This window comes from Legionella micdadei (assembly GCF_000953635.1).
Lineage (GTDB): Bacteria > Pseudomonadota > Gammaproteobacteria > Legionellales > Legionellaceae > Tatlockia > Tatlockia micdadei.
In genome coordinates this window covers 1,290,071-1,751,443 of sequence record NZ_LN614830.1, presented here as the reverse complement: position 1 = coordinate 1,751,443, position 461,373 = coordinate 1,290,071, and the positions used below count along the sequence as shown (strand labels likewise).

Genomic DNA, 461,373 nt, shown 5'->3' with positions numbered 1-461,373 from the left:
ATTTGCGAGGCTGTCTCATTGGATTTAATAGACTCCGAAAGACGTTTCATCTCGTAAATAGCATCTTGTGGATTATGTTGACAAGCAGACTCAAGTTGATAGAGCTTAGACCTGTTTTTAGCTAAGTCATAAAGCACATCTGATGCGTTATCCACGTATTCAGCTAATAGTTGAACAACATTCGGATAATAACGCATATCTACACTATTCGTTACTGTGTCAAAATCTTGATATTTATCTTTGCCAGTCGCAATTTTTTGTTTATACGTATCCACGATACGTTGAGCTGCTTCAGCATAGGCACGCTCTAGGCTTTCTTTTTCCCATTCGCTTTTTTGCCTGCTGAGCTCTTCCGCTGCAACGCGTTTAATATCTTCCTCTGATAAATAACGCTGCGAATTAGCGGCTTGTTGTGGTTGCTGAACTTGTTGTTGTTGCCTTTTAAAACTTTCAACAGCTTCATGTTTAGCACGTCCAACAATTTCATTTAATTCTGATTGCTTAAACAATCGTTCAGCTTGTTGCTGAACAACAGGTTCAACTGGCGGCTGATTCATATCAGACGCGTTATCCATAACACTATTATCCATACATTCCCTTCTAGCTATTTCCCCGCCACGGTAATACCTCTGCCTTACGAACAGGTCTCGGATTATTACGCCATCACGCTAAAAACTTACCTCGCATATCGCACGAGTCTCGATGGATGGGTTGCAGTCCTTTGCAAGATGAAGCATCCATGAAGTGAACTTTAAATAAAGTCTAAATAGTGAACAAGTTGTTATGTGCTTGATAAGAATAGATTGTTCTTTTTAAGATTAAAATGTTCGTTTTAATACATTGATGGAAAGATAAGTTATTAATATCATTGCAATAAAGTTATAAAGAACAAAAAGGATAGCTATGCTTAAAATTGATGGGATAGAGTATTTAAGCGATAAACAAACTGCGGCTAAATTTGGGCTTTCACGTTCTTGGTTTAAAAATGCGCGTTATCAAGGTAATAGTCCGCCTTATTATAAACTGAATGGTAAAATCTATTACACAGAAGAAACCGTGAACAATTGGTTTAAAGAGAACTTAAAAAAATGTAGGTCTGAACAAAAGAGGTAAAAGCTCAGACCTATAAGGCTACATAACGAGATAAGACATAATTATAGTGCCGTCTAATGCGGTTGCTGCTGTATTGTTATAAATTGTCAATGTTGCAGTTCCAGCGCCAGGCACGCATTCAACAGTGATATTTTTAACAGTATTTGTACCACCTGCTAATGTAATTTGCACTGATGAAGATGCGGTGATGAAAGTATTTGTCCAGGTTATGGCATAACTTGCCCCACCTGCGGTGGTTAGTGATGAAGTGGTTATAGCTCCAGCCATTCCATCGGCGGTTACAGCATTAGCCGCTTCGGTGCCATTTACTTTATTAGCAACAATGCTTGCACCTGCTGCAAGGGTATTTGTGCCGTGGTCTAATAAGAAATTAGCTGTTGCAGCGGCGGGATCTGGAATACTAATCACCGATGCTTGCCCCATCGAAGCATTACTTATAGTGGTCGTTGTATTACCTGTATTAGCAACAGCCGCTAAAACTAACGACCCTTTATTAGCAGCAGATGGAAAAGAAGACAATGTACCTGCCGTACCTGAAAGACCTGCAGAAATATTACCTGGATTAGTAACGTTGGCCGCTGCTGAAGAAATAGTACCCGTTGTATTGGTGAAATGAGCTAAATAATTGGCAGTAGTCGGGAGAGTAACTTCCCCAGGGTTTGCCCAGGATGACAGTGTAATTTGCCCATTTGAAGCAGCAATGCTTACTGTGAAAATCCCAAAACTTCCAGACTGGGTTTGCTGATTATAACTATAAAGTGCCATAATAATATCGGCATCAGATAATGGCGTTGCTGAATTAATATTGCTTTGATTCAAATACCCCGCTGTTGTAACAGTACTTAAATTATCGCCAAACACTGCAAATTTAAGATTTGGGTAATTCCCATTTGTCATAGGAATGGGAGTAGGAAACTGAATTACACTAGTCATTTTATATCCTTATTAATTGATTAGCTTGTCCATAAGCTAAATTATTTTAAGCTTTTCTTGGGGTTAATGAATCGCCTCTTCTACTCCAGTTTGCTTTATCGCCTTTTCCCATTTTGCCATGATGACCTTCAACGTCATTTCGCTCATGCCGTCTTTGAATGACTCTTGAAATTCCTTCTTGATGAGTATCATGAACCATACGATTATCAATAAACCCCTCTTTAGGCTTATATTCATGAGAGGAATGATGCATGGGTTTTTTATGACTAGAATGATGCTTATTATGTGTCATGGTGAATATCCTTATTTTTTACGAAGCTTTGAAAGTGTTTTAGCTAGATTAGCCTGACGCCGAATAGTTGGGTTTTTACCGTGTTCAGCTTTAGCTAATTTTTTTGCAGGAATTTTTTTTCCTTCAGGAACGCCAAGTTCTCTATGAAGTTTTCCTGGGTGCTTGATGGCTTTTTGTATCCATTTTTTATCAGCCATTTTATTGCCCTTGTTTCTTATTTTCAACAAACTGCACAAGAAGTTGTATAGCCTTGTCGAGTTCATGAATTAAAAATTGCTGTATTAGAGGCTCATATGCAACAAGCTCTCTTTCTAAAATTGCAATCAAGCCATTAGTGATTAAACTCAGCATTTCTTCTCCTTAGCATATTGGCTTTTTCATAGGACGCCTAGTTTTATTGGTGTCCTTGGCCACTGGTTTTACTGATTTAGCAACAGACTTAAACGCTTTCTTTTTTACTTTTTCTTCTCGTTGGTCGTACGGACTAACGCTAATTGTTGTTTTCTTCTTTCTTTGTTTAGCATCCATTTTTCTATCCTTTCTACACGTTGACTCATGTTGTTAATTGCTTCGACTACAAGGTGACAAGCTTCTTCGAATTCTTGCCGCTGAGATTCTAATGATTCACAAACCGCATCAAGACGTTTTTCTAAATCTGTCATTTTAAAGAACTCTTCTTAACCATTTTTTTAACTAACGCTTTATCTTCTTTTATGTCAGCATGTTTTTTAGCATGCTCTAAATGTTCTTTGGCTTTTTTATGGTGATGTTCGGCTTTACCATGATGATGCTCAGCATGTTTCATATGGTTTTCTGCTTTCTTCATGTGGGAATGATGTTTTTTCACGACTTTCTCCTTTTGTGATTGAACAGGAATCTTAGCTCCTGATTTACGTGCTTGATTAAGGCTTGCAGCAATAGCCTGATTTCTTGGATGACCTGCGTCAATCATCTCTTTTATATTCTCACTAATTATTTTTTTGGACTTTCCTTTAAGAAGTGGCATGATTGAGTCGCCCTAAGGTTATGTTTTTGCAAGCCCTAATTTCAGGATTGCCATAAGTCCAACATTCGCCAGTTTCTTTAATGAAAGTAACCCAGTAAAGATTATCTTCTGGGCCGTAATCAATTAAAAAATGGGCTAATCCTTCACCTTTCGGAGTCAGGATTGGAATAGGTGGGTTTAATTGTAAAATCATGATTTCTTAGCCCATACGGTTTCATAAAGATTTCTGCGTTCTTCAGGATTTGCACCATCCATGTGATTTCTCACCGCATTTTCAAGCTGTCTATCATTAAGTTTGTAAGTCTTTTTTAGCTCTTTAAAGGTGGCATTATGTAAGTCTTGCCAGGTCACTTTCGACATTTATTTCTCCTTGTAATATTTTGTCTAAATAATTAACTTTATTTTGATAATCTTCAAAAGACATTCCGACAATGTTTTCAATAAACTCTTTTAAGCTCATATTCTCTTCAATTAAATCAGTGTGCATGCCTTTCTTTTCCTTCATCAGCTAATTTATGATGCCTATCAAACGCCGACATAATATGCTTGTGTGTCATGTCATGGCGTTTAATTTCCAAGTCAACTTGTTTGGCAAAACGTTCCGTCATGGCTTTTACGAGCTGTATATTAGCAGACTGTTGACCCAATCTTAAATCTGCTAAAACTTTGCGCTCATCTTGTTGTAATTTTGCCATATCAACAGCAAATTTTTGTTGATTTTGCGCTTGTTGTTGTTCTAGTTTCGTCATCTCAATTTGTTGTTTCATTACCGCGGGGTTTTGTTGTTCTGCTTGCATTGCAGCTTGTTTTTGCTGCTGATATTCCTGCAGCCATTCATCAGTTAAAGCTTTAAGCTGTTCAATGCCTCTGCCTTCCATGTTATCGAGCACAAAATTAAGTCCTTTTTCGGCTATAAATTGTGCAAATAAGGGTGACATACCCATCATTTCTTTGATCATCATAATTGTTCGTGATTTTTGAACTTGGAAGGATGCACCCGCTTTTACAGAAACATTGAGCAAATGACTTTCAAAGTCAATTGGAAACCCATCTTCTTGATTGATTTTTACATATTGACGCTTGCCGTCATCATCGCGAATTGGGATTGTCCTTGGGGTTGTGAAATATTTGGGCATTAAATCAACATAAATTTCTGCAAGCCTTTGGAATCCTTGCAAGCATCCAACGATATACGGCATTGCTGTTGCATTCGATTGACTAGCCGCTTCAACAATTGCGATCCCAGACAATTGGTTATTGTTTATTCCTAAACTTGCATCGTATGAACCTAGTACGTTTTGTATTAAAGAATCAGTGCCCGTAAAAGCTTGCGCAATCTCCGGCGGAGCCGGAACCCTTTGTACTTCTCGGATTGGATTATTGATTGGCATGCTTGGATCGTTTTCATATACCGAGTTGTAAACCACCACGTTAGCTTTTTGAACATCTTTCAATGCCTCTTGATAAATATCTTCTTTAGGAATAGCTTCTTTTGCTATCATAAATTTATGCTGAACTGTGTTTTCAATTTCATTAGCAAGAGAAATACCAGCCCAGTTTTTAAGCCGTTGCGCATCCTTTGCATGATATACATACGGTCTAGTAACTTGCCTGACGTTGCCATTTTTAGGTGTTTTAATCATCATTGAATTGCCGTCAATAAAGACCAATGGCAGATGAGAGAAATCAGTTTCCTCATACTCAATGACTTGATTTTCAATTAATCGATACCGTACGATTCTATCTAAAAATGTTTTTCTTGGTTTGCCGACAATGGTGGGTGGCACCGTAATATCATTCCATTCATCGACAATTTTACGGTATTGTTTCATCGTCATGACACGGCCATCTCTGACCTGCACAATCGTTTCCTCTTTACGAACCTTTTCGTAATAATCGGCAACAACAATGATTTGACTGTTATCGTTAAGATATGACCAGTTAAACCCTGCAAAATCACGTCTAAAGTTTAAAGTGTTAATTGGCGTGTCGGGATATTCTTCTAAAAATTCGTCTTTGTCTTTGGGGAAAAGTTCAAAACAAAAATTGCCATCCCCTTTATGGCTAAAGCGAGCAATTTTATCAAAACCGGATAAAGTGGGTTCACAACGGGTAAATTTAATAACCTGATTCATGGACATGGCGTGTTCATAATCAGTATAAACTTTTACAACACTAAAACCGCCGGACAACAAATCTTTATATACTTCATATCTCAAATGCTCATTATCTGAGTCCATGAAGACATGTTTTAGATGTTGTTCAACAACTTTAATAGTAACAGGATCAGCTTTGTTTTCATCATAAGCATTGACTTCAATATCAGGTTCTTGTTTTGAAAATTCGCCAAGCAATCGACTAATGTAAGCTTCAAGCACATTGAATTCAAGTTGCGGTCTATTTATTGTCATAAGCAACGTAATTTCATCATTCGTTAATGATGATTCAAAAACAAACTTACGAAATTCGTTAAAACTGTCATAGTTATGCTTGAAATAATCATGCGCGTTTTTAACTTTTTTCTTAATACGCGCAAGATTATCTTGATAGCGCTTTGCTACGTCCTTCATTACCCTGTAGCTCCTTTAGCAAATCCTTTGCTTTTAAGCCCTTATTGTATCTTATTTGATTAAGATTTATAATATTTTTGCTTTATTTAGAACTAGAAGTAAAAATCCCTTGTGAACTGCAAAAATTGATAGCTCTATCAATGTCTCCTATATAGCTGATGGAGCTATCTCCCAAAAGCATTCCTTCTCAATCGATTAATGTGAGTTTGATTTAAATTGATATTCTGCCCAATTTTTTCATAGTCTGGCGCATTTGTTGTATAAATTAAAGTCTTATCTATTAAAGCTATTTTAATTGCATCTGCTGCTGTGTCTGCGATATCATCCCATCGGTGGGTTTCATTTGCTGTAATCTTAGACATATGGTCAATACACGCTTTGACATGTCTTCCATACTCTGGAAATGAAACTCGTCTTTCTGCAATATAGGGCTGAACTTCCAAAAAGCGCTTGGTTTTATTACCCTGCTCCCTTGTTCTTGGAATATCCATCAAACGAATTGCCCGAATTTCATCTAATAGACTAAGCAGTGTACCGCCAGTTGATTTTTTCTCAATCGCTACTAATTGCGGTGGCTTTTTATAGCGCATGCATTCTTGCCAAAAGTCCAAAAAAGTTGGTTTTAAATCTTTGGGTTCTATACGGCATTCAAGCGTATCAATCCAGTGTAAGCCATATTGACCTGTCTTAATGCCAAATGATTCGATTTCATATAATCCCCAGAAACTAAAGGCAGTAGCATCATTGTAACTTTTAGACGTTTCGGCCGTATCACAAGTAATGAATGTGCATAATACGTTCGGTTCTTCATTCAGCATGACAAACCATTCCGGTTTAAATAGTGCCCCACCTGCAGGGATTGGGTCTTGTTGATATTGACTTGCAAAAACATAAGAGTCGTGTTCTTTCTTTTTAAGTAACATTTCTAAAGGTTGCGCTTCCGGATACATTGCATTTCCTGCTTCATCAATACTTTTGATAATGACTTTGCTCCATTCATAGCCGTCTTTGCCAGATAATAAGTAGGCCGCTAAGTCGTCTTCATGGAGTCTCTGGCCGATGAAGATAATAGGCACGCTGATTCCGCGGGCACGCTGTTGGATAGTTTCTCTGTAGTTATCAATAACTGATTGTCTAATTGTGTCTGAATGAACTTCATCTGGTTTATGAGCGTCATCAATGATGACCGCCCCAGAAAATCGTTCCAATCCAGGCAATCCTGCATCTTGACCAGTAATCGCGCCACCCGAGCCGAAAGCTGCAACAGCTCCTCCTTTTGTAGTTTGGAAATATTCTTTTGCTTTTGAGTCATGTCTAATTCTCACATTAAATAAGTATTGATACTGTGCAAGTTGCATAATACGTTTGATAGTTTCGGTATGTTTTGCGGCGAGCACTTTAGAATATGAGATATATAAAAATCTTGAATCTGGATTGTTTGCCATTGTCCATGCAACCCAAAAACAAAGTAATGTTGATTTTCCTGAGCCTGGGCTTACGTTAATGATTAATCGATGATTAGGAATTTCAAGCCTTGCAGCTTGAGTTAATGCTTTAGCAATAATGATATGATGAGACTCTCGGCCTGTAGGTAATGAGATAATAAATTTACGCCCTGTTAAGATAGGGTAAAAGAATTTAGTGAATTCGAGCAAACTGCCTTTTAAACGTGCGGCGAGGCGTTCATTATCCTCTTTGAACATCTTTTATTAAATCCTTTTAACAATCAATCGCTTTGTCGCTATTTAATCATTATGTCGCAACAATTTATAGACAGTTGGTGCAGATTTTTCTATCGCTTGACCAATTGATGCAATACTTAGCCCTTTTTTCTTCAATTCCTTTACTTTTGCGCTTAGCTTCATGTCAACGGGAGGACGACCTAAGTGTTTTCCTTTTTTCTTTGCGAGATCTATGCCTTCTCTTTGGCGATTACGAATCATATTTCGCTCAAATTCTGCAAAAGCACCCATCATATGCAGCATTAAAGTTGCAATCGGGTCTTGCTGTGATGTAAAGGTAAGATTTTCTTTGATAAATTTTACAGCAACGCCCTTTTTTACAATTGTTTGAATTATTTCTTGCAAATCGCGCAAATTTCTAGCAAGCCTATCGATACTATCAACAACTAGCGTGTCGCCTTCTCTGATATAATCAATGCATGCTTGCAAGTTAGTTCTTTCTTTGATACTTCCTGTGACCACATCGACAAACTCTTTATCTAACTTGATACCTGCTAATTGCCTTGCAGTATTTTGACTCTGAGATGATACACGAATATACCCCACTGTTTGATGATTCATAAGCTAACCTAATTAAAGCAATACATAATAATGTAGAACGACAGGTATAATAATAGAAGTTATTATTAGTCCAATAGCCAAATTAAATTTGTGATCTATTTTATTAACTTTCTGTTCAAGTTTGTCAAATTTATAATCAATATGCTTAAACAAAGCGTCATGAACCCTTAGTTTAACTTCATAATCAATATAATTTTCTTCTGCTTTTGTAAAACTGCTCATTTACGTCTCATTTTTTTATGAGCGCAGCATACCTTTTTTTAAAATATAAAAAAAGGTCTATTTTGTGATTATTTTTATATTAAAATGCAAAATTAGATTTTCTAAGATAACGTGTACCTTTTTTAAAACGTATTAAGCTTGCTGAAAATAGTGTTGGCTGGCTCAGCGACGAGGTTCACCAATGGTTGAAAGAACGTTCTAATTCAACACAGGAGACAGAATAATGAGAAAGGCGATGGATAATTAATCTCAATGATGATTAAATGCTTTCATTTAAGTCTTAATGACACTTATGAAAAATATTATTGATAACATTACTATTATTGCTTTAGTAATAACTATGCTTTTTGTATTATGTCAATCATTGTACGATTATTATTTATCTTCATTATGATTGATTTATACATCGCTGATAAGTGCGTCACAGAATGGGGTCATTTTGAAATCATAGAACGTTATCATTATGACTTTGATGTTGAAAAAATTTGGCTATCAATTTATCCAGATTCTACTAAAAATTTCAATTTAGAGGGCTTGACGGGTAAAGAAGCGGTAGAAGTATTGAGCCATGCAATTGAAATACTCAGTTTGAAAACGAACAATTTTACTCAATCAATTCATGATGATTTAGAGCGCGCTTTTTACACATTTGTTATTTTTTTAAACATATTATTAGAAGCAAGTCGAAGACATCCGAACGGGGTTTGGTATAACCCAATATCTCATTATTAAAATTTTATAGTAGATATTTAGAATGTTAATAAACGCGTTGTGTTCGTATCCAGTTATCTCGTTAAATTAAATTAAGGAATTGAATATGCTAGACGACTTAAACGAAGATGAAAAGATAAAAGCTGCAAAATCTTTACTTATAGAAAACAGTAAAGCGCATTATCTATTTATTAAAAGATGGTTAGAACTTTTTGATTTTGAATCTCCTGTAGATAATTTGATTGTTCATTTGACGGCAAAATTTGTTTCTTCGATCGGCGGTGGTTTAAGCCATGAAATTGAAAAAGCAGTGAAATCAGGAGCCAACGAATATACATCTGGACAAGCTGTTGAATCCGCAATTAAATTAATGCGCACAATGGCTAATGAAATAGAAAGCCATCATTTGCATGGCGAATGCGGCAGTTGTTGCGGTGAAAAACATTAATGAATTAAGGATGTAAAATGCATAATGAAGAAGAAGAAACTAAACTTTTAACGTTCGGTCAACTAATACAAATTAAGCAATCGGCCTTCCTGAGGCAAGAGAGAGCCTTTTATTGACGTCCGCAATCCTAAAAATTGTTAACAACCCATTCGGCTTTTCCTACCTTGACAATTTCTTCATATTTTGCTCGATAATAAGCTTGCCCACCTTGTTTCCCGTTTTCTCCTAAAGCTTGTACATATCCTTGGACACCCCAGGATTTTATTTCACTTACAACCATAAAGCAGCCGGCAAACATTTTATTACGTGTTTTTTCTGGGTCTAATTGAACAATGTCATTTACTTGTATAGCAGAATCTATTTTTTCTGAATGTGTAGAACCCATAATCAAAGCTTCACTACACCATTGCAGAACAAGGCTTATCAATTCGTCTTCTAATTCATTTTCTTTATATTCTCTTAAAACGTGTTGAACTTGCTGTTGAATCTTATTTGTAATTTTAATTTCCAAAATACACCTCAATATAAAAAAAATTAGGTGAAAGTAGGCAGGAATTGCACCTGCTCATAGCGTGGCCTGGTGCCAGTAACACTTGCATTTCTCAAAGCAACTAAGTCATGTTGCCGTAATGGAATTCGTGGCCTACAATCCAGGTGTTTAACGACCGTCATCAATGCAAGGGGTTGCTATCACTCACTCTTTTCGCGTGTCCCTAAACCACGCCGCTACTTTCATTTATCTTTGCTATAAAACGGCGACAACAATCCGAGAAATGCAGCTGGAGCAATAAATAATAGAAAAAATATCAATACAAAAAAGAAACCAAAAACATTTTGAATAAAATCATTTATAGTCATTAAAAAATCCTTATAAATGCCCATTCGCGCGCTTCAGGGCTGGAAGCAAAGGATTAGCGCTAAAACCTGCAGTCTGCTCATGGAGTGGTAAACAGAAGCTTGGCAGATTTGTTCGTTTAGCAATATTAAATCAACATTCTCGCTTATATTCTTGATCTAATTCTTTACGGCGCTGCTCTAAATCTTTGTCCATTTCATCATCTTTTCCATCATCAGTATTAACTGTTTTTTCAGAATACCATTTTGGGTTTAATCGTGCAGCACTCCAGCGCAAAGCTTCCATTTTTAATTTAGATCTTCCTAACATTCCGTTATCAATTTTCTCATTCCCATCTTTATCAAAATAAGTCGGAATATCATTATGTACTTCAAGCATTTCATCAGCAATTACATGAGCTTGTTGTTTTTTTGCTTGCATATAATTGTCGAAAAAGTCACCATATAGATTAAGCCAATTATAAATTGTTTGTCTATCAGGCAAATTGTGCAATTTTATTAAAGTTGTCAATCCTACTGGATTAGTGGCTATTAATTTACAAATCTTATCGGCAAGCTCTTTAGAATATTTTGTAGGAGCTCCCATTTTTGCTTTACCGGTCATCCTTAACCTCTCAAATCAAATTTTATCGTACGTTTTTTGAAACATTTTCTCAGCTTCCTGCCGAGATATTTTTGGATCTAATTTCATAATGTCTTTAATTGCATCTTTATACGCTTTACTACGTTTATCAATGCTACGATGCGATAAATTATCGCTATCATTTTCACTCCAACTATTCCCATAACCATCACATTTATCGCAATCAGTTTGTATCATCCCATTACCAAAATATTTACCCGTTCCCTTACATCGATAACAAAGCATAAACAATCCCTGCCTTTGAGTTTAGAAAATAATAACACAGCGCATAAATAACACAAAAACTCAATCGCTTAAATTATCTTCCGTTAAAAAATCCGTGTACTTGCGCCAATTGCTATACTTCTCTTCATAATTCCCATTAACTTTCGAACGCTTGTTATTTTTGTTCGCCGCAACTAAAGTCCTAGCCCCACAGCTTTGACATGTACGACCTGGTTGCAATCGAACACTATGACAAAAATAACACTCATATGATTTATATTTAGCCATCTCTTACCATCCCCAGCGGTAAATTTTATTATTTTAAAACCTGGTCTGGCATTCCCATATCTCGCCAAACTTCCACAAATCGTTTTAGGATAGAGATCTCCAACAACCCTTCTCTCATAGCGTCCTTATCAAAATCGTCTAATAGACGCGTTGAAATTAGCTTTGGTGGCAAATTAAGTTCTCTGCCAATATTAAAAATTATTTTTTTGCACTCACTATCTGTTAAGAATGCCATTTCAAACTATCTCCTAGTATTAGTTGCATTTGTGTTCTGAAATGATCATTTGACTTACAGTGCTGATAATATTTAGCAATATAATTCTGTTTCTCTTTCTCACTCTGTTCATCTCGTTTATCTTCAATTGCACGATGGATAGGCTTAAGCTTGCCGCTTAGAAAATCTCTAATTGCGATTTCATAATTACGATAAAAAACAAGTTGTGTCTTTTCTCGACTATTCGTTTTCATGAAATATCTATCACTTTGCTCAAGCGCATGATGAATTACTGAAAACTGCTCAGTGGATAATCCTTGCAATTCACCGTTTCGTAATAAATCATAAGCTTTGATATAAGCTATTTCTTTAGGCAACAGATCGTAATCTTCTTCTGAAGTCTTACACCATTTAAGAAACTGACCAATTGTTGGCGTGTTGATTGGACTCTCAAGTCTGCAGCGTTTTACGCCCATGCTAATTTGCTCAATGCGATTAATTCCTGAATCCATAAACGCTCTAGTCCATTGAGATTTTTCATTATCAATTTTTTTCTGATTGCCCTGATATTGTTTCTCAAATCCTCTGCATATCGTTTCAAAAAATACAAATAGACGATTTACCACGGCAACTGACGAAGGATCTAAATCTTTTTTTATTTCTTGCTCTTGACGACGCTCGAGAAAAGTCTTCGAATCAATGACATCACTTATTTTTTCCATGCTAAAACCCTAACTCATTTTCATAAAAATTCTTGCCCCAGTCGGTGCTTAAATTATTAATTCCCGATGATGACTGAGGTTTAGTAAATTGAAACCATTCGAAACGTAAAGATTGCCAGCCACTTGCAACCATGGTTTCAAAAGAATCAACGGGATTTATGCCTTGCTGTTCACACTTCCAAAGCTCTTTCTTGATTTTATTCCATGCAGTAGGAGTTATCGGAGCACGTTTCTTATTGCGAGTAGTTAACCAGTCAGCAAGCATCTCGACCGGCAAATTGAAAGGATTGTCAGCTCTTAAGTCTTCAAGCGTTAAAACAGTTTTTGTGCCACATTTTGTATTTTTATTGCTCTCTTTGTTTTCACAATAATCAGACTTTTAAAGACGCTAGAGATTCACAGCATTGAGAGATTATCCCTCTTTTGGTGAAAAAATTATTTTTCACTGTAAGTGAATTGGCTGTATAAACACATAGGTGTGAGTCGGTGCATGTATCATCAAAGCGAACTGCTACAGTTAACAATATCAAGACAAAATAAGCTTGTGTAATGTAAATGAACTTCTGTGAGAAACTGAAGTGACAACTATGAGTGCCAAAAAAGTTCGCTTATTTAGAATCATTTGAACAAAGAATTTACATATATCAGAGCAAGATAATTTAATGCCCTGTTAAAATTGACAAATCAATGTATAATATGTACTTATTTTTTTCATTCTAAAACAGCCAATGTCATTCCCGGATAAAAATGGAAATTTGTTTACTGCTGTCAGAAGACTTCAAAAATACTTACACGCATCTCCTTGTAAGGGAGAAGAAAAGTTCATAAGAATACTTTTGCATGGCAAACAAGCCTCTATGAAAGTCAATTTTGATGGATTAACCAAGCAAATGCATCGTCCTGACATTCATGAATTAATTCAAATAAAAAAGAACATCTCTGAAATAATTCATTCAACGAATAATTCAACAGCATTCATTAATTGTTTGAATAAGGTAGAAAAAGACATTGATGCAGTTATTCATTATTTTAAACAAATTAGGAATAAAAACGGATTATTTACACCCCAAAGGTTCAAAACCTTTAATGAACTTTACTCTGATACTGAAAATAGCTTTCTTGGCAAAATTATTTTGCCTTTACACCAATCAATGGATTTTCGCTTAGGCAATCTACCCGGTGCTTGCGCTGGGTATGTCCTTGAATGGATTAGATGTCTTTTGCTTAATAAAAATCCTTTTGGGATTAATCCAACTAATCCCCCTTTTTTTAAGCCTTTAAAATACAGCCTGTCGACAAATAAATATATAAGCCTCAATCATACTATTCCCGTTAATTTAAATATCTTTGAACTGCAAAATACACACTATGATTTGGGTAAGTTATCTAAAAGAATCAATAACGAAACTGCGAAATCATTCGAAATTAAAAGCGAAGTCGTTGTGAGCGAAAGGTTTTTTTACCGCACAGAAATGGTTGCTCAAGATATCATAAAAAATCTTACTGAATTTCCTAGTTGCTATTTTAATTTATCAATGTCTAATTTGTCTGCGGGACATGCCATGGGCTTCGGCAAAGATGAGAATGGGTCTTATCATTTTATAGATGCAAATAGTGGATGGTATTTATTTGCAGACAAAGATAATTTTCAAAAATGGTTATCTTATTATTTTAAAAAAATGGGTTATGATCAGAGATACTGTTCTTACGAAATTATTTCTTACGCATTACTAAAATCAGAATCCAAGAAAGTGATACTCAATTCCATTATTAAATCACTAGGCAGCGTTTTTTACGAAATATTTTTGGTATTCGCCATTTTTATTAATTACCTTTATCAAAAAGTTAAATTACTCGTTAATTTTGTTCATACAGGAGAAGAATTTAATAAGGAAATGGAAGAAATTGCGTGTCATAGCCCTGTTCAAGAGCCAACTAAAGATGACAATTACCCCGTTGAAGAAAAAATCCTCAAAAATGCCTCAAGCTCTTCAAGTCTAGATGGGTTACTTGATTTATCTTCCCGTGAAATTGAACAGAAGAAGGAGCAAATGAAAATGAATCCACCAATTTGGCAGCAATGGAGTCTTCAACAGCCCATTACAGAGGATGATGAATTATTACAATTGAAACCACGCTAATTAAATTAACCAGACTTTTCTGAATATGATGAAAAAAGGAGGCTTGCAGGATACGAGCCTCTTTATTGGTCAGAATAACTTCTGTTTTATCTTTCAGTTACATCCTTAGATTGAGAAGAAAATGATAAGAAATTATTAAAAGATCCTTCCTAGGTTTACAAGCAAAGATCTTTTTGAAATTGACTTTGAAAAACAATTTTATAGCACAGGGGATGATAATATGGATTTTGCTTCTTCAACAGCTTCAGCTTCATTTTTGGCAATTTTCTGCTGAGCCGAAAAGAGATTTACGATTGACAGCAAGGAAGTTATTTTTGTTATTTTGTCACTAGAGCCTTTTATAGCAACCAACCTTTCATGTGTAACAGGATCTTCACCATATAATTCACTCTTTGTTATACCGATGTATGCTGTATTGTAGAGTGTTGTCCTCGTTATTGCCTTATAACTAGTATCTTCCCGCCCTTTAGCAGTTCGTCTTAACTCCTTAACATCTTGAAGCTCTTTTGCCGTTACTATCAGCGCTTTCACATTTCCATCATTTTCATATGCCTCTCTCATGCAAGTTGCTATGTGAACGAGAGGGTCAACAATTAAAGTTTTAATGGTTTCAAGAGGTAAGTCTATGAGGAATTTAAGTATTTTTACAGGTATCTTAACAAGTCCAAAAATCAGTCCAGCCAAACCTTTCAGAAGGGTTCTTGGCAAAGATGATCGTGCAGATTGTTCTGAACCAATATCTAAAATTCGGTTAACTCCTAAATGAAAGAAATTCAAAGCATTATCGAGAAGCCTAATTGGGTTCAAAACGGTATGTATAACATTTTTTAATGCATTTTCTTGAAGTCTAATTTTTCTATTTCTATGGACATAAAAAATATCTGTTAGAATTGGAAACATAAAAGCAATCCTAAGCAAAGGAAATTTTTTATTTCTATTAATACCTGGGCTGTCAAATCCGTCTGCAACTTCGTCTAGTAATTTAAAAAGAGGTCCGATATTTAAGTAAGAATAAAGAGGTAGAAGCAGAGAGTACTTCCTAAAAAAATAAAACTCAATATCTCCGACATATTGATAAGAAATCGTTGCAGAAAGTTCAGCAAACTCCTTCTTCAGTGCCTCCATAGCAGGTTTTAATTCGTTCGATAACTGTTGACGAGCCCTATTTGCAATTGTTCCAGGTACAAATTGCAATATTGAGCCAAAACCTAAATATTGTTTAATTGATAACTCATAAACTTTATAAGCATTTTCTAATGATGGTGTAGACTTTGAGTGACGTCTTGCGAAATTAGTGTGTTCACGATCTGTTTTTCTAAATCTTTCATACATAACGCCCGGGAACAGATAAAAGGCCATTCAAAAATTCTCCTTTAGGAATTGAGAACTGAGTATTCAATTGTACATTTCTATATAAATCATTCAGAACGAATTATTTTCAATCTCTTTTTCTTAAAAGGAATGACAAATAGCTCAGCATTCAAATTTCTTGAACTATCTGCATTAAGCCGAGTAATGTATCCATATTGTTCAGAACAGATGGTTATGAACATACTTTAAAATTCGTAACTGAATGATATGATCCCTTGAATTTGCATCCGTTATTCATCAAGATTGCCATTAAACTTGCTAGATCTAGTGAAGTATCAAGTGATAGGCACTTAATGGCGTTTTTACATTGGTTCCTCTTTGATGTTCTTATACAGCTTGTTTGTCTTATCAATCTGGTGACTATCTATCACCCTAGTATAGCAACAATCATATTGATAAATTCGAACTAAAAAACCGGTAATCTCTCGCTATTAATTAGCACCAAAAGTAAAGGCTTGGACAGCTAAACGTCCTTCCTATTAATGATTTTTTAGTGCTTCTAAATATGCCCTTCTCTCTTAGGTAGGGATTTTTTTGTCTGGCAACGTAACTACTTCCAAAATATTCCACATGCGAATTATGCGCATTCCCAAATTTCCTTCTTGATTAACAAAGTCTTAATACGTGGTATTTAGACTGATTACGTTTTAATCAGATGAGGAAATTATCATGCCTAGATATACCGCAATATTCATTACTAATGCAAATTATCACAGAGTCACGCTTACCCCTGCAGATATCGCACAGCACATTCGTACAGGCAATTTCAGACATGAACCGACAATTGATTTTGCAACAGAGGTAGACGCGTTGGAGATCTTGAGTAGATGGACAATGCACCCAAGCCGCTTATACTTCATCGTTCGTTATGAACTTCTTAATAACGATAACTATCAGATCTTAGGTTTTACTAATATTTTTGATGGAACTCATTATGCTTTCCAGGAGCAGTTTAGTTTTCCATCTGTTTATAGTGAAATTATTGGCGCCAGAATGATGCGTCCAGAAAGACAAGAATTAGCTCCTGGTGCATTGACAACTAGGGTAGTAGCTCCCCCTGTACTCCTTAATGAAGCTCAAAGTACTCATACAGCAAGTGTCCATAAATCGGTAACAGAGTCCTTGCAGCGGCTAAATCGTCGATATGCTCAAATGGATATTGACAAAAATATAGCGGCTATTAAAAAGTTTGCTCAACAGATTAATGCTCAAAATTTACCAGAGACATCCCAGTTGGAGCGTGAAGCCGCGATTCGCTTTATAGCGCGAATGGACACGATGTTTGGCAATAAGGAAGCAGGATCCAAATTAACAATCAAGCATATTTTGGCATTGGTTTGGGAGGGAGCTCATGATCAAAAAAACGGTGCCCTTAAATGTGATATAAAAACCGTAGAAGAAAGTTTTGTTAAACATTTGTATGAAATACAGAGGGGTTATAACTTAGATTTGTTAGGTTGCGATTTAGGTGGTGAGGACAAACCTATTTGTGCAGGAGGCACCATTAACAAGCTAACCGACACACTAAACGCTGGAATTCATGAGGATGTGGAAATAATTTATATTACCAAGGAAACAGCAGGTGAAAAGTTAAAAGCCATGATGAAAGAAATGGTAGTGGCTTTCGTAAAGAACTCTAGCCAAAAAGAAGAGTTAATAACTCAAATCAATAACTCAAAAACACTCGATAAAGTGCCAACCTGGAATATTCCTGAATTAATTTTAAATGAAATACAGTTTGAGGTAAAAAAATCTTTTTTTGATGAATTTCAAAGCAGCTTAATGCCCGGGCAGCTCGAGGAAATTTTTTCACAATATGAATTCATCTCACTGGATGAAGACAGTTATAAGAAACTAAGTGAAGAAAAACCCCCTTTCAACCACATAACCGAAGAAGATGAAAAGGCAGAGATTGATGAAGTTTCACTATATTCCAATACCAATGCTTTTTATCAGGAAGTGTCATTAGAAGCCGCCGCTACTGAGCAGGCTGAATTACCGGCGCAAATCAATCGGCAATCACAGCTAAAGGACTATCCCCCTAGCTCTCGAGGCTCTAGTTTTATTGCAGGAATATATCGCTTATTTAGCGCATTTAATCCTTCATCAGTTTGTCAGGTGGAAGAAGATTTGCCAAGAGCTTATAGAAACAGCAATTAATAGACTGCTCACTTGGTGAGCATTGAGGTGCCCCTCCTAGAAACAGCCCGATTCCCTCACTTACGAGCACAGCGAGGGATTATATGTAATTTAGCATTGTGCAACTTCTTGAAATCCCGCTGCGCCCTACAATGAACTCCTTTTTCTTTACACATCGATCGAAATGAAAATTTACAAATTAAATAAAACTTCTAAATCCATTCTGCCATTATCATCACTTAACTGGATTAGTCAGTTCTATTAGAGACAAATCATTCCAAATCGGAATCGAATGCAAGCTAAATTATGTTTTCTGCATTAACAAAAATAGAATAATATTTGAACAGATTAGCCATGCCATTTCTTGGTTATTAATGAAAGAACGAATTGAAACTATTCAATCTATTCCATCACTATTTCAATACGTCTGGGTTGGTAGACCAATTAAAGATGATGATCTAGTTCAAATTTGCGAATCAGCAACCAATTAAAAAATATATTTGTTCGGGTATTTCAAATATTAATTAATTGGGCAAAAAGTTATACCGTCTCGGTAGACTTACGAAATAAACTTATTCAAAATATTAATTTGGAAATTGTACAACACCAAGCAATATGGCTTTGGTTATGAGAAAGCTACTGAAATCGATGCAGTGGAGTATGCAAACAGTTGGTTGAGGATTAAGGGTGAAAAGAGATCTTTTGATGACAGTCAACTTCCCTCAAAAACGAAAGATAAATTTTTTAAAGCTGACCCGAAAAAGGAGTCAAAAAAGGAAATCGATAATAGCGCGAAAGCTGTGCAAAAACATACTAACGGGCAAAAAGTATTAGGTTTTCCTAATTGATTCAAAAACTGATTTAGCTATTTGCAGATCTTGGACAGCTAGGCCAGTTAAATCTGCAACAGTAACTTGTTCATTATTTTTCCGGCCCTGTCTCATTCCGGATAGGATATCCCCTAATTCAATCAACTTAGACTTATCGATTATTTTTTTACGTATCGCATGGGCAATCTCTCCGTGCTTAGTACACTGCATGATACTATCTGCAACAATCACGTCGGCATTTTTAAATATGTCCGCATCCAACTCTTGTTTTTTAGGACTATCCGCTCCAACTGCTGTAATATGCGTACCCTTTTTGATTTGATTAGCAAAAAGAATGGGGAAATTAGACGGTGTAGTTGTAACAATAAGGTTACACGAGGTTGTTATTTCTTCGACTTCTTTTGTGGTATTTACTTGAAAACCTTCCATTTCCATTTCCATTTTAAATTTTTGAAGGTTCTCATCACTCCTCCCTAAAGCGATAACTTCCCTACAGCTAGTTATTTTTTTCAAATAGTGCAATTGCAATTTAGCTTGGGTGCCAGTACCAATCATTCCAATTTTATTGATTATTCTTGGTGCAAGATACTTGGCCACAATAGCGCCGGCCACTGCTGTCCTTATATCAGTAAGATATCCCTCATCAAGCAAGATACTACAAAGTCCGCCGGTATTCTGACTAAAAAGCAACATCAAACCATTGCTAGAAGGTAAATTCAATTTCGGGTTTTCATAAAATCCAGAAGCTATCTTAATGACATAATACTCCTCACCCAAGATATAGCCTGATTTAATATGAACATCACCGGGAGGATCCTGAAACAAGAGCTCGCCAACGGGAGAAACAACGGCTTTTCCGTTTGAATAGGCAACAAATGCTTTTTCTATTTCAGAAATAATATCGATTTTAACCAAACATTTCTTGATTTGATCAAGGCTAATTATCTTCATGCTACGGTACTAGAACTAATTTTAATGTTTCAAGACTAATATTTGCCCCACTTAAAACGACCACAATATTTGCCCCATAAAAATGTTTAGAATACTTTGATTTCGCGGTTTTTAAGAATGCTCCAAGAGCTACACCCGCAGCACCTTCGACTAAAAGGTGTTGGGTATTTATCAAGCTGATTATAGCCCTTTTAATTTCTTCTTCAGATACAAGAACATAATCATCAACAAATTGATCGCATAAATCGAAGGTAATAGACCCGGATTCAATTCCACCAGCAGTAGCATCTGATAAGGTCGGCAATGTTTCTCTTTCTATAACACAACCTGCTTTAATCGACTCTGACATAACAGGCGAATTTTCTGGCAAACATCCAATAATTTTGATGTTTGAATTTATTGATTTTAAATACCAAGCAATACCCGAAATCAATCCCCCACCTCCGATAGGAACAAAAACGACATCAATCACATCGAGTTGCCTCATGAGTTCGAGCCCTACAGTACCTTGCCCGCCGATGACCTTTAGATCATTATAGGGAGATAGGTAAACCATATCGTGTTGTTTTGCATAGTTGAGTGCGTGGAGTTCAGTTTGCACACAATCTTTCCCGTAGAACTGGAGATTCTGGGTATAATTGCGAATATTTTCAACTTTGGTTGGCGAGACATTTTCTGGAACAAAAACCACCCCTTTTATTTTCAATCGATTTAAGCCAAATGCAACTGCGGCGCCATGATTACCCGATGAAGCCGTGACTACTCCCTGCTCTCGCTGAGCTGGACTCAAACTTAATAATTTATTGATAGCCCCTCTAACCTTAAAGGAGCCCGTAACCTGAAGATTTTCACATTTTAAAAACACATTGCTTCTCGTTTCACGGCTTAATGCGATGGAGTAATCTAAAGGGGTTTCCCGGGTATATTGTCTGATTCTGCTCTCTGCAGCTAATACTTCTTTTTTAAAATCAAGCATACTTTTTCACCTTTATTCTGAAATTGCTAAATAGTTGTAAATTGTTGCTCTGGATACTCCGATGATCTGAGCAATGTAGGAAGCCGCATTTTTACCAGTAAACGCCCCTATTCGATGTAAATGTTTAATAAGCTCCTTTTTTTCTGAACGAGCTAACGATTCTAAAGTGAGATGATGTTCTTTGAGATAAATGTGGACATATTTGTTTATTCTCTCTTGCCAGTCATCTTGAAATAAAGGTGCTGGTTGTGGCGAAAATTTTTCACTATCAACGAATGCAGAAATGAAACGGTTTATTTTATCTAGCTGTGATACATCAAGGTTAATACATAACATTCCTACCGGTTTATTCTTATCGTCCCTTATGATGCTGCTTACGGATTTTAGTTTTCTACCATCCCAACCCATCTTCTCATAAGGACCTATGCAATCTTCCAACATTGCCATCTCCTCTTCTCTACTAAATAAGGATGAATCGCCCACTTTTCTTTTTGAAACAGGGTGAAAAATGGCCACTATTTGATTTAATTTAATGTCATGCACCACTACTTCAGCATAAGGATGTAACAATTTTTGGATTGCCTCTGCAGTAGGAAGAAAGGCTTTGATTGCTTTTTTCATTTTAGGATTAATTAGACACACATTTAGATATTTTCATATAAATTAGACTATATTGTCAAATATATAATTGTTCTAAAGCCTTCCTGCGATAAAAGAGTCTAAGATTCTCATAGCCTCTGAATAATCAAGGCGATTTTCATCTGTTCAGCTGTCTTGGCGAATTTATCCTCAAACTTTCTTTTCTATAGTATTTTTGATAAATATTATAAAAAATTAATATGTGAAAAATTGAATTTTTTTATTTTTAAACTACACTTTTTTAGAAAGGTTTACGGATTAGAACTACACTTAAAATTTCAAGGAGATTATCATGCAAGTCAGGGACGTTATGACACCTCATGCGGAATATTTGTTCTCAACGGCAACCATTGAAGAAGCTGCACGAAAAATGCAACAGTTAAACACCGGTTTTTTGCCAATAGGAGACAAAAAAACTGATAAAATTATTGGCGCATTAACCGATCGAGATATTGTCATCTCAGCAGTTGCATCTCATAAAGGCTTCGACACTCCAGTAAGTAATGTAATGCATAAAGGGATACATTATTGCTATGATACCGATGATGTAAATGAAGCTGCAAAATGTATGAGAGAAAAGCAAATTCGTCGCCTTGTTGTATTAAATAAAAATAAGCGATTAGCTGGCATCTTATCTTTGGGTGATATTTCATTACGTTGTGATAAAGATTTAAGTGCTGGCTTATTAGGAGAAATTTCAAAGCACTAAAATCCAACTAGATATACTAAAATAGTATTGAAATTACGCAAGATAAATTCAATACTATTTTGGTATTTAATTAATTATATTAACTTGCTTTTTTTACTTTATTTTTTAGATTGTTTCTTATTATCTTTCTCGGAATCCAGCTTCTTTTTTTTGCCCATGCTTTTTTTTAGTAAAGTAATAAAATCCACTACATCTTCAGGTGTTCGGCGACGGGCAGTGACTTTCTTTCCTGCCTCTTTTTGAACTTCTTTTGCCTTTTTTTCGAGCCATTTATTCATGGCCTCACGGTATTCATCGTGATATTTTTGAGGCTCCCATTTAGCGCTAAGGTCATTAATAAGATTAACTGCCACTTCCATTTCACGCGCACTGATCTTGTAAGTATTAAGCGATTCGGTTGGAAGCTTAAAATCATCTTCTTTACGTATCGTTTCGTCAAAATGGATAAGGTACAGGACAAGGGCTTTATCGTGAGCCATCACTAGGCTGATGTACTCTTTTGTCCGAATAATTGCTTTTGCCACCCCTACTTTTCGAGTTTTTTTTAATGCTTCCCTTAAAAGAACATATGCTTTTTGATTTTTTGAATCGGGAAGTGCATAGTACGGTTTTTCGAAATACAAATTGTCTATTTCATTAAGGTCAACAAATTCTTCTATATCGATGGATTTATACAAATCAGGACTTGCGTCTTCGAAAGCTTGCTCATCAATAACAATATAGGCTCCCTTATCATATTCATACCCTTTAACAATATTTTCCCAAGGGACTTCTTTGTCAGTTTCACTATTAACCCGTTTATAGCGAATGCGAGCGTGATCACGGGAATCCAATAAATGGAATTTCAATTCATTCCTTTCTTCAACAGGTATAATTTGTATAGGAATAGTAACTAATCCAAAAGAAATATCGCCTTTCCAGATGGCTCGCATCATTATTCCTCAATGAGATAGTTTATCCCTTAAGTATAGTTTAGGGGTTTATGTAGTTGCATTTGCTGTGTCTGGAAAAAATAAATAGAGCGTAGCCACGATTATGAGTAAGGAGATAATGACAACTAATTTTTGATTCATTTTTTTAATCCTTTAACCCTGTGTTGCCTATTATTTAAAGGTATATTAATAATTGTAAGAGCGCAAATAACAGGGATGCCATTCATGAGAGTACTGATCATCGGGGCGGGAATCGCTGGGTTGTCTTTAGCTGGGCTACTTAAACAAAGAGGTGTCACTCCTTTCGTCATTGACAGAGCAACATCTCTTGATGATGTAGGCTATATGCTGGGGTTATACCCTACCGGTGCCAATGTATTACGCGCCCTCGACTGTTATGATCAATACCTTGAATGCTCGGTAGCTGGTGAATGGTATCAGGCTTACACGAGTGAGGGAAAACTGCTTAAACAGTTTTCATTTTCGCCCATAGTAAGGAAATATGGACCCTATCAATTGATTAGTCGTTATGAACTTCTGAACCTTATTCACAAATCCTGTGGTGATCTGGCAATCCAATTTAATACTCAAATTGACTCTTTGCATCAAAACGAGCACGAAGTGACTGTTCGCTTTAGTAACAAAACTGAAGGAACTTTTGATTTGGTTGTTGGTGCCGACGGATTACACTCGCAAACCAGAAGTCTTATCTTAACGAATGATCAATACCAATATTTCGATACTGGTTGGGGTGGCTGGGTATGGTGGTCTAAAGAAAATTCAGCAACGACCCACACGATTCAAGAATTTTGGGGAGCAGGCCGCTTTTTCGGTACTTATCCAGTTAAAGGGAAAGTAGGTCTGATTGCGGCAGTTAATTGCCCAACAGCTGAGGTTGCATTGCAAGGAATTAGCCGTGCACGCTACATTGAGAAAAAATTCTCGACTCTCTTACAAAAATACCCTCATTTTTTTGAAAATTTACCGGCAGATGATGCCTCAATTTTCTTCTGGCCTTTAAATGATCAACGATCAATGACATGGCATTCAAATCGCGTTGTTTTGCTTGGAGATTCAGCGGCAGCTTTTTTACCTACAGCTGGCGTTGGTGCATCTATGGCATTGGAATCAGCGGCGGTATTAAATGATATGCTTTCTCGAACGGGCGTTGAATTTATACCACACACATTAATGCTATTTGAGAAACGCCGTCGAGCAAGGGTTGAACGGGCGCAAAACGATTCCCGCCGTCTAGCCAAGATGATGTTTGTCAACTCAACTATAGGCGCTGTGTGCAGGAATTTTCTCACTCAAACGATGCCAGTAGAATCACTGATAAAAAGCATTATTAAGGGTTTTGATGAACCCATTTAACTAAACGAAACCCCTTAACATAATTGCTATAAAATTGAATAAATTAAGCTCTTCAAAAACAAAAGTTGAGAAAAACGTGCGCAAAAAACAATTGCTATCTGGGAATTTGAACTGGCAACTCATTGGATGGATGAGTCTCTCTATCCGATTTGTCCAAGGTTGGATTTTTTGGGGGGGTGGATCGCGGCGATTCATTTACGATCCGCAAAAACTTAACCCCTATGCCCCACAGTGGATGGCCAATAAAATTCAAAGCGCAATGCCAGGCGCCCTATTCGATCTTACTTCGGTTGTTAGCTTCTTATTGCACCATTTTATCTTCCTTTATATCGCCATAATTTGTTTCAGTCTGCTAGAACTGCTAAGTGGTTTAGGTCTCATTTTCGGTTTTTGCACACGGGCTTGCGCAATGGCCACCGCGTTAATCAGCATCATACTTATGCTCCTGTTTGGTTGGCAAGGAAGTACTTGTCTGGATGAATGGACCATGGCTGTTTCTAATTTAGCAATGGGATTAACACTGGTTTTAACTGGGGGTTCTGTTTATTCGTTCGATGTATGGCTCATGAAACGCCACCCCAAATTATTGCAAAAACAATGGTTTTTGCTGTTAAACAGTGGCCCATGGTCGTTTATATCACTGCGGCGAACAGCAATTGCGTTTTTTATCTTTACTGTGTTTTTTACAGTCGGTACGTATGATTTTTACCGTGGTGCAGTCCTTTCACGCTATCATACAGGCCCCGTGAGTGCTGATGTGTTTCACTTAAGTTTAAGTGATGGACATTTATCTTCTAATGGTTCTGTACGCTTTAAATTAAATGTGGATGCAGGACCGAGTACTGTTCCTATTTATATTGTACGTGTTGATCTATTGGACTCATCAAACAAAATTATAGAAACATGGCCTGCTGCGACCCTCCGCTCCTTGTCGAAAACTTCCATTATCAATAGTTACAGTTACAATAAAATTGATACAGGCATGTATGGCTTAATAGCACCCGAAAGTGCAAAAGCGGAAGTTTCGCTTCCAGAACAACAACAAATTACCCTTAGTGCAGGAAGTTATCTACTGCAGGTTTATACAGTCGATGGCAAACGATGGGATTTAAATTTAGATTTAAAATAGCCTATATATCAATATACAACCCTCTATAGCTGCGGCTTTCCCATGCATCAATAACCAACATTTCTTCAAGCTCAAAAGAAATTATGATATAAAGGCTGATTTATTTGAAAGGGCATGTTGGGGATGAAATATCGTCCAGACGTTGATGGCTTACGAGCAGTTGCTATTCTATTTGTTTTATTTTTCCACAGCGGTCTGAAGCTATTCCCTTCTGGTTTCGTTGGCGTTGATTTATTTTTTGTTATTTCTGGATTTTTAATCACCAGCATTATTCATGAGTCTATTCAAAACAACCATTTTTCATTCATCGAGTTTTATAACCGACGGTTATGGCGTCTACAACCAGTTTTTATTTGTTTATTAGTGGTTGTCACCCTTCTCGCTTTACTTTTCTATTTACCTGATGATTTAGTGCAATACGCTAAGAGTGCACGAAAAACGTCAATTTTCACCTCGAACAGTTATTTTTCCCGGGTTACCACTGGTTATTTTGCAGCAGACAGCAATCAATTGCCTTTATTGCATACTTGGTCTTTATCGATTGAGTGGCAATGTTATTTCATTTTGCCCGTGGTTATTTATTTACTCAATAAGGGAGTTGCGAAACGCCACTTAAGCAAAATCATTTTTGGGCTTACACTGCTTTTTTTAGCCCTGGCCCTTTATTTCTCTACTCACAATGCCGCTAAAACTTACTATCAATTTTCAAGCCGTATTTTTGAATTCTTGATAGGTTCTTGCGTAGCTCTAATACCACGACAAATCCCCTTAAACAAAATCGTCTTAAATTTAATTAATCTGCTTGCACTGCTAGCCTTATTTTATGTCGCAACACGCACTCATATCAGTTTTGGTTTCCCCAATGGGTATGCCCTGCTTCTTTGTGTCGCTGCTGGTACCTTAATTGCAACAGGCAACCATCCCCAGTCCCTCGTGACTAAATGCCTTGCCACTAAGCCTCTCGTCTTTATAGGTTTAATATCTTATTCCCTCTACATTTGGCATTGGCCTGTTTTTGCTTTTATTCATTATTTAGGCATTGAAAATACAAACCGAACCATTTTTATTGCACTTCTCGTGAGCTTGATTCTGGCTTATCTTTCCTGGCGATTTATTGAGAAACCTGCGCGAAAATTAAATCATTTAAAATTTGGGTATACACTCATCTTTTTATTGGCTTTGCCTATCGGTTTAATGCACTTAAATAGCGTTTTGATTAAAAACTACTCAGGTTTTCCGCATCGTTTTAGCAATGAAGTCGTGAACGTTTTCGAGCAACTCAAACAATATGATGTAATTCAAAGAGAAAAGTGCTTGGGTAAACATAGTGTTGATATCAATAGCTATTGTACTTTTGGTGCAAAAAATCCGAATAGTAAAACCAGCCTTATGATCGGTGATTCCTTTTCCAATCATTCCTGGCGTTTTATTGATACACTAGCTAAAGAAGCAAATGTTTCTGTTCTCGCCCAAGCAACACCAGGCTGCCTTGCTCTGCCGGGGATTTATCTTTACGATTGGTCAACCCATAAAAATACGGTTTATCACGAATGCCATCAAGAAACTAAACGCTATTACGATATGATTAAGGCAAATCATTATGATTTCGTGATTATCGGACAATCCTGGGGTGGATATTTAGGAACTAATGTAATTAACCGGCTCAATGATGAGCGTTCTGTCCCCTTGACGAAAAAACGAATCAAGATCGCGCTAGATAAAGCTCTACATACGATTACTGATTCTGGGTCTATTCCTGTAATCATTAAAGCGACAGCCTCATCGACATCGAATTTGCGAGATTGCTTTTTTAAGCATGTCAAGCAAAGAAAAAAATATCACCCAGAGCAGTGCGATTTTAATTTACAGACTGAGGTTGACCCTTGGCTCGACAGTTTATTCTTAAAGATGCAAAAAAAATACAGTCAACTAATTATCATTGACCCAAGAAAAGTCCAATGCACAAATGGCCGATGCAGAGCCGATATTAATGGTGTTCCAGTGTTCCGAGATGTGGCACATATTACTGATTATGCCTCCTATCAATTTGCCAAACTTTATTTGCAGCAATATAAGAATCCATTGATTATTTAACGTTTATTCGTTGTAAACCCTTCGTCTATAATCATCTTTCATTGAGGACAATTAACGCCCTGCTATTCCTTTGTTCAGTTTTCCTACATTCCGCCCAGCCACTTCTAGCAGAATTCATCTTCAAGCAAAATGATTAATTAATATTAATATTGTCTTAATATTAATCAATTACAATCTTCCGTACACTCATTATTCAATTTGTCCTTAGGTGGTAAAATATGTTTTCAAGGTATGCAGGTGATATGGGAATTGATTTATCTCCAGAAACTCAAAATAGCAGTGAGGAAAAAATAGAGAGCACTACAAGCTCCCCAGCAACGAGCGAGACGCAAACAGAAGTTAGCCAAACTCATAGTGAAGTAAGCGAGTCCTCTATCGAAAGTAGTTCCACTAGTCCAGAATCAACGAGTAGTGAGAATTCAGGGTTTACCTTTGAAGACTATTGTGACACTGATTATAACCAAACAGCGATGGAACTTGAAAAAGACTATGGGCATCTACCTAGCTTTTACGAATCAAATGATGACACGAAACCATCCTCAGAATTAAGCAAATCTGAGAAAAATCATGACTCATTTGCAGTACCTAAATTTGTCTATTCATCCATTAGTTCCCTGATAAGTTTTGTTGTATCTCCATTTAGTGGATCGAAAACTACGGTTCCTAGCCCTTCAGAGCAATCTTCAAAAACCTCAACGGTAGATGTGGTTCCAGAGCCACAAGCAGATGGTCATTTACATGAAAAGGACTATTTTGAGCACCAAAAAGATCTTGATTCACCGAATAAAATTATAATTGCCATGATGGACACCGTTCATGGTGCTGCAACCACGAGTCGTGAAGACTGCGAAAACCACGAATTTAAATGCAAAGAGAGAGAAAAACTTCATAAAAAAACAGGTGGTCCAGAGAATACAGAAATGGCACAGGTCAATGTTTATCTTGATAGACGTGAGAAAGCATTATTACCTGGAGCCCGCAAAAAATTGAAAAAACACGCTGAGACAAAACAGCAGGCACAAACTGATACTGCAATGGCGCCAAGTGACGCTATTTATCATGCAAGGAAAGAAGGTGAAATTGCTTATGAATTTGGTAAGGGTGACGATCATTATGATAAGGCTGGAAGCTTAATTCATTCAGGAAAGAAAGTAATGGAAATGGCAGCTTTAGACCTCTATGAAGGAACAGGTGGTGTCACTAACGATCCTGGTTTTGTTGAAGCAAACCCAATAAAATTAGGAAATAATTAACCCCTCAACTATTAAGTTTATTATTGTGTTAAAATTAAGCTTTCCATGAAATAACTGTACGAGGAAGCCACTATGGAAGATGCATTTGGAGATCCAAACGTTGTAGAAGATGCTAAAGCGACCCTTCCTGTTGCTAATACAACTTTGCCGCTTGAGACAGATAGTCAAGGCGGCATTTCCTGGGATGACTATTGTGATACGGATTACAATCAAGTAGAAGTTGAGCTCCAAGAGAAATATGGGGATCTCCCTAGCTTTTATGAAGTATCTGAGACTAGTTATGAATCCTCTTCAAATTCAAGTGGCGATAATGCTAGTAGCCCGCCCTCAGAGCATTGGGCGGGGGCTAAATTCCTAGTTACACCAGTCAGTTATGTTGTCAATTTTGCTACAACCCAATTAACCGCTTTAAAAAATGCTGTTTTAGGACATTCAGATTCTCATTGCGCACAATCAGATGACGCATCTGAAAGAAGCCCAACCTCAACACAAAAAATAATGACATCCCTGTCTGATGAAGGAAACACCAGTGCTGAAAAACCATTTACCAATCAAGATGAAATCCTAGAAGAAGTTGGTGCCGGTCCTGATGATGGCATTTGTTCCCCGATGGTCAATTTATACTTTGAAGAGCAGCTAGGCTTGCGTAATGACAGTTTTAGAAAAGGCAGTGCCTCCCATATTTTCCAAGAAGCGGAAAAAGAAGAAAAGCACCAAATTGAACTTATTAAGCAAGGAAAGGACGGTTTACATGCAGTATTCGTAGATCATAATATTCCCTACAATCAAAAAACAGTAAAAGCTCGAGAGCTAGAAAGCGAGCAACAAGTGGAAACGTTGCTGGATAAATTTGATCAAGCGCTAATTACTTATCCAGTTGTCCGAGATGACGGTTTACAAGACAGGCATCAAATTTATATCGAAAAAAAGGATAATGGCTCACATTGTTCCCGTTTTGATGTCAATAAAGAAGGCGCCATCGAGGAAATGCCCTGTAAAATGTTTTATCATAAATTTGCCAAGAAAGCTGCGAAAGGTAGTAATAACGATAATGATGATGTCATCGTTGCTGGAATAAAAAGAACTGAGTCAAGGCTATCCTAAAAAAAGCAGTGCCATCCATGAGAAATTTTACTGAAAGGTGTCAGCGAGGAGCGCGCGATTAGCGCTCCTTATAACAAACGCTGAGAACCGCATCACGTATTCTCATTGCAGATCTCTAGGGCCAGAGCAATCCCTTGGCCACCGCCAATGCATAATGTAACCATGCCGCGTTTTAATCCGTCACGTTTCATCGAATACAATAAGCGTGTAGTTAAAATGGCACCAGTTGCACCAATAGGATGGCCATGGGCAATAGCCCCACCTTCGACATTGACAATTTCTTCATTGAATCCAATCTCACGCGTCACTGCGATAGCAATTGCTGCAAACGCTTCATTAATTTCCACTCGCTGAATGTCAGGCAATTTCCATTTTGCTCGTTGCAATGCCTGCAAAACAGCAGAAACCGGGCCGATGCCAAACATACCTGGTTCAACAGCACCGACTCCATAGGCTACGATGCGGGCCATTGGCTTAAGGTGATGCGAGGAAATAAAATCGGCATCCGCAATAATCATAGCGACTGCACCACTGTTCAATCCTGGCGCATTACCTGCCGTAATAGTGCCTTCTTTGCGAAAAGCTGGTTTTAGTTTCGCAAGGGTTTCTGCAGTTGTATCAGGACGATTATGTTCATCTTTTTGGAATAATTCGGTTCCTTTACGATTACTGATTTCTATGGGAGTAATTTCAGCATCAAATTTACCCTCTGCTTGCGCCTTGGAAAAACGTTGTTGAGAGCGCAGTGCCCATGAATCCTGTTCATTGCGGGAAATCGAATATTTTTCTGCAAGATCTTCAGTATGCCAACCCGAATGATTTCCTGAGAACACATCATGCAAACCATCCAATAGCATGCTATCAATGATCTTGCTATCGCCCATCCGATATCCCCAGCGTGCTGAGGTTAGAAGATAAGGACAAAGATCCATGTTTTCCATGCCTCCGGCAATTGCACAATGGATATTGCCGCTGACGACTTCTAAATAAGCAGAGACAATAGCTTGAGCACCTGAACCGCACACCCGATTCACTGTGTAAGCAGGTACATCAACAGGAATTCCTCCATGGACAGCTGCTTGACGAGCTGGATTCATGCCTGCTCCAGCCTGGACAACCTGACCCATTACGACTGCTTCTACTTTGTCTGGTGAAAGTTTCGCACGCCTAAGCGTTTCCTTGATAACAGCTGCACCCAGTTGAGGAGCAGATGTGTTTTTCAACGTACCATTAAAGGTTCCAATAGCTGTACGCGTTGGCGAACAAATGAAAATGTCAGTTGTCATGGCTAGTCCTTATCCTTCCCTAAGATAATTATTAAGCATAGACGTTTTAATTGTGAAATGGAAATCAGACGCTTACTAAAATATCGCTACCATTTTAAGTAATCTTTGCCCAACTGGCTCTCCCACCTATTAATACTCGATTAGGCTGATTAACACAAAACAACTCTCCCCCGCGTTGCGAAAGTTGATGGGCATGCAAACTATCTTTCTCAAGCAATGCAGCCCAATAAGGAACTAAAGCGCAGTGAGAAGCCCCAGTAACCGCATCTTCCCAATTAGGTTTTTGAGGATAGAATGTACGCGACACAAAATCGACCTGTTCTCCGCGAGCAGTAACAACAATTCCTGGATAGGATAAAGTCTTTAGAATCTCGACTTGGGGTGTTATTTCTTTAACTTCTTGAGATTTTGCTAGAATAACGACTAAACGATCTTTAGTCTCATAAACGCTTCTTGGTTTTATACCCGCTAGTCCTTCGACTAAATTGTCTGGGCATTTTATTCGAGTTATTGGTTTTGCTGGAAAATTTAAAAAGATAATATTTTCTTTCAGTTTTGCTTTTAATTCACCACAGTGTGGAGAATTAAAAGTTATTTCGGACCTCGTAGTGAGGCTTTTCTGAAAGATAACATAAGCAGCAGCTAGGGTGCCATGACCGCAAAGGGATAATTCAGACAAAGGAGTAAACCACCGTATAAAAAAAGTATCATCTTGCTTCCAAATAAATGCAGTAACCGGTAATTGATTTTTAGCGGCAATAATTTGGCAAGTTTGGGTATCCATTGATTGTTCTGAAACGATAACTGCTGCAGGATTACCCAATTGATTTGGCCCAATAAAGGCGTTGACTTTTAAGATTGAATTCATTTGACACACTTAAAGGCATTTTATTTTAAATACCTTTAAGTATGTCATAGGATTTCATTTAACTCACCAACTCTATTTATTGATGCATTCTCTGATTGACAAGTTTTAATGGAGATTATAGCTTGTACGAAATAACCGATTGTCACCGAATGGATTTTTATGACTTACCTCTCGATTTTAAACTTTAAAACGTTATTTTTCGCAAGCTATATTTTCTCTATTGCTTACACTCATTTGCGGGGAAAGGTACGCTTAAAGTTTTTACACCAGCTGACTGATCACTCAAGTCTTATGGCACCAGTGAATGCCATCATGTATCTTTTTTCTTCAGTTCCCAAAACGCCTTTTCTTGATTTGGCTAATTTTCCAGAGTTAAAACTATTACGAGATAATTGGCAAACAATCCGTGAAGAAGCAGAGTACTTATACAAGGAAGGTTATATATCAGCGTCTGAAAAATATGACGATATCGGATTTAACTCATTTTTTAGACGGGGATGGAAGCGTTTTTATTTAAAATGGTATCAAGAGCCTATGCATTCCGCACAAACACTTTGCCCCAAATCGCTCGAGTTAATTGAAAAAATTCCCAATATCAATGCTGCGATGTTCACCCTTCTCCCTAAAGATAGCTTTCTATTTAAACACCGTGATCCTTATGCAGGCTCGCTTCGTTATCATTTAGGGTTAATCACCCCTAATTCTAAAGAGTGTTGCATCTACGTGGATGGTGAACCTTATTTTTGGCAAGATGGACAGGATGTCCTTTTCGATGAAACTTATGTGCATCACGCTGAGAACAAAACATCCCAGGATCGTATTATTCTTTTCTGTGATATCCAACGCCCTCTCAACAATGCCCTCGCTAACCGATTTAATCGTTTTTTTAGTCGAACAGTAATGAAAGCCGCTTCGAGCAAAAATTTACCTAATGAGCGTGTAGGCTTAATTAATAAATTATTCACCTACATTTATCAAATACGTTTAGTGGGCAAGAAACTAAAAAGCTACAATAAAAATCTATACTATATAATTAAATATGCTCTTTTTATTAGTTTAATTGCCTTATTTATTATATGAGGAAAGATAATGAGGTAAATCAAGCCATAATTGACAAATGGCTCTTACATTTTTTCTTTATCAATTTAATTGTAGTTTATGCTCTTTCTTGCAACTATGTCGCTGATGCTTTTGCAATTAAACTCTTTAATTTTGGAACAAACGGATTTGAAGAGGCTACTTTTTTCACGCGCTCGATTGTCAGTTTATATCTTTTAATCACTTATATTAGTTATTTTGCTTTTTTAACTATTTTGTCATTGCTTATCCCTTATCTGTTTTCCAAATTTACGTCAAAAAATTGGCTTACAATTTGTATTAGTGTTCTTTTCATAAGTTGTTTTGTTTTATATCTAGTAATCGATTTGTATGTATTTAGGTTATATCGATTTCACCTAAACTCATTAGTTCTCAAAATGCTCTTCAGCCAGTACAGCGATCAAATCTTTTATTTTTCCAAAAATGAATGGTTCGTATTTTATCTGGTTGTGGCTTCTATTTTTTTGGTTGAGGGATTAATTGCGTTGATTTTATGGTTTAATAATGTCATCAATCTTTCAAAATGGATTATGCAATTTATTTGCGTATCCATTATCCTAATTATCGTCTCATTCTGTTCCACAGTGGTGGGTAATAAATATTTTATTAGACAGAGCACTATCTTCCCTTATTATACCGAAATAGTGCGTCACCTATTTTATGTTTCGAAAGAAGACATGAATTATTATGTCTATAGCCACTATTTTTCTCAATCAAAATTCCCCGATCATCAATTATCTTATCCAATTAACCCAATACAATGCAGTCAAAAAACACGTCCGCTTAATATCTTTGTGATTTTAATTGATACTTGGCGTTACGATGCCATGAATAAGGAAGCTACACCAACTATTTATCGTTTTGCTTCAGAAAATCTTAAATTCCAAGATCATCTTAGCGGCGGCAATGCAACGCAGCCTGGTATTTTTTCATTTTTTTATGGCTTGCCCGCATCCTATTGGACAGCCATTTTTGAACAAAAAAAGAGTCCTGTTTTTATTAATCAGCTGATTAATAAAAATTATCAATTCGGTATATTTGGAAGTGCAAGCTTAACTATACCTGATTTTGCCTCTACTATTTTTAACAAAATACCTAATTTGCCTTCGCCTCCCAAAGGTTGGGCCTATCAAAGGGATCAAGAAATTACAAAGCGATTTCTTTCATTCTTAGACAACCGAAAGCCTGCTCAACCAATCTTTTCTTTTTTATTTTATGATTCAGCCCATGAATATTGTGAGAATAGAAATTATAAAGGCCCTTTTCAGCCGGAACTTTCGTCTTGTAGCCGCTATCTTTTTAATAATGGCTATAATGCACAACCATTAATAAATCGGTATTTAAATTCCGTTAATTTTGTGGATCAACAAATTGCCCAAGTATTAGCCGGAATCAAGAAAGCTAATTTATGGGATAATTCGATAATTATTATCAGTGCAGATCATGGTGAAGAATTTAATGACAATAAACAGAATTATTGGGGCCATGCAAGCAATTTTAGCAATTATCAAATCAAAGTCCCTTTTATCGTTCATTGGCCAGGTAAAACACAACAGCAATTGAATTATGTGACTACCCATTATGACGTTGTGCCCACCCTCATGTCAGACGCATTAGGCTGTAAAACACCTTATTCTGATTACAGTTATGGCATGAATTTCTTTGATAGTAATAACCGCTATCCTATCATCGTCAGTGGGAATTACAATATAAGCTATGTGACTCCGACAACCATCACCAACTTATTCCCTTCTGGAGATTTCGAGATACAAAATTCGAATGTTGAGCCTTTACCTAATAGTAAACCTGATAGTAAGCAACTAATATCAATTTTGCATGATGTTAATCGGTTCTATCATTAGACCCTAATCAAAATGGCGGCAATTGTCAGCATTCCCTATTTTCGACTACACTTTGTATGCCTCATCGATTATTAAGAATTTCAAACAAATAGAGATCAAAAGAATGCCCTTTAGACTTTTAAATCAATGGATTATGGAAGAAAAAAATGCAGGTGCTTCCAACCCTCAGCATGCGGTCTTAGCCACAGCAACTTTAAATGGCATTCCGCACAGTCGTGTTGTTGCTATAAGAGAAATTACGGTAAGCGAACTTATCTTTTTCACTCAAAAAGGGACAAAAAAGGTAAATGATATTATTCAGAATCCACAAGTATCACTGACTTTTTGGTTTGAAATCAAACAAAGAGAAGTGGTTCTTGACGGTGTTGTTGAACCTTTATCACAAGCAGAAGTAGTGCATTATTGGGATACTAATCCACAATCAGCCCAGTTGAGGTTTACCGCTTACGCACCAACATCAATGCAGCCAATCCCTTCCAAAAAAGTGATCGAAGATAAAAAAGCAGCGATTGAAAAGGAATATATTGACAAAAAATTACCCTTAAGTCCTTACTACTGTGGATTTCGAATCAGACCTTCAAAGTTTATATTTTATTCCTTACGTTCAGACGAATTATCCGATGTCCTTGAATATAATTGGCAAAACGAACAATGGCATCAACGCATTTTATCTCCCTAACAAAGAGGTATCAGGAGACCTATATGGTAAATTTACAAAATAAAATTGTATTAATAACTGGCGCTTCAAGTGGTATTGGTCAAGCTTGTGCTCGGCTTTTTGCGCAAAATGGAGCAAATCTTATTCTTTGCGCACGACGACAAGATCGAATAGAGCATCTTGCCAATGATTTGCAAACAATGCATGGTATACACTGCTTACCCATTGTGTTGGATGTAAGGGATAAAGCAAAAGTTGAATCCGCTTTAAGTTCTTTACCCTCAGAGTGGCAAAAAATTAGTGTGCTAATTAACAATGCCGGCCTCGCTTTATCAACCGATTCGATACAACAAGGCTCCATTAGCAATTGGGAAACAATGATTGATACTAATGTAAAAGGGTTACTTTATGTCACACGCGCCATTTTGCCGGGAATGCTAGCCCGTGAAGAAGGACATATTATTAATATAGGCTCAATCGCCGGACAAGAGTGCTATCCCAATGGTAACGTCTATTGCGCTACAAAACACGCGGTTAGGGCGCTGACAAAATCAATGCGTATGGATTTACTCGGCAGCCCTATTAGGGTGACTGAGATTGCTCCAGGAGCGGTAGAAACAGAGTTCAGTGAGGTGCGTTGGAATGATAAAGAGAAAGCAAAAGCTTTTTATGAAGATTTTAACCCTTTATACGCAGAAGACATTGCTGATGCCGTTTACTTTTGTGCAACTCGCCCTCTTCACGTTGATATTGCAGAAATGACAATCATGCCAACTGCGCAAGCTTCAGCGAGTTGCATTTATAGGACAGGTAAGAAACTACAGTAGCCTTCACTTTGCTTTGAGGCTATCATAGGGGTAACTAGCCCAGTGTAAATTGCATCAGGTTAAAGCCCTGTTGTTAAGCTAACTATTTCTCTGCGAAATCTATTTCCAGGTCTATCTCCCACCTCTTGGACTTGGAGTTCGGGAGGGGGCAGGCCAGCTTTTAACTGGAATATTGTAATCAGTTAACCCTCCTGCCTCCTTTCCAATAGCCTGTATTAAACTTATCTCTAATTTGCCAGATTCAAGCCCTTGTAATTTTTGCTCTGGTAATTTTCTAATTTGTTCTTCGAATTGAGACACCAACGTTTCGATTAATTTTCTACGGTTCATCACTTACTCCTAAAATCCCATCTTTTTTGAAAATGAAATAATTAAAAGTACTGCAATCTAACCACCCTATAAATTTCTGAACTTATACATAGAAATAACAATCAAGCCAGAAGCGATAGACTCAGAGAATTGCAGTTATCAATCAGGTAAGAAGCAGTAGCACTGTTTTTTTAAATTGCTACTATTTTTCATTACAAGTCTCTATTTCCTGGTCCAATAGGCCCTGGTCCTGCTGGTATAGCCTCGACGAAACCACCTGCTTCTTTTCCTATAGCCTGCGTTAGTCTTATCTCCAATTTGCCAGATTCAAGTTCTTGTAATTTTTGCTCTGGTAATTTTCTAATTTGTTCTTCAAATTGAGACACCAACGTTTCGATTAATTTTTTACGATTCATTACTTACTCCTAAATCCCCTTCTTTCTGAAAAGAAAAAATAGAGTGAACCAATTGAAATATAACGACCTATTCAATAAGTATTTGAACTTATATTAGTTTTCTATATTTTGTTGAAGCCGCTTTGCCACCCGCTTCCTTTCCTACAGCTTGTGTTAAACTTATTTCTAATTTACCAGATTCTAAATCCTTTAATTTTTGTTCTGGCAAACTCCTAATTTGCTCTTCAAACTGAGTCACCAAAGTCTGAATAAGTTGTTTACGTTCCATACCCCACCTCCACCAATGTTGCACCTATAATATTGCTTAAAAATTAGTTTAATTCTTTCGGGTTAAACAATTTAATTACCTTGCTTTCTTTAAATCAGAAAGAGATCTATTACCTGGTATTAGAGGATCTAATCGGGTTGAAGGCTCAGTTTTGACTCGGCGAGCATTCATTGCGCCACCCGCCTCCTCTCCCACTGTAGGGATAAGCTTAATTTGCAAGTTGAAATTCGCTAATTGTTCAGATGATAATCCATTCAGTTTGTGTTTAAATTCAGATACCAAATGCCGAATCAATTTTTCATGTTTCATACTACTCATCCCCAGCTAAAGATTACCAACTTCAATTAAGTTTAGTTCAATCTAAGCGAACCTGCCAAAGAGTAAGTTGGGCACAACTTATGCCGTTCCTTTTACTGCAAATTCGCATTCTTATCAAATGAACGAAATTGTATTTCTTGTTCGCGATTCATTTTCGCTAGTCTAGGGAAAAAGGGCTTAAGCTTTTTAAAAAAATCGTAAGTCATTAGTAATGCGCCTAAGGCAAAAATAACATCACCAGGCAAGCGTAACCATTGCCATAGCAATGTTGTATTATAAAATTCAAGACTTCTCGCATGCGCTAAACCATGCTCATAAACATCCATTAACTGTGCCCAGCCAACGGGGAAGAAATTTAAAACAATCCATAATAAAAGGCCAATGTTATAGAGCCAAAATGCCCAGATACCTAATCGTTCATCCCAAGGCAGACGCTCACCGGCAGCATAACGTAAACAAAAATAAATTAACCCAAGACCAAGTAATCCGAATGCACCAAATAATGCTGTATGTGCATGATTCAAAGTTAAAAATGTTCCATGCTCATAATAATTTACCAGTGGCGCATTAAGTGTACCCCCACCAAACACACCAGCTCCCACAAAATTCCAAAAAGCCGCTCCAAAAAGATATAAACAAGCCAAATTATAAGTAAAAGAACCTTGCCGCTTAATCAGTTGGTGATGTTCAATAGCATCAATAATAAGAAGTACTAAAGGCAATACCTCAATGAAAGAAAACATCGATCCGAGTGGCACCCAAATATCTGGTGTCCCAGTCCAATACCAGTGATGTCCTGTACCAATAACACCGCCTAGAAAAATAAGAATTGTCTCAAAATACATAGTCCGTTCAGCGAGAAGTCGGGAAACTAAGCCTGTTCCCATCAGAAGATAAGCTGTAGCAGCAGCAGCAAAAAATTCAAACGATTGTTCAACCCAAAGATGTACCACCCACCAACGCCAAAAATCGGTGATCGTGAAGGATTTCTCTATTCCGGTCAGAGGAATCATGCCAAAGCAGTATAACACTGCAACGTTGATCGTACTTGCCCAAAGCATATGCTCTAATCTAATGCGACCTGTCCAAAATTCAGCGGTCGCAGTTTTTAGTTGCTCCCAGGTTGGCCACATTCCCCGGAAAACAATGAAACTCCAAAGGAATAAACCAAGGCAAAATCCGATTTGCCACAATCGGCCTAATTGTATGTACGATAACCCTTGATTACCAATCCAAAACCAAGATTGATTAACATAGCCCATAATCCCCAAGTAATTACCAACAATTGCCCCACCAACAATAAAGAGGGTGACCCAAAACAGCAGATCAACTAAAAACCCTTGCCCTTTTGCTTCTTGTTTACTGATGATAGGTGCAAGAAAAACAGCTGAACTTATCCAAGATAGCGCTATCCAGACAATAGGCGTTTGAATATGCACATCGCGTAAAAAGTTGAATGGCAAAAAACCATTAATGTTTATCCCATAAAATCCAGTACGCTCGGTATAATAGTGAGCCATAATTGCACCAACACCAATCTGTGCCAATAAAACTAAGGCTACAATCACAAAATATTGGCCAACTTTTCTCTGACTTGCTGTGAGTGGTTTAAATTCCAATAAAATAGGTGTTTTTGCTGCATTATCGGGGATAGCGAGGTATCGATGATAAATGTACAGGATAGCGCCGAAACCGAAGAATACGAAACAGAAAGAAACCCAAGTCCAATAAAAGGTGGATGAAGTCGGGTTATTTCCCACCGTAGGTTCGTATGGCCAATTATTGGTGTATGAACTGTTTTGATGTGGCCTGTGCGCAACTGTTGTCAGAGAAGAATAAATAAGAAAATCAGCTGTTTGCAAGGCACTTTGTGCATCCAAACTATAAGCTTTTGTCCAACCTGTTTCTAAATTATGATTGAGTAAACTTTGTGAAATCTCAGATTGCAATTTAAAAATGGCTGTTGCAACTGGATCAGGCAAAACAGTTGTTTGTTGACTTAAGTTGATTTGTTGTAACGCTTGCTGCATCGTTTTACGAGAAATATACTGCTCCTCTTCGGATAGATTTATGAATGATTGACCAAAACGTTGCTGCCCTATTTCTTCTTCAGTTAATTGACCTAATCTCACTAGATATTTAGCCGTATAGTCTTCCCCAAAATAAGATCCCATTCCATATAAACTGCCATAATCCATTAGATCTGCACGTTGGAAACCGGCTTTGCCTGCAATAATGTCATCTGATGTCATAACGACTTTTGCCGAAGAGGTGAGAAATTGTTGCGGGAGAGGTGGGGCAAGCTGATAAGTTTTGTAAGTACCCCAAATAAGCCCGGCAAAACAGGTAATTGCTGTTATAAGTAAAATCCATTTAAGGACATTCGAAACTTTATCCGCATCACTGACAACCCTATCTTGTGCTAAGTTCATTATGGACTTCCTTATCTCTAGCTTAGACTAATGAAATTGTGGGGCAAACCAATCTTAGGCAATGCGGATAGGATAGCACTTCTTGTTAAGTTATTGCACTGTAAAATTCCACTAATGAAAACATCAAGCAGAGATAGCAATTGCACTTTTAAGAAAAATTTATTCCCTCTCTAAAATCTCATTTAAATGACTTAATAACTGATCCTCAGAGACGTGGATTAAATCTTTTTCTATATTGTGTGTTATCCGGTTTGTGATCTGCTTGTCGAGATGCTTGAGTAAAAGACCATGGATATGCGGTGGGGCCACCAGAATTAATTTTTCATAAGCATGAATAGCATTATTGTTTTCAAGGACATCGGCAATTTCCTTGGAGAAATGTTCAATCTTTATTTCTTTGGGATCAGACTGTTGCGAGTATGTCCCATGAGCCTGGCCCATTACCTGGTAGCGTCCTGGTTTATCTGAGGTAATTTCAATGTCTCTTAATTTATTTTCTGGATGCTGTATTTCTTTAATTAAGTCAATTTTGTGTTTTGTATAGTCATAAATGCGGCAATGAGTTGAATCAAAAATCAACAACCATGTTGCGTGCTTATCTTTCATTTTAAACTCCATTTTTGGGACCACCTTTCCCAATTTCAGGGGGAAGAGGTGGTTCTTAACGTATAGAATTAGCTCTTATCATGAAGCTTTTTCAACCTTAACCTTGCGTGAAGCACTTTTACTGCCTGCTTTCTTGGGAATTTTTACCCATAGCATTCCTTTTTTGAATGAAGCAGTTGCCTTCTCTGCATCCACAGAGGGTGGTAAGTCTATACTTCGTTCATAACTTCCATACCTTATTTCACGGTTAATGAAGTTTTTATCTTTGTGCTGCTTGGAGCTTGATTTTTCACCTTTAACGGTAAGGCGATTTTCATTAACGCTCACATTGATGTCTTCTTCACCCATCCCAGGCATTTCGAATTCAAAAGTATAATGATCATTTGCTTCCACTAAGTCCATTGCGGGAAAAATGCTTAAGTTTTCCAATCGTTCAAAACTAAATTCAGGCGCTTCGAACATGTGGTAAAAATTTTTCATAGCCTCATCCACTGCTTTGTGCATTTGGAAAAAAGGACTCATTGTGCGCTCAATAGCTATTGGAGTTCCCTTATTGCTTCTTTCAAGACTACCCATGTTTTTCTCCTTAAATGGTTGTAACTCCTTTCGATTACTCTCTGGGTTTATAATGGATGGCTGCTCAATGAGAGTAAGCTCTAGTAATTTTAGCTTATGGCTGAAATTTATCAATATTGCATTGTTTTAGATCACATTGGAAGTCGCAAGTTTTTCCCAGGAATTGCTGGTTAATCCCTGCAGTTTCCACTGCAGGGAACATGGAGTTATTTTAAACTAAGCTAGATATAACAAAACAAAGTGAGGGCAAGCGTTTAATATCTCACATTAGCTTTTACTTGGAGTTGCTGGTTGTTGTGATGGTTGTTGCGGTTGCTGCTGTTGCTGTTGTGTCGCTTGTTGTTGAACCTGTTTAATCTGTTCCTGAAGATTTGACTGCACTTGCTTTATTTGATTTTGGAGTTGAGAGTTCATTTTTTGCATTTGGTCTTGTATCTGGGATTGCATTTGCTTAAGTTGGTTTTGAATTTGCGTGTTCAGCTTATCCATTTGCTTTTGCTCTTGCGATTGTATCTGGTTAAATTGGTTTTGGATCTGTGTATTTAACTGCATAATTTGCTCCGTAGGCGAACCTGACAATTGGCCGGGAGAACCATCAGATGCAAAAGTAGAAGCGCTTGCAATAGCCAAAGAAGAAAGTCCCAACATAAACAGCTTTTTCATAGCATAACTCCATAAAATGAATAAGTTAGTAACTATGTAATCCTAATTTTACGCTTAATGCAAGTATGAAATACTCCGCTTTATTAACATTGCCCACGTACTAATTCAAAAAAATTTACAAGAAAAGCATGATGAAATTGTATCTACAAAAGAGCTGAGTTGTGGGGTTCTAAAAAAACCAGCTTGATTTGTTGTATGCTCAATGAAAGGGTTAGCTCTCCCATCCCATGGAATAAATTTTTCCATGCTGTTAAAAAAAGATAACTTAGGACAATCAAGGATAATATTTCCTTCCTTTTGGCAAATATGAAGAAGATTGGCGCATTCATTTTTAATCGCATCGTATGCTTCTTGATCTACTATGGGATTATATTCATAAGCCAAAGTGATATGGAAACTTGTAGGAACATATTCCTCTAACTCAAATTCACGGGCTATGGCTTTAATTAACTCTTCTTGCTCTGCAGGTAACGAGACATATAACTGTAAAACCTCAGGGATACTAATATAGTCGATAGAAACCTTTGGAGTTAATAGCATTTCACTGAGGACAGCATGAATTTTTTGCAAAAAACTGCGCTTCCTTGTGATGATCGCTGGCCAATCATTTGGGTGCTGTTCTTTAGTATAAAGATTGCAAGTCGTCATATGATAGCTTTCATATGGCAGCGGCTTATAATATTTACATATCAATTCGGATTGACTGAGAAAGTGGTAAACACTTTGCCAAAATGAGATATGCTTGTCCCCGATTCCAGCAATGACTGTGACACCTGGAAATGCAGTATAGTTACCATCCCTATCAATCCGCTGCATATAATTCCCGAACATTCGACTAGCTATCCAAAATTAGTTTCCCAGTATAACAAAATTTTATCACTTAGAGCAATTTATAGGATTAGTTATGAATTAGAATGGCTAGGGTTTACCTATTTCCATTTGCTGGCATGCATCAACAACACCTCGAAGAGATTTCTGGATAGCAACAAGCGCTGCTAATTCTGGTATTTTTTTACTAAGAAATAAACTTGACTTAAACGTTTCTAAGTCGGTGACAGTCTCTTCGATTAGTTTCGTTGCACCAGTTAAATTACCGTGGCTAAGCGCCTCAATTATCCCATTAAGCTTTTTTTCTAGTAATTGATGCCTTATTACGCCCTGCCGATAAAAAGAAAAGTATTCACCACTTACTCTTGTCCGGTTCTCAACAATCAAATTTTGCATTTTAACCGACAATTCAAAACATATTTTCAAGCTATCAATGTTAGTCTCAAGTTGATGTAAAAAATTACTCCTTGTCTCAGCCTTAAAAGTTGAGGTATTGATCGCTACCTCTAATGTCCGTTTGTCGTATTCTTTCTTAAGTTGCTTTATTTCTTCATTGACCGCAGTTATTTTTAAAATTTGATTGTTATAATCAATTGCTTTACTTAACGCCACATCGAATGCATCTTGATTGTTTGTCAAAAAAAGTTCTTCAAGAGTAAATGTGTCAAATCGTTGGATATCAGCAAAGGCATCCTTTACTTTATCCAACCCCAAGGGAGATACAAATTCATGAAGACTATGCCCGCCAGAATTAAATAAAAGGGCAGCGATAAATACGGTTAAAAAAGTTTTCATTTTATCCGTTGAAGAATAGATACTCTCAACTTGTGAATTATTCGGCGGTGGAGTGCCCTTTATTTTAAGCAATGCTCGGAGTTGGCAAAGCAATGTACCTGAGATGGAGTTTGAAAATGGATGCACTAATCTTGAAAAATTATCTCTTACCCATGGGGCATCTGGTTTAAAAGTTGACTGATCAGATGGTTTTAAGAAATTTTGAGGTTTCTGCATCAATGCTGCATCATCCCTTGCTAGAGGCATATGGCTTTTTAGGAGTCCAAGCGCACTTGTAGATGTCTTTTTATCGGCAGCCCTAACTTTTTTCCCTCTTTCTTCCGGACGGTAAATACCCTCTCCATAGATATCTAATGGGAATAAATTTGGATTGCTATCAGCAATAATCATCGCCACAAAAGCAGAAGAGACTAAAGCAGCTAATTTTTTTCTTGATTCCTCAGAAAATTCAGTGAATATTTCGTTATCTCTTAATTTTTTTAAATAAAACCCATATTCCTTTTCTGTGTTATCGCCAAAACTTTGTTGCTTTATAGTTAAAACAATGGTGTATAGATCACTATAATAATCAGGAGCCGTTTCCTTCACCAACTGCAAATGCTTTTCTAGCTCAATGAGAGTTAATTTATCCAGTTGACTTGCAAGTGTTTCATAAGCAAGATGTGTTTCAAAATATCGGCGTGAGCTGTCATTATCAATAACATCTGGCTCGAAGGATACTTCATATAAATTTAGAATTGGATCTTTTAGATAATTAGCAATTTCCAATCGATTTTCATCATCTATAGCGCCACATAAGTAGAGTTTTTTTAACTTATCTATTTGCAATTTTATGCTTTCTATTGATTCTTTATTTAAATTTTTTTCTTTTGAATCTTTTGCAATTTTCAACTGTTCAGCTAAAATTTTTGATTTATTGTCTATAAGAATTAAGAGAGCTTGCGCCACAGAAATTTTCATATAAAGCGGTTTTAAATTTCGGCAAATATTTCACAATATTATGAATGAATATAATTAACAGAATATTAAGAACGACAATAACACCAGCATAAACCGAAGAACAATAACTTTGGATGTAAAAAATAGTTATGATTTTATGTCCTAAATGAGTGGAGACCCTTGGTAAGGGAACAGGACAGAATAAAAACCAGGATCAATTTAAGATTTTACAATTTGTCCAGTGAAACGACTTCGCAAATAAAAACCGCGGGGTAAGGTTAAGATCTTTGATCCTTGACTATCAAAACCATAACAAAGTGATTTGGCATTAGCGGCCTTAGGCCTTACCTGTAAATACTGTCCAATACCTGCATGAATCTCATCCAAACGTCCCATCCCAATCATGGACACGAGTTCGTGCCAATCCTCTGACAAGATTGTTTGTTCATCTTGATTTGGAGACCATAGGAAACCTCGACCTATACGACGATGTTCAAAAGGGATTCTTCTATCTCCCTCGATAGGCAGCCATAAAACGCGTTTTAATTTGGCATAGCATTGCGAAGTCGGCCAGTCTTGTTGATGAATAGTAAGCAAGGGGATACTCGTCACAAAGGTAGATTCGGCTGGTTTTCCTTTGTCATTCAAAGGCAAAGTTTTAAGCTCAATACCCAGTTCCGTAAAATCAGGTATGGATTTTGTTCCAGCAGTGGTGCCCAAGGCAAGTTCAATGGCAGTACCAGCCCAACCTTTGCGGCGATGTTTTTCAGCTGGAATGGCAATTTGTAAGAAATCTGCCAATTGAGCAAAGCTTAGCCCCTCAATTAAACGGCATTGCTCCAAAAGCTCTTCTTCATTGTTCAACTTTCTTCTTAATAAGCACTGGTGATTCATCTTCGCCTTCTTTTAATTCTATACTGATGGGCGGTATAGGCGGTTTAACTCCCGCGGCCTTGAATCTTGCCATAATATCAAATAAAAGTTTGGAGCGAATTTCAAAGCGAGTATGAATTTGCACATTGATAAAATAACGCACCTCGAATTCAATTAAAGCATCATCAATTTGCTTTAAGAATACCTGCGCAGGCGGGTCAAGGACAATTTCAGGAATACTAGCCAATGCATCAAAAATGATCTGCTGAATCATTTCCGGATCATCGGCCCTGCTTACCTTGATTGGAACAACGGTGCGAACTATGCTGTCTTGATGCGTCCAATTGGTGAAGGGTTTATTAAAGGTTTCCGCATTAGGTATAAGCACTTCCATGTTATCCCATGATGAAACGCGCATTGAGCGAATGCCAATATGAGCCACTCGTCCTTCGTAACTACCTATAGTAATTAAATCCCCCTCGCGCACGGGTCTCTCAATAAGCAGCATAATGCCACCAACAATATTGGAAGCAAAATCACGCAGCCCGAATCCCATTCCTACTGCAAGTCCACCAATAACCATAGACATTCCGCTAAAATCGAGGCCTAAAACGCGTAACGTAATTAAGCTTCCAATTAAAATAACGGCGTATTGGGTAAACACCGATAAGCTATTACGAATACCAGCATCTCTTGCATCTCGATAAAGCCATCGATAGCAAAACTCACGAGTCCACTTCGCTGCCCAAACAAAAATCGAAAGTAAAATAATAAATTCAAGGGCGCTAAGCGGGGTAATATGAATACCCGATAGATTGACAAGAGGGTATTCACTATACTCTCGCAAAGTCAAAATGACTGCAGAATCTGAATACCAGCCACACAACTGGAATAAGACATAGAGGCTCGCGATAAACAACAACACACGGAATATTTTATCCAGCGGCTTCAATACAACCTCTATCCATAACCAACCATTGCTCAGCGTAGAAATCATCCATTCCGATAGGAGCTCTAACGCGTCAAACAGCATACCGCGGATTAAAACATAGCCAGTTATCAGTAGAAGGATTTGCATTTGATAGCGGCTCATTGTCCAGGCAAGGTTGATGTATCCAACAAGCCCTATCATTGCAGTAGTAAAGAGCGTGAGTGGAATTAGAACTACAAGTAACATAGCGGCATTGCGAAAATACCGTTTCTTAGATTTCATTAACGGGTGGAGAATATGGGTAATGACCTCTTTCGAACGCCATCCCACTACTGAAACTGCAACTAAAAACAACATAAACAAACGGCTGAAGATATCTTGTAGGATTGATGACAAAGGCAGCTCATTTGAAATAACCATCAGAGCTGTTGCCCAACCCCCAGTGAGAAGGAGCCATTTAAGCCGGTAGAAGAGACTCACATCTTTCCCTGATGCATCGCTTACGCGTTCTAACAAAGCTAAGCTGGCAATTAATATGAGGGTACGAAACGTAAGCCACACTCCAATTAAATTAAGCAATAATTGATAGTTAGCAAATAGGACATGGTTAAGGTAGAGAAGAAGTATAATACTTGTAGCAAAAGTCAAATGGGGTAAATTACGACTCAAAAGTGTTAAAGTACCAGTATATAAATGTCCCGATAAGCGTGAACGTTCTTTATCTCGCGTTAAGTGTTTCAGTATTCGATGAAGGCCGAGGGAAACAAGAATGACAGAAAAAAGCGCTACCCATAATAATGTAGCTGGAAGTACATCTTGCCATAAATAATTATCCTTAACTTTAAGGACTAATGATTTGATGTAGTGATAAAATTGACTTGGAATTTTTGAAATTTGCTCGATGATCGTTGGCCAACTGTCGATTCGATATTCAGATAAACTTTGTCGAACTGATAATTGCTTTTTCAGCTCTTGTTCATGGTTTTCAAGATCTTCCTGAAGCGTTTGTTGTTGAATAACAATCCCTTCAATTTTCGACTTAATTATACGCATTAAAGCAGAAAATTGCTGTTTCAGATTAGCATCAGTAAATTGTAGTTGCTCATTAGTGAGCATACTCACCATTTTTTTTAATGATTCTTCCATTTCAACCAATTGGGTAATGGCATTTTTATAAGTTTCTGTGACCGCTTGTAATGTTCTGATATCAGGACTTTTTTCTAACTTATAATCCGCTTTTACTAATTTTTTCTGTAAATCAATTTCAGCAATTTTGTATTGAGTTAAATTAATAACTTGATTGTTTAATAATAACCTTGCTTCTAAAGTATAATTGGGTACCGAATAGGTACTTGATTTGGCTTGTTGCTGTAACTTGATACTATTCTCATAAAGCTTTTCTAATGATTCGCGAAGCCTATCTTCTTGAGCGCGCAATTTTTCCAATTGCTGATGCATCTGATTTTTGGATTTCCATAATTCCAATTGTTGCGATTGCACAGTCAAAGCATCCTGATAGCGATTTGCTAAAGCTAAATCTTCAGTGATTAATTCAATCCCCTTTTTATTGATATCAAGCAGGGTATTTAAATTTGATATTCGTTGCTGTGCGTTTATCTGATCGCTATCTGATAAGGGGGTTTGTTGCAACCGTTTTAGCCGCAAAGTGAAATCTTGTTGTAATTTTTTCTGATTGACAAGAAAGCTCTCTAGACTTGTTATTTTTGCACGATTTAATGCTAGCATGGCTTTGTTTTCTTGCATGCTCTTATCGTATTCTGCTTGATTTGCTGGAGGAGCAACTAGCTTAGTTTCATTGAGGCCTTGCGTTAAGTTGTTTTTTTCCTGAACAAGGTATTCAATTAATTTATTAGCACTTCCATCTGATTTTGCATAAAGCGGGGTTAAGCTTGGCCAAAATAAAGCCAGCCCAACCATCAAATAAAACCACAACCGATGCCAGCTATTCACACTGGCATTAGATCGTTTCGAGCTATTTTGTTTGCGAAGAGGGTGCAAGGCGAATTCCTAACTCATTAAGTTGCGGATTACCAACTGCTGACGGCGCATCGGTCAGCAGACAAGATGCCGACTGGGTTTTTGGAAAGGCAATGACATCACGAATTGAATTTGAATTGGTTAATAGCATGGCCAACCGGTCAATCCCTAATGCAATACCACCGTGTGGGGGACAGCCATATTGTAAGGCATCGAGTAGAAAGCCAAATTTCTCATTGGCCTCTTCTTCTCCGATTCCAAGTAAATCAAACACTGCTTGCTGCATCGCAGTTTGATGGATCCGAATTGAACCCCCACCAATTTCATATCCGTTGATTACAATATCATATGCCTTAGCAAGGGTTTGTGTCGGATTTTGTTTGAGGGAATCAATGGACAATTCCTGAGGCGAAGTAAAAGGATGATGCATTGCAACCAATTGATTCGCTTTTATGTCCATTTCGAACATAGGCCAATCAACAATCCACAGCAAACGCCAGCCTGGCTCAACAAGATTGCGATCATGGCCTAATTTTATCCGCAATGCGCCCATGGATTCGTTAACGATTTGGTGATGACCCGCCCCGAAGAAAATGACATCACCTGTTTTTGCTTCAACTCGATCGAGGATGGCGTTAACACAATCTTCGGAAAGGAATTTAATAATAGGTGATTGAAGGCCTTCAATTCCCTTACTTCGATCATTTACTTTAATATAAGCCAAACCTTTCGCCCCATAAATGCCAACAAACAAGCCGTAATCATCTAGCTCTTTGCGACTAAGAGCACAACCATTTGGCAATTTTAGTGCAACTACCCTACCTTCTTTATTTTCAGCGGCTGAGGCAAAGACATTAAAGTCGCAATTTTTTACTAAATCAGCAATGTCCACCAATTCCAACGGAATGCGAAGATCAGGTTTATCACTTCCAAATCTCCGTATTGCCTCACTATAAGTCATTCTAGGTAAAGGATTAGTTATCTCAACATCCAAAATACCCTTAAATACCTTTTGCAGCATACCCTCAATCAATTGCTGAATCACATTTTCATCAATAAAGGACATCTCTAAGTCGAGCTGAGTAAATTCAGGCTGTCTGTCAGCGCGTAAATCTTCATCACGAAAACAACGCACAATTTGGTAATACTTATCAAAACCAGACATCATAAGCAGCTGTTTAAATAATTGCGGGGATTGTGGCAGCGCATAAAATTGGCCTGGATGGACTCGTGAAGGAACCAGGTAATCCCTTGCTCCTTCGGGCGTTGCCTTAGTCAGCATCGGGGTTTCAATATCAAGAAAACCTTGCGCGTTTAAATATTCTCGTATTATGCGGTTCATATTGTGGCGAAGAATTAAATTATTTTGCATTTCGCTTCGTCTTAAATCAATGTAACGGTAGCGATAGCGATGATCTTCACTCACCGCTTGATGCTCATCAGGCAAAAATGGGGGCGTTTGTGCCTGGTTTAATATTTCCAGCTCCACTCCCAGGATTTCAATGCGGCCAGTTTCCATTTTTTCATTGATCATCCCTGCTGGTCTTGGACGAACAGTCCCATGAACACGCACAACATACTCGTGACGCAATTTTTCTGCAATGGTAAAAACACTGGCAAGTTCAGGTTCATAAACAACTTGAACTAAGCCAGATCGATCGCGTATGTCTAAAAAAATCACACCGCCATGGTCACGACGATTATGTACCCAACCGCATACACTCACTGACTTGCCTGTCATCGTTTCATTAACATTTGCACAATAATGTGATCTCATACGCCACCTGTCTTAATAATTTTTATTTATTTCTCAAGCTGCAATTGCAATCCAGTTTGCATTACGCCTAGAGAAATGATCAGTTTCAATGCTTCGTCAATTGTCATCGACAGTTCGATAGCATCCTGCTTAGGAATCATCATGAAAAATCCCGATGTTGGGTTTGGTGTTGTCGGCACAAAAATGGATACCATTTCCTCCCCAGCAAGCGAATTCATCTCCGGATGTGGTGCCCCAGTAAGAAAAGCAATTGTCCATAATCCCTTTCGTGGGTATTCAACCATCAATACCTTGCGAAAAGCTTGGCTGTTAGTCGCAAAAACAGCTTGGATTATTTGCTTTGCTGCATTGTAAATTGAACGGACTAAAGGAATTCTAACTAATACCGCTTCCCCCCAAGCCATAATGCGCTGGCCAAAAAAATTGGTTGCAAACACACCAGTAACAAGGAGTAAGATCAATGAAAGAATCACACCAAGTCCAGGAATATGGACTCCAAAGACTTGCTCAGGCTGATAAGCCTTGGGCAATAAAGCCATGGTGTTGTCTAAAATATCAACAATAAAGCGCAGTACAACGAAGGTTACCACAATCGGTAACCATACTACTAAGCCTGTGAGAAGATAACTGCGCAACGATTTGGATTTCACTCAGAACCACCTTTTGTACCAGTAGTCGCTTTGGTATCTGTAGTTTTACTGCCTTCAGCCTTCGTATCGGTAGTGGTTTCTTTTTTTGTCTCTGATTTTTTATTATTTTTAAAATCAGTCACATACCAACCACTTCCCTTTAATTGAAATCCAGCAGCAGAAACCAAGCGTACTGCGGTGTTTTCAAAGCATTGAGGACATTGCCTTACAGGCGCATCGCTAATTTTTTGCATTAAATCGAAGTGATGATGGCAACTTGTGCATTCATACTCATAAATTGGCATCAACGAATCTCCATTCAACTGTTTTTACAATAAGCCCCACACAACCTGCCTCCACACCTTGATTTGCAGGCTTGCTGGATAATCCGAGTAAACCGCAACCGTTGTGTTTTCCTGTGTAGGCTTGAAAACTTATCATTATAGCTTATTAAATAAGGTATGGACAATGTAGCTGTGTAAATTAACGGCAGTCTTTACTGTAGTTTCTGCAGAATACTTTCATCCGATAGCATTCCTTGATAGGAAATAGTTGTCAATTGCGGCATATGCATTCTTAAAGAGAGTGTTTTGATATTTTCCTCTCTAGCTAACATGTTTTTATCTAAACAGTTCGCTATCCAACCCGCACAAGTTATCCGGTTGTGTTTTAATACCGCATCAGTAAGCAATGCATGATTTAAGCAGCCAAGTTGCATACCCACCACAACGATGGCCGGAATTTGTGTCCATTTTAAAAAATCAAGCCAAGTTTCTTCCTCATTCAGAGGAGCCATTAAGCCCCCTGCCCCTTCGATAAACAGATAATCAAACGTCGAAAATTGCTTTTCTAAACAGAAATCAGCAATTTTTTGTGCTGTTATAGGTAAATTCAATTCGTTGGCTGCAATATGAGGTGAGATTGGTGGTGCAAATTTCCAGCAATTAATTTCTAATGCCGAATCATAATTGTATTTTTGCAAATTTAAGACATCTTGACTGAGCAATTGGCCATCTTTCACATCGCATCCGGAAGCGACAGGTTTAAGTGCTAACGCTTTTTTATTTCGCTTGTTAAAAAAATCCAATAGTTGGCAAGTTACATAGGTTTTACCACTATCCGTATCGGTACCGGTAATAAAGTAGATTTTCATGGCAATATATCCTTCAAGAGGGCGATAAATTCATTCTCATGGGATAAAAAAGGCATATGCGCCGCTTTAGCAAACATAAAATAGCGAAATTGCGGGTAGATTTTTTGCATCACAGCCATGGTTGATCTTGGGGTGATCGCATCAAGACGGCCAAATAAAAAATAAGCAGGCTTAGTATAAGAATGAAGTTGCTCCCTTAAATCCCAATTTTTTAAGATTTCTAAACCTTTTTTTAAGCTTGTTGCATCTGGCATGGGCGTATTAGTACATCGATAGGTCTGATCTTTTAGCTGCAGGCCAATAAATTCTGTAATGGTTTGCCGGGGGGAAGTTGCCAAATTCATAAAAAATTGTTCAAAAACAGCTTGTTCAACTCCCGGCCAATCTTGTTCTTTAATAAAGCGAGGAGAAGACGCAATATTCACCAATCGGATTACTCGATTCGGTTCTTCTATGGCTAACCTTGTAGCAAAAAGCCCCCCCATAGACCAACCAACTACGCTAAATTGTTGGGGTAAGTACTTAAGTAAATTTTGTTTGAAAATTTCCCAGCTCATTTGGGAACTCAAGCCAAAGCCTGGTAGGTCAACTAGAAAAAGCTGATATTCTCTATCAATTTGGTGAGCAAGCTGTAACCATATATTATGGTCAAACCCCCATCCATGGAAGAGAACTAACGGTCGTCCCTGACCTTTGATGATGACATGTAAATTCATAAATAACCGTTTTGTTTCATGTTAGGCAGGAATCCGAAGTGTTGGCGCAGCACTGACGATTTCCTAAATAACACCATAAGCGTCAGTGCTATGCACTTTATTAAAAGTGCCCCTCGCTTTTTTACCCTGCTCCATATGTGCAATTTGCTGAAGCTCACTGAGCAATCTATCAATATCTTCTGGTTCATGGTGAAAATTTAAAACTACTCTTAGTCCTGTGTCCTTTCTGTTCACTGTTGGTTCACGCATCGCCTGACAAAAAATTCCTCTACGGCGCAACTCAGTCGCGAAATTTAATGCCTTGTAGGGGCAACCAAGTTGCAATTGTTGAATGGGCGTTGTAGAGCTTCGCCATTTCAGCGGCGAATTTTTAATGGCTGACTGAAAATAATCAATTAAATCATGGAGTTTTTGTCGCCTATCATCGGCTTTTTGAATGAAAGCTAAAGTCTCTAGCAATCCATAGGCGAGCGCGGGGCTAACTGCAGTCGAATAAATATGAGAACGAGCTAATTGTAATAGCGCATCAATCCACTCCCCTTGTCCCGCCACCACGGCTCCCTGGAAAGCAAACGCTTTCCCCAGAGGGATTATTCTTAACGGAATTTCTTGTTGGCTTAAGCCATATCGTTTTATAGCACCTAGGCCTTGTTCGCCTAAAATGCCAAATGCATGTGCTTCATCAACAACGCAATCTGCGTTATAGTTCGAGCATAGTTCAGACATCTTGCGCAAATCTGTTTCTTGACCGCTCATACTATACACACTTTCAGCAATCACAACGGGATTTGATGGTTGTGTTTGTAGCTTATTGGTTAAATTTTGAATATCATTGTGAGGGTAGCGAGTATAGTTGCCATTTGCTAGCCGCAAACCATCATAGAACGAAGCATGAGTGCCTTTATCAAGAAAAAAATGAGCATTAAAATAGGCGAATAATGACACTATACCCAGATTAGCAGCATAGCCTGAACTGAATAGAAGCGCATCGTCCACGCCTAACGCTTGTGAAAATGCATGCTCTAATTCCCGATGGCTTTTATGATATCCACAAATCACCATCGATCCGCCACTACCTGAAGCATGATGAGCAAAACCTTTTTGGAAAGCGTTACGAATGCACCATTCTTCAGATAACGAAAGGTAATCGTTAGAACTAAAGTTAATGACACTCTCACCAACACTAGTTAATATGCGCTTACGATGAAGACCTCGATGCTTAAGTTTAGACAGATATTCAATAAGTGGTTGATTGATCATGCTTCAGCAAAAGCCTTTAATCCTAATTTGTTGAATAAAATGCGATCTTCATCGCACTCAGGGTTTGCTTCTGTCAAGAGTTTCCCACCAATAAAAACCGAATTCGCTCCGGCAAAATAGCAAAGCGCCTGCAATTCGTCGCCCATTTCGGTTCGTCCTGCTGTTAAACGTATTGCACTTTTAGGCATTAATATTCGGGCAGTTGCAATTGTTCGCACGAGCTCAATGCCTTCAACCTGTTTTGCGCTAGCGAGTGGCGTACCTTCAACAGGGATCAATCGGTTAATAGGCACACTTTCTGGCGGTGTCTCCATGTTTGCCAAGGTAAATAGAAACTCTATGCGATCTTCACGTGTTTCTCCTAATCCTAAAATACCGCCACAACATACTTTGATTCCTGCTTTCCGCACATTTTCAAGAGTTTCTAATCGATCACTAAAACACCGTGTAGTAACCACTTTGTCATAGTAAGAAGGTGAGGTATCAATATTATGGTTATAAAAATCTAAGCCTGCTTCTTTTAATGCTTCAGCTTGATCTTTTTCGAGCATGCCTAAAGTCATGCAGGTTTCCAAACCCATTGACTTTACCCCTTCAATCATTGCCTTTAATTCAGGCATAGCTTTATCGGGTGGGCAACGCCATGCAGCCCCCATACAAAACCGCTTAGCCCCGTTTTCCTTGGCTTCAGCAGCTTTGGCTAACACTTGGTCCACAGTCATGAGTTTTTCTTTTTCAACATGTGTCGCGTAATGCCCGCTTTGCGCACAATAACCGCAATTTTCTGGACAAGCTCCTGTTTTAATGCTTAGTAATTTTGCTAACTGTAGCGCATTCGCATCATGGTTTTCTTTGTGGATACTGTGAGCCGTGTAGAGAAGTGTGTTAAAAGGTTGCTCATAAATGGCGGTTACTTCTGCTAATGTCCAACGATTGGTCTCTTTACTCACTGTTTACCCCTTTTTTTTATCATGCCGAACATGATAGAGTCGTGTCATTTCTTGTCAACCAAAATTTTAAAAAAGGTTAACATAATGGAATTCATTGAGAGAGATCTAAGACATATTTGGCATCCTTGCACGCAAATGAAAGATTTTGAGCAATGCCCCCCTTTAGTCGTCACGCATGCCAAAGGTAATTATCTTTATACGGAGAAAGGTCCAGTAATTGATGCCATTTCCAGTTGGTGGTGTAAATCCTTAGGTCACGGCCATCCCGCTGTTATCGCCGCGATCAAAGATCAACTTGATTCCTTTGAACATGTCATTTCCGCTCACACAACCCACCCACTAATGGTTGAGTTTGGCGAAAAAATGGCTGAACTCAGTCAGCTTCAGCATGTTTTTTTTGCCAGCGATGGTTCCTGTGCTGTTGAGATAGCCATGAAACTCGCACTTCATGCGAATCAATTGAAAGGCATGTCACACCGCAATCAATTCGTTTCTCTACAAAATAGTTATCATGGCGAAACGTTAGGGACACTAAGCATTAGCGATTTAGGTAAATTTAAAAAACCTTACGAAAACTATGGCGTTCAATGTCATTTTCTTAATCCATTACCTTATGTTTCTAGTCCAGATGATCCCTTATGGCATGATTGTGAGGATTATTGGCTCTCTACTTTTGAACAGTTGGAACTACTTAAAGAAAAACTCTGTGCAATTGTTGTTGAACCTATTGTTCAAGGTGCGAATGGCATGCGCTGCTACAGTGCTGATTTTTTAAAAAAATTGGCCACTTGGGCGAAAAAAAATGAAGTTTATTTCATTGCCGACGAAATCATGACAGGCATGGGAAGAACAGGGAAATGGCTTGCGAGTCATCATGCCAATATAACACCTGATTTAGTTTGCTTATCAAAAGGTTTAACATCTGGTACGATTCCCTTTAGCTGTGTTCTTATCGACCACCCTATTTACGAACTTTTCTATGATGATTTTGATAAAGGGAAAACCTTCATGCACTCGCATACCTTCAGCGGAAATGCTTTAGGAATTAGTGCAGCCCTTGCGACAATTAAAGTGATGGAAAAAGAAAAAATAAATGAGCGTGTACAGGGCCTTAGTCAGATAATGCTACAACACCTGCACGAAATTGCCTCCATTACCGGCAAACTAAACAACCTTAGATCAGTTGGGGCCATTGCAGCAGCAGATTTAGCGGACTGCGGCATCCAACGAGTTGGCTATCAGCTCTATCAAGAAGCGCTAAGACTCGGTGCCCTCTTAAGACCATTAGGAAATACCTTATACTGGTTTCCTCCATTGAATATAGATAACAAAACCATTGAGAAATTAGCTGAGATCACCCTAAACTCTATAAGGATGGTTTATAGTAAAAATTAAATGAAAAGCAATAGTTATCGCAAACACGATAAAGCGCGAAGAACATTAAATTTAACATGGTTCTCTTTAACAATTTTACTATTAGCAATCGTGCTCTTTCTTCAATGGCAAAATTATCGTTTACTACAGCAACAGCAACTCCAGCTTGATGCAAACGAACTTAGTGTCAAATTAGACAATCTGCTTGACCCTATATTTCATTCAATTTATTCCTTGCCCTTATACGGTCAAGAAATTAAAAATTGCCAGAGTGACCTAATGCCTATTTTATCTACGCTTAGTTTTAATAATCCTTTCATTTCAGCATCAGTAATTAGTGACAATAACAACAAAGTGATTTGTTCAACGTTTAACTTTTTCCCGAAACTTCCGAAACCGCCAGAACGAACCCCTTTTCTATATGGCCCTCTACTCATAGATTCAAGTAGGGCTCCTGCTTTTTTGCTGCAGCAACGTCTGGGCAAATATTACCTTGGCGTTTATATTTTACAGAAAGTATTTGCAGACATTTTAAAATCGGTTTCATTTCATGATAAGTTGATCATACTGGTTGATAATAACCGAATGAAAAATCTGCTCGAAATTGGTAATAAATCCTTATTAATACATACCGCCTATTCACACTCGCAAAGCACAGCAAGCGCAAACTTACAAAGCATAGCCAATATAAAAATACTCATTGTAGGAAGCCCAATTAAACCCAATATCAATTTTCTCTATGAAGAACTACCTTTCCTCCTTGTTATCTCGCTGGTTTCTTTGCTTATTTATTTTAAATTTCGCTGGATACTTAATAATCGCTACTCATTGCATTACGCGCTTTCTAATGCGCTCAAGCAAAACCATTTTCAACCAGCGTATCAGCCTATTCGAGACCATTTTGGAAACCGATTTTGTGGAGCAGAAATTCTGCTTCGTTGGCAAACTGATTCAAATGAAATTATTATGCCCGATTCATTTATCGGAGATGCCGAACGATCTGGATTAATTGTTCCTATTACTTTGCAGCTTATTGCTAAAACATTCCATCAAATGCACAGTTTCCTAAAGCGGCACCGCCATTTCTATCTCTCGTTTAATCTATCGGCCAACCATTTTTCCGATAAAGATTTTTTTATTCAATTTTATGAATTATGCATGGATTTCAAGATCCCGCCTCAGCAACTCATGTTGGAATTGACTGAAAGAGAGCTTTTAGATCAAAACAACACTGATATTGTAGCCAAGATGCACGATTTAAGAGCAAAAGGATATTCTTTGGCAATTGACGATTTTGGTACGGGGCATGCAAGCATACAGTACTTGCAACATTTTCCATTTAACTACCTTAAAATTGATAGAATTTTTGTACAAGCAATCGGCACAGGAGCTATTACTGAAACACTTAACCAAGCAATTATTCATTTGGCACACCATATGGAGCTCAATATCATTGCAGAAGGTGTTGAAACAGAAGAACAGTTTAAGTTTCTACTAAAGAATAGAATCAATTTTATGCAAGGATGGTATTTTGCAAAAGCCTTGTCTTACGAACGTTTGGTTCAAATGATCGAAGGAGAGTCAGGATGAACAAAACTTTAATGACGATGCTTATCATAATTAACTCGGTGCTCTCTACAACAGTTTCAGCTGAAACTCTCGAAGGCAGCTTCTGGCGCTGCACGGCCTTTGATGGAGAAGATAAGGAATGGACTGTCGATAGTAGCTATGAAATTTCTGCAGTCAACAAAGCCTTTGAGGAATGCAAAAAACAAAGTAAGGTTCCTTCTAGTTGTAAAACAGCTAAAGAAGCCTGCGAAGCCTTTGTAAATGGAAAATCAACTCGACCAATGTGGCGATGCACTGCTCTTGACCAGATGGCAAAAACATGGCTTAGTAATGTTTATACGCATCGAGATGATGCGGCAATAGCGGCAAAAGCCTATTGCGAGCAAAATAGCGCTTTTCCAGATACATGCTACATCAATTTAATGACCTGTAAAAATTTAAATTCAAGAGAGTAAATTAAACTTATGTATTGTGTGGGGTTAACAGGTAATATTGCCAGCGGTAAATCGACAGTTAGCCGCTATTTTAAAGAGTTTGGCATTGCTGTGATCAGCGCAGATGAAGCTGCTCGCGAACTCACTGCCGCTAACCAACCTGCTTTATTGTCCATAGCAGAACATTTTGGTCAATCCATTATTGATGCCGGCGGAGAACTCAATCGTCTAGCTTTGCGGGAAATGATTTTCAGTGATCCCAAACAACGAATCTGGTTAGAACAATTGCTCCATCCACTAATTAGACAACATATACGGGATAAAATTAAAAAATCTAGCGGACCTTATGTTATCATTGAGATTCCACTTTTGAATAAACGTTCCGATTACCCCTACTTAGATAGGATTTTGCTTGTTGTTGCCGGACATGAACAAAAAATTTCACGTGTCAAAGCTCGAGATCAAATAACTCGCGAACAAGCTGAAGCGATATTGGCAACTCAGGCTAATGAAGCAATTCACCGAGAATTTGCAGATGATATCATTATTAATGATGATACACTTGAAAACTTAGCAAAAAAAGTTGGAATTTTGCATGAGCAGTATTTACAATTTGCAAGTCAAAAGTCATGATAGCAGAAATTCTGTGAACAATTGTCAAAACTGAATTTTTCACTCAAATTCCATCAACAGTGAAATATGACTACAACAAAACGGGCTAACGCCGGCTAAGGACAGCAATTTTTTATGCAAGAAGAGATAATCACCTTTGAATTAGCCACGCACTTCCTGCCAAAAATCGCTCTGCGGCTTGAGTATTTATATCGCACTATCCACCAAGCTTGCGAAGAAGTACACCCAGTTATCCATCACTATGCTTTAAAAAATATCATAGAAATAATTAATTTAATTGAAAAACCTGAGCTTAAAAGTCGCTTTCTCAAAGAATTAATGCGAATAGAGCATTCATTGAATAAGTCGCCACAAAATACTTCTGAAGAACTATATCGGGATTTATACAATCAAATTCAAATTTTAACTCATACAGTGGGTCGTTTTGGCGAAAATATACACAACAACCCTTTTTTGCAATCAATAAAACTCTCTCAACCTTCACATTCTAATGATTTTGAAATGTATTCCCCGCAGCTTTTATTGTGGTTGGAATCTAATCCTATTATTAGACAGCGTGATTTTGCCATTTGGCTAAGCAATTTTCGCACCTTAAACACAACTGTTGACCTTTACTTATCTTTAATCAGGAATACTGCACAATTTGATAAAATCGATATGCGCAATGGCTATTACCAACGCCCTTTGCCTCCAAAATCGCTATGCCATCTCATCTTGTTAAAAATGGATAAATCGTTTGGAATAGTTCCACGTATGCAATTAGGGCATCATGGCCTTAGCCTTAGGTTATGTGAAGTAAGCACGATGCGTGAAGTACGTGAAACCGAAGCTAAGCTTTATTTAGCCCTTTGCCAGCTATAAATTTTTCACTCGAACGCAAATACGAGCTACCCTCTTGATTTGACTAAAAACAAACCAGAAACTAAGCTTAGACTTACTTTAGCATAAGGAGAGTGCCATGCAACCTAACGCATTAACCCCCATGAAAAACCTCTTTAATCGTGTGAAAAACCCGGTTCCCGAATTAATGGAATTGAATATGAGAACGCTAAGAAATTTGTCCTACCTTAATCCCAATGAATGGGCAAATATCAAGCATCCCCAAGATATTCTTGATAAGAGCATGAAAATGTTTGTTGATAATGGACATAAAATGCTCGACTATTTTCAACATGCAGCTGAAATTTTTGAACGTAATTGGTTTCTTAGTTCTGATGAAGCAATGAAAAACATAAATGAAGGGATGAATAGAGCTCAAGCAGCCATGGATCAAATGATGAAAAAAGGACCAAACCTAACTTTTACAAATAATAAAATGAATAGCTCAAAGAAAAAAGCAAGCAAATAGCACTCTCGGCCAATCATGCGCTGTTCTGCACTGAATAAGCCATGAGCTAAGAAAGTGAAAATCTGATAAAATTGCTTACATACTGAGCTTAATGAAGGGATATTTTTCTTGTCTATAAAAAATTATGGGGCATTTTATGCTGCACTCTCAGGCCTTCTTTTTGGCCTAATCGGCTATTTTGGTGTGAGTGTCATCAACGCTAATATTTCGGTTTCTACGATGCTCTTTTGGCGTTTTTTGGTATCAGGTCTGTTTATTTTTCTTTTGTTATTACCTCAGTTAAACAGCTTAAAATATGGGTTCAATGAAATCGCGAAAGTCTTTTTTTACGGCATCGCTTTTTATGGTGGTACTTCTATTTTTTATTTCGTTGCCGCTATCTACATTGGTTCAGGTTTAGCAATGGTTTTATTTTTCACTTATCCGGCCATTGTCATGTTAATCAATTTTATATTTTATAAACAAAAAATCAGCAGGGTTTATTATCTAGCCTTATTAATCATTTTAATCGGAATGCTTTGTTTGGTTCGTGGAAGTCACTTTAGTTTTAATCTGATGGGACTGACTATGGCAGTATTATCTGCGCTCTTCTATGCTTTATACATCATTGCCAGCAAAGCCAGCCCTGTCCCCCCTCTTATTTCGACACTGTGGGTATCCTTTGGATCCGCATTTACCTGCTTAATCGCGGCGCTCATTGAAAATACCTTTACTCTACCTCTCAATATGCATATTTGGGCAAATATTTGTGGGATAGGTATTATTTGTACTGCGCTACCCATTGTTCTGCTTTTGAAAGGTTTAAAGCAAATTAGCTCACTCCAAGCATCGATACTGTCTGTTTTAGAACCCGTATTCGTTGTAATTTTTGGCATCCTTCTTTTAGGTGAGGAAGTTAATCTCACCCAGGCTATAGGCGTCATTATTCTTCTCTCTGGTGCCTTACTTAGTCTGTTGAATAATCGTTTTGATAAGAAAAATAAATTTAGTGTTCCTAATGAAGCTCTCAATAAGGTTTCCCATTTCATTGAGGAATAATATAAAGATAGTAGGCACCATTTTACCCTCTCTCGTAAACAGGAGAGGGAGTTTATACGACTGGTATATATAGGTAATAAAGTGACTCGGCTGCGCTTATAAATTGTTTTGATTTTTTTGCAATTGAAAATATAGATTTACTCTATTTATCAAGACATCAATCACTCAATGTATATAACTTCAGCGCGCTTTTGATTGTAGCTTGGATACCACGAACAAATCGCGGTATCCATAGGTGCTGTCACTTTGCCCGCTACCATCAAACATGAGGTATAGCCATGGCTAAATTGGCATCAATAATACTCAAAACAACGAACTTTGCATCTATGATGGCCATGATGCCAATGACAACGCTTGACGCAATTATGAGTATTAAAAAAAACACCTGGACCATAGATAATCCAAGGCCCCCAGTAGCCGCCGCCATTCCCGCCGTGATGGCCGTGATGGCCGTGATGGCCACCATGATGGCCGTGATGCCAACCATTATCGGCTAGTTGTATGTTATTAGTATCATTTGATAACAATCCTGCACTCGAGTTTGCCAGACTTAATCCAGGGAGTAATAGAAGCGCTGTCGATAGAGAGCTAATTTTTGCCATGTTCAAAAATAACCTTCCTGTAGTACTCATCTCAATCTCCTTATCTTTTTTAAATTATAGACAATTTCACCTATAATGATCATTATCTGACCAAATAAAGGATGATTAGTACTTTTTGAAAAATGGACATTAACACCTCATTTTCATTACACCCTATTGCCCCATTTAGGCTCGATTATACTGTTTTAGCACTGCGCAGAAGGAGTAAAAACATCATTGACTGTTGGGATGGCAAATATTACACGCGGGTATTTAACATTGACAATGAGCTTATTAAAGTAACAATTGAGCAAATTAATAGCCACAACAGCCCTGAACTTCTTGTATTGCTAAACCAACCGATTACTCCTATCCTTCACGACAAAATCTCCCATCTCATAGAGATGATGTTTAGCCTAAAACGGGATTTAAGTCCTTTTTATAACATTGCCAAAAATGATGCCAGGTTGAATTCGTTAGTACTAAAATTTATGGGGGTCAAACCACCTCGTTTTCCTTCACTTTTTGAAACACTGATCAACGCAATTTCCTGCCAACAAATATCGCTTGATGTCGGTTTGCAAATTCAAAATCGATTAATTCAGCACGTAGGAAAAAGGATCCAAAGTAAAAATGGAATATTCTACGCATTTCCGATACCGGATGACGTTTGCCATTGTTCAGTTGATGAACTAAAAAAAATAGGTTATAGCACTCAAAAGAGCGAAACGATTATCCGCGTGTCTGCCACACTAAAAGAAAAACAATACGATTTCGATCGCTTAGAAAATATGCCAAACGAGGAACTGGTTCATTTTTTATGCCAATTTAAGGGTGTAGGCCGTTGGACAGCTGAATATGTTTTATTGCGTGGATTAGGACGGATGGAAGTCTTTCCGGGCGATGACATTGGCGCACAAAATAATTTACAAAAGTGGCTTCATCTTGATGAGAAGCTGGATTATAAAAAAACATTAAAAATTACTGCACAATGGCATCCTTATGAAGGATTCATCTATTTCCATTTACTATTGCAAAAATTATCTGCCGCTTTGGGTTGATTTGACTTAAAATTGGTTTCTATTCCATTACCTATGATTTGATTACTATAATTAATCCTTCTTATCTTCAAGCCATTTTTGGGTTCGCTTTTGCCATTCCGCATAACATTCTTGCCCACAAAAATACTTGATATAATCTTCCCCTTCTGATGACATGGCAGCTGATTTAGGGATAAGCTTGAGGCATGCATAACAGCTTTCTGTCTCCTCATCTTCCCCTTTGCCAAATTGTTCAAATGAGGTCATCAAGCATAAAGGCTTTCTTTCTGTGACGTCTTGAGGCTTTATTTTTTCATCCGGATACCCTAAAACAAGTGCACCTATTATTTCTTGATTTTCAGGTATAGAAATAAGTTGACGAGTGGCCTTTTCATCAAGCGTGACCCAACAACAACCGACACCCAGACTCGATGCAACTAACCACATATTCTGCATCGCAGCAGCACCACTATAAAAATGTTGCTTATGCAGAACTAACCAGTCATCAATTTCAATTTCTTTGCTGACGGTCACAATAATCATAAGTTGTGCTTTGGATAAGAAGCTAGCATGTGGTGATGTGCCAGCCAAGTGATTCAAGCTCTCTCTATTTCGGACTAAAGTAAAGTGCCAAGGCTGACAATTAAGAGGACTTGGGGCAAAACGTCCTGCTTCAAGTATTTTCTCGAGGGTTTGCTCATCCAGTTCTTTTGAATTAAAGTTCCGCACAGCCCGTCTACTTTTAATCAACTCGAATATGTCCATATTAGTCTGTCCATTAGATATAAAAAATGTTGAATTTTAGTAACCTATCGTCAATATAACTATTTTTTTGCCATGCTATAAAGGCATTTACTCGCAATTACATACCGATTAGTAGAGTTCCTTGAATCTCAAATTATTTCTTAATGGGCCCACCTGAGATAGAGACAGAATTAGCGCCACTCTTAACAACAAAAAAACCATTTACTTTATTGTTGGTTAAAGAAACAAGTCCTTTGTTGACATCAAAGAGGGCTGTCCCAACAGGCTTATCTTCACAAGTTTTATTTTTAGACATGTAAAAATCAATCTTACAATTCGCAGTATTAGTCCCACATAAACTGGATAACGCAGCCCCACCGATTTGAGCCCACTTTTTAGGTTCAATAATTCCAGCGACGCCCATCAAGTCTGCTGAACAATCTCCCTGATTTACTTTATAAGCAAAAGTATAATTTTCTGCATCATTAGATACAGTAAGGTAAGCTGTGTTTGCATAGGAGTTTGTTGTTCCTAATGCGAAGACGGCAGTACTAAGAACAAGCACCACAAAATATTTAGCAAGACTATCCATAGAATTATTCCTTATCTCAATATCCATATTATATGCATTTGAAGTGTTGGATGAAGAAACGACTATTAAAACTAAATAAACTATAGCATAGATTGAAAGTCTCAAATTAGATAACTCAGAATTAGACTATCCCTCACGATCCCTATTATATTGATGCATTTTCAAAAAGAGTAGATTGCTTCTCAATTTCTAACCTAGCTTCAATTTTTTTGCAATTTTTTTGTACTGCTTTTAAAAAGATCTCACCTTCAGTTTTAAATAATTTTGATTTTATTGAAGATGAATAAGGTTCCTTTAAAATTCTCTTATTTTCTTGAGTCAAGAATCCGGCTAATGCTTCTCGTTTATGTTCGGCAGTAGTCTGCGAATCATTTAATTCAACCAACATGGAAGATACTAAATTATGTTTTCTTATCGCTAAATGAAGCTCAGGACATATTGCGCTTGAGTGTTCACTTGAATGCCCACAATTCCATATAAGGGAAAGTCCAGAATTTGCCTTGTTAATGATTGCATCACAGTCCATAACCAAATCATCATCCTCAATACGGCTTCTCTTTTTTAATTCATTAAAATAATCCATTATATTTTTTCTTAATTGGACAATATGTTTATTACAGATTTCTATCAAATCATCAAACATGTTTTTCTCGAAATTATATTTAATAGGAAAAGGTTATGTTGGAGGTGTTCTATAGTAAACCACTTTTAAAATTAAAGTGCTAGATGTAATTTGGCCAGAATTAATTTTTCGTGATGAGTTCAATAATTTTGTTATTCGCTTCAGGAAAGCAATAATCAACGAGTTTATCCAATTCAACCCAGCGTATGTCGAGTTGTGATTCACAACGCAGTGCTTCCCCGCAAAATTTTTTAACACAAAAGACTAATAAATGGACCGTTATTTGGCCATAATTGTGGGTGATTTCGTCTAAAAATGAATATTCAAGAATATCAATTCCAACTTCTTCTTTTATTTCTCTGATAAGGGCTGATGTAGGAAGCTCTTCTGCTTCAAGTTTCCCACCCGGAAATTCCCACATGCCGCCATGGGCGGCATGCAAGGCCCTTTGGGTGATGAGAACACGATTTTGATTATCGTAAATCACTGCAACCGCTACTTTCACACTAAACTTCCATGGCAGAGCTTATATTTTTTACCCGAACCGCAAGGGCAAGGATCATTACGCCCTACCTTCCTTTCTGAACGTCTAAAAGTCAATTCGGCATTTGCTTCATTGGCCTCGCCAATGTCATCCTGATGGAGGAAATTCATTTTTTGTACTTGCTCAGCACGACGTTGTTGTTCAACTGCATTGACATCCTCTTCAGTTTGCACTTCGATTGCAGTTAACAAGCGAATGATGTCGTACTTAAGGTTATCAAGCATTGATTTAAACAAAGAAAAGGCTTCTCGCTTATATTCTTGTTTTGGATCTTTTTGTGCATAGCCACGTAAATGAATACCTTGACGCAGATAATCCATGGAAGCTAAATGTTCGCGCCAGTGGTTATCCAATGTTTGTAAGATTACTGATTTTTCGAATTGAGCCAGAACCTCCCTTCCTGCAATTTTTTCCTTTTCATGGTAACGATTGACACAAAGTTCAAAAATTCGCGCTTTAATTTGCTCCGGCTGGATGCTGTGATCCTCTTCTACCCATTGCTTAATGTTCACTTTAATTTGAAAATCTTCAGATAAGGTCTGTGATAAGCCATCCAGATCCCATTGATCTTCAAGACTTTGTGGGGGTATAAAATTATCCACCAGGTTAAAAATGACCTCTTCGCGCATTGCTTCCACAACTTCTTGTGGATCAGTCATCGCCATGATTGCTGCGCGTTGCGTATAAATCACTTTTCTCTGATCATTAGCCACATTGTCATAATCAAGAAGCTGTTTACGTACGTCAAAATGATGGCCTTCCAATTTGCGTTGTGCATTTTCAATGGCTTTCGTCACCAGGGTATGTTCAATAGGTTCCCCAGGTTTCATACCCAAACGGCGCATCATTGCAGCAACTCGCTCAGAGGCAAAAATCCGCATTAAATTATCTTCCAGAGAAAGATAGAAACGGCTGCTTCCAGGATCGCCTTGCCGCCCCGCACGACCGCGAAGCTGGTTATCGATACGCCTTGATTCATGGCGCTCCGAACCAATTATTCGCAAGCCTCCTGCGGCAAGGACTGCCTCATGACGTGCTTGCCAATCCTTCTTGATTGCTTCACGCTCAGCCTCACTGGCGTCCGTAGGTAAGGCAGCCAACTCAGCCGACAAGCTGCCCCCTAACACAATGTCTGTACCCCGTCCAGCCATATTGGTCGCAATAGTAACGACTCCGGGCCTACCTGCTTCGGCGATAATTTGTGCTTCTTTTTCATGAAACTTGGCATTCAATACTTGGTGCTTTATGCCTGCTTTTTTTAGTAGCCGGCTGACTAATTCCGACGCTTCAATTGAAGTAGTACCTACGAGAACGGGTTGTTTTCTCGCCAGACAATCTTTAACATCTTCAATAATGGCTTGGTATTTATCTTCTTGTGTTAAATAAACCAAATCGGGTTCATCTCTCCGCCGCATTGCCTTATTAGTAGGAATTACAACCACTTCAAGGTTATAAATTTGTTGAAACTCATAAGCCTCGGTATCGGCTGTTCCCGTCATACCTGCTAATTTGTTATAAATCCGGAAGTAATTTTGGAACGTGATCGAGGCAAGGGTTTGGTTTTCCTGCTGAATAGGGACATTTTCTTTCGCTTCAACGGCTTGATGCAATCCTTCCGACCAACGACGGCCTGCCATAGTACGGCCGGTATGCTCATCGACGATAATGACTTGATTATCCTTGACAATATAGTCGATATCACGATGGAACATGGCGTGGGCTTTAAGAGCTGCATTCACATGGTGCATTAACATGATATTGCTGGCGTGATATAAACTTTCGCCCGGATCAAGCAGGTTTTCTTTAACTAAAAGCTCTTCAATATGTTGGTGACCAATTTCCGTTAAATGAGCCTGTTTTTGCTTTTCATCAACGGTGTAGTCACCTTCATCACCTTCTTGTTCTTGTTTTACAAGATGTGGAATTAATCGATTCACTTTAGCATAAAGATCGGAACTTCCTTCGGCTGCACCTGAAATAATCAATGGGGTTCTTGCTTCATCAATAAGGATCGAATCAACCTCATCAACAACAGCAAAATTCAATTGACGCTGGACTTTGTCAGTTAGGCTAAATGCCATATTATCGCGTAAATAATCGAAGCCAAATTCATTATTGGTGCCATAGACAATATCAGCACGATAAGCGATTTGCTTTTCTTGATGCGGCATGTCAGGAAAAATAACACCGACTGTTAATCCTAGGAATTCATAAATAGGTTTCATCCATTGACTATCGCGTTTGGCAAGGTAATCGTTTACAGTGACAATATGGACACCTTGGCCACTGATTGCATTGAGATAGGCTGGTAAGGTAGCCACAAGTGTTTTACCTTCGCCTGTACGCATTTCAGCGATGTTGCCTTCATGCAACACCATCCCGCCAATAAGCTGAACATCGAAATGCCGTAATCCCAAGGTACGTACAGAAGCTTCACGTACCACTGCAAATGCTTCAGCAAGCATTTCATCTAATGTTTCACCTTCGGCGTAACGCTTTTTAAACTCCGCAGTCTTAGCAGCTAAATCTTCGTTAGACAACACTTGCATCTGGGGTTCGAAGGCATTAATGGCCATTACTGTTTTTTCCATTCGCCGCAAAGTGCGTTCATTGCGACTACCAAACATTTTTTTCATTAACGTATTCAGCATAGCCTTGGGTAATCCTCTTGAGAATTTCAGCTTTAAAAGCGCTTAATTTACTAGAATTTTGATAAAAATGCCACGCAAACCGAGGGGTAAACTGGCACGAGTAGCCAAGTTTCCAGACTTTACTCGTCTTTTATACAATAATAGTAAAAAATAAGTCCTTTATCGCATGCGAGATTATAAGTCTTTCCATTTAGCATATCCCTTGTGCGATAAAATTCGCATACCGATTCAAACGAATACTTATCACTGTAATGATATCCTGGTAGACAAAAAAAAGCGTGTGCAATCGACATAAAGCTAAGGAGAAGGCTAAAGATAATGAATTTTTTCACTAGACTTCCCCCACCCTGCTTTCTTGCTCCAATTGCGCCAGCATCGAAATTGCTTGTGCTAACTTTTCGACCTCTTTTTGTTGTTGCGCTTGGATAAGTAACTCTTTCCAATGTTTTGCACCAGGCAAACCATAAGCTAAATTAAACACAGGTTTTAACAATAAACCTAACGCGATGCCTTCTTCGAGTTGCGTTCGAACGTAATCCATATATTCACTGAAAATTTCTGTTCGTGAGCGAATTGCTGTTTCAGGAAAAAAATAATGCTGAATTGCCATTAATGCATAAGGATTTTGACAAGCCAATCGCCCTAGCATTACGCCATCGACATAGTCCATATGATTATTAATTTCATGCACAGTATTAATATTCCCATTAATGACCACAGGGATTTTGGGAATTTCTTCTTTAATTCGATAAACAAAATCATAATGGACTGGCGGAATAGTACGGTTTTGCTTCGGATTTAAACCACGAAGCCATGCCTTGCGCGCATGCACGATTAATTTATCACAACCCGCCGCGATGAGTTTGTGGACAAAGGTGGAGAAAAACTCATAACTGTCTTGATGGTCAATTCCAATACGCGTCTTTGCAGTTACTGGAATTGAAACAGCTTGTTTTAAATTTACTATACAATCGGCGACCAGTTCAGGTTCTGCCATTAAGCAAGCGCCAAACCGGCCGGCTTGCACCCGATCGCTTGGACAACCTAAATTTAAATTAATCTCTGCAAACCCTTTTTCCTCGGCGATTTTTGCACAATGCGCTAATTTTTGTTTATCAGCGCCGCCGAGTTGCAAAGCTAAGGGATGTTCCATGGATTTGAACGATAAAGCACGATTAGGGTTATTTTCAATCGCACCAGCGGTTTGCATTTCGGTATATAAGAGGGCATTTGGGGCGATATGACGCATGAACACGCGAAAATGCGTGTAAGTCCAATCGATCATTGGGGCAATTGAAAGAGGTGAAATTAAAGCTGGTTTTGGCAAATTCACAAAATCGTACTACAACTTAAAACCGGCAATTATACCCAATTTTATAAAGTTAAACTACCGTAATAACTCAGCGCCCAATGTGCTGCTCGAACGCTGGATTTGAATGTAATTTTTTCACAAGAGGCGCCAAATACGGGCACCAGACCGGACTGCGCACTTACTAAATTACCTGCATAGCCTCCACCAACAACTGCAAACGTGATTTACCTTGATAAAAGTTAACATCCAATCTATAGGCAATATGTGCCTGTCTGGCGCGATAATTTGGCCATTGATTGAGATCCACATTAAAAGCAATTGCATCGATTGGGTTCCCGCCATCGGGATGAACCAAACTTAATTTGAGATGATGCTGGCCAACTAACCGTTGATCGAGAATTTCAAAGATGTTATCAAAACAAGGTTCAGGAAATTGCTGTCCCCAAGGACCCGCTTGGTGTAGCAAATTTGCTGTTTCTATCGTGATTTCTGTAAGCTGTAATGGTCCATCAGTCCATAGTTCCCCTTCACATTGTGAAATATCCACGTGTTTAGCAACTTCAGCAATAAAAGCCTGTTGAAAATTATTGAATGCTTGCGGATGGATACTTAACCCCGCTGCCATTGCATGGCCGCCAAATTTAGCGATTAACCCTGGGTTATCCCGATCAACTGCTGCGAGCGCATCCCGTATATTCAAAACAGGTACTGAACGTGCGGAACCTTTTAACTCATCGCCACTTACTTTTGCAAAGGCAATGACTGGGCGGTGGTAGCGTTCTTTTAAACGTCCGGCGAGAATACCAATGACGCCTTGATGCCAGCTCGAATCCATCATGCATAAAGCAACCGGTAATTGATGCGCATTTTCGATTCTTTTAGTCAGTTTATCGATTGCTAACACAGCTTGTTCTTTCATTTCTGCTTCGATAATGCGCCGTTCTTGATTTAATTCATCGAGGCTTTTAGCAAGCATGATCGCTTTTTCATCATTATCACTGAGTAAACATTCTATACCAAGCGACATATCATCCAATCGCCCTGCGGCATTTAATCTAGGTGCAATGGCAAAGCCTAAATCACTTTCACGAAGGCGGGCACAATTTCTTCCCGAAATTTCGATTAATGCTTTAATACCCGGGCGACATTGCCCCTGTCGAATGCGTGCAAGTCCTTGATTCACTAAAATACGGTTATTTTGGTCCAGTGCTACCACATCAGCAACTGTACCGAGCGCCACTAAATCAAGTAACTGCGCCATATTAGGTTCTGTCAAACCTTGAGAATGAAACCAGCCCACATTAATTAAGTGGCGTCTTAATGCAAGCATCACATAGAAAATAACACCCACTCCAGCAATCGATTTACTCTTAAATAAATCACCCGGCTGGTTTGGATTAACAATAGCGCAGGCTTTAGGCAAGTGTTCAGCTGGCAAATGGTGATCAGTAATAATGACATCGATCCCAGCTTTAAACGCAGCAGCAACCCCATCTAAGCTGGCAATACCATTGTCAACTGTGATGATCAGATTAGGTTTCCATTTTTTAGCAACTTCAATGATAGCTGGAGTTAATCCATAACCAAACTCAAACCGATTGGGCACAAGAAACTCAACATGTGATGCTCCCATTGCGCGCAGAGCTGAAATCGCCAACGCTGTCGACGTTGCTCCATCAGCATCAAAATCGCCGACGATAAGGATGCGTTGTTGATCTCTTATCGCTTGTTCCAAACGAACGCAGGCTTTATCAATGTCAGTGAGGGTGTTAAATGGTAATAAGGCTTGGAAACTTTTGTCTAGCTGTGATTCATCATTTAAACCGCGTAAGGCATAAATTCGTTGCAAAACAGGAGGATAACTTGAAAACGAGGGCAATGACCGTGGAAGTTCCCGTTGTTTAATGCGCATGTTTTTTTTATCTCCATAGTCTAGACCACCAATGGGTCGCTGGAGAGGAATAAGCCAAGTTATTCCAGTACCAGTGAATTTTATTTTTACGCATTTTATCTTCTAAATTACAAAACTCAATTTGTTTAACATCATTAATAATCAGCAGATGATCCTGTTTCAGGCTCATTGTTGGTGTCAAAGGGCTAATGGGGAGTCCAAGTTTAAGGAGTATTTCGTCATCCGTTGCGATTGGCCTTTTAGTGGGGACAGCCAATTCACCCTCACCCCAAAACCATAATCCATTGATGGATAACTTCCCTTCCCGCATTTTATTTAAGGGATGTGAGCTAAGGTACATTTGCAACTCTGTAATTAACCGTTGCCAATAGAAGGACTCATCCAATCTGTTTAGAATAGGCATCATTGAACGGTGTAAAACAGATTGAATAGAACAGCTTGTAATTTTTGGTTTATTATCTATGTTGAAGAGCCATTTTTGTGGGTCTTGAAAAAAGCATTGGAAATGATCCGCATGGAGAAATTGCGTAACTTCAGAAAACCAGCGAAGGGATTCATTTTCAGTTAATTCAAGCTCCTTTCCTGAGGCAATAATCATGGCATCATTGTGGGTCGCTTCCCAGTGAATAGGACTAGCAATCACCCAGCGCCCAGGTAACTGATGATAGGCGGCGAGCAATGGTGCCAAGGGTAAATTACCTGGTTTATAGCCTAAACCGATTAGAATATTTAGGTAGTAATCCTCTTGGCTCTGCAGAGGCTCACTACCGCTAGGGAAGTCGTCTTTTACGTCATTGATGATGACATCCATGGCTTACACAGCCTGCAAGTAACCGTCGCGTCGAAATAATGCCTTTAAGTTACGTAAAGCTTGACGAGTTCGTTGTTGATTTTCGATTAAACCAAACCGGACAAAATTATCGCCCTGAGGGCCAAAACCAATGCCAGGAGAAACTGCAACATAAGCTTCTTTCAGCAAGTATTTTGAAAACTCAAGTGATCCCATATGCCTATAATGGGCGGGAATTGGCGCCCAAACAAACATGGTTGCCTTGGGTCGTTCTACATACCAGCCAATGTCTTGCAAACCATCGCATAAGACATTACGTCGCTGTTCATACATTGATCTAATCTCAAGAACGCAATCATCAGGCCCTTCTAAAGCAGCAATCGCAGCCACTTGGATAGGCGTAAACGTTCCATAATCCAAATATGATTTGAGACGGGTGAGTGCCCCAACGAGTTCCTCGTTTCCGCAGGCAAAACCGACTCGCCAACCTGGCATATTGTATGATTTAGACATGGAGTAAGTTTCAATTGCAATATCCGTAGCACCAGGAACTTGTAAAATTGAAGGCGCTTTATAACCATCGAAAACGATATCTGCGTATGCTAAATCATGGATAATCCAGATTCCATGCCGCTTACCCAAAGCAACGACTCGCTCAAAAAACTCGTAGTCGACGCAGTGAGTACTTGGATTGGCAGGAAAGCTTATTACTAAAGCCTTAGGCCGGGGCCAAGTTTGTTCTATTGCTACTTCCACAGCCTCTAAGAATTGCTTTTCATCAATCAATGGAATCTGTTTGACATTTGCACCGGCAATAATAAAACCATAGGTATGGATAGGATAAGCAGGATCAGGAACCAGCACAGTGTCCCCAGGTCCGCTAATCGCTAAGGCTAAATGCGCTAACCCTTCTTTTGAACCAATTGTGGTTAGCACTTGAGTCTCGCTATCAAGCGTAACTTGGTAATTTCGCTGATACCAGGTTGCCATTGCCCGGCGTAATCGTGGAATGCCTTTCGACATAGAATAGCGATGCGTATCAGGGCGCCGAACTGTTTCGATTAATTTGTCCACAATGTGTGGGGGTGTGGGTTGATCAGGATTTCCCATGCCAAAATCAATTATGTCTTCTCCACGCGCTCGTGCCTCTGACTTTAGCTGGTTCAATGTATTGAACACATAAGGGGGCAACCGTTTTATGCGTGGAAATTGACTCATGTTTTCTACCTCTGTGATATACTTGTGGATGTACCCATACAACTGATCGAACAAATGCTTAAAACTCAGCGATAAAGGGTATAAAATAAATTATAAATTATTACCCGTTTAAACACCATGCATATTAACCTGGAAACAGCCGACAAGCACAGTATTCAATCCTACAGCGACAATGAAATAAAGGTAGATTCCATCGTCTATCAAACTAATATCATTGTGAGCAGCCATGGGATAATTCCTAATTGGAATATCGACAGTATCCTAGAGCTTAATGAGGAGTCTTTAGTGCCACTACTTCAATATAATCCCAATATTGTGTTGATCGGCCACAATCAACAAGGACAGTTCCCCCCTCTTTCCACTCTTACAGCGCTATCTAAAAAACGAATAGCTTTAGAGTGCATGTCGATTGGCGCAGCCTGCCGTACGTTTAACATCTTGCTAAGCGAACTGCGCGAAGTGGTAATTGGGCTTATTCTATAAACTATACGGCATTATTTGCTCAGAGCTTGTTCCTAAATATTCTATATCGCCTCGCTCTTCAATGATAAAGGACTGAGTCGATGTGGGTAAGGTAAAAAATGAATGGGCAATCCCTTCTTTAATCCCTAAAACAATTTGATGTGGAGTGGGTAGGTTACTTGGCCGGGCTGGTGCAAGCTTTTCACGAAGAACTGCCGTTTCTTCTTTCAGTTTTTGCAGTATCTCACCCTGCTCACCTTCAGCTTTATTGACTTCTTTGCACTCAAACTGATACCGATCAATGGTATCACTCAGCCCCATTCGCTCGGCTAACTCAATTTCTTCACTCGTCAGCGGAGTGAATGTCTCTGAAACGAAATTTGTTGTTTGTGAAATCGTATCTTCTTTATTTTGATCATCGATGGCTATATTGCGGGTATCAAAAACAAGCGTTCTTAACGAATTACTGAAAACTGTAAAACAAGTTAGCGTTTGATATAACACATGAAAAAATAAGCCTTCTTTATAACCATCGACAAGTCCATACAAAAAATTAATGGGTAAATCAAGCAACGCATCTTTAATTTGGATAGCAAGGATAAAGGCTGTTACTACTGGTACTGCAATAAGCAATACAAACCAGCTACTAATTCCCCAAATTAAGGCATCGCGCCATTTATTTTTGGGAGCTAATTCATAAGCTACCCGTGCAAAAAGGATTGGTAAGCCCACTAATGCAATTAACGCTACGAAAACTGTACCAATGGCAATAAGTATATTGATAAATAGTGATTTAGCGGGATACAAGACAGGAGCTGCCAACGCCCCGCCAATTTTATTGAGTTGACGAAACATGATTAATAACAAAAGATATTGAGTTATTGCATCATACAGAGGGAGCTGGGAAAAAGAAAGGTAGATATCTACAATGCGATTTGAGCAAACAGATCGCTATATCCGCTTGCTCATATAAGTGGTAATTTTCAATTTGGCTGTGTATACGATGGAGGTACAGTTCCGCCAGAGTGTTCTGGTGCAGGTGTTTTTGAGTCAGTTTCATCATTCGCAGCCGCTTCACTTGAGAAGAATCGATCTTTAATTTGAGCTAATGAGCCCTTTACGATTTCACTTGGCGTCGGCATATTATCTAAACTCGTTTTTTTAAGCTCATTACGAATCAGAACCGCTGTTTCTACGAGCTCCTGCGCAGATTTCATGCCGTTTGTGTAAGGGACAATAGCATAACGCGTCCTAAAGCCTTGATGAGGGTCCGCATTATCCAGGGGCTCCCGTGTTTCAGGATGAGTATTACTTTTCTCTACCCATTTTTGTAGATTAGTATGATCAATGATTTTAGTGGTTCCAGGTACAGTGCACCATGTACCATCCGCTGCCTCATACAGCTTAACAATTAAAGCAGGTTTAAAAATTTCTAGTTGGGTAAGTTCATCAGATATTGCTTCATAATCAAGTGCTACTTGATTAAGATCTTGTGTATCGTTTGCGCTTTCCGCTCTTTTCCCTATCAAGTCATCTAGGTTTTTCAGCCTTTGATGTAAGTCTTTGTATCGGGCAAGCAGATCTTTAAGTTCAGAATTCCCATTCGCAAGCTCAATTTCTTCCCTCGAAAGAGGGGTAAAATCGACCCCTTCTTTTGCTGGCTCCATTAGTTGAGCAAAAGCATTACCATTCATTTGAGCAGAAGCGTCTCTATATGTGCTTGATCTTACTAACAAAATCACAAAAACTGTGATGAGTTGTAAAGGCTTACTAAACACAAGAAAACTGGTTATAGCGCGATTGATTACATGAAAGAATAATCCCTCTTCATACCCATCAACAATGCCAAATACAAAGCTTCTGATTAGGTCTTTGTAGGTTAAATAAATCTCTGCTATAAAGATTGCTGCTAAAATTGGCAGTCCTACAACAACAGCTAAAAAACCAATTGCTAACCAAGAAAAAAAAGCCTCTCGGAACTTGTTTTCCTCAACTGCCTGATAAGTTGCGACAGCAAAGAGAATCGGTAAACCAATGAGAAGCACCAATGCCAGTAGAGCGGTTCCTGTTATAAATAATGCGTTAACAAATAGGGACTTAATCGGGTACAAAATGCCCCCTGCTAATGCGCCACTGGCTTTGTTTAATGCTCTTAACATAGTTCCACCTTCGGATAAATCGTATTTACCAAAATTAAAAAATAGGCAGAATGCTAACACTATAAACAAAAAAATAGAAGTAGTAATTGACGCTTATTAGGGGATAATCATATTTTGATGCATATAAACAAAAGGCATCACCGTAACGGCTTATGTATTAAGATTTGGGTTATCGTATAAATGATGGCGCCTATGCCATTCTTCGATTGACTCTTCCGGAAATTGAGAAAACCAATGATCATGCTGTGATTTAGGAATTTCACACCACTTAACTGCGTAGTCTAATAAAATATGCATTTTCTCAGGCGGCTTTGGTAGTGGAGTATCAATCGCTGAAGCAAAAGGATAAACCCATTCAGACCAGTGCGGGTCAAAAATCCACAAACAGCTGCCGCATTGTTTACAAAAATGACGCTGTCCATCACTTATTTCTGTGGGATGGCCTTGTGCGTCCCGCGCCATGATTGCCCGATAGACAGTTAAAAATTCCTTGCCTGTGACCTGTAAGGTCCTGGCTTGTCCCATAATATTGATGGCATACCCCCCTCCCCCAGCTGTTTTTCGACAGATCGAACAGTAGCAATGCACATAAGGGTAAGGAGTATGCGATTCTACTGTGAAATGCACCGACTGGCAGTGGCAAGATCCTTCTAATTTCATTGTTGTCTCCTGTTAACGATCCACTTGTATATTAATATCCCGCGCATCAGACCGTCCACGGTCATCCACCACCCGCAGTATAAATTTTCCCGGCTTTGCTTTCCATAGGAACGGCTCATCAGGACGCGTTTTTGCTAAATAACCCTCATTGATAAACCAATAAATTTCAGCCACATCTGCATCAGTGACAGCGGTTAATGGTATTTCCATTTTTTGCGGTGCATTTGCCCGCATGATATAGCTCAGATCGGTTTGAGGGGAAGTAATTTGCGGGCTTAACCCAACTGTATTCTGGGTTAAGCTACAATTGGGCTCAAAAAGCGGAGGAACACGACGTTGAATGCCTGCTTGTTTGAAAATTTTGAGCAAATCCGATGGCCAAAACTCATAAACCACAAAATGAGTGGTCTCGTTAAAATGACAAGTCCGCAATCCTGTGTTTTTGTTAATGGCAACCTCACGAAAGATAGTATCGGTCTTAATAGGCGATTTACCAGGAATAAACCAAGTCATTTCCCTATCCTGACAATAACGTGTTGGAAGCATCCCCGATGCTTTACAGACCTCAACATGTGTTAAATGCATGGTTTCAGGGCGTTTTTCAATACTCGGCAAAGGTCCACGTTCATGCCGGACTGCATCGACTAACTCAAAAAATAAAGGGGCAGCAAGGTTCTTTCCAACGAAAGCAGGATTGGCTTTGTTATCGAAATTACCAAGCCAAACAGTTAACACATAAGGTCCAAACACCCCTACTGACCATGCATCCCGATAACCGGATGAGGTGCCTGTTTTCCATGAAACGGATGAGTTAATTGTTGAACCATGTGCCTCAGGCCGAGGGGTGTGTTTTAGCATATCTAAAACCAAAAAGCTGGCTTCGGGGCTAAGAAGCCGTTTACCTGGATTCATTGGTTCATCTTTGCGTGTGCGTAAAGGATGCCAGACGCCATCATTAACTAGGATGGCATATAAACTGGCGAGCTCTTTCATGGTTAATTCAACACCGCCTAAACTCAGTGCCAAACCATAAAAAGATTCAGACTTCAGTTGGCTTACTTGAGCTTCTTCGAGTAATTGATAAAGATTGGGTTTAGTAAGTTGGCTCTCTAAATAAATCGCAGGGATGTTTCGGCTTAGAACTAAAGCATCTTTTGCTTTAATAGGTCCCATAAAATCATAATCAAAATTTTCAGGATTATAACTACCAAAACTATGAGGCACATCTTTTAAGACCGTATTGGGATGTATCAGTCCCTGATCAATCGCCAAGCCATAAATAAACGGCTTTAAGGTGGAGCCTGGCGACCTTTTTATATCTGTCCCATTGATTTGCCCACCGATTTGTTGATTAAAGAAATCGGCGGATCCCACTGCCCCTTTAACCGACATATCACGTGTATCGACTAATAACACAGCAGCATTGTAAACGCCGATTGATTTTTTACGCGCTAAATAATGAGTGGTCACACGCTTTAGAATAGCTTGCAAACGGGAATCCAAAGTAGTTGTAATTTGCTGTTGTTTCGTGGTGTCTCGTAATACTGCATTCACAAAATGTGGAGCAATGAAAGGAAGTGAACGAAGGGTCAGCATTTCTAAAGGCAAGTTAATAACGGACGCTTTGTTCTTGTCTTCAGGATGCTGGACTAACCATCGAGTAAAAAGCTTATTACGAATTTCTTTTAGCTTTGTATTAGAAGGGATTCGCTGTGCAGGATTTTGAGGGATAATACTTAAAGTAAGGGCTTCGGGTAAGCTTATTTTATTCACCGGTTTACCAAAATAAATTAAACTAGCTGCCCCCACCCCTTCTATATTGTTTCCATAAGGAGCAAGATTTAAATAAGCTTCCAAAATTTTATCTTTGCTGTAATGCATTTCGAGCTGTAATGCACGGAAAACTTGCAACAATTTACCTGATAATTGTTTGGAATTAATTCCAAACCGGATACGGGCCAATTGCATGGTAATTGTTGATGCCCCAATCCGCCGGGATTTAACCACATAAGTCTGCCAGCATGCTTTGAGCATCGCGAATGGATTTACTCCATAATGCCAATAAAAATATTGATCTTCTTGCAATAGAGTTGCTTCTTTGAGTTCAGGAGAAATTTGAAATAATGGTGTAAAAAGACGGTATTTTTCATCTTGGCTAAGGGTTAAGCGCAATAAGTGTTGCTGCTCGTCATATACTGCTGTTGAAAACCTATAATCATCGAATAAAGAAGGCTTCGGAGCAAAAAATAATATCCCCCAAGTAATGATACCCAGTAAAATAAAGGTAAAGCCAAAAAATTTTAGGAAGCGGATCATACTCAACGTCTTTTTTTACCTCCCTTATGGGATGTTCTACTGAGCCAATCAAGCAAAAGAATCCTGTTAGAGGATCGGTTGTCCCGGAATTTAAGTTTGACTCAAATTTATGTTCAGCCACATGATCAACTCAACAGATGATATATATTAAAACAAAATTAATTAAAAAAGATTAAAACTTACTCAAAATCATGTAGAATTCTAACAGCTAGGTGCAACCCCCCCGTTAAATCGGCACAAATATGAACAATTCATTCTTTTATAGAACAGCAATTAAAATCCGTAACCTCCTATCACTCATATTTGGCCAGTTTAACTGGAACAGTCCACCCTGGTTAAATCATCTACGCCAACAAGCGTCAACGTACCCAAAGCGATTTTGGGGTCTAACCAGTGTCATTATTGCCATGTTTGTCGCCCTTGGCTTCTGTTATCACTGGTATAAAAATTTACCACACCCCCAATTAATAGAGGCATTAATTACTCCGCCTAAAATCACACCTGTGGCCGAACAACTTATTCCTGATAACCTCACGCTTAATTTTGGTAATGGCCCAGCCGATGATTTTATCAACAAATCCGTGGCTCCGCTTAATCTAATTGGTAAAGAAATCACTAAGGGAATCGAATTATCACCCGCAATGCCTGGAAAATGGGTTTGGTCTAGCGACAGTAGTTTAGTCTTTACTCCTGAGCAGGATTGGCCGGCTGGACAGATTTATTCGATTCACTTCGCTAAAGATGTCTTTGCAGCTAATGCAAAAATGGCAAGCTATGATTATCGCTTTTCAACAGAACCCTTCCAGGCAAAAATTAACGAATTTAAGTTCTACCAGGATCCTGTTAACCCTAAAACCAGACAAGCTGTGGCTACTATTTCATTCAATTTTCCAGTTGATGCCGATAGCTTTGAATCAAAAACCTCTTTGATGCTACAAGCATTAAAAGATAAGAAACGCGACTTAAGTGCTCAGCAATATCAATTCACCGTTACTTTTGATGAACATAAGCGGACAGCTTATCTTCGCTCAGAAAATTTATCTGTTCCCGAAGTATCACGTTATTTAGTGCTCACCCTCGGCAAAGGAATTAAATCCAGCACAGGTTCAGGGGAATTATGGAGTCCTGTCAGTCAAACGCTTTTAATTCCAGATATCAGTAATTACCTAAAAATCGATAAAGCACAAGCTTCGATTATCCGTAATGAACAAGATAGGCCTGAGCAAGTACTCACTATCGAATCCAGCATTGGGGTTGCTGAAACAGAGCTCAACAAATCCTTGCATGTCTATTTATTACCGCGTAATTATCCAGCAACCGCATCCGAACCCGAAAAAGTGGATTATGAATGGCAGAACCCAGGAGAAGTGACTGCAAATATCCTAGCTCTGGCCAAACCACTGTCTACCCAAGCGCTTCCTGCTGATCGCCACTATGCGACGCTACACAGCTACAAATTTAAAGCGCAAACACCTCAATATCTCTACCTCAAAATTGATAAAGGGATGCGTGGTTTTGGCAATTTTGCGTTATCGAATGATTTTGTTGCCGTCATAAAGGTGCCTGAATTTCCCCGAGAAATAAATTTTCTCCATAAAGGCGCCCTGCTTGCTTTAAGTGGTGAAAAAAAACTCTCTGTGCTTATACGCGGGGTGCCTGCTGTTAAATTTAATTTCGCTCGTGTCTTACCTGAGAATGTCAATCAATTAGTGACACAGACTGAAGGCGATTTTAATAACCCTTATTTTATCAATCAAAGTTTTAACCAACAAAACATCAGCGAAATTTTCTCTGAAATTCAGCAATTCGATGCCTCAGATCTAACCAAGCAACAGTACACTGCTTTGGATTTCTCTAAGTATCTTGCTGCCACTACAAACACGGGTGGGCCACAAGGCTTATTCTTATTGCAAGCCACAGGCTGGGATATGGTGAATAACCAAGCCCTCGATGTGACAGCAAATCGCTTAGTTCTTATTACCGATTTAGGATTAATTGTTAAAGATAACAGCGATGGTTCTCACGACGTGTTTGTTCAATCGATTACTCAAGGGACACCAATCACCAATGCAACAGTAACCATTTTAGGTAAGAACGGCTTACCCGTTTTAACACGCATGACCGATGGCCAAGGACGGGCAAACTTCCCTACTCTACGTGATTTCGTGGATGATCGCGAACCTACTGTGTATTTAGCAAGCTTTGGCTCAGATGTTTCGTTCATCCCCTATAATAAGTCTGGTCGCCAACTCAATTACTCTCGGTTTGATACAGGCGGACTCTATAGTACTCCAGAATCAAATACTTTAAGCGCTTATTTATTTTCTGACAGAGGCATTTATCGACCTGGCGATACAGTGCATCTTGGTATGATTGTAAAACAAGCCTACGCACAATCTCAGCCAGCTGGATTGCCATTAGAAGTGACAGTTATGGATCCACGCGGCACGACTATTCGAGATCAAAAATTTACATTGGATCCAATGGGTTATTTAAGCCTTGATTTTGAGACGAATGAAACATCCCCGACAGGCCAATACGCTATTAACCTCTACATTGTTAAAGATTCACGTCCTGATAGTCTCTTGGGCTCTACTACTATCCGCGTTGCTGAATTTCAACCCGATCGCATGCGGATTACCTCAGCCTTTTCACAAGAACAAACTCAAGGCTGGATTTCACCAATTAACCTAAATGCAAAAATAAGCTTATGGAATTTGTATGGTGCACCTGCCGCTGACCGGAAAGTAAGTGCAAAAATTCTCTTAGCACCAAAACGCGTTCAGTTTGCTAAATACCCTGAGTATGTTTTCGCCGATCCCTTGCTTGATCCGAATAAACCCGCCAAGGTGTATACTGATACTTTGGCTGATGCTACGACGAATGAAGATGGTCAGGCTGAATTTAATTTACACCTGGAGCGCTTTGATAAAGCAACATATCAGTTAACCTTTTTTGCTGAGGGTTTTGAAGCTGAAGGAGGACGAAGTGTTGCAACACAATCAACAGCATTAGTTAGCCCACTTCTCTATTTCGTCGGTTATAAACCTGATGGTGATCTCGCTTACATAAAGCAGGACAGTCAGCGATCTGTTCATTTTATTGCGGTGAATCCTCAATTAAATCAACAAAACGTAAGTGATCTTCAAATCCAGCTCATCTCTTTACATCCGGTTACGACTCTCATCAAAAAACCTGATGGAACCTACCAATATCAATCGATTATTCAATCCACAATATTGGATACCAAACCTTTCACTGTTGAGGCGCAAGGAACTAGCTACAATTTGCCCACACAGCAAATTGGCGATTTTGCACTCAAGGTATTGGACAAAAACAATACGGAGTTGAGTCAACTCAAATTTAGTATTGTCGGCACTAGCCAAGCACCATTACCCAGAAATGCTGAACTCAGCGTAAAATTGAATAAGAATGAATACCAAGCTGGTGAAGACATTGAATTGCAAATTACTGCACCTTATACAGGGGCAGGCTTAATTACAATCGAGCGTGATAAAGTTTACGCTACCCAGTGGTTTAAAACAGACACCACCAGTTCAGTACAAAAAATTCATATCACGGATAATCTCCAAGGCAATGCATATGTCAATGTGAGCTTTGTCCGCAACTGGGATTCCCCAGACATCTTTATAAGCCCGCTGAGCTATAGTGTAGTACCTTTCACACTAAACCATGATAATCAAACCGTTCATATTAATTTGGATACACCGGCTTCAGCTCGTCCTGGAGAGCCATTTACAATCAATTACAGCAGTGATAAACCTGGAAAAATCATTCTTTTTGCCGTTGATGAGGGAATTTTACAGGTCACCCGTTTTGCGACCCCTGATCCGCTTGCCTTCTTTTTTCAAAAACATGCGTTGGAAGTGATCACACAACAAACTGTGGATCAAATTCTTCCCAAATTTATCCAAGATCGGGAACTTTCTGCTGCAGGTGGTGATGGCGGTGAAGAACTCCTAAATAGCCATCTTAACCCATTTAAGCGTAAGACCGATTTGCCTGTCGTCTACTGGTCAGGAATTATAGATACCGATTCAACACCACGGCAAGTGAGCTATCAAATCCCGGATTATTTTAACGGTACTCTGCGCGTGATGGCTGTTGCCGTTGCTAGCGATGCGGTTGGTTCGGCTGAGAAGAAATCACAAATACGCGGGAATTTTATAATCAACCCCAACCCCCCTACTTTTGTGGCCCCAGGAGATGAATTTGTTATCACAGCGAGCATTGCCAACAACGTCCAAGGCTCCGGTGCTAATGCGCCAGTCTCAGTGCACTTAAAAACCACACCTGAATTGGAAATTCTCGGCTCTGATCACGAGACATTAGCAATCGATGAAGGTAAAGAAAAATCCGTTCGCTTTAAGTTGCGAGCTAATTCTCTACTGGGTTCAGCGCAAATCAATTTGGAAGCAAGTACCTCTGGTAAATCCTCCAAAATGGATGCCACATTAAGCGTCCGCCCCGCCAGTGCCTTTATCACTTCAGTAACGAGCGGTAGCTCGAAAAAAGCACAGACCTTGGTTGATGTCGATCGCAATCTGTATCCAGAGTATCGAAACGTCCATGCTGCAATATCTTCAAGCCCACTTATTTTAGTAGCTGGCCTACAGCGCTACCTTGAAGGTTACCCTTATGGCTGTACTGAGCAATTGACCAGTGAGGCATTGCCTTTATTAGCAATGGCGGGCCAGACCTGGTTTGCCAATGATTCACAAAAGATTACTGATAAAATCACTGCAACGATCCAAATGCTAGGACAGCGGCAAATGTCAAATGGCGGATTCAGTTATTGGCCTGGTCTAGGGGACAACACCAGCAATACATTTGCCTCAGTTTATGCCATGCAATTTTTAACTGAAGCCAAGGCGCAGGGCTATAATGTACCGGGTGATTTATTTAGTGCAGGCTTAGGTTTTTTACGGGATTTAGCAACCCAAACGCCTACCGACTTAAGTCAGGCTAGGATACAGGCTTATGCGATTTATATTCTGACACGCAATGAAATCGTCACCACGAACTATTTAACTAACTTGCAACTTTATTTAGATCAAAATCAAACGAACTGGCAAGAAGACATCACTGGTGCCTATATTGCAGCAACTTATCAATTGCTAAAGAGTATTCCTGAAGCAAATCAATTGATTAATAAATATAAACCGCATCCACAAACCCCCGCCAGCGATTTTTACGATAACAATACTGCCGATGCCCAATACCTCTACTTGATTGCCCGTCATTTCCCTGAACGCTTGACTAAAATGGGTGATCCACTTGTTATGGAATTAGTCAAAGCGATCAATAGCAGCGACATCAATACAGTACTATCAGGCTATATCAGCCTAGCTCTAAGTGCTTACGCGCAGGCTAATCCTATCCCTAATAATACTGCGCTTTCCATCCAAGAAATCTTTGCTGATAAAAGTGAAAAAACCCTAACAGTGCTGAATAATAATTATGAGCAAGCGAGTGTGGATGAGAATGTAAAGCAAGTTAGTTTTAATAACCCTGCCCAGCAAACCTACTTCTATCAACTGACGCAAGCTGGCTTTGATAAAACATTACCCACTCAGGAGGTCAAAAACGGGATTGAAGCGTATAGGGAATATCGCGACCAAAGAGGTAATTCAATTACCAATACAACCCTCGGTACAGAAATTGAAGTACATATTCAAGTACGTTCAACTGATAACCCGTATTTGAGTAACGTAGCCATTGTTGACCTGTTACCAGGCGGTTTTGAGGTTGTGCGTGACTCTGTGAACAATGAAAATGTGGATTACACAGATGTCCGTGAAGATCGCGTGGTTTTCTTTACAGGTGTAGACACTAGCGCCAAAGAAATCATCTATCGTATTAAGGCGATTAACACAGGAACATTTACTGTACCTGCAATCCTCGCCGAAGCAATGTATGATCCGAATACCAGAGCAAATGGAAAAGCGGGTAAATTTGAGGTAACCAACAACAACTAAATCGGATCGCTCGGATTATGACGACACTAGTACCGGTTTTATTACTTAGCTTGTGCTTAAAAACTGGATTTCTGGGTTAACCACTTTAGAGTCTACTCAGTTTTCCATTTAAAAATTTTTGTACGAAATGCTGGATTACCTTATCGCCAATCAGCCGGCTCAAGGGGGATGAGGATCCACATTATGATATACACAAGAAGAGCTGAGCCTCCTAAAAGAAAAAAAATAACAAATATAAACCGAATCCAAAAAGGATCTATATTAAAATACATTGCCAGACCACCGCATATCCCGGCGATTTTCCGCTCTCTACGCGAGCGCCATAATTTTCTATAGGGTTTTAAGATATTAGTCATAGTATTTCATTTTTAAATTTTTTTATTAACCTGTAGAAATTTTATCATTTTCAGTCAAACATAAAGAGGTTTCAATAAAAAAGAACGATTTTCGAAATAATTTATGACATTAGAGCCAAGGAGTTATGTTGGGAGAGTTTATTCGTGGCACACGCTATTTTTTATTGGGTTTAAGCCGTCTCAAGACTAAAGGACTTAGGCGTTTTATTTTGCTACCTATTATTTTTAATTTTTTGTTATTTGTTGGATTATTTTACTTTGCCTATAATTATCTCCTATCCTATGCCCAATATTTTATCAATCTCCTTCCCTCCTGGTTGAGTTTTTTACATTGGTTATTCATTGTATTTTTTTGCATCAGTTTTTTATTTATTTTTCTCGTGACATTTACAGTCCTTTTCAATCTGGTAGCCTCCCCGTTCAATGGGTTATTAGCAGAAAAAGCTCAACGTTTATTTTATCACAGTGATATTCCCTCTTTGCCTTTCCTTAAAACAGCTTGTCGTAGCATGAAGCGCCAGGGAAAATTTTTATGGTATTTTTTCCCTCGTTTTTTGGGAGTGACGATTTTATTTTTTATACCATTTATCCACCCTGCTTTCCCTTTTATATGGTTTTTGCTTAACTCATGGATTCTCAGTATTCAATATCTGGATTTTGTAATGGATAACAACTTAGTTGGGTTTAAGGAGATGCAAAATAAGATCCGGGAAAAGAGAATGGTTTCATTGGGGTTTGGCTGTTGTATTAGTCTTGTCAGCATTATCCCTTTCTTAAACCTTATTACCATTCCTGCAGCTGTTATAGGTGGGGTAATTTTTTATCAAAATGAGTTTAAAGAAATTTAAATGATATAAATTAAAGCATGATTATTTCCTAGCTGTCTTAATAAAATTCGCTAAAGCTAATAAAAAAAATGCCGCTAACTAAATAAGCACAGTATTCATCAAGGAAAGACATTATGACTGCTCAGAAATTTGACGCAATAATTATTGGAACAGGACAATCAGGGCCATCCCTTGCTGTCCGTCTTGCAGCTACTGGGTTAAAAGTTGCCATTATCGAGCGAAAAAATTTTGGTGGTACGTGCGTAAATACAGGCTGCATCCCGACAAAAACGTTGGTGGCTAGTGCGGAAGTTGCACATCTGGTGCAAAGAGCGAATGAATTTGGAATTGATATCAATGGGACGATTAAAACAAATTGGAAAAACGTTAAAGCCCGGAAGGATGCCATTGTCCATAAAGCGTCTCAAGGGGTTGAGCAATGGTTAAAAAACACACCTAATGTCACGGTTTTTCATGATCATGCAAAATTTGTAAATAATTACACCATTGCTGCAAATAATCAGCATTTAACGGCGGAAAAAATTTTCATTAATGTGGGTGCCCGCGCCTTCATTCCTCCAATGAAAGGAATAAATGAAATTAACTATTTAACTAATTCATCTCTCCTTGATTTGGAAGCGCTTCCTGAGCATTTGATTGTGATTGGTGGCAGTTATATTGGTTTAGAATTTGCCCAAGCATTTCGATTTTTTGGTTCGAAAGTAACAGTTATTGAAAAAGCCCCTCGCTTAATTCCACGCGAAGATGAAGATGTTTCTGAAACAGTACTTGCCATTATGAAAGCGGCTGGTATTGATGTGCACTTAAACACAAATTGTCTTGAATTTAGCAAATCAGGTGAAGAAGTTGTGGCTCACGTTGGCTGTGACAACAACAAAAAAACAATTCAAGGCTCCCATGTGTTAATGGCTATTGGTCGAAAACCAAATACGGATGATTTAGGGATTGAGAACACTGATATCAAGTTAGATAATCGCGGGATGGTTGAGGTTGATGATTATCTTGCAACCTCTGTAAAAAATATTTGGGCTATTGGGGAATGCAATGGCAGAGGGGCATTTACTCATACTTCCTATAATGATTATCAAATTGTTGCCGATAATTTGCTCCATCACACCCAACGTAAAGTTACTGACAGAATCATGGCTTATGCCCTTTATATTGATCCCCCCTTAGGCCGATGCGGCATGACAGAAGCAGAAATTCGTCAAGCAGGCCTCAAGGCTTTAGTTGCTAAAAGACCAATGACCCAAGTAAAGCGGGCTGTAATTAAAGGTGAGCCAACAGGTTTTATTAAAGTACTCGTGGATGAAAATTCTCAAAAAATATTAGGGGCCACAATCTTAGGCGTAGGTGGAGATGAGATTATTCATTCAATTCTTGATGTGATGTACGCTGATAAACCCTATACCCTAATTAGAGACGCAGTTCATATTCACCCGACTGTTTCTGAGCTTATTCCTACTACCTTGGAGCAATTACAACCTTTAAAATAGGGCAGATTCTATAGGGGTTGCACTTATTTTTTGATAAGATAAGCAAAGCTCATTTATAGAAAAGTGTATGACAACTTATCAAACCATTTTAAGTAAGCAAGAAAAAAAATGGATACTGGATAGACGTGTCACGAGAATTTCTGATAACAAGGAAGTGCAAATCTATCCCATGGGGGCTGAACGGTATTTATCCTCCGCCTTATTTGAGCAAAATAAAAACCAATATAACATTAGGGCTGACATAAAAGACAAGGATGTTCTGGTTATTCCAGGTTATGGCAACAGTTGTTTTTTATTTGCGCAAGCAGGTGCTAAATCAATTGCTGTTTATGATAAAGATCCGGTTACTATTGCATGGATAAAAGCTTTTAAAAAATATTTTCATTATCGAGAGCGAACCGATTCAAAATCATACCCTTCCATCGGTGAATTATTAACAGCACTAACAAGCTGGTATCCACCCCTAATTGCTTTGCCTTCTGGAAAATTCATCAATGCCTTATTTTGGGCAATACATCCCAATTCATTAAGGCGAACATATATTCATTATATGGTGTCTTTGGTTCGTCAAGCGATCCAATCTAAATCTCAAGAAAATTATGAGCTAGACAAAAATATTCAATTTCATGCTGCAACGCTTAACAAAATCATTATGGACAAGGAAAAACAAGTTTTTGATACTGCATTTGTCCCCTATCTTTTAGGTGTGGAAAACGGCATTGAGAAAGAACAAGAGATAGTGGATTTCATTAAGCAGTTAACAACACTTGTGCCTAATGGACACATTCTAGTCACACCCTCACGCAATTCGAAAGACTTCTATGTGACTGGAAAGCGTTATTTTATAACCACACCGTACGAAAATCTTCAAACTATTCCCGGATTATCCTCTTATGTCATAGGTGAGGATAAAAATTGGTTTCGCACACAAGGCTTGGCAGTATTTGGTTCGCCATCTAATACCAGCCTAAACCAGTGAAGATGGCGCAAAATAGTACAATAATCCAAACTGGTATTTTCCAAAATTCCAACAATATAAAAGCCATCATCGCCAATAAATAATCATTCATAGACAGTATTGCTGTAGACCAAATCGGCTTGTAAAAAGCGGATAATAACAAGCCTACAACAGCAGCGTTAACCCCGAGAATGGTGCGTTGCATAAAACCATAATTACGAATTTTCTGCCATAACGGCAGTATACCCATGATTAACAAAAATGAAGGTAAAAAAATAGCAACTAGTGCAATTAATCCTCCTAACCAGCCATTTGGCGTTAAGTTTGATACTGCCCCTAGATAAGCGGAAAAAGTGAACATGGGCCCTGGAATAGCTTGTGCTGCGCCATAACCGGCAAGAAATAAAGATTGATCCACCCATCCATTTGAAACTACTTCTGTTTGCAATAAGGGTAATACAACATGTCCGCCACCAAAAACTAAAGCCCCTACCTTATAAAATGATTCGAATAGATGAAATGAATAATAAGGTATGTAAACACTGATTAAAGGTAAACCGAATAATAGAATGAAGAAAATAACTAAAAAAATTCTGCCATTTTGTCTACTCAGGGGAACAGTTAACTCGCTTTCTGGTAATTTTTTATCAGGAGTAAGGAAAATTAATCCCAATACACCGCCTGATAAAATCATCACGATCTGGCCAAATGCGCTGGGAATCAAGCTAGCACCAATGCAGGCGAATACTGCTAGACTTGCTCTTTTTTTATCCGGGCATAAGTTTTTTCCCATACCCCAAAGTGCTTGGGCAACCACTGGCACGGCTACTAATTTTAATCCATGGATCCAGGGCTGATTTAAATTGACACGGGTCTTCGTAAGTATCAATCCAAACGCTATCATTATTAGCGCCGAAGGCATGGTAAATCCTAGCCATGCAACAATTGACCCTCGGATACCGCCTTTTGATAATCCTATGGCTATGCCGACCTGGCTGCTTGCAGGACCAGGTAAAAATTGACACAAAGCAACTAAATCCCCATAAGCATGATCGCTGACCCACTTTAATTTCTTCACAAATTCATCACGAAAATAACCAAGGTGGGCAATGGGCCCACCAAAGCTGATCAGACCTAATTTGAGAAAAACAAGAAATAGTTGAGATGAAGAAATTATTTTCTTTTCAGCCAACACGTTCACTCCTCTGCAATGACACCCCCTCCTCAACATGCAGCATGGTCGATAAGAAAATCTCTGCCCCTGTTAGAGAGCCGCGAGAGTTAATGGGAAAATCGACCATGTCGCTTGTTATCCGCCTAAATCACAGTCTCCTAATCCATTTGAACTCCAGTGTGCATTGATTGAGCGAACATTTAAACAACTCTCGTCGGTACAGATCCTCGTTGCTGGATTGACTTGGCAAACATTTGCAAAATCATCATTCACAATTGAAATCGCAATAGCCTTAGTCCCTCGAGGTAAATTAGTAAAACTTTGCCGCTCGTCAACGATTGCCGCGGTAATCCAATTGGTTTTTGAACCATCCAGGTTATATCGTAGCGCCAATCGTCTAATAGGCCCTAATTCACCGGCAGAAAAATTAACAGTCACCGCGATAGGTAATGCACCGCTCAGCGATTGAATGGCTTTGTCTAGAATATCTACTTTTTGTGGCGTTGAGTAATTCTCGCCTGTTCGTTTGCCCGTGTATTGAAATGGATTGAAATCAAAATTGTTCATGATCACCCAAGCATTGGCATTAACGCTGGCAATCGTGTTGGCATTCCAATCAAAAGGAATTGGGAAACGCTTACTTGCATAAAGATATGCCTGACCAATTGAAGGTGGAACTGCAATAAAAAACTCTCTTGGCGTCGAATCAACAAAATTGGCGTCTAAATAAAGGTCATTACGCAAATGGGGGAAATTCAATTTTAAACTTGCTTGGTCACTCTCTAAGTCAGTAACATCGATTTCAGAGCCTCTATAGAAATCAATCAGTGAATTAAGCGCATTGATTGCACCACCTGTTTGAGCAGCAGCCATAATACTTTCAGGTTGTGAGCCTACATTATTGTTAAGACTATAACCTAGTCCCCACAATTCACCATTATTAAAATATCCACCGTTATTGCGTACAGTCTGCCAAATTTTTAAAGCAGCTCCTCGCCCAAACCAACGATCAATCGTTTCGGCGCCTAAAGCTGAAATGGCCCATAGATTAGTACTCACCACAGTAAAACTAGCACGTGGGGAAGTATCGGGCTGCCAATCATTGGTTGAAGATGGTGTTGAAGCTGTGCCATGGGTAAGGAAAATACCGTTGTTTGAATCGTAAGCACCATTAAATAGAAAACTAAGTAAACCAAGGGTGTTAAAACCTCTTATCGTCCGCCCACCATTAAGCATTACATTAATGCGGGATAATGCTTGCCTTACTTGCGCTGTTTGCACTGTATGTTGCAAACAATTTTTAAGTATCTGCAGACCAGCCAATACCGCGAAATTGTCTTCTATCGAAATTTCACCTGATGGAAGTGGTGACTGAATGCCTTGAGCACCAAGGGGAGCAAAATAAAAAGCACCAATCCCCGTTTGCATTAATTCAAATGGGGCTAGGCTGTTGATTGCATTTTGCAGCGCCAAAGAATAAAGAGGAACCTTACCTTTATTGAGTATAAATTCAGCTTGCAAAGGGCCGATAAACTGGGCCCACGCGTTTTTTCCTGTTAACGGCCTATAATCAGACCATGTTGTGACAAATTTAAAAAAGGCAGGAAGATGATGTGCAGGATCGGTGACCGATGCCTCTCCAAGTGTAAAATCCTGTGTTATGAAATTTTGATATCGGCTATTAAAAAAAGGGTCTTTATTATAAAAACTCGTGGCTAACCAGCGAAAACTATAAGCAAAATTTGGATTAAATATTGAAATCTCATTGCCGTACTTAAAGGTCAATCCGACCGCACGATTGACCGGTTCCATGATGTACAACAACTCATTAAGGATTAGCAATTTAGCTCTTAATGTGTCTAAAAAACCATTTTTTGCAGCTAATGCCAACGCAATTTGCCATGTAGCACCATGATAAATATCCGTAGCATATTTAATGTTAGTTCGTTCGATCTGTGTTTGCGCTTCTAACCATTCGAGTTCAGTGCCTTGCATGGGTGGTAATCCACGACCCAAAATGGCAAAGGGATGATACAGGGTATCAACCACTGTACAAGTATTATCAGGCGCGCAAATAAAGTCTCCGAAATAAGCGGCGATGTCCTCTAGTGTACCATTGTAAAAACTTAATGGAACGAGTTTAAGATCGGAAGAAAGCGTTACAATCTTCTCCGAAACCATAAAATCAACAAGCTGTTTAATTTCAACACTGTTGTCCGTCTCTGCGAAGCTACTCCGAGGGATGTTGATGAGCAGTAGGCAACTACCAACAATAAGAATTTTCCATATTTTCATAAATACGCCTGATTAATTGTATTATTTTGGAGGTTAGCTCGCGGCCAACCTTCTCTTTCTTACAATACCCCTCTGCCGCCACTTGTAGGATCTCTCATACTGAGATCCTGGATACTTCAGACGCCATACATAGGTATTGTAATCATGGCAATAACCCTCATTATTTTTTGTGCTTCTCAGAATTTACATTCAAAAATTAGACCTATTTTCTTCCATATCCCCCACCACCAGGTGTTTCAATTACAAACACATCCCCGGGGTTAATCTCCACGCGGGCACAGCCCCCTAACTCGATTCGCACACCCCCTGCACGTTCAACCCAATTGTGACCAACCTTGCCAGGGGAACCACCTTGGATGCCATAAGGTGGAATTTTGCGGTGACTAGAGATAATATTTGCTGTCATTGGCTCAAAGAAGCGAATTCGCCTTATCACACCATCACCACCGCGGTATTTTCCTTCGCCGCCGCTTCCCCGTCGGATAGCAAATTGCTCAAGTATTACCGGAAAACGCCATTCTAATATTTCTGGATCGGTCAAATAAGTATTCGTCATGTGTGTATGGACAGCGGTAGCGCCATCAAATCCTAGCCCAGCACCTGCACCACCACAGATGGTTTCATAATATTGGTAACCACGATTACCAAAAGTAAAATTATTGCAAGTGCCTTGAGAAGCAGCAACTGCGCCTAAAGCCCCTAATAATGTATCGACGATGTGTTGTGAGGTTTCAACATTACCAGCAACCACCGCAGCAGGGTAGTTAGGGTTTAACAGACTGTTTGAGGGGATAATAAGCTCGATAGGTACAAAACAACCACCATTTAAGGGAATGTTTTCATCAATTAAGCAACGAAAAACATACAAAATTGCCGCTTTGGTGATTGCTGTTGGGGCATTGAAATTGCCGGAGTGTTGTGCAGAACTGCCGGTAAAATCTATTTTTACCCGCTTTTTCCTCTTATTGATCCCTATACTCACTTTAATTTTACTGCCGTCATCCAGTGAATAGGAATAATGACCATCATCTAAGCACGTTAGCAGCTTTTCAACAGCAAATGTTGCATTATCACGAACATAGCGCATATAAGATTGAATAACATTAAGGCCGAATTGATCAATTAACTCCCATAGAGCGGCCATTCCACGAGCATTTGCCGCAATTTGCGCCTTTAAGTCTTCTATATTTTGTTGAGGGTTACGTGCAGGATAAGTAGCATTGTTTAATAATTTGAGAATCGCATTCTCTAAAAATCTGCCCCGGTTCATTATTTTAAAATTATTGATCAAAACCCCTTCTTCATCGACTGTTTTACTTTCCGCCGGTACTGACCCAGGTGTGATGCCGCCAATATCTGCGTGGTGGCCACGCGAGCCGACAATAAAAAGTAATTGTTTTCCTTGTTTATCGAATACGGGGGTGATCACTGTAATGTCAGGAAGATGGGTTCCACCGTTATAAGGATCATTAATCATATACACATCATTGAGGTGCATTTTATTTTTTAAAATTGCTTTAACTGTTTCACTCATCGAACCCAGATGGACAGGAATATGTGGTGCATTTGCGACTAGTTCTCCCTGGGCATCAAAAATTGCGCAAGAAAAGTCCAGGCGTTCTTTTATATTTACTGAACTTGCCGTGTTTCGTAAAACCTCTCCCATTTGTTCGGCAATATTCATAAAACGATTATTAAAAACCTCCAACAAGGCAGGATTCACACTGGCAGTACTAATCTTTCTTTCCTTTAAGGTCTGATAGCGCGTTAAAAGAAGATGCTTTCTCTTGTTTACTACCACCTGCCAACCAGGTTCAATCACTGTAGTGGCGTTGTCTTCACTGATGATGGCACACCCCTTAATACAATCACCGTATTGTAGTTCCTTCCGCAAATATACAGGTACCTCATAGAACGCGCCGTGAGTGAACAGCTTTACCTTACATTGATAAGGGATCTCGTTTCCTGAACGTTGCTTCTTTTCTTCATCGGGTTCGACCATTTCTTCAGCGACGACAATAGTTTCAATTGAAATTGACTCAACCACCAGCGGTTTTTTTGTTGAAGCAAAACCAAATTTTTGGCGGTGTTGATCAGTAAATTGCCTTCTCATTGAAATAATTGTGTTAAATTCAACAATTAACACCGTGTCAGAATCAAGGTAACGCATATGAACTTGTCGCTTGGTTGTTAGCTTTTGATCGCCAAGTTCTTGTTTTTTTATTTCCTTAAAGGCATTTTGTTCTAACTTTTCAAAATTTTGTTTTAAAAATGAAATGACTCCTCGTCGTAAAGGTTTTTCAACTGCAAGTTCCCGCAGTACAGAAACCTCAGCTAGACCCATACCGTATGCAGATAACACACCAGCCAAAGGATGGATTAATATTGTTGCAATACCTAAATTATCCGCCACCAGGCAAGCATGTTGCCCAGCAGCGCCGCCAAAACAATTAAGAACATATTCCCGGACATCATAACCACGCTGAACTGAAATTTTTTTAATGGCATTAGCCATATTTTCAACGGCGATTAGAAGATAATCTTCTGCTATTTGCTCTGCTGTTGGATTATTTCCAGTAGCTTTATTGATCTGTTTTGCTAATTTTGCAAACGCATTTTCCACTGCTTTTACATCGATGCCTTGATTTGCCGTTGATCCAAATACCTTCGGGAAAAAATCAACCTGAATCTTTCCCAACATCACATTGCAATCAGTAATCGTAAGCGGACCACCCCGACGATAACAGGCAGGGCCAGGATTTGCACCAGCTGAATCTGGACCCACGGTAAAACGTTGTCCATCAAAGTGCAGAATTGAACCACCCCCTGCAGCAATCGTATGAATTAGCATCATCGGGGTATGCATATGAATTCCACCAAACTCACAACCGTAACTCCGCTCATATTTCCCCGCAAAATGTGAAACATCTGTTGATGTCCCTCCCATATCGAAACCAATGACTTTATTAAAGCCGGCTATCTGCGCGGTTTTCACCATACCAACTACACCACCCGCAGGACCTGAAAAAACACTATCCTTTCCTTTAAACACACATGAATGAGCCAATCCGCCGTTGGATTGCATAAAAAATAAAGGAATTTCTCCTAATTCATCTTGTAGGCGATGGATATGGCGTTTCAGGATTGGAGAGAGATAAGCATCAGCAACTGTTGTATCACCACGACTCACCAATTTCATCACAGGCATAACTTCGTGACTGACAGAAATTTGGTTAAAACCAATTTTTTTAGCAAGATCCTTTAGCTTTTTTTCGTGCTGGTTATAACGATATGCATGCATCAGTACTATGGCAATGGTACGATAACCCTTTCTGAAAGCATTCTGCATGCCTTTAGCTGCTGCTTTTTCATCTAAGGGCTGTACAATATGACCGTGTGCATCAATACGCTCTTTAATTTCGATAACGTCTTTGTAGAGCACAGAAGGTAATTGAATATTAAGAGCAAAAAGATGAGGTCTATTTTGATAGCCAATCCGTAAACTATCCCCAAAACCCTGAGTAATTGCTAGGACGGCGTTCTCACCTTTTCGCTCTAACAAAGCATTGGTTGCCACAGTTGTACCCATTTTTACAATGGCTACCTTATCAACCGGAATTGTTGTGTTTGAAGATAACCCCAGCATATCCTTTATGCCTTGTAAAACGGCATCTTGATAATGCTGGGTGTTATCAGATAATAATTTACGGCTATAAATTTTGCCTTGTGGATCTCGTCCGACAATATCAGTAAAGGTTCCCCCACGATCCACCCAAAATTCCCATTTTCGTCCTTTCATCTCAACAATTTTTTCCATAACTTATACTTAGATAGGATAGCTTAAATTCTGAGTAGAAATGTCTATGACAAAGCAAACCATTACAGTTCTGCTCGGTGGTGATGTGATGCTAGGACGTTTAGTCAAGGAAGCCATATTACTGCATGGAGCAAATTATCCATTAGGACAAATCACTCCTCTATTACACCGTGGGGACTTTGTTCTTATTAATTTGGAATGTGCAATCACCAATCATCTTTCTCATTGGCCAGGTGTTCCAAAAGCGTTTTACTTTGGTGCCCCACCCGAGGCAGCACGAATTCTGACTGATAACAATATAAAATTAGTTAGTCTGGCAAATAACCGCATCCTTGATTTTGATGTTCAAGGACTCCACGACACATTGAGATTGTTAAAACAACAGGATATCCGCTTTGCAGGAGCAGGAAAAGACAAAAATGAAGCTTATAGACCTGTTTCTATTCAAATAAACGATCAAATATTCGGCATGGTTGCTTTTTGTGATCATCAACAAGATTTTGCAGCGGATTCGCAATCTCCGGGTATCGCTTATCTTGATCTCCATGATGAGGAGCAAAGTATTAAACAATTCCAGTTAAGCATAAATGAAATGAAAAATGAAGGGATTAACTGGCCCATATTATCATTACATTGGGGACCCAATCGAGTTCACAGACCATCAAACCGTTTTATACGCCTTGCCCATGCCGCAATAGATATGGGTTATAAATTACTGTTTGGCCATAGTGCTCATGTGTTTCATGGCATAGAAATTTACCGGCACTGTCCGATTATCTATGCAGCAGGTGATTTCGTGGATGATTATTATGTTGATCCTGAGTTTAAAAATGATCATCAATTGGTTTTTGAACTGCGGCTTACGGGAGGAAAGGTGCAAGAGATTATCCTTCATCCTATTTTTATTGAATATTGCCGAGTTCTGCCAGCAAATCACCATCAATTCACCTTTATTGCAGAACGTATTAAGAAACTGTGTAGGGAATTCAGTATTGTTGTTGAAGAAAAAGAAGGAGTGTTGAGCATTTCTTTGTAACCCAATGGTAATAAACAGTCAAATTTTGGGGAGATATAAAACTCTGGGGTTACTTCGTCGCTTCGCTCCCAATCACGGGTTTGAATATGGATTTATAAGGAACATAACGACGAAACAATCCCAGAGTTTTGCAGCTGTTTATTTAACTTAAATCTAAGCCGATTTCCTTTTTTTGAGATCCTCTTTCATCCAATTAATCAACCCGCCTTTCATCAACACGTCTTTTTGTCGCTCAGAAAGAGAATGTTGTACTTCAACGTCTTTGCCATTAATTTTTATTTTAAACTCATTCTTCTCTAATAGTTTCGCGATATCTTTGAGTTCCACGGTGTTGTTTAATTCAATCTCATCATAATCATCAGGGTTTTTAAACACTAAAGGCAAAATGCCAAAATTAACCAGATTCTGCCAATGGATCCGTGCAAAACTTTTTGCGATCACAGCACGTAACCCTAAGTAACGAGGTGCTAACGCCGCATGCTCACGACTTGATCCTTGGCCATAATTATCCCCTCCGATAATCACATGCCCCTCTTTTTGCTTTTCGGTTCGTGCAACATAATCAGGGTCAATATGACTAAAGGTAAATTTACTGATTTTGGGAATATTTGAGCGATACGGCAGCACTTTAGCGCCTGCTGGGGAAATTTCATCAGTTGAAATATTATCCCCCACTTTAAGTAAAACAGGTATTTTAAGATCTTTTGATAAGGGCTCAAATTCAGGCAGAGAAACAATATTCGGCCCTTTAAGTAATTTAACCTTTTTTGCTTCACTGAGAGGTAAAGGCTCTTCAAAACACGCTTTATTAATAATCCGCTTTTCTGGTATTTTCACTTTTGGATAAGGCATTTCTAAAGCTCTTGGATCGGTGATTACTCCAGTTAATGCCGATGCCGTAGCAGTTTCAGGACTGCATAAAAAGACTTTGTCATCTTTTGTCCCTGACCGATCAGGGAAATTACGCGGCACTGTGCGCAGACTATTTTTATCGGTTGCAGGCGCTTGCCCCATACCAATACATCCGTTACATCCCGCTTGATGTATCCGTGCACCAGCGTTAATTAAACTACCTAAGTGCCCATCGCGCACGAGCTCGGCAAGAATTGTCCTTGAGCTGGGATTAATATCAAACGAGATTTCATTTTTTACTGTACGACCTTTTACCATTTCCGCAGCGATGGCAAAATCCCGGTAACCTGGATTAGCAGATGAACCAATATAAGCCTGATAAATTTCCTCCCCGGCAATATCAGCTACTGGTACAACGTTACCTGGGCTAGATGGTTTGGCGATGAGCGGTACAAGACTTGATAAATTAATTTCATCATACTTATCGTAGGCGGCATCTTCATCAGCTATTAATTCCATCCAATCCTTTTCCCGACCTTGGCTGAGTAGAAACTCCCGAGTGACTTCATCAGATGGGAAAACAGTAGTCGTTGCCCCTAGCTCTGTGCCCATATTAGCAATCACGTGACGATCCATTGCAGATAAATGCTTTAATCCCTCACCGTAATACTCGATAACATAGCCCACTCCCCCTTTCACATCGTAACGGCGCAACATTTCCAAAATTACATCTTTAGCACTCACCCAATCAGGTAATTTTCCAGTTAATTTAACACCGAGAACTTTAGGCATTTTGATATAAAGCGGGCGACCCGTAATAGCGATGGCCACTTCTAAACCGCCCGAACCAATAGCAAGCATCCCAAGCGATCCAGCAGCACAGGTGTGGCTGTCTGACCCAGCGAGGGTTTTACCCGGCTTACCAAAATTTTGCATGTGTACGGCATGGCTAATCCCATTGCCTGGGCGACTATAGTAAAGACCAAAACGTTTCGCAGCACTTGCCAGAAATAAATGGTCATCAGGATTTCTGTTATCTTCCTGGATTAAATTATGATCGACATATTGCACTGAAACTTCCGCTTTAGTGCGCTCTAATCCCATTGCCTCTAGTTCAAGCATAACCAAAGTTCCGGTTGCGTCTTGACACAGTGTTTGATCTATTTTTAAAGCAATTTCCTGACCTGGCTCCATTTTGCCTTCAAGGAGATGGGATTTAATAATTTTTTCCGTAACGTTCATGTCAGTCTGTCTCCATTGTGTCTTGCTAAATACCAAGATTGAACCTAGTTTATGATTTGATTTTGAATTTTTATAGTTTAGGTGCGTAGCCTTGGGTATGAATTAGTCCATGTTTTTCCATCAGCTTTGGTAGTTCAGAGGTTAATTGAACATTTACAACAGGATTATTACTAACTCCACGACCAAAATTATCTTGAGAAACCTTTTTTGCAACGTCTGCTATTGATTGAATGTCTGCTTTCTTTTTACTCTCATCTATGTCTGATTTCCGATCAATTATTTTCGCCAAAGCTCCCGTACCATACATTGAAGCCGAATAACAATTTGAAGTATACATAGTACAATATTGAGGTTCACAAATAGTCTCATTGATATCTTGAATGAGCTCTTTTGCCTCTTTACCTGATATCACCACAGCACTCGGGCTGGCTGGCCTCTCTTCACTCACTTTCCTCAATGCAAATGAAGAGTGATAAAAGGGAGAATGCTTAGCAGTCTCTTTAGCAAATGCTTGTTTTCTTGCAAAGTTTACCTCGAATTGCTCATCATCCCCGATTTCACGAAGCTCTTTTCCAATCATCTTTTCAGGTTTAATGAGAACTTTGGGCGCCTTTGGGTCTTGAGTAAATGGTTCAGTGACAAAGTCGCTACCGGCAAGCAACTCGTAATGACTTTCATTGTCCATATGAGTTGCCAAGGATCGAAGGCTTTTCGAACTTTGTGTAATTTGATCCCAAATATGATTCTTGGGATTTTTTGATGGATCACGTACGTAACCCGGACTTTGTCTACCGAATAAAAGCCATTCTTTCTGCTCCGCCTCAACAATAGACCTTTCAGGAGGTTCTGTTGATGAAGATAGTAACCCCAATTTTTCTTGGAATTGTTTAAATTCATAGAGTTGCTGGGTTAAATATGCCGCACCTGCCCCAGTTGCAGCTGTTGCGAGTGGTGTAAAAAAGCGAGCCCCTAGTCTCCTAGCCATGTTAACTCTCTTAAATTGAATTAGTTAGACTAAGTATAGTATTTGATCATTAAGTAATTATTATTATCATAATCAAAGGCAATAAATGCAGAATTCGCTTGTTTTTATGCGCGCTTGTAGCGGATAAACATGTGCTTTTCATTAGAAAAAGCACATGTTTAAATCGCAAGTCACTCCAACTAGAACCCAAGCAAAATGGCTTAGATTGCACTTTAAAGGTGTGTTGCCCCATAGCTTTCTTTATGAGTTAGCCCATGCTTTTCCAACAGCTTGGGTAATTCAGAAGTTAACTGGACACTGACTACCGGGTTATTACTTACCCCGCGACCAAAATTATCAAGAGAAACCTTTGCTACTACATCCACAATTGATTGTATGTCCGCCTTTTTTTTGCTTTCATCACTTACTGTTCTGCGATCAATAATTTTAGCCAACGTACCAGTTCCATAAAGAGATGCCGAATAACAATTTGAACCATACATGTTGCAATGCTGAGCTTCACAAATAGATTTATTGATGTCTTGGATGAGCTCTTTTGCTTCTTTACCTGATATTGTCACAGCACTGGAGCTAGCTGGCCTTTCGTCAGTAACTTTCCTTAATGCGAATGAAGAGTGGTAAAAGGGGGATTGTCCTCCACTCTCTTTTGCGAAGGCCTGTTTCCTTGCAAAGCTAACTTCAAACTCTTCATCATCATCGATATCACGAAGCTCTTTACCAATCATTTTTTCAGGTTTAATGAGAACTCTCGGCGCCTTCGGATCTTGCGTAAACGGTTCTGTTACGAAATCGCTCCCAGGTAGTAATTCGTAATGGCTTTCGTTATCGACATGGGTTCCCAATGTTTTGACAAATAGCGGACTTTCACTCAATCTCTCCCAAATATGATGTTTAGGATTTTTTTCGGAGTCTCGCACATAACCTGGACTTTGTCTCCCAAATACAAGCCATTCTTTTTGATCTGCTTCAACTACAGATCTTTCTGGAAGTTCTGATGTTGAAGAAAGAGGCTCCATTTTTTCCTTAAATTCTTTATGCTGATATACCTGCTGTATCATAAATGCTGTACCAGCACCTGTTGAACCCGCTACTAATGGATTTCTAAAAAAATGAGCACCACGTCTCCAAGCCATGTCTAAAACCTCTAAAATTTAATTACCTATGCGGAGTATAGTATTTAAACATTAAGGAAATATTATTATCGTCAATAATAAATAAAAATCTTTTTGCTTAAATTACAATCTAACTGCCAATGGAATGGATGAGTACTTGAGGTAAACTGGAACATAGTGGAGTAAAAAAATTTAATATGCAGTAGTGGTTATAACATGCTCAAACCATGACATAACGCGACATAGAAGAAACTAAACCGGGAACTACTCAAGGGAATACCATTGCCTATACTTGCCGTCTTGCTTCCAGCACATTAGGAATTTGCTCAAGCTTATTCAACAAGCGCGACAGGCTATTTAAGCCGTCAATTTCGACAGTTAAGGTAATAAATGCAGAATTCTCTTGCTTATTAATCTGCGTTTGTAAGGCATAAACATGTGCTTTTTCATTGGAAAGCAAGGAGGTTATGTCTTTTAAAAGTCCTGCCCGATCAAAGGCCTTAATCAGTATATCAACAACGTAATGATCCCGGGTTGCGCTTCCCCAACTCACTTGTAAAAATCGTTGTCGTTGCTTTTCACTGGCATGAATAATATTGGGGCAATCTTGTCGATGTACAGATACTCCGCGTCCCATCGTGATATAGCCAATAACCGCATCACCTGGAACAGGTTGGCAGCAACGAGCCATGTGAGTCAAAAGATTACCCACCCCTTCTATGCGTAAATCGCCACCACTCACCTCGGGCTTTGCTAGGGGTTTCACTATGGTTTGAATTGCTGGAGCACTTGCCTCTGTGGGGGACAAACGGCTAAGGATCTGACCCAATTTAATGTCACCGCGGCCTAAGGCTGCAAGCAAATCATCCAATCGTTTAAAGTTGAGTGACGTAACAACTTCGTTCAAACGATCAGCTTTAATTCCCAAAGCTTTCAATTCTTTTTCAAGAATTTCATGGCCTTCTGCCCGATTTTTGTCATAATCTTGCATTTTAAACCAATGCAAGACTTTGGCTTTAGCACGGGAGGTTTTTAGGTAATTCAGATGGGGATTAATCCAATCCCTTGAAGGCCGTTCATCTTTGCTCGTTAAAATCTCAACACTATCCCCTGTTTTCAGGGCATAAGTGAGCGGAACGATCGTGCCATTAACCTTAGCTCCGCGACATCGATGCCCGATTTGACTATGCACATGGTATGCAAAATCCAACGGGGTAACACCCTGAGGTAAATCAAGCACGTCGCCATCAGGGGTGAAAACATAGACTCTGTCTTCAAGAAATTCCGCTTCAATCGCTTCAGATACCCCTCGGGAAGTGGCCATTTCTTTATGCCAGGCTAATACGTCCCGCAGCCATTCAATTTTGCGTTCGTGGCTTTCTTTTTCGAGCTTTCCACCTTCTTTATATTTCCAGTGGGCTGCAACTCCCATTTCAGCTAGGTCATGCATCTGAAAAGTGCGAATTTGTACTTCAAACACCCGGCCTTCGGGACCTTCAACCGCAGTGTGGAGTGATTGATAGCCATTAGGTTTAGGATTACTGATATAGTCATCAAACTCTGCCGGAATTTGTTTCCATAATGAATGAACCATGCTAAGCACGTCGTAACATTGTTCTGGTGTTTCCACTAAGACACGGACTGCAGTCGCATCATAGATTTCGTCTAAAGAGACATTTTTGCGCTTCATTTTTCGGTAAATACTATGGATGTGCTTAGAGCGGCCGTAAACCTTAAAGTGCTGAGCCCCAGTGGCTCGAATTTGCTTAGTTAACTCTTCAACGATTAGGTTAACATAGCGATCCCTCTCTAATCGCTTCGCTTTCAGTCCCTTTGCTATTGATTTGTAATCTTCAGGATGTAAGTAACGAAAAGCAAGATCTTCCATTTCCCACTTAATTGCCCCTATCCCCAAACGGTTTGCTAAAGGAGCATAAATTTCCATTGCCTCTGTGGCAATTTGTTTACGCATTCCCTCAGGTAATTGGGATGAAGTCCGCAAGACACACAGCCTCTCCGCCAATTTAATAAGAACCACTCTCGCATCATCGACCATTGCGAGGAGCATTTTGCGCACGTTGTCGATTTGATGTTTGTTTTGAGGATATTTGTTAAGTGCTTGCAAGTTATGGATAGCACTCATTTTTTCAATGCCTTTTACTAATTTGGCTATTTGTGATCCTAGTTGCTCCTCTACAACATCTAAAGACAACTCAGCATAATGGACGTTTTCAAATATAATTGCCGCAGTAATGGTTTCTTGATCGGCTTCCAAGTCGGCCAGAATATCAGCCATAGCCAATCCCTGCTGTAAACAGGAAATGCCTGTTTCAGTCGCATGATCTTGGCCTGCTAATTGACTTAAAGTACAGGCATTACGAATTAATTCTAAATCATGAAAATACCCTTTTTCTCCTACTTGGTGTAACCATTGCTCAACGTCTATACCACCTTCGGTTAACCAGGGAGTATCTTCTTTTACTTTAACCATTGCTGTTATCCTTTCTCAAATAAGGCGATGGACTCCACATGGGCAGTGTGTGGAAACATATCCATTACCCCAGCGGCTCGTAGCCGATATCCTTTTTGATTGACTAAAATATTACTGTCTCTTGCCAAAGTTGCTGGATTACAAGAAACATAAACAAGCCGTTGAGGGTTAAGTTTATCGATTTGTTTAATGATTTCCAGCGCACCAGAACGTGGAGGATCCACTAAAAGTTTAGTAAATTGCTGCTTAAATAGCATTGATAAAGCATCAGATTGATCTAAATTTGCACAAAAAAATTCAGTGTTGGTTATTCCATTCATTTGGGCATTCATTCTGGCTCTTGAAACCATGGTTTCGCTGCCTTCAACACCGACTACTCTTTTGCAATGTTTAGCGAGGGGAAGGGAAAAATTTCCTAATCCACAAAAAAGATCTAATACTACATCTTCTTCCGTTAACGCCATTAATTCAAGCGCCCGAGAAACCATTAATCGATTTAAGCCCGCGTTTACCTGGGTGAAATCAGTAGGATGAAAACGAAAATGAATCCTTTCATCCGGTAAAGTATAAGATAAAAAATCATTTCCATCGTCAGGATAAAATAAACTGACGGTATCTACGCCTCCTGGCTGAAGGAAGAGACGAAATTGTGTCTCGCGGCCAAAATGACGTAATTTTTCTTTATCCTTATCACTTAAAGGCTCTAAGTTACGGAAAATTAAAGCAATGTCCTCATCCCCTGCGGCAACTTCAACCTGAGCTATCGTGCTTGGATTATCAAGTGAATTAATCAAGAGGCGTAATTGAATGATCTGTTCGTCAATACGTGCATTTAGCACCGGGCATTGATTAATTTCAGTGATATAACGCGGATTATTTTTCTCCCTGAAACCAACCAAAACGGTTTGTTTTTTTTCAACATAACGCGCGCTCAAGCGTGCTTTGTTTCTATAATGCCATCGCTGACTTGCCAAAGGTTCCAGCAGCATTTCAGGCTGGCAATGCCCCACACGCAGCAGTAAATCAAGAAGTAACGTCTGTTTTTCGTTAATTTGAGCTTGCTCATCAAGATGCTGAAGCGAACAACCTCCGCACATAGTATAATGGGGGCAGCGCGGTTCTACTCGTGAAGGGGATGGTGAAAGAATCGCTACTATTTTTCCTTCATCAAAATCAGCTTTAGTACGTGTGTATTGAAAGGACACTTGCTCACCAGGGAGCGCCCCTTGGATAAAAGTGGTTTTGCCACCCATTCGCGCAATACCCCGGCCATCATGGCTAAATTTTTCTATTAGGGCAGTTTGAACCGTTGAAGGAATGCGTTGGCGTCTCTTACTCATTCAATGTTATCTCTTAATCGATACAATAAATCGGGCTAAACTCTGGGTAAGTTGGATCCTTTAGCCCAACATTTTGATCTTATCCAAGCCTACATGGGGTCAGATGACCTAACTTACAAGAAAATTCTAGGCCGGAAGGATAACATAGCCTCTTACTTCATGTCATGTTGTAGGGTAATGTTAACTCGGGTTAGATTGTCAAAATTTCCTAACAGCCGCGTGCTTTCTAACTCATTTACGTAGAGGTGTGCAAAGATCCTAAAATATAAGTAACATCATTAAAAACCCAATGAATAGCCATGACAATTGCGCTTATTTCTCATCCAGATTGTTTATTACATAACATGGGGCCTGGTCACCCTGAACAACCAGCTCGCATCCGGGTAATAGACGACACACTAAAGCAAAGTGATTTAGTTCATACTTTAAAAATTTATCAAGCCCCACTGGCTAAAGGGCATGATTTATTACGTGTGCACTGTAAGGATCATATCAACAGCGTATTTCGATCCTCTCCAGACCAGGGGCTTATTACTTATGCACCCGACGTCTATATGAATCCCTATTCATTGACCGCTGCACTCCGGGCAGCGGGCGCAGCATTTTTGGGTGTTGATTTGGTTTTAAACAACGAAGTAAACCAAGCCTTTTGTAATGTCCGACCGCCAGGGCATCATGCCGGATGGGATTATGCAATGGGATTTTGTTTCTTCAATAACGTCGCTGCAGCCGTGGCTTATGCGCTCGAACAATATAAACTTAAGCGTATTGTTATTGTTGATTTTGATGTGCACCATGGGAACGGGACAGAAGATATATTTCTGGATGAGCCGCGAGTTTTATTTTGTTCTTCATTCCAATATCCATTTTACCCCTTCAGTGGTGCTGACACAAAAAGCTCGCACATTATTAATATCCCTCTCCCCGCGGGGGCTACGGGGGGATTATTTAGGCAAAAAACCACACAATTATGGTTTGATAAAATAAGAGAATTTCGGCCTGAGATGATTTTTTTCTCAGCTGGGTTTGATGCTTATATTAATGATGATATGGCTAACCTGCTTTTTACCGATACTGATTATCTATGGATAACTGAAAAAATTAAAGCAATTGCGGATGAATTTTGTGGTGGGCGTATTGTGTCGGTTTTGGAAGGTGGGTACTCGTTGGAGGGTTTAGGTTCTTGTGCAGTTGCCCATCTAACTGGTTTCCTTACCACTTCGATATGAAGAATACCTGACAACCCGAACCACGCAAGCAAGCGGATACAAGAGCGCTTGCATCTTATCCACTCCCTCACGTGGCGGTTGACGCGCTTTAAGGCGGCTACGTTAAACCGCCTCAAAAATAGCCGCTGCCCCCATACCAGTACCAATACACATTGTTACCATACCGTAGCGCCCTTTTGTACGGCGAAGACCATGCAATAGAGTTGCTGTACGAATTGCTCCAGTGGCACCTAATGGATGCCCTAAAGCGATAGCGCCACCTAAAGGATTTACCTTTTCTCGGGGTAAATCCACGGTCTTAATCACTGCAAGCGCTTGTGCTGCAAAAGCTTCATTTAACTCTATCCAATCTAATTGGTCTAATTTTAAGCCTGCTTTCTTTAATGCAAGAGGAATAGCTTCAATTGGACCAATACCCATTATCTCTGGCGGCACACCTGCAACTGCATAGCTCAGTAATCGTCCCATGGGCTGTAAATCATATTGCTTAAGGGCTTCTTCCGAGGCCAATAAAGCAATTCCCGCACCATCGCTCGTTTGTGAGCTATTACCCGCAGTAACAGTACCTTTTGCTGCAAATACGGGACGTAAGCGAGCAATCACTTCATAAGAAGTATCTGCACGTGGCCCTTCATCTGCAGAAATCACTCGCTTTTTGCTTATTACTTCCGAAGTTTCAAGATTGGCATGGCGAACAGTAATTTCTATAGGACTGATTTCTTCTTCAAAATCGCCACGTTGCTGGGCAGCAACCGCACGTCGATGACTTTCAGCAGCAAATTCATCTTGTTGTTCGCGTGTGATTTCCCATCGCTTAGCGACATTTTCTGCTGTAATCCCCATACCATAAGCAATAGCGACATGCTCATCATTAAAAATTTCCGGGTTAGCAGTGTATTTGTTGCCTCCCAAAGGCACCATCGACATGGATTCCACTCCACCTGCCAAAGCAAGAGTCATATCTCCTCGGCTGATTGAAGCAGCGGCTGTTGCAATACTTTGCACACCCGAAGAGCAAAAACGGTTGATCGTCATGGCAGGTACTGATTGGGGCAAACCCGCAAGAAGAGAAGCTATCCGTGCCACATTCATACCTTGTTCTGCCTCAGGCATAGCACAACCAATCACGACATCACCAATTGCCTGCCAATCGACTTGTTGGTTACGTTTGATCAGTGTTTTTATCGTATGAGCCAGCAAATCATCCGGCATTGTATGCTTAAATACCCCCCTTGGCGCTTTACCAACAGGAGTACGCAATACATCAACCACGTATACATTTGTCATAACTAGTCTCCTATCTTAGTTGCGCAATGGTTTGCCGGTTTCTAAAAGATGAGTAATGCGTGCTTGGGATAAAGAGGTTTCAGCTAAAGTCAAGAAAGCCTTTTTCTCTAAATGAAGCATCCATTTTTCATCAACTAGCTCACCCTGATTAACTTCGCCGCCACAAATTACTTGAGCGATTTGGTTTGCAAGGAAATAATCATGTTGAGAGATAAATCCTCCCTCGAGCCAGTTGACCAATCCCGCCTGCAAACGAGCATGTCCTTCGCGGCCAGCAACTTTAAAACGGGCTTTGAGCGGTGGTTGATAATTGGCAGCATGTAGTCTCTCAACTTCAGCTAAAGCAGCAAAAAGAACTTCATTTGCATTCATAACCCAGAAATCTCGAGATCGCAAATAACCAAATTGCTTTGCCTCAGGCGCTGATCCAGCAACAGCAGCAGTAGCAATTTGTTGGAAATACGGTTGAATGAATACCATGATGTCTGCATTTTTCGCTTTACATGCTGCACGCATAGCTGCTTCCTTACAGCCACCACCGGCAGGTAGAAGCCCTACCCCTATTTCGACTAACCCTGGATAAGATTCAAAAGCCGCAACGACCGAATCACAATGCATCATCAATTCACAACCTCCCCCCAGAGCACGACCTCGAAGTGCTGCGACGACTGGAATCGTTGAGTATTTTAGACGCATCACCATGCGCTGGAATTGGCTAATCATTTCATCCACAGCGCCCATTCTTTTTGCTTTAAGCAACTCAGCTATTCCACGTAAGTCCGCTCCAGAACTGAAATTTGCGATATCGGATTGATGAATAATCATACCCTTGCACGTGTTTTCTGCTTTTTCAAGAGCAATCTCAAGACCTTCTAATACCGCTTGTCCTATTGTGTTTGCTTTTGATTTGAAATTAAGCACTGCAACATCATCTTTAAGATGCCATAAATGAACCCCTTCATTTTCAAATAGAGTCGTTTTAGGGTGGCTGCCCTCCTTTATGACCTTATCAGGGAAAAATTGTCGTTGGTAAACAGGTAAACGGCTGCGCGTTTTGTGTGTTTTTTCTTGTGGCGAATACGCACCTTCTTTGTTATAAAAACTATCGATTTCACTTATCCAATCAGGCAACATAGCTTGGCTTAGGTTTTCTTTAGAGGAAATCGCATTTTTTATACTTTCAAGCATTTCAGTGAAACCAGCAATCTGCCATGTTTCAAAGGGCCCTTGCTGCCAACCAAATCCCCAGCGAATGGCCAAATCAACATCACGAACATTATTGGCAATCCCTTGCAAATGGTAAGCACAATAATGGAAGAGATCGCGGTAGCAAGCTGTTATAAATTTAGCTTGTTTATCATTTGAAGCGATTAGTTGCTGCATACGCTCAACAGGATCAGTTGTTTTCATGATTCCTGCAAGCTCTTGGCTAACCTCACCCTTTGCAGCACGATAATTGCCTAATTCCAAGTCATAGACCTCAATGGTTTTGCCTGCTTTACGATAAATCCCTTGACCTGTTTTTTGGCCTAAATGCCCATCATTAACCAGTTGAGTAAACCAATTTGGCAATTTAAACAGGGGGTGCCAGGGATCATCTTTTAACTGCTCTTCCATCGTATGCACCACATGTTGCATCGTATCTAAGCCTACCACATCCATAGTTCTAAATGTGGCTGACTTCGGACGGCCAAGTAAAGGGCCGGTAAGGGCATCGACCTCATCGAAACCAAGTTTCATTGCTTGTGCGTGATGGATAGTCGCTAATAAAGAAAACACACCAATGCGGTTTGCAATGAAATTCGGTGTATCTTTAGCACGAATAACACCTTTACCCAGATAACTGGTTAACCAGGCTTCCAAATTATCGACTAAATGCGCAGCAGTTGTCTCTGCAGGTATTAATTCAGCCAAGTGCATATAGCGTGGCGGGTTAAAGAAATGAACTCCACAAAAGTGCTCACGAAGGGCTTCGGGCAGTACCGTACTAAGTCGATTTACACTTAACCCAGAAGTATTGCTCACTAAAATACAGTGTTTACTCAAATGAGGGGCAATACGGCGATATAAGTCTTCTTTCCAATCTAATCGTTCTGCAATTGCTTCAATGACCAGATCACAATCAGCCAAATCAGCCAAATTTTGTTCATAATTTTTTGCTTGTAAAAAATTTGCGGTTTCTGCAGTGGCTAAGGGTGCTGGCTTTAACTTACCAAGATTGGCAATTGCTTTACTGACTAGCTCATTCGGTGAGCCTTCTTTAGCTGGTAAATCAAACAACAAGGTTTCAATTCCTGCATTCACGCAGTGCGCTGCAATTTGTGCCCCCATTACTCCAGCACCTAATACAGCGACTTTTTTAATGTGAAATGGTTCCTGCATGATTCATGTCCTTTGTTGAGAATAAACATTGTCCCTCGAGTATGTTCGAAAGACATCCTACTCCTAACGACCATTCAATAAAGCGGGTTGAAAACCGTACCCAACATTCAGAGAGTATTCACTTGATGTTGGGTCAAACGGCCAACCTACTTGAAGAGTAGATTCCACTTTCGCGGCTATGGCAGTTCGCCCTAATCGCAAGGATATCCCGCCTATGACAAATTAAAACGTATACCTTGGGCAAGTGGTAACTCATTTCCCCAATTGATGGTATTTGTTTGGCGGCGCATGTAGGCTTTCCACGAATCGGATCCTGACTCACGGCCCCCGCCCGTCTCTTTTTCACCACCAAATGCACCGCCTATTTCTGCTCCAGAAGTGCCGATATTGATATTGGCGATCCCGCAATCACTACCTAAAGCACTTAAGAAATATTCCGCACTCTTAAGATTTTGAGTAAACATAGCAGAAGATAACCCTTGAGGAACTCCGTTTTGAAGGTTAACGGCTTCTTCTAGTGTACGGTAAGGCATCACATAGAGGATAGGCGCAAAAGTTTCTTCTTGCACGATTTCCCATTCATTTTTTATTTCTGTTACTAAGGTTGGCTGGACAAAATATCCAGGCCTATTTATTACTTGCCCGCCAAACACAATTTGTCCACCTGCGTCTTTAATACGGGTAACGGCATTTTTAAACTGGGTCACTGCCTGCTGATCAATCAAAGGCCCCATTAAATTTTTACTGTCCAACGGATCCCCAATGGTGATTTGCTCATAAGCATGTCGCAATCGTTCAATCACGTTGCGATACATGTTTTCATGCACAAACAACCGACGCGTTGACGTACACCGTTGACCTGCAGTTCCCACTGCACCGAATACAATTGCTGGAATTGCCAGATTCAAATCAGCGGATTCATCTAGGATAATTGCGTTATTTCCGCCTAACTCCAGGATAGTCTTGCCAAGGCGGGCGGCTACTTTGGCAGCTATTTGCCTGCCCACTGCTGTTGATCCTGTAAATGAAATCAACGGAATACGTGAATCATTGACCATCTCATTCGCAATGTCATGGGAACTTGGAATAATCAGAGGGAAAATTTCCGGGCTATTGTTTTTTTGCAGCACTTGGTTACAAATATGTTGGACAGCGATTGCACAGAGTGGTGTCTTGGCAGAAGGCTTCCATAAAGTGACATTGCCACAAATAGCAGCAATAAATGCATTCCATGACCAAACAGCGACTGGGAAATTAAATGCAGAGATAACTCCCACGATTCCATAAGGATGCCATTGCTCATACATACGATGATTAGGCCGCTCAGAATGCATGGTATTACCATAAAGCATACGGGATTGTCCTACGGCAAAATCAGCAATGTCGATCATTTCTTGGACTTCACCATCACCCTCTTGCTTTGATTTACCCATTTCCAAGGAAACTAAGCTACCCAATGCATCTTTATGTTCACGCAACGCTTCGCCAATTTGACGGATAATTTCACCACGTTTGGGCGCGGGCACTTGCTTCCATGCTAAAGCAGCTTGCTGGGCACATTCTAAAATGTGCTGATAATCTTGCATTGAGCAGGTAGCTATCTCAGCGAGTTTTTCCCCATTGGCTGGGTTAACTGAAACTAAGCGGTTTGAGCCCGTTTCGCTATGCCAGCCATATCCGCTGAATGCACCCGGATTAATTTCACTAATATTCAGACGCTTTAATAAATCCATCAGTTTCTCCTAAGCATAATGGCGGCCAAACCGGTTAGCCAGAACATCAGCGAGGCGGAAATTCTCTTGTAGAATCAGACCATGGTATTCGTTCGCTTGCCCCATGACTAAATCAACGACTGCACACACACCGGCAGCGGTACTGACCTGAATTGCTGACCATTCAAGACCGCGAATTTCTTCTGGGTATATTTTTTTAACATAACTCTTTTCAGTGAGTTCGCCCTGCTTAATACCTTCCACAGTGACATAGACAATGACGATATCTTGATAGGTTTTAGGTATTGCGCGTTCGAGAATGCGCTTGAGGGTTTCGCGATCTTCATTTAATTTTAGATCGTTCATTAAAAGACGCATTTTTTCACAGTGACCTGGATATCGCATCGTTTTATAATTTAAAGTTTGAATTTTTCCTAGATAAAGTTCAGCTAAACTGCCTAAGCCACCCGAAGTATTAAACGCTTCATATTCACACCCATCAATTTGAATCGCTTCTCGGCCTTCTAAAGGCTTAAGGACGATGGGTTTACCGTTTTCAATCCCATAGCAAGGATTACCGTATTCATTAATAACCCCATCCGTTGACCAGGTCAGAGAATACTGGAGCGCATTGTTAGCACGCTGCGGTAAGGCTCCCACACGTAGCTTTGCGTGATAGCACTGTTCGAATTCTTTCATTAAGCTGTTTGCAGCAATACTAATAAAACCAGGGGCAAGGCCGCATTGGGGCACAAACGCAGTTTCCGAATTTTTTGCAATTGCTTTCACAGCCTCAGTGACAGAAGTGTCTTCGGTTAGATCGAAATAGTGAGCTTTTGCCGCTTTTGCCGCTTCGGCAACATGCGTATTGAGGTAATAAGGAAGACTTGAAATGACAGCAACGATTTTGTTTTCACATAAGTAAGCTCGTGTGGATTCTTTATCTTTAACATCGAGCGCAACTGTCTTAATTTCTGGCATCGCTTGCAGTAATCGCTTCACATCTGTTCCTGCAAACTCAAAATCAGCTAGATGGACTTCATAATCGCCACTATCCGCTAATAAACAGGCAATCAAACTTCCAATTTTTCCCGCGCCCGTAATCATCACGTTATACATACATTCCTTCTCCATTGTAAAACGAATCGTCATCGTACACTAAAAAAGTAGTGTTTGAATATACTTAGGGTGTAGGTTTATCAAAAGTGGCAGCCAGTACTTGTGTTTTATTTGTAAGAATCTTGACCTTTTTAAATTAGTCCTTTATCGTCCATTCTTTTAATTACAAAAATAAGAATGACTCGGATAAGTACTGTAAGCAAGCTGACTGTTATTTCAACAAAAGCTGCAAAATACAACCATCTTTTACGTGCGTTTCTATCCGGCTCACTTCTGCCATTCAGTTTTGCCCCGTTCCACTTCCCTGGTGCTGCCATCCTAGGATTAGCCCTCTTTTATGCCCAACTAAACCGAGGGCAAAGCCGCCATGCTTTCTTAAACGGACTTTTTTTCGGCCTTGGTTATTTTGGGTTAGGCACCTCCTGGATATACGTGAGTATTCACGAATATGGTCATTTAAATAGCTTTATTTCCGCTTTTATTACCCTTGTTTTCCTGCTTTATCTTTCTCTATTTCCCGCAATCATGGCCTTCGTTTATAGGAAACTTACCCATCAGAAAACAACAATCTTTTCTTGCTTATTGTTTAGCTCGCTATGGATTTTATTTGAATTTTTCCGCTCAACCTTCCTAAGTGGGTTTCCATGGTTATTGATTGGGTTTGGTCAGTTTGATGCGCCAATTAAACATTTATTACCTATAGTAGGTGTATTAGGCGTAGGGTTTTTAACCTGTTTTGCAGCCACTTTATTGACCACCAGTACGCAGCAAACAGGAGTTAAGCGGTATATCTACTTAGCTGCGTTTGTCTTACTACTTCTATCTCCAGTGTTGTTAAAGCCTCTTAATTGGGCGAAGGAAAACCCAGAACCGATATCTGTAGGGGTAATTCAAGCCAATTTATCCATGCGGGATAAATGGGATGAAAACTTATTTTGGCAATTATTAGAGCGTTATAAACAAGATACTGACAAATTACTCGGAACAAAGTTGATCGTGATGCCTGAATCAGCTATCCCTCTACCGCCTAGTTACATTGAGAATTTTCTCAGTGATATCCATGAGCGTGCAAAGCAAGCCGGCAGCGCTGTGATGTTGGGTATTCCTCAACCCACTTCAGTGGAAGAAAATTATTTTTTTAATGCTTTGATAACCTTAGGCCAGGCAAAAGGCTCATACCTAAAGCAACACCTTGTCCCTTTTGGCGAATACATTCCTGGGCCATTGCAAGCGATTAGCAATTGGTTAGCTATCCCTGACGCTGATTTAAAACCTGGACAAAAAAATCAACCCCTTGTCAAAGTACAAAAACATACGGTTGCCACTTTAATATGTTATGAATTGGCTTTTGGGGATTTATTACGCCACCAACTACCCAAAGCAGAGTGGATTGTTTCAATTAGTGATGATGGGTGGTTCGGCCGTTCCCTAGCCATGTATCAACACTTGCAAATGGCTCAAGTTCGCTCGTTAGAGACAGCGCGCTATCAAGTTGTTGCCAATAACGATGGGTTATCGTCGATTATTAACACAAAGGGAGAAATTGTCTCATCTTTGCCTGCTTTTAGTGCAGGAATTTTAAAGGCTGAGCTTTTCTCTGCGACTGGCTTGACTCCTTGGGTTTATTTTGGCAATTTACCTATATTACTGGTTTGTGCATTAATTACACTTATTTATACTGGTTTTCGCATTAAGAAATCAAAACTAAACACTTAAACTATTGCTGCAGAGCACAAGAGGCGTTATTCTTACCGCCTCACTGAGATTTACATTATGACTATGGATAACACCTATATACCACGAGAAGTTGAAGAACAAGCTCAGCAATATTGGCTTAAAAAACAATCATTTAACGTCTCTGAAGACTTAAATAGAGAAAAATTTTACTGCTTATCCATGTTCCCTTACCCAAGTGGAACCTTGCATATGGGGCATGTCCGTAATTATACCTTAGGTGATGTGATTGCCCGCTATCACCGTGCTTTAGGAAAAAACGTCCTGCAGCCTATTGGCTGGGACGCTTTTGGCCTACCCGCCGAAAATGCTGCAATTAAACATGGCATTCACCCTGCTGAATGGACTAAAAAGAACATTGCTTCAATGAAAGAGCAGTTCTTAAGATTAGGCAATGCTTATGACTGGAAACGCGAGCTTGCCACTTGCGATCCTGATTATTACCGATGGGAACAATGGTTTTTCATTAAACTTTACGAAAAGGGTTTAGTTTATAAGAAAAATGCTGTGGTTAACTGGGATCCAGTCGACCAGACAGTATTAGCCAATGAACAAGTTGTGGATGGACGCGGTTGGCGTTCTGGCGCTCTAGTTGAGCGGCGCGAAATTCCTCAATGGTTCATCAAAATCACTGCCTATGCCGATGAACTCCTAGATGATCTTGATACCCTTGATGAATGGCCTGCCCAAGTGAAGCAGATGCAAAGAAATTGGATTGGACGCTCTGAGGGCTGCGAAATAAGCTTTAAGGTTATTGGTTTTCCCAAGCGCTTAAAAATCTATACTACTCGGGCAGACACGCTAATGGGAGCAACATACCTTGCAGTAGCTCCTGATCACCCCTTAGCGAAAGAGGCTGCAAGCCATAAACCTGAGGTTCAAACGTTCCTTGACAGCTGTCAAGGCGTACGTATGGCTGAGGCAGATATTGCTACCATGGAAAAACGCGGCATCGATACGGGTATGAAAGCAATCCATCCCATTACTGGAGACGAATTACCTGTATGGATTGCTAATTTTGTCTTGATGCAATACGGCTCAGGTGCGGTGATGTCGGTACCCGCTCATGATCAGCGGGATTGGGAGTTTGCCCGCAAATATAGTTTGCCTTTAAAGGAGGTGATCAAACCCGTTGACGGGAGCACTCACAATTACTCAACAGCGGCGTTTACTGCCCAAGGCGAGCTGATCAACTCAGGGCAATTTGATGGTTTATCCTCAGCGGATGCCATGAAAGAGATAGCCAGTTACCTTGAAATCAATGATGCCGGAAAAGTAACAATTAACTATCGCCTGCGTGACTGGGGCATTTCCCGCCAACGTTATTGGGGAGCTCCTATTCCCATGATTCATTGCGAAGAATGCGGAATAGTGCCTGTACCCGAAGAAGATTTGCCTGTGACTTTACCGGAAAATATCGAATTCACTGGAAGTGGATCGCCTTTGGCTCACTGCAGTGAATTTCTGCAAACGAAATGCCCTAAATGCGGCCAAGATGCCACTCGCGAGACAGACACCTTTGATACATTCATCGAATCTTCCTGGTACTATGCTCGTTTTGCTTGTAAAGGCCAAGATAATGCTATGCTTGATGATCGAGCCAAATACTGGACTCCTGTTGATCAATATATCGGTGGCATAGAACATGCCGTCATGCACTTACTTTATGCCCGTTTCTTCCACAAACTTATGCGGGATGAAGGTTTAGTGAATTCAGATGAGCCCTTTAAAGCATTATTGACTCAAGGAATGGTTCTTAAAGATGGACACAAAATGTCAAAATCTTTGGGCAATGTCGTTGATCCTAACCATTTGATCGACACTTATGGCGCAGATACAGCACGCTTGTTCGTCATGTTCGCAGCACCGCCTGATCAATCCCTGGAATGGTCAGATGCTGGAGTTGAAGGTGCCCATCGTTTTTTAAAACGCATCTGGTCATTTGCTTATCAACATCAGCAAACCCTAATTGATATTAACGATGCAATTATTGGGGGAAATGGCCATATTGATTGGCAAAACACAGAAAGCCGCCTTAAAAAATCACGCTTACTCACCCACCAGATCTTAACGCAAGCTAATGCTGATTATGAACGGCATCAGTTTAATACGGTCGTATCTGGTTGCATGAAATTATTTAATGAGCTGTCCACCTATGAAATTGTGACCGAAGAAGATAAATATTTCCTGCACTCGGGAATGAGTATCCTGCTCCGTCTTTTGGCTCCCATTACTCCCCATATTTGCCATTATCTGTGGCTGCAGCTAGGTTTTGATAAAATTATTATCGACGCAGGATGGCCAAAGATTGACAAAAGCGCATTAAAGACAGACGAGCTAACTTTTGTTGTACAAGTCAATGGTAAATTGAGGGCTGAATTTACGACCACCAGTGATGCTTCAGAAGATGCTCTTATCGAATTAGCCAAACAGCATGCACATTCTTTTATTAACGATAAAACCGTTAAGAAAGCGGTGGTTGTCATTCACCGTCAATTGATTAATTTGGTAGTAGCTTAATGTTAAAACGCTATTTCATTATTGCTGCTATCGCTTTACTTACTGGATGCGGCTTTCATTTACGTGGTTTAAGTCAACTGCCCGCTTGGCTTAATGGCAAAAATATAGCAATTATTATCCAAAATGCTCATCGCGACCTAGGGCCAATGTTGAAAGATCAATTGGAATCCTATAAAGCTCGCGTAGTGCCCAACCCGACGCAAGCAGATTATCTGCTTATCATCGAAGCGGATGGAATCCAGCAACAAATAACCAGCGTCGCAGCCAGTACTGCCCCTCGACAATATCAACTGATTTACGATGTGCAATTTACTCTTGTCAAAGCTAAAGGAGAAGTTATTATTCCCTCAAGCCACGTTTATATAACCCGACAATTAACAGTGAACAGTGATAGAATCTTAGGATCTAATCTCGAGGAAGCGCAGATCAGTTACGAAATGCGTCGTGAAGCAGCGATGCAGATAATGAATCGCATAGGGCGTGGAAGCAGAGGTTTGGGCGTAACTCCAACAACCACTGCACCAATCGGCTGAGGAGTTTTATCTTCTCGGTTCTAAGACTAGCAGGCTGAGTCGGTTGACCGAACATGGATTTAAACATGATTTCGCATGTTGATAAACGACCCAATCTTACACTACCGGCTTGGATCCCCTAACTGTATATTTGGAAATTAAGACACTGTGAGGCATTTATGCTTATTAAACTGCAAGCACTAGAAGCAATCTTGCATCAAAAACTCGCTGCACTGTATGTCTTATTTGGTCAGGATCTATATCTATTAGACCAAGCAGCACAATCCATTAAATCAGCTTGGCAGGCGGCAAATAATCATGAATCAGAAGAAACGATTTTATACGTGGACACCCCTTCTGATTGGGCTTTATTAGATACAAAAGCAAACAGCTACTCCTTATTCTCTAACAGCATGTTAATCGATATTCGATATGAGAAAAAAACAATTGAGGCAAATGCTAAAATCTTTTTCACTCATTATTTGCAAGCTATTAACAGCTCATGTTTACTTCTCCTACGTGCCCCTAATTTATCTCTCAAACAACTACAATGGTTAATTGACCATGATTGCGTCCATGGTGTACAAGCAAGCCCTCTCAACGCTACTGCGTTACAAACCTGGATTAGTGAGCAGCTACGGAAAAAAGCAATAAAGTTTGAACCTCAAATTCCGGCTTTAATTTATCAGTATACTCAGAGTAATATGTACGCTTGTGCGCAAGCAATAGAAAAGCTTGAACTCATTGCCGATCCCAATGTTGTTTTTACAACAAAACTTGTACAGGAACAGCTTGTTGATCAATGTGATTACCAGCTTTTTGAATTAGCTGATGCTTGTTTGACACAAAATTCAGACAAAACTATTCATTTATTACGCTATGCAGCGAATAGCAAAGTTGAACCTACTCTGATTTTATGGCTATTAACTCAGGAAATTAGGCAATTAATTCAGTTATTAGAATTAACCCATCAACAATCAGTATCCTTCAATGCTGCTTGTAATCAATTAAAAATTTGGCCACAAAAAGCCAGACTTTACCAATCAGCCTGCAAAAGAGCGCAATTGCCGGAATTGTTTCATTTGCTGCAATTTTGTAAAACAACCGATGAACGTATAAAATCAAGTCAAAATAATCAAATTTGGCAGGCATTGGAGCAAATCGCACTTTCGCTTTGCTTAGCTAAGCAGGTAGGTCATTTTGCGTAATCTTGTTATTTACGGGGGCACGTTTGATCCTCCTCACAATGGTCACATTAATACAGCGATTAATGTGCAAAACCATTTTAATTTTGATTGTTTCCTTTTTTTACCTTGCAAAACACCCGTACTAAAAAATCACGCTGTTGCAACGCCTGAACAACGAATTCAAATGTTAAAACTTGCTTTGGCCTCCCAAAGCAAGCAAAACAATTTTAAGATTGACTTGTCTGAAATCCACCGGGCTACCCCTTCCTACATGGTCGATAGCTTACAGCATTTCCGGAAAGAATATGGTGAAAATGTAGCCATCACCCTTTTAATGGGTGCGGATGCTTTTAGCCAGCTACCTCGCTGGCACGCCTGGAGAAAACTGCTAACACTTGCCAATTTGCTGGTTATTAAACGTGCAGGATTTACCGAAGAGACTAATGACGCTCTAATCAAAGCATTATTGCTTAAGCATGAAACCCATGATGATACGGCAATGACTAAACAACCTCATGGCCTAATTTACCGCTTTGATGCTGGCAATTTTAATTTTTCTTCTACCTGGATTCGCGAACAACTCGGTGAAAACAGGGATCTCACCGATTTTTTACCTCAGGCAGTTATACGTTACATTAAGCGGGAAAGTTTATACTCTAAGCAATCATAAGCAGTTCCCAACGAAAGGTAGACAACCCACATTTAATTTATTACCACAACCCTACATTTTACTTTTGTGAATATCAGACGACCACTCATTAGCTATATATGCCGCCGAACATGGGCAAACTGGTTTTACTTGGCCTTCACCAAGATGAATAATTTCATGACAAAGTGCGTAATATTTTCTTAATTATTGTCAGATATACTAGCATAAACAGTATTGGAGTTATTACTATGCCTATTAGTATTAATCCTTCGGCCATTTCTCATGAACACTCGCAAAAACTAGCGAGATTTTTTAATACACAATCAGCAGATATAAGAGTATGGAAACAAGGCCAAATTTATACCTTCGAAGATGGCACTGAATTCCAATTTACCTCTGATGTAGTCAAGCGCGACCGTAAAGAGGGAAAGTCAGGGTTTCGCTATGAATTTCTTAGTAACAGGCTTCTAGGTAAAGGTCAATTTGGGGAAGTTTATGAAATAGAAGGCACTTTAGCAGTTGCTTCGGATGACGTTCAATTTAAACCTCATGGGCTGAATGGGAAGACGCGTGTCGTTAAAATTCAAAAACACAATGCCGACAATCCAATACGATCCGCCTTTGTAGAATACAATTTATCTAAAGAAGCTTCCCACCTAGGAATAAAACTTCCCACTATTGAAGGAACAACTAGCTATACAGTTATGAAAAAACTAAAGGGAAAAGAGCTCTTCGATATTATTGCTTTGGATTATGACTACGTTAGACCTTTAACTTTAAAAGAAAGGGTTGAACTAACCAAATTATTATTAAATGCAGTTAAAGAACAAGTAACAGATAAAGGGATTATCCATCGAGATTTAAAAGGAGAAAACATTCTCGTGGATTTAAACTCTGATCCTATCGGAGTTAATATTTTTGATTTTGGATTAAGCGTCAAAGCTGATCAGCCTGATGGCAAATGTTGTGGTAGCCCAGTTTATGCTCCCCCCGAAATATTTTATAATCAAGAACAAACCGTTAAAATTGATGTCTTTTCCTTAGGGAGGGTTCTGGCTTTAATATGGCATGTCGATCTAGCTAGCTATAATTGTACGTCAATCGAGAGATGCGCAAGAAACGCTCAAAATGTGGATCTAAGTTCATTGTTTATGGGCATCTCTGGCTTAGACTCTGAAAACCAAAAAATAATTCGTTCAATGTTAGAAGGAATGCTTCGCGCGGATGCTCGTGCACGACTTTCCATTGAAGAAGCAATTCACTTATTTTCACGAGTAAACCTAGATAGACCAATCGATTATCGTGAGAGCGTAGCAACAAATAAGTCGGCAATTGCTGCTACTTTGGGACTTCCTGAGGATAGTAGCTCCTCGGCATTTTTAGCTAAAGCCCCTTCCTTCATTAGCGGACATCTGAAGGGAATAGTAGATTCAATTGAAGAATTACAAAATCCAGACAATCAAACGGACCTTGATTTTAACCAGGTACAACAGTTAGATAGTTTAGTGAATCAACTTAATATCAAAATTAATCAATTAAGAGAAATGGTCAGTGAGAATCGTATGGAAAATTTCGCTGCTGAAATTCAAGCAGCAGGGACACTCATTAGAGAGAATAAGGCAACATTTGAGAATAACAAGGTAGGTTTTGTCATAGCTAATATTCTATTTGGGTTTATTACTTTAGGAACATTCCATGCTGCATTAGCCATTTATTCTTTTGCTACTAGTAAAAATGATTTTGCTTTCTTTAAAGAAATAAAAACAACCAAGGCCAGTGAGATAGTGGAAAATATTGAGGAAGACATTCAAAATTTAGGAAACAAGCTGGGAGGTTAGAGCAACTACCTGATTAATTACCAAAATTTGAGATTTTAGGCATCTGAAAGCTCATAATCATTTGGATCAATAATACTTACTTTTCCACCTTCGGCAGGGTGGTTTTCCGTGGGCTTTTTAATCTCAGGCTGTCTTTCAAATAATTGAACTTTTTTAATAAAATCAGGCATCACCGAATAGAGCCAACTTACTAGAGGATCAAATTTTGCGTAGAGCTTCGATTCACGCGAGTATTGATCATAGGGAAGGGATGTCATTTTTATCACCACCATTATCAAAGCGACAATGAATACTCCCCGAGCAAAGCCAAAAGCCATACCAAGGATACGATCAGTACCACTCAACCCTGAGCGCCTTAAAATAAAACTGAGTAAGGCATTCACAATACCACCAACAATCAATGTAGCAAGTAATATTAAAATAAAAGCCGTTACTGTTCTTGCAGTTTTATCTTGAATGAATTTTTGTAACCAAGGATCAAGGCTTTGAGAATGATGGTATGCTAGCCAGAATGCTAGAATCCAAACGCAAAGTGCGATAAGTTCTTTGACAAAACCTCTGATTAACCCTGTCAAAATTGATAGACCAATAATGACAATTATGGCGAGATCCACCCAATGCAACATCTCACTTAACCCTGATCTGTGGTCACAATAAAGCCCCTGATTTGCACTGCACTGGCTAAGCGTTTTTGTAGCAATTTTGCTTGCTCGCGTTGTTGTAATTGTCCCACGATGACTTTGTAGACCATTCCTTCAGTTGTTTTGACTTTTTTATAAGTCGCTTTATATCCTTTTCCTTTCAACCGTGAGATTAATGAATCTGCATTACGCAGTTTTGTGAAGGTTGCTAACTGGACAGCATAACGGCCTTTAACTTCAGTTTTAGCCACTCGTTTAACCACCGGCTTTACGGCAGGCTTGGATTTAACCAAAGATAATTTTGGTTTTGCCTTTGCTACAGGTTTTGCTGTTTTGCTATTTTTAGCAACAACTTTAGATTTTGGCTTCGGTAAAAACGATTCTGCTTTGGCAATTTTATGAACGACAGCAACATTTGCCGTATTCACTTTAGAAGCAGGTATGACTTTTTCTTTTGTAAAGGCCTGTTCTTCGTTTGCAAAATTCTCTGCATCAAGATTGGGGGCATCCCTATCTTGGGCAAGGGTCTGCTTATCAATGGGTTCAACTGTATGGGGATTTATTTCACCGGGTTGACTGAGTGGCTCGGCCTTAGCAAGTGCTGGAACGGGTAGTTGGTCTTCTCCCGCCTGTGGTAATTCAACATGAGCAACTTTAGTACTCTCAAACATGGCATTCTTTTCGGCTACAGCAACATCTGGTTGCGCGGGCTTAGGTGGTAACTCGACTGATACATTAACATTACCATCAATTCGCTGATTTGATTTTTTCATAATCGCAGGTGCAAAAATCGCACCAATAGATAAGATAACAGCAAGACCTATAAGTCGGTGCTTAACCCGTTCATCAATCACTAGTTTCATCGTATCTCCTCGGTTCTGTGGGTTATATTGACCTCTGGCTTCTCTTCAGCGAAAAGCTGAAATTCAGGAGCTTAGGCTTTCTTCCAACTGCTTGTCAACAGAGCCTTGTTTCTCATAAATAGCCTGCATCACTTTGCTGACTGTAATAAATGAACCATAAACCACAATTAAATCACCTTCGTTCGCGCTATTACACGCGGCTTGGTATGCCGCAAGGGGATCATTATGACAGATTGGGGTATTGGAACACAAACTCAAAGCGTCTTCCAGCTGTTGCCTTGAGGCTGCACGTTTGCCATTTAATAACGCAGGATACCAATAATCGACACAATCTTTCAAAGAGGCAACCATCCCTCGAATATCTTTATCTTTGAGTGCTGAAAATACAGCATGAACTTTTTTTCTGGGAGAAAAATTCCTTACAAAATCGGCCAAATAATTTACAGCCTGTGGATTATGAGACACATCAAGCAGTGTCGTCATTTTATCTTTTATCAGCTGCAATCTGCCTGGCAAAAAAACATATGCTATCGCTTGTTGGAGATGAGAATAACTGATGGGTAATTTTGCTTTCAATAATAAGCTGGCAACGATAGCAGCAACAACTGAATTGCAATGCAATTTAGGTTGTGGGAATACGAGATACTCACCTTGAAATTTTAATTCAATGGTTTGATTTATAAGGCGGAAATTATAATCCCGTTCACTTAAATACATTGGCGCATTAAGAGCCAATCCCTGATCAATTATGCTTTGTGGCGGGTTTTGATCCGCAAAGATAAAGGGCCTATTGGCTCGTAAAATTCCGGCCTTTTCAAAACCAATAGCTTCCCTCGTGTTCCCTAAATATTCTTGATGATCGAGATCAATAGTTGTAATAATGGCCAGATCAGCAGCAATGATGTTTGTCGCATCTAATCGTCCACCCAGTCCCACTTCAAGAATAATTAGATCCAGCTGCCGCTGTTTAAAATGCCATAAAGCAGCTAAAGTGGCCACTTCAAAATAAGTAAGTGGAATATCCCCTCTTCCAGCCTCGATCGCTGAAAAAGCATGACATAATTGTTCATCACTAATGTTTTTTTTATTAACGCGGATACGTTCGTTAAACATCAGCAGGTGTGGAGAGGTGTAACTAGCAACTTGGTACCCTGCTTCCAGATAGATCGTCTCAAGTGTAGCGACCGTTGAACCTTTTCCATTTGTCCCAGCTACCGTAATGACTTTAGCCTTGGGTTGCAACAAATCAAGTGTTTTAGCGACTTGTTGGACACGAGATAAATCGAGTTGAATTTCCTGCTGATGGCGATTTTCAAGAAAATCAAGCCATTCAGCAAGAGTAAAGTTTTTATACTGCTTCATTGATCACTTCACGATGAGATAGTTTTGCAATTATCTCGGCAATGGTTGACCGCAATGCCTTACGTTCGATAATCATATCAATATGGCCATGTTCTAGCAAAAACTCACTGCGTTGAAACCCTTCTGGCAATGTTTGCCTAACAGTTTGTTCGATAACCCTAGGACCCGCAAAACCAATTAATGCGTTAGGTTCTGCAATAATGATATCGCCTAGGCTCGCAAAACTAGCCGAAACACCTCCCATGGTGGGATCAGTTAACACCACAATAAAAGGCAGTCCCGTCTCTCCAAATCTTGCAAGGGCAGCTGAAGTTTTGGCCATTTGCATTAAAGAGAATAAGCCTTCTTGCATTCGTGCCCCACCGCTGGCCGTAAAGCAAACATAAGCTCTGTTTTCTGCAGTAGCAACGTTAACTGCCCTAACAAATTTTTCACCAACGGTTGCTCCCATGGAGCCGCCCATAAAATTAAACTCAAACGCGCTTACAACAACCGGCTGATGCTTCAAGCTGCCTTTCATAACCACTAAAGCTTCTTTTTCTCCAGTCGATTTTTGCGCTTGACTAATGCGGTCTTTATATTTTTTAGAATCTTTAAATTTCAATCGATCAATTGGTTCTAAGTCAGCAGCAATTTCTTCTTGGTCATTTTCATCAAGAAATTGTGCTAGCCGATCACGGGCAGATAAGCGATGATGATGATTGCAGTTAGGACATACTGAAAAGTTTTTAACGAGTTCAGTACGATATAACACAGAATTACAACCTAGGCATTTGACCCACAACCCTTCGGGAACCCCTTTTTTTTGAGAAGCAGCAGTTCGAATCCTCGAAGGCAATAATTTTTTTAACCAACTCATAAATTAATGATCCATTAATCTTGATGGCACATAGTATAACCTGAAATTTTATTAAGAGCTTGTTTTATTAGCTGATTAAATTAAATTTAATTAAAATTTGTACATTTTGATATAACATTCGGCTTTTATTCACTTTTTTCTAGAGAAAATGACGTTGAGCTAAAGTTTTTTCTCTTTTTACCGATAACTCTCTCGGGTGCGATAAATTTACAAGATAATTTATCGATAATAAGGTAAATCCCAAATCTCAGGGATTTGAGTCGAGGAGAATTCAGTATGACTGAGGTGATAAATACCAACGTGATGTCACTCAATGCTCAACGCAATTTGAATGCTTCACAAAAAATGATGCAAACAGCGATCCAGCGGCTTTCTTCTGGTTTGAGAATTAATAGTGCAAAAGATGATGCTGCCGGGATGGCTATTTCTGAGGCTATGACAGCACAAATAAGAGGTATGGATCAAGCAATCCGTAATGCGAATGATGGTATCTCTTTATCCCAAACCGCTGAAGGCGCAATGCAAGAAACCACTAATATTTTACAACGGATGCGTGAACTTGCGTTACAATCTGCTAACTCAACCAACAACTCAGATGACCGTCAAGCAATTCAGCAAGAAATCACTCAGTTACAAGCCGAATTGGACAGAAACGCGCAAAACACACAATTTAATGGTCAGCGTGTTCTCGATGGCTCCTTCCAAAATGCCAGTTTCCAAGTCGGGGCAAACGCTAACCAGACCATCACCTTTTCAATTGGCAGCATTATGTCTTCAGCCATCGGCGGAATTGCCAGTCAAACTGGTACTGCTGTATCCGGTGCAGCTGCGACTGATATTACCATAAGCCTTGGTGGCGGTGCGCCCATATCCATCAACTCAAGTGCCGGTTTCGTCGGTCCTGATGCCAGCCAAGACGCAACTTCTGCCTACGCAAAAGCTGCGGCAATTAATGGCGCAGGTATCGCAGGACTACAAGTCACTGCGGTAACCGCTGGTACACAAACGGTAGGACCTATCGGTGGTACAGCCGGTGACACTTACAACCTAACAATTAACGGTGTCGCTGTATTTACCAATACTGACGTTTCAACAGCATTAAGCAATACCCAATTGCGTGATGGTATTAACAGTGTGAGCAGCCAAACTGGTGTTGTAGCTACCTTGAATGGTGGTGATATTACGTTAACTGCCAGTGATGGACGCAATATCTCTGTCACCGAAAGCGGTACTGGTTTTACAGCAGGTACCGATGGTTTGACAGTAACTGCTGGTCCATTTGCTGCTACTTTACGTGGGAATTTAACCATCAGCGCAATTAATTCTATCGCTATTGGTGGTACAGTTGCCACACTAGGCCTATCTGCCGCAATTGCTAAGGATACCTTAGGAGTCAACTCCATTGACGTTACGACCACAGCAGGTGCACAAGCAGCCCTTTTACGCATTGATTCAGCGCTTACTTCAGTGAATTCGAACCGCGCTGCAATGGGTGCTTTGCAAAACCGTTTCGACTTAACCATTGCAAACCTGCAAAACGTAGAAGAAAACCTTTCCGCAGCACGAAGCCGCATTCAAGATGCTGATTTCGCAGCTGAGACATCAAATTTAACAAAAGGACAAATTCTACAACAAGCAGGTACGGCAATGCTTGCACAAGCAAACAGCCTGCCTCAATCTGTGCTGAAGTTACTTGGATAATTGATGGATCTAACCATCATGCAGTTTAAACTGCATGATGGTTTTTATGCCTAGAATTCCTGGCATAAGGAGATTTATGATGAACGTTGATTTATCAAACATTAATGCCACGCTCTTAAGCTCGCCAAAGATCATGGATGAGAACAAAGCCGTTTCTAACCAAGCAGTCTCTGCAGATCCTGCAACTGATTCATCTGAAACTGGGCAAATATTTAACGAAGCCACTCAATTGCTGCAGACCATTACTACTAAATTATCGGGAGCAGTTATCCGGAAAATTTCTCCCAGCGAATATGCTCAGCTTATGATGGTGTTGGAACAGATAATCCGTAACTCAATCAATGATCGGGTTTAAATTTGGTATGCTTTTTGCTAGCAGACGATTTTAATTTAAAAATTTCAACAATAAGGAAATCAGTGTGCCTAGTATATCGTCTCCAGGAATTGGGTCAGGCCTTGACATTAAAGCCATTGTTGACGCGTTAGTAAAGGCAGAGATTAGTCCAACAAAAAATAGGCTTGATAGACAAGAAGCCAATTTGAGTACCCAGCTCTCTGCTTTGGGCCAAATTAAAAGTGCCTTAGCCAAATTGCAGACCTCAATAATGAAACTTACCGATATGACGCAGTTTCAGGCACTAACAGCGAATGTAAGCGATTCGACTTCACTTTCAGCAAGCATAACAAGCATCGACGCTACAACAGGAAATTACCAAATCCAAATTCAACAACTTGCTACCCAACAAAATCTTGCCTCAGCCCCTTTTTCAAGCTCTTCAGCGACGATAGGCAGTGGTAGCCTCACTATTGAATTTGGTACCTACAGCAACAATAACACGACTTTTACCGCAAACCCTGACCAACAATCACTAACAATTAATATTATCCCTGGGCAAGACAGCCTATTGGCCATCAAAGACGCTATCAATAGCAGCAGTTCAACCGTACAAGCTAGTATTGTGCAAGACAATTCCGGAGCCAGACTAACTTTAATGAGTACACAAACAGGGCAGGCCTCAGCTATGAAAATTTCGGTAATCGACAATGATGGCAACAACATCGATAATTTAGGGCTGTCAGCGCTGGCTTATGATCCTACATCAGGTGTTAATTCTCTTACCGAAACTATCGCAGCCAACGACAGTCAAGTATACATCAATGGACTTTTGCTTACTCAAAGTTCGAATCAATTAAATACCGCTATTGAAGGCGTATCTCTGAATCTTTTAAAAGCCCAACCTGGAGTTACGATTAATTTAGCAGTAGCTACTAATAAGGATCAAACTACCGCAATGGTTAATGATTTTATTAAGCAATACAATGATGCCATGACCACGCTTAATTCCTTGACCAGTTATAATAAAGAAACAAAGAAAAGTAGTCCTTTGCAAAGTGATTCAGATATTCGTGCACTCAAATTTAATTTATCTAATTTAGTTAGCCAACCAATTAGTCCTCTTGACAGTCCAGTAAATAGTCTTGCTGATCTCGGTATAAAAACCGACAATAAAGGCTTGCTAACCCTAGACAATGACGTCTATAACACGGTATTAGCAAGTAACCCTGAAGCGATAGCCACTCTCTTTGCAAAATCGGCTAGTGCGACGGATCCAAGTGTTCGTATCAAGTCAGTTGGAATAGATGTTCCAGCAGGACTTTATGATTTAGTATTAACCACTTTCACACCTGGAAGTTCTTTAGCAGGTACCATAGGAGGGGTGAATGCGGTTTCATCCGATGGAATTACTTTAGAAGGTACAGGACAGTTTGGCGAGCTTGAACTTGAAATTTTAGCAGGTAGCACAGGAAATCGCGGGTACATTCGTGTAACAGACGGCTTAGCCGTCCTCTTCAATGATCTCTTATCGAGTTATCTCGGTGATTCAGGTGATCTTGCGACAAGGACTGAGCAAATTAACGACGGTTTAGAAGACATTGATGGGCAACGGGATCAGCTCGCGCTAAGGGCCGAGTCTCTTACGAATCGATATACAAAACAATTCACAGCTTTAGATACCCTTCTTGCCCAGATGCAAAGCACGAGTGAGTTTTTATCACGACAATTAGCTAACTTGCCACAATTTAATCAGAAGAGGAACTAATTATGAAAAATCCTTACTTACAAGCTTGCGAGCACTATAAATCAATTGAATTACAGACACGTATTGAATCAGCCACTCCTCATGAACTGATCCATTTATTGCTCCAAGGTGCACGTTCACATATTGCGACAGCTCAAGGCAATATCCAACGCAACGAAATTAGCGAAAAAGGCATGCACATTAGTAAAGCAATCAGTATTGTTGAAGGCTTAAAAACAAGCCTCGACCATGAAAAAGGCGGCGAAATCGCAGCTAATTTAGATAAGTTGTACGACTATATCCAACAAATTTTATTAAAGGCGAATCTTCATAACGACATTGAATTGTTAATACAAGCTAATCAACTACTTACCGACATCCACGAAGCTTGGCTGGCAATCAAAGTGGAGAATACATAACGAAATTTTTTACTTTTATTACTAACTAGTCAATCGCATGACAGAATTAAAATTATCTTGATCTTCTCTTCCTATTCAAGGCATTAAAGCAACAAAAATGCCAACTAAATCTATTTTTCTATCTCTTTGAAAATTTGAAAAATAATTTAATTTTTCCCATTATTTATTTTACAAATAAAAATATCGGACTACACTTTATTCTTGTAAACAATACGTTTTATATTTGTTTACGTCATACCGCATATAATTTATGGAGAAATTAAAAATGAATAGGGAAATGTTAAGCGGAAAATGGGATGAAGTACGCGGAATGCTAAAGAAACAATGGGGGAAACTCACTGATAATGATTTAGAAGAAATCCGCGGCGACAATTTAAAGCTGTTTGGTAAACTCAAGCAACATTACGGGTTAACCAAAGAACAAATTGAAAAAGAACTTGAACGAATGAAACGCCACTAAAAATCAATGTTTTTCTCATTTCATTTACCCGTATTATTGATTAGTACGGGTAAATGAAAATAGCCTGCCTTACAATATAATTAAGATTTTTTATTTTGATAAAGTTTTTTTTTTAAATGCCGTTAACAAAAATAGAATGTCGCTAAATCGAGGGCATCATGAAGCGGTCGCTTAAGGCTATACCATTACTGATTATGGTCTTCTTTGCCTCAGCATCTTGGTCTTATGTCAGGTATGGAGAAACCTTGTGCAATGATCCTGACTACTACTGCATTACGATCAAAAATGGCCAAACATGGAGTAATTTATTTTCTGACAGTGAAACAAGAGATATCGTAAGACGAGTCAACCGCATGAATGTGAAATTGCGAGCCGGAATGATTATTGCTGTGCCGAAAAATTTAGATCGCATCACCATCTATGACGTATCCCCCTTTCCACGCTATATTGAATCAGACGGTGAGAAAACCATTTATATTAGCCAAGAAAAATTAGCTTGGGGCGCTTATGATGAAGATGGGGAGTTACTCTGGTGGGGCCCCATTTCATCAGGTTCAGATTCCTGCAAAGGAGTAATCGGCGGCTGCACCACACCAACAGGCTCTTACCGCATAATCCGCAAACAGGATATTGATTGCATTTCTACAGCTTTCCCTCGACGGGCAGATGGTAATAATGGCGGGGCTGAAATGCCCTTTTGTATGCATTTTTTCCGCGGTTATGCTCTGCATGGCAGTGAAGATGTCCCAGGTTATCGTGCAAGTCATGGATGCATTAGGATGTTCACTGAAGATGCAAGATGGTTAAATGAGGAGTTTGTAGATTTGCCTGGTGGCGGGCAAAAAGGTACACGGGTCATTATTGATGCAGCACATACCAATTATGCTGGCGAGTAAGATTTTTTACTGCCCTGATGAGCGATTTACACTTCCGAAAATCAACATCTAACCACTGAGGTAACCCTAAGCAGGAAACGATAGAGAGAATTCGGGGTTGCAGCTCCCCCACCTCTAGGCCTAGTGCCTCACAACATGATACCAGGCAATTATCGGGCAATAGTAATAAGAGGCGAACCCATCATGCCAAGCCTACTGCAAAAAAGAAAATGTACCCTTCACACCATTATGTGCTAATTTGTTTCGCAAATGATCACTCACCCTTTTATTTTCAAAAGGACCCACTTTGACGATATAGCGTTGCCTGTATTTTTCGATAGTAACCGGGGAAGGAGTCAATTTTGCTAGTTTCTTTTTTAATAAATTAGCTAATTGCTGGGAATTAAACGCACCTGCCTGGATATAGTAACGAGCTGCATGGTTTCCTGTGGAGAGCGCCTCAATTTCGACTGGAGCAGTCCCTTTAGGAAATATGCCTAATTTGGCTGCTGCTGCGTAGGATAAATCAATCACCCTATCACTATGAAAAGGTCCGCGATCATTAACCTTTACAATTGCTTCCCGACCATTGCTTAAATTTCTTACCCTTACATAAGTCGGTAAAGGTAAGGTTTTATGGGCAGCGGTCATTGCATACATATCATACATATCACCGCTGGAAGTTCGCTTACTGTGAAATTTAGTTCCATACCAAGAAGCGATGCCACGCATTTTATAACCACCTGGATTTTGCATAACCTTATAGGTTCGGCCAGCGATAGCATAAGAATCAGGATTCCCATAGCGGCTGAAAGGTTCTTTTTTGGGCTTAATTTCTTTAAAAAAACGGGGGATAGGACCGGTTGGAGCACCGTCTTTTTGCGTTGTCATATAAGTCTTTTTTGCCCCATGAGGGGTTGTTTTATAGGTATTAGGCTTAGAAACAAATTTTTTTGTAGAGCTGTTAGTATACTGCTGTTGGGCACAACCGATGAGTAAAGAGAAGAAAAACAAAATATAAAAAAACCGCATTGTATCACTCTGACTAATTTTTCTTTCTAATATATACAAAGCTACTCCTCATGAAAATACTTTCATCGCCCCCAAAAGAACAAAATAAATTCGATTGATATTTTTTTAGCCAAATCTACCTTGTAGAGTACACCCTAATTATTTGTAACTCTAGGGTCTGTTGACATTCTATGAGAAAAACAGATTAAGGGATAGTCACGAAAAAAAACAATGCCCTCATTGTTACATTTAATACCCTGAATTAAAAATTTAAAGAGATGGTGCTGCGAACCACGAGGTTCTTCGCGCAAAAAGACGCGCTGTGGGCGACGTAAATGGGGAGTTACAATTATCTGAAAAAAATTAGCGTAATGGCATTTGGTTGCAGGATTGAGGCTGTGGTAAGATGGGGCATTTTTGTAATAATGAGTATAGAAACCATGAAGTTATCATCTCCTAGTAGACTATTTTTAATCACAATTTTAGTCTTTAAATCCACTGTTTTTTTTGCCTCAGCTGGGATTTTGCCTTCTGCTAACCTTTCAGGCAGCGTCCCCACATCTACTCCTGTTTCAAACAAACCGCTTATTACCCCTTCACCTCCAGTTCTAAATGCAAAATCTTATATCCTCATTGACGTTAACAGTGGAAAGATTATTGCGGAAAAAAACAGCGATGAGAAACTCCCCCCCGCAAGCCTAACGAAGATGATGACTCTCTACGTGATATCTAATGCTTTAAATAATGGGCAAATTCACCTGACTGATAATGTTCATATCAGCCGTGAAGCTTGGAAGACAGGTGGATCGCGGATGTTTGTAAAAGAAGGTCAACAAGTACCTATCGAGGACTTACTCAAAGGAATCATTGTTGATTCCGGAAATGACGCCTGTGTCGCAATGGCTGAGCATTTGGGAGGTAGTGAACCGGGGTTTGCAGAAATCATGAATCAACAAGCACAAGCACTGGGAATGGTAAATAGCCATTTTACCGACAGTACCGGTTTACCTGATAGCAATCTATATACAACCGCCAAAGATCTCGCTATTTTAGGACGTGCCCTAATCAATAATTTCCCTCAATATTACCATTGGTATAAACAAAAATGGTTTACCTATAATGGAATACGTCAACCAAACCGAAACCGCTTACTATGGCGTGATAGCCAGGTTGACGGCATAAAAACTGGACACACAAACGAGGCTGGTTATTGTTTAGTCTCTTCGGCTAAACGCGATAATATGCGGTTATTGGCGGTTGTAATGGGGTCACCAAGCGAAGCATCACGGGCTGATGATAGCGAGCGCTTACTTAATTACGGCTTTCGCTTCTTTGAGACTCACCAGCTTTATAAGTCAGGACAGACAATTTCTGAAATGCCTATCTATAAAGGACAAAAAGACAAATTGCCGATAGGTGTGCGTGAAAATCAATATGTGACCATTCCAAACGGTCAGTATCAACGGCTTAGCATCAACACTAATGTCCCTAAAATTTTACAAGCGCCTATTGCCAAAGGTGACAAGGTTGGAGAACTCGTTATCAAGTTTGATAACAATATCATAGGAAATTACCCTATCTATGCGCTTGATGATGTCCCACAAGGCGGGATTTTCACTCGCATGAAAGACGCCATTCGCTTAACATTTCGTAGCTGGTTTGGCTCTTGATAGGCAGTGAAATGACTGGAATCGTCTATTTAAACGGAAACTACTGTAATGCCTCTGATGCAAAAATTTCCATTTTTGATCGGGGCTTCCTGTTTGCTGATTCTGTTTATGAAGTGATTCCAGTCTACAATGGGCATCCTTTTTATTTCTCCAAGCACCTTGAACGATTAACATACAGCTTAAAAAATGCCAGAATCATCCCTCCAAATCTCGATTGGCAATCCCTTTTGAATACACTCATTGCAAAAAATGGGGGCGGTGATATGCAAGTTTATTTGCAAATCACTCGCGGCAATGAGGGAATACGTAAACATGATATCCCTTCTCAGATTGAACCAACCGTCATTGCTTTTACAATACATACGCCCTATCCGACCCTAGAAGAAAAAAAACGCGGATTGCATGCTAAACTTATTGAAGACATTCGCTGGTTACGGTGTGATATAAAAACAACGGCATTGTTAGGTAATATCTTACTAAATGATGATGCAGTTTCTAGCGGCGCTGACACAGCAATATTGGCGCGTGATGGTTTTTTGACAGAGGGCGGTGCAGCAAACCTTTTTTTAGTAGATGTAAATGGTGTCATCCGTACTCCGCCTCTAAATCATCTTTGCTTGTCTGGAATCACACGTCAGATTGCTATTGAATTAATCAATCAATTATCCTGGCCGCTACGGGAAGAAAAGATTCCTGCATCAGCGATTTTTAAGGCACAGGAGGTTTGGATAACCAGTACAACAAAAGAAATCTTCCCCATAACCCGGATCAACGATACATCCATTGGGAATGGTTATGGCGGCGCCTACTGGAGCCAGATAAATACACGGTATCAACAACTTATTAAAGCGCAATATGACTGATAAAAAATCATTAATACAATTCCCTTGCCATTTTCCTATCAAAATAATCGGTAAAAATACTGACTTATTTGCTACTGAGATTAAAGAAATCACTCAGAAACATTTTCCCGATACACTTGAGGAAACCATCGTTTGCCAAGAGAGTCAGCAAGGGAACTATCTGTCAATTACAGTTGTCGTCTATGTCCATGACCAACAATCACTTGATGCACTTTATTTGGAATTAACCAAGCATCCTGATATAAAGATGGTGTTATGATGATTCATATACGTAATCTAGGCAGTCAACCTTATCTCGATATTTGGGAGCAAATGAAGAATTTTACCTCCAAAAGAGATGCGAATACCGTTGATGAGCTATGGTTACTGGAGCATCCTCCCGTTTATACTCAAGGGCAAGCAGGAAAACCTGAGCATGTTTTTAACCCTAATTCTATTCCAGTGATTCAATCAGACAGGGGTGGGCAAGTGACCTATCATGGACCAGGCCAATTAGTGGCTTATGTTTTGATGGATATTCGAAGAAGACATTTAGGGATAAGGACTTTAGTCGGCTACCTGGAACAAATATTGATAGCTGTCTTAGAAAATTATCAGATCAAAGCTTCAACTCGCTGTGGCGCACCAGGAGTTTATGTTGATGATAAAAAAATTGCTTCTATTGGTTTGCGAGTTAAAAACGGCTGCACCTACCATGGGATTGCTCTAAATGTTGCTATGGATTTGGGCCCTTTTTCCGGTATCAATCCTTGTGGTTTTGCTAGACTTGAGATGACGCAGATAAGCGATTATGTTGCTTCGGTGGATATCATCGATGTCGCTGCATTGTTTACTGATGCCTTTCTTTCTTGTTTTGATCGTTAAGCTATGCATTTATTTACCGACTATATTCAACCCCTCACCATTTGGCTGCACAATCATCCACAATGGGCCTTATTGATTACATTCGTTGTTGCGCTTTCTGAATCTTTAGCAATTGTTGGCAGTATTATTCCTGGTTCTGTAACGATGACCGCGATTGGTATACTTGCAGGATCTGGTGTCATGCGTATTGATTCAACCCTCATCGCTGCTGCTTTAGGTGCAATTGCAGGTGATGGTGCCAGCTATCTTCTGGGTTATTACTTCAGTGAGCGTCTTACAAGTATTTGGCCATTTAGCCGTTATCCCAATTGGCTATCATATGGCAAAGAATATTTTGCGCGTCACGGCGGAAAAAGCGTGGTTATTGGCCGTTTCGTGGGGCCATTACGGTCAATTATTCCTGTTATTGCTGGCATGATGCATATGAACCGCTGGCGTTTTTTCATTGCTAATTTTATTTCTGCAATAGGCTGGTCAATCCTCTATGTTCTTCCAGGAGTGTTAATTGGTACAGCCAGCAGTGAATTATCTCCTGAAAGCGCTACTCGCTTATTCATGCTGATCTTAATTTTACTTGCTGGTATTTGGTTGCTAAGCGTAGGATTAAAATGGTTATTCATTCGCATTAATAACATATTACGTGTTAATTTACATCGCTTTTGGTCATGGGCTGCCAATAGTCATTCTTTAGGTAATCTAACCCGTTTTTTAACTCCTAAAGATGAAACGGATCATTACCCTACCGCTGCTTTATCCTTATTATTCCTTTTAGTTACCCTATCATTTTTCTTACTTACAGTATTCGTACTCCAAGGCAGCTCAATCACAGCAGCAAATCAGCCAATACAATTTCTTTTACAAACTTTGCGCACCCAACCTTTCGATGTTCTTTTTACGATAATAGCGCAAATTGGGAACCCTATTACATTAGCCACCTTATTGTTATCTTTTATCGTCTTGGCGCTCTATTATTACGACTTCCGTACTTTATTTTATTGGTTAAGTTTAAGCATCTGGTGTACAGCTGTTTTAGCTTTTGTTCATATATTAGGCTCTGCAAACTTCTCCGACACCGACAATACAAGTATCTACCCTGTTACAAATCTTAGTTTTGCCACAACATTGTTCGTCACTTTTATTCTCTATGTTAATGGCTATTGGCAAACACGTTATAGACATCTACTGACTGTTATTTTAACGTCTAGCCTCATCCTTATTGGTTTCACCTCCCTTTATTTTGGGGAATATTTGTTTACTGATTGCCTAGGCGCCTATCTAGTTGGATTAAGCATTTGCCTAGGACACTGGCTATTTTACCGACGTCATAAACCCCAAATCGCCAATTACCCGAGCCTACCCCTAATTATTTTCTTTTTACTCTTTTTAGCCACCCTTCTTTCCAGTTTATTTAATTTCAACAGTTGGATGCGCAATCATCAGCCTTACTTTGCCCAATACGTCCTAACTGATGAGCTCTGGTGGAATCAAACCAAACCACTTCTACCTATTTATCGCACGAATCGAATTGGTCGCCGCATCAGTTTATTTAATATTCAATTTGCAGGTTCGATTGACGATTTTGAACAAGCCTTAACTTCTTATGGTTGGCAAAAGCAAAATGATTCCTTTTTTAATTCGATCATTACCCGAGTCAGTGGGCAATCTTCACCTGAGCTCACTCTCATGGCGCAACTTTATCTGAACAGAAAACCTGTGCTTGTAATGACTTTTGAACCAACAGATGGAAATCCTGTTCAAGTTTTACGTATTTGGCGTTCAAATTACCATCTTCAACATTTTCGTCAGCCCATTTGGATTGGTTCGGTACAAGCCCGTGCGCTGTCAAAAAAGAACCCAATAACAAACACAATTGCCAATACAAATCGAACTAAATCGATAACCTATGTGAGTTCAGCCTTACTCTCCTTTGAATTACGTACAGTTGCTTTTCCCGCTCGAGTTTCTAAACAAACCTTACCGGTAGAGGTTGAACCTATTTTACTTTTAGTAAGACAGCCTCCCAATGGCGATTCAGGTTTTATATTACCAGACTAAGCGAGACATATTTGTTTCTCTGAGTTACACTAGTTTGTAATCATGCTTATTGAAGGGATTAACTAATGCTCAATTTATTGGAAGCAATACATATTTTGTTCCCTATTTTAGGAATTATAATCCTAGCTTTGGGCATAAAGCTGCATCGAAAAAATTACATTGTTGTCGCACTTTGGTTAAGCCTTATTGCGCTTATTCTGCATTATAGAGCCTCTGGTGGAGAAATATTAGGCAGTTATTTTAATTATTCTCATGCAGCGATTTATTCCTTAAATTTAGTTGTCCTCATCTCTGCAATCATTTGTTTGCTAATCGCTTCGATGGAAGAGATAAAAAGTAAAATTTTACGTTATAGCGCGGGCTTTCTTTCAGCTGGACTTATAACGGGCGGAGTCTTATTAATTGCCAATTTATGGATAAATGCTTTTTTCGTTGAAGATAGACTTACGGGAACCCCAATCCTCCAGGTAGCTACTTTCAGTAAACAGCCTTATTGCAGCTACCGGTATGTCTTTTATAAAATAGGCTCAGACAGTGTTGTCCGTTTCATGTGCCCTAACCACTATGGCTTATTACCTTCGGTAGGTCCACTAAGCACAGCCCCTAGCTTTGTCATAAAACAATTACCTCCGCAATTGCAAGTTAAATTTCAGAAAGAACCAGAATCAATATAAACAAGTGCAGCTGAATGAACTTCTTCAAGCATAATCTGATATTCTTCTGGTTTCTAATCGCTCGTTTTATGGGGCTAACTGACGGATAATTCAATAAAAATTGACAACCTTTTGTGGTTTTTTTATTGTAAGAAGGAGGTTCGGCTTTATTTTGATGATAATTTGTCCTATTGGTTATTATTTGCTAACATACAGGAAATTTTTTTGCCAAAATGATTATGCGTAGTTTGCTTATAACCATATTGATAGCCCTTTTAAACCCATCTTTTGGTATGGCTCCTAAATTAAATTGGGACGAAGCAGTCGATAAAGCAATAATCAAATATGGTTTACGTACAGAACCCGAATTAAGGCGCTTTTTTGCCAATGCGCATGTGGCATACCCACCTAAAGAAGTTGCTCTTTTAGCTTTTAAAAAGGAAAGAAAAATTGAGTTGTGGGCTAAAAGCGAAAACCAATCTTGGCATTATATCCACAAATACCCTCTCACCGCTTTTAGCGGTCGCTTAGGCCCCAAATTAAAAGAAAGAGATGGCCAAATTCCAGAAGGGATATATCGGTTAACCACGTTTAATCCTTTTAGCAGTTGGCATTTGTCGATGATGATTAACTATCCAAATAGTTATGATCGCATGCAAGCAAGCAAAGATGGCCGTAGAAGACTTGGTAATAATATTTTCCTTCACGGCAAATCAGTATCCGTGGGCTGCTTAGCAGTCGGAGATCGAGCAATTGATCAACTCTTCCTGCTCGCCCGCCGAGTCGGTCTTAGCCACATCAAAGTCATTATTGCCCCCAATGACTTGCGCAAAAGCAAACCTGCAACATCAAATTTTGCTCAACCTCGATGGTTACCAGATTTATATAAACAAATCACAGTTGCTTTAAGCCCCTTCTCCCACAGCCGGTTTAGTTGAATAAGCCCTGTACAAGATAAATAGGTCTGCACGAAGATCAAACCTATTTACCAACAGCGTCATCAAAAACCCCAATCAAGCATTTAATGTGCATCCCATCTTAAGCATGGGAGGGTAGTCTTTAAATAAATCCTCATCCTCAAGTCCTGTTTCCTTAATCCCTTTATCGAATGGTATACGCATATCTACTCCTGTTGTCCAAGCATGATGAGTATAACTTGTATACTTACCTATGCCACGATTTGAACTAGGGGGTATCTCTTTTGAAGTACGAACGCCAGCTTCATCGAGAGCAGTCTCAATTTCTTGGATGATTTCGATCCATTTCTCCCCATTAAACTCAGGATTTGCTCCACAGTAAATAACCATTTCCCTACCGAGCATATGAGGAAATGTTTTCATTGATGCCCTGGCTTGTGCTTGGCTCATTACTTTGAAACAGGCTAAATTATTTTTTTGCGCAAGCTCTGCTATAATTTCAAAGGCTTTAGGGATGTCTTCTTCGAATATCGCTAAATTTAATTTCCAATTATCTTCAAAATTTCCGACATCAGGATGAAGCCGGTTATATTGTATCCAAGAAGTTATGTCTTTTCCAAAACCAGACTTACTTGTAGAAGAACGTATCAGTTCTATATTCAAGCTATCACTCTGAAAATGTTGCTCGGAGGATGTATAAAAACTATTTATTATGTTACTTAAGCTTTGTTTTGAAGTCGTCTTTTTATGAGATGATTCGCTGAAAAAACCTAAAGTGTTGGATGCAAATTGCAATGTTCTTGAATCCTCTTCTTCACTTTGTTTTCCGGCAACATCATCTACTTGATTTGGCTCTACAAAAGCATCTATTTGTCCTTGAGCTTCTAAAACACCTTGATTGATTTGTGTTGGGCCATCATGTACTGGCTTAACCGCTTGTTTACTAAAATAAGGTATCCAACATAGAATGAGAGAGGGTAGATTACCAAAAAAGGAAATCCAGCCAGACTCACCGACAGTATCTGATTGCTCGACCGAGTCAACTTCATCACCAGTTAATTTATCCCCATCACTTCTAAAGTATGGTAACCAACTAATAATGGACAATGGTAAAATGCTAAAAAAAGAAATCCAGCTTAGTTCACTTATAGTAACAGCTTGCTTGATTGGTCTTAGCTCACCATTAACCATCCTATCAATATCACTTCTGATTGACACCATCGCACCGCTAGAATCATTATGACTTATATCTATTAGACTTGTAAAAGTGGGTATCCCTCCCCTATTACGTATTTCAACAAATTTCTGTAATTTAGAATTAAAATCACTGTCTTCTCTATCATAAGGTTCATTTTTTATTAATTTTACGTAGACAGATTTTAAGACGTTAATATCTGCTATCTGCTGAGCAGTATATCCCTCACTTGCAGACTCATATATTCCATTTAAATAGGGAGAAGTGATGCAGTAAAATGCAGTTTCTAATAACGACAGTTTTACCAATAAATTATCAGAATCACTCACAAGTTTAAGAATATTTCTTTCATTCATTGGTAAGGCCTTTTTATTGCCTAAGAAAGGAAATAAAATACGTTTTACAATTAAATCGCTGGTGCAAATTTGATTGAATCCCCTTTTCCTCTCAGAAAGCAATGCCAAATAAGCCTTCTTTAATTCTCCGAAAGCGTGAGTACGTTCATCAAAGGGTAGTGAATCAACTGCGCGTATCGTTTCATTTATAAATCCCACTAAACCATAAAGTTTAATACGACTTTTTCCATTGATATCCCGGTAATCCTCCCTAACTTTCCTTAAAGTCATAACAATATTTTCTTTCGTAAAATTCTCTGTCCCAATTAACTCAAGCAATGGATTAGTTGGGTCAACCACGAACCTTCCAAAAACACTTTCATGTAGCTCTGTATCTATAAATAACAATTCTTCTTTTGTGAAATTTTCCGCCATTTCAGTATGAAAGCTCTTAATAGATGCGTCTAACTGAATACTGGAAAATTCAGAATTTTGTGTATCAAACTTTCTAAAAAATGATGACATTGAATATAAATAATTTATCAATCTGCCTTCACCTACTTTTAGTTCACTTAATAAACTAATACATTTATTCCGCAAAAAAAACATGGCATGTATTTGCTCATTAGACAAATCTGCTATATTTTTTTTGCCAAATTTCTCTATAAAACCTGTTAGTAATTCTAACTTACGTTCCGCATCAAAAATTGAAATACCAGTTTCAGGATCTCGATAATCGTCTTCAAGTTTGCTGAATAGCTCATCGATTTTTCCTGCTGTGAGTTCACTTGGATTAATTTCGTATAAGCTAATGAAAGGGTTATGGATATCGAGTGCCTTAGGTAGATAGAATTTTTTGATATCACGATAAATAGCTATTCTTTGGCCTTGGCTAAATACCTCATTAAAAACAGCAGACAAAGGTTGAACTTCCGATGGCACTGGACGTTCCTTAAGAATGCTATCCAATTCATTGTGAAATATCGGATCACCGTATGAACCGATGACTTTCTTAGCTTCTTCAAAATCTTTCTTTGCTAAAAGTCGTAGGTATTCATTTCTTAATAATATGAGAATATTAACTTCATGCTCTGAAAAATCTACAAGGTCTGAGGATCTCAGTGCCCAACCGAAACCACGCCGAATCGTCATTGCTAAAAATAAATTTTTAATATAGCTAATTTTTTCATCTAAATTGAGGTGATCATTTTCTGTAATTTCTTTATTAAAATCTGGGGTTACAACTTTATCTATTAGGCCTAATAAAGGCATTTTTTCCAAAAATTTTGCATACGCATCTTGTTTAACGGAGTCTTTAGATTTTTCGACATGGCTTGCGATACGTTCACGGCGACGGTTAATGTATTTTGTTGTTTGAGGATTTCTGGGATCAAATTGGTATTTTTCCTTAAGGATTTCAATAAATTTAGCGGGATCAAGATCAAAGCCAGGAGCTTGTTTTAATAACTCCTCCATTTCAGTATGAGACTGACCCATAGAAATTATTTTCGTCGGCATATCACTTAATTTTATCCATTTGATCTTGTCCACGACTTCAAACTTAAATTTTCTGTTTGTATTCGACAGCATACCTCCATGAGGCATAGTTAGTTCTCGTCCTCTTAAGGCTATAACTTCAGTGTCTTCTTCATAGGTTTCTGGTAAATAAGAAAATACATGGTCATATTTACTCAGTTCACTTAAAACCGCTAAAGTATAAGTTGCGCAGTTATAACCATCCTTCTGCAGAAAGGAATTACAACTTCTAATTTCAAAATTTTCACCTAACTGGGAAAGGGAATTATGGAGTAATTGAAGGGCATGCAAGTGCTTTGCATCAGTCACGGTTTCAAAACTAAAAATAAGTAATTTTCCTTCGGGTGTTCTTTCTATATCAAAGCCGAATGCATGAGCCTCACCAAAATGGTAGTAAAGGAGCTGTTTACGCTCATTTGGCTTTAGCCCAACAATAGCTTTGACAAGCTTTCTATGGGCAAACTCAGTTGCATAATCTGGAGCACCGATAGCTTTTATATTTGCATGGCGAGATAATTCTTTATTTCGACGAGTTTTTGCATTCAAAAGGGGTTGAATCGAATCTTCTCTTAGAGCGTTTTCAGAAGAACGAATTTGAGAGTGTAAATTCGAAATTTCTTGAGACAATGCAACATAGTCACTGTTGCTAAAATCTTCATTTTTGAATTTGACTAGACTTTTTTTCGCTTCCTGTTCTCGAGAAAAGGCAGAAATGATTTCATTCACTGCAGCTATAAGATCAGGCTCAGGATCTTCAATATTAATTTCAGTAAAGTTATTTGTAATTTTATCAAATTTATATTTTATAAATGAATGAAACTGTAGCCAGTAAGCAAGTTTTTCAGCATCTTTATTTAATAAAATTATTTCTAATTCATTAAGATTTTCTGTTCCTAAGTTACTAGAATCTCCACCTGCCACACACTGAAGGATAAGGTTAGCAAGATCAAAAGTAGATAATTGAGTCATCTTCAACCCCCAAACAAGTCTATAGGAAGTCGCTTTCAAATCCAGAATTTAAAATGCGTTCTATTGTGTTGCTAAAGTTCTAAAAACGAACAAATTGAACTTAGTTAATATACAGGCAATATAATAAACTTTTTGACTTCTTTTTATACAGAGAAACTTTATCTAAGGGGAATTCCTAAAAGGAATTGATTGAGATGTCAAAAAATATGGCAAGAACGAATCGTAAGCCACACATCCTTCCAATAACTGGGATAAAAGAATTTGATTCTTAAAAAAGACAGTACAAAAAATAGTACTCAGTGAAAATAGCGCTTATAAAATTGAGTATTATTCAAGGAGTATAAGCGCATATAACTAATTTTATCTAAATGTCATAAATAAGTTGAAACAATCGTTGCGCAAGCCCCTAAATATTGGTTTTCGCCCTAACTTAAAAGTAGCTCAAAGGAAAGAGTTATTCGTGCTCGGGTGAAACAACAAAGATTCCAGGCGCATTTCGCAGGTACTCGTTATAATCCATGCCATAACCAAAAATATAATGGTCATCCACTTGCAAACCTACAAAATCGGCGTTTTTTAATCCATTAGGTACGCGTTTATGATGCTTATCGACCAAGACAGCACTGTAAACTTCACGAGCACCCATGGCTTTTATTTCGTTAATGATTGCAGCTAAGGTGACACCCCCATCTAAAATATCATCAATCACTAAAACGGTTCTGTTTGCTAGTTCAAGGCTGGGCTTGACCTTCCAGATTAATTCCCCTCCTTTAATCTCGCCGCGGTAACGAGTGGCGTGGACATAATCAACCTCTAATGGAAAATCCAAACGCGGAAGAAGGTTTCCCATCGGAACCAATCCACCAATCATAACGCAAAGCAACACTGGATTTTTATCATGAAGCGCTGCATGAATGTTAATCGCCATTCTATCTAAAGCTGCCTCAACTTCTTTTGTTGTGTATAAGCAGCTTGATTTTTCATATACCTCTTTAATCTTAGTTGGAATAGACATCAGACATCCTAAGTGAATTAGTTAAATCAATCATTGCGTTTACTGGGAACCGGAAATACAGTGACCTTACTATCATCCTTTGATCTATCTCGAACCTTAGCCACTCCTTGCTTATCTACTTCATCGATACGGAAAACAGAATGCATAGGGATATAAGTGCGTTTGATACTATTAAACTCGACTTTTAAACGTTCTTCCGAGGGGTCAACAACCAAAGAGCTATTTTCGCCAAAAACAAAATTCTCTACCTCGAGAAAACCAAAAATCTCACTTTCACATACCTTACGAGCATAAATTTCATAAACTGCTTCCTGGTTTGCGAAAGTAATACGATATAGCGATTCTTTTGCCATAAACATATAATCCAAAAATAAAACAACGGCTATTATACTGAAGATAGTCCAAAATGCTATTTTTAGACGAAACCCTAAGTATTTTAAACTATGTTGAAAGTATACACTAAACTTAATAAGTCTCCTCAAACTCCGTTTTGTGTACTTTCGGTTTAAATTGGCAAGCTGGCAACAACCCCCTCTTCCGTTCCCATAACTGCTCTTCAACCTCGCTATGAAGCAAATCGGTATGGGCTGCTTGATATTTTTGCACTACAAGGCAATAAAATCCGGCTGGGCAAGGCGAAATCATTTTCCCTAATTCATTAAAAATCTCTAACTTACGTAACCATTCTTTGGTTGAAACGGGGGGGATATAGTAGAAAGAAGAGATATTACATAAAACATAGCCACGATGCAGCATTGCCCGTTTTACTGAGAGAACTGATGTGGGCTTTCCAGCTAAATGGCCAAAAATGGAGTATCGTTTTAATCTTACAAATAATCCCCATAAACTTAAGGGGTTTATACCAAAAAAAATGGCATAACCCATTGGTTTTAAGACTCGATCAATTTCATCAATTGGATTTTTCTGATGACTAAAGGCTTCCATAACCAGCGGGGCAATTACACAATCAATGCTGTTTCTATCGAGGGGGAGTTGAGTAAAAGAAGACCTAAATGTACTAGATGGGTCAATTAAAGGTGAAGTATTCCATTTATGGCAATAATGAAGTTTTTGTAGCCAAGGATTTTTACCGTAATTGCCGAGCTGGAGTAAAGTTTCGCCATGAAGTATTTCTCCCAGATGCGCCAATTCTGATTCAAAAAAATCACTTATATCGAGCCCCTGAGCTGAGCTAAACCATTGCTCCAAGGCACGAAACCGAGCTTTTTGGCCATCAAAAGACAAAGTACACGTCCCGTATCTTAACTTAATCTTTTTTGTACCATAGTCTAGGGTCTGTTGACAATTGAAGTCACGATTTTCTCCACGGCGATTTTCCCAAGCCGATAAATTTATCGTGCACTCTAATCTTTTTTTCTTTATAGTTAGCTCAGGAAATACAGTCTAATTATGGAAATGACAACAATAACAAACCATCGCTTACAAGGAATTGCTCAATTACTTACAGCAAATAATCTTATTTCTAAAAGCAAAATTTTCGAATATCAAACCCTTGCTCTCGCTAACCAACAAACTCTCCTACAGTATTTAGCCACAAACGATTTGATTGAACCCCCGGTTATTGCACAAATCATGGCTAATTATTTTGATTTACCTTTTATGGATCTTGATAATATTGACTTCGACTCCATTCCTATACACCTAATCAGTGGACAATTAACACGCCGTCATGCTGTTTTACCCATTATCATTCGCGCGGAGAATTTGATTTTAGCGACAGATGATCCAAGTCAGCAGTCTGTTTTCAAAGAAATTCACTTTCAAACTGGCTTACCCACTAAAGTTGTTGTTGTTGAAACAGATAAGCTTCGGAAACTCATTGACAGGGTGATGAATAAAAAAGAAAACCAACACTTACTCGATTATTTAGATAATTCAGTTCAATTGGAAAACATCACTCCTGTGAACACAGATTTTGCTTTCACAACACACAATAACGAGGCTCCCGTTGTCAACTTCGTTAATCAAATCTTGATTTCGGCAATCAATAACGGCGCATCAGATGTTCATTTTGAACCTTATGAACAAGCATATCGTATTCGTTATCGTCAAGACGGATTATTAACCGAAGTAACCGACCCGCCTAGACATTTATCAAACCAAATAAGCACTCGCATTAAGGTGCTGGCAAATCTAGACATCTCCGAGCGTCGTATGCCCCAAGATGGCCAATTTCAAATTAAGCTATCTTCTCACCATACAGTTGATTGCAGAGTAAGCACTTGTCCTACTATTTATGGTGAAAAACTAGTAGTACGTATTCTTGACGCCGATTTAAGCTATTTTCATATTGATTCACTAGGATTAAATCACTTACAGAAAGAACATTTCCTTGCTGCTTTGAGGAAACCACAAGGGTTGATTTTAGCTACAGGCCCAACAGGTAGTGGTAAAACCTTATCGCTTTATACCGCTCTCAACCTCATGAACAGTATTGAACGAAATATCTCCACTATCGAAGATCCGGTTGAAATTAAAATACCAGGTATCAACCAGGTTAATATTAACCCTAAATCGGGTTTAACTTTCTCGACTGCCTTACGTTCATTTCTGCGGCAAGATCCTGATATCATCATGATTGGCGAGATTCGGGATACAGAAACTGCCGAAATTGCAATTAAAGCCGCACAAACTGGCCATCTTGTTCTATCTACCTTGCATGCGAATAGTACTTCAGAAACACTCACTCGACTCATTAATCTTGGCATTCCGGCCTTTAATATTGCAAATTCCTGCATCTTGATTATTGCGCAGCGGTTAGCCAGACGTTTATGCGATCGGTGTAAAACCATTCGCAATGATTTATCTCATAGGGATTTGTTTGGGCTTGGCTTTCATCAGAACGAGAAAGCTAATCTTTACCAAGCCCGAGCTTGTGAGCATTGTAGGAATGGTTATCGTGGCCGATTAGGTTTGTTTGAGGTGATGCCAATCTCCAAATTAATCAGGCACCAGATTTTATGCGGAGCAAATTCTGTTGAGATTCAAAAATTAGCCCAAACAGAAGGAATGCTCACAGTTTATCAATCAGGTCTTGAAAAAGTCAGGCAAGGATTAACCTCGCTGGAAGAATTAAACCGCGTCATTGCTGATTAAACATGATGAATAAAACTAAGCACTGTTATTATTGGGAAGGGATCAATGCATTGGGTGAAAAGGTACATGGTCTCATGGATACTACCAGCACCGCTTTCGTGAAAGTCGAGCTTCATAAACAGGGTATCAGTAGTCGAAAGATAACAAAAAAACAGAGTTTATTTTTGAATAGAAAAAAAATTCGCCCAATTGAACTCGCTAGTTTTTGTCGCCAGACTGCCATCTTACTTAAAGCGGGAATTCCTTTAATTCGATCGTTTGATATCGTTGCTAAAAGCCAAATTCGGCTTACAATGAAATACTTGATTCAAGACATAAAAATGCAAGTTGAAAATGGATTATCTTTTTCTGAAGCCCTAAATCATTACCCAAACATATTCAATGAATTAACTTGCAATTTAATTTCCGTAGGTGAAAAAACCGGCAACCTTGAGCCAATGCTCGAAACTCTCGCGAATTACAAAGAAAAATTAGAAACAATCAAGAGAAAACTAAAAAAAGCACTCATCTATCCTGCTACCGTTTTATTTATTGCTTGTCTAGTTAGTTTCATACTTTTGTTCGTTGTTGTTCCCCAATTTGAGTCGTTGTTTGAGAGTTTTGGTGCCGATCTCCCTCCACTTACACGTGCAGTCATTCAAATCTCAACATTGAGCAGAGCAATTGGATTACCAATTTTTTTGGGTGCCATTAGCTTAGGCTATAGCTTTTTTAAACTTAGAAAATATGTGCCAGAATTAAATCTTTTTTTTGATCGGCTTTCCTTAAAATGTCCCATTTTTGGCGTTATCTTAACAAAAGCAATTATCGCACGTTTTTCTCAAACATTAGCGGTTAGTTTTGCAGCTGGTCTTCCACTTTTTAATGCGCTCGATGCTGCGGAGGGAGTCATAGCAAACTGGATATATGCTAAAGCGATTAGCCAAATCAAAGAGAAGGTTTATTCAGGACAACAAATGAATCAAGCCATGGAAAATACCCTTCTTTTTCCTAATTTAGTAATTCAAATGATTGCTATTGGCGAGGAGGCAGGTTCACTGGAACCGATGCTCCGCAAAATAGCTGATTTTTATGAAGAAGACATTAGCAACGCGGTAGATCGCTTAAATCACTTGCTAGAGCCGGTTATTATGACAATACTAGGGTTAATCGTCGGTATCCTAGTAACAGCCATGTATCTTCCTATCTTTAAACTTGGAGCGGTGATGTAGCCTATGTTGAGTCAATTTGAAATTATTAACTTTCCTGCTGCTTTAATTGTATTGGCATTTTTTGCGCTTGCTGTCGGTAGTTTTTTGAATGTCGTCATTTACCGTTTGCCTTTGATGTTAAAAGCTGAACAAGAGAATGAATGCCATCATGAGGCTAAGCAAGAATCAATAACTAAAATCAACTTATTCCTTCCACGCTCTTTTTGCCCGGTCTGCAAAACGCCAGTTCCCGTATGGTTCAATATTCCGCTTCTTAGTTATTGTTTACTACGAGGCCGGTGTCGACACTGTAAACAACGTATCTCAATCCGCTATCCGATTGTTGAATTATTGAGTTGTCTTTTTTCTTTATTAGCTGCTTGGTATTTTGGTTTTACTATCACCTTGTTGTTTGTTCTTTTTTATATTTGGATTCTCATTGCCCTTTTTTTTATTGACTTAGAGCATCAATTACTACCAGACAGCCTTACCTTAAGTCTGCTCTGGCTTGGTCTGATTGCGAACACACAGTCACTATTCACTACTCTACCCGATGCAGTGCTTAGTGCTGCATTAGCCTACCTTGCCTTATGGCTTTTTATTAAACTATTTTATTTATTGACCCATAAAATAGGTATGGGTAATGGTGATTTTAAATTATTTGCTGCCTTTGGGGCCTGGTTTGGTTGGGTACAACTGCCATTCATTCTATTGTTTGCCTCTCTAACAGGGGCAATCATCGGTTTTACATACCTCAAATATCAGGGGAAAACTAAAGAAACACCAATTCCTTTCGGTCCCTTCCTTTGCTTAGCTGGAATTATTTCTATTTTTTGGGGAAAAGTAATTATGCATTGGTATTTATCTTTCTGGTTTTAATCTCTGCTAAACTCTTAACAAGAGGTATAAACCAGATAAGCTAAAATGACTATAGCGGCAAGAGTTCTTCTGTTACTGTTCGCTTCTATTTCAGTTACAGCTGCGAATCCTTCCCTTTATCCCGGAGAAACATTAATTGAGGCTGCGGGAGCGCAGACTTTAGTTTACTTTCAAAAAGGCGATCCAGCCAAACCACTTGTCATTTTTGTTCCTGGTGATTCCCATTTAGCTCGAATTGCGTATGGCTACCCTGGCGCGAAAAAACAAGATTTTTTGAATTATTGGTTAAATAAAAAGGGTTATTCTTTTTTAGGTATTTCCTATCCTCTTGAAAATCCTGTTTACACTAAAATTTATCCTAATTTTTCAATTCAAGATTGGGGGAATCAAATTGCAGAAGTCGCTAAAAATATTATTGATAAAAATAAATTAACAAATAAAATCATTGTATTAGGTTGGAGTATGGGTGGCTCAATCGAGCAAAGCTTAAATGTGGCAGCAAAAAAATATGGGCTCAATGTGGAATTATTTATTGGCTTGGCTGCCGTTCCTCCACTTCCTTACGTGATGCAACCAGGACCTTATGAAACCAATACGTTGCGGGCTAACCATTTAGCTGATCGCACTGCGTTATTTCCTGTATTTGCGCAGATGCTTGAAGAGCAAAACCGCTACAATGGTCATGTGATCATCCCGCAATCCATTTACCTATCTCAATTTATTGGCCATATTCCTGCAGCTATTGCTGCCGAAGGTTATGTCTATCAAAACGGCCAGCTGAAAAAGAATGTTCAGCAAACCTTAAACGACGGTGGAGTTTTTAATTTCGCCAGTACTCCTTGGATTGGCCTGATTGAAGATGATTCACCAACAACCGCTAAAATCTCCTTGATTGATCCAGCCGCTTGGAATTTTTTAAGATCAGAAATGATTTACAATCATTACATTAAAGGAAACAACTTAAAAAAACTATCATCAGAACAATGGGCGAAATTAGTACATTTGATTGATAAGACGCCGGATTATTTAAAATTGCACGTTCACGGTAATCATTTCTTCTTCGTCGGCATAAGAGGAGCTTCAGCAAGCGCTGATAAAATTGAAGAGTTAGAGACGAGAGTGAAAGGTATAAGAAAACAATTTCAAAATATCATTCCCGAACATTTTGTAACTAAAATATCCAATTGAGGCCGCTGTTAAGACTCTGGGCACCATTTACAAATAACGGGGTTGAGCGCGATTTACGTATGGTCAAATGTTAACAAGTCTCTAGGGTAGCTTTCGCTCCATGCAGGAAGCGAATCAAAGATTGTGCTACATTCAGGAGAACCTTCAAGCAGCTATGCCGCTTTCAGGATGGCATGTTACCTGCGTTTATGGCTTGGCACAAATATCAAGGCTTGAGGAACATCAAATTTTACAGTTGTGAGAAGAGTTAATTAAATTGACAAAAAAGTGAGCACTCAAGGAGTAGTAATTCCCTTCATCCCGAAGTTGTTTAGGGAATTCCTAGTGGGCGAGCTATTCTTATTTGTTCCTCGCTTTCATTAAGGCTGAAAAAAATTCAGGCTTATTTAATCCGATTGAGGCAAAAATCTGTGGTACTTTATCCCAACTGTTCTCCTGGTCAATACTTTGTACCACTAATTCAAACCCTTTATCTTTGTCAGGGATTACGCCCCAACCATTAATATAACAAAGACCATGCAGACGCCTTGCCTCGACATGACCAAGCTTTTCAGCCGACTGCAAATACGCTAATGCCTCATCAAAAAGAAGATGCGCTTGATGTTCGTTACTGGCACTTGTAAAAAGCCCCTCTTTTTGCAGTTCGCTACGAAATTTTGCTTCGTCTAATAGCGCTTTGCCGACCTCATATTGCGCTTTAGGATCATCTAAAGCAGCGGCCGTGCGTAGACATGCCCTGACCATCTCCGAAGCGTAAGGATAAGATTTATGACCAATTAACGAATGGTATATACCGGCTAATTCATGATAATAAGCGATTTCTTTTGCTAGCACTTCATCTTTGGGTTGATTATGAACACGGTGCTGTTGCATCGACTTTATTTTTTTAGTTAACTTCCGAATTTTAAAACGTTTAAAAAACATATACGCTCCTTTAGGTAAAAACCCAGGTTGCCCAACCGTTCGCTTGTCGTTACTGAATCCTTACTCTTTTTATACAGTCGGGGGTGCAACTAACCATTCAACCAAAGTAACAACAACTAGGACCAAAATGATAAGAAGAAATACTTTCAATCCAAAACTAAGCGTTTCTTGGACATCACTTTTTATTTCCGAACGCTTCTCTGTTTTCTCCTCATTCAAATGATAAATCTCATTTTCAATATAGTTTGATGAGAACTGGGAAATGAGCCCTGTAATGATAGCAGGGATAATAAACGTAAAAAAAACCATCCATGCAGAACCCGACTCAGTAAATTCATAGGCTTCCTTATACCATTCCCTTAAGTTAAGCACGAATGCAGGTACCCCGTAACTCCAATTCCATAAAAGGTATGGCAAAATATAGAAGCCGAATGCAAACAAACTTAAACTAGCTAGCAGGCACATAAGACCTACGACGAAAAGCATGCCATGCTGTTGAAACCGATCTCGTTCCATACTCATTTATCCTGGAATTAAACACCGCAAAAGGGCTAGGTACGCGTTTATCTCTTTGATTACAGATACTAAACTATATCTATATACTCAACATAGCAGAAGCTTATGGACTTGCCAAGCTGCTAGTGAGACTCTGGGAAACGCTTAATTTTATTGGGTGTCTCCTAGTCGCCCAAGAATTATTCCATTAGAATTCTCTAGATAATTTATTTTTGCTTAACAAACGAGGCCCATGAATGAAACGAAATGTGTTCATGATTTCAGATGGTACCGGCATCACTGCTGAAACGCTTGGCAATAGTCTAATTACTCAATTCGAAAGCATTCAATTTGATAAACTAACAATTCCTTACATAGACACCCTTGAAAAAGCCCAAGCAACTGTTGAACGCATTAATGCCTGTTGTAATGAAACAGGAGTAAGGCCCATTGTGTTTATGACATTAATTAACCCCGAAATCGCCCACACGATTGGAAAAGCGAAAGCGCATGTCTTTGATCTTTTTAATACTTTTTTAGGTCCGCTTGAAACTGAACTTAATGCAAAATCATCCTACACCGTGGGAAAAAGTCATGGTGTTGTGAATCAACAAATTTACACCCATCGAATTGAAGCAGTCGATTACGCAATGTCCCATGATGATGGCATAAAAGTGCGGGGCTACGAAAAAGCAGATATCATTTTAATAGGTGTCTCGCGATGCGGAAAAACCCCGAGCTGTCTGTACATGGCACTACATTTTGGTGTTCTTGCTGCAAACTACCCGTTTACCGAAGAGGACCTAACCAATTTCCGGCTCCCAGAAGTGCTTAAGCCCTACAGGCATAAATTATTTGGTTTAACAATCGATCCAGAACGGTTACGGCAAATACGTACGGAACGACGGCCAAACAGCACCTATTCCTCAGTAGAGCAATGCCGCCGTGAAGTGGCTGAAGTTGAGGCAATGTATAAACGCGAAAATATACCTTATCTTAATTCGACTCGGTATTCTATCGAGGAAATCTCTACAAAAGTTTTGGCGATTGCTGGTATTAAACGAAAATTTTAAAGGTTTTGTACGAATGGAGACAGGGATGAACGAGAACAATGCCTATGAACAAACAAGAGACTATCTTAAAACTTGGAATCAGCAACTTAAAGATTCCCTCTTGGCCGAAGACTCCAACTTAATGCATACCTATCAATGCTATTATGCAGAATACCCGGAATTCGTGCACCAATTACGCGATTTCTCACAACGCGTGGCATATCAACTGGAACCCTTGGTGATGGAAAATAACCTCGACACCAATCTTCCTAAAGTTGAGCATTATAACAGCATTGGAGAACGTGAAGATCGTGTGGTTCATCACCCTTCTTATGAAGCTGCCGGAAATGTGATTTATGGCTCTGACCTAATGCATTACCTCCTTAAACCAGGCCATATGCAGAGGACTTTAAGTTTGTTTTTTCTTTCCTCACATGCAGGCGAAGCTGGGCATAACTGCCCAATTGCATGCTCAGCTGGCGTTATTCGAGTGTTAAAAAATTATTCTAAATTAAAGGAGACCCAATTTTATTTAGATAAACTAACTCAACCTTCCTTTAGCCAGAATTTCACAGGAGCTCAATTTTTGACTGAAATTCAGGGGGGATCCGATGTTGGTGCTAATGCGACACAAGCTTATCAGGATGACCATAAACAATGGCGAATACGGGGGGAAAAATGGTTTTGTTCCAATGCTAATGCAGACTTAATCCTAGCAACCGCACGCTATGACCAAAACCTAAGCGGAACCAAAGGATTGGGTCTTTTCTTAATTCCAAAGCAATTGCCTGATAATAAACCAAACTATTATAAATTACGTCGATTAAAACAAAAAATTGGCACGCGCTCAATGGCAACCGCTGAAATTGAATTTGAGGACGCGCTGGCTTATCCAATGGGTGAACTTCATCAGGGAATTCACTTAGCTTTAGAAAATGTTTTACATTTATCGCGAATATTTAATGCATTTTCTGTATTAGGTATGGCTCGACGAGCCTTACAAATCGCCCATTTTTATGCACTCAATCGTCGGGCTTTTAATCATAAAATTTTTGATTATCCTCTTGTTAAAGAAGCACTTGCCCATATTAAAGCAGAAAACACTGCCTTAATCGCCAGTATTTTTTACATGGCTAGCCGCCAAGATGAACTTGATATGACTCCTTATGAAGAGCAATCCAAAGAAAAACAGCTGCTCATGAGAACTTTAGCAAACTTAAACAAATATTTTACTGCAAAACGTTCGGTGGAAAACATCCATCACTGCATCGATATTTTAGCTGGTAACGGCACTATCGAAAGTTTTTCTTCATTGCCACGTCTACTCAGAGATTGTATTGTTTGCGAGAATTGGGAAGGCACACACTTCACTTTATGGATGCAAACATTAAGAGATATGGAGAAATTTAATGTTGGCGAGTTAGTACTTGAGCATTTGCACCAACTCATTAACCAACTTACCGGTCATTCTGAAAATACGACACTCATCAAAGAAAAACTGGGCGAATTAGCCAATTCAATTAGGGCGTTGAAAACAATGCCCGCAGCGGCACAAACCTTACAAATTGAAGCTGTGGTGGAACAAATGGCTATTCTTCATGCGGTATTAGCCCTATCATTGGAAATCCAAACAGGCAAGCCCCCTAAATCAAAAGAAGCATCTTTGACCTTATTTATTAACCGTTATTTTCGCAAGGATTACCGACAAGATAATCACTATCTATCGTTATTGAATGCTGTTTTGGGTAAAAAATCGAGTTAATTCCAGAGGCAGGTCACCTCGGAATCAACTCATGCAACAGTCGTCATGCCTTTTCTTCCATCAACACAGTTGAAATTCCATTTAAATTCCCAGGTTAAGGCTCTGCCTAAACCCGGGCTCTTCGTTAAATTCTCAACTTGGCAGCAATGATTCCGGTTTCCAAAGTGCCATGAAGTCCACGACTGACATAGCTGCTAAAGAATTTGTATCATTCATTACCTCTAGAATCGCATCAATGCGCTCTGGTTCATAACGAGTTGCCAGATTGCGTTTGAATTTTTCAAGCAACACTGGGATGCCCTCATCGCGGCGCCGTTTATGACCAATTGGATACTCTACAGTGACTAAATTAGACTGGGTACCATCTTTAAAAATGAGCTTAATGCTATTTGCAATAGAGCGTTTATCGGGATCATGATAATCACGTGAAAATAGCAAATTCTCACTTACGTACATTTTTTCACGCAGTTGGTCAATGCGTGGATCTGCAGCAGTCTCATCTTCATAATGCTCAGCACGTAAATCACCGTATAAAAGAGCGACTGCAACCATATATTGCAAGCAATGATCACGATCAGCAGGATTATGCAATACACCTTGCTTACTAATAATACGAATCGCTGATTCATGCGTTACTAATTCGATTCGAGCGATATCATCTAAACGCTCTTTCACTTGTTCATGTAAGATCACTGCGCATTCAACTGCAGTTTGAGCGTGGAATTCAGCGGGATAGGACAACTTAAATAATACATTCTCCATCACATAGCTGGCATACGGCCTTTGGAATTTAAATGCCTTACCTCCAAAAAGAACATCATAAAAACCCCATTTAGGCACACTCAATGCGCTGGGATAACCCATCTCTCCAGTAGCTGAAATTAATGCCAACCGCACTGCTCGAGCAGTTGCATCACCTGCCGCCCATGATTTACGTGATCCAGCATTGGGTGCATGTCGGTAAGTCCTCAGGCTCTGTCCATCAACAAACACCTGAGAGAGTGTACGAAGCATCATATCGTGATCAGCACCTAACAAAGAGGCAGCTACAGCTGCGCTTGCTACTTTCACTAAGATAACATGGTCTAAACCAACTCGATTAAAGCTATTTTCAAGCGCTAAGCAGCCTTGAATTTCATGCGCTTTAATCATCGCCGTTAGCACTTCTTGCATAGTGATTGCTGGCTTATCTTCTTTTAAGTTTCGGCGACTGACATAGTCGGCTACGGCCAATATCGCCCCCAAATTGTCTGAAGGATGCCCCCATTCCGCGGCTAACCAAGTATCGTTGAAATCAAGCCATCTGATCATCGTCCCAATGTTAAAAGCAGCTTGCACAGGATCAAGTTCATAATTTGTTCCAGGTACGCGTGCTCCACCAAGTAGAACTGCATCCGGCACTATAGGCCCCAACAGTTTAGTGCACTCAGGGAAATTAAGCGCTAATATCCCGCATCCTAGCGTATCCATTAGACAAAGCCTGGCAGTCTCATACGCTTCTGCACTCGTTATTTCTTTATTCAACACATAATCAGCAATGCCTGTAATTACAGGGTCGTAATCCGGTTTAACGTTATCTTCTACATAAGAGTGCATATCAACCTCTTGCTTCAATGGGAACATATTTTCTTGGTTCAGGTCCAGTGTACTCAGAACTTGGCCTAATTAAACGATTGTCTGCACGTTGTTCAAAAATATGGGCAGACCAACCAGTTATTCTTGACATGACAAAGATTGGAGTAAATAGATGGGTTGGGATACCTGCATAGTGGTAAGCAGAAGCGCTATAGAAATCAAGATTTGGGAACAGCTTCTTCTCCCGTCGCATGACTGCTTCAACACGTTCAGATACTTGAAACAGCAACATATCATGCTTCGCTTCGGCAAGTTTACGCGACCATTCTTTAATGATATCAGAACGGGGATCGCATTCTTTGTACACACGATGGCCAAATCCCATGATTTTTTCTTTGCCTGCAAGCATATCCATTAAAATACGCTCAGCTTCATCTGGGCTTTTAAACCGTTCGAGTAACTCCATTGCTGCCTCATTGGCCCCGCCATGCAAAGGGCCGCGTAATGTGCCGATTGCCGTAGTCACAGCAGAATAAAAATCAGCCAAAGTTGCCGCAGTAACCCGTGCAGCAAAAGTAGAAGCATTAAATTCATGCTCCGCGTAAAGAATAAGCGAAACATTCATCATATGGCGTTCAATCTCAGTGGGTTCCCTGTCATGCAAAAGAGTTAAAAAATGTCCGCCAACAGTATGCTCATTGCTTTCCCCACTGATTTCCCTATCCTGATGATGATAAGCATACCAATAACACATCATTCCTGGAAGCAAAGCAAGCAGCCGATCGGCAATATCATATTGTTGGGAGAAATTTTCCTCAGGTTCTAGAGTTCCTAGCATGGAGCAACCCGTACGCAACACATCCATTGGATGGGTATTCTTCGGAATAAGCTTCAATACCGTTTTTAATGTACTTGGTAAATGCCGTAAATTGACTAATTTATCAATGTAGGAGTTAAGTTCTGCACGAGAAGGTAAACGACCGTAATGCAACAGATAAGCGACTTCTTCAAAAGTTGCATACTCAGCTAAATCATCAATCGAATAACCTCGATAATGCAACCCTTCCTCTTCCTGACCTACAGTGGCTATAGCTGATTGCCCAGCGATGACTCCAGCCAAGCCTGCTGCTGATTTATTGACCATCCTCTCCCTCCATTAATTGGTCTAGTTTCTTTTCATAATCGTTATAACCAAGCACAGCATATAACTCATCACGCGTTTGCATCTTATCTAGCATCTTTTTTTGTGTACCGTCCCCTACAATTGCTTTATAAACAGACAAAGCAGCATAGGACATTGCTCTAAACGCGCTAAGAGGATATAAAATTAGTCGGACACCCGCTTCTACAAGCTCCTCACGAGTAAATAAGGGGGTTTTGCCAAATTCCGTGATGTTTGCCAATACAGGAACATTAAGATGACGACAGAACTCTCTATATTCATCCAAAGTAGTCATGGCTTCTGGAAATACCATGTCCGCCCCTAGTTCAACACAAAGCTGAGCACGCTCGATTGCAGCATTCATTCCTTCCACGGCATAAGCATCCGTGCGAGCCATGATGACGAAATTATCATCTTTCCGCGCGTCCACAGCTGTTTTTATTCTATCCCCCATTTCTTGCATGGATACTATGGCTTTGTTAGGACGATGCCCGCAGCGTTTTGCTAAAATTTGATCTTCGATATGGATAGCAGCTACCCCAGTACTCTCCATTAATTGAATAGTTCTTGCAATATTGAAAGCATGTCCCCATCCGGTATCGACATCAACTAATAACGGAAGTTCGCAAGCTTGGGTTATGCGTCTGGCGTCTTCTAAAACCTCGGCTAAACTGGTCATACCGAGATCAGGTAACCCATAAGAAGCATTTGCCACACCAGCTCCAGAGAGATAGATTGCCTTGCATCCTGCTGAGGCGGCTAGCATTGCAGAGTAGGCATTAATCGTTCCAACAACCTGCAATGGCGAATTATCTTTGACTAATGTTCGAAAATGCTTACCTGCGGAATATGACATCGACGCTCGCTCCTTGATCGGGTGAAAGGCATTTTTATCACGCTACTTGTTTGATAGCAACTTTTTTAGATTAAATGGTTTTGCACTTAAATAACCAAATAACCTTTTGAATACCATTTACAATGCCCTGAGAGATAGACTCTATCATCAAGTACTTCGCAATACACCTCGCCCTTTCGGTACGATCCTTGGATTGCATGCAATGACTTTTTATCAAGTCGTTCTGCCCAAAAAGGAGCAAGCACACAATGGGCGGAACCTGTAACGGGATCTTCTGCAATATTATGTCTTGGATAAAAACAACGTGAATAAAAATCTGCCTCTGCAGAGCCGGAAGTGAGAATGAGCCCGCGTTTTGGTAATTTCGCTAACGCTTTAAGGTCCACTTGGGTTTGCACAACTTTATTTTCATCTTCGAGCAATATTAAATAATCCAAATCACTTTCATAGATTTCGACATAGGGCTTATCAATCAAGCTCGCGATTAAATCAGGCGTTGAGCTCAGCATATAAGTTAATCGCGGAAAGTCTAAAGTATAACGATCACCTTTTTTCTTCACTGATAGTAGACCGCTTAAGCTGGAAAAATTGACTGTATCTCCCTTAGTTTTACCTAACTCATGCAGCGCAAATCCAGCAGCTAAAGTAGCATGTCCACACAAACTGATCTCCCCTTTGGGGGTAAACCAACGGATATGAAAACCATGTTGCTCGTCTTCAATTACAAAAGCCGTCTCGGATAAATTATTTTCAACTGCAATGGCTTGCATGAGCTCATCGTTGAGCCATTCACTGAGTAAACAAACTGCCGCAGGATTACCGTAAAACACTTTATCAGAAAAAGCATCTATCTGAAAAATTTCAATGTTGGGCATAGCTGACCTCATTAGGTGAACTAATGGTTCGCAAGAGTAACGATCTCAGGTGTGATAAGCAAGTCTTTCTTTAAATAAAGAAACAAGGACAACCCGCATGAACATAGGACAGGTCACAATTTACTGAATTAAATGAAAAAGCTGTTTTCACTGAAAGTAAAATAAAAGCAAACCCTTTTCACCAAGATATTAACATGGACATCCATCCTTTTGATTCATGCGAACAACTTCTATATTCGAATAAATTGTAGGGAGTGTTGTTGGGCAGATATTTTAATTTCTGGCCAATTAAGTGCTATCTCCTCGTTATCAAGCAATTCAATTGGCAGAGTAAACATATTACTTTTTTGATCTTCAAATAAAAGTGAATACTCCCTCAAAATAACTACTAGATCAGCCAATAATCGAGATGAATCCATTCGATTTAACTCAGACATTACTATTACACAATACTTGAGCATAGTATCAAAATTTTCCTCAGTGTATATTATTTTTTTCATGTTAACTCCATTTATATGTTCAAGTTTAAAGTATAGAACAAGAAATAAAGAGTTGTTTTCCAAAAAATGCAATATTACCTTACGGCCATTTGACAAAGCGATTTTATGAACTGCTGGTAATGTCGGAATTTTTCAGGATTGCTTTAATTAAAAAACGGGCCGGGGATAAGGATTTAATCATCGATTGGGTTATCAAACTAGGTTCCTGGTTAATCAGTGTAGCTAACCATTCTGCACACAGCGGGATAGTGGTCAACCCTCTGGAACCAAATCCGGTGCAAAGAAACAAACCTGGCAGATAAGCTCCTGGCTCAGGAATCCATCGTTTAGCATTAGTCGCTAAGGCAGCAAATCGGGATCTGAAAGGAAGCGCATCAGGAACCGGGCCAACCATTGGTAAATAATCAGTTGAGGCAGCGCGTATCCCTGTCCAGTTTTTCTTTATTTCTTGCGACCAGGAAATCGCCGCAGGTAATTGGGATGCCTTGCTTAGGTTGCTTAAATCATCTGCTGAATAACTTGCTTGATCGACAGAGCCTAAGTGATAGCTAGCACCAATTGCATGCATCTCATCATACGCAGGAAGAACATGCCCATCGCCACACAAAGGAATTTTTAGAGCTGAACTAGCCTTGTTATTTGCAATCATAGTCATTTGGCCGCGAATCGCTTTTAGCGGTAGATGGGATGTCTGGTCAAACTGTTTTGCCTGATAACCATTTGCGATCACTAGAATCTCTGCTGAGTGCTCGCCTGCATGCCATTTTTTTTCTTTGTAATGTAATTCTGAGATATGGGTATTGGGGTACCAGCAAATTCCAGATGTCTGACGCAGGAGATCACATAATAATTGGGAATCAATCCATCCTGAATGAGGAATAAATAACCCTCCTTCAGACAACTCAATGCCAGCAATTGTGGACGCTTGTTGTGCATCGACAAGTTTACCCAGTTCAGGGTATGAAGAAAGCCACTTCACTAAATTTTGCTGAGCAGCAGATTCACGCGCATTGAAAGCAAATTGCAATATGCCTGAAAGATCACCAATAGGTTTTGTTTTTAATAATCGACGATACTCTCGGTTTGCAAATAAAAAAGCGGTTAGCATAAACATCGTCAGAGGCGAGCGATAAGCCGATAGCTTTGGATATAAAACAGCCTGTTTATTGCCAGAAGCACCTTGTCCAACTTCATCATGCTCATCGATTAGACTCACTTCCCACCCACGCTTAGCCAGAGCATAAGCGGAATAGCATCCAGCAAGCCCAGCCCCAAGTACAATCGCTTTTTTCGTTGTTATTGCATGCCCTGCGTGATTTACATGCCAAGGCGTTAAACGTAGTTTTTTACTGCAAGAGCCTGATTCTAGAAACTGGGCAATAACCATTTCACGTTTTGTGCCGAATCCTTTTCTCTTAACCACATTAAAACCTGCAGATCGCAAATTATTTTTAACGAGTGCTGCTGCTGAAAAAGTAGCCAAAGTTGTACCTGGTTTTGACAAAAGCCCCATGATTTGCAACAACTCTTCAGACCACATTGCCGGATTTTTAGCTGGGGAAAACCCATCTAAAAACCAAGCATCAACATAATTCATTCTTAATTGACTCTCTAGACTCGTATCACCACAAACAAGGAGTTGCTTATAACAAGCTGCCGCATCACCTAGCATCAGGACGAGATTAATTCTTCCTTCCTCGAAGGGTAAAAAATGGAATCCTGGAGTTAATATGGGATAGTCTTCCAGTAAAGCGCTAGCTTGGGCCGTTAGCTCCGGCCATCGATTTAAACAGTGTTGCAAATCATTTCGTGTCAACGGAAATTTTTCACAGCTATAAAAATAAAGTCGAGCTGATTTAGGAGCATACTCTAGCCATAATGACCAGGTTAATAGAAAGTTTAGCCCCGTACCAAACCCAGTTTCCCCTATGACAAACGTTTCATCCGTTAAATTTTGCCAGCGTTCAATTAAATTATTGCCTTCAATAAAAACATACCGAGTTTCTGCCAAACCATTTTGTTTAGAGAAATAAATATCTGCAAAAGTTTGCGAAAATGGCAGGTCATCGCACCATGATAATTTTGCGGTTTCAATAGGAACAAAAGGGGTACTCACGAATGCTTACTCTACTTTGAATAAAAATGCCAACAACATAATCTTCTGAATTTTCTTTTTCAACAATCATTTTGCACGTTTTACATTTAGACTGTATAGTAAAGGGTCATGAAAATTTAAATTTATGCAGCTTGGGAGCCATTTATGCATAATAAAATCTATTTAACAGCTATAGAAAAACGTCCGGGAAAATCGTTCGTTTCGCTCGGATTTCTTTCCATTATAAAAGAACAACAAAAATCTTTGCGTTGTTTTAAGCTGTTTTCTGAATCTGATGAATCTCAAGTTCCATTGTTAGAAGACATCGCAGAGCAAAAGATAACCCCTCTTATGAATGTCAATCAAGCAATCTCAATGATGAGAACCCAACCAGACGATTTGGTTGCGAGAGTACTTGAAACAACTAACACCGAAGGCGACAAAACGTTTACCTATTTTGAAGGCACAGATTTTGAAAGCGATAATGCCGTTTTTGAGTATCAATTCAATTTAACTTTAGCTTATCAATTGAATTGTGAAGTGGTTCTAATGGTCTCAGCCAAAAATAGAACCTTAGAGCACACCCTGTCTGTGTTAAATGCGGCTTTAGAAGTGAGTAAAAAAACTCATGCTCGAGTTATAGGAATCATTATCAATCAAGTTGAAAGTCTTTATGAAAATGAAGCAAACAAACTTTTTCATAAACATTTTCCCAATTTGCCTTTTATCGCAATTATTCCCGAGTTTGAACAATTAGCGAATCCCTCGGTCCGTGATATAGCGCAAAAATTACAAGCCGAGGTGCTTTTTGGTAAATCTGAGCTGCATCGGCCAGTCAGACAATTTTCAATTGCAGCCAAAACAGTCGGTAATTTCCTGGAGTCACGTCTCGATCGAAGTGGTATGCTAATCATTACACCAGATGATCGTATCGATATTTTATTGGGTTCTTTATTGGCTGATCAATCTGCCTACTATCCAAAAATTGCTGGCCTTGTTTTAACTAATGGAGAACGACCAGGCCCCGTTATACTTGAAATCATTGCAGGCCTTGAAAACCCATTTCCGGTTCTTTTAACAAGACTTAAAACCTACGAAACTGCAACGACCTTATTTTCAGCAAAATACAGTTTATGTAAAGCAGACCCTGAACGAGTAAAACAAGCAATAGAAGCGATGCGTCCCTATTTTACTGAGCCGTTGAAGAAATTACTTAGTGATACTTCCTACAAACCCCAATTAAGTCCAGCTGTCTTTTTATACGAATTAATTCATAAAGCGAAACAAGCCAAGCAGCATATTGTCCTTCCAGAGGGTACTGACCCGCGTATTCTGGCAGCAGCTGATTACCTCTTAAAACGAGAGGCTGTTCGTATTACTTTGCTCGGAAAACCCGAAAAAATTCACCTCCAAGCTAAACGTTTAGAGTTAGATTTACCTGGTATTAACATCATTGATATCGAAACCTCAGGGAAAAGAGAGGCATACGCAAACCAATATCATCTTCTTAGGCAACATAAAAATGTTAACCTTCCAATAGCCTTAGAACGCATGACGGATGTGAATTACTTCGCAGCGATGATGGTCTACAGCGGCGACGCCGATGGTATGGTTTCCGGTGCAACCCATACAACAGCTGATACGGTTCGCCCGGCTTTAGAAATCATAAAGACGAAACCCGGTGTTGCTAAAGTTTCATCCATTTTTATCATGTGCATGCCAGCTCGAGTATTAATTTATGGTGATTGCGCAATTAATCCAGAACCTGACAGCAAAACCCTGGCAGAAATTACTCTTCAAGCTGCTCAGATTGCTAAAAACTTAGGCCTAGAACCCAAAGTTGCACTATTATCTTATTCATCCGGTGATTCAGGCAAAGGAGAAAGTGTCGAAAAGGTGGCAAAAGCCATGGAAATAGTGAAGCAATTACAGCCTGATTTATTGGCTGAAGGACCTATTCAATATGATGCAGCAGTTGATTCACAAGTTGCAGCAAAAAAAATACCCAATTCAAAACTCGCAGGAAACGCTAATGTCCTTATTTTTCCTGATCTCAACACCGGAAATAATACGTATAAAGCGGTGCAAAGGGAAAGTGGGGCTCTTGCCATTGGCCCAGTCTTATTAGGCCTAAATAAGCCAGTGAACGATTTAAGCCGGGGTTGTACTCCCGAAGACATCATTAATACAATTTTGGTCACGGCTATACAGGCCCAAGGAGACAAATAATGAATATACTTACCCTTAACGCCGGTAGCTCCTCAATCAAATACAAAGCTTATCAGGTTGATAGACAACAACTTTATCCACTCCTCTTTGGGTTAATCGAGGGCATTGGGGAGTCTGAAGGTGCATGGCATCACACCAAAGAAACCAAAGAAACAGAGCCTCATCATTTTAAAACCCATGAACAAGCTTTTGCTGCTTTAGCCCAACGGCTTAAAATTGATTTAGCCGGCCACCCTATTCAAGGAGTCGGTCACCGTGTAGTACACGGAGGTAAACAGTATTATGAACCCACAATCATCAATGACAAAGTTTTAGAAGAAATTCGCAGGCTATCCAAACTAGCCCCCATTCATAATCCTATCAATGCTGAAGGCATTCAGTTTGCCTTGCAATACTACCCTGAAGCAGTGCACGTGGCGATTTTTGATAGCGGCTTTCATCACACGATGCCGCCACATGTCCGACAGTATGCAATTCACACCGAAACTGCAACAAATTATCAAATTCAGCGTTATGGTTTTCATGGAATTAATCATGAATATGTCGCCCGACAGGCCGCATCATTTCTAAATAAACCTTTTTCATCCTGTAATTTCATCACCCTTCATTTGGGGAACGGGGCAAGTGCCTGTTTAATTAAAAACGGTGAATCGATAGATACTTCGATGGGTATGACTCCTTTAGCCGGGCTTATCATGGGTACGCGTTGTGGAGATATTGACCCAGCTATTGTTTTATATTTGCAGCAGCAAGGTATGAGTGCCGCAGAGGTCGATTCCCTATTAAATAAACGCAGTGGCTTAAAAGGCATTGCTGGTGAAAACGACATGCGCAAACTAGTAAGCCGCGCCCTAGCCCAGGATGAGGATGCCAAACTTGCTATCGACATGTACGTTTACGCGATCCAAAAAACGATTGGAGCCTATTATAGCCAGCTCAGTGACCTAGACGCCTTAATTTTTACTGGCGGAGTTGGCGAAAACGCCTCGCTTATACGCGAAAAAATCATGTCACCACTTAAGCACTTGGGTTTTGAATTGAACCTTGAATTAAACTCCGCCGACAGTCATAAGTCTTGTCGTCAAATTTCAAAATCACACAGCCTGGTTTTAGTTATTCGTGGCGATGAAGAAGCGCTTATAGCACAAAAGGTGGCATTGGTTTGCGTCTAATATTTCAGATGCGGTTAATCCTGGATGAATTCAGCAGTTGATGTTTACCCAAAATGAGCACAAAAGAATACCCAATTCCTGGGATGATGAAGAATCCTTGAGAAATGATTTACCTTTTTCCCAGTTAAGTAGACAATATGGCCTTTAACATTATTGCTATACGTTCAAATGGAATTTTTAGATATTATTTTTAGCCTTTTAGCTTTAATCATTCTTGAGATAGTCCTCGGTATAGATAACCTGGTATTTTTATCAATTTTGACGGAAAAATTACCTAAAGAGCAACGAAAAAAAGCCAGGCGCTGGGGCTTAACCTTTGCCTGGGTCACGCGATTAATGCTATTGGCTACGGCAGTTGGTTTATCCAAATTAACCCGCCCTTTGTTTAGCCTCGCCGAATTTTCATTTTCTGCTCGTGATCTCTTTTTATTTGCCGGCGGTATTTTTCTAATTGTTAAGGCAACGCAGGAAATTCATGATGAATTAGAGGAAGAGATAGTCGAATATGAGAAAGGACATGTACATTCTGTTTCATTCAAAGGCGTGGTGCTTCAAGTCGCATTAATGGATATTATTTTTTCCCTAGATAGCGTGCTCACTGCAATTGGATTAACATCTCGCTTTCTGATCATGGCAGCCGCGATTACCTGTGCAATTTTAGTGATGATATATGCGAGTGAACCTGTTAGTCTCTTTATCGAAAAATACCCCACGGTCAAAATGCTGGCTTTGAGTTTTTTAATTTTAATTGGCACATTCTTGATTGCTGATAGTTTCGGCTTTCATATACCGCGGGCATACCTCTATTTTGCTATGGGATTTTCTTTAGGTGTCGAATCGCTTAACCTTTTGAGGCACTCGCGCCGTAAAAATAGAAAAAAAAAGGGATAACATGTTAGTGATAAAAGCTTTTCATATTATTGCAATGGTGGCTTGGTTCGCTGGACTTTTTTATTTGCCGAGATTGTTTGTTTACCATGCTGATACTGTTGATCAATTAAGCAACGAGCGCTTTAAAGTGATGGAGAGGCGTCTATATTATGGCATAACTTGGCCAGCGGCGTTGCTGACCACCCTTTTGGGTATTTGGTTAATGACTTACAGCTTGAATTATTATTTAAAAGCGCCTTGGTTCCATGCCAAATTAAGCTTGGTTTTCTTAGTATGGGCATATCACTTCTCCTGCGGTCACTTTGTGAAGCAGTTTGCTCAAGATAAAAATTGCAGAAAAGCTAGATTTTATCGTATATTCAATGAGCTACCGACATTGCTGCTAATAGGAATTGTGTTATTGGTGGTTGTGAAACCGTATTGAAATAGGCTCATCCTCGATTGCTCCAGTCAAACAATCGAGATTGAATCTATTTCAACACTGACATCCTTATTCTATCTCTACCATCTCAAAATCTTCTTTTGCTGCGCCACAATCAGGGCAAAACCAGTTTTCTGGCACGTCTTCCCATCGTGTTCCAGGTTCAATGTTGTCTTCTGGCCAACCCTCGGCTTCATCGTAAATAAATCCACATATAACACAGATATATTTTTTGTACTCTTGCATCTCTTTTGCTCTAAATTTAAAGGAGGCTAATTTAGCGATTGACAGCTCTATTGTAAAGCTTTAGTTCTACATTTTGTCCCTTCTATTAAATAGAGTAGAATAGTTATCAATTTTAGGCAACGGAGTAGTCATGACCAATTCCCAACAATTATTTGTCCAAGCTCAAGCTATTATTCCTGGAGGTGTGAATTCTCCTGTGCGTGCTTTCAAAGGCGTGGGTGGAGAGCCTATTTTTTTTAAAAAGGGGAAAGGAGCTTACCTCACAGATGTTGATGGTCGATCTTACATTGATTACGTGGGTTCTTGGGGCCCCCTTATCCTTGGCCATTGCTACAAATCAGTCATTGATGCGGTTTCCGAGGTGTTACAGAGTGGTATGAGCTTCGGTGCGCCCACAGAGCTTGAAGTTAGGCTTGCTCAAAAAATTATCAAAATTATGCCTAATATCGAAAAATTACGTATGGTGAATTCAGGGACTGAAGCCACGATGACCGCAATTCGTTTGGCTCGAGGTTATACCAGTAAAAATAAAATAATTAAATTCAATGGTTGTTATCATGGACATAATGATAGCTTACTCGTTAAAGCAGGTTCTGGCTTATTGACTCTAGGAATTCCTTCAACACCTGGTATTCCTGCAAGTATCACCGAGCATACACTTACTGCGGATTTTAATAATCTTGAACAAGTTGCACGTCTTTTCGAACAGTATTCGGATGACATTGCTGCCGTCATTTTAGAACCAATTGCAGGGAATATGGGTTTTGTATTGCCTAAAATTGGTTTTTTAGAGGGTCTCCGCGAACTTTGTGATGCTCACAACAGCTTGCTTATATTTGATGAAGTCATGACTGGTTTTCGTGTGGCTCTTGGTGGCGCACAACAAGTGTTTAATATTAAGCCTGATCTAACAACACTGGGTAAAGTAATTGGCGGCGGCATGCCCGTAGGTGCAGTAGGAGGGAAAGCAGCAATTATGTCCCATCTCGCTCCCGAAGGTTCAGTCTATCAAGCCGGAACATTATCAGGTAATCCTTTGGCGATGGCTGCAGGATTGGCAACCTTAACAGAAGTGGAAAAGCCCGGTTTTTATGAGCAGCTTTCTATTAACACAAAACTCATGATTGATGGTCTTGCTGAGATTGCCGAATCGTTTAATATTCCTTTCAGTTGTGCTTCTATAGGAGGAATGTTTGGTTTTTGCTTTAATGATAAGAAGCAAATTTTAGATTATGCCGATGTTGCTTCATCCGACGAAGCATTGTTTAAGCAGTTTTTCCACGGCATGTTGCAAAAAGGTGTTTATTTTGCGCCATCAATGTACGAAGCAGGTTTTGTATCTTCTGCTCATCAAAGTGAAGAAATACGCCTAACTCATCTCGCTGCCGAATCAGTGCTAGGCAGCCTTGTTGGAGTTAAGGCCTAATGAAAAAATATCATGTATACGGAATAGGTAACGCTTTATTAGACAGGGATGCTCTAGTCGATAATGAATTCCTGCAAGCCATGAATATTGAAAAAAATGTGATGACGCTGATAGATGAAGCAACCCATCACCGCTTGATGAGTGCTTTGACGGGATCGTTTTGTCACAGTGGTTGCGGTGGTTCTGCAGCCAATACCATGATTGCTCTAAGCCAATTTGGTGGGCGTGGTTTCTATAGTTGCAAAGTAGCTAATGACGAAGCGGGCAGATTATTTTTGCAAGAACTAACAACATTGGGTCTCGATTGTAATTTGACATTAGATAGTTTAACCTCGGGTGTAACCGGGCAATGTTTGGTTTTAGTGACCGATGATGCGCAAAGGACAATGAATACTCATTTAGGCATCTCCGAGACATTATGTCCCGAGGTGCTTAACTTAGATGCAATAGCAGCCTCAGAATTTATTTATCTTGAAGGTTACCTAGTGACGTCTCCAACTGCGAGAAAGGCCTTATTGGCAGCTAGGCAACATGCGCGAACCACGAATACGAAAGTGGCTATGACCCTTTCTGACCCCAACATGGTTCGTTATTTCAAACATGAATTGCTCACAATCATTGACGGTAAAATTGATCTGTTATTTTGCAATGAAGAAGAAGCACTATTATTCTGCCAAACCGATAACTTGGAGATTGCGATAGGATTATTGCAATCCTTTACGAAACATTTGGTTGTCACTTGTGGGAGCCGAGGAGCAGTGCTCGCGATTGACGGTGAAACAGTGGCAATTCCAACAACCCCTGCAATTGCGATCGATACAGTGGGTGCGGGCGACATGTTCGCGGGTGCTTATCTTTATGCAATTACCCATGGTTATGCTCCCCAACTCGCTGTTGAGCTTGCAAATATGGCTGCTACAGAAGTTGTTAGTCAATACGGAGCCCGTCTTTCTAATGAAAAAGTTTCCGTAATTAGAGAACGCTTTACCTCAGCCAATTACAGTTTTGCCCGGCAACTGTATGAGAAGGCTAGCAGAGAGCTTGAGATGGCGGTTGAGTAAGTAGTAAATCTAAGAAATAGGTTGAGGGGGTTGAACCAGAGTCGTCAGACTAAGAAAATTTTTCGCAATCGTTCATGTCCCCTTTTTTTAGCAGATTAGAAACCTTTGATCTTGCAGTAAGGTCTGTAGAAAATTTATCCTTAGCACTGGGCTGAGGATTATATGAGACAAGTGATGTAACAATCTCCAATCAAACAATTAATAGAACTAGTAGCCCATTTTTCTTTGGAACAACCCGTAATAACTGATCTTCGCCAAAAGCTTTCCATTTACTATCCACATTCCATTTTTGTTCTGCAGACTTCCGCGCTTTAGCTGAGTATTTTGAAAAATCCGGCTTTATACCTTTTCGCGCATTTTTTTAATAAGACGGGCAATCTCAATGACTTCTTGTTTGTATGTAAGCATGATTAGATCAAATATTATTAAATTTGATGCTCAATAAACATATATAGTCAAGTTCCATTCTCTCCGATTCACTTTTATAAGCATTTTAGATATAATATTGCCGCGATTTATAAGTCAAATGGGTGACGACAATAATTAAACTAATCAAAAAGCTGTTACGCAAAACAAGGACTAGTCAACCACCAGTTGACCTTAGTTACATTATTCCGCGCAGCCATCACAATTTATCAAAAACAGACATCAGTGCTAACGCCCTAAAAGTTTTGAATCGACTCAACAGTGCCGGGTTTCAAGCCTATCTGGTTGGAGGTAGTGTCCGTGATCTTTTGCTTGGTAAGGCTCCAAAAGACTTCGATATAGCCACTAATGCCACCCCCACTCAAATTAGAAAATTATTCCGTAACGCCAGAATTATTGGCCGCCGCTTTAAATTAGTTCACATCACCTTTCATCGCGAAATCATCGAGGTGGCAACATTTAGAGGGTCAGATAGCCAGGAAATTGATGAAAACCAACAAACTAACGAAAGAGGAATGATAGTTCGTGATAATGTCTATGGTACATTAGACCAAGACGCATGGCGACGCGATTTCACGATTAATTCCCTTTACTATAACATTGATGATTTTTCCATTGTCGACTTTACTGGCGGGGTTAATGACGTACATCAACGAATAATACGGCTAATTGGTAACCCAATAACACGATATCAAGAAGATCCGGTACGGATGCTTCGTGCCATCCGCTTTAGCGCTAAACTACATTTTGAAATTGCAGAAGAAACAGCCGCACCTTTACCTGAATTATGTCATTTAATACGGCATGTTTCAGGCTCACGCTTATTTGATGAGACAACAAAACTTTATCAGTGCGGTGAAGCCGAAACAGTGCAACGTTTGTTGGTTAAATATGGATTATTTGCCCAATTGTTTGAGCAAACGCATCAGCTATTATCCAGCGAATATCCTGTGAATGCGTTATTAGGCATTGCCTTAGAAAATACGGATACCCGCATTCGCGATAATAAACCAGTGACACCAGCCTTTTTGCTTGCTGTGCTGCTATGGTTTCCACTCAAAGATAAGGCCTTATACTTACAACAGAAGGAAAGTCTGGACCCTCTTCCTGCGTTGGAAAAGGCAATGTCAATTGTTATCAGCGAGCAAAGTCAAGTAATCACTATACCTAAACGTTTTAGCCAAGTTATACGTGAGATTTGGCTACTCCAATTTCGCTTTCCAAAACGCTTCGGCGGCCGCGCTTATAATCTTTTACAACATCCCAGGTTCCGGGCAGCGTACGACTTCCTTGCCCTACGTGCGCTCGCCGGCGATGAATCGATGGAATTAGCACAGTGGTGGACTGCTTTTCAAGATGCCACAGACGATGAAAAGGCAAGTATGATAACCTCCTTGCCCGCATCACAAGCATCGACAAAACAACGCAGACGCCGGAAACGGAAAGGGGTTCCTTCATGACCCTTTGCTATTTGGGTCTAGGTAGCAATTTAAATTCTCCAGCGCGTCAGCTAAGGCGAGCAATCAATGCCTTACGTAGGCTGCCTGATTCATGCATTACACAAGAGGCAAGTTTTTATTGGAGTGAAGCATGGGGAAGGAAGGCTCAGCCTAAATTTTGCAATACAGTAGTAGCCCTGCAAACCCGACTGTCCCCGCAACGGTTACTTGATTGCTGCCACCAAATCGAGCAGCAACAACAGCGCATTCGAAAAATTAAGTGGGGAGCAAGAACACTAGACATTGACATCCTTTTATATGGTTCACAAAAAATCGATACATTAACCCTTAAAGTACCTCACCCTCGAATTATAGAGCGCGATTTTGTGCTTCTCCCTTTATTGGAAATTGCCCCCTCTCTAACTATTGATGGTTTAAACCTCAGTAGTTTAGTCTTAAATAAGCCTTGCTCAACGCATAAAGTTCGGGTCTAGATTAAATTGTTAGTTTAATTGGGATAAAATCTCTCATTTTTATTTTCCATACACTACACTTATGCTAACTGGATAGTTTTTATTAAGCGAGGGAATCGTGTACACCACCATCTTACATCCTACCGATTTGCGCGAAAATCATTTTGAAATGTGTAAGCAAGCCACACAAATTGCCACCTTTTTTAATGCCAAACTTCATTTACTACACGTCATTGAACCGCCATCCACTTACCAGTTAGCACAAGGATTAGGTTTTGCAGAAATAGGAGTGCCTGCCAAAGAAGATGCACAAATGGTAATGAAATATCTCGGCGATGCGCTTAACATTCCTGCTGAACAATTACATGTTGAAGTTGGTTCAGTAAAAACACATATTATTGACATGATTACCAATTTAGGATGCAACCTGGTTATTATTGGTAGTCATACCCCAAGTGCCGTTCCCGCCTTTCTCGGCAGCACCGCTTATGCGGTATTTCATCAAGCGCCTTGCGATGTATTAACTTTGCGGGTAAAAGAAGAGTAGCATCCGTTGATAATTCACCTACCTCACGTGCCGCGGATTGTCCGCGGCACCCATCCGATCTGAATCATAAGCAAATTTCTTCATGCAAGTCACGCCTTTCGAGGATAGACAAACTTATGCACGTTATACTGAGCAGAGAGGCCGGAATGATTTTATTTTTGTGTTCCCAAGTGCGTTTTAAATACATTTGGGGTAGATCCGATGTAAAAGAGTTTATCGCCTCTTAACCCGTTTCATTAATCTTTTTCGTTTTTTTACTTGCCTATCCGTAAGCTTGTTCTTTTTGTCTTTAAATGGGTTTTCTGAGCCTTTAAATTCTAATTTTAAGGGAGTTCCCACTAAGCCAAGATGGGAAACAAATGCATTGCTGAGGTAGCGCTTATAACTGTCAGGTAACGCATCAAGCTGATTTCCATGAATCACAATAATAGGTGGATTATGACCACCCGCATGAGCATACCTTAATTTAATTCTACGCCCACTAACCATAGGTGGGGTATGTTGCGTAACAAGATCTTGCAACAATCGCGTCAGTTGTGGTGTTGAAAAAGCTTGAGTAGCTGAAGCATACGCTTGTTCAATGTCTTTAAACAATAAACCCACCCCACTTCCATGGAGGGCCGAAATAAACCGAATTTTTGCAAATTGAACAAACTGTAGCCGGCGAGTTAACTCGGCTCGGACATGCTCCTTATGTTCTTCATCCAAACCATCCCATTTATTAACAACAATCACTAAAGCCTTACCCGCTTCAACGATAAAACTTAATATATGCATATCCTGCTCTGTCAGCCCCTCTCGGGCATCGAGAAGCATCATGCACACATGTGATTCCTTAATGGCTTGAAGTGTTTTAATGACCGAAAATTTTTCAATCTTCTCGTCAACACGCGAGCGTCTCCGGACACCTGCTGTGTCAATCAGGATATAGGGTTTTTCATCACGCACAAAAGGGATAGCGATACTATCACGTGTCGTGCCAGGCATATCATAAACAACAACTCTTTCTTCACCCAAAATACGGTTAATTAAGGTGGATTTTCCAACATTGGGTCGACCAGCAAAGGCAATTTTTATCGCTTTGGTGGGTTCTTCTTCTTCCACCTCTTTAGCTTTGAGGGGCAAAGCTTGTAGTAACGAATGCATGCCTCGTCCATGCGATGCGGAGATAGGATGCACCTCATTGAAACCTAAAGACTGAAATTCAGCACTAGCAATTTCTTCATCAATTCCATCGGTCTTATTCACCACAAGGAAAACAGGTTTGTTGATTTTTCGCAAGCGTTGAGCAATGTTTTCGTCAACACCAGTGAGGCCTGCCCGGCCATCAACTAAAAATAATACAACATTAGCCTCATCAAGCGCCAAACTGGATTGTCTAGACATTAATGCATCAACGGCTAAATCATCTACACCAATACCACCAGTATCGACAACGATAAATGGCTTGTCTTCAAAATAAGCTTGACCATATTGTCTATCGCGGGTTAACCCAGGAAAATCTGCCACTAAAGCATCCTGGGTTTTTGTTAAGCGATTAAAAAGCGTCGATTTACCTACATTAGGACGGCCAACTAAAGCAATAACTGGAATCATTGATTAACCCACTGAATAACGACTTAATTTGCCATCAGCCGACATAACATAAATAGTATTACCCACAACTGAAGGAGCAGTTGTAATAGCACCGCCCACTTCAGTCCGTGAAATTAACTCCCCATTCTGAGTGGCTAAAACATGCAATAGTCCCGTTTTATCACCGACAACTAAGCGATCCCCTACTAAGACAGGTTCCGTTAATCCTCTCGCCTTCAATGCGATTTGCTTCCAGTTAACTTGACCATTTTGGCGATTAATTGCCCAAACAATGTCATCACTATCCGTTAAATAGATTGTTTTATTATCAATCGCCATGTTTTTATAAACAGAAGCGGGTTTGCGCCATACAAATTGGCCATCGCTTAACGATAAAGCACCCACATAGCCTTGATAGCTCGCTAAGTAAGCCACATTCCCACGCACAATTGGATCTGCATCAATATCGACTAAACGTTCGACATCACTTGATCCGCTCGCATAAGCAATGCTGCGGCGCCAAACTAAACGACCTGTCTGTATATCAACTGCATCCATCTTGCCATCGGAATAGCCCACTAAAACTAAATTGCCAACCACCACCGGTGCTGAACTGGCTTTTAAAATTAAGCTGGGAGCACCATGATCGGAGAGCCATAATTTTTCACCATTCATTAAACTGAAAGCATATAAATTGCCATCAATCGTTTTAGCAATTACTTTATTCGCTGCAATTACAGGCTTAGCCAGGACTTCGCCGGAGAGCTTTTGCTGCCAGAGCTCACTTCCATCGGATTGTTTTAGTAAGACAATACTAGAAACATCGTTACTGACGGCAATGACCCCGGAGGCTACCGTAGGGCCGCTGATTAACCCATGCTCCAATTTTTTAGACCAAAGTATCTTACCGTTGGTTCGATTGATCGCTTGCACTAGACCACTTGCGTCAGCAGTATAGACTACATTGCCGACAATCTCAGGCGTCAATTTAAGATGGGCGCTATTTTTTTGCGAACCGCCGATCGGCACAGACCATTTTTCAATGACTTTTGCTTTAGGAGCGAGTGGCTCTAAGGCTGCTGGTGCTGGAGTATTATCTTTGCCCAACATGTAATCATCCACCTTAGAACAGGCTTGCAATGAAACACACACCGCTAAAACGATAAATTTTTTGTTAATGCGCAACATATTTCCTCTTACACTAAGCTGATTGTAGAGTGCTATCACTTGCGTTCTTAGATTGAGCAAGAGCAGCTAACTCATTTGTTTTCATTTCAAGAAAAAGATTGCCCATTCCATTAGTTCTCACTTCCGTTATTGCTTCCTTATAAGATTGAATTGCTTGCTGATAATTCCCTGTAGCAGCATAAATATCACCTTTCAATTCATTGATAACAGGCAAATATGCTGAATCATCCACTACAGTCAGTTCAGCTAATGCTTTGTCATAGGCTCTTTGGGCTGCAAACAAACGAGCAATGCGCAATTTGGCAACTTGCTTTAATGGTTGCATTTTTGAGTGTTGAGCGACATATTCAAGATTTTCCCGTGCTTTATCGTACTGATCATTGGTGACTAATAGTTTGGCCAACGTCAGACGCGCAGCATCCGCATAAACAGTCTGCCCATAATCTTTAATGAGTTGATTTGCATAGGATTGGATACTGTTCTCATCTTGATTTGAAAAAGCAACCATAAGCCGCTCATATGCTGTCGATGCTTGAGTGCTTATTTTTTCTTGGTGCCAATTCCAATATTTAAATCCGGCGGTAATAAGCAATATCAATGATAAAATAACGGTGATAACATTACTGTACTTATTCCACCAATTTTTTATTGCCGCTAACTGTTCTTCTTCTGTCATATAAACAGACATTCTACTCTCCTATACTACTTCCCTGAGTTTTAATTCTGCATGGAACAAAAAATCAACATTGCTTACTGCACTTAACTACACCGTCCCGAGGCATAACCGCGGGTTCCAAGATCTCCTGCCTTCGCGGGATCACGCGCACAAGCGTAGAAAAGTCGAAGTAACAGATCTCACTAGTCAAAGGAGTTTTCCCAGTTCAAACCGATTTTAAGCCGATGCTAACCCATTCTGTAAATAACCGATTAAATCTTCTTGCAAGATAGTGACCTGCTCTTCTTGCTGACGCAAATTTTTAACGCTTATTGTCCCATCCGCAACTTCATCTTCCCCTAAAATTAACGCAAACCCTGCCCCGCTTTTATCTGCTTTACGGAATTGGCTTTTAAAGCCTCCTCCTACCGTATTCGTGATAACCTGCCAATTTGGATTGGCATTGCGCAGTTGTTCCGCAATCATCAAAGCCTTTTGCATTGCCACATCACCACTAGCAATGATAAAAACCGAAGGGGTTTGAACATGACTGTGATCAAGGCCTAAGGTTTCTAACAACAGGAGTAATCGCTCAGCACCCATCGCAAAACCAACAGCTGGCGTTGGATTTCCGCCTAAGTGCTCCACAAGCGCATCATAGCGGCCTCCTGCACAGACTGTTGCTTGACTCCCTAATTTATCCGTAACCCATTCAAAAACTGTGTGTCCATAATAATCAAGACCACGCACAAGGAAAGGGTTAATGGAAAAGGGTATACCTAACTGTGTTAATCCTTCGCATAAATGAGAAAACCGCTTTCTATTCTCAACACCGAGTGAATCCATAAGTCGAGGCGCATCATTGATCAGAGCTTGCATTTCGGGATTTTTGCTATCAAGAATCCTCATTGGATTTCGCTCTAAACGTCGCTTGCTGTCTTCATCGAGTTCGTCAAAGTGAAGTTTAAAATAGGCAATTAGTTTTTCCCTATATACTTGGCGTTCGCTTAACTCACCCAAAGTATTAATTTGCAAATGAACTTCTTTATCAATTCCGAGTACAGTCCATAAGCGCTTGCAGATAGCTATCAATTCTAGCTCAACCGCTTCCCCTGCTATTCCCAAAGCCTCAACGCCAAGTTGATAAAATTGCCTGTATCGTCCTTTTTGGGGTTTTTCATGCCGAAACATAGGGCCCATATACCACAATTTTTGCTGTTGATTATGCAGTAACCCATGTTCTAAGCAGGCCCGTAAGCAACCAGCTGTACCCTCTGGCCTTAAAGTTAAACTATCACCGTTCAAATCGTCGAAAGTATACATTTCTTTTTCAACGATATCAGTAACCTCTCCAATTGTTCGCTTGAATAGTAGAGTACTTTCAAGCAATGGAAAACGAATTTCTTCATAACCGTATTGCAAAAGACAACGGGTAAATAATTCTTCAAGTCGACGCCATGATGGAGTTTGTTGAGGTAAAATATCATTCATACCTCGAATTGCTTGTATTTTCTCAGCCACCTTTTGTCTCCAAGGGCGTTATCTGACTGTTACTAGGTGTAAGCATCGAACGCATTTTAGAAAGATCAGTTAGCCTGATTTCTGTTTCGGTCTTATTAGGCGTTTGTTCGGCAACAACAGGAGTACCTTTAGCAGAAAAAATTTGTGTATTGTCTTTGTTTTTCTGCCACCAGATACCAACTGCAACCACTGCAACCACAGCTATCAGGCCGGTTAAGATGCGGACAGCCCGTTCGCCTTTATTAGACTCTCGCTTACTTTGCCATAATGCCTTTTCTAATTTTCTCTCGCTAGAATGCATACTGTTAAATATTTCCAATAACGGGTCAACAGGGACACCTAATAGCTTAGCGTAAGCGCGAATATACCCTTTAATAAAAACAGGCTCCGGCATTTGATCATAGTCGTCAGATTCTAAGAGCTCAATAATTCTAACGCGCAGATGAAGTTTACCAGCAACGTACTCCTGGCTATATCCTTTTTTTTCACGCACACGTGCTAATTGCATGCCGGGTTTTTCTGAAGTACCGTTATGAATTTCATCCATTATTACTGTTGTCATTCTTTTCTCCGGTAGAGTCCGTAAAATGATGTAGCTTAATCATCTGTTGTTTGTAAATTGTCTCAGATGCTGTATTTCCCGCTCTCTGCGCTGCTTCTATCGCCATAGCCAGCAACTTAGAATCATTCATAGTCATTTCAGAGTAATTTTGCAAGTGCATTAATGCTTTTTCTGCTTGATTCTCTTTTAACTCTATTTTGACTAACTCGTAAAGCGATTGTTTGCGCTGAGGATCCTGTTTAAGCGCTTTCGCGAAATAGCTTCTGGCTTTGGGGTAATCAGGAATAGCTGCCAAACATAATCCTGCATTTTCGTATGCCCCTGCTGAATTAACATAATACACATCTTTGACCGCGTTTAAGAAATACCCCTCAGCTTGCTTATATCGGCCTAAACGACATAAAAACGCTCCATAGTTATTCAATTGAACACCTCTATTAGAAGCTAAAGATAATGCCTTTTTGTAAAAAATACGAGCTTGTTTTATATCCCCCGTCATCTCAAGATAATAAGCCATTGCCGCATTCACATCAGGTGACTTAGGCGCTAACTTTAGTGCAGTAAGCAACTTGCGTTTAGCTCTTGGCCGCTCTCCTTGCTTTAGGTAAACCAAACCTAATTGAGTATTATAGGACGCAGCTTCATTTTGCTTTCGAGTTTGCATAGATTGCTCAGCATTAAACGTTGCTTTTGATTGACATGCTTGTAACAATATTAAGCCTAAAACGAGTAACAGCCGGAATAAATTTAACACAATTAGTCATATCGCATTTAAGGATTGGCCATTATAACCATTAAAAAATAGTTACGCACTCTTTTCAGCGAAGCTAAGGCTATTCTGATTTTTCGGTTTGTTCATTAGGTACAAAATGCAATTTTTGCCAACGTCGAGAACGGCTGGTTCTATCTTTTACTTCGCCCGCAAGTTGCCCACAGGCCGCATCGATGTCGTCTCCTCTCGTTTTCCGGGTAATTGTATTAATTCCCTTTGCGAGCAACTTGTCTCGAAAAGCATCAATAGTTTGTTGCGAAGAACGTTCATATTCTGTCATAGGAAAAGGATTAAAAGGAATCAAGTTAACCTTTGAAGGTACATCACGCAATAATTTAATTAATTGATCTGCATGCTCTGATTGATCATTGACCCCTTTTAACATCACGTATTCGAAAGTAATCCTTCGCTTGGGTTCGTTTTTAAAATATCGCTTACATAAAGCCATGAGTTCAGCTAGGGGATATTTTTTATTGATTGGCACTAACTTATTGCGTAATTCATCGTTTGGAGCGTGTAAGGAAACAGCTAGAGCAACCGGGCTTACTTCACGTAAACGCTCAAGCTCAGGCAAAACACCTGAAGTACTTAATGTGACACGCCGTTTCGAAAGGCCATAAGCGAAATCATCCATCATAATATCCATTGCCGCCACGACGTTATCGAAATTAAGTAAAGGCTCACCCATACCCATCATTACTACGTTGGTTATTTTTTTGTCATGAAAGCCATTTTGTTGCGATAATTCACGCACAGCTAACCATACTTGGCCAATGATTTCTGCGGTAGATAAATTCCGATTAAAGCCTTGTTTTGCTGTTGAGCAAAAACTGCAATTCAAAGCACAGCCTACCTGGGAAGACACACATAACGTTCCACGGTTTTTTTCGGGGATAAAAACCGTTTCAATGCAATTCCCACAATCAAGCTTCAGCAACCATTTACATGTTCCATCACTCGATTTTTGGCAAGTCAAAATCTCAGGAAGGCGAATCTCTGCAATTTGGCTAAGGCGCTCACGTAATGCTTTGCCCAAATTACTCATCTGGGTGAAATCATGAAATCCATATTGATGAATCCATTGCATGACTTGTTGTGCACGATAAGGTTTCTCTCCCAATTCGCTAAAAAAATCACGCATTTGTTGATGATTGAAATTCAATAAATTAATTTTCTGATTCATCATTTACTCCACTGAATTTCATGTTGGGGCAAATGCCCCAAACCAAGTACCTGGGTTTAGGCAGAACAATACTGCCTTTAAGTTAAAGAATTCAATCTTTTTCGCTACATCCCACGGAGTAGATAAGAGGTTCATGCATTACTTAATGGCAGTGAGGTACCGGACTACCTAAACTCCAAGATACATCAAATTAATTATCGCCCACAAATTTCGTGTGGTTCAAAGAAAAAGGCAACTTCTTGCGCAGCAGTTTCCGCACTGTCAGAACCATGAACCGCGTTTGCATCGATACTATCAGCGAAATCCGCACGGATAGTCCCTGGAGCAGCTTCCTTAGGATTAGTTGCCCCCATGAGCTCACGATTTTTAGCAATTGCATTTGAGCCTTGTAATACTTGGATCATCACTGGGCCTGAAATCATAAAATTCACTAAATCATTAAAGAAAGGCCGTGACTTATGAACAGCATAGAAACCTTCAGCCTGAGCACGAGTAAGATGAGCCATTTTTGCAGCAACAATTTTGAGGCCAGCTTTTTCAAATCGCGAATAAATTTCACCAATGACGTTTTTGGTAACAGCATCGGGTTTAATAATTGAAAGGGTTAATTCAGTTGTCATAACAAGCGCTCCAATTGATATAGATTAAAAGCGCAATATTATACACGAAGTGTCTGGTTAATGGATAATACAATTTGCTAGGAGATCGGGTAGTAATTGCCATTTCAGCCTTTTTGATCCTCTCCAAGCGTCGAGTCAAAGTAAAGTGTCTCACGATTTTCTTCAGTCTGGGTGGAATCAACATGGTATTCAGGGAGTAATTGAAGCAATTCGTTCACACGAAGAATTAGTTTATAAAAATCTGAGCGCCATTGGCGCACCCTCGCCCCCATCTCATTCGTTCTAATCGTAAAATCAGCAAGCGAAGACTCTATCCCCGAAGAAAATTCAAGCAATTTCGTAATTTGGTCAATGAAAATATGTTTTGAATTTTCAGACATTTTTTCTCCAATAATCTTTTCTGCACGTAGCCACGATTTATCTTTGGTATCGATTTTGCCCCGTTTAGATGAGTCCCATTGGATTATCAATGCATTGATCACCTGAATAATGATCTTAATTTCTTTATCAACACCCTGCAATTTCATCTCATCTCGGATTTTTTTAGCTGCTGCTGCCAAATTCTTTTTCCATTCTGTCGCAAATTGAATGAGATTCTTTTGGGACTCTGCAATTAGTTTATTGTGCTCTGTTTCGCATGCGTGGAAATCATCCCCCATATTGACTAGCCTTTTACGCTCGCTCTCCAAATCCTCACGTGTAAGTGCTCCTGGTGAGTCTTCAGATTTACTCGTTTCACCTGACATTAAATAATCAATAAATATTTTTTGTGCATAAACTTGATAATCATTTGCTTGTTGCAAAATAATTCCGTTAAAAACGTTTTTTAATGGAACCCTTAACAAACGATGATAAAACGAGTTTGGATTTTTTATCGCAGCGATAAGGTCTTCGTGCTGCAAGCGAATTTTATAGCTCTCTAGAATTCGTTCGGTAGTTATCAACCCGTAGGTTGATAGCCAGATTGATAAATCATTATTCGTTTCTGCTGCACTCATTACATGATCCAATTTTTTCTACCTTCTATGTGATACATACCCAAGATACTTCAAAATCTAGTATTTTAAAGTATCTTGGGTATACTCACTATTTTTTCAAAGTATAGTGTAAATTTATTATGCTAAGCACAGATTCAACCGATTTGCAAATCTTACTTGATTTTCTTCGCTTACCAACCCCTGAAGGTTGGTTGAATGCAGCAGTTGCCAACATCCCCACCTTGTTAATCGATCATGCCCATTGTGAACGAAAAGCCGCGGCAACCGCAGTTAATTTTATTTCTAAGTACCCTGAAAAACCAGAATTAGTTGAGGTTATGTCGCCTTTGGCTCGAGAAGAGCTACTCCATTTTGAAAAAGTGACTAGCTTGATGCATAGCCGAAATATTCGTTTTGGTCCCTTACCTCCTTCTGATTATGCGCAAAAAATGAATCGGCTCGTTACTAAAGGAGGTTGTAAGGAACGGTTACGCGATCAGCTGATCGTCGGTGCCATCATAGAAGCCCGCTCATGTGAACGATTTAATGCACTTATACCCCGAATTAATGATAGCACCTTAAGTAGATTTTATTTTTCCTTAGTCAAATCGGAAGCACGCCATTTTCAAGACTATCTTCGTCTGGCTAAACTATATGGTGGTGAGATTGAGGAGCGCTTAGATTTTTTCCTCAAAATTGAAAATGCCTTGATTGGCTCGATGGATAAAGTGTTCCGCTTCCATAGCGGAATACCTGATGACACTGTCGCCACATAACTCTGAGCGCCCGTATTTATTTTCATTGAAGCTGCTGGCGCTCAGCCTCTGATCAGTTCATCCTTGGGGCTGGAGTGCTCTCTTCTTCAGCCTCCTGGGCAGGGCCACTGTAGTTTATCTTCATTCCCATTCGATTAGAGAGAAATTTTTCCAAACTAGTATCAAAGTTATCGTTTAATTCCTTGAACTTCTCTTGGCTCATCTTCACGCCGTTTGCATCCTTTAATACAATTTGCTGACCTTGTGGACCTTGTGGAGATGCTTGAAAACCATGAAGCTTGGCCCATTCGCATATCCCTTCACTAAAATGTCCTTCTATTTCAGGCCAGCGCTTATTATTTTTGGTCACTGAAGTGGCCAAAACTCCGTTCTCATCTACACCCGCACCAAAACGGATTTGAGCAAGCTTCTCATCTTTCACAAATGGGCGTCTAACCCTATCCGAAACTGCACTTGCAGCGGTTCCAATGGTCTTATCCCATACGAACCCCGCAGCTCCCTTAAGTGTATCCCCAACTGGGAGGACAGGATCGTACCAGAGGGCTTTGTTTAGCTCCAATGACGCGGATAAGAGATGGAACATTTCAACAGCCCAATCACTCGCTGCGCTAACCCCTGAACCAATCAAGCGCTCCGCAGTTCTTTCTATCTTTCCTACTTCTTTTCTTCCGTCAGCGCCAACTCGATTAAAAAATGGCTGACCATCAAAGTCTTCTTTATTTTCCTGTGCTTTTTTTATGTTTTCTTCTTCTTTGAGCGCCTGAGCCTTTTGTTTCATCTCTCTTTGCTTAGCGATGACGTCTTTCTGCAACTGCTCTTTGACTTCACTCACTTTTGTATTCTCAATTTCGCGTTTCTGGGCTTCAGTTAAACCGGGCATACTTTTGTCCTCTAAAAATCCAATCGAGAGAATTCGAATCTATTTGCTTTATAATAACACAATAATCTTGGGCTTTCATCCCAATCGCTTAGAACATATCGATCGTACACACTTCCATTATAGACATAATTGCTTAAGCCAACCTTATGCGTATGACCATGGATTAAGATACTTACATTTTTTTCTCGCATGTGACGTATCATAGGTTGCAAAACGACATCCATTTGCGCCATCGTTTTACTTCGATTTGTTTGGCTTCGCTGTCTTACTTTAGCAACCATTTTACTGCGCACTTGAATAGGGATGCGTAAAAAAAGTTTGGGGAACAAACGATTCCTTGTTATGCGCCTAAACCACACATGTCCTTTATCATTAATGCAATAGCGATCGCCGTGGACGAGCAAGACTTGGCTGGAACCTAGTTGAATCACAGTTGGGTCGGGAAGGATTGTCATACCTGCAGACGTTGCAAACCGGGATCCAAGTAAAAAATCACGATTGCCGTGCATAAAATAAAGCGAAACCTGCTGCTGTGATAACCATTTCAAACGTTCAGCGATGGTCTCGCTCCAAGAATCACAAGCATCATCACCCGGCCAAGCGTGGAAAAAGTCTCCCAAAATATACACAGAATGAGTGTTTGTTGCAGCCCAATCAATGAAATGATTAAAGCGAGCGGTGATCGTAGGCTCTTTGGGATGAAGATGTAAATCAGAAATAAAAACTGCTTCAATAGGCTTGTCTTGCACCATCAACATAAGGACTCAATATGGATATGTTCATCTTGTAAATAAATTTGACATGGGCCTTGATGCGGTTCGATTGCATCACTTAAACGGTAAAACCCTGCGATGGACACTAATTCTGCTTCAAGCGATTGGCAAAAAATCCTTGCATACTTATCGCCAGAAATGCCTGCTAGTGCTCTACCACGCAACGCACCGTAAACATGGATATTCCCGTCTGCTAACAACTCTGCACCATGACTGACCGAAGCGGTGATAACTAAATCTCCGCCTTTACTCACGACTTGCTGACCAGAACGTACGGGGGTTGTGAGCAACTTGGATTTTGTTTCTGTAGCCATTGGTGCCTGCTCTTCCACTTCGTTTTCGATTAAAAGTTTATCTTGGGACGAAGAGGCATGTAAAATACCTAACCCTTGGCATTGCGCAAGCGTTTCAAGAAATGGACTAGCCCCTTGAATGGCAACAGGGATTAAATTATGCTCACGCATCGATTGACAGAAAGCTTGCAAATCAAAATCAAGATCATGTAATGCACTACAATCTAAAATAATGGGAGTTTTATCGAAAAAACGAGGCGCTTTCAGGATCATATCATCCAATTGCTGAGCAAATAAAACACGATCGTTATTCAGTAATTGCAAAACTGTAAATGTATATAATCTGCCTTTAAGCTTAAAAGCCTGTGATTTCAATAAATTATCAGTCATAACTAAGATATCCATCACCCCGTTTTTTGTTTATACTAACATGAGGGGAGGAATAACAGAAGGACATTGAAGTGGATAAAGTGTGGTTAAAGTATTATCAAGAAGGCGTACCTCATGAAATCGATATTAATGAACACTCCTCACTCGTTTCATTATTCGAAGATTCTTGTCGTCGATATTCAAAAAAAATTGCTTATGTAAATTTAGGATGTGAAGTCACATACGAAGAGCTTGAAGAAAAGAGCCGTCAATTCGCCGTCTATTTACAGCACGGATTAGGTTTAAAAAAAGGAGCTCGTGTCGCTCTCATGATGCCTAACTTACTCCAGTATCCAATTGCCCTCTTTGGCATTTTACGCGCTGGCTGTATTGCTGTGAACACCAACCCACTCTACACCACAGACGAATTTGTTCATCAAATGAATGATTCTGGAGCTGAGGTACTCATCGTTCTGGCCAATTTTGCCCATACCGTGGAGAAAGCTCTTCCCAAAACGAAAGCAATTAAACATATTATCGTCACTCAAATTGGTGATATCTTCCCATTGATGAAGCGGCTGATTGTGAATGCAGCGGTCAAGTATGTAAAAAAATTAGTCCCTGCTTATCACCTCCCCCAAGTCATTTACTTTAACGACACATTAAATTTAGGCAAAAAAAATGAATTAACCCCGGTTCAATTGAATCATCAGGATATTGCTTTCCTTCAATATACTGGAGGAACCACCGGTATTGCAAAAGGAGCCATCCTTACCCATGGCAATATGGTAGCGAATGTTTTGCAAGCTTCTGCTTGGATTTCCCCCTTAAAAATTGATGGGGAAGACGTTATCATTACCGCCTTACCGCTTTATCATATTTTCTCTTTAACAGCGAATTGCCTGACTTTCCTTAAAGCAGGTGCTAAAAATATCCTGATCACCAACCCAAGAGATATTCCTCATTTTATCGATCAAATCAAAGACACTGGATTCACTGCAATTACTGGGGTGAATACTTTATTTAATGCACTTCTACATAACCCTAAATTTCGTGAAATTGATTTTTCAAAACTTAAATGTGCCCTAGCTGGTGGCATGGCTTTACAAAAAAGCGTAGCCATCAAATGGCGGGAAATGACCAAATTTCCCATCCTTGAAGCCTATGGTTTAACAGAAACCAGTCCTGCAGCAACCATTAATCCCATGTACCTGGAGGAATATAATGGTAGTATTGGTCTCCCTATACCCTCTACAACAATTTCTATCCGTAATGAAGCAGGAGCTGAAGTACCGATTGGTGAAGCTGGGGAACTATGCATTAAAGGGCCACAAGTCACGCAAGGATACTGGCAACGACCAGAGGAAACCGCCTTAGTTTTTACAGACGATGGCTTTTTAAAAACGGGCGATATCGCCCGAGTTGATGAGAAAGGGTTTGTTTACTTAGTCGATCGCAAAAAAGACTTGATTGTCGTTTCTGGCTTTAATGTTTATCCTAATGAAGTTGAGCAGGTCATCAGTATGCTTCCTGGTGTACTTGAGGTCGGCGTTGTCGGTATACACGATGAAGAGTCCGGTGAGCGGGTTAAAGCCTGCATCGTAAAAAAAGATCCTGCCCTTACGGCTGAACAAGTCATCGCTCACTGCCGCGAGCATTTAACGGGTTATAAAATACCTAAAGTGGTCGAATTCTATAAAGAACTACCTAAAACGAATGTAGGTAAAATTTTACGTCGGGCATTAAAAGCTAACGCCGAAAAAATTGAGGAACCGAGTGTGGCTTAGCCTGGTTGCTGGGCCACCATTTGGATCTTATTGAAATTTTGGCGTCAAACAACCACCTACCCATCCGATCGTAGCGATTGATTAGCTTCCTTTTGTTGGATTTGGCACAAACAGTCAGATTTGCACAAGATGGCTAAATAAATATGACCGTTTCGGGATAGAAACTAACCGATTAAGTGATCAATTGCATCATAATTCGAGCAGTAGCACCCCAAACATAATGGCGGCTGGCAACAAACCGATAGGTTGTAAATGTAAAACCAAAACGACTTACTTGGATTTTCTGGTAGTTTGACGCCTTGATAATCTCGCCCATAGGTAAATAATACACTTCAGCGACTTCGTTTTTATCGGCGTGGTAAGGCGATAAATTCTCGATAGTAGCCAGCCATGGATGAATTAAATACCCGCTTAAAGTGCGCTCCGGCCGTAGTTCCATCTGCAAGGCAATTCTTTCGGGTGCGATTCCCAGCTCTTCTTGTAATTCACGTAAAGCAGTATCGTACAAATTTTTATCACCCACTTGCCAACGACCACCCGGGAAACAAATTTCTCCAGGATGATTACGCAAGGTGTGACTCCGTTGTGTTAGAACTAAAGAATCACTTGACAGTTCATGCAATACGACGACTGCCGCGTCTTTAGGTGTTACTTTCTCAATTAAGTCCATTGACTATCGCATCTGTTTTGATAAAACATTCTAAGTATTCATCTTCCCAATTTGAATCAATCACTATTCCACCTCCGGCGGCCAGATGCAAGATCTCGTCACGAGCTACTACTGTGCGGATAGCGATATTACTGTCAAAACGGCCATGATTGGAGAAGTATCCGATAGAACCACAATAAACACCTCGATCATAGGTTTCTTGTTCAGCGATTATGCGCATCGCTTCGAGTTTTGGAGCACCCGTTATTGACCCTCCCGGGAAACATGCACTAAATGCATCCATCATTGACATGTCTTCTGAGCAAATTGCTTCGATATTACTGACCATATGATGCACAGACTGATAACTTTCAATCGCATATAAATCACGTACATGAACCGAACCAGGCTTCGCAATTTTACCCAAGTCATTTCGGAGTAAATCAACAATCATCACATTTTCCGCTTGATTTTTACTCGAAGCCAATAGAGCGCTGCGTAACAGCTCATCCTGCTTGGGATCGGAAGAGCGTTTTTCTGTTCCTTTAATCGGTGATGTGAGTAATTTATTTTTATCCATCAATAAGAAACGTTCAGGAGAGAAACTTAAAATCTCGGCGTCAGAGAACCGTAAGAAAGCGGAATAGGGAACTGGATTCTTGGCTCTAATTTTCTTATACATTAACCAAGAATCACCCTGATATTCGGCATTAAAAGGTTGCGTATAATTCACTTGGTAAGCACGCCCTCTTCGTAGGTCTCGGTAAATGGCGTTAAACGAGTCCCGGTAATCCGCTTTAGTTATTAAAGGAGTAAATGGCTTGGTTAGAATAAAGGTATCATTACGAGTATTATTTTGCTCCCAAATACAACGCACTTCTTTTACTATCGCCGCGGTTTCAGAGCGATTATTTGCTGAAACCACATACACTTTTTTTAAGTGATGGTCACTAATCAGCGCCCAATCATACAAACCAATATTGATAATGGGCAGGTTTGCTAAGCTTGGTTGCGTGACGGAGTGAAGACCTACTAAACTTGCTGCAAAATCATAAGAAAAATACCCGATTGCGCCACCTTGAAAAGGTAAATTAACTTCCGAAGTCACCTGAGGAATTAATTTTTGCAGTTGATTAAAAATTTGTAAAAATTCGGAATTATTGCGATGTATTGTGAGCCTATGATAAGGAAAAGCACTGACAATATCATAGCGCCCGCCTAATTGATCACTGCTCTCTAAGAGTACGAAACCCGGCAATGATGCCAGATTTTGGTAATGTTCCATCAAATTGTTGTCTGGGTACTTTAAATCAAAAATCTGAATTTTAGCCACTCTCTATCCAATTAGTACGAAATTTTTAAAAAAACACTTTACGGGTATAGGGGATAAATTGTACATTTCGGTTTCTTTTTCTCAAAATAAAAATTAACCATGCTTATTTATATCTCAGCACTCGATTATCACGGAGCTCCTCTCATTTGGGAATACGACGAAAGCCGAGACGAAGCCACTTGTCTTTTCCAGGTGCTTCGCAAATCATCAGAATCATCGACTACCATTGCAATTCAAAGTTTAAGGAACTTTCTTGTCATTGATAATTTGCAAAAAAGAAAAATTAAAGGTTTAGAAATTAATAGCGAAAAAGCCAGTATCACTATTTCTCATGTTAAATCCTATTTTAATAATGATATTCATGTTATGGAACCCTCTTCTTCTATGCTGGTTCCTCCTCTGGACATTAGAAGCATAGCCTCTACACCTGCGCCTAGCTCAATGCCTGTCCCTCGACGCTCACCTGCGGACGCTGCTGAGAGTCAAGCACCGGCTAGCCCACACGATGCTCCACGTGTAAAAACACCAAGATCCAGAACAAATGTGAAAACTTTTTTTGACAGTTCTACTAGTGGGATTTCACCCACTCCACCGACAAGATCACTACCCTCACCAGGCTCTTCTACCCAAGCTACAATAAAGACAAGTAAAACGATTTCCTCTAGCGATGCCCCTGTAATGGGATTGCAGCTTGAGGCAATCCTCACTAAATCGATTGATTCAACTATTCTGGGCGACACTGAACGGTATCTTCCGGATAGCAAATCGGGACATAGCTATTTCCTGACCAAATTCATGTCAGACTTAGAAACTCGGCAAACTGTTTTTGATTCGCCAACAACGTTTTCAAGAAAAGTAAACTATCTCGAGGTTGGCGAGCTCATTCCTATTAAAGAGTTACAAATGCATCTCCTAAGGGTATTTTTTAATGAAATCCTAGCGCCCCTGTATGGAGATCGCCCATTAGACCCAAAGCTTGGTGATTTTTTTGTCCAAGCTATCAGGGAAGTCATGCGTAATGAGCCAGAGTTTTATGCTGGGTTTAAATCTCACAACTTAGGTCCTACTTTTTATGAAGAAAAATCAGAAGAAGAGTTAGCAGGAGAATTCGGAGGAAACCCACACCGCAAAGACGATGCCATTCATCAAGTTCTATTTGCGCGGGCAAGAGGTTTGCTGCGAAATTTTCGCTTTTTTATCACTAGCGACATAAAAAGTCATCAGTTAACCGAAGATCGGACTGTACAAGCGGAACTAGATGTTTTAAAAAGCGCACTAAAAAGTCATAGATCTTCCCTCGCTGAAGCATGCTTATTATTAGAGCAATTAACCGAACTCACTGCGAAATCTGGTCGAATTGCCACCAAATACATGAACATTACACAAATTTTAAAAACCCAGATGGAAGCAAAAACCGATCTTTCGTTAGCGTTTTTAATGTTCAAATATGAAAAATTTGACAACATAGAAACAGACCTCCTGGAGGAGGCAAAAACGAGTCCAGAATTACAAAAATTGAGAGAAAATCTCGGAAACCTGAGGGTCGACGGAAAATCTTGCTTCCACTTTATTTTTAACTTTCTTAAACAAAAATACACTCATACAAAAGAAGAACATCTGCAAAAGATCACTGAAAAGGTGATTGAAGAAACCGTTGAGCTATTAAAAACAGTGTTCATGGCCGATTCATCGGTACCGGTAATACGGTATCCCGCAGATGCCGACTTTTATCTTCCAGAAGAGATGGTAGGACAGCTTAGAGCAAATCCACCCGATCTAGGACAAAAGCATTATGAGAAAAAGAAACATCGGGAAGAATTGATAACCCTCTGTTCACAATGGATTTATTCGGCTATTGCCTCAAAATTACTTCAAAAGCCCAGCGAAGCAAGGCCAGAGGAATGTCCTACCTCTACTCCCAGACGCAGATCCAGTACAGAATCTTCTAGCAAAATAAAGTTCAAAGAGGACGTCCACGCTGTATCTTCATCAGAAGATAAACCTGTCTCATCACCTAAAAAAAGTGGATGGTTTGCTAAAAGTAAATCGTTGAGAGACCTTTCGGAAAAAAATGCTTCCACCCCAACCTCCGATCATCCACCAACGAAAAGTCAAGTTAACCCCCACTTCAGTTAATATCGCAGTAGGTTTATCGTTTGACCCAACATGATTCGAATTAAACAATGTTGGGTCGCCGCACACCTTTCTCACTGAGAGAATTAACTATAGTCCCTAGTTTTTACAAAAAATTCTGAGTATCCTATGACCACGCGTGTTAACAAGGAGATCGACCGTGACAATAGTCGCCCGATTTGAAATACCTTTCGCTCAGATTCTTAATGAAAAGGGCGAAATCTGTGACGCATTGCCTGAATTTGCCCATAATGAGGGTACCCTTAAAACACTCTATCGAGTTATGGTTCGTACTAGGGCTTTTGATAAGAAAGCAATTGCATTACAACGAACCGGTAGGATGGGTACTTATGCCCCCATTAATGGCCAGGAAGCCATTTCAACTGCTATCGGCCATGCTATGCGACCTGAAGATGTGTTTGTTCCCTACTATCGTGATTATGCGGCCCAATTTCAGCGTGGTGTTAAGATGTCGGAGATCCTTGCTTATTGGGGTGGGGATGAGCGGGGTAGCCGATTCACATGCAACTCCGAAGATCTACCTATTTGTGTTCCTATTGCCTCACAATGTTTGCACGCAGCAGGTGTTGCTTTTGCCTTCAAATATCGCAAACAACCTCGTGTTGCCGTAGTCTGCCTTGGTGAGGGCGGAACTTCTGAAGGTGATTTTTATGAAGCAATGAATGTTGCTGGCACGTGGAATTTACCGGTGGTTTTTGTGGTAAACAACAATCAGTGGGCTATATCCGTTCCATTATCCAAACAAACAGCAACTCAAACTATCGCTCAAAAAGCGGTTGCTGCCGGTTTTGCAGGTATCCAAATTGATGGTAATGACGTAATCGTTTGCCGTCAGGTTATAGGCGAAGCCATTGAAAAAGCACGTCGGGGTGAAGGCCCTACACTTATTGAGGCATTGACTTATCGACTTTGCGATCACACCACTGCCGATGATGCGACTCGTTATCAGCCCTGCGAAGAAGTGGAAAAAGCAAAACTAAGAGAACCGATTAGCCGCTTTAAACATTACCTGGAACAGCAAAAAATATGGGACAAAGCCCAAGAGGATGAACTTCTGAAGGAAAGTAATGGAGCAGTAGAAGAAGCAGTCAATGAATACCTAAGCCAAGAAAAACAACCAATCACGAGTATTTTTGATTACCATTATGCTGAACTGCCCGATTATTTGATTGAGCAACGCGCAATAGCCATGGAGGAAATGTCCCGTGCCTGATATAACTCTAGTAGAAGCGGTCACTCAAGCTTTAGCTTACGAATTAGCACATGATGAGGATGTTGTTGTTTTTGGTGAAGACGTGGGTAAAAACGGTGGAGTGTTCCGAGCAACAGTTGGGTTGCAAGATCGCTTTGGTGAGCACCGCGTTTTTGATTCCCCTTTGGCAGAATCGATGATTGGCGGCCTTGCTATTGGCATGTCTCTTCAAGGTTTAAAGCCTGTTGCGGAATTTCAGTTTATGGGTTTTATTTATCCGGCTATGAATCAAATTATTTCACATGCAGCCCGGATGAGAAACCGTACACGTGGACGCTTACATTGCCCACTCGTGTTTCGCGCTCCTTTTGGTGGCGGTATCAGAGCCCCTGAGCATCACTCAGAAAGCACTGAAGCTTTGTTTGCTCATATTCCTGGGCTTCAGGTTGTCATTCCCTCATCACCAAAAAGAGCATATGGATTACTCCTCGCAGCAATAAGAAACCCTGACCCTGTTATTTTCCTTGAGCCTAAACGAATCTATCGCCTAGTTAAGCAACCTGTTGAAGATAACGGAGAAGCACTCCCCCTGGGAAAATGTTTTACTTTACAAGAAGGTGATGATGTAACCCTAATTAGCTGGGGAGCGAGCATGCATGAAACATTGCAAGCCGCTAAACAACTTGCAGAAGAAGGTATCTCCTGCGAAGTGATTGACGTAGCAACAATTAAACCCTTGGATATTGAAACAATACTGGCGTCTGTCGAGAAAACTGGACGTTGTGTAATTGTGCACGAAGGTGCTAAAACAGGTGGCGTTGGTGGTGAAATTTCCGCACTAATAATGGAAAATGCGCTAGCTGATTTACTAGCACCCGTACAACGCGTCACAGGCTACGATGTTGTTATGCCCTATTTCCAACTCGAAAAGCACTATATCCCCAGTGTTTACCGAATTAAAGACAGTGTCATGAGCATAATGGAGTGATAATGAATATTTTCAATTTACCTGATTTGGGCGAAGGGTTGCCCGATGCTGAAATTCATGAATGGTTTGTTAAAGAAGGCGATACTGTAACTGTCGATCAACCGCTCGTTTCAATGGAAACAGCTAAAGCTGTAGTTGATGTTCCTTGTCCTCAGAGTGGAAAAATCGTTAAGCTCTTCGGTAACCCTGGCGATGTAATCAAAACAGGAGAGCCTTTAGTTGGCTTTGAAGCAGCGGCTGAGTCTGACAAGAAAGTCGATAAGGGCACAGTTGTGGGCAATCTTGAAGAAAGCACCGATATCAGTGAAGACAATTTCATCATTGGTTCTAGCAGAAAAAATTCGCAACGCATCAAAACAACTCCGGCTGTTCGCTTATTGGCAAAAAAATTAGGTGTTGACCTCAATTCACTAATGGGCAGTGGCGGGCACGGCGTAATTACCCTTGAGGATGTGCAAGCTGCCGCAGAGAAAAAAGCGCAGTTGCCAGAAGGGTATGAAGCACTACGTGGTGTAAGAAGGGCTATGCTTAACAGTATGGTTCAATCGCATCAAGAAATAGTTCCTGTTAGTATTTTTGATGAAGCTGACATCGAATGCTGGCCAGCAGGAACCGATATTACTGTGCGTTTAATTCGTGCCATTATACACGCCTCAAAACAAGAACCTGCACTTAATGCTTGGTTCGACACAGCCCACAGTGCACGCAAATGTTTTAGCGAAGTGCATTTAGGTATCGCAATGGACAGTAGTGAAGGTTTGTTTGTTCCTGTTATCCATAATGCAGCCACCCATTCTGACGAGCAACTACGGAAGATTATTGATGACTATAAACAAGCAGTCTCGGAACGTGTTGTAGCACCAGAGAAATTAAAAGGGGCAACCATTACTTTATCTAATTTTGGTAAATTTGCTGGCCGTTTTGCAAGCCCGATTATTGTACCCCCCATGGTAGCCATTCTTGCAGTTGGCCGATTATACCAAGGCGTGGTAGCACTTAACGGTAAAGTGGAAACCCATCGTCTACTACCACTTTCCTTAAGCTTTGATCATCGTGCGGTTACTGGGGGTGAAGCAACACGTTTTTTAGGCGCGGTAATTGAAGCTTTACAAAAACCTGAAATAATGTAATCCGACTATCCTGAATGTGGTAGGAGGCCTCTTTTAATAGACCTTCCTCGCTACGTGGATTAACAACAAAGTCAGACTTGAACACAGGTTACGAACAACATGGCAAAAAAACGCAGCATAGCAGTCTATGTGAGTGTTTTGCCATGTTTTCGCGCAATTAGAAATACCGAGAGATTGGATTAGGTCCAAATGACCCAATCTGTTAATCCTGGTTAAGCCACAACAGCAGCCAAATTCTCCGATGCTTTTTCAATAGCATTAACACGATCTAAACCATCTGTTACGCAGAAAAATCTAGCCTCTCCCGTGATTAATTCGGTGACGTACCGTTTTACAGGAACTGCTAACCCTAAAGTTAACACCGCCAGAGAAGCAAGGGCGATATTCGCCAGTATAGGTAGCCATGCGGTGTGTTGGCTCATTACATCATCCCTGCTATGGATATGACAGAGAAAATCAGCATGGAACTCTGTGAAGAATTTTTTCTCCCGTAATGAAGCAGCTCTGTTTATCAATTTCTTTTGGTTGTCAATGATGAAATGATCGACTTTTTTCTGCAAAGATTCTGCTAGCTCTTTGGCTACGTCAGCATGCTCTTCATTGCCGTCATCTTTAACTGAAACACTGAATTGCCGTAACTGCCCAATTTCAGCATAAAGCTTTTTAAGCTGTGTTACCAGTTCAGGTTCTGTTAGAGTTATTTCATTAAGGATTGTCTCTGCTTGTTCATGTAAAACTGCATTGTCTTCTTCTAAAAATTCAGCAGGATACGATTCGTAATTATTAGGAATTTGCTTGTTTAATTCATTAATCTTTACTACTAAACGATTAAGAATAGCCTGTAAGTTAAAACCACTGAATGTTTCCTTTTTTTGGTCAATACACGTTAATACTTCTTCGCTATTACCATTGTCTTTATATCGTTGCAAGGCATCTTTTAGTTGCTGAATAAACACCGACCTGCGCTGTTGCTCTTGAGGAAATAACCGATCCTTGTAATAGTACTTTTTGCTTCGCTCTTCCTCATAATGAGTCAGTTCCGTTGTAATCCCATCAACGACTTTCTCTCTCTCCTCAATACGTTCCCCCAACCTAGCATTAATGGCAACTTTGATTCCTAATGTTGCTTGAAACTGATTAAATTCAGTTAACAGTGTAGCAATTTTTCTCGCTAACTCATCAGTGGACGATACAGTTTCTAAATCTGCATTTAATACAGTCAATCCTGCTATAGGGAAAGATCGTAAATAGGCATTCAGGTTGTCTATTGCAGCAGTATTCATTAACCAGGTAGCTTTGGATTCTGCAAATTGCAAGTTTACTTGGTCTTGATTATGCTGAAACTCAGAACCAATTTTATCAACCAGACGATTAACTTGATTTAATAATCCAGCGTAAAATGTTTTAAAATTTTCTTCTAATTCCTTGAATTTATCGATTTTACTGCCAATTTGAGCATTAAATATTTCATCAGTAAGCTGATGTAAATCTCTATCTAGTAATTCCGCTTTATCAAAAACACATTTTAATTCTTCAGAAGCTATTGAGCACCAGTTTAACCAGCCACTAAGTTTAGTCAATTGAGCAGATAAGTCGCCTTCTTCCAAGGAATCTTTCTGAACAAGAAATTTATTAAATTCTTTCTCAAATCGAATCAAAAATTCATCTAAAGCCATTTGCTTTCTTTGACAAATATTGATAACCAATTGATCAATTTTAGTATTTGAATTGACAATAAAACCTTCGATCCGCGCCAAATTATCTTGATAAACTGTATGATCAACTAAGCTAACCGCTTCGATTTTTAGGTTCTTTACTAATTCTCCTAGCTCTGACAGGTCATTTCGAGCTGTGATTACAAAGGAAAGCAATTTTTCTTGATTATAATTAAGCAACTCAACCGTATTGGACTCAAGAATTAAGTTCTCTAGTTCGGCAATTATTGTGCTAATTTTTTGATTAGAGGTTAATAAAAAAATCAATTTATCAAGAACAAGTATTTCTTTTGTTAAAGTTGATAGTTCATCTTGTTTAGTTTTGATTTTTTTATTTAATTTCCCGATCTCCTTGGCGAGTATTTCCGCTTCTTGAGCAAACTCTTTGCGCTTCATTTTGCTGAATTCAATATCTTGGCTGAGTGTTCTTAATGTTTTTGCCAGGTTACAAAAAGAAAATAGTTCTCCTTTTAGTCTCAAAAGTACCTGAGATTCCCTCTTGGTATTTCCCTCCTGAGTAATTAGTTCACCTAACCAGGTTACGATAGTGCTTATTCCCTCAGAAGTATTTAAATTTTCATCACTTAGAATACGATCAGGATCTTTTTGCTTTGACTGCGAGTCCTGTTTTTGAGCTAATAACGATTTAATTTTTTGCAGGGCTTCCGCGCGCTGCACAATGAATTTGGTTTTCTCTTCAATGAAATCTTTTTCTAAAATTGATAATGGATCAGGATTAGCTAAAGGATCACTATTTAGATGTAGTAATGCAATTTTTTCTGCATGCAGCGCTTCTTTTGCAATTTTCTGATTCAATTGCACTTCTAATTGATTTTCGACTAGAGCTTGCCGTCTTCTTTTGTCATCTCTTAACGCAGTTATCACAGTTGGATCGGTGGACTCCATCGTTTCTGCTAATGCTTTGGCAGCTTTTGCTTTACTAAGTTGAATTAACAACCTCTCTTGTTGTTGCTCTAAACATGCAACAGCTTTTTCTACCCTTCCATTGTACCGCTCAACTATCTCCTTGGATTGTCTGTAACAAACACTAACCTTTTCTGTTGCTTCAGATTCAATTTTTAGTAAAAGCGTTAAAGATTGGGTAGAGTCATGAATTTGTTGCCGTATACTCTTTATTGTCTGGCAATAATCATGAGCTTTTTCCCGTTGACGACCCACCTCAACCAGAAGCTGATTGATTGCTGTAATTCGCTTATCAAAGGCTAAACTACTAAGATCTTCAATTTCACGCAGATCTATATCATCAAAAACAAACCCATTGAGCTGCTGTACCCATTGGTCATTATCCTTCTGCCAGCGTAAAACTTCTTGTTCCTGCCAATCATGGGTTTCCCGTTGAAGTTGGGTTATAAGCTCTGCCCTTTTATTTTTAAAATAAGACTGCAATAGAGTAATTTCTTCTCGTTCATGTTGCTTAAATTTAAGCTTCTCTTTAATTGGAACCACGTCAAGTTCATGGAACTCATTAAAAGCAACAATCACTTCCGGCAATTGCTCCTTACTGTAAGAAACATCTAACTTTTTCCTTTCAGCTTCATGGAGGTCATCAAGCAAATTCGGATAAGGAGCAAGCAACATGATTAATTTCTTTAACTCATAATCCTCGTTTCTTTCCAATAGATAATCTAATTGCGCAATATTCTGATCCAAATTATTAATTTTTTCATCTAATAACTGCACTTTTGCTGAAAGGGATGTTTGAGATGCTAAAAGGGTTTCAAACGAATTAAACGAACTGTATAGCTGCTTAGCTTCATCGAGATAAAGAAGAGCTTGAGCTGCTTCCTGGTTAACAAATTCTTGAACTAAACTGATTTTTGCAAGCTCGCTTTTTACGTGGGATGTTTGAGCATAACTCTCAAAATAAGTTTTTAAAGAATAAGAGAGAAGGAGTTTTGTTCCTGCTAAGAAATCATTGTAGTAATCCTCAACCTTAAAATAAATTTCTCTACCGCTATGTTGAGTAATTTTAAACCGTAACTCTTTTGATATTTTTGTACCTTGTTGTGACGCTTGATCACCTTGTATTGTTTGCTCATCATTCATCACTTCTGGTGCATGTTCTACCGAAATTTTTAGAAAATTAAAACGATCGGGTATGAATGCAGCTAATGTGCTATTTTTAATGTCAACAGTAAACGCTTTAGGGTTTAAAAAAGTAACTAAATCTTCCAAAGTATCAGGAAGCTGATTAATCAAATCGAGCAGTTCAGCAACAAGATCATAAGTAGAAGGATGACTGATTATTAATGCTTGTTCTGTGTGTCCATGGAGATTAAAAAAGGAATAATCAATATCCTGAGTAAGCCTTTTCTCTATCTCTTTAGCATCAAATAACTCATTGTCAGTAAAGATGAGATCATCGATCACTTCATCGACAATTGCGAAATAATGATCTAAATTACAGCCAGGAATTTGCAGCACTTCTTCATAGCGTTTTTTAGTATCTTTTTTTAACACACTTTTTAATCGTGCTTTAAATTCTGAGCTATTAGTTGTGGTAAAATGATTAATCTTGCCTCGACTACTCTTAACTGCATCGTGCAAGTTCTCCAGAGTGATCTTGTAAAAAACGTTAGCAGGGGTATCAAACTCCTTAGCATCATATAATTGGCTATAGAGCGCAATCCCATCCTTTACAAGGGAAAGTTTACTAGGCTGATTACCATTATCAAATAAGTTGAGCAATCCACTAATTTTCTGAAGAATCTTTTTAATGTCTTTGAGCCTTTGTACCGCATATTTTTTTTCAATCGCAGCCTGCTCTTTGCTCGATGTATTTTGGCGAATATGAGATTCTAAGCTATTTTGCAAGTGAATAATTAACTGCCCTATGGGACTTGAAGCTAAAGAAGTAAATTCATGGCTTTTTATTGCAGCTTTAATTTTTTTCCTACCCATGAAAATCCCGGATTAGGATGAATGAGCATAAGATATATTAGAAAGCTTAAGCCAACCTTAAGAAACTTTGAATTTTTGGAATAATTCTTTTTCATTGCAAAAAAATGGTTAACAAGAAAATTTTCAGAAGTAACCTACTGATTTTAATCCAGTTATATTACTTAGGAAAAGCTAATTTTTCTTGACTTTGAAATAAGCAGGAAGCAGATTCCCAATATCCTAAAGAGTTAAATCCGAACCACCTTAACTTCCTGGCTCGTAACTTTTATGTGCGCACCGAATGATTTCTAATCGATCTTTCTGTTTTATATTTTGACAGTTTACACCAAATAATGTTATCCTCCGACACACCTATTTCTTAACTTAGCAGTAAAAACAGGAGTTCCAATGGGTAAGCACAATGTAAAAGCACAACAAAAGGTTCTATTAGCGCCTACAAAAAATCGTCCACTTACTTACCAATATAGTCTAAACGAATTCTTGCACGAACGATTCAATTTTTTTGGAAATACCCAAGCCGCTATTATTTCAGGAGGCACTTACTCTAATGGGAGCAGTGATGATGCCCATGGTGTTTTGGATGCGAGTGTAACTGATTATATTTATGATGAACATGGTGTAAGGGTTGGAATAGCCATGGCAACAGCGGATGGCTTGGGGCATTCGGTTGATGAAAAAGAAAACCGTAGCACTGCCTTAGTGAGTTTAAGTGCTTGTGAACGCTTTGTTAATAAATGCAAAAACCTAACATCGCTCGGCATCAATAGAATGAAACAAATCATGCAGGAAGCAGGCGAAGAATCCAGAGAAAGCAAACTATCACCAGCCTTTGATTCTAAATCTTCTTTAGCTGCAACTGCCATTTACCGTCAACCCAATGGCACTTTAAAAGCAGTAATAGGCAATGTGGGTGATGGCATGATTCTCGTCATTGACGGTAAAACAGGAGAGATAAAACATACTGTGGCTGCCCGTGATTACGGACATTACCAAATCGGTGGATCCAACCAGTATAGCCCTTATTCAGTTCAAGATTTAACAAAAGAAAATAGAGCCAGCATTGGCGAATTCGTCGAATTTGATGATGTAAATGAAGATGACCTTATCATTCAATTGACAGACGGAATTTGGGGGGAATTCGAATCCACTAAAGACCAGAAAGTAATTGGTGACAAAACCTACCGCGAACAAAAAATTGCATCAGAAGTGTTCGAGAGGATTTTAAAATGCACTTCCTCAGCCTCTGCTTTCGCTATAGGCCAAGGCATCGTTATGACCCTCTCTCAATCAACGCTTCAAAAAAGAGAACAATTCCAAAAGTTAATGCAGGCATTACAACCATTTAGTGAAACTCTTTTAGCCAAACAATTTGCTAACAGAGAAGAATACGAGGCTTATACTATTTCGGTATGGATCCGTGAAATTCATGAAAGTGGTGATAATGGACCTCAAATAGCGGCTTTGCTATCTCAATACTTAGAAGAATCCGAACATGACGGCATTCACTATAATATCGATACTTGTCCCGCGCAAATGTTGGTTCGGGATTTACAAAGGAAAGGATTTGGTGATTGCGCAACTATTGCGATGATGCGCGTGCCAAATTATAAAAAAGAACTGATTCGTGCCCTGATGATTAATCCGGAACATAGGCAAGCCCTTTTAGCCCGAATAGAAGAAGAGATTCAGCCTAATGAGCTGGACGACATAATAATGAGTCTTTCACAAGAACAATTCCTTCCTACTTTACCACCGGATGGACATGGAAATAATCCTGGTTGCCGCCATCTCTCATTAGAAAGCAGTTATCAATTTACTTTCCCACTGCTACAACAAGCAAACCTGTATGTTAAAGCCCTTGTTAATGAGAGCCCTACCCTAGACAAATCGGTATTGCTCGAGAAGCTTCGCACTCGATTTAAATCAGATGCCTCACTGGATTTAGCTCAGATGAGCGCAATATTTGATATCTGCAGTTTAAGAGGAGATTTGTTTAACACGCACCAAAATCCCAATTGGGATCGATTTTTTGGTATTAGAAATACTCGAACCTGGGGTGAGACAGTTAAAGAAATTAGAGATTTTGCACTAACAAAATTATTTGATGAAGTCGACAGGAATGAGAACATAGAAGAGAAAATAAAATTGCTAGAATGGGCGAAATCACAGCCCCTATTTAATCAACACCGCAGTAATTTTCTAATTACTGGCGCCTGGGGAAATACGTCAGCAGTAAGCGCAATTGAAGACAAATTAGAAGAGCTAAAGACAGATACAACTTTTGAGTTAAGCTAATTTCACTAGGGTCTGTTGACCCTAGAATTCAATTTTACTTCATGTTGATAAAATAATTTAAGGGTTGGGTCGTTTGACCCTGCCTTTAAATTTTAAATTTTAGTTTTGGATCACCTACTTATTCAGCCTAAGCATCTGCCAATTTATTTAGTAATGCTGCTAAACGGCAACCAGCAAGTGCGATTCTTTGCTGAGTTATACGCTTCACCATAATCTGATAATTTTTATCAGGCTTCTGCCCCGCTTTTAATAGATATACTTTCTTGATTGCGATTTGATGTGATTCCTTCGCCCAATCTATTGGCCTAAGATTCATCTTGTCAGGTTGGCATGGCCATGACTTCTCAATACGATTTGCCTTTCTAATCAGTTGATTATAAGAATAAGGACTTTTTGTATTAAGATATCCCCCTCCTTTATCCCAATAAGCATGCAGATTAGTTGCGACAGAATTTTTTCCTAAACGAATAAGATTGCCCCCTTTATCCCCTTTTGGATATGCGGCGCTAAATTGGCTGGTTGCATGTAAAGGTTGATGAATATCCCCTACGACATGCAATAAAATCCTTAAACTAAATCCCTTATCAAAATCACCTTTCTGGCTTTGCAAAATGGTTTTTGCTTCTTCAATCGCTGAAACCGCATTCACTTTATTTGGAGGTTTTATTTTCGTGCCGTCTATAGAAAAAGGCAGATCAATATAATGTTTTTCTTTTAGCCACAACTCATTCTGAAAACGTAGAGCGTCCATCCAGGCAGCCGAATCAATCAAATTTTGCTTCCGATAAACCTTGTCTAAGGCTCGGTTATACTGATTATAAATTTGTTTAGCCTGGTCAGTTAAATGTTGATACGCAATTTGAGCCACCAAACGATGGCCTAGGGCATTCCAACAATAACCGTTATTGCCTAACAAGACGAGGAAATAAAAACACCATCTTCTCATTACGTTTAACCGAGATAAGGTGACCACGCTGGCTCTTGGACATCCCCATCCCTTGCCGGTAACCGCATTTTCGTCCTTCCATCAATAGATACAACAGCCAAAACTCCTTTGTCATTAACTCGAGTTGCATAGAGAATTAAACGCCCATTGGGGGCTACTGACGGTGACTCATCCGATGGAGAAAAAGTTAATTGCGTGATTTGACCATTATTATCGGTATCTTGTACCCCTATATTAAAAGCTCTGTCCTCACCTCGATGCAGCATGACAATGTGTTTTTGATCAGGTGTAAACGAAGCACGTGCATTATAATTACCATCAAAAGTCATACGCGCGATACTTCCATCTATTAAAGATAATCGGTAAATCTGCGGCGATCCCCCGCGTCCGGAAGTAAACAACATTGATTTACCATCTGGAGAATAGCGAGGCTCGGTGTCAATTGCATCCCCGAAGGTTAATTGCTTCATATAGCCGCTGCTTAAATCAACACTGTAAATTTTAGGGGAACCACCCTTAGATAACACCACAGCAAGATTACGCCCATCGTTTGACCAAGCTGGAGCACCATTAATGCCCGCAAAATCAGTCAATAGACGCCGTTTACCCGTTTCAACAGACACGGTAAAAATTTGTGCCTTCTTTTTCTCAAATGAAACGTAAGCAATTTGTCTACCATCCGGCGACCAAGCAGGCGACATAATTGGTTCTGTAGAAACCAGCAAACTTTGCGGGTTATAACCATCAAAATCAGCAACCTCAAGAAAATATTTTGCCCTGTCAGTACCAGTGCGTTGCACTAAAATATATGCAATTCGCGTAGAGAAAACACCACGATCGCCAGTTAGTTTTTGATAAACTTCATCACTGATATGATGCGCTAGCGCACGAATCTCATTAGCTCCAATTTGATAGTTTTTTGATAACAATACTTTGCCCTGAGCAACTGCATCTAGTAGTTTGAAACTAACATCATAACGGTTGTACCCAATTCGGGTAACTTGCCCAGATAACACACTATCAGCACCTGCCTCACGCCACACGCTGATTGCTAACGGCCTTCCTTGCGGTGCCGGAATAATTTTAAACTGCCCAGAAAAACGAAAATCGCCATTGATCACGTCTGTCAATTTCTGTCCGACTTCATCATAACCAAAGGGTTCAATGGCAATAGGTAAAGCTGAATTAATGCCTTGAGTCAGCTCCAAATCGACTGCGTACAGTAGAACTGGGAAAAATAGGCATGCTGCTGCAATCAAACGTTTAATTAACACGTTTACCCCCTAACATTTTCTGGTCGTACGGTTAAACTAATATCACGAAATAAATTAAAAGTGTCTGGATCACTGGGCACTGGAAGCGGTGATGCTTTATAAATAGCAGTTTGGGCGGAGCGATCTAAAACCGAATCACCACTGCTTCGTATTAAACTCACTTCCAACACTGCACCATCCGGTGCGAGCCGAATTCTGAATTGACTTGACAAACTGCTATCGACATTTTCTGGCAAAATCCATTGACGACTTATCGCATTAACAATCATAGCCTTATATTTATCGACTTCGCCTGCGAGATGTGCTTTTTTTGCTGCGTCTGCAGCAGCTTGCTGTTGTAAAGCAGCTTGACGTTTTTGTTCAGCCTCTGCTTTGGCTTTTTCAGCGCGTGCAAGTTCTTCCTTCGCTTTTTCTTCCGTAAGCTTATCAAGCTTTGCTTTTTCTTCAGCTTGTTTTTGTTTTAATACGGCCAGTTTTTCAGCTTCTTCTTGTTGTTTCTTTAATTGTTGCTGCTTGGCTTTTAACTCTTCAATACGCTTAGCTTCCTGTGCTTTCTGCTCAGCCAACTGCTTTAAACGACGCTTCTCTTCTTCAATTTGTTTTTTCCGGGCAATAGCAATTTTCTCAGCTTCCTCTTTTAGTTTCGCTAAGCGTTGTTGCTCCTGTAAGCGGGCTTTACGTGCCATCTCAGCTTGCTTAAGCAAGGCTTGTTGTCTTTCCTGTTCCGCCTTCAATTGCTTGGTGCGTTCTTGTTTTAAACGTTGCACCGTTTCCATCACTTCCCGATTCTCGACACTCACTGCCTTGACAACTTCATCTTTCGGACGAGCAGATTCAACAGGCAACGCTTGGCTGGGCTCATTTTTTGCCTCGGGCGTCAGCACCGGACGTTGATTGGTCGTTGTGTCAATTAATAACGCTAGGCCCAAAAAAAGATGAAATAAAACGGCCGCAATAAACGACTTGCGATAACTTTGATCCACAATCACCCCCGATTCTCCTGCCCCACCTCAGATGAATCCGTTATTAAACCAACCTGTTCAGCTCCTGCCTGTTTTAATAAACCCATTGCCATCACAACTTTACCATAAGGTACCCCTTGGTCACCTTTAACCAGAACATTCAATGTCTGCTTAGATTGCCGGGCTAACTCCAACTCAGCCGCTACTCGAATTTTCAGCGCTTGCGGTGCAATTGGGCTAGCAGGGTCACTATGGATATTAAGAAAATAGTCACCCTGTTGATTAACAGAAACAATAATCGGTTCTCTGTCGGTTGATTTTAATGTTTCACTAGCTGCTTTCGGCAAATCCACCGTAACCCCCTGAGTTAGCATAGGCGCCGTGATCATAAAAATAACAAGCAATACCAGCATGACATCAATATAGGGAACCACATTGATTTCAGCGATTGGGCGGGTACTCGCTTTCTTTTTTCTTAGCATGATCTATCCTCTCATTGGCGCAGCCGTTTGCTGCTCAATAAGTGAGACTAATTCATCCTGAAATAAATCATAGCGCTCAAGCAAACCCGATGCACGAGTACTATAACGGTTGTAAGCAATAACTGCGGGAATTGCAGTAAACAATCCTAGTGCTGTCGCCACTAAGGCTTCTGAAATACCTGGAGCTACCATCGCGATCGTTGCTTGTTGAGCTTGTCCTAATGCTTGGAAAGAAGTCATGATCCCCCATACTGTACCAAACAAACCGACATACGGGGCAATGGAGCCAACGGAAGCAAAGAATGGTAAATGTTGTTCCAGTTGCATGGCTTCTTTCGCATGGCTAATTTGCATGACACGCTGGATAGGTTCAATTGATACATGCCCAAGCTTACGGGAACGCACATATTCTTTAAATCCAGCATGGAAAATCGCTGCCAGCCCTTGCCGATCGTCGATGTTACTGTCGATATCAGCATACAATTTACTCAAATCACTGCTATCCCAAAACCGTCTTACAAACCCTTCACATTGTTGTTTCTTACGTTTGAAATACCACGCTCTTTGCAAAATAAGAGTCCATGAAATGATGGATGCAATCAGCAAAATCATCATCACAGTCTTAACGACTAGGCCTGCCTGCATAAAATAGCCAAGTACACTTGCATGGTTTGCCACGTTCTTTTTCCTCCAACAATCATTTTTCTTTTTAGCCTGAACGCAAAATCAAGCTTTTACTTTAACTTAAATAAATCCTCAGGTAAGCGCTTAGGTCTCATCTCATTATTTACGCATACTGCTTTGATTTGCGCTTCGCAAATAAGCTTATTATCCTGATTATGCATGGCCTGATCAAATACAAGACTGCATGATTTTTTATGGCTTATTTTTGTCGTAATTCTTAATAAATCGTCTAGATAAGCAGGGTTCTTATAACGAAGGAGAACCTCGTTTATCGCAAAATGGCAATCATACGTTGCAAGCATGGTTAAAGACAAGCCAGAATTACGAATCATTTCAGTTCTGGCCCGCTCAAAAAAGCAGAGGTAATTTGCATGATACACAATTCCCATCATATCGGTATCTTCTGCATAAACCCTAATATTAAAATGATGACAATCCATATTGTCCATTAATTATCTTCTTCAGCTACAGTTAAACCAAAATGTTGATAAGCTAATTTAGAGGCAATCCTACCCCTTGGCGTTCTTATCAAAAAACCTTGCTGGATTAGAAAGGGCTCAAGCACATCTTCTATAGTTCCTTTTTCTTCACCGATCGCTGCAGCCATACTGTCAATACCAACGGGGCCTCCAGAGAAACGCTCGATGATCGCTTGAAGTAATTTTCTATCCATCATGTCAAAGCCATGTTGGTCAATATTTAACATTTCAAGGGCTTTACCAGCAATGTCTAAGGTAATAATCCCCTTCCCTTTTACTTCTGCATAATCGCGCACCCTGCGTAACAAGCGGTTAGCAATTCTGGGTGTGCCGCGGGAGCGCCTAGCAATTTCTCGTGCACCTTCAATTTCAGCGGTTACACCGAGCAGTCGGGCAGATCGAGATACAATATAGGTCAAAGCTTCTACCGAATAAAACTCAAGGCGCTGGACGATACCAAAGCGATCACGCAAAGGAGAAGTGAGCAAACCTGCCCGTGTTGTCGCTCCAATTAACGTAAATGGGGGCAATTCCAATTTAATTGAACGAGCAGCAGGCCCTTCGCCGATCATGATATCGAGCTTGTAATCTTCCATGGCGGGATAGAGTACTTCTTCAATAATAGGACTTAAACGGTGAATTTCATCAATGAACAACACATCGTTCTCTTGCAAATTTGTTAAAAGTGCAGCGATATCCCCTGCTCTCTCTAACACAGGCCCAGAAGTTTGCCTTAAGCTAACCCCCATTTCATGGGCGATGATGTTGGCAAGCGTGGTTTTGCCTAGGCCAGGAGGTCCAAAAATAAGTACATGATCAAGCGCATCATTTCGATTTTTTGCAGCGTCAATAAAAATACGCATCTGTGACCGTACTTCATCCTGTCCGATGTATTCGTCAAGACTAAAAGGACGGATGGCTCGATCCAATGCTTCCTCTGAAGCTGCCGAATTAGCACTGACTAGACGATCACTTTCCAACATAAAGGACTATGGTTTGTCATGATTCGTGCATTCTATACCCAAGATACTTCAAAATGCTAGGTTTGACAGGGTAAACGCATCTAAATTTCCCCATTATGTGGTCATGGGGTGCCTAATGAGACACAAGCTACTATAGTCGGTGAAAGAATGACCTGTAACAACAAAACGCATGGCCTTGAGTTTATAGGATCTTCTCTGGAATTTCGGGCATAACACACGGCAAGTAGAGCGAACGAACCCGTGATTACCAAAATTAGGCAATCATTCCCTTGCGGGTTTTGGGATAATACGGCTTTAATTCTTATTAGCTTGGCCTTGAATATTAGGTTGAATTTTTTCTATGATCGCTAATAATCGGTAGGAATGTTCATCAATTTGATCTCGGAAAATAACGATCAATTTCTTTTTTCTCTTGTCAATTAATTCAAAGAGAAAAAAAAGTCCTGTGTTAATTACTACTCTTCCCTTCTCATAAGCCTGTTCCTGATGGAATTTATCGAGAAGTACCCAATGTTCCCTATAACTTAGCATTAAATAGTTCGGATTAGGCTGCGGATTATTAAAAATACGAACGAATTGGAGCAATAGCAAAAACGTGGTTGCAACTTTTAAAAAAGGGATGCAAGATGAGTAGAATAAAAGCATTAGCGCACTTAGGTAAATCAATAAGGCGAGCTTAAGATAATAAACTGACCTACCTAACGTTATGTTGCATTCTGATAAATTCAACAATATCAACGAATTCCTTGTCCGTGGGGTCATCGTGCCCCATTAACCAACTAAATAACTCTGGATCTGTGCACTCAAGTAATCTTTCGAAAGCAGTCATCTGTGATAAGCTCATACTATCGAAATGGCGCTCTAAAAACGGTATTAGTATTAAATCTAACTCGAGCATACCACGTCGACAATGCCATAAGAGTTTTGCTTTTTTTAATGAATCGCTCATTGATTTACCTAATTGCCAGACTGGGCGATGTTACACTAAACTTCACAACATTCGCAATCTTAAACCGGCTACAGAATGAACTTTTCCGAATATTTTATTAATAACAGGCCGTTGAGTGTTTTTACCTCATTAGCCAGTGAGTTGAATTTTGAAAGAAATAAAAATTACCTGTTCGATCTTTCTTATCTTGGATCACTAAGTGTCCTTGGTGAACGAGCTGTAGAATTTTTGCAAGGACAGGTGAGTTGTGACGTACGCAAAGTGACGGATAAGATGATACAGCAAGGAGCAATGTGTAATCTGAAAGGACGTGTATTGGCATTGTTTGATGTCGTTAGCTGGCATGGTTTACAGTTAATTTTGGCTAACGATTTGTTGAGTACAACACAATCTTCACTCAACAAAGCCGCAATGCTCAGTCGTGTTCAGCTAGAGCAGACAACCTCCTATCAGATTTACGGCTTTTATTTGGCTAATGCGCATGATTTATTACCTGAGAATATCACCCTACCTGAAACTCGTCTTAGCCTTGGCACTACTGCAGAACACTGTTGTTACTCCCTAGGCAACCAACTCTATATTATTTTGGTTACTAGAGAAGAGGCAGCTGCATTCGCTCTGCCATTTATTGATAGACAACAAATTCGTGGCTCGCTTGCATGGCATCAGCTGCAATTACGTCATAAGCATATTGAAATTTATCCTGAAACAAGAGGCTTATTCTTACCCCACCGAATTGATTTGCACCTATCGGGACAACTAAGTTTTGATAAAGGCTGTTATAAAGGACAAGAAATTGTCGCCCGTACACATTATCGAGCCAAACTAAAGCATGGGTTAGCATTGTTTGTCATCGAAACAGATGAATCTTTAATACCGGGAAAGAAAGTATTTCTTCCTAACAGTGATACAGAGATCGGTGAACTCATCGATCTCTGTCCACTTGCAGAAAGACGCCATTTAGTGGCAATAAGTATTCTTCATGAATATCCCAATGAAGTGCTTATCGAATCGCATAGTAAAACAGTGGTTCTTAAACCTTTCGCTTAGTTCTGGGTAACATACGCTGCAGCACGTTATCTTTATCGATAAAAAAATGCTTCAGTGCACCGGCTATGTGTAAAGAAAGTAACGCTATGATAATCCACGCGATGGTGTTATGAGTTTCTTTCATTAGATGGGCTAACTCTTTATTGGGCTCTATCCCAGGTAAGGTTAGATGAAATAAATTAAAAAAATAAGGAGGCTTGTTAGCAGCGACCGACATAATCCAACCGCATAAGGGCATTAAAATAACGAAAAAATACAAAGCATAGTGAACCGAATTGGAAAGGATTTTTTCCCAGATGGGCATTGAATCAGGTAGAGGCGGTTTTCCATTACGCCATATCCACACAACTCTAATAACCATTAGAAAGAGTACAGTAATGCCAAAGGATTTATGAAGCATGAACGCAAAACCAACATATCGCTCAGGGAGATCCTCAAGAAAATAGCTAACACTGAGCATACCTATCACAATTACAGCAATAAGCCAGTGGAGATATTTGAATCCATCCGGATAACTTATTTGTCCGTCCATTACTATTCCTTACAAAAGCTGCATTTTACATGTGTTTCAGCAATACTTGCCACTCTGAGCATAATGTTGGTTTGGCGCCCCCAACCTACAGATCATTGTGTAGGTTGGGTCACATTAACTGACATCAAAAACTCAAGCTACCATTTCCTTTTCCGACACCTTTACTGTCGTTTGCGTCAAATCAAGCAGTTCACGGGTAGTGACGAAAAACATGGTATAGTTAAGCGTGGTGCTTGCCCGCAAATCAGAGAGAATTTGACGCCATCTTTCGATTAGTGTTTTATGTCTTTCTGACCAAGTTTCGAATGCTTTTTTGAAATCCTTTTTCTTTTCATCAAAGCCGATGATACCCGCGGTCAGCTGTCTTTGTTGCCAATCTAGGTCGTCTCGTAAAGCTTCTCTGGATAAAGATTCCCAATGATTTTCCGTAGGGTGCGCAATAATTTGTGAGCGTATCCACGTGATATCCAGAAGTTCGCCAATATCAAAATAAATTTCAGCGACCTTACCGACTTCCATATTAACTTGGTGCGATACCTCAATAATATCCATTGCTGAGAATAGGGCCCGTGTTATCGCCAGTTCATGAGCCAAATGAGGGGGAATTCCCAATTCCAGGTATTGATTATAATGATGATCGTATTGCGCCCTATTACCTCCGCTAAATTTCTCTGGCAAAGCTTTCTTCAATTCACGCATACCGGGCGAATAGAGTTTAACCGCTTTAGTGATATCCAGGTGCATGCATTGGCTGCGTAAAAACCATCGAGTCACTCGCCTGAGTAAACGCAAATAAAGCATCGTCAATTCGACTTGTTTTTCAGCAGTGATCGTCGTACCAAGTGCATCAATATCTTTCCAGATAGTCTCTAAGCCAAGCACAGATCTGGCAATCATGTAAGCCCGCACAATCGCTGAAATCGGAGCGCCCGTTTCGTCTTGTTGACGATAAATAAAAGTAAAACCCATTTCATTAATGATGATATTGCTTAACCTTGTCGCAATAATTTCCCGCTTAAGAGGGTGTTTTTGCATTTGCTTTTCATAGCGTCCAGCCAATTGCGATGGGAAAGAACTCGTTAAAATCTCTTTGAAGAAAGGATCCTCAGGAACGTTTGAATTTAAGATTTCTTCTTTCAAAATTGTTTTACTGTAACACAATAAAACTGAAATACTCGGACGACTTAACCCTTGGCCTTGTAATTTCCGGTCTAGCAGGGCTTTGTCGTCAGGCAAAAACTCCAAGCTTCTATCCAGTTTTCCTGTACGTTCTAGCTCATTAATATAACGAGCATGCAATTCAATCAAACGTGGCGCCTGGGCTGCTGCAACACTGATTGCACGAGGCTGGCTGAAATTATCACGTAATACGAGTTTAGCAACCTCATCAGTCATTTCGCCCAATAGTTCATTTCGTTGTTTTTCTGTCAAATCACCTGAAGCAACAATGCTGTTGAGGAGAATTTTGATATTCACTTCTTTGTCTGAACAGTTAACCCCAGCAGAATTATCAATGAAATCAGTAAAAATAAGCCCGCCATTGAGCGCATATTCCACGCGGGCCAGCTGGGTTAATCCAAGATTACCTCCCTCCCCGACTACTTTACATCGAAGATGTTTGGCATTAATTCGAATTGAATCATTAGACCTATCGCCAACATCAACATGGGATTCTGACTGCGCCTTAACAAAAGTTCCAATACCTGCACTCCACAATAAATCAACTTTAGCCTTAAGGATCACACGGATCAATTCATTAGGCTCGATAGCAGATTGTTTGATCCCAAAGACTTCTTTCATTTCCTTGCTAACACTAATGGATTTAGCGTTACGGTTAAATACGCCACCCCCTTTAGAAATGAGTTTCTTATCGTAGTCAGTCCAATTTGAGCGTGGCAAATTAAACAATCGTTCGCGCTCTTTAAAACTAATTTCAGGATCTGGATTAGGATCGATAAAAATATGAATATGGTTAAAAGCAGCAAGTAATTTAATGTGTCTGGACAATAACATTCCATTACCAAACACATCTCCAGCCATATCGCCGATGCCAACAACGGTGAAATCGCTTGTTTGGGGATCTCTGCCCATCTCGTAGAAATGGCGTTTTACTGATTCCCAAGCCCCTTTGGCCGTTATACCCATTTTTTTATGGTCATAACCTACTGAACCACCTGATGCAAAAGCATCACCCAGCCAGAAACTATACTCAGCAGAAATTGCGTTAGCGATGTCTGAAAAAGTTGCAGTTCCTTTATCCGCAGCAACGACAAGATAAGGATCATCCTCATCATAGCAAACAACATTTTCTGGTTTGACAACCCCACCGTTTTTAAGATTATCGGTAATATCGAGCAAACCGCGAATAAATAATTGGTAGCAGCTGATTCCCTCCGCCAATATTTCTTCACGCGTACCATTCACTGGTAAATGTTTAGGCACAAAACCGCCTTTCGCACCGCTTGGAACAATAACTGCATTTTTTACTTGCTGAGCCTTCATCAAACCTAAGATTTCTGTTCGAAAGTCCTCTTTACGATCTGACCAACGCAATCCCCCGCGCGCTACTTTTCCTCGACGTAGATGGACAGCCTCAAATTTTGGTGAATAGACAAAAATTTCGAACATGGGATAAGGTTTAGGAACCCCTGGAATGTCTTTGCTGCTTAATTTAATAGAAATGTATTTTTTGGGCTCACCGTGTTTATCAACTTGGTAGTAGTTTGTCCGGATAGTTGACGAAATTGCTTGAATGTAGAGTCTTATAATTTTGTCTTCATCAAGGTTCGCCACCTCATCAAGATCAACAAAAATTTCATTAACCAAGCTGGTAAAATCAACGTCTCTATTTGCTTTAATTGTCGGATTAAATCGTATTTCAAACAATTGAACCAATTTATAAGCAATATGCGCATTATTGATTAATGCCGCTTCAATATATTCTTGGCTGAAAGTAAACCCTATCTGTTTAAAATATTTTGCATAAGTACGTAAAACAGACACTTGACGCCAATCTAAACTTGCTGCAAGGACCAGCTGGTTAAACCCATCATTCTCAGCTTGGCCAAACCAGACACTGGCAAACGCATTTTGAAACAAATCTTTTATATGGTCGATGTCAAAATCGTTTTTATGGGTATACTGTAAGGCAAAATCATTAATCCACGTTTTTCTTCCGTCCTCGTAATCTAAAACGTAAGGCCTTTCACTGATTGCTTTCATGCCAAGCCGTTCTAGAATGGGCAGGACTTCAGATAAAGCGAGCGTATCGTCATGCTGATAAATCTTCAGACGGAAATTCTCCTCAGGTTCATCCAAAGGTTTATAAAAATTCATCACCAGCGGATTACTATCGGATAAAGTCTCTACATGCTTAATATCTGAAACTGCTGTCCGAGGGGAAAAAATAGCCGTGTAGGCCACTGGGAAAGCACCCTTATAACGCGCAAAAAGGCGATTAGCTTTCTCTTCACCAAAGGTATCAAATAAGTAATGTTGAAAATCATCTGTCCAAGTGCGGCCGACTTCAATCAGTTTTTGCTCGATTTCTTTAAAGTTCCATTGAGTTTCATCATGGGGGTTAGTTCTTATGATAAAATGGATCCGCGCCAGGACTGATTCAGAGAACCACGTCGAGAAATTGATTTCTTGAGAATTGAAACTCTCTTTCAATATCTTTTCCATGGCCAATCTTAATTCAGTATTCCAACGGTCTTTAGGTACATAAACAAGGCAAGACACAAAACGGCGATACACGTCTGTCCGGGCGAACATACGGATTCGCCGACGCTCCTGCATGTAAAAAATACCCATTGCGATTTCGAGCAGCTCATCTTCAGAGGCTTGGATTAAATCATCGCGAGGCAGGGTTTCAAGTATATTGAGCAGTACTTTGCCTGCATGTCCCCGTGGGTTCAAATTGGAATTTTTCATAATGAGTGCGACTTTATGCCGCAAAAAGGGGATATGCCTTGGGCTTGTGTTATAAGCTGCAGAAGTATATAAACCAATAATGCGCAGCTCACCAATCACTTGGCCTTTCTTATTAAACCGCTTTATCCCAATATAGTCGGTGTAGGCGCGACGATGTACAGTGGCCTCAGTATTGGTTTTTGACATGACTAGCACACGACTTGATAGAGTGAGCTCTCTCGCTTCTGGTGTCATCGCAGAAATACTGCGTGCACTAGATTTGCTCATGCTCTGGCGCAATACACCTAAACCCGTTTCAGGCAAAGGTTGCAGAATAGTTTCTTGTCCTTTACGAATGAGTTCATACTCGCGCATCCCAAGAAAAGTAAAATGATGATCTTCAATCCACTTTAAAAAAGCGATTGTTTCTGAAGCTTCATTGGGTTCCAGCACCGAGGAAACGGCTTCAAGTTCAGCAATGGCTGCCCTTACTTTTTCCCTCATGGGCATCCAATCACTCACCACAGCCCGATTGTCCTCTAAGACACGCTCAAAATTGCGATGCAGATCCTCAAGTACAGAGGCATCCGTTTGTCGATCTATTTCAATGAAGATTGCAGCTTCAACAATAATATCCTTGTGCTGGCTTTCACCATTACGCGGCAAAACTTCAATAATTTCATTGTTTTTTCCACGCCTAACGCGCAAATTGCCCATATGCATTATAAGATGGGACACTAAACCTAAGCGATTGATGACCATTCTTAAAGAGTCAACCAAGAATGGCATGTCATCGGTAATAATCTCAACCACAGTATGAGTCGTTTGCCAACCGTGCCTTTCAAAATCAGGATTATAAATACGGATTTTAGTTTCGTTTGGCGCGCGATGTTGAATAAGTGACCAAAAATTAATTATCGCACCATAAAGATCATCAATATCCCATTCTCGTAAGTCTTCTAACGCGACAGTACCGTAAAATTGACGAACAAATTCAATGCAAAATGGTGCTTGTCCACCACCCATTTTTTGCTGTAGCTTATCAACTACCGCATCAATAATTAGATCTTTGCCTTCTTCAAACTTATAAGACATTCAACTCACCTCTTTTAGGCAACGGAAATAAATTGCCGCGCATTATATACTGACGTGAAGCAACTTACACCGCCAATTTTATATTTTATTTTTTGACTTTAAATAACCCAATTTTTCTCTCGGTAGAACAAAGAGAAAGTTATTCGATACAGATTTTTGTATCTAGAGCTACCCAATTTACTAATTCAATTAAATCGGAATTCCGCATGCGTATACAACCACGCGATCCTGGTTTGCCCAAATCCGTAGTGTCAGGAGTTCCATGTATGTAGATACAGCGTCGTAAACTGTCTACATCCCCTCCTTTATTTCGCCCTTCCTCTAAACCGTCCAACTGCAAAATACGCGATAAAATCCAATCCCGCCCCGGATGTTGTGCAGCCAATTCAGGGGAATAGATTTCTCCAGTCCATTTACGCGAAATAAATACACTATTCACAGCGGCATTTAATCCAATCTTTGAATAGATACGATGCCATCCACGAGGCGTACACTCGCTCCCGTATCGCTCACCTAAGCCATTTTTTCCAGTTGAGATTGGATAGGACTTGCAAGGCTTATCATTTTCAAAGCAATGCAGCATTTGTTGACGAGCAGAAATGAAAATAAATTGAGCATTTGAAGTCTGCATTATCATTTATTGTATTGCAACCGTTTTAGTGTTTACAAATTCTAAAATTCCCTCTCTCGACAGCTCTCTGCCGAAACCGGAGCGTTTAATTCCTCCAAAAGGAACACGAGGATCAGAAGCAACAAGGGCATTTACAAAACAGGAACCCGCTTCAATTTCATGTTGTGCAATATATTCACCACGTTTTTCATCACGGGTGAAAATAGCAGCTCCTAATCCATAACGACTTTGATTTGCTAATTGTATCGCCTCTGCTTCGTCATCTGCAGAAATGACAGCGATGACAGGTCCAAAAAGTTCATCATCAAAAGCAGGCATTCCTTTGTGCACGTCAACTAATAAAGTAGGAGGGTAATAAAATCCTTTGCGATGCGGTATTTGGCCGCCAAAAATGAGTTTGGCACCAAGTTTTATGCTTTTTTGTACTTGTTCGTGAAGAGCATTGCGCAAAGTTTCGCTAGCCATCGGTCCTAAGTTCGTATTGGCGTCTAAAGGATCACCCATTTTGTAATCACAAACGAGGGATTTAATTTTTTCAATTAACGCATCCCGAATAGGTTCCACTGCAATAATCCGTTTTGCAGCAATACAAACCTGGCCGCAATTATTGAGCCGAGATCTAACAATACACTTTGCAGCAAGATCTAAATCAGCATCAGCAAGAATCAAATAAGGATCATTTCCACCTAACTCAAGAACCGCCTTCTTTAAATGGCTTGCCGCATTCGAGGCCACAGTTGAACCTGCCCTTTCACTACCTGTCAAGGTAACTGCAATAATCTTGTCATTTGCAATGGCTTTAGCGGCCAACTCATTGCTTAAAATAAAATGCTGAAATAAATGCTCAGGAAATCCAGCTTCCAGGAACAAATCGGCTATCTTGTTGCCGGTCCCTGTGGAGATGGGGGCATGTTTTAAGATTGCAGCGTTTCCTGCCATGATTGTGGGGACAGCGAAACGAAATACCTGCCAAAATGGAAAATTCCAGGGCATGATTGCAAACACAATACCAAGAGGTTGATAGCAGACCATTGTTTTCTTCATTTCAGTTTTGATAGTTCTCGGTTGTAAATAACCTTCTGCGTTCTCAGCGTAATGTTCACATAGCCAAACGCATTTTTCGATTTCCGCTTGACCTAACGAAATCGGTTTACCCATTTCGTTAGCCATTAAAGTGGCCAAATCCACTTTTTTCTTCTCGAGCAACTTTGCTAAATTTAACATTAATTGCTTGCGTTGAGAGAAAGGCGTTTTTCGCCAAACACAAAAGGTTAAATGACCCGCCTCAATCAAGGAAGACATTTGGTTCTCTTCCAGCAAAGTATATTCGCTTAAAACCGCTTCATTAGCAGGATTGACAGTGCGTATAATCATTTTATCATCCTTTTATGTTTAGATTTTTTAAGTTTATCTTATCGTCATAGGGAAGCAAGTTCCATTCAGGTCCCACAAGAAGTATTTTAACTGAACAAAAGAAGCAGCAATTAATATTTCGCTAATTGTATTCTTGCACATGAGTTTTGATTGTTGTTACTATTTCGCTAATCTTTCTAATTAGGCTAAAAATCTTAGGAAATTTATGACAAAGAAAAAACTAGGCTACCCTCCTGCTCACTACCTGGTTGCCTGGGCTGTGCACGCATTCACAGCGAGTGCTGCTTGTTTTGGAATACTAACTCTCATTGAAATCTACCAACATAACTACGTGCAAGCCCTTTGGTTTATGGGAATAGCCGTGTTTATCGATGCTGTGGATGGCTCGCTTGCAAGATTAGTCGGTGTAAAATCTGTCTTACCTAATATCGATGGGACTTTACTCGATAATATTGTTGATTATCTTAATTATGTTATCACGCCCTGTTTCTTTCTTTTTGTAAAGCCTGACATGTTGCCCCCCAGCTACCTCTTATTCATCATCGTAGCCATAGTCATTACCTCCGCTTATCAATTTTGCCAGGCAGATGCAAAAACAACTGACCATTTTTTTAAGGGCTTTCCCTGTTATTGGAACATCGCCGTATTCTATATGTTCATCTTCGATACTTCGATGTCAACTAATGCTTGGATCCTCTCTATTTTGTGTGTATTAATTTTTGTACCTGTAAAATATGTCTACCCATCCCGACTCGATTACCTTACTGAGTCTAAATTTTTAAAGGTTGTCATGCACAGCTTTTCAGCGACTTATGGGGTCAGTTCTGCAGTCATCCTTTGGAGCTATCCTAATATTGAGTCACTTTGGTTAGTATTATCAATCGGATATGTAGTGATTTACTTAACGCTAAGCGTGTATAGAACTTATTCACCCATGATCAAATCAAGGATCGCTGCGAATAAGGAATAGCTTTTATTGTACATTTTGACTATAGGCATTAGCTTTGCTCTACGATCTCTCAGGATCAATCCATGGGAAATAGCGATGAGTCAAAGGAAATCATCACGGATACGCGTAATTTTATTTCACTTTTGATCTAGTTATCATTAGAATACGCCATTTTAATACAGACAGAGGATTCGCATGTCGCTTTATAAAACAATCATCCCGATTTTTTCAATGACTGTTTTTTTTAGTAGCATGGCTGCTGCCAATACATTTCCACATGGCTGTGAAGTAACTGGTTTTGGTTATAATGAAAATTACTTAGTAGTTAATGAGAGTGGGGAACAATCTTTTTATCTAATCCAGAATCGCAGCAGCGTTCCTATTGAATTGCAACGATATGAAACACGCGAAGTCTTTATGAGTCCCCCCCTCACAGCAAAATTAGATCCTGCCAACTGGGGTGCCTTTGCTTCAGATGTTGACCACTTACATTTTCAATGCTTCGTCAAAGAAAACGAAAACAATGTCCCTGTTAATTGTCGCGAGGTGTTAGAGGTATGCCAATATCCTCGTGTTAAATTTGCTCTCAGCAATATGGGTAACTATTGGGTTTCGACAAATAAAACGCAATCCCAAGTGATTAACGAAGCAGCTAGCAAAGGGATCTATTTACGTTGGTAACCTCTAAAGTACAAGACAGCCTATTTTTATTGAGTGGGATTATTGGTGCCTGCATACTCCTGTTTGGCCTAACACAAACTCCCGCTCAAGTTTACTACGTCATAGGCTCAACCTTACTTTTATTTACGTCCCTTCATTTCAGACTGCTTTACTTTATTGCACTTGAAATGATACTTATTGCTGGCCATGGAGCCATTCTTCTTCATATCAGCAATACGTTACAAATCGCTTTGCCTGTTCTCTTATCCGTGCAGCTTCTCGTATTTTATCTTTTAAGTGGTCAACTCAATAATCTTTTCCTTTTAATAGGTATTTCCGGCATTGCCTTCCTTTCTATTGGATTTGCCTATGAAAATCAATGGATCTTCTTTTTTGGAGGCCTATCTATAGCAATTTATGCCTTTCATTGCGCTTATCGAGGAAAATTAATTACGTTATTGTGGGCTATTCTTAATACATTATTTGCCCTAATTGCTGTCTATAAACTGTTTTTTTCTTAACTCGTTATAAATAAGAAATTAATAATACGGGAGTTTTTATGGCTAAAACAGCATCGAACATGTTGCCACTAGGTACTTACGCCCCACATTTTTCATTATTGGACGTAGTCAGTGGCAAAAAAGTAAATTTAAATGAGTCAAGTAAAGGCAAAATAACTGTGGTTATGTTTATCTGTAACCATTGTCCTTACGTAAAACATATTAACAAAGAGCTTACTTGCTTAGCGAATGACTACATACCTAAGGGGGTTAAATTTTATGCCATTAACTCCAATAATGTAGAAAGCTATCCTGACGACTCTCCTGAAAACATGAAAAAAACTGCTTCTATTGAAGGCTATCCCTTCCCCTATCTCTTTGATGAAACTCAAGAGGTTGCAAAAGCCTATCAGGCAGCTTGCACACCTGATTTCTACGTTTTTGACTCAAATCTGAAACTATCCTACCGAGGGCAATTAGATGACTCTCGTCCTGGCAATCACATTGCAGTCACTGGTAACTCAATCCGTCAAGCCTTAGATTGCCTACTCACCAATCAGCCACTAGATTTTGAACAAAAGCCAAGTTTGGGATGTAATATAAAATGGAAAGATTAAGGTTTTACGCGAATTTATCCATAAAATAGAACACTCTCGTTAAGGGAGAGGCGCACTCATTGTCGAATTTAATTCATAACATAGTTATCAGACGACTTCTGCTTATTCTTAGTATGACTGCTCAGATCCCCATGTTGGATTTGACAAAAATTGATTAAAGTTTGTGAGAAAATATGGTAAAAAACGAAGCATAGTTGTCTATATGAGTTTTTTTCATGGTATCTTGAAAGTGGTGCCAAATGGAGTCCGTTTCATGATAGGGGCTGAACTATTGTCTGAACATGCTTGGGGTAATACGACTTCTGTAGTGCATAATTAAACCCCAATCTACTCAGTCCATTCAGAAGGAGTTGAGTAGAATTTCATGGGGATCAAGTCAGTGGAGAGTAATGCATTGTTTCGCAGGAATGCTCAGAATATTTAGTTCTACAGCCTTGGGTCAGAGACCCTGGCTGTATAACCTTAGGACGAACTAAATTCTTTATAACGGATCAGTCCCCATTGGGAAAACCATATTTGGCACATCTATTAAGAAAACGTAACAATAACTGTTTACTTTAGTCGACTTTGCCGCGCTTTATTTGCTGTGTTTTCCACAACTTGTGCGAATTTAGGCTATTTACACCACATTCAACACAAGCTGACCTAATCTATTACGTTACTTAGCTGGAACGACTTGTACTTGCAAATTTGCTATTACGTCACTATGCAGATGAATTTCAACCGTGAAATCACCTATAGAGTGAATTGGACCATCTGGCATAACAATTTCACGCTTGCTTACTTCGATTGATTTTGCAAGTAATGCATCTTTGATTTCATTAGCACCAACCGAACCATAAAGCTTGCCTTCATCGCTGGCCATTGCAGAGATGACAACAGTAGTATCGTTTAACTTAGCTGCACGCTGCTCTGCTGCAGCGAACGTTTGCTTAGCTTTTTTCTCAAGCTCAGCGCGACGCGCCTCAAAAAGTTTAGTATTTTCTTCAGTGGCAAACACTGCTTTATTTTGTGGAATCAGAAAGTTACGGCCATAACCAGCTTTCACTTCAACTTTATCACCTAAATCGCCTAATTTTCTGATTTTCTCTAATAAAATAACTTCCATCTTATTAACCCCTTATTCTATTTACCACCTGCATTTGGCGACAGGTGTAATCTAAAATTAAACAAACTATCTAAAGCACCAAAAATGACATATACCGGTAACATGACAAATGGTAGCAAAATTAATGGAACCAATAGCAAAGCTAATGTACCCACACCCTTATCTTTGGCCAAAACATTAAAGCTTAGGCTTAAACCCGCAAAGACATAATATACAGCAAGCACTGGTAAACAACTTAAAGCCAAAGGATTGTGTCGGTATGCGCCAATCATGGCAATAGCAAGTATAATCACTCCAAAACCACTTGCACGAAACGCGACTAGATCTCGTTTAAATCCCCCAGGATAATACAACCTGGATTGTACAGAGCGGGCCAATAACAAGGAGACCACAGCTGACAAAAGCACACTTACAGCCTGAACTCCAACTATGTAATTAGCGATAACAATTTTGTTAACCGCTTCATTATTGCTCAACAAACTTGTCATATTCCCATCAGAACTTTCTCGTTCCAACTCTTTGATTATTGCTTGGACATAAAGATATTGGTTGCTGATAAACTCAGGAGCCAACCAATGGATTAAAGCGATAACCAACAATGCTTGTAAAACAATAAAAAACCCTGCTATTTTCAAACTGGTAGTTGAGTGCAAAAGTGCCGCAGTTAAATAACAAGGTAAAAAAGCCATTAGCGCAGTAATAACCGCAGCAGATAAGGGCATGGACGGTAATGATAAGATAAGCAGGGTTAGTGTAGCCACCACAAATCCTTTAAAACCATCAAGCCAACCCTTTCGCAAGGTTATCAACGCGACAACCGCTGCAGATAACCAAGCCGCAAATGGTATTAAAGCTAAAACCGCAATGTACAACAAGGCAAGGCGGTCATTTTCTAATAGAAGACGACCTTGTTTACCTAAAAATTCGCCTAAGCGAGCCATCATTATCGATGGCTATCACAGTAAGGCAATAAGCCCAAGAATCGTGCATGCTTAATGGCTTTTGCCAACTGGCGCTGAAAACGGGTTTGTGTACCAGTAATACGGCTTGGTACAATTTTTCCAGTTTCAGTAATGTAGTTTTTTAATAAATTTAGATCCTTATAATCAATTTCACTAGAACTATCAGAACTAAAACGAGATATTTTTTTCCGACGAAAATAGGTTCCTGACATAGTTTATTCCCCCTTCTTAGGCAGCTCGTTCATCTTTTTCTTTTTTCATTAACGCAGATGGAGCGGTAATCGCATGCTTTTGATTAATGATTAAATGTCTTAAAATGGCATCATTGAATTTGAACGCATTTTTTAATTCTTCAAGAGCCGTTTGATTACATTCTATATTCATTAAAATATAGTGCGCTTTGTGCACATCTTTAATCGAATAAGCTAATTGTCTGCGTCCCCAATCCTCTTTACGATGAATCAGACCGCCATGCTTTGTGATGATACCTTCATAGCGCTCAACCATTGCTGGCACTTGCTCGCTCTGATCAGGGTGAACTAGAAACACAACTTCGTAATGTCTCATCATTTCTCCTTATGGATAAAGCCTTCCTCTAAAAAGCAGGTAAGGCAAGGGTTTAAAAAACGCGTAATATTAACTGATTTTATGCAAGCTAGCAAACTTTGAATGCATTAAACAGAAACCTCGGTCGTTAAAATTGCAAGCTTGACACTGACTAAGTTCTACATATACCGTTACATTTAATGGCTTCCTTTAATATATTAAATTGTTCTTTTAATAAATTTCTTTTTATTATCAATTAGTAAAAAAACAAATAATAGGCTGATGAATCTTTAATGTTCTTTGCAAAATCATTGCTTTTAGGTTGTCCATAAGATATAACGTACTAAAAACAAAAGAGGTTTTTAAATGAATATTGTGACCATCCCGTTTGAAGTACCATTGACCGTCTGTGTTAAGGGTGAACTCGTTCAGATAGTCGCTTTTAAAACCTTAGAACATGGAAATGTAAAGTTTGGAGTGCAAGCCCCTAGGTCAATCGAAGTTCACCGCGAAGAAATTTACCAAGCAATTAAACAAAAACGACAGAGCGGCGACACGGAATAATTAGTTTAACGATGCCATTTTACGCTAGGTACTTTAATCTAATAATAGCAATAGTCATCGGCATTTTATCCACAGTTGCATTTGGCATTAACTATTTGATTTACAAATTCCCGGGTAATAACTACTTTCCTCAAGAAATGCCAATGATGGGTATCATTCTAACCCTGACATTGATTGGGGCTTATCTATTGTTTGGTATAAAAAGTCCGTATTTCAAAGTCGCTCGAGAGCTTGTCTACTTTTTTTTAGTTGTATCAGTTATAGCAAACGCCACCAACGCTATCCAACTCACACCTTTCGATCCTATTGATAGAAAATTAATCACAACCGATCATTTTTTATTTATAAATTTGCAAGAGCTCATGGCGTGGACAGCAAATAAACCCTGGTTTAGAACAATGCTTGCACTAGGCTATGACAGTTTGCCTTTTCAAATGACTTATCTACCGATTCTTATTATTTTTGCCCGTAAATTTAGCTACATTCGTGAATATTATACAATGCTCCTTCTCACTGCATTGTTTGGTTTTTCCTTTTATTATTTTTTCCCGACAATGGGTCCAGCAAGTTTTACCAGTAGTCCTTATTTTATGGCTGAACAATATGCAACGGGTGTAAAATTCGCTGAGTTACATCATTACATCCCTCCATCAACACTTGATGGAGGGATGATCGCCATGCCTTCATTTCATGTCATTTGGGCTTGGCTTTGTCTTGCCCTAATACGCTGCTGGCCTATTGTTTTTATTCTTCTGATTCCAGTTAATTTATTGTTGATCGTTTCTTGTGTTTTATTAGGATGGCATTATTTTATCGATTTAATCGGCAGTGTAATCGTACTGTTATTAGCTTATGGAATTTATTTTCGGTTTGTCAAAAAATATCAACCTATTTAATTTTTTGAGGAATCCCTGAGGGATAACCCTCCTCAATTTGAACTACTTTGGAATTGATTTTTGTGACCCCCATTTTAGCCAGTTGCTCCTGGATGATTTGATGCAAATTACTGTTTTTTTGTTCAATGAGAGGCGGGTGCGCTTGCATGTAAATTGATCCTTTCTTACGGCCAAATTTAACTGGCTCATTAAGCACTCGCACTGGTGTACCGACAGCCACTAGATCAAATAAATATTCAATATCCTCGGGCATCATCCTGATACACCCTGCACTCACTCGCGAGCCTACCCCATCACGGCGATTGGTTCCGTGAATTAGATAAGTTGGCCAACCTAATCTTAATATATGCCTGCCAAGCGGATTCCCTTCCCCAGGAGGAAAAGCATCTGGAATAGGAACACCATTTTTTGCTGCTTCAGCCCGCACATTTGCTGTTGGCCTCCAGACGGGGTCTCTTTCTTTGGCTACCACTTTAGTCATTCCAGTCGGTGTCGTCCATCCTTCTCGACCTATACCAACAGGCATAGTAATTACCACATTATCTTTGGGCGGATAATAATATAATCGGTATTCAGCCAAATTAATAACTAAACCTTCCCGAGGCCCCGGCGGCAAAATGAATTGGGATGGGATAATTAGGCGAACATCTGGTGAGAGCGGTCTTACTGGGTCGACTCTAGGATTTGCCCGAACCATTTCGTAATAGCCAATATCATATCGGATTGCAACATCACTTAGCGTTTCTCCAATTTCAGGACGAGTCGATTGAACTTGGCCAACTAAATCCCCATTTTCGGGCAAAACGAACGTGGTGGACCAGGATGGAGCTAAAACAAACATCAAGAAGCATATTAACCACATTTGCCGTAATAGCGCCCCCTCTCTTCGACGTAATACGGATCTGAAATGGGCTATGACCTTTTGTAATGGCTTGGTTTGAAACATAAAAAAACTCTAACTAACAAGGTAAATATCTACTCGGGCTAACACAGGTTAGAAAGCATACCACCAAACTCCCGGTGTAAATCATTCTAACCTGATGATATTACAAACTCACATTTGCCTTAAAACGGTCACCATACTGGGCTTCTAATTTAGCAAAAACCTCATTGAGTTTATCGTGGCCAAAGTGCTTAGCATAATTCATTGGACCACCTCGGAATGGCGCAAAACCCGTTGCGAAAATCATACCCCCATCTAATAAATCGCTATCGGCTACAACCCCTTCACGTAAGCATGAGGATGCTTCGTTCACCATACGAAGAATCAAACGATTTGCGATATCCTTGTTGGGTTTGCTGCTTCGGATTTTTTGTTTGATTGGCTTACCATTCTTGTATCGATAAAACCCTTGTCCTGTCTTGCGTCCTAATTTGCCTTCTTTGACCATTTCCCGCAAACGGGTAGGCACGGCCCCCCCAAAATGGGCAGTTAAATTTTCAGCTACCGCCAAGCAAACATCCATACCTACAGTGTCTGCCAATTCAACAGGTCCCATCATCATGCCAAAGGCTTTTGCTGCCTCATCAATTTCTTCACCGCTATAACCTTCTTCAAGTAACTGAACACATTCCATCAAGTAAGGCATCAATACGCGATTAATCAAAAATCCTGGGCTTGATTTAACTGGCAACGGTAACCGACCGATTTGGTTGACAAAGGCACAAGCGCATTGTCCAACCGCTTTTGCAGTCTTCGCACCACTCACCACTTCAACTAATTCCATCTTAGCAACGGGATTGAAGAAATGAATTCCCACCAAACGGGTAGGATCTTTCATGGCCTGGCTAATTTCATCGAGCGGTATGCTTGAAGTGTTGGTTGCAATTACAGCATCTTTTTTCGCCTTAGCCTCAACATCCTGCATTATTGCACGTTTGACGCCTAGGTCTTCGAATACCGCTTCAATGATCACGTCAGCCCGAGCAATTCCATGTCCATCTGGGTCAGGAATTAATCTATCCATAGCGGCTTGGATTAAACGTGGCTTGCGAAGTTTCTTTTTAAAAAGTGTGTAAGCACGTCCAATAGCTGGAGCTATTTGAGCGTAGCTTTTATCTTGCAATGTTACTTTCATACCGCGAAGTGCACACCAAGCAGCAATGTCTCCACCCATCACTCCAGCACCGATCACATGAACGTGTTCAGCTATAAAATCACTGTCCTTAGCAAAGCCTTTCATACGCTCACGGAGAAGGAAAGCACGGATTAGATTTGCAGCTGTATCCCCTTGACTCACCAATTGCTCGACTGAATCAACTTCTTTAAGATAAGCCCGCTCAACCTCCCCACCTTCTTTTTCCCATAAATCAATTACTGCATAAGGGGCAGGATAATGTTTTTTAATCACTCTCTTAGCGACGTTGTAACGAAGGATAGGCGATAGGATAGAGCGTATCCATGAGTAATTAGTGAGCGCTTGCAACAATCTAGGCTTATGCTTTCGTGGCTTGTTTTTTATGAAATAAATTGCGGCTCGCTTTAATTGCCTTAAGGGGACCACATCGTCTACCATCCCCAGTTGCTTTGCCTTTATTGCAGCAATAGGAGTCCCAGTCAAAATGACCTTGGAAAGGGCATCAAATCCACCAATTAAGCGAGGTAAACGCACGGTGCCACCCCATCCTGGATGTATGCCAAGCATAATTTCTGGCAATCCTAACCGTGTACTTTCATCATCTGTAGCCACACGGTAATCACAAGCTAAGGCAAGCTCTAATCCTCCTCCCATGCAAAAGCCATGGATCATGGCGACTGTGGGTATATTCAGCGCTTCTAAACGCGCAAAAACAGCCTGCCCTTTTCTTAGGAAATCAACGGCTTCTGCCGGGCTTTTAAATTTAGAAAAAGCATGAACATCAGCCCCAGCAATAAATCCCTTCTCTTTAGCAGAATAGATAACTAAACCCGCCGCATCAGGAATTTGAGGTATTTCTTGCAAAATACCATTTAATTCATCCAGTACCTCATCATTAATAACATTTGCTGAGACATCTTTACGATTAATCCCTAACCAGACAATATGGTCGGCGTCCAGTTGCATTTCCCAATGTTTGTAGTTGCTCATTGCTCTTTCACCTCTGTCACTCGTTCCAGATACATTGCTCCGCCCTGTCCGCCACCAATACAAATCGCAGCCATGCCTCGAGTACCGTTATGTTGTTTAAGTGATTGCAAAACATGTAATACAATGCGAGCACCACTGGCTCCAATCGGGTGCCCTGCAGCAATAGCCCCTCCATCTTTATTAAGTTGCGCAAGCGAAGGCGCCCCCATTGCTTGTTTTAATCCTAATTGCGTTCGACAGTAATCGTCATCGTCCCAAGCAGCTAAACAGCCAAGTACCTGAGCTGCAAATGCTTCGTTAATTTCCCAGCAATCCATATCAGCTGGTTTCAAATGATGACGCTGCAAAATGGGTGTCGCGGCATGAACAGGGCCTAATCCCATTTGGGCAGGATCAAGGGCAGCCCACTGAGAGTCGACAATACGGCCGATAACTGAAAGATGATATTTTTTAACAGCCTCAGCACTAGCAAGTAGTAATAAACAAGCTCCGTCAGTAATTTGCGAACTATTACCTGCAGTAACCATACCGTATTTTTTATCGAAAAAGGGTTTTAATTTTCCTAGCTTTTCTACTGTGGAGTCAGGGCGAATTCCGTCGTCTTGCTGATAGAGATGGCCTTTGCTATCTATCACGGGCACAACCTCATCCATTCTTCCTTCCATATACGCCTTAGCTAGGTGCTGATGGCTCTCACTAGCAAACTCATCCATTTGTTCACGGGTAATATTAAAACGATAGGCTACCTTCTCCGCGGTTTGTCCCATGTTCATACCGACAATGGGATCGGTTAAACCACGCAGCAAGGCAATAACAGGAGCAAGGTATGACGGTCTAAACTGTGTCACTAGGCCAAAACGTTGGCCGACTGTTTTTGCATTAAACCATCGAGCTAGCCATGCAGCCATTTTTTCATTAAACATTAACGGGGCATGGCTCATCGCATCTGTACCTCCTGCTAACACTAAATCGCTTCGACCACTGGCAATTTGCAATGCTGCATTATCAAGTGCTTGCATCCCCGATGCACAGTTTCTCATAACAGTAAACGCAGGAACTTTTTCACCACAGCCTAATCGTAAAGCAATGACCCTAGCGATATTTGCTTCATCAGGACCTGGCATAGCAGAACCAATAATGACCTCATCTAATTGGGTAGGGGAGATAGGCTGACGATTTAACAGCGTCATGCCTGCGGCTACAGCCAAATCTGATCCGGTAAAAGGGCCAACTCCTTTTGCTTTGAGAAATGGAGTTCGGCTGCCATCCACTACATACACCTCTCTGCCGCTTAAATTCGATTTCTGCTTCATTACTCCTCCTAGTTATCTATCAAGATAACTGACATTTGGCCATCTCTAGTTAAAAGATAACAGCAAACCTTTGTTTTGGAAATTATTTAAGGAAAATCATTTTGATTAAACCGATTTCTATTCAGTAGGTTAACGTTGCCTTTCTGAAAAAATGTTGCATGTTGTCTTTTAGAACTGTAACGTTTACCTATAACTCATTATTGTTAAGGGACTAACCATGAAAAGTTTATTACTATTTTTACTCATCAATTGTATCGATTTGCCATTAGCATTAGCCGATACGGAAGCCCCTTTGTTATTAGGCAAAACTTTCTCTCAAGCCAAACAACAAGCCATTAGTCCAGACGATGCTCTAAATAAGTTAATTGCTGGGAATAAGCGATTTGTGTCTAATCAGGGGATTCAACGTGATTATTTAGCACAAGCAAAACAATCCTCCTATGGACAGTTTCCTTTTGCTATTGTACTAAACTGCATGGATTCTAGGAGCGTACCAGAAATGATCTTTGATCAAGGTATAGCTGATATTTTCACTCTACGAGTCGCTGGCAATATTCTCAACGATGATATCTTAGGTTCGATGGAATTTGGAGCAAAAGCAGCAGGGGCAAAGCTAGTTGTGGTGATGGGCCATACTTCTTGCGGAGCTGTTGCAGGAGCTTGTAACCAAGTTCAATTAGGAAATCTTGATCATGTATTAAATAAAATTCAACCTGTTATACCTGCAGTGAAAAAAACCATGCCTGAGAAAACATGTGCTGATATGGATTTAGTCGATGCTATCGCAAAAGCAAATGCAATAGCGGTTGCGCAACAAATCCCCCAACGCAGTCCTCTCCTGAAGGCTTTAGTCGATAAAGGGGAACTCGCCATTGTTGTAGCGATGCATAACATCAAAACTGGACAGGTGGAATTTTTAAATCACAAGGTTTAGCCCCCCTTGTTAATCAAATCAAAATCAAATTGATTTTTTAAAGACCGTTAATTGGAACACAGAATAAATCTAAAATAATAAAGTTGACGCCACATAAATACCTGCTATACTTCGCCTCCATCACATGGAGAGATGGCCGAGAGGTCGAAGGCGCTCCCCTGCTAAGGGAGTATGGGACAAAATCCCATCGAGGGTTCGAATCCCTCTCTCTCCGCCAACACACAACGCGCCCGTAGCTCAGTTGGATAGAGTATCTGGCTACGAACCAGGGGGTCGGAGGTTCGAATCCTTCCGGGCGCGCCATCTTAGAAAAAAATACAAGAGTAAAAATCACTCCGATATATAGGCCAACTGACGAATGTCTTTGGCCCGGAAGGGTTCGAACCGATTGAGTTCGACAAAATGCGAAGCGAAAAGCACGAAGTGCGGCGCAGCATTTTGGACGCGCTTTAGCGCGCCCCGAAAGGGGTGAGGAAGGAACGAATGTGACTGACGAATCAATCCTTCACTCGAGTCTTGGGAACCAAAATCCAAGAAATCACTCCGAACCAGCTTCGAATCAACCTTTCTATTAAATTTGGATAGTATTGGCTTTCAATAGGGAACTGATGAAGAAACTAGATACCTATCAAAATCTTTGTACTGAAGTGTATGAGTTAAGTAAACCTCATGCGCCTCATGAGGCATACCAATTCTATCGAAGTTATGCTTCAGAAGCTAAAGGTCCCATTTTAGAACCTATGTGTGGAACCGGTCGCTTTCTATTGCCTTTGGCTGAAGAAAATTTTGATATTCATGGATTTGATGCAAGTCATCCTATGTTAGAAAGGCTTCATGCAAAAGCAAGCATAAAAAATCTTAAACCAAATGTTTGGCATGGTTTTATTGAGGATTTAAATCAATCTAACCAATATCAATTGATTTTTATACCTAGTGGTTCATTTGGTCTTATCACAGAAAAAACTGATATCCAAAGGGCATTAAAAACAATTTATGAACATTTGAATGATTCAGGCCTTTTTGTATTTGAAGCAGAAACGTTTAACGCTGTTCCTAAAACATTAGGTACCTGGAGAGGCTCCAGGTGGCAAAAAAAGGATGGAAGCTTCATATTACTTAGCCAATTAGCCATGCTTGATGATGAAATTTGTTACTCAATTGGCAAGTATGAATTGATTGATGGAAATAGTGTTATTCAAACAGAAATCGAAGAGTATAAAATTCGTATTTATCAGGATCCTAACTTCCTATTGAATCTGCTGACAGAAGTTGGTTTTAGCCAAGTGCGCTTAGTGAAAGCCTTTGATCGGCAAGCATCACCTGATAAAGCAGATGAAAATATTGTTTTTGAATGTAGAAAATAATTTCGCGATACTGCATATCCACTTGCATTTAATCAAACCGTGTATCGTAACTTTTGATTATCAAGATTGTAATCGCCATCGAATTCAATAATTAAGCGTTTTACCAAACAGACAAAATCAAAGGTGTATATTCCTATTAGGGACTTGTCGCTTGAATTTTGACACTCCTGATTTTGAGCCAAAATAGAAAAAGCATTAAATTGTCTCCCCTATTGCCTGAAAAAGCAGATAAATATAACAACTTTTTCTCGGTTTATACCTGCTCCCCCTTACCTACCCGCCCCACACTTCGTGCGGGGTGAGGCATTTATACAACAACACAAGATAAACCGAGGAACGTTGGCTTTAGGTGCAAAAATAGTTTTGATTTTTTGTCCTACACTGAGCATTCTATAGTAGAGATTTTTATTGTTAATAAAATCTTAATCTTACTATTTTATAATACCAACCAATAGTATTTTTTATGCATTTTACTTATGAGTAATGGCTTTTCTCCAGCCCCCCTTCCTGTGAATGGATATTTATATGTACCATTTAATGAGAATGAACTTTCATTAGCAGTCATTAAAGATATAAACCTATTCAAATACCGTAGCGAAAGCATATACAAGAAAAAAGATTTAATCATTCTTTATCACAATGAATGTGATTTATCTACATTACCGCCAAATGCAAAAATTTATGTAATGGGTCACGGAATTGATTGCCATCCAGACAGAAAAAAATCCTCTGTTTTGGAGAATCAAGATTTGCCTTACGACGAAGTGAAACATCTCCCATTCTGCGATTGGGCATATGCAGTATCCGGTGGGAAAAAAGCAATCACAATAGATGATATTGCTGAGCGAATGATCGCTGATGGATTACTTAGCACAGACTATCTTAATATTAAATTATGGTTTTGTGATGTTAACAACAAGGCATACGCGATTGCTAAACGATTCGTTGAACATTTCCATGGATATTTAAATACATTTAAAATAGATTATTACCCAAATAACTCATTATATTCGCCCTCTATCCGTGAACATGAAATGCATAAATGGGCTAGAAATGAAAAAACAGGACAAGTAGTAAGAGCAAGTATAATAAGGCAATCTTTGTTCTCCAATAACCCTTCCAGCGAAACAAATACTCAAACTATTTCAGATAAACAGATAAGCTTCACTGTTTGATTTGAAAAAAATACATTATCAATATACGCGAGCAATGAGTTCTTAGTGGAGTAAACCCAAGAATGGGATGTCATTATTTTCTCTCCTTTATTTTTCCCTGTGCTAAGCAAAAAACCTCCTTTTTTTCTCTCATGAAATATAACTGAGCAATTAACAACAACTAGTTCACATTAAATGTAAATTGGTAAACAAAGAAATAAAGTGGTTAATTTATAACCTTTTGAAAATAATGATTAAAGTTTGCAAAAATGTAAAAAAAATTATTTAGACGGTAACTATCTAGCCAAGTTGCATTAGTTATCTTACTATTATGGCTTAAGATTTAACTAACTTGGAGGTACCTGATGAAGCAATCGCAATTGAGAGAATATATTTCCGCCCTTTCTAAACATCAAGAAGAGTACCTGGAAAAATACAAAAGCCTTAAAACCTATATCAATAACCGTCTTCCCGAAATTTCTGATCTAACCGAATTGGATAGCCTGCGGCAACATGTTAAGAAAGACCAACGCGCACTTGAACGCATGTACGAAGAAATGGCAAAAATACAAAAAATACTAAAGGATGCGAGTAAGCAATCCACAAAAGTTAAGCAAACTTTTGAAAAATTTAATCTGAAGTTTACCGCAGGATTTAAAGATGCTTCCCCTGATTGCAAGCCCCTTTTTGAACAAATTGCAGCTAAGAAACAAGAAATCAAAGACGGAAATGATCCTGTCCAAATGCTTAAAAAATTAATAAGCAAATTCAAAGCGAACGAATTAGACCTCCAAGCATTTAATGATTTTCTCATGAATCCTGCTGTAAAAAGCAAAGTAAGAATGAATCCTCTCTTTGCAGCCAAAGTCGAAAATTTAAACAAACAAATTATTGGACGCTACGCACAAACTATCGCAACGATCGACCAAGAACTATTCTTAACTATTCGGAAAGCCGAATTATTTTCTCCTTGGGCCTATGCTAAATCACCGACTATCATCGCTAATACAACCCAATACAATAATCTGGCCGATTACGTAAGTAACCTCGTCTTGGCAGCGCCTTCTATAGAAGAAAGAGCAATCATTCTGGATCGTTGGATTTGGGTTGCCCATTACCTTTTTGAAGAGCTTAAAGATTACTCCGGATGCCATGCAATATTAACAGGCCTCTCACGCAATGAGGTTTCGCGTTTAAAGAGAACGTTTGATAGTTTATCTGAGGAGACTCAAGACACTTTCCAAAAATTGAGTGCAGCAATACTCGTATCTAATTCGTTGAGGCCAATATTTAATGCGCAACAGGCAGTCATTCCTGCTATGCCTCTGCTCCAGCGAGATGTAACCTTCGTGCATGACGGTAACAAAGCCGTGACAGACCTAGAGAATAAAGAAGAGAAACGCGAAGAAATGGTTATGCGTACGGGAGGTGGTAGGAAAATCATGCTCACGTTTACTAAATTGCAATCTGAGCGTGGCAATTTCTCTATACCAGGAGATACAGACGCCCACCTAGACGGATTGTTGAGAGACAGGCTCAAAAATCCTGCCACACCTTATGACCCAGCGATAGCTGATGATTTAAGTAAACAGCTAGAACCAACAGGCAATGAACTAAAAGCAGCAAAACCTATCAAATTTGGCAAAGTGTTCAAAAGCTCAAGTGGCAATAATCAACCTTGCATGCGTCAGGTAATGCTCGAAGAGTTAATCCAAGCGCTTACTCAATATTTAGTTAATGATCCTTCAGGTTTTCTAAAGCAAAGGAACCAAGAGTCTTTCCAAATGGATAATAACTACGTTATCGATTGGGAAAAAGAGAACAAAGAACTGGAAAAGCTTAGTCGTGAAATGGAAGCACATGTTGAGGTATTAAAAGGATACTCTACCAAGGAGAAAAATAGCAGCCTATTAAATCGAGCTAATGGTCTAATTAGCAAAATAGAGGCTCTCGATTTTAAACAACTCAAAATGCAAAATTTAGAAAGTAAGCTCTATGTCCGGTTATATAAACTCAAAGTAGAGTTTGCGAATGTATCAAGATATAGTCGAGATCCAGATGCTGAGCAAATCGGTAAGATCATTGCCGAAGTAGAAAAAATTAGTAAATTGTCAGAGAGCTGTCAATTTTCCCCTAATTTTCTAAAGCATTTAGAGGCTTTCAATCAAGAAATAACCGCATTTAAGCAACTAGCCAATCCTTCCGAAGTGCAAATGGAAAATGGTCATGTGGAATTGGAAAAACCACTTCCTAGTGCTCATTTACGATGTCGCTTCTCTTTGCTCTATGCACCATTGCGACAGGATTTGGGTATGGATAAAGATTTAACGCCTACTCTCTCCACTGTGGTTTCATGTGCATAACTAACATGGCTTAGCGAATAATCAGATTGGCGTGCTATCCAAGCACGCCATCCTGAGTGTGGAACAAACTTTATATTATTCAACATAAGGAGTAATTGAGAACTTCAGGATGACTTACTCGGAAATTACGAATAATTCCTTTATTACCCTATCTATAGAATGATAATCTTAATTTAATATCTCCCTTTGCAATCGATGCTCCCTAAAGGATATTGAATTATGGATATTCGCCAAAGCTTCCTTTTCTTCACTCTATTGTTCCATGTTCTTCTTGCAGAGGCCACGCCGTCATTGATAATCAAAGCTATGGAAAAAACCCCTAGCATTCTTATTCAAAATCAAGTTGTGCAAAAAAAATATGTTATTTTGAATAACACGTCCCATCCGCTTATCAATTACGAATTAATCGACATTCCTACAGGGATTAAGCAAGTTACTACTGGACAAAAAACTTGCCAACATTCATTCAATCTCCAGCCAGGTGAAAGCTGTATTCTTATACTGCAAGTAAACGCCGCATTAATGAAAAAAAATATCCAAGGCGGCCCTAAAATTTGTCACCATCTGGGCAATCCTGAAGATTGCTCCGTTCCCATTGATGGGGATGCTCTTTTATTCACAAAAAATAAGGCGATTGATGCAATATTAAATAAACCAGTCTATCGAAACTCTATTTGGGGTCTTCGCGTCATCGATTCAAAAACAGGACTTACTTTAATCGATTTCAGGCCGCAACATCCATTTTATATTGGTTCGGTACGAAAACTTTTTTCTGTGGGAGCTTTGCTCAACCAGGCCGGGGCTAATTATCGATTTCATACCCGTGTTGCTTATCAAGGAACAATTGATGCTAATGGTGTATTAAAAGGGAATCTAATATTGGTTGCATCCGGCGATCTGACTATGGGAGGAAGGACTTTACCTGATGGTACTATTGCCATTTCTAATTTTGATCATAATGAAGCAAATTCTCTTGGTAACGCTATTCTCACCAGCCCTGACCCACTCGCTGGCTATAAGGGTTTAGCCAAACAGATTTATGGCTATGGGATAAGAAGGATATCCGGTAACATTGTAATAGATGATGGGCTTTTTAAACCCTTCCGATTCCGCAATGAATTTAATGTAACCCCCATTTTTGTGAATGATGACGTTATCGATGTCATCATGAAGCCAACGGAGATTGGTCGTCAGGCATCCGTCAACTGGCGCCCTGTTTCAGCTGCTTTTACAATCTCTTCTAGCCTTCAGACAACCAATTCAAATACTGCAGCCACTTATAAGTTAGACCCACAACTCCCTACCTGTATAGGGGATGCCCATTGCCAAGGTCAGGTAACTGGTAATCTTCCTATTCACTTTATTCCACCTTTTACTCATCATTTCCCTCTTGTCCAAACTTTCAGAATAGTAAAACCAGCCAATTATGCACGCACCGTTCTCATTGAGGCACTAAAAAATGCCGGCATTAAGATTGATGCGCCAATCAATGCGCACAATCCTCCTATGCCTCCAGGTTCTTCTACTTTGATTGCCGAATTGGTATCCCCACCTTTTTCGGAGTACGCAAAATTTATTCTTAAGGTTAGTTATAACATCGGTGCCGATGTCAGTTTAGTCCTATTTGGACTGACAAAAGGAGTAAATAACATGGCAAGTGCCCTAACCGCTGAAAGAAATAGTTTGATTAATCAACACAAGATACCGGGCGATCAATTTCATTTTATAGACGGCAGTGGTGGTGGAGAGACATTTGCGACCAACCGTGTTGTCACACAATGGCTAACCATAATGGCTCAATCCCCTTTTTTTTCGGCATTTTTTGACTCACTTCCCGTTCTGGGGGTTGATGGTTCACTTGCTACAGTTACGGAATTTAAAACTCGCCCCAGTCTTTCTGGAGCAAGTGGGAAAGTTCATGCAAAATCGGGAACCTATGCTCAAGGAACGCCCCAGGGAATTCAATTAAAAGGCCAAGCATTGGCCGGTTATATCGATACCAAAAGCGGAAGACGATTGATTTACCACCTTGTGGTGAACAACGTCACATTAAGCTCGATAACGGATATAATGAGAGTATTTCAAGATCAAGGAACCATATCAGCAATATTGTGGCGAGATATTTAAACTAGCAACACTAAAAGCACTGGTAGAATAATTTAGTTTGAGCATACTTTTTATCGATACATTCAATAACCCATTCCACTAAAATAGGTAAGTATTCTTTGGGTTATTTTCTCTGCCAAATCTTGAACAGCTTGCTTAATGAGGCCTGAAATTCCAAACTGGAATTTCAGATCCTTAATTTCTATACCATACAAGATGACATTTTGCGGTAAAGCATTAAGCGCTTTACCTAACTCCAAAGCTTGCGCAAGTCCAAAATGATGGGTGGATTGCAAAGCGCTTAGATCCTTAATTTCTTCCAGGTTAAAACAGTGTAAAGAGCCTAACTTAGCCCCTGTTTTAACCGCATCGATTAAAAAGACCGTTTTCGCGTTAGACATCAGATCAAGTAAACTTGCACCCGGCCTGTCACAACAAGTCATTTGTAACTGTTCTGAAGGATAACCGCATAGCGCTTCTTGTTCCTGCAACATTTTAATAACGTCCCATCCTAAGCGGTCATCTCCAAACGGTGAGCCAAGCCCTATGATGAGCAGTTCAGTCATTTCGTCTCACGTCTAGAGTCAAGAAATGGGTAGAGCATGAGATGCAGGGATCATAATTTCGGATAAGCATTTCACTATAACTTCGAAGTTCTTCGTTCGACTTATCAAGACCAAATTGCTGCAATGAGAGGCACAAATCCTCTTCGATGCGAGCCTGATTTTGGCTAGTTGGCGGTACAATCCGCGCAAATTTAACTAACCCTTTCTTATCGATTTCAAAGCAATGCCATAATAAGCCTCGAGGCGCCTCGGTACATCCATACCCTGTCCCTGAAGCTATAGTAACCTCTGTATAGGGAGAATCAGGAAAAGTGTAATTTTCTAAAATACGGCTGGCTTCCCAAAGGCAGAAATAAACTTCGATTGCACGAGCTAGAATGCTATGGTGCATATTTTTGCTTGGAAAATGAATACCGATATGCTTTAACAACGTTTGAATTTGTTCAGGTAACTTCGCATGATTAATGTTTAGTCGTGCTAAAGGGCCGACCAGATATGGCTTTCCTTTTAGTAAGCAGTGCAAAGCAGTGGAATAAGGAGTCTGATTCTCTTTAAAATATTCGTCAAATTCCTCGATAGCAATATCAAGGCCTTGATCAGAAACAATGCGCCCTTCATTCATTGGGTACTCTTCTGGATGACATAATGAAACACAAGTAAAATCAGGGCTATTTTTGCCAAGAGTCAGCGTACTAAGCCATCGAATAAGCGATTCGCAATCAGCAAATGAACCCTTTATTTTTTTAAGGATCAGCTGCATAGTCTCCAGATTTGGTGCTTTATAAAAGCCCCCTACTCGTGCACCCACAGGATGCACAGAGCGCCCCCCAAACACCCGCATGATTTCATTCCCCAATGCTTGCAGGCGCAAACCTCGCCGCACTTCATCAGGGTAGACTTTTGCCATCTCAGGAGCACTCTTAAAACCAAAAAGATCCGGTAACGCTAAAAGATGAATGTGTAAGCAATGACTTTCAATCCACTCACCGCAATAAAATAAGCGCCTCATCTCACGAACCCAAGAACTCGGTTTCATGCCAAAACAATTTTCAATTGCCTGAGTAGCACTCATCTGGTACGCGACTGGGCAAATACCACAAATGCGGGCAACGATATCCAAAACCTCGCTGTACTCGCGTTGTTCTAAAAATTTCTCAAATAAACGGGGTGGCTCATAAATCTTGAGTTGCAAAGCCTGAATTTTATTATTTTTAATTTCAATTTTAAGTGCTCCCTCTCCTTCCACACGCGCAAGAATAGGCACCTCAATGATTTTTTCTTTATTCTTTGACAATCTTGATTCCCTTAAAGTAATTACCCGTTTGATTAAATACCTCAGCCTGATTATTGATGTGCAAAAATTGCCGCGCGATTTTATCGTAGGAGCTTCCATTTTTTGCAAACCATGCCCCTAATGAACGTGCATTGGCATTTTCTGATGGACCATAACAAGCATAACAAGCCCGACCCTGTTGAGGACAAAGTGCGCCACAGCCAGTTTGAGTGATAGGCCCCATACAAGGTTCTTTCTTAGCAACCAGTACACACACCTCTCCATTACGCTTACACTCCAAGCACACCGCATCTCGCTTAACCCGAGGTACTGCGCCAAACAATAGGGAACGCACAGCATCCATCACCTGATGAGTATTAACAGGACACCCCCATAACTCGAAATCAACGTACACGTGATGTGAAATCGCAGTCGAAGTGCTTAATGTTTCAATTGTTTTGGGTGAAGCATAGATACTTGCCATCCATTCTTGATAATTAACCGCGTTGCGCAAAGCCTGTATTCCTCCAGCAGTTGCACAAGCGCCAATGGTGATTAAGAAGGTTGCATTTTCACGGATTTTTTTTATTCGCTCTACCTCTTCGGGTGTTGAGATACTTCCTTCAACAAAAGCGATATCAATTTTTTCTTTAAAATTAAGATAACCAGCCTCAGCGAAATGAGTCAATTCAACCAATTCCGATAACAGGAGAAACGCTTCTCCAGCATTGAGGAAAGCTAACTGGCATCCATCGCATGAAGTGAATTTATAAACTCCCAGGCGCGGTTTTCTCATACTAAAATCCTGGTTCCGTAAATAACCCTTTTATACGATCATAGGCAAAAATAGGACCGTCTTTACAAATAAATAAACCCCCATATTGACAATGACCACAATGACCGATTCCACACTCCATATTACGCTCCATGCTAAGATAGATTGCTTGCTCAGGAACACCCTGATTAATCAATGCCAAGCTCGCCGCAAGCATCATGCCTTGCGGACCACACATCATTGCAACCGTATTACTCGCATTGAGCTTAAGTGATTCAATCATATCGGTGACATAACCCACGCGCCAAGGCCACTTTGGTCCAGCTTGATCTGCTGCAATATAAATTTCAGTGTCTGGCATTGTTTGCCATTGTTTATATTGTTTGCGGAAAATAAAATCCTCACTGTGTTTTACACCCTGAAAAATTTTTAAAGCACCATAATCTTGACGCCTAGCTAAAATGTAATTAATGACAGACACAGTGGGTGCGCATCCTAAGCCGCCCGTGACCACAACGATATCTTTGCCTAAAACTTCTTTAACAGGCCAACCCTTGCCCAAAGGCCCCCGGATGCCAACATAATCTCCCTTTTTTAATTGCTGCATAGCTTTCGTGACACGCCCAACCGCACGGATAGTATGGCTTAGGTAGGATTGCTCTTCGGGATCAGAGCTAATTGAAATGGCAACTTCACCAACCCCGTATAAACAGAGCATGTTGAATTGCCCGGGGTAGAATGAAAAAGCGTGTTGCTGCGGCTTTTCAACAAATTGAAGATCAAGGGTAAAAATCGTCGGTGATTCTTGCCGTCGAGCCTTTATTTTTGCTGCATGAGGTAAATAAGCATCTGTCGTCATTGCCTACTCTCGCACATTTGATTCACCCGAAATGGCAGCTAATTCTTCGGTAATATCGATGCCTACCGGACACCAAGTTATGCATCGTCCACACCCTACACAACCACTTGTATCAAACTGATCAAACCAGCTGCCTACCTTGTGCGTTAGCCACTGGCGATAACGCTTTCTCGTATCATCACGAATCGGGTGTCCGGCTAGATAACTATGACCCTCCGTAAAGCAAGAATCCCATTCACGCTTCTGCTCGCTACTTTTTCCATCAAGACTAGGCTTGGTTATCTCACTATGACAAAAACAAGTTGGACAAACAGAGGTACAATTCCCACAGGATAAACATCGCTCAGCGACTTCCTCCCACCGGGAATGGCCTAAATTGGAAAACAACAAATCGCGTAAGCCTCGCTGATTATCCAAGGGAATACGCTTTGTTTGCATGGTAGCGGCATTTTTTACTTCTTGCTCTGCTTCTTTGCGTTGTTGTGCAGTTGCTAATGACAAATTTAAACTGGAAATTAGTTTTTTCCCACGTTCGCTACCAGGTTTAATAACAAACCCCAAATCTAATTCGGTCATTAACAAATCAAAAAGACTTCTAACCTCAGGCCCTGTTCCTGCCGAAACGCAAAAACAATTCGCCGATGAATAACCACAATTAACAGCAACAATAAATAATGATTCACGTCGTTTACGATATCGTTCATCTTGATGCGTTGCTGTGATAAACACTTTATCTTGGATGGCCATTGCCGCTAAATCGCAAGAGCGAGCGCCCAAAATAGCTATGGGCGGGCCATCCGCTACACAAGGTTTAAATTCTAATTTCCCAGTAGTGCTGCGCTCAACCCGCCAAACGGTTTCACTTGGTTTAAAAAGCAAGGGCTTAATGGCTTGTGGACCATTAGCCCATGAGAACGCACGCTGGGTTGTCAACGTTTCGAGGTGATACCCCCCCGGATTTTGATGATCACGAATACCCCAGGGCAATCGTTTAGCTTCGGTAAGAGTATCATAGACAATTGCACCATCACGAACTTGAGGCCCCACACAAGAGAAGCCTAACCCTCGGAGTGCATCGATTAATTCTTGTAACTTTTCGTGAGACAAAAAATAGTTATCGTTGTTCATCAGTAGCTTAATCCTTAAAGCAGGTGGCTCGCGTGCAGGTATTGCCCGTACTGCCATTGAGAGTTTAGACCTCAATAATCTGAGCCGCGCGATAAGCAAAATTTAGCAAATTCGCGGCAATTGTTCCCCGTTTAACCAATCAATGATCCTTAGCCCGCCTAATTTTGTACGCAGCTGTACAAAATACCTCGGATCTTCAATCACTTCCCCGATAATTGCTGCTTGCTTACCCTGAGGATGACCATGCATGGCTGTAATTAATTGATCAGCCTCTTCTGCCGGACAAATGGCCAAAAGTTTCCCCTCATTCGCCACGTACAAAGCATCTAAACCTAAGAGTTCGCAAGCGCTTGCTACCTCAGTGCGGATTGGGATTTTAGTTTCATCAATCATAAAACCAACTCGCGATTGTAAAGCCCATTCATTCAGAGTTGATGCCACACCACCGCGAGTCGGATCTCGCAAGCAATGAATTGAAGGTACTGCATCAAGCATATGAGTGACCAAATCATTCAAAGCCGCAGTATCTGATTCTATTGTCGTTGAAAATTCCAAATTATTGCGTTTGGATAAGACAGCAATCCCATGATCGCCAATATATCCGCTAAGAATCACTTTATCACCCGGTTTTGCTTGATCACCGGAAATAGAAATGCCTTCAGGAATTACGCCTAATCCTGTGGTGCTGATAAATACTCCATCCCCTTTACCTCGCTCCACGACTTTGGTATCTCCTGCAACAATAGCGACATCGGCAGCAAAAGCTGCCTCTGCCATTGATGTGACAATTTTTTTTAAGTCAGCAAGGGGAAATCCTTCCTCCAAGATGAAGCTCGCGGATAGATACAATGGCTTTGCTCCTGCCATGGCAATATCATTTATCGTTCCGTGTACTGCTAATGAACCGATATTGCCACCAGGAAAAAATAAAGGAGAAATAACGTGGGCATCCGTGGTCATGACCATGCGCCCCGCATCCACAAGAAAACAAGCCTGGTCATTTTTTTGATCGAGCCAGGGGTTCTTGAACGCCGGCAAAAACAGCTCGTTAATTAATTGCACCATAGCGCGTCCGCCACTGCCATGGCTTAAATCAATCAAACCGTTTTTTAGATTTAATTTTGCTCCCGGTGATCTTTTGGCTAGCGTTTCCATAGCTAACTTCTCCTTCCATAAGCATAAACAGCAGCACAAGCACCCTCAGATGAAACCATGCAAGAGCCGAGCGGATTTTGCGGCGTACACACTTTAGCGAAAAGTTTACAATCAGTAGGCCTTTTTATGCCGCGCAAAATAGACCCGCAATCGCATTGCTTGTGTTCCACACCAAGAGAATCGGGTAAGGGAAACCGTTTTTCAGCATCAAACTGTTCATAAGCGGCTTTAATTTGCAAAGCGCTGTCCGGAATGCTTCCCAACCCGCGCCATTCAAAACTTAACCGCAATTCAAACACTTCTCCCATTATGGCTTGTGATTTTAAATTTCCTTCCCGAGTCACTGCTCGTGTGTATTGAATTTCAACATCGCTTCTTCCTGCATTAATTTGTTCAATCAACATTAAAATAGCGTGCAACACATCGAGAGGTTCGAAACCCGATATCACGATCGGCTTTTTATATTGATTGCTTATGGGTTCATAAGCCCTGCTCCCTGTCACAATACTGACATGGGCGGGTCCAACAAACCCATCTAAATGATGGATAGGCTCTTCATCATAAGAAGTTTGCAAAAGGCAACTCATTGCTGCAGGAGTCAATACATGATTGCAAAATACCGTAAAATTGGACAAATTTAATCGTTTTGCTTCTTTGATGGCATAAGCTGTAGGCGGTGTGGTTGTTTCGAACCCAATCGCGAAAAAAACAACTTCTTTTTCAGGATTTATTTGCGCTAAACGAAGCGCATCATCCACTGAATAAACCATCCTTACATCAGCGCCGCGCGCCTTTGCCTGCAATAAACTTTGCTGATTGGATCCTGGTACGCGCAACATATCACCATAGCTACACAAAATAACATGAGGCAAAGAAGCTAAAGCGATAGCTTTATCAATTCGATGAATCGGTAAAATGCAAACCGGACACCCAGGTCCGTGAACCATTTCCACATTGTCAGGCAAAAGGCTTGGAAGACCATAACGATGAATGGTATGAGTATGGCCACCACAAAATTCCATCAATCGATAATACCGTTTGGGGATTGCTTGATTGCTAATCTCTTCGACGATTGCTTTTGCAAAATCCGCATTACGAAACTCATCTATGTATTTCATCGTGTCTGTCCCTGCATTTCAGCAAACAGAGTCAATGTTCTTCGTGCCTCGTCTTCGTTCAATATTGTTAACGCATACCCCACATGAAGAATCACGTAGTCACCCTCGCTGACTTGATCTAATAAAGCAATCGAAATTTCTTTTTCAATTCCACCCAAATTCACTAGAGCTCGTTGGGAATCAAGCAATCGCGTAACTTGAACTGGAAGCGCTAAGCACATAAGATGTCAGCCTCCGGGTAATTGCCGCCTATCCATGCCTGACCTAAAGAAATACCACCATCATTTGCAGGCAATTGCTGTGGTAAATACACCTTTAATCCATGGTTTTCCAACTGCTTTGTTAATCCTTCAGTGAGCACTTGATTTAAAAAACAGCCACCGCTGAGTAAGACAAGATTGATGGATGTTTTTTTTGCATAAAACAGAATCCAATCGGCTAAACCAGCGATCAATGTTCCGTGGAACAAATTTGCACCCTCCTTAGGCTTCATCTGCAATAACTGTAACATCGTTGGTAAAAAATTAAATTGCTCCTGAGTAAAAGTCCAGCCGCTGGCAAAAACTTCAGGAGAAGTAACCAAACTTTCAAGCTGCATGGGCGCTTGCCCTTCATAGTGAGACAGTGTATTTACATTTAACAATGCACTTGCAGCATCAAAAAGGCGGCCGCAACTGCTTGTAGTTGGCAAAGAAGGATTCGTTTTAAGCAAACGGGCCACACCAAAAACCTGGGATTGCTCAGCAAATCGCTGAATGATCTCTTCGTCTCTGTTCAGGCAATGTAAAACAGCAGCAGCCATCCGCCACGTCTCATGAACCGCACGTTCACCTCCGGGTTGGGGAATAGGATAAAAATGAGCCAGCCGTTGAGCTTGAGCACCTTTTTTCAAAAGAAATAATTCGCCTCCCCAAGCCTTACCATCCCATCCGTATCCATACCCATCAAGCGCCAAACCTAAGGCAGGTTCCATAATCTGATGCTCTGCAACGACAGAAGCTAAATGGGCGTGATGATGCTGCACTGCAATAACGGGAAGATTGTATTGGCTTGCAAAGTGCGTCGTATAGAAATCGGGGTGTAAATCGCAAGCAACACGCTCAATTTTGACATCAAGAAATCGCATCCAGTGTGTGAGTGATTCATGAAAAAAATCGATGGTTTCTTTATTCGTCATGCTGCCTATATGTTGAGAAACGAAGGCTTCATTTCCCCGAGTTATGCAAAAAGTATTCTTAAGGTGTCCCCCTAAAGCTAATGTCGAGGGTATCGAGGCAGGTAATTGAATGCTAATTGGTGAAAACCCACGCGCACGCCGCACAAAATGAGGCGAATGATTGATAATGCGGAGAACTGAATCGTCAACACGAGTAAGAATTTGGCGATTGTATGAAACAATCAAATCGGCGATAGCGATCAGTTCATCATTAGCCTTCTCATCCGCTATAAGTAATGGGTTGCCTGCAATGTTAGCGCTAGTGGCGATCAGTGCCCATGGATGAATAGACTCTAACCAACCCAATCCTTCGGGGAAACCTGCTAAAGCGTGAAACAGTAAGTAAAGCAAGGGGGAAGACGGCAGCATAATGCCTAAGCAAGATAAATGCGGTGCAACGAGTTTAGGAAGCACCTCTTGCTTTTTTTTAAGTAGAACAATAGGACGCGCTGGGCTGACGAGGACTTCTTTTTCCTCAGTACTGATAAGAACCAATTCTTCAGCGCTAATACAATTGAGCACCATTAAAGCCAACGGCTTAGCTTCGCGGTATTTTTTTTGACGCAACCTTTGAATAGCACTTTTATTTCTAGCATCACAGAGCAATTGATAACCACCAACCCCTTTGAGCGCAATGATTTTTCCTGCCCGTAAAGCTTCAGCGATTGCTTGGATGGGAACTGAAAGTTCTGGGCCGCAGTTTTTACAAGCAGTAGGTTGCGCATGATAGCGGCGATTTGTCGGTGAACTATAATCTTGCTTGCAAGCTAAGCATAACGGAAATTCGCTCATTGAGGTTTGACAACGGTCATAAGGTAACTCCCGGGTGATCGAGAAGCGAGGGCCGCATTGCGTACAATTTAAAAAAGGGTATTGATAATACCGGCTATCGGGATCAAAGAGTTCCTTTAAACAATCTGAACAAGGGCTTGTATCAGGTGAAATCACGCTGCCTGAGACACCGCTTTTATGACTGTCGATAATTTGAAAACTGCTTTCATGATCTATTAGGGGGATATGACTTGTTTCAATGTCTTTAATCTTAGCTAATGGCGGTAATGAGGCTAGAAGTTGGGCAAGAAAGGAAGAAACGGATAACCCTTGCACTTCGATTAAAACACCTAATGCATTATTTTGCACCCAACCGGTTAGGTTTAAGCGCAGGGCGACTCGATAAACATGGGGGCGAAATCCAACGCCCTGAACTTGGCCTTTAATCAATATTTGTAATCTTTCAGCCATTCGCTTGAATCGCTTCTAACCATTCATACCACTTACTGAGTCCCGCCCCGTTTTTTGCAGAAATCGGCAAAACCTCAACCATTGGGTTAATCCTTTTTGCATAAGCAATGCATTGGTTTATTTCAAAATCAACGTAAGGCAATAAATCCATCTTAGTAAGTAGCAAGATATCGGCTTTACGAAACATTTCCGGATACTTTAATGGCTTATTGTCCCCTTCTGCTACGGACAGAATCACGACTTTATACGATTCTCCTAAATCAAATAGGGCTGGGCAAACTAAGTTACCCACATTTTCGATAAAAAGCAGCGAGTGCTCTTTTAACGCTAAATTATCAATCGCATGTCCAACCATATGAGCATCGAGATGACAGACTTTTCCTGTATTAATTTGAATAGCTTGTCCACCACTTGATTTAATTTTTTCCGCATCATAGTCGGTTTGCTGATCGCCAACGATAACAGCGATATCGAGACGGTCTTTTAAATCAGCAATAGTTTTGGCAAGTAATGTTGTCTTGCCTGAACCAGGACTTGACATCAAGTTGATAGCAACAACGTTCTTTTTTAAAAAAACTTGATGGTTTGCCCTGACAAATTCATTGTTTTTCGCAAGAATGTCTTGTTCGATGGCTACAAGCTTATCCGAATCATGATGGTGATGGGGATGAAGGGCATTTGCCTCCATGTGGTGTTCATGTTTATCCCCTTCCGAACAACCACAAAGTCCACACATTATTCAACCTCCATGGATTTCACACGCAGCTCCTCACCCTGAATTATTCTTAAAGAATATCGTCCGCAAATCGCGCAGCCGTCGTAATAATTTTTAAGCATAACAGCTTCCTCACAAAAGTCACAGATTGCTTTTCCCTTAATTTCAATCAATTCGAGCTCCGCACTTTCAGCAATACTGCCTTTCGCTATGACATTAAAACTAAACTTGAGAGACTCTTGATCTACACCAATCAATTGACCAATTTCGAGATAAATTTTTTTAACAGATCGGCAATTCATTGCGGATGCGTGTTGTTTAATGATATCGAGAATGGTGCGTGAGAGAGTCAGTTCATGCATCTCAAAAGGAGTAATAAGTTCCTAGATAGGTAAATCACATCATATAGTATCCAGGGAAAAAATAAAGGAATGGTGCTGCCTTCGTAGGAATGAATAGTGGCTCGCCCTACTTCGTTGATTTTTTGCGACTTTTACGCGGCATTAGTAATCCAAGAATTAAGGCGATGGCAAAGAGTGCGGGAACGTCACCGTAAAGGTGATCAAAGTGCTGTGGGTAAACGATAGATTGGATTCCCATGATTCCACCATGGACAACACTTGACCAAATAGTAAACCAAATCAGACTCCTGTGCTCTACCGGATTACGGGAAGCGATGATCAAAAACACCCCAAGCGTTGCGTAAATACCTAAAATCATCTGTAAGTATTCTGATTGACCTGCATGCCATGACCAGCCAGATGGCCACACCAGCGTCAGAGGATAAATACCAAAAATAAAAATAAGGCCGACTAAAAACAAAGCTACTTTCAAGTATGATAAGCGTTTAGCCTCATTTAACTTATCCATTGTTACCTTCTTTAAAATTATTGTTTAGGATTAGCAAACAGTATAGATCATAATTCGACTCGACATTAAGTGTAATGGATAAGCTATGAATCAATTTACTCTTCTTGCCATTCCTTCTCATCCGTGAGATATAAGAAATAGCATGACCCGAGGAGCCCGGACGGACATACACATGTTACCCAATGCCATAATTTATTCACCAACCCTACTCATCCTTTTTGTATTTGGATTGGGCCTTCGACATGGTCTTGATTTAGATCATTTGGCAACCATTGATTCCATTACCAGAACCATCAGAACAAATAACCGATTATCAAAGCGCGTGGGATTATTGTTTTCCCTAGGGCATGGCTTAGTCGTAATTACTTTAAGTGTGATTATCAGCAACGGGTTTATCCGCTCTCAATTTCCAACTTGGCTTGAACCTTTGGGGAGTTTCATCTCCATATTTTTTTTATTGGTTTTTGGTTTTCTAACACTTTACAATATTTTACGACACGAAAACCAATTCCATACCCCAAGTAGCTTACGGCATTTTTTTATCGGCAAATTTAAGCGTTATAACGCAATCTGGATCATACTGACTGGCGCATTATTCGCCTTTTCCTTTGATACGTTTAGCCAAGTTGCCCTGTTTTCAATTTCAATTTCATCTTCAAAGCATTGGACTTTTTCTGCCATCCTTGGGCTGATTTTTATGCTAGGAATGATGGCAACCGATGGCTTAAATGGGCTAATGGTGTCATTACTGATTCAACGAGCCGATAAATTATCTTTATATATTTCCAGGCTTTTAGGATTTGCTATTGCTTGCTTTAGCCTCATACTGGGTCTACTGGGTCTCTATACAGAATTAAATAATCTCAGCTAAGATAAACTTATCACTTTAGATGCTGTGGAGACAAACTATAAACGCTGATGCCCCTGCTGTTAAACGTGCCCTTAAATGGCAATCTTATATTGCGTTTGCTTCTTTATTTGCAATTGGCTTGCACTTTTTCCTAGGTGCTTTCAAAACACAGATGGCAGATATACCTTTGTTATTCGTTATTATCAGCGGCGGTATACCCTTATTTTTTCAGATCCTCTTTAAGCTATTCAAAGGCAATTTAGGCGCGGACTCGCTTGCAGCAATTGCGTTAGTAACTGGCGTTATTTTACATGAATACCTTGCTGCAACATTGATTATTCTTATGCTTGCCAGTGGCCAAACTTTAGAAACCTACGCTAGACGCAAAGCCGCCTCGGCACTCTACGCCTTGGCTGCCCGCATGCCTTCCCTTGCCCATCGTCAAACCGATAACCGTATTGAAGATATACCTTTAGCGAATATTGCCATTGATGACAAAATTATTATTTTTCCTCATGAAACATGCCCCGTCGATGGGTTAGTAATCCACGGGCAAGGCACAATGGACGAATCCTATCTAACCGGAGAACCTTATTTAATCTCAAAAACACCAGGTGCTTATGTTTTATCTGGTGCCATTAATGGCGACTCTGCACTCACAGTGCAGACGACAGCCCTGGCATCCGATTCACGCTATGCTGCAATCGTAAAGGTTTTAGAAGAAGCTGAACAAAAAAGACCTACAATCAGACGATTAGGCGATCAAATTGGAGCCATTTTTGCCCCTCTCGCATTACTCTTTGCATTCATAGCCTGGTATGTGGCTGGAGATGCTTTACGCTTTCTTGCCGTGTTGGTGATTGCAACCCCTTGTCCTTTGTTAATTGCAATTCCCATCGTGTTAATCAGTGCAATTTCAAAAGCAGCTAAGCAAGCAATCATCATCAAAGATCCAGCCATCTTAGAACAGTTACCGCTTTGTAAAACAGCCATTTTTGATAAAACAGGCACCCTTACCTACGGCAAACCATCTTTAACCGAGATGGTCACCGTTGGCGATTATCCGAAAGAAGAGATATTGCAGTACGTTGCCAGCCTGGAACAGTATTCCAAGCATCCTCTTGCAAACGCTATTCTGCGAGCAGCGCAGGAGCAACATCTTGTCCTTCTTAACGTAATAGATTTATCTGAGAAGCCTGGACAAGGTTTAAAAGGTACAATTCATGGCCATACCATACTTATCACAAGCAGGAAAAAACTGTTGGAATCTAATCCAGATTGTAAAAGTAAACTTCCACCCGTTTCACCTGGATTAGAGTGCATTATTTTGATTGATAATCAATACGTCGCTTCTCTGCATTTTCGTGATGCACCACGCCTCGATAGCAAACCCTTCATCAGCCACTTAGGGCCGTCCCATCAATTTAAAAAAGTCATGCTTGTTTCGGGTGATCGCGAATCGGAAGTGAGTTATTTAGCGAGGCTTTTAAATCTAACTGAAGTATACGCCTCTCAAAGCCCCGAGCAAAAACTTGCTATTGTGCAGCAAGAAAGAAAAAAGGCGGCTACTGTTTTTATGGGTGACGGGATTAACGATGCACCGGCACTCACTGCAGCTACGGTCGGTATAGCCTTTGGTCAACATAGTGCTATTACTTCGGGGGCAGCTGGAGCCGTGATTATGGAGAGCACCCTAAGTAAGGTCGATGAACTCATCCATTTAAGCATAAACACTCGCAAAATTGCAGCTCAATGTGCCATTGGTGGAATGGTACTCTCCATCCTAGGTATGGTGTTTGCGGCAGCCGGTTATATTCCTCCTGTGATGGGGGCAATACTTCAAGAAATCATTGATATTATTGCTATCGTGAATGCGTTGCGATTAGCCTTGGGAAAACAAATTAAAATTGATCTCCCCATTTTACCCTCTAATTAATAGAATAGGCATCGTTGCAATTCTCAGCACTTTCTCGGCAACACTGCCTAAAAAAAAGCGGCTAATGCCTTGACGGCCATGCGTACCAATAACAAGTAAATCCGCCTGCCAATCTTGTGCCTCGGACACAATTTTTTCAGCAATACGCCCTTCTGCAAATTTAAGAATCACGAGGTGAGTATCAAAATTAATATTTGCTTCTTTCACTTGATGGTTTATTTTTTCTAAAAAATCTTCCCCTTCTTCTTTATACGCTTTCCAAAGGGTTTCAAAATCAATAAAACTATCTGCGTATTTAACGATTGATTCATCCAGAACATAAATTATACGCAAAAATGATTTTTGATCTTGGGCCAGCTCAATTGCCTCTTGCAAGGCCTGGTTTGACGTGGCGCTTCCATCGACTGCTACCATTATTTTTTTGTATTTCATAATCTTTCCTTATCCCTTTAGGTCTTTTGTTCCCGCACAAGCAATACAGGCATAGTTGCAGTACGAATCACCTTCTCAGCAACACTACCTAAGAACAAGCGGCTAAAACCTTTTCGACCGTGAGTCCCAATCACCAATAAATCCGCACGTAAAGATTGAGCCGCCGTTACAATTTTCTCGGCAAGCCGTCCCTCATTAGGTTTAAGTTCGATAAGATGAGTAGCGAAATCAAATTTTTCAGACCTTAATCGATCTTCTGCTTTTTCTAATATTTTTTTCCCGAATTCTCTGTGCGCGTTCCACAGCCAATCGAATTCAACATACTCATCAACTTGATTAAAAATGGTTTCATCAACAACGTGGATAACGTGCAGTTTTGCCTTCAGCTCTTGAGTTAATTTAATAGCCTCATTTAAAGCAAGTGTTGAACAGTCACTTTCATCCATTGCAACCACAATGTGCTCATGTTTCATGCTATTCCCTATTTTGCATGTGTATATTTATATTAGTTCACATTGCCCAGAGTTTAAAACAAATACCAAAACCTGCTAAATAGATTAAACTTAAATAAACCGCTTAGCACGAGACCAAAAGGACTTACATCATGCCTGAATATAATATTCGACTTTTATGGGAGCGCGGTACAGAAGACTTTAATTATCAAACTTATAACCGCAAGCACACTGTATTTTTTTATGGTGGACCAAAATTAGAAGTCAATTCGTCTGCTCACTTGATACGCAATCCACAGTTTCATTGCCCTGAAGAATTACTAACAGCTTCTCTTTCAAGTTGCTTTTTGCTTACTTTTCTGTCCTTGTGCGCTAAGAATAGATATGTTGTTGATAGCTATTCGGACCGGGCTACTTGTGCGATCGATGAAACTAGGCATACGGTTTCACATATTATTCTTTCCCCGGTAGTTTCGTTTAAAAATGAAAACAAACCGGATCAAAAAACGATGGAACAACTTTTTGAAGCAACACATAATCTATGTTTTATTGCAAATTCCTTGAAATCAACCATCACCGTAAAACCTAGATTTGCAGATGAAAATGGTGAAAATTAACCCATGCAACAAAACTTAAACGTATTATCAGCACTTGGGCCCTCTCAAGCGCTACAAGAATTAGGAAGTTCCTTACAAGGACTTCCTGAGGCAGAGGCTAGAAAACGGCTCGACATCTATGGTTCCAATAAAATAATCACCAAATCCTATCGCTCACCTATTTTCGAAGCCCTTTCACATTCCACAAATCCATTAGTAATCATATTAATTATTGCTGCACTCATTTCATTTTTTACGGGTAGTCCTATTAATGCTGCTATCATCTTGATTGTCGTCAGCATCAGTGTTGCTCTTGATTTTTTTCAAACGCATCGTTCTCTCATCGCTGCTCAAAAATTACAGCAACATGTCGCAATAAAAACCACAGTACGACGAAACGGCAGCGAATTTAATTTGCCTTGCAGTGACTTGGTGCCCGGAGATGTGATCTGTTTAGCAGCCGGCGATATTGTTCCCGCTGATTGCTTATTACTGCAATCTAAAGATCTGCATGTGCAGCAGGCAGCGCTCACAGGTGAATCTCTGCCTATTGAAAAAGAAGCCACAACAACTTCAACTCGACTAAAAAACCCCATTGAGGCTATAAACGCTATTTTTTCAGGCTCTTCTATTGTCAGCGGCCATGCCATCGCACTCGTGCTGATCACAGGGAAAGACACTTTATTCGGCCAAATTGCGCAAAGTTTATCATCAACTCCACCACAAACCGAATTTGAGAAAGGGATTTTACGTTTCGGTTTTTTTATCATGAGAACCGTCATTTTTCTTATCCTTTTCGTCTTCTTAGTCAATATTTACCTTAAACATCCCGCACTCGAATCGTTATTATTCTCTATTGCTTTGGCTGTAGGACTTACACCCGAATTTTTACCTATGATCACCACAGTAACCTTAACAGCAGGCGCTTTAAATATGGCAAAACAAAAAGTGATTGTTAAAAATTTGGCAGCCATACAGAATTTTGGCAGCATAGACATTTTATGCTCTGATAAAACTGGCACGTTAACTCAAGGTGAAATGACTTTAGAAAAATATATGACTATTTTTGGAGAGAAATCAGAATATGTTTTACTGCTCGCATACTTGAGCAGCTTATTTGGCACAAATATAGAAAATCCTCTAGATAATGCCCTTCTTAATAAATCAGGAATCAATCCTTTGGATGCTGCGATTTTGCATCATGAACATCCCGCTCGCCAAGGCTACGTAAAAATCGATGAAATCCCTTTTGATTTTGAGAGAAGACGTTCAAGCATTGTGGTTGACAAAGAGGGAATCCGCTTCATCATTACGAAAGGAGCTCCTGAAAACATCATTAACATTTGTACGAAATATAAAACGGATAAGGGTGAAAAGCCACTTGATGATCAAACCATCAAACAGGCTTTGGATTATTTTCATTCGCTAAGCCAAGAGGGATACCGGGTGTTGGCAATTGCTTATAGCCCTACGGCAGCAAAAGAAAGTTATAAAATCAATGACGAAAAGGATTTAATTTTAGTCGGTTTTTTAGCTTTCTTTGACCCACCATTAGAAGATGCTAAAGAAACCATTGCCAAACTAAATCAGGCCGGTGTAAAAGTAAAGATATTAACGGGTGATAATGAGTTAGTCACTCACCATGTTTGTGACAAGGTTGGCCTTTTAACTAAAAAAATATTACTTGGGAGTCAGATAGAACAAATGTCTGACTTGACTTTGGCAAAAATCGCAGAAGAAATTGAAATTTTTGCGCGCGTTTCGCCTCATCAGAAACGGCGAATTATAAGGGCGCTTAGGGCTAATGGACATGTTGTGGGATACATAGGTGATGGAATCAATGATGCTCCTTCACTACAAAGTGCCGATGTCGGTATTTCTGTTTCGGGCGCAGTTGATGTTGCCCGTGAAGCAGCTCATATCATTTTGTTAGAACATAATTTAAAAGTCTTACTGAATGGTATTATGGAGGGACGCAAATCATTTGGAAACATCATGAAATACCTCATGATGGGCACAAGTTCTAATTTTGGTAACATGCTCAGCATGGCATTTGCCTCTCCATTTCTCCCTTTTTTACCTATGAAACCGACCCAAATTCTTCTTAATAATCTTCTTTATGATATCTCACAAATTTCTATTCCCACCGATAATGTTGACCCAAGCTTTGTTAATAAGCCCAAACACTGGGATATCGACATCATACGTAAATTCATGTTTTATATTGGACCTATAAGCTCCCTCTTTGATTTTATTACTTTTGGGGTAATGCTTTATTATTTCAACGCGTCTGAAGCTTTATTCCAAACTGGTTGGTTTGTCGAGTCTTTGGCAACACAAACATTGGTGATTTTTGTTATTCGAACTGTTAGATCGCCGCTTACAAGCAAGCCAAGCCTTCCTCTGGCCCTGACTGTTTTAATTGTGGTTTTCATAAGCCTGCTATTACCATTCAGTCCATTAGCATCCTCTCTAGGCTTTGTTCCTCTTCCCGCTTCATTTTTTATTTTTTTAACCATTGCGACAACGAGTTACTTATATTTAGTTGAAGTGATTAAAAACAGATTAATGTGGCGATGGCTGCAAAAGGTTTAAGTATCATCCCGCACAATTGTAACAATATGTGGCATTGCTCGTGCATAAGCAACCGCGTAAGCCAATGCCCCTTTTGATTCAGCATGGATACGATATAAGACTCCCCCTGGTTCAACCCGTGTACCTAAAGTCGAATAAAATTCGATACCTGCAGCACGATCGTTAGGTGCACCGGCTAATTTGGCTACTTTGGCTAACTGTCTGTTTTGAATCTCAATCACCCTTCCTTTGTGAGTTGCAATGATGTCATACGTTAAAGAAGCGGTGGGAGGCTCTTTAAACCCGCCTTGCGCTTCGCAAATTGCCAAAAATTTTTTAAAAGCAACGCCACTCTCTAATAATTGTCTTGCCATATGCTCACCCTTTCCTAGTTGGGCTTTTTTTCCCATTTCAAGAATAACTCCAGCTAAGAAAATAGCCTTATTTTTTAAGTCAACTGGAAGCGAGGCACTGTTTTGCAAAATCGCTAGAATATCCTTAGCTTCTAATGCCGGACCAATTCCTCTCCCAACAGGCTGGCTGCCATTGGTTTTTACAACAACTACCTCCATACCCATGGCTTTCCCTACGATGGCAAAATACTCTTTAAGCCTTAAAAAAGCTTGTTCCGAACGGATTTTGGCCGTGGGACCCACGGGTACATCCAGCACCACATGAGTAATGCCCATGGCTGCCTTTTTGGATAAAACAGAAGCAATCATTTGTCCCTCGGGATCGAGATCTAACACTCGTTCAATGCGAATGAGTAGATCATCCGCTGGACTAATTCCCATGGCTCCTCCCCAAACCATGCATCCCCCCTCTTTTTCAACAATAAATCGAATTTTTTTCTGATCCAAAATTACTGGTGTCATCGTTTCTATCGTATCCGCGGTGCCTGCTGGTGAAGTAATCGCCCGCGAGGATGTCTTAGGGATAATTAGACCACTTGCAGCGACAATGGCAACGACGAGCGGTGTTGTCCTATTTCCAGGTATACCGCCAATGCTATGTTTGTCAACCACAATAGGGTAATTCCAAGATATTTGCTTTCCTGTTTCCACCATTGCCTGTGTTAAATCGATAATCTCTCTTAAATTTAAATGATCACCCGCACAAGCAGTAATAAAACTCGACAAATGGATATTTGAGTATTTTCCAGCCACAATATCATGAACTACTGCTTTAAATTGAGCAGCAGTTAACTCGTTGCCGTGTATTTTTGCACGCACGTATTCCAATGAAGTAACCGGAGAAAGATGCGACAAACTTATAGCATCACCCTCTTTTACACCTAATTCCCTCCATGCGCTTTCTGATAAACTCACTTCATCTTGTTTTAAGATTTCCGATCTAATGACATTCAAGGTTGCGATAATGGAATGATGATTTGCGGATACAACAAGCTGGGTTAATGATTCAATCCCCTCCGATTTACAAATAAAGCAATCAGAGTGGGTAAATACGGTGAATTCTTGCTTAGTATCAATCCCTAATCTAACGAATTTTAAGTGATGGTTATCTGGCATATCTTCCTTACCTGATTTGGCTTACAAGCCTTAAAAAAGTAATTTTTTAGCTAATAATAAAGTAGGATCTTCTTTTGTCGCGTTTAAGGAAAAACCTAAATTTTTTGCCAACTCTAACATGGGTAGATTCGCTGACATAATCACACCTTCCATCGTCCTTAAATTTTTGGATTTAGCAATAGCCATCAGACTAGACAATAAATGGCTCCCGATTCCCTTGTTTTGCCATTGATCAGCGATGACTAAAGCAAATTCACAGGTTAGAAAATCAGGAAAAACAGTGTAATGAGCAATCCCAATAATAGACTCCCGCGCTTTATTTTGAATAACAGCCACCATCGCCATTTCGCGATCATAATCAATTTGTGTTGTTCTCTTAAGCATCTCCGGAGTTAATTCTCGCAACCCGCCCATAAAGCGAAAATATTTTGTTTGTTGAGAAAGTTGGCGTATAAAATTTTGTTCTGATTTTGCATCCTCAGGTCTAATAGGTCTGATAATGACGGGTGTCCCATCTGCTAATTGCAAATGAGAAATTAAATGGGAGGGATATGGGTGAATGGCAAGGTGGCTATAGGGAATTAAAGGCGTTTCAAAATTAATCACTATTCGAGCATCCACTGCAACCACTTCCTTCTCATTAGCAATTAAAGGATTAATATCCATTTCCTCAATTTGGGGTAATTCACAAACCATTTCAGAAATACGGAGCAACAAATCTTCGATAGCAGCAATATTCACAGCAGGCTTATTGCGAAATTCCCCTAAAAGTTTTGCAATCCGTGTTCGGGCAATTAGACTTTCAGCTAGGTATTTATTTAATGGCGGCAAAGCAATAGCTCGATCTTGCATGATCTCGATTAAACTCCCGCCTGCCCCAAAATTAATTGTAGGACCGAAAATAGGATCCTTAATAACTCCTACCATTAATTCGCGATCATTCGCAGTCTTATACATCGGCTCCACAGTCACCCCGATTATGTTTGCATCCGGCAGCTTTTTTTTGGCATTCTCGATCAATTGATAGAAAAATGTTCTTACCGCTTCAGCATTGGTAATATTAAGCTGCACTCCTGAGACATCCTGTTTATGGGTTATATCGGGTGAATAAATTTTCATAACAACAGGAAAGCCAAGCGACTCAGCCGCGATTAACGCTTCTGCTGATGTATGGGCAAGCACTGTTTGAGTGATAGGGATGCCAAAAGCTCGCAAGATCGCTTTTGACTCAGTAGTAGTAAGTATTTTTCGATGTTCTGCAATAGCGCTCTCGATAATGAGCTGTGCTCCATTCACATCGGGTTGGCTTTGATACGAAAGAGGTTCGGGTACCTGCAGCAATAATTGTTGATTATGATAATAATTAGCTAAATAAGAGAAGGCTTCCACAGCCATTTCAGGGGTGCTGAACGAAGGAATTTTATGCTTTGCAAAAAAATGGTTTGCTTCCTCAACCTGATTTTTTCCCATCCAGCAAGTTAAAATAGGTTTGTCGCTTTGTTGACTTATTACATTAACCTCTTCAGCAACTTTCAACGGTTCAGACATGGAGACCGGAATCAGAATGGTTAGCAAGCCATCGCAGTTTTTATCTTTCAAGCACGCGCTCATCACTTTCTGATACCGCTCTGGAGTGGCGTCCCCAAGAATATCAATCGGGTTATGGTGAGACCAATGATGAGGGAGCACAGAGTCTAAATAAGCAATGGTATCATCGGTTAATTCTGGCAAAGGGATATTTAGATCCGCAGCACGATCCGCTGCCATAACCCCAGCACCGCCACCGTTTGTGATGATCATTAAGCGATTACCTTTGCTCCGACGAGAACTTGAAAACACTTCGGCGGCGGAAAATAATTCTTTTATGCTAACCACTCTCACCACACCAGCTCGGCGAAGTGCAGCATCAAAAACGTCATCTGCACCAATCATTGCTCCTGTGTGGGAAACAGCAGCGCGTGTTCCTTGCGAGTTTCGCCCTGCTTTGATGGCAATGATTGGTTTTAGACGTGAAGCAGCCCGCAATCCGCTCATGAATTTGCGCGCGTTACGTATACCTTCGATATAAAGCAAGATGCAATCTGTTTTTGGATCAAGTGCTAAGTAATCCAATACCTCACCAAAACCAATATCGGCACTATTTCCGAGTGAAACCACAGAAGAAAACCCAACTTCTTCCTGAAAAGCCCAATCTAAAATCGCTGCACAAAGTGCCCCAGATTGCGAAACAAAAGCTAAATTTCCCGGCAATACTGGACTGCTCTCAAATGTCGCATTTAATCCTATTGCAGGACTTCTTATACCTAAACAGTTAGGACCAATAAAACGGATTTTTGATTGTTGGGCCAATTCAATCACTGTTTGTTCAAGTTCCTTACCGCCTGCCATTGCTTCGCCGAATCCTGCAGAGAGAATAATCGCGTGCCGCACATTTTTTTCTCCACATTCCCTGATTACCTGAGGTACGGAAGCAGCAGGTGTTGTAATGACAGCGAGATCAACCGATTGGCTAATATTTTTCACAGAAGAAAAGCACGGGATATCTTGGATAGCCTCATGATTAGGATTTACAGGAAAAACCTTACCTGAAAAATCAGTAAGTAAATTGCTGAAAACTTTGGCTCCAACTGACAAAGGCTTATCGCTCGCCCCAATGACTGCAATGGAGTGCGGATTAAATAGCTTATCTAGATAATGGGTTTCCATAAGAAACTTCCGTTTAGTTATTTAAGTTATTCTTCCCTTTTTTTCCTTTGATGTCTCTATTATCTGTAATATTTTCTATTTCAACAAATTTTAGCAGTGCATATATTTAAAATGGTTAACCAACGGTATCTTCTTGAAGAAAAAAGGATAATCGTAGTAACCTTAAATAACAAAGGATACTGCGCTTTTAGGGATTTTAGTGATGGACAAGATTACAAACTCAGGCGATAGAATGCATTTCTTAAGATGTATTCTGCAAAATAATATCCAGCACATCTCCATTGCTGATAATAAAGCAGGGGTATTACTAGGGGCAAATTTTATTCTTTTATCAATCCTGGTTGGGGAATTACGCAAAGGACTTCATCTCTTCTTACTGATTCCGATAATTTTTTCTTTTATTATTGTTATTTTTGCAGTTAGGACACTATCACCAAAACTTATTTTTTCGGCTCAGATTCCGCGTAATCTTATTTTCTTTGGCGAGGTCATTCATCACGAATTTGATTCGTACGTGCAAAATGCTCAGACCATCTTGTCAAACAGTGAACTGATCTACAAGGCAATGCTCAATGATTTTTATCAGTCTAGCCTAATCTTAAATAAGAAATATGCCAATCTTCGAGTTTGTTATAGGCTGTGCTACGTATTTTTCTTAAGCGCCCTTTTAATCACTTTTTACATGAGTTTAAAGCTATTTTTTTCCTGAAAAATGGAGCGGGTGATGGGAATCGAACCCACGCTATCAGCTTGGGAAGCTGAAGTTCTACCATTGAACTACACCCGCATAAACGCGTTATGCCTTATTCAACGATCGGCTGAATTTGGCCCTCAAAGCCAACTGTTCTTTCTTCAAGATTCAAGGATATCACCCGAAACTGCCTATTATACTCAAACACCTAAGCGTATATCATATCCTTATTATCTACTACAAGGATAGAATAATTTGTAGTTAGATTACGCCCAAGCATTAAAGATTTTATCACCAACTAATGACTGCTTGCTAAATCGAAAATCTTCTATGACAATGGATTAATCTTGGAGATAAATCTTGAAGCTGAGGAATATTTAATGGCTGCTCCCTTGCATGTGCTTGTGGTAGAAGATAGCCCTGTCGCGCAAACCGTAGCCAAGTTCCATTTGATAAAGCTGGGATGTATCGTCGATCTTGCTGAAAATGGTGACGTAGCGCTGGCAAAATCAAGAACGATTAAATACGATTTAATTTTAATGGACATTGGTCTAGGAAATGGACCTGATGGTTTTGAAGTCACATCAAAAATAAAACAACCTTGTGAAGTTAACCAAACCACACCAATTATGGCAGTAACTGCTCATGGTGAATCGGAGTACATCGATAAAGCATTCGCTTGCGGTATGGCACGTTATTTCAATAAGCCCATTACACCTACTACAGTAAAAGAAATCGTTGATTATCTTAAAGTGGGTTGAAAAAACCTGAACGAGGCCATTCTTAAATGTTTAAATTTTTTTCTCTGAGGCTTTATGAAAAACTCACTTAAAAACACCTATGCTCTCTGGATAGAAAATTACCTTCAAGAAGAGAAACCTTTATACAGAGGGGAAGCAAAAACGATGCTCGCTGAATTAAAAAGAAAGAACAGTTTTGATGGATTGTTCAGCCTTGTAAAGACTACAATGGACAAAATCAAGCGCATTGATTTTTTTTCGAAAGAAGACGCATTCGCTAAAAAATTAAAAGCATGGTATTCAGATCTTCTTCAGCGCCAAAATGAATACGGACAATTTGATCCAAGCAGTTTAAAAAGCGAGTTGTTGGCAAAAGAAGTGTGGCCGTTAATTAATCTTCTAGACAGTATTGTTGATGACCCTGCATTTTTGATGCACACTCGCACCCCAATTATTCTAAAAATGCTCAATAATCAAAATCAACTTAAGAAAATCTTTTCGCATATTGTCGAACAACCTAGCGTTATGCTAACTTCGGAAGAGCAAAAGAAATGCTTCAGCCCGGATCATAAAGCAACCCTACAACTCTATAATAATCACTCCGCCACTCATCTTGAAACCAATAATCTCAGTCTTATGGCCAATAGCCTATTAGTCAATTGCCTTGAGATTTATCAAGATCTTCAGCCCGAAGAACCAAGACCTAAAAAATGCATTATTATGTGATCGAGTTGGGAGTGAATTGATTTAGATCGGATCTTAAGCATAATGACCCGATCTAAATTTAGAAAGCACGTCAATTTATATAATTAAAACCTTTGCTCCAGGATTGGCTTTTACCCAATTAGCCACATACTCAATATAGTTATTTTTGCCAACAGCAATACATCCTCGCGTTGAGCTTGGTAGGTTATTCAACCAACTAAACCAACTAGATGACTGTGATGGCCCATGGATCCCTACATCTCTACCTGTATATCCAGCAGCTAATTGCTTTGCAGTTGGATAGAGAATTGGAATAAAGACTTTAAAATGAGTGGATTTTCTAGGATGGGCTAATCTATATAAACCAATGGGAGTTTTATTATCACCGGCATGTTTTTTACCTACTCCTTTGTATCCGAGGGCTACTTTAAAGGACTTAATTACGGTGCCGTGCTTGCAAATATTTAAAATTCGCGAAGTGGTGTGGACATTGATTCCAGTTAATAAAGGACAATTTTTAGTACTAGCAAGCAAAGCAACAGGAAATAAAATTGAAATCATTAAGAAAATTGCTTTTATTTTCATATAAAAAGACAAATATTATTTTAATTGGTTAATAATTATCACATAGTATTTATTTTATTCATAGTGTTAGCTGGCTAAAGCATCCTTAGGAGAGCTTAATTGGGCTAATCACTCCGCTCCTCTTGAAACCAATAATCACAGTCTTAAGGCCAATAACCAATGAAATGATTTAGATCGGATCAAATAATGATGACCCGATCTAAATGTGGAGCACGTTATTACGATTTTGAGAGGCCTTTAAGCCATGCTTTTGCCTCTGGACTTACTTTATCATCGTTTAAAGCAGCTTCTAAAATAGTATGATTTCGCGCGACATCATCCCCATGCATGTCAACTAGCACCTCATTCCAGAGCGCTAACATTGTCGATGAGGGAATTTTCCCTACTTTATCTAAAAGAGTATAAATCCTATCTCGCCAGTAGGCATCCATAGCCTTCTCCATCCATGATACAATTTCAGGTGTCAGTCCAGTCCCCTCAAGACCCCTCCCTTCCCCAAAACCTTTCTCAAATTTTTTAGTCCTTAAATGGGCGTACTTTTTGCCGTATACGCCATTAACCCAATCCATGAGCTTTTTTCCTAACTTGATACCCAGCTCTGAATAAGGATCCTTTTGGAGGTTATTTTTAAATTCCTCTACCAGCTGGCGCCAATTATTTTCAAAGGCAGTTTTTTGCTCAGAATTAGCATTGGCTTTCATTTCCTTTTCAAACTCTGCATATTCCTTTAATTCTTCTGGCGTAAATATTTCTCTAACCCAGCCATGTTCAAGATTCTCTGTCATACGATATACCTCAATCAGTTGAATTACTGTTTCCCAAGGAATGGATTGATTGTCTTTAACATCAGAAATAATGCTTCTCAATGTTTTAGCCCCCTCAAGTAAAGCGGTTGCTTTTTGCTCTAACACATGCGCTTGGTTGACGAAATGATCAAGCGCATCATTAGGCTTAGTGAGTAGGGTTTTAATTTGCGAAAGCTCAAAACCAAAAAACTTCAAAGCAATAATCTGTTGCAATTTCAATAAATCATTCTCGGAGTAGACACGATACCCATTAGCAAGTCGTAATGAAGGCTTTAGTAAATTAATACGGTCATAATGATGCAGCGTTTGCACCGAAACGCCGGTTAATCGACTTAAATCTTTTACGAACCATTGAGTCATTGTGTTACCTCCTTAAACACAAAGGTAAGGTATATAGCAACAATAGGGTCAAGTATTTTTGTGATTTAGATGAATAAATCATTTTTACTCACCATCTTCATTATCCTCCGACATTTTATCAGGTAGAAATCCCCCCACTTGTGCATCCCATAATGTTTTATACAAACCGCCCTGTTTAAGCAATTGAGCATGTGTACCATCTTCGACAATATGCCCTTTATCGAACACCAAGATTCGATCCATCTGTAAAAGGGTTGATAACCGATGAGCAATCACCAATGTCGTTTTATGTTGCATCAATTCCCATAAACTCGCTTGAATATTTGACTCTGTGATGGAATCAAGTTGAGATGTCGCCTCATCGAGCATTAAAATCGGCGCATTCTTTAAAATGGCACGCGCTATAGCAATACGTTGACGCTGACCGCCTGAAAGTTTTACGCCGCGTTCGCCCACCAATGCCCCGTAGCCTTGTGGCAATTGACTAATAAATTCATGCGCATGTGCTTTTTCGGAAGCTGCGATCACTTCCTCATCGGTCGCATCTGGCCTACCGTAGCGAATATTATCCAATAGGCTTCGATGAAAGAGTGTTGGATCTTGGGGGATCATAGCAATCGCTCGCCGTAAGCTATGTTGTGTGACATCGCGAATATCTTGGCCATCAATAAGAATTTGACCGTCCACAACTTCGTACAATCTTAAAATGAGATTCACGAAAGTTGATTTGCCGCTCCCCGAATACCCCACTAAACCTACTTTTTGGCCCGCTGCAATTGTCACTGACTTATTTTGAAACAACGTTTCCGTGCCGCGATAATGAAACTTGACTTGTACAAAATCAATTTGGCCTTCAGTGACGATTAACTGAGTTGCCTCATTTTTATCCTGGATGTCATGTGGCAAAATCAACGCCCGTAAACTCTGCCTGCATTTTCCCAGTGCTTGGTTAAATTGATCAACTTGGAACATGGTATACCACATCATGTGTCCCAACTCCATGGAGAGCCCTAGAATTAAAGCAAAATCACCAATGCTAATCAGGCCTTTACCATACAAGTGAATTAAAGAGAACGCAGCGCAACCCATCATTACCGCAATCATCGCGCCTTGCGCGCAGCACAGCAGGACAATAAATAGCTCTTTTTTTTGAAACGCTTGCTGTACCAATTGAAAAAATTGATTCATTCGAGTTAGTTCATGCGATTTTTGAGAAAAAATCCGTATATTCGATTGATTGCTTAGGCTATCTACCAATTGGCCGGAGAGCTGTGATTCGCTATTTGCATGCTCATCAGACAAAAGCACTAATCGCCTTGACATCAAAATGCTAAATGATGCAAACGCGATAAACCAAAGCAACAAAATATAAAAAAATAGGGTATTAACGCAGTAAGCAGTGATAAATGAAACTATAAGCAAAGAAGTTCCGCGGATAAAATCCACCGACACTCGGTGGAGGATAATTTCAAGATTATCAGCTAGCGTGGTGATCTGGTCCGCGATGCGGCCAGATAAATTATCCTGAAAAAATTGATATGAAGAGCCCAATACATACTCAAACGTTTGACTAATGATTTGATTTTTGATGATGGGCTCAAATTGATAATTTAAAAAACCCAGTGTTCGCCAAGTCACATTATCAAACACAATAAAGTTCAACACTAACAATCCTGCCGTCCAATAAAGTTGAGTGACCTTATCTGCTGGATTTGATGCAAGAGTATTAATTATGGATTTAACTAATAGGCTATTAAATGGCCCCCAAAATCCAGCTAACAAGGCAAGTAGGATAAACAAAAAAACCACCCAACGATAAGGCTTTAAAAAATGCCAAATAAAAGAACTTAGATGATTTGGCAAAAACATATTACTATTCATATTCAATTACCCGTAATGCATCATTTAAACGACGTATCTTCCCTTGATGAACGAGATACTTCGTTCCAATATGAATTGCTTCTAAAAAATCATTATCATGAGAGATGACAATCATTGCCCCGCGAAACTGACGCAACACTTGAATCACATGTGCACGGGTTTCAAGGTCTAAGTTATTAGTCAGCTCATCTAGAATGAGTAACTTTGGTGGATTTGCGGCAATAAGCGCTAAAGACAGCCTTACTTTTTCACCACCCGACAATTCTTCGATGAATATCTGAATTTCTTGATTTTTACGAAATAAAAAGTCGTTTAAATGTTCACGAATTTCGATATCAGAGGCTTTTGGCATAGCATCACGCATGGCATCAAGGACGCTTTTTCCTATAGCAAGATGATCATAATGCTGATCGAGGTACCCTATATCGTCACGATCAGGCACAGCCCAAACACCCTTTTTTATCAATAATGGTTTATCTAAAATTGCTTTAGCTAGCGTTGATTTGCCCGAACCATTATCACCGCAGAGGGCTACCCGTTCACTCGCGTTCACCTGGAGATTGATGTCCGACAAAACAGCAGGTTTATTTGGGTGACTCACTGAGGCATCTTGAATAGCAATAACGGCCTTATGATATTTCGCACTGTTTAACTTAAATTTTGGTTGAATCACTTCGGGCTGGTGTAGTTGTGATAATTGTTCGAACAACGTTTGCTTTTTCTCTCTTATTTGGCTTAATCGTTTATCTCCTGATCTCACCGAACTGGCTAATTTAGTGTATGAGCGAATCGTCGGCCATTTACGATGTGTAATATGCTTTTCACCCTGAATCCGTGATCGTTTGTTGCGTTCTTGTTCTCTCATCAAAGCAAGGTGTACTTCCCTCCTTTGCCTCGACAGATTATCAAGCTGTTGTTCGATGAATTCTTTTTTCTTGGCAAGCATCTGTTGATAGTCTTGATACCGCCCTGAAAAAACAGTGATGCGTTTTGCATCAATATGCCAAAGGGTATCCGCTACCCCATTAATGATTTCCATATCGTGGGAAACGATGATGAGAGTCCCATGGTAATGTTTAAGCATACGGATTAAAGAACGGCGATTACGGTTGTCAAGGTGATTAGTCGGTTCATCCAAGAGCAGTAAATTAGGATTAGCTGCCAATAGTTTGGTCAAGAAGTGATTGAGCCGTTGTCCACCGCTTAATCCTTGATAATCCCCGATAATTTGAGGTAAGTATCCGGGATTCACCTCTTGAGGAAATTTAATTTCCCCCTCAGTAGGCCTTAAGGAACCATAAAGCATTTTAAGCAGAGTGGACTTTCCTGCTCCATTACGGCCGATAATAGCAATACGATCGCCATATTGAATCTGGCCGCTAAATCCTTCAAAACAGGTTTTGTGGGGGTAGATTAGACTTAATTCTTCGAATTGAATCGGTTTATGAGGCATGATTTACTCTTAAGTATGTCTACAGGACAGTAAAAAACACAAAGCCAAAAATGACTTTGTTACCTTTGCCCTTTAGATCGGGCTTACCTAAGATGTAATTTTCATGATTTCTTAAACCTACTTTTAGACGTTCTGTAAAGAAAAATGTTACAATTTTAAAGAACAAGATTACTCGTGTCAACAATCTGATTTTTAAGAGTGGACTGAACTATTACTTCCCCCCTGGTGGCTTAGGAGTGGTGGGAGTTGGAGTAAATTGGTGCTGGCTTTCCATCTCAGAGGATAAAGCCCCGCCAGGTACATAACGGGAATCCTCAGCCTTTAATTTTTGTAATTGCTCTTTATGATGGTGTGTGACCGTTTTTGTTTGGTAAGCTTTTTCTCTTAATTCGGAATTTAAAATTTTGGGGTTGGTCCCAAAGAAATGGGTTCCATCCAACTCTTCAATGCTCCTAGCAAAGCCGTAAGTCGGGAAAAAATAATTAAGTGCAGGCGCTAATGCTTTAGGCAGGATATGCTCCGCAAGTATGTGCCCATTGCAGGAATTGGCACAATAAACAGAGGTTGCTACGCAGCGTTTCGTTTCTGGATTGATTTGTGCACCAAAACCTGCTCTCCACTCATTCATATCACCTGTGTGATAAGCCCCTATTGTGTCTCCTCGCTCATTTTTTACCAGCCCTATTCCCAATCCCCAAGTTACCCGCTCTCTGTCAATGTCCTGAACCACTACCTCCTCAACGAGCTTATCTTCTGAGAAAGGGAAATAGTCTTCTTTCATGGAATAAATAGGTTCAACCGGTTGAAATGCATAATTCAATTTATCATCGTTAATCCAGGTTGTTATTAATTTTGCATACTCTGCGGCGGTAGTTTTTAGGCTATTTGCAGCGATGGATTCAGGTCCATAAGTACTATTAGGCATATTTAAAGCTTGAGGCCCGAACACGTTTTCCTGAGCTAATGTTTGCAAATTGGTGCCGGTCAATTGTTCAATTGCCGTTTGCAAACAATCAATACCTGGTCCTGAATAGGCGTAGTTTGCACCTGGCTCGAATTGGAATCGAAATGGCTCTTTATCAACAATATGTAATCCAGTCCTATGCGATAGAACCATTTCAGCATTCAATCGTTTTGCCCAATCCCAGTGTTCAGGGGCAAATTTTTTAAGAAAAGGATTTTCATCATCAGGTATTATTTCGCCATCCTGGCGCTGAAATACTGAATATAGAGGGGTTTTTAAATTAAATTCGGTGCTAAATTCTCCTAACCCATGTTTAGCCTCCTTAGCCTTATTACTCTCTATCAGTTTTAAGACTAAATAAGCAAACACCGGTTTACTGAGGGAAGCTGCACTAAAAACTGTATTGGCGTCCACAGGACTAGAAGGAAACTCCCCCCCTCCAAGGGTCTTCCCAACCGACATGGTTAGAATAGCCTCTTGACTATCATGGCTATAAGATGCAATAGCTGCTCCTGGAATCTTAGCTGACGCCGTTAATTGTTGAGTCGACTCCCGGGTTATCCCATTAATTTCATCAACTTCATAAACCTTAAAGTCAATATTTTTTGCCGTAACCAAGTTGGGGTGTGCCTGGGGCAAGAGTAAAGCAAGCCCAGCCGACCAAGGCTCTGAAGCATGCCCTCCTGGATGAAGCCTACATTCGGTATTTAGCTCTCGGGCCAATAATATCGTCGCTGGAGTCACCGGTTCACCTCCATGCTCACCGGTTTCTTGAATTCCAGCTTGAAGATAGACATTGACCTCGCCTTTGGGCACTACTTGCTTGGAAAACACATCATATCCTGTCTTTAGCATGCGTAATAAATACTGCTGCTCTTCTGTATTTGTTAAGGGGGCGCGCCAAGTTCGATCGTCTTCGTAGCGCACAGGTACATCAACCTCTTTGTCGCTTAATCGTTCAGATGAAGGGCCCCACCAAAGGGAAGGGGATTGGGCAATTACTTGGCCATATACATCAGGATGCATCATAGCCGTGTATACAGCTTGCAGGCCCCCCATACTTTGCCCACATAATCCAATTTTTTGAGGGTCTTTCGTGACTGGAATACCTGCTCGCTTCAGTGCACTTGGAATTTTGGCTAGCATCGCATCAGTCTCTGGACTACAGCCATATTCTTTGAGCCTAGGCATAGAGACCCATCCCCCTTCTTCCCAAGTAGGTGGTGTAGGTGGAATAAATACGGCAACAACAGGTTCCATTTTTCCTTCAGCAATGAGATTATCAAAAATAGTTTTAGTACCCATGCCGTTACCGAAAGCATCTTGCCGTAAGTGCATGTCGCCATCCAACATCACCTCAATATTGTATTCTTTAGGTTCTGAAGCATTAAATCCTGCAGGTAAATACACTTCTACAATATGTTCCCCAGGTTGTAATCGATAAGACTCATCCACCGGATCACTTAAAACACCCTCTGCATTCAATACGCGTTTGTGTATAGTCCCCTTCATCTCTTCTGGTAATTCTGGATTTTCGTACACAGCCCAAAGAATTTTCCCATCCGATAATGCAACTTTATTAATGATATTAGGTTTTTGTTTTAAATCTCCCGGCTTAACGTTCGGATGCATATAAAAATCGCTACTCTCATTGGGTGCCATCAATCTACTTGCAACCCACTGACCGTTATTCCCTTTAGCCATCGAGACAGAATGCTCTTGTCCGAATTCGTCGTGGTAACCTAATAACATTTCATTTGGGGGAGGTATTTTGGTATCTGGTGTGTAGACAAACGTCACCATAATCTCAGACGAAGTATTATCAACAATCACTTCGACAAGCCCGGCGCTTTCTCCAACAACAGCCATTTTAATGGACTCAGGCATGTTAATTAATTTAAAACCAATAGACTCATATTATAGTCTAGAAACGGACAAGGAATCACCGCTCATGATAACGTTGATACAGACTGTTTTCTTTTCTTAGCTGCACTTTATCTCCTTTACAAATTAACCACTCACCCTTAAATATTCCCTAAATATGCAGTTGTATAACGAAGCATCCTAATTTACCCCAATCTTTGGGTTTATATTTTCTAAATTTAATTGCTATACTCTGGAAAATTAATCTTAAATTCACTACACAGCGAGGGATAGCATGTTAACTTGGGTTATTCTTTTCCTGATTGCTATTCTGCTTATTGTTCTAAGCCTAGATTTTGTTTTTCAGCGAAGAAAGAACAAAAATAGACCGACTCTCAGCCTAATTCTTGCCTTATTGGCCTTCCTCATTGTGGCTACGCTGTTCACTTACGTTTTCTCTACTTCAATGGGCGGTTCTGCACATGAACATTATCACTCATCCACATTCAGAGAAGATCTTTAACAAGTCACTCGATTTTGCTTTGAAAAAAACATTATCTAATGGGCATAATACAAATTCTTTAGGCAAACTCTCTTTGCGAATTAGATTAAAACCACATTTTTCGTAGAAACGCTGAGCTGCTAGCAGCGTATCTACTGTGCCTAAAAATAATTCTTTAAATTGGTGTTTTACAGTAGCCTTAAGTAAGTTTTTCATCAATTTTTGCGAAACCTTTTTGCCCCGGTATTGATGATGTACAAAAAATTTTTTAATTTCCGCCTGCTCGTTATTCAACTTTTTTAAACCAATACTGCCAATAATCTGTCCTTCATCATTAACGGCATACCAGAAATTATAAGAATTGTGATAATAAAATTCAGTTTCCGCTTTTAAAATACAGGCGTTAATATCCGACGTTATTGGAATAGCGAATTCATTTTTTTGAATATTTTCGATCATGTTGATGATTTGTTTTCGTAAGGAACGAGAAGTAGATAATGTATGAATTTTAACTTGATTCCGTAAAATCCTACTTTTTTCTAAAGCCCCAGAGTATTTTTTTATAGCCTCAACAATCTCAACTTGTTCCGTTTTTGTCAGAAACTCTAGGGCGCCTAAGATTTTTGTGTTAGAAAAATGATCGATATAATTGATTTCAGATAACCCATCTTCTGTTATCTGCAAAAAATTCTCCCGTTTATCAATTCCGGGGGTTGAAGTCACTAACCCTTCTTTAACCAATGAGCCCACAATTCGAGAGATTGTTGAATTAGTGAGTAGTAATAATCCGCCTAACTTGGTGGTAGTAATATTGGGTTCGTTATGGATTTCAATTAATGCATGCCAATGCTGTGGTGTTCTATTTGAACGTGTTTTGTTTAGTTCAAGCATCCCTAGCTCTCGTACTAATTTACGAGAGAAATGCCTTAACTCATTAACCTGGACTTTTTTCATCACGACTTCTCCATCAAAATAGTTGGCTTACATTACCATTTTTAATGTAGCGATTCTTGCTCCAAACCCAATTAAAACCACCCCCATGGCTTTAATGACATAGTATTCAATCTTGCTAATTTTTTCCCTTACATGTCGATAGGTAATGAGCGTGGATAGGCAGGTAAACCAGGCAAAATGAATCAAGGTAATTTCGATACAATAACCAAACTGAACTGACCAGGGCATTTCGGGTTTAACAATAAGCGTAAAAAAAGCGATTATAAACATGATTGCTTTCGGATTGAGTAAATTGCACAACAATCCTTGCAAGAAAAATTTAGAAGGAATCAGGGGCTTAGGAGCTGTAATTTCTTCTTTAACCTCGAATTTTTCCTCACGCGTGGCTCTTAAACTTTTTATCCCCAAATAAATTAAATACAAAGCGCCTAAGTACTTTATGAAACTGAATAACCATAAGGAATGCGCAATAATAATAGCTAAGCCTAAAATGCAATAAATTGAATGAATTAAAAGGCTACCCGAAATCCCTAAGGCAGTTAAAACCCCGCTTTTTCGATTGAATTGCAATGAATTCTTAATAACTAGCGCAAAATCGGGGCCTGGTGAGATTGCTGCTAAGATGATGACTAAAGTTACCGCCAAAAATTCATTCATTTGCGTTACTCCAAGAGATGCATGAAATAATTTTAATTTTTTTATAATAATTTTGCAATTAATTTAATTAAATTAATCTCATGATAAATGAATGTATTGCTATAGGATACATAAGTGATGCATAACCAGATGATTTACTTATGGATTGGTTATGTGGAATCGATCTTAATGATCAAGCAGGAGGAGGTTTAACTATTAGGGCAAAGTGCCAAAAGCCCGGTGTTATTTAAAAAAGACGTCCAGCTTCAAGAGAATAGGCTTCGTCAATTTTGTCTAAGCATGCACCCGCTTCGATGTCAAATCGATTAATTGCTTCAAGTACCTTTTCAAGTTTTCGAAAGGAGCTATTATTATGAGTAGCTTGGAATGTAAGGGTTATATTTGCCCTTTCATCTTGAGCTACCCATTTTATGAAAGCACACGCTTGCTTTAATTCATCAAAAGGGAGATTGGGATTACTAAAAACAGCAAGGGCTTGTTGCAGATATTTGTCAGCCTCCCTATGGTTCCGCTGCCTTAAGTAACAAATACCCAACATAAATTGAGCAGAGGCGATATCAGCTGCATTTTCTCCGGCTGCTTCATGAGATTCAGAGTACACCATCAATGCATTGGTAAAAGCTTCAATGGCGGGGTTCACACGATTTTGTTTAAGCAAAGAAAGGCCAAGCTGCTGTTTCAAATCTGCAATCAAATATTTATTTTCTTCTGCGTTGTCATTCAATAACTCTATTGCAGCCTGGAGCAACGATTCGGCCTGCTTATATTTTTTTGCCAAATTACAATTAACCCCAATCTCTAATAAGATAGGAGCCCTATCATCAGCTTGATCACCCGATTTTTCGCAAAGGGTGAGTGCATTAAATAAAACCCGTATTGCTTCTTCGTAGTTATTTTCAAACCTAAGATTCTGAGCTAAATAGAAATAAATTTGGGTACCGAATTTGAGCAGTTCATCATCTTTATCATTTTCTGGTATTGTCTCAAAAAGGCTTGCTGCCATATTGAGGCGGATGATGCTTTCAGGGTAGTCATTCATTCGTAAAAAGCACGCACCGAGATAAAGCGCTGCTTGAATATAAAGCTTCAGATTGCTCCCTGGTGTTAACGCACTCAAGGAGCGGGATAGACGAGCCTCAGCTTCTTCAAATTCCCCTAAAGCAAAATAGCTCTTTCCTAGATAGAAATCCATTTCAGGTTGATCACAAATAGGGATATCTACTCCTGCTAACTCAGTTATCTCCGAGAATCTTCCATGACTATCCAATTCTCTTGCACTCGATAACACGCTTTCTTCTGGCCCCATAACATCCGTCCCGATTAGGTGGTAATTATTAGAGATGCCAAATTCAGCGAGAAATTAAGTCTGGGATCAACTGTAGACCAGAATCTCTTGAGATTCGTCATCCTCTTCTTGCTTCATCATCAAGCTTGGACTGACATTGGTTAGGAAGCTATTCATGCTGTTCCCTTTCAAGCCAGTAATCCCGGTTGATAAGCGCTTGGATTTCTTTTCGGATGCGCTTGACTGCTCCGAAGCTACTTCAGTCTCCTGAAGTATATCACTTTCTCGCTGAATTTGGCGAAATTTTTCCCCTTCTTCTTGGAAACTAATCAATACGGCAAAAAAATTGCTTTTGTTGTGTTGACATACAGAACAACAAGGGATGAGTGTAACCTTTTGGCCACCGACAATACTAATTTCAGTATTACCTGCCCTTCTTCTGACCGAAGAATTATAGGTATCACGAACCGTTACATTAGTCATGGTTCTACCTCTCATATCCTTTTTGTACTGGATTTCTGTTTCTTGCTCATAATGGAATAGGAAAGCATTAGAGCATCCTTCGACCTTCAATCTCTTTCCATATTCGACATAGAGCTTGCTTAGCAGTGAGCCAAAATCATACTCAGCACAAGTTCGTGTCTTTCCTGTTAATCCTTGCATAATCGTTTTAAAACTTCTGCTGGTTTCCATAACCACTGCATAACAATATTTACCTTGTCTCCCTCTTTGTCCTAAATTTAAGTCTTTAGCGAGTTCATCTAACAGTTTTAATAACTTTGTGTCACTTCCATTTGCATCTCGGGAAAGAGCAACAAAACAAACAGATTTATCATCTAGCATACTCGTTACGAATGAAATACAGCCTGGCCAAACATCCTCCTCGCCATTAGAAAGAAATTTTTGCTTACTCTGGATACATTTTTCTATCTCTTTTAAAATTTCTTTCCGTTGTATCAAAAATTTAAAAAACTCCCTCACGCAATCTCGACTATCTTTAGTTTGCACAAAGTAGCTATCCGTCTTAAAACTTACACTCCCTAGGGAACTTACTCGCTCCTGTAATTCTCTGGACCAGTCAGCGCATTCCAGTTCGACAGCGATTTGGCGGATTTCTGCGAGGGGATCAATTCTCTGGCTTACTGGAGCGGTTGAGTAAAAGCGCACACGGCGATGGTAACCACGAATGGATAAAACATCACTTGGCGAAGAAGGATAAGCCGGGCGTTTTCCTTGATTTTCCGAGGAGGGTGCAACTACTTCCTGCTCCGCAAGCAACGTACGGTGCCTGTCTGAATTATTTAAAGAAGAGACAGGAATTTTATTTTCAGAAGACTGATGTCTACCGTCTTCTACTTTCAAAGAGGGTGAAGATGGTTTTTCATTTCTTTTATGCTGGTTTGTTCTTTCTCTTTTATAAAACATGGCAACTTACCAAAAATTAATTATCAGATTGCCTCGTAATTTACCAACCATAAATTAAGAAAATATTAACAAATTAGCCAGTTTTTAGTTGTTATGTAAATTTATTGAATGTTCACTCTCATAATATTTGCTTAAGGTTTATCACTTATAATGTTTCGGCTGTTACTCAACAACCCTATCTGAGCATAAAAATGACAAAGATTGATGCTTCTTTATTCGCCCACATTCAGAATGACGCCAATCTCTCTGGCACCTACGGGCTTCAAGGCAATTTTTTCAGCAATACGATTGGTTATCTTAAGCAATATTTAGATTGTATGAGTAGCCAAGGAGAGCTATTTCCTGCTGAGTATAATCACTTGCTACAGGACATGGACTATCTCCTTGAAATTGAGAAAAAACTCTATAATCCATCCTTACCTGTTGACAAACTAATAGACACGCTAGGAAAGCAAATCACGGCAGATATCACAAGTTTAAGCGTAGGGCAAAAGATACATCTTCCAGGTGGATGGAAAGATCAGGAAGGTGGTCATGCGATGATTTACCAGTTCACTCGCACAGTGGACGGGTATCTGTTTACAGCCATCAATGCTGGCGCTGGGATTGAATACCATCACAAAAAATCAAGTCGAAAAAAAGAGCTCTATAATCCTGTAAAAGCTTGGCATTTTCCTACACCAAACTCGGCCAAAGAAAAAGCTGAGCTTGCTGCATTTATTGGGCAAATTTTGCGGCCGCAACTGCCAATCGCGCACCAAAAAAGAGCAATAACAGAAAAAGTACTCTATCAAAGGATTCTCCCAAGAATAAGTTATATTGGTGGTAAAGAGGTTGAATACCTTATTCCTGAATATGGTTATACCGGAGGGCAATTATCTGGAACTTGCAGTGAGCGCTGCCTTCATCAGATGCTCAAAATCCTTTCTCCTTCAGAAGCGTTCTATGAACGTTTTATTTTTAAATTTAAGCATCACGCCCTTTTTGACTATGCAAAAGCTTGTTTAGCAGGCGAGCAGCCATTTACACCCGAAGCGCGAGAGCAAATTAACCTCGCCATTGAAAATAACTTAAAAATACTGGATATTCCTGGACTTTTCCAAGAATTAGAAAAAGATAAATATTATCAAGAGATAAAAGAACTTCAAAAAGAGATCAATCGCGATGAGTTAACTTCGAGTAAAACTGTCCCTGTCAGTGCCGATCCCCCTCCCCAGCTATCTTTATTGAGTCGGACTTATACCTTTGCCAGACCGCACTTTGATTCCCCTTCTTATAACGTAGGACCAAGCTTACAAATTGATTTGTGTTCCGGGAAAAATCTTATTGATAATCTGGCAACATCGATTGGAGAGATCGAAAAGGTAAAAAGCCGTTCAGCGCAATACTATTACCTTGAAAAACTTATTTTAGAATTACCTTTGGATTTGACATCCACGTTTTATGATGAACTAAAAAGGGACGCAGGTTATGTCAAATTTGAACAGCATCTTGATAAAATTCAAAATTTATTGTGGAAACTGCAAAGTGAGTGGCTTAAGGAGGCTCAGACACCTACACTCAATCATCTCGCATTAAATATTATTGCTTTGCAAACCGATGTCAAATCTACGCTAGCCAAAGAGCAAAATCTTCCTTCTTTTAGCCCTTTTACTGAAGTGATGATGCAGACTGTCATTGGTAATAACCAGCGTAACCCCTACTGGGCTACTAATAATCCAATTCTTGATAAACGATTTCAAACATTACAGAAACGATACAGATCTGCTTCTAATAAAGATCATCACGATTTTTATTCATACCTTAAAGCCATATTAGCTACAGAACCCGAGCTCACCGCTGAACTAAAACGCAGGTATGAGAGTAAATATGGTCTAAACATAACTCAGCTGCATAAAGATGTTAGAGCCTACGGATTAGAAGCTCTTTTCATGATTTCACAGCATTTAAAATATATTGAACGACTCGAGCCTCGATTTAACCCCGTCATTCAGAAGATTCAAGACCATATCAATTATGAATCCAAACTCAGAGAAGCAATCAATCCGTTTTTCGCTAAGCGGTTCTCCAAGAACCCTCGAATCGAATTAGATATTGTTTTTAATGAATTTCGCGTGTCAACACCGCTTTATCCTACCTTCGTTTATTGGCAAGAATTATCAACTGAACTTTCTCAGAATAAATACGTATTGAAAGATTCTCCTGCCCAACTGGCATTAAATGCAGATGTTTCCGAATTCTCAACTTATCGGAAAAAACTAGGCGTAAGAACTGCGAATAATATTCAACTCGCTCCAACAAAACCGTTGAGTGATACGAACTCAACTATACCTGTTACGCCAGAGGATATTACTACTCGCGACTATTTTCATCTTCGCAGCGTTCCTTCACTGCAGATTCCGTTGACTCTTGATTATTTCACTCGCCATATTGATAAACTGGCTAATGAATCCGATCAACGTTATGTTGAAGCCAATATTTTTCAACCCGGGCTTTTAGCAAAGTCACTGAAAAAACCCTCTTTTTTGCCACAATTTGATATTTTTTTAACAACCGGATTTCGCTTTTTCAATAAAAATGGGGAATATACACGAGAATCATTGCTGTTTCTGCGATTAGATTATCTTGTGAGCCGCTATATTGCATTAAAGGACAAATTAACGGGGCTACCTCGTCTCCAAGCCACTCAAGAGCAGCTTTTAAAACAGCTTTCCCAGCCGAATCATCCTGATATCACTTATGTCCAACAACAGTATTTATTTTTGACGCTCATGGCACGCATTGAGCTAGGGGAAGATCCAAAAGATCTTTTTGCATTGGCTTTTGACGCTTATTTTTATATAAGAAGCCACGCTAATCCCAATATTCTCGAGGACTTATCCCATCAGGTTGAGGTGGATCGTGCAATAGCTCGTTTTCAAATGTTAGCCAATGAACAACCGGAAAAAGTAATCACGCATGCAATCAGGGATAGCTTTGAGAAATACCCTTATACGAAAGATCTAACTTTAATTGGCGGGAAATTTCCTGTTTACAGACTGGAAGACAACAAAGGCCAGAAAGTTGAAATCAACGTTTATTTAGGAAAACTCTTCGAAAAAAGATTAGCACGTAGCGGCGTCCCGTTCAGTATTCAAAAACATCCCCTCATTAAGCATCTTGGCTTAGAAAAAAATTATGAGTGCTTAAGCACAGCAGATGAAAAATACATGTACTTGCCGAGTGAGAGAAAAGAGGATGAAGTCCACTTATTTTATGATAATGACGATCTAACTATTCAAAAAAATTGGCGTATTGGAGGTCAAACAAATACTTTTGAATTACTTCCGCTTACCCAAGATCATCTAGCAGCTCATGCCAATAAGAGAAGTATCCCGCTTGAACCCTCTTTACCCAAAGTATTAACTGATGACACTGTCGATTACTGGCAGCATATTGCCTCAAGAGAGGCAATATTAACCCAAAATGGCGCTCCACTTTACGCTTTTAAGTCTGGAAAATTTATAGTTCTCGATAAAGATGGAAATGAAACCGCCTACACGCTAAAACAACTTCACCCAAACTGGTGCACTATTCTTAATCGATTTGAAAGCAATCATTTTATTATTGCTCATTCAAGCCCTATTGACACCCATATTAAGCTGCCTCGGTATGGTCTTGAATTTAAAATTGACACCTCTTCGGCAAAACCTGGCCTTGTTTATCCAAAAACAGGGGAAAAAGTGGTCGAAGGCCCATCCCCCATTCATCCCTCTGTGGCTGGATTGGTTCTGGAAAATGACAGACAAACCCGATACCTCGTCCCTGTAGCTCGTTTTTACGCCACTAATGACCACGCAAGAAAAGGTGATTTCTATCCAGTCATCCATGATACTAATGGCACTATTGCTAACGAGTCACTCAAAGTAGAATGGTCTATTCGTCCTCCTGCGCGCATACCCCTATGGAATTACCAAAACAGTGAAAGAGCAATCAGTTTTCGTTTACAAGACGGTGAACCTCTCCCAGATTCAGTTGCCGACGCCCTTTATTTAGCATATATCTACCTTGCAACAAACCAAACCACAAAAGCATGGAAAGTACTTGAAGATTGCAATACACGATTAGGTGGATTAACTGGTGATCCAGCAGAGTTACAGTTCATCAGCTGGATTTGTAAAGATTTACCTCATATTCTGCCGAATGGAGAAAAGAAAGCGAAAAGGAACACGCCTCGTTATGTCGCCTGTCAGCTTAAGGCGATGAGCCTATTGAGTGATTACCTCTTACAAGATCGCAAATTTAATTTAACACCTCCAAATTCAGCAGATACAGCAAATAGCCACTATCAGCAACTAGAACATCAGCAATTAACACAGTTTTTGAATTCACTACCGACTACCATTTATCACTCTTTTCAACGCATGCAGACCATGAAGCGTCATCTTGAGCATGACTATCAACTTTCCCTCATAGAACGTAAACGCCTGTTGGATTATTACCAAAACGCTCAACCAAAAAATGACGCACCAAAAGGCGCTTTGGGCTATGAGTGGATGAGTATAAATTTAGAGTTTCTCCAAAGAGAACGTCAAGCGCTAAAAGCTCGTAGTGAATCCGGCAGCATCTCGAATACTGACAAGAAAAGGCTAGAATTCATCGAGAATTATCTTAGAGAAATGAAACCTGTTCTTGCTAAATCAACAGCGCTTGAGCTTGTCCCTATCGATTTAAGTTTACCCGATAAATGCGAAATTAAAGAACAGAATAAACCCAAAACTGAGAATTGGTTCAATAGCCTCCCAGGCAAAAAACAACTTGACCCCCATATTGAAGAAGGGGCTATGAGTGTTCTGGTATCCGAGATTAAAGAAGATGAGTTTATCACTCATTTTCCCACTTATTTTCATATTGCTTGTACCTCTTCCCATGCTCACCGTAAGCAATTGCTTGACTTTTGTGCGCACACCTTAATTGCAGCACGTCATGTCCCTTTGGATAAACAAGAGTCAGATATTCCTTTTTTATGTAATGTGCTGTATCGCTTGGCAAATGATTCCCATGTCGTCACCACTGAAGAAGTTAAATTTAACGAAGTGGTCAATACCCTCAAGGGGTACAGCCCCCCACTACTTCAAGTGTACCAAGCTAGGGATGTTTATAAGGATATTTTAGCAACACCTGATGCGATATTAGACCAAGAGCACCCTGCTCATACTCCACTATCGGTAACTGCTCAGTTAAATCCTACTTTGTTAATACAAACGAATCTTGAACAAACATTGGGAGAAAACAGAGAAGGGGAATTACTCAAACGTCTAGTTAAAAGCTACCGTGCCTTGGAAGATCAAACTTCACAAGAAATTGAGGAATTAGGGAAAACCCTGACTTTTGATTTAGAGCAACGGTTTGATGTTGAAATTCAAGCAGGGAAAAAACTTTTCGCACAAGAAAAAGGACAAAAAGCACTTGCTCAGACTTTTATTAGTGATCCAGACTTTACGCGATTAATTCTTGAAACTGCCCGTAGCTTTTCATCGTCTCTAGTTAGGCAAGAGCAAGAGGCATGGTCTGAAGCATTAAACTTTGCTAATCAAGGGCCTGAATCACCAGAAAAAGCAAAATCATGGAAAATTAAGAAACGGGCAAAAAGCCATGCCAAACTTAGCAAGGCAGATCTTTTATCCATCTATTGCAGTGCAGATACGGCCTACAGCATTGAAAAAACAGGTCTTAGCCCTGAAAGAGTCCAAGAATTACATAATCTTATTCACAAAGCCCTTTTCGCCAGCATCCAAAATCAGCTTACTAACAAAGTTATCAGTCACTTAGACAAGACACTGGAAACTAAAAACATCGATGATGCGCTTCAAGCATTCGATCTGTTAGCAAGAGAAGAAATTCCAGGACTGGACGAAACAGCTACAGTCATTATTCAATATGAGGAAAATATTTTACTGCGCAAACGGCAAGTGAGTGCGCTGAAACGATTACTGACTCCCCTTGCCGACGGCAGAACAAATGAATCTGTCGAAAAAATTATTCCTGGCGGTGGAAAATCGAAAGTAGTTATTCCAGTTCTCGCTGAAAAGAAAGCCAATGGAAACAATCTAGTCGTCGTTGAAGTGCCACCAGCATTATTACCAACAAACCATGTCGATTTAAATCGAATTTCTCAGCGTTTATATGGAAAACGTGCCTATCGGTTTGAATTTAATCGCGATAGCAATTGCTCGCCAGAGCGTCTTGAACAGCTATACCAGCATTTCACCGAAATCATGACGACACGTTGTTATCTGGTGACAACTGGCGAATCAATCCAATCATTAGAACTTAAATATCTCGAGCTCTTGCTTTCTGATGATCAACATGACGAAGTTTGGCAAAAGCAAGTCTATTGGCTAGATAAAATCACAGGACTTTTTCGCAATCAAGCTGATTGCATCATCGACGAAGCTCACCAGGGTTTATGGATTAAGAAAAAATTAAACTACACTGTTGGCGAGCCTAAACCTATTGGCCCAGACCTAATCAAAAACGGTGTTGCGCTTTTTAGTTTTATTGATACCGAATTTATCAAACAAGCCCCTTACTTAGATGCCAATTATGATTGGGATGAATTTAAAAGGAACCTCGCCACCAAACTCATTAAGGAAGCGAACAGTCCTTTAAAAGAATTTGTTGCAAAAGCCATTCATAGCCATGGCGAAGCGATTGAAGAAAAGCTCATTGCTTACCTACTCGATAAAGAAATGTGCGAAGCCGTCGCTCTCGCAACTACGGAAGAAAAAGACGCACTTTCTGTTTTTAAACAAGAAATCAACACTATTCTTCCTGAGACGTTGCGTCAAAAACTGAATGTAAAATACGGCGCATCTAGACGCAAAAATTTATCTCCAGTGCAATATACATTGCCTATTCCCTACAGCGGCAATAATGCACCTAATGAAAGCAGTCGTGATGGAAATGAGCTGGTAGCACTTAATCGCGGTATTCAGATGATGCTCATTAAGGGGATTAGTGAAGACCACTTTAAAGAGCGATTGATTGCCTGGCAAATTCAAGCCCGCCAAGAATTATTTTTAAATCCAAGTTTAAAGCATCTCGATGATACACCAACAGCGCGGGGATTTGCCCTCCTTGAAGGATCATCAGGCTTGACTTTAAGCCAAGTCAACGTGACCGACGCTGCCCAAATGGAGAGACTGTATAACCGCCATAAGAATAATCGTTTTCTTATTTTTTCTTTACTTCAAGAGGCTTCTTTAAAACAAATTAGCCTCGACCCAGCGATCATTTCAAGTGATTCGTTTAATCATGTGGATGTCTACCACAGCGTACAATGTGTAACGGGCTCCCCTTCCAACCACATGACATACCATCATCGGCTAAACTACGATGCAACCTCCTCGTTAGGCAGTGATGGGTATATCCTTGAAATCTTAGATAGTAAGAATACCAGCATTTCAAGTCTTGATTACCAAGGTGTATACGCTTTTATCGAAAGTGCGATAACTAATTCATCCGAACGGGCACGTACTCGAGCAATCATTGATATCAATGCCACATTCACTGGAGTAAGCAATTATACCGTAGCTAAAGAAATAGCACGATATGCCCGCGAACACGAGAGTTACTTTAGTCGCCCGATCAAGCATATTCTCTACCTTAATGAAGAAGATGTCTTGTGTGCGTTGGATATCAATAAACCAGAAGAGCCCATTAAACTGGGTACAAGTGATGAAAAAGAAATCAGGCGTATCCTCGGCTCAACTCCCAACGAGCGAATTTCTTATTATGATCAATTCCATACTTTAGGTACCGACCTTGAGCAAGCAGAAGATGCGCATGCCCTGGCCTTAGTTGATGAAAACAATTTATTTCAAGAGTACATTCAAGGCGATATGCGCATGCGGTGGATAAGCCGTGGCCACACGCTTGAAATGATTGTCCCTAAACGCCTAGACGGTATTAGTCGCCCTGAACTAACTAAACGCCTTGTACTGAATGAAAAAACCATGTTATTAGCTGATGTGCTTTCTTCCGGTACGAGTCAGTTAATTAACCACATGCGGCGAAATAGTCTGACTTTAGTTCAAGATCTACCTTCTGAAGCCGCTGACCATAAGTCAATGCTTGCCAAAAAATTCAGATGCTTTTTTGAAGAGAAGGCAAAACGCGATTATTTTGCACTGTATGGCTCAATCACCGAGGAGCAAGATGTCGCAGCAATGTTTGAGTTATCGAAAAAAGAATTGTTAACGCTTTTGACCGATTGCTACGAATCTGCAGGTATACCTCTACCTGAAGAAAAATTTAAGGCGATAGACCTTGAGTTACAAAGCATTATCAATAAGATTCTCCCTTGGTGTCCGAAAAGATACAAAGGTGCCGGTGTTAGTCAAAATAAAGAAGTTCAAGTTCAAGTTCATAAAGATATCCGCATTGAGCGTGCACAGCTTAATGCGTGTTATAACCCTAAATTGAAAGAGGAGCCTGAGAAAAGTTGGGGAGCTAGTGGGGGAACCTTTTTCCGGATGATTAGGAATAAGACTAGAAGTTTAAATGATCTTTGTTCAATTGAAGCCTTTCCTTTATTTTCTGATACACTGAGGGCAAGCAAAAACTATACTAACACCTACATAAACCAAGCAGAGTTTTTAAACGTATTTTTAAAACCAGTGTTTCTTGTTTGGTATCATTATGAAGGTGAGGCATTATACGCCACAATTGTGACACCTCAGGAACTAAAAGACTTAGAAGTTTCCATAGGACATCTCCCCGGCAATTGGATAGCTACGACCCAAGATACAGTTGTTGCAGGAACCCGACCAGAAGAAGCGCTTCGCGATCAACAATATTTCAATTTACGCGAACAAGTACGCTTTTTTAATGGAGAATTTCAATCATTATTGAATCAGGACGCCCCCTTACATTGGCTGAAAGATCGTCCGATGGAAAAAATCACGTTCTTTGAGAACACGCTACAAGCTTATCGTCCAGGCAGTGAAGTAGAACTTCCCCCATTAAAAACTGCATTAGCGCAAGCCAATACAGAGGGTTTTGTCTATATCACACAGCATCCTTTTGACGATCTCACAAATTTCGATTGGAAGAGCCTATATCCTAAAACGATTCCTGCACAATCGGCAGAATATAAAAAAGTTGCAGAAGCCTTCGTCTATTTAAACCAAAATTGGTTGGATAGGGAACCGGCGATTGAGGAAATACAGGAAAGGTTTAGTTTACCTTTAAGTAGCCTTGGATACATCGATGATCATTTAAAACATCTCTCTGAATTAAAACAATTACTCGAATATTTGTCCCAGGGCATGTGCCGTCCACTAGATGAAGCATTAGGAAAATGCCTTGAAAAATGTTTAGGCCTATCTCTCGAGAGCTTTTGCCACGGCAATAGAATTTCAGAACTAAACAGGAAACCCGCGGATACTGAAGAAACAAAGTTACGACAATTAGCCGCATTAAAAGCGCTTCGTATTCTTCAAAATTACCCAGCTTTAAAAGGGAAATCGCTCAAAGCGTACTTCACGCAAATTGCTAGGGATGCTGATTCAACCGAGGTTCTGCATGAACTGTTAACAGTAGAAAATCTCAGCCAAGAGTTCTTTCTTACCTTTATTCGCAATCCTTTTTGTAATCATGAGATTGTCGAAGAATTACTTAATTTAAACTACGATTATTCTGAACGGGTGCTCACATTACTAGCGATGAGATGCGGCACAAAGGAGCTGATTTACAAGTACATCGATAGGTTATTGCAAAAAGAAGAGATTAACTATAATTTGCTTTGCAATACGCTTCCGCGTTACCCGGGTTACCCCAGTTATAATAATGAGATAGTCAGAAAATTCCTTGACTCCAGCCATGATTTATCTGAGCAAACATTAGAGATATTAGCCAGTCTTTGCGTTAGACAATGTGCTGAACATACTCAGAAGGACCTTATCGATAAATTCTTGCAAAAGAAAAATCTTTCCGATTACATTTTATGTATTTTGCTTGAAAGAGAGGATTTGGACGAGACGCAACTCTTAACGATTCTCGCAAAAGCTAGTATTCCTGATACTCTTGAGCGGCTTTATCAGCACCGAGCTGCAGGTAATCGTGTTCAAGAAGTCCTATGGCAACATGCTCAATGCTCATCGAAGTTGCTGCTTAAATTATTGGATCAAGGGTTACTTAAGGATGAGACACTTCTAAAAATTTTAACTCGTCGCGATGATATCAGTGCCTCGCTGTTGCGTCGCATTGTCTCCGAACCTTGCAGTCCGCAACTTCTTTTAGCGGCAGTATCCCACCGAAATGCAAATTCTGGTGTTATAGGCCTTGCTTGTGAAAATGAGGCCTTTTCTTGCGATGTAGCCCTACAAATATTTAATTGGGTAAAACTCAATCCTCATTCAATCGACGTAGTACAAAAATTAATCCGAACTGCTTTTGACCTTTACCAGGCAAAACCATCCGAATGGAAAAGTTTCCTTCTGCAATTACTTGAGTACTGTAAAGATCAAAATACAGGCATATCAGAAATAATGCAAATCCTTCATGAACAGGAATTGGATCCAGGATTAGCGATTGAAATTCTTCGTCTGTATGGTAAAGATGTGCTACCTCTTTTACCGATGGAAAAAATACTTAGAAATGCTGAGGCAAAAGACTTAGATTTACTTGTAGATTATAAAAAAACTCGGGGTCTTAACGCAAGGTTGTTGCCTTTGCTTGCTGATAAATGCTCGACTCCAGCATTGATTGAAAAACTTCTTGATAGACGGGATCTCACCGCAGAAGTTTTAATGAAAGTGCTTGTCAAACATCCTCATTTGGATCCTAAGCTTCTTTTAAAATTGCTCTCCCATCCTAACACCGATACTCAGGTGATAGAAGTCGCCTTCGAAAATAGAGCATTCTCACCCCAAATTGCTATACAACTTGTCGGTGAAAACAGACTTATAGGCGACAGCCAGGAAATCATTCTTGACCACCATCGTTTATTTAAACGACTTGTCAGGTTTTGTTTTGCAAAAAGCGAGTTGATCAATAATTCCAGCTGGCAGGAGGCTCTTCTTCATATTTTTAAGCGGTACGAGCAAATACCATCTTCCTTAAACGACGCTTCTGAATCGATAATCAAACTAATCGAACCCCAAAAAATCGATGGCCGTTTCGGACTTGAAATTCTTCGCATTTTTGGTCAAAACTCAATCTCGGTTCTACCTATGGAGGAGATGATAGAAACCGCTCAGGAAAGCGACATTAAATTGCTCATCAACAGTATCGGAATGATTCAAAGACCTAGCAAAAAAACTCAAGATTCTGAAAGATTGTTGATGATGCTTGTTCTTAAATGCTCAACCTCTGAATTAATTAATAGGCTTCTTGATAGGCAAGATCTTACTCCAGGCATTTTAAGTCAGATTATTGTTAATAATCCGGATCTTACTCCTCCTCTTCTTTTAAAATTGATATCACATCCTGGTATCACACCAGAAGTGATAGTGATAGCCTTTAATCATAAATCATTTTCATCTGAAATTGCACAAACAGTTGTTGAAAACAATCAACTGTTTTATGAGAAGAGAAAATTATCATCAGAACGACATAATTTGCTGAAGAATCTTGTTAAAGTTTGTTTTAAAAAACAGGCTTTAATGACTCAAAATACCGAATGGCAACACTTACTACTCTCTATTTTTAGACAATACAGAGACTTATCGTTAACTGTCCCAATAACAAGAGAAGTTGACTCGATATTAGAAATTATTCGCGAAGAACGAATCAGCGAAGACTTTGGACTTGAAGTATTTCGCATTTTTGGCAAACGCGCGATTTCAGCTTTACCCATAGAAGATATCATACAAATTGCCAAAGAAAATGATCTCGAACTGTTTCTTGATAACATCGATGAACTTCCTATTCATACAATGCCTGTATTAGCTCAAAGATGTTTAAGCGGCGCTTCTATAATCAAATTCCTTCAACGAAAAGACCTCTCTGAATCTATGCTACTTGAAGCCATTAGTGGCAAAGGAAATCTAATTCCTGAGATTTTTTCAGCAGTAATGTTTCATCCGAAAGCCACGCCTAGAGTAGTCAAACCCGTCATGGCCCATCCAGAATTTTCATGTGAAATTGCCGAGAAGATTGTCTCAAAGACTAGATTGGATAGTAACAAAAACCATGCTCTCCTTAAAGAACTTCTGAATCAATGCTTTACTCAGATGGAACGGAGTCAGGATTCAAAATGGGAATTTCTAATTATTCAAATCTTGCAAAAATACTCAAGTGGAACTACAGCTTTTAACGACGTAATAGACATTGTCCGCGCACATCGACTTAATGCAAGTTTAGGGATTAAGTTGCTTTATCAGCTCGGTAGGGCGGTCATTGACGTTCTTCCACTTAAAGAAATGATTGCAATTGCTGATGATGATGGGCTTAGCCTTATCTACAATACGATTAAATTCGAAAATATCCCTCAAGAGCTACTTGTTCTTTTAATTAAGAAAGCCCAAAGCCCTGAATTATTTAATTCGATTCTTAAAAAAGATATAAGCTGGGATGTAATCGAGACTATTCTTAATAGAATTCCTGATTACTATACGTTGCGCCGCGCCCTGACGCATGAGAACGCATCTGAAGATGACTGCCAAAATTGGCTACAAAACCTTACTGATAAACAAAAAGCCCTGAAGGAAGAAGCCTCACGTACCGAGGATGTAACAAAGCGCTTATTAACCACTCTGAATGCCTTGAAAGTCAAGGCTTGTAGTCATGCCCTGGCAGCAGTTCAAGATAAAAAATATGAAGAGGTTGCAAGCACTTCAATCTGGCTTTACCGTAAACTAGAAGAAGAGATCACGCAATACCTTAAAACGCCCAACGATCCTGGAGGATTTCTAGAAAAATGCACTCGATCGATTAACGAATCAAGAGGAATCCTGGAAACTCATCGGGGAGGAGCTAAACAGCTTCTTGTCGATATCGTGAGTGCTATTTTGGCTTTTATTACGATTAAATTTATTCGCTCTGCTTCCCATAAATGGGACTTTTTTGAGACCAAGACAGCAAGTATCAAAATTGTTGAAGAACTCAAGGGAAATATTCAAGACTTAGTGGATGAATCGGGACAAAGATTAAATCAACTGGATTCTGATCCGTATCCAAACAACTCTACTTCGGCTAAAATGGCAAAAAAGGATGATTTGCCAGCAAAGAACAAGTATGACCGGAACAGGATTTTTTATAAAGAGCCCCAGGAAAACACGAAAACTACCCGAAGAGCCGTCCAACTATTCCCCAGCTAATGCAAGCAGAGCCGCCTCCTGTCAGTATCGTGCAGATATCGATGGGTTGCGCGCTATCGCTATTTTGTTGGTCGTTTGTTTTCATGCGTTTCCAACTCGTTTGCCCGGCGGATTTGTTGGCGTTGATGTGTTCTTTGTGATTTCTGGTTATCTCATTACAACCATTATTTTTAATCAATTAAAGGCTAATCAATTCTCATTTAAACATTTCTACATGCGGCGCATTAACCGTATTTTTCCTGTTTTACTTCTTGTTTTAACCAGCTTCTTTATTTTAGGATGGTTTGCATTACTCGCTGACGAATATAAAGCCTACGGTAAATACATGGCCGCAGCAGGGTTATTTTCATCAAACCTGGCGTTATGGAAAGCAGGAGGATATTTTGATACAGCAGCCGATCTCAAACCACTACTGCATTTGTGGTCTTTAGGAATAGAAGAACAATTTTATTTGGTTTGGCCTCTTTTAATTTGGGCAGCTTATAAGAAAAAAATAAATATCCTCCTCTTCACCTTAACCCTTTTCTTTATTTCATATTTTTGTAACATCAACGAAGTCAAAATAAACCAGACAGGCGCGTTCTATTTACCCCACACCCGTTTTTTTGAACTTTTAGTCGGTAGCCTGCTCGCTGCCTTTCATAGTTTCCATTTTAAACAAACTGACAAACAGGATCACCTTCTCGTGGCCAATCTATTGGCGTTCTTAGGATTATTATGTATTGCCGTTACAGTCTACCGCCTCAGCCCCGAAAAACCGTTTCCAGGTAACAATGCAATTTTACCCATTTTAGGGGCAGCTTTACTTATTGCAGCAGGCACAAAAGCCTGGGTAAACCGGATTATTTTGGCTAACCGTTGCCTGGTTGGGATCGGATTAATTAGTTTTTCACTCTACCTTTGGCATTGGCCTCTGCTTAGTTTTGCGCGAATTATGGAACAAGGCATGCCGTCAAAAGGGATTCGTATCCTCTGTTTGGGTGCAAGCTTCCTGTTGGCTTTTTTAAGTTACCACTATATTGAAAAACCCATCCGTTTTGGTGAAAAACAAGGGTTAAAAGCCATTATTTTGCTGTGCTTATCCCTAGTTGTGATTGGTTTAGGCATTTATACCTGTGAAAAAAATGGATTTACTTCAAGACCCTCTTTAGCGCATCTTACAATACCACCTGAATTTGCAGGGAAATTACCTCAAGCGGTTGCCAAAAGATCAATTCCTTTAAATCTTGGGATTTCTTCGCATGCAGGGAAAAAAACAGTCTTCATTCTTGGCGATTCTCATGCGCACCATCTGCTTTCAGGTTTTTTTCAAAAATACCCGCAAAATCACATCAGTATTATACTCGGCCCAGGTTGTCCTTTTTTATTGGGCATTGATCGAAAACCAACTCAATCCCCTTGCCTTACGATGACTGAACAAGCCCTTTCTGATAAGGAATTAGCGTCAGTCAAGACAGTTATTTTTAGTTTTAGAATGTTTGCGTACAATAGGAGCGGTTATGACTATAATCCTGAAAAACAAGATTGGGGATTATGGTATAAATCAAAAAGGCAACCCATGGACGATCTCTCTTTTTGGCGCCCTGCCCTTCGTGAAACACTTCAACTCTTAGTCAAAAAACATAAACGGGTGATCTTCAGTTATGACGTTCCCGAATTGCTTCATCCAATCAACGAATGCTTAGACAGCAGACCCTTGTACCTTCACAATCACACGATTAAAAATTGTGATGTACCTCGAAACATTGTGGATCAACGGCAAGGTCCTCTACGCCAACTCTTTGCAGAGATTCTTAAAGAATTTCCACAAGTTGAAATTTTCGATCCGCTAAATTATTTTTGTGATCAAAAATGGTGTTACGCATTTAAAAATGGGGTTCCTCTATACTACGATGACGATCATCTGTCAGTAGAAGGAAGTAAATTCTACGCCGATGCTTTCGCAAAAGAATTCCCCTCTTTAATCAAGGAAAAATATTCTTGATCGAAATTTGCCCATTTTTTGAAACAAACTCTATAATTAGTGTGAATGCTAATCAAGCACTAAGGAGGAGGCCATGAGGGCGCATTCTATAACCCTTTCAGGACTAGTACGCATGGTAGCGATGGTTGGTCTGCTATGTATAGCAGCCAGTTACACTTCTAACGCTAATGCAGCCCAAGGTTGCGGATTTGGATACCATCAAAGTTTCTATGGAGGATGCGTAGCTAATCATCCAGGCCCCTTTGCGAGGAGGGTAGCAGGTCGCCCGGGTTGTTGGACTAATCTTTGGGGGCAGTTCCGCTGCTATTGATTAAGAAAACCATCACTTCTCCCCATCTATTTGCAGTAGATGGGGAACTATAGTTTATTGCATCTCTTACCTTCTTAAGAACCATAACGCGTTTTTTGCCTTACTGATTACTTTGCCTAAACCCAAACGACCTACTCTACCTCTGTATTAAGAAATAAAATACCAACAAATACACATCTTGTATTATAATAATTCTTTTTGCTATAAACCTAACTTGCCGTGTGAGTATTCATGTATTCAGGTAATCCTACAGCGATTCAAAATCTAAACAAAAATATTATTTTAATCCTTCTTTTATTAGTGATTAGCTACGGGCTATTCGGACCACTAGCCCTAGCAGCTGTCGTTTCCGCCGGAACCATAAAAACAATTCATGATAGGAGATCACTCCATGCTTTACTTAGGAAAGCGATGGAGGCTGAAGACATCACTGCTTTACTACATTTAGATGAGCGGCAAATCACTCTATCGCACCAACAAAAATTAACGATGCTTTATAACGCTTATCAACGCCAAAAAACCGATTTTATTGATAGGCTTGAGCAGCAAGAATTTAAAGTCAGTTTTGCAGAAATTTTCTCTATTTTTATGCAAGATAAAGATATGGATTTATTAAGACTTTTTGTTAAAAAATTTCTTGCAAAGACGCCTTTACCATCACAAGCTCACCTCAACACACTATTGTATTATCTGCTCACTAATCATCAGGTTACCCTAATTGATTTGCTGTTTAAGTTCTTTCCCAAAGAGGTCATTAGGGAAATGTTTTCATTCATTAAGAGTTATCCTGAAAACAGGACTAGATTACTAGAATTTATTGCTAGTAAAAAAACCTGGCTAATAAGAAATAGTGATTATGTAAACTGTATTCTCACAACTCCAATGAATGAACAGTTATGCGATTTGCTAATGGAAATTCTTCCGAGAGGGGAGCTTAAAGTAAATGAAGCGATTATCGCTGAAATAAAAAATCAAACCGCAACCCAGCCGTTTTTCCTTAAATTACTTGACTATTTTAGCTGCAAGAAAAGGGATGATTTCTTTTTCCATCAATTACAAGAAATGATTCAACAAGCATTCTATACAAAACAGGTGGATGTAGCTGCCCGCCTACTCGAAGTGGAGCCAGAATTTTTACGGGCGAGACCATTTTTAACGAATTCTTTATTGTTTCAGTACTCAAGTGATTGGCCAATCGCTGAATTTTTAATTGCCCACGGGGCGGATGTTAATTGCGCTAGCGATGGTAAGGGCTTACTCGAAATCGGTATTGGTGGCAGGTTTACGCCTGTAAGAAAAAAACAAGAATTTCTTGATTTTTATGTGCGTCACGGAGTTGATCTGTCGTGCGAATTGAAAGAGAAGCCACGCAAAATTACTAGCATGACCCTATTGGGATACCTGCCTTTTCTCAATTTAGACATCAAGGGAAATCAAGATTTAGCAGCGATTCGATTGCAAAAATACATGGCTCTTTTTCTGGAAATATCGGGAACAAGTCTTTCAAATGGCACAGTATGTAAGCATACTTATATGCAAGATTCCCACGCTTATTGGAACTTTTTACTTAATTTATATTTTAACCGGCTAAACAATACTGCCCTCCTAGCAAATCAACCCTTGTCCGTTGACGAATTCCACACTTGTCTGGAACGGTTATACACAGAAGAAGGTGATTTTGATGCCAAATCTGCTTATAACAACTACAAGCTGTCTAAGCCAATTATCCTTCCTGTTTATCTTACAGACGGCTGGGGCGCTGCCCACATAGCCACGGTGGGATTTATGAGAATTTCGCAGGATTGCCACTTAATCGTTGAAGCCGATCGAGGTTTAGGACGGCATGATTTTTCTGTATTTGTAGGCCCCATTACTGACTACGATAAATTTCGCAAATTCACGGCTACTTGTTATTCACCTCTTTATTTGGAGGACTGGCAATATCACCGCTCTCAAGCCGCTTTTCAAAAAAATCTAAGCGCTCAGAAAGATGATTTTTGTCCAGCAATATCCGCAAAATATGCTTTATTTATGGCACATTTTTTATGTGTAGTTAAACAACAAATTGCAGCAACGCCAGTAGCTGAACCCCACTTTAGCCGCGAACAATTAAGAGAAATTTTAGAATCCAGCTATAAGATCACTAACGACTGGTTTTGTCAATTTTGTACTGCGACAAAAGAAAGTATGCTCCAGGATTATCGAAGCTTGGATCCAAAGTTTATTGATAGCGATTTTTTAGCCTTGGCTGAAAAAGCAGCGCCCTTTGTGTCTGATGAAGAAAAAGAGTTATCTACAGAAAGTTCATTAACTATGACACTCAGTTAAGCCCCTGCGGCACAGCTTGAAGCCTGGCCGCAGGATAATCCAATTTCCTAAAACAATGTGCAAGGTGGGCATCGCCTCACCCCAGCTTGTTCTTGCTGGGACTCACCTTTCCCAAAAATGGATTGTCTTGAACTACCAGGCATCTTCGCTCTTTCGCTTTGATGCAGTTCTTGTGTCGCTCTTTTTAATGCATCTAAGTGGACGCTTGGATGCATTTCATGTTGTTTTTCAATCCAGATTAAAAACTTAGCCAATCGGTACATACGAACTATAGGGTGGACTGGAGCAAGCTCATGACTCACTGTTATCCTATCCTGAACAGCTGGCATGTATTTTTTCATACTTAGAATTTGGCAAGGAAATGCCGTTAAAAAGGGCGATTTTTCCAGTTCTAATCCGTTATCCCTGTAAAATTTCTTTAGCGTTTTTTTAAACTTCTGCATGTCTTCACCGTACATTTTTTCATAGTCAATCCCTTTATCCAATGGCACGTATTTGCCCCAGTGCAATTTGGAATTCAATTCTTCGATGAGGTATTGCACTAGAGTGTCGCGGAATCGCTCAAAACCAGCAGCACCAGGGCTTGAAACCACATCGAATCCGCAAGTGTAGTCTTTCTCACTGTGGTGCGATCCGGGTGCGAGTGTGGCAGGGTATCTTTTGTTTTGAAATATTCTGCCATAAGCACCAAATGTCACTGGCGCCTCTCCTCTCTCTTTCGCTTCTTGCGTTTCTTTGGCTACTTTCTTAAAAGCAGCAACCATTTCATGAAAATCGGCGCTTAAAGGAAATAATCCATCCAAGTCATTAATACTATTAGGGTACCTTGTTTGATAGTGGTATTGGGCTGGGGCAGGTCCTATGGATTTTACCGTTCCATCACCAACCGCATAATGGGCCACGATGTACCTCATGAAAAGAGGTACTAATTTTGGAAACAGGGCTAATACATCCGTAACCCGCAGATTTTCTTCTAATTCAACCTGTAGCCATTGAGCAAGATCATCGCATTCAGGGTTGAAATTTTCATTTTCTGTGTATAAGGGAACAGGCTTATACTCGATCACTTTAACATTTTTGTGTTCACGATTTTCAAGATCATTGTCGTAGGTAGGAACATAGAACACACTCAACATGGGGTAGTCTTTACGCGGTAATTCTCCGGTTTCAACCGCCTCAACGAACTCGGGAAAGCTCATTGCCGTTTCAATACGTTCTAATTTTTCAGCGGGTTTACACTCTAATTCCATTTCTACAACGATACCAAAAAGACCCAGATGGGCTGAGGCAATCAAATCAAAGTCATCTGGATTTGTATTTCTATCAATTTTTTTAAGCTGTCCATTCATCAAAAGAAAAGTAATGGATTTAATATTGTCTGAATAGGCTCCATTTTTCATGTCTGTCCCGTGGCAGCCAATTGCCGCCAGGCCAAAAGGGGTAACACGATGGATTAAACTGGGTGGACTTTTTGTAGCGAGTTTCTTACTATCAAGGATTTCGTCAAATGCTTTGATTTGAGGACCTGGCTTTGCCCTCACGGTCGTTTCGTCTATTTGTTCGATAGCATATTCATCAGAGGCAGCTAAATCGAGGTTAATTATAATATCTGCCTCTACCCAGGGCGTTAGCGAAAATGAATTACTGTCTACCTGATCCTTTCTGCCCCCTGCCGCTACACGACAAGTAATGCGCTCTTCGGGATCCACCTGCCTATTTAGTTCATCGATTTTCTCGATGATTCGTTGGACAGCATTCACGTTTTTTATCTTTAAGAGTAAAACATCAGAAAGCACTAAAGTCTTACAAAAATTACTCCACTGAGCGTTCTCTACATAATCGAGATAAAGATTTTCACGCTTAATGAGGTCAATAATTGCCTCTCGTTGTTTCTTGGTTAATGCCATAACAGTTCTCCATTTCTGCAATTTTCATAGTCTTCACCTTCCTGCTTAGAAATTATTTTGGCACTCTATACTACGACCATCTTCCAAACAAAGTGTAGCTACATAATACTAACGACAAAATAACAGAACATCAATGGGTCATTTTTTGTCAATTTGAACTGAAATAATAAGTTAAGCCGTGGATTAAAAGGATGCAATATTGATTTAGATATGTTCAGTGCTTCATAGGTGGGATTTTCATATTATTGACCAGATAGAGTAACACCAAAAGGCCATAAAAATTAAACGAATAAACAGTCAATTTATACAGTATCGATGGCATTATCGAGAGCGGTAGATTATTAATAGGGATATTTAAAAGGAATAAACAGAAAAACCAAGCGAATTTATTCATTGTCATAGGCTTTTCAGCTACAAAACTCAGCCAAGTTAAAGAAAAAGGCAATATTAACAAGGGGAAATAATATAACCAGCCAAAAGGGCTTAAGACCAGCATCATCACCAGGGTTAAGCAAAAGGATTGGTGAGGGACATTTAATTTTTCAGTTTTGATCATTTTTCTTACATAGAACAATAAGAAAATAAAAAATAATCCACCATAAATTTGCTTAATCGCAAGCCAATCCTGTGCATTTCCACTAACAAGGATTCGATAAATCATTCCTAGAATCGATCCATTCCAACTCTTTCCATACCACCTAATCACCGACATCATTGAAAAATATTGAGTATAGATAACAGTGCCGTAAATGATTAAAGGGAGCAAAGATAACAATAGTGAAGCAGAAAGTATGGCCACACAAACTTTATAACGCCTCTGCACAAGCACGTAAATAATGATCAAGGCAGGAAAGAACTTGATTGCGATAATAGCTCCCCAGACTACCCCAGCAAAATAATCTTTCTTTTTCACATATAAGTGGTAACCACTCATCATAAAAAACAAAAGAATTGTACCAAACTGAGCAAGCCCGGTATTCATCAACATGGGAAAACTCAATAAGAAAAAGAAATATAAATAAAAACCATTTTTTTTAATGAAATCCTGAGAAAAGGCATAGTGAAAAGCAATCCTAGCGCCGATTAATCCCAAAACCAGGGAAAATACTGACCATATACTCGCTGCAACATAATAATTAAACTTAACCAAAGGACTGAATAGCCATAATATAATTGGAGGATTTAAATTTGCAGGGACAAGGGCTGCTATCGGAGAAGAGATGGTTGATAAAACCTGATATGGGTTGCCTCCCTTAGCTAGGATTTGTGAAGATGAATAGAAGGACAGAAAATCAAGGGTACTTTGTGAGCAAAACATAAGGAAAAAAAGTATCGCGTAAAAACCAGCAAGCAACAGGCCTAGAAGCACTTTCCATGCGGTTTCTTGGGTTGTTCTGCCTGAATTAGCCAAGTGCAGTTGATTAATTTTTGTACCTTCCAAATTGGATATTTTTGTTTAGGGGCTTCTATTTATTTTTTACCTTACAATGCAAAACTTTCCAATAGCCAAATAAATTTGTTTTATACGAGTTTAACAGCTTAAGCTGATCATAATCCAAAATCGCATCAAGAGGGAAATTGGATTTAAATCCCACTAAGTCATTAACCCGAGCAAATTGTCCCTCAATAAATCGTAACGCAGGCTTCTCGGAGGCAACGTGATTTACAAATACGATTACCTGAAGGTTTAGCTACGCGGGCAATTTCTTTTAGAAAAGCCTCAACATCCGGGACGACAGAAGCCACATAGGGTTGCTTAAATTCATTATAGATGCCAAATTTTAACTATGTATTCTTGAGAACCTATCATGAAGTTTTCTCTATTATTAAAATTAATGCGATTCTGGCCTCCTTTTTTAGGTGCTGGAATCAGTGTAAAAAGTTTCAACTCGGATTTTTCTGAGATTGTCGTACAGATGAAAATGCGTTTTTGGAACAAAAATTACGTAGGTACACATTTTGGTGGCTCTTTATATTCGATGACGGATCCTTTTTATATGCTCATGATCCTCAACTTATTAGGAAAAGAATATATTGTTTGGGATAAATCAGCCTCCATACGTTATAAAATACCAGCAAAGGGAATTGTTTATGCAAAATTTCAAGTCTCTGTGGATCAACTTGAAAACATTCATCAGGGAGTAAACCAGGACGGAAAAGCTGAATCCGAATTCATAGTCTCAATTACAGATTCAAATGGGAATGTTGTGGCAGAAGTAAAAAAATTGATTTATGTTACGAAAAAGGCGCATTTAAGAAATAAAAAGGATGAAAGTCGTAAATAATAATCAGCAATATATTTAAATTAATGGCTAAACTAAGAGTTATCCAAGACAACAAGAGCGCATAATGCCAAATATAGCCGCGATTCGATGGCTAACCCGTGGAAAGAAAAAGCCTCCTGTCATTCAATACATGCTTTTGGACGACAATCTTGAGTACTTGATCTATCCTAAAGAAGTTGTAGTTACCGATTTAAAAACGGATATTGAGGATATTTTTAATGCATTTCATAAATATGTATCGAAAAATACATCTTTAGAAATTCATTTTAAATCAATTAATCAAAGCTACGGCCGCCACAGAAAAGACTCCTTTCAGTTTCATCGACTAATGAAGAAGATGTTAACGGAAAAAAATCTACTAAGACCTAATTCAAGAACCGCATTCTTACTGAATAAAGATAATCTAAAACTCTTCAAAAACGCACTATGCTTGCTTGATATTGATTGCAAAACGAAAGGCTATGCATTTACTACCCATCTATGGGCAATTGCACTGAAAGCAACAAGAAGCCGTGTACCGCTTGTCATTAAGAAAATTTGGAAAGCCCGATATGGAATAACAAGAATGACAAGACAGGATTTAAATAAATTTGTAGAATTCTATACGAGAGTGTTCATCTAACTGTGTCACCTCATTGATTATCTAAGTCTCAGGTTCATACGGTCTTCAAAATAAATATGAAGCTGAGACGCGATAAGCGCCCAATTGTGCATGGGCTGACTCCATTTTTCCAGTACTTTTTGGCAGGCACAATAAATAAGCTTTATCAGTGCGTTTTCACTAGTGAAAGCGCCTTTGTTTTTGGTGTACTTGCGAATTTGGCGATGGAACCCCTCTACGATGTTCGTGGTGTAAATGATACGTCTTAGCTCTTCGGGGTATTTGAAGTATTGAGACAAAGCCTCCCAGTTATTATTCCATGACTTCATAACTGCTGGGTATTTCTTGCCCCATTTCTCCTCTAGTTCAAGCAAATGATGCTCAGCTAAATCTTTGCTAGAGGCCTTATACACAAGCTTTAAATCAGCCATGAATGCCTTTTGGTCTTTACTAACAACATACTTCAGGGAGTTTCGTATTTGGTGAACTACACATAGTTGGATTTCTGTTTTAGGAAAGACTTCAGCAATAGCTTCGGGAAAACCCTTAAGTCCATCGATACTCGCAATAAGAATATCTTCTACCCCTCGTGCTTTAAGGTCATTTAAGACACCAAGCCAAAACCGCGCGCCTTCAGTTTCTGACAAATAAAGCCCTAAAATATCTTTCTTGCCCTCAGGAGTAACGGCAAGGACCGTGTAAAATGCCTTACTTGTGACTTTGCCCTCAACACGTACTTTAAAATGCATCGCGTCTAAAAAGGCAATAGGATATATAGACTCTAAAGACCTATTGCGCCATTCGGTAATCATAGGCAACAATTTATCCGTGATGAGGCTTATTTTAGCTGAGGATACGTCTAGACCATACATTTCAGCCAGGTGCTCACTAATGGCTTCATAGCTCATACCTAGGGCATATAAGGCCAGCACTTTATTATCTAATGACTCATTCAATACTGTTTGGCGCTTCTTAACAATTTCAGGCTCAAAAAGTCCTTCTCTGTCCCGTGGAGTGTCTAATTCAAAAATACCAGTTGTAGATTTCATTAACTTGGATGTTTTGCCATTGCGACGATTGGTTAGGCCTGAATCATGACAATCAGAAATGTGAGCCTCCATTTCACCTTCTAAGGCTGCTTCAAGAAGCTCTTTGATCAGAGGAGTTAAGATACCGTCTTTACCAGTAAGGGACTGGCCAGACTTTAATTGCGTTAAGGCTTCAGACTTAAAATCATTGAAATCAAAATTGGATAAATCTATCTTTTTATTCTTACTCATGGGCACCTCTTTTAAGTGTTGAAATTATAACAAGTTAAAAGAGATGACACAGTTATTTAAACACTACCTTCTATACCCATCTTCAGACTTGAACACCGTATCATGCATTTGTTCGACTTTTTAATAATTCAGATAAATCATCGGCATGCTCTTCCTCATCTTCTAAAATAGCTTCCAACAATCGTCTGGTAGTCGGATCGCTTGAACCAAACCATTGAATTAACTCGCGATAGACCATAATCGCAACTCTTTCTGCGACGAGATCTTCTTCAATTAATTGCAATAAATCAGCACCCTTTCCATATTCCGTGGCTGTCCTTTCTAACACCGTACCTGGATTAAAATCAGGGTTGCCACCTAATTGATTAATCCGCTCTGCAATCATCATCATATGTTGTTGTTCTTCAGTAGCATGTTCAGCAAATTCAGCTGCGACTTGAGGACTATCTATCCCTGTGGCAATGACTTGATGATGACGGTAACGTAATACGCACATAATTTCAGTGGCTAAAGCTGCATTTAAATGCATACAAGCAAGCTTTAAATCCAGAGGATAATCTTCGGTAATTGCACCTCGATCAATTGATTGTTTAGCGCGCCTTTTTATTTCATTAAGATTATATGGAATTTGATTTGAATTCGATTTCATCATGATAAAAACTCCTTTTACTTTAATCCATTAATTCAATCTGATAAAAAAAGCATAATTTTGAGAATAGTTTATACTGTAAAAATATAGCATAAGATTAAAATTTAGGGATATTATTTTAAAGGATGAAAATGATTGAAAAAGTAAATCAAGATAAGAACACAGACAGATATATACAATGGATTTATGATTCTGAGAACTTCACCCTGAATAGATTTCTAAACAAAGATGAAACATTATCCCTGCTAAATTACAGTCAAATAATCACTTATTCAGCAGGGGAAATAATTCTTAAACAGGGCATAAAATCCGAAGGGATTTTTATTGTTATTGAAGGGAATGTCAATGTTACAGAAAGAATCCTTGATAAAAGTAAGTTTCCTTTAGGTGTCTTATCCCAAGGCAGTTTTTTAGGCGCAATTAGCTATATAGCAGATGAGCCATCTCATACTTCGTTCATTGCAGGTGAGAATGTAACCTGCTTATTTATCTCAAAAATTTATTTAAGTATGGTCTCTCTTATTTCCCCTATGATTCATTACAAAATTATAAGGGCAATTACTCATCAAGTTTGTAATCATCTTAAAAATTTAAATCAAAGAGTGAGTGAATTTATAGCCAGTTCTGACATGTCGAAATTATCGCTTTATGGCAGAGTAGTTCACTCGATATCTAAACCTAGTAGCGTACCTCCAGAAGAAAGTGATAAATACAAAGAGATACTGATAAAAAATGTTAACTATTTTGACCTTGAAGAATGGAACACTTTGTTTAGGCAATGTCAATTTTTAGATGCTCCTAAAAACTGTAAAATTATTTCTGAAAGTGAAAAGAATACCACTTGCCATATCGTTATCCGAGGTGCTATCCAGTCAAGTATTATGAGAAGCAATCGCCTGGCAAAACTCTCAGTGATTGGCCCTTATACTTTGTTAGCAAATCTATGTCTTGAGAACACCCCTTTTGCAATCACTTTTATCGCTTGCGAAAAATCCATTTTATTAAAAATGAATGAGGTCCATTTAAAATCTATCGAGGTTAACCAGCCTCTGCTATGGTACAAACTCTATAACCTAATTTGTAAATCAGTCGTAGCACTGCAACGCTCCGTCGATAAACTGGATTCAAGATTACAAATTGAAAATTACAACAGGTAAATTGATATGTGCAGAGTTCTATCTTACCTTGGAAAACCGATTTTGATTGAAGAGCTTTTATATAAGCCGGATAACTCATTTATCAAGCAAAGTTATCATCCCATTTACATGACGCATCTATTAAATTTAGCGGGTTTTGGCATGGCTGCATGGAATATCGAGTCCCATAATCCCGAATTCCCCTTTCTTTATAAAACGCCTTACCTCCCATTTTATGATGAGAATCTTCGTAATTTATCTTCAAAGATTATGCCTCATTGCCTTTTGGCTCATTTACGGGGTGTTGCCTATAATGATAAACAGGTTATTAGCATTCAAAACGTTCACCCTTTTTCTTATCCCGAAACTAACTTAATCCTTGCACATAATGGGGCTTTATACGATTTCAAACTTATGCGCTATGATTTATTAGAATATATTGATGAACAGTATAAAAAAGAAATAAAAGGCACAACGGATAGCGAATGGATCTATTACTTGCTGTTATCGCAGCTTGCTAAATCGCAGAATGATTATGAAACAAAAGAGATTATTAGCGCCGTTTTTGAAACAATAACTATCTTACAATTTGTAAGAAGGAAAAATAAAATTCGAATTAATTCCCCGGTTAATTTATTTATTACAAATGGGAAATTTATTGCAGCCACCCGCTTCGTTTTAGATTATGGCTGGTTTTCATCCGAATCCCGACCGACTACTCATACGGCCTATCACTCTCTTTGGTACACTTATGGGGAATCCTATGGGCTTTATGAGAAAGAATATCGAATGAAAGGAGGCGATACAAAATCCAGCATCATAATTGCTTCAGAACCATTAACCGAAGACGCGACGACATGGTTAGAGGTTCCAGAATACACTTTAATTGTTGCCCGTCATATGGACGAGGAAATACGAATTACTTCTCAAGATATTAATCTTTAAACGATTTGTTATTTGGAGGCATTTATGAATATTTATAGGGATACAAAATTAGATCATAAAGTTTCTCTAAAGCAAGGATTAAAAAAATCAAGATACCAAACTACATCGGGAAAAAAAATTAAATCAAAAATTGCAACCCGCCTTAAGAGAATTAGAACAGAAGAACTATTGGACGAAGCATTGGAAGAAACTTTTCCAGCAAGCGATAGTGTAGCCAAATATTAGGACTAAGGATCCGCCATGCCTGAATTGCTTACGAAACACCCCGACCTAACGCTTAAGTTATTGAAGGAGGCGAAGATTCCCTGCGGAACTGGCGCGCAACAGACGATTTTAAAGGCTTGTCCTAAAGACCAATTCTGCTCTTTGCCCTCCGGTGAACTGTGCATCTATGGAACCAACCAAATTTCAGAAATGGCTCAAATCCACCCTGTGGAATTTTTATTTAAACCAGGAAATCTAGGTCCTTTAAGCGCCCTCATCTTAATAGCGCTTGTTATAGGCATTTGGATTGGAACCAAATTTTAAAAGGACTCAAATCCAAACCATTTCATTTAATGAACACGAAAGTTAATAAATTGCCACGGATCATGCTGATCCAATTTTGCTGAAAAAAGGGTAGACCGATCTTGCAACGGAGTCCAATTCGTATAATAGCCAGCCACTTTTCCCAAATAGGGAAGAGCCAATTTGAGAATATATTCATGATCCATCTGTTCAGGTTCAATCACTCCCTTGGTCGGGTTTTGAATACCCCACATGATACCAGCTAATACTCCCGCAGCTACCTGTAAGCTGGTTGCGTTATTAAAAGGGACTAACTCTCGTACTTCTTCTATAGACAGTTGTGAACCAAACCAATAAGCCCCTTTTTTATTTCCCATTAATAAAACACCTAACTCGTCTGTTCCTTCACTGATATCGTTTAAAAGAAACCGATTTTGTGCTTGCAGCATCCCTTCTTTTCCTTCTAATTCGTGTAGCGAAAGAGCAGCGTCCGGGCATGGATGATAAGCGTAATGGACTGTAGGCCGATAAAAAACCTTATCGCCATGTTTAATAGTCAAATAATCAGCAATTGATATCGCTTCAGCATGGGTAATTAAAAACCCATTAAAAGATCCATAAGAAGGAGTCCAAGTTCGTACTTTCGTAGATGCACCTGAACGATTCAAATAAATTGCGCAATTTGAGCCAAATGAATATCTATTTGCGTCTTCTGGCCAATGATTTTCATGAGTACCCCACCCCAATTCTGCCGGTTGGCTCGCTTCAGAAATGAGTCCATCAACTGACCAAGTGTTTACAAATTCGTTTGGCTGTTTAGCCCGATTAGAAATTTGCGAATCACGTTCTGCAATATGAATTGTTTTAATCCCTAACGTTTGTGCTAAATGAGCCCAGGAATTATCTTGGTTAAACTCATTGATATTCAAATGATTATCTGACGCCAAATTGCATAGTGCTTGTTTTACAAAATGAGATACCAAACCAGGATTAGCACCGTGAGTAAGAATTGCAGTCGACCCTTTGGGCTTTTTGCTCTCTAACACAGCTTCGCGCAACGCGTAGTTAGTCCTTGACGAGACAGATAAGGATTTATCAACGTATTGACCTGCCCAAGGTTCTGTGCAGGTATCCAAATATAAAATATGATGGGCTTGACAGTAATTAATTAAATCAAGACTAGAGATTCCTACCGATAAATTTAGTAAGAAATCCCCCTGCTTAAGGGTACTAGCCAACAAAGCAATATAATTTTCCTTTGTAACCTCTTTTGGCATTATCGTAAGGCCAAATTTTTCAGCAACAGAAAAGCCTTCTAGTTTTTTGGAAATGATAATCACTTGAGAAGAAGTTATCGTTAAATGCCTGAATAAGAGGGGTAGAATTGCTTGGCCAATACTGCCGAACCCCAGGATAAGTATATTGTTTTTAAATTCCTTTTTTAATTTTTCGATCATATTAATTCTCTTGTTTTTATACTAATTATAGATAATGGATTTTGTATCGTTGACTAAATGGGTAGATTGAACGGGTAAATTTGCGATATCCTCTCCATGAGATCAAAGCAAAAGGACTGCAGTGATTAAAAACCGTCTAAAGATCACTAATACTAAAGAGATTATCGCTTGGGCACTTTATGATTTTGCCAGTTCATCCTACTTTGTTGTGATCCTTACTTTTGTTTTTGCTACCTATTTCTCAAAAAAAATTGCACCCAATGCCATTGATGGCACTACCTTTTGGGGATATACCATTTCTGCTTCTGCATTTTTAATTGCCATTGTAAGCCCTTTCCTTGGTGCTATCGCGGATTATGGCGGACAGCATAAGCGTTGGTTATTCTGTTTTACTTATTTAGGAATTATAACCACAGCTCTTTTATGGTTTGCGTACCCTAAACCAAACTCAATTGCCTTGACTTTGATTTGCGTTTTTATTAGCAATTTTGCTTTAGAGGAAAGCACTGTTTTCTACAATACATTTTTACCTAAAATAGCACCTCAAGAATACCTTGGCCGTATATCAGGTTGGGGATGGGGTTCTGGCTATTTGGGGGGAATTTTTTGTTTATTGATCGCTTTATTCATTATCATTAATGGTCACATTGGCCTAAACAAGGCAGATGCGGGAAACATTCGCGCAGTCGCTTTATTAGTTGTCATCTGGCTAATCATCTTTAGTCTGCCATTGTTTTTGATTGTTCAAACTCCAAATAAAAATTATTTACCCGTCAATGCTGCAGTAAAAAAAGGAATTAAGGAACTTTTCATTACTCTTAAAAATTTACCTCAGCAAAAGAATCTCTCGCTTTTTTTAATCGCGCGCATTATTTACATGGACGGTTTGAATACTTTATTTGCTTTAGGCGGAATATACGCCGCGGGAACTTTTGACTTAAGCGTCGATGATATTGTCGTTTTTGGAATAATTATGAATATTTCAGCAGGCTTAGGCGCAGCCTTATTTGCCTGGGTCGATGATTGGGTCGGTTCGAAAAATACTGTCCTGATTGCTTTACTCGGTTTGCTCATGACCTTTTGCCTTTTATTAACAGTAACATCCGGTACATTATTTTGGTTTTTAGCACCCACACTGGGTATTTTTGTTGGTCCAGTACAAGCAGCAAGCAGAACCTTTCTCGCCCGTTTAGCTAAACCAAACGAAATCACGCGAATGTATGGTTTATATTCATTCACGGGTAAAGTAACTAGCTTTTTAGGCCCTTTGCTCGTTGGGATTTTTACTACTTATTTTGATAATCAACGCCTGGGCATGGCCGTATTATTACCTTTTTTCATTATTGGTGGAGCAATATTGCTCTGGGTTAAAGAACCTCAATGAAATGGCTTTAGAAGTTATTTATTATTTTTTCAGCTTTTTTTACAAATTTATTTTTCATCAATAAATTTGCGATTTTTCGATTCATCCAATCATAGGGGAAAGGAAGAGGCCTGTAGAAATCAATAAATAGGATTACTCTTACTTCGTTTGATTTATTATAAGCTGCGTGCAGAAACATATCATCGAAAACGACACTTCCTCCTGGTTTCCAATAATGTAAACTTCCATCTACCTCCAAGTAACAAAGGCTATCATCAGGAATAATCAGTCCTAAATGATACCGCAAAAAACCTTTCATATACCCGTAATGGGGCTCAATGGTTGATTGGGGTCCTAACTGTGAGAAAAACACATTCACTACGTTTGGCATACTTTTTAATAATTCTACCGTTTTAGGAAAATATTCAGAATTCTTATCAACAATTTTGCTATCTAATTTCAAAAATACCGTGGTCCAATCAGCTTCCTCTTTTTTTTCGGTAGAATAGTCATTCCAAGGCAGGGTACTCCCATTATTACCACCATGTAACCCCAACTGCATTAAAGTAGGACGTGGTAAATTGAGTTTTAAATAATGCAAATACTCATCACGGATTGCTGAAAAATTATTCTCAAAAATTTTCGCCTGAGGGAAATTAGTCAATACATCAGGATAAGGAATATCCTCAAAAACACCATGTTTCCCCAAATATTGTAAAAATTTATTGTATAAACTGAGTATTTTAAATCCGATCATTGTAAATTCTCACATTAGAATTTATCAATTTTATCCCTTCTTCATAACCCAATTGCAGTAATTCCTGTTCTTGGTTCTTATTTAAATAATAGATACTAAAATGGCTTAAGTCAGAGTTTATTACAAAATCTGCATATTGACAATTTTGTTGTTCCTTTAAGGAGGATCCCATTAAAATCGCTTTGATGAAGTTATCCCAAATAATCGGGTAACTTTTCTTACCCCTTCCAAATCGAGCCATTAAAAATCGGATCAGATTGGTTTCTTGCGGAAAATGATAAACCGTATCATCGATGCTGTTTGTCGAGAGGCTTGAAGCGATAATCCTGTTCTGGTTACCTATTCGATTACGCATTATATCGATTGGCAAATTGTTAATTAATCCGCCGTCATAATGCAATTGTCCATTGATAATCAAAGGCGGCAGCACTCCTGGAATTGAATTGCTTGCCATAATTAAAGAAGGGAGTTCTCCGTGATAATGAACAGATTCACAGCACATGGATAGGTTAGCCGTTACACAGAAAAAAGGTCGCCATAAATCCTCAATTTTTATCTCATGAAATATTTCTTGCAATGAAGCTATAGCGTCGGACGATTTAAACAATGAGACCAAAGGCCAAGTTAAATTTTTAAATTTTGTGATGCGATAGAATGCGCTGGTAATTCGCTTTAACTTATCAACAACCAAATTAAATTCAGGATCAATTAAATAACACGCGCCAACAATTGCTCCAGCACTAACACCACCTATCGCATCAATTTCAATGTTCATTTCGGTTAAAGCCTTAATTAATCCGACATGAAACCAACCCTTTGCCCCTCCTCCGCCCAAGACAAGCGCAGTAGCTGTACCATTAATAAAACGTAAAAACCGTTGATAATCCGCATCCCTATTTTGTTTAATTTGATAATGAAAAGAAAACGAAGCTTTTTCGAGCCATTTTATTGTATTAACAGGGATTTCGACATCATCAGAATGTAATATAACTAATTCAGACTTGATATAGATTTTGTTTTTTTTATTATTGATTAGATTAAGAATTTTCAAATCAACATCCACGTTAGCTTGATTATCAGCCAACAAGTAAATTGTATTATTCTTGTTTAATTCGAGTAGTTCCGATAAAACTTCAGGAGAATTTATTAATAAAATCATTCGGTTTTTATGCCTACCTAATCTCGACATCTCTTCCTTAATATTATCGACATCATCACCTTCAAAAAATGATATGTCTTGGTAATTTGTTAAATTCTTTTTTAATCTTATGCTGAAATTCTTAATAGAAACTTGAGAATTTGCAGGGATAACGATATGCCACTGCTGAGTTGATTCATCAGCAATGAAATTCATCGTGCGTTGGGATCGCTCAATCACGATTTTAATGGTTTCTTGCAGAATAACAGGATTATTATCACATAAGGCTTTAAACCGTTCGGCAGACAATTGAGCCAGTTGCGAGGGGGTTGTTGCTTTAACAGAAAGCATACGTGGTTGATTAGATAACACACCTGATTCACCGACAATCTGCCCTTGCTCGACATTCCCAATTATCTCAGGCTGATTATTTTTATCGATAAGGTAACTCACAACATTACCGGAGATTACAAGATAGATGGAATCTGGTTTATCACCTCGCGAGAACAGGATTTCCCCTTCTTTTAAGTCGATTAGTACAAATTTGCTAGCAAGATCCTGCAATTCATTTTCTTGTAAACAAGAAAACAAAACGGATTTTCTCAAGATGTCAAGCAGTTCTATCATTATAAATCATGAAGTTAAGTAAGGAAGCATATATCTAAATAAAGCAAAATTTCGATCTAAAAGCAAAGTCATTGCCGTCATACTAAGCTCAATAGATAATTTATTTATTTTTAAACTCAATGGATATTTGGTACTGAAGGTAGGAGAATAGCGATGGAAGTTAGCGCATTCTACCGTTTAGGGAAATTAATTTATCATTTTCGATGGCCTATTATAGGTTTATGGATTTTATTGAGCGTCACCTGCTTACCCTTCATGACACATATTACAGAACCCTTCAAGATAACTGGATTTTTTAGCGAAAAGTCAAAAAGCGAACAAGTAAAACGATACTTAAATAAAGAATTAAATTATAATAATTACAATAAGTTATTTATTATATATACGAGTAAAAACCTACTGGCTACAAGTGTAAACTATACAAATAAAGTCAAAAAATCATTAAGTGGAATAAAAAATTTTCCACTCAAGACAATAATAATTTACCCCAATGAGAATAAAAAACAGATATCAAAAGATAAGCATACCTCTTATGTCGTTGTTATTATAAAAAGCCAAAATCAAGTGAGTGACAAATTATTAAATGACCTTAAGTCACTTATAAAAACACCCAAAAACATGACCATCCAAATTGGTGGGGAGCCAATTTTTATTGATGATGTTAATAAACAAACACAAACAGATCTTTATAAAGCAGATTTTATTGCCACACCGATTTCACTTATCACGTTAATCCTTGTATTTGGTACTCTCATTTCTGCGTTATTGCCAATTATTTTAGGGGGTGGCAGTGCATTGGTAATTCTTACCGTACTCTATTTATTTGGCCATTTTTTTTCGCTTTCAGTCTTCACCTTAAATATTGCTCTATTACTAGGGCTTTGTCTCAGCTTAGACTACGCATTATTTGTTATTAGTCGATTTCGCGATGAACTCAAGAACAGATTGACCGTCGTAGAAGCGGTCGCTGTCACGCAAGCAACAGCAGGCAAAGCGATTCTCTTTAGTGGTTTCGCTGTTTTTGCAAGTTTAAGTGCCTTATTATTATTTCCAATTAACATTTTGTTTTCTATTGCTATAGGTGGATTAACAGCGGTTTTTATCGCAGTATTAATGGCAATCATCCTTTTACCTGCAATTCTTTCTGTTTTAGGGCAAAGGATTGACTTGTTATCAATAAGATTGTTTAAAAAAAGCAGGGTTAGTTTCAATTTCTGGCATTGGCTGGCTGAAAAAGTAGTTCACCGACCAATTCTCTACTTTTTTTCTATATTAGGTTTTTTATTACTGCTTGGTTACCCTTTTATATCTGCCAAATTTGGTGTCTCCGATTTTCACATTTTTCCAAATCAATCAGAACATCGTGTATTTTTTAATAACTATGAAAATAAATTTGATATTAATGAACTTACCCCTATCCTTGTATTATTACAGGCAGAACACAATAGGATATTATCGAAAAACAATATAAAAAAAATATACGATCTTGCCCATCAACTAGAAGATGACGACCTCATAAAAAAAGTGATTAGTGTTGTCAACACCGATTCAAGTTTAACTCAATATCAATATTATTCTTTATACAATTTTCACAAAGGATTAATTAGTCAAGGAGTTAAGAAATTATTAGAAACAACAACACGCCATTACTTAACAGTAATGACTATCATCAGTAGGTATTCCGCTGATTCCCCGCAAACTCGATCCTTGATTAATAAATTGCAGTCAATGCCAATTAAAAAAGGAATAAATAAACAGTTAACAGGTACCCCAGTAAGCAATATCGATTTACTTAATTGTATTTCCCAAATTCTACCCTATGCAATTTTATGGATTATGGTATCCAGCTATGTCATTTTGCTTATTTTATTACGATCTGTCATTTTGCCACTAAAAGCAATTCTCATGAATATCTTAAGCCTTTGTGCGTGTTATGGTGCATTGGTGATGGTATTTCAAGAAGGTTATTTACACTCTCTCCTTAATTTTGAACCGCAAGGATTTCTCGATATTAGCCTTCTTGTCATCATTTTCTGTGCTTTGTTTGGATTCTCAATGGATTATGAAGTGTTTCTATTAACGCGTATTAAAGAGTCTTACGAACTTTATGGTGACAATAAAGCAAGCATTATCTTCGGTATCGAGAAAAGCAGTAAAATAATTACTAGCGCGGCAATAATAGTTATGTGCATATGTTTTTCATTTTTGGTAGCAGACATCCTGATTGTAAAAGCTTTCGGTTTAGGTATAGCAGTGGCAATTTTTGTTGATGCATTTTTAATTCGTACATTTTTAGTACCAGCTACAATGATCTTACTTAAGCAATTTAATTGGTATCTGCCTAAATGGGTTGATAAAATTTTACCTACACTTTAGCCATCAAAAGATAGTGTTCAAATTGTAATAATCTCTTGAATATCCGGCATATAATATTCAGCTTGCCCTGATTTAATTGTTAGATTAGTTAAAGGCTTATAGATGCTTTTAGCATGAGTGTGTCCACAAAAAACTGAGAAGTGTATTTGCTGATACTCATGCGCTAATTCAAGTAACACATTCCCTGTTGCCTGCGAGGCATAATAAGGCAAAAAATCACGCGTCCCTTCTTTGCCCCGATAAAAGCAATTTTCCTTAAAAGGTGGAACATGGGTAATCACTAAGATTTGCTTAGCCCCTAAATCTACAGCTTCGTGTAATTTATTTTTTAATTGCAACGCATCCGTATCTGCTAACTGCCGCATTTGCTTTAACAATTGCTTCTTACCCAAACCTTGTTGTAAAAATAAATCGATAATAAGACGACTATCATTAACCGCAACTGGGCTGTGGTAATAATCACCATAACGACCATCCGCCCAGCCATCCTGACCTACTAAATAGATCATCTTTTTCAAGGCAATCGGTTTTATTGCTGGAAGCCAATAAAGTAACGGCTCAGTATTTGTTAACTGGGTCATTTCGTCTCTGACCTCTTGCACGTCACCGAAATAGTAATCGTGATTTCCAAGCACAAAATAGATTGGACGATTCAATTCCCTCTCCATTTCAATTAATATCTCTTTCACCGAAGGAGCTTCGGCAATATCACCACTAATCATTATTAAATCGGCTTTAGTGATTGAAACAAATTCATAGAATCTCTTTCGCGAATTTCGATCTAGAAAATTTAGATGAAGGTCAGTAAGCCAGGCGATTTTCATAGGTATCTCTTAGGGTTTTTCAATTTAAGTCTAGCAAATCTATGGATTGTTTTATGCGCTTTTTACTGCAACTATAAGCACCGCACGTTCGATCCAGTAATATTGAATTTTTTGTTCATCTGTGCCACCATCACCACCTGCAAAAAAACAAAATTATCCCATGGTGAAAATAGTTTTCTTCTTATCCTTAATCTCATTTTCGTCTGAAATTATTGCTAGCAGTATAATCAACCTATATCAAGCCCCACTAACGAGATTGAACCAATTTAAGCGGGTAGAACAACTGCAAAAAAGAGCAATGTCCAGACCCGAAATTAATACTTTAATGACGATTAATCAAACAGAAATCCCCCACAAAACGATTACGAGATACCAGCAATTTTATCGAGGCATTCCAGTGATTGGAGCACAAGTTATGATTGCAAAAGATAAGAAGAGAGGACTAAATACAGAATTAAAGTCTTGGGTAAGCGGACGCTTAGTTGAAGAAATTCAATTAAATACTCATCCAACCCTTAGTGCCCAAGCTGCGCTTCACTTAGCTAAAAATGCTTATTTTGAGAGCAATTCTCAGCTGCCAACCACAGCAGACGCAACTCAGCTCCAAATAAGAACAAATCCAAGCGGTCACCCTACCCTTACTTATCTTGTTTCTTTTAAGACAATCAATCCAAGCAATAACAAACCTACATGGCCCTTTTTTCTTATTAATGCACACACGGGTGAAATGATAAAACAATGGGATAACATCAAAGCCTATCTAGATACGGGACCAGGTGGCAATGAAAAAACAAACGAATATTGGTACGGAAAAGATGGCTTACCCGCTTTAGATGTCACCCAAATTGATAACAATTGCATTATGGAAAATGACAAGGTGAAATTGATAAATGTCGGCTCTGAATGGGATTGGGGGGGAGAATTACGCACACCCTACCAATACACATGCAACAATAACAACGGGGATCCGATTAACGGCGCTTTTTCACCGAATAACGATGCCTATTATTTTGGCCATGTCATTATAGACATGTATAAAAATTGGTACGGTTTGAATGCATTGCAGCATAAGAATGGCGAGCCAATGAAACTTGTCATGCGCACTCATTTCGGTGAGCTTTACGATAACGCTTTCTGGGATGGCCAAACCATGACATTCGGAGACGGAGAAGATTTTTATCCTCTCGTTTCTTTGGATGTAGCAGGCCATGAAGTTACCCATGGTTTTACCGAGCAGCATTCTAATCTTGAATATCATGATCAATCAGGTTCTCTCAATGAATCACTATCCGATATGGCGGGCCAAACAGCGCGCGCATACCTGCTTCAAACTAATCCTGATTTTTACAATAAAGCATACGCAATACCTAACCAAATCACTTGGGGAATAGGAGAAACAATCACTCGCGATTCACTTGGAAAAGCCTTACGCTTTATGGATTTCCCTTCTTCTGATGGAAGTTCTGCTGATTGTTTTGACAAATCTATCGCTGAAAAAAGTCATTCTTTTTGTGCAATCAGTTATCAGGAGTTGATAACCAACGCAGAACGATCAATTCCTAATATTATCGAAAGGCAAAATTATATCGTGCATAGAGGCAGCGGCATATTTAATCGAGTTTTTTACTTGCTTTCCGAAGAAATTGGTCTTAGAAAGGCCTATCAAATTATGATCAACGCTAATATAAGCTATTGGACTCCAACCACAGATTTTGAATCAGGTGCTTGTGGAGTACTTCATGCTGCAGACGACCTACAGACAGATCGCAAGCGAGTGCAATCAATTTTTGAAAAAGTTGGAATTGATACCGTCCATTGTCATGATGATGACATGCTATAACTCTGAGCTGCAAGTCGCAGATTCAATGGTATTCACATCGATCAACATCTTAGCATGATGCTGTCCTGAATTAGGAAGCAGCATTTTCCCCTCAACAATAACCTTTTTACCCAATAAATCATGTTGATCATCAAATTGTTCAGGTTTAAAAATTAATTGAAAACGGGATGTCGGCTCTCCAATGCGATCTAATGCTTTGGTTTCCGAATTATAACTTTCGCCACAATAGGATTTTTCGGTTGAAAGAATCCAGTAAGTTTCTGATGCTACCTCGTCTTTCGGATTTGCATCATCAGACATTTTTGGAAAAGTCTCACTTATCAATTTACCCATGAGCTGGATCTGGCTTCCCTCAACAATACACCCCTCAGTTTGCGGTTGAGTACTTGAATCCGCAAAAAGTGAAGTGCTAATAACCATAGCCATCATTCCAGCGATGAACTTCATTGATACTCCTCCACTGATTTATTTCTCTATACACAATGATATGGGTATAGTAAAAATTTCAAAAGAACTCCAGGATTAATTTTTCCAAGCAAGTTTTATGCACTAATTTTGCTATTTTCACCCAGAATTTTTGGTTCGCTTATAAAATAAACGATCAGTATCGAAAACATGGTAGAAAAAGGAAGTACCCATAGATAAGTGAAGAACTGTTTTGAGATGGCGGTGATGAACAGATAGGGAATAAACAACATCAATGTATTGAATAAAAAGACCGAAGTATTCAGCAAACTAATTGCGACCCCACGAGTTTGATTATCGGCAATTTCACTCACAACAGTATAAAAAAGCATTGAACCAGACAGAAAAAAACCTGTCAAAAAAGATGTTATTTCAGTAAAAATCAAGGTATTAATCTGAAAGTGAGGCAGATACAAATCCAATAATAAAGCCATTGTCCCAAGTACTAAAGACAGATGAATCACCATGACCCTGGATTTGGCCAGGTTTGAAAACCATCCTAATAGGGGTGTGCCGATACCTATACCCACGAAAATCACCCCACTCGTTATAGCAGCGTCTAATTTATCAACAGAGTAGAATGCCCGAACAGAACTATACCAAAAACCAGCATAGGCAAGCAGGACACCAAACGAAGCAGCTGCAGCAACTGAGCAGAGCAAAATTTGCCTATTACCGAGGGTCAGACTTAACGACTGATTGAACGAAATTGGTTTTTTGTTCACATATCCAGCTGGGCTTTTCACAAAAACCAAAACTAAAACGAATAAAATAAAACCACTGATTGCAAGCTCTTTAAAAATAAAGCCCCACGAATAACTCTCCAAGGCAACAATAAAATAGTAGTGAAGTATCCCTGCAAAAATGCATGATAATGTTTGGGTCAAACCAAATAAGATAGGAAAATTATTTTCTTTAAACCATTGTGCTATCAGCACTGCTGCTGCAACAAAAGAAAACGAGGCGCCGATACCTTGCAGCAAATTCGATAAGGTGAAAAGAAAAAGATTAGTTGAAATTGAGGTTACACAGTTTCCTGCTGCTAATAAAAATACCCCCAAACTAACAATGTATTTCGCATTAAATTTATCTAACAAATAACCTGCAGGAATCTGCATGCAAGCAAAACCTAAAATAAATGCGCCAGTTGCAAGAGAAGCTTGGAGATCACTTGCACCGAGTGTTGCCTTTATCGCATTAGAAAAAACAGCTGCTGCTGTATTTAGACTAAAAGCGTAAACCACATATAGCGTGACGATGAACCAAACAAGATACTTATACAGCCTCTTTTCCATGTGGATATCTCTATAAGTGATCATCCGCGTTTTAAAAGCATAGCATAAGAAGTACAATCAACTCATAGACGATTAAATACACTGATTGACATATAAATAACAATCATGATAAAAAAACAAACTCCTGGAATTAGGTGCATTTAAATCATGTATAAATTTTCTTCCTTTGTTCTAATGTCATTAATAGCAAGTTCTGGTTTTGCTAAACCCTGTGTGTATAACTGGAGCTGCTTTAAACTTAACAATCAGTCTGATCAAGCTGCCAGAATCATTTGTCACAAAAATAACATTGGCAATTTTCCAGTAGAAGCAGCTGGTCATTCGGAGGGTTCAACTCAATTTGACATAAGTTTAAATGATGGTATGGGTTATCCGGATCCCGATCAGCTGAATTGTGAAATCAACTTTGCTGGAAATGAGCCAAACCATAGTTTTAGTTTTTATAACCCATTCTGGGGCCCACTTATCGAATTTACGCTTCTATCTAACAACAAAATGACAGTCGTTGCATACGATAAGTGGGGGTCTGGACAAAGGCGTTACGATTTTAATTGGTAGTAAGCAATTGACTTCATCACCCTAATACCCTAGATTCATAACCCTTAATCCTTTTCGGAAAGAAGTAATGGACTATCATTATTTTAAAGACATTGTTAATAACTTGTATGGGCGTTACGTGGGTTATGATAAGCGCCCGACTTTTTTTGATATTGAACAAACTTTTCCTGCTCTGAATGAAATCACAAAGCACTTTTCAATCATAAAGAAAGAGTTTGAGAATGTGTTAAGCAACTCCCATCAATTGCCTCGATATCACGATATAGACCCTGGTGAAGCTGATATTTCCGATGCAACACAAAAAAATTGGAATGTTTTTATGCTGTACCTTCTCGGGTATCAATTGGAAAGAGCAGAAACCTTATGTCCAACGCTTTGTAATCTAATAAAACAAGTTCCTAATTTAATCCAAGCTTTTTTTTCTATTTTAGAACCCGGAAAATCCATACCGCTTCACAAAGGCCCCTACATCGGCTACTTACGTTACCATTTAGGCATTCATGTTCCGCAAAATAACCCACCACAAATCATCGTTAATAATCAATCCTATACTTGGCGCGAAGGTGAAGCAGTCTTATTTGACGATTCCTGGCCGCACGAAGTGAGAAATGAAAGTGATGATTATCGAGCTGTTCTCATTATCGATGTGCTAAGACCTATGCCTTTCTTGCCGCATTTAGTGAACCAATTCGTTACCAATGTTATTGGCCGTTTTTTTTATGGGCGTAAGGTCGTAAAACGTGCTTTACAATATGATGAAGAAGTTAAACCAATAGCTCAATAAGTTATATTATTTGTTGCATTCCAATCCAATTTGGTATCTAATAGAACTACAGTTACCGATGGAGTAAGGGAATGCCAATCAGTAAAGAATGTTTAGAATTGCTAAGGAAGTTTGCAAACGAATATGAAGCAACAGGTAAAAAAGACCATGACTATAAAACGCTTTATGATGGCCTAAAAACCCTGTTAGAAAAAATCACTAGGAACTCCCAGATCTTTAAAGATGAACTGGTGACCGGCTGCCTTGCCTCCACAGCTCTGCACCTTGTAGAAAGTAACCCCCAATTTTTTGAAGGTTGTAAAAAATTCCAAACCGCTTACCAATCCGCATCTCACACCTTGAATTCCTTTTACAATGATAACTTTGATCTACAATCTGGCCCAGAATGGGCACAAAACCAAGCAGAAGACAATTCGTCAAGGTCTCGGACAGAATCACATCCCACAGCTTTTCTTCTCGAACTGCAAATGGCCATTCGTGCCCGGGAACAAAGAATGCTAGATAAGAAGTTAAAAATGACCTGTGCTTCACCCAATGAAAACGCTAGTTTTAGCCTTTAAAAATCAGGTTAAATTGACCAGGCTATACAAGAAAAATGCTTGACTTCTACGTAGTGCGGTTTATTCTCGAAATCTAATGTGTTTAGTTTATAGTCTCGAGCTAAAACGCAAAACATAGGCGGTACTAAATTGGATTACTAAATTCAATATCATTTTTTCATGTATAGGCTCCGAAGATGATGGTAGGAAAATCACCTTATGCATTACCTGAAACAGAGTTTGAGGCAGTAGAGTTTACTAATGAACTTCACCCTCGAATTTTTATACAACCTATTTATTTCGAACTTGGCCTTAGTCCTTCACCCTTAATTTATGGTAGGAACGCCGTTCTAAAACGCTTGCTTAAAGCGGTTGAATTACTCCCTCAAGAATACAGTTTTCTTCTTTGGGATGTTTACCGTCCAAGAGCCATACAGGCCGCACTTTTTGAATGGATGCGCAAAGAAATTCTAGTTAAATTCCCTCATCTCAATGATCAAGAAAATTTTGAGGAAACTAAAAAATACGTTTCTTTACCAGCAAAAGTAGGTGACGCCTATTGTCCACCCCATCTCAGCGGGGGTGCTATTGACTTAACCTTATGTGAAACAACCAGTGGTAAAGAATTAGATATGGGCACCCCTTTCGATGATTGCACCACAAGAGCGCATCGCGATTATTTCGATCAAATGGCCAACTTATCTTTTGAGGAAAAAAGCATTAAACAACGAAGGCAGCTCCTTCGTAGAGTACTTGAAAAAGTCGGCTTTACCTCTTACCAATATGAATGGTGGCATTTTGACTTTGGTAATTTATTTTGGAGTCGCATTCACAACTGCCCTGAATTCTTTGGTCCCTTGTTTGGTGATAAAGAATGGCCGGGTTGAAAATTTATCATGTCCTTCATTCTTATACGATGTTTTTAGAATAAACCAGGATGAAATTAACCTGCCTTAGGTATATACTTCGCTCAAACTTATTGTACTGGCTATCTCATGCTCAGTTATCAACACGGATATCACGCAGGTAATTTTGCCGATGTCATTAAACATTTTACCCTTTCACGGCTATTGATTTACATGACCAGCAAAGAGAAGCCTATTTTTTACCTTGAAACACATGCAGGTCGAGGAATTTATGATTTGAAAAATAGCCAAGCAATGAAAACCGGTGAGAATCTTCAAGGAATTAGTCTTCTTTGGCCACAAAAATCGAAATTACCTGACGTGTTTACACCCTATCTCCATGCAATTAGCCGCGTTAACGCATCAGAAGATCTACGTTTTTATCCAGGCTCACCTTCTTTAGCTATCGATATTCTTCGTCCACAAGATAGATTATATTGCTGTGAATTGCATCCGCGTGAATTTGAGTGCTTGCAAAAATTACCACACCCTGGAAAAAGGGTTTTTTACAGTCATAACGATGGGATCGTCAATCTTCATGCATTGCTTCCCCCTATCGAGCGTCGCGGCCTCATTTTCATTGATCCCTCTTATGAGATAAAAACAGATTACAAAGAAGTGCCCAAAGCAATTAAATCGTCATACCAGCGTTTCGCCACAGGGGTTTTCTGTCTTTGGTACCCAATCCTTGACAAACGACTTCATGAGCAATTATTGCGCTCAATGGGTAATATAGGCGCCAAAAACGCTTTGCGCGTTGAATTTAATTTAACAAGCTTCATTCAAGCTGGAATGACTGGCTGTGGTTTATGGATTATTAATCCACCCTATGTTCTTGCTGAAGAAATAAAAATCGCACTTAAGCACTTGTGTACCGTATTTAATCCTGGTTTTTCTTCCTTTATTGTTGAATCTCTTTAGCATAAACTTAAAAGTGACAAAAGAGAAAGGGAATTTCAATGAAGGTAATACCGCTTCCAGCATTTACCGATAACTATATCTGGACAATTCTGGATGAGAATAAACAGCAGGCGATTTGTGTCGATCCAGGTGATGCAAAGCCTGTCCTTGATTTTTTAAAGCAAAAAAACTTAACACTTAAGGCCATTTTGCTCACCCATCATCATTACGATCATATTGGTGGAACATCCGACCTGCTTAAAAGAAATCCTGGGATTGCCGTCTATGGTCCTGAAGATCTGCGTATTCTCCATGTTACACATATTTTACAGGATGGCGATATCTTAGAGATTGATTCTTGTCGATTCACTGTTTTAGCGACACCTGGACACACCTCTACTCATGTTTGCCTTTATGAACCTAACCACCAATGGTTATTCTGCGGCGATACTTTATTTTCCGCAGGCTGTGGACGGGTATTCGATGGTACTCTTGAAACCTTGCATGACTCTTTGCAAAAGCTTAAAACCTTACCAGACGACACTCTGGTCTATTGTGCGCATGAATACACTCTACAAAATCTTCGTTTTGCCGTAACAATCGAACCGGATAACATGGCGATCCACAATCATTTGAAAAAATTACTTAATCAAGGGACTCCCTTATCCCTTCCGTCAAGTATTGCGATTGAAAAGCAAATCAACCCTTTTCTCAGGACCCATGTAACAGCAGTCAAAGAACACGCCAAACTTAGAGGCTGTCAAGAGGACGATTCTTTATCTGTTTTTAAACAGATTAGGGCTGAAAAAGATAAGTTTTAACTGAGGTTGGTTAGATTAAACTTCAAGAGAGCAAAAGGTTTATTGCTTAAGTATTATTTAGTACACTGTCCGGCAAAATAATAAAAATAAGGCTTTCGCATTGAAGTTATCCTCCTTACGTTTTATTAGTTTTTCCATCTTGTTTTGCAGCTTATTCTTTGTTTCTACTGCTTTATCTTCGCGTACAGCGCCTAATGTTTGGGACGTTCTTCGTAGCCAACTCACCTTAAACCATGAAATCACTCAACCTGATGTGCAATCTCAAATCCACTGGTTAATTACCCATCCCAGTTATTTACAAAAGTTGTCTCAAGCTGAACCCTATATTTATCATATTGTTACCGAAGTAAGAAAAAGAAAATTACCCGGTGAACTTGCACTTTTGCCAATGATTGAAAGCGCTTATGATCCCTTTGCTTATTCTGGAGTAGGAGCTGCAGGCTTATGGCAACTCATGCCTGGAACGGGAAACGATTTAGGCTTAAAACAAGATTGGTGGTTTGATGCAAGGCGCAGTATCCGCTCCTCTACCGAGGCAGCACTTAATTATCTAACTCATTTATGGAAATATTTTGATGGCAATTGGCTCCTTGCAATTGCCGCTTACGATTCAGGCGAAGGGACAATCTCACGTGCTATTAAAAATAGCGGTCAGTCTTCCCGTCATATTAGCTTTTGGATTTTACCTGTACCCAATGAAACAAAAGCTTATGTGCCACGCCTACTTGCCTTGGCTGAAATTATCAAGTATCCGCAAAGATACCGAGTGACACTTCCGGATATACCGCACGCCCCTTATTTTGAAGAGGTCAACATAGGCAGCCAGATTGATCTCAATCATGCGGCAAAATTAGCTGGGATTTCTTATAAAGATCTCATTAAACTGAATCCTGGATACAATCGCTGGGCAACAGCACCTTATAAACCTTTTAAATTACTTATCCCTGCTGATAAAGTTGCTCATTTTAATCGAAACCTCGCAAGCGTTCCTGTTGATCGGCGAGTGAGCTGGACTCGCCATCAAGTGCGAAGCGGCGATACCTTAGGCTCAATCGCTCAAAGATACTTTACTACAGTTAAACTCGTCCGCGAATTAAATCAATTAAAGACCGACAAATTAAGGCTAGGGCAATATGTACTGATTCCAAGCAGTAAAAATGCACCTGTTGCTGCAATACCCAAAACCACTATTCCTTTAGAAATCGACAAACCACCAACTACCCAGACTTATAAAGTCATACACATTGTACAACCAGGAGATACGTATCAATCTTTGGAAAAAAAATATAACGTGACCACTGCTGGTATTCAAAACTGGAACAATATCAACCCTACCTCACCCTTGAAAATTGGCTCACAGTTAATTATCTGGAAACGCATCGTGCAATATGGGATCTACACTGTTAAAGCTGGGGACAGTTTAAGCAGTATTGCTAAACGTAATAATACTAACGTGCAAACACTGGCTCAATTAAATCCGAATATCGACAAAAGCCGTCTAAAACCAGGTCAAAAATTAGTGCTTGGTTGAAGGTTTTAACGATTGCTTGTCATTTGGAGCCCAGCCATGTGCTCAGGCAACTTTCATCGGTAAAGTAAAATAGAAATTAGACCCTTTACCTGGCTCACTCTCTACTTTGAGTTCCCCACTTAGCAAACTGACATAGCTCTGTGCCACGTGCAATCCGACACCGTGAGTACCACACCCGCCTGTATGAGAAGTATCAGCATGGAAGAACCGCTCAAAAATTTGGGATTGCAATTCTTCTGGGATACCAATCCCAGTATCTTGCACACTGAATTGTAAACGAACATATTCTTTGTCATCCACAATTACTTCTATTTTAAGCGATATTGCACCCTTTTCCGTGAACTTAATAGCATTATCAAGAAGATTAAATAAAATCCGGTGAAGTTTCGTGCTATCAGTGATCAATTTTCCTGGTATTGCATCATCGATCTCAAGAATTAGATCAAGATTTTTCAGCTTAATGGCAGGTAAAACAAGGTAGGCAAGACTCTGAATGGTTTTACGTAAATCCACTAATTCTTCGTTGATATCATTCTCATTAACTTGATCATCTGCTATTACTTCCAACACTTTTTTTAATAAACTTAAAAGTTGCTTTCCACTTTCCTTGATCCAATGCGCATATTGCTTTTCTTCCGTAGTCTGAATTTTTTCTTCTAAAAATTCGGATAAACCAACTATCCCATTGAGCGGGGTATGGATATCATGACTCATGTTTGCAATAAATTTAGTTTTTGCGTGATTTGCCACTTCCGCTGCTTCTTTTGCCCGGCGCAAAGCTGCTTCCATTTTTTTACGTTCAGTAATATCGATTGAGATCCCTAATACGCCAATAATATTGTTATCTTTGTCGCGAAGCGGCGTTTTTTGCGAAAGATAGATAGCCAAACCGTTTGCCATTACTGCGTACTCTTCTGCAGTATGGGGGACACCCGTTTCCATAACAAGATTATTAAGCCTATTTAATTCCTCAGCTTGGTCTTTCCAGGGCATGTCGTAATTGGTTTTTCCGACAATATCTTTCCTCGACTTTAATTTGGCATTTTTAGCTTGAAGATCATTGCAACCAAGAAAAACATTATTTCTATCTAGCCAATAGACATGTCCAGGTATTATGGCTAGAATATTTTCATAATACTCTTGGGTTTCTGCGAGCTCGCTTTTATATTTTAATTTTTCCTGATCCAGAAATGCTTTTAGACGAGCGATTTCTTTCTCTTTTTCATCAATAATATTCTGGAGCTTTTCTTTTCCCTCAAAAGTCATCATTCACCTTTTAAGTTATACTAAGCTATTCTGAGGATTAAACTTATCAAATTCTTTTACTTATAAATATGATATCACGTTTTAAAGATATGCAAGTTAATCCCTTAAGTAAATCAATTCAAGGTGATAAGTTAAGTTCCTCTATACCGGACAAAAATCGAAAAGGGTATTTCCCTCTAAAGCGAACGTCCAGCGGTTTATCCTTGGGATCCTAAGAATTCAGCTCATATCCGATACACTGTTAATATTCCCTTAATTTATTTGATAGTAAAATATAGCTTTTATGATACTACGAAAATGTATTTTTCGAAAAATAAGCATGAATCTGCTAAAATAAAGTTTAATTTTTTCTTTATATTTTTAGAAACAAATAAAGAAACTGGAATTTGTTTTTAATAGAATCTTAAGCATTTTTATAAGTATTAAGTATTTTATTTCTGAGGAAGACAAATGACTCGAGTTGGGGGGCCAAAAGATGGTGAGATTCTTACCGCCAGATTTAATGGAAAAGGTGCTCCGAATTTAAAAGGTAAAAGCAACATAAAGAGCTTAGTACTCTTAAGCATACATGGTAATGAATATTGCGAAGGCGAGTACCTAGGGGCGACCATCGAGAGTGCGCTGGCAGGGCCTATAAAGGCTGCTAAAGATTCAAACAATCGTAGCAACCCTGCTAAGGGTAGAAAACAAAAAAATAAATCTACATCCGAAGAAATCGACAGGCTAAGAGTAAGTAGTGAAATAGAAAACAACTTTACTACTTTCCTTGTTGCAGACAAAGTCTATTGGCACAATCTAAAGCCCATGCGAACTGATATAATGCCTGACGAGAAAGCAGAACTTCAAAAACAAGCCATCCAACTTGGAGACGCTTATTTGCAACAAAATTTAGAGCAATTTTTATTGCCCTTCCATTTATCTCTCGATGAATTTGAGACTTTATTCGGACTCATTGAACAAAACAATTTTATTGATCCCGAAAAGCTAGCCACCACTTTAGCCGAATTTAGGTTGAACGATGAACAATATGCTGCATTGTGCCAAGCCATTAAGCCAGAGCACAGTCCTATTGATGCGAGAATTGCGGTTATCAATCAATTAGCCCAAGAGAGAGGAAAAAACTTTAAAATCGTTCGGTGGGAAGAATGGGTAAATAGCGATCCTTCTTTTATAGAAAATCAAGCACAGCTTATGGCTTGTTATGGGGCGGAACCCTCCCTAAAAATCAGTATTGATGCAGTAGCTACAGATTTTGCAGAGCGGCATAAGAAAGAAGGCGGATTTGACCTTTGGTTTTTTCGTTCACAGGGCTATCTCGCTGAAGAAAGCCCTGCTGTGGTTTGGCTTGGTGCAAAGAAAGGTATAAACTGCATTCTTTACCCTGGCAGTCAATTACCCTGCTTCCAAGAGACAGCTAATTTTTTTATTGTTGACCAAACTGCAGCCATGAAGCCTTTTGCAGTTCGAGTAGACAACCCCAAGTTACTCGTTAACTGGTTAGAAACTTGGTTTAATAGGTCTTATTCTCGAGAACAGCATCTTGCTAAACTATTGAGCGATGATCCTTTCTCTTCGCCTTCAGAGTCCGAAGAAGATGCTTCATCTTCAGCTAAAGAAAATCCTCATAGTTTTTTCCAACCCGATGGCAAACCAAAACTGGTTTCTATGCACAAACTTAATGCAACAGGGTCTAAAATACTAAAAACAATTAGCCAAGAAGAAATGGAACCCAAAGAAGAAGAAGAGGAGGCAATGAGCGCCGTGAAGCAAGAAGTTGAAACTTTATTAGCAAAAATATGGTTACTAAAAAGACCTGAGATGAAAAAGGAAGCGTTAAACTTTGTGGAAGAGGTTTTGGAAAAAGCAGCCGCACAACTTGATATCCCGTCTGCAAAGTCAAAACAATTCTCTACCTGAGATAGGGCTTGTAAGTGAGTTAAAAATCGTGTGATATACTTAATTAAACATTAAAATGAATTTAAGCTATGAAATTATTCTTTGATTTTTTTCCGATTTTTATCTTTTTCCTGAGCTATAAACTGTTTGGAATTTATAACGCTACAGCTATAGCTATGGCAGCGTCACTTTTTCAAGTCGTGTTTTATCGATTTAAACATCAGCGCTATGAAAAGATGCACCTTATCAGCTTTGGATTGATTTTCGTATTAGGGGGAGCTACCTTATTTTTTCATAACCCCTGGTTTATCAAATGGAAACCGACAGGTATCTATTGGCTCACTTCTTTAGTATTCCTAGTTTCACCTTTGATCAGCAAAAAACCTCTGATTCAAAAAATGATGGAAGGAAATATTAGCTTACCTCAAAAAGTGTGGTATCGGTTAAATTTTGCTTGGGCTATATTTTTTGTTTTAATGGGTAGTGTTAATCTGTATGTTGCCTACTACTATAGTACTGACATCTGGGTTAACTTCAAATTGTTTGGCGGTGCTGGATTTACTTTAGTATTTGTTTTCATTCAGGCAATATACTTAACCAGGCACCTCATTGAAAGGGACATCGAAAGTCAACCCTCAAGCGATTCTCGTTAGAATCGTTTAACCATTAGGAGCAGCAATGCGATTGCTACTAGTTGAAGATGATGAATTACTTGGTGATGCAGTTAAAGCTGGCCTCACCCAATTTGGCTATGTCGTTGACTGGCTAAAAGATGGCGACGCTGCAAGAGCCGCGGTTAAATCCGAATCGTTTGAACTTATTATTCTAGATTTAGGTTTACCTAAGCTCTCAGGCTTGAGTTTTCTTCAGACCATTCGCCACGAAGGAAATACCACTCCGGTCATTATTCTTACTGCACGGGAAACCGTAGAAGATCGTATTAAAGGCTTAGACAGTGGGGCTGATGATTACATGACCAAGCCTTTTGATCTAAACGAATTGAGTGCACGGGTTCGAGCCCTGGTTAGGCGTTCACAAGGACGGGCTGATTCAGTTCTTCAATATCGAAACGTTACTTTGGATCCGGCTGCGCACTCAGTCTACGTCGATGATGTGATGATTAATGTACCTCGTCGTGAGTTTGCTTTATTGCAAAAATTGCTCGAGAACAGCGGCCAAGTCTTATCGCGCGAACAATTAATGCAAAGCATTTATGGTTGGGACGAAGATGTGGACTCGAATGCCTTGGAAGTTCATATTCACAACTTGCGGAAAAAACTCAATGCCAATTTTATTCGCACTATTCGAGGTGTGGGGTACATGGCAGAAAAAAATGAGAGTAATTAATTACCGTGAGAGCTTCTATTCGTAAATTTTTGCTATTTAATTTGTTATTAGCAATTACTATCACAACGACCCTTACAGCAATAGGTAATTACTACCTTGATCAAAAGGATATTCAAGAGCACCTGGATACGCTAATGGCTATCTCTGCTTTATCCTATCAAGCACTATTAGGGGATGATCTCCATCAGCGTCCCCTGAACAAAATTCAAGATGCTTTGGAGCTTATTCCTCAAAAGATCGACAATTATTATCAACGTCGGTTTTTAAATGAGCTTCCTCCCAAAAACTACATGGATAAATTCAATTTTCAGGTTTGGACTAATGGAGGTAAGCTTCTGCTACATTCTCCCACAGCACCCAAAATACCTTTAGCAGCTGAAATTGACGGCTTCAGTGACAGAATGGTCGGTAACCAAAAATGGCGGGTTTTTACTGCTTATAATGAGAAAGCTGGTGTACGTACGGTCCTTGCAGAACGCTATGATACTCGAAATGAATTAGGTCACCGCATTGCTCAAGACGATCTTTATATTATGCTTTTGACCTTTCCTTTGTCCGGGTTGCTAATTTGGATTATTATTGGTCGCGGATTAGACAGCTTGGATCGGGTTGCTCAAGAAGTAGCCAACCGTGCACCGACTCACTTAGAACCTGTGGATTTACAGGAAGTCCCGGAAGAAATTAAGCCTGTTATCGATGAATTAAATAAATTATTCTTTCGTCTTCAAGAAGGTTTTGAGCGTGAGAAACGCTTTGCTGCGGATGCTGCACACGAATTACGCACACCTCTTGCAGCACTAAAAGCCCAAGCTCAAGTTGCATTAAACACCAACGACGTTGAAGAAAAAAACCTAGCTTTACAAAAATTAATTGCCAGCGTAAACCGCAGCACACATATAGTGCAACAATTATTGACGATGAGTAAATTAGTCCCCGAGGCAGCGAATATCAATGATATTGATGAAGTTAATTTAGTCAAAATAACCCGCGAGGTGCTGGCTATGTTAGCACCTAATGCTGTGGAAAAACAAATTGATCTCGAATTTGAACACGATGAAAATCCACCTGGATTTGCTGGCAACCCAACTGCCATAGGCATTCTTATCCGTAACCTTGTTGATAATGCCATACGTTATTGCAGAGACAATGGCACAGTTTCCGTTCGTGTCTATACAAAGGGCACTGAGTTAATTCTCGAAGTTCGCGACAATGGACCAGGTATTCCGAGCGAACTCCAAGCTCGAGTGTTTGAACGCTTCTTCCGTGTCCTAGGAAACAAGAGCCCGGGTAGTGGATTAGGGCTAGCGATTGTAAGGCAAATTACTGACTTACATGGGGGCAGAGTAGAGCTTGATTCACCTACAGTCGGGACAGGCTTAATTGTCCGGGTGTATTTCCCTATACCGCAACAAGCTTCTCTTACCTAAGAATAAACATGGGTGAGTAATCATTGCTGCGGAGACATTATCTCATACAATTAGCACTCCCCTACAATTCTTCCCTACAAATGCTCATTAGAATGACATTGAGCATCGTTTTGTTTTTCACCAGGTAAGTCGCCCCATGCTCCCAAAACTCCGCAAACAGCAGTTTCGGACATAATAATTGCAGGCTGCTTGATTTTAGTCGGTAGAGGGGGGGAGCCTGGTAATTGTTTTATGGTAAAACTCAGGGTACGGGTCGATTCCTGATAGAGGGGAGCTATCAATTGGACAATAAAAAATTGTTGCAGCTGCTTAGAGTCATCAATGTACGTTACCATTGCATTAGGTGGATTAGCAGTAAAATCGCGAGGAGGCGGTTTTATCCAGCGTTTTAAGAAGAAGCCGGTCGCCATTGAGCCAGTAATTCGACGTGGGTGATTAGTAAAATATGTCACCTGGGTATCAACATCAACAAGTTGCATCCTAGAAAAACCACTGAGTGTATCTTTACCGATACTCCCTGAAGCTGCTGGTAATATGAATTGCAGAAACTTATTAAGAATAATTGGCTTTGAAGTTGATTTACTCGATTTTATATTTGTTGTGGTATTAGTTATTGCATAGGTTAGATTCGATTGCAAAAGACAGGCGAAAATCATTCCCTTAACAAAGATCAAGTTTTTTACCATACATCTTCCTAATTGCTAAATAGGCTTTAGTTAAATTTAAGTTAGCAGAAACTTAAGCCTACAACAGGTAAATACCCCCCACAGCCCGATTGATCCTGGACGTGTTAGGTATCGAAAATTTCGCCCCTACAAGAACTACTTACTAGCCAACAGCTGCAAAGCTTGTCTAATCAGCTGTTCGCAGGTTTTGTTTCCGTCATCAATTTTACTAATCACTTTAACCGCTTCTTGTTGCTTATAGCCTAAGGACTCTAAAGCACTAATTGCCTCATCTTGTTCACGCACATTAACAGCTGATTTAGTGACAGCTTGGTTGAAATCACTCGAACCAAACTGCTTTATACTATCTTTCATTTCAATCATTAAACGCTCAGCTGTTTTTTTGCCGATCCCGGGTAATTTGGTCAAATGCGATGTGTTTTGATCATTTATACACTGGATAAATTCATGAGGAGTAATGCTTGAAAGAATAGTGATTGCCATTTTAGGCCCAACGCCATTCACTTTAATTAAAGAGCGAAATAAGGAACGCTCTAGCTTATCTAAAAAACCATAAAGCAATAAGGCATCTTCACGGACAACCGTATGAATATGCAGTCCCACTTTACCTTGATGCGATTCAAGTTGAAAAAAAGTTTGTAAGGACGTTTCGACATCATAACCAACGCCATTCACATCAATCACCAATTTCCCCAATTGGTTTTTATCAACAATTTGCCCGCTTAACCAACCTATCATTTCCCACGCCTCCTTAAGCCTTGCTGTCGGTATTGCTGGAGAGCAGCTAAACCATGTCGCATATGGCTATGACAAATCGCGATTGCTAAAGCGTCAGCTGCATCATTCTGCGGGGGGCGATTTAGCATAAGAATATTGACAACCATATGCTTTACTTGGGCTTTTTGTGCTGCACCATACCCCACAACAGACTGCTTAATTTCACGTGCAGAATATTCGTTCACCTTAACCCGGTGCGAAGCGGCGGCAACCATTGCAGCCCCTCTTGCATGCCCTAATTTGAGTGCCGAATTTGGATTTTGATGCATGAATACTTGTTCTATTGCCACCTCATCAGGAGAGTAATTATCCATTAATTGGCAGATACCATCGAAAATTTCCAATAAACGCTCACTTAACGTACCTTCAGAAGTTCGGATGCATCCGCTATCAATGTAGTGGAGCTTTCGATCCTCTTCTTTGATAATGCCATAACCGGTTACGCGTGATCCTGGATCAATCCCTAAAATAATACTCACTGATTCATACCTTTTACGACAGCATCAAAGCCTAGATGGGCCAAACGAACCCACCTACCTTTAAATTCATTTGCTTCGGAATCAAACTTTAAATGAAATCGACCTGGTTCCTATAAAGCGTGCCAGTTAATTTCAATTATTCAAATACTGACTCTGGGAACTCGGCGTTACTATGTACTTCTTGAACATCATCCAAATCTTCCAGCATATCGATCAACTTGATTAGGCTTTCGGCAGCTTCTTTATCCAAAGGAACCATGGTTTGTGCCCGCATAGTGAGTTGTGATTGCTCAACTTCATACCCTGCCTGCTGGATAGCAGCCAATACGGCATGATAGTTGTCTGCGCCAGTAATGATTTCTATTTGCCCTTCTTCGGTGACGACATCTTCGGCACCCGCCTCGATTGCAATTTCCATCACCTTATCTTCAGGTTGGCCGGCAGCTAAAAGAATTTCACCCTGTTTGTTGAAGAGGTAAGCAACAGACCCATCTGTTCCTAGATTCCCACCATATTTTGTAAATGCGTGGCGAACTTCCGATACGGTACGGTTTTTATTGTCTGATAAGCAATCAACAAGAATGGCAACACCACCAGGCCCATAACCCTCATAGCGCATTTCCATCATGTTTTCGCCTTCTAAACCGCCTGCTCCGCGCTTGATTGCACCATCAATTGTGTCGCGTTTCATATTAGCTTTGAGCGCTTTAGTTACTACGTCGCGTAATCTAGAATTGGACGATTCGTCGGCTCCACCTGTACGTGCAGCAACGGTAATTTCTCGAATTAGCTTTGTGAAAATTTTACCTCGTTTCGCATCTTGTGCGCCTTTGCGAAAACGAATATTAGCCCATTTACTATGTCCGGCCATGAATACTTTCCCCGACTAAAAATATCTTTCAATTTGGCAATTATACATCGCCATTATACTAAAAAGAACGCCGATAGCGCTTATCAACCTCGACTTTTTTAACTTTTTCAAGTTATTCTAGATAATTCCGGTAAGAGTCACCACCATTGAGGGAGAAAAAGGTGTATCTAGCAGGTTTTGGCAATTTTCATCAATCTGAAGCAATTCCTAAGGCTTTACCCGAAGGGCAAAACTCTCCGCAAAAATGCCCTCATGGTTTGTACGCGGAACAGTTAAGTGGCAGCGCTTTCACCAGGCCAAGGCATGTGAATTTGCGCAGCTGGCTTTATCGTACCATCCCCTCGGTCGTTCACGAAGACTATGTACCCTATTCTAAGGTTGAAATGCTTATCCAAGCAAAAGAACAAGCACCCAATCCATGGCGTTGGTCACCTTTGCCCCCTCCTTCGAACCCTCAAGATTTCATTGATGGTTTATTTTATATAGCAGGCAATAGCTTGGCGAACGCTTTTATTTACCAATGTAACCGATCAATGAAAAACCGCTATTTTAGTAACAGCGACGGGGAAATGTTGTTCGTCCCCTACCTGGGAGAGATAATCCTTTACACTGAGTTTGGGCGACTTCCCATCACTCCAGGCAAAATTGCTGTTATTCCCCGTGGCGTAAAATTTAAAATGGAATTATCTTGTCCTTTAGCATGCGGTTATCTGTGCGAAAATACTGGCTCTCCTTTTACTTTGCCACAACTAGGTCCAATTGGCGCTAACGGTTTGGCTAATCCTAGGCATTTTCTCTACCCGCAGGCGACATTTGAAGAAAATCAGCGAGTGGAAGTGATGCTCATATGCAAATATCAAAACCGGTTATGGTCGGCCAGATCTAACCACTCACCGCTGAATGTGATTGCATGGCAAGGTAATTATGCGCCTTATTGCTATGATTTGTCTCTGTTCAATACAATCAATACCGTGAGCTTTGATCATCCAGATCCCTCCATCTTTACCGTATTAACCTCTGAAAGCGACACACTTGGTGTTGCTAACATTGATTTTGTCATTTTTCCCCCACGCTGGATGGTTGCCGAACATACTTTCCGTCCACCTTATTTTCATCGCAATATTATGAGTGAGTTAATGGGGTTAATTCAGGGCGAGTATGATGCAAAAAAAGAAGGCTTTTTACCTGGCGGTGTCAGTATACACAATTGCATGACTGGACATGGTCCTGATAGTGCAAGTTATCAAGAGGCTGTGAATCAAGAGTTAACACCGGCTCGCTACAAAGACACCTTGGCTTTTATGTTTGAAACCAGAATGCCTTGGCTAATTAGCGAAGCAGCTTTAATGCACCCTGCAAGGCAAAAGGACTACTCAAAATGCTGGCAAAGCTTGGCATTTAATTTTAATAATTAGAAGATGAAATTTTGGATTGCCTTCACTATATTTAAAAGAACCTTTGAATAAAAAAAAAGAATGACTAACTCTTGGCACAAAAATGCTCTGCAAAAAATTTTTGCTGAAATGAACCGTAGTTCTGATACACATCTTTTAAAAATTTTTTTCAGCAAAAAATCCAATATTAGTCTCTATCTAAAGGACGAATCCAGCCACATAACAGGCAGCTTGAAACATCGGCTTGCCCGTTCTCTCTACTTATACGGAATCTGCAATGGATGGATTAACGAAAATACCACCATTATCGAAGCTTCTTCCGGTAATACGGCAGTTGCTGAGGCTTATTTTGCATTTTTATTGGGGCTTAGATTTATTGCAGTCATGCCAAAATCGATTTCGCAGCAAAAAATTAAGCGTATTGAACATTACCAAGGCGAGTGTGTTTTAATCGAACACACCCAAACTGATCGCGAGGTCGCTTACGAATTAGCAAGCAAATGTAATAGCCATTTTATGGATCAGTTTACTTTTGCAGAAAGAGCAGTTGATTGGCGAAGCAATAACAATATTGCCGAATCAACTTTCCGCCAAATGGCAAACGAACAATTTCCTATCCCTGAATGGATTGTTTGTGGTGCTGGAACAGGTGGCACTGCAGCTACGTTTGGACGCTATATCCGTTATGCTTTATACCCAACTCAATTGTGTGTCGTCGATCCTGAAGATTCAGTACTCTACGATTATTTTATTCATCGCGATAGCTCCATATCCATTCAAAAAGCTTCGCGCATTGAAGGTATCGGTAGGCGTTATGTCCCAGCATCCTTTTTCCCAGATATTATTTCTCGTATGATTAAAGTTCCGGATGACGGAAGTATCGCTGCACTCTATTTTTTAGAGCAATTAACCGGCTTGAAATTTGGTGCTTCTACTGGATCAGCGCTATACGGTTCATTGCAATTAGCCGCTGAATTACAGGAACAAGGGAAAAAAGGCTCGATTGTCGTTATTGCTGGAGATAGCGGCCATTTGTATCATGATACTTATTACAATCACGATTGGCTAAAAACAAAAAACATCCATATCAAGCCCTATTTGGAACAGCTCTGGCATTTCTATAACACTGGAAAATGGGTAATGCCTTAAGCCAGATAGCATCCATCACTACCCAGGCTTCATAAGGACAACTTACCCATTTCCCAGATACTTAAAATAAATCTTCTTGTGTCAAACCCACTTTTTCTAAGAGTCCTCTTAATGTCTTTAAAGCCTCAACTTGGATTTGTCTGACTCGCTCACGTGTTAAATCAATTTCTTTTCCGACATCTTCCAACGTTGCCTTTTCAAAACCACGCAAACCAAAACGTCTTGCAATCACCTGCTGTTGGTTTTCCGTGAGCTTATCCAATAAGGATTCGATATGGTTACGTAAATTTTCATCCGTCAAGAGCTCGGCTGGGTTCATACTGTTTTCGTCAGCAATCGTATCTAGTAAGGATTTGCTCTCATCGTAGCCAATAGGTGTATCCACAGAAGCAACCTTGTCATTCAAACCCAATAGTTTTTCAACATCTTCGAGAGGCTTATCCACCATTTCCGCAATTTCTTCTGCTGAAGGCTCGTGATCAAGCTTTTGTGTTAACTGTCTTGCGGCACGTAGGTAAACATTAAGCTCTTTTACCACATGAATCGGCAATCGTATTGTGCGGGTTTGATTCATGATTGCCCGTTCAATGGTTTGTCTTATCCACCATGTTGCATAGGTAGAAAAACGAAACCCTCTATCAGGATCAAATTTTTCCACTGATTTCATCAATCCTAAATTCCCTTCCTCGATCAAATCAAGGAGTGGTAACCCGCGATTGAGATAGCGCCGCGCTATTTTCACGACTAAACGCAAATTGGATTCGATCATTTTTTTACGCGCAGCAGCATCACCCTTGAGCGCAAGCCTTGCGTAATGGACTTCCTCCTCCGCTGAGAGGAGTGGAGAAAAACCAATTTCGCTTAAATAAATTTGTGTGGCGTCCATAATTTTGGCCGCTTGTCTACCCTTCTGAAAGCTAGGGAAAGCCTCTTCATCACTAAAATCAGGGAGCTCTTCCTGAAGTACTTCCTCTGGCTCTTCAGCGAGCAACATTTCTTCATCAGGAGATTCATTCCACTCTTCTTCTGGAATTTCATCTTCTTTCATTGATTCGTTATCTGCCTGCATATTTCACCTATGTGTTCATATCTCAGTAAGAAAAAACACTGCTTCATTGCATTATGGTATATAAAATATGTGCAAATTATTCATTTTTCAACCACCTCGCTTCTTAACCCTTTAAATAATCCAGAGGATTAACAGGTTTTCCAGCCTTCCTAATTTCGAAATGGACACCCCAATATTTCCTATCTATAACACCCATTTCGGCAATAATCTGTCCAGCTTTAACGCTTTGCCCTTCCTTGACAATATTTTTTGAATTATTCCCGTAAGCAGTGAGGTATTGGTCATTATGTTTGATGATAATCAAATTTCCATAACCAGAAAGACCACTACCTGCATAAGCAACCACCCCGCCCGAGGAAGCACGTATCTTTTCACCTTTTTTACCAGCAATATCTATGCCTTTTTTTCCTTGTTGGGGAGCAAATCGGGCAGCAACCCGGCCATTGACTGGCCAGATCCAGTGTTGTCCTTGAGCTGCTACTGATCGGTATTGACGCGTTTTGGGATAAAAATATCTATTTGGCTTAGCCCGGGTAACGCTCTGCTGGATACGCATTGGCTTGGCTGGCAAAAATTGGGTACGGGGAGCTATTCCTCTAACCCGGAGAACCTGTCCAACCCGTAATGCATAAGGTCTGTGCAACCGGTTAATTGCGGCAAGTTGCCTGTAGTCTAAATCATAGCGAAAAGCAACTGCGTAAAGCGTTTCGCCACGCTGGACGATATGAGTGGTTTGATTTGGATTATGCGGTTTCCATTTTAACTCAACCACAGGCGCTAGGCTTTGTCTCGTTGTACAAGCAGTAAGCAAAATTATTAATGCTAATACGCACAATTTGTACATATTTTCTCTCGGATAAAGAACACGATGCTAATAAACGCTACACTTTATCTATTATCTCATTGTAAGGCCATAGAAAAATGCAAATTAAGCAGCCTAGAGCATAACTATCATTTTATTTGCTGGGCATCAGATTGAATGAAGAAAATGATGGTATGCCATGCGCTGCTTATATTCCCCAATTAATTTCATTTACCCAAGCAGATAAAGTATCAAATACTTTGTAATGAGTCATATCAAGCTGTAGAGGGGTAATCGATACACAATTTTGAGCAATGGCATAAAAATCAGTCCCTGGACCAGCATCGGCTTCAACACCGGAAGGCCCTACCCAATATATGGGGCGCCCACGAGGATCATATTCTTTGACAACAGGTTCTGCTGCATGGCGAGTACCCAAACGCGTTACTTCGATCCCTCTAATTTTTTCTAAAGGCAGGTCGGGAATATTTACATTTAAGATAGTTTGAGACGGCAACAGATTAGCACGCATTTTAATAACTAATTGCCGGGCAATTGCCGCTGCAGTGTCGTAATGCTGAATATTTTCCCCAACCATCGAATATGCAATTGCTGGCAAACCCAAATATCTACCTTCCATTGCAGCAGCAACTGTTCCAGAGTAAAGAATATCATCACCCAGATTAGCGCCATCATTGATTCCAGAAACAACCATGTCTGCAATGGGGTCTAGAAATCCTGTTAAAGCGAGATGCACGCAATCGGTTGGTGTTCCCTCTACACTGTAATAGCCATTATCTAATTGCTTGATCCTAAGCGGCCTCGTCAAAGTGAGGGAATTGCTTGCCCCACTGCGATTTCTATCAGGGGCAACCACCACCACTTCCGCAATGGCGGACATTTCATTTGCAAGTGCCCTTATGCCCGGAGCATACACACCATCATCATTACTTACTAAAATTCTCATACTAACTCTCTGGGGATTCTAACCATCTTACTATCGCTAGGCACTCAGCTAGCGATTCTTCAGTCTTTTTCACCGTTTCCCTAAGCTCAGGTTGGTTAGGGTTTGCCTTCAAAGTAGCTTGTTGGGTAGCTAATGTTTCTTGTAGCGATAGTATTTTCTTGCCAAATGCTTGGGGATTGGCTTGCAATTGAAAAGCGAGTTTGTTCACAGAGGTTGCAATACCTGCTAGTTCCTCACATTTGAGTCGGGATGGCTGTTCTGCAGGACAATTTTTAATGGCTTCTTGCAAGGCTTGGGGATGTGTTCGATAGTATTGTTCATCCTGAGTCGAACAAGCAACTAAAACCAATGGTATAAAGGCCATAAACAGGTACTTTATCATTACCAACCTCTGGGTGTTACTAATAAAATCCCCGATGTTACCACTTGTAGTAAGCTAAAGCCATGTTAGTTGCCAATTTTGCGACTTTAATTTTTTACCACATTGAATAAATGTTGTTTATTAGCTATCGTTATGTCCTTTAAATTTGATAAAAACGAATTATGTTAGACTTCAAAATTATTCGAGACGAGCAAACGGGAGAACTCTGTGTAGAAACAGGTACTTACGGTAAACCCTTGCTCACAATTCCACAACTTAACAAAGGCACTGCCTTTACCCATGAAGAACGGCGTGCTTTTGGTTTACTTGGTAAGTTACCTCATCGAGTAGAAACATTAGATGAACAAGTAAAGCGAAGTTATTTACAATATTCCAGCTACAAAACCCGTCTACAACAAAATATTTACCTAAATAACTTACACGACAAAAATCAGGTCTTGTTTTATAAGTTGCTAAGCAGGTATTTAGGGGAAATGCTGCCTACAATTTATACTCCTATTGTGGGTACTGCTGTTAAACGTTTCAGTCATGAATACCGCCAGCCACGCGGTTTATACATTGCTCATTCTGATAAAAACCAAATTGAAGAAATTATTAATAATCGTTCGAACCCTGAAATCGACTTAATTGTAGTCACTGATGGAGAAGGGGTTTTGGGTATTGGCGATCAAGGGATTGGCGGAATGGATATTCCTGTTGCCAAACTCATGGTTTACTCCTTGTGCGGCGGCATTAACCCTATTCGCACTTTGCCCGTTTTCCTGGATGTGGGAACGAATAATCAAGAATTGCTCAATGACCCTTTATATCTTGGCTGCCAACACCCGCGTATTGATCGTGAAGAATATGATGCTTTTATTCAAATCTTCATTGAAGCCGTGCGCAAACACTTTCCGAATGCCTTCTTACATTGGGAAGATTTTGGGCGCAGCAATGCTAGACGGATTTTAGATAAATATCAAAACGAATTATGTACCTTTAACGATGATATACAAGGAACAGGGGCTGTCACTTTGTCTGCCTTATTAGCCGCATGTGATGTGACTGGCATAAACCTCATTGATCATCGAATTGTAGTCTTTGGTGCAGGCTCTGCAGGAACAGGTATCAGTGATCAGATCATTGATGCCATGGTTAGACAAGGATTGGGGAAAGAAGAGGCCTATAAACGCTTTTGGCTTATTGATCGTCAAGGGCTTTTAGTGAACTCTGATTTAGAACTTACTGAAGCACAAAAACCCTATGCTCGAGAAGCAAGCGAAATAAATCTTTGGCCTACTCACAATAAGCAGCTACCAAGTTTGACTGACACTGTCAGGCAGATTAAGCCGACCATTTTAATAGGGTGTTCAGCACAGCCTGGCGCTTTTTCCCAGGAAATTATCGAAATTATGTCCTCAACCTGTGAGCGCCCTATTATTTTTCCGCTTTCAAATCCCGATGAAAAATGTGAAGCACAACCAACAGATATTTTAACTTGGAGCCAGGGTAAAGCTTTAATAGCAACAGGAACTGCTTTTCCCGCAATAGAGTACCAAAACCGTTTAATCGAAATTGCCCAGTGCAATAATGCTCTAGTCTTTCCAGGAATAGGTTTAGGCGTAATTGCGGTACAAGCCTCACGATTATCTAAAGAAATGATTTGGGCTGCCGCTTCAACGTTAAGCGAATACGCACCTTGTAAAAAAGACAGTTTTGCCCCCTTACTCCCCTCCCTTAATGACGCACAATCCGTTGCTAAACACATTGCTGTGGCTGTGGCAAAAACTGCGGTAACCGAGGGCTTAGCGCAAAAAAACCAAGATGCAGATTTAGAGAAGTTAATTCAGGATTTATTTTGGGAACCGCGGTATTTGCCTTTTAGAAGAGCGAAGACAGTTCCGTAAGTTGGTTCGTTTAGTCTGCAGCAGCCCCAAGAAAGATGTTAAAAAGGAGGGCCACTAACCGGCTCTCCACCCTAGCCTAGTGTCGAGCGATGGGCATACACCCAAGCTTCTATGCCTGACACCAAACAAACCTTAATGCGCACGTAGTCATCGACTTCATACTCGTCTGCTTTCACTAATTCTGCTTCAGTTAAATCAAATACCATCCCCTCAACCTGATCATTTTCTTGGTTGGTTAGTACTAAAATCTGATGCACAGCCTTTCCACTCACCTTAAGAACATGAGGATCGGTGATTTGCAAATCCCTTAAGACATAACCCTTTAGACTGTCCTTTCTACCCTCCAAACGTCTTGCAAAAGTTGCTAGTTGTACGGACTCAAGTTGCAATGTACCGTAAGAAAAGAGTTTTTGCATTGAACCCCCTCATTCAGTGGAAATTCTGCAAATACTACGTGTCCTCGTGAAAAAATGAAAGTCAATCTTTAGGAAGTTTAATCCAATGGCTATTGAGTAGCAATGCAAACTGGAGGTAATCCATTCGTGATGAGACGAGATTCACTTGGTTCTTAATTTATCTATTGTCCCAATCAGCCAAAATGTGGCAATATTCCCTTCTCGATTTTATTCGGATTCCACCTTGTCCCGCACAGAACGTCTTCTTGATTTGTTACAAATCCTACGCCGCCATCGATACCCGGTCAGCGGATCAGCATTAGCTTCCGAACTAGGTATTAGTTTGCGGACACTCTATCGGGATATTCAGACTTTACAAGCACAAGGTGCGCAAATTGATGGTGAACCAGGAGTGGGTTATCGTTTACGGCCTTGCTTTATGTTACCGCCTTTGATGTTTTCGGAAGAAGAGCTTGAAGCCTTAGTACTTGGTTCGCGATGGGTAGCAAAAAGAACTGACTCTCGATTAGCCCTGTCTTCACTTAATGCTTTGTCAAAAATTGCCGCCGTACTCCCTGATGATTTACGCAATACACTCGAAACAGCCGGCCTTCTCGTTGGCCCTGGACATGAAACCCCAACTGGGGATGAAGAACAGGCATTAATCCGCAAAGCCATCCGTTTTGAGTATAAACTTGAAATTGCTTATGTTGATCTTAAAGACAGTGAAACCGAACGGGTGATTTGGCCTTTCGCAATTGGCTTTTTTGATCAAGTACGTGTTTTAGCGGCGTGGTGCGAAATTCGTCAAGCTTTTCGCCATTTTCGTATTGATCGTATTAAAAAGCTTGACTTAATCAAGCATCGCTATCCCAAAAGACGTCAGACTCTTCTTAAAGAGTGGCGCGAATTAAATAGCATACCTGTCCAATAATATCTCAAACACTACTGACAAAATCTGGCAGTAGCTTAGTCTAGGATTGAGACTCCACAACATTAATCGGAGAATAACTATGCTTAATCCTAATTTCGTTATTTTATATGTGGCTAATCCTCTTGCCAGTGCTGATTTCTATAGTAACCTGCTTAAAATTAGTCCTGTTGAGTCTTCGCCTACTTTTGTCATGTTTTCACTCGAAAATGGATTTAGACTTGGTCTTTGGTCCAGGGATACAGTCGAACCTGCTGCATCCCCTTCTCTAGGAGGCGGATCTGAGTTAGCTATTTTAGTTGCAAACCCTGAGGCTGTTCATGAGCTGTATGGCAACTGGCAAAAAAGAGGATTATCAATTATCCAAGAACCTATCAGAATGGATTTTGGCCTTAATTTCGTTGCTGTCGATCACGATGGCCATCGGATACGCGTTTATGAACATAGCTAAATTAAGGCATGCTGGGCCTGACAGCCCAGCCCATCCTTTCTATCGTGGTTCATAAACCTCTTGTTGAATACCACCCACAACCCATGTCTTGCTATTGAAAAATTGACGGAAATGCCAAATTTCATCGAGTTGCGTTTCTTCGCCGTTTTCATTAAGAACGCCAGTGAAACGTACACTTGCCATAGTTGAATCAGCTTGTTTCGAAACATCAAGTAATTGTGCATTTAAGTGGGTTACTTCCGTTTTATTCGGTTCATTTCCCCGTTCATCAAGCTGCATTTTAATTTCAGCAAAGACTTCAGGGGCGGTAAAATCATGTAAATCTTGTAAATTCTTTTGATCATAAGCAGCTTGCAAGCGAATAAATTTTACTTTTGCGTCACGTAAGAACGCTTCTGGCTCAAATCCTGAAGGATAGGTAGTAAAAGAACTACTGCTAGCATTTCCTGCGTAAGCATGAGTTGAAGCATTGCTGAAAGGATTCTGCCTAAACGAGTTGGTTTGCGCCGATTGAAATCCAGGTTGCATTTTTCTACGCAAAAAACTAATTACAAAAAAGGCAATTGAGCCCAAAATTAACCAAGACAACAACCCGCTTCCTAATCCGTGTCCCATAAATAAGCTGGTTAATAAACTACCTGCCAGTAAGCCGCCCAAAATACCGCCCCATTTGCCAGTATTTGCACGCTTTCCCGTTGATTTCATGGGTTGTGCTTTAGCAGGTGATGAAAATAGACTGCTATAGGAACGTTGAACACCAAAACTTCTACCCCCTCCAAAACGTTTGGCTGAAGCTTCGTTGACCACTAACCCGAAGGTAAGTATGCCGATTAGCAAATAGGAAAAAAAACTACGCATTTTGTTTGCCCTTTTTTGTGTAGGAACGGCTATTATAGCTGAACAACAAGCAATTTGCTTAGGTAAATACTTTAAAATTTGTGATGATAAAATATCGTAATCGACTTATAGCATTGACTAGGAATATTACATGGATTCATTAATAATCGAAAAACTAAGACGAGACACACCAGGCTGTAACCAAGTATTACATTTGAATAATGCTGGTGCATCCCTTCCTCCGATACAGGTTCTCAATGCAGTGAAAGCTCATCTTGATTTGGAAGCCAATAAAGGAGGCTATGAAGCTGCTGACTATAATTTTACCAAATCAGAACAACTGTATCATAACGCCGCGCGCTTATTAAATTGCCATCCTGAAGAAATTGCTTTCGTTGAAAATGCCACACGCGCTTGGGATATGGCTTTTTATAGCTTTAAATTTCAGAAAGGAGACAAGATCATCACTGCACTTTGTGAATATGCAAGTAATTATCTAGCCTTTCTGCATCGAATGAAGCAAGTTGGTATCGAAATTGTAGTGGTTGGGAATGACGAAACAGGGCAACTTGATTTAGACGATCTCGAAAAAAAATTGGATGAGAAAGTTAAGTTAATTGCGCTGACTCATGTGCCTACCCAGGGTGGATTGATCAATCCTATTATTGCAGCAGGAAAAATTGCCAAAAAGCACGGTATTCCTTATTTGGTCGATACAACCCAATCGGTAGGCCAAATGCCTATCGATGTACAAGAAATTGGTTGTGATTTTTTATGTGCGACAGGGCGCAAATACTTACGCGGCCCCCGGGGGACTGGTTTTTTATATGCCCGTAAATCCATCATTAACCAATATAACCCTCCTTTTGTCGATCTTCATGCTGCCCAATGGGTTTCTGACCATGATTACCAACTGAGAGGTGATGCTCGACGTTTTGAAACCTGGGAACAAAATATTGCTGGTAAAATTGGGTTGTCTGTTGCGATTGACTATGCCCTGGAACTTGGGATCGATTCGACTTGGCAAAGAATACAGGCTTTAGCTGAACGATTAAGGCAGCAGCTACACAGTATTAAGGGAATAACTCTTCACGATCTTGGAAAAAACAAATGTGGTATCGTTACTTTTACTTATAAAGATCGGGAACCGAGTTTCATTCAAGAGCAACTGAGGAAAAATAATATTAATGTTTCAATTTCGCTGCAAGACTATGCGCGCTTAGATTTAGCAAAAAGGCACCTTCCTTCATTGGTTAGAGCATCGGTTCATTACTACAATTCTGAAGAAGAAATCGGACGATTTTGTAAGGCACTGGAATCTTTAAACGCTACGGTTCAAGATTAAACCAAAATGATGGCATACTGTTTTTACGATATGCGTTATCACAATTGGTGAAACAACACCTAGGGTCTGGTCTATTAACTAATTAAATCCATGTTATTTATTTCGGCGATAGCCCACACCCTACTTTTACTTAAAAATGACACCTTCTCATTCCTTTAAGCCCGATTATAGCTATTCTCTGGTATTCTTTTTATTTTTGTGGTTAAAAGTCGTTTGCTTAGTAGAATGTTCGTGAGGAAAAACATCATAAAGTACAGCCCCAGTCTCCTCCGGAACGGACTTTAGCCAAACTGGATTTTTTAAGGCGTCTTTTCCTTGCTTAAGCCCAAATGCGATTCCTTCATTGATTGAAACGGGTGAAAATGCATAGTCCTTTGATGATAAATCAGTGTCTAAACCATGACGATGAAAACGGACCATTATCATGGTTGTTCTGCAACCCAAAGCACTTAATTTTTTTGCTTTAGCGGTTACTTTTAATTTATCTGGTAATAAATCATAGAGCTCTTTTATTGCATGCCTTAAATCATGTGCTTCGCAAAAAGATTTAATAACACGTTTATAATTACTGGCGTAACTTATATCCTTATGTTTTAGCAAGACTTGGTCTAAATTGGTTGGCTCCTCACTTTCTGGATCAAATAATTGCACCATAAAGCAAAGCGTGCTTACTCGAGGCAAATCATTCAAAATGACTTCTATCGGAGTGTTATTAACAATCCCTCCATCCCAATAAAGGACACCGTCAATGTTGACTGCAGGGAAACCTGGGGGTAATGCTCCGCTAGCCATGATGTGTTCAGGGTATATTTTTTGATATTTTGTATCAAAAAGAACTTGCTCTCCGTTATCAACCCTAACTGCTGATAATGTAAGGCGTGTTTTTCCACTGTTGAGTAAATCAAAATCAATGAGGGTTTCTAGGGTATTTCTCAATTCAGATGTATCGTAAAAACTTATAGTCTCTGGTGAGGCATTAAGTAAAAAATGTGGGTTTATCAACCGAGGTTTAAAGAAGCCAGGTTGTCCAAAAATTAGAGTGGTCTGCGCATGCCAATAGTTGTAGAATTTACGTGAGCTGGGATCTTCATGCCATAAATCCAGGGCTTGAAAGGGATCATAGGTGCTAATATCATTCCAAAATTTTTTAAGCCTGGGCAATCGATTTTCAGGGTGGTTTCCAGCAACAATTGCTGCATTAATCGCTCCGATTGAGATACCGCTAACCCAATCAAAATGGTAGCCAGCATTTTGCAGAGCCTCGAAAACGCCTACCTGGAAAGCACCTAATGCTCCGCCCCCTTGGAACAAGAAAGCAGTCCGGCTCCAAACTGGATTTGATCCCATGCTATTCCCCTATTTCATTTTCCTTCATTTTTAATTAACGCTAATTAAGCACAAATCCAACCAAACTGCTTTAGATAATTCCATGTGTGAGCTTTACTCGTATTGCTCCTGACTCAATACTAATGTTTACACAACTAAATGCAGCAAATTTTATGCTTACTTTATGCCAAGTTGAGAACTCAGTACATTTTGTCCAGAGAATGTAATATTACCGTCTATGGCTGTAGCAGCCCATTTGCCCTGTCGAAATCAAATTCGCCAGGGAAATTACACAGAATAGGGATAAAAGTTGAACCGTGTTATACTCCGTTGATTTTAGGCGGTGGGTTGTAAGTAGGATTAAGTCAATTAACACTTTGATCTCTAAAAAGTTCATCATGTACGGTATAAAACCAAGGAATTACGATGAAGCGGGTACTATTGCTATCTTTGATCTTATTGCTCCAAACAGCCTGCCAATATAGGAATTTCAACAACCCCTTGCCTGGCGGGCTTGCATCGAAAGCAGTAGTCTCTGGTTTTAATGATGTACGTACAGATTATACCAATAATCAGAATCCCCTCATCAAACGGCAATCCCTTGAACGTGTAAAGCAATTAGCTAAAAATTATCCAGAAACTATGTTTCAACGAAAAGGGGTTTTCACTTTATTGATTATTTCTGGCGGCGCTGACTATGGCGCATTTGGCACGGGTATATTAAACGGCTGGACAAAGAGTGGAACGAGGCCAAAGTTTACAACGGTAACAGGTATAAGCACTGGTGCTTTAATTGCCCCCTTTGCTTTTGCCGGTCCTAAATACGATAGCGTGCTTAAAACAACCTATACCACTACAACCACAAAGGATGTTTTAACCAAAAAACCTTTATTGTGGACATTAATATCGGGTTCTGATTCTTTAATGGATACAAAACCCCTGAAAAATTTGATTGCCTCTTACGTTGATGAAAAACTTCTCAATGATATTGCCAAAGGTTTTCAGGAAGGCCGTCGACTCTATGTTGGCACCACAAATCTTTATTCCAGAAAATTAATTGTCTGGGATATGACGAGAATTGCAGCAAGCAGAAATCCCAAAAAAATTGAATTATTCAGAAAAGTTCTGCTCGCTTCTGCGAGCATCCCTGTGATCATGCCTCCAGTGAAATTTGACGTCATTGCTAATGAAAAAACTTATACCGAAATGCATGTTGATGGTGGAGCGACTTTCAGTGTATTTCTAAGCCATCTTGGTTCAGATGTTCAAACAGCAAAAGCACATTTCCAGTTAACTAAACCCCCAAGGGTAAAAATTTATGTGATTCGTAATAATCAAAATCAGTTTCATTATAAGGTAGTCAAACCCCAGTTATTTGCTATTGGAAAACAAGCGGTAGCGAGTGTTATCGCCTCGCAAGGTGCAGCAGATGTCGATTTTATTTATCTATGCGCGCTCTTGGGTAAGGTTGATTTTAATTTAGCAAACGTTCCTAATGAATTTTATATGGATTCGGATGAATTATTCGATATTAAACGCATGCAGAAGCTTTACCATATAGGTTACGTTAAAGCGATAAAGGGATATCCTTGGCAAAAAATACCTCCTGACGTCAAATTATTACATAACGTATAATTTACTGGAACACCCAAGGATTAACCCCCTTTAAAAAGGATAAAGATATTGCCGGTTTGTATTTTACCTCCTTAAAAACACACACTAATAGATTTCAATTTTCTAGGAAGAATATCCTAATCCAAATGAAACCTTGCTTTATTGGTAACCACATCAGTTCATTACTATAATTGTGAAAGGAAATTGAAAAATTTGGTGAGGCAGTAGAATTTGTTTTGCATTAATCTAATTATCTATTGGCTCATACGGTTTGTCGTTATCAATTTCTTTTAGCAAGTCCGCACCATTATGGAAAATAGATGGGGATTTTATCATGAAGCGACTAATTATTTTGATAATAATATCCTTATTACCCGTGATTTCGAAAGCAGCAAAAGATGAATCAGAACCAACGTATTACGGAACTGGTTTATGCAAATACCCTCAATATCAGTGCATCAAAATTAAAGGTGGAGAAAGTTGGAAAAAATTATTTCCAGATGAAACACAACGCGACCTTGTTCAGCGATTAAACCGTACTTATAATCCCTTGTATGAAGGCCAAGTGATCGCGATTCCGCAAAATTTAAATTCAGTCAACCTGTTTGATTTATCCCCTTTTCCTTTAAAGATTCCTCCTTCTTCTGATAATCAAATCATTGTTGATCAAGAGAAATTAGCTTGGGCAGCTTATGATGAACAAGGCCATTTGATTAAATGGGGTCCTATTTCATCAGGAAGTGATAAATGCTCCGATAATAGTAGCAATACATGTCGTACTTTAACTGGCATATTCAGAGTATTTAGCAAAGAAGGCGAGCATTGCGTCTCCAATGCTTTTCCTGCAGGGAAAGGAGGGGCAAGTATGCCCTATTGCATGTTTTTCCATAAAGGGTTCGCCTTACATGGTTCAGAGGATATACCGGGCTATCGTGCAAGCCACGGTTGCGTCCGCATGTTTATTGAAGATGCAAAATGGCTGAATCATGATTTTGTTAAAGCAGCGAGTAAAAAAAATAATTTCGCAGGAACGGTGGTGACCATTCGCCCGCTTTATTCAGCAGATATGTTTAATAAAGGCCTTGATAAGACCATTGTCAGTCCTGCGGCCAGACACAAGAAGCATAGAGACTAGTGATAATAATGGGTGGGTAGTGGAATGATGTTGACTGTCTAGCGGGCAGTCTGATTAAGGCCATGGATGAGTCAGGTCACTTTGCCACTCTCATCTTGACCTTGATGTTTAAAAAATCTACAATCAGTGATTATTTAGATTCTCTGGAGATAATCAATGGCTTCCAATTTACATGATGTCCGAAGACGCCAGTTTAAACTAAAGCTAACCATGCTAACAAAAGAAATCCTTGAGCTGTTATTAAAACATCTGGATTGTGACAGCAATTATAGGGTTGACTACACGGGTTCAAAATTAGTTCTCCGTGAAAGCAGCCAACATCCACCCTCTGAAACTCAAAAAAGACACGTTGACAAGTTATTGAGTAAACTCCAAGAAAAAGATGTACTTGATTACGTTGAAGGGTTCAGTAATGTTAGGGTTACAAGTGACATCAGTGTGATTACCCCTTCTAAAATTATTACTGCGGTGAATCCCCACAAACTACTGTCCTTATTGGGTGTTCAAAAAGAGAAACCTGATCATCTCAATGTCGATGAAAAAACCTGGGCGCTTATTCCAGATGAAATTAAAGATCGTTGGGATAGGTTCAGCGGTTCCATGCAGAAACACATCATAAACTGCGTATCTGAAAACCTTGAGGAAAAATTTAAGCAATTGGTTACTACCCGTGTATTTGGCGAATCAATGCGCTCCCCTATTTCTTTTGGAGTCCCTAGAATTCCAGTTCGTTTACCCAATCCATTACTTGCTGGCGGAGTATCCAATGAGTTGTATGATTTACACGACATCTTGCAAATAAGGGAGCGCAGTCCGAGCAACCCAGCTTTACGGCGCGATCCCATCACTCGGGCTTATTTTAGCCTCGATCAGGTGGTACCAGACACAGAAGCTTTGGAAAACATTAAAAAGCGTGCACAAGATGAACAAGCTCCGGGTATAACGCCCCCTTAATCGGTAAATTTAGCAGTTAGCTTCTTGGAAACATAATCAGGTTATCCAGCGTGCAGGGGAGAACCTCCTGACTCTCGGTAATAACCTGGTTCAGAGGCTCTTATTGCAATAGCAAATAATCAGAATTAATGCCCTGTTAACCCGCCTGGACAAAATACCACCTGATAGTTCATTTTCACATTTGTCCCTGAAGGTGATTGTTTACAGAAAAAAGAACCTGAGTGATCATCAAATGGGTAGCTATACGCTGTCGGACAAGCATTTTTATACCATACTATGGTCTCATAAGGAGAAGGAACAATAGGTGAAACTGAAGTTGGGCTTCCCCAATCAGAATTGGTATCACTGGCTTGCGTATCTTGAGCGGTCACATAGGGGTTAGTGGTATTCCAATCGACTGCTCCGCAACATAGATTATTAGAAACACCAGACTTATAGCAGGAATTAAGGACTGTGGGAATCGAAGGGTTAAAGTTACACCCATAAATATCAGACAGCGTAGTACCTGCTGTATAGCCTGGCTGAGTACCCGGAACAGTACTGATATCCTCATCACAATTGTATCTTAGGCGGGTATCATTATTAGGTGTAAGCGTCACTGTGGTAGCAAAAGGCTGGGTGCACAGCGTTTTGAGTGCCCAGGTACCTAAGAGCTGGCCACAAGACATGATTAAATTCCCTTTTTGCGGATCTGCCGCCTTAAACGCTATACCGCAAACTGGGTTTGCGGCAGTGCAACTGCAGTTATTTTGTCCAGCAGCTTCATCACCGTCCGTAACAAAATTAAAAAATTGTGGCGCAAGCACCCCATTGTTTGGTGGAGTTACAACCCAAGGACAAGATCCTAGAGGTGCGTCAGGTGTTGGTGGGTTAGCCGCCTGAAAAGGTGCTCCTGCCCCTCCGCATTGAAACGCGGTATTATTGGCTGGAGGGAATGGTGTGACTGTTGCTTGCGGGCCAAGCGCCTTCATTTCAACTGGAACATTAAATCCTTCAATCAGAGAAATATCATAAACACCATCAAAAGAACCATCTCCTTGAGCCGTGTTAAAGAAATTCATTTCTATTTTAGTAAAAGGTGGAGATGGCTCCTGGTTAAGTAAGCACCGACCACCATTCGGAGGGGCATCAGGGGTACATTGGGCTGTTTGACAAAAAAGCTGATTGCCAATTGTTTGACATCCTGTTCTTGCAAAAAATTCTCCAATATACTCCACTGGGAAAGTAAGTGATTTTGTGGTTGGCGGCTGACCTGGAACCTGTGCATTCAGCAAATAATCATCAGGGCTTGCCGGAGAAGTTGGATCTAATTTGTTAGGCGAATCATTTGCCACACCATACCAGACAGGGAAAGGACATTGGTTAACAAAAGTAACCGTATGTTGATAATTATTCGCTGAAACGGGAGCTGATGTTGCAGCGCTTACAGGAACTCCTTGGGATACAGTCCCTGCTGTTACAGTCAGAGTACCTGTTGTCTGGGGAATAACTGAGGCTGAAACCGTACAGCTTCCAAAAGGAGAAAGTGTTTTATTCGAGCAATTATCTTTCCCAACAGTTAGCGTTACCTGGGCATTGGAAGCGAGCAATGTATTACCGAGCGTGGCGTTTACATTTACCAGTCCTATTGAGGCATTTGTGGGACATGTATTGGTGAAAGTATACTGCACTATATTATCAGAAAACTGAAAAACATTTGTCGGCAAGGGTAAAGTCACTGTTGGCGATGAGATGCAATTAGGCGTAGGAGGAGTGACTCGTTGAGCAACAGCAAATAAAGGATTCAAGGGAATTCGATTATTATGGTAACCATAAGTCAGCTGGATAAAAGATGTCCCCTCTGCTTGCGGTAAAAAAGTGATCGCTATCATACAAAAGCCACCAGGTAACAAGGGCGCGCCATTGCAACTATCTTGAATAAAAAACCACTCAGGGCTTTTGGTGAATGTCGTATTTATTGTTGTAATAAAAGGGAGATTATTAAAAAGCGTGTAGAGCACAGTGGAATTGCCTCCAGGAGCTATTGGAGAAAACCCTGTTGCAGGCTGAAGAGACCAAGCAACTGGATCGATGGCTGCTATGCTCCCTTGGGCATAAAAAAAGGACAAAACCCATATTAGGGCTATACGAACAATACCCATTATTCCTCCAAATCCTTACAGTAATAGGTGGCAGGCCCAGTAGAATAAGCCACTTTAGCTAACGATCACCTAATAAATAACTCACACTTAACATGGCAGCATTGGATTTATAATCCCCTAAATTAAGTGATTGCCCTGCCCAAGTGCCCATCCCACTTCCAGACGACACACTACCAAGATCTTGGTACTCATACCCCAAGGAGACAATAAAACGGCTACCAAGCTGAAGGTCTAGACCCGCTCCCAAATTGTAGGCAAATTGAGTAGTCCAATTGTCTGCAAAAGCGGGGCTGATTCGTGGTGTGACTCCTGATAAGGCAGCTTCACTGTAGCCGCGGGCTCTGTTAAAAGCAGCACCAAATCCCCCGCTTAAATAGGGAGAAAACACCCTATATTGAAAAAAATTGACTTTTGCTGTTGCCAATGCGACATCGGAGTATATTTGCCAACTGTAGTTATAATTGCCAAATTCGAGCATTGAGTATTGAAGAATTGATTTACCTACATCACGGGCGAAAACTCGGTGATAACGTAACCCCAAAGCCACTGCAGGTACCCAACTGTTATTAAGCTCCCAACGATACCCTCCAGCAGCTCCTGCAAAGGCCTGATCATGCACCCCGGTAAGGAAAGTATCTTGGTTGTATGGGGATTGAGCATTAGACCCATTATTGACGGTTATCTTCTGGGTAATATCATTCCATTGAACACCCCCTAAAACACCGATGTACCAGTTTTCATTAATTAAAGCAAAATGTTCAACCGGCGGTTCTTTTTCCAGTGGCTCCTTCTCCAATATGATTTTTTTTGTATTCGTTGCTGCAAGGCCCTTTTGCCCTCGCTTAAAAATGGATGCTCTCGGGACTTGTTTTCGGACAAACCTTGACCTTGCTTGTAGGACTACTTTTCTTACTTCGGTTATGGAACTTAAAGGACCAACCATCACCACATAATTTCCACCTCTGCGTTCAATTTTAACAGTGTGTTCGATTTTCGCCTGCATTTTTTCCTGAAAATGATAGGCATTTAATTTGGCTGAGAAATTTCCAAGTTGAACAAAAAAAGACCCTCTCTCATTACCATGATAATGTTTTATGCTTTCTAAACCATAGAAAGTCACGGCATGCGAGAAAGATTGATTTAAGAATAAAGACATTAGAGCAAAGGTACCGGACTTAAGACAAAGCCGTTTCATTTATCATCCCTAATCAGAAAATTCAGAAAATAAAGTACCTTATCAGCGTGTTAAAAACAATGGGAAAATAGAGTATTTAATAAGTTAGTTATTGATGCTCTTAAAATTAACAGTTACTGTTTTCGAACTACCATTTTCTGGTTCCCAAGGACGGGCGTATTTGAAGTTAATAGTCGTACTTGCAGGATACGTTTTGCCTCCAACCAACTCAAAAGTAAACATCATCTGCCCTCCTGCACCAATTAATTTTGATTGTGGAGCAATGTATTGGCTTGATACAAGTTGTAAAAGGGATTTATCGTACTTAGTCACCGTCCATTGGTAACCTGTTGTTGGATTTGAAGATAAGGTAACCTGAAATTTTGATTGCTTTGGATCGACATTAACTGTCATAGGATCTGATGCGGCAGCAGTAGCTAAGGCGCCCCAAAACAACAATAAACTACCTAATATCGTTCTCATCATATAAGGGTCCATCTGGAGTATTTTTTTAAAGTATACTACAAGTCTTTGAAATCGCCTTCATCCCGAACGCAGCGAAAGGAGCCCCTTCGCTTTTCCCAATTCCTTCTCACGACAACATAATATGGCCTTGTAAATAAAGGCGGCAGTTTCCTGATAGCATAACTCGATCACCCTTCACTTCGCATAAAAGCTCTCCTTGTCGCTTACCACCTTGCAATGCATGAATCGATTTTTTTCCAAATCGTTTGGACCAATAAGGTGCAATAACGCAATGAGCAGAACCGGTTACAGGATCCTCTGGAACATCGCAACCTGGATAAAAACACCGTGAATAAACATCGGCAGTTGTTGAAGGAGAGGATAAAATAACACCCCTATTTTGTAATTGGGCTATAGCATTAAGATCAAGCTTCGCTTCTTTTACCTTCATTTCATCATCAAAAATCAACAATAAATCAAAGGTGCTTTCATAAACTTCTTTTGGCGATACATTCATGGCGTTAAGGAGCGCCGGTGAAGGGGTAATTGGCTTGTAAGGCAAAGCAGGGAAATCCATTTGTAATTGCTCTTGCTGCTTGGTGACTTGCAGTTGACCACTTAAACTATTAAAAATGACGGTATCGCTTTCGTGTCCCAGCATTTCAAATACCACAAAAGCGGAAGCGAGAGTTGCATGTCCACAGAGTGCCACTTCAGCGTTCGGAGTAAACCAGCGGATTCGGTAATGTTCCCCTTCCCTCACAATAAATGCAGTTTCTGACAAGTTATTTTCGTTTGCAATTGCCTGCATCAAATCATCACTCAGCCATTCACTTAACGGACAAACCGCTGCGGGATTACCTGAAAATAGTGTTGATGTAAACGCATCAACTTGATACATGACTTGATTTTTCATAACAACTCCTTAAATTGTTTGCTTAGAATACCACAGGATTGTTAGGCTTTAGTTAATTCATCAGCGGGAATCACATAAACTCAAAATTAAAGGACATCGTATGAAGGCGATTGGCTGTATAAAAGCAAAACCCAATGAAGCAATTAATCCACTTGCCGACCTAGAATTACCAGTACCCAAACCCACTGGCCACGATTTATTAATAGAGGTTAAGGCCATTGCAGTGAATCCTATCGATTACAAAATGCGTAAACGAATACAGCTTGAGGAAGGACATCACCGCATACTGGGGTGGGATGCATCGGGGGTTGTTAAGGAGATTGGTGACAGGGTCATTCTTTTCAAACCAGGTGACGAGGTTTGGTTTGCAGGCGATGTAACCCGTGCAGGCTGCAACAGTGAATTTTGCCTGATTGATGAACGAATTGTTGGATTAAAGCCGAAAAACTTGTCCTTTGAGCAAGCTGCCGCTTTGCCGTTAACTTCCATTACCGCCTGGGAAATTTTATTTGACCGATTAACTATCACTCCTAATCAGAAGGGAAGTTTACTCATTACAGGGGCTGCAGGGGGAGTAGGCTCCGTATTGGTACAACTTGCGCGCAAACTGACAGAGTTAACCGTTATCGGTACTGCTGGACGTGAAGAATCCCAGAAATGGATCAAAGAGCACGGTGCTCATTATGTCATTGACCATAATAAGCCAATGTTGGAACAGTTAGAAAAATTAGGGCTTGGTCAAGTCGATTATGTCATAAGTTTAACACACAGCGGCGAACACGCAGTTGAATTGGTTAATTGCCTTAAACCACAAGCTAAATTTGCCTTAATTGATGACCCTGAGAATCTGGATTTCAGAATATTTAAGTTAAAAAGCCTTTCCATTCACTGGGAAATGATGTTCACCCGTTCGATGTATAAAACTCATGACATGATTAATCAGTACCGAATATTAACTCAGGTTGCGGAATTAGTGGATAAAGGGGTTATTAAAACCACTCTCAACCAGCATTTTGGCTCTATTAATGCGGCTAACTTAAACAAAGCGCATGAATTGCTTATATCCGGCAAATCGCGCGGGAAAATAGTCCTCTCTGGCTTTTAAGCGAAACACCTCCTAAAATTTAGCCTAGCACAAATTTTAGGGGTATTTCCCCTATTTCTGTCAATTAAAAACTTCATTTTTCAATTTTCAGAGAAAATCTATTCTTTACTCTTCATAAACATCCTATACTCTAGCATTGTTCACTCAATCACTTCGAAAAATGAAAACGGATAAATTATTAGGATTAATCTCTTCGATTACGCTACTGTCTTTTATGCTTAATGCACAAGCTGGCGTGGATCCTCAATCATTAATCAAAGTTACCCAGGAAAACAATGCAGAATGTGTTGAGTTCTACACCTATAAGAATGCACTTTATTGCACTAATGAACCTACATCTGGCTCTTCTGTAGTTGACCCTAAAATCAAAGATTATGAAACTCAAACGATTATTTTTGATGATCGCCCTTGGCAAGCAGTTTGGGGCAAGAAAACTGATGAGATTACAACAGTAGAATACATTCCTGCCGGCAATAACATCAACCAGTGGCATGAACTTGTAACCAGTCAATTTATTCCAGGCATTCAAAATACCATCACCCCTAAACAATATATGGATTTCGCCATTAAGCAATTGAAAGACGCTGGTTTTCAACCGATTATTAATGTAATTAATGACACACCACAACAAGTTATTTTCGAATTTCGCATTTTTTCACCTGAAAATTTTAAACAAAATGAATTACAAATTGTTAAAAGAGGTAATGACGGACTTTATATTATCCATTACGTCATTAAGGAAGCTGATATGGGTAAACTCAACAGAGAGAAATGGATTAATAATATGCAAAAAAGCCAGATACATAAGATAGCCCAACAAAATTGAGGTTACTTCTCCACAGGATCAACTTTTTTGACAAAAAATTCATCAACAGTTTGTTTTTTTATTAAGTTATTGACATGTTTTTTTAGAATAGCGTTGATAATTGCGGCTTGGGCAGGGTTGGGATCATAATCCATTTGATTAAAGGCTGCCGTTAAATATTTTTCCAATTCATGTTTTAATTGGGAATGGTTGAGCCAATGAACAAGCTGCTCCTCGTCTTTCTCAAGAAAAATTTGGATTAATTTATTCTCCTTTAGAATTTCTATACTATTCTCAGTAAGATAATTGCCATACTCTAGCGACTTAATAACATAATGCGCCAGTTGAATCGAAGTTAATTTCATAACAATATCATCAATACCTCGTCATATTAATTATAGATGACAGGTACTCTAGCTTCGAATGGCGCAGAGCAAGCACTGTGTCAATGGAAAAATGTGACGAGGTCTCCTATATTTTAGGTGAATGCAGTAGCAGGAGATAAGGAAAATGACTGCCTATAAACTGCTTGCCAGCCTATTGACACTTTATTTCTGCTCAACACTCTATGCAGATAATGCCACCACAATACTGCCCTGCCTCAAGCCGAAAATTGTTAAGCCCTTGATCGATTGGGCTATTAATGCCCCCAATACTGCGGTTATCCCTACTGAAGAGGCATTTACCGGAACCAATTTAACGTATTCTGTGTCAGCACATCCATTTAACCCCAAAAACATTGTTTCGATTAATCCGCAATCAGGCGAAATTCATATTAACGCCAAACTTGAAGATCAATTTAATGTGACTGTTAAAGCAAAGAACGCGTGTGGTATGGCTTCAGCAACATTTAATGTGATTATTGATCAAGCAGAAGAAATAGAATAAAACGTCTATCAATGAATCGATCCAACCAATAGATGCAACGGCCAATGCATCCTATGACGTTTGTCCAGCTTTCCCCAAGCTGCCTCAAGCTCTTTAAAGATCAAATTAATTGGGTTTACTTGATTTCTAAATTGGTACTCTTTTATTGCAGACCAAGTATTCAAATACCCAAGCAATTGGCTGAACCCCATCTCTTTTTCGATAGTAAACGAAGCAAGTTCCCTTTTCTTAAAAGGAAAAGGGATAGTACGGTATTCTTCATCAATATAATGACGCTCAGCAGGCCAATAGTTATCACCTAAAATATCACGATAAAGCTTTGCAATGATCTCGTCTAATGAGGAATTGAATTTCCCTAAAGAATAACACCATGCAGCAATAACACCCGCTGGTTTGCCTACCCTTCTCACTTCATCATAAAACAAATCAAAATTAAACCAATGTAAGGCTTGCGCAACCGTAATTAAATCAATTGAGTTATCCAAAATAGGTGTGCTTTCAGCAAGACAACAAAGGTAATGGATTTTTTCATTTTTTGGCGCCAACTCAAGTTGCGCCCGATTGATATCGGTGGCAATCACCTGATCGAAATAAGCTGCCAATGCAACAGCAGCTTGTCCGTTACCTGTTCCACAATCCCAAGCACTTTGATGATCTTTCACTAAATGGACAAGATAATCATACAAAACCGCTGGATAATTGGGACGAAAAAGCAGGTAATTTTCGGATTGCTGGTTAAAATGTTTGATGTAATCCTTCACAATAATCCTCCTTCATAAAACTTAAACGAGTGACAGAGAAATACCTTGCTTGCCCATTGCATAAGCCTCTTGCTGTTTATGTAAAGCCTCCTTCAATTGGGATTTGTCGGAATTAAGCAAATGGAACTGTTTCAGTAATTGTACTGTTTGTTTCATGTCGTGAATTTTAGCTTTTGTGGCGGTGCGTTGGACCGTTTGATCTCTATAAGCATGGTCTAAGCTCTTTTCCAGTATTTCACGCTTCTCTGGCTTATTGTCGGGCAAAAAAGCCTTACCCTTCAAGGTACAACGCTTAGCCTCGTAATACGTGCGTATTTCTTCATAGGTAAAGCTTTGAGTCATTTCATTAGTATAAATATCCATTTCAGTATTTCTTGGAAGGCTAGGATCATGGCATTCAGCGAATTTTACTTCATTCCAGCCCAATATGGTTTGGATAGCATTGTATACTTTATAAACGAAAAACATGGTTATAGGAATAAGACCTACGGTAATCAATGTAGCGGCAGCAGCCGTGGGCAGCAAAGGCAGCAAAAAAATGCTAGCTAATATAAACGCTAAGATAAGCGTTGAGGCCAGTTTGTTATTTAACACGAAACGAATGGTGGGTAAAACAAAGAGACGGTAAGGTTGATGACCTAAATAGTAAGCAAAACCCCGAAGCAGGGTAAAAATAAAAAAGTTCCGCCACCTTCGTTCTTTATTGTCCTCAACTGTATCAACACCAACAAATTTAGTTTCCGCAAAACCAGCATAATTGAGCGCATGGGCCGCAAACCCATTCGGGCCTTTTTTTGATTCAGGCGGTATAACATGAAGAACATGCCAATCATTTTCCCAGTCCCCATAGGGCGAAACAACATCATCCTCTTGTTTTTGCACATAAACAGGCGGCTTATGCTCACCATCAAAATCATCCCAATGATTGAAACGGGTATCCCAACACCAAGGCTCATGCATCCCTGGGGGATTCAATGCATCGACGCGTGATAATTTATCACCTTGGTCGATTGCAAGGAGTAACGATAAGCTCCCACCTAAACTGGTACCGCAAACATGCGGTTTTTTCTCTTGCCTATCTATCCACTCTAAAACTCTCTCCCGGCCATGTGCATATAAAGATTGGCCTGGTGTAGACCATGCCTCTAAATCAGTATTCACCTGAGTTGTAAAACCTTGACCAGCCGGATAGGTTGTGCCCATAAAAATGAGATGCGGTGTGGCTTGTTGGTTGGCAATAGGTTCAAGTCCGTATGCAAAAACGCGATCATAGTCTTCAATGAGTAATTTGCTAAACCCCTTAGTCGGCGTTAACTCTATGGGAGTCACTTTATATTCAACCATCTGCCATTGGCCGTTGATTAACTGAGGTATAGTGAATGATTCGTAAGGATTAAGATCAGCGAAAGGCAAAAGCGTCATACAGTTGGAGATAAACAATTGCGCTTGATTTAATTGTTTTTCAGAAAGCTCTTTATTCTGTAATTGCTCAAAAATATAATTAAAACCTTGTTGAAAAGCAAGACGCATCTCCCGGACTAACTCATGATCACGCTCAATAAAAATCGCTTCTAATACCCGTTTTGACCCAAGATCCCGCCAATTTTCTTTCCATCCCATCATCAGGATGCGTAAAGCGTCGCGTGCAATACTCGCCGGATCGTTATTATTGCTTTCAAGTTGAGCAGATTCAAAAAAATTTAACTCCAATCCACCGGCATAAATTTCACCCTTCTTCATTGATTAATACCTTTTCTCGTTTTTGAAGCAAAAGCAACACGTTGCTTTTGGGTAATGTATTAAAAGAATTGGCCATTTTTTTGTTAGATTGCAACACTCAGCCAATACAGATTTCTTGAATTTCCATATAAAAAACTCATTTTGAGCAAGAATTTTACATGAATCGATGGATAAAAAAAAGAAGACTCGTCTAAATGAGACTAAGCAATAATAGAAAGCCCTAATAGAACGCCATGTTGAATTGGTAAATTAGACACTGAACCAGTTTCAGCAAATGGGTTCACACGAAACTTAGGATTACTGCCAAAGACCCCCTGATACAAAAGATTTAAATTAGTGATCTCTGTTAATGGATAGCCAAAACCCGCCTGGACTTCTCCTGCAATTTCCGATTTATTATTTATTCTAAAGCTATCGATTTGCCAGTAGCGATACGCGATACCCCCCTTCAGCTGAGTAAAAAGCAAGCTTTCAGTCAAGGGACTTGCGTTTGCTGTTACTAATAAATCAAACATAGGCCTCATGGTTGTTTGCACAGCATACCCCAAAGTAGCCAAGGGACCTTGAGGAATTGCAAACCGCATCCGGTTGCCAGTTTGTACACCTAGTTCAAGTCCAAAATTAGCTTGGGTAGCGGTGAGTAACTCAGCTGCTAATGCCAAACGCCCAATTGCGGTTTGCCCATCTGAACGATACATGTGCTGAAAATCGCTGTAGCCCGAGCTGGCGATGACAGACCATCGATTATCAAGGCTTTCAGGCGTTGGTAGTAAATAAGAATTAGCAAATACATTAAAGGATAAGAAACATCCTATCGTGATTAAGCATATTCTTCGTATCATGCCTACACCTTCCCTTAATTGCCTAAATAAAATCATGCAGGAAAACAAAACTCATTTTATACTCAAGATACTTCAAAATGCTAGATTTTAGGCGACTTGATTTTTTTGTTTCGCTCAACAAGGAAACGCTCTCCTCATTTATTCATACTATACTTATTTCTAAATTTACCAGCACTAGCAATAAGCGTTTAATTATTGAGGGAGAAAAAACATGAGCAACGCATTAACTGGAAAAGTTGCCTTAGTGACAGGTGGTTCGCGTGGAATTGGTGCAGCAATTGCAAAACGACTGGCCAAAGAAGGAGCAACAGTAGCCTTAACTTATGTAAGCAGTAAGGAAAAAGCGGATGCTGTTGTTGAAGAGATTAAAGCTGCTGGCGGAAAAGCCTTAGCCATTTACGCCGACAATGCGGAGCCTAAAGCCATGCATTCCGCTGTTGAAAAAGTCATAAATAACTTCCATCAACTCGATATTCTCGTCAATAATGCTGGTGTATTTATTATGGGCTCTGTCACCGATCCCTCCTATAATCCCACTGATTTTGAAAAACAATTTGCAATTAACGTCAAAGGTACAGCCTCTGCAGTTTTCGCCGCAGCAAAACATATGCGTGAAGGTGGAAGAATTATTTCAATTGGCTCTATAGCAGGTGATCATTCCCCTCTTCCCGGAGTAGCGGATTACTCAGCCACCAAAGCTGCAATCGCTGCTTATACACGAGGATGGGCGAGGGATTTTGGCCCTAAGGGAATTACTGTTAACGTCGTCCAACCAGGGCCTATTGATACCGATATGAATCCAGCAGACTCTGAAATGGCCGAAATTCTGAATCCGTCAATCCCACTTGGTCGGTATGGTAAACCTGAAGAAGTGGCCGCAGCAGTAGCTTTTCTCGCAAGCCCTGAGGCGTCTTACATCACAGGTGCAACATTAAATGTCGACGGAGGTCTTCTGGCCTGATTCTAAGGGGGGTAAAAACTCGCGTCCGAACCTTGGTGCGCCTGGGTGCAGGCGTCGACGTTTATTGATTTTTTGAATGGATAAAAAATAGCCGTTGGAATCTCATTGAATTCAACCCAATTATCGAGTATTAACCACCCCTAGCCATTCCGTCTTGATTGCAGGCAGATGACACAACTTTACAAAACCCAGCGATATTTTTAAACCGCGATGCGGTTATCACGCGGCTTCTTTTATTATCTAAAAAATGTGTCATCGCTTCTCCTGGGCCTAAATCAATAATAAGATCATACTGGTATTCATTGATGAGTTCACAGATTTTTTGCCACTGCAATGGAGAGTAAATCTCTTTGTCCAACAATTCTTTTTCTTCCTCGAGCTCATAAACTTTACCTAACTTAATTGGATTGATGATTGGATAAAGAAGATTTTCTGCAGCAAGGGTATTGAGAAAATGATGAAATAAACCCTGCTGATTTTTGTAAAGGGGTGTATGCGAGGGTAAGTGAATTTCGAGAAATTGTGCTTTTTTAAGATGCGCATCGGACAAACGGTTTATAAGCCTCTTTAAATCGGTCACCTTCCCACCGACCACTAATTGTTTCTCCGAATTGATAATAGCAAGGTAGCAGTGCTGATCGGCACATAGTGCACTGACTTCCTCAAGATTAAATGCTCCATTGATATACAATAAATCATAATCAGATTCACAATGCTTTTTTATCAGTGAGGTCATAAGTTGAGTTCGATAAGCAAGAACGCGATTGATTTCTTCAGGGGAGGCTTCAATGCTAGCAAGGAAGGCGGCCACCTCGCCTAAACTATAGCCTGCAAAATTAAGCTGATGTCCCTTAAAAAAAGATTTTATCCGATTAAATAAAGTCATTTGATAACCACCGATTATCAGTTGGGTATAGAATGGGTCTTTGATGGATTGTGATTTGTTATCCAATAGATTCATTGCGGTAAGATGGTGTTGCAAAATTGTTTGGGAAGCCTGATCTTCATTAAAAAAAGTAAATAAATTGTCTTCTTGATAACCTTGGCCCGCAAAAATACATAAAATATTCACGATGGTAATTCGGCAAAAATCGAATGTAAAAAATACAATACACTGAGCAGGTCCGCGACACCACCAGGACTTATATTTTGCTGCGAAAAAACACGATGAAGTTGAATTGCAGCCTCAAAAGATTGCTCTCTTTGATGCAAACAAATAGTTTTTTGGATTTGCTGACGGGCAAATTCGAGGCCGCTTAAACCTGCCCGGTACAATACATTTATATCATCGAGTTGCATTAAAAATCGTTGATAGGCAAGCAACCCCAAAAATAATTTATCATGATGCACGGCTTTTAAATCTTGGTAGGTTTCAAAGACCAAACGGTACCCTTCTATAGCGATTTGCTTAGCATCATGAACACCATATTTTTCTTTTACAACCGCACCATGGGTGTTTTGATTACAATGGCTCGTAGAAAGGTAAGTGGCCCAATCAGTAATGACGGCTTGATGGAGATCGTCCAAGGAAAAGGCTTTTCTTTGGGTACTTAATTTACATGAAGATGTGCACAAAATGCCCAAAGCAAAAATGGCCCCCCTATGGGTATTAATGCCCTTTGTAATGCGGTACATAGTTTGCTCTGCTTGCAATCCCCAACGAACTAAATCTTGGGATGAATACCCCAAAGACGCGCACAGCCCCACTCGGAAAAAATAATGCCGAAGGCTAAAAAGGCTGCGAAAAAACAAAGCTCCATCCATATCCTGATGAGCACCATTATCGACAAAACTGACTAAGCCGGGTTTAGGGTATAAAGCGACTTCATCATATAGCGCGCGCACGCAAAGTCTAGCATAAAACCGGGCTATTTTATGGGGATCATGCCAAGAGTGTTGGAACTTGTTCATATAAGTATTCTCTGGAGATAAGTTCGATTTGTTGTGCGGATTTTAAGAGAATGCTAGCACTACTACTCGGTTGAATAAGTTCAAACCAAGAACAATCGCCGAGGTTAGGGAAACGTACCTCACCATCCAATCGTAGAATGGATAAAATATGCTTAATTTCCTGATAGTACAGAACTAGTTCAATTAGAGATTGATTTTCGTAGAAAATTAACAAATCAAGATCAGAAGAAGGTTGGACATAATTAAGTTTTGTTAAATATTGCCAACAGTAAGAGCCATATACCCGGATTTCTGTGTTTTGTTTTAGCGTGGCATGCTGAAAAACATCCTGAAAAGTTGGAAGAGATTTTGTTTCTTTGATCGCATTTTTATAAAAATTTGTGCACAAACGTATCTTTTTTTGCGAAGATGAATCGAAAAAAGGGATAGCTAACTGGACATGTTCTGGATGGAGCTCTTTGGGTTGATAGGTAAAGATCAGTGGAAACTGGTGCTTCATCCAATATTCCAGTAACTCATCCTCTTGCTTTTGTAGTATCGATAGCGGCTTGGCTCCTTCTTTTAAAAAGCATAAAGTGTGTCTTTGATGATTCATAGGCTTTTAATAGCTTGGATTAGATCATAGGCTTTGGTACGCCCACCGTATTGTTTACCTAGCTCCGCACGATTGTCTTGATCAATACCTGTGGCTTTCGCCGCTTTTAAAAGCTGTTCTGCAACTTGATTAAGCTCTAGAACTTCATGGATTCCACCTAGCTTTTTAAAATTCTCAACCCCCGGAGCAAAAACAGGGGAGGTTTGACTGACACTGCGTAAAATCTCGATGTCAATTTTAGTCACTTTGGCCATGCCTTCTAACCACATCACCGCTAATTGTGTGTTTTTTAATGCAAAAATACTATCAGCCATCATCCCAAAAGCTATGAAACTACCTCCTATCGCTTGGTTATAAACTAATGAGATCGTTTGATTACCGTTTTTTCTTGCTAGATGTAAACATTTGAGCAGGTGGGCGAAATAGGCATACATGCCTAGCCATTCGTCGCGTACGGAAAGTTTCTGACCAATTACATTCGTCAGCAACACAATAGGATCGCGATTGTTCTCTTTCAGCAACCCTAAGACATGCTTGGCCATTTCCATGGCTTCATCAACGCCAAAACTTGTGTCTTCAGCCGTACCAATCAGATTAAAACGAGTATCGTTAACTATGCCGGTGCCAAAAACCACATTTTGTTTGATTTCAGTTTGGGTTTTAGTAAAAACACCCGTCATCAACTCTTTTAATGTCATTTTATCGCTTGGCATTATTGGTTCCTTTTTTAACCAAAGAGAGAAATTCCGCATCCGGACAATTAAAGACATCCTGCTTATGTAATTCCGGAGCATAATGGGCTATCCATTCTCCTTCTTCATGACATTCTTTGGCTATGTCAATCCTTTGTTGTAAGGATTTATGATCCGCAAGCATCAATTCGAGACTGAGGGCTGGGTGATTTTGTAAGTGTTGCAACGCATTGATGATGCTTTGACGGATATCGCTAATCCGGTTCGTCGTGTACGCTTGTACCGCTCTTTGCATAAAACGCGTTCTACCTCCATAGACACGCCAAACTAAAGCACGGTCTTTACTATCAAAAACTTCTGTGCCTTTAACAGCCTCAATTACCTCTGCACCAGATACCCCAATACGGGCGCCCTGATTGACAATCAAATAATCGAGACAGCCGCTAACAATACCCATGCCACCGAATGCCCCGTTATTTCCGCAAATGACGCCTATTGTTTTAATACCTGCTGAACGGGCATCAAGAATGGAACGAATAATCTCTGATATTTCAATTTCACCAACATTGGCTTCTTATAGGCGAACACCACCGCTATCGATTAACAAAACTAAGGCTGGTAACTGATGTTTCATGGCATATTGAATTAAACCATTAATTTTGGCACCGTGGACTTCCCCTACTGAACCACCAATAAAGTCTTTCTGTTGTGAAGCAATGGCGACCTTTATTCCTTCGAATTGTGCCGTCCCAATGGCAACGCCATCATCCGTTTCTACTTGCATTCCTAGCTGAGGTAAAGTAGGACTGACTGTATCTTGATTTAATAGGAACTCAGAAAAACTACCCTCATCCACAAGAGAGTAGATTCTGTTACGTGCAGTGGCTTCCGTATAATGAGCCTTCTTGGAGTATCCGATTTGATAAGCTTCTATGGCTTGGCGTAGGCGTAACGACACCACAGGCGGTGTCGCACCAGCATCATTGAGCGTCAACTCGAGTGCTTGGTAGGGATAGTCCTCAATAAAGCGTTGTATCACCTCATCCCAGGTTGCTTTGAAACCACTCACCGTAGTATGCACAGTAATTCGAGTTTGTTTTGTTTGGGTATTCGGTTTTACAATCACCTCTAAGTTACCAGAACCAGCTACCCCAACTTTAGTCACAGCGCCATTTTTTAGTTTTTTTTCTAATGCGAAGGTATATTCATAGGTGTCCATCAGCCATCCTACCATTGCCTAAATTTATTTGGGGGACAATATAGCCCTTTCGAGATTGTGACTAAATCATGTATGCTTTTTGCCGCGAGTAAGTCCCTGTCTGCTTCTGTTAGAGAAATATTCAAGTCTTCCGGCCTTTGTATTACGCCACGTGAACGGAGCTCATCAACTATAGCTTTATCACGTTTTAACCCGGTGGGGGTATACCCAGCAACACCACGTATGGCTTGCTCTCGTTCAATTAAATTTTTACATAATAGGAGATTAGCTATCCCCTCTTCTGTGACCACATGCGAAACATCATCGCCATAAATCATAATTGGCGGTAAATCAGACTGCATTTCTTTTTGTAGTTCCCAAGCATCTAATTCCTCAACAAAAGTAGGTTTCCCAGCACTCTGGAAGGTTTCTACCATTTGAATTACTAACTTGCGCCCACGTGGCATTGCAGAGGCTTGATGGCCGTATTTTTCTTGGCCGGCTTTAAGCCATGCATAAGAGGAATGTCTTCGGCCATTCGTATCGCAACCCATATTCGGAGCACCCCCAAAACCGGCCACTCTCCCCTTAGTTGCTGTAGAACTATTGCCTTGTGGATCCATTTGTAAGGTAGCGCCAATAAATGCATCGCAGCCGTAATGCCCGGCTAATTGCCCATAGAGGCGATTAGAACGTAATGACCCGTCTCGGCCGGTAAAAAAGATATCAGGTTTAGAACGAACGTATTCATTCATACCTACTTCCCCACCTACTGCGAAAATAGTTTCTACGAATCCTGCTTCAATTGCAGGAATTAATGTGGGTAAAGGATTTACCATCCAGTGTTTAACTATTTTGCCTCTAAGCCCCAAAGATTGGGCATAGGTAGGCAAAATCAGTTCAATAGCACAAGTATTATAGCCAACGCCATGGTTTAAACGATTGACTTGATAAGGTGCATAAATACCTTTGATGACCATCATAGCCATGAGGATTTTGATTTCATCGATGTGGGCTGGATCACGGGTAAATAAGGGTTCGATATAACAGGGGGTAGGTGCCTGTACTACGGCATCAACCCAGTCGCTGGGAATATCAATTCGCGGCAACTCAGGGACTATTTGATTAACTTGGGCAATAACCACGCCGTTTTTAAAAGCGGTGGCTTCAACGATGCTTGTAGTTTCCTCATTGTTAGCGCCGGTGTATAAATTACCCCGTGCATCCGCCTGCTCGGCACAAACCAATGCAACATTGGGAGTTAAATCCATAACATAACGGGCATAAAGCTCGTTATAGGTATGAATATTACCAATTTTGATCTGATTTTTTTTGATCATCAAGGCCAAACGAGTTGATTGAGGACCTGCAAATGAGAAATCAATTTTTTCCGCAATTTTATGTTCAAAAAGATCAAGATGCTCTGGCAGAGAGACAGCTGATTGCACCATATGGAGACGATTGATCTTTTTGGGGTTTACTTTACATAGGCTGCGGGCAAGAAAATCAGCCTGTTTTTGATTATCGCCTTCGAGGCAAACAATATCACCCGATTTTATCGCTGCTTCAAGAAGAGAGACAATATAGTTAGCAGGTACTACCTTACCCTGCTCCAAAAATTTATTTATTTGCGCGATTCTTTGCTCGTAATCTTTGAGCTTCTTATTCCAATCCATGAATTCTCAGGCGCGATTGCTCTACCGATAGGGGTACTATAACACGAAATCTCAATATACTTCTAACTCAACATAAGATTTGAATTTCGGCCATGAATGATCTACTCAAGAGTTCTGTTCCCAGATGCTCGAGTTTCTCTTGATCTTCATCGTAAGAAAAGCGATTATTTTCAATTTGGATTGAATGGGGGACAATGTGGAACACGAATCAATGGAATATGACGTAGTCATTGTCGGCGCAGGTCCCGCTGGATTATCAGCTGCTATCAAACTAAAACAATTAGCTGCAAAAGCGAACAAAGATATAACTGTTTGCGTCCTTGAGAAAGGCGCACAAGTCGGTTCTCACATTCTTTCTGGAGCAGTTATTGAACCACGCAGCTTAAAAGAATTACTCCCCGAGAATTGGCAGGAAGCGCCATTGAATACACCGGCAACTGAAGATTTCTTTTACTTTCTGTCAAACAACCGCGCCTATCGTCTCCCTACTCCTCGGCAGATGCACAACCGCGGCAATTATATCATCAGCTTAGGGGAGCTTTGCCGTTTTCTTGCAACGGAAGCTGAAAAGTTAGGTTGCGAAATCTATCCTGGATTTGCAGCTTCCAAGGTACTTTATAACGAAAACAACCAGGTTATAGGTGTCTCAACTGGCGATGTTGGCATTGACAAGACTGGAAATAAATCGGCCAATTACCAACCAGGTATGCATCTTTACGCTAAACAAACTCTTTTTGCAGAAGGCTGCCGTGGACAACTGAGTCAAATGCTCATGCACCATTATCACTTACGCGATAATGCACAACCTCAAACTTACGCAATAGGCCTTAAAGAAATATGGCGAGTTTCTGAGAATCAATCCCGACCTGGCAGAGTTATTCATACGATTGGCTGGCCTTTGGATAATCAAACCTATGGTGGTTCGTTTATTTATCATTTATCCAATAACCGTGTTGCCCTTGGTTTTGTTATTGGCCTCGATTATCAAAACCCTTGGCTTAATCCTTTTGCTGAATTTCAGCGTTTTAAAACACACCCGCTCGTTAAAGACTTACTCACCGATGGTGAGCGCATCAGCTATGGAGCGCGTGCGCTAAATGAAGGAGGTTGGCAGTCTATGCCCAAACTCACTTTCCCAGGAGGTGCTTTAATCGGTGATGCGGCCGGTTTTCTCAATGTCCCTAAAATCAAGGGAACCCATACCGCAATGCAATCAGGCATGCTCGCCGCTGAGGCTTGCTTTGAATTGCTAAACAAAGAGCAACCGGAAGTAGAACTTAAAAATTATTCCGAAAAATTAAAAAACTCTTGGATCGCTAAGGAATTGTATAAAGTAAGAAATATTCGTCCTGGATTTCGCTATGGTTTATGGTTTGGTCTGGCAAATGCCGCTTTTGAAACTTACATCAGTTTTGGCAAATCTCCCTGGACTTTGAAAAACCATGAGGATTACACAAGCTTAATTCCTGCAGATAAAGCCCCAAAAATTGATTACCCTAAACCTGATGGTGTTTTAACTTTTGATAAACTTTCTTCGGTGTACTTATCAAATACTTATCATGAAGAAAATCAACCCTGCCATTTAAAATTGCGTAACCCCATCCTCGCAATAAAAGTTAATTATCAACAATACGCCTCTCCTGAAACTCGCTACTGCCCTGCTGCAGTATATGAAATTATTGAGGAAGAGAAAGGCCCAAGATTACAAATCAATGCGCAAAATTGCATTCATTGCAAAACCTGTGACATTAAGGATCCACGTCAGAATATTGTCTGGCAAGCACCAGAAGGCGGTGGCGGACCTAATTACGCGGATATGTAGCGATCAGAAAGTTGTTATTTCTTAACAACAGAGTTAGACTTGCAACCATTCGTCCCGGTGGCACAGCTGGATAGCGCAGCCCCCTCCTAAGGGGCAGGTCGGAGGTTCAAATCCTCTCCGGGACGCCATTAAAGTCAGGAAGCCTATTCCGGAATATAGGCAACACTTTAGGGCATACTGCCCCTATAAAACCGTGACATTTCGTTCAGACCCTACTTATTCTTTACGTAATTTAATTTTTTTTTGCTATCCACTAGGTATATGAGATCATAAATAGGCAATGGTTTTGAAAAATAAAAACCCTGCATTTCATCGCATCCTTCGTCAATTAAAAATCGTAATTGATCCGCATTTTCGACACCTTCAGCAATTACTTTTATATCTAAACTTTTACATAATGCAATAATTGCTTTAACAATGCCTGCATTTTCGCGGTCGGCAGGTAAACCATCAATAAATGATTTATCTATCTTTATCCTATTAGGTTTGAACTGTTTTAGGTATTGGAATGAACTATAACCAGTACCAAAATCATCGACAGCGATTGACAAGCCCATTTTTCGAAGTGATGCCAAAACTTCTGCACTGCGAGCAGGGTCACTCATCAATTGTGATTCAGTTACTTCGATTTCGAGATAACTCGGTTGCAAAGATAATTTTTCTAAAATTAGCTTAATAACTTTAACAATATCATGTTGAATCTGAAATTGGCGAGCGGAAAAGTTAACCGAGACTGGTATATGTAAGTGATCAAATGGAAAATATCGGCAGACTTCAAGCAAAACCCATTCTCCGATATAAACGATCAAATCCGATTGCTCTGCCACCGTAATAAACGAACCTGGTAACAGCAATCCTTCGTTAGGACTTTGCCAACGCAGCAATGCTTCAACCCCGACAATATTTCCTGATTTTAAATCTACCTTAGGCTGATAATATAGTCTGAAATCGTTTTCAACGAGCGCGCGGCGCAGGCTATCCTCAAGCTCTATGGTTTTTGTCGCTGTTTTCTGTAATATTTCAGAGAAATATTGCACAGAGTCTCCTCCACTGGATTTTGCATGATTAAGTGCTACATCTGCATTTTTCAATAGCGTAAGAAAATCTTCCCCATCATATGGATAAATACTTACTCCTGCACTAATGGCTAATAAAATGCTTTTATCGTTAATCATCAATGGAGTCTTTACAATAGATTTTATTCGTTCAACCAGTGGTGCAATTTCTTCAGGCCGCTTTATATCACTTAGAACAAAAACAAACTGATCTCCACCTATATTTGCGATGGTCGAGAATACATCAGATAAGTACTCATTAAACTTCGTTGCAATATTCTTGATGACAGAATCTCCGACATCAAATCCCATGGATTCATTGATTTTTTTGAACCGATCAAAATCAATCATGATCAGTGCTATTGGTTTATTTGTGTTCTTGATGATTTCAGCTTTTAGAAATTCCTCCAAACCTACCCGATTGATTAATCCTGTCAAATTATCATGATGGGTAATGTAGAGCATTTGATCTTTACTGTATTTATTCTGAATCACATCGGCAAGTATGGTGGATATTTTTTCTGAAGTATTAATTTCTTCATGAGTAAGTTTTTTTAAACTTTTTGAGAAGTACATCAGTACACCAAGAATTTTCCCTTGATGCCTTATAGGCAAGCCAAATGCTGATTTTAATCCGGCTTTTGTGGCAAAATCCCCTCGAATAAATTGTTTATTTTTGCCGTAATCGGTCACGAGGGTAGGTAGGTTACTTCGTATTACCTCGCCTTGAAATCCCTCTTTAATATCAATTTTTAACTGATAGGATTTTTCATAAAATTCTTTGATTTCATCATGAAGCCTATGCCAAATTTTAATGCAATATAATGAATTGGTTGACTGTTCGATTAGCCAAACTTCTCCTTCATCCCATCCGAATGATAAGCAGCTAATTCTTAATATTGCTTCAATAGCAATTTCTATGCTTTTTTCAGTGTGAGCTACATTCAATATTTGGTCATAGAGTAACATCTCCCTTCTGGCAGTAAATAGTCCAGACAAGTCGCTTATAAAACCCATAATACATATTTGATTACCTTGACTGTCATTAATCAGAGTGGCTCTATCAGCGACATATACATTAGTTTCATCAGGAATTTTGATTCTGTATTCAAGCAAAATTTCATTTTCTTTATTTTTAACCATATCTTGTAGAGCTTGAATTACAGTTGGCCTATCTTCTTCACAAATCGATTGAAACCATAAATTAGGATTTTGGTAGATCTCTTGACGAGAAGAATTAATCAGTTTTTCTGCTGCTGGATTAATATAAGTAATTTTTTTTAGATCAATTGATAATTGATAGAAGGGAGTGCTAATTTTTTCCAGATATTGAAGTATTGATTGGGGTTGTTCTTTTAGTAACTTCTCATATTTTTTAATTTTAGAAATTAGTTCATCTCGCTGCGCAGCAATTTTATCTAATTGAGTGGAGATCCCATTTGTTGAGACTTTGTATTTCATTTTTTGAAACTCCCTTTAATTCAATTTGTATCGGCGAGATCTGTATTACTTAACATTAGCATAGATTCAGTTCCTGTGTGAGCAAAACACCCTTAAATTTAGATTGCAAGGAGGTTGATTTTTAGGCACCCCGCTTCATCTATCACTCAGCAAATCATTTTAACAGAGGGTGATTTTGATCCATTTATGATCTTTTGGTATAATATACGACCATAAAATATCACAAGTGAGACAAGTGCATGAAATCAAAAAGAATTGGAGAAAAGAAGGCTTTTTCAGGTTATAGCTCTTTTTTCGAACCAGAAGAGAAGAGACCTACCCAAACGATTATTTTTGCTAACCTTGGTGCTGATTCTCCATCTCAGGGCTTTAGAACTCTGCAAGAAAGAAGCGTAGAGGGTAAATTTCGTTGGTTAATCCGAGAAAGTCGAACCCTCGGTTGCCTTACCGTTGATTATATTAATCACCCAGACGCAGCATCAAGCGACGAAGAAGCTAACGGCCATATCCGCTTCATTTTAACTAATCGAGGCTGGAAGTGCGCCAATGATTTAGATAAAATTCAAAATGAAATTGGTGAAAAAATTATTGACCCGATTTTGCTTGATGCGGAAACTGCCCAAGAGCATTTAGGAAGCTTGTTCATCGTGTTACAGAAGTATGGTTTCACCGAAGAAACAGTTTTAAAGCCATGGAATCCATCCGTTGTTAGTGCATATGCAGGTTATACCGGTTATTCTTTTGATAGCTTCATTATTGACAAAGAAGATTCTATAAAACAATCATTTCCACAGTAGTTACTAGGGTCTGTTGACAGACCCTAAATCAGCAACAAAACAATAATATTGAATAAGTAAGGAAGTTCAATGGGGTTCGTAGCGCTTTTCGATTCATATTATCTATCGAAAGTAACCCAATTAAACCGTGCTTTCAAGGTTACCAAAGCCAACAGAAAACTGCTTTTTCCATCTTAGTTTTTTTAGTATTTTGGATTTTTCCGGAATTAGCCATTATGTTTTATAAGTGAATTGAATGACAGCTGCTTGGAAATTTCCTATTATTTCTCCTCTACTTCCCCCACTGTTAATCCTAGCGTGAGGTATAAATCTTCCATAACTATAAATTACCTGGGATGAGAAGTTTTTAAGAAGCATTAAATCTAAACCCACAGATAAAGAACCAGATCCCGATAGAGGGTAGCCTATTGCATTTGTTGAAACAGGGGCAGGATTAGTTTCATAAATAAGGGAATTAAGTAACGCTAATTTATCCGTTATTGCGTAACGTAGATTAGTTTGAAATGACCAAATATCGCTCCAATTTGCTGGCAAGATAGTGCTTCCCGTTGTTTTATTTTTAAAATTAACATTTTTTTCAAGAGACCAACCTGACCAATATAATTTACCTTCTGTAAGCAGTTTATCACTCCACCGATGCTGAAGCCCTATGAAAGCAACCGGGGCTTCAATAATATTGAGATAAAAATTGTGGACGCTTGTATTGCCGAGGGAACTAGTACCGCGGCCATATGTATTCACTCCTGTATAAATAGCCGCGGTCAAAAAGTTACGAGAGTTAATTTTGTAATAAATCCCCAAATCACCTGTGCAATTTAAGCCACTCATCTTATTGATCTGATTACCCATGTTAGGCACGATAAAATCTAATTCCCCGCGCTTGTTGTATTCCAGGTTAATGCCAACCCCAACCGCTAATTTTTCGCTCAGCTGATAGCTTGATTGAGCACCAAGCCGGTAATAGAACAATTTGGTTGTGGTTGATGCTTCCCTAACAATAGAATGCATTGGCCATTCTATGTGACCATAAGCACTCGGTGTGATGGTGATCCCTCCAACAAATTTGTTGGTAAATCGAAATCCTGACAATAAATAAGGAATAAAATCTTCAACTCTACTTGTCACTCGCCCCTGTCCAAGAGGCGTGATTCCCTTGAATTCTAATTTTGGTGTGATGACTACATTACCTTCCAGTAATTGCAGCTTTTTAATTAAGCTCAATTCCGCAGGATTGAGAAAAAAATTACTATTTAATATTTGATCTACAGCACCATGGGTACTTCCTAACCCTAAACTGGATAGTATTGTAATGCCTATCCTCGAAAAAATTTTTTCCATAAAATTTTTATTACCTACTCATGTTTTAAGAGAAACCATTATGGAATAATGGTTTCCATTTGGAGCGTTATTCACCCATCATTATTTTGCATTGAATACAATCCATCCTCATTACAATTTAAAGAGGCGAGTTTCTTTGTTGATCGGGTTCTAAAAAAGTAGCCATGGATTCCAAAAGCTTTTCCATAAATAAAGTTGGCTTAGCCTGTTTAAACACAGGAGACATTGGATAATGATCGCTTTCAAAAATATGAACTTTTAATAAGTTATCATAGAAAACCGATTGGTTTTTATGCGCAAACCACTGCTTAATATCATCAGTCCAAGCGTACAAAGGACAAGAAGCATCATATAGCCCTAATGCAATAAAAGCCGGGGTAATATAAGCATTTGTTAGACGTAAATCATAGTCTGCTATGACTTCAAAATAACGTTTAGCTAGCTCTTCATCAAGCCGAATCCCATCCCATAGATCGTCAATGGCTGGTAAAGATAGGGTTAAATTATCATCGCCAAAAAATTGCGCTTTGCGGGTTTTATACTGCCTTACAAATTTTTGCGTCGAGGTGGACGATTCGGGCGGTAATTCGCTATTTTGTATAATAGATTGACTGGCTTGATCAATTTCTTTTCTTTTCTCAGAAGCATTAACTTCGAAAAAATCCGACATCAGTGTTTTTCGATAGTTACCCCAAATAGGCATGGTTCCCACTAAGATGTTAAAAAGAACTCTATCCGCGTGTTGGCGGGCATATTCGATGGCTAATACACCATTACTGGAATGACCAAACAAAACCATTTTTTCAAGATCCAACTGTTTTCTTATTTGCTCTATGGCATCCACAAAATGGTTTAACGTGAGACTGCTGTAATCTATAGGCGGATTTTCCATATTTGATTGAAATATATCAGCAAAGTAAACAGTAAAGTGCTCGAATAATTCTTCGGGTAATAATCCCTCTTTTTTAAATAAAGAAGCAGGCCCCACTATCAACATGGGTACGCTACCTATTCCCCTTTTTTCGACCGCAATCTCTTTTCCAAAAACAGTTACAGGCATAAATACTCTCTTAAAATTGACTTATTGATTTGTTAATTATTACACCAATTTCCTTAGCACCAGGTAGCCTTAAGATATCACTGTGATTACCTGTGATTTGGTGAATTTCAACCTGATTTGTGGTTAATAATGACCAATGATTATCCACAGAGTCAATAGATTGATATTCGGGAAGTATATCCTTTGCTTTAAATAGCACAATATTAAGCGGAAGCTTTGGCGGTTTATATGACAATAATAGTTGCATGCGCTTCCATAGAATCTCCACTAATTGGTCCTTCTTCTTCAATAAATTTGGTATTCTTACCATAAGTTCAGCCAGAGTACGCTGAGTTGCCATTAAAAATCTTTCTTTATCGTGTAGTTCGGATGAGAACATCGCCCAACCATCTACTATAAAAATTTTTTCAACTTGTTCTTTCTGTGCAAGAAGCTGTCTGGCAATTTCAAAAGCCAACGTACCACCAAAGGAATATCCAGCTAACACATAAGGTCCATTAGGTTGTTTTCTTTTGATTTCTTGTAAATACAATGCAGCCATTTCTTCCAGGGATGTAAAATCCACTTGCTTAAAATTAGAACTAATCGCTGGATCCTGTAAAGCATAACATGAATAAGGCGGAAGATAATTGATCAAATCAAAATAGCAAAATGCAGTACCTCCGATAGGGTGTAAGAAAAATAGTGCCTTTGAGGTAATTATCTCCGGTTTAAGATTAATCAAAAAAGAAGAATCCATTAATCTTTGTTTGCTGATCAGTTCAGCAAGTTTATTGACTGATTGATTTTCTAGGAAGTTATTTAACGAAATTCGAATCGAACAGCTCTCTTCAATTAACTCAAGCAAAGTGATCGCTGCTAGTGAATCACCACCCAAATCATAAAATCCTATATTGGGGTCTATTTCCTGTTTTCCTAAACTTTCCTCAAAAAGTTGTTGTATTTTTTCCCTGATAGACTCGTTTTCAAAGAGCTGGGGAGAAAGGGTTGGTTGTTTTTTGGGGGGATGGGGAAGGGCTTTATTTAATCTATCATGCAAATTTTGGAGAGTGATAAACAAATTAGGATTATCCATTTTATTGAAAACATGCTGGATTACATCCATACCCTGTTGCAACGTAAAAGCCCTTTTTAAGTTTTTATTTTTGTTTATTACAGAATGTTTCCAAGCATCCCAACTGATACTAAACCATTTGATTGGTTCATTTTTGCGTCTACTCTCAGCAAAATAATTCAGATAATTGTTAGCAGCTGCGTAAGCGCTTAAACCCACACCACCTAAAATACTTGAAACAGATGAGAATAAAAGACAAAAATCAATTTCCTCTTCATTGACCAACTGAGCTAATATATTTACTCCAGTGATCTTTGCAAGCCACTGCTCATGTACTTGGTTTATTGTTAAATCTTTAATGAGAACTCGGGTAGAGCCATCAATGACTGCAGCGAGATGGAAAAGACCATCTAATTTTTTATAAGTTGTAGTAATATGATTAAATACTTCACCCATCTCATCATAATTAGACACATCAGCTTGCATTATCGAAAGAGAGCCCGCACAATTTTTAATGTTCAGTAGGTGTTGAATTAATGGTGTATCCAAGCCGCTTTGGCCAGGCTGCTGCAAAATTTGCATATAAGGGATAGAAGAACGCGTAGTTAATATGAGATGAGCTTTATAATTAGCAGCTAAATAGTTGGCAAGTTCAATTCCCACGTTCCCTAATCCGCCAACAAGCAGATAAACCCCACCTTCTTTCAGATGGACATGCCCAACAGAATTTGAGGATTCATAACGTTTAACTTGCTGAGTAAAGCGGAGGTTATTTCTGTAAGCCACTAGAAGTGTTTCTGGTTTGGATAAGCACTCTTTAACGAGGGAATTAATTAATGTCTCATCCCCCATTTTTTTCTTAGTAGACTCTAAATCAATGACAGAACATGGAATTGAAAATTCTTGCGGGATAACTGCAGCATGGCCCAGTACTAAAGATTGTCCTGGATAAATTTTATCCTCAGACAGTATATGAGCTAAATAATTAGTGATGATATAAAGAGAAGGTTGATTGTCTGAGTTAGGAAAAAATACCTGAGCAAAATAGGTTAGCGCAATAAAATCAGTAGAATCAACATCATTCGATACTCTTGCTAAATTATTTTCCTCATCCTTAATTCCCCAACAATACAAAATTTTGTCCGGCATTGCCTTTTCTTTACCAAGACAATCAAAAAGTTTTTGATAATCTTCTTTACTAGATGGATTGATTTCATAGCTCGATGAATTTATTGAGCGAAATTTTTTACCTGTCTTTATTTCGATAATGTTATTTTTTAAATTTTGCAAGTGCAAAATTATTTTTTTGCTTACTCCGAGCCTATCGGTAAATATAAGCCAATTCCCATTTCCAGAAGAAGAGGTATCAACTAATTCAGCTAATTCCCAGTAAGGTTGATAAATTAGGGGTTTTGAACTAGACGTCTTATCCTTAGGAGATGGATGAATCCAAAACGATTGCTTCTCGAAGGGGTAAGTAGGTAATGGGACTCGTCGTAATTTTGCTTCACCATAAATAAGTGACCAATCAGCCTGGCCATCCATCTGCCATGTTTTTGCGATTTTGTATTCTGAACCATCAATTTCCAGAGCGTTATCAGATTGTAAAAGTGAAATTAGTTCTTCCGCATTTTTGCAGAGAAACACTTTACGAAAGTTAAACGTTTGTCTGCCAACTTGTAGCGTATAAGCAATATTAGCAAGTGCAGTCTTATCGATATGGTTTTGCCTCAAGTAGTCTAATAAATTCTTTTGCTGCTGTTGCAAAGCCATTTCTGATTTAGCTGAGATTGGAATAATAAAGGCGTCTTGCTGGACTTGTTGGGGAGAGAGTTGCGGTGCCTCTTCCAAAATGACATGAGTATTCGTTCCTCCAATTCCAAAAGAACTCACTCCTGCCCGCCTGGGAGATCCGCTTTCCCAAGCTGTTGTCTTTGAATTAACATAAAAAGGGCTATCAGTAAAATTTATCCCTGGATTAGGTTCATTAAAATAAAGGGAAGCTGGAATAGTTTTATGTTTTAAAGCCAAAATAGTCTTAATCAATCCTGCAATACCTGCAGCGACATCCGTATGGCCTATGTTTGTTTTAACCGACCCAACAGCACAGAAATTTTTCTTTGCTGTATAGTGTCTAAATGCTTTAGTTAAAGCGGCAATCTCGACGGGATCGCCTAACTTTGTTCCTGTGCCATGCGCTTCCACATAACTTATCGACTCCGGATCTATCGGCAATAGCGCGGTGGCTATACAACGAGCTTGCTCAATAATACTGGGAGCGGAATAACCTATTTTTGTAGCGCCATCATTGTTGATTGCAAAGCTTCTGATCACAGCATCAATCGTATCACCGTCCTGAAGGGCTTCCTCTAGACGTTTTAATACAACTACCCCACCCCCATTACTGCCAACTGTTCCTGATGATTGACTATCAAATACACGGCATCGGCCATCTACCGAATAAATCCCCCCTTCTTGATAAAAATAACCGCTTTTTTGTGGTACCCGAATGGCTATACCACCCGCCAAAGCAAGATCGCATTCATAACTTAATAGGGATTTACATGCTTCAATCACTGCAACGAGTGAGGTAGAACAGGCACTATTAACGACTACACTTGGTCCTGTTAAATTGAGGAGATAGGAAACTTTAGTTGCTAAAAAATGGTTACTCGTCGCAATACTGATTTGATAAGGCGAATTAGTCTTTGTGGCTTCTTCGCTATTGAGAATATGATGATGCAAATAAGTACTATCGCTCATACCGGCATAAACACCGACAGAACGCTCTTTTAAAGACGAATAACCTGAGATTTCCAATGCTTCCCAACACAGTTCTAAAAATACACGCTGCTGAGGATCCATCAGCGCTGCCTCTGCAGGTGTTAAGCCAAAAAAATTGGCATCAAAGCAATCAATGCCGTTTAAAATACCGCGAGCTTTGATATATCGTGGATTAGCAATCGTATCCTTGCTAATACCTTCTTTTTGAAGATCTTCTTCAGTAAATCGGGTAATGCAATCGCGCCCTTCTTTTAGGTTTTGCCAGAATTCATTTATATTTTCAGCTTGTGGAAAGCGTCCTGCCATCCCAATCACTGCGATAGCAGAAGCATTCTCAGCTTTTGTATCATCAGTTGACATCATCATTTTTAAAATTGATCCTTTGTGGCTTTTGATATTTGGCGTTTAGTGAATGCTTTTTTAGCACTAATTTTTCTTCAATATTATGATCAGATTTTAGACTATCTAAGTAATGAGCCAATGCTTTAATCGTCGGATTACTAAATAAGTGAATAACGCTCACCTCTCGCCTTAAACAATCACTTAACTGTAATGAAAGTCCTACAAGATCAATCGACTTTAATCCCATATCAAGAAAATTTTGATCGAGGGGTATGTTGTTAATGCCTATTATTTTTTTTATTTCTGATGAAACTATTTCTTCAGTGCCCGTTAATTGCCCTTCCTTTATTTCAATAGCAGTGTCCTTCACTGGAAAGTTGAGCAATTTTTTCTTATTAATTTTTCCATTTGAAGTTAAAGGGAGTTTCTCAACTATGATAAGGTGTTGAGGTATTAATGCATGAGGCAAAATCGTTCTTAAAAACTGCCTGATGTTTTCTAAATTAAGATTTACATTATGAGATAGAATAAACCCTTGCAAGTGTTTATTATCTGGGGTGAGAATGACTGCAGCCTTTTCTACCTCTGGATGTTGTTCAATCGCTTTCTCTATTTCCGGTAGCTCGATTCGGACACCCATTATTTTGACTTGCTCATCAACACGCCCTAAAAACTCTAGTTCCCCGTTAAAAAGCCAACGTCCCCTGTCCCCAGTTCGATATAACCGATGTTGCCGTGAGTTGTCCCCATTTTCCTGTTCTATGATAAATGGATTACGAATAAACTTCTCCCCTGTTAAGTCAGGGTTATTCCAGTAGCCTCTCGCAACACCCAACCCGCCAATATAAATTTCACCGTAAATTCCGATGGGTAGGGGCTGTTGTTTTTCGTTGAGAATGTAGATCTGTGTATTTGGCAGAGGCTTACCTATCGATAGGACTTCTTGCCCTGGAACACAATTAGCAATAGTGGAACAAACAGTAGCCTCGGTAATTCCATAAACATTCAAAAATAATCTGTCTTTAGCCCAATAATTAATGACAGCGTCACTACAAGACTCACCCCCAACCGCGATCACTTTTAGATGGGGAAGCTTTCGATGGGGTAAAGCCGTCAAGATAGAACTCGCTAAAATAATTGTACTAATTTTATAAAATTCTAGCGCCTCAATAATTGCGTTAGGATCAAAAAACTCTTTATCCATTAAACATAAACTTGCCCCGCTTAGGAAAGCCATACTCCATTCTGCAACAGCAACATCAAAGCCAAAAGAGGCGATTTGCAAGATCCTACTATTTTCAGTCACTTCCAATCGCTCAATACAACCCAATGCCATATTAACTACAGACCGATGTTCCACTAAAACCCCTTTAGGTTTTCCGGTAGAACCGGATGTGTAGATCATATAGGCAAGATGAGAAGGAGAAACGTTAACTTCAAGATTAGTAGGGCAAAAACTAGAAAGGGATATTGTATCAAGATTAATCAGTTCTATTGATTTATCTAATCCTTCAAGTACCTGGCTTACCATCGGGTAAGTTTTATTATCGCAAATGATTATTTCAGCCTCACTATCACTAATCAAATACCTTATACGTTTCAACGGGTAGCCCAGATCAACAGGCACATAAGCTCTGCCTGCCTTGAGTACAGCCAGGGTACTCACAATCAGATTAATGTTGGAAGCTGTTAAAATTAAGGTTAGCGCTTCAGGTTTAACCCCTCTTTTATTGATAAAACGGGCAAGTTGGTTCGCTTTGGTATTTAATTTTTCATAAGTTATCGTTTCGTCTTTATAAAAAATGGCAGGTGCGTCCGGATTTTTATTAACCCGCTCTTCAAATAGCTGGTGGAGTGTTTTTTCAAATGGATAATTCTTTTGGGTCTTATTCCAATCCATAACAGATTTTTCACGATCTAAATCGGGCAGTGAAGGAAGGTCATTAAGCGTTTTAGAGTGATAAAGATGGAATAGATTAAGAGTACTACGAAAATGGGCTAGCATCCCTTCTGCCAATTCGGGGGAAAATAATTCAGTCGCATAGTTTAAGCGAATATCCAAATAATCCTCTTCATTGGTGATCTCTAATGCCAAAGGATAAGGTGTCGTTAAGCGAAAAGAAGTTTCACAGTTTAATTCACTAAAACTTGATCTAAGTATTTTGTTTAATGAGTAAGGCTTATAATCAAGGATTGATTGATAAAGCATTTCATCTAAAGTTAAACCACACCATTTGCGTATTTCACTTAGAGAGGTATGAGTATGGCCTCTGAGTGCTTTACCTTGTTTACGGACCGATCTTAAATAAGTTAACACTTTTTTGTGTGGATTAACTGTCAAGGCTAGTGGTAATGTGTTGATGAATAATCCAGCACAATTTGCCACTTCCTCCCTCGGAAAGGCTCTCACTGAGCCAAAAATAATATGTTCATTATTACTATAATGGGATAAAACTATGCCCCAAGCCGCTTGTAATACAGAATTAACAGTTAGATCATATTTTGCTACAAAATCAAATAAATTCTTATACTCTTTATGGGTTAATTTAGAATTTAATTGGGTGAAATGTTGTATTGTTGCTTGTTTCGGGATAGCTGGCAACAGCGAGCATTTTGAAAAGTTTTTCAACTGTTTTTTCCAATACTGCATGGCTTCGCTTTCATTCGGTACAACAAATTTATCCTTTATAGCAAAATAAGAAGAACTAGGAGGTAATTTCCAGGGCTTATTACTCAGTAAAGCACTATAAATGGTTAATAACTCTGTTAATACTAATCTTGCCGATGAGCCATCCAGAAGAATATGGTGTCTTGACCATATAATACGGTATTCATTTTCACTAAACCGTATCGCAGTAAGCCTCATTAATGAGGGTATATTAAAATCAAAAGAGGTTACTAGATCAGTGTCTAAGAACTGCCTGAAGAGTGCATCTTTTTCCTTAAAAGGGAGATTGGTATAATCATGAAAATGCACGATTGGCTCCACATTCTCATAAATGGTTTGGACAGGAGTAGCATTAGCAGTCAATTTGTCCAAACTAAAAGCCGTTCTAAGAATTTCGTGGCGTGATATAACTAAGCGGTAGGCTTGCTGGAATAACTGATAATCAAATTTACCTTTAAAGGTGAGACACATCTGTGAAATGTATATGGGATGAGGGGCGCGGATCGTCTCATAAAAAATCCCTAATTGGTTATCAGTTAACATGCATGCTATTTTTTTCGGATTCACCTTAATTCCTAACAACTTTTATGGTTTTAGAATTATAATATTAAGCCTAAGCTATAAATTTTCCCGCCCGATATTTAAGGATCTTGCTGCTAAAGCCTTTTGTTCAAATTTGCCAGAGTAGTCTGCGCGAATTAGGCTGCTTTAAAGTACAAATGTGAAGTTCCTAGCGTGGAAATGGATTATACTTTCCATCAAGCTAGACAAATTGACTAAAATATAGCCTTAGTATAAGGAACAAGGCAATGAATGACAAGATAGTATTTGATCTTTGCAGTGATATCATTATCCTTCTTGATTCTTGTTGCAATGTCTTACGATTTAATAAAAAAGCTGAATTAACATTTAAGATTCCTAAAAAAAATATAATAGGCTTTAACTTCTTTGAAATAATGGAAAAATATGGAGTTACCCTCAGCTTCTCCATTAAGGATTTAAATTTAATTAAGGCCGATAAACCACGGATTTTTGAAGGGGATGTTTTATTACAGCATCAGCCTTCTAGTGATCAGAGATACCATTTCCATTGGACAATTAGCAGGCATTCTTCTCATAAAAAAGATAAATTCATATTAATCGGTGAAGATATTTCAGAAACAGTAAGCTATAAAACTTCTCTTCAAGACAGTCAAATATATCTGAGAAATATCATTGAAAATCTCCCGCAATATGTTTATTGGAAAGACAGAAATTTCGTTTATCAAGGTTGCAATAATCTTGTTGCTCAATATCTCGGTCTGAAGTCGCCTTTGGAAATCATTGGGAAAACTGACGAAGATTTTAACTGGGATGAGACGAGAGTAAATTTTTTGCATCACACTGATGAACTCATTCTGCATGAAGGCATAACAAATATTGTGGAAGATGCTATTCCCAAAGAAGATGGCTCATCCCGCATCATGCTAAGCAGTAAAGCACCGTTGCGTAATGAAAATAATGAAATAGTCGGTATTTTAGGTATTTCTTTCGATATCACTGATAGAAAAAGGATGGAAAAAGATCTAGAAAAAGCCAAAATTGCGGCGGAAATAGCCAATCAATCCAAATCCGAATTTATCGCCAACATGAGTCATGACATTCGTACCCCACTAACAGGTATCCTAGGATTAATTCAAGAATTGATAAATCTTGCTGATGATTCTTTAGTCTCTTTGGAGCAATCCTCGTCCATTAATAGCACTGAGTTTATAACAAAATTACTTAGCGGATTGATTGAGAAAGTCCAAGAAGATGGTCAACTTTTGCTTGGGGCAACTGATGAGCTATTACAATTACTCAATGAAATTTTAGACACCATGCGCTTAGAATCAGGTAAGATCCCTGAAAAAGCTGAATCGTTTAATTTACGGGAACTCGTAGAGCACAATATAGAACTCATGTTGCCGGTAGCTCAGCATAAAAAATTAGATCTGACTTGTGAAATCGACGATTGTGTCCCTAACTATGTTACTGGATTACGAAATTATCTTGATCGCACCCTACTAAATCTGCTTAGCAATGCACTTAAATTTACGGAGAAGGGTTTTGTTAAACTCAAAATACAAATTTTGGATAAAAATGGTCCAAATTACCCCTTCGGTGAAAACATCGAATTAAAAATTACAGTTCAGGATAGTGGCATTGGTATTCCAAAAGACAAATTTGATACGATATTTGAGCATTTTTCTCGCTTAACACCTTCTTACCAAGGATTATATAAGGGTGCTGGTTTGGGTCTTTATACTGTAAAACGCTATATTGAAGCGATGCAGGCGAAAATACGGGTAGAAAGTGAAATAAATAAGGGAACCTGTTTTATTATTACCCTTCCTCTTACTGTGTCTGATCATTCTGACCGTGAAAAAATGTCTTATCGCCAGCCTAAAGCGAAAAACGCTTCGGTTACTAAATCCATAACTACTCCTAGCACTGATAAAACAAAAGAAATAGAGGAGAGCGAAAGCACGATAACTATTCTCATAGTAGAAGATAATCGTATTGCTGCAAGAGCAGTGCACTCCAATATTTGCGGCTTAATCAATCACTGCAGGTGTGATATCGCATCAGATGGTGTCCAAGCCCTAAAAATGGTTCAAGCAAATCACTACGATTTAATTATCATGGACATAGGACTTCCTGATATCGAAGGAACTGAAGTCACAAGACAAATTCGCGCCTTAGAAAATCCCCAAATGTCGTCAGTACCTATTGTTGCGCTAACAGGGCATGGAAATAACCCCGAGAAGAAAAGGGAAGCATTAGATGCTGGGATGCAAGAAGTTTTCACAAAACCACTGTCCCCTTCTGCATTAGAATCGCTATTACAACGATATATTTTTAGATTTAAGCAAGGCTTGGTACTTGAAACCATGCCGACAATGACCCAGGAAAAAGACAGCACACAAATTATTGATTGGGCTAAATGTATAGAGCAACATAATGGGGATGAGAATCTCATCCATGAACTACTAGCGGCTCTAGCCGCTGATCTGAAAATCTCCCAAGAGAGACTGGCAAAAGCTTATCATGCTCAGGATAATGATGCATTGCGGGAAGAACTACACCGAGTTCGTGGCGGAGTAGTCTATCTTACCCTACCCCAACTCGATAAAGCATTCGCTGAGTTTCATGAAGCAGTAAAAGCTAAACCACAAAACCTTCATCAATTACAAAACACATATAGGCATTTACAGCAAGCTATCGATGCCTTTTGGCAGATAATTAAAAAAGAAAAATATAGCCAATAATAGATTTGTAATCAGTACATTATCGCATCTGAAACTTAGTTTTTTGTATGCAATAAATCCAAAATGCCAATCCTTATAAAATTGAATCCAACAAGTTCTCTCCTTGTCATTAACAGGTTTATCAACAGAAAATGTGGATAACATGTCGTTGTCGCGAAATAGAGTTGATTTCTGTAGACAGCATTTTATCCTGTTCATGAAATTACTACGTCATTTCGAGCTTTGCGAGAAATCTCCTGGCTGTGGCTAATTCAGCTATGTGTTCACCACGGCTTCACCGGTCAAAACGTATGACGGGCTGTATTGCTTCAGATACTACATCCCAGAGTTTAGTTAAAGTCTGTTTTCGTGGGGTCGTGTGGAATAACCACCAAAAGTGTTAGTTTTTCTCTAATCTTCTAAAGCTTCCGATATTTTCACCCAATAATTAAGATCTCTTAAGCCAAGCAGAAAGTTTATAAGGCAATAAAGCGATCAATTAGTTCTTATAGAAGGAGATTCAGTATAGTTATTATCTAATTTAAGAATAAATTGTTTTACATCTAAGAATGCAATGTTGTTTGCATTATATTTTTCGATAGATTCATTTATTACATCGCATAAGGCTGTAAAGGTTAAATCTGTTTGCTCTCCTTTATTTGGATCAAAAAATGAAAAGTGTTCATCAGTTTTTTTAATAACCATTGAATGTCCTTCAAAGCCAAAGAGCTTTTTGTTAAACACCATAAATTTGATGTAAGTCCCATCAGCCAACTCGTCCAATTTAGGCTGTAGTAAATTTTGATTAACCTTGTTTTCTGTAGTTTTAATTGGGTCAGTAAAAGAAAATAAACTGCATGGATAAATGTTAAAAAAGAAGGCAATGAGTTTTTGCCAAAAATTATAAACCTCTAAAACATGGCTATTTATGATTCTAGGTTGGTTCAGGTTAAATAGAGTAATTTTTTCTTGATAAACATTATTAGCAGATAATTTAATTTTATCATCATCAATGTTGACCATTTTATATGAATTTTTATGATAATTTGCTAGATTGTTCTGTGTTCCTCCCATCAAGTCTTCCATTATTACATAATTAGAGATCAGTTCGCATAAGCCGTCAAATTTGAAAATATATTTCAGTAAATCAGAGTGGCTTGGAATAGTATGTCCATTGTTGGAGGTTATTTGTAATATTTCTGGTAATTTTGTTTTTAAAAACTTCGTTAGATTTTCTCGGGATTGTTTAAAATCTATTTTAAATCCTAGTTTTTCATTAGGGATAAATCCTTCTTGTATTTCACCATCAGGGTTTGATGATACATATTTTAATCCATTCTTAGTAGGCAAAAAAAATATAGGAAATACAGGAAGCATTGCTTCGCTAGAACGAGGATTTTCACTTTTTGCTTTTTTAAATACTTCAATATACTCGTTTAATAGGGCTATCTCTTTTTGGGCGAAATAATTTAGTTCAAGTTCTTCGTCTGTCAGTCCTTCCCAAAAGCCACTTACTGCAAGAACATAAGTTGGAAAAATACAAATATTATCTTGTGTAAATTCTATAAACATATAATACTCTTTGCATAATAAATGATTGATATATTATCAAATCAATCAAAAAATGTATATTGAATTTCTTCTTTCAGTAATTGGTTGCTTTAAAATTAACTTTTCTTCAATTAAGACATTTCGAGATCTCAAATATAAATATAAGGTTGTTTTTGAAATATCTAATTGTTCAGCTATTTTTGACAGGAATTGTCCCATTTATATAAAATTCTTCAGCAATAGTTGCCTTTTCCATAGCTGATTTTGACATCCCTTAGTGGATGAAATCGTCACAACGCTGGCAATACGAAGAAATCATGGGATGGTTTATTCATGTTTGTCGAGATAACGCGGCGACACCCATCGCTGCAACCCTACTCGACCGAGCTGCAATCAAATGCTCATACCCTGCGACATTGCCGGCGGGTTTAAAAGTTCACGCGACTGCGTGAGCTCGTTGGTTCTTACTTCATCTAGGCAGGTTATAGCCGCCAAATCCGCCGCCGCCCATGCTGTCGCCCTGCGTCCACCGGCTCGCGGCCACGCGGCGCGCTCGCAGCCCCGAACTAATGCAAAATCGAAACCAAGACCAGAATTAGGCGCGACGAGACGGAACCAAGAATCATCCTGTCCAGTTGTCCAGTTGTAAAAGGTTAACACTCGCGGTAATGTTGCTTCGTTGAACTCAGGTCTCGGTTCAAACGAGCGGTCTGGCCGGCAATATTCTTGAGCCACATGAGCAGGAACATCGCGCTGTGCTTTACCCACATCCCACCAGGCAGCGTCCAGTGCCGCCCAATTTTGCGCAGCATACCACGCATCATATCCATCCAGATAGCGCTGATAGGCTTCTTTGAGGGGTTTAAAATCGAAATGGGCGCGGCGGTGTTCCTCACCGTTTTGCTGATAAATGAGCCCAGCCGCGTCGTTGCTATCAATTCGGGCTAACATATCGGCTTTGGTTTCCTCGTCCATGTGACGTTCTAACATACGGCACATATGCGTGTCTTTAGCCCAATAGGCATATTCATAGGCCGTACAATTGAACGTTCTTCCCGAGTAATCGGTGAACACACCTGGTGTTCGCAGTAATGTTTGGGTATTTGCCGGTGTTGCTACCAATAAACCTTCTGCCTCCTCTTGACGCCCTTTGGCCACATCCTGTAAAAAATGACGGGCTTCGAAACTCGGATGTGCAAGACAAGCTTCTTTAGCTGCTGTGGGTAGTCTTTCAAATTGCTTCTCATTGATTCGTGCAAGTAAGGTCTCAACGCCTACTTCTACATCACCGCCCAACACAGATTCATTTCGGTGAGGGATCTCTGTCGGGTGTGCTGCAAAATCAGTGCGAATGCTCGCAAAATAGTCAGGATTGCTGGATGCCGCAACGGGGTCAATGATTTCAGCGAAATTCACACAAATAGACCCTTGATGGGTTACAAATTTAGCCGTTCCTCCTGTCGCGCCATGATCCAATATCATAAAATCATCCATATGAGGATTTTCTGCTGTAGCTGTAACGGTACGATAAGTGCGTTCAAATGTTTGTCGAATGGCGGTCAAATCGTCTGCGTTGATAGCGCGTAATAAATGGAATGCATCAGAATTCACATTACAAAAATTGCAAATGGCTCTTTCTACGTCCTCGCCATTCGTTAAGGCTGTGGATACCAAACTGACCAAGCTATTACTTAAATCAGGTGATGCATCGAGAATCGCCCCAAAATTTTGCGTACTGATGCCACGCGCTTTGCAATACACATTCAGGTTCGCTAGAAAAAACTGAGTCAGTATCGATAATCGTTCTGTTCTTTCATCTTCAGGCGTTGCTGCTGGAATACTATAAAAAGGTGGTGTGGGTAGTGTTTCCCATACATCAACGGCACAAGCGCCTAATAACGCATCAATGTAATCGTCTCGTGTGGCATCGGCTCCAAAACCCATAAGCGTATCAATAGCCTCTTTGGTTGCAGGTGTTCCATCGGTGCGTTGGGTAAAATCAATGGCTAACCCAAACAATGCTAAACTTTACTCACTCAATACTCGTTGGATATCTGCAAAGCTCGCTGACGCAGGTAAAGCACTTAATACTGTTGTTGTAAGCCGGGTACGTGGGTCGGTTGTTGCCACCACCGTCGTAGGAAAGGTGCCATGCATTGCATTATACAACGGAGAGAGAGGAGTTCCTTCCGCATTATTGGTTCGGTTCACATTAAATACGGGATTTACAACGCGTGATTGGCTGTCCTGGGCACGAGGGCGCAATTGAACGCTGTATAAATTCGATGGCCTTCCAAGAAAAGCAGTCATCGCACCACTATAGCTATAGCGCATCGCTGAAACCGCTTCAATATAAGCTTCTATTTGGGCTAATCGCTCTTCTTTACCTGCCCGCTGTGCATTACCTGCCTCAAGTAACCCTATATCAAAGGTTAATGCTTCTTTATAAGCATTTAATTCACGCAGGGCTCCACCATCAAAAAATTCCCTTAAGGCTACCGTTGCCTTACAGGTATTATCCGTGCTGATTTCTTGGCCGCCAACAACCGGAACCATCAGATGAACTTGATTAGTTTTAGGATTAATATGGATGTAGCGTGGTGATACCGGCTCTGTCAATGGAATATGCATCGTCGCCTCTCTGATCACCTTATTACTTGATTAGTAATAATTATAGAGCACTATGCATTAAAATTAATCTTTATTGGGTCGTTTTTTAATATTCAGAAGAGAATTTTAATCGTTAGTAACAGTAACAAAGCTTTTAAATTTTCAATAGGCTATAAATCGTCAATTCGCGACACCGACTAATATGTCGCTGTGGCGAAAAAATTAGTTTTTTTACCCTCAAACAGCTTAAACAAGCTGATAAGCGCCTTTAATAAACCGTTAAGCCCATATAGAAAACCTTTTAGCAAAATCGTAACAATACCTCCTAAAAATCATGAGGCAGCTAAGCTGCCTCAAAGGAAAAAGTATAAAGGATTAAGGGGTAAAAGCCCGGACACATCTAACATGAAAAGTGAGGTTCTTACCCGAAGAGCTCTGGTTGCCATTGTTGAAGTCCTGTCTCCAAGCGAGGGACGCCGAATCCTCAGTAGAACTCCAGTAAAAATCACTGGCAAAACCACCGATGACCGCACGATTAGTAAATAAGCAATTGAGCTGACCCGAGGCTGTCAAGTTATCCCCAGCCGGCAAGAACCAATCGTTATAGCAGGTATTTCCTACCTGGCAGGGAGTATTGCCTTGCGAATCGACTTCGTAGTTACTACAAAGACTGGCAGCATAAGTGTTTGTAGGAACACCCAGGGCTGTCAGTACAGTAACGATCTGTGCAGTATTAGTGGCTCCGTTGGTAGTGCTTGTTGCACCGGTTGCCGTACCAGAACCTCCCCATTGAATGCCCGCGCTATTATCGGCAATGGCTGCGATAAGATTATTTCCTGTACTCAGGCAAGCAATGGTGCCACCGCCTGAGGGTTGTCCTACTGCGGTGGTCAAATATTGATAGCCATTGGCTAATGTTGTGCTACCTGTAGGCGTGCTAATGACAACATCCACGAAGCCTGCCGTGTGTGCTGGAGTTACCCCGGTCACCGTTGTAGAATTGACCACTTTAACGCTGGTCGCCGCTATTCCGTCAAAGGTGATGCTTGTTGCACCCGTTAACCCGGTTCCTGTTAAGGTAAAACCTGTTCCCCCCGATGCTGTTCCTGAGTTCGGATTAATTGCTGTTAGCGTAATACCTGATTCAATAGCAATAGCTGCCATTACCGCATTCGTATTTGTGCCTTTAATGTTAAAGTTTGTCTGCGGTACGACCGTGTGGCCTGGCGTATAAGTTATTGTGCAACTTCCTCCCGGCGGTACATAAGAACAGCTATTACCTGTTTCTGTGACATTACCGTTCAATGCCGTCCCAATAAAATTCGAGGTAATGTTGGTAGCCGCCACTTCAGTGGACGTGTTGTAAATGGTAAGCTGCCCAATCGAACCATCCACAGTCAGCGTTAAGGGAGAACCCTTTACTGCAATGACAGCATTGGTTATCGGTGGAGCCTGGGTGATGTTTAAAACATGAAGAGGGCTTGGGCGGTAACACGGATTAAGGCTTCCTAGTTGACAAACCACTGGCCCATCAATAATCGGGCCAATTATCTGACTGCCGATCACCTGCAGTGAAAGCGTGCAAGCTCCCTTACCGAGTAACATGAAAGGAATGCTACAATCCCCTAATCCCGTGTTAATTTGCATAATCCCTTGAATAGGCAACATCAGCAAAGTATGGGGACTGCTGGATTGATTGGTGACCCGGTATTGCACCAAAGCGGTGCTATTGGCAGGCACAGCCAGAGAGGTAGGGGTAAGCGGCTCAAAAGTCCACAATGGGATACCAGCACAAACTGTTGTTGTAATCAATCCTGACCACAGGAAAGCCAGCATTCTAAATCCCAAAAGACATTTGTTACTTTTTTTCTTCATGGATTTATCCTTAAGCCACATAAGTAAAGTTAAATAAAACACCATTGGTGTGAAGATGGTTGAGGGCTAACCCACTGTTTGTCATCTGACCTGAAACCACACCTAGTTTGCTTCGGCCCCAGTCGGCAAACTCATAACCGACGCCAACCTGCCAATGATTGCTAATGGCTTTTTGCACCCCCACACCCAACGTGTAGGTGAAGGCCGTTTTGCTGTGGTTACTGAAATTAGTAATAGGCAATGCCTCTAAAATCAACGGCGTGTTAGTAAAATCATAGGTGCGGTTAAAGCCTACTCCAACACTGCCGCTCGCCCACGGTATAAGCCAATACCCTTTGTCGAGTATGAGCTTTCCTTTTACCACCACCCGACTGTTACGTACTTTGTAGCGATAACTGTAATTGGTAAATGCAGGATCAGCATCGTCCCATATGACGCCTTGCAATTTAGCATTACCTGTAGTGGCTGCAGCTATCCCTAATTGCCCATGCCAATTGAATGCAAGCATCTTCTGAAAACCAATAAACAACTCACCGGAAGCCAGTGCATGGGCAGATCTGCTAGCCGCATAGGTTTGTGTAGTTTCAGGGGATAAGCAAACAGTTTGTGTTTCTCCACCTCTTGCCCAAACGGGACCTACGCTGATAGAGCCTACCCATGCCCAGTCTTCAGGGGCAACAGCAAGTCCCATGGTGCCAGCTGATGCCTGACTGACAATGACACTTGTCGTGACGAAAAAAGGAAATAAGAAATGTCTCATGAGGGATCCTTGTAATGTAAAAATGAGTCATAATGTGAAACCGTAAAACATCCAGCGGCAGTCGATTTCAATAACAAAGGAATGAGCGTTCTGATATACATCAAATAAATCGAACAGAGGGAACGGATAAAACAGGACTTTAACAAAGGAAGCCCACACAATAGAAACTAATAGAAAAAGATGACATCAAGACAAATCTATTGACACTTGTCGATTGCTGAAAACATCCCTGTCATTGGCCATTACGAGCAATCCTTTTTTGATAACTAATGAAAAGCCCATTCCATGCATCAACATCCTATATGTTATTTGATATTAAAAAAACCGTTTCAAATTATAATACTTTGTCTATGATTTAAAAAGAAAAAATCCTTCAATTTTTATTCCTCAAACTTAGCGAAAACATTAAGCGATAGCAATTGCTGCCGTATAGTGAGGTTTCATTACAATTTGCACTTGAACTGGTTTAAATTCCTTTCCGCATAATCGGATCCGGATAATGACTGAGCAAATAAGGTATGCTGAGCACAAAATTGATGATAGCCAACAGAACTTTGAAGTTCTTTTTGAAAATCTTTTAAATCCCTTAGCGTTATCTTTTTCCCGGAATCAATTAGATCTTGAAATTCTTTAGCTGAAGGGCCAGAGAAAAGCTCACCTACTTCAGCCCAGAGTTTCTCGGAGATCATTGGCCTTAAATCATCCCAAATTGCACTTAGATCAAATTTTAGCGAGGAAAACAACCGCATTGCCTTGCGAAACTCATCTGATGTTTTTGGCTGAGTAAATTGCGCTAAATATCCATTAGCAATTTGTTTTACAATTTGATCTCTTCTTCCTTCGATAGCAAAATTGAGAGCTTGTTCCATATTAATAAAATTCTGTTGGGTTTCTTGATAAACAAAAATTTCACCCGTCTCAAATTTGTAAAACCATCCGTGTATTGATAACTCACCAGCAGCAATTTTTTCCGCAATGATACGGTAAGTTTTCAAATGCTCCATCTGGACGAGGATATTTTGCTTAATAACGGCCTCTAAATTTATATCCTCATGGTTTTCTGCTAATTTGGCCAATACTGGTGATGAATGAGAAAGCCACGATGCTGTAACCGGCAAATGTTTATCGAGGCCTGGTGTAATCAACCCGTCCATTGCACCGCAATTAGAATGCCCACAGACAATAATATTTTTCACCTTAAGGACTTTTAAGGCATATTCAATTGCCACTGCTTCACTCGGAACAGCTGTTGCTGTGTGGGGGGGTACAATATTACCCACATTCCGCATCACAAACATATCACCGGGTGCCGAATGAGTAAATAAACTGGGAACAACCCGTGAGTCTGCGCAGGTGATGAATAAGATGTCTGGGTATTGTCCCCTACTTAACATCTCAAAAATACCTTGCATGTCTTTAAACTTTTCTTGATTAAATTTACGTACTCCAAGAATGAGTTTAATTAGCATCGCTTATGCCTCCAGATTAAAAATCTAGGCAAAAAATATCTTATTATTTCATAATCATCAAGTAATATTTCAAATATGTTAAGTTAATCGTTATCAAGTCAAGCTCTTTAAGGGAAATAAAAGCTGCGTCAACAGCTGTGTTAGCAGTTCTACCCCTCGGGGACTAGGTAAAGAAGTACTTCAATGTCTCGCAGGTTGCGGGCTTGGAGTCACTTCCACAGAGAGTACTGCAAGCTTGAAAGAGCAAATAAAAGCCTGCTGCCAAGGTTGTTTAAAAGCAATGCAGTAATTCCGAGCTCTATCCCTATTTAATTACGCTAATGAATAACCTGGGATTGAGCCCAGGTTTTATTTACCTAAATCTGATTGAAATATAAGCAATTACGAATTCTCATGAGAAAACTGATTCTTGACGATAAAGAGGTACCTGCAATAAAAATTCACTCACATTGTGTTTGACAACATCTCTAAGAGAACCGTTTTGACTAAATATCATTTTTTGCCTTTCAGAACTGGTCCCTGATTCGATAATCGTTTTTAGGTAAGCGAAGTAATTTTGATAATTGAGCCGTTTAATATAAGGCTCAAGTTTACTTATCCATTCGTAAAGATCCTCGCGCATGAGTTTAATTTTTCCTTCAGTATTCATAATCAACTCGCTATCTAGCCCATAGCGAATTGCCCGCCATTTGTTTTCACGCGAAAGCCAATGGGGGGGGCACGCTACTGACTCTAGCCAAGCGCCATTATCTGCAAACCAATACGCAAGAGCATGAATAAAAGCGGTGATAGCCAGTGTCTCTGCCAATGTGGCGGTGCCGTCACAAACCCGAATTTCTAAAGTGCCAAAACCGGGACTTGGTCTTAAATCCCACCATAAATCTTTTAATGATTTGATTGAACCGCAAGATTTTAAACTTCTATAAATATGATAGAAATCTTGCCAAGTTTTTACATAATACGGTTGTCCTGCTGTCGGCAGGGCTTCATATGCGGTAGGACGGCATGAAGCAAGTCCAGTATCTATCCCTTGCCAAAATGGCGAGCTGGATGAAAGCGCTAATAGATGTGGCAAAAAATACATAAAAAAATTGTTAAATCGGATACAGTCCTCACCGCTTTTCATGCCAAGATGCACATGCAGGCCATAAACACTCATACGTCGAGTTAACCATTGATTGCGATCAATTAAATCAAGGTAACGTGCTGTTGGGGATATTTGCCAATCCGCATATTTGGAAAACGGATGAGACCCAGTTGACGCAAAGAGTATTCCGAGATCTTTCGTTGCCCATTGAAGATCAGATAATGAGTTATAGAGATCATCTTCCACTTGCTTGACGGTATTGCATTTATCTGTAGTTACTTCGATGGTGCTTAAATAGAATTCGGGTTTTATTTTAGGTAAATCTGCAGTTGCATTAAGTACTTCCTCAGATTTCGAGGATAGATTGAGTGTTTCTGAATCAATAAGTTGTAACTCGATTTCAACACCTAGAGTGAGAAAACCATTACTCAAAAATTGGATGTCCTCGTCGTCAATTAGTTCTTTCGCAGCGAATTGTTGTGGAAATGGGTATAAGGTTTTTTGATTTAATTCATTGGGCATAACCTCTCCTCTTCTAGTTATTTCTTTTTGGAAAATGCTTCTTGGATTAAAATCCCATTTTTTTTGGATCCTCCTCTACTGCTATATAGAATAGTCAGATAAAATTGTTATTATTAGTGTCTGTTAAAATATTTCGTACACGAAGTAATTTTAGATAGTAACCCCGTAGCGAATAGATTGCAATCATTAAGACTAATCATGAATTATTCAAATCAAGTAAAAAACGAAGGCACCGAGATAGCTAATCAACAGTCAAAAAAAATTATCCTCGCCTTACGAAAGGTAATGCAGCATATGGATCATCATTCAAGATACCTCAATAAATATTACGGACTAACTATCCCTCAAATGATTTGCTTACATGAGATCTATGAAAATGGTTTCATGAATTTGTCTTCTTTATCTAAAAAAGTATACCTATCAATGAGTACGCTAGTTGGAGTAATTGATCGGCTGGAAGAAAAAAATTTTGTTCATCGAGTAAGAGATAAAAAGGATCGGCGCAATACCTTTATTGATATCACCGAAAAAGGAAAAGAATTTATTGCTGCCTCTCCACACCTCCTACATAACCGTTTGAACCAAAATCTTCAGGCCTTAACCGAGAATGAGCAAAAATCGCTTGCCAGCTCTATTGAGCTTTTAGTGAGTATTTTAAAAGAATGATAGAAAACTTTAGAAAACATCAAAACAAACTGGACATGATTTAAACTCATCAATCACACAACCCAGAGTATTTTGAGGTCAATAGATTAAATTCTATGTAAAAGCAAACCTTAAATGTAATTAAACACTGTTAACCCTTGAATCCGGGCAAAACTCTGCTGCGCTGCCTGTAAATATACTTGTTGCAAATTAAGCTTGACCGCAGCCTCAGCCAAATTAACATCTTGTACGGTATGCAATGTTTCCTCACTAATTTCCAAGACATCATTGTTAACCTGAGCTGCGACATCCAGTTGATTTAACCGAGCACCCACTTGCGCACGAAATGCAAGAATATTATTAAGAGCACTGTCCAATTGCTCAAGGAGCTGATTATTTTCGGTTTCTACTGCGGCTTTATCGGCAGCAGTAGAGAAGGATTGCTTAAGATTGGCGACAATGCGTACCGCAGTGGAAAAAATCGACTCATTGCGGGAAGGATTTACTGCAAAACTATCTCCCGCGTTTGGTGTTCCATGAAAAGTGACCTGAACCCCATTAAAATTAATTGTTCCACCATCTTGATAAAGAGGCGCATCATCTGGAAGGCCTGTGGAGGGAATAATTGGGCCAGTGCTTGCACCTGTAACCATTACCACCATTTGATTTAAGCTATTTAACACAAAGTTCACTGTATAGTTATCAACCACGTAGGCAGCAGGATCTATCACCGAACCAGTAGTCGCAGCCACAGTACCTGTATTAGGCGTGGACGTTTGTGTTACGGTAAATGTGCCATTACCATTGGGAATACGCATAAAAATATCATTGCCATTATCGTTTACAGCAATTTGTAACCCACTACTGATGATTTGTGAGCGTTGCGTTTGATCACCATTATAGATGTATTGTCCCGCGTTTAATGTAAAAGGCTGAGTAGATGTCTTACTGCCACTAAATAGGTAATAGCCGTTACTGTCTTGGGCATTACCCAAATCGACTAGTTGATCGAGTAAATTTTTTGCCTCTTCCGACATAGCTTCGCGATCACCCTCTGATAAAGCTGTGTTTCCAGATTGAACCTGTAATTCGCGTAGGCGCTGAATAACGTTAATAACGTTACTCAAGATACTTTCTTCATAGCTTATCTCACTCACAGCTGATTCGCGGTTCTTCTCCATATTCTCAGTTAAATTAATGCGTTGCATCATCAATTCAATTTGTGCAGCCCCGATTGGATCATCAGCAGGCGATTGGATTTTCTTTTGCGAAGAAAGCTGCTGCTGTAATTTTAGTGTCTCTGCCTGCTGGGCTAACACGCCATTTAAGCCTTGAAGAAAAATTTGGGTCGTTGAAATTCGCATGATCACCTCATTACGGCAAATAAAGCATCCATTATCTGACTTGAAACAGCCATCACGCGACTGGCAGCTTGATAAGCTTGCTCAAAACGCAATAGATTGCTTGCTTCTTCATCCAAATTCACACCACTTTTGCTTTCACGAAAATCAACTGCCTGTTGATGAAGAATTTCGGCAGCATCGCTACGTATTTTGGCTTGATAAGTTACACCCCCTACTCCTGTGATTAAATCAGTATGCTTATCAAATAGACTGGCCGTACCGTTGTTAAAAATTTTACTTTGCTGGAGTGCAGCTAGCATTAAGCCATTACGGTTGTCTCCAATACCACCGGCATTGTATGAAGCAGAAAACGTATCGCCTGTAGCCGGAATACCGGACAATATTACCGAATAACTGGGGTTAACCGAATCAGGAATCATTATTGTGTTATCTGTATTGGGGGTAAAAGTAAACGGTCCCGTAGTTACTGAATCGGTGACATTTATCAAGTTATATTGCGTTGGCGAAATAAATTGAATGCTATACTCTTTGCCAACCGCAGCATTGGTATTTAATACATCACCTAAAGCAATCCTTCCCGATCCTGTATTGTTTATTGAAGCCTCCGTGCGCACTGGGGAAGCCAGTGCAATTTCTCGCGGATCAGTGATATTTAATTGGAGATCACGTGCTGCCCCTCGCGTCGGCATTAAAGTAAACCGGTCGCTGTTGACCAAATTACTTACATCATCAACAGTGATCGTCATGCCATCCAAGATAATTTGACCCGCTGGCGGTGCAGGTGGTGTATTTGTCCAATTTAGCGTAGTCGATTGACCATCCGATTGTCGAATAAGCCGAACTTCATTTGTAGCGGTATCACTTACTACAAGCTGATAGTCACTCAACATGGTTTGGTTGATATCAGAAATAGCGACAGATAAAACAGCAGCCCCTGTATTTGAGTTAGAGGGTAATGATCGGGATAATTGCAAGTTAGCTTGATTGTAGTCAGTAAAATAATTTTTACCAATCTGGCTATTCATATCGATACCCAGTTTATGCTGGGTATTAAATGCGGTTGCCAGACCTATTGCTAATTGGCCAATTAATTGACTGCCGTAACCGAGGATGTCTTGCTCGAATTCAAGTAATCCTCCGATCATGCCAGAATGCAAATTTGAAGTAATATCGATCTGACCTTGCCCATTTGCTAGGAAGACTTGTGTACCAAGCTGGCCGGTTAGATTGGCATTAACCACCAAATTACGCTGTTCGGCCCCAATGACCAGCATCTCACCATTCCCTATTGCAACATCAATGCCTGCGTTACCTTGATCAATCACGGTGACTTCCGTGTACTTTGCCAATTCGCGCAATAAATCATCACGAGTATCAAGTAGCTCGGGCGCATCGGGTGCTGCAGTGAGTTGTTTATTGATTTGCGCGATATTCGCAGTAATTTGGTTTATTTGATTCACTGCTTCTGTAATTTGCGTGGTGTTGTTGCGTTGGTATTCGTCAAAACGGAGTTGTAACGAGTTAAATTGATCAACTAGCAACTGACTTTGTTGCAACATAAGCGAGCGTGAGGCTAAATTGTCGGGAGTCTCATTTAACTGGCCTAGCGCAGTGAAAAAAGTCTGCATATTCCCTGAGAGGCTCGTTCCTTTTTCAGAAAGCAATTTATCGATTTGTATCGCTTGCTGATAGAGCGAATCATATTGTGATTTGGTTGTTAGCGTTTCCCGCACCTGTTCTGTTGCGAAGCGATCACTATTACGTTGGATATTAGAGATAGCAACCCCACCACCAATATAAGAACCAGCATAGCGTTGTGACGGCATTGGCGCGAATTGAACAGTTTGACGTGTATAGGCTCTATTACTTGAATTAGCAATATTATTTCCTGTTACTGCAAGTGCGCGTTGGAACGCATTAAGACTTGATGCAGCAATGTTTAAAATTCCCGCCATGCTCCTTGCTCCCCTTTGTTTAATCTAAAGTCATCCCGAGCAAAGCGAGGAATGACATTCTCTCAATTTTATCAAGCATAGGTTGGTTATTTAGCCAACCTCGCCATTTGGGTCAAGCCAACTCAGAAAACCCATTTCTCTCTAAAGCGTGCTGCAATTCATCACCATGATAAATAGCTAATATTTTTGAGGCATAATGCGGATCAGTCGCGTAACCTGCACGATACAATTCATCAATATAGCGCTCAGGGCTTCTTGTATTTGCCAAAGCATCCCCATAACGATTACTGTCTTTGATTAAAGACACATAATCATTAAAACTGTTTTCAATTGATGCATATTTCTTAAAAGCCGCGTTTACCTTAATGGGTGTATCAGCAATATACTCGGTAGTATTTACATGCACCGCATCAGTGTTGTTATCTGCTGCTTTGATATTAAAGAAATTATAAGAACTGCTGCCGTCTGCATCTTTAGCAATAAATTGCCCCCATCCTGTTTCTAAAGCCGCTTGGGCAAGCAGAATTTTAGGATCAAGCCCCAATAAATTAGCTGCTTGTCGAGCATAAGGCCACGCCGAACGCACAAAATCATCAATCTGAGGATTTGGAACGGTTTCTTTTACTGCCACAGGTTGTTTCGGAGCAATTCGTGCTGGCAAAAGCGACTGCTCAACTTTGGTTTTAGGGTCATTAAGCGCATTGAGTGTTTTCGGTGTATTGGAATTAATGGCATTAATCTCAGTTTGAGGCATTGTAGCTTGTGTTTGGGATTTAGATAATTGTTTTGCAAGCATGGTTGCTAAGCCTATTCCCTGGCCTTGAGTAATATTCGTTGCGTATTGGGCATCAAGCATTTCTTGGAAGGTTTCCACACTTTTTCCTCTGAATGGATTTGATTCTTCTAGAAAATGTTGGCCCATACGCATGCTTTTGAGCATGGATTGCAGAAAAATAGCTTCGAATTGCTTCGCAACCTCAGGCAGTGCTTTGTCAGGATCCTTTTGTGCCTTTGCCCTTAATTCTTGTAAACTTTGAAAATCACTTACGGCTATTCCTTCAATTGCCATTTTCAATTCATCCATTAAATAATAATTATTGTTGCGTTTAGTGCGCCAGCCTGCTTTAAAGCTTCGAGTATAGCAACCAGGTCTGCCGGTGTTGCTCCAACCGCATTCACTGCTCTGACAATATCTTTTAATGAAGGACCGGGGGCAAACAAAAAAGTGCGATTTCCCTTCTCCTGAACACTGATTTGCGTATCAGGAACGACTACTGTTCTTCCTCCCGCAAAAGGATTCGGCTGGGAAACTTGAGGATTTTCGCTAATGGAGACAATTAGGTTGCCATGTGATACCGCTGCTGGTTTAACATGAACTAATTGGCCCATAACAACTGTGCCTGTCCTTGGGTTTATAATGATTTTAGCTTCAACTTCGCCTGGTGTAAATTCGATGTTTTCCAAAACAGAAATATACTCTACCCGATGCGATAATTCCTTAGGCGCAGTCACACGAATTGAGGTTGCATCAATTGCCCGGGCAGTACCTGGCCCCATCGTTTCATTGATTGCATCAACCATGCGTCGGGCGGTAGTAAAATCAGGGCTATGCAAATTGTAAACAAGCGATCGTGAGACATAGAAAGGATTAGGGATATCCACCTCGACAGTCGCCCCATTAGGAATACGTCCGCCGCTAGGCACGTTCACCGTGATACTGGAGCCGTCCTGACCGGAAACCGAGAGTGAACTAACGATAATATTACCTTGCGCCATCGCATAAACACGGCCATCTGCCCCTTTTAAGGGAGTCATTAGTAAGGTGCCTCCCCTTAAACTTTTAGAATCACCAATGGATGATACATTGACATCCATTGCTTGGCCTTTTTTCATAAAAGAACTAAGGCTGGCAGTCACCATTGCTGCAGCAACATTTTTTGAATTCAGCTTGGTTCCGGGAGGGATGTTAATGCCGAGCTGAATCAGCATATTTGCAAATGTTTCCTCGGTGAAGCGAGTACCTGTTCTGTCACCTGTACCATCAAGACCAACTACTAAGCCATAGCCAACCAATTGGTTAGTTCTAACTCCAGCAAGAGTGGCTAAATCTTTAATGCGCTCAGCATGTAATGCAAAAGACAATGTGCTGATTAAGAAGTAAATGCATGCCAAATAGGTTTTACGCATTAATCGTCCTGTTATCTTAGGTTGGGAATATCGGTCCCCAAATAAAGCGGGAGAACCAGCCTTGGGCGTTCATGTTATTCAATTCGCCCACGCCACCGTAAGCTATTCGAGCATTAGCAATTCGATCGGAGCTGATTGTATTATCAGGTCTTATATCTTGTGGCCTAATAATGCCAGATAGCCTTATGTATTCATCCCCTTGGTTAATTTTTACCCATTTTTCGCCTTGAACAACCATATTGCCATTAGGCAATACTTTAGAAACCGTCAAAGAAATGCTTCCGAATAATTTATTGTTTTGAATTTCTTGACCTTGGCCAAAAAATTGACGCTGCGCATTTAAATCAAAATCCATACTATAGCCACCACCCAAAGCAATGGGTCGGCCGAAGAATGTTTTATTGGTTATTGTAGTCGTATCATTTTTTTGACCGAATGTACTTGCTTTCTTTTGTGCATCCGTTTTCTCAATCAAGACCACTGTGATTAAATCACCGGGATGTCTTGCTCTTGGCGTTTCGAAGAGAGGCAAAGCAGTTTCAGCATTATAAATGGCACCGTTAACATGACGGATTTGTTTTGGATCAGGCGAAGCTGGATAGGTCGGTGCATATTCAGGATGCGTTCCCGGGAATGGTGGATTAAGCTGATCACAGCCGCTTAACGTTGAAACAATGATTAGGCCAAATAGGCGTCGCAATGGAGTCATTTCACCTTCTCAACTACAAAGTTTGATTTAAATATTGCAACATACTATCCACTGTTTGGATGCCTTTAGCATTGATTTCATAGCTGCGTTGAGCTTGAATCATATTGACTAATTCTTCGACAACATTCACATTGGAAGCTTCCAGAGAGCCTTGCAGAAGGGTACCTAGGCCGATATTACCCGGATTATCTGTTTGCACAGCACCACTTGCCACGGTTTGTAAGAAAAGGTTTTGTCCCATAGGTTGCAGCCCTGCAGGATTAATAAACGTATTAAGTTGGATAACACCCAATTGTGTAGGGGTATTATTCCCTGCTACTTGGACACTCACCGTACCATCTTGACCAATAGTAATACTTAATGCTTGTTGCGGAATGGTGATAGCCGGTTGAAGCACATAGCCACTAGCAGTAACAATTTGGCCTTGAGAGTTAATCTGGAAAGTACCGTCTCGTGTGTATGCTTGAGTTCCATCAGGTAACAGTACCTGGAAAAAGCCATTTCCTTGAATTGCAACATCAAGAGGATTCTGAGTATTAAGTATACCTCCCTCAGTAAACACCTTTTGCATAGAGACCATATGGACACCGCTGCCCATATTGATACCAGTCGGGATTTCCGTTGTTTGGGTTGCTTGGGCGCCTGCCTGCATTAAATTTTGGTAAATCAAATCTTCAAATATTGCTCTGCCTTTTTTAAATCCTGTCGTGTTTACGTTCGCCAAGTTGTTTGCAATATTTGCTATTTGCTTATCTTGAGCATCTAATCCAGTTTTACTAACCCATAATGCTGGTTCCATAGCCTTATCCTATCCTACTTTAAAAATAAAACCTCATAGCTGCAAAAGCTGTGCCAGTTTTTGTGCGTTGCTATCAACAGCCCCTACTATCTTCATTTTTGCGTTAAAACCTTGACCTGAATTGATCATATGTATCATTTGCTCTACGGGATTCACATTCGAGCCTTCTAAAGCCCCTTTCACGACATTAATAGAAGCATCTGTCTGGGCTGTCCCGCCACCAGTCAATTTCATTAAGCCATCAGCATCTTTATAGAGTTCATTGCTCTTCAGCTTGACCAATTTTAGGCGATCTAAGACCACTACTGCACCAGGAGGCCCTTCGAATGGGACTATAGATATCGTGCCATCTGTTCCGATCTCTACACGTTGTGCTGGTGGAATTGAGATAGGACCGCCATCACCTATTACAGGCCTGTTTGAACCATTGACTAACATACCGTTTTCAGTGATATGAAAATTACCTGCTTGCGTATATGCCTCTTTTCCTTGAGAGTCCTGGACAACAAACCAACCATCGCCCAGTACCGCCACATCTAAATCTCTACCGGTAGAAATTAATGGGCCATCGGAGAAGTCAGTACCATTTGACTGTGCTACTGCTAATGCTTCACTCGATTGTACGGATCCAGTGACATACAAAGACTGAGCCCTAAATAAATCAGCTTTGAACCCTGGGGAATTAATATTGGCCATATTATGGCCGATAATGTTCTGCCGATAAAAATCAAGTTGCGAAGCATTCATTGAATGATATAAAACTGGATCCATATTGAAGCCCTCCTAGCTTACCAACTAATAACCTAGTTCCTCTCTCGTTGCTAAATTCCGCAGTTCTCCCGTGAGGCTTTCAGGAATCCCTCGCGAGTAATAGCTCCCGCAAACAAGTCGTGGGACGCAGAGGAAAGGCTGGTTGTTATCTCATTAACCAATGTTTATAATGGTTTGAGTTATTGTATCGCCAGCACTAATTGTTTGCGCATTCGCCTGAAAATAGCGCTGGGCAGTAATTAAGTTGACTAACTCATTTGTTAAATCCACATTTGATTCTTCAAGTGCACCTGACTGAATCAAACCAAGGCTCGCTGTTCCTGGGTTGCCTACTAAAGCTTGTCCTGATGAAGCAGTCTCCCCCCAGGTGGTATTTCCTAAAGGCTGCAATCCGTTCAGGTTTGGGAAATTAGCTAGCTGCACTTGCCCCATAATCTGTGATTGACCATTAGTATAAAGCCCAAACAATACGCCGTCCTGATCAATAGAAACACTATTCAACTGCCCCGTAGTAAATCCATTTTGAGTGCTTGATTGCACAGCAAAAGGGCTGCCAAATTGAGTGCAATTGGATAAATCCACAGTGAAATTTAAAGGATTTGCCCCATTAGTTAGGTTGGTTGTTAACGGAATTAAATTGTTAGCGATCGGCGTATTCGTTGTATCGGCCACATTAGTAAAACTTCCATCACTATTAAAATTAACCCGATACAAATTCGCACTGTTTGTTGTGCCCACATTGGCGGGAACATTTTGATTGTCGATTTGAAACGCAACGTACCATTGATTCTGAGTTCCAGCAGGCGAAGACGCATTGGGGTCTCCGGCAGGTGCTGAGGCATCCCCCCGTATAAAATACATCGATAAAACATGAGAATTGCCTAAGCTGTCATAGATTGTGGAGGAGGTGACATTATTGTAAGTATCACCTGCTGGCGTTGCACCACCTGACCAAGCCACGGTAGGCGGAGTACTATTTGCATATAAATTTGCTCCTTCAGAGACCGTTGTCGTCGCCTGGGGAGTTATATTCGCTGTATTGAGTTGTAAATTGCCAGTAACACTGCCCAACTGACCATTTTCAGCCAGTAAACCGGTTAAATTTTGGTTAAGGCTGTTAACAATAAATCCGTTGTTATCAATGCTGAAAGCCCCTGCCCTTGTGTACACGGAAGAACCATTATCACTTAAAATAAAAAAACCAGATCCGTTAATTGCAAGATCAAGGCTATTATTCGTAAAACTGATATTCCCTTGGCCAAACGATTGTTGCACACCAATCATATTGACCCCATCGCCAATGACATTGGTGCTGCCAAAAAAACTATTTGCATAGACATCAGCGAACAATGCCCTTGAGCTTTTAAAACCAACTGTCGATGAGTTTGCAATGTTATTACCCACAATGCCCAAATCATTCGTCGCCGCTTGCAGCCCACTGAGTCCTGTTCCAAAAATCGTCATAATTGCCTCCTGCACTCAAAAAGATAATATCGGTCTATCGAGATTGCGCTAATTAACTTCATCCCTTGAGATGGTGTTTGCTTTCGTCCAATAGCGGAAACATGACCTAATTTGTAATTTCTTTGACATCATTCAATGAGACTGTGCCAACCCCTGCCACATTTAATTTAACACCCTCGCCATTTTGTCCTAAGCTAACACTGTCTACATTAGCCGCTGTCATTGTCTTTAAAGCGACCTCTTTTCCAGAATAAATCCCATTTACTTTAATTGTATACTTGCCCATCGGCATGCGCTCACCTTTCTGGTTTTGGCCATCCCAAGTGAAAGCAAACAACCCTGCTCCATGCTGCCCTAAGGGAATTTTTCTAATTAGTTCACCCGATTCCGAATAGATTGAAGCCACTAAATTATCCACAGCTGCAGGCAATTCGATTGCCGCTTTGACCTCCCCTTGATCCAGATTTACACTGTCACTATTTACCAGAACCTTGCGACCAACCAGCGAGGAAGCTTGTAATGCTTGGTTAGATTGAAGCGAAGAAGCGAGTTGTTGAATGGATTCTTGCATTTTGGTGATCCCATCGTTTGTGCTGAATTGAGCCAACTGACCTAAAAAATCACCATTCATTTTAGGTTCCAAGGGATTCTGATTTTGTGCCTGAGCAATCATCAGTTTTAGAAAATCCTTCTGACCTAAACTTTTACTTTGACCTGTCCCCATTTGCCCTAAAACTGCATTTGCACCACCTACTGAATCCACCGCCATAATTCACTCCTTACTCTCCTAACTGAAGGGTCCTTTGTATTAATTGCTTTGTGGTATTAAGCACACTCACATCCATTTCGTAAGCACGAGAAGCAGAAATAATATTAGCCATTTCTTCAACTGAATTAATATTTGGAGCATAAACAAAACCGTCTTGATCTGCCAGAGGGTGATTTGGTTCATAGCGTTTAACCGGATCGGCATTACTTTCATAAATACCTGATACTGCAACCCCACCCTTAGTCTGATTCATCCATTGCTGGGCTTCCTCCTGGATAGCTGTAAAAATGGGGTATTGCGCCTTGTATGCTTCGTCCGCACTACCTGTGACAACATCGGCATTCCCCATATTGGAAGCACTGGTCTTTAACCGCGCAGTTTCGGCAGCCAGAGCTGAACCAGAAATATCAAATATATTGTTTAACGACATACCTACTCTCCCTTCAACGCGGTCATCATTGTTTTAATCTTATTATTCAAAAAGGTCAAACTGGCCTGATAACCGACGGCGTTACTTGCGAAGGCTGTCGTTTCTAGATCTTTGTCAACTGTGTTCCCATCGAGTGTAATATGGCTCGGTATGCGATACATCAGCTGACTTTGAAAAGTGCTTTGGCCACTAATATGGTTGGCAGCATCTGTTACCATCTGTTGGGCAGACGCTCCTTCCATAGCTTGGCTTAGTACCTCGTTAAAATCGATGTCCTTTGCTTTATAATTGGGCGTATTGATATTCGCCAAATTATTGGCAAGCTGTGACGTGCGCTGCTCACGCAACATCAATGCTTTGGCATGAATTCCTAAATAACCGTCTAAATTAAAAGCCATCCCTACTCCCTGTTTAAAAGACTGTAGCAATAAAGCAAATCTCGTGCCAATTTATGGAAATTTGAATTATAATGGCTGGCAAGTCCTGATTTTATAAAGATAAGGGGTATGAAATGAGAAATAAAGAAGCTGGTTTGCCAGAAAATGCCGTTGAACTAGTGAAATCTTACCTTCTTAATTTTCAGGATAACCTTTGTCAATCGCTATCAGCGATCGACGGCCAGGGCAAATTTATTGAGGATAGCTGGACTAGACAGCAAGGTGGCGGAGGTTTGACGCGAGTTTTGACCGACGGGAAAGTTTTTGCCAAAGCCGGTGTCAATTTTTCACATGTCTCAGGGGAGCAATTGCCTCCTTCTGCAACCGCGCATCGTACCGAGTTGGCAGGCTGTCGTTTTAGTGCGTTAGGGGTATCGATAGTCATTCATCCAGAGAATCCTTATATCCCTACTACTCATGCAAATGTCCGTTTTTTTGTCGCTGAAAAAGATGGGAATCCGCCTATCTGGTGGTTTGGTGGAGGATTTGACTTAACGCCGTATTATGGTTTTCACGAAGATTGTAAATATTGGCATCAAATTGCTTTTAAGGCATGCGAACCTTTTGGCCAAGATCTCTACCCTCGTTTTAAAGCTTGGGCTGATCAATATTTCTACTTAAAACATCGTGAAGAAGCACGAGGGATCGGCGGCTTATTCTTTGATGATTTTAATGAGGGTGGATTTACCAATAGCTTTGAATTGATGAAAAGCATTGGCGATCATTTCAGCAAAGCTTATGAACCGATCGTGCAGAAACGTAAAGCGTTACCCTACGGCCCGCGGGAAAAAGCATTTCAGCTTTATAGACGTGGACGTTACGTTGAATTTAACCTGGTTTACGATCGAGGCACCCTTTTCGGTCTGCAATCCGGTGGTCGAACAGAATCCATTCTTATGTCCTTACCTCCGGAGGTACACTGGGAATATGACTGGCATCCCGAAAAAGGCAGTCCAGAAGAAAGCTTATATAAAGACTTTCTCCCTGTGAGAGATTGGTTAAACGACTAATTGCATCGTAATAGATCAGGTTCCACTCGTTGAATTTGACACAAATGGTCAGGTTTGTATATGGGTTCCGAGAAAGCATGCCCAAAAAGCGGCGGATAACTGGCTATGCGTGTAGTTTTTTGTCAGGTTTTCTCGCAAGATGTGCCAAAAAAGGCGCTTCCAGATAAGAACCGCTCTATTGCATTCTGTTAAAGGAAAAATCAGCTGATCTAGGCTATCTGACCTGAACCATTAGCCTTTTAGCTTGTATTAGCAACAGCAGCCACAATGCAAACGCTGCTGCTGCATTTAAAATGGCAACGATTAAAAATACCAATGCAATTCCCACGTTTAACTGCAATAGAACCATGACCATGATTGATCCTAAAACCATGAAAAGTGCATTAATAATATTATTCGCAGCGATTGTGCGTGCACGCGTTCCTTCATCGCTGCTCACCTGCAAATAAGTATATAGCGGTACCACGAAAAGTCCTGCACAAAATGAAAATAAGAAAAAATCCACAGTTATTCGCAAACAGTCCGGTTTAATAAAAAACTGCGCAAATGTTTGCAAAGGCATTTCTTCTGTGATCTTGGGTGAAGCTAGATACAGATCAATGGCGAACACAGACAACATGAACATAGCGATTGGAACATAACGCAATGTGATTTTGCTTGCCAAAAAGTAGCTAATTGACAACGCACCTAAAGCGATCCCAATTGAGAATAAAGAGAGAAACACAGCAAACACAGATGTATCTGCCCATAAAACATAATGGGTATAATCAGGAAGCTTCGTCAGCATCACTGCACCGATTAACCAAAACCAGGAAATCGCTAAAATTGCGGGCAACAACCGATGGTTTTTTAGTGCATCTTTCAACATGTTCCATGTAGCCCGCCCAATTCGCCAATCAATAATTAACCCTTTAGTTATCGAAGGTGCAGCGGGAATGTAGCAACTTGCGGTAAGTCCTAAAACAGCAATCAAATTAACAATTAAAATCGCATAACCAACATGAACCACCGCCGTTCCAATTGCCAAAGCCCCTAGCGATGTCCCTAAAAGAATTGCCAGAAAAGTACTTGCTTCAATAAGTCCAGTCGCCTTTAGCAATTGTTCACGGGGTAGATGATCAGGGAGAATGGCATATTTTATAGGTCCAAAAAATGTAGAATGGATTCCCATCCCTGCTAAACAAAATAGCAGTGTATAAATACTGCCCGAATAAAGGGCAAAACTACCCACACACATAAGCACAACTTCAAACACTTTGATTAATTTAGTCATTAATGCCTTATCGTATTTGTCTGCAAGTTGTCCTGCAGTCGCAGAGAATAAGAAAAAAGGAAGGGTGAATAAAGCGCCAGCTAAAGCTTGATAATACTCAGATTGATTTTGTGAAGTACTGAGATGGTAGCTTATTAAAGTCAGCATCGATAATTTAAATGCATTATCATTGAAGGCGCTGAAAAACTGGGTTAAAAACAGAGGTAGAAACGTTTTTTTATTTAATAGATAAGTCGCTAGGTTTCCCATTAAAAAGGGCTCCCCCCAAGTTTTATTTATCTGCAAGAAGGTATCAGAAAGTTGTTTGAAGTCAAATAGTTCTCTCAATTATTTAGAACCAACAAATTGCTTTAGATTTAGTCAAAATTAACGTACACTAATCATTCTTATTACAATTATTACTAAACGAGTAATCTCATGGCTCTAATCCGTGGTATTTCATTTGACTTTGACGGCTCCTTATCCAGAATAGGAGAAGATAAAGATGTGATTCGCGCTAATTCAGAATTTCTCGACTTCATTAGAGCCCAAAATCATAAGTACGCTAAAACTTATGGCTATATAGGTTCTAACCGCCAATCAATCTATGACGACAGTGTTAATGCCTTTAGCAACAGAAATGGGTCGTGCTATCCGCAAATCCGTAAAGTTTGTGATTACATTGGGGCGATATTTGACAGTTTTACCCTTACCGATCTCTATAATAACCTCGAGGCTGGTCAATCCGTTCAACTTGCCCTTTCTCTTTTAAAAAGAAGCAAAACCACTGATGAAAAAGATGATAGCTATGTTTATGATCCTGATCGAATTAAGCAAACACAAACACCGGACTGGTTACACGACGAAAGTAAATTGTCTCTCCTGATTGCGCAAATTCATAAGCTCGCTTCTGAACACCCGGATGATGAGATCGAATTTTATTTTTATGATGACAAGAAAGAAATCCTAGACAGGTTAAGCACTTTTTTTGATATTCCTGAAAATCGGCAATTATTACCCAGAAATCTTAAGCAATTACACCTTGTCCCATATCCTGCAATCCTTCAGGAGAAAACTACTCTGCATATCAACGAGAAACTGAATACCCCTCCCTCCATAATGGAAGCAATCGACATCCCCCCAACTGAAAAAGAGGAAGGCAGCGTGCTTTTGGCTAAACAACCTGAGGATCTCGCTGAAGAAAATATGGCCTCCTTCAACTTAGGCAATAAAGCAGAAATACAATTCGTTTCCTATCCACCGATTTCAGGCATAGGCGACATTGATTTCAATTATCGTCAAACGGTGCAAACGATGGCTGCAGTCTGCATCGAATCCCAAAGATACCAAGAAACTTTGCCCACCGATACCGAAGCTAACCGAGTTAGAAATTATGAGCAAGCCGCTCGAGGAAATTTTGTCCTTTCTACAGTCATGAGTTTTGTCCTTGACTATGTACCTGGTTCAAGCCCAAAAATATCTCCCATTACAATACCCGCTAGGCTCAGAACCCTATCGCCTGAACCAAAGCTATCCCTTCAACAACCTCTATCATCTAAAGCAGATAGTTCGGAAAAACCTACTTCTGTGTCAAGTAAACATTTATTGGGTTTTTTACCCGGATTTCTTAAAGGCTCTAAATCTAAGCAAGCTAAAAACAAGGAGAAAAAAGAGAAAGAAGTCCATAAAAAGGATAAACGGATATCGAATACAAAAGATAAAGAGAAAAAATCAACCGAAAAGATAGAAAAATTTGAAACACCTTCTAAACTTGCTCCCGTTGCCTCAGCCAAATTTAGCAGTCGCCAAGCTACTTCTAAGAATTCGATGACACGGCCTCAAATACCACCTGATAGCTTTTTTACTGCAGCGGCGCCTAGACAAGAGGAAACCACTCCCCAAGGGCAAAACAGTTCGATCACTTTAAGCTCATACCGGGAGCCTAGCCAATTCCCCAAACATAATTAGGATAAGTAGCCATAGCCGTCAAGCTGAACACTTTATATCTTTACTGACTTGATACACAGAGGACAGGCAAAGCTGTACTGCCATTAATTAAATACTCGATAATCTGACTGCCTGTAAGTAAGCGAATACCAGGCGGTTATACTTACTCATTCACCAAGCTCTCTTTCAGAGCACGCTTACTTAAAGAAGCTATGATTTTTTCCAAGCTATGTTGGTGAGGTTCAGTTTGTTCGATAATAGCCGTTGTCCGTTGGGTACAGTACTCTTTTACTTCCCGGTCGGGCAAAATATAGAAAGTCTTATTTTTTACTTCGCGCACGATATGCTCAGCAACATCAGATGCAGGTCTGCTACGTGCAATCAAATCAGCGACCATATGATGCAACTTATCCGTGTGTAAAGGAGCAGAATTAGCGAGTAATGATGTGCTTGCAAAAGAAGGGCAAACCACAGAAACATCCACGTGTTTATCCAAACGCTTAAGATCAAAATGAAGGGATTCAGAGAGGGCTACGAGTGCATGCTTAGACATCGCATAAGCTGCCATTTGTGAACCACTGCATAAGCCATAGAAACTAGCCATGTTGATAATATGCGAGCGATGTGTTTGCTGAAACATGAGAGGGAGAAAAGCTTGTATACCGTGGATTGCGCCATGCAAATTAATATCCATCACTTTTCGAATATGTTCGTTCGTTAACTCCCAGATTGGCGCAAGTTGGCCACTAATACCGGCATTGTTAAATAACCAATCAACACGATTAAAATGTTCATAGGTTTGTTTAGCTAAATGCTTAAAACTATCTGGTTTAGCAACATCGCAAACAACCCCTAGAACCTCAGTTTCAACCTTATCGCTTAATTGTTCAACTTGATTGCAAAGAGCAGTGACAGCATTGTCTGCCATCACAACATGCATACCCTGCTGCAGGCAAATCTCAGATAAAGCCAAACCGATCCCGCTTGCAGCCCCAGTAATTACTGCAACCCGTTGACTGGACTGCATCCTAATTTCCCTCCAAATGATCGCGTTCGATGTAAAAAAGAAATAGGCTGTTTATATCGCTAATGACTGGTATTTACTAACAGCACATTGATGCGAGAGCCAATTTGAGTTGTCCAAACAAAACGAAAAAACTGCCGCCTTTCATTCTGGCTGGAATAAAGCTGGGATGATAACGACTCTACCGTTAGCAGGTCAAGAAAAATGGAAAATGCAAATGCCCATCTTCTGCCTAAAAATGAGTAGACGTTAACACAGGGGAACCTGAGCTATGACTAAAAAACAAAGTCAGGCAGGTTGCCTGACTTGCATTTACCATTACTGTTGCTCTTGTTCGGTAATTACAATTACATCCTGCGCTTTAAATCCTTTTGGACCTTTATCAAGAATAAAAGTTACCGGATCATTTTCGTGTAATGTCTTAAAACCGACACCCTGAATATCCTTATAATGAACGAATATATCGTCACCTTGCTGATTAACGATAAATCCAAATCCTTTTTTTTCATTGAACCACTTGACGTGGCCCGTTTCTCTTTGCGACATACACTATCCCCTTTCAACACTCTATCTTCTACCCAAATGGTAGGTCAAAACATTTCCAGCATCCATTCCAGTTCAAATTGTGTGCACCTCAATAAGCAGATGCCACAAATACATCATTTTTGCGCTACAATGGACACTTCACATGCTGGAATTCACCAAGCATGTAATTAGCATAAACAGTTTTTTGTTGATTGTTAACGATTTTTTTTAATTTAATCGTTTTTGGGGGATTTGATGGACACTTCTAAAGAAGCATTTATTCGCCTTGCCTTAGATTGTCAGGTATTGAAGTTTGGTGAATTTACTTTGAAATCGGGTCGTATAAGCCCCTACTTCTTTAATGCAGGCCTTTTTTATCAAGGGGAAGCCCTACGCCAGCTTGGTTATTTTTATGCGAAGACATTAATCGATGATAAAATCGATTTTGAGCATCTATTTGGTCCAGCCTATAAAGGCTTGCCAATAGCTACAGCAACAGCCATCGCACTGGCAGAGCTTGGAGTGAATACCACAGTCACTTTTAATCGTAAGGAAGCTAAAGACCATGGTGAAGGCGGTAATCTCATCGGTGCCCCCTTACATGGTAGTACCATCATTATTGATGACGTCATTACCGCAGGTACAGCTTTTCGTGAGTCTCAAACCCTAATAAAACAAAACGGCGGCCAACTTACGGGTGTAGTGATTGCACTGGATCGCTGCGAGCGCGGCCAAACCCATCAATCGACCCTCAAAGAAATTGAGGCTCAGGGTATTCGTGTATTATCCATCATTACCCTTTTTGATTTGATTGATTATTTGCGGAAAAATAATCAGACACAGGATGTTGAACGCCTCCTTGCTTATCAGCGGGAATATGGTTGTTAAGAAAACGTCATACATGCCCTTGGGTGCAAGGGCATGTTATTTAATAAGCAGCAATATCTATCGTCTTCATTTTATAATTTACTTCTTTATCACCCCTTGAAACCGTGAGTGTGATCTCTTCGCCTACTTTAATATTGGTTAATAAATTATAAAGCGCGTCGTAGTTTTTCACTGGATGTCCATTTAAAGCAACTATAATGTCGCCTAGATGGATTCGCCCCCAACTATCGCGGTAAGTGCTTCGTAATCCAATTTTCGCCGCTGGCGTATTAGGTATGACATCAGCGATTAAAATTCCGTGGGTAATGCCTAAACGTTTTGAAATGGCAGGACCAACCCATTGTATACCAATACCTGATAAAACCACCCTACCATTCTTAATGATTTGCGGGACTATTCGTGCAATATCGTCTGCTGGTACTGCGAAACCAACCCCCGCAGAATTACCTGAACTCGAATAAATAGCGGTATTTAATCCAATTAAGCGGCCTTTACTGTCTAAGAGAGGACCACCCGAATTCCCTGGATTAATGGATGTGTCAGTTTGGATCATGTCCCGTATAGTTACACCTCCAACCCCGGGAACTTGGCGGCCAAGAGCTGAAATGACACCTACGGATAGGCTATGATCGAGTCCAAAAGGATTACCAATCGCAATGGTTTTTTGTCCTACTAATAATTCGTTAGTACGTGCCAGTTCAAAAGGAACAAAGGATTTGAGCATCTCCAATGCTTTTGATGACTTAACTTTTAAAACAGCAATATCTTTGCGGGGTTCAGAACCGATGACTTTAACTGGAACTGTCATGCTTCCGATACCTACCGCCAAATTATCAGCCCCTTCTATTACATGATAGTTGGTTACTATGTGGCCTTGATCATCCCAAATAATTCCAGAGCCTGTGCCAGCAGGTACTTGCATGCGCTCAAAAGAGTTATTGAGAACTGTGGTCAAACGGTGAACATACACCACTTTGGGAGAAAATTTCTGAAATATCTCAACTGTATTCCTTTCATCGGGCAGCAATTCATCAAGTACCGCGCTATGAGCAGGTATAACCACAAAACTGGCACAATATATTAAAAGTGAAATTAACCCTTTCATTTTCATTTTACACTCCATATCACGCATATCATTAATTGGGGCTTGCTATAGGCAAGCTTAAACTATGACAATAACCATTTATGAAGTGTGATTATATTTTAATCAATCAACTTTGACAAATTCGTTTTTTTTTATTGGTTAAAAAAGGTGACGACAACATTCAAAAGCACCTGGATTAGCTAAGCCAATCCTCAGTGCAAATGAATTAATTGAGTATGGGTTTCTATCGAAAAGTAACGCTTAAATGTTTGATATGAATCCACCAAAGGCCACTCCTCTGCTTTATCACACATACGCGACATTTCTGCTTCAAATATAAGGGGGTAGTGGTGGTTAAGGAAGGGTTCAATATCTGTCAAATTACTGAAATTTTTCACAACAACCGTGGCGTTCTCCGCGAGATGAGATAGATTGATACGCTCTAGCACATCCGCAAATTCAGCCCGCTCTTCTACCGCTGATTTTAACCACTTAAGTAAAACTGAACGGGGTTTCACTCGTAATAATTGCCGTCCTTGGCTTAATGAAGACTCCATCAAGACGATGTGAGAATGTAGCTCAAATTTAAAACAACACAGAAAATCGAGAAAAGTGCCCTCAATGTTATTATTTGCCTTTTCACCTAACCATCGACGAATCTCATGCCGAAACATTGCCGCAAAATGGTTTTCAATCTCATTGAGTGTGTCTTCATCATTATCATATTTATTGATGACATAAGCGGTATTATCCACTTGCAATAAGCGTAATTCGGGTAACTCAACGTCGGGCAATTGCGATGCGAGGAAAGACAAAAACACACGTGTAGGCTTGAGAATAATAATTTCCCATTGACTCGATTGCATGACGCGCTCCTTGATTTTATTGACTCATCCTGAGTACTACTGAAAGTAAAATCAACGTCTTTTTCCCCTGCTTTTTCAAGGGAAGGCTATCAGGTTAACTCTCCCTAAAAGTAATGGCAAGAGACTTTTTTATATTTTTAATCAGATAAATTTCTTGACAAAAAAAACTAACGATCTTTCCAATAGATAGGGTTTATACTAGGCAAAATAAGAGCATCTGACTTGACATAATGCTGGTTATCTATATTCTTGTTCAATTTATCTTGCTGTTGTTCACATCATGAAAATTCTTAAGAGACTGCTGGCTGGCACCTTGATCACTCTCGTCATTGCTACGATCGCCCTCTGGACTCTTGCAAAAACAATCAATCCAGAAATTGTTAAAGACTACGTTAGCGCGCAGCTGAGCACTTTGACACAGCAAGAAAGTAAAGTTAATGGCGAAATCTCTTGGCAGATATTCCCGAGACCAGGAATTAGAATTACCCAAATACAAATCGGTAATGAGGATAATCAAGCAAATTATTCAGCAAAATTAGAAAATCTACTGTTTAACTTAAAAATCACACCATTATTACGTGGAAAATTGGTTTTTAACGAACTCAATGTGGATGGATTTAAAATCCATATCAATCCTGAGGCGCTTTCGCCTTCGCTAAAATCGGTAAGACTGAAAGGAAAAAATGAAGAAAAAACAAGCCTCGCTGATCAATTTGCGATTGAGCGGTTTTTACTAAGTCATGGACAAATCGTCATCCAAGAAAATCAAAAGCTAGTCACCCTCTCAGGTTTACAGATAGGGGCTGAACAATTTAATTTTCAGCGGACAGCGTTCCCATTGCAATTTAAGACCACTCTTGAGGTGAATGCTGCAAAAGAAAAATTGTTTAAAACACATATTAATTTTAAAGGAAGAACAAGCCTGGCACCCTCATTATTTAGCAACCCTTTGATCGCGCTTCAAAACATGCCTTTAGACGGACAATTATCCCTACAAAACACAAAATTAAAGCATTTTAAAGTAACTAAGATTAGTGCCCGAACCAAAACAAAACCTGGTGTATTGCTTTTAAATCCCTTAACTTTCGACTTGTACAACGGTGAGTCTGTTGGCGATCTTCATTATGAGTTTGCAAGCAAAAAATTGATTCTAAATCAAACTGCCACCAATTTAGATAGCGCAAAATTAGGTCATGATTTATTTAATAAAATCTTGTTTAAAGGCAGCTTGGACTTCTCTATTCATGCCCAAGCAAATTTGCAAAATCCTAATTGGCAAGACAGCTTCAATGGAAGAGGAAACCTAACAATTAAAGAAGGGACAATGGAAGCAATCAATTTAGATAAAGTGATTGAGGGAACCAGCAATAAAGTTAATACGCTCCTCTTAACTAAAAAGACCAATAATGGACAACAAATTCTCGAATTAGGTCAATTTAATAATCCTGAATTTTTCAAAGGAAGCACAAATTTTAAATTACTCACTTTCCGATACCTCTTGCAAAATGAAAAATTGACGAGTAATTCCTTAGTTCTTCAAACTGATAAATTACAATTAAAAGGCGAAGGAAACCTGGATTTAAGGAATAATGATATAGATGGCCGTTTGCTAGCAAAAGTTGTTTTGCAAGACAGCCAAATCGATAAAATTCAGCAGTTGCTTGGCGGTGGTTTTCCAATCCTAATTAAGGGGACTTTAACCGAGCCAACCGTCTTGCCTGATCTACAAAAAATTAACCCTGTGCTTACTCAAGCATGGATTCAAGATACTTTGACCAAACCAGTTAAAAAACTTGAGGAAACAGTGAAAACTATCTTAACTACAGTGAAACCACCCGCGCTATGATCCAAGAGCAATTCACTACACCTTTGCTCAGGTGGTTTGATATCCATGGCCGTAAAGATTTACCATGGCAACATCCACGCACTGCTTATCGAGTATGGATTTCTGAAATCATGCTCCAACAGACACAAGTTAAAACCGTCATCCCCTATTTCGAACGTTTTATCGATCATTTTCCCGACATTTGGCAACTCGCCCGTGCTGACGAAGATGGGGTTTTAGCGCTTTGGTCTGGGCTAGGCTATTACAGCCGCGCAAGAAATATTCATAAAACAGCGAAAATTATTTGTGAACAATATCGGGGGGAATTCCCATCTGATTTGACCAACCTTAAGAATTTACCAGGAATCGGCCCTTCCACTGCAGCAGCAATTGCTTCACAAGCTTTTGCACAGGCGACACCTATATTGGATGGCAATGTTAAACGGGTTCTCTGCCGTTATTTTTTGGTGGATGGTTGGCCTGAACAAAACACAGTTAAACGAGAACTATGGCGATTAGCTGCACAATGTATGTCAAGGGAGCGCTGTGCGGATTATACACAAGCGATAATGGATTTAGGAGCAACTTGTTGTACTTCTAGAAACCCCAACTGCGCTAACTGTCCTTTAAACAAGACTTGCTTAGCAAAACTTCAAGATAAGGTATCCCTTTACCCACACAAAAAAATAAAAAAAACACTGCCTGTAAAGCAGCAGCAATTTCTATTGCTCTACAATCACGAAAAAGAAATTTACCTTGAAAGGAGACCTCCTACAGGCATTTGGGGCGGCCTTTGGTGCATGCCTGCCATCGATTTGGATCACTGCCCTAAAGAATATATTGAAAAAACATATGCAATGACGAGTGTCAATAGGCAAGAATTGTTAAACATGAGGCATACCTTCAGCCATTTCCACCTCGAAATTAAAGCACTCGCTTTTCAAACTGTGGAAAACCAATTTTTGATCGAAGAACCACCAGGAAAATGGTTTAAAGCAACTGATATCAACCAGTTAGGGCTAGCAAAACCAGTGAGTAAAATTCTTAATTATTTTTTCGCGCTTGGTAATTCATCACACAAACGCTAATTTTACATTGCAGCTTCCAGCTCATCGTCTTGGCGGCGGTTATTAGCTGCCATTAAAAACAGCAATCCCCCTGCGATGAGCAATAAACAAATTTCACCTAGATATAATTGCGTTACAGGTGCATTTTTCCATTGAGCTAAAACATAATAAAACACAATGATAACTGTCCCTGATACAGAATTAAACAAGGATTGCACTCTACCTTGATAGTCAAGCTCGGTTATTTCCTGCGCTAACGTCGTCAGCAATGCCCAAGAAGAAAAAGCAAAACCAATGAAAAAATGATAAAAAATTGCCCATAATACATCTTGGGTATGGCTAAATAAGTAAAAAGCTATTATTCCTATGATCACTTGCGCGAAAATGACGCGAATAAGTGAGAACCGATCTGCTAACCAAGGACTTAAAAATCCACCCACAACAATACCGGCTGATAGCATCGCTTCCAGCCATCCGAACTGTGCCACCGAACTATGTAACACTGATTTTGCAAAAGGGGCGAGCAAAACAGGCGCCGTCATATAGCAAATAAAAAACAACCCTTGAATTAAATAAATCAGCAACACTGGAACGCGTTCAATAATATAGCGTCCTCCTTGGATGAATTGGTGAAAAAATGGCTCACGCACTTCCTTTTTTTGACGAACCGATCGATAGGAAATCCGCCAAATTAGCGCAGTGGCCAACAAGTAAGTGAATGCATTGATGATAAAACAAGTCGCAAAAGAAGTCCCAGCTAGAATTAATCCGGCACCCCCCATTCCCAATACGGCTCCTATTTCATAAGCCGTATCAATCATGGCATTGGCATAGAGTAAATCATCTTCCGTATCCACAATTTCACGCACAAAGGTCATGGCCACGGGAATATATGCAGCCAATAAAGTCCCCAGCAAAGTGGCTAAAAAATAGATAGCCAAAGGACTAATTTGGTTATGATACGCAATAATCGCAAAACCAAATAAACAGACCGCGCGTAGGCCATTGGTAAAAAGCAATAAAAATTTGCGATTGCAACGATCTGCCACTACCCCAAGAAAAGGGCCAAACAAAACATTAGGAAGCCAAAAACAAGCCATGAGTATCGCAGTTGAGACCACTGACGCATCAAAACGCATCAGTGCCCAAACCATAATAACGTACGTTAGGCCATTGCCGAACATGGCTAAGGCACAGCTTAGAGTGAAATGCCTAAAAGCCGCATTTCTAAAAAGATAATATTGTTTGCTAAACATCATTTAAATCACTTACAACCTGTTTAGCAAGGTGATTATCTTTACCTTAAAGCACACACAAGCTAAACATCATGAGAAAGGAGGTAACGGCACGTCGTCCTCGTTAGAATCGTCCTCTAATGATAAATATTCTTCAGAACTAGAGTAAGTTGGTTTAGGACCAACCTCATAGTCTTGCACAAAAAACACCATTCTGCGAGCTCTTCCTACTAGCGCTTTTAAAATTTCCCAAAATTGAACGAGTTGTTGTCCAAGAGAAGCCATGGTTGACATTTCTTCGCCTAATTCCTGCTTCTCTTTATTTTCGGATGTAGAGTAATCTTCGGCCAACTTCTTCATGGCTTCTTGTGATTTAGGATTCTCCCTTAGCTCATGAGCAACCTGAATGATCCGGTCTTTTTCTTTCTCAGGCAACCGATCGTTCTCACATGCTTCAGTAGCTCGAGCGATTATTTGCTCTTCTGCTAATTTTAACTCTTCCGAAAGCGCAGAAATGTTATTAACAGCCTCTAGTTCCCCTTTGATTTTATTTAAATCTCTGTTTAATTTTTCAAATTCCTCATCAGAGATAGGGGTACCTAAATTTCGCAACACAGCATTTCGTGTAGTAATATCGAATGCTATTCTCTCCATGCTTAAAAGGTTAGCCGTCCATTCTGAAAGCTTATCCTCCTTCGCATGACGAAGATCGGCAGCTTGCATATCCCTCGTAGTTTTTTCAAACAATTCGTTAAATTCTTTAAGCTCATTGAGGCAAGCTCTTGCAAAGCCGCTAGCAACAAGATCCGCAATCATTTTTTTTGCAGCTAATATCTGATAAATATCAAAATTAGCCTGTTTAATCACCTTATCTTTTACCTCAGCCAGTAATACAGGATCTGGACTTTCTTGTTTCATTAACCAGCGTAATTTGAGTAGCGAGAATAAATAATCCTTTTTACTCTCTTCATCCCCTGCATAAAAATCCATTGGAACATCGGCAAGCAATCCTTTTACTGCACGCTCCTCAAGCTCAGCTTCGTACCCATGTGCGAAAATATCCTCGACAGACTGGCTTATGGCAGGATCTACTTTATCAAGATGCATTAATTCTAATTTAATTAATTGCCCATAGCATTTTTTATATTGCTCATTAAAATCAGCTAAATTATCGAGTGTTGAATCAGGACCAATTTTTAAATTAGTCAGAGCGGAATGAATTTCACCATATAGTATTTCTCTTTCTTGATTATAAGCAAATCTCTCATTGGCAGAATCACTGATGTAAAAACTAGAAAAATATTTGTAAAAATCCGTTAATTCGATTTCAAATGTATCTGCGCCAGCTTCCTCAAGCGCCTCAAAATCGAAGGTTCCTTCTTTTTGCTGATAAACCCTTCCGGTTGTTCCCCAGGGGTTACGCAACTTTAAATAGCAGATAGTACGCTCTTCATCTTCACCAGTAACTTTCCTCTCTTCTACGTCTAGTACAGTATAAGCATGGCGATTACGCACCCCTGGGACATCTTCACTAAACTTCGCATTCGTTCCCGCAGCAACAAGCTTGCCTTCCGCTAAAGCTTGTTTAATAGCCTGAAATTGCTCATATTGTTCTTTTTGGTAGTAGCCGGAAAACGCCGGAGCTGTACCATGAACTTGGTGCTCTGCAACTGGAACACTTATGTGGTTGAAATAACGCTGTAAGAAAGGAGCAACTGCATCCTCATCATTCTTTGCAGCAAATTCAATTAAATCAAGTAGTTTGTCTGTTTCCTTTTTATCTGAACTAAAAATACGATCGCATTCGCCTTTATGCTTCAGATAGAATGACAAGTAAGTATAATACCCGTAAAAAGCAGAAAGGGCTTGATCTGGGTTAGACTCCTCCTTAATGAGGTCAGCAATACCTCGTTGTCCATCCTTGTCGTTTCTAAACTCCTCTGCTTTAGCTGATGGCGCCCCAGCCCCTTCGTAAATCTTGCTAATCTTAGGCAAATAGTTAAGTAAAACAGAATAAATCATCCTGTTTCTTATTGGCGAATCTTTATTCACTAGATCTTTAAAAAAATCAAAATCATCAGCACTTAAAAACTTGGTCACTTCGCAGACAGGCGATACTCTTTGGGCAGTAGATTGATGCTGGGCATTTAAACCTGTTAATACTTTAAAGGCAGTTGAGGAATGACCACCCCCGCTGAAAACAGTAGCTATCGAAGCATCAACTTGCTTATTTGCGGAATCCTTTGCCCTAGCCGCATAAGCGTTTTCCAAAACATACACCCATAAAGCCTTATGATGACTTAATGATCCTGCTCGATTCGCTAAAACTGCAGCACTTACTGTGATGTAAACAGGTTCTAAAGTTTCTGAGTCAAATAATCGAACTGTCACTGTTCCATCTTCGTTCTGTCTCATCATGCCCCGAATAAAAGCTTCTCCTTCAGGATGATTTAAAATGGATTGAACAGCGGCAAGTAAGAAGCAATCAGGAATTTGGCCTTGACTAATTTCATCTATAGTTGGCGAACCATCCTTAAAGAGAGGCTCATCACGACGCTCATAGTGCTCTGTAAATTTAAAATATTTGGATGGTTTGCGATCAGCAGTAAACTCGTAGCTTCCTAGAATAATGATATCATTCTGACTTTCTGGCAGAGTACTGTCGGCTGACTCTGTATTATCTTTGTAATGGGTTAATTTAAATCGTTGAGGTTCATCGGGTTTATCGAAGTTTATTGGTTGAATAATAACCTTTGCCTTTTTATCGAGGGTTATTTGTTCCCCATCTTCTTTGCTAACATTAATTTCTTTACGTAATTGGCCACGAACACCAGGAAAAACACGGGCTACATTGGACTTATCAGCTACAGCTGGTAACAGTCCTCGCTCAAATCTAGGCATATTAAACTCCGAATACAGCACTGTCTAAATGATACTACATCGAGCACAAATTGTAAATAATTTGCACATTAAGTAAACCTTAAGGCGTTTTACACAATTCACTGACTTGAGCTGGAATCAACACCTCTAGTTTTTTTGTTGTATTAAAAGCTAAATCCAGTATTATCCTACTCTATTATTTATTAGAGATTTGGGCATTATGATTATAATCACTCTTATATTAAGTCTAATTGCCTTATTGTGGGCTGCGAATCATCTTGTTTCAGGTGCTTCAGGCGTTGCTCTACATTATAATCTTCCTCCACTTTTGGTAGGCTTAACTTTAGTAGCTCTTGGCACATCCACACCTGAAATTATGGTAGCTATTAGTGCTTCTCTGGAGGGCTTCAATGATATCGCTATTGGTAACGCCATTGGAACTAATATTGCCAATATTGGTTTAGTTTTGGGTTTAACAGCCTTACTAAAACCGTTGAAAGTACAACCTACTCTTTTTCATCGCGAATTTCCCTTGCTTTTTTTAGTTATGTTGTTTACCTATTCAATCATGTTGAATGGTTATCTCAATGTTTTGGATGGTTGCCTGTTTCTATTAGCTTGTGTTGCCTTAATCCTTTATTTTATTTTTATGACTCGACAACACCGTTCCCAAAGACAGCTCACCGTCGAGTTCAAAAATGCTAGTTTGCGTAAACGATCTTTCAAACTGCATCTCGCCAGTCTTATTTTAGGTATTATTGTTTTACCGATCAGTTCCCGCTATTTAGTGAATAGCTGTATCGCACTTGGGCATTGGCTCGGAGTAAGTGATTTATTCATGGGATTAACCATTGTCGCTATTGGAACTTGTTTACCCGAACTTGTTACTTCAGTGGTTGCGGCAGCGAAAGGTGCTGATGATATTGCCATAGGCAATATTCTTGGCTCAAATATGTTTAACTTACTTGCTGTAATGATATTCCCAAGCCTTATTCACCCTGCTGCAATTAGTCATGCGGTTTTATGGCGTGACATTCCAGCTATGTTCATTACTACCTTAGTCCTCTTGTGGATCAATTATTACAATAAGAAAAGACTTGCCCGTTGGCATGGGGGAATTTTGGTACTGGTTTATGTTTGCTATATGATTTCTTTGATCATTAGTGCTTCGAGCTCTTAGCGAAGAATTCACTAACGCACTGAAAATCAGTTTCTTTGGCCAAATAAAAAGCCACGTATCAACCTCCGGCGCTGCATTGTTGGTTTAATGAAGAAGCTCTGACCTCCTCTATTGGACAGGGGATCCTTTTGCTTATTGAGACTATTTTGGGATTCTGCAATTCCGCAAAAGCTGTAAAACCAGGTGCAACCTGGGATACCTCAATGTGAGTAGGTTCGTGAAATGCGGATAATTTCTCTGAGCTAATCTCTTTTAGAAATTCTTTAATTTGGAAGACAGAGGTAAAATGGATATACTGACTAGGTATCTTGGGTTTATCTTCAGATCGATTTTCATAGTCTATTACCTCAAAGCCTTTTGTCAAATTTGCCATGATATAAATTGCAGGGAAAGCAAATATAAATTCTAGTTTTCCTTCATCATTGCTCAAAAAGTAAAATTACATAGAACACCATTGAATAAAAAAAAATCATCATGGTAAATTCATATCAAAAAAAAAACACAATAAATTTTGCCTAACATTGTCCCTGCGCCTTTTCATAGATGAGTTTTCTGAAGGATCTTTGGATAAATTTTGTTTAGTCGGTGCTTTATAATCTGAAGAGCTGCAGTCCACCAAAATACTGAAAATCAGTTGGTTATAACGATGCGAGGAGATGTGCTTTAATATTCGCCAGGCACATTTTCATAGATTAGTTTATCCAAAGGATCTTTAGAGGCATTGGGTTTGGGTGGGTGCTTTAAAATCTTAATCGCCTCAATTGCATCGGGTTGGCCAGCTGCCGCAGCACGATTAATCCAGATCCAGGCCTGTTCCCTATTTTCGGTGACACCCTGGCCATAATAATACATGTACCCCACTGCATATTGTGCATCAGGCTGCCCTCTATCGGCTTCCGGTTTTAGGTGAATGAAAGCATCACGGTAGTTTTGCACGTGAAAGCATGCTATACCTTCCCTTAAATTTGCGTCTCTAATGACACAAGCGACTTCAGGCAAAGTTAGAAAAAACAGCAAGGCCAATCGCAGCACAAAGTACATATGTTTTTATTCCCCAATCAACGGCTTCGCCGGACTATCGAAGATTAATTCATTTTTAGGCAAACTTAAACTCTCAAGAGAGCCATTATGCAAAACGACAACGCCTTGTGCAGAAATATGTTTGATTACCGCTCCACCTGGTAAGGTATCGCCCACCAAATAATATTTCTCTTCCCCATTATTGGTACGGATGATCACTTGCGACTCCTTTTCCTTATCAGAGTACATTATCCCAACAACCTGCACATCCAACATTGACTGTTTAATCTCAGCCTCGGATAAATTGGCAGGGACATAATCCCCGAATAATGCGGTAGTAAACAGAGGTGAGCTAACAGTGAGCTCATTTTGTTGGGGTGTAATTGTCGGAGGCTGATTAACCATTTTTATGTGTCCAGGAGTACGAAAACCAGAAATTATTTCCCATAAAAATGCAAAAAGGGCAAACAAAAAAACAAAACTTGCAGCTATTTTTTTAGGTTCTTTAAAGTCTAATAGGAAAAATTTCATTGGCTTTATTACTCTATGAATTCTAGGGCATGATTTTTGCTAGTACTATAAACAATTACTTAGAGGATACAACATGCAAGAACACCAGGAACCCTCTCATGTCCAGTTAGCGACCATGTCACGTTGGTATGTTGTTTCTCGAGCTATTCATACTGTAGCAAAGCTTGGCCTTGCTAACCATATGTCATTCAATCCAATGAAAGTCAAGGACTTGGCTGAAGCATCAGGCACGAACCCAGAATTATTGGGCCGTTTACTCAGGTTTCTCAGTGCCTACAATATTTTCAAACATGAAGATGACAGTTATTCACTTACCGAATTATCATTGCCCCTGCGTGATGACGCCCCTAATTCAATTCGTGATGTGTTGTGCATGGTTGATGACTGTTGGTGGCAAGCTTTTTCTTGTCTTGATTTAAGCTTAAAAACAGGAATTTCGTCTTTTACTTTGCAGCATGGCGATGATTTCTTTAGCTATTTAAGCAAACACCCGGACAAGCAAACCAATTTTGACAAAGGTATGGCTAAACTCTCTACTTTCGACGATAACGCAATCGCTCAATCTTATCATTTTTCAGAATTTTTAGATTTAATTGACCTCGGTGGTGGACGCGGCGGCTTGATTAAAGCATTAGCGAAAAACTATCCGCACATACAATTAACTTTATTCGATACGCCAACTGTTATTGAACAACTTAATCCGGATGAGTTTCCCCCACAAGTACAACTAGTGGCAGGTGATTTTCTTGCTCATGTGCCTAAAGCTGAGGCTTATATTTTTAAAGGGGTACTTCATGATTTCAATGATCAATTGATGCTACAGATTTTGAACAATTGCTACAAACAAATCCCTAAAGATTCAATATTATTTATTGCTGAGCAAGTCCTCCCTGATAATGATTTACCTCACCCTAATAAAACTATGGATATCGTCATGATGGCTCTGCTAGGAGGGAGACAGCGAACGATCAAAGAATGGCAAAAATCAATAGAACCAGCGGGTTTCCATTATGTGGATAGCTATAAAACAAATACACTTTTTACTTTGATGGCTTTTAAACCTGAGAAATAATCGCTCCGCTAAAGCTACAGCCAAGAGTCGGGAGATCCCTCGCTTTGCTCGGGATGACAGGGTTGGTTTAAGTATGTCGTCCTGAGCGTAGCGAAGGATCTCCTAAATTAGGCTGCAGTCCCAGGAGTCGGGAAATCCCTCGCTTTGCTCGGAATGACAGGGGTTAGGTATGTCGTCCTGAGCGTAGCGAAGGATCTCCTAAATTAGGCTGCAGTCCCAGGAGTCGGGAAATCCCTCGCTTTGCTCGGAATGACAGGGGTTAGGTATGTCGTCCTGAGCGTAGCGAAGGATCTCCTAAATTAGGCTGCAGTCCCAGGAGTCGGGAGGTTCCTCGCTTTGCTCGGAATGACAGGGGTTAGGTATGTCGTCCTGAGCGTAGCAAAGGATCTCCTGAATTAAGCTGTAGTCGCAGGAGTTGGGGGGTTCCTCGCTTTGCTCGGGATGACAGGGTTGGTTTAAGTATGTCGTCCTGAGCGTAGCGAAGGATCTCCTGAATTAGGCTGCAGTCGCAGGAGTTGGGAGGTTCCTCGCTTTGCTCGGGATGACAGAGTTGGTTTAAGTATGTCGGCGTGAGCGTAGCGAAGGATCTCCGACCTATCAGCACAGCAACGATTCATATAAATCTTTCCAATCTGGATTAATAGTTTCTATCAGGGTATTCTTTTTACACCGAGCCCATCCTTTTATTTGTTTCTCTCTGGTTATTGCCTCTTTGATATCGGTAAATATCTCATAATATACCAATCGATCCACGTTATATTTTTGTGTGAAACCCTGCTGTAACTTGTGTTTATGCTCATAAACACGGCGTATTAAATTATTAGTTATACCAGTATAGAGCACATTCTTATATTTATTCGTTAAGAGGTAGATATAGTATTCCCTCATAATTATTCCTTAAGTGAAATTGGACTTTATCTGTGCTGGATGTTGATATTAGCATTGTGCTTATATTTTGAAAATCAGGAGATCCTTCGCTACGCTCAGGACGACATACCTAACCCCTGTCATCCCGAGCAAAGCGAGGAACCTCCCAACTCCTGGGACTGCAGCCTAATTTATGAGCTCCTTCGCTACGCTCAGGACGACATACCTAACCCCTGTCATTCCGAGCAAAGCGAGGGACCTCCCAACTCTTGCGTTGTAGCCAAACGAGAATTCATATCCTTTTTACAAAGCTCTCATTACGAATGATGTAGAAAAGAACTAAACACATGATGAGGATCAACCTCTTCTTTAAAATTTCGCCACTCTTTGTACAGTATACCGAAATGATTTTCCCAATAACTTTCCTGTAAATCGCGCCCTAAATACCCTGAAAGGTAGCGTTTTCCTCCTAACTTTAAAAAACGTGCATCCAATGCATTCATTGCTTGTAAACAACTCGCTAGTAATGCTGGGTTAACTCCAGGATTAAGAATCATTAATGCAAAAATATCCTTGGTCTTAGGGAGCATTAGGAAACCAGTTTGCTGCTGACTGGCTATAGGTACAATTTGCAAGACAGTCGCATAATGCAGAGGTAACTCTGCCAACACCTCATCAAGGCTATTTGCTAATATATTGCCTGGAATAAAACACTCATACCAAGGATGAAGTAAATCCCATTGACCAGTGATTTTCATGACTTCAAATCGCGGATCATGGCGATGAAGGTAAGAGTGGATTGATTCGTCTTGTTTATGGAGTAATTTCCAGGGTCTTAAGTTCCTAGATAAAGCAGTAAATTCCGGTGGATTAGTTTCATACTCCAAAGCAACATGGATGGCAAAAAGCCATTGGGCAAACGGTATTCGTTTGTCAGAAACTAATTTAGCTCCTTGGATAGACGGAGAACAAAAAGCTTCGATAAAATCTGCCTGATTTTTAAGCTCGGCCAGATCATTCAGCCATTGCTCTTTATCAAGATACACTAAAAAAAAGGTCCTTACCTTGCTTTGGCAAGGGCGAAGTTTAATACATGCCTTAGTTATTACAGCAAACTGACCTTGCCCTGATAGGCAAGCATAAAATAATTGAGAGTTTGAATCGACAACTTGCACGTCACCATCAGCAAGCACGACTTCCAAAGCTTTCACATGCGCAGTAACAGAACCAAATTTAAAAGAAGATGCTCCAACCCCGCCGGCAGACAAAACACCCCCAACCGATAAATGACAATTGTAAGGCAGAATGTAAGGTATCTGAGCGCTATTTAAAGAAATTTCTAACAATTGAGCCCAACTTGTATTTGCCTCGACCCAAATTGCATCCGTCTCCTTATCAAGCACGTTATTCAATTGTTCTAGATGCATAATAAGCCCACTCATTGATAAAGATTGCCCACCTTGGCTCAAACCATTACCTCTAAGCGTGACTGGGAGTTGGTGCTGATTGGCGAAGCTGAGAATTGCTTGAATTTTTTCGGTGGAAGGCGGTACGCAAACTGCTGCTGGATTTGACTGCGCTAATTTGCCAAAATCTTGCGCATAAAAAACAAGCGTATGCTCATCGCTGAGCATCGCTTGTCCAGTTTCTTTCTCACACTGCCTTATTTGTTGCATACTCCAGGGAGTTTGCTGCATATTGGTTCCTTTGCTTTGCCAATTCCAATCGATGGTTACATGCAAGAAGCAGTCCATCAAACATCTTGTTGAACGCATCGTAGCATCTGTCTATCATTTTTAATGCTTCACGTCTTACATGAATAGGCACTTGAATTTCATATAATTTTTTCTCCATTTCACCTTCGAATAAAGCATGTGCAAGCTCTACATCTAGATGGCTTGAAGAGAAATACTTAAGGTTTTTATCTTCTCCCGCTTTTTTTACTTGATTGACTACTTTCTCGAAGAATACATGACCTGAAGATTCGAGCGTCAATAGCAGGGTAATATTTAATAATTCATCATCGGCTTTATATATTTCTGACATGATTGAATAAGCTGCATCACGGGTGAGCTGCGATTCTTTACTATAGAGCCACGCCACATCATCACGGGAGCAAGATTTATCAGAAGATAAACCACTCATGTATTTTTTATCATGCAAGAACCATTTTTCGTGACCTGCATCTTCAAGCCGATGGTGGCGTGCGACCTTTTTCAAATAAGGATCACTCACCCTTTCTTCGTTGAGGCGCAAAATATCTTGGAAGGTCATTGCCCAAAAAGTTAACTCAGGGACAAAATAGCTAATTTCCTCTAAACTATCTAAATGAGTAAGTACTTCAAAGAAAGGGTGATTCATAAATTCTTGTTGTTTTGAATCAATATAAGCTTGTATCGTTTTCATAATAGTAGCCTCCGAGGCCTAAAAATTAACTGGACACTTCAGGTGTTGCACTCATCATGCCAATATTTTGCCCATTATGAGCAAATTTAAACCTGCTATTGTCTTTTTTACAGCCGAAAACCTCGGATAGCGCCAAAAAAATGTCTCCGATTCGACCGGTTTTGACAAAAAATTGACCAACAAACTCCTTTGATTTGAACTATATCGGCAAAATTAGCTTAAATTCGCCAATTTTTTGTCATACTGTTCCATTAACTTATCAATTTCACTCCAATCAATCTCTTTAATACACCTCACATTGTTACAAATTTTATGTAATAACTCCGTTTGCAGCTCCCCATGCGCTTTTGCTAATGCATACGGAGTATTAGTAAACATAACCAACACATGTTTAGAAACATATCTGTCAGGATAACGATGCATGAGTTCCTGCTCAATCTGTTTTCTTAAATTGAACTTTTCATCACGAATGTCGGTTTGAATTTCATGGTAATTATCCATCGACATTTCGGCGACAGCGTCTGTATTCATTTTGCGCGAAGCATAAAATGCAGGAATCACTTGCCGCCAATTATCATCATATTTATCTAAAAATTCATTTAAGATGCGACAGTCTTCAAAGGCGCTATTCATGCCTTGTCCAAAAAAAGGCACTATCCCATGCGCTGCATCACCTATGAGTAAACATTGATCTTCATAGTACCAAGGAGTGCATTTGATTGTACTTAAGTTGCCAATGGGATGCTCCATAAACTCCGGGATTAAACTAGGCATTGCAGAATATGCATCTGGGAACTGTTCTTCAAAGAAAACGCGAATAGAATTCTCATCTTCAAGATTTGCAAAACTATTTTTACCCTCTTTTGCCAAAAATAAGGTGCCAGTAATGGAGTTGTCGCGGTTGGGATTGCCCAGCAGCATAAACGATTCTCTCGGCCAAAGATGCAAATGCTCCAGCACAAAATCCTGAGTATGGTTTTTGGCGATTGATAGTTCTTTATAGCCATGAGGAAGAAATTCACGCATTGCTTTGATAAGCCGCTCGTTTACAAGGATCTCGCGGACATTGGAGCCAGCACCGTCTGCGCCAATCAATAATTGATAAGCCTTCGTTACATGACTGCCATCCTTGTCCTCCAGGTATATCACTTTGTCATGCACATTGATACCTACTAGTTTCATATTAAAATGCAACCGTATAGAACGATAGCTCTCCGCTTTATTGAGCAATAACTCATTGAGTTCATTGCGCAAAATAGCGTTAATGTATTCATCCTTGTGACGACCAAATGCTTGGAATTTAATTTCACCGTTTAGCAAATGGATTGCTCTTGCCCTCATTGGCACCATAATTTTCTTAACTTCTTTCATAAGATTCACCCCTGCCAGCCCTGTTATACCGCGACAGGATAAAGCAAGGTTGATGGAGCGTCCTTGATCAACCTCCTTAACTCTTAAGTCAGGCCTCGATTCAAACAATTCCACCTTGTAACCACGCCTGACCAGATACAGTGATAACAAGATACCCGCTAAACCAGAACCAATAATGGTCACAGTTTTCATCATTCTCTCCATTGCCTATTCTCTCAGCAAGAAAATAAGATGTGCTAGCACCACACACACTTACTCCCGTCTGAGATGGGCTATCCCTAAAAGCTATACAGGCATTTAGCAGCTCTAAACCTCAAATTATTTAATAACTATTTTGAAAATTTTCCAGCATAAATCATACCGATCCTGATAATTAACAAAAACAATGACAGGGAGAATCAAGGGGGAATTTATTCAACTTAAGAATTTAACTAACTCGAGGCAAGGAAATGACTTAAATAGTCTTTTAGTTCATCAGGTACATTGGGTGGTTTAAAGTAATAGCCTTGGGCATAATCACAGCCATGTGCGAGGATAAAATCTTTTTGTAGCTCTGTTTCAACACCTTCTGCCAAAACTTCCAGATTCAAACTATGGCCCAAATTGATTATGGCACGGGCAATCGCCGCGTCATTCTCTTTATTAACCAATTCGTTTATGAATGATTGATCAATTTTTAACTTATCTACAGGGAATTGTTTTAAATAGGACAGACTCGAATAGCCAGTACCAAAGTCATCAATAACTAGCTTTATTCCCATATCTTTTAATTTATACATTGTATCGACGGCGTGGTCGATATCATCGACCAATAAGCTTTCCGTCAACTCTAATTCTAAAAATTTTGCAGCTAGCCCGGTGCGCTTTAGCACCTCATTTATCAGCTCGGGAAGATTAGTTTGACGAAATTGTCGACCGGATATGTTTACAGCAATACTCAGATTCTTATAGCCTTCTTTATGCCAACGAATTGCTTGAGTGCACGCTTCTTCAATAACCCATTTCCCAATATCGATAATTAGACCATTCTCCTCTGCCATACCGATAAATTCCATCGGTGATACTTGCCCGAGTAGATGACTATTCCACCTTATTAAAGCTTCAAAACCCACAATATGGTTCTTTTTCAAATCAATTAGTGGCTGATAGACAAGATAAAATTCATTATTTTTCATTGCGTCACGTAAAGCATTATCCAATTGCATGTGGTTGATAATGCGCCTATTCATTTCCTGATCAAAAATGCGATAACTATTACGTCCGCTATCTTTAGCGTGGTACATTGATAAGTCGGCGCTCTTCATTAATGATTCATAATCAAGCCCATCTTTAGGATAAAAACTGATTCCTATACTGCCGGTAACTTTTAGGCTGTGCTGGTCTATCTGAAACGGTTTTTCAATCAGATGTAAAATTTCTTGAGCCATTTGCTGGGCTTGCTGTTCACTGGTTAATTCAGGCAGCAGGATAACAAACTCATCACCACCAAGCCTTGCTACCGTATCAAAATCATTTGTTGCGATAAGCAATCGGTTAGAAACCGCTTGCAATAACTTATCACCAACACTGTGACCCAAGGTATCATTAGTCAATTTAAAGCGATCTAAGTCTAAAAATAGGAAACCAAGCAAGGTATTTTTTTTCTTGGCTTGCAAAATCGCTTGCTCAACCCTATCCATGAGCAAAACCCTATTCGGAAGTTCAGTTAAAGAATCATGGGTCGCTTGGCGAATAAGCTGCTTCTCCATTTCGCGTCGTTGGGTGATGTCATTGAGGATACAGACGTAGTGTCTGACTTGATTAAATGAGTCACTCACTGGCGCAACACTTAGCTCGCACCAATACAATTCTCCGTTACGGCGAAAACTTTCAAGCTCAACGGTCTCTTCACGTTGTTCTCTAATCGCCAAAGCGACGCGTTTTTGATTTACCTGATCCGCTTGAGAGCCTTGTAAATGCGCTAGATTTTGTCCAATTGCCTGCTTATCGGTGTATCCTGTGATGCGCTCAAATGCTTTATTGACGTAAATGATGGGCTGATTTGGTTTAGTAATATCGATTATCGCCACACCATGTGTGCTTGCTTCGATTGCCCTCTCACGAATACGTAATTCATCTTCTGACATCAAGCGTCGTGTAACATCACGAAAACTATAAACGCGCCCAACGATTTCATTGCCTACTCGCTGCGGCTGGGTATACCGTTCGAAAATTCGACCATCTTTAAAATGCAACAAAGGTAATTCACCTTCCCAATCTGGATTTTCATAGAGGTATTGTACATCAGCAATCACTGCTGCAGGATTACTTAGCTGCTCTAAAATATACTCAAAGCCGATACTTTCTTTTCCTGATTCAAGCATGTGCGAAGGTATACGCCACATTTCCACAAATTTTTGATTCCAATCCACTACCTGACCTTTGCCATTGACCATCATTATGCCGTCAGCCGTCGATTCCAAAGTAGCACGCAACAGCGATAAGTATTTTTCAAGTTCGATGTTCTTCTCGCGTATTTCACTCGTTTCAATGCGGATGTTTTCAGACAATGGTGCCTTGTTAGAGCGCTGAAATTCGGGTTGGTTGTGATACCATCTTTCGAGCAAAGAGGATAACTCTGGTGTAAATGATAAAATTCCAAGTTCTTCACAGACATTTGTTATTGAAGGCTCCTTGCCACGTTTTTTTATGGATTCAGCGGCAGAGGCAACTTTTTCATAATCAATTTCTTGCCTACTCATTGATCCCTCACTAAAATTGACTCCAGTGCGAAGCAATTTTTTTTTAGATACTTATTAAATCTAATGTTTCACTTAAATTATTATATACTGCTCCCATGATTTTTGCCTGGCATGCTTTTTTTCAGATAAGGAATAGGTAATGGACAAGACTCACTTTGATACCCGAGCTATACACGCAGGACAGCAACCCGATCCAAGTACCGGTGCCGTTATGACACCAATATATACAACATCCACTTACCGCCAATCAGCGCCAGGCGTGCATCAAGGCTATGAGTACTCGCGTACTCGCAACCCTACACGGGATGCTTATGAGGCGTGTGTCGCTAGCCTTGAATCAGGCCAACGTGGATTTGCTTTTGCTTCCGGAATGGCTGCAATAAATACAGTCATAGACCTTCTGAATGCAGGTGACCACGTTATTGCGACGAATGATTTATACGGTGGAAGCTTTCGCTTATTTGACAAGGTTAAAACAAGAACTTCGAACCTATCTTTTTCTTTCGTCGATATGACTGATGTGCGTCATATTGAAGCTGCAATTTCACCAAAAACACGCATGATCTGGGTTGAAACACCTTCAAACCCTATGTTGAAACTCGCTCATTTGCGTGAAATTGCAACGCTCGCCAAACAGCATAAAATAATCACGGTTGCTGATAATACCTTTGCCACCCCGTGGATCCAACGCCCATTGGAATTAGGCTTTGATATTGTCCTACACTCAGCAACAAAATATTTAAATGGCCACTCTGACGTCATTAGCGGCGTCGTTGTTGTTGGCGATCATCCCGAATTAGCGGAAAAATTAGCTTTCCTACAAAATTCTTGTGGAGGTGTCTCTGGCCCGTTCGATAGCTTTTTAGTGCTTCGCAGCATAAAAACGTTGTCTTTGCGCATGCAGCGGCATTGTGAAAACGCAAGGCATTTGGCGCAATGGCTAGAGAAACACCCTAAAGTCGCAAAAGTGATTTATCCTGGTCTTACTAGCCATCCCCAACACCAACTGGCCAAAGAGCAAATGCATGATTTTGGCGGCATGATTTCAATGGTGCTTAAAGGGGATTTAAACGACGCTAAACGCTTTCTATCTCGATGCGGGTTATTTACCTTAGCAGAAAGTTTAGGTGGGGTTGAAAGCCTAATCGAACATCCGGCAATAATGACTCACGCTTCAGTACCTGCACAAACACGAAAGGAGCTCGGTATAGAAGACGGTTTTATACGATTGTCGGTAGGGATTGAACACATCGATGATCTCATTGCCGATTTAAATTACGCTTTTGAATAAGCTTGGAGATTTTAATGTCTGAAAAAAGGAAAACTGGAGGACAACTGCATGGCCTTGCTGCATTAGTCATTCTAGTCTCAAGCACAGTATTATGGTTCATTCCAATTCTTTTTATTGGATTGCTCAAATTAATCCCCCATCGGCGATGGCAATCGATGTGCACTCGGTTAGTTGATGCGATTGCCACGGTTTGGTGTGATACTAACAATGCTTACATTGCCCGTACTCAGCAAATCAACTGGCAAGTGAGCGGTTTAGAAAATCTCAATCCTAAACACTGGTACTTAGTCATTGCCAATCATCAAAGTTGGCTCGATATCGTTGTGTTGCAGCGCCTTTTTAATCGGAAAATACCCACGCTAAAATTCTTTATCAAATCCCAACTGAAATGGGTTCCACTGCTAGGCTTTTCCTGGTGGGCTATGGGTTGCCCCTTTATGAAGAGGTATTCAAAAGATTATCTTGCCAAAAAGCCTCATAAGAAGGGTAAGGATTTGCAAGCAACCCGCAAGGCAATTGAGTTATTTAAGCATGCCCCAGCTACAATCATGAACTTTGTTGAAGGAACTCGGTATAGCCATCAAAAAAATAAGCTACAAAACTCCCCTTATCAGCATTTGCTAAAACCTAAAGCTGGAGGCATTAGCTTTGTAATCAGTGCAATGGGACAACAATTTAACAGCTTGCTTGATGTCACGATCATTTATTCAGGAAAACAATATTCTCTATGGGATTTTCTTTGCCGAAGGGTGGAAGCAATTAAAGTCCACATTCGTCAACTGCCCATCCCTGCTCAATTTACCAATCCAAATTTGGCGGATGATCAGGAAACACAAATCAAATTCCGAGATTGGCTGAATGAGAATTGGTTAGAGAAAGACAGTTTAATTGCAAGTTTGAAAGGTGGACTTTCAGGCCAAACCCTTACAATCTAAATCCATGTCGTATCGAAACGGCCATAGTTGTCAGGCGAACAAAAATTTTCCCCTTGCTAAAGAGCACCCCTATACCATAATAACTTTCTGTTTTTTATAAATTTTTTTAGCAGGCTAGGGTTATTGAGCATTCTTATTGTCTCTGCCACATCAGAAAAAATGGTCCTATTGTTGACAGCTATGGGTCTAAACGACCCAACCTACTTAGCTAACATTCCATTTCAAAACTGTGCTGCCTATTAGAGACGATGTCCTCTATGTCATTAATATCAAACCCTAAGCTTTCTTCTAAGGCAAATCCATATTTGTCAATGTAGGATTGAATCAAACGACCAAGAGATCCCTGTTTCAATGCCCCTAGATCTTTCTCAGAGACCTTCTCACTTTCTCCTTTAAGCAAGCTAATCAAGTGCTGAGCAGCATCCAACTTATCTTTTCTAGTGTACTGATATCGAGCGAATAGAGACCACCCGTAGATTTCATCCCCCCGATTTCTCTCAATCGAATACTGCTCAAGTATCCAGACTAATGTATTAACGGGATTACGACAATTAAGAAAATCGATAAGCTCATCGACCGAATCTAATTCCCAATTACAGTGCAAGGCTCTTTTGAGCTCGACTTTGTTTTCTTCCAGGAACTCATCAATTCTATCGAACAATCGCCCATTATTAAGGGCAGCGCGATCCTTGTCTGAGATAAAGCGGTTAGAATTCAGCAATCCTTCAATAAAATGAGTGGATGCATCTAATTTATCCTGACGGGAATATTGGAGGAAAGTGAAGAAAACTTCGTCTTCACTCGCTCGCTCGCTTCTGTAGTTTCGAACTTCACTCATCAGCAATTCAATGGCATTTGGTAGAAAACGCCTCGTCCTGCCCATTTCTTGCTTAGTCCCAGGTTGAAGCGCTTCTTTACCTTTTTGTTCCTCTGAACGTCGGTGCCCGCCTTCTTCCTCTTGAGGTTTTTGTTCCTCTAAAAGGCGGCGTGCATCTTCCTCTTCTTTGCGCTTTTGCTCTTCCAAACGTCGGCGCGCGTCTTCCTCTTCTTTGCGCTTTTGCTCTTCTAAACGGCGGCGCGCATCTTCCTCTTCTTTGCGCTTTTGCTCTTCTAAACGGCGGCGCGCATCTTCCTCTTCTTTGCGCTTTTGCTCTTCCAAACGTCGGCGCGCGTCTTCCTCTTCTTTGCGCTTTTGCTCTTCCAAACGGCGGCGCGCGTCTTCCTCTTCTTTGCGTTTTTGCTCTTCTAAACGATGGCGTTCTTCCTCTCTACGCTTTAGTTCTTCTAACTGTTGGCGTTCTTCCTCTTTAGCAAGCCTATCAATTGCATCGAATACTGAGACGAGCCCATCTCTTTCCTCAAAATAACCTGGTACTAAATTGTTTTTAGCAAGAAAATCCCTTATGGCCATTACTTCATTACGTAATAGCTCATTGTTGACAACCCCTTGTATTTCTATTTCTGATGCGCTTGGGTTCTCTGAAAAGAATTCTCTCACTCGGGGTTGGATTTCTTCATAAGCTTTTTGCTCTTTCATGATTTGTGCATATAAGCCAAACTCATAAAAATGGTGCTTCAGATCAATTTTTTCTTTAACCATCTGCTCTTGAATAGCCATGATGAGTGCTTCGATTTCATTTTCTTTTCCTTTTAAGACAGCACTTAGTACCTCAGTACTTTTTGACAGTAATAAAGCATTAAGTTTATGCCGCGGATCTGAATGAATTTCTCGTTTAGAATGGTTGACTAAAGCCTCCATTAACTCGGTGCTATGTTCAGTAAGCCTGGTAATTAGCTCGTGATCAAATTCCTCTTGTTTTCTATCAATTAATAAAGCAATCACTACTGGCCATTCACCTGCAATTATGGCTGCATCGATGACATCTGTTAATTTGTAATGCTCGAGTAAGACCTTTCTAAGCAGGGGTTTGTCAAGGTATTTTGTAAAAAATCCAAGCCCAACATCGGATAGAGATGGTTTCCTATCGAGCTGCTTCAGCAATTCATCGAACGTTTCAGCATTCCCTTCATTCAATGCGCGCACGATGAGATTATTTCTTAATCCAGACGAGGCATTTTTCATAAATCCTGGATCAAAGACTAGTTCATCAACAGAACGATGAAGCGAAGCAAGTGCACTTGGAAATTTATGTTCTTTAATATACAAATAAAGTCGATTCAAAGCCTTTTTGTAGACAAGTTCATAGATATCTGCGGCATCTTTGTCCCCAAATAACATTTTTAGAGCAACGTGTTGTATTGTTTTATTTTTATAAGGTGGTTTTGCCAGTAATTTCTCGGCATTTTCCCCTAGAAGAATCTCAAAATACTCTCCTTTCCTTGTTTCATCCCCCAAGTTTATTGGATCTCTTAGTAATGCATTCGCAATATTAATGCTTTGATGAACACAAGCTTTAAGAAAGAGTTTTTCTTTATCCTGAGAAGCATACTCTTCCTTTTGCTGAAGCATTTGGAATAAACGCAGATCATTATGCTCGATCGCATAAGTAATAAACTGTTCATAATAATCATTTAGGTTTAAATGCGCAGAGAGAACGTAAACTAGATCAGAATTGCCACTTTTGAGAATTTTCTCAACATTTTCTGCTTCATTTTGCGCAAAAAATTTAGCGAAATCTTTGTTTTTTAATGCACCTGCTAACAGACCTGGGTTATTCGCTTTTAAGGCGAGCCTAAAGACACCTGAGGCTAGAAGCTCATCGTTTAGCTTCGCCCCATGCATCAACAATAAATGAGCACCGGTTGCGTTTTCTTCTTGAATGGCTTTCAGTAGAGGAGAACCTTCTACTCTGAAATAATCATTTATAACTGATGCTAACCGAGAGATAACTCTTTGATTATGAGCAACAACGGCAGAATTCAACAGTTCAATACAAACTTGACGCTCAGGAAGTTTGTTTTTTTCCAGAACAAGGGCAATTAATTCGAACTGCCCTTCACTAAACATACGCCTATAGGTTGGCGGACTAGCGAGCAAATGAGCGTAATTATCACTTAAATAAGTTAGGGCTGCCTGATTTTTGCTCGCTGAGGCTTCGACAAAGAGTTGATAAGCATCGTCTTTTGATAATGAAATAACGCCAGCCATCTTTTGCGCTAGAGCAAAATGATGGTTTAAAATGGCATACTTTAATGTGAATTGACAGATTGCTTTACCATCATTTTTTTCTAATGCTTGCGTCCAAAATCGCGTCAAGTCGCTTTCGCTTACTAAAGAAAAATAAGGTGTAATTTTAGCTAAATAAGAAGGTTGATTTTTATTATAGGCATCTTTCATGTTATCAAAAATAAAGCGATAACAAAAAGGTAAGTCTTTTATGGTTTCTTGAATAAACGCCTTATTGTTATAAACTAGCGCGGCTAAAAGGCATCTTCTTTGCTGCGGATAGTCGTATTGGCTCCATGCATCAGTAATAAAGCGGTATTTACCCAGCTCAATAAGTTGATCAGTTAACTCATAATCTTTGCTGCCCTTAGGCAGGATAGCACTGCTTTCAACTTTGGTGGCAAGTATTGCATTAACTCGGGGTAAATCACCATGCGTTGCCGCCAATTTTAATTGTTCGAGTTTATATTGCTCTGAAACCTTACAATCCATAGCCACTAAAAAATGCACTAAATCTGCATTACCATGTTTGCAAGCAAATTCCAACGCTTTCTCTTTTCCTTGTGCAGAGAGGCCGTTGACTTCTTCACTTTGTTTAATGGCTCGATTTCTTTCAAAACGCACAAGAACTTCAAACGCATTCATCCCATCGTGATCCTGGAAAAGAGAGGATAATTGTGGACCAAAACTATCAAGGGGTTCGTTCCCGGCGACTGCTCGCAAAAATTTAGTCCATTCAGTTTCTGGTTGGGTTTTCAGGGCAATTTTAAACACTTCACTGCTTGGATGCTGTAACGCATCGCGAAGTAGTGCCGGCTTAATTGTAAAACCATGATCAATCAGCAACTTCAAATTAAGCGGTGAAATTTTGGAAATCATTTCAGCATCAATTTCCAAACTATTCAGCATATTTCCTTCTTTTTTCAGCTTTCCTAGCCAAAATTGTAAAGTGCTGCGGTTATCGTTTTTAGCCGCTATCTCAATCAGAGGAACAATACGATCAGGGGAATAACGTAAAAGCTTTGTCTCGGTCAGGTAATTAATGCTCTCACCCTTTCCTTCAGCAGTAATACGCTCAAATAATCTTTTAGCTAAATCCAACGAAGTGATTTTTATACCGTATTTTCTATATAACTCAACCACGTGTACCAAATTTGCCAAATTATCGGATAATGCAGCTTGTTCAAGCAGCGAAGGTTCTGTATCACTGATTCCCTCTTTAAATTCTTGCTTCAGTGCCTCGCTGCCCTGTATTTGCAATTCGATTTTTTGCAGCATTCTATTTAATAAAGAAGTAGTTCCGTATTGTGCAGCGGTTGATAATACATTTAACTGCGAGGGCAGATCGGCTAAATGAGAAAAATATTTCCAAACAAAAGCATCTCTCTGATACCAAATTGCGAGTCCAATATCTTTTGCACTAACCTGGTCGTGACTTAAATAATGATCAAGAACCTCTTCATCATTAGCACCAAGTGCGAAAAAAAGCGAAGTGTTTTGTGCAACATCTCCCGCCTTCTTTGTAAAATCTGCTGGATCTTTTAAGCTGTTAGCTAAGATGTCCTTTTTATCAGGATACTGATGCGTGGTACTCGCATTGGGCTTTGCGAATACACGTACCTTAAAACCAATATCCCCTTTTTTGAAAAATAGGCAATTTTCCAATTCAGAGATGACCTCTGTGGCTGTATTGAATGTTTTAATATTGAATTTTGGTTCTCTTGTATCATTATCACCGTCTTCCTGGTAATTTGGATCAAAAACAATGTATTGATCATTTTCAAATGCCAGTCCTATCGCATGTTTATTTGCACTAACATAACAAGCACGGCCATTATTATGAATTTGTTCAAGGATTTTTGCCCAATTTATTTCACTTTCAACAAGACCAATATTGTATTCGTTTTTAAGGGGGGCACCATCGATGGTGATTACTTTATCTAGATCACCTTGATTGCTATTTTTGTTATATGCCTGAGGATTAAAAGCAATCTCCACTTCCAGAATAAATTTATCAAATTTTTCATCTTGCCCAATTTGGTAATTTTTAGGTGGGTCCGCTAATAATTTGCAAAGGCGGAAAAATTCGGGCAATTCGCCTTTTAAAAAATATTTAATAAAAAGGCTAGATAAACCGGCACATACTCCCCCATCATTTAGCTTTAACGAAAAACCTTTATGGCCTAAAAGGTTGTTAACGGAATTAATGATTTTACTTTGGGCCGGCATAAAACTTCTCCTGTACAACGCTCAAATGCAAAAAGTTAAATATTATACACTATGACTATTTTAAAGTCATTATGAAAAATGATTCCTCCTTGTAATCGCTATAATGTAAGACTATTGATAAAAATCAAGATACCATTTGATAAAACGCGCTATGCCTTCTTTAAAACCAATTTTAGGCAAATAGCCTAAGTCGTCTTGAAGTCGTTGAGTCGAAGCATAGGTCGATAAAACATCACCTGCTTGCATAGGAAGAAATTCCTTAACTGCTTTTTTGCCAATTGCCTCTTCGAGAGCCTCAATGTAATCCAATAAATTAATCGGATTACCACAACCAATATTGTAGATTCGGTAGGGCGCGTAACTACTTCCCGCATCGGGATCAAGAGCTGACCATTCTGAATTAACGGTTGCTACTTTATCAATAGCCAAAGATATACCGGCCACAATGTCATCAATGTAGGTGAAATCCCGTTGCATTTGGCCGTGGTTGTAAATCTTAATTGCTTTACCTGCAAGAATATCACGGGTGAACGAAAAAAAAGCCATATCAGGCCTACCCCAAGGCCCATAGACTGTAAAAAAACGTAATCCAGTGGTGGGTAGCTGATACAAATTGGAGTAAGCATGGGCTATAAGTTCGTTTGCCTTTTTAGTTGCTGCGTAAATTGTTAGCGGATGGTTGACGTTATCTGCTTCCTGGTATGGTTGAGACCCGTTTGCTCCATAAACCGAGCTGGTTGAAGCGTAAACCAAATGCTCGACTTGATGATGGCGACAAGCTTCAATGATGTTGGTAAAACCAACCACATTAGATTCTACGTAGACGTGAGGATTACTTAGTGAGTAGCGCACTCCTGCTTGAGCGGCCAAATTAACTACGCGTTGGGGTTTATGTTTAGAGAAAATCTCATTGACTGTATGCAAGTCATTGATATCAGCTTGATAAAACTGAAAATGAGGATAGGCTTGTAATTGCTCAAGACGGGCAAATTTTAAATTAACCTCGTAATAATCATTAAGGTTATCGATACCTATCACTGAGTCACCCTGCTCTAGGCGAATTTTTGCGAGATGAAAACCAATAAAACCGGCTGCACCAGTGACTAATAAATGCATTACTTTATCCGCTAGTTAAGATGGAGGGAGTATACCTAAGAAACTTCAAAATGCTATCAGTACGTGAACATGTCTTCCTCTTCTTTCCCGCAAGTCTTACGTCCAGTATACTAGATGAATTTACATACCAAGCGAAAATCATGGACTCCTTACAAGCAATTATTGAAACTGGTTTTGAGCAACGTCAGCATTTATCCCCCGAAAGAGCGTCTAAAGAGCTCATCACTGCCGTAGATGAAGTGATTTCCGGTCTGGATCAAGGGACTTATCGTGTTGCTGAAAAAGTGAATGGCGAATGGATTGTACATCAATGGATTAAAAAAGCAGTTTTACTTTCATTTAGACTTTACCCTAACCAGATTATTGATGCCAATTTCTGCCAATTTTTCGATAAAGTACCGCTTAAATTTTCAGGTTATAATGCCACAGAATTCAGTAAAGCAGGAGTTCGGGTTGTTCCTCATGCAATGGTTCGCCGCGGTGCATTTATTGCTAAAAACACAGTGCTCATGCCTTCTTATGTCAACATAGGCGCCTACATCGACGAAGGCGTATTAGTCGACACTTGGGCAACAGTCGGTTCGTGTGCACAAATCGGCAAAAATGTCCACCTTTCAGGCGGCGCGGGTATTGGCGGTGTTCTTGAACCTTTACAGGCCAATCCTACTATTATTGAAGATAATTGTTTTATTGGCGCCCGCTCAGAAGTAGTTGAAGGCGTTATTGTTGAGCGTGATTCTGTTTTATCTATGGGAGTCTATCTGGGCCAAAGCACTAAGATTTACAATCGTCTGACCGGCGAAATCAGCTATGGCCGTATACCAGCCGGTTCTGTTGTCGTTTCAGGAAGTTTGCCAAGCGAAGATGGTTCCCACAGTTTATATTGTGCCGTTATTGTCAAGCAAGTGGACGCTCAAACGCGTGCTAAAGTAAGCATTAATGAATTGCTGCGGGATATAAAGCAATGAGTGACATGAAATCCTTGCTGGAAAAGCTTGTTAGTTTCGAATCAATTACACCCAAAGATTCAGGCTGCCAAGACTTTATGATTGATTTCTTAACTCAGCAAGGATTTGATTGTCAACGCTTCGATAATTTTCCAGTTGCCAATTTTTTTGCCCGCATAGGAAATCAAGCGCCATTATTAGTCTTTGCTGGACACACCGATGTTGTGCCGGTTGGTGATGAAAATAAATGGGAAACCCCGCCTTTCTCCTTAGTAGAGAAAGAAGGGATGCTTTACGGCCGTGGTACTGCGGACATGAAAGGAAGCTTAGCTGCTATGCTCGCTGTGGCTGCGGATTTTACAGAAAAACACCCTCATTTTACTGGAAGCCTCGGCTTTTTGATTACCAGTGGCGAAGAGGGAGACGATTTTCATTTAGGTACTCCTCATGTAATGGCTGAATTACACAAGCAAGGCATTCATCTTGATTTTTGCATCGTGGGAGAGCCTTCAAGCAGCAAACAAGTAGGTGATATCATCAAAATTGGCCGCCGAGGTTCTTTAACTGGAAAACTCATTTTACACGGCAAGCAAGGCCATGTTGCTTATCCGCATTTGGCACAGAATCCTATTCATCTGATTAGCCCAGCTTTAGCCGAGTTAACGGCTATGCACTGGGATGAAGGTAATCAATATTTTCCTCCCACTTCTTTACAAATCACTCATATTCAAGCGGGTGGGCATGCAGGTAACATTATCCCTGGAACTCTCGCCATGCAATTTAATTTTCGTTTTTCCACGGAACAAAGCACTGATAGTTTGAAAGCGTCAGTGAGTGGTTGCTTTAAAAAATATGGCTTATCCCCAGAAATTCAATGGCGTCTTAATGGCGAGCCCTTTTTAACAGCGCAAGGTCGATTATTAGAAAGCTGTATTAAAGCAATAAGAAATATTACTGATCAGTTGCCTGAACTTTCAACCAGTGGCGGCACCTCAGATGGTCGATTTATTGCACCGTATGGTGTAGAGGTTATCGAACTTGGGCCAGTGAATTCAACTATTCATCAGGTAAATGAATGTGTCTCTTTGAATGATTTAGAGAAACTGAGGGAAATTTATTACTCGATTTGTGAACAATTGCTAACTGGAAAGGTTCTTCCTTAAAAGTCAGCTGCAAAGACAATGTGTGTAAGTTGAGTCATTCGACCCAACTTACCCATCCACTAAAGCTTATTAGATTTATTAGTAGCTTCCGCTTCTTCCCTTGCTTGTTTTTCAGCTAAGCTTTCTGGGATCAGGCTGTTTCTAACTGCCCGCATTAAGGGATATACTGATTTCATCCAAGAGGAATTTAGGAGCCAACCGGATAAGCCACCCGTTTGCCGACCCATTTCCCTTATTGCCTCAGATCCAAAATGGACTTCACCCTGGGGACCACTTACCACCATCCCTTTGTCTAAATCATAACCCTTCTCTTTCAATTTCTTCACGAGTTCAGGATTTTCACGGGCATTGATTGTTTCCACATCCGGACGCTTTAGTTTTTTTACCGCCAAAGAACATACTGGACAGCTGCCATCATAAACAATGCAGTTTCCCGGAAGAGATTCAATTTCTTTGGCGGATTCAGGTGTGTTTGTTGATAGATAACGAGTAGGTACGTTGAAAAGCCGACGAGTTCCGGCTAACGAGCCTCTAGTTGCTCCAAATGTGGACTGCAAAAAAATTCCGTTGATACGACTACGCATAATTTATTTCCTTAAATAGACCAATCGCGGAGTTATTATACATCATAAAATCGTGATGACAAATTTTTCTAAGAATAGAATTGTCAATCACTATTTCTATTATTGAGCCAATCTGTGATCGTAGACTATGGTTGCATCATGAGCCTCTTTTGCCCATTTTATGCATTCATTCATTCGCTCAATCTCGGCAGGATCTTTCATCACTTCTTTAATGACCGTTGCGTATTCTGCTCCGTATTTTTCCAAATTTTCATAAGTAGGGGTTGCTGAAGTAACGATTGACCATAAATTACGGACGCTCGCGTTCTCTTCCCAAAGCGTATAATTATCTTGAATAGCCTCGGCCAAATTTTCAGCCAATACCCGTGCTGCCCGGCCGCAAAAATAATATTCCATCGATTGCGGATCTTGCTCGATAAAATCCCTAATGATTTTTTCGTTGTCAAATTCACCGGTTTCAGAAACAAGCGTTACCCGCGCTCTTGGATCAGTTCGATTAAGACCAGCTGCAGACATCAACATACTAATAGGTACATCTTCGCCCAGCAACTCACCAAACGTATATCGACCTTTCTCATTTTGGGCTTGCATATCTGCTAATAATTCCGGATCTGTGATTTCCCCCAATTGCCCTTCCTTAATCGATCCTTGAATAATACTTTCACTCATAATTGGAGTAGTTAACTTGCCAACAGTTAAACTTCGCCAGAATCCAGCTTTAGGGATAATGCTATCGTAAATCACACATTGCCTTTTTCCATCTGGCCCCTTTATTTCAATCAACGATTCATTGGCTGGCCAAGGTTTGGTCCTTTTGTGAACCATAACATTCAAAGGATTACCTTCCTTATCCCGATGAATCGTGAGTGTCGTCATATCAAAGGGAGTGCCTGTAGCAAGCAAACCAAGGTGGGTTAATCGCTGGCCTAACCCTTGATGAACAATAAGGGATTCGATAACTCCTTGTTTAGAATACATCTTTTTTAAACCAGGAAGGTTTTCCCTATCGACTCCTAAAACTTGGTTGGCGCTTCGCAATAACCAATGGCATAAAACATCCGCAGAGGCGTTAGTTGCAATGGAAATTGTTTGTAAGGTTGAACCATCATGCCGCTCAGCAACACTTGATTTAGCGTGGTTAACGAGTGCTGACCCTGGAGTGTAACAGGTTGTTGGATGATATAATCCATCGGGACCCTTTTGCATACCACGATGCACTGTCGAATTAACAAACGCCCTTGATTCCAAGGGAGCAGTCCTATATTGTCCAGCCGCATCAACTACAAGAAGTAAATCTTTGTGCCCTGATATTCTTGGCCCATGCTTTTCCGTCTCTTCACGTACTAACCTATAATCGTCAATAGTCTGGGTTGTAAATTTAGTTGCATCTGGGTAAATAGCTTCTTCAAGAGTGCGGGGGAGAAAGACATGAGTTGGATTACCTCCAAAATAAGGACCAAAACTGTCTATTGTTACGCCCCCAACAATGCGATCCGTTGCTGCAATCACTTCTTCACGTTCTGATCTTTCTACTCTGGTCAATTTCCGTTGTTCTCTAAGATGTCTGTCAAGATGTGGATTCGTTGTACTGAGTATTTTGGGCTTTTGTTGTTCAGGAATGATCAAAAATCCCGTAGCCTCCAATTCCTTTCTTTTGTTGAGTGCAGTGTGGTTTACAACCATTGCCTGGGCAGCCGGTTCTGTAGGTTTGACGCGAGTAATCACTTTGTCATCCTCATGGGCTGCGGTGATAAGTGTTCTCACTCCTGTTCGTATAGTCCCTGTAAGCCTCCTGCGGCCGAGTATTAATGTTGGTCTATATCCCGCAATGGATGAGTAATGCCTTGCTGAAGGCCTTCCCGTCACAACAATTTCTGTTGCATCTCTCAAACCTTCAGGAATCTCTGGTAAAATCCTAGGCAATATACGTGAACCCTGTTGTCTAGCAGAAAGCAAGCCTCTTCGCCACATGATAAACCAACCTATATTAACCATAAGTGATAGGTTAATTATAGAGCATTTGTAAATTTTTTATTCAACTTGGCTTATTTTTGATTATCTTTGGACGTGGCTATTTCTTTATTGCGAACAAAACAGAATTAATTTTTTGATTTTTCCTTTATTTTAAGACCGAACCCGCTTTATTTTTTAAGTCATATTGGTTTAAGTAATTCGATTCGGCATTACAATACGATGACAGGCTACTTTTCTTTAGCCGCTTTTGGTTGGGGTAATAATTGAGCACAATCCATTTCCTCAAAGCATACCTTTTAATATGGCGACAAATTTCACCTTCAATTAAGCGTGCATTTTTCACATTGCTTTTAACATGCCTAATTTGTTATTTCTGTTTGTAGCTGCCCAGGGGTATGCAAGCTGACTTCCCTGTGTTGATTGACTTTTTCATTAACCACTTTTGCCACACAAGAATCAGACCATACGTTTAAAGCGGTCTCGAGCATATCAATCAAACTATAGAAAGGTAAAATAATTCCCATCAAAGTAATGGGTACGTTCATGCTTGCCAATAAACTTGCGCTCAAGAAGAAGCATCCCATTGGTACACCCGCGTTACCAATTGCAGCAATTGTTGCAATGACTATCCACAATCCCATCATCGATAAAGAGATTTCGATTCCATGATTTTGCATAAGGTAAATGACTGTGGTAAAAATAAAAGCTGCACAGCCATTCATATTTAAGCTTGTGCAAAGTGGCAAAACAAAACGGCTTATCTCGGGTTTTACTTTTAAATTTTTTTCTGCTGTTTCCATTGTCACTGGTAAGGTGCCTACTGAGGATTTAGAAAAGAAAGCAACGGACAAGGCAGGCAGCATCCCCTTGAACGCAGCAAAAGGTTTAACCCCCTGTGATTTCAGCCACAAAGGTAAAACAATTAAGCCTTGAATGAGGTTGGCAAGTACGATAATCAGTAAATATTCGCCAATCCCTTTAATTGCCATACCTTCACGTAATTGGACAACTGTGGACGTGATAAAACCATACAGACCTAAAGGAATGATGGCAATAACCCAGTTAGTAACTACCATAAACAGGCCATGGGCGCCACGGAAAAATTGAGTTATCGTTTGTCTCGCTTCTGCTTCAGGAATAAAACGAATTGCGATGCCCGCAACTATACCGATTAGCAAGACCCCCATGACTTGATGTTCGACAAAAGGCTCAAAAATCGTTGAAGGAATCAGATTGGCAATGTGCTGCAGATAGCTTAGTTGACTTGTTTGCGGCCCAACAACCTCCTGCTTAATAACCCCGATAATCCCCGGATGAATGAGAAGGTATAACAAGCAACTGATTGCTGCTGCTACTAGGGTTGTACCCAAAGTATAACTCATCGCACGTCGCCAAACGGTACGCATAACGCCATCAGCACGATAATTTGACAATGTTACAACAATGGATAGAGCAATGATTGGTAAGCTTATGCATTTAAAAATTTTGATAAAAATATCAGAAATTAACAAACCGAAATTTTTTAAGAAAGCGATATCAGAATAACCGCTAACCACTCCAAGAAGAATCATGGCTGCATAGATAACCGGTGTACTAAGCCAACGTTTTTTAGGGGGGGTATGTTGAGCGCACATAACAAAATACCTTTTAAAATGAGTTATAACTTATTTAAGAGAAGCAAGGGAGATCTAGCAACAGCAACACAGAGAAGAAGAAAAATGCGCTATCTGAGAAGGTAAAATGTCAGTGTGGATCCGGTATAAGTCTTTCATAATCGCCAATAGTTCAAATTTTAAACATTGAGAGCATATTTTAACACACTTTGCACTCACGTCAAACCACAATACCATAGGTTATTCCTAAACTGAAATAACTTTAGAGGGAAAGTAGGGCTAAATCATAATTTGATATAAATATAAACAAAGCGAGTTGTATCAGGGAACTTAAAAATTCATCGTCCAAATATTGGGCATTAGCCGCCGGAGATTCTCGCATCGCGAGGGATAACAATAATTTGCTCAGAAACACAGTATTCCATTAACCCAGAGTGGTATAGACTTGCCCTGAGTGGGAAAGTTAACAGTCTGTTATACCAAAGCCATATGAGTTTGTTTTAAATTAATGATTCTTTCATATGCCTGCTCAATCCGGCCTCGTGTAATAGCATGTTTGTGCACCAAATTTTCAATCCTACCGATTAATTCAGGAACAGTAGCTTGTCCTAATTGGTTGCCGAATATAAGCATGTCTGCGCCTGCATTGATCGTTAACTGCAAAGCATCATCGAGAGAATAATGATCGGTAATCGCTTGCATCTGTAAATCATCGCTGATGATTACCCCATTAAATCCTAATTTGTTTCTTAACAAGCCAGTAAGAATCGAATGGGACAAAGTGGCAGGCAACCCGCTTTTGTCTAACTCTCGATTAATCACATGAGCCGTCATGATCATTACCGGAGGAGTATTCCGATTGAGTAACAGTGAATAAGGCTCAAGCTCACTCGGTTTAAATGTTTCAGTGACATCAACAAAGCCATGATGGGTATCCCCCGTAGCACTTCCGTGACCTGGAAAATGCTTAAAACAACAAGTTAAACCTTGCTCGGCAAAAATCTCAACAAATTTTTTAGCAAGTCGAGCCACCTGCGTCGGTTCAGCGGAAAAACTTCTTCCAAGACGGCCAATAATCCCCTTCTCTTCAGTCAAATTCAGATCTACTACTGGTGCAAAATTCAAGTTAAATCCCAATGACTTAACTGTTTGAGCCATTTTTTCAATTTCTACTTGATAAGCTTCCTCGGAAAGCTTGGCTAGCTCCGAGGGCTTTTGGGTAGCCATACATCCGTCGATATGACGCAGCCTATCGACAGCCCCTCCCTCATAATCGAGAGCAATAAAAAGAGGTATATCTTTATTATAAGGGCACTTCTTCGCATAGTGGTTTAGTTGCTGAGTAAGCTGCTTTACCTGGGCTTGACTAACTAAATTTTTCCCTTGGCGCTTGTTGATTAAGTCGTAATCAAATAGCAGTACACCGCCTAGACCGTCAGTACTTAACCAATTGGCTATGGGGCTATGCTCATCAATTGAAGTCCCAGAAAAACCCATGATAAGCATTTGTCCAATTTGATGTCTTAAAGTAGTCAATTTAGGCCTTTTTTTTGTTTTAATTTTCTTTGCTTTGCATCATACACAAAGCTTAAAGCATGTGCTAGTTTGAAGATTCTCGCCGATTCAAAGTACCAGTATCCTGGAACCGATCTGAAATTATGGGCTTGCAGGTTGTGGCGAGCTTGCAGGTTGTGGCGAAGCCGGTTGTGATGAACTGGGTGGCTGCGGTTTAACAGGCGGAATACTTTTAAAATCACATTTGCAATTGCCTGTCGCATCCGGTGGAAAGGGGACTGATGCAAAATCTGCAGGGAAACAAACAGGAATTTCCCACGCCGTAACACCTTGGCCTATTGAGCCAGGTAAAAACCAGTAACGAAGAGCATTATAACTTTTTCCGACCTCAGACTGCCAAAAAACCGGTTCGAAGGTCGCTTGATACATCAGGCTTTGAGCGATATGACAATCAAACTCCTTTCTCGTCCAAGATTGCCCGTTTGGGACTTCGATGGTGAGTAATATTTTATTGGTTACTGAATCCAAAACGTTCACTTTGACATCATAATTTGTCCAACAACTGTCTTTAGCTAAAGTATAAAAACAGGGAAATGCAAAAACTTGCATCGAGACGAAAGTTAAAAAAAGTGATACCAGCGATTTAGTGATCATAGCAAATCCATAAGCCACGGATTATAGATAAGTTAATTATACGCAGAGATTTTAATTTTGCACGTGAGAACACCTGATTACATGCCCATTAACGTCAATGAATCGTTTCCGAGATTGATTTCCTTAAAGTATAAGTATATCCTTTCGCCCTTAAAGGAGAGATGGCCGAGCGGTCGAAGGCGCACGCCTGGAAAGTGTGTATACGGAAACGTATCGAGGGTTCGAATCCCTCTCTCTCCGCCAACCATGCCCCTACACTTCAATTTTGGGCGTCAAGCGGCGAAATAATGAAGGTAGAAAGCGGCTTACCAATAAACCAAGTTTTTCTTTGGTCCCAGCAATAATAAGCTCTGGTTTATCTTCCTCGATTGCCCCTCTAATACGCTGCGCACAGTGCTCAGGTGGGATAGCAGTCATGTGGGCTTTATCTGCTTTTCCGTAAGCTGTACCATTAGCAATCAATGCATGCTTTGAAATTTGTGTTTTTATGTAACCGGGATAAACAATCGTTACCCTAACCCCAGTTTTCACCAACTCATTGCGTAGAGATTCAAAATATCCCTTTAATGCATGCTTACTCGCACTGTAAGCAGAGCGGGCCTGAATCCCATATAAGCCTAACATACTTGAAATAACCACCAAATGCCCGCTGTTTCGCTCTAACATTTTTTTAAGTATTGGATGGGTAAGCGCTATCGCACCGAAAAAATTAACATTCAGGATTTTTTCATCTGTCTCAACCTCAGCATCCGCAGCTAAATATCGCTGGGAGACTCCTCCGTTATTAATGAGCACGTCAATAGGCCCATGCTGTTCCCAAACCTCTTCGGCCTTATTCTTTAGTTGATGATATTTTTCAAGGTCAAGTGGAATAACAATATGTTTTTCCCAAGAGGCACAATTTTTTCTAACCCGGTGTAGCTCCTCTTCATTGCGGGCTGATAATATCACTTTCGCTCCGGCTCGAGCCATTTCGTAAGCTAGCGCTTCACCAATACCCGAAGAAGCTCCTGTAATCCAAACCGTTTTATCCTTTAATGACTTCATAATTGTCCTTGTTCCCCGCATCTATCCTAACATTATTAAAATCGTTATAGTAGTTTAGGTGTTTAGAGGGAGGAAATAATGAAACAGGTGAGATTAGGAAGCCAGGGACTCGTTGTTTCTCGTATTGGCTTAGGTTGCATGGGAATGTCCGATTTCTATAAAGGGGGCACTGAAAAAGAGTCGCTTGCAACAATTCACCTTGCTATTGAAATGGGGGTTAATTTTCTTGACACTGCCGATATGTATGGCCCGTTTACTAATGAGATTTTAGTGGGGAGGGCTATCCAAAATTCCCGTAAAAAGGTAATCATCGCCACTAAATTTGGCAATGAGCGCAATGCAAACGGCGAATTTATTGGCATTAATGGTCGTCCTGAATACGTACATCAATGCTGTAATGAATCCCTGCAAAGACTTGGCGTCAGCGAAATCGATTTGTATTACCAACATCGAATTGACCCCAAAGTCCCCATTGAAGAAACGATTGGTGCCATGGCTGATTTAGTCGCACTAGGAAAAGTTCGCTATATCGGAATTTCTGAAGCGAGCCCGGACACGATACGCCGAGCCCATCGTGTTCATCCACTGACTGCAGTACAAACTGAATATTCATTGTGGACTCGCGACCCTGAGGACGGGATTCTACAAACCCTAAGGGACCTGGGTATCGGTTTTGTTGCCTACAGCCCTCTTGGACGAGGATTTCTCACTGGTCGATTCAAGCAACCTGAGGATTTCGCCGAAGGTGATTTTCGCCTGTATAATCCGCGGTTTCAGGGAATGAATTTCTATAAAAATCTTGCTGTAGTCGACGAGCTTGAGCGTTTAGCATTAAAAAAAGGAATCACGCCAGCGCAGCTTGCTTTAGCTTGGGTTTTAGCACAAGGTAAAGACATTGTACCAATCCCTGGAACAAAGCTGCCACGGCGACTTAAAGAAAACATTGAGGCCACTGAAATAAAACTTTCCCAAGAGGACTTGGAAACCATTAATAACATAGCTCCCAAAGGATTTGCAGCGGGAGCACGTTATCTTGATATGAGCTCGGTGAATCAGTGACAGAGAAACCTATGCCGATACTGCGGCCTGTTTTCAGTACTAATACAATTTGCTCAAGTGCCTAGTGTTTTAAGATTATCTAATACGCATTCTGCCTCAGAGGGTAATTTTTTAGATAGTCTCAAAAAACTCATGTGAACAAGTGCTGACTCACCACTGCCTGGTAGCTTTTGCGACAAACAACTCGATATATCGGCACCTATTGTAAAGCGCTTGAGCTTCGATCCTGGAACAGTTATTTTAGGCGCAACTTCTGTTTTAAAAATAGGGCTCTCTATCGCTTCCGGGCTAAAAACCGTCAAATGATCACTTATGCCTACACCGGGGGAGAACCCAATGACTTCTTTACCTTCTGGCAAAGAAGTAATACCTATCGCTTCGGATGGTTGATAATGCGCTTCTTTGCTAAGCAATTCTTTTAGATTAGACGTCGACTCAAGACTATGTGGTTCTAGGTCTGACGGCGTCTTTAACCAGGAAAATTTGACTGCCTTTGGTGCTTCCCACAGATTTAATTTGCGGCCAATATTACCTAAAGAGGAGATAGCTCTGTGTGATAGCCTTGGTAAAAGTTTCATTCCAATTTGTAACAATCTACTTATTTCTTTTCCACCTGGCATTGTTTTACTCCCTAGAGTTCAATTTATCTGCAGGTAATCTACCATATTCCATTAGTTTTTCCAGCCAATTTATTTAAACAGCATGTTCGAAATAAATTCATTAGGAATACATTATAAGTGAGTTCGTTAAAAGGGAATAAAGAGCAAATTTTCTATATCCTTGTTGAAGCTGCAGGAAAATTCATTTTTTCACCAGCAACTTCCAAGGACTTTTCTTCATTAAATTCCCGTCTTACGCCATTAAATTTTGCCTGACATACCTGACATGCCTGACATACTCAGGATATCCTCTGAGATCTCTGTTTTAAAGTCCTTTGTTGTTTGTGAGGAATGAGGGAAAAATTCGGATGATTTTACTTTGGAAATGGCCGGTACGGCAATTACTTCATCTGTTTTACTTTCATGTTCTTCACCGATAGATACAACAAGCTCTCCGGTACGATGATCCCGTCTTGACTCGCATATTCTTCCCGTATCAAACATCGTCTTGGTCTGGCGAATAACCCGATGGGAAGAAATATGAAGAAGCAATAACATATCAATCTTATCCAAGAAAACCTGATCGACTCCACCATCCCCAAGTCCCTTGTTAGCAACAGCCTTTCCGTGAGCAACCTTAATTGAAGCCTCAAGTTCTTCTGGCACGGACAAAATTACCAAAGATGGCTTCCTTCCACGGGTAGGGCATGCTTTCATCTGTAGTTTTGGATAGTATCCTTCTATGGTTCCGTCCTTTAAACCTGAGGAAAATGCACACCATTGGGAATGAGCAAGTGGTAAGGAAGTCTTCTCAGTAATTGCTTTCCACATTTCGAGTGAGATTGGTCCATTCAACAATTCACCCACCGTTTCTGGTGATACCTTCTGCGCGCGTAATTCGGCTTCTAAGCGCTCGGGTAACATTTCTCTTAGCACCTTAATAAATTTCATTATCTCCTCCCTACCTTCAGGAGACTCGTCAGCTTTCCGAGCAAATAACTCTTTTATCATCAACAATGATAATGAAGAGTTGATATTACTTTCGGCATTAACAACAACATTCAGTAATGTCATACCTGCACGGCCAGACTGCATTCTTAGCTCTTGGAGATCGCAATTAGTAAATTCGTCTACTTGATATTCACCTGATACTTGGTTTTGTTGAGCCAAAGTTGCCATATCCGGGCTCTTATCGATTAATCCTTTACTCTCTAGCGTTGTTAAAATGTCTTTATAAACAACATAAATCTGGCGAATATTACCAATATAGCTTTCAACTCGTGGAGCGTAAGTGGTATCTTCTTTTGATGTAGTTGTTTCAACCTCCTTTTTGGCTTCAGCTTTTTGAGTCGGTTGCATAGCGTCCATGGCTTTGGTGTATGTTCCAGAAGCTCGAGATGCTTTATGGGTTGTATCACCCAGCAGCCAGCTTTTTAAAGCACGAGTACCCAATCGCGCTGCAGTGGTTATAGCACCCAGGGATAATTCCACAAACGCCTTAGATTGCTCTAATTGCTCAGAACTGAATGAAAAATGTCCCGTCTCTGGAGCATGCAATCCCTTATAGGCAATTCGATGTTTATCAACTTGAGCAGTTGATTTAGGTGCATCTGTCCGTATAGTAGCCGCGCTTTCTATTTTTCCACCCTCTTTTCGTCGAATTTTCCTTTCTCGAGTTCCTATCAGAACATCTTCTCCTCTTCCTGTAGTTTTCGGGTAGTGAACTGGTACCGTTGGTACCGTGCGAGTTCTTGATGTGACTCTAAATAGCTTGCCAAGTATTACTCTTGCAGCTTGTCTAGTAGCAGGGGTTCGCATAAAAATTTCCTCCAATCTCATTGGTATGGTTAAAACTCACCTTGAATACAAGGGAAGAATCAAGGAAGCACAAGCGATTTGCTGGGAAGAGCTTTTATATAGGGAGTCACTTCGCCGAATACAAATCACGAGAAAAGCAACAATGCCTCTCTCTATCTTTTGCCTCGGCGACAAACCCGTTTATTGATTAAAACTAGGCATGCTGTACCAGTTCTCCAGCTTACCTTAAGGAGAAGACCTGTCGCGCTGCATCTAAGATGGTATGACAACCAAATCATGCATTGCCCTCAATTATATCACTGTGATTATTAATGAAACATTAAGCGCTATGGCTAGTTCCAATAGGTAGAAGATAACTATTTTCTTGAACATAGGGCAATGGACAAAAGAGATTGTTCATTGCCTAAAAAAGTGTAGGCTAAAAGTTCAAGAACAACATGGATACTGCGGCCAGCCGCAGTAAGTAGGGTTCATACTTTACAAGATAAACGCTCGAAAATAAGTCGCTTTTAGAGTCTGAAAAATTGCATTAGTGCCTAAAACCGGTGATAAAATTAAATGAGCAAGCACTCTTTAAACTTTATTGGGGTCCTTCTGCACTTAGTTCTTCTTCACTTTCTTCGCTGTCACTCTCATAACTTGATTTAGGCGATTCCCGCCCTTCATTACTAAGGAAACTAAATAAACGGAAGAGGCCCGATCCTTGTTTCCCTGGTTGCTTCTCCCCATCTCTTCGAGTTAGTATTGGTTTTTCTTGAAATTCTTCTAAAGAGCCTTCGCAAAGTATTTCAGCTATCGCTTGTGCGTCGTCAGGCGTGTCCAACAATAAGGTTAAGTTAGATTGATTTAGTTTCCCTTTTTTTGCTAAACGCACGCAAGCGATATGAAGTCCTTGCCAATATTCAGCATTCTCAATTATTCCCTCAAAATTCGTTTGACTGTCGGGATTGCTTCGCGTGATTAACTCTGCTCGACTGAGGTATTGCAAGATTAAACCCAAAAAAACTGCATTTTCAGGATCAGCAAGAACTCGTTTCCTGTTTTTAGGTGTATTTTGTTCAGCAGCAGCTAATTGATTGTAAGCTAAAGCCAAGCCTTCAGCATATTCTGGAGCATGCGATATAAAAGTTCTGGCGTCGGTACAAAAATCGGGTGATTTTCTGGCAATTACTATCCCTCTGGCAAGGCATGGCGCATCCTCTTCGGCATTCAGGACTGCTTTCAAGTCCTCAGTATCAAGAGGAGAAGCCTCCCGGACTAACAATTCAACCGCCTCTGCTAATGATTGACCTTCCGATGGGGCTGTGAACAATTTATCCAATACAAGTCCTGTATGCATTGAATTAAGATTCAACAGGCATAGTCTGCCAGCAGCCCCTCTAATCTCTTCACTGTAATCTGTGGTATTTAAAATCGCTTCCCAATAATCTTCAATAGGCCAACCAGCCTGGGTGAAATGCTCTAATATCGCTTTAATCTCCTCGCCCTTCTCTATTGCCTCAGCCTTTTGCAAAAGCTGGCCGATGTTTGCTGAGTTTAATTGTGCTCCCAGGCATAAACCCTCAGCGATGGCCTTAATAGCCGGAAAAAGCTCATGCAAGTTAAATAGGGCTGTTAGATTTGTCTGAATCATCAGGAGCGGATCATTTGCTGCAAAAAGAGATAATATGTCCTTTAATAAGGCTATTTTTGTTGAATTGGGAGTGACATCGTGTATATCCAAACTATCCAGTTTTTCAATATTACTCTCGTCACACAAGCCATTTTTGTTTAGCAACACTAAAACATCTGTCAAAAGCTTAGGGTTTCTTCTATTCAAAACCAAGAAGAAAGCAGCCTTTTCAGACACCTTACCGTCCACCAATTGTTGGATATGGGTTAATTTATTCAACAGGGCACCCTTATGCCCTCGTTCACAAATTTCTGATAACACATCAAAAGGAAAGACTGAATCTAATAACTCAAGAAGTTGGGCCAGCATCAGTCCATGCTCTTCATCCTTCCCAGGTGGTAATGCTATGTCCGAAGTTTTCTCTCTTTCTTCTGTAATAGTGTATTGTTCTACTAATTTTAAATTGATTGCGTTCAATTTTTCTTTTTGATGAAGATACTTTAAAGCCTCGAGGCCACCCAATTTATTCGCGAGAGCACCTAAGGTTATGCTGCTTGCTGTTTCAGTCCAAGTATTTTTACCCAGTATGATCTTCGCTACTTCAAGATACTCCTCGTCGGTTAGTTGTCTGTTCTTAACTACTGCCCCAGATTTACCATTGATCTTAATATAAAAATTTTCGAGCTCTTGAATATGGGATTCCTTTTTCCAACGAAAATAGCCGGCATGAAGCCCATATTGATCTAGCGCATTTTTAACATCTTGAATTTTCATCTATAAATCCATCCCTGTTTTATTAATAAAATCGGAGTTAAGTTATCACTTAACTAAGCCAGTGGAACACAATTTATCAAAAATTTCTGTTAGCTCCCTAAAATAACTGTCATCTAAATTGTCTTCAAGGCTCCAGCACCAAGCCAGAACGGCTTGTACAAAACACCATTGGACAATGCGGCTTAAATTTAAGTTAAGCAGGGAAGCAACACCGATCATTCGTTTGTCTATGATACGCCATACTGCCTTTGATTCAAGCAATTCTGGCATAGGATTTCGGATAAAAGCTCCGGCCTCATAAGCCAGTTCACCTATTACGCCTTTTGGATCAATTGCCAACCAATCGTCGCCATTTTTCAAAATGTTATCCTGATGAAGATCACCGTGTAGCAACTGGTCTTTTTCGCTCGTTTTAAGAAGATAATCTCTGTATTCTCTGCTTTTTTGGAGATAATGGTTAGGGATTTTCCAGTTTTTATCGAGTATTGAAAGCCAGTCTCTAATATGAGGAATCGTCTTCTTTTCGGGCAGCGGGGCTTGAGCCAATTTGCTCATCAACTGGCAAGCGATCGTGATCGACTCCTCCTCTTGCCGCGGCCAATAACTTTTTAAAGAAAACCCGGGGATAGCACGCTGAAGCAGTAAAGCGCCTTCTTTTTCTGCCAAAAGCTCAACCATAGCATACTGGCTAAAAAGGTGTAATGCGTTTGCCTCCCTAGACAATGCACTCTCATCTAAACCCATTTTTAAAATAATCGGTTTTTCTCGCTGTAAACCAGAGAGCACATAATGATAAGAGAGATTAGTCAAAGGCTTAAGATCATGTAATTGCCACAGTGCGGCCAGCTCTTGAGTCTGCTTAGGAAGACTGCTAAGCCATTTTTTCCCTTTTTCACCATATACACTTAAAATATTGTGACTAAACATTTAAGCAGTTCCGATAGTTTAGATTGAGAATGAATTACTTTTACCGCTATCATAGCAATAAAACCACAAGGAGTTTTAACATGAGCAATAAAGCTGTTCTACCAGAAGACATTATTGCAGACGGCGCAGACCACACCGTTATTAATGGTACGAAAGTAAGAAAAGGAAGCGTTGCAGCCTTTATCGCCAATATTGAAATCCTACAAAATCCCAACTCCTCAACTGAAGATAAAGATAACGCGCTGCAGACAATGAAGGAACTAGCGCCCGCCATCGTAACTGTAGGGCTCCACCACCATGTCACCTTTAAGAATAAGCAGGCTGAAGCAATAATCCAACAAGCAGCTAAAAGCCAACTGGTCTAACCCGATGGCGCCATTGCGATTTTGACAAGCGATACAAAACGTGTCTTGATAAAGGATGGGTCAGAGGTAGGTTGGGATGATTAAAATCATCCTCCTCTCGGTGGGTTAAACCTATCTTTTCCATAACCCGCCGAGAACGTTGATTGCTAGCCGTAGTAAATGAAACAATTTCATCTAAGTTAAGCTGGTTAAAACCATACTCGAGAACTGCTCTCGCCCCTTCAGTTGCTAACCCCTTCCCCCAATAAGCGTGTGCTAAGCGCCAACCAATTTCAACGCAAGGAGTAAAATGGGATGAAAAGGTAGGAATGCTTAAACCAATGAACCCTATAAAATCTCCAGTTTCTTTTAATTCAGCAGCCCAAAGACCAAATTGGTGGCGTTCGAAATGGCTTGTGATTCGAGCTATCAGCGCTTCGGTTTCGCTTTCAGTTAGTGTGTTTGCAAAATATTCCATAACTCGTTTATCGGCATTCATCAAGACGAAAGCGGATTTATCCCCAGGCTGCCAAGTCCTTAAACGAATTCGGTGGCTACTGATAATTTCCATGGTGAGTAAAATGTAAATCGTTAAAATTGAATTATAACACAATAAAAATAATTGCATTTTTTGAAAAACTTTTCTGAAATAAGCTGCATCGATGAGCCATAATATTCGCTAGATAAAAATCAAATAAAATAAATCTTGCGTTCTCACCTTTTTTCTTATAAAAATCTCTTTCTTGCCGCCCTGAGCCATAAAAATTTATGGACAAAATACAAAATTATTGTACAATTTTGTGGGCCAATTCATTTTTTATTTTTGAGGATTAAACAGTTAGTGATTAATCATAAAAATAGTAGTACGCCAATTAGCGATGGTGGTTTTAGGCGTGCTTTAAAAGACCGTCATGTGCAGTTGATCGCTTTAGGCGGAATTATTGGCTCGGGCTATTTTCTAGGAACTGGCGCGGTTGTTAATGATGTAGGCCCCGCTGTTTTTATTGCCTATATATTAGGTGGCCTGATCATTTATCTAACTATGCTTTGCATGGGAGAATTAGCCGTTGCAATTCCCATTTCAGGCTCTTTTATAACCTATACTGCTGATTTCATTTCTCCAACGGTAGCGTGTGGGGTCGGCTGGTCTTATTGGATAAGTTGGGTAGCGTATATTCCCGCTGAATGCATTGCAGGCGGGATCATCATGCAGCATTTTACTGGGGTTAATGGTTATGTCTGGGCAGTGTGTTTTGGTTTATTAATTACCTATATTAACATTTCCAAAGTCGGTACATTTGGCGAAATTGAATTCTGGCTCGCAATCATAAAAATAGTCGCCTTGATGGCCTTCGTTGGACTTTCAATACTCATTTTCTTCGGCCTGATTCATGGTCCCCAACCTCCCGGTATCATTGGCGGACGCTTTATTTTTGACCAAGGAGGGTTATTCCCAAATGGCAGTATGGCCTTGTTAACCGCCATGGTTCTCCTTCTTGTTAATTATCAAGGATCCGAAATTATCGGTCTCGCTGCAGGGGAATCAATCAATCCTGCACGCATGATCCCTCGTGCAATACGCACTGTCACTTTTAGAATTCTCTTTATCTATATTATCCCTGTGTTTTGCTTAGTACTCATTTTCCCTTGGCAAAAAGCAGGTCTCGCCAACTCTGTTTTTGCGGATGCGTTAAATTTCTATGGTTTGCATTGGGCTGGCGCTGCAACAAGCTTTGTTACCCTGACAGCGACCTTATCTTGCTCCAACTCGGGAGTGTACGGCATTGTAAGATCATTGAATGCATTAGCACGTAATGGCATGGCTCCGCATAAATTGGGTAAGCTTAATCGTAATGCTGTTCCACAAAATGCAGGAATTGTGACCCTTATCTCAATTTGGGTTTTACTTGCTGCGGGCTATTTCTTTGGTCAATCCATGCTTTATATTGCTTTGCTTCTAGTCTCGGGTTTCACTGGAGCAACTGCTTGGATTTCCCTTTGCTGGGCTCAAATTAATTTCCGAAAACGCTTATACCAAGCAGGGTATACCACCGATGATTTAAGTTACAAAACACCTGGTTCACCCTACACGGGAATTGCTGCAATCATTCTTATGTCTTTATGCCTAGTATTCTTGTTACTTAACAAGGATCCTACTTATAAAATTGCCTTTTTGATGGGCTTTATCAGTTTCACAGTGCCCATTTTAATTTATAAATTGGGTGGTTTCTCTAAACGGAGAGACACCGCGATAGAAATGAATAAACAACTGCGTTTTAAGGATATATTTCCAGATCGAAAAGCGCAACAAGTTGGCTAATGCCTAACCCCGCTTCTGTCAAAATTGCCCAAATTAAACAATGTTTTAAACTGAGTAGCCCCTTACTGAGGATAAGCCGTGGTATGGGGCATTTTCAAAGTAATGGCTCAGGTTTTCCTTTTGGATTTGGAATAAATGTTCAGATTTCAAGCACAGGTTATTAAGAAAATATGGTAAAAAAAAAAAAGCGCAGTATAGCTGTCTATGTGAGTGGTTTATTGCCATGTTCTCGCAAGATGTGCCAAATATGACCGTTCCTAGATTGGAGCTGATCTATTATTTTTCAAATATCAAGAAAACTAGCAGTAGCCCTGCTTAGAACAAATCCTACAAAACCCGATATATCTTGCCTGTCTGTAAGCCTTCAACACTTTTGCTATAAGCTAAAGCCACTCGAGCAGCACTCACCGAAACAAACCCTCTGAAGTAGTCACCGTAATTATCCATGGCCTCAGTTATTACTGTTGGGCTGACACAATTGATTCGTTGCCCTTTAGGCATTTCTATAGCCGCTGCAATGACAAAAGAATTTAAAGCGCCATTAACCATCGAGGCAGAACTACCGTAACGAATTGGATCTTCACTTAATATTCCGCTGGTCAGAGTAAAAGAGCCCCCCTCTTTTAGGTACTTTCTGCCAATAAGTACTGTGTTAACTTGCCCCATAAGTTTATCTTGTAGACCCACCATATATTCTTGCTCTTGCATTTCCATGAAATCGTCAAAATGTACTTTACCTGTAGTTAATACAACACCATCAACACGATCAATTTTTTTAAACATGTCTTCGATAGAATTTTTATCGCGAATATCAACTCTTACATCACCGGAAGTAAAACCAGCTTTTATAATTTCGTGTCGAGTTTGTAACTCACTAACCACTGCTCTTCCTATAGTACCAGAAGCACCAATCACGATGATTTTCATTTTATATCCCTTGGGTGGTTGTGTATTAGGTAATAATTCAAAAAAATATACAATACATTAGATGGATTGGTAAGCTGCCTATAATGCGCCTTCAAAACTCACAGTTTACGTATTTATCTGCCAAATAAAGTTTACAAAGCTCATTCATTTCTCCTGAATAGCGCATTTCAACAAGATCTTGATCAATAACATTTCTAATTGAACTATCCTTGGGGTAGATAAATGCGAATTCATTATTGCTAAATTTAAATCCAGATACGTCTAAATTCTCCATATTCCACTCATTAATTGCTCTACTGAGGATGAGCGAATCTTCCACTACTCCAAATACCTCTTCCTTCTTCAAAGCGTCTAAAGCACTCTTAAGATCAGGTTTAGCAACCGGGATAGCGAGAACTCTATTGATGAATTTGACATAAGCTTCGCCTTTAATATAAGCCAATTTCTTCCCCGCAAGATCGTGGACACTGCGAACTGGATCATTTGCGCTGATTATTTTCGCAGTGAGGTAGGCTGTATAAGTAGACGAAATGATCAAAGTAAAAATAATCACAACAATAAACCAGAGCATTAATGCCGCTCGAGCCGCGACACTTTTGGGTGTATAAAACAACCCCCCACCTAAAAAATGGGTAATGAATACCCAAAGAGAAAAGAAAAATCCCTTTAAATAACTTTCGGGGATCTCTGGGTTTTTTGATCGCTCAACAATCCAAATAACATTTGAGATGATTAAGATGCCAATCAATATTGCCATCAAAATAGCAAATGGAATTGTTTTAAGGACATTGTAGAAAGCGTCAGTGAGGGAGGCGGAGTGTGTATTAAAACCAAGCTTTATTTCACTTAAAAAAAAGGGTCTACCGTAATTAATTCGTTTGATGCGTTCATTAGTCACGATAGTCGGACCAATAAGAATGTCATATCTCTTTGCTACCACATCGTTGATAGCAGCTTCAATATCCTGATCTAATACAACAAAGTTATAGTTCCAATGCTGTTTTTCCGCGACCGCTCTAAAAATATCAACAACCAGGCCAGTTAATAAATTATTTTGATAAATTACAAAGGGAGGTTTATTAATTACTCCAACTTGAATTGGATGCTCTGGGCTTCCCAGTGGGGCTTTAGGAACAGTTTCTGAAAAAGCTGTAGTATAACCACAGGTTAATAGAATTATGCAAACTATGATCCCCTGTATGAATCGATATGCTTTGCTCATCGCTAAGCTTCTTCTTGCCGCTATTTTTTTTAAGTCTAGCAGTTGAGCACAAATTGCACATCCTGGAATCTTCTTCTAGTCATCTTTTAATGCAACTTTTGTCCGTTTGGCACTTTAAATTCGGTTGACACTAGGCAGATTGCCCCAGTTTCATCTGCAAACCCAACAAGAAGAAACTGCGATTTAAATCCAGCGATATTCTTTTCACCCAAATTGACACAACCAACCACTGTGCGACCCAATAGTGACTCGGGAGTATAATGTACTGTAACTTGAGCTGAAGTCTGTAAGATCCCGAATTCGGGGCCAAAATCTACCCAGACTTTATAGGCAGGTTTTTTTGCTTTTGGAAAAGGTTCTACTTTCACCACTGTACCAGAACGTAAATCAACACGGGCAAAATCATCATAACTAAGCAATCCTCATTGAATCTCTATTTCTTATTTCTAAACGATTTCTTCTGGCTGTGTACTAAACTCAGGAACCAAATTTTTTAATAAGATATAAAGCTCTTTATCGTTATGTAAGGTGCAGGCAATGTTTAACAAACGCATCGCTTGAATTAACTCACTCCACTCTAACTGGCGAAATTTTGCTTTAAATAACTTTTCATGTTCAGTGGGTGCTAACTCTTCAGAGATGTGAAAAAGTTCTTCATAGAGCTTCTCACCAGGCCTTAAGCCTGTGTACTCTATGCCAATGTCTTTACCCGGTTCCTTACCAGCCAATCGAATCATCTGCTCAGCAAGATATCGGATTTTAATCGGTTCCCCCATATCCAAAACGAAAATTTCCCCGCCCTGCCCATTCACCATAGCTTGTAAGATTAGCTGTGAAGCCTCCGGTATCGTCATAAAATAGCGCTGGATATCCGGATGAGTGACAGTAAGCGGTCCCCCAGCTTGTAGTTGTTTTTTGAATAATGGGACTACTGAACCCGCTGAACCAAGCACATTACCAAAACGGACTGTAATAAATTGAGTTTCTGTCAATCTATTTAAATTTTGGCAATAAATTTCTGCCACACGCTTGGTAGTTCCCATTACATTGGTTGGGTTAACTGCTTTGTCGGTCGAAATGAGAATGAATTTTTCCACACCCTCAGCCACACTTGCTTCAGCAATAATTTGAGTCCCTAGCACATTATTTTGTACAGCTGCTCGAATTTGCTCCTCAAGCATAGGCACATGCTTATAGGCGGCAGCATGGAATACAATTTGCGGCTTAAACCGATTAAAAACATAATCAACAGCAACTTTATCAGTGACCGAAATCAATTGTAGCTCAAGCGGTATTTGAGGAAATTTGCTGCGTAGCTCACCTTCTATTTTATAGAGGTTGAATTCAGAATTATCGATGACTAACAATGTGCTAGGATTTAAAGTCATAATTTGACGGCAAAGCTCCGAACCGATTGACCCCCCACCGCCAGTAACAATCACCCGCCTACCTTTGATATTGGCGGCAATTTTATCCCATTGCAATTGAACTTGATCCCGCCCCAATAGATCTTCAATATTTACATCTCGAAGAGCATTGACTTCAACGCGTCCAGCTGCTAATGCTGAGAGACTGGGCAAAGTTCTAAAGGGTACATTACAAGCTTCACAATGGTCGACAATTCGACGCATCAACGCGGAACGTGCGGAGGGTATAGCTATAAAAATTAAATTGACACGATATTGAATAACAAGCTCCCTTAAATCCCTAATTTGTCCTAGAACCCTCACGCCGTGAACTTCTAACCCTCTTTTATTAATATTGTCATCGACTAATCCCACAGGGAGATAGGATTGAGTCCGCTTTAAATCACGAACTAGACTTTCGCCTGCTCGGCCAGCCCCAATGATTAACACCCTCTTTATATCATTTGATTCCCCTCGCTTATCGCGATACTCCCAAAGCGAGCGACGTATTAACCGAGCACTACACAGCAGTACTATAACCATCATCGCGTATAAAAGAGGGACTGAGCGGGGTATGTGGTGTAATATGGTTGTTAAATAAAGCGCTGGAATGGTGAGCACCGTGGCACAAAGAGTCGCTTTAATTATCCGTGCTACATCGTTTAAGGATGAGAAACGCCAGAGCCCCCTGTACACTTTGAAGTAACAGTAGCATACAATCTGCACTACCGCTAAGATTCCCAATGCAGATAACGAATAGGCTGTTGCGAGGCCGCTTGGAAATGGTTGCATGTTAAAGCGTAACCAATAAGCGCAATACCAAGCAAGAGGAATTGCGAGGATATCGAACGCAATAACGGCAATCTTTTTGTTAAATTTAAAAGAAAAATGAGCATTCTGCATAATTTATATTCGAACCTCTAAATCCAGGCGTTCCATGAAAGCCTGTTCGATGGGTGTATATACTACTACAGCTTTAATTTGTTAGGGTATAAATTTCATAACGATAAGGATGCGGCTCTGAATTTATCTCAAAAATGGTACGAAATTGGTAAACACTGCTTTGTTTAAGTTTATTATGTAAGCAAAAGTCTGTCGGTGTATAAGTTGCTTTCCCTTTCCCCTCTACCAACGAGGTAAGAATAAGTACTTGGGGTTTTGTTATAAAAATAACGTTGCATAATCGCTCGTACATCTTATCCATTGGTGGCACAGTCATGGATTTATTATTCAAGCAATAAGAATCGATAAAGCGCAACGGACTTAAGTAAGGAATTTGCCCACTATCGGCTAATACCACCTGGCTATTAGGAGAAATATTATTTTCCAACCAATTGAGCACTTGGGCACGAAGCCGAATTCCTGCTTGCGGATTGAGTGTGAAATGACGGTAATTTGGCAAATTTAAAATAGGAATAAAGAAAAAAGCGATCCAGACTGCGCTAATTGACAAGCTTATATGAAAGACACTGTTTTTTTCAGGAAAAATCCAAGCCCAAATAATGCTCGTCCCTAAAAATGCTAGGGGTAAAAGCAAGGCAAAAACCGGGAGAAATAAACGATTTTCAAAAGCAGAAACCGGATCGGCATCGATTAATAAAATGAAGTAAAGTAAATTGGGTAACCAAAAAAAGTAATGGCGTTTGTCTTTTGCCTTAACAATAGCGGGTAAAGACAGAATGAAAAAAGGCAAAGCTAGCCACAAATATTTTTTATCCATTACAGCAAAAAAATTCATAAAACTTTTGCAGTAAACTGGATTAGGAAATAGTTGGCCGTAATAAGTCCATCGCCAAATAAAATAAGGTGCAAAAATGGCTATACAAACAAAGCAACCAACTGCTAACCCTTTGTAATAATCTTTTTGCCTGTCCTGCGGCCTATCGTATAAAGCTAACACACAAAAAAGTAACATCAACGCTGGTGCTTCAGGTCTAGTTAGTCCTGCAAGGGCCAGCAAAAATCCAGCTAGGGCAAAAAAAAGCAAATTGGAATTGCTTCTTGATTGGGGATGGAAGCGATACCCCATACCCTTTAATAAAAATAACAATGAAAAACAAATTAATGCTTGATAAATAGTAGTCTCTAAGCCGCTTACAGACCAAATTATTTCGCCTCTGTATAGAAGCAGCCAAAAGCATGGTATAAGCGCTAGCCGAGTAGTAAACCAAAGTCGAGAGAGATAATATATGGCAACGGTACTAAGAAAAAGCCCCGCCACACCCATTGCTTTGAGTACAATAACCGGATCAAATCCAAAGCGAATGGCAAGAGCTGCTAAGGCCACAAAACTGAAATTTGAATAGCCTTCTACGGGTTCTTCACCAACATTCCATACTATTCCATAACCTGCCACCCAATTTTTAGCATAGCGCAGGCTAATATACATATCGTCAATCGTAAATGGCCATATCGCAACAACTTGCAGAATCAAGAGATAAATGAAGATTAGAAATAATAATCCAATCAGTAACCCTTTTTTATTATTCATTTAAACAGGGCAACAAAAGTTAAAATTAAAAAACAGAGCAGATTAAATCGCGACAAATTATCACTTACAAATAAGGATACTGGATCATCATTATCACCCCCGCGCAAGGTTAGCCAAGCAAAACGCCACAACCCGATAGCTGCGAAAGGCAAAGTTAGCAAGAAGTAAAAAGACTCTTCGTGGGCATAAACGGTATAAAGAAGATAAGTGATGAAACAACATACTGCAGCAGTAGTTATCATGATATCTAGCGAGCGAAAAGAATATTTTTCAAGCACGGATCTTGTTGTGTATTTTTGGCACAATTGTTTTTCTAAGCGGCGCTTGCATAATGCAATGAAAAGACTGACTAAAGTCGCTGTGATAGTCAACCACCAAGAAATAGGTAGGCCTATGCCAACGGTTCCTGCCAAAACGCGAAGCATAAAACCACTCGCAATACACAGTACATCAACCACAGGTAAGCTCTTGAGTAAATGGTTATATGCGAGATTAATAAGCAAATAAAGTCCTAAAAGAGCCGCAAGAGCGGTTGAGATTAGCCAAGCTAGAATTAAGCCCCCCAACAGCAAGACAGCTAACATAATAAGAGCAAAATCGAGGGAAACTTCCTCAGAAGCAAGAGGTCTTTTGCGTTTATGGGGGTGCAACCTATCTTCTTCCCTATCCTGTATATCGTTATAGATATAAACAGCACTGGCAATCAGGCAAAATGAAAAAGCAGCTAATAGCGCATCAGGTAGAAAAGCAAGCGAACGAGAATACAAAACCCCAAGGAGAACAAAAGCAGCTTTAGACCAATGAGATAATCTTAGTAATAATAAAAATTGTTTTATTGAGGTCATACTCGCGCCCAAGCAGCAACTTCGAAATTTCTAACTATATCATCAGTTTTTCAATAGGTTAATTAACTTTTGGAATTTCTCTCTGTACCTGACAAAAACTGTCATGCTCGCGCACGGAGGCAACTATTTTGCGTAGGGCACCGAAGTAAATTGATATAACAATATTTTACCAAAACACTTAGTTTAGTGTGAGATTCACTCTGATGTTTATGAAGCTATAACCAGAGAGAAGCAAATCGACAAGGGAAAATAAACCTGATTTAGCAAAACAAATCCCCATTGGCTTGACTTAAGCAGTGGATTACTAGGATGGATGGATAGTTGCCCGCGTGCGTGGCGTGCATGACCGATTTTTGCCATGTACTGAGTGAATTTTCCAGCGAAGTTGAGTGTATCAGCCTAACCGATGAATTTTTTCAAATCGAGGTTGAATCAAACGATTCTATCTATGGGTAAAAATTTTAATCAACTCAGATTGCATTTAATCATTAAATCCGTAATATAGGAAATTAGGACGATATTTTAACAATGGATGTGAGGTGCCGTCATGCCAAAATTTGTATTACCTGAACACTTTCTTGTTAAACTTCTTAATCTGCGATCCAATTTCCAAGAAAGAGAACAAATAAATCTCGAAGAAGCTTCACAACCTTATGCCATTAGCCGTTTCTTCGGCGCTACTGACGTTCACGCTCGGAAACAACAAATTTATTTTATTGAAAAGATGCTAATTGCTTTGGCAAAAGACCTTTTCCCTTCTCCGGATAATGGATTTGATCGGCAGAAACATTTAACTGCTTTACAAGTTCTCGTTGTTGTTTGTTTTTTTATAAAATCCAGAATTAATAAAAACTATCTTTCCTCCTCAAGTTCTTCAACTTTGGCTCAACTAATTAATGAAGCAATGAGCCTGGATATTAACCCCATGGATCCCGCAACCCAGGCATGTTGTCTATTGGCAACAGAGCGTTT

Annotated in this window: 392 protein-coding genes, 5 tRNA genes and 2 pseudogenes (2 of these 399 only partly in view); 153 read left to right on the top strand and 246 right to left on the bottom strand. The window is 39.8% G+C overall.

What is annotated here, in order from left to right:
• A protein-coding gene (locus tag LMI_RS07750) for a hypothetical protein (protein ID WP_045099286.1) crosses the window boundary here: on the bottom strand, positions 1-590 show its 5' portion. It extends 106 nt beyond the left edge of the window; 590 of the gene's 696 nt are visible here — the first part of the coding sequence; its start codon is at positions 588-590; the stop codon falls past the left edge of the window.
• 313 nt (positions 591-903) lie between these two features.
• Here LMI_RS07750 and LMI_RS07745 point away from each other — a divergent pair, with 313 nt between their 5' ends.
• Positions 904-1,113: a helix-turn-helix transcriptional regulator gene (locus LMI_RS07745; protein WP_045099285.1), complete on the top strand. Its 210-nt coding sequence runs from the start codon at positions 904-906 to the stop codon at positions 1,111-1,113.
• Between the two features lie 18 nt (positions 1,114-1,131).
• Here LMI_RS07745 and LMI_RS07740 read toward each other — a convergent pair whose 3' ends face one another.
• From LMI_RS07740 to LMI_RS07695, 13 genes are all read right to left on the bottom strand, one after another.
• Positions 1,132-2,046 carry a hypothetical protein gene (locus tag LMI_RS07740; protein WP_045099284.1) on the bottom strand — a complete coding sequence of 305 codons (915 nt, stop codon included), beginning with the start codon at positions 2,044-2,046 and terminating at the stop codon, positions 1,132-1,134.
• A gap of 46 nt (positions 2,047-2,092) precedes the next feature.
• Positions 2,093-2,338: a hypothetical protein gene (locus tag LMI_RS07735; protein ID WP_045099283.1), complete on the bottom strand. Its 246-nt coding sequence runs from the start codon at positions 2,336-2,338 to the stop codon at positions 2,093-2,095.
• A gap of 11 nt (positions 2,339-2,349) precedes the next feature.
• Positions 2,350-2,535 carry a hypothetical protein gene (locus LMI_RS07730; RefSeq protein WP_045099282.1) on the bottom strand — a complete coding sequence of 62 codons (186 nt, stop codon included), beginning with the start codon at positions 2,533-2,535 and terminating at the stop codon, positions 2,350-2,352.
• 1 nt (position 2,536) lies between these two features.
• Positions 2,537-2,689, bottom strand: coding sequence for a hypothetical protein (locus tag LMI_RS15330; protein ID WP_153280301.1), 153 nt, complete (start codon positions 2,687-2,689; stop codon positions 2,537-2,539).
• 104 nt (positions 2,690-2,793) lie between these two features.
• Positions 2,794-3,000 carry a hypothetical protein gene (locus LMI_RS07725; protein ID WP_045099281.1) on the bottom strand — a complete coding sequence of 69 codons (207 nt, stop codon included), beginning with the start codon at positions 2,998-3,000 and terminating at the stop codon, positions 2,794-2,796.
• The gene (locus tag LMI_RS07720) at positions 2,997-3,344 is read right to left on the bottom strand and encodes a hypothetical protein (RefSeq protein WP_045099280.1); all 348 of its coding nucleotides are present in this window, start codon (positions 3,342-3,344) and stop codon (positions 2,997-2,999) included. The genes LMI_RS07725 and LMI_RS07720 overlap by 4 nt, the downstream gene beginning before the upstream one ends.
• Positions 3,331-3,537 carry a hypothetical protein gene (locus LMI_RS07715; protein WP_045099279.1) on the bottom strand — a complete coding sequence of 69 codons (207 nt, stop codon included), beginning with the start codon at positions 3,535-3,537 and terminating at the stop codon, positions 3,331-3,333. Before LMI_RS07715 ends, LMI_RS07720 begins: the two co-directional genes overlap by 14 nt.
• Positions 3,534-3,704, bottom strand: coding sequence for a hypothetical protein (locus LMI_RS15325; protein WP_153280300.1), 171 nt, complete (start codon positions 3,702-3,704; stop codon positions 3,534-3,536). Before LMI_RS15325 ends, LMI_RS07715 begins: the two co-directional genes overlap by 4 nt.
• Entirely contained in the window at positions 3,673-3,831 is a 159-nt protein-coding gene (locus LMI_RS15320) for a hypothetical protein (RefSeq protein WP_153280299.1), read from the bottom strand. The genes LMI_RS15325 and LMI_RS15320 overlap by 32 nt, the downstream gene beginning before the upstream one ends.
• Entirely contained in the window at positions 3,821-5,914 is a 2,094-nt protein-coding gene (locus tag LMI_RS07710) for a portal protein (RefSeq protein WP_045099278.1), read from the bottom strand. Before LMI_RS07710 ends, LMI_RS15320 begins: the two co-directional genes overlap by 11 nt.
• A 164-nt stretch (positions 5,915-6,078) precedes the next feature.
• Positions 6,079-7,617, bottom strand: a complete 1,539-nt coding sequence (locus LMI_RS14890; protein WP_052679489.1) for a terminase large subunit domain-containing protein — start codon at positions 7,615-7,617, stop codon at positions 6,079-6,081.
• 42 nt (positions 7,618-7,659) lie between these two features.
• The gene (locus tag LMI_RS07700) at positions 7,660-8,217 is read right to left on the bottom strand and encodes a recombinase family protein (protein WP_045099277.1); all 558 of its coding nucleotides are present in this window, start codon (positions 8,215-8,217) and stop codon (positions 7,660-7,662) included.
• Positions 8,218-8,229: 12 nt separating this feature from the next.
• Positions 8,230-8,439 (bottom strand): hypothetical protein, encoded by a 210-nt coding sequence (locus tag LMI_RS07695; RefSeq protein ID WP_045099276.1) that lies wholly within the window; start codon positions 8,437-8,439, stop codon positions 8,230-8,232.
• 131 nt (positions 8,440-8,570) lie between these two features.
• Between LMI_RS07695 and LMI_RS15815 the strand changes: the two genes are divergently transcribed.
• The 3 genes from LMI_RS15815 (at position 8,571) to LMI_RS07685 (ending at position 9,598) form a co-directional block, all read left to right on the top strand.
• Complete coding sequence (locus LMI_RS15815; protein WP_082050781.1) at positions 8,571-8,663, top strand: AlpA family phage regulatory protein; 93 nt, start codon at positions 8,571-8,573, stop codon at positions 8,661-8,663.
• Positions 8,664-8,793: 130 nt separating this feature from the next.
• A complete protein-coding gene (locus LMI_RS07690) occupies positions 8,794-9,171 on the top strand; it encodes a hypothetical protein (RefSeq protein ID WP_045099275.1) in 378 nt (125 codons plus the stop codon).
• An 85-nt stretch (positions 9,172-9,256) separates the two neighbouring features.
• Positions 9,257-9,598 (top strand): hypothetical protein, encoded by a 342-nt coding sequence (locus LMI_RS07685; RefSeq protein WP_045099274.1) that lies wholly within the window; start codon positions 9,257-9,259, stop codon positions 9,596-9,598.
• A gap of 127 nt (positions 9,599-9,725) precedes the next feature.
• Here the strand turns inward: LMI_RS07685 and LMI_RS07680 are convergent, their stop codons facing one another.
• The 6 genes from LMI_RS07680 to LMI_RS07655 form a co-directional block, all read right to left on the bottom strand.
• A complete protein-coding gene (locus tag LMI_RS07680) occupies positions 9,726-10,109 on the bottom strand; it encodes a hypothetical protein (protein WP_045099273.1) in 384 nt (127 codons plus the stop codon).
• Positions 10,110-10,586: 477 nt separating this feature from the next.
• Complete coding sequence (locus LMI_RS07675; protein WP_045099272.1) at positions 10,587-11,057, bottom strand: terminase small subunit-like protein; 471 nt, start codon at positions 11,055-11,057, stop codon at positions 10,587-10,589.
• Between the two features lie 15 nt (positions 11,058-11,072).
• A complete protein-coding gene (locus LMI_RS07670) occupies positions 11,073-11,321 on the bottom strand; it encodes a hypothetical protein (RefSeq protein WP_045099271.1) in 249 nt (82 codons plus the stop codon).
• A gap of 295 nt (positions 11,322-11,616) precedes the next feature.
• A complete protein-coding gene (locus LMI_RS07665) occupies positions 11,617-11,823 on the bottom strand; it encodes a hypothetical protein (protein ID WP_045099270.1) in 207 nt (68 codons plus the stop codon).
• Positions 11,811-12,524, bottom strand: coding sequence for a replication protein P (locus tag LMI_RS07660; RefSeq protein ID WP_045099269.1), 714 nt, complete (start codon positions 12,522-12,524; stop codon positions 11,811-11,813). The genes LMI_RS07665 and LMI_RS07660 overlap by 13 nt, the downstream gene beginning before the upstream one ends.
• Before the next feature lies 1 nt (position 12,525).
• Positions 12,526-12,789: a phage replication initiator YdaU family protein gene (locus tag LMI_RS07655; RefSeq protein WP_045099268.1), complete on the bottom strand. Its 264-nt coding sequence runs from the start codon at positions 12,787-12,789 to the stop codon at positions 12,526-12,528.
• 592 nt (positions 12,790-13,381) lie between these two features.
• Here LMI_RS07655 and LMI_RS07650 point away from each other — a divergent pair.
• Positions 13,382-14,665, top strand: coding sequence for a hypothetical protein (locus LMI_RS07650; RefSeq protein ID WP_045099267.1), 1,284 nt, complete (start codon positions 13,382-13,384; stop codon positions 14,663-14,665).
• Between the two features lie 198 nt (positions 14,666-14,863).
• Here LMI_RS07650 and LMI_RS07645 read toward each other — a convergent pair whose 3' ends face one another.
• The gene (locus LMI_RS07645) at positions 14,864-16,024 is read right to left on the bottom strand and encodes a hypothetical protein (RefSeq protein ID WP_045099266.1); all 1,161 of its coding nucleotides are present in this window, start codon (positions 16,022-16,024) and stop codon (positions 14,864-14,866) included.
• Positions 16,025-16,705: 681 nt separating this feature from the next.
• On the opposite strand from LMI_RS07645, the gene LMI_RS07640 reads away from it, so the two are divergent.
• The gene (locus LMI_RS07640) at positions 16,706-18,196 is read left to right on the top strand and encodes a hypothetical protein (RefSeq protein ID WP_045099265.1); all 1,491 of its coding nucleotides are present in this window, start codon (positions 16,706-16,708) and stop codon (positions 18,194-18,196) included.
• 575 nt (positions 18,197-18,771) lie between these two features.
• Entirely contained in the window at positions 18,772-19,023 is a 252-nt protein-coding gene (locus LMI_RS07635; protein ID WP_045099264.1) for a hypothetical protein, read from the top strand.
• On the opposite strand, the gene LMI_RS07630 is transcribed toward LMI_RS07635, so the two are convergent.
• Genes LMI_RS07630 through LMI_RS07620 form a run of 3 tightly spaced genes read right to left on the bottom strand, consistent with a single transcriptional unit; the run spans position 19,006 to position 21,553 of the window.
• Positions 19,006-19,956: a Rossmann-fold NAD(P)-binding domain-containing protein gene (locus LMI_RS07630; RefSeq protein ID WP_045099263.1), complete on the bottom strand. Its 951-nt coding sequence runs from the start codon at positions 19,954-19,956 to the stop codon at positions 19,006-19,008. The genes LMI_RS07635 and LMI_RS07630 overlap by 18 nt on opposite strands.
• A gap of 1 nt (position 19,957) precedes the next feature.
• On the bottom strand, positions 19,958-20,932 hold the full coding sequence (locus LMI_RS07625; protein ID WP_045099262.1) for a threonine/serine dehydratase: 975 nt from the start codon (positions 20,930-20,932) through the stop codon (positions 19,958-19,960).
• Between the two features lie 12 nt (positions 20,933-20,944).
• Complete coding sequence (locus LMI_RS07620) at positions 20,945-21,553, bottom strand: helix-turn-helix transcriptional regulator (RefSeq protein ID WP_045099261.1); 609 nt, start codon at positions 21,551-21,553, stop codon at positions 20,945-20,947.
• Between the two features lie 310 nt (positions 21,554-21,863).
• Here LMI_RS07620 and LMI_RS07615 point away from each other — a divergent pair, with 310 nt between their 5' ends.
• Positions 21,864-22,280 (top strand): CBS domain-containing protein, encoded by a 417-nt coding sequence (locus LMI_RS07615; protein ID WP_045099260.1) that lies wholly within the window; start codon positions 21,864-21,866, stop codon positions 22,278-22,280.
• A 98-nt stretch (positions 22,281-22,378) separates the two neighbouring features.
• On the opposite strand, the gene ku is transcribed toward LMI_RS07615, so the two are convergent.
• Positions 22,379-23,215, bottom strand: coding sequence for a non-homologous end joining protein Ku (gene ku / locus LMI_RS07610; protein ID WP_045099259.1), 837 nt, complete (start codon positions 23,213-23,215; stop codon positions 22,379-22,381).
• Positions 23,216-23,437: 222 nt separating this feature from the next.
• On the opposite strand from ku, the gene LMI_RS07605 reads away from it, so the two are divergent.
• From LMI_RS07605 to LMI_RS07585, 5 genes are all read left to right on the top strand, one after another.
• Positions 23,438-24,586 carry an FAD-dependent oxidoreductase gene (locus LMI_RS07605; protein WP_045099258.1) on the top strand — a complete coding sequence of 383 codons (1,149 nt, stop codon included), beginning with the start codon at positions 23,438-23,440 and terminating at the stop codon, positions 24,584-24,586.
• Between the two features lie 76 nt (positions 24,587-24,662).
• Positions 24,663-25,715, top strand: coding sequence for a TQO small subunit DoxD (locus LMI_RS07600; RefSeq protein WP_045099257.1), 1,053 nt, complete (start codon positions 24,663-24,665; stop codon positions 25,713-25,715).
• A 123-nt stretch (positions 25,716-25,838) separates the two neighbouring features.
• Entirely contained in the window at positions 25,839-27,809 is a 1,971-nt protein-coding gene (locus LMI_RS07595) for an acyltransferase family protein (RefSeq protein ID WP_045099256.1), read from the top strand.
• Between the two features lie 218 nt (positions 27,810-28,027).
• Positions 28,028-29,062, top strand: a complete 1,035-nt coding sequence (locus LMI_RS07590; protein ID WP_045099255.1) for a hypothetical protein — start codon at positions 28,028-28,030, stop codon at positions 29,060-29,062.
• 72 nt (positions 29,063-29,134) lie between these two features.
• Positions 29,135-30,166, top strand: coding sequence for a hypothetical protein (locus LMI_RS07585; RefSeq protein ID WP_045099254.1), 1,032 nt, complete (start codon positions 29,135-29,137; stop codon positions 30,164-30,166).
• A gap of 92 nt (positions 30,167-30,258) precedes the next feature.
• Here the strand turns inward: LMI_RS07585 and LMI_RS07580 are convergent, their stop codons facing one another.
• Together LMI_RS07580 and LMI_RS07575 are read right to left on the bottom strand one after the other, a co-directional pair.
• Entirely contained in the window at positions 30,259-31,452 is a 1,194-nt protein-coding gene (locus tag LMI_RS07580; protein ID WP_045099253.1) for a thiolase family protein, read from the bottom strand.
• A 94-nt stretch (positions 31,453-31,546) separates the two neighbouring features.
• Entirely contained in the window at positions 31,547-32,320 is a 774-nt protein-coding gene (locus LMI_RS07575) for a PhzF family phenazine biosynthesis protein (RefSeq protein ID WP_045099252.1), read from the bottom strand.
• A 159-nt stretch (positions 32,321-32,479) separates the two neighbouring features.
• Between LMI_RS07575 and LMI_RS07570 the strand changes: the two genes are divergently transcribed.
• From LMI_RS07570 to LMI_RS07555, 4 genes are read left to right on the top strand one after another with little or no spacing between them, the layout of a single operon-like run.
• The gene (locus LMI_RS07570; protein WP_045099251.1) at positions 32,480-33,400 is read left to right on the top strand and encodes an aspartyl/asparaginyl beta-hydroxylase domain-containing protein; all 921 of its coding nucleotides are present in this window, start codon (positions 32,480-32,482) and stop codon (positions 33,398-33,400) included.
• Entirely contained in the window at positions 33,397-35,280 is a 1,884-nt protein-coding gene (locus LMI_RS07565; RefSeq protein WP_045099250.1) for a sulfatase-like hydrolase/transferase, read from the top strand. The genes LMI_RS07570 and LMI_RS07565 overlap by 4 nt, the downstream gene beginning before the upstream one ends.
• A gap of 22 nt (positions 35,281-35,302) precedes the next feature.
• Entirely contained in the window at positions 35,303-35,959 is a 657-nt protein-coding gene (locus tag LMI_RS07560) for a pyridoxine/pyridoxamine 5'-phosphate oxidase (RefSeq protein WP_416419465.1), read from the top strand.
• Positions 35,960-35,982: 23 nt separating this feature from the next.
• The gene (locus tag LMI_RS07555) at positions 35,983-36,765 is read left to right on the top strand and encodes an SDR family oxidoreductase (RefSeq protein ID WP_045099248.1); all 783 of its coding nucleotides are present in this window, start codon (positions 35,983-35,985) and stop codon (positions 36,763-36,765) included.
• 111 nt (positions 36,766-36,876) lie between these two features.
• On the opposite strand, the gene LMI_RS07550 is transcribed toward LMI_RS07555, so the two are convergent.
• From LMI_RS07550 to bioB, 20 genes are all read right to left on the bottom strand, one after another.
• A complete protein-coding gene (locus LMI_RS07550) occupies positions 36,877-37,095 on the bottom strand; it encodes a hypothetical protein (RefSeq protein ID WP_045099247.1) in 219 nt (72 codons plus the stop codon).
• 191 nt (positions 37,096-37,286) lie between these two features.
• Complete coding sequence (locus LMI_RS07545; protein ID WP_045099246.1) at positions 37,287-37,490, bottom strand: hypothetical protein; 204 nt, start codon at positions 37,488-37,490, stop codon at positions 37,287-37,289.
• A gap of 88 nt (positions 37,491-37,578) precedes the next feature.
• Entirely contained in the window at positions 37,579-37,758 is a 180-nt protein-coding gene (locus tag LMI_RS07540; protein ID WP_045099245.1) for a hypothetical protein, read from the bottom strand.
• 75 nt (positions 37,759-37,833) lie between these two features.
• Entirely contained in the window at positions 37,834-38,067 is a 234-nt protein-coding gene (locus LMI_RS07535; protein WP_045099244.1) for a hypothetical protein, read from the bottom strand.
• Between the two features lie 101 nt (positions 38,068-38,168).
• A complete protein-coding gene (locus LMI_RS07530) occupies positions 38,169-40,508 on the bottom strand; it encodes a nitric-oxide reductase large subunit (protein WP_045099243.1) in 2,340 nt (779 codons plus the stop codon).
• Between the two features lie 159 nt (positions 40,509-40,667).
• A complete protein-coding gene (locus tag LMI_RS07525) occupies positions 40,668-41,114 on the bottom strand; it encodes a host attachment protein (RefSeq protein WP_045099242.1) in 447 nt (148 codons plus the stop codon).
• A gap of 78 nt (positions 41,115-41,192) precedes the next feature.
• Complete coding sequence (locus tag LMI_RS07520; protein WP_045099241.1) at positions 41,193-41,690, bottom strand: Hsp20/alpha crystallin family protein; 498 nt, start codon at positions 41,688-41,690, stop codon at positions 41,193-41,195.
• 267 nt (positions 41,691-41,957) lie between these two features.
• Positions 41,958-42,353, bottom strand: coding sequence for a hypothetical protein (locus LMI_RS07515; protein WP_052679488.1), 396 nt, complete (start codon positions 42,351-42,353; stop codon positions 41,958-41,960).
• Positions 42,354-42,458: 105 nt separating this feature from the next.
• Positions 42,459-43,184 (bottom strand): DUF1868 domain-containing protein, encoded by a 726-nt coding sequence (locus LMI_RS07510; RefSeq protein WP_052679487.1) that lies wholly within the window; start codon positions 43,182-43,184, stop codon positions 42,459-42,461.
• Positions 43,185-43,271: 87 nt separating this feature from the next.
• Positions 43,272-44,936: a hypothetical protein gene (locus LMI_RS07505; protein WP_058393256.1), complete on the bottom strand. Its 1,665-nt coding sequence runs from the start codon at positions 44,934-44,936 to the stop codon at positions 43,272-43,274.
• A gap of 198 nt (positions 44,937-45,134) precedes the next feature.
• Positions 45,135-45,809: a DNA mismatch repair endonuclease MutH gene (gene mutH / locus LMI_RS07500; protein WP_045099240.1), complete on the bottom strand. Its 675-nt coding sequence runs from the start codon at positions 45,807-45,809 to the stop codon at positions 45,135-45,137.
• Positions 45,769-48,738: a mechanosensitive ion channel domain-containing protein gene (locus LMI_RS07495; RefSeq protein ID WP_231852109.1), complete on the bottom strand. Its 2,970-nt coding sequence runs from the start codon at positions 48,736-48,738 to the stop codon at positions 45,769-45,771. The genes mutH and LMI_RS07495 overlap by 41 nt, the downstream gene beginning before the upstream one ends.
• The gene (gene aspS, locus LMI_RS07490; protein ID WP_045099239.1) at positions 48,713-50,494 is read right to left on the bottom strand and encodes an aspartate--tRNA ligase; all 1,782 of its coding nucleotides are present in this window, start codon (positions 50,492-50,494) and stop codon (positions 48,713-48,715) included. Before aspS ends, LMI_RS07495 begins: the two co-directional genes overlap by 26 nt.
• A gap of 26 nt (positions 50,495-50,520) precedes the next feature.
• Positions 50,521-51,144, bottom strand: coding sequence for a DUF502 domain-containing protein (locus LMI_RS07485; protein WP_045099238.1), 624 nt, complete (start codon positions 51,142-51,144; stop codon positions 50,521-50,523).
• On the bottom strand, positions 51,141-51,428 hold the full coding sequence (locus LMI_RS07480) for an FmdB family zinc ribbon protein (protein WP_045099237.1): 288 nt from the start codon (positions 51,426-51,428) through the stop codon (positions 51,141-51,143). Before LMI_RS07480 ends, LMI_RS07485 begins: the two co-directional genes overlap by 4 nt.
• Positions 51,415-51,564, bottom strand: coding sequence for a hypothetical protein (locus LMI_RS15315; RefSeq protein ID WP_153280298.1), 150 nt, complete (start codon positions 51,562-51,564; stop codon positions 51,415-51,417). The genes LMI_RS07480 and LMI_RS15315 overlap by 14 nt, the downstream gene beginning before the upstream one ends.
• A 55-nt stretch (positions 51,565-51,619) precedes the next feature.
• The gene (gene bioD, locus LMI_RS07475; protein ID WP_045099236.1) at positions 51,620-52,276 is read right to left on the bottom strand and encodes a dethiobiotin synthase; all 657 of its coding nucleotides are present in this window, start codon (positions 52,274-52,276) and stop codon (positions 51,620-51,622) included.
• Positions 52,273-52,992, bottom strand: coding sequence for an alpha/beta fold hydrolase (locus LMI_RS07470; RefSeq protein WP_045099235.1), 720 nt, complete (start codon positions 52,990-52,992; stop codon positions 52,273-52,275). Before LMI_RS07470 ends, bioD begins: the two co-directional genes overlap by 4 nt.
• Before the next feature lie 63 nt (positions 52,993-53,055).
• The gene (locus LMI_RS07465) at positions 53,056-54,252 is read right to left on the bottom strand and encodes an aminotransferase class I/II-fold pyridoxal phosphate-dependent enzyme (protein WP_064102963.1); all 1,197 of its coding nucleotides are present in this window, start codon (positions 54,250-54,252) and stop codon (positions 53,056-53,058) included.
• On the bottom strand, positions 54,249-55,202 hold the full coding sequence (gene bioB / locus LMI_RS07460; protein WP_045099234.1) for a biotin synthase BioB: 954 nt from the start codon (positions 55,200-55,202) through the stop codon (positions 54,249-54,251). Before bioB ends, LMI_RS07465 begins: the two co-directional genes overlap by 4 nt.
• 84 nt (positions 55,203-55,286) lie before the next feature.
• On the opposite strand from bioB, the gene bioA reads away from it, so the two are divergent.
• From bioA to LMI_RS07425, 7 genes are all read left to right on the top strand, one after another.
• On the top strand, positions 55,287-56,597 hold the full coding sequence (gene bioA, locus LMI_RS07455) for an adenosylmethionine--8-amino-7-oxononanoate transaminase (protein WP_231852099.1): 1,311 nt from the start codon (positions 55,287-55,289) through the stop codon (positions 56,595-56,597).
• Positions 56,598-58,166: an EAL domain-containing protein gene (locus tag LMI_RS07450; protein ID WP_052679485.1), complete on the top strand. Its 1,569-nt coding sequence runs from the start codon at positions 56,598-56,600 to the stop codon at positions 58,164-58,166. It abuts the gene before it with no gap.
• Positions 58,163-58,600: a hypothetical protein gene (locus tag LMI_RS07445; RefSeq protein ID WP_045099232.1), complete on the top strand. Its 438-nt coding sequence runs from the start codon at positions 58,163-58,165 to the stop codon at positions 58,598-58,600. Before LMI_RS07450 ends, LMI_RS07445 begins: the two co-directional genes overlap by 4 nt.
• 9 nt (positions 58,601-58,609) lie before the next feature.
• Positions 58,610-59,212, top strand: coding sequence for a dephospho-CoA kinase (coaE, locus tag LMI_RS07440; protein WP_045099231.1), 603 nt, complete (start codon positions 58,610-58,612; stop codon positions 59,210-59,212).
• Between the two features lie 114 nt (positions 59,213-59,326).
• A complete protein-coding gene (gene zapD, locus LMI_RS07435; RefSeq protein WP_045099230.1) occupies positions 59,327-60,073 on the top strand; it encodes a cell division protein ZapD in 747 nt (248 codons plus the stop codon).
• A 97-nt stretch (positions 60,074-60,170) separates the two neighbouring features.
• Complete coding sequence (locus tag LMI_RS14885) at positions 60,171-60,560, top strand: hypothetical protein (RefSeq protein WP_052679484.1); 390 nt, start codon at positions 60,171-60,173, stop codon at positions 60,558-60,560.
• 108 nt (positions 60,561-60,668) lie between these two features.
• Positions 60,669-61,598, top strand: a complete 930-nt coding sequence (locus LMI_RS07425) for a DMT family transporter (RefSeq protein WP_045099229.1) — start codon at positions 60,669-60,671, stop codon at positions 61,596-61,598.
• Positions 61,599-61,891: 293 nt separating this feature from the next.
• Here the strand turns inward: LMI_RS07425 and LMI_RS15270 are convergent, their stop codons facing one another.
• On the bottom strand, positions 61,892-62,230 hold the full coding sequence (locus tag LMI_RS15270; protein ID WP_074454216.1) for a hypothetical protein: 339 nt from the start codon (positions 62,228-62,230) through the stop codon (positions 61,892-61,894).
• A gap of 92 nt (positions 62,231-62,322) precedes the next feature.
• Between LMI_RS15270 and LMI_RS07415 the strand changes: the two genes are divergently transcribed.
• Positions 62,323-63,240, top strand: coding sequence for a DNA-3-methyladenine glycosylase family protein (locus LMI_RS07415; RefSeq protein ID WP_217423690.1), 918 nt, complete (start codon positions 62,323-62,325; stop codon positions 63,238-63,240).
• Between the two features lie 51 nt (positions 63,241-63,291).
• On the opposite strand, the gene LMI_RS07410 is transcribed toward LMI_RS07415, so the two are convergent.
• The 9 genes from LMI_RS07410 to alaC form a co-directional block, all read right to left on the bottom strand.
• Positions 63,292-63,984, bottom strand: coding sequence for a DUF3330 domain-containing protein (locus tag LMI_RS07410; RefSeq protein WP_045099227.1), 693 nt, complete (start codon positions 63,982-63,984; stop codon positions 63,292-63,294).
• Positions 63,985-64,117: 133 nt separating this feature from the next.
• Positions 64,118-64,582 carry a hypothetical protein gene (locus LMI_RS07405; protein ID WP_143000988.1) on the bottom strand — a complete coding sequence of 155 codons (465 nt, stop codon included), beginning with the start codon at positions 64,580-64,582 and terminating at the stop codon, positions 64,118-64,120.
• 118 nt (positions 64,583-64,700) lie between these two features.
• Positions 64,701-65,198 carry a hypothetical protein gene (locus tag LMI_RS07400; protein WP_045099225.1) on the bottom strand — a complete coding sequence of 166 codons (498 nt, stop codon included), beginning with the start codon at positions 65,196-65,198 and terminating at the stop codon, positions 64,701-64,703.
• Positions 65,199-65,298: 100 nt separating this feature from the next.
• Positions 65,299-65,682, bottom strand: coding sequence for an 8-oxo-dGTP diphosphatase MutT (gene mutT, locus LMI_RS07395; RefSeq protein ID WP_045099224.1), 384 nt, complete (start codon positions 65,680-65,682; stop codon positions 65,299-65,301).
• Positions 65,679-68,372, bottom strand: a complete 2,694-nt coding sequence (gene secA / locus LMI_RS07390; RefSeq protein ID WP_045099223.1) for a preprotein translocase subunit SecA — start codon at positions 68,370-68,372, stop codon at positions 65,679-65,681. Before secA ends, mutT begins: the two co-directional genes overlap by 4 nt.
• Before the next feature lie 331 nt (positions 68,373-68,703).
• Positions 68,704-69,657, bottom strand: a complete 954-nt coding sequence (gene dusA / locus LMI_RS07385; RefSeq protein ID WP_052679615.1) for a tRNA dihydrouridine(20/20a) synthase DusA — start codon at positions 69,655-69,657, stop codon at positions 68,704-68,706.
• Between the two features lie 208 nt (positions 69,658-69,865).
• A complete protein-coding gene (recJ, locus tag LMI_RS07380) occupies positions 69,866-71,596 on the bottom strand; it encodes a single-stranded-DNA-specific exonuclease RecJ (RefSeq protein WP_045099222.1) in 1,731 nt (576 codons plus the stop codon).
• A gap of 7 nt (positions 71,597-71,603) precedes the next feature.
• Positions 71,604-72,407, bottom strand: a complete 804-nt coding sequence (locus tag LMI_RS07375; RefSeq protein WP_045099221.1) for a hypothetical protein — start codon at positions 72,405-72,407, stop codon at positions 71,604-71,606.
• A gap of 3 nt (positions 72,408-72,410) precedes the next feature.
• The gene (alaC, locus tag LMI_RS07370; RefSeq protein WP_045099220.1) at positions 72,411-73,604 is read right to left on the bottom strand and encodes an alanine transaminase; all 1,194 of its coding nucleotides are present in this window, start codon (positions 73,602-73,604) and stop codon (positions 72,411-72,413) included.
• 117 nt (positions 73,605-73,721) lie between these two features.
• Here alaC and LMI_RS07365 point away from each other — a divergent pair, with 117 nt between their 5' ends.
• Complete coding sequence (locus LMI_RS07365) at positions 73,722-74,087, top strand: Mth938-like domain-containing protein (protein WP_045099219.1); 366 nt, start codon at positions 73,722-73,724, stop codon at positions 74,085-74,087.
• Here the strand turns inward: LMI_RS07365 and LMI_RS07360 are convergent.
• The 4 genes from LMI_RS07360 to pbpC all read right to left on the bottom strand — a co-directional run bounded on the left by LMI_RS07360 (position 74,082) and on the right by pbpC (position 79,201).
• The gene (locus LMI_RS07360) at positions 74,082-74,921 is read right to left on the bottom strand and encodes an OadG family protein (RefSeq protein ID WP_045099218.1); all 840 of its coding nucleotides are present in this window, start codon (positions 74,919-74,921) and stop codon (positions 74,082-74,084) included. The genes LMI_RS07365 and LMI_RS07360 overlap by 6 nt on opposite strands.
• A gap of 128 nt (positions 74,922-75,049) precedes the next feature.
• Positions 75,050-76,225, bottom strand: a complete 1,176-nt coding sequence (locus tag LMI_RS07355; protein WP_045099217.1) for a hypothetical protein — start codon at positions 76,223-76,225, stop codon at positions 75,050-75,052.
• 150 nt (positions 76,226-76,375) lie between these two features.
• Positions 76,376-76,885, bottom strand: a complete 510-nt coding sequence (locus LMI_RS07350; RefSeq protein ID WP_045099216.1) for a GFA family protein — start codon at positions 76,883-76,885, stop codon at positions 76,376-76,378.
• 12 nt (positions 76,886-76,897) lie between these two features.
• Positions 76,898-79,201, bottom strand: coding sequence for a penicillin-binding protein 1C (gene pbpC, locus LMI_RS07345; RefSeq protein ID WP_045099215.1), 2,304 nt, complete (start codon positions 79,199-79,201; stop codon positions 76,898-76,900).
• Positions 79,202-79,443: 242 nt separating this feature from the next.
• Here pbpC and LMI_RS07340 point away from each other — a divergent pair, with 242 nt between their 5' ends.
• Positions 79,444-85,200: an alpha-2-macroglobulin family protein gene (locus LMI_RS07340; protein WP_045099214.1), complete on the top strand. Its 5,757-nt coding sequence runs from the start codon at positions 79,444-79,446 to the stop codon at positions 85,198-85,200.
• 140 nt (positions 85,201-85,340) lie between these two features.
• Here LMI_RS07340 and LMI_RS15715 read toward each other — a convergent pair whose 3' ends face one another.
• Positions 85,341-85,556, bottom strand: a complete 216-nt coding sequence (locus LMI_RS15715; protein ID WP_045099213.1) for a PspC domain-containing protein — start codon at positions 85,554-85,556, stop codon at positions 85,341-85,343.
• Between the two features lie 125 nt (positions 85,557-85,681).
• On the opposite strand from LMI_RS15715, the gene cysZ reads away from it, so the two are divergent.
• The 3 genes from cysZ to LMI_RS07320 all read left to right on the top strand — a co-directional run bounded on the left by cysZ (position 85,682) and on the right by LMI_RS07320 (position 88,879).
• A complete protein-coding gene (gene cysZ / locus LMI_RS07330; RefSeq protein WP_045099212.1) occupies positions 85,682-86,404 on the top strand; it encodes a sulfate transporter CysZ in 723 nt (240 codons plus the stop codon).
• Positions 86,405-86,517: 113 nt separating this feature from the next.
• Complete coding sequence (locus LMI_RS07325) at positions 86,518-87,900, top strand: FAD-containing oxidoreductase (protein ID WP_045099211.1); 1,383 nt, start codon at positions 86,518-86,520, stop codon at positions 87,898-87,900.
• Between the two features lie 67 nt (positions 87,901-87,967).
• Positions 87,968-88,879, top strand: coding sequence for a hypothetical protein (locus tag LMI_RS07320; RefSeq protein WP_045099210.1), 912 nt, complete (start codon positions 87,968-87,970; stop codon positions 88,877-88,879).
• Here the strand turns inward: LMI_RS07320 and chrA are convergent.
• From chrA to LMI_RS07305, 3 genes are all read right to left on the bottom strand, one after another.
• Positions 88,857-90,053, bottom strand: coding sequence for a chromate efflux transporter (chrA, locus tag LMI_RS07315; protein ID WP_231852098.1), 1,197 nt, complete (start codon positions 90,051-90,053; stop codon positions 88,857-88,859). The genes LMI_RS07320 and chrA overlap by 23 nt on opposite strands.
• A 114-nt stretch (positions 90,054-90,167) precedes the next feature.
• Positions 90,168-92,327 (bottom strand): hypothetical protein, encoded by a 2,160-nt coding sequence (locus LMI_RS07310; RefSeq protein ID WP_045099208.1) that lies wholly within the window; start codon positions 92,325-92,327, stop codon positions 90,168-90,170.
• A gap of 202 nt (positions 92,328-92,529) precedes the next feature.
• Positions 92,530-96,144 carry a hydantoinase B/oxoprolinase family protein gene (locus LMI_RS07305; RefSeq protein WP_045099207.1) on the bottom strand — a complete coding sequence of 1,205 codons (3,615 nt, stop codon included), beginning with the start codon at positions 96,142-96,144 and terminating at the stop codon, positions 92,530-92,532.
• Positions 96,145-96,190: 46 nt separating this feature from the next.
• On the opposite strand from LMI_RS07305, the gene LMI_RS07300 reads away from it, so the two are divergent.
• A complete protein-coding gene (locus LMI_RS07300) occupies positions 96,191-97,180 on the top strand; it encodes a CapA family protein (RefSeq protein WP_045099206.1) in 990 nt (329 codons plus the stop codon).
• Between the two features lie 153 nt (positions 97,181-97,333).
• Here LMI_RS07300 and LMI_RS07295 read toward each other — a convergent pair whose 3' ends face one another.
• The 5 genes from LMI_RS07295 to rlmD all read right to left on the bottom strand — a co-directional run bounded on the left by LMI_RS07295 (position 97,334) and on the right by rlmD (position 105,202).
• A complete protein-coding gene (locus LMI_RS07295) occupies positions 97,334-99,274 on the bottom strand; it encodes an aconitate hydratase (protein ID WP_045099205.1) in 1,941 nt (646 codons plus the stop codon).
• Positions 99,275-99,344: 70 nt separating this feature from the next.
• Positions 99,345-100,259 carry a hypothetical protein gene (locus LMI_RS07290; RefSeq protein WP_045099204.1) on the bottom strand — a complete coding sequence of 305 codons (915 nt, stop codon included), beginning with the start codon at positions 100,257-100,259 and terminating at the stop codon, positions 99,345-99,347.
• 212 nt (positions 100,260-100,471) lie between these two features.
• Entirely contained in the window at positions 100,472-101,392 is a 921-nt protein-coding gene (locus LMI_RS07285; protein WP_045099203.1) for a hypothetical protein, read from the bottom strand.
• Positions 101,393-101,657: 265 nt separating this feature from the next.
• Positions 101,658-103,862, bottom strand: coding sequence for a GTP diphosphokinase (relA, locus tag LMI_RS07280; RefSeq protein ID WP_045099202.1), 2,205 nt, complete (start codon positions 103,860-103,862; stop codon positions 101,658-101,660).
• A 5-nt stretch (positions 103,863-103,867) separates the two neighbouring features.
• Positions 103,868-105,202, bottom strand: coding sequence for a 23S rRNA (uracil(1939)-C(5))-methyltransferase RlmD (rlmD, locus tag LMI_RS07275; protein ID WP_045099201.1), 1,335 nt, complete (start codon positions 105,200-105,202; stop codon positions 103,868-103,870).
• Between the two features lie 299 nt (positions 105,203-105,501).
• Here rlmD and LMI_RS07270 point away from each other — a divergent pair, with 299 nt between their 5' ends.
• Positions 105,502-106,431 (top strand): histone deacetylase family protein, encoded by a 930-nt coding sequence (locus tag LMI_RS07270; protein ID WP_045099200.1) that lies wholly within the window; start codon positions 105,502-105,504, stop codon positions 106,429-106,431.
• A 102-nt stretch (positions 106,432-106,533) separates the two neighbouring features.
• Here LMI_RS07270 and LMI_RS07265 read toward each other — a convergent pair whose 3' ends face one another.
• The 4 genes from LMI_RS07265 to LMI_RS07250 all read right to left on the bottom strand — a co-directional run bounded on the left by LMI_RS07265 (position 106,534) and on the right by LMI_RS07250 (position 112,931).
• Positions 106,534-107,718 carry an acetyl-CoA C-acyltransferase gene (locus LMI_RS07265; RefSeq protein ID WP_045099199.1) on the bottom strand — a complete coding sequence of 395 codons (1,185 nt, stop codon included), beginning with the start codon at positions 107,716-107,718 and terminating at the stop codon, positions 106,534-106,536.
• A 15-nt stretch (positions 107,719-107,733) separates the two neighbouring features.
• Positions 107,734-110,100 carry a 3-hydroxyacyl-CoA dehydrogenase/enoyl-CoA hydratase family protein gene (locus LMI_RS07260; RefSeq protein WP_045099198.1) on the bottom strand — a complete coding sequence of 789 codons (2,367 nt, stop codon included), beginning with the start codon at positions 110,098-110,100 and terminating at the stop codon, positions 107,734-107,736.
• A 212-nt stretch (positions 110,101-110,312) separates the two neighbouring features.
• Complete coding sequence (gene amaB, locus LMI_RS07255; RefSeq protein WP_045099197.1) at positions 110,313-111,833, bottom strand: L-piperidine-6-carboxylate dehydrogenase; 1,521 nt, start codon at positions 111,831-111,833, stop codon at positions 110,313-110,315.
• Between the two features lie 9 nt (positions 111,834-111,842).
• Positions 111,843-112,931 carry a saccharopine dehydrogenase family protein gene (locus LMI_RS07250; RefSeq protein ID WP_045099196.1) on the bottom strand — a complete coding sequence of 363 codons (1,089 nt, stop codon included), beginning with the start codon at positions 112,929-112,931 and terminating at the stop codon, positions 111,843-111,845.
• A gap of 177 nt (positions 112,932-113,108) precedes the next feature.
• Here LMI_RS07250 and lnt point away from each other — a divergent pair, with 177 nt between their 5' ends.
• The 6 genes from lnt to LMI_RS14880 all read left to right on the top strand — a co-directional run bounded on the left by lnt (position 113,109) and on the right by LMI_RS14880 (position 121,371).
• Complete coding sequence (lnt, locus tag LMI_RS07245; RefSeq protein WP_045099195.1) at positions 113,109-114,647, top strand: apolipoprotein N-acyltransferase; 1,539 nt, start codon at positions 113,109-113,111, stop codon at positions 114,645-114,647.
• 63 nt (positions 114,648-114,710) lie between these two features.
• Entirely contained in the window at positions 114,711-117,185 is a 2,475-nt protein-coding gene (gene leuS, locus LMI_RS07240) for a leucine--tRNA ligase (protein ID WP_045100636.1), read from the top strand.
• On the top strand, positions 117,185-117,718 hold the full coding sequence (locus tag LMI_RS07235) for an LPS-assembly lipoprotein LptE (protein WP_045099194.1): 534 nt from the start codon (positions 117,185-117,187) through the stop codon (positions 117,716-117,718). The genes leuS and LMI_RS07235 overlap by 1 nt, the downstream gene beginning before the upstream one ends.
• Positions 117,719-117,876: 158 nt before the next feature.
• Positions 117,877-118,905, top strand: a complete 1,029-nt coding sequence (gene holA / locus LMI_RS07230) for a DNA polymerase III subunit delta (RefSeq protein ID WP_045099193.1) — start codon at positions 117,877-117,879, stop codon at positions 118,903-118,905.
• A complete protein-coding gene (gene nadD / locus LMI_RS07225) occupies positions 118,898-119,554 on the top strand; it encodes a nicotinate-nucleotide adenylyltransferase (RefSeq protein WP_045099192.1) in 657 nt (218 codons plus the stop codon). Before holA ends, nadD begins: the two co-directional genes overlap by 8 nt.
• A gap of 227 nt (positions 119,555-119,781) precedes the next feature.
• Positions 119,782-121,371: a protein kinase domain-containing protein gene (locus LMI_RS14880; protein ID WP_052679483.1), complete on the top strand. Its 1,590-nt coding sequence runs from the start codon at positions 119,782-119,784 to the stop codon at positions 121,369-121,371.
• Between the two features lie 35 nt (positions 121,372-121,406).
• Here the strand turns inward: LMI_RS14880 and LMI_RS07215 are convergent, their stop codons facing one another.
• The 4 genes from LMI_RS07215 to accD form a co-directional block, all read right to left on the bottom strand.
• Positions 121,407-121,997 carry a CvpA family protein gene (locus LMI_RS07215; protein ID WP_082050720.1) on the bottom strand — a complete coding sequence of 197 codons (591 nt, stop codon included), beginning with the start codon at positions 121,995-121,997 and terminating at the stop codon, positions 121,407-121,409.
• Between the two features lie 5 nt (positions 121,998-122,002).
• Positions 122,003-122,875, bottom strand: a complete 873-nt coding sequence (locus LMI_RS07210; protein WP_045099191.1) for an SPOR domain-containing protein — start codon at positions 122,873-122,875, stop codon at positions 122,003-122,005.
• A 63-nt stretch (positions 122,876-122,938) separates the two neighbouring features.
• A complete protein-coding gene (folC, locus tag LMI_RS07205) occupies positions 122,939-124,237 on the bottom strand; it encodes a bifunctional tetrahydrofolate synthase/dihydrofolate synthase (protein WP_045099190.1) in 1,299 nt (432 codons plus the stop codon).
• Positions 124,224-125,096 carry an acetyl-CoA carboxylase, carboxyltransferase subunit beta gene (accD, locus tag LMI_RS07200; RefSeq protein ID WP_045099189.1) on the bottom strand — a complete coding sequence of 291 codons (873 nt, stop codon included), beginning with the start codon at positions 125,094-125,096 and terminating at the stop codon, positions 124,224-124,226. Before accD ends, folC begins: the two co-directional genes overlap by 14 nt.
• Positions 125,097-125,372: 276 nt before the next feature.
• On the opposite strand from accD, the gene LMI_RS07195 reads away from it, so the two are divergent.
• From LMI_RS07195 to LMI_RS07170, 6 genes are all read left to right on the top strand, one after another.
• Positions 125,373-126,797, top strand: coding sequence for a flagellin N-terminal helical domain-containing protein (locus LMI_RS07195; protein WP_045099188.1), 1,425 nt, complete (start codon positions 125,373-125,375; stop codon positions 126,795-126,797).
• A gap of 76 nt (positions 126,798-126,873) precedes the next feature.
• On the top strand, positions 126,874-127,152 hold the full coding sequence (locus LMI_RS07190; RefSeq protein ID WP_143000987.1) for a hypothetical protein: 279 nt from the start codon (positions 126,874-126,876) through the stop codon (positions 127,150-127,152).
• A gap of 64 nt (positions 127,153-127,216) precedes the next feature.
• Positions 127,217-128,899, top strand: a complete 1,683-nt coding sequence (gene fliD / locus LMI_RS07185; protein WP_045099186.1) for a flagellar filament capping protein FliD — start codon at positions 127,217-127,219, stop codon at positions 128,897-128,899.
• Positions 128,900-128,901: 2 nt separating this feature from the next.
• Positions 128,902-129,297: a flagellar export chaperone FliS gene (gene fliS / locus LMI_RS07180; protein WP_045099185.1), complete on the top strand. Its 396-nt coding sequence runs from the start codon at positions 128,902-128,904 to the stop codon at positions 129,295-129,297.
• A 265-nt stretch (positions 129,298-129,562) separates the two neighbouring features.
• Entirely contained in the window at positions 129,563-129,757 is a 195-nt protein-coding gene (locus tag LMI_RS07175) for a CsbD family protein (RefSeq protein WP_045099184.1), read from the top strand.
• Between the two features lie 194 nt (positions 129,758-129,951).
• On the top strand, positions 129,952-130,653 hold the full coding sequence (locus LMI_RS07170; RefSeq protein ID WP_416419471.1) for a L,D-transpeptidase: 702 nt from the start codon (positions 129,952-129,954) through the stop codon (positions 130,651-130,653).
• Between the two features lie 192 nt (positions 130,654-130,845).
• Here LMI_RS07170 and LMI_RS07165 read toward each other — a convergent pair whose 3' ends face one another.
• Entirely contained in the window at positions 130,846-131,703 is an 858-nt protein-coding gene (locus LMI_RS07165) for a septal ring lytic transglycosylase RlpA family protein (protein WP_416419463.1), read from the bottom strand.
• A 365-nt stretch (positions 131,704-132,068) separates the two neighbouring features.
• On the opposite strand from LMI_RS07165, the gene LMI_RS07160 reads away from it, so the two are divergent.
• From LMI_RS07160 to LMI_RS07130, 7 genes are all read left to right on the top strand, one after another.
• Complete coding sequence (locus LMI_RS07160) at positions 132,069-133,313, top strand: D-alanyl-D-alanine carboxypeptidase family protein (protein ID WP_416419470.1); 1,245 nt, start codon at positions 132,069-132,071, stop codon at positions 133,311-133,313.
• Positions 133,314-133,324: 11 nt separating this feature from the next.
• On the top strand, positions 133,325-134,176 hold the full coding sequence (locus LMI_RS07155; protein ID WP_045099181.1) for an aminotransferase class IV: 852 nt from the start codon (positions 133,325-133,327) through the stop codon (positions 134,174-134,176).
• Positions 134,169-134,435, top strand: coding sequence for an HP0495 family protein (locus LMI_RS07150; protein WP_045099180.1), 267 nt, complete (start codon positions 134,169-134,171; stop codon positions 134,433-134,435). The genes LMI_RS07155 and LMI_RS07150 overlap by 8 nt, the downstream gene beginning before the upstream one ends.
• The gene (lipB, locus tag LMI_RS07145) at positions 134,432-135,040 is read left to right on the top strand and encodes a lipoyl(octanoyl) transferase LipB (RefSeq protein ID WP_172838918.1); all 609 of its coding nucleotides are present in this window, start codon (positions 134,432-134,434) and stop codon (positions 135,038-135,040) included. The genes LMI_RS07150 and lipB overlap by 4 nt, the downstream gene beginning before the upstream one ends.
• 3 nt (positions 135,041-135,043) lie before the next feature.
• Positions 135,044-137,095, top strand: a complete 2,052-nt coding sequence (locus LMI_RS07140) for a VTT domain-containing protein (RefSeq protein WP_045099179.1) — start codon at positions 135,044-135,046, stop codon at positions 137,093-137,095.
• Between the two features lie 65 nt (positions 137,096-137,160).
• Positions 137,161-137,769 (top strand): hypothetical protein, encoded by a 609-nt coding sequence (locus LMI_RS07135; protein WP_045099178.1) that lies wholly within the window; start codon positions 137,161-137,163, stop codon positions 137,767-137,769.
• 218 nt (positions 137,770-137,987) lie between these two features.
• The gene (locus tag LMI_RS07130) at positions 137,988-138,686 is read left to right on the top strand and encodes a L,D-transpeptidase family protein (protein ID WP_102010584.1); all 699 of its coding nucleotides are present in this window, start codon (positions 137,988-137,990) and stop codon (positions 138,684-138,686) included.
• 75 nt (positions 138,687-138,761) lie between these two features.
• Here LMI_RS07130 and LMI_RS07125 read toward each other — a convergent pair whose 3' ends face one another.
• The 4 genes from LMI_RS07125 to LMI_RS07110 form a co-directional block, all read right to left on the bottom strand.
• The gene (locus LMI_RS07125) at positions 138,762-142,700 is read right to left on the bottom strand and encodes a YopJ family acetyltransferase (RefSeq protein ID WP_045099177.1); all 3,939 of its coding nucleotides are present in this window, start codon (positions 142,698-142,700) and stop codon (positions 138,762-138,764) included.
• 454 nt (positions 142,701-143,154) lie between these two features.
• On the bottom strand, positions 143,155-143,715 hold the full coding sequence (locus tag LMI_RS07120) for a hypoxanthine-guanine phosphoribosyltransferase (protein WP_045099176.1): 561 nt from the start codon (positions 143,713-143,715) through the stop codon (positions 143,155-143,157).
• A gap of 26 nt (positions 143,716-143,741) precedes the next feature.
• Positions 143,742-144,068: a DUF1820 family protein gene (locus tag LMI_RS07115; RefSeq protein WP_045099175.1), complete on the bottom strand. Its 327-nt coding sequence runs from the start codon at positions 144,066-144,068 to the stop codon at positions 143,742-143,744.
• A 112-nt stretch (positions 144,069-144,180) separates the two neighbouring features.
• On the bottom strand, positions 144,181-144,960 hold the full coding sequence (locus tag LMI_RS07110) for a class I SAM-dependent methyltransferase (protein WP_045099174.1): 780 nt from the start codon (positions 144,958-144,960) through the stop codon (positions 144,181-144,183).
• 171 nt (positions 144,961-145,131) lie between these two features.
• Here LMI_RS07110 and pilB point away from each other — a divergent pair, with 171 nt between their 5' ends.
• From pilB to LMI_RS07090, 4 genes are read left to right on the top strand one after another with little or no spacing between them, the layout of a single operon-like run.
• Positions 145,132-146,832 (top strand): type IV-A pilus assembly ATPase PilB, encoded by a 1,701-nt coding sequence (gene pilB, locus LMI_RS07105; RefSeq protein ID WP_416419462.1) that lies wholly within the window; start codon positions 145,132-145,134, stop codon positions 146,830-146,832.
• A gap of 2 nt (positions 146,833-146,834) precedes the next feature.
• Positions 146,835-148,043, top strand: coding sequence for a type II secretion system F family protein (locus tag LMI_RS07100; protein ID WP_349267104.1), 1,209 nt, complete (start codon positions 146,835-146,837; stop codon positions 148,041-148,043).
• 3 nt (positions 148,044-148,046) lie between these two features.
• The gene (locus tag LMI_RS07095; RefSeq protein ID WP_045099172.1) at positions 148,047-148,901 is read left to right on the top strand and encodes a prepilin peptidase; all 855 of its coding nucleotides are present in this window, start codon (positions 148,047-148,049) and stop codon (positions 148,899-148,901) included.
• Between the two features lie 45 nt (positions 148,902-148,946).
• Positions 148,947-150,089 carry an alpha/beta hydrolase gene (locus LMI_RS07090; protein ID WP_045099171.1) on the top strand — a complete coding sequence of 381 codons (1,143 nt, stop codon included), beginning with the start codon at positions 148,947-148,949 and terminating at the stop codon, positions 150,087-150,089.
• A 339-nt stretch (positions 150,090-150,428) separates the two neighbouring features.
• Here the strand turns inward: LMI_RS07090 and LMI_RS07085 are convergent, their stop codons facing one another.
• Positions 150,429-151,013: an SEL1-like repeat protein gene (locus tag LMI_RS07085; RefSeq protein ID WP_045099170.1), complete on the bottom strand. Its 585-nt coding sequence runs from the start codon at positions 151,011-151,013 to the stop codon at positions 150,429-150,431.
• A gap of 69 nt (positions 151,014-151,082) precedes the next feature.
• Positions 151,083-151,535, bottom strand: coding sequence for a hypothetical protein (locus LMI_RS07080; protein ID WP_143000986.1), 453 nt, complete (start codon positions 151,533-151,535; stop codon positions 151,083-151,085).
• A gap of 230 nt (positions 151,536-151,765) precedes the next feature.
• On the opposite strand from LMI_RS07080, the gene ppsR reads away from it, so the two are divergent.
• Together ppsR and LMI_RS07070 are read left to right on the top strand one after the other, a co-directional pair.
• Complete coding sequence (gene ppsR, locus LMI_RS07075; protein ID WP_045099168.1) at positions 151,766-152,581, top strand: posphoenolpyruvate synthetase regulatory kinase/phosphorylase PpsR; 816 nt, start codon at positions 151,766-151,768, stop codon at positions 152,579-152,581.
• 25 nt (positions 152,582-152,606) lie between these two features.
• On the top strand, positions 152,607-154,322 hold the full coding sequence (locus LMI_RS07070; protein WP_045099167.1) for an acyl-CoA dehydrogenase family protein: 1,716 nt from the start codon (positions 152,607-152,609) through the stop codon (positions 154,320-154,322).
• 132 nt (positions 154,323-154,454) lie between these two features.
• Here LMI_RS07070 and LMI_RS07065 read toward each other — a convergent pair whose 3' ends face one another.
• The 6 genes from LMI_RS07065 to mnmC all read right to left on the bottom strand — a co-directional run bounded on the left by LMI_RS07065 (position 154,455) and on the right by mnmC (position 161,406).
• A complete protein-coding gene (locus LMI_RS07065; RefSeq protein WP_045099166.1) occupies positions 154,455-155,918 on the bottom strand; it encodes a bifunctional 2-methylcitrate dehydratase/aconitate hydratase in 1,464 nt (487 codons plus the stop codon).
• 1 nt (position 155,919) lies between these two features.
• Positions 155,920-157,041 (bottom strand): bifunctional 2-methylcitrate synthase/citrate synthase, encoded by a 1,122-nt coding sequence (gene prpC / locus LMI_RS07060; protein WP_045099165.1) that lies wholly within the window; start codon positions 157,039-157,041, stop codon positions 155,920-155,922.
• Positions 157,031-157,915, bottom strand: a complete 885-nt coding sequence (prpB, locus tag LMI_RS07055; RefSeq protein WP_045099164.1) for a methylisocitrate lyase — start codon at positions 157,913-157,915, stop codon at positions 157,031-157,033. Before prpB ends, prpC begins: the two co-directional genes overlap by 11 nt.
• Before the next feature lie 86 nt (positions 157,916-158,001).
• Positions 158,002-158,790, bottom strand: coding sequence for a PhzF family phenazine biosynthesis protein (locus tag LMI_RS07050; RefSeq protein ID WP_045099163.1), 789 nt, complete (start codon positions 158,788-158,790; stop codon positions 158,002-158,004).
• 230 nt (positions 158,791-159,020) lie between these two features.
• On the bottom strand, positions 159,021-159,290 hold the full coding sequence (locus LMI_RS07045; protein WP_045099162.1) for a hypothetical protein: 270 nt from the start codon (positions 159,288-159,290) through the stop codon (positions 159,021-159,023).
• Positions 159,291-159,393: 103 nt separating this feature from the next.
• Positions 159,394-161,406: a bifunctional tRNA (5-methylaminomethyl-2-thiouridine)(34)-methyltransferase MnmC2/FAD-dependent 5-carboxymethylaminomethyl-2-thiouridine(34) oxidoreductase MnmC1 gene (mnmC, locus tag LMI_RS07040; RefSeq protein WP_045099161.1), complete on the bottom strand. Its 2,013-nt coding sequence runs from the start codon at positions 161,404-161,406 to the stop codon at positions 159,394-159,396.
• A 144-nt stretch (positions 161,407-161,550) separates the two neighbouring features.
• Here mnmC and pta point away from each other — a divergent pair, with 144 nt between their 5' ends.
• The 4 genes from pta (at position 161,551) to hemJ (ending at position 166,101) form a co-directional block, all read left to right on the top strand.
• The gene (pta, locus tag LMI_RS07035) at positions 161,551-163,614 is read left to right on the top strand and encodes a phosphate acetyltransferase (protein ID WP_045099160.1); all 2,064 of its coding nucleotides are present in this window, start codon (positions 161,551-161,553) and stop codon (positions 163,612-163,614) included.
• Positions 163,614-164,786: an acetate/propionate family kinase gene (locus LMI_RS07030; RefSeq protein WP_045099159.1), complete on the top strand. Its 1,173-nt coding sequence runs from the start codon at positions 163,614-163,616 to the stop codon at positions 164,784-164,786. Before pta ends, LMI_RS07030 begins: the two co-directional genes overlap by 1 nt.
• Before the next feature lie 168 nt (positions 164,787-164,954).
• Positions 164,955-165,677 carry a TerC family protein gene (locus LMI_RS07025; protein WP_045099158.1) on the top strand — a complete coding sequence of 241 codons (723 nt, stop codon included), beginning with the start codon at positions 164,955-164,957 and terminating at the stop codon, positions 165,675-165,677.
• A 1-nt stretch (position 165,678) separates the two neighbouring features.
• Entirely contained in the window at positions 165,679-166,101 is a 423-nt protein-coding gene (gene hemJ, locus LMI_RS07020) for a protoporphyrinogen oxidase HemJ (protein ID WP_045099157.1), read from the top strand.
• A 66-nt stretch (positions 166,102-166,167) separates the two neighbouring features.
• Here the strand turns inward: hemJ and LMI_RS07015 are convergent, their stop codons facing one another.
• Positions 166,168-166,344 (bottom strand): rubredoxin, encoded by a 177-nt coding sequence (locus LMI_RS07015; protein ID WP_045099156.1) that lies wholly within the window; start codon positions 166,342-166,344, stop codon positions 166,168-166,170.
• Between the two features lie 130 nt (positions 166,345-166,474).
• On the opposite strand from LMI_RS07015, the gene hemL reads away from it, so the two are divergent.
• From hemL to LMI_RS06990, 5 genes are all read left to right on the top strand, one after another.
• Complete coding sequence (hemL, locus tag LMI_RS07010; RefSeq protein WP_045099155.1) at positions 166,475-167,770, top strand: glutamate-1-semialdehyde 2,1-aminomutase; 1,296 nt, start codon at positions 166,475-166,477, stop codon at positions 167,768-167,770.
• Positions 167,770-168,831, top strand: coding sequence for an adenosine kinase (locus tag LMI_RS07005; protein WP_064102965.1), 1,062 nt, complete (start codon positions 167,770-167,772; stop codon positions 168,829-168,831). The genes hemL and LMI_RS07005 overlap by 1 nt, the downstream gene beginning before the upstream one ends.
• Before the next feature lie 560 nt (positions 168,832-169,391).
• A complete protein-coding gene (gene pcnB, locus LMI_RS07000) occupies positions 169,392-170,717 on the top strand; it encodes a polynucleotide adenylyltransferase PcnB (protein WP_045100628.1) in 1,326 nt (441 codons plus the stop codon).
• Complete coding sequence (folK, locus tag LMI_RS06995) at positions 170,714-171,190, top strand: 2-amino-4-hydroxy-6-hydroxymethyldihydropteridine diphosphokinase (RefSeq protein WP_045099154.1); 477 nt, start codon at positions 170,714-170,716, stop codon at positions 171,188-171,190. Before pcnB ends, folK begins: the two co-directional genes overlap by 4 nt.
• Before the next feature lie 97 nt (positions 171,191-171,287).
• On the top strand, positions 171,288-171,716 hold the full coding sequence (locus tag LMI_RS06990; RefSeq protein WP_045099153.1) for a universal stress protein: 429 nt from the start codon (positions 171,288-171,290) through the stop codon (positions 171,714-171,716).
• A gap of 213 nt (positions 171,717-171,929) precedes the next feature.
• On the opposite strand, the gene der is transcribed toward LMI_RS06990, so the two are convergent.
• From der to LMI_RS06945, 9 genes are all read right to left on the bottom strand, one after another.
• Complete coding sequence (der, locus tag LMI_RS06985; protein WP_045099152.1) at positions 171,930-173,312, bottom strand: ribosome biogenesis GTPase Der; 1,383 nt, start codon at positions 173,310-173,312, stop codon at positions 171,930-171,932.
• Positions 173,313-173,315: 3 nt separating this feature from the next.
• The gene (gene bamB / locus LMI_RS06980) at positions 173,316-174,479 is read right to left on the bottom strand and encodes an outer membrane protein assembly factor BamB (RefSeq protein WP_045099151.1); all 1,164 of its coding nucleotides are present in this window, start codon (positions 174,477-174,479) and stop codon (positions 173,316-173,318) included.
• A 13-nt stretch (positions 174,480-174,492) separates the two neighbouring features.
• A complete protein-coding gene (locus LMI_RS06975; RefSeq protein ID WP_045099150.1) occupies positions 174,493-175,167 on the bottom strand; it encodes a YfgM family protein in 675 nt (224 codons plus the stop codon).
• Positions 175,168-175,371: 204 nt separating this feature from the next.
• Positions 175,372-176,655: a histidine--tRNA ligase gene (gene hisS / locus LMI_RS06970; protein WP_045099149.1), complete on the bottom strand. Its 1,284-nt coding sequence runs from the start codon at positions 176,653-176,655 to the stop codon at positions 175,372-175,374.
• Positions 176,648-177,217, bottom strand: coding sequence for a helix-turn-helix domain-containing protein (locus LMI_RS06965; protein WP_045099148.1), 570 nt, complete (start codon positions 177,215-177,217; stop codon positions 176,648-176,650). Before LMI_RS06965 ends, hisS begins: the two co-directional genes overlap by 8 nt.
• Complete coding sequence (gene pilW, locus LMI_RS06960) at positions 177,195-177,971, bottom strand: type IV pilus biogenesis/stability protein PilW (RefSeq protein WP_102010547.1); 777 nt, start codon at positions 177,969-177,971, stop codon at positions 177,195-177,197. The genes LMI_RS06965 and pilW overlap by 23 nt, the downstream gene beginning before the upstream one ends.
• A gap of 79 nt (positions 177,972-178,050) precedes the next feature.
• Positions 178,051-179,175, bottom strand: coding sequence for a dual-specificity RNA methyltransferase RlmN (gene rlmN / locus LMI_RS06955; RefSeq protein WP_045099146.1), 1,125 nt, complete (start codon positions 179,173-179,175; stop codon positions 178,051-178,053).
• 191 nt (positions 179,176-179,366) lie between these two features.
• Complete coding sequence (gene ndk / locus LMI_RS06950; protein WP_045099145.1) at positions 179,367-179,792, bottom strand: nucleoside-diphosphate kinase; 426 nt, start codon at positions 179,790-179,792, stop codon at positions 179,367-179,369.
• Between the two features lie 104 nt (positions 179,793-179,896).
• On the bottom strand, positions 179,897-180,790 hold the full coding sequence (locus LMI_RS06945; protein ID WP_045099144.1) for a hypothetical protein: 894 nt from the start codon (positions 180,788-180,790) through the stop codon (positions 179,897-179,899).
• Positions 180,791-180,909: 119 nt separating this feature from the next.
• Between LMI_RS06945 and LMI_RS06940 the strand changes: the two genes are divergently transcribed.
• Positions 180,910-181,545 (top strand): MiaE family protein, encoded by a 636-nt coding sequence (locus LMI_RS06940; RefSeq protein ID WP_045099143.1) that lies wholly within the window; start codon positions 180,910-180,912, stop codon positions 181,543-181,545.
• Positions 181,546-181,597: 52 nt separating this feature from the next.
• Here the strand turns inward: LMI_RS06940 and LMI_RS06935 are convergent, their stop codons facing one another.
• Genes LMI_RS06935 through minC form a run of 3 tightly spaced genes read right to left on the bottom strand, consistent with a single transcriptional unit; the run spans position 181,598 to position 183,881 of the window.
• Positions 181,598-182,425 (bottom strand): hypothetical protein, encoded by an 828-nt coding sequence (locus tag LMI_RS06935; protein WP_045099142.1) that lies wholly within the window; start codon positions 182,423-182,425, stop codon positions 181,598-181,600.
• Positions 182,426-182,436: 11 nt separating this feature from the next.
• Positions 182,437-183,183, bottom strand: a complete 747-nt coding sequence (locus LMI_RS06930; protein ID WP_231852266.1) for a UDP-2,3-diacylglucosamine diphosphatase — start codon at positions 183,181-183,183, stop codon at positions 182,437-182,439.
• Positions 183,177-183,881: a septum site-determining protein MinC gene (gene minC, locus LMI_RS06925; RefSeq protein WP_045099141.1), complete on the bottom strand. Its 705-nt coding sequence runs from the start codon at positions 183,879-183,881 to the stop codon at positions 183,177-183,179. The genes LMI_RS06930 and minC overlap by 7 nt, the downstream gene beginning before the upstream one ends.
• 71 nt (positions 183,882-183,952) lie before the next feature.
• On the opposite strand from minC, the gene LMI_RS06920 reads away from it, so the two are divergent.
• The gene (locus LMI_RS06920) at positions 183,953-185,647 is read left to right on the top strand and encodes an AMP-binding protein (RefSeq protein ID WP_045099140.1); all 1,695 of its coding nucleotides are present in this window, start codon (positions 183,953-183,955) and stop codon (positions 185,645-185,647) included.
• A 172-nt stretch (positions 185,648-185,819) separates the two neighbouring features.
• Here the strand turns inward: LMI_RS06920 and LMI_RS06915 are convergent, their stop codons facing one another.
• Positions 185,820-186,317 (bottom strand): NUDIX hydrolase, encoded by a 498-nt coding sequence (locus LMI_RS06915; RefSeq protein WP_045099139.1) that lies wholly within the window; start codon positions 186,315-186,317, stop codon positions 185,820-185,822.
• Positions 186,304-187,581, bottom strand: coding sequence for an aminodeoxychorismate synthase component I (gene pabB, locus LMI_RS06910; RefSeq protein WP_102010583.1), 1,278 nt, complete (start codon positions 187,579-187,581; stop codon positions 186,304-186,306). The genes LMI_RS06915 and pabB overlap by 14 nt, the downstream gene beginning before the upstream one ends.
• Before the next feature lie 147 nt (positions 187,582-187,728).
• On the opposite strand from pabB, the gene LMI_RS06905 reads away from it, so the two are divergent.
• The 4 genes from LMI_RS06905 (at position 187,729) to LMI_RS06890 (ending at position 193,093) form a co-directional block, all read left to right on the top strand.
• Positions 187,729-189,765 carry a hypothetical protein gene (locus tag LMI_RS06905; RefSeq protein ID WP_045099137.1) on the top strand — a complete coding sequence of 679 codons (2,037 nt, stop codon included), beginning with the start codon at positions 187,729-187,731 and terminating at the stop codon, positions 189,763-189,765.
• Between the two features lie 157 nt (positions 189,766-189,922).
• Positions 189,923-190,996, top strand: coding sequence for a pyruvate dehydrogenase (acetyl-transferring) E1 component subunit alpha (gene pdhA / locus LMI_RS06900; protein WP_045099136.1), 1,074 nt, complete (start codon positions 189,923-189,925; stop codon positions 190,994-190,996).
• Positions 190,989-191,963 carry an alpha-ketoacid dehydrogenase subunit beta gene (locus tag LMI_RS06895; protein WP_045099135.1) on the top strand — a complete coding sequence of 325 codons (975 nt, stop codon included), beginning with the start codon at positions 190,989-190,991 and terminating at the stop codon, positions 191,961-191,963. The genes pdhA and LMI_RS06895 overlap by 8 nt, the downstream gene beginning before the upstream one ends.
• Positions 191,964-191,965: 2 nt before the next feature.
• Positions 191,966-193,093 (top strand): dihydrolipoamide acetyltransferase family protein, encoded by a 1,128-nt coding sequence (locus LMI_RS06890; protein ID WP_045099134.1) that lies wholly within the window; start codon positions 191,966-191,968, stop codon positions 193,091-193,093.
• 212 nt (positions 193,094-193,305) lie between these two features.
• On the opposite strand, the gene LMI_RS06885 is transcribed toward LMI_RS06890, so the two are convergent.
• Positions 193,306-197,730: a V-type ATP synthase subunit I domain-containing protein gene (locus tag LMI_RS06885; protein WP_045099133.1), complete on the bottom strand. Its 4,425-nt coding sequence runs from the start codon at positions 197,728-197,730 to the stop codon at positions 193,306-193,308.
• Between the two features lie 387 nt (positions 197,731-198,117).
• Here LMI_RS06885 and LMI_RS06880 point away from each other — a divergent pair, with 387 nt between their 5' ends.
• On the top strand, positions 198,118-200,025 hold the full coding sequence (locus LMI_RS06880; RefSeq protein WP_045099132.1) for a hypothetical protein: 1,908 nt from the start codon (positions 198,118-198,120) through the stop codon (positions 200,023-200,025).
• A 127-nt stretch (positions 200,026-200,152) separates the two neighbouring features.
• On the opposite strand, the gene LMI_RS06875 is transcribed toward LMI_RS06880, so the two are convergent.
• From LMI_RS06875 to LMI_RS06835, 9 genes are all read right to left on the bottom strand, one after another.
• A complete protein-coding gene (locus LMI_RS06875; protein ID WP_045099131.1) occupies positions 200,153-200,971 on the bottom strand; it encodes a S1/P1 nuclease in 819 nt (272 codons plus the stop codon).
• Between the two features lie 5 nt (positions 200,972-200,976).
• Positions 200,977-202,239 carry a Tol-Pal system beta propeller repeat protein TolB gene (gene tolB, locus LMI_RS06870; protein WP_102010582.1) on the bottom strand — a complete coding sequence of 421 codons (1,263 nt, stop codon included), beginning with the start codon at positions 202,237-202,239 and terminating at the stop codon, positions 200,977-200,979.
• A gap of 8 nt (positions 202,240-202,247) precedes the next feature.
• A complete protein-coding gene (tolA, locus tag LMI_RS06865) occupies positions 202,248-203,234 on the bottom strand; it encodes a cell envelope integrity protein TolA (protein ID WP_045099129.1) in 987 nt (328 codons plus the stop codon).
• Complete coding sequence (gene tolR, locus LMI_RS06860; protein ID WP_045099128.1) at positions 203,231-203,689, bottom strand: protein TolR; 459 nt, start codon at positions 203,687-203,689, stop codon at positions 203,231-203,233. Before tolR ends, tolA begins: the two co-directional genes overlap by 4 nt.
• Positions 203,690-203,692: 3 nt before the next feature.
• A complete protein-coding gene (gene tolQ / locus LMI_RS06855; protein WP_045099127.1) occupies positions 203,693-204,367 on the bottom strand; it encodes a protein TolQ in 675 nt (224 codons plus the stop codon).
• Between the two features lie 56 nt (positions 204,368-204,423).
• A complete protein-coding gene (ybgC, locus tag LMI_RS06850; protein ID WP_045099126.1) occupies positions 204,424-204,822 on the bottom strand; it encodes a tol-pal system-associated acyl-CoA thioesterase in 399 nt (132 codons plus the stop codon).
• On the bottom strand, positions 204,822-205,835 hold the full coding sequence (gene ruvB, locus LMI_RS06845; RefSeq protein WP_045099125.1) for a Holliday junction branch migration DNA helicase RuvB: 1,014 nt from the start codon (positions 205,833-205,835) through the stop codon (positions 204,822-204,824). Before ruvB ends, ybgC begins: the two co-directional genes overlap by 1 nt.
• 294 nt (positions 205,836-206,129) lie before the next feature.
• Positions 206,130-206,597, bottom strand: coding sequence for a protein YgfX (locus LMI_RS06840; protein WP_349267103.1), 468 nt, complete (start codon positions 206,595-206,597; stop codon positions 206,130-206,132).
• Complete coding sequence (locus LMI_RS06835; protein WP_045099123.1) at positions 206,530-206,784, bottom strand: FAD assembly factor SdhE; 255 nt, start codon at positions 206,782-206,784, stop codon at positions 206,530-206,532. Before LMI_RS06835 ends, LMI_RS06840 begins: the two co-directional genes overlap by 68 nt.
• 75 nt (positions 206,785-206,859) lie before the next feature.
• Between LMI_RS06835 and ygfZ the strand changes: the two genes are divergently transcribed.
• Complete coding sequence (gene ygfZ, locus LMI_RS06830) at positions 206,860-207,834, top strand: CAF17-like 4Fe-4S cluster assembly/insertion protein YgfZ (RefSeq protein ID WP_045099122.1); 975 nt, start codon at positions 206,860-206,862, stop codon at positions 207,832-207,834.
• Here the strand turns inward: ygfZ and LMI_RS06825 are convergent.
• The 4 genes from LMI_RS06825 to LMI_RS06810 all read right to left on the bottom strand — a co-directional run bounded on the left by LMI_RS06825 (position 207,818) and on the right by LMI_RS06810 (position 215,378).
• Complete coding sequence (locus tag LMI_RS06825; RefSeq protein ID WP_045099121.1) at positions 207,818-208,366, bottom strand: cytochrome b; 549 nt, start codon at positions 208,364-208,366, stop codon at positions 207,818-207,820. The genes ygfZ and LMI_RS06825 overlap by 17 nt on opposite strands.
• Before the next feature lie 132 nt (positions 208,367-208,498).
• Positions 208,499-213,373, bottom strand: coding sequence for an NAD-glutamate dehydrogenase (locus LMI_RS06820; RefSeq protein ID WP_045099120.1), 4,875 nt, complete (start codon positions 213,371-213,373; stop codon positions 208,499-208,501).
• Positions 213,374-213,512: 139 nt separating this feature from the next.
• Positions 213,513-214,004 carry a L,D-transpeptidase gene (locus LMI_RS06815; RefSeq protein WP_102010580.1) on the bottom strand — a complete coding sequence of 164 codons (492 nt, stop codon included), beginning with the start codon at positions 214,002-214,004 and terminating at the stop codon, positions 213,513-213,515.
• A 6-nt stretch (positions 214,005-214,010) separates the two neighbouring features.
• Positions 214,011-215,378 (bottom strand): NAD-dependent succinate-semialdehyde dehydrogenase, encoded by a 1,368-nt coding sequence (locus LMI_RS06810; protein WP_045099118.1) that lies wholly within the window; start codon positions 215,376-215,378, stop codon positions 214,011-214,013.
• A 205-nt stretch (positions 215,379-215,583) separates the two neighbouring features.
• Between LMI_RS06810 and pcsA the strand changes: the two genes are divergently transcribed.
• The 4 genes from pcsA (at position 215,584) to LMI_RS06790 (ending at position 218,104) form a co-directional block, all read left to right on the top strand.
• Positions 215,584-216,348, top strand: coding sequence for a phosphatidylcholine synthase (gene pcsA, locus LMI_RS06805; protein WP_045099117.1), 765 nt, complete (start codon positions 215,584-215,586; stop codon positions 216,346-216,348).
• Positions 216,349-216,522: 174 nt separating this feature from the next.
• Complete coding sequence (locus LMI_RS06800; protein WP_045099116.1) at positions 216,523-217,008, top strand: hypothetical protein; 486 nt, start codon at positions 216,523-216,525, stop codon at positions 217,006-217,008.
• Entirely contained in the window at positions 217,002-217,508 is a 507-nt protein-coding gene (locus LMI_RS06795) for a hypothetical protein (RefSeq protein ID WP_045099115.1), read from the top strand. The genes LMI_RS06800 and LMI_RS06795 overlap by 7 nt, the downstream gene beginning before the upstream one ends.
• Positions 217,509-217,546: 38 nt before the next feature.
• Positions 217,547-218,104 carry a thioredoxin family protein gene (locus LMI_RS06790; protein WP_045099114.1) on the top strand — a complete coding sequence of 186 codons (558 nt, stop codon included), beginning with the start codon at positions 217,547-217,549 and terminating at the stop codon, positions 218,102-218,104.
• 658 nt (positions 218,105-218,762) lie between these two features.
• On the opposite strand, the gene rplI is transcribed toward LMI_RS06790, so the two are convergent.
• From rplI to rpsF, 4 genes are read right to left on the bottom strand one after another with little or no spacing between them, the layout of a single operon-like run.
• Complete coding sequence (gene rplI, locus LMI_RS06785; protein WP_045099113.1) at positions 218,763-219,212, bottom strand: 50S ribosomal protein L9; 450 nt, start codon at positions 219,210-219,212, stop codon at positions 218,763-218,765.
• Between the two features lie 17 nt (positions 219,213-219,229).
• Positions 219,230-220,156, bottom strand: coding sequence for a DUF2232 domain-containing protein (locus LMI_RS06780; RefSeq protein ID WP_045099112.1), 927 nt, complete (start codon positions 220,154-220,156; stop codon positions 219,230-219,232).
• The gene (gene rpsR, locus LMI_RS06775; RefSeq protein ID WP_045099111.1) at positions 220,156-220,386 is read right to left on the bottom strand and encodes a 30S ribosomal protein S18; all 231 of its coding nucleotides are present in this window, start codon (positions 220,384-220,386) and stop codon (positions 220,156-220,158) included. Before rpsR ends, LMI_RS06780 begins: the two co-directional genes overlap by 1 nt.
• Positions 220,387-220,402: 16 nt before the next feature.
• Positions 220,403-220,741, bottom strand: a complete 339-nt coding sequence (gene rpsF, locus LMI_RS06770) for a 30S ribosomal protein S6 (RefSeq protein WP_045099110.1) — start codon at positions 220,739-220,741, stop codon at positions 220,403-220,405.
• A 345-nt stretch (positions 220,742-221,086) separates the two neighbouring features.
• Here rpsF and LMI_RS06765 point away from each other — a divergent pair, with 345 nt between their 5' ends.
• Positions 221,087-221,284: a carbon storage regulator gene (locus LMI_RS06765; RefSeq protein WP_045099109.1), complete on the top strand. Its 198-nt coding sequence runs from the start codon at positions 221,087-221,089 to the stop codon at positions 221,282-221,284.
• A gap of 143 nt (positions 221,285-221,427) precedes the next feature.
• The gene (locus LMI_RS06760) at positions 221,428-222,180 is read left to right on the top strand and encodes a phosphatase PAP2 family protein (protein ID WP_161939843.1); all 753 of its coding nucleotides are present in this window, start codon (positions 221,428-221,430) and stop codon (positions 222,178-222,180) included.
• On the opposite strand, the gene LMI_RS06755 is transcribed toward LMI_RS06760, so the two are convergent.
• The 3 genes from LMI_RS06755 to LMI_RS06745 form a co-directional block, all read right to left on the bottom strand.
• Positions 222,173-223,126 carry a L,D-transpeptidase family protein gene (locus LMI_RS06755; RefSeq protein ID WP_231852265.1) on the bottom strand — a complete coding sequence of 318 codons (954 nt, stop codon included), beginning with the start codon at positions 223,124-223,126 and terminating at the stop codon, positions 222,173-222,175. The genes LMI_RS06760 and LMI_RS06755 overlap by 8 nt on opposite strands.
• Before the next feature lie 100 nt (positions 223,127-223,226).
• A complete protein-coding gene (locus LMI_RS06750) occupies positions 223,227-225,248 on the bottom strand; it encodes a 3-hydroxyacyl-CoA dehydrogenase NAD-binding domain-containing protein (RefSeq protein WP_045099107.1) in 2,022 nt (673 codons plus the stop codon).
• A complete protein-coding gene (locus LMI_RS06745) occupies positions 225,245-226,561 on the bottom strand; it encodes an acetyl-CoA C-acetyltransferase (protein ID WP_045099106.1) in 1,317 nt (438 codons plus the stop codon). Before LMI_RS06745 ends, LMI_RS06750 begins: the two co-directional genes overlap by 4 nt.
• Before the next feature lie 217 nt (positions 226,562-226,778).
• On the opposite strand from LMI_RS06745, the gene LMI_RS06740 reads away from it, so the two are divergent.
• The 4 genes from LMI_RS06740 (at position 226,779) to LMI_RS06725 (ending at position 228,859) form a co-directional block, all read left to right on the top strand.
• The gene (locus LMI_RS06740) at positions 226,779-227,495 is read left to right on the top strand and encodes a carbonic anhydrase family protein (protein ID WP_045099105.1); all 717 of its coding nucleotides are present in this window, start codon (positions 226,779-226,781) and stop codon (positions 227,493-227,495) included.
• 126 nt (positions 227,496-227,621) lie between these two features.
• A tRNA-Ser gene (locus LMI_RS06735) sits at positions 227,622-227,712 on the top strand.
• A 9-nt stretch (positions 227,713-227,721) separates the two neighbouring features.
• Positions 227,722-227,798 (top strand) — tRNA-Arg (locus LMI_RS06730).
• Positions 227,799-228,103: 305 nt separating this feature from the next.
• Complete coding sequence (locus LMI_RS06725) at positions 228,104-228,859, top strand: class I SAM-dependent DNA methyltransferase (RefSeq protein ID WP_045099104.1); 756 nt, start codon at positions 228,104-228,106, stop codon at positions 228,857-228,859.
• A gap of 32 nt (positions 228,860-228,891) precedes the next feature.
• Here LMI_RS06725 and LMI_RS15630 read toward each other — a convergent pair whose 3' ends face one another.
• On the bottom strand, positions 228,892-228,966 hold the full coding sequence (locus LMI_RS15630) for a hypothetical protein (RefSeq protein WP_231852320.1): 75 nt from the start codon (positions 228,964-228,966) through the stop codon (positions 228,892-228,894).
• A 369-nt stretch (positions 228,967-229,335) separates the two neighbouring features.
• On the opposite strand from LMI_RS15630, the gene LMI_RS06720 reads away from it, so the two are divergent.
• The 3 genes from LMI_RS06720 to LMI_RS06710 all read left to right on the top strand — a co-directional run bounded on the left by LMI_RS06720 (position 229,336) and on the right by LMI_RS06710 (position 234,503).
• On the top strand, positions 229,336-230,034 hold the full coding sequence (locus LMI_RS06720; RefSeq protein WP_045099103.1) for a hypothetical protein: 699 nt from the start codon (positions 229,336-229,338) through the stop codon (positions 230,032-230,034).
• Positions 230,035-230,378: 344 nt separating this feature from the next.
• A complete protein-coding gene (locus LMI_RS06715) occupies positions 230,379-232,376 on the top strand; it encodes a RasGEF domain-containing protein (RefSeq protein WP_045099102.1) in 1,998 nt (665 codons plus the stop codon).
• A gap of 219 nt (positions 232,377-232,595) precedes the next feature.
• Complete coding sequence (locus LMI_RS06710; RefSeq protein WP_052679481.1) at positions 232,596-234,503, top strand: D-alanyl-D-alanine carboxypeptidase/D-alanyl-D-alanine-endopeptidase; 1,908 nt, start codon at positions 232,596-232,598, stop codon at positions 234,501-234,503.
• Positions 234,504-234,565: 62 nt separating this feature from the next.
• On the opposite strand, the gene LMI_RS06705 is transcribed toward LMI_RS06710, so the two are convergent.
• From LMI_RS06705 to LMI_RS06650, 12 genes are all read right to left on the bottom strand, one after another.
• Positions 234,566-235,048 (bottom strand): hydrogenase maturation protease, encoded by a 483-nt coding sequence (locus tag LMI_RS06705; RefSeq protein ID WP_045099101.1) that lies wholly within the window; start codon positions 235,046-235,048, stop codon positions 234,566-234,568.
• The gene (locus LMI_RS06700; RefSeq protein ID WP_045099100.1) at positions 235,041-236,342 is read right to left on the bottom strand and encodes a Ni/Fe hydrogenase subunit alpha; all 1,302 of its coding nucleotides are present in this window, start codon (positions 236,340-236,342) and stop codon (positions 235,041-235,043) included. The genes LMI_RS06705 and LMI_RS06700 overlap by 8 nt, the downstream gene beginning before the upstream one ends.
• Positions 236,329-237,117 carry an NADH-quinone oxidoreductase subunit B family protein gene (locus LMI_RS06695; protein ID WP_045099099.1) on the bottom strand — a complete coding sequence of 263 codons (789 nt, stop codon included), beginning with the start codon at positions 237,115-237,117 and terminating at the stop codon, positions 236,329-236,331. Before LMI_RS06695 ends, LMI_RS06700 begins: the two co-directional genes overlap by 14 nt.
• Before the next feature lies 1 nt (position 237,118).
• Entirely contained in the window at positions 237,119-237,955 is an 837-nt protein-coding gene (locus LMI_RS06690) for an FAD/NAD(P)-binding protein (RefSeq protein WP_045099098.1), read from the bottom strand.
• Between the two features lie 3 nt (positions 237,956-237,958).
• Complete coding sequence (locus tag LMI_RS06685; RefSeq protein ID WP_045100624.1) at positions 237,959-239,083, bottom strand: 4Fe-4S dicluster domain-containing protein; 1,125 nt, start codon at positions 239,081-239,083, stop codon at positions 237,959-237,961.
• Between the two features lie 102 nt (positions 239,084-239,185).
• Positions 239,186-240,238, bottom strand: a complete 1,053-nt coding sequence (gene hypE, locus LMI_RS06680) for a hydrogenase expression/formation protein HypE (protein ID WP_045099097.1) — start codon at positions 240,236-240,238, stop codon at positions 239,186-239,188.
• A gap of 2 nt (positions 240,239-240,240) precedes the next feature.
• A complete protein-coding gene (hypD, locus tag LMI_RS06675) occupies positions 240,241-241,356 on the bottom strand; it encodes a hydrogenase formation protein HypD (RefSeq protein WP_045099096.1) in 1,116 nt (371 codons plus the stop codon).
• Positions 241,353-241,577 (bottom strand): HypC/HybG/HupF family hydrogenase formation chaperone, encoded by a 225-nt coding sequence (locus LMI_RS06670; protein WP_045099095.1) that lies wholly within the window; start codon positions 241,575-241,577, stop codon positions 241,353-241,355. Before LMI_RS06670 ends, hypD begins: the two co-directional genes overlap by 4 nt.
• Positions 241,568-243,814, bottom strand: a complete 2,247-nt coding sequence (gene hypF, locus LMI_RS06665) for a carbamoyltransferase HypF (protein ID WP_045099094.1) — start codon at positions 243,812-243,814, stop codon at positions 241,568-241,570. The genes LMI_RS06670 and hypF overlap by 10 nt, the downstream gene beginning before the upstream one ends.
• Positions 243,807-244,550: a hydrogenase nickel incorporation protein HypB gene (gene hypB / locus LMI_RS06660; RefSeq protein ID WP_045099093.1), complete on the bottom strand. Its 744-nt coding sequence runs from the start codon at positions 244,548-244,550 to the stop codon at positions 243,807-243,809. The genes hypF and hypB overlap by 8 nt, the downstream gene beginning before the upstream one ends.
• Positions 244,550-244,891: a hydrogenase maturation nickel metallochaperone HypA gene (hypA, locus tag LMI_RS06655; protein ID WP_045099092.1), complete on the bottom strand. Its 342-nt coding sequence runs from the start codon at positions 244,889-244,891 to the stop codon at positions 244,550-244,552. The genes hypB and hypA overlap by 1 nt, the downstream gene beginning before the upstream one ends.
• Before the next feature lie 106 nt (positions 244,892-244,997).
• Positions 244,998-245,399, bottom strand: coding sequence for a DUF6632 domain-containing protein (locus LMI_RS06650; RefSeq protein ID WP_045099091.1), 402 nt, complete (start codon positions 245,397-245,399; stop codon positions 244,998-245,000).
• 172 nt (positions 245,400-245,571) lie between these two features.
• Between LMI_RS06650 and LMI_RS06645 the strand changes: the two genes are divergently transcribed.
• Positions 245,572-246,270: a HoxN/HupN/NixA family nickel/cobalt transporter gene (locus LMI_RS06645; RefSeq protein WP_045099090.1), complete on the top strand. Its 699-nt coding sequence runs from the start codon at positions 245,572-245,574 to the stop codon at positions 246,268-246,270.
• A 19-nt stretch (positions 246,271-246,289) separates the two neighbouring features.
• Positions 246,290-248,185, top strand: coding sequence for a heavy metal translocating P-type ATPase (locus LMI_RS06640; protein ID WP_045099089.1), 1,896 nt, complete (start codon positions 246,290-246,292; stop codon positions 248,183-248,185).
• On the opposite strand, the gene LMI_RS06635 is transcribed toward LMI_RS06640, so the two are convergent.
• Positions 248,171-248,617, bottom strand: coding sequence for a universal stress protein (locus LMI_RS06635; RefSeq protein WP_045099088.1), 447 nt, complete (start codon positions 248,615-248,617; stop codon positions 248,171-248,173). The two genes, LMI_RS06640 and LMI_RS06635, sit on opposite strands and share 15 nt — an antisense overlap.
• A gap of 17 nt (positions 248,618-248,634) precedes the next feature.
• Positions 248,635-249,090 carry a universal stress protein gene (locus tag LMI_RS06630; RefSeq protein ID WP_045099087.1) on the bottom strand — a complete coding sequence of 152 codons (456 nt, stop codon included), beginning with the start codon at positions 249,088-249,090 and terminating at the stop codon, positions 248,635-248,637.
• Between the two features lie 131 nt (positions 249,091-249,221).
• On the opposite strand from LMI_RS06630, the gene LMI_RS06625 reads away from it, so the two are divergent.
• Together LMI_RS06625 and mgtA are read left to right on the top strand one after the other, a co-directional pair.
• Positions 249,222-249,686, top strand: coding sequence for an OsmC family protein (locus LMI_RS06625; RefSeq protein ID WP_045099086.1), 465 nt, complete (start codon positions 249,222-249,224; stop codon positions 249,684-249,686).
• Between the two features lie 3 nt (positions 249,687-249,689).
• A complete protein-coding gene (gene mgtA / locus LMI_RS06620) occupies positions 249,690-252,260 on the top strand; it encodes a magnesium-translocating P-type ATPase (protein WP_045099085.1) in 2,571 nt (856 codons plus the stop codon).
• On the opposite strand, the gene LMI_RS06615 is transcribed toward mgtA, so the two are convergent.
• Positions 252,257-253,768 (bottom strand): thymidine phosphorylase family protein, encoded by a 1,512-nt coding sequence (locus LMI_RS06615; RefSeq protein WP_045099084.1) that lies wholly within the window; start codon positions 253,766-253,768, stop codon positions 252,257-252,259. The genes mgtA and LMI_RS06615 overlap by 4 nt on opposite strands.
• A gap of 30 nt (positions 253,769-253,798) precedes the next feature.
• A complete protein-coding gene (locus LMI_RS06610) occupies positions 253,799-256,474 on the bottom strand; it encodes a bifunctional acetate--CoA ligase family protein/GNAT family N-acetyltransferase (RefSeq protein ID WP_045099083.1) in 2,676 nt (891 codons plus the stop codon).
• Positions 256,475-256,676: 202 nt separating this feature from the next.
• Between LMI_RS06610 and LMI_RS06605 the strand changes: the two genes are divergently transcribed.
• Entirely contained in the window at positions 256,677-257,183 is a 507-nt protein-coding gene (locus tag LMI_RS06605; protein WP_083012150.1) for a Pycsar system effector family protein, read from the top strand.
• A 4-nt stretch (positions 257,184-257,187) separates the two neighbouring features.
• Here LMI_RS06605 and LMI_RS06600 read toward each other — a convergent pair.
• Positions 257,188-257,261, bottom strand: a tRNA-Gly gene (locus LMI_RS06600).
• Positions 257,262-257,545: 284 nt separating this feature from the next.
• On the opposite strand from LMI_RS06600, the gene LMI_RS06595 reads away from it, so the two are divergent.
• Together LMI_RS06595 and LMI_RS06590 are read left to right on the top strand one after the other, a co-directional pair.
• Entirely contained in the window at positions 257,546-257,926 is a 381-nt protein-coding gene (locus tag LMI_RS06595) for a response regulator (protein ID WP_045099081.1), read from the top strand.
• Positions 257,927-257,980: 54 nt separating this feature from the next.
• Positions 257,981-258,631 (top strand): hypothetical protein, encoded by a 651-nt coding sequence (locus tag LMI_RS06590; RefSeq protein WP_045099080.1) that lies wholly within the window; start codon positions 257,981-257,983, stop codon positions 258,629-258,631.
• A gap of 75 nt (positions 258,632-258,706) precedes the next feature.
• On the opposite strand, the gene LMI_RS06585 is transcribed toward LMI_RS06590, so the two are convergent.
• The 5 genes from LMI_RS06585 to LMI_RS14875 all read right to left on the bottom strand — a co-directional run bounded on the left by LMI_RS06585 (position 258,707) and on the right by LMI_RS14875 (position 266,546).
• Positions 258,707-259,195, bottom strand: coding sequence for a L,D-transpeptidase family protein (locus LMI_RS06585; protein WP_045099079.1), 489 nt, complete (start codon positions 259,193-259,195; stop codon positions 258,707-258,709).
• Between the two features lie 218 nt (positions 259,196-259,413).
• Positions 259,414-260,361, bottom strand: a complete 948-nt coding sequence (locus LMI_RS06580) for a MerR family transcriptional regulator (protein WP_045099078.1) — start codon at positions 260,359-260,361, stop codon at positions 259,414-259,416.
• A gap of 84 nt (positions 260,362-260,445) precedes the next feature.
• The gene (locus LMI_RS06575; RefSeq protein WP_045099077.1) at positions 260,446-262,242 is read right to left on the bottom strand and encodes an ABC transporter ATP-binding protein; all 1,797 of its coding nucleotides are present in this window, start codon (positions 262,240-262,242) and stop codon (positions 260,446-260,448) included.
• Positions 262,235-263,695 (bottom strand): ATP-binding cassette domain-containing protein, encoded by a 1,461-nt coding sequence (locus tag LMI_RS06570; RefSeq protein WP_045099076.1) that lies wholly within the window; start codon positions 263,693-263,695, stop codon positions 262,235-262,237. The genes LMI_RS06575 and LMI_RS06570 overlap by 8 nt, the downstream gene beginning before the upstream one ends.
• A 211-nt stretch (positions 263,696-263,906) precedes the next feature.
• Positions 263,907-266,546 carry an alpha/beta hydrolase-fold protein gene (locus LMI_RS14875; RefSeq protein ID WP_052679480.1) on the bottom strand — a complete coding sequence of 880 codons (2,640 nt, stop codon included), beginning with the start codon at positions 266,544-266,546 and terminating at the stop codon, positions 263,907-263,909.
• Between the two features lie 271 nt (positions 266,547-266,817).
• Between LMI_RS14875 and LMI_RS15265 the strand changes: the two genes are divergently transcribed.
• The gene (locus LMI_RS15265) at positions 266,818-267,045 is read left to right on the top strand and encodes a hypothetical protein (protein ID WP_143000984.1); all 228 of its coding nucleotides are present in this window, start codon (positions 266,818-266,820) and stop codon (positions 267,043-267,045) included.
• Here LMI_RS15265 and LMI_RS06560 read toward each other — a convergent pair.
• The 4 genes from LMI_RS06560 to LMI_RS06545 all read right to left on the bottom strand — a co-directional run bounded on the left by LMI_RS06560 (position 267,019) and on the right by LMI_RS06545 (position 271,345).
• Positions 267,019-267,978 carry a bifunctional helix-turn-helix transcriptional regulator/GNAT family N-acetyltransferase gene (locus LMI_RS06560; RefSeq protein WP_045099075.1) on the bottom strand — a complete coding sequence of 320 codons (960 nt, stop codon included), beginning with the start codon at positions 267,976-267,978 and terminating at the stop codon, positions 267,019-267,021. The genes LMI_RS15265 and LMI_RS06560 overlap by 27 nt on opposite strands.
• 27 nt (positions 267,979-268,005) lie before the next feature.
• Positions 268,006-268,635 (bottom strand): LysE family translocator, encoded by a 630-nt coding sequence (locus LMI_RS06555; protein WP_045099074.1) that lies wholly within the window; start codon positions 268,633-268,635, stop codon positions 268,006-268,008.
• Positions 268,636-268,861: 226 nt separating this feature from the next.
• On the bottom strand, positions 268,862-269,941 hold the full coding sequence (locus tag LMI_RS06550) for a tetratricopeptide repeat protein (protein ID WP_045099073.1): 1,080 nt from the start codon (positions 269,939-269,941) through the stop codon (positions 268,862-268,864).
• Positions 269,942-270,007: 66 nt separating this feature from the next.
• Positions 270,008-271,345, bottom strand: a complete 1,338-nt coding sequence (locus tag LMI_RS06545) for a hypothetical protein (protein WP_045099072.1) — start codon at positions 271,343-271,345, stop codon at positions 270,008-270,010.
• Between the two features lie 191 nt (positions 271,346-271,536).
• Here LMI_RS06545 and LMI_RS06540 point away from each other — a divergent pair, with 191 nt between their 5' ends.
• The 4 genes from LMI_RS06540 (at position 271,537) to LMI_RS06525 (ending at position 289,271) form a co-directional block, all read left to right on the top strand.
• A complete protein-coding gene (locus LMI_RS06540; protein ID WP_045099071.1) occupies positions 271,537-284,649 on the top strand; it encodes a DUF3638 domain-containing protein in 13,113 nt (4,370 codons plus the stop codon).
• Entirely contained in the window at positions 284,567-286,633 is a 2,067-nt protein-coding gene (locus tag LMI_RS06535; RefSeq protein ID WP_052679479.1) for an acyltransferase family protein, read from the top strand. Before LMI_RS06540 ends, LMI_RS06535 begins: the two co-directional genes overlap by 83 nt.
• Before the next feature lie 73 nt (positions 286,634-286,706).
• Positions 286,707-286,943, top strand: a complete 237-nt coding sequence (locus LMI_RS15810; RefSeq protein WP_045099070.1) for a GCG_CRPN prefix-to-repeats domain-containing protein — start codon at positions 286,707-286,709, stop codon at positions 286,941-286,943.
• A 231-nt stretch (positions 286,944-287,174) separates the two neighbouring features.
• Positions 287,175-289,271, top strand: coding sequence for a hypothetical protein (locus LMI_RS06525; protein WP_045099069.1), 2,097 nt, complete (start codon positions 287,175-287,177; stop codon positions 289,269-289,271).
• A gap of 47 nt (positions 289,272-289,318) precedes the next feature.
• Here the strand turns inward: LMI_RS06525 and LMI_RS06520 are convergent, their stop codons facing one another.
• Together LMI_RS06520 and LMI_RS06515 are read right to left on the bottom strand one after the other, a co-directional pair.
• Positions 289,319-291,178, bottom strand: coding sequence for an FAD-binding oxidoreductase (locus LMI_RS06520; RefSeq protein WP_045099068.1), 1,860 nt, complete (start codon positions 291,176-291,178; stop codon positions 289,319-289,321).
• A 214-nt stretch (positions 291,179-291,392) separates the two neighbouring features.
• On the bottom strand, positions 291,393-292,619 hold the full coding sequence (locus tag LMI_RS06515; RefSeq protein ID WP_052679478.1) for a glycosyltransferase family 87 protein: 1,227 nt from the start codon (positions 292,617-292,619) through the stop codon (positions 291,393-291,395).
• Between the two features lie 367 nt (positions 292,620-292,986).
• Here LMI_RS06515 and LMI_RS06510 point away from each other — a divergent pair, with 367 nt between their 5' ends.
• Together LMI_RS06510 and LMI_RS06505 are read left to right on the top strand one after the other, a co-directional pair.
• A complete protein-coding gene (locus LMI_RS06510; RefSeq protein ID WP_045099067.1) occupies positions 292,987-293,463 on the top strand; it encodes a DUF4442 domain-containing protein in 477 nt (158 codons plus the stop codon).
• 64 nt (positions 293,464-293,527) lie between these two features.
• The gene (locus LMI_RS06505) at positions 293,528-294,085 is read left to right on the top strand and encodes a hypothetical protein (protein ID WP_231852264.1); all 558 of its coding nucleotides are present in this window, start codon (positions 293,528-293,530) and stop codon (positions 294,083-294,085) included.
• Between the two features lie 17 nt (positions 294,086-294,102).
• Here the strand turns inward: LMI_RS06505 and LMI_RS06500 are convergent, their stop codons facing one another.
• Positions 294,103-295,344, bottom strand: coding sequence for an IS256 family transposase (locus LMI_RS06500; RefSeq protein WP_045098241.1), 1,242 nt, complete (start codon positions 295,342-295,344; stop codon positions 294,103-294,105).
• Positions 295,345-295,444: 100 nt separating this feature from the next.
• On the bottom strand, positions 295,445-295,996 hold the full coding sequence (locus tag LMI_RS06495) for a ferritin-like domain-containing protein (protein ID WP_082050716.1): 552 nt from the start codon (positions 295,994-295,996) through the stop codon (positions 295,445-295,447).
• A 128-nt stretch (positions 295,997-296,124) separates the two neighbouring features.
• Between LMI_RS06495 and LMI_RS06490 the strand changes: the two genes are divergently transcribed.
• The 4 genes from LMI_RS06490 to LMI_RS06475 are packed head-to-tail and all read left to right on the top strand — an operon-like array spanning position 296,125 to position 298,602.
• On the top strand, positions 296,125-297,150 hold the full coding sequence (locus LMI_RS06490) for a cyclic nucleotide-binding domain-containing protein (protein ID WP_052679477.1): 1,026 nt from the start codon (positions 296,125-296,127) through the stop codon (positions 297,148-297,150).
• Positions 297,151-297,156: 6 nt separating this feature from the next.
• Positions 297,157-298,074 (top strand): class II glutamine amidotransferase, encoded by a 918-nt coding sequence (locus LMI_RS06485; protein ID WP_045099066.1) that lies wholly within the window; start codon positions 297,157-297,159, stop codon positions 298,072-298,074.
• A 24-nt stretch (positions 298,075-298,098) separates the two neighbouring features.
• On the top strand, positions 298,099-298,299 hold the full coding sequence (locus LMI_RS06480) for a hypothetical protein (RefSeq protein WP_045099065.1): 201 nt from the start codon (positions 298,099-298,101) through the stop codon (positions 298,297-298,299).
• Between the two features lie 15 nt (positions 298,300-298,314).
• Positions 298,315-298,602, top strand: a complete 288-nt coding sequence (locus tag LMI_RS06475) for a hypothetical protein (protein WP_045099064.1) — start codon at positions 298,315-298,317, stop codon at positions 298,600-298,602.
• Positions 298,603-298,628: 26 nt separating this feature from the next.
• On the opposite strand, the gene LMI_RS06470 is transcribed toward LMI_RS06475, so the two are convergent.
• Positions 298,629-300,038, bottom strand: a complete 1,410-nt coding sequence (locus tag LMI_RS06470; RefSeq protein WP_045099063.1) for a homospermidine synthase — start codon at positions 300,036-300,038, stop codon at positions 298,629-298,631.
• A 121-nt stretch (positions 300,039-300,159) separates the two neighbouring features.
• On the opposite strand from LMI_RS06470, the gene LMI_RS06465 reads away from it, so the two are divergent.
• Positions 300,160-301,422 carry an MFS transporter gene (locus LMI_RS06465; RefSeq protein WP_231852262.1) on the top strand — a complete coding sequence of 421 codons (1,263 nt, stop codon included), beginning with the start codon at positions 300,160-300,162 and terminating at the stop codon, positions 301,420-301,422.
• Positions 301,423-301,429: 7 nt separating this feature from the next.
• Here LMI_RS06465 and LMI_RS14870 read toward each other — a convergent pair whose 3' ends face one another.
• Together LMI_RS14870 and LMI_RS15710 are read right to left on the bottom strand one after the other, a co-directional pair.
• On the bottom strand, positions 301,430-302,158 hold the full coding sequence (locus LMI_RS14870) for an aspartyl/asparaginyl beta-hydroxylase domain-containing protein (protein WP_052679476.1): 729 nt from the start codon (positions 302,156-302,158) through the stop codon (positions 301,430-301,432).
• On the bottom strand, positions 302,145-303,923 hold the full coding sequence (locus LMI_RS15710) for a patatin-like phospholipase family protein (protein ID WP_045099062.1): 1,779 nt from the start codon (positions 303,921-303,923) through the stop codon (positions 302,145-302,147). The genes LMI_RS14870 and LMI_RS15710 overlap by 14 nt, the downstream gene beginning before the upstream one ends.
• A gap of 153 nt (positions 303,924-304,076) precedes the next feature.
• Between LMI_RS15710 and LMI_RS06450 the strand changes: the two genes are divergently transcribed.
• Positions 304,077-306,299 carry an MMPL family transporter gene (locus tag LMI_RS06450; RefSeq protein WP_045099061.1) on the top strand — a complete coding sequence of 741 codons (2,223 nt, stop codon included), beginning with the start codon at positions 304,077-304,079 and terminating at the stop codon, positions 306,297-306,299.
• 17 nt (positions 306,300-306,316) lie between these two features.
• On the opposite strand, the gene LMI_RS06445 is transcribed toward LMI_RS06450, so the two are convergent.
• Positions 306,317-307,123 (bottom strand): metallophosphoesterase, encoded by an 807-nt coding sequence (locus LMI_RS06445; RefSeq protein ID WP_045099060.1) that lies wholly within the window; start codon positions 307,121-307,123, stop codon positions 306,317-306,319.
• Between the two features lie 160 nt (positions 307,124-307,283).
• On the opposite strand from LMI_RS06445, the gene LMI_RS06440 reads away from it, so the two are divergent.
• On the top strand, positions 307,284-308,963 hold the full coding sequence (locus tag LMI_RS06440; RefSeq protein WP_045100615.1) for a M4 family metallopeptidase: 1,680 nt from the start codon (positions 307,284-307,286) through the stop codon (positions 308,961-308,963).
• On the opposite strand, the gene LMI_RS06435 is transcribed toward LMI_RS06440, so the two are convergent.
• Positions 308,958-309,410, bottom strand: coding sequence for a DUF4431 domain-containing protein (locus LMI_RS06435; RefSeq protein WP_045099059.1), 453 nt, complete (start codon positions 309,408-309,410; stop codon positions 308,958-308,960). The two genes, LMI_RS06440 and LMI_RS06435, sit on opposite strands and share 6 nt — an antisense overlap.
• 95 nt (positions 309,411-309,505) lie before the next feature.
• The gene (locus LMI_RS06430; RefSeq protein ID WP_045099058.1) at positions 309,506-310,723 is read right to left on the bottom strand and encodes an MFS transporter; all 1,218 of its coding nucleotides are present in this window, start codon (positions 310,721-310,723) and stop codon (positions 309,506-309,508) included.
• 147 nt (positions 310,724-310,870) lie between these two features.
• On the opposite strand from LMI_RS06430, the gene LMI_RS06425 reads away from it, so the two are divergent.
• The 7 genes from LMI_RS06425 to LMI_RS06395 all read left to right on the top strand — a co-directional run bounded on the left by LMI_RS06425 (position 310,871) and on the right by LMI_RS06395 (position 316,761).
• Entirely contained in the window at positions 310,871-311,281 is a 411-nt protein-coding gene (locus LMI_RS06425) for a hypothetical protein (RefSeq protein WP_045099057.1), read from the top strand.
• A gap of 67 nt (positions 311,282-311,348) precedes the next feature.
• The gene (locus LMI_RS06420; protein WP_045099056.1) at positions 311,349-312,065 is read left to right on the top strand and encodes an aspartyl/asparaginyl beta-hydroxylase domain-containing protein; all 717 of its coding nucleotides are present in this window, start codon (positions 311,349-311,351) and stop codon (positions 312,063-312,065) included.
• Positions 312,066-312,136: 71 nt separating this feature from the next.
• The gene (locus LMI_RS06415; RefSeq protein ID WP_045099055.1) at positions 312,137-312,625 is read left to right on the top strand and encodes a hypothetical protein; all 489 of its coding nucleotides are present in this window, start codon (positions 312,137-312,139) and stop codon (positions 312,623-312,625) included.
• A gap of 176 nt (positions 312,626-312,801) precedes the next feature.
• The gene (locus tag LMI_RS06410; protein WP_052679475.1) at positions 312,802-313,491 is read left to right on the top strand and encodes a M15 family metallopeptidase; all 690 of its coding nucleotides are present in this window, start codon (positions 312,802-312,804) and stop codon (positions 313,489-313,491) included.
• Between the two features lie 108 nt (positions 313,492-313,599).
• A complete protein-coding gene (locus LMI_RS06405) occupies positions 313,600-314,430 on the top strand; it encodes a 23S rRNA (adenine(2030)-N(6))-methyltransferase RlmJ (protein WP_045099054.1) in 831 nt (276 codons plus the stop codon).
• A 38-nt stretch (positions 314,431-314,468) separates the two neighbouring features.
• On the top strand, positions 314,469-315,230 hold the full coding sequence (gloB, locus tag LMI_RS06400; protein ID WP_045099053.1) for a hydroxyacylglutathione hydrolase: 762 nt from the start codon (positions 314,469-314,471) through the stop codon (positions 315,228-315,230).
• 100 nt (positions 315,231-315,330) lie between these two features.
• Positions 315,331-316,761, top strand: coding sequence for a lytic transglycosylase (locus tag LMI_RS06395; RefSeq protein ID WP_045099052.1), 1,431 nt, complete (start codon positions 315,331-315,333; stop codon positions 316,759-316,761).
• A gap of 42 nt (positions 316,762-316,803) precedes the next feature.
• On the opposite strand, the gene LMI_RS06390 is transcribed toward LMI_RS06395, so the two are convergent.
• Positions 316,804-318,030 carry a PAS domain-containing sensor histidine kinase gene (locus LMI_RS06390; RefSeq protein ID WP_231852261.1) on the bottom strand — a complete coding sequence of 409 codons (1,227 nt, stop codon included), beginning with the start codon at positions 318,028-318,030 and terminating at the stop codon, positions 316,804-316,806.
• Positions 318,031-318,477: 447 nt separating this feature from the next.
• On the opposite strand from LMI_RS06390, the gene LMI_RS06385 reads away from it, so the two are divergent.
• From LMI_RS06385 to LMI_RS06370, 4 genes are all read left to right on the top strand, one after another.
• Positions 318,478-319,944 carry a hypothetical protein gene (locus LMI_RS06385; protein ID WP_045099051.1) on the top strand — a complete coding sequence of 489 codons (1,467 nt, stop codon included), beginning with the start codon at positions 318,478-318,480 and terminating at the stop codon, positions 319,942-319,944.
• A gap of 68 nt (positions 319,945-320,012) precedes the next feature.
• Complete coding sequence (locus LMI_RS06380) at positions 320,013-320,576, top strand: septation protein A (RefSeq protein WP_045099050.1); 564 nt, start codon at positions 320,013-320,015, stop codon at positions 320,574-320,576.
• 25 nt (positions 320,577-320,601) lie between these two features.
• Positions 320,602-321,270, top strand: coding sequence for a response regulator (locus LMI_RS06375; RefSeq protein ID WP_045099049.1), 669 nt, complete (start codon positions 320,602-320,604; stop codon positions 321,268-321,270).
• 5 nt (positions 321,271-321,275) lie between these two features.
• A complete protein-coding gene (locus LMI_RS06370; RefSeq protein ID WP_045099048.1) occupies positions 321,276-322,697 on the top strand; it encodes an ATP-binding protein in 1,422 nt (473 codons plus the stop codon).
• Between the two features lie 74 nt (positions 322,698-322,771).
• On the opposite strand, the gene LMI_RS06365 is transcribed toward LMI_RS06370, so the two are convergent.
• From LMI_RS06365 to LMI_RS06350, 4 genes are all read right to left on the bottom strand, one after another.
• The gene (locus LMI_RS06365) at positions 322,772-323,383 is read right to left on the bottom strand and encodes a hypothetical protein (RefSeq protein ID WP_045099047.1); all 612 of its coding nucleotides are present in this window, start codon (positions 323,381-323,383) and stop codon (positions 322,772-322,774) included.
• 135 nt (positions 323,384-323,518) lie between these two features.
• Complete coding sequence (gene ruvA / locus LMI_RS06360; protein ID WP_045099046.1) at positions 323,519-324,121, bottom strand: Holliday junction branch migration protein RuvA; 603 nt, start codon at positions 324,119-324,121, stop codon at positions 323,519-323,521.
• Entirely contained in the window at positions 324,118-324,639 is a 522-nt protein-coding gene (ruvC, locus tag LMI_RS06355; protein ID WP_045099045.1) for a crossover junction endodeoxyribonuclease RuvC, read from the bottom strand. Before ruvC ends, ruvA begins: the two co-directional genes overlap by 4 nt.
• 136 nt (positions 324,640-324,775) lie before the next feature.
• A complete protein-coding gene (locus LMI_RS06350; protein WP_045099044.1) occupies positions 324,776-325,510 on the bottom strand; it encodes a YebC/PmpR family DNA-binding transcriptional regulator in 735 nt (244 codons plus the stop codon).
• A gap of 161 nt (positions 325,511-325,671) precedes the next feature.
• On the opposite strand from LMI_RS06350, the gene hmgA reads away from it, so the two are divergent.
• Positions 325,672-326,925: a homogentisate 1,2-dioxygenase gene (gene hmgA / locus LMI_RS06345; protein ID WP_045099043.1), complete on the top strand. Its 1,254-nt coding sequence runs from the start codon at positions 325,672-325,674 to the stop codon at positions 326,923-326,925.
• A 60-nt stretch (positions 326,926-326,985) separates the two neighbouring features.
• Positions 326,986-328,053, top strand: coding sequence for a PLP-dependent cysteine synthase family protein (locus LMI_RS06340; protein ID WP_045099042.1), 1,068 nt, complete (start codon positions 326,986-326,988; stop codon positions 328,051-328,053).
• A gap of 61 nt (positions 328,054-328,114) precedes the next feature.
• Here the strand turns inward: LMI_RS06340 and rpoS are convergent, their stop codons facing one another.
• The 4 genes from rpoS to LMI_RS06320 all read right to left on the bottom strand — a co-directional run bounded on the left by rpoS (position 328,115) and on the right by LMI_RS06320 (position 331,255).
• The gene (gene rpoS, locus LMI_RS06335; protein WP_045099041.1) at positions 328,115-329,122 is read right to left on the bottom strand and encodes an RNA polymerase sigma factor RpoS; all 1,008 of its coding nucleotides are present in this window, start codon (positions 329,120-329,122) and stop codon (positions 328,115-328,117) included.
• Between the two features lie 103 nt (positions 329,123-329,225).
• Positions 329,226-329,966, bottom strand: coding sequence for a peptidoglycan DD-metalloendopeptidase family protein (locus tag LMI_RS06330; RefSeq protein WP_045099040.1), 741 nt, complete (start codon positions 329,964-329,966; stop codon positions 329,226-329,228).
• 166 nt (positions 329,967-330,132) lie between these two features.
• On the bottom strand, positions 330,133-330,891 hold the full coding sequence (surE, locus tag LMI_RS06325; RefSeq protein WP_045099039.1) for a 5'/3'-nucleotidase SurE: 759 nt from the start codon (positions 330,889-330,891) through the stop codon (positions 330,133-330,135).
• 1 nt (position 330,892) lies between these two features.
• Positions 330,893-331,255 (bottom strand): hypothetical protein, encoded by a 363-nt coding sequence (locus LMI_RS06320; protein WP_231852259.1) that lies wholly within the window; start codon positions 331,253-331,255, stop codon positions 330,893-330,895.
• A gap of 179 nt (positions 331,256-331,434) precedes the next feature.
• On the opposite strand from LMI_RS06320, the gene LMI_RS06315 reads away from it, so the two are divergent.
• Complete coding sequence (locus tag LMI_RS06315) at positions 331,435-333,159, top strand: NAD-dependent malic enzyme (RefSeq protein ID WP_045099037.1); 1,725 nt, start codon at positions 331,435-331,437, stop codon at positions 333,157-333,159.
• A 71-nt stretch (positions 333,160-333,230) separates the two neighbouring features.
• On the opposite strand, the gene LMI_RS06310 is transcribed toward LMI_RS06315, so the two are convergent.
• On the bottom strand, positions 333,231-333,575 hold the full coding sequence (locus tag LMI_RS06310) for a gamma-glutamylcyclotransferase family protein (protein WP_045099036.1): 345 nt from the start codon (positions 333,573-333,575) through the stop codon (positions 333,231-333,233).
• Between the two features lie 145 nt (positions 333,576-333,720).
• Here LMI_RS06310 and LMI_RS06305 point away from each other — a divergent pair, with 145 nt between their 5' ends.
• Together LMI_RS06305 and LMI_RS06300 are read left to right on the top strand one after the other, a co-directional pair.
• The gene (locus tag LMI_RS06305) at positions 333,721-334,488 is read left to right on the top strand and encodes a helix-turn-helix transcriptional regulator (RefSeq protein WP_231852258.1); all 768 of its coding nucleotides are present in this window, start codon (positions 333,721-333,723) and stop codon (positions 334,486-334,488) included.
• Positions 334,489-334,567: 79 nt separating this feature from the next.
• Positions 334,568-334,936, top strand: a complete 369-nt coding sequence (locus LMI_RS06300; RefSeq protein ID WP_045099035.1) for a VOC family protein — start codon at positions 334,568-334,570, stop codon at positions 334,934-334,936.
• Positions 334,937-334,975: 39 nt separating this feature from the next.
• Here LMI_RS06300 and LMI_RS06295 read toward each other — a convergent pair whose 3' ends face one another.
• Positions 334,976-335,794 (bottom strand): Tim44 domain-containing protein, encoded by an 819-nt coding sequence (locus LMI_RS06295; RefSeq protein WP_045099034.1) that lies wholly within the window; start codon positions 335,792-335,794, stop codon positions 334,976-334,978.
• A gap of 130 nt (positions 335,795-335,924) precedes the next feature.
• Between LMI_RS06295 and LMI_RS06290 the strand changes: the two genes are divergently transcribed.
• Positions 335,925-337,118: an aminotransferase class V-fold PLP-dependent enzyme gene (locus LMI_RS06290; RefSeq protein WP_045099033.1), complete on the top strand. Its 1,194-nt coding sequence runs from the start codon at positions 335,925-335,927 to the stop codon at positions 337,116-337,118.
• A 171-nt stretch (positions 337,119-337,289) separates the two neighbouring features.
• Here LMI_RS06290 and LMI_RS06285 read toward each other — a convergent pair whose 3' ends face one another.
• The gene (locus LMI_RS06285) at positions 337,290-338,465 is read right to left on the bottom strand and encodes a patatin-like phospholipase family protein (protein WP_045099032.1); all 1,176 of its coding nucleotides are present in this window, start codon (positions 338,463-338,465) and stop codon (positions 337,290-337,292) included.
• 405 nt (positions 338,466-338,870) lie between these two features.
• Here LMI_RS06285 and LMI_RS06280 point away from each other — a divergent pair, with 405 nt between their 5' ends.
• The 3 genes from LMI_RS06280 to LMI_RS06270 all read left to right on the top strand — a co-directional run bounded on the left by LMI_RS06280 (position 338,871) and on the right by LMI_RS06270 (position 342,147).
• Positions 338,871-340,079 (top strand): patatin-like phospholipase family protein, encoded by a 1,209-nt coding sequence (locus LMI_RS06280; RefSeq protein ID WP_045099031.1) that lies wholly within the window; start codon positions 338,871-338,873, stop codon positions 340,077-340,079.
• Between the two features lie 313 nt (positions 340,080-340,392).
• Complete coding sequence (locus LMI_RS06275) at positions 340,393-341,193, top strand: L,D-transpeptidase (RefSeq protein WP_045099030.1); 801 nt, start codon at positions 340,393-340,395, stop codon at positions 341,191-341,193.
• A gap of 156 nt (positions 341,194-341,349) precedes the next feature.
• On the top strand, positions 341,350-342,147 hold the full coding sequence (locus LMI_RS06270) for a hypothetical protein (RefSeq protein ID WP_045099029.1): 798 nt from the start codon (positions 341,350-341,352) through the stop codon (positions 342,145-342,147).
• A gap of 125 nt (positions 342,148-342,272) precedes the next feature.
• Here LMI_RS06270 and LMI_RS06265 read toward each other — a convergent pair whose 3' ends face one another.
• The 4 genes from LMI_RS06265 to LMI_RS06250 all read right to left on the bottom strand — a co-directional run bounded on the left by LMI_RS06265 (position 342,273) and on the right by LMI_RS06250 (position 346,843).
• Positions 342,273-344,288 (bottom strand): thaumatin family protein, encoded by a 2,016-nt coding sequence (locus LMI_RS06265; protein ID WP_045099028.1) that lies wholly within the window; start codon positions 344,286-344,288, stop codon positions 342,273-342,275.
• A 58-nt stretch (positions 344,289-344,346) separates the two neighbouring features.
• Positions 344,347-345,483, bottom strand: a complete 1,137-nt coding sequence (locus tag LMI_RS14865) for an SPOR domain-containing protein (protein WP_052679474.1) — start codon at positions 345,481-345,483, stop codon at positions 344,347-344,349.
• A gap of 84 nt (positions 345,484-345,567) precedes the next feature.
• Complete coding sequence (locus tag LMI_RS06255; RefSeq protein ID WP_231852257.1) at positions 345,568-345,948, bottom strand: protease inhibitor I42 family protein; 381 nt, start codon at positions 345,946-345,948, stop codon at positions 345,568-345,570.
• A 106-nt stretch (positions 345,949-346,054) separates the two neighbouring features.
• Positions 346,055-346,843, bottom strand: a complete 789-nt coding sequence (locus LMI_RS06250; protein WP_045099027.1) for a PhzF family phenazine biosynthesis protein — start codon at positions 346,841-346,843, stop codon at positions 346,055-346,057.
• A gap of 100 nt (positions 346,844-346,943) precedes the next feature.
• Between LMI_RS06250 and LMI_RS06245 the strand changes: the two genes are divergently transcribed.
• Positions 346,944-347,948, top strand: coding sequence for a zinc-binding alcohol dehydrogenase family protein (locus LMI_RS06245; RefSeq protein ID WP_045099026.1), 1,005 nt, complete (start codon positions 346,944-346,946; stop codon positions 347,946-347,948).
• Positions 347,949-348,108: 160 nt separating this feature from the next.
• On the top strand, positions 348,109-348,774 hold the full coding sequence (locus tag LMI_RS06240; protein ID WP_052679473.1) for a hypothetical protein: 666 nt from the start codon (positions 348,109-348,111) through the stop codon (positions 348,772-348,774).
• Between the two features lie 2 nt (positions 348,775-348,776).
• On the opposite strand, the gene LMI_RS06235 is transcribed toward LMI_RS06240, so the two are convergent.
• On the bottom strand, positions 348,777-349,118 hold the full coding sequence (locus LMI_RS06235; RefSeq protein WP_045099024.1) for a hypothetical protein: 342 nt from the start codon (positions 349,116-349,118) through the stop codon (positions 348,777-348,779).
• Between the two features lie 145 nt (positions 349,119-349,263).
• Here LMI_RS06235 and LMI_RS06230 point away from each other — a divergent pair, with 145 nt between their 5' ends.
• Positions 349,264-349,641, top strand: coding sequence for a cadherin repeat domain-containing protein (locus LMI_RS06230; RefSeq protein ID WP_045099023.1), 378 nt, complete (start codon positions 349,264-349,266; stop codon positions 349,639-349,641).
• Between the two features lie 8 nt (positions 349,642-349,649).
• On the opposite strand, the gene LMI_RS06225 is transcribed toward LMI_RS06230, so the two are convergent.
• The 3 genes from LMI_RS06225 to LMI_RS06215 all read right to left on the bottom strand — a co-directional run bounded on the left by LMI_RS06225 (position 349,650) and on the right by LMI_RS06215 (position 352,984).
• Complete coding sequence (locus LMI_RS06225) at positions 349,650-350,402, bottom strand: class I SAM-dependent methyltransferase (protein WP_045099022.1); 753 nt, start codon at positions 350,400-350,402, stop codon at positions 349,650-349,652.
• Positions 350,403-350,423: 21 nt separating this feature from the next.
• On the bottom strand, positions 350,424-352,142 hold the full coding sequence (locus LMI_RS06220) for a hypothetical protein (protein WP_045099021.1): 1,719 nt from the start codon (positions 352,140-352,142) through the stop codon (positions 350,424-350,426).
• Positions 352,143-352,342: 200 nt separating this feature from the next.
• Positions 352,343-352,984: a hypothetical protein gene (locus LMI_RS06215; protein WP_052679611.1), complete on the bottom strand. Its 642-nt coding sequence runs from the start codon at positions 352,982-352,984 to the stop codon at positions 352,343-352,345.
• Between the two features lie 211 nt (positions 352,985-353,195).
• Here LMI_RS06215 and LMI_RS06210 point away from each other — a divergent pair, with 211 nt between their 5' ends.
• Complete coding sequence (locus LMI_RS06210; RefSeq protein ID WP_045099020.1) at positions 353,196-353,945, top strand: SDR family NAD(P)-dependent oxidoreductase; 750 nt, start codon at positions 353,196-353,198, stop codon at positions 353,943-353,945.
• A gap of 130 nt (positions 353,946-354,075) precedes the next feature.
• Here LMI_RS06210 and LMI_RS06205 read toward each other — a convergent pair whose 3' ends face one another.
• The 6 genes and pseudogenes from LMI_RS06205 to mdcA form a co-directional block, all read right to left on the bottom strand.
• On the bottom strand, positions 354,076-355,017 hold the full coding sequence (locus LMI_RS06205) for an acyltransferase domain-containing protein (RefSeq protein WP_045099019.1): 942 nt from the start codon (positions 355,015-355,017) through the stop codon (positions 354,076-354,078).
• Positions 355,014-355,856 carry a triphosphoribosyl-dephospho-CoA synthase MdcB gene (locus LMI_RS06200; protein WP_045099018.1) on the bottom strand — a complete coding sequence of 281 codons (843 nt, stop codon included), beginning with the start codon at positions 355,854-355,856 and terminating at the stop codon, positions 355,014-355,016. Before LMI_RS06200 ends, LMI_RS06205 begins: the two co-directional genes overlap by 4 nt.
• Entirely contained in the window at positions 355,828-356,451 is a 624-nt protein-coding gene (mdcG, locus tag LMI_RS06195) for a malonate decarboxylase holo-[acyl-carrier-protein] synthase (protein WP_045099017.1), read from the bottom strand. Before mdcG ends, LMI_RS06200 begins: the two co-directional genes overlap by 29 nt.
• Entirely contained in the window at positions 356,448-357,164 is a 717-nt protein-coding gene (locus tag LMI_RS06190; protein WP_045099016.1) for a biotin-independent malonate decarboxylase subunit gamma, read from the bottom strand. The genes mdcG and LMI_RS06190 overlap by 4 nt, the downstream gene beginning before the upstream one ends.
• Positions 357,151-358,362, bottom strand: a pseudogene (gene mdcD / locus LMI_RS15760) (biotin-independent malonate decarboxylase subunit beta). Before mdcD ends, LMI_RS06190 begins: the two are co-directional and overlap by 14 nt.
• Before the next feature lie 8 nt (positions 358,363-358,370).
• On the bottom strand, positions 358,371-360,017 hold the full coding sequence (gene mdcA, locus LMI_RS06180) for a malonate decarboxylase subunit alpha (RefSeq protein ID WP_045099015.1): 1,647 nt from the start codon (positions 360,015-360,017) through the stop codon (positions 358,371-358,373).
• Positions 360,018-360,213: 196 nt separating this feature from the next.
• On the opposite strand from mdcA, the gene LMI_RS06175 reads away from it, so the two are divergent.
• Together LMI_RS06175 and LMI_RS06170 are read left to right on the top strand one after the other, a co-directional pair.
• The gene (locus LMI_RS06175; protein WP_045100608.1) at positions 360,214-361,839 is read left to right on the top strand and encodes an electron transfer flavoprotein-ubiquinone oxidoreductase; all 1,626 of its coding nucleotides are present in this window, start codon (positions 360,214-360,216) and stop codon (positions 361,837-361,839) included.
• 51 nt (positions 361,840-361,890) lie between these two features.
• Positions 361,891-361,967 (top strand) — tRNA-Arg (locus LMI_RS06170).
• Positions 361,968-362,051: 84 nt separating this feature from the next.
• On the opposite strand, the gene LMI_RS14860 is transcribed toward LMI_RS06170, so the two are convergent.
• The gene (locus LMI_RS14860; protein ID WP_052679472.1) at positions 362,052-364,355 is read right to left on the bottom strand and encodes an EAL domain-containing protein; all 2,304 of its coding nucleotides are present in this window, start codon (positions 364,353-364,355) and stop codon (positions 362,052-362,054) included.
• Between the two features lie 239 nt (positions 364,356-364,594).
• On the opposite strand from LMI_RS14860, the gene LMI_RS06160 reads away from it, so the two are divergent.
• A complete protein-coding gene (locus LMI_RS06160; RefSeq protein WP_045099014.1) occupies positions 364,595-365,152 on the top strand; it encodes a hypothetical protein in 558 nt (185 codons plus the stop codon).
• 213 nt (positions 365,153-365,365) lie between these two features.
• Here LMI_RS06160 and LMI_RS06155 read toward each other — a convergent pair whose 3' ends face one another.
• From LMI_RS06155 to LMI_RS06140, 4 genes are all read right to left on the bottom strand, one after another.
• Positions 365,366-366,490, bottom strand: a complete 1,125-nt coding sequence (locus LMI_RS06155) for an OmpP1/FadL family transporter (protein WP_045099013.1) — start codon at positions 366,488-366,490, stop codon at positions 365,366-365,368.
• Positions 366,491-366,608: 118 nt separating this feature from the next.
• Positions 366,609-367,550: an alpha/beta hydrolase gene (locus LMI_RS06150; protein WP_045099012.1), complete on the bottom strand. Its 942-nt coding sequence runs from the start codon at positions 367,548-367,550 to the stop codon at positions 366,609-366,611.
• Between the two features lie 10 nt (positions 367,551-367,560).
• Positions 367,561-371,754, bottom strand: coding sequence for a beta-ketoacyl synthase N-terminal-like domain-containing protein (locus tag LMI_RS14855; protein ID WP_052679471.1), 4,194 nt, complete (start codon positions 371,752-371,754; stop codon positions 367,561-367,563).
• The gene (locus LMI_RS06140; RefSeq protein WP_143000973.1) at positions 371,738-374,965 is read right to left on the bottom strand and encodes a non-ribosomal peptide synthetase; all 3,228 of its coding nucleotides are present in this window, start codon (positions 374,963-374,965) and stop codon (positions 371,738-371,740) included. The genes LMI_RS14855 and LMI_RS06140 overlap by 17 nt, the downstream gene beginning before the upstream one ends.
• Before the next feature lie 242 nt (positions 374,966-375,207).
• On the opposite strand from LMI_RS06140, the gene LMI_RS06135 reads away from it, so the two are divergent.
• Entirely contained in the window at positions 375,208-377,688 is a 2,481-nt protein-coding gene (locus LMI_RS06135; RefSeq protein WP_052679470.1) for a PAS domain-containing sensor histidine kinase, read from the top strand.
• 474 nt (positions 377,689-378,162) lie between these two features.
• Here the strand turns inward: LMI_RS06135 and LMI_RS06130 are convergent, their stop codons facing one another.
• From LMI_RS06130 to LMI_RS06100, 7 genes and pseudogenes are all read right to left on the bottom strand, one after another.
• On the bottom strand, positions 378,163-379,239 hold the full coding sequence (locus tag LMI_RS06130; protein ID WP_045099010.1) for a hypothetical protein: 1,077 nt from the start codon (positions 379,237-379,239) through the stop codon (positions 378,163-378,165).
• A 372-nt stretch (positions 379,240-379,611) separates the two neighbouring features.
• On the bottom strand, positions 379,612-380,169 hold the full coding sequence (locus tag LMI_RS15860) for a hypothetical protein (protein ID WP_489884279.1): 558 nt from the start codon (positions 380,167-380,169) through the stop codon (positions 379,612-379,614).
• Positions 380,170-380,532: 363 nt separating this feature from the next.
• Positions 380,533-381,849: pseudogene (locus tag LMI_RS15855) on the bottom strand (hypothetical protein); the annotation flags it as partial.
• 354 nt (positions 381,850-382,203) lie between these two features.
• Entirely contained in the window at positions 382,204-383,703 is a 1,500-nt protein-coding gene (locus LMI_RS06115; RefSeq protein ID WP_231852248.1) for an IPT/TIG domain-containing protein, read from the bottom strand.
• 10 nt (positions 383,704-383,713) lie between these two features.
• Positions 383,714-384,463: an outer membrane protein gene (locus LMI_RS06110; protein WP_045099008.1), complete on the bottom strand. Its 750-nt coding sequence runs from the start codon at positions 384,461-384,463 to the stop codon at positions 383,714-383,716.
• A 443-nt stretch (positions 384,464-384,906) separates the two neighbouring features.
• Positions 384,907-385,932: a carbonic anhydrase gene (locus tag LMI_RS06105; protein WP_045099007.1), complete on the bottom strand. Its 1,026-nt coding sequence runs from the start codon at positions 385,930-385,932 to the stop codon at positions 384,907-384,909.
• Positions 385,933-386,323: 391 nt separating this feature from the next.
• Positions 386,324-387,541: a carboxylate-amine ligase gene (locus LMI_RS06100; RefSeq protein ID WP_045099006.1), complete on the bottom strand. Its 1,218-nt coding sequence runs from the start codon at positions 387,539-387,541 to the stop codon at positions 386,324-386,326.
• A 198-nt stretch (positions 387,542-387,739) separates the two neighbouring features.
• On the opposite strand from LMI_RS06100, the gene LMI_RS06095 reads away from it, so the two are divergent.
• A complete protein-coding gene (locus LMI_RS06095; protein WP_045099005.1) occupies positions 387,740-388,207 on the top strand; it encodes a MarR family winged helix-turn-helix transcriptional regulator in 468 nt (155 codons plus the stop codon).
• A gap of 110 nt (positions 388,208-388,317) precedes the next feature.
• Here the strand turns inward: LMI_RS06095 and flgL are convergent, their stop codons facing one another.
• From flgL to flgB, 11 genes are all read right to left on the bottom strand, one after another.
• Positions 388,318-389,550, bottom strand: coding sequence for a flagellar hook-associated protein FlgL (flgL, locus tag LMI_RS06090; RefSeq protein WP_045099004.1), 1,233 nt, complete (start codon positions 389,548-389,550; stop codon positions 388,318-388,320).
• A gap of 2 nt (positions 389,551-389,552) precedes the next feature.
• Complete coding sequence (gene flgK, locus LMI_RS06085; protein WP_045099003.1) at positions 389,553-391,505, bottom strand: flagellar hook-associated protein FlgK; 1,953 nt, start codon at positions 391,503-391,505, stop codon at positions 389,553-389,555.
• Between the two features lie 112 nt (positions 391,506-391,617).
• On the bottom strand, positions 391,618-392,574 hold the full coding sequence (flgJ, locus tag LMI_RS06080) for a flagellar assembly peptidoglycan hydrolase FlgJ (RefSeq protein ID WP_045100602.1): 957 nt from the start codon (positions 392,572-392,574) through the stop codon (positions 391,618-391,620).
• 14 nt (positions 392,575-392,588) lie between these two features.
• A complete protein-coding gene (locus LMI_RS06075; RefSeq protein ID WP_045099002.1) occupies positions 392,589-393,692 on the bottom strand; it encodes a flagellar basal body P-ring protein FlgI in 1,104 nt (367 codons plus the stop codon).
• A gap of 16 nt (positions 393,693-393,708) precedes the next feature.
• The gene (locus LMI_RS06070) at positions 393,709-394,401 is read right to left on the bottom strand and encodes a flagellar basal body L-ring protein FlgH (protein WP_045099001.1); all 693 of its coding nucleotides are present in this window, start codon (positions 394,399-394,401) and stop codon (positions 393,709-393,711) included.
• A gap of 13 nt (positions 394,402-394,414) precedes the next feature.
• Positions 394,415-395,200 carry a flagellar basal-body rod protein FlgG gene (gene flgG / locus LMI_RS06065; protein ID WP_045099000.1) on the bottom strand — a complete coding sequence of 262 codons (786 nt, stop codon included), beginning with the start codon at positions 395,198-395,200 and terminating at the stop codon, positions 394,415-394,417.
• A 33-nt stretch (positions 395,201-395,233) separates the two neighbouring features.
• Positions 395,234-395,971 carry a flagellar basal body rod protein FlgF gene (locus LMI_RS06060; protein ID WP_045098999.1) on the bottom strand — a complete coding sequence of 246 codons (738 nt, stop codon included), beginning with the start codon at positions 395,969-395,971 and terminating at the stop codon, positions 395,234-395,236.
• 153 nt (positions 395,972-396,124) lie between these two features.
• Positions 396,125-397,435: a flagellar hook protein FlgE gene (gene flgE, locus LMI_RS06055; RefSeq protein ID WP_045098998.1), complete on the bottom strand. Its 1,311-nt coding sequence runs from the start codon at positions 397,433-397,435 to the stop codon at positions 396,125-396,127.
• 106 nt (positions 397,436-397,541) lie between these two features.
• A complete protein-coding gene (locus LMI_RS06050) occupies positions 397,542-398,204 on the bottom strand; it encodes a flagellar hook assembly protein FlgD (RefSeq protein WP_045098997.1) in 663 nt (220 codons plus the stop codon).
• Positions 398,205-398,214: 10 nt separating this feature from the next.
• Positions 398,215-398,634: a flagellar basal body rod protein FlgC gene (gene flgC / locus LMI_RS06045; protein ID WP_045098996.1), complete on the bottom strand. Its 420-nt coding sequence runs from the start codon at positions 398,632-398,634 to the stop codon at positions 398,215-398,217.
• Between the two features lie 2 nt (positions 398,635-398,636).
• Positions 398,637-399,032 carry a flagellar basal body rod protein FlgB gene (gene flgB / locus LMI_RS06040; protein ID WP_045098995.1) on the bottom strand — a complete coding sequence of 132 codons (396 nt, stop codon included), beginning with the start codon at positions 399,030-399,032 and terminating at the stop codon, positions 398,637-398,639.
• Positions 399,033-399,145: 113 nt separating this feature from the next.
• Between flgB and hemF the strand changes: the two genes are divergently transcribed.
• A complete protein-coding gene (gene hemF / locus LMI_RS06035; RefSeq protein ID WP_045098994.1) occupies positions 399,146-400,081 on the top strand; it encodes an oxygen-dependent coproporphyrinogen oxidase in 936 nt (311 codons plus the stop codon).
• A gap of 214 nt (positions 400,082-400,295) precedes the next feature.
• On the opposite strand, the gene LMI_RS06030 is transcribed toward hemF, so the two are convergent.
• A complete protein-coding gene (locus LMI_RS06030; RefSeq protein WP_045098993.1) occupies positions 400,296-401,603 on the bottom strand; it encodes an MFS transporter in 1,308 nt (435 codons plus the stop codon).
• A 168-nt stretch (positions 401,604-401,771) separates the two neighbouring features.
• On the opposite strand from LMI_RS06030, the gene LMI_RS14850 reads away from it, so the two are divergent.
• Positions 401,772-403,301 (top strand): hypothetical protein, encoded by a 1,530-nt coding sequence (locus LMI_RS14850; RefSeq protein ID WP_052679469.1) that lies wholly within the window; start codon positions 401,772-401,774, stop codon positions 403,299-403,301.
• 142 nt (positions 403,302-403,443) lie between these two features.
• On the opposite strand, the gene LMI_RS06020 is transcribed toward LMI_RS14850, so the two are convergent.
• Together LMI_RS06020 and LMI_RS06015 are read right to left on the bottom strand one after the other, a co-directional pair.
• On the bottom strand, positions 403,444-404,307 hold the full coding sequence (locus tag LMI_RS06020; RefSeq protein ID WP_045098992.1) for an SDR family NAD(P)-dependent oxidoreductase: 864 nt from the start codon (positions 404,305-404,307) through the stop codon (positions 403,444-403,446).
• 315 nt (positions 404,308-404,622) lie between these two features.
• The gene (locus LMI_RS06015; RefSeq protein ID WP_045098991.1) at positions 404,623-404,850 is read right to left on the bottom strand and encodes a cold-shock protein; all 228 of its coding nucleotides are present in this window, start codon (positions 404,848-404,850) and stop codon (positions 404,623-404,625) included.
• A gap of 234 nt (positions 404,851-405,084) precedes the next feature.
• Between LMI_RS06015 and pyrE the strand changes: the two genes are divergently transcribed.
• Positions 405,085-405,717, top strand: coding sequence for an orotate phosphoribosyltransferase (gene pyrE / locus LMI_RS06010; RefSeq protein ID WP_045098990.1), 633 nt, complete (start codon positions 405,085-405,087; stop codon positions 405,715-405,717).
• A 40-nt stretch (positions 405,718-405,757) separates the two neighbouring features.
• Here pyrE and LMI_RS06005 read toward each other — a convergent pair whose 3' ends face one another.
• Both LMI_RS06005 and LMI_RS06000 read right to left on the bottom strand, forming a co-directional pair.
• On the bottom strand, positions 405,758-406,822 hold the full coding sequence (locus LMI_RS06005) for a S1C family serine protease (protein WP_416419559.1): 1,065 nt from the start codon (positions 406,820-406,822) through the stop codon (positions 405,758-405,760).
• A 191-nt stretch (positions 406,823-407,013) separates the two neighbouring features.
• Positions 407,014-407,667 carry a hypothetical protein gene (locus LMI_RS06000; protein WP_045098988.1) on the bottom strand — a complete coding sequence of 218 codons (654 nt, stop codon included), beginning with the start codon at positions 407,665-407,667 and terminating at the stop codon, positions 407,014-407,016.
• Positions 407,668-407,947: 280 nt separating this feature from the next.
• Between LMI_RS06000 and LMI_RS05995 the strand changes: the two genes are divergently transcribed.
• Together LMI_RS05995 and mutY are read left to right on the top strand one after the other, a co-directional pair.
• Positions 407,948-409,513 (top strand): AsmA family protein, encoded by a 1,566-nt coding sequence (locus LMI_RS05995; protein ID WP_045098987.1) that lies wholly within the window; start codon positions 407,948-407,950, stop codon positions 409,511-409,513.
• The gene (gene mutY / locus LMI_RS05990; RefSeq protein WP_045098986.1) at positions 409,510-410,580 is read left to right on the top strand and encodes an A/G-specific adenine glycosylase; all 1,071 of its coding nucleotides are present in this window, start codon (positions 409,510-409,512) and stop codon (positions 410,578-410,580) included. The genes LMI_RS05995 and mutY overlap by 4 nt, the downstream gene beginning before the upstream one ends.
• Positions 410,581-410,582: 2 nt before the next feature.
• Here the strand turns inward: mutY and LMI_RS05985 are convergent, their stop codons facing one another.
• Positions 410,583-411,818, bottom strand: a complete 1,236-nt coding sequence (locus LMI_RS05985; RefSeq protein WP_045098985.1) for an MFS transporter — start codon at positions 411,816-411,818, stop codon at positions 410,583-410,585.
• A gap of 66 nt (positions 411,819-411,884) precedes the next feature.
• Positions 411,885-414,695, bottom strand: a complete 2,811-nt coding sequence (locus LMI_RS05980) for a C2 family cysteine protease (protein WP_045098984.1) — start codon at positions 414,693-414,695, stop codon at positions 411,885-411,887.
• Positions 414,696-414,894: 199 nt separating this feature from the next.
• On the opposite strand from LMI_RS05980, the gene LMI_RS05975 reads away from it, so the two are divergent.
• Positions 414,895-415,854 carry a calcium/sodium antiporter gene (locus tag LMI_RS05975; protein ID WP_045098983.1) on the top strand — a complete coding sequence of 320 codons (960 nt, stop codon included), beginning with the start codon at positions 414,895-414,897 and terminating at the stop codon, positions 415,852-415,854.
• A 663-nt stretch (positions 415,855-416,517) separates the two neighbouring features.
• Here the strand turns inward: LMI_RS05975 and LMI_RS05965 are convergent.
• Together LMI_RS05965 and LMI_RS05960 are read right to left on the bottom strand one after the other, a co-directional pair.
• Positions 416,518-416,895: a tetratricopeptide repeat protein gene (locus LMI_RS05965; RefSeq protein WP_082050712.1), complete on the bottom strand. Its 378-nt coding sequence runs from the start codon at positions 416,893-416,895 to the stop codon at positions 416,518-416,520.
• Positions 416,896-416,901: 6 nt separating this feature from the next.
• On the bottom strand, positions 416,902-417,405 hold the full coding sequence (locus LMI_RS05960) for a type II secretion system protein N (protein WP_045098981.1): 504 nt from the start codon (positions 417,403-417,405) through the stop codon (positions 416,902-416,904).
• A 73-nt stretch (positions 417,406-417,478) separates the two neighbouring features.
• On the opposite strand from LMI_RS05960, the gene LMI_RS05955 reads away from it, so the two are divergent.
• Positions 417,479-418,477 (top strand): methyltransferase, encoded by a 999-nt coding sequence (locus tag LMI_RS05955; RefSeq protein ID WP_045098980.1) that lies wholly within the window; start codon positions 417,479-417,481, stop codon positions 418,475-418,477.
• Between the two features lie 597 nt (positions 418,478-419,074).
• Here the strand turns inward: LMI_RS05955 and LMI_RS05950 are convergent.
• The 5 genes from LMI_RS05950 to LMI_RS05930 form a co-directional block, all read right to left on the bottom strand.
• On the bottom strand, positions 419,075-419,365 hold the full coding sequence (locus LMI_RS05950) for a GIY-YIG nuclease family protein (protein WP_045098979.1): 291 nt from the start codon (positions 419,363-419,365) through the stop codon (positions 419,075-419,077).
• Positions 419,366-419,661: 296 nt separating this feature from the next.
• Positions 419,662-421,041, bottom strand: coding sequence for an FAD-binding oxidoreductase (locus LMI_RS05945; protein WP_045098978.1), 1,380 nt, complete (start codon positions 421,039-421,041; stop codon positions 419,662-419,664).
• Complete coding sequence (locus LMI_RS05940) at positions 420,998-421,750, bottom strand: hypothetical protein (RefSeq protein WP_045098977.1); 753 nt, start codon at positions 421,748-421,750, stop codon at positions 420,998-421,000. The genes LMI_RS05945 and LMI_RS05940 overlap by 44 nt, the downstream gene beginning before the upstream one ends.
• Positions 421,751-421,963: 213 nt before the next feature.
• A complete protein-coding gene (locus tag LMI_RS05935) occupies positions 421,964-423,313 on the bottom strand; it encodes an FAD-dependent oxidoreductase (protein WP_045098976.1) in 1,350 nt (449 codons plus the stop codon).
• A 239-nt stretch (positions 423,314-423,552) separates the two neighbouring features.
• A complete protein-coding gene (locus tag LMI_RS05930) occupies positions 423,553-425,862 on the bottom strand; it encodes a bifunctional diguanylate cyclase/phosphodiesterase (protein ID WP_045098975.1) in 2,310 nt (769 codons plus the stop codon).
• Positions 425,863-426,001: 139 nt separating this feature from the next.
• Here LMI_RS05930 and LMI_RS05925 point away from each other — a divergent pair, with 139 nt between their 5' ends.
• Complete coding sequence (locus LMI_RS05925; RefSeq protein ID WP_045098974.1) at positions 426,002-427,153, top strand: cystathionine gamma-synthase; 1,152 nt, start codon at positions 426,002-426,004, stop codon at positions 427,151-427,153.
• Positions 427,154-427,167: 14 nt separating this feature from the next.
• Positions 427,168-428,088 carry a 1-acylglycerol-3-phosphate O-acyltransferase, YihG family gene (yihG, locus tag LMI_RS05920; protein ID WP_045098973.1) on the top strand — a complete coding sequence of 307 codons (921 nt, stop codon included), beginning with the start codon at positions 427,168-427,170 and terminating at the stop codon, positions 428,086-428,088.
• Positions 428,089-428,296: 208 nt separating this feature from the next.
• Here the strand turns inward: yihG and LMI_RS14845 are convergent, their stop codons facing one another.
• Complete coding sequence (locus LMI_RS14845; protein ID WP_052679468.1) at positions 428,297-433,444, bottom strand: hypothetical protein; 5,148 nt, start codon at positions 433,442-433,444, stop codon at positions 428,297-428,299.
• 111 nt (positions 433,445-433,555) lie between these two features.
• The gene (locus LMI_RS05910) at positions 433,556-434,560 is read right to left on the bottom strand and encodes an NAD-dependent epimerase (RefSeq protein WP_045098972.1); all 1,005 of its coding nucleotides are present in this window, start codon (positions 434,558-434,560) and stop codon (positions 433,556-433,558) included.
• Positions 434,561-434,700: 140 nt separating this feature from the next.
• Between LMI_RS05910 and dapD the strand changes: the two genes are divergently transcribed.
• On the top strand, positions 434,701-435,528 hold the full coding sequence (dapD, locus tag LMI_RS05905; protein ID WP_045098971.1) for a 2,3,4,5-tetrahydropyridine-2,6-dicarboxylate N-succinyltransferase: 828 nt from the start codon (positions 434,701-434,703) through the stop codon (positions 435,526-435,528).
• Positions 435,525-436,670 (top strand): succinyl-diaminopimelate desuccinylase, encoded by a 1,146-nt coding sequence (gene dapE, locus LMI_RS05900; protein WP_045098970.1) that lies wholly within the window; start codon positions 435,525-435,527, stop codon positions 436,668-436,670. The genes dapD and dapE overlap by 4 nt, the downstream gene beginning before the upstream one ends.
• A gap of 59 nt (positions 436,671-436,729) precedes the next feature.
• Here the strand turns inward: dapE and LMI_RS05895 are convergent, their stop codons facing one another.
• The 5 genes from LMI_RS05895 to LMI_RS05875 all read right to left on the bottom strand — a co-directional run bounded on the left by LMI_RS05895 (position 436,730) and on the right by LMI_RS05875 (position 443,010).
• A complete protein-coding gene (locus LMI_RS05895) occupies positions 436,730-437,254 on the bottom strand; it encodes a DCC1-like thiol-disulfide oxidoreductase family protein (RefSeq protein WP_045098969.1) in 525 nt (174 codons plus the stop codon).
• 99 nt (positions 437,255-437,353) lie between these two features.
• A complete protein-coding gene (locus LMI_RS05890) occupies positions 437,354-439,225 on the bottom strand; it encodes a hypothetical protein (protein ID WP_045098968.1) in 1,872 nt (623 codons plus the stop codon).
• A 362-nt stretch (positions 439,226-439,587) separates the two neighbouring features.
• Entirely contained in the window at positions 439,588-440,862 is a 1,275-nt protein-coding gene (locus LMI_RS05885) for a dicarboxylate/amino acid:cation symporter (RefSeq protein WP_045098967.1), read from the bottom strand.
• A gap of 453 nt (positions 440,863-441,315) precedes the next feature.
• Positions 441,316-442,377 (bottom strand): glycoside hydrolase family 3 protein, encoded by a 1,062-nt coding sequence (locus LMI_RS05880; protein WP_045098966.1) that lies wholly within the window; start codon positions 442,375-442,377, stop codon positions 441,316-441,318.
• 120 nt (positions 442,378-442,497) lie between these two features.
• The gene (locus tag LMI_RS05875) at positions 442,498-443,010 is read right to left on the bottom strand and encodes a hypothetical protein (protein WP_045098965.1); all 513 of its coding nucleotides are present in this window, start codon (positions 443,008-443,010) and stop codon (positions 442,498-442,500) included.
• Between the two features lie 155 nt (positions 443,011-443,165).
• On the opposite strand from LMI_RS05875, the gene LMI_RS05870 reads away from it, so the two are divergent.
• Positions 443,166-443,253: transfer RNA gene (locus tag LMI_RS05870), tRNA-Ser, on the top strand.
• Positions 443,254-443,262: 9 nt separating this feature from the next.
• Here LMI_RS05870 and LMI_RS05865 read toward each other — a convergent pair.
• Positions 443,263-444,057, bottom strand: coding sequence for an SDR family oxidoreductase (locus LMI_RS05865; RefSeq protein WP_045098964.1), 795 nt, complete (start codon positions 444,055-444,057; stop codon positions 443,263-443,265).
• 78 nt (positions 444,058-444,135) lie between these two features.
• On the opposite strand from LMI_RS05865, the gene LMI_RS05860 reads away from it, so the two are divergent.
• Positions 444,136-445,116 (top strand): aldo/keto reductase, encoded by a 981-nt coding sequence (locus LMI_RS05860; protein WP_045098963.1) that lies wholly within the window; start codon positions 444,136-444,138, stop codon positions 445,114-445,116.
• 53 nt (positions 445,117-445,169) lie between these two features.
• Here the strand turns inward: LMI_RS05860 and LMI_RS05855 are convergent, their stop codons facing one another.
• From LMI_RS05855 to LMI_RS05840, 4 genes are all read right to left on the bottom strand, one after another.
• Entirely contained in the window at positions 445,170-445,736 is a 567-nt protein-coding gene (locus LMI_RS05855; RefSeq protein ID WP_045098962.1) for a hypothetical protein, read from the bottom strand.
• Between the two features lie 240 nt (positions 445,737-445,976).
• A complete protein-coding gene (locus LMI_RS05850; RefSeq protein ID WP_045098961.1) occupies positions 445,977-447,533 on the bottom strand; it encodes a hypothetical protein in 1,557 nt (518 codons plus the stop codon).
• Between the two features lie 580 nt (positions 447,534-448,113).
• Positions 448,114-449,919: a hypothetical protein gene (locus tag LMI_RS05845; protein WP_045098960.1), complete on the bottom strand. Its 1,806-nt coding sequence runs from the start codon at positions 449,917-449,919 to the stop codon at positions 448,114-448,116.
• 45 nt (positions 449,920-449,964) lie between these two features.
• A complete protein-coding gene (locus LMI_RS05840; RefSeq protein WP_045098959.1) occupies positions 449,965-450,846 on the bottom strand; it encodes an aminoglycoside phosphotransferase family protein in 882 nt (293 codons plus the stop codon).
• 80 nt (positions 450,847-450,926) lie between these two features.
• On the opposite strand from LMI_RS05840, the gene LMI_RS05835 reads away from it, so the two are divergent.
• The gene (locus LMI_RS05835; RefSeq protein ID WP_045098958.1) at positions 450,927-451,211 is read left to right on the top strand and encodes a hypothetical protein; all 285 of its coding nucleotides are present in this window, start codon (positions 450,927-450,929) and stop codon (positions 451,209-451,211) included.
• Here LMI_RS05835 and LMI_RS05830 read toward each other — a convergent pair.
• On the bottom strand, positions 451,192-451,818 hold the full coding sequence (locus tag LMI_RS05830) for a GNAT family N-acetyltransferase (RefSeq protein WP_231852245.1): 627 nt from the start codon (positions 451,816-451,818) through the stop codon (positions 451,192-451,194). The genes LMI_RS05835 and LMI_RS05830 overlap by 20 nt on opposite strands.
• Positions 451,819-452,031: 213 nt before the next feature.
• Between LMI_RS05830 and LMI_RS05825 the strand changes: the two genes are divergently transcribed.
• The gene (locus tag LMI_RS05825; protein ID WP_231852244.1) at positions 452,032-453,510 is read left to right on the top strand and encodes an amino acid permease; all 1,479 of its coding nucleotides are present in this window, start codon (positions 452,032-452,034) and stop codon (positions 453,508-453,510) included.
• A gap of 327 nt (positions 453,511-453,837) precedes the next feature.
• Here LMI_RS05825 and LMI_RS05820 read toward each other — a convergent pair whose 3' ends face one another.
• From LMI_RS05820 to LMI_RS05795, 6 genes are all read right to left on the bottom strand, one after another.
• Complete coding sequence (locus LMI_RS05820) at positions 453,838-454,437, bottom strand: short chain dehydrogenase (RefSeq protein ID WP_045098957.1); 600 nt, start codon at positions 454,435-454,437, stop codon at positions 453,838-453,840.
• Positions 454,438-454,528: 91 nt separating this feature from the next.
• Positions 454,529-455,659, bottom strand: a complete 1,131-nt coding sequence (locus LMI_RS05815; protein ID WP_045098956.1) for a transporter substrate-binding domain-containing protein — start codon at positions 455,657-455,659, stop codon at positions 454,529-454,531.
• An 86-nt stretch (positions 455,660-455,745) separates the two neighbouring features.
• Positions 455,746-456,078: a tRNA-binding protein gene (locus tag LMI_RS05810; protein WP_045098955.1), complete on the bottom strand. Its 333-nt coding sequence runs from the start codon at positions 456,076-456,078 to the stop codon at positions 455,746-455,748.
• Between the two features lie 27 nt (positions 456,079-456,105).
• Entirely contained in the window at positions 456,106-457,968 is a 1,863-nt protein-coding gene (locus tag LMI_RS05805; RefSeq protein ID WP_045098954.1) for a polysaccharide biosynthesis protein, read from the bottom strand.
• A gap of 73 nt (positions 457,969-458,041) precedes the next feature.
• The gene (locus LMI_RS05800; RefSeq protein WP_045098953.1) at positions 458,042-459,556 is read right to left on the bottom strand and encodes a DUF8728 domain-containing protein; all 1,515 of its coding nucleotides are present in this window, start codon (positions 459,554-459,556) and stop codon (positions 458,042-458,044) included.
• Positions 459,553-460,401, bottom strand: coding sequence for a decaprenyl-phosphate phosphoribosyltransferase (locus LMI_RS05795; protein ID WP_045098952.1), 849 nt, complete (start codon positions 460,399-460,401; stop codon positions 459,553-459,555). Before LMI_RS05795 ends, LMI_RS05800 begins: the two co-directional genes overlap by 4 nt.
• A gap of 547 nt (positions 460,402-460,948) precedes the next feature.
• Here LMI_RS05795 and LMI_RS05790 point away from each other — a divergent pair.
• Positions 460,949-461,373: the 5' portion of a hypothetical protein gene (locus tag LMI_RS05790; protein ID WP_045098951.1), read on the top strand. Its footprint extends 814 nt past the window's final position; the window shows 425 of its 1,239 coding nt (coding positions 1-425); the start codon lies at positions 460,949-460,951; the stop codon falls past the right edge of the window.

Excerpts from the sequence above, each read along its gene's own strand:
- LMI_RS14880 (WP_052679483.1), top strand. The coding sequence starts at position 119,782 with ATGCCTATTAGTATTAATCCTTCGGCCATTTCTCATGAACACTCGCAA.
- LMI_RS07550 (WP_045099247.1), bottom strand. The coding sequence starts at position 37,095 with ATGAACCGTAGAAAATTAATCGAAACGTTGGTGTCTCAATTCGAAGAA.
- LMI_RS06965 (WP_045099148.1), bottom strand. The coding sequence starts at position 177,217 with ATGACAACAGTAATAATGGATGAAATTCATAACGGTACTTCAGAAAAA.
- LMI_RS06880 (WP_045099132.1), top strand. The coding sequence starts at position 198,118 with ATGGGTAAGCACAATGTAAAAGCACAACAAAAGGTTCTATTAGCGCCT.
- LMI_RS14860 (WP_052679472.1), bottom strand. The coding sequence starts at position 364,355 with ATGAAATACAAAGTCTCAACAAATGGGATCTCCACTCAATTAGATAAA.
- LMI_RS06560 (WP_045099075.1), bottom strand. The coding sequence starts at position 267,978 with ATGAAAAAAGTCCAGGTTAATGAGTTAAGGCATTTCTCTCGTAAATTA.
- LMI_RS07530 (WP_045099243.1), bottom strand. The coding sequence starts at position 40,508 with ATGAACTTAGCACAAGATAGGGTTGTCAGTGATGCGGATAAAGTTTCG.
- LMI_RS06750 (WP_045099107.1), bottom strand. The coding sequence starts at position 225,248 with ATGAGCAACTACAAACATTGGGAAATGCAACTGGACGCCGACCATATT.
- LMI_RS05820 (WP_045098957.1), bottom strand. The coding sequence starts at position 454,437 with ATGAAAATCATCGTGATTGGTGCTTCTGGTACTATAGGAAGAGCAGTG.
- LMI_RS06160 (WP_045099014.1), top strand. The coding sequence starts at position 364,595 with ATGAAATCAAAAAGAATTGGAGAAAAGAAGGCTTTTTCAGGTTATAGC.
- LMI_RS06050 (WP_045098997.1), bottom strand. The coding sequence starts at position 398,204 with ATGGCGGTGGATTCAGTAGGTGGTGCAAATGCAGTTTTAGGGCAAATG.
- LMI_RS06580 (WP_045099078.1), bottom strand. The coding sequence starts at position 260,361 with ATGACTCAATGGTTCGTAAAAGATTTAAGTCGATTAACCGGCGTTTCG.
- LMI_RS06005 (WP_416419559.1), bottom strand. The coding sequence starts at position 406,822 with ATGAAAGGGTTAATTTCACTTTTAATATATTGTGCCAGTTTTGTGGTT.
- LMI_RS06595 (WP_045099081.1), top strand. The coding sequence starts at position 257,546 with ATGGCTGCTCCCTTGCATGTGCTTGTGGTAGAAGATAGCCCTGTCGCG.
- LMI_RS07115 (WP_045099175.1), bottom strand. The coding sequence starts at position 144,068 with ATGGCAAAAGAATCGCTATATCGTATTACTTTCGCAAACCAGGAAGCA.
- LMI_RS07605 (WP_045099258.1), top strand. The coding sequence starts at position 23,438 with ATGAGAGTACTGATCATCGGGGCGGGAATCGCTGGGTTGTCTTTAGCT.
- LMI_RS06570 (WP_045099076.1), bottom strand. The coding sequence starts at position 263,695 with ATGCCTCATAAACCGATTCAATTCGAAGAATTAAGTCTAATCTACCCC.
- prpB (WP_045099164.1), bottom strand. The coding sequence starts at position 157,915 with ATGTCATATTCCGCAGGTAAGCATTTTCGAACATTAGTCAAAGATAAT.
- LMI_RS07640 (WP_045099265.1), top strand. The coding sequence starts at position 16,706 with ATGCCTAGATATACCGCAATATTCATTACTAATGCAAATTATCACAGA.
- flgK (WP_045099003.1), bottom strand. The coding sequence starts at position 391,505 with ATGGCGGGAATTTTAAACATTGCTGCATCAAGTCTTAATGCGTTCCAA.
- LMI_RS06445 (WP_045099060.1), bottom strand. The coding sequence starts at position 307,123 with ATGAAAATCGCCTGGCTTACTGACCTTCATCTAAATTTTCTAGATCGA.
- LMI_RS07445 (WP_045099232.1), top strand. The coding sequence starts at position 58,163 with ATGAACAAAACTTTAATGACGATGCTTATCATAATTAACTCGGTGCTC.
- mutH (WP_045099240.1), bottom strand. The coding sequence starts at position 45,809 with ATGAATCACCAGTGCTTATTAAGAAGAAAGTTGAACAATGAAGAAGAG.
- LMI_RS07415 (WP_217423690.1), top strand. The coding sequence starts at position 62,323 with ATGGACATTAACACCTCATTTTCATTACACCCTATTGCCCCATTTAGG.
- LMI_RS07310 (WP_045099208.1), bottom strand. The coding sequence starts at position 92,327 with ATGAAAATATGGAAAATTCTTATTGTTGGTAGTTGCCTACTGCTCATC.
- LMI_RS07250 (WP_045099196.1), bottom strand. The coding sequence starts at position 112,931 with ATGTATAACGTGATGATTACGGGCGCGGGAAAAATTGGAAGTTTGATT.
- LMI_RS06820 (WP_045099120.1), bottom strand. The coding sequence starts at position 213,373 with ATGTCTTATAAGTTTGAAGAAGGCAAAGATCTAATTATTGATGCGGTA.
- der (WP_045099152.1), bottom strand. The coding sequence starts at position 173,312 with ATGATTCCAGTTATTGCTTTAGTTGGCCGTCCTAATGTAGGTAAATCG.
- pbpC (WP_045099215.1), bottom strand. The coding sequence starts at position 79,201 with ATGATCCGCTTCCTAAAATTTTTTGGCTTTACCTTTATTTTACTGGGT.
- pta (WP_045099160.1), top strand. The coding sequence starts at position 161,551 with ATGCATAATAAAATCTATTTAACAGCTATAGAAAAACGTCCGGGAAAA.
- LMI_RS06435 (WP_045099059.1), bottom strand. The coding sequence starts at position 309,410 with ATGAAGTTCATCGCTGGAATGATGGCTATGGTTATTAGCACTTCACTT.
- LMI_RS07045 (WP_045099162.1), bottom strand. The coding sequence starts at position 159,290 with ATGAAAAAAATAATATACACTGAGGAAAATTTTGATACTATGCTCAAG.
- bioD (WP_045099236.1), bottom strand. The coding sequence starts at position 52,276 with ATGAAAATCTACTTTATTACCGGTACCGATACGGATAGTGGTAAAACC.
- LMI_RS07570 (WP_045099251.1), top strand. The coding sequence starts at position 32,480 with ATGACTTACCTCTCGATTTTAAACTTTAAAACGTTATTTTTCGCAAGC.
- hypB (WP_045099093.1), bottom strand. The coding sequence starts at position 244,550 with ATGTGTGGACTTTGTGGTTGTTCGGAAGGGGATAAACATGAACACCAC.
- LMI_RS06755 (WP_231852265.1), bottom strand. The coding sequence starts at position 223,126 with ATGTTTCAAACCAAGCCATTACAAAAGGTCATAGCCCATTTCAGATCC.
- LMI_RS06200 (WP_045099018.1), bottom strand. The coding sequence starts at position 355,856 with ATGAACAAGTTCCAACACTCTTGGCATGATCCCCATAAAATAGCCCGG.
- LMI_RS07140 (WP_045099179.1), top strand. The coding sequence starts at position 135,044 with ATGCATTTATTTACCGACTATATTCAACCCCTCACCATTTGGCTGCAC.
- hypA (WP_045099092.1), bottom strand. The coding sequence starts at position 244,891 with ATGCATGAACTGACTCTCTCACGCACCATTCTCGATATCATTAAACAA.
- bamB (WP_045099151.1), bottom strand. The coding sequence starts at position 174,479 with ATGTTGCGCATTAACAAAAAATTTATCGTTTTAGCGGTGTGTGTTTCA.
- LMI_RS06930 (WP_231852266.1), bottom strand. The coding sequence starts at position 183,183 with ATGTTGATGGTGCAAGACAAGCCTATTGAAGCAGTTTTTATTTCTGAT.
- LMI_RS06315 (WP_045099037.1), top strand. The coding sequence starts at position 331,435 with ATGTTAGACTTCAAAATTATTCGAGACGAGCAAACGGGAGAACTCTGT.
- LMI_RS06000 (WP_045098988.1), bottom strand. The coding sequence starts at position 407,667 with ATGCAATCGAGTCAATGGGAAATTATTATTCTCAAGCCTACACGTGTG.
- LMI_RS07215 (WP_082050720.1), bottom strand. The coding sequence starts at position 121,997 with ATGTTGCATTGGGTGGATCTCGCCATAATTGTCATTATTGGTCTATCA.
- LMI_RS14885 (WP_052679484.1), top strand. The coding sequence starts at position 60,171 with ATGCAACCTAACGCATTAACCCCCATGAAAAACCTCTTTAATCGTGTG.
- LMI_RS06270 (WP_045099029.1), top strand. The coding sequence starts at position 341,350 with ATGGCTTCCAATTTACATGATGTCCGAAGACGCCAGTTTAAACTAAAG.
- ygfZ (WP_045099122.1), top strand. The coding sequence starts at position 206,860 with ATGAACTTTTCCGAATATTTTATTAATAACAGGCCGTTGAGTGTTTTT.
- LMI_RS07650 (WP_045099267.1), top strand. The coding sequence starts at position 13,382 with ATGAAAGTCAATTTTGATGGATTAACCAAGCAAATGCATCGTCCTGAC.
- aspS (WP_045099239.1), bottom strand. The coding sequence starts at position 50,494 with ATGAGATCACATTATTGTGCAAATGTTAATGAAACGATGACAGGCAAG.
- LMI_RS05955 (WP_045098980.1), top strand. The coding sequence starts at position 417,479 with ATGCAAGAACACCAGGAACCCTCTCATGTCCAGTTAGCGACCATGTCA.
- LMI_RS07620 (WP_045099261.1), bottom strand. The coding sequence starts at position 21,553 with ATGAAAAAAGCAATCAAAGCCTTTCTTCCTACTGCAGAGGCAATCCAA.
- LMI_RS07720 (WP_045099280.1), bottom strand. The coding sequence starts at position 3,344 with ATGCCACTTCTTAAAGGAAAGTCCAAAAAAATAATTAGTGAGAATATA.
- LMI_RS06275 (WP_045099030.1), top strand. The coding sequence starts at position 340,393 with ATGAAGCGACTAATTATTTTGATAATAATATCCTTATTACCCGTGATT.
- LMI_RS06650 (WP_045099091.1), bottom strand. The coding sequence starts at position 245,399 with ATGGATAAGTTAAATGAGGCTAAACGCTTATCATACTTGAAAGTAGCT.
- LMI_RS07700 (WP_045099277.1), bottom strand. The coding sequence starts at position 8,217 with ATGAATCATCAAACAGTGGGGTATATTCGTGTATCATCTCAGAGTCAA.
- LMI_RS07590 (WP_045099255.1), top strand. The coding sequence starts at position 28,028 with ATGTTTTCAAGGTATGCAGGTGATATGGGAATTGATTTATCTCCAGAA.
- LMI_RS06385 (WP_045099051.1), top strand. The coding sequence starts at position 318,478 with ATGACTCGAGTTGGGGGGCCAAAAGATGGTGAGATTCTTACCGCCAGA.
- LMI_RS05965 (WP_082050712.1), bottom strand. The coding sequence starts at position 416,895 with ATGTACTTTGTGCTGCGATTGGCCTTGCTGTTTTTTCTAACTTTGCCT.
- LMI_RS05805 (WP_045098954.1), bottom strand. The coding sequence starts at position 457,968 with ATGCAGAATGCTCATTTTTCTTTTAAATTTAACAAAAAGATTGCCGTT.
- pyrE (WP_045098990.1), top strand. The coding sequence starts at position 405,085 with ATGGACACTTCTAAAGAAGCATTTATTCGCCTTGCCTTAGATTGTCAG.
- mgtA (WP_045099085.1), top strand. The coding sequence starts at position 249,690 with ATGCAACAAAACTTAAACGTATTATCAGCACTTGGGCCCTCTCAAGCG.
- LMI_RS06835 (WP_045099123.1), bottom strand. The coding sequence starts at position 206,784 with ATGAGCGATTCATTAAAAAAAGCAAAACTCTTATGGCATTGTCGACGT.
- ku (WP_045099259.1), bottom strand. The coding sequence starts at position 23,215 with ATGATGCGAGCCATCTGGAAAGGCGATATTTCTTTTGGATTAGTTACT.
- LMI_RS15330 (WP_153280301.1), bottom strand. The coding sequence starts at position 2,689 with ATGCTGAGTTTAATCACTAATGGCTTGATTGCAATTTTAGAAAGAGAG.
- LMI_RS06485 (WP_045099066.1), top strand. The coding sequence starts at position 297,157 with ATGTGCAGAGTTCTATCTTACCTTGGAAAACCGATTTTGATTGAAGAG.
- LMI_RS05925 (WP_045098974.1), top strand. The coding sequence starts at position 426,002 with ATGGACAAGACTCACTTTGATACCCGAGCTATACACGCAGGACAGCAA.
- amaB (WP_045099197.1), bottom strand. The coding sequence starts at position 111,833 with ATGGATTTATTAAAGCGTCTGAATATTAGTGAAATTAATCCGGGTGCA.
- LMI_RS05935 (WP_045098976.1), bottom strand. The coding sequence starts at position 423,313 with ATGAAAACTGTGACCATTATTGGTTCTGGTTTAGCGGGTATCTTGTTA.
- LMI_RS06285 (WP_045099032.1), bottom strand. The coding sequence starts at position 338,465 with ATGGGATCAAATCCAGTTTGGAGCCGGACTGCTTTCTTGTTCCAAGGG.
- LMI_RS07670 (WP_045099271.1), bottom strand. The coding sequence starts at position 11,321 with ATGCTTTGTTATCGATGTAAGGGAACGGGTAAATATTTTGGTAATGGG.
- LMI_RS05840 (WP_045098959.1), bottom strand. The coding sequence starts at position 450,846 with ATGTTTAGTCACAATATTTTAAGTGTATATGGTGAAAAAGGGAAAAAA.
- LMI_RS05835 (WP_045098958.1), top strand. The coding sequence starts at position 450,927 with ATGAGCAATAAAGCTGTTCTACCAGAAGACATTATTGCAGACGGCGCA.
- LMI_RS07695 (WP_045099276.1), bottom strand. The coding sequence starts at position 8,439 with ATGAGCAGTTTTACAAAAGCAGAAGAAAATTATATTGATTATGAAGTT.
- LMI_RS07630 (WP_045099263.1), bottom strand. The coding sequence starts at position 19,956 with ATGAAGATAATTAGCCTTGATCAAATCAAGAAATGTTTGGTTAAAATC.
- LMI_RS07270 (WP_045099200.1), top strand. The coding sequence starts at position 105,502 with ATGACAATTGCGCTTATTTCTCATCCAGATTGTTTATTACATAACATG.
- minC (WP_045099141.1), bottom strand. The coding sequence starts at position 183,881 with ATGACTGATAATTTATTGAAATCACAGGCTTTTAAGCTTAAAGGCAGA.
- LMI_RS15325 (WP_153280300.1), bottom strand. The coding sequence starts at position 3,704 with ATGTCGAAAGTGACCTGGCAAGACTTACATAATGCCACCTTTAAAGAG.
- LMI_RS07030 (WP_045099159.1), top strand. The coding sequence starts at position 163,614 with ATGAATATACTTACCCTTAACGCCGGTAGCTCCTCAATCAAATACAAA.
- LMI_RS06450 (WP_045099061.1), top strand. The coding sequence starts at position 304,077 with ATGGAAGTTAGCGCATTCTACCGTTTAGGGAAATTAATTTATCATTTT.
- LMI_RS05995 (WP_045098987.1), top strand. The coding sequence starts at position 407,948 with ATGAAAATTCTTAAGAGACTGCTGGCTGGCACCTTGATCACTCTCGTC.
- LMI_RS06640 (WP_045099089.1), top strand. The coding sequence starts at position 246,290 with ATGCTGTGGAGACAAACTATAAACGCTGATGCCCCTGCTGTTAAACGT.
- LMI_RS14865 (WP_052679474.1), bottom strand. The coding sequence starts at position 345,483 with ATGAAACGGCTTTGTCTTAAGTCCGGTACCTTTGCTCTAATGTCTTTA.
- LMI_RS06295 (WP_045099034.1), bottom strand. The coding sequence starts at position 335,794 with ATGCGTAGTTTTTTTTCCTATTTGCTAATCGGCATACTTACCTTCGGG.
- LMI_RS06240 (WP_052679473.1), top strand. The coding sequence starts at position 348,109 with ATGAAAACGGATAAATTATTAGGATTAATCTCTTCGATTACGCTACTG.
- LMI_RS07735 (WP_045099283.1), bottom strand. The coding sequence starts at position 2,338 with ATGACACATAATAAGCATCATTCTAGTCATAAAAAACCCATGCATCAT.
- cysZ (WP_045099212.1), top strand. The coding sequence starts at position 85,682 with ATGTTGGGAGAGTTTATTCGTGGCACACGCTATTTTTTATTGGGTTTA.
- LMI_RS07400 (WP_045099225.1), bottom strand. The coding sequence starts at position 65,198 with ATGTTTGATGATTTGATAGAAATCTGTAATAAACATATTGTCCAATTA.
- LMI_RS07685 (WP_045099274.1), top strand. The coding sequence starts at position 9,257 with ATGCTAGACGACTTAAACGAAGATGAAAAGATAAAAGCTGCAAAATCT.
- LMI_RS07190 (WP_143000987.1), top strand. The coding sequence starts at position 126,874 with ATGATGAACGTTGATTTATCAAACATTAATGCCACGCTCTTAAGCTCG.
- LMI_RS06210 (WP_045099020.1), top strand. The coding sequence starts at position 353,196 with ATGAGCAACGCATTAACTGGAAAAGTTGCCTTAGTGACAGGTGGTTCG.
- LMI_RS06265 (WP_045099028.1), bottom strand. The coding sequence starts at position 344,288 with ATGGGTATTGTTCGTATAGCCCTAATATGGGTTTTGTCCTTTTTTTAT.
- LMI_RS07320 (WP_045099210.1), top strand. The coding sequence starts at position 87,968 with ATGACAACTTATCAAACCATTTTAAGTAAGCAAGAAAAAAAATGGATA.
- LMI_RS07565 (WP_045099250.1), top strand. The coding sequence starts at position 33,397 with ATGAGGAAAGATAATGAGGTAAATCAAGCCATAATTGACAAATGGCTC.
- LMI_RS07160 (WP_416419470.1), top strand. The coding sequence starts at position 132,069 with ATGAGTATAGAAACCATGAAGTTATCATCTCCTAGTAGACTATTTTTA.
- LMI_RS06585 (WP_045099079.1), bottom strand. The coding sequence starts at position 259,195 with ATGAAAATAAAAGCAATTTTCTTAATGATTTCAATTTTATTTCCTGTT.
- LMI_RS06410 (WP_052679475.1), top strand. The coding sequence starts at position 312,802 with ATGATGGTAGGAAAATCACCTTATGCATTACCTGAAACAGAGTTTGAG.
- LMI_RS06575 (WP_045099077.1), bottom strand. The coding sequence starts at position 262,242 with ATGAATAGTAATATGTTTTTGCCAAATCATCTAAGTTCTTTTATTTGG.
- pcsA (WP_045099117.1), top strand. The coding sequence starts at position 215,584 with ATGACAAAGAAAAAACTAGGCTACCCTCCTGCTCACTACCTGGTTGCC.
- LMI_RS06840 (WP_349267103.1), bottom strand. The coding sequence starts at position 206,597 with ATGACCCCACGGACAAGGAATTCGTTGATATTGTTGAATTTATCAGAA.
- LMI_RS05960 (WP_045098981.1), bottom strand. The coding sequence starts at position 417,405 with ATGAAATTTTTCCTATTAGACTTTAAAGAACCTAAAAAAATAGCTGCA.
- LMI_RS06155 (WP_045099013.1), bottom strand. The coding sequence starts at position 366,490 with ATGGAAAAAATTTTTTCGAGGATAGGCATTACAATACTATCCAGTTTA.
- pilB (WP_416419462.1), top strand. The coding sequence starts at position 145,132 with ATGACAACAATAACAAACCATCGCTTACAAGGAATTGCTCAATTACTT.
- LMI_RS15810 (WP_045099070.1), top strand. The coding sequence starts at position 286,707 with ATGAGGGCGCATTCTATAACCCTTTCAGGACTAGTACGCATGGTAGCG.
- LMI_RS06615 (WP_045099084.1), bottom strand. The coding sequence starts at position 253,768 with ATGCCAGATAACCATCACTTAAAATTCGTTAGATTAGGGATTGATACT.
- LMI_RS06695 (WP_045099099.1), bottom strand. The coding sequence starts at position 237,117 with ATGAGAAAACCGCGCCTGGGAGTTTATAAATTCACTTCATGCGATGGA.
- LMI_RS06380 (WP_045099050.1), top strand. The coding sequence starts at position 320,013 with ATGAAATTATTCTTTGATTTTTTTCCGATTTTTATCTTTTTCCTGAGC.
- LMI_RS07615 (WP_045099260.1), top strand. The coding sequence starts at position 21,864 with ATGCAAGTCAGGGACGTTATGACACCTCATGCGGAATATTTGTTCTCA.
- LMI_RS07150 (WP_045099180.1), top strand. The coding sequence starts at position 134,169 with ATGACTGATAAAAAATCATTAATACAATTCCCTTGCCATTTTCCTATC.
- LMI_RS06645 (WP_045099090.1), top strand. The coding sequence starts at position 245,572 with ATGTTACCCAATGCCATAATTTATTCACCAACCCTACTCATCCTTTTT.
- LMI_RS06715 (WP_045099102.1), top strand. The coding sequence starts at position 230,379 with ATGAAGCAATCGCAATTGAGAGAATATATTTCCGCCCTTTCTAAACAT.
- LMI_RS06505 (WP_231852264.1), top strand. The coding sequence starts at position 293,528 with ATGCCAAATATAGCCGCGATTCGATGGCTAACCCGTGGAAAGAAAAAG.
- LMI_RS07535 (WP_045099244.1), bottom strand. The coding sequence starts at position 38,067 with ATGAAACATGAAAAATTGATTCGGCATTTGGTATCTGAATTTAAACAC.
- LMI_RS07355 (WP_045099217.1), bottom strand. The coding sequence starts at position 76,225 with ATGTTAAGAGCATTAAACAAAGCCAGTGGCGCATTAGCAGGGGGCATT.
- LMI_RS06635 (WP_045099088.1), bottom strand. The coding sequence starts at position 248,617 with ATGAAATACAAAAAAATAATGGTAGCAGTCGATGGAAGCGCCACGTCA.
- LMI_RS07130 (WP_102010584.1), top strand. The coding sequence starts at position 137,988 with ATGCGTAGTTTGCTTATAACCATATTGATAGCCCTTTTAAACCCATCT.
- LMI_RS07090 (WP_045099171.1), top strand. The coding sequence starts at position 148,947 with ATGACTATAGCGGCAAGAGTTCTTCTGTTACTGTTCGCTTCTATTTCA.
- LMI_RS07360 (WP_045099218.1), bottom strand. The coding sequence starts at position 74,921 with ATGTTTCGTCAACTCAATAAAATTGGCGGGGCGTTGGCAGCTCCTGTC.
- LMI_RS07740 (WP_045099284.1), bottom strand. The coding sequence starts at position 2,046 with ATGACTAGTGTAATTCAGTTTCCTACTCCCATTCCTATGACAAATGGG.
- LMI_RS06905 (WP_045099137.1), top strand. The coding sequence starts at position 187,729 with ATGCTTATTTATATCTCAGCACTCGATTATCACGGAGCTCCTCTCATT.
- LMI_RS07515 (WP_052679488.1), bottom strand. The coding sequence starts at position 42,353 with ATGAAAAAGCTGTTTATGTTGGGACTTTCTTCTTTGGCTATTGCAAGC.
- mdcA (WP_045099015.1), bottom strand. The coding sequence starts at position 360,017 with ATGGATTGGAATAAGAAGCTCAAAGATTACGAGCAAAGAATCGCGCAA.
- LMI_RS07470 (WP_045099235.1), bottom strand. The coding sequence starts at position 52,992 with ATGAATTTACATGTCATCATCAAAGGTCAGGGACGACCGTTAGTTCTC.
- mutY (WP_045098986.1), top strand. The coding sequence starts at position 409,510 with ATGATCCAAGAGCAATTCACTACACCTTTGCTCAGGTGGTTTGATATC.
- mdcG (WP_045099017.1), bottom strand. The coding sequence starts at position 356,451 with ATGAATCATCAAAGACACACTTTATGCTTTTTAAAAGAAGGAGCCAAG.
- LMI_RS07120 (WP_045099176.1), bottom strand. The coding sequence starts at position 143,715 with ATGTCTATTCCAACTAAGATTAAAGAGGTATATGAAAAATCAAGCTGC.
- LMI_RS06500 (WP_045098241.1), bottom strand. The coding sequence starts at position 295,344 with ATGAGTAAGAATAAAAAGATAGATTTATCCAATTTTGATTTCAATGAT.
- hypE (WP_045099097.1), bottom strand. The coding sequence starts at position 240,238 with ATGGAAACGCTAGCCAAAAGATCACCGGGAGCAAAATTAAATCTAAAA.
- LMI_RS07095 (WP_045099172.1), top strand. The coding sequence starts at position 148,047 with ATGTTGAGTCAATTTGAAATTATTAACTTTCCTGCTGCTTTAATTGTA.
- rlmD (WP_045099201.1), bottom strand. The coding sequence starts at position 105,202 with ATGAGTAAGAGACGCCAACGCATTCCTTCAACGGTTCAAACTGCCCTA.
- coaE (WP_045099231.1), top strand. The coding sequence starts at position 58,610 with ATGTATTGTGTGGGGTTAACAGGTAATATTGCCAGCGGTAAATCGACA.
- LMI_RS06215 (WP_052679611.1), bottom strand. The coding sequence starts at position 352,984 with ATGATACGAAGAATATGCTTAATCACGATAGGATGTTTCTTATCCTTT.
- LMI_RS06705 (WP_045099101.1), bottom strand. The coding sequence starts at position 235,048 with ATGACTGAACTGCTCATCATAGGGCTTGGCTCACCGTTTGGAGATGAC.
- LMI_RS07625 (WP_045099262.1), bottom strand. The coding sequence starts at position 20,932 with ATGCTTGATTTTAAAAAAGAAGTATTAGCTGCAGAGAGCAGAATCAGA.
- LMI_RS05910 (WP_045098972.1), bottom strand. The coding sequence starts at position 434,560 with ATGCATTTATTAGTCACTGGTGCAGCCGGTTTTATTGGTTTTCATCTC.
- LMI_RS07545 (WP_045099246.1), bottom strand. The coding sequence starts at position 37,490 with ATGAATCGTAAAAAATTAATCGAAACGTTGGTGTCTCAATTTGAAGAA.
- hemF (WP_045098994.1), top strand. The coding sequence starts at position 399,146 with ATGAGAAATAAAGAAGCTGGTTTGCCAGAAAATGCCGTTGAACTAGTG.
- LMI_RS06825 (WP_045099121.1), bottom strand. The coding sequence starts at position 208,366 with ATGGACGGACAAATAAGTTATCCGGATGGATTCAAATATCTCCACTGG.
- LMI_RS06670 (WP_045099095.1), bottom strand. The coding sequence starts at position 241,577 with ATGTGCTTAGCGCTTCCAGTTCAAGTTACGCGATTGCTTGATTCCCAA.
- flgL (WP_045099004.1), bottom strand. The coding sequence starts at position 389,550 with ATGCGAATTTCAACGACCCAAATTTTTCTTCAAGGCTTAAATGGCGTG.
- LMI_RS06135 (WP_052679470.1), top strand. The coding sequence starts at position 375,208 with ATGAATGACAAGATAGTATTTGATCTTTGCAGTGATATCATTATCCTT.
- LMI_RS06115 (WP_231852248.1), bottom strand. The coding sequence starts at position 383,703 with ATGAAGAAAAAAAGTAACAAATGTCTTTTGGGATTTAGAATGCTGGCT.
- LMI_RS07540 (WP_045099245.1), bottom strand. The coding sequence starts at position 37,758 with ATGGAACGTAAACAACTTATTCAGACTTTGGTGACTCAGTTTGAAGAG.
- LMI_RS06430 (WP_045099058.1), bottom strand. The coding sequence starts at position 310,723 with ATGGAAAAGAGGCTGTATAAGTATCTTGTTTGGTTCATCGTCACGCTA.
- LMI_RS07675 (WP_045099272.1), bottom strand. The coding sequence starts at position 11,057 with ATGACCGGTAAAGCAAAAATGGGAGCTCCTACAAAATATTCTAAAGAG.
- LMI_RS06550 (WP_045099073.1), bottom strand. The coding sequence starts at position 269,941 with ATGGGGCCAGAAGAAAGCGTGTTATCGAGTGCAAGAGAATTGGATAGT.
- LMI_RS07260 (WP_045099198.1), bottom strand. The coding sequence starts at position 110,100 with ATGCAGGAACCATTTCACATTAAAAAAGTCGCTGTATTAGGTGCTGGA.
- LMI_RS07690 (WP_045099275.1), top strand. The coding sequence starts at position 8,794 with ATGTCAATCATTGTACGATTATTATTTATCTTCATTATGATTGATTTA.
- LMI_RS07175 (WP_045099184.1), top strand. The coding sequence starts at position 129,563 with ATGAATAGGGAAATGTTAAGCGGAAAATGGGATGAAGTACGCGGAATG.
- LMI_RS06490 (WP_052679477.1), top strand. The coding sequence starts at position 296,125 with ATGATTGAAAAAGTAAATCAAGATAAGAACACAGACAGATATATACAA.
- LMI_RS05795 (WP_045098952.1), bottom strand. The coding sequence starts at position 460,401 with ATGACCTCAATAAAACAATTTTTATTATTACTAAGATTATCTCATTGG.
- LMI_RS05865 (WP_045098964.1), bottom strand. The coding sequence starts at position 444,057 with ATGAAGTCATTAAAGGATAAAACGGTTTGGATTACAGGAGCTTCTTCG.
- LMI_RS06030 (WP_045098993.1), bottom strand. The coding sequence starts at position 401,603 with ATGGGAAACCTAGCGACTTATCTATTAAATAAAAAAACGTTTCTACCT.
- flgC (WP_045098996.1), bottom strand. The coding sequence starts at position 398,634 with ATGTCGTTAAACAATATATTTGATATTTCTGGTTCAGCTCTGGCTGCC.
- LMI_RS07730 (WP_045099282.1), bottom strand. The coding sequence starts at position 2,535 with ATGGCTGATAAAAAATGGATACAAAAAGCCATCAAGCACCCAGGAAAA.
- LMI_RS07195 (WP_045099188.1), top strand. The coding sequence starts at position 125,373 with ATGACTGAGGTGATAAATACCAACGTGATGTCACTCAATGCTCAACGC.
- LMI_RS05950 (WP_045098979.1), bottom strand. The coding sequence starts at position 419,365 with ATGAGGGAATACTATATCTACCTCTTAACGAATAAATATAAGAATGTG.
- LMI_RS07285 (WP_045099203.1), bottom strand. The coding sequence starts at position 101,392 with ATGGCTTGGAGACGTGGTGCTCATTTTTTTAGAAATCCATTAGTAGCG.
- LMI_RS06130 (WP_045099010.1), bottom strand. The coding sequence starts at position 379,239 with ATGTTTATAGAATTTACACAAGATAATATTTGTATTTTTCCAACTTAT.
- ruvB (WP_045099125.1), bottom strand. The coding sequence starts at position 205,835 with ATGTTGGAAAGTGATCGTCTAGTCAGTGCTAATTCGGCAGCTTCAGAG.
- LMI_RS07325 (WP_045099211.1), top strand. The coding sequence starts at position 86,518 with ATGACTGCTCAGAAATTTGACGCAATAATTATTGGAACAGGACAATCA.
- LMI_RS07665 (WP_045099270.1), bottom strand. The coding sequence starts at position 11,823 with ATGGCATTCTTAACAGATAGTGAGTGCAAAAAAATAATTTTTAATATT.
- LMI_RS05975 (WP_045098983.1), top strand. The coding sequence starts at position 414,895 with ATGATTATAATCACTCTTATATTAAGTCTAATTGCCTTATTGTGGGCT.
- LMI_RS05875 (WP_045098965.1), bottom strand. The coding sequence starts at position 443,010 with ATGATCACTAAATCGCTGGTATCACTTTTTTTAACTTTCGTCTCGATG.
- LMI_RS07465 (WP_064102963.1), bottom strand. The coding sequence starts at position 54,252 with ATGATCAATCAACCACTTATTGAATATCTGTCTAAACTTAAGCATCGA.
- LMI_RS07645 (WP_045099266.1), bottom strand. The coding sequence starts at position 16,024 with ATGGCCTTTTATCTGTTCCCGGGCGTTATGTATGAAAGATTTAGAAAA.
- LMI_RS06890 (WP_045099134.1), top strand. The coding sequence starts at position 191,966 with ATGAATATTTTCAATTTACCTGATTTGGGCGAAGGGTTGCCCGATGCT.
- tolR (WP_045099128.1), bottom strand. The coding sequence starts at position 203,689 with ATGCTAAGAAAAAAGAAAGCGAGTACCCGCCCAATCGCTGAAATCAAT.
- LMI_RS05940 (WP_045098977.1), bottom strand. The coding sequence starts at position 421,750 with ATGAAAACGATACAAGCTTATATTGATTCAAAACAACAAGAATTTATG.
- LMI_RS07375 (WP_045099221.1), bottom strand. The coding sequence starts at position 72,407 with ATGGATGTCATCATCAATGACGTAAAAGACGACTTCCCTAGCGGTAGT.
- flgE (WP_045098998.1), bottom strand. The coding sequence starts at position 397,435 with ATGACGATTTTTGGAACAGGACTCAGTGGGCTGCAAGCGGCGACGAAT.
- LMI_RS15265 (WP_143000984.1), top strand. The coding sequence starts at position 266,818 with ATGTTAACTTGGGTTATTCTTTTCCTGATTGCTATTCTGCTTATTGTT.
- LMI_RS07585 (WP_045099254.1), top strand. The coding sequence starts at position 29,135 with ATGGAAGATGCATTTGGAGATCCAAACGTTGTAGAAGATGCTAAAGCG.
- LMI_RS07290 (WP_045099204.1), bottom strand. The coding sequence starts at position 100,259 with ATGGCTAGGAGACTAGGGGCTCGCTTTTTTACACCACTCGCAACAGCT.
- LMI_RS14875 (WP_052679480.1), bottom strand. The coding sequence starts at position 266,546 with ATGCCTGAGTCCATTAAAATGGCTGTTGTTGGAGAAAGCGCCGGGCTT.
- dusA (WP_052679615.1), bottom strand. The coding sequence starts at position 69,657 with ATGATCGATTGGACTTACACGCATTTTCGCGTGTTCATGCGTCATATC.
- LMI_RS06150 (WP_045099012.1), bottom strand. The coding sequence starts at position 367,550 with ATGCCTGTAACTGTTTTTGGAAAAGAGATTGCGGTCGAAAAAAGGGGA.
- LMI_RS06475 (WP_045099064.1), top strand. The coding sequence starts at position 298,315 with ATGCCTGAATTGCTTACGAAACACCCCGACCTAACGCTTAAGTTATTG.
- LMI_RS06480 (WP_045099065.1), top strand. The coding sequence starts at position 298,099 with ATGAATATTTATAGGGATACAAAATTAGATCATAAAGTTTCTCTAAAG.
- pabB (WP_102010583.1), bottom strand. The coding sequence starts at position 187,581 with ATGGAACATTACCAAAATCTGGCATCATTGCCGGGTTTCGTACTCTTA.
- LMI_RS06765 (WP_045099109.1), top strand. The coding sequence starts at position 221,087 with ATGAATATTGTGACCATCCCGTTTGAAGTACCATTGACCGTCTGTGTT.
- LMI_RS07305 (WP_045099207.1), bottom strand. The coding sequence starts at position 96,144 with ATGGAAAAAATTGTTGAGATGAAAGGACGAAAATGGGAATTTTGGGTG.
- LMI_RS07210 (WP_045099191.1), bottom strand. The coding sequence starts at position 122,875 with ATGAAACTAGTGATTGATGAACGGGTTAAGCACCGACTTATAGGTCTT.
- LMI_RS06470 (WP_045099063.1), bottom strand. The coding sequence starts at position 300,038 with ATGATCGAAAAATTAAAAAAGGAATTTAAAAACAATATACTTATCCTG.
- LMI_RS06375 (WP_045099049.1), top strand. The coding sequence starts at position 320,602 with ATGCGATTGCTACTAGTTGAAGATGATGAATTACTTGGTGATGCAGTT.
- LMI_RS06190 (WP_045099016.1), bottom strand. The coding sequence starts at position 357,164 with ATGCCAAGCGATAAAATGACATTAAAAGAGTTGATGACGGGTGTTTTT.
- LMI_RS05850 (WP_045098961.1), bottom strand. The coding sequence starts at position 447,533 with ATGCGAACCCCTGCTACTAGACAAGCTGCAAGAGTAATACTTGGCAAG.
- LMI_RS07710 (WP_045099278.1), bottom strand. The coding sequence starts at position 5,914 with ATGAAGGACGTAGCAAAGCGCTATCAAGATAATCTTGCGCGTATTAAG.
- holA (WP_045099193.1), top strand. The coding sequence starts at position 117,877 with ATGCTTATTAAACTGCAAGCACTAGAAGCAATCTTGCATCAAAAACTC.
- flgJ (WP_045100602.1), bottom strand. The coding sequence starts at position 392,574 with ATGGCAATTGAAGGAATAGCCGTAAGTGATTTTCAAAGTTTACAAGAA.
- LMI_RS06310 (WP_045099036.1), bottom strand. The coding sequence starts at position 333,575 with ATGCAAAAACTCTTTTCTTACGGTACATTGCAACTTGAGTCCGTACAA.
- LMI_RS06290 (WP_045099033.1), top strand. The coding sequence starts at position 335,925 with ATGGATTCATTAATAATCGAAAAACTAAGACGAGACACACCAGGCTGT.
- LMI_RS06945 (WP_045099144.1), bottom strand. The coding sequence starts at position 180,790 with ATGAGTGCAGCAGAAACGAATAATGATTTATCAATCTGGCTATCAACC.
- LMI_RS07450 (WP_052679485.1), top strand. The coding sequence starts at position 56,598 with ATGAAAAGCAATAGTTATCGCAAACACGATAAAGCGCGAAGAACATTA.
- LMI_RS07135 (WP_045099178.1), top strand. The coding sequence starts at position 137,161 with ATGCTCAATTTATTGGAAGCAATACATATTTTGTTCCCTATTTTAGGA.
- LMI_RS06630 (WP_045099087.1), bottom strand. The coding sequence starts at position 249,090 with ATGAAACATGAGCACATTGTGGTTGCAATGGATGAAAGTGACTGTTCA.
- LMI_RS06300 (WP_045099035.1), top strand. The coding sequence starts at position 334,568 with ATGCTTAATCCTAATTTCGTTATTTTATATGTGGCTAATCCTCTTGCC.
- LMI_RS06415 (WP_045099055.1), top strand. The coding sequence starts at position 312,137 with ATGCCAATCAGTAAAGAATGTTTAGAATTGCTAAGGAAGTTTGCAAAC.
- LMI_RS05895 (WP_045098969.1), bottom strand. The coding sequence starts at position 437,254 with ATGCGTAGTCGTATCAACGGAATTTTTTTGCAGTCCACATTTGGAGCA.
- LMI_RS05800 (WP_045098953.1), bottom strand. The coding sequence starts at position 459,556 with ATGAATAATAAAAAAGGGTTACTGATTGGATTATTATTTCTAATCTTC.
- LMI_RS07745 (WP_045099285.1), top strand. The coding sequence starts at position 904 with ATGCTTAAAATTGATGGGATAGAGTATTTAAGCGATAAACAAACTGCG.
- ruvA (WP_045099046.1), bottom strand. The coding sequence starts at position 324,121 with ATGATAGGTTGGTTAAGCGGGCAAATTGTTGATAAAAACCAATTGGGG.
- LMI_RS06340 (WP_045099042.1), top strand. The coding sequence starts at position 326,986 with ATGACTAACTCTTGGCACAAAAATGCTCTGCAAAAAATTTTTGCTGAA.
- LMI_RS06510 (WP_045099067.1), top strand. The coding sequence starts at position 292,987 with ATGAAGTTTTCTCTATTATTAAAATTAATGCGATTCTGGCCTCCTTTT.
- LMI_RS06555 (WP_045099074.1), bottom strand. The coding sequence starts at position 268,635 with ATGAATGAATTTTTGGCGGTAACTTTAGTCATCATCTTAGCAGCAATC.
- LMI_RS06720 (WP_045099103.1), top strand. The coding sequence starts at position 229,336 with ATGAGTAATGGCTTTTCTCCAGCCCCCCTTCCTGTGAATGGATATTTA.
- LMI_RS06220 (WP_045099021.1), bottom strand. The coding sequence starts at position 352,142 with ATGAAGAAGGGTGAAATTTATGCCGGTGGATTGGAGTTAAATTTTTTT.
- rpsR (WP_045099111.1), bottom strand. The coding sequence starts at position 220,386 with ATGTCAGGAACCTATTTTCGTCGGAAAAAAATATCTCGTTTTAGTTCT.
- LMI_RS05855 (WP_045098962.1), bottom strand. The coding sequence starts at position 445,736 with ATGCCAGGTGGAAAAGAAATAAGTAGATTGTTACAAATTGGAATGAAA.
- LMI_RS06230 (WP_045099023.1), top strand. The coding sequence starts at position 349,264 with ATGACTGCCTATAAACTGCTTGCCAGCCTATTGACACTTTATTTCTGC.
- LMI_RS06790 (WP_045099114.1), top strand. The coding sequence starts at position 217,547 with ATGGCTAAAACAGCATCGAACATGTTGCCACTAGGTACTTACGCCCCA.
- LMI_RS07080 (WP_143000986.1), bottom strand. The coding sequence starts at position 151,535 with ATGAGTATGGAACGAGATCGGTTTCAACAGCATGGCATGCTTTTCGTC.
- LMI_RS07520 (WP_045099241.1), bottom strand. The coding sequence starts at position 41,690 with ATGGGTAGTCTTGAAAGAAGCAATAAGGGAACTCCAATAGCTATTGAG.
- LMI_RS06540 (WP_045099071.1), top strand. The coding sequence starts at position 271,537 with ATGACAAAGATTGATGCTTCTTTATTCGCCCACATTCAGAATGACGCC.
- LMI_RS06390 (WP_231852261.1), bottom strand. The coding sequence starts at position 318,030 with ATGATGACTTTTGAGGGAAAAGAAAAGCTCCAGAATATTATTGATGAA.
- folC (WP_045099190.1), bottom strand. The coding sequence starts at position 124,237 with ATGAAGCAGTATAAAAACTTTACTCTTGCTGAATGGCTTGATTTTCTT.
- LMI_RS06610 (WP_045099083.1), bottom strand. The coding sequence starts at position 256,474 with ATGGAAACCCATTATCTAGATAAGCTATTTAATCCGCACTCCATTGCA.
- LMI_RS06605 (WP_083012150.1), top strand. The coding sequence starts at position 256,677 with ATGGACAAGATTACAAACTCAGGCGATAGAATGCATTTCTTAAGATGT.
- LMI_RS07365 (WP_045099219.1), top strand. The coding sequence starts at position 73,722 with ATGCATATTAACCTGGAAACAGCCGACAAGCACAGTATTCAATCCTAC.
- LMI_RS05980 (WP_045098984.1), bottom strand. The coding sequence starts at position 414,695 with ATGCCTAGATTTGAGCGAGGACTGTTACCAGCTGTAGCTGATAAGTCC.
- LMI_RS06015 (WP_045098991.1), bottom strand. The coding sequence starts at position 404,850 with ATGTCGCAAAGAGAAACGGGCCACGTCAAGTGGTTCAATGAAAAAAAA.
- rpsF (WP_045099110.1), bottom strand. The coding sequence starts at position 220,741 with ATGAGACATTACGAAGTTGTGTTTCTAGTTCACCCTGATCAGAGCGAG.
- LMI_RS06710 (WP_052679481.1), top strand. The coding sequence starts at position 232,596 with ATGGATATTCGCCAAAGCTTCCTTTTCTTCACTCTATTGTTCCATGTT.
- LMI_RS06020 (WP_045098992.1), bottom strand. The coding sequence starts at position 404,307 with ATGCAGTCCAGTCAACGGGTTGCAGTAATTACTGGGGCTGCAAGCGGG.
- LMI_RS05985 (WP_045098985.1), bottom strand. The coding sequence starts at position 411,818 with ATGATGTTTAGCAAACAATATTATCTTTTTAGAAATGCGGCTTTTAGG.
- hypD (WP_045099096.1), bottom strand. The coding sequence starts at position 241,356 with ATGAAATACATAGATGAGTTTCGTAATGCGGATTTTGCAAAAGCAATC.
- LMI_RS07015 (WP_045099156.1), bottom strand. The coding sequence starts at position 166,344 with ATGCAAGAGTACAAAAAATATATCTGTGTTATATGTGGATTTATTTAC.
- LMI_RS06075 (WP_045099002.1), bottom strand. The coding sequence starts at position 393,692 with ATGCGTAAAACCTATTTGGCATGCATTTACTTCTTAATCAGCACATTG.
- LMI_RS06685 (WP_045100624.1), bottom strand. The coding sequence starts at position 239,083 with ATGAACAACGATAACTATTTTTTGTCTCACGAAAAGTTACAAGAATTA.
- accD (WP_045099189.1), bottom strand. The coding sequence starts at position 125,096 with ATGAGTTGGTTAAAAAAATTATTGCCTTCGAGGATTCGAACTGCTGCT.
- LMI_RS06440 (WP_045100615.1), top strand. The coding sequence starts at position 307,284 with ATGGTGAAAATAGTTTTCTTCTTATCCTTAATCTCATTTTCGTCTGAA.
- LMI_RS07660 (WP_045099269.1), bottom strand. The coding sequence starts at position 12,524 with ATGGAAAAAATAAGTGATGTCATTGATTCGAAGACTTTTCTCGAGCGT.
- LMI_RS05860 (WP_045098963.1), top strand. The coding sequence starts at position 444,136 with ATGAAACAGGTGAGATTAGGAAGCCAGGGACTCGTTGTTTCTCGTATT.
- LMI_RS07005 (WP_064102965.1), top strand. The coding sequence starts at position 167,770 with ATGAAAAAATATCATGTATACGGAATAGGTAACGCTTTATTAGACAGG.
- LMI_RS06425 (WP_045099057.1), top strand. The coding sequence starts at position 310,871 with ATGTATAAATTTTCTTCCTTTGTTCTAATGTCATTAATAGCAAGTTCT.
- LMI_RS06810 (WP_045099118.1), bottom strand. The coding sequence starts at position 215,378 with ATGATTATACGCACTGTCAATCCTGCTAATGAAGCGGTTTTAAGCGAA.
- folK (WP_045099154.1), top strand. The coding sequence starts at position 170,714 with ATGACCCTTTGCTATTTGGGTCTAGGTAGCAATTTAAATTCTCCAGCG.
- flgG (WP_045099000.1), bottom strand. The coding sequence starts at position 395,200 with ATGGAACCAGCATTATGGGTTAGTAAAACTGGATTAGATGCTCAAGAT.
- relA (WP_045099202.1), bottom strand. The coding sequence starts at position 103,862 with ATGGTTAAAGTAAAAGAAGATACTCCCTGGTTAACCGAAGGTGGTATA.
- zapD (WP_045099230.1), top strand. The coding sequence starts at position 59,327 with ATGCAAGAAGAGATAATCACCTTTGAATTAGCCACGCACTTCCTGCCA.
- LMI_RS07100 (WP_349267104.1), top strand. The coding sequence starts at position 146,835 with ATGATGAATAAAACTAAGCACTGTTATTATTGGGAAGGGATCAATGCA.
- hypF (WP_045099094.1), bottom strand. The coding sequence starts at position 243,814 with ATGGCTGAAAGATTACAAATATTGATTAAAGGCCAAGTTCAGGGCGTT.
- LMI_RS06545 (WP_045099072.1), bottom strand. The coding sequence starts at position 271,345 with ATGTTTTATAAAAGAGAAAGAACAAACCAGCATAAAAGAAATGAAAAA.
- lnt (WP_045099195.1), top strand. The coding sequence starts at position 113,109 with ATGACTCGGATAAGTACTGTAAGCAAGCTGACTGTTATTTCAACAAAA.
- LMI_RS14850 (WP_052679469.1), top strand. The coding sequence starts at position 401,772 with ATGGCTCTAATCCGTGGTATTTCATTTGACTTTGACGGCTCCTTATCC.
- LMI_RS07025 (WP_045099158.1), top strand. The coding sequence starts at position 164,955 with ATGGAATTTTTAGATATTATTTTTAGCCTTTTAGCTTTAATCATTCTT.
- ndk (WP_045099145.1), bottom strand. The coding sequence starts at position 179,792 with ATGACAACTGAATTAACCCTTTCAATTATTAAACCCGATGCTGTTACC.
- LMI_RS06725 (WP_045099104.1), top strand. The coding sequence starts at position 228,104 with ATGAAGAAACTAGATACCTATCAAAATCTTTGTACTGAAGTGTATGAG.
- LMI_RS07295 (WP_045099205.1), bottom strand. The coding sequence starts at position 99,274 with ATGAACGTTACGGAAAAAATTATTAAATCCCATCTCCTTGAAGGCAAA.
- LMI_RS06875 (WP_045099131.1), bottom strand. The coding sequence starts at position 200,971 with ATGAGAAGATGGTGTTTTTATTTCCTCGTCTTGTTAGGCAATAACGGT.
- LMI_RS06320 (WP_231852259.1), bottom strand. The coding sequence starts at position 331,255 with ATGGCCTTTATACCATTGGTTTTAGTTGCTTGTTCGACTCAGGATGAA.
- prpC (WP_045099165.1), bottom strand. The coding sequence starts at position 157,041 with ATGGTCAATAAATCAGCAGCAGGCTTGGCTGGAGTCATCGCTGGGCAA.
- rplI (WP_045099113.1), bottom strand. The coding sequence starts at position 219,212 with ATGGAAGTTATTTTATTAGAGAAAATCAGAAAATTAGGCGATTTAGGT.
- LMI_RS07715 (WP_045099279.1), bottom strand. The coding sequence starts at position 3,537 with ATGATTTTACAATTAAACCCACCTATTCCAATCCTGACTCCGAAAGGT.
- LMI_RS05830 (WP_231852245.1), bottom strand. The coding sequence starts at position 451,818 with ATGCAATTATTTTTATTGTGTTATAATTCAATTTTAACGATTTACATT.
- LMI_RS05845 (WP_045098960.1), bottom strand. The coding sequence starts at position 449,919 with ATGAAAATTCAAGATGTTAAAAATGCGCTAGATCAATATGGGCTTCAT.
- LMI_RS06070 (WP_045099001.1), bottom strand. The coding sequence starts at position 394,401 with ATGACTCCATTGCGACGCCTATTTGGCCTAATCATTGTTTCAACGTTA.
- LMI_RS07595 (WP_045099256.1), top strand. The coding sequence starts at position 25,839 with ATGAAATATCGTCCAGACGTTGATGGCTTACGAGCAGTTGCTATTCTA.
- LMI_RS05890 (WP_045098968.1), bottom strand. The coding sequence starts at position 439,225 with ATGTGGCGAAGAGGCTTGCTTTCTGCTAGACAACAGGGTTCACGTATA.
- flgB (WP_045098995.1), bottom strand. The coding sequence starts at position 399,032 with ATGGCTTTTAATTTAGACGGTTATTTAGGAATTCATGCCAAAGCATTG.
- LMI_RS06520 (WP_045099068.1), bottom strand. The coding sequence starts at position 291,178 with ATGGCATTAACCAAGAAACAACGAGAGGCAATTATTGACCTCATTAAG.
- hemJ (WP_045099157.1), top strand. The coding sequence starts at position 165,679 with ATGTTAGTGATAAAAGCTTTTCATATTATTGCAATGGTGGCTTGGTTC.
- LMI_RS06885 (WP_045099133.1), bottom strand. The coding sequence starts at position 197,730 with ATGGGTAGGAAAAAAATTAAAGCTGCAATAAAAAGCCATGAATTTACT.
- LMI_RS06235 (WP_045099024.1), bottom strand. The coding sequence starts at position 349,118 with ATGAAATTAACTTCGATTCAACTGGCGCATTATGTTATTAAGTCGCTA.
- ybgC (WP_045099126.1), bottom strand. The coding sequence starts at position 204,822 with ATGGACAATATGGATTGTCATCATTTTAATATTAGGGTTTATGCAGAA.
- LMI_RS07555 (WP_045099248.1), top strand. The coding sequence starts at position 35,983 with ATGGTAAATTTACAAAATAAAATTGTATTAATAACTGGCGCTTCAAGT.
- LMI_RS06590 (WP_045099080.1), top strand. The coding sequence starts at position 257,981 with ATGAAAAACTCACTTAAAAACACCTATGCTCTCTGGATAGAAAATTAC.
- LMI_RS07070 (WP_045099167.1), top strand. The coding sequence starts at position 152,607 with ATGAACGAGAACAATGCCTATGAACAAACAAGAGACTATCTTAAAACT.
- LMI_RS05945 (WP_045098978.1), bottom strand. The coding sequence starts at position 421,041 with ATGCAGCAAACTCCCTGGAGTATGCAACAAATAAGGCAGTGTGAGAAA.
- dapD (WP_045098971.1), top strand. The coding sequence starts at position 434,701 with ATGGACTCCTTACAAGCAATTATTGAAACTGGTTTTGAGCAACGTCAG.
- rpoS (WP_045099041.1), bottom strand. The coding sequence starts at position 329,122 with ATGCAGGCAGATAACGAATCAATGAAAGAAGATGAAATTCCAGAAGAA.
- LMI_RS15320 (WP_153280299.1), bottom strand. The coding sequence starts at position 3,831 with ATGCACACTGATTTAATTGAAGAGAATATGAGCTTAAAAGAGTTTATT.
- LMI_RS07350 (WP_045099216.1), bottom strand. The coding sequence starts at position 76,885 with ATGAAATTAGAAGGATCTTGCCACTGCCAGTCGGTGCATTTCACAGTA.
- LMI_RS06110 (WP_045099008.1), bottom strand. The coding sequence starts at position 384,463 with ATGAGACATTTCTTATTTCCTTTTTTCGTCACGACAAGTGTCATTGTC.
- LMI_RS06815 (WP_102010580.1), bottom strand. The coding sequence starts at position 214,004 with ATGCAGACTTCAAATGCTCAATTTATTTTCATTTCTGCTCGTCAACAA.
- lipB (WP_172838918.1), top strand. The coding sequence starts at position 134,432 with ATGATGATTCATATACGTAATCTAGGCAGTCAACCTTATCTCGATATT.
- dapE (WP_045098970.1), top strand. The coding sequence starts at position 435,525 with ATGAGTGACATGAAATCCTTGCTGGAAAAGCTTGTTAGTTTCGAATCA.
- LMI_RS06535 (WP_052679479.1), top strand. The coding sequence starts at position 284,567 with ATGACCGGAACAGGATTTTTTATAAAGAGCCCCAGGAAAACACGAAAA.
- LMI_RS06250 (WP_045099027.1), bottom strand. The coding sequence starts at position 346,843 with ATGAAAAATCAAGTCATGTATCAAGTTGATGCGTTTACATCAACACTA.
- fliS (WP_045099185.1), top strand. The coding sequence starts at position 128,902 with ATGAAAAATCCTTACTTACAAGCTTGCGAGCACTATAAATCAATTGAA.
- LMI_RS15710 (WP_045099062.1), bottom strand. The coding sequence starts at position 303,923 with ATGATAGAACTGCTTGACATCTTGAGAAAATCCGTTTTGTTTTCTTGT.
- LMI_RS07725 (WP_045099281.1), bottom strand. The coding sequence starts at position 3,000 with ATGACAGATTTAGAAAAACGTCTTGATGCGGTTTGTGAATCATTAGAA.
- LMI_RS06975 (WP_045099150.1), bottom strand. The coding sequence starts at position 175,167 with ATGTCTGTTTATATGACAGAAGAAGAACAGTTAGCGGCAATAAAAAAT.
- LMI_RS06100 (WP_045099006.1), bottom strand. The coding sequence starts at position 387,541 with ATGCCCAATGAATTAAATCAAAAAACCTTATACCCATTTCCACAACAA.
- LMI_RS07170 (WP_416419471.1), top strand. The coding sequence starts at position 129,952 with ATGGTCTTCTTTGCCTCAGCATCTTGGTCTTATGTCAGGTATGGAGAA.
- LMI_RS14890 (WP_052679489.1), bottom strand. The coding sequence starts at position 7,617 with ATGTTCAAAGAGGATAATGAACGCCTCGCCGCACGTTTAAAAGGCAGT.
- surE (WP_045099039.1), bottom strand. The coding sequence starts at position 330,891 with ATGAGAATTTTAGTAAGTAATGATGATGGTGTGTATGCTCCGGGCATA.
- recJ (WP_045099222.1), bottom strand. The coding sequence starts at position 71,596 with ATGCGCATTAAACAACGGGAACTTCCACGGTCATTGCCCTCGTTTTCA.
- LMI_RS15860 (WP_489884279.1), bottom strand. The coding sequence starts at position 380,169 with ATGTTAGCCCGAATTGATAGCAACGACGCGGCTGGGCTCATTTATCAG.
- LMI_RS06690 (WP_045099098.1), bottom strand. The coding sequence starts at position 237,955 with ATGACGACAGATGCTTATTTACCTCATGCAGCAAAAATAAAGGCTCGA.
- LMI_RS07575 (WP_045099252.1), bottom strand. The coding sequence starts at position 32,320 with ATGAATTCAATCTTAAAAGTCAACGCCTTTATTGGGCCAAATCAATTG.
- secA (WP_045099223.1), bottom strand. The coding sequence starts at position 68,372 with ATGCTGAATACGTTAATGAAAAAAATGTTTGGTAGTCGCAATGAACGC.
- LMI_RS15315 (WP_153280298.1), bottom strand. The coding sequence starts at position 51,564 with ATGATAAGTTTTCAAGCCTACACAGGAAAACACAACGGTTGCGGTTTA.
- LMI_RS14845 (WP_052679468.1), bottom strand. The coding sequence starts at position 433,444 with ATGCCGGCCCAAAGTAAAATCATTAATTCCGTTAACAACCTTTTAGGC.
- leuS (WP_045100636.1), top strand. The coding sequence starts at position 114,711 with ATGGATAACACCTATATACCACGAGAAGTTGAAGAACAAGCTCAGCAA.
- LMI_RS07510 (WP_052679487.1), bottom strand. The coding sequence starts at position 43,184 with ATGTTCGGGAATTATATGCAGCGGATTGATAGGGATGGTAACTATACT.
- LMI_RS06245 (WP_045099026.1), top strand. The coding sequence starts at position 346,944 with ATGAAGGCGATTGGCTGTATAAAAGCAAAACCCAATGAAGCAATTAAT.
- LMI_RS05885 (WP_045098967.1), bottom strand. The coding sequence starts at position 440,862 with ATGTGCGCTCAACATACCCCCCCTAAAAAACGTTGGCTTAGTACACCG.
- LMI_RS05815 (WP_045098956.1), bottom strand. The coding sequence starts at position 455,659 with ATGAGCAAAGCATATCGATTCATACAGGGGATCATAGTTTGCATAATT.
- LMI_RS07300 (WP_045099206.1), top strand. The coding sequence starts at position 96,191 with ATGACAAAGCAAACCATTACAGTTCTGCTCGGTGGTGATGTGATGCTA.
- LMI_RS06740 (WP_045099105.1), top strand. The coding sequence starts at position 226,779 with ATGAAAAGTTTATTACTATTTTTACTCATCAATTGTATCGATTTGCCA.
- LMI_RS06800 (WP_045099116.1), top strand. The coding sequence starts at position 216,523 with ATGTCGCTTTATAAAACAATCATCCCGATTTTTTCAATGACTGTTTTT.
- LMI_RS06060 (WP_045098999.1), bottom strand. The coding sequence starts at position 395,971 with ATGGATCCAGTTTTATATCATTCAATGAATGCTTCGCAACTTGATTTT.
- LMI_RS15715 (WP_045099213.1), bottom strand. The coding sequence starts at position 85,556 with ATGACTAATATCTTAAAACCCTATAGAAAATTATGGCGCTCGCGTAGA.
- LMI_RS07505 (WP_058393256.1), bottom strand. The coding sequence starts at position 44,936 with ATGAAAATTTCTGTGGCGCAAGCTCTCTTAATTCTTATAGACAATAAA.
- LMI_RS07155 (WP_045099181.1), top strand. The coding sequence starts at position 133,325 with ATGACTGGAATCGTCTATTTAAACGGAAACTACTGTAATGCCTCTGAT.
- LMI_RS07405 (WP_143000988.1), bottom strand. The coding sequence starts at position 64,582 with ATGGATATTGAGATAAGGAATAATTCTATGGATAGTCTTGCTAAATAT.
- LMI_RS07480 (WP_045099237.1), bottom strand. The coding sequence starts at position 51,428 with ATGCCAATTTATGAGTATGAATGCACAAGTTGCCATCATCACTTCGAT.
- bioA (WP_231852099.1), top strand. The coding sequence starts at position 55,287 with ATGGAATTCATTGAGAGAGATCTAAGACATATTTGGCATCCTTGCACG.
- LMI_RS07525 (WP_045099242.1), bottom strand. The coding sequence starts at position 41,114 with ATGAAAGATAAGCACGCAACATGGTTGTTGATTTTTGATTCAACTCAT.
- LMI_RS06330 (WP_045099040.1), bottom strand. The coding sequence starts at position 329,966 with ATGTACAAATTGTGCGTATTAGCATTAATAATTTTGCTTACTGCTTGT.
- LMI_RS06525 (WP_045099069.1), top strand. The coding sequence starts at position 287,175 with ATGTATTCAGGTAATCCTACAGCGATTCAAAATCTAAACAAAAATATT.
- LMI_RS05930 (WP_045098975.1), bottom strand. The coding sequence starts at position 425,862 with ATGAGTAGGCAAGAAATTGATTATGAAAAAGTTGCCTCTGCCGCTGAA.
- LMI_RS07125 (WP_045099177.1), bottom strand. The coding sequence starts at position 142,700 with ATGACTCAATTATCTACTTTTGATCTTGCTAACCTTATCCTTCAGTGT.
- LMI_RS14855 (WP_052679471.1), bottom strand. The coding sequence starts at position 371,754 with ATGATGATGTCAACTGATGATACAAAAGCTGAGAATGCTTCTGCTATC.
- alaC (WP_045099220.1), bottom strand. The coding sequence starts at position 73,604 with ATGAGTCAATTTCCACGCATAAAACGGTTGCCCCCTTATGTGTTCAAT.
- LMI_RS14870 (WP_052679476.1), bottom strand. The coding sequence starts at position 302,158 with ATGATCGGATTTAAAATACTCAGTTTATACAATAAATTTTTACAATAT.
- LMI_RS07340 (WP_045099214.1), top strand. The coding sequence starts at position 79,444 with ATGAACAATTCATTCTTTTATAGAACAGCAATTAAAATCCGTAACCTC.
- LMI_RS07265 (WP_045099199.1), bottom strand. The coding sequence starts at position 107,718 with ATGACAAATGTATACGTGGTTGATGTATTGCGTACTCCTGTTGGTAAA.
- LMI_RS06365 (WP_045099047.1), bottom strand. The coding sequence starts at position 323,383 with ATGGTAAAAAACTTGATCTTTGTTAAGGGAATGATTTTCGCCTGTCTT.
- LMI_RS07065 (WP_045099166.1), bottom strand. The coding sequence starts at position 155,918 with ATGCACTCTTATGTAGAAGATAACGTTAAACCGGATTACGACCCTGTA.
- gloB (WP_045099053.1), top strand. The coding sequence starts at position 314,469 with ATGAAGGTAATACCGCTTCCAGCATTTACCGATAACTATATCTGGACA.
- LMI_RS06935 (WP_045099142.1), bottom strand. The coding sequence starts at position 182,425 with ATGCCCGGTTTAACTGAAGCCCAGAAACGCGAAATTGAGAATACAAAA.
- LMI_RS06350 (WP_045099044.1), bottom strand. The coding sequence starts at position 325,510 with ATGGCCGGACATAGTAAATGGGCTAATATTCGTTTTCGCAAAGGCGCA.
- ppsR (WP_045099168.1), top strand. The coding sequence starts at position 151,766 with ATGAAACGAAATGTGTTCATGATTTCAGATGGTACCGGCATCACTGCT.
- LMI_RS07655 (WP_045099268.1), bottom strand. The coding sequence starts at position 12,789 with ATGCTTGCTGACTGGTTAACTACTCGCAATAAGAAACGTGCTCCGATA.
- LMI_RS15270 (WP_074454216.1), bottom strand. The coding sequence starts at position 62,230 with ATGAGTACTACAGGAAGGTTATTTTTGAACATGGCAAAAATTAGCTCT.
- yihG (WP_045098973.1), top strand. The coding sequence starts at position 427,168 with ATGTCTGAAAAAAGGAAAACTGGAGGACAACTGCATGGCCTTGCTGCA.
- LMI_RS06105 (WP_045099007.1), bottom strand. The coding sequence starts at position 385,932 with ATGCTAATTAAACTCATTCTTGGAGTACGTAAATTTAATCAAGAAAAG.
- LMI_RS07085 (WP_045099170.1), bottom strand. The coding sequence starts at position 151,013 with ATGTTTTTTAAACGTTTTAAAATTCGGAAGTTAACTAAAAAAATAAAG.
- LMI_RS06495 (WP_082050716.1), bottom strand. The coding sequence starts at position 295,996 with ATGATGAAATCGAATTCAAATCAAATTCCATATAATCTTAATGAAATA.
- LMI_RS06255 (WP_231852257.1), bottom strand. The coding sequence starts at position 345,948 with ATGATGAGAACGATATTAGGTAGTTTATTGTTGTTTTGGGGCGCCTTA.
- LMI_RS06940 (WP_045099143.1), top strand. The coding sequence starts at position 180,910 with ATGCTAAGCACAGATTCAACCGATTTGCAAATCTTACTTGATTTTCTT.
- LMI_RS06745 (WP_045099106.1), bottom strand. The coding sequence starts at position 226,561 with ATGAAGCAGAAATCGAATTTAAGCGGCAGAGAGGTGTATGTAGTGGAT.
- LMI_RS07235 (WP_045099194.1), top strand. The coding sequence starts at position 117,185 with ATGTTAAAACGCTATTTCATTATTGCTGCTATCGCTTTACTTACTGGA.
- LMI_RS06625 (WP_045099086.1), top strand. The coding sequence starts at position 249,222 with ATGCCTGAATATAATATTCGACTTTTATGGGAGCGCGGTACAGAAGAC.
- LMI_RS06280 (WP_045099031.1), top strand. The coding sequence starts at position 338,871 with ATGAAGCGGGTACTATTGCTATCTTTGATCTTATTGCTCCAAACAGCC.
- hemL (WP_045099155.1), top strand. The coding sequence starts at position 166,475 with ATGACCAATTCCCAACAATTATTTGTCCAAGCTCAAGCTATTATTCCT.
- LMI_RS06095 (WP_045099005.1), top strand. The coding sequence starts at position 387,740 with ATGAATTATTCAAATCAAGTAAAAAACGAAGGCACCGAGATAGCTAAT.
- rlmN (WP_045099146.1), bottom strand. The coding sequence starts at position 179,175 with ATGATGAATCAGAAAATTAATTTATTGAATTTCAATCATCAACAAATG.
- LMI_RS06915 (WP_045099139.1), bottom strand. The coding sequence starts at position 186,317 with ATGGACTTAATTGAGAAAGTAACACCTAAAGACGCGGCAGTCGTCGTA.
- LMI_RS06405 (WP_045099054.1), top strand. The coding sequence starts at position 313,600 with ATGCTCAGTTATCAACACGGATATCACGCAGGTAATTTTGCCGATGTC.
- LMI_RS07580 (WP_045099253.1), bottom strand. The coding sequence starts at position 31,452 with ATGACAACTGACATTTTCATTTGTTCGCCAACGCGTACAGCTATTGGA.
- LMI_RS07410 (WP_045099227.1), bottom strand. The coding sequence starts at position 63,984 with ATGGACATATTCGAGTTGATTAAAAGTAGACGGGCTGTGCGGAACTTT.
- LMI_RS07050 (WP_045099163.1), bottom strand. The coding sequence starts at position 158,790 with ATGCCCAACATTGAAATTTTTCAGATAGATGCTTTTTCTGATAAAGTG.
- LMI_RS06780 (WP_045099112.1), bottom strand. The coding sequence starts at position 220,156 with ATGATGGCTCGCTTAGGCGAATTTTTAGGTAAACAAGGTCGTCTTCTA.
- LMI_RS06760 (WP_161939843.1), top strand. The coding sequence starts at position 221,428 with ATGATGGGTATCATTCTAACCCTGACATTGATTGGGGCTTATCTATTG.
- LMI_RS06420 (WP_045099056.1), top strand. The coding sequence starts at position 311,349 with ATGGACTATCATTATTTTAAAGACATTGTTAATAACTTGTATGGGCGT.